The organism is Citrobacter sp. LST-B2, assembly GCF_057983045.1.
The window spans coordinates 1,499,460-1,960,832 of the sequence record NZ_CP192598.1 but is presented as its reverse complement, the minus strand read 5'-3'; the positions used below and the strand labels follow the sequence as shown (position 1 = coordinate 1,960,832).

Sequence of the window (461,373 nt, the reverse complement as noted above, 5' to 3'; positions counted from 1 at the left end):
TTTGAAGGCCAGACACCGGGTAAGGCAGCAATTTCACAATTCATTAAACACTGGCTGGAGAATCCTAGTAAGCGTGAAGAAATGCTGCCGGAAAATACCGCATTGGATAATGATGGTGTCAACAATGGCAGTAACAAAGTAGCACCACAGTGCGGATATAAGCATTCTTATGCCACACTGGATCAGGAAATTGCCCTCGCCCTTCTCCCGATCAATTTCACAGAAACAGTATCAGTTCGCGCGCTACGTGCTGCTGAACACATCATTGAAGAAGACCGCGAAGATTTCAAACGCTGGTCAGCGGCACTACGTTCAACAGTGCAGATCCTAAACTATGACCGCCCTAGTGTTTTTGGCGTTATTCAGGATGCACCTGCTAAAGATACATACCATTTCCCTGAGTCACTGCGGCGCCATATTGATTCCTGGCTGGCTGAAAATGGTCAGTTCGAGTGTGCTGATACTGATGCGGATAGAACCGGCAAACTGCTTGCGGCAGAGCGCGGCGAGTACGTAGAAGGTATCAGCGACCCTAACGATCCGAAATGGGTTAAAACCGATACCCAACCGCAGGTATCAAACCTCGGAAATGGAATGTTCTCTGTTGATAATCTGCTACCTGAAACCGCCTCAAATGAAGGTGAAAAACAGGAAGTGACCGAACAAGGAACTGTTACAGAAGACCAGGCAACACAGGCCCGTGAAACGTTGAATAGTATGGGTTACGGCGTTTATGCAACGAACCATGACGAAACTGACCAGCAAGAAGAAAAGCTGAGCGATAAAGTAAAAATTATCGTTCAGGATGCGGATCAACTTGTCGAGCGCGTTAAACGTGAAGAGCAGCTCCCGCAGGCATCTGAACTGGTTCAGAGCATCAACGAAATGCAGTCTACTGAACGCGATAACCTGGAATTGTGGAAAGAGGTGTTCAAAACAGATGAACGTTTTACTACTGCGTTCTCTGTGAATGGAGGCGGAACCTCGATCAATGGCACCTACATGACCATGATTGCTACCCGCGAATTTGGTCCGAAAGGTATCGGCTGGGGTGTCGATATTCTGGAAGAACGCTTTGACGATGGCGCGCCAATTACTCGCACAGTCAAAGGCACTGACGGTAATAACACGTGGGAACTTATACCCGACGGTGTCGGCGGCATCCTGACAGAGAAACATCACGTTATCAAAATCAGACTTTGGTACACCCGCAATGGTGTACGCGGAGAGGAAATTTCTTTCGGGTGTACCCCATATATTTACGGCAGCAAATACGGCCCTATTTGCGATGGTGAAGCGACAAAAAAATCACTGACTGACGCAACCAAAAAAGCGCTGTCTGCACTTGGTTTCTGCGCTGATATTTTCATGGGCCTGTACGATAACCCGGAATATCGCCAGAAAAATAAAGAAGAATTCGCGCTCAAAAATGCCAGCGAAAACGCCGAGGATGCCGCCCGTGTACGTCGGGAACTGGACGACAAACTGACCCGAGTCGCTAACACCATTGCATCTGCTGTATCAGAGCACGAGATCAACAAGGTCTATTCTTCGATTGCTCGCGAAGCGGAGGTGCATCGCAAGGATGCAGAGGCGAAAGGTGACACACAGCATGCCCGTTACTTAGGTGGGCGTCTGCGTCGCCTGACAACTATCAAAGATGGACGTATCGCCGAACTGAAAAAAGTACAGGAGAAAGCATAATGACTACTGCAATCGCGTTAGCTGCCGACTATACCAACCTGCTGCAATTGCTGGAAAGCTCTGATGAACTGACTCCGGAAATGATCGCCGATACTCTGGAAGGCATTGAAGGAGAACTGGCGGATAAGCTGGATGCCATCATGGTAATAGCCCGCAATAATCTCGGACATGCCAAAACCTGTGATGAGGAAATGAAGCGCCTGGCGGAGCGCAAAAAGTCTTTCGAAAATAAAGATAAAACTCTGCGGGAATATATTCTGTCGTGCCTTATGGCCGCGAATCTGGATAAGCTCAAGACACCTAAAAACACTTTTACTGCCCGTAAAGGTAGCATCAGCGTTGTGATCGATAACGAAAAGCTACTGCCTGATGATCTGGTAAATGTTCAGACGATTATCGCCCCGGACAAAAAAGCCATCAAAGAGGCAATAGAGGCTGCAGAAGCTGCCGCAGCGCAAATCACCGCTGATGGTGGCGAAGTTCCTGCCGAACTGTTAACGCCCGTACCGGGCGCTCATCTTGAGATCGGCGAACGTTCATTGCAGGTGCGCTAACTATGCTGAAACTATCCCTCAAACGTGGCGATGCAGTACATGTCGTTTTCCCTGACGGTAGTAACGGCATTATTGAAGCCCGCAGCCGTTGTGAACTGGGTATGCATCTGCCGAAAAACGTGAAGGTTACGCGTGAGAAAGGCGCATTCCTCCCTGCAAACCTGATTAAGCGTAATCAGAAATAAAACCCCGCTACCGCTAGCATTGCGGCCTCACTATTCACAGGAGGTCGCAATGCTGCGATGGCAACCCGGAGCTACTCTGCTCACAGATTTCGATATAAAGATTGGCCGGTTATCGGCAAGCGTACGAAAGAAGACACTGACCCAGTCCGACATCGAACGCGCCTGCAGTGATGCTGACGACGCTGTGTACCGGATGATGAGGAAAGACCAACATGACCAGAGAAAACGATCTGCTAACAGACGCTGAACTGATTGAGTTTACCGGCTATCAGAAACCATCCAAACAACGGGAAATACTGGACCGAGGCGGCGTTTCGTACATTCCCGACCGGGAAGGGCGCCCGATGGTTACCTGGACACATATCAACGCTGTACTGAACGGACAGATCGCCGTGCAGACCAGTACAGAAGAGAAACCCGATTTTGGAGCTATTTAAATGGGGCGCAGAAGAAAGGATCCGGGTGATAACAGGCTACCCCCGCGCGTATCAAAAACCAGAACGCGTTACTACTACAAACCCACCTCGCGGGAAACCGTGACGCTTGGACCAATCACCCTCACCATGTCAGCGTTATGGAAACGGTACGAGGAAGAACGACGCAATTATTCAGATGTGATGACGTTCGAAAAGCTCTGGAAGATGTTTCTAAAAAGCGCCTACTACACCGAGCTTGCAATACGAACCCAGCGGGATTACCTGCAACATCAGAAAAAACTACTTGCCGTATTCGGTAAAGTTAAAGCTGACTTAATCAAACCGGAAGACGTTCGTCAGTTTATGGATCGTCGTGGCCTGCAAAGTAAAAATCAGGCTAACCAGGAAATGAGCAGTATGTCGCGTGTTTACCGATGGGGATATGAGCGCGGTTACGTTAAGGGAAATCCGTGCGCCGGCGTCAGTAAATTCTCTCTCAAGGCTCGCGAGCAATACATCACTGACGAAGACTATCTGGCGATTTATAAACATGCAGATCACGTCGTCAGGGCAGCAATGGAAATATCGTACCTGTGCGCAGCCCGGCAAGCTGATGTACTCGCTCTGCGCTGGATGCAGATATCTGACAAGGGGATTTTTATCCAGCAGGGTAAGACAGGGAAAAAGCAAATTAAGGTGTGGACGCCCCGCCTTCGGCAGGCGCTGGAAACGGCACAGACAGAATGCCCGAGGCTCTCACCTGACGCACTGGTTATCTATAACAATGATCGTGGTCAGTTCATCCGCAAGACATTCAATAACCGCTGGCTAAAGGCCGTACGTGCCGCACAAAGCGAACTGGGCCGACAACTGGATTACACGTTTCACGATATCAAGGCAAAAGCCATTTCTGATTTTGAGGGGAGTAGCAGGGATAAGCAGATTTTTAGCGGTCACAAAACTGAAAGTCAGGTGCTTATCTATGACAGAAAGGTGCAAATCAGCCCGACGCTGGATCGTCCGGTTATTGGGGAAAAGTGAATTTTTATGCTTATGGAGGGATGGGATATTCTCCGAGAATATTCTTTTTTTATTCTTCGCCTCAAAAACAAAGGGGCTAGCTTATTGCTAACCCCTTGTTTAATCTGGCGGAAGCGCAGAGATTCGAACTCTGGAACCCTTTCGGGTCGCCGGTTTTCAAGACCGGTGCCTTCAACCGCTCGGCCACACTTCCGGAATGAGGCGCACTATAAACATCCCGATGCGCTGTGTAAAGCCCGAATGTGTTCGTTTGCCTGAAAAACAGTCAAAATGTTGTTAATAGCCTGAAATAACAACAGATTGTCCATTTATTCAGCACAATACTCATGCTTTATCAGCTATTCACTGTCATCCACGATGAAACCTGATTTAGATCAAATGAGTAAAGATGGGTAAAAGCGCTGTGTCGTCGTCTGTGTTTTCATTATCCTCCATCATTAATTACATCTGTCATAAGAGAGTGACTCATGGATCGTATTGTTAGTTCATCACATGACCGTACATCGCTACTTAGCACGCACAAAGTACTGCGTAATACCTATTTTCTGCTGAGCCTGACGCTGGCATTTTCGGCGATCACCGCCACCGCCAGCACCGTGCTGATGCTGCCTTCTCCGGGTCTGATTCTGACGCTGGTGGGGATGTACGGGCTGATGTTCCTGACCTATAAAACGGCGAACAAGCCAAGCGGTATTATTTCCGCGTTTGCCTTCACTGGTTTCCTCGGTTACATCCTTGGGCCGATTCTGAACGCTTACCTGTCCGCTGGAATGGGCGACGTGATCGGGATGGCGCTGGGCGGCACCGCGCTGGTGTTTTTCTGCTGCTCCGCCTATGTGCTGACCACCCGCAAAGACATGTCCTTCCTCGGCGGCATGCTGATGGCCGGTATTGTGGTGGTACTGATTGGTATGGTTGCTAACATCTTCCTGCAACTGCCAGCGCTGCACCTGGCGATCAGCGCGGTGTTTATCCTGATTTCTTCAGGCGCAATCCTGTTTGAAACCAGCAACATCATCCGTGGCGGTGAAACCAACTATATCCGCGCAACGGTTAGCCTCTACGTTTCGCTGTACAACATCTTTGTCAGCCTGCTCAGCATTTTGGGCTTCGCCAGCCGCGATTAACGGCAATCCGGCATGACACCCGGCCCCGCTTATGCGGGGCTTTGTTTTTTGGTAAACTGCCGCCAGGTTGTCTAACGCAGTGAAGAATTATGTTGATCTTTGAAGGTAAAGAAATCGCTACCGACGCCGACGGCTATCTGAAAGATAGCGCGCAGTGGAGCGAGCCGATGGCGGTGGTCATTGCTGAAAACGAGGGAATTATCCTCTCCCCGGAACACTGGGAAGTGGTGCGTTTTGTGCGCGACTTTTATCTGGAGTTTAATACCTCGCCTGCGATTCGTATGTTAGTCAAAGCGATGGCGAATAAGTTTGGCGAGGAGAAAGGCAACAGCCGTTATCTGTATCGTCTGTTTCCAAAAGGCCCGGCAAAACAGGCCACTAAAATTGCTGGCCTGCCAAAACCGGTGAAGTGTATTTAATAACGAATACTAAAACCGGTAAACGCCTCTCGAGGACGGTGCGGCTCACTCAGGACTCTGTCTACCCGGGCAGAACGCGGGCCGCCGTCCTTGAGCCATTTCAGTAATTTGTCGACCTGCTCCGCTTCGCCGCTGGCAACCACCTCCACGCTGCCATCATCCCTGTTCCTGGCGTAACCGGTTAAGCTCAGACGCCGTGCCTCCTGCTGCGTGGTATAGCGAAATCCCACGCCCTGAACCCGGCCATAAACCCACGCGATAATGCAGACTCTCGACATTGTTATTCTCCTTCACATCCTCGGGCGCGTTGCAAATCCGGGTAAAACTCAGGACAATGGCGCCCATTTCTTTGATTCGACAGAACCGTTAATTATGAGTGTACGTTTAGTGTTAGCCAAAGGGCGCGAAAAATCATTACTTCGCCGCCATCCGTGGGTCTTTTCTGGTGCCGTTGCCCGTATGGAAGGTAAAGCCAACCTCGGTGAAACCATCGACATTGTTGACCATCAGGGTAAATGGTTAGCCCGTGGCGCCTTTTCCCCGGCGTCGCAAATCCGCGCACGCGTCTGGACCTTCGACAAGAACGAGTCTGTCGATATCGCCTTCTTCACCCGCCGTCTGCAACAGGCGCAGCAATGGCGCGACTGGCTGGCGAAAAAAGATGGTCTGGACAGCTATCGTTTGATCGCCGGAGAATCCGACGGCTTGCCGGGCATAACCATCGACCGCTTCGGTCATTTCCTGGTGCTGCAACTGCTCAGCGCTGGCGCGGAATATCAGCGTGCCGCATTGATTAGCGCGCTGCAAGCGCTCTACCCGGAATGTGCGATTTATGACCGTAGCGATGTCGCGGTACGTAAAAAAGAGGGGATGGAGCTGACGCAAGGCCCGGTCACCGGTGAGATCCCCCCTGCACTGCTGCCAATTGAAGAGCACGGTATGAAGCTGCTGGTGGATATCCAGGGCGGTCACAAAACCGGTTATTACCTCGATCAACGTGACAGCCGTCTGGCGACGCGCCGTTATGTCGAAAACCAGCGGGTGCTCAATTGTTTCTCCTACACCGGAGGTTTTGCTGTTTCTGCACTGATGGGCGGTTGTCGTCAGGTGACCAGCGTCGATACCTCCCAGGAAGCGCTGGATATTGCGAAACAGAACGTTGAACTCAACAAACTCGATCTCAGCAAGGCAGAATTTGTCCGTGACGATGTCTTTAAACTGTTACGAACCTATCGCGATCGTGGCGAAAAGTTTGATGTCATCGTGATGGATCCGCCGAAGTTTGTCGAAAACAAAAGCCAGTTGATGGGGGCATGTCGGGGTTACAAGGATATCAACATGCTGGCGATCCAGTTGCTGAATCCGGGCGGCGTGCTGTTGACGTTCTCCTGTTCCGGCCTGATGACAACAGATTTATTTCAGAAAATCATCGCCGATGCCGCAATTGATGCAGGGCGTGATGTACAATTTATAGAGCAGTTCCGTCAGGCCGCCGATCATCCCGTGATCGCTACCTACCCGGAAGGGCTGTATCTGAAAGGGTTTGCCTGTCGCGTCATGTAACTTGAAAAGTGGAATTTTACCCTCATATCGAGAGTAATGATTTCCCGGGAGGTGACTATGATTGCCAGCAAATTCGGTATCGGCCAGCAGGTCCGCCATTCCCTGTTAGGATATCTCGGAGTGGTCGTGGATATCGACCCGGTCTATTCGCTTGCAGAGCCGTCACCTGATGAGTTGGCGGTCAACGACGAGCTTCGCGCCGCTCCGTGGTATCACGTGGTGATGGAAGATGATGACGGTCGTCCAGTGCATACCTATCTTGCCGAAGCGCAGCTAAGCAGCGAAACGCAGGACGAGCATCCTGAACAGCCTTCGATGGATGAGCTTGCTCAGACCATTCGTAAACAGTTGCAGGCCCCTCGCCTGCGTAACTGATCCTTACCAGGGCCCGATGGCGCATTGCTTCTCGGGCCTGTCTTCTTTCGGCCGCCAGACTCGTCGACTTACTTCGTTAACCCCAGTCGTGGGATCTCAATCGCCGGGCAGCGATCCATCACCACCATCAATCCCGCTTCGCGCGCCAGCACCGCAGCCTGCTCATTAATCACGCCCAATTGCATCCACAGCGTTTTCGCGCCAATCGCAATCGCTTCCTGAGCGACGCCCCATGCCGCTTCTGAATTACGGAACACATCCACCATATCCACTTTTTCCGGCACGTCCGCCAGCGTCGCGTAGCCCTTCTGCCCTAACAAGGTTTTACCGGCAACCTTCGGGGAAACCGGAATCACGTGATAGCCCTGATCGAGTAAATACTTCATCACGCGGTAGCTTGGACGGTCAGGCTTATCGCTTGCGCCAACCAATGCAATGGTTCGGGTCGAGGTTAAAATGCCAGCAATATCGGTCTCTTTCATCATCATTCTCCAGGCTGTTTTGCAAAGTGTACGACAATCCTGACAACCCAACCATGCGTCCCACCCGTAAGTATGAGAGCAAAACGCCAAAATATGTCTATATGTTAGTAAACATGATTATCGAAAAATTTTGATACATTCTTACCCGGCGGTCCTTGGACAGGAGAACCCTATGAAAACCGGCACTGTGACCCTGATGATAGCCCTCTGCTTGCCGGTCACGGTTTTCGCTACCACTCTTCGTCTTTCAACCGACATTGACCTGCTGGTACTGGACGGCAAAAAGGTCTCCAGTTCACTCCTGCGCGGCGCGGACAGCATTGAGCTCGATAATGGGCCCCATCAACTTGTTTTTCGGGTTGAGAAGACAATCCGCCTCCCCAGCCATGCAGAACAGCTCTACATTTCCCCGCCGCTGGTGATCAGTTTTGACACTCAGCGCGTGGAGCAGGTTAATTTTCACCTTCCGCGCCTGGAAAGCGACCGCGACGCCAGCCATTTTGACGTGGCGCCACGGCTGGAATTACTGGATGGCAATGCGATGCCGATCCCGGTACAACTGGATATCCTCGCCATTACCTCAAAAACTAAAGCCATTGATTTTGAGGCAGAAACGGAGCGCTACAATAAATCGGCAAAACGTGCTTCCTTACCCCAGTTCGCGACGATGATGGCCGACGACAGCACTCTGCTTTCGGGGGTCTCAGAACTGGATACCATCCCGCCGCAATCTCAGACGCTCACAGAACAGCGTCTGAAATACTGGTTTCGCCAGGCGGACCCGCAAACGCGTAATAGCTTTCTGCAATGGGCGGAGAAACAGCCCTCGTCCTGATGTTTTGTTCCGTCCGGCTTTTTTTTCGTCTTTCTCTTGCAGCATCAGGCACATTAAGTACTCTGTAGCAAAACCCACAATGGAACTGAATGATGGAACTGACGACTCGCACTTTGCCGGCGCGTAAGCACATTGCGCTGGTTGCACACGATCACTGCAAAAAGATGTTGATGAGCTGGGTAGAACGCCACCAGCCGTTGCTGGAAAAACATGTGCTCTACGCCACCGGGACGACCGGAAATCTTATTCAACGCGCGACGGGTATGGACGTTAACGCCATGCTGAGCGGTCCGATGGGTGGCGATCAGCAGGTTGGCGCGTTGATTTCTGAAGGGAAAATTGATGTGCTGATTTTCTTTTGGGATCCGCTTAACGCGGTTCCGCACGATCCGGATGTGAAAGCGTTGCTGCGCCTGGCGACCGTCTGGAATATCCCTGTCGCCACCAACGTCGCCACGGCGGATTTCATTATCCAGTCGCCACACTTCAATGATGCCGTTGACGTGCTCATTCCGGACTATCCGCGTTATCTGGCTGAACGCCTCAAGTAATCCCGCGCAGGCGACGGGCGTCGCCTGTTGCTTACGGTTTTCTTACCACCGGCACGTCCAGGTCTTTGAGATCCTCCACGAAGCGTGAGGGGGTCGCTTTGTTGTACAGCAGCCAGACCCGATGGCGGGCGCGGGTCAGGGCAACGTAAAGCAACCGCCGCTCTTCCGCATCCGGAAAATCTTCCACGACCGGCAGCAACGCCTCTTCCATGATGGATTCACGCGCCGGTGCCGGGAAACCATCGCTCCCTTCCTGTAGCCCGACAATGATAACGTAATCCGCCTGTTGCCCCTTGCTGGCGTGGATGGTCATGAAATCAAGTTGCAGCTTAGGCCAACGGGTTGCCGCCTTTTCGAGACTGGCCGGTTTCAGATGGTGATAACGCGCCAGCACCAGAATCCGCTCGTCGGCTTTCGCATAACCGGAGATCTTATCCAACAACGCATCAAGCTGCGTGTCATCCAGCAACGTAACGGCTTTCTTATCTCCCGTCGTCAGACTATTAAGCGGTTTCTTGAGTTGATGTGGGTTCTGCTGAATAAAGCGGTTAGCGATTTCGCCAATGCGATTGTTGAAACGGTAAGTGGTGTCGAGATCGCAACGGTCACCGTCGCCGAAGGTCTGATGAAACGCAGTCGTTAAGGAAAGCTGCGCGCCGCTAAAACGGTAAATAGCCTGCCAGTCATCCCCGACGGCGAACAACGTGGTATGGCTATTTTGCTTACGCAATGCAGCCAGCAGCGCGGCACGCTGCGGGGAGATATCCTGAAATTCATCCACCAGAATATGCTTCCACGGACTGACAAAACGCCCTTTTTCCAGAATCACAATGGCCTGATGAATCAGACCTGAAAAATCGACGGCGTTTTCCGCTTTCAGCGCACTTTTCCAGGCTTTCAGCAATGGCGCCATCAGCTTCACACGCTTTCCAAACAGATCCCGAATCTCCTCCGGTGCGCTGGCAATCATCTCCGCCTGGGCTCCGCCATGCATGCGCATCAGGCTCACCCAGCGATCCAGACGCGAGGCAATACGCCGTTGTAGTTTTTCATCGTCCCAGAAATTGCCTTCCGGCACCGTCCACGCCATTTCCTCTTCCAGCCACTGTCGCCAGCCCTTCGCCTGCGCTTTTTTCTCGCTGCATTGTTGACGCCAGGTGCTGATGAATAGTTTATTTCGCGCGGCGGTGTCATTTTCAAGCTTACTGATGGTCGGTACTTTTTTGCTGCCCTGTTGAATGATGTGCAGCGCCAGGGCATGGAACGTCCGCGCCGTTATCTCCTCGGTATGCAGCCGCTCACGAATACGCTCATCCATCTCCTGCGCCGCTTTGCGACCAAAAGCCAGTAGCAGGATCTGTTCTGCGGCCGCTTCGCCCCGCGCCAGCAGCCAGCCCGCCCGCGCCACCAGCACGGATGTTTTACCGCTACCGGCCCCAGCCAGCACCAGCAAAGAATGTTCGCCATTGACGACCGCTCTGGCCTGAGCCGGATTGAGCGGTGACGATTCCACCTTCTGGAAAAAATCGGCGTATTCCGTCAACATCGTTTCGGTATACGCCTGGTTATGCTGCAGGCGACATGCCTCGATATCTTTCAGCCACGCCTGGCACTGTCGCAGCGCATCGCGACAGTTCTCAAACTCTTCCAGCCGGTTAACCGGTAACGGCAGCGCGGCAAACGCCCGCAGGATCTGTTGCTGTAATCCCGTCGTTTGCTCGCGCGTCAGCCAGGCATTTTGCCCGGTTCGGGCCGCAATCAAATCCAGTTGCTCCTGCAGTACGCCAGCCGCAACTTCACTCATTTCCTGGCTCCACTGCTGCCAGCGGCTATTCAGATGGTGATGGAAGCGCTGAGTTTCTGCCCACTCTGTGCCATGCAGTCGCACCACTTTTTCGTCCGGCAGCACAAATTCCAGCTCACCCCACACCAGCCCGCGCTTACAATGAATCGCCAGTAACTGATTGAAGGGAATGAGATATTCATGGCGATCGCCCGATACCTTAATGCCCGCATTAAGGATCACCGCCCGATCGTACGGGTGTTGCGCCAGACGTTTACCAATAGACGTTGCTTTCAGTTCCATGACTCAGCCGATCCAGACAAAGCGTATTTCTTCTCAGTGTAACCGCCAGAGAATACGTGCTCCAGCCCAAAAAAACGTTACAATTGCCGGAAATCACAGAAAACCAGAATCAATCGAGGGTTTATGCGTACCGTTCTGAATATTTTGAATTTTGTGTTGGGGGGTTTTGCCACCACGCTGTCCTGGTTCCTGGCAACGCTGGTCAGTATAGTGCTGATCTTCACCCTGCCGCTCACCCGCTCATGCTGGGAAATCACCAGGTTGTCGCTGCTGCCTTACGGAAACGAAGCGGTTCATGTTGATGAACTGGATCCGGCGGGTAAAAGTGTGCTGATGAATACGGGCGGGACGCTGCTGAATATTTTCTGGCTGATCTTCTTCGGCTGGTGGCTGTGTCTGATGCACATCGCCGCAGGTATCACCCAGTGCATCACGATCATTGGTATTCCGGTTGGCATTGCGAACTTTAAGATTGCCGCGATTGCACTCTGGCCAGTGGGACGTCGCGTTGTCTCCGTAGAAGTTGCACGTGCAGCACGCGAAGCGAACGCCCGTCGCCGTTTTGAGTCATCAGGACGCTAAGTCAGTATGTTAAGTCCCCTGCTTCGCCGCTATACCTGGAACAGCACCTGGCTGTATTACGTGCGTATTTTTATCGCCCTCTGCGGAACAACAGCGCTGCCCTGGTGGTTGGGTGATGTCAAACTGACCATCCCCCTGACGCTGGGGATGGTGGCAGCAGCGCTGACCGATCTGGACGATCGTCTCGCGGGTCGTCTGCGCAACCTGATCATTACGCTAATCTGCTTTTTTATCGCCTCTGCGTCAGTCGAGCTACTGTTTCCTTACCCATGGCTGTTCGCCATCGGACTGACGCTCTCTACCAGCGGTTTTATCCTGCTCGGCGGTTTAGGGCAGCGTTATGCGACGATTGCCTTTGGCGCATTGCTGATCGCCATTTACACCATGCTTGGGGCGTCGTTGTACGCCCAATGGTATCAGCAACCGCTTCTGCTGCTGGCGGGCGCTATCTGGTACAACGGGCTGACGCTTATCGGTCATTTGCTGTTCCCAATTCGTCCCTTGCAGGACAATCTGGCACGCAGCTATGAGCAACTGGCGCACTATCTGGAGCTGAAGTCACGGCTTTTTGACCCGGATATTGAAAATGAAAGCCAGGCACCGCTTTATGACTTAGCGCTGGCCAACGGCCAACTGATGGCGACACTGAATCAGACGAAAGTGTCCCTGTTGACTCGCCTGCGCGGCGACCGGGGGCAGCGCGGCACACGGCGAACTCTGCATTACTACTTTGTGGCGCAGGATATTCATGAGCGCGCCAGCTCCTCGCATATTCAATACCAGACGCTACGTGACCATTTCCGTCACAGCGACGTGATGTTTCGCTTTCAACGCCTGATGTCGATGCAGGGCCAGGCCTGTCTGCAACTGTCGCGCTGTATTTTGTTGCGCGTCCCCTATCAGCACGATCCGCATTTTGAACGCGCCTTCACGCATCTCGACGCCGCGCTTGAGCGAATGCGGGCAAACGGCGCCTCCGCCGATCTGCTGAAAACGCTGGGATTTTTACTGGCTAATTTGCGCGCCATCGATGCACAACTGGCAACAATTGAATCAGAACAGGCGCTGGCTATGCCGCGTAACGAATCGGAGAGCCAGCTCGCCGATGACAGTCCGCACGGGTTCAGCGATATCTGGCTGCGTCTGAGTCGTAACTTTACTCCCGAATCGGCGCTGTTTCGCCATGCGGTCAGGATGTCTCTGGTTCTGTGCGTCGGCTACGCGATCATTCAGATAACCGGTATGCATCACGGTTACTGGATCCTGCTGACCAGCCTGTTTGTTTGTCAGCCAAACTACAACGCCACGCGGCACCGCCTGGCGCTGAGGATTATCGGTACCCTGGTCGGGGTGGCGATTGGTATCCCGATTTTATGGTTTGTTCCGTCGCTGGAAGGTCAGCTTATTTTACTGGTGATCACCGGCGTTCTGTTCTTTGCCTTTCGCAACGTCCAGTATGCCCACGCCACTATGTTTATCACGCTGCTGGTTCTGCTGTGCTTCAACTTGCTCGGCGAAGGGTTTGAAGTCGCCCTCCCCAGGGTGATTGATACGCTCATCGGCTGCGCCATCGCCTGGGCGGCAGTGAGCTTTATCTGGCCGGACTGGCGTTTCCGAAACCTCCCGCGAGTGATGGAAAGAGCGACCGATGCAAACTGTCGCTATCTTGACGCCATCCTGGAGCAGTACCATCAGGGACGCGATAATCGACTGGCATATCGGATTGCCCGTCGCGATGCCCATAACCGCGATGCTGAGCTGGCCTCCGTGGTGTCGAATATGTCCAGCGAGCCCGACGTGACGGCACAAACACGTGAGGCCGCGTTCCGTTTGCTCTGCCTCAATCATACATTCACCAGTTATATTTCTGCTTTAGGTGCGCATCGTGAGCAACTCACCAACCCCGACGTGCTGGCTTTGCTGGACGATGCGGTCTGTTATGTCGATGATGCGCTGCATCATCTCCCGGCCGACGAAGCGCGCGTGCAGCAAGCTCTCGCCGAACTGAAACAGCGCATTCAGCAGCTTGAGCCACGTCCGGACAGCAAAGAACCACTGGTGATTCAGCAGGTCGGTTTACTGGTGGCCCTGCTGCCGGAAATGGGGCGGCTACAGCGGCAAATCACTCACTCTTCTCCACCGACATCGGCACCGGTGAAAGCGACTTAACCCACAGAGCAAGCTCCTGGCGGCGTATCGCCGGGAGCGCCGCTTCATGGATACCATAAATAGCCCCTTCAAGATTAAACAGCACCTTGTCAGTGATGGATTTGTTCATTTGTCGCAGTCGCAACCAGCACATTTTAGCGCCCAGCATTCGCAGGGTAGCGACGTCGTAGATCCCCGCTTCATTCAGCAAACTCTCCAGATGAAAGGTCATATTGGGGAGATCCTTAAGCCGCTGCTGAGAACTGCGGGACAACTTCTCCTGCAACGCGGCATCCAGCGAAAACTTCGACAACTGGATCAACTGTTGCTGGTCGCGCCAAAGAGTGTCATCAACCTGATAATAATTAAGCATGACCGGACGCCCGCGTTTAAGAAACGTCAGCCAGACCGGGGAATGTTGCACGCAATACTGTACGCTTTGCTCACAGGCACGCAGATAGAGCTCCCCATTGGCAACCATCGCAAAGACGGTATTCCTGATTGTCAGACTGTAACTGCCAAACAGTGAGCGGAAGTGGATCGTCCCCAGAGAAGATAAATATTCCTGTGATTTATAGATCCTGTCATAGGAGTGAATTTTCATAAAATTCCCTTTTAAATCATAAACTAAAAGAATGATTTGCCGTCACGAATCCGTTAATGACGAAAATAGGCAACTTATTCTCAAGGGGCAAGCTGAATTTCGTTTTTACCGCTACCATGAATAAAAATTGCGAGTCTCTTTCCGAAAATAAAGTTGATCTTTCACGACATCAGGGTTACTGTACATCCATACAGTAACTCACAGGGCTGGATTGATTATGTACACTTCAGGCTACGCAAATCGTTCTCCGTCATTCTCTTCCACATCGAACACGATGGCGCGCGTCTCTTCCGAGAAAGTGTCCACCGGGCTTATCAGCGAAGTGGTCTACCGCGAAGACCAGCCCATGATGACGCAGTTACTGCTGTTACCGCTTCTTCAGCAGCTAGGACAGCAATCGCGCTGGCAGCTCTGGCTGACGCCACAGCAGAAGCTGAGCCGTGAATGGGTTCAGTCTGCTGGGCTTCCGCTGACTAAAGTGATGCAAATTAACCAACTGTCCCCCTGCCATACGCTGGAATCAATGGTTCGTGCATTGCGCACGGGCAACTACAGCGTGGTAATTGGCTGGCTAACAGAAGAATTAACAGAAGAAGAACATGCTGAATTGGTTAAGGCGGCAGATGAAGGAAATGCGATGGGATTTATCATGCGTCCCGTGAATGCACACACCCATGCCACGAGACAGCAAACCGGGCTAAAAATTCACTCAAATTTGTATCATTGAGTAAATTTAGGATTTATCCTGGAATTTTTTTTCCTCCTCGACCTTCACATTGAGGACTAACGTTTTTTTTCTGTGAACGCTTGGCGCACGCGGTTCCCGCGAAATCTGGCGATAAATTCTGATGCGCCAAATGTTAAATATTATGTATACAAGTTTTTTTTTTTCATATGCCTGACAGAGTTCACACTTGTAAGTTTTCAACTACGTTGTAGACTTTACATCGCCAGGGGTGCTCGGCGTAAGCCGCAGATATCGGTAGAGTAACTATTGAACTACTCCCCCGGTGAAGGATTTAACCGTGTTATCTCGTTGGAGATATTCATGGCGTATTTTGGATGATAACGAGGCGCAAAAAATGAAAAAGACAGCTATCGCGATTGCAGTGGCACTGGCTGGTTTCGCTACCGTAGCGCAGGCCGCTCCGAAAGATAACACCTGGTACACTGGTGCTAAACTGGGCTGGTCCCAGTACCATGACACTGGTTTCATCAACAACAACGGTCCGACCCACGAAAACCAACTGGGTGCCGGTGCGTTCGGTGGTTACCAGGTTAACCCGTATGTTGGCTTTGAAATGGGTTACGACTGGTTAGGTCGTATGCCGTACAAAGGCGACAACATCAACGGCGCTTACAAAGCTCAGGGCGTTCAGCTGACCGCTAAACTGGGTTACCCAATCACTGACGATCTGGACATCTACACTCGTCTGGGTGGTATGGTATGGCGTGCAGACACCAAGGCTAACGAACCTGGTGGCGCTTCCTTTAAAGACCACGACACTGGCGTATCCCCAGTATTCGCAGGTGGTGTTGAGTACGCAATTACTCCTGAAATCGCTACCCGTCTGGAATACCAGTGGACCAACAACATCGGTGACGCTAACACCATCGGTACTCGTCCAGACAACGGTCTGCTGAGCGTAGGTGTTTCTTACCGTTTCGGTCAGCAGGAACAAGCTGCTCCGATCGTAGCGCCGGCTCCGGCTCCAGCTCCTGAAGTACAGACCAAACACTTCACTCTGAAGTCTGACGTTCTGTTCAACTTCAACAAAGCGACTCTGAAACCAGAAGGCCAGCAGGCTCTGGATCAGATGTACAGCCAGCTGAGCAACCTGGATCCGAAAGACGGTTCCGTAGTGGTTCTGGGCTTCACGGACCGCATCGGTTCTGACGCTTACAACCAGGGTCTGTCTGAGAAACGTGCTCAGTCTGTTGTTGATTACCTGATCTCTAAAGGTATCCCGGCTGACAAGATCTCCGCACGTGGTATGGGCGAATCCAACCCGGTTACTGGCAACACCTGTGACAACGTGAAAGCTCGCGCTGCACTGATCGACTGCCTGGCCCCGGATCGTCGCGTTGAGATCGAAGTTAAAGGCATCAAAGACGTTGTAACTCAGCCGCAGGCTTAAGTTTCCGTCTTATGAAAAAACCCCGCGTTGCGGGGTTTTTTTTGGCCGTCAGCAAAACAGCTTTGATGAAAACCTGTCACTCTTTGCCTAACAGCGCCTGCAGATCCTGCTTTAGCGAAGACATCTTGTTAGCGTACTTCTCTTTATTCTCTGCATCTTCAATCAGCTGCACTACGGTCTCTGATAGCGTTTTGCCTCGCCGCTGTGCCAGCCCTGCCAGTCTCTGCCAGACAATAAATTCCAGATCGATAGATTTCTTTCGCGTGTGCTGATGCTCGGCATTGAAATGACGTTTACGCCGTGCGCGTATCGTCTGTTTCATGCGGTTTTGCAGCGCGGGACTCATATGTTCGTCAATCCAGAGATTGACCCGCACCGGTTCATTTTCCAGCGTAAGCAACAAATCCACGGCCTCCTGGGCTGCACTGGCCTCCACATAACGGGTTATTAATTCCCCTTCGCGATGCTTCTTCACCAGGTACTTCCACTTCCAACCGCTTTCAAGATTCTCAAGTTGTTGATATTTCATGGCGATCTCAATGTTACCGTGTCACTCCTATCAGAATATCAGCTTTTTTAGCATCTGAAGAAAAGAATCTTCAGGCTGTGAGCCACTCTGCAGCCTCCTGTGCGTTTGCCATCGCATTCCACGTGTGAAGCGCGGACGGTTACGCTATAATCGCGTCTTTTACAACAGACTAAAAAACATCAACTTTGACCATTACGAAACTTGCATGGCGTGATCTTGTCCCTGATACCGAAAGCTATCAGGAGATTTTTGCACAGCCACATGTCACTGAAGAAAACGACACATTACTGAGTGATACTCAACCACGTTTGCAATTTGCCCTGGAGCAATTGTTACAGCCCAGAGCCTCATCCCCTTTCATGCTGGCCAAAGCCCCCGAAGAGCTTGAGTATCTTAATCTTCTTGCCGATGCCGCACGTGCCTTGCAGCACAATGCCGGTCACCTGACGGGAGGTCATTACGAGATCTCTGGTCACACGATTCGCTATCGTGACGCTGAGCGGGAAGAGGATAATTTTTCTACCTTATCTCAGGTGGTGATTGCCGACTGGGTTGAGGCAGAGCAACTGTTTGGCTGCCTGCGTCAATTCAACGGCGACATCACGTTACAACCGGGACTGGTTCACCAGGCCAATGGCGGCGTGCTGGTTATCTCGCTGCGCACTCTGCTTGCACAACCGCTACTGTGGATGCGCCTGAAAGCGATTGTCAGCCGCGAACGCTTTGACTGGGTAGCCTTTGATGAATCACGTCCGCTACCAGTCTCTGTGCCGTCTATGCCGCTTAAACTGAAGGTGCTGTTAGTCGGTGAGCGCGAATCGCTGGCGGACTTCCAGGAGATGGAGCCCGAACTGGCCGAGCAGGCGATTTATAGCGAATTCGAAGATAACCTGCAGATTGTGGATGCAGAATCCATGACGCAGTGGTGCCAGTGGGTAACGTGGACCGCGAGACATAATCAGTTGCCTTACCCGGCACCCGACGCCTGGGAAGTGCTGGTTCGCGAAGCGGTGCGCTATACCGGCGAACAGGATACGTTACCGCTCAATCCGCTGTGGATCATCAGGCAGTTCACGGAAGTCGCGCCGCTGTGCGAAAGCGAAACCTGCAGCGGTGAACAACTTAGCCTGATGCTTGCTCAGAGAGCGTGGCGTGAAGGGTTCCTGGCTGAACGCATGCAGGATGAGATCCTCCAGGAACAGATTCTGATCGAAACCGAGGGTGAGCGCGTGGGTCAGATCAACGCCCTGTCGGTGATTGAGTTTCCGGGTCACCCTCGCGCCTTCGGTGAACCTTCTCGCATTAGTTGCGTCGTGCACATCGGCGATGGCGAGTTCACGGACATTGAGCGGAAAGCAGAACTTGGCGGTAATATTCATGCTAAGGGGATGATGATCATGCAGGCGTTCCTGATGTCGGAACTCCAGCTCGAACAACAGCTCCCCTTCTCGGCTTCACTCACGTTTGAACAGTCCTACAGTGAAGTCGATGGCGACAGCGCGTCCATGGCGGAACTGTGTGCACTCATCAGCGCCCTGTCAGATGTGCCGGTAAATCAGAACATCGCTGTTACCGGGTCGGTCGATCAGTTCGGTCGAGCCCAGCCGGTTGGTGGTTTAAATGAAAAAATTGAAGGCTTCTTCGCGATTTGCCAACAGCGTGAACTGACGGGTAAGCAAGGGGTGATTATCCCTTCTTCTAACGTCAGACACCTGAGCCTGCAACCCGCACTGTTACAGGCCGTTGAAGAAGAGAAGTTCACTATCTGGGCGGTAGATGACGTGACCGACGCATTACCGCTGCTGTTAAATCTGGTGTGGGATGGCGAAGGCCAGATGACGCTGATGCAGACTATCCAGGAGCGTATCGCCCAGGCGACGCAACAGGAAGGACGTCACCGTTTTCCATGGCCGCTGCGTTGGCTGAACGGTTTTTTTCCTAACTGATCGGACTTGTTCAGCGTACACGTGTTAGCTATCCTGCGTGCTTCAATAAAATAAGGCTTACAGAGAACATGGTAGATAAACGCGAATCCTATACAAAAGAAGACCTTCTTGCCTCTGGTCGCGGTGAGCTGTTTGGTGCGAAAGGCCCGCAGTTGCCTGCTCCTAACATGCTGATGATGGACCGTGTCGTCAAAATGACCGAAACGGGCGGCAACTTCGACAAAGGTTATGTTGAGGCAGAGCTGGATATTAATCCGGATCTTTGGTTCTTCGGATGCCACTTCATCGGTGATCCGGTCATGCCGGGTTGCCTGGGACTGGACGCCATGTGGCAGTTGGTTGGATTCTACCTCGGCTGGCTCGGCGGTGAAGGCAAAGGCCGCGCGCTGGGCGTAGGCGAAGTGAAGTTCACCGGTCAGGTGTTGCCTTCTGCGAAGAAAGTGACCTACCGTATCCACTTCAAGCGCATCGTAAATCGCCGCCTGATCATGGGTCTGGCAGATGGTGAAGTGCTGGTGGATGGTCGTCTGATTTATACCGCAAACGATCTGAAAGTCGGGCTGTTCCAGGACACCTCTGCGTTCTGATGCCAACCGGGTGAATGACCAGATAGCGTCATTTATCACAGGTCATAAAAGGCGAAACCTCCGCACTGCGGAGGTTTCTTTTTAAAGAGACAGAATCAGGCCATTACCACCCTGTCAGCCATGGCTTCTCGCCAGCCTCCTAGCCAGTACGACCTCTGATTCAGCGTCTGATAGGGACACATTTCTTTTGAGCGTCCGGCAATACCGGCCTGATAACCACGTTGATGTGCCCGTTCCAGGCGATCTCGTTTTTGTCTCTTCATGCCTCGTTTCCCTCATACTTAATATCTGGTGGAAAAGATAACAGTGATTACGAAGTGTGCAATCACACTAAACGAATACCGCGAATCCCCGGTTCCGTCAATGCGCAAAATTCACACAGGTGTCATATTTGTGAGCTAGTGAAAAACTCGGTTGTACAAAAAATGTGAACCGGAACAAGTTCCTGGCCCCTCTTTATGGCCAAAAAAAAACCGCCTCAAACGCACGGTCTGAGACGGTTTTATTTACAAAATTTTAAACTATGGGATGCGCTTCAGCTCCTGAGCGATCGCCGCCGCTTCCTGACTCCAGACGTTCGCCAGCACTTTCACCATTTCATCGTAACCGTCCTGTGTCTGTATGGCTTCAATGTGGAACGGGCGCTTAATGAGACGTCCCTGATGGTTTAGCAGCCACTCACCGCTGACCACCACTTTGCCATCATAACGACCGTGGAAGCCGGTGACCGTCACGTTGAGCGTGTCCTGCACGCTGCCTAACGGTTGAGACGCCACCACCCAACCCGGCAATTGTGTACTCAGATTGGCAACCAGCGTATTGCGCAACTGTTGATCCAGCGGGCTGGCCCACAGATTATTATTGGCGATCACGTACTGTACATCGCTGGTCTGATAGACCACGCCATTGCCGGCCAGATAATCCGGCACTGCAACTTGCTCGACCCACAGCAGACGGTTCCCCTGGCTTGCGGTACTCTGCACGCCACCTTGCGCAACAGGAAGCTGGTAATAGCTTTTGTTATCTCCACTGGTACTGCATGATGTCAGCCAGAACGCCATCGCCACCACTAGCCACTTTTTCATTGTTTCGCCCTCTTCGGCTCTGGATCTTTCTTGTCCTTCGCTTCAAACACCAGCGCGTTACTCTTGTCATTCAGCGTTTTCAGCACCGGCTGTAGCTCGCGGAGCACCTGATCAAGACGTTGCATATCGGCCACCATCTTGTTGTAGGCTGCCGAACCCGGCTGGAAGCCCTGCATGCTGCGATTCAGTTCACGCAGAGTATTCTGCATATCTGCCGGCAGTTGTTGCATAGACTGACTGGACGTAATCTTGTTCATGTTATCCAGTGTCGTTTGCAGATGTTTCATCGTGCGCTGGCTTTCACTCAACGTATTGGTGGCCTGCTCAATCATCGGGTTCAGCGGCAGATTGTTGATCTTATCCAGCGCTTCCATCAGCCGCTGCTGAATTTGTGCCAGACCGCCGCTCACCGTCGGGATGATCTGATAACCGTTAAACTCGCGAATGCCAGTAATCGGCGGCTCTTTCGGATAGAAGTCCAGATCGACATACAACGCCCCGGTCACCAGGTTCCCGGTTTTCAGCGAGCCGCGTAAGCCCCGCTTCAGCAGGTCGGCCAGATGAGCGCCCACGTCGGTATCTTCACCCAACTGCGCTTTCAGACGCTCGGGTTCAATGCGCACCAGCACAGGAATACGGTAATCGTTGTTAAACACCTGACGCATATTTGGCGCAAAGAACGGCACTTTACTCACCGTCCCCAGACGAATACCGCGGAACTCCAGCGGCGCTCCCGGTTGCAGACCGCGGATCGAATCTTTGAAGAACATCAGGTAATCGATGTGCTCGGTGAACAGCGAATCCTGGATGCTTTTCTGATCGTCATACAGGCTAAAGGCGGCCTTCTCGGCAACCGGCTGACCCTGCTCAAGCCCTTCAGGTACGTCAAAACTAACACCTCCGCCAAATAACGTCGTCAGCGAGCCCATTTCTACCCGCATGCCTGCGGACGTCAGATCCACGGCAATCCCGCTGTCTTTCCAGAAACGGACGTTGCTGGTGACCAGGCGATCGTTAGGTGCATTAATAAACAGCTGATAGCTGATGCTGCGTTTTTGTGGATCAAAAGTACTGGTTTCCACCGATCCGACGCGATAGCCACGGAACAGAACCGGATCGCCGGGACTAAGCTGACCGGCTTTTTTACTGTCGAGCACCACGCGGATCCCCTTGGCATCAGGCGGCGCCAGCGGCGGCGAATCCAGCAGATCATACTTTTCCAGTTTGTTACCTTTATTACCCGGCTGCAGTTCGATATAAGCGCCAGAAAGCAGCGTCCCTAAGCCGCTGATCCCTTCACGTCCAACCTGTGGCTTCACCACCCAAAACACGGAGTCTTTGTGCAGCAGTTTTTCCATACCGGCGTTCAGGCGCGCTTTGATTTCAACATGCGTCAGATCGTCGGTCAGCGTGGCGCTTTCGACGACACCCACGTCAACGCTGCGGCTTTTGATAGTGGTTTTTCCGCCCTCGATGCCCTCAGCATTGGTGGTAATCAGGGTCACAACCGGTCCCTGATGGCTGTAGTGATAGAACAGAACCCATGCCCCAATCAGCGCAGTGACGATGGGAAAAATCCACACGGGAGACCAGTTTTTTACTTTCTGGATTTTGGCTTCCCCACTTTTAGATTCCATGTTATCAGGACTCCTCATGGCCTGGTTCTGGTTCACGATCCCACGACAGACGCGGATCAAATGTCATCGCAGAAAACATTGTCATAATGACGACTAAAGCAAACATTAATGCACCCATTGCTGGATAAATATTCATCAAACCTCCCATGCGCACCAGCGCAGAGAGCACGGCGATAACAAACACATCAATCATTGACCAGCGACCTACAAACTCCACCACTTCATAAATCAGGTGCATGCGTTCACTGTCACGCTTGCCATGCCCTTTGGCGTCCCAGCACAGCCAGGCAATGGCGATCATTTTTAGCGTCGGCACCATAATACTGGCGATAAAGATCACCGCCGCGACCGGATAAGAGCCTTCACTCCAGATTAAAACCACCCCTTCAAGAATGGTGGAAGGCAGTTTCGACCCCAGTAAATCGGTGATCATGATCGGCAAAATATTCGCTGGAAGATATAGCATGATCGACGTGAACAGTAATGCCAGCGTCCATTGCAGGCTGTTTCTGCGGCGCACATACCCTTTCGTTTCGCAGCGCGGGCAAAGATGCTCATCCGCCGGAAGGATCGCCGTACAGCAGGAACAAGAGCGTAATCCCTGACGAATGCCGGGAACGCCAGGCGTTAACGTCTGTTTAATCACGGGCATAGGGGCGATGTCGTCCCACAGCCAGCGACGGTCAACACACTGAAACGCGCGGAGTTGCAGAATGCAGAAGAAGCACCAGGGGATAAAGCTGCTGCCGACGCCGATATCGCCGTATGCCATCAGTTTGACGAAACTTACCAGCACGCCCGCGAGAAAAATTTCCGCCATTCCCCAGCTCTTTAGCTGAAACAGAATGCGAGCCAGTTGGGCTTTGAGCCTTGCGGGCATTTGTACCCGATTCACCAACAACAGAATGGTTAACAGGCAAAATGCGGGTACCAGTTGAACGAAGAGTAAAAAGAACGTACCGAGACTGGCGTAATTTTCCGAAAACAGGACACCAGGGATTTGCATCAGGGTCACTTCACTGCTCACCCCAGCGACATTCATATTCACAAAAGGGAACAGATTCGATAAAAGCAACATAAACAACGCGACTAACGCATAGGCAGTGGGACGCTGTCTCGGCGCGTCCCACATCACCGTCAATGTTGTGCCACATCTCGGGCATGCCGCTTTCTGCCCATGCTCAAGGTGGGGCAATGCCACCAGCATGTCACACTGCGAGCACAAAATGTGCTTTGCGGCATGATGATGTTCGCACATGGTGTGCTCCTTAATTATGCACCATTCTTTAACGCTTCAAGATACTCCCAGCGCTCAAAGGCCTGCTCAAGTTCTTGCTCTGCATTTGCCAGATCGGCCAAAACCTGTTGTGTCTGCTCATGAGGCTGGCTGAAAAACGCGGCGTCGGCAACCTGTGCCTGCAGGGCTTCCAGCTTCGCTTCCAGTTCTTCCAGCCGTTGCGGTAACTGTTCCAGTTCGCGCTGCAGTTTATAGCTTAGTTTGCTACTGGCGCGTTTTACAATTTCTGCTTTCGGGGCAACCACTTCCTCAGTTTTTTTCGCCGCTGGCTGTTTAAACGCCAGATGCTGTTCCTGTTGACTGCGTGCATCATGATAGCCGCCGACATAACGGCCGATTTTCCCGTTGCCTTCGAAAATCCAGCACTCGGTCACCGTATTGTCGACAAACTGACGATCGTGGCTCACCAGTAACACGGTGCCCTGATAACCATCAATCAGCTCTTCCAGCAACTCCAGCGTTTCGACGTCGAGATCGTTCGTTGGTTCATCGAGAATCAACAGATTGCTGGGTTTCAGAAAAAGACGCGCCAACAGCAGACGATTTCGCTCACCGCCAGACAGTGCGCGTACCGGGGTCATCGCCCGTTTCGGATGGAACAAGAAGTCCTGCAAATAGCCGAGCACATGGCGCGGTTTGCCGTTAACCATCACTTCCTGCTTACCTTCGGCGAGGTTGTCCATCACCGTCTTGTCTGGATCCAGTTCGGCGCGGTGCTGGTCGAAATAAGCGATTTCCAGTTTCGTACCGACGTGAATACGACCGCTGTCCGGCGGCAACTGGCCTAACATCAGCTTCAGCAGCGTGGTCTTACCGCAGCCGTTAGGACCGATCAGGGCAATTTTATCGCTGCGCTGTACCTGAGCTGAAAAGTCTTTCACCAGCTGTTTGCCGTCGACCTGGTAATCCACGTTCTCCATTTCGAAAACGATCTTACCGGAGCGGGTCGCCTCTTCGACCTGCATCTTCGCGGTGCCCATCACTTCGCGGCGTTCGCTGCGTTCGCGGCGCATCGCTTTCAGCGCCCTCACGCGGCCTTCATTACGGGTACGACGGGCTTTAATGCCCTGGCGGATCCACACCTCTTCCTGCGCCAGCTTGCGATCGAACTCGGCGTTCTGGAGTTCTTCGACGCGCAGCGCCTCTTCTTTCTCCACCAGGTATTGATCGTAATTCCCCGGGTAGGTCACCAGCTTGCCACGATCGAGATCGACAATGCGGGTCGCCATATTGCGAATAAAAGAACGGTCGTGGGAGATAAAAATAATCGTCCCATTGAACGACTTCAGGAACCCTTCCAGCCAGTCAATGGTTTCAATATCGAGGTGGTTGGTCGGTTCATCCAGCAGCAGAACGCGCGGATTACTGACCAGCGCACGACCCAGCGCGGCTTTACGCAGCCAACCACCGGACAGCGACGACAACGCGGCATTAGGATCCAGTCCTAACTGCACCAGCACCTCATTGATGCGGTTTTCCAGTTGCCACAGATTGTGGTGATCGAGCTGCTCCTGCACTTTTGCCAGCTCATTTAAGTTTCTGTCGCTCGGATCGGTCATCACCAGACGCGAAATTTCGTGATATCGCTTAAGGTAGACCGCCTGTTCTTCGATGCCTTCCGCGACAAAATCGTAAACGGTGCCTTCAATATTGCGCGGAGGATCCTGTTGCAAACGGGCAACGATCAGATCCTGCTCATAAATAATGCGCCCATCGTCCAGACCCTGCTCACGATTGAGGATCTTCATTAACGTTGATTTGCCGGCGCCGTTACGGCCCACCAGACAGACGCGTTCGTTATCTTCGATATGCAGTTCTGCATTATCAAGAAGCGGCGCGTCGCTGAACGACAGCCATGCGCCATGCATACTGATTAATGACATTTACTTATCCTTTCAGGCCGCGGTAATCAACCAGCAGTTGTGGATTTGACGGTTACGGGCAAAGTCCTGGGAAAGCGTTTTTTGGGTGATTTCTTGTGCTTTCAGCCCCAGCGCCGCCAGTCCGTCAAGATCCATACGGAATCCGCGTTTATTGTTGGAGAACATGATCGTGCCGCCTTTACGCAGCAGACGTTTCAGATCTTTCATCAGCGCCAGGTGATCGCGCTGAACGTCAAAGGCATCCTCCATCCGTTTCGAGTTGGAGAACGTCGGGGGATCGATAAAAATCAGATCAAACTGTTCATTAGCTTCACGCAGCCAGGCCAGACAGTCGGCCTGGATCAGGCGATGCGCGCGTCCGCTCAAGCCATTCAGACGCAGGTTGCGCTCTGCCCACTCAAGATAGGTACGCGACATATCGACCGTCGTGGTGCTGCGCGCGCCACCTAAACCTGCGTGTACACTGGCGCTGCCGGTGTAGGAAAACAGGTTAAGGAAGTCTTTGCCGTTGCTCATCTGCCCCAGCATCCGTCGCGCAATACGGTGATCGAGGAACAGTCCGGTATCCAGGTAATCGGTCAGGTTCACCCACAGGCGAGCGTTGTATTCGCTTACCTCGATGAATTCCCCCTTCTCGTTCATCTTCTGATACTGGTTTTTCCCTTTCTGCCGTTCACGGGTTTTCAGCACCAGCTTGTTCGGCGCAATCTCCAGCACCGACAAGGTGGCGGCGATGATGTCGAACAGTCGCTGACGCGCTTTCTGCGCATCGACAGTTTTAGGCGGAGCGTACTCCTGAATCACGACCCAGTCGGCGTAGCGATCGACCGCTACGTTGTATTCAGGCAGATCGGCATCGTACAGGCGGTAGCATTCAATCCCTTCCTGACGCGCCCATTTTTCCAGTTTCTTGATGTTTTTACGCAGACGGTTGGCATAGTCTTCCGCCACCGTTGCCGGTTTGCTGTCCGGCGTGCTTTCCGCTACATGGTAGTTTTTCTGCACACAGTCCAGCGGGCCGTTTTTCGCTTTGAATTGTTTGTCCGCGCGCAGTTGCAGGCTGCTTAGCAAATCCGGTGAGGCGCTGAACAAAGAGAGATTCCAGCCGCCGAACTGGTTCTTCATGGTGCGTCCCAGCAGGCTGTGCAGCGCAATCAGCGCCGGCTCGCTGTCCAGACGTTCGCCGTAAGGCGGGTTGCTGATCACCGTCCCGTAAGGACCTTTCGGCAGCGGATTGCTCAGCTTCGCCACGTCTTTGACTTCGAAGGTGATCAGTTCGCCAATCCCTGCGCGACGGGCGTTGCTGCGCGCGCGTTCGATCACTCGGGCATCACTGTCAGAGCCGTAAAAACGCGAGGTATATTCAGCCAGACCTTTGCGGGCGCGGGTTTGCGCTTCCGCCTTCACGTCCTGCCAGATAGCGTCATCATGCTGCGCCCAGCCGCTAAAGCCCCAACGCCCACGGTGTAAGCCCGGTGCGCGATCGGTTGCCCACATCGCCGCCTCAATCAATAGCGTGCCCGAACCGCACATCGGGTCGAGCAATGGAGTTCCCGGCTGCCAGCCAGAGCGCATCACAATCGCCGCCGCCAGCGTCTCTTTGATCGGTGCCAGACCGGTGCGATCGCGATAGCCGCGCAGATGCAGACCGTCACCGCTTAAATCCAGCGCAATGCTGGCCGTGTCTTTATTCAGCCAGACGTTTACGCGGATGTCTGGCGATTCGCGATCGACATTCGGACGCGGCAGATTTTTACGCGTGAAGGCGTCAACAATCGCATCCTTGACTTTCATCGCGCCGTACTGGCTATTGCGAATGGTGTCGTTCAGCCCGCTGAAGTGGACAGCAAAGGTCGCACCCGGATTAAACATTGCCGTCCAGTCGATGGCCTGCACACCAAGGTAAAGGTCTAAGTCACTGTAAACTTTGCACTCACCCAACGGTAAAATAATGCGCGAGGCCAGGCGACTCCACATCAGGCTCTGGTAAACAAGCCGGGTGTCGCCCTGGAAATGGACCCCACCCTGAACCACCTGACACTCCACGGCGCCGAGGCTTTCCAGTTCAGTTTTTAACAGCTCTTCCAGCCCACGGGCCGTACTGGCAAACAAAGAATTCATAGCGTCACTTATACTCGAAGAAAATTGCTGCGCATTATAGCTAATATGGGCGCTATGTCATAAAGTTGAAGGCTTATTTCTTTCGAGGGACTGTACCGTGTTGACGTTATCCAGACTTTTCATCCACCCCGTCAAATCAATGCGTGGCATTGGGCTGACCCACGCTCTGGCAGACGTCAGCGGTCTGGCTTTTGATCGTATTTTTATGGTTACCGAAGCCGATGGCACCTTCATCACAGCGCGTCAGTTTCCACAAATGGTGCGCTTTACCCCCTCGCCCCTGCACGATGGCCTGCATTTGACCGCGCCTGACGGCAGCAGCGCGCTGGTGCGGTTTGCTGATTTTGCCGCCCAGGATGCGCCGACGGAAGTCTGGGGCAACCATTTTACCGCGCGAGTCGCCCCCGATGCGATTAATCAGTGGCTTAGCGGCTTCTTCTCCCGCAGCGTGCAACTGCGTTGGGTGGGACCACAGTTGACCCGGCGGGTTAAACGCCACGCGGGCGTGCCGCTCTCTTTTGCCGATGGTTTCCCGTATCTGCTGGTGAATGACGCTTCGTTGCGCGATCTGCAGCAGCGCTGCCCGGCGGGGGTGCAGGTTGAACAGTTCCGCCCCAATATCATGGTCTCTGGTGCTACGGCATGGGAAGAAGACAACTGGAAAGTGATCCGCATTGGCGAGGTTATCTTTGATGTGGCGAAACCGTGCAGCCGCTGTATTTTTACCACGGTCAGTCCGGAAAAAGGGCAAAAACATCCCTCCGGTGAGCCGCTGGCAACGCTGCAAACCTTCCGTACCGCGCCGGACAATGGCGATGTCGATTTTGGGCTGAACCTGATCGCCCGTAATAGCGGCGTGATTCGCGTGGGCGATGAAGTGGAGGTTTTATCGACCGGTCCGGCTCGCGTTTATGGCGCCGCCGACACCGGGGAGACGGTTGAAGTCGCGCAGCAACCGAATGCGACGGTCACCATCGACTGGCAGGGACAGGCGTTTCAGGGGAACAATCAACAGGTATTGCTTGAGCAACTGGAAAACCAGGGGATCCGGGTACCCTATTCGTGTCGGGCGGGAATTTGCGGCTGCTGTCGTATCAAACTGCTGGAAGGCGAAGTGAACCCGCTGAAGAGATCGGCACTTGGCGATGATGGCACCATCCTCAGCTGTAGCTGCGTGCCAAAAACCGCGCTGAAGCTGGCGCGTTAAACCGCCTGTTCCAGGCTGAAGCTGTGCGGACGAAACGACGGCTTCAGTCGGTCATTCATTATTTTAATCGCATCACCAAGCTGCATCGTCCGCCCGGCCACAACCACCCCGGGTTGCGCCAGCAGGCACAGCGCCGCATTTTCGCCAGGCTCTACCACTAACAGATTGATTTGTTCCTGGGTATCGCTCAGCCAGACACAAGCCGCATCGCCAGTGCCGGGTACCCAGTTTTCGCCGTGCGCCACAAAGTGCCAGCTTTTCGGCATTTGGGGTTTCAGATAGCGAATGGCCACCAGCGCATTGAGCACCAGCTCAGCTTTCTGGTCTTTAGAGAGCTCAAGGTCGCGGCACTTTTCTTCAAAGGAAAAGTACAGCGCGGCATCGTCAACGCAAAAACCGGACGGTGAGAATGCATCCGGGGTGAGCATTTTGCGGGCAAAACGCGAGCGAAATAACATGCCATTGGCTAAATCGAGCATCATTCGGTCATGCTCTTCGTCATAATACCAGCGCCAGTTATCGTCAGGTTTAATTCGCATTTTTTTGTCTCCCCTCTCCATCGCCCCGTTGCAAAATTGTCCTTTTTCGCCGCTTCGTTTATTACCTTAATAAGCAAAGCTTAAAATGTTTAAATAAGCAACAGTGAAAGAATATAAAACAACCAGGGGAGGAAATAAACCCCTGGTTGTCTGATATTCTGATAAAGAGAGAGAAAAAATCAAATATGGGTAACGATTTCTTTAATCAGTGGCGGACCTTTAAAAATAAAACCAGAATAAATCTGAACCAGCGACGCCCCGGCAGCCATCTTCTCGCGCGCGGCAATCACTGAGTCGATACCGCCAACGCCAATAACAGGCAACTGACCTTTTAATTCCTGAGACAGACGGCGGATAATTTCTGTACTTTTTAATTGCAGCGGACGACCACTTAAGCCACCCATTTGATCGCAATTTTTCATTCCCTGAACCAAAGAACGATCGAGTGTTGTATTGGTGGCAATAACACCATCAATATTATGGCGTACTAAACTATCGGCAACCTGGATCAGTTCTTCCTCAGAAAGATCCGGCGCGATCTTTACAGCGATCGGAACATATTTCTGGTGGATCTTTTGCAGATCGTTTTGTTTATTTTTAATCGCCGTAAGCAAATCATCCAGCGCGTCGCCATATTGTAATGAACGTAATCCCGGCGTATTTGGCGAGGAGATATTAATGGCAATATAACCGGCATAGGCATAGATTTTTTCCATACAAATCAGATAGTCATCTTTACCCTGCTCAACCGGCGTATCTTTATTTTTGCCGATATTAATTCCGAGCACCCCGTCATAATGGGCCTTTTTAACGTTCTCGACCAGGTTATCAACGCCGTGGTTATTAAAGCCCATACGGTTGATCAAACCTTCGGCATCGACCAGGCGGAACAGTCTTGGCTTATCGTTGCCGGGCTGTGGACGCGGGGTCACGGTGCCGATCTCGATCGAGCCAAATCCCATCGCGCCCAGGGCATCAATACACTCCCCGTCCTTGTCCAGACCAGCAGCCAGACCAAGCGGATTTTTAAAGGTTAATCCCATACAGGTGACCGGTTTCGCCGGGACCTTCTGGCGGATCAACGCTTCTAGCGGCGTTCCCGTCACACGACGTAATTGCTGAAAAGTTAATTCATGAGCGCGCTCTGGATCGAGCTGGAAAAGGGCTTTACGAACGAAGGGGTAGTACATGAACTCTCCTAGATTCCCGGTGTGCAAACCGGGGGCGTATTATGGGTGATATCGAACAAAAAGGGAATTGACCTGCGGCAATAAAAAGCAAACGTTTTCCCTGTCAGCTTCTTTTTATGCAATTTTCAGCTTTTCAATTCCGCATAAATCATTTCGATTCCCGATTCCCCTCTGTCAGACTGCAAAAATTGTTATCAATGTTAAATAAAAGCGAACAATTGGTTATAAGGGGAGAATGCAATTATGCGCGTCATCACTTTGGCGGGAAGCCCACGCTTTCCCTCTCGATCCAGTGCTTTACTGGAATATGCCCGGGAAAAATTGAACGGTCAGGACGTTGAGGTGTACCACTGGAATCTGCACAACTTCGAGCCTGAAGATCTGCTGTATGCCCGTTTCGACAGCCCGGCATTGAAAACACTGGTCGCACAACTGAAAGAGGCGGACGGCCTGATCGTTGCCACGCCGGTTTATAAAGCCGCCTATTCCGGGGCGCTAAAAACGCTGCTCGATCTGCTCCCCGAACGGGCGCTGGAAGGTAAAGTCGTCCTGCCTCTGGCGACAGGCGGCACCGTTGCACATCTGCTTGCCGTCGATTACGCGCTGAAACCGGTGCTCAGCGCCCTGAAGGCGCAGGAGATTTTACACGGCGTCTTTGCCGATGACTCCCAGGTGATCGACTATCAGCATAAGCCGCATTTCACGCCCAATTTACAGCTGCGTCTTGATAAAGCGCTGGAAACGTTCTGGCGCGCCCTGCACCGCCGCGACGTTAAGGTTCCTGCTTTTGATACTGTGCGAGGTGCGGCCCATGCGTAATCTTCTCAAAGCTCGTACGGCATGGCTGGCATTCGCCGGACTGCTGGCCTTTTGCGGACTGACACAGGCGGCGGAGCCCTCACCTGATGCCCTGCGTATAGGCTATCAGAAAGGCAGCATCAGTATGGTCCTGGCGAAAAGCCACCAGCTGCTGGAAACGCGTTATCCCGGAACCAAAATATCCTGGATTGAATTTCCCGCCGGACCGCAAATGCTGGAAGCCCTGAACGTCGGCAGTATTGATCTGGGCAGCACCGGCGATATTCCGCCCATTTTCGCCCAGGCCGCTGGCGCAGATTTAGTGTACGTCGGCGTAGAACCGGCGAAACCGAAAGCCGAAGTGATTCTGGTGCCGGAAAACAGCCCCATCAAAACGGTGGCGGAACTGAAAGGCCATAAAGTGGCGTTCCAGAAAGGATCCAGCTCGCACAACCTGCTGCTGCGCGCCCTGCAACAGGCCGGGCTGAAATTTACCGATATCCAGCCGACGTATCTTACCCCTGCCGATGCCCGTGCAGCGTTCCAGCAGGGTAACGTTGATGCATGGGCCATCTGGGATCCTTACTATTCCGCTGCATTATTGCAGGGCGGTGTGCGCGTACTGAAAGACGGCAGCGATCTGAAACAAACGGGATCGTTCTATCTCGCCGCGCGACCGTACGCTGAGAAGAACGGCGCGTTCATTCAGGGCGTGCTGGATACCTTCAGTCAGGCAGATGCGTTAACCCTCAGCCAGCGGCAGGAAAGCATTGCCCTGCTGGCGAAAACAATGGGACTGCCAGAGCCCGTGATTGCGTCATATCTCGATCATCGCCCGCCGACCCGCATTTCACCGGTCAGTGACGCTGTAGCCGCGTTGCAACAACAAACCGCAGATCTGTTTTACGACAACCGCCTGGTACCGAAAAAAATCGATATCCGCCAGCGCATCTGGCACCCCACTCAACAGGAAGGAAAATCATTATGAGTCTGAATATGTTCTGGTTTTTACCGACGCACGGTGACGGTCACTATCTGGGGACGGAGGAAGGCTCGCGTCCGGTGGATCACGGCTATTTACAGCAGATTGCGCAGGCGGCGGATCGTCTGGGATTCACCGGTGTGTTGATCCCCACCGGGCGATCCTGTGAAGACGCGTGGCTGGTCGCGGCATCAATGATCCCGGTAACTCAGCGACTCAAATTCCTGGTCGCATTGCGCCCGAGCGTCACTTCACCGACAGTCGCCGCACGGCAGGCCGCTACGCTTGACCGCCTCTCCAACGGTCGCGCGCTGTTTAACCTGGTCACCGGCAGCGATCCACAGGAACTGGCGGGCGACGGTGTGTTTCTCGATCACAGTGAACGTTACGAGGCCTCTTCGGAGTTCACCCAGGTCTGGCGTCGTTTATTGCAGGGTGAAACCGTCGACTTCAACGGTAAGCACATTCACGTTCGCGGAGCGAAACTGTTCTTCCCGCCCATCCAGCAACCCTATCCCCCACTTTACTTCGGCGGCTCTTCAGATGTCGCCCAGGATCTGGCCGCTGAACAGGTCGATCTTTACCTCACCTGGGGCGAACCGCCTGAGCTGGTGAAAGAGAAGATAGCCCAGGTACGAGCCAAAGCGGCGGCGCGTGGGCGTAACATTCGTTTTGGCATTCGCCTGCACGTCATTGTCCGTGAAACCAACGAAGAAGCATGGCGAGCCGCGGACCGGCTGATCGCTCACCTTGATGACGACACGATCGCGAAGGCGCAAGCGGCGTTTGCCCGGACGGATTCTGTCGGTCAGCACCGAATGGCGGCGCTGCATAACGGCAAGCGCGACCAACTGGAGATCAGCCCGAATTTGTGGGCCGGTGTGGGTCTGGTGCGCGGTGGCGCCGGGACCGCGCTGGTCGGCGACGGACCGACGGTGGCGGCGCGCATCAACGAGTATGCCGCGCTGGGCATCGACAGCTTTGTCCTTTCCGGCTACCCACATCTGGAAGAGGCGTACCGGGTCGGCGAACTGTTGTTCCCGCATCTGGACGTCGCGATCCCGGAAGTCCCACAACCGCAACGCCAGCATCAGCAGGGTGAAGCGGTGGCGAATGAATTTATCCCGCGCAAGGTTGCGCAAAGCTGAGGAGAACCGTGATGGTAACGCCAACGAAAAAGTGGTTGTTACGCGTTGCCCCCTGGTTTTTACCGGTGGGCATCGTCGCCGTCTGGCAACTGACCTCCTCCATGGGCTGGCTCTCCGGGCGTATTTTACCCTCACCGGAAGGGGTGATCATCGCCTTCTGGACGCTCTCCGCCAGCGGCGAACTCTGGCAGCATCTGGCCATCAGCTCATGGCGTGCGCTGATCGGCTTTTCGATCGGCGGTTCGATTGGCCTGACGCTGGGGCTGATTAGCGGCTTATCGCGCTGGGGGGAACGCCTTCTGGACACCTCCATTCAGATGCTGCGCAACGTTCCACATCTGGCACTCATCCCGTTAGTGATTTTGTGGTTTGGCATTGATGAAACCGCGAAGATTTTTCTGGTCGCGCTGGGGACGCTCTTTCCAATCTACATCAATACCTGGCACGGGATCCGCAACATCGATCGCGGCCTGGTGGAGATGGCGCGTAGCTACGGATTATCCGGCTTTTCGCTGTTTATCCATGTGATCCTGCCCGGCGCCCTGCCCTCGATCATGGTCGGCGTCCGCTTTGCGCTGGGGCTGATGTGGCTGACCCTGATCGTCGCGGAGACCATTTCAGCCAATTCAGGAATCGGTTATCTGGCGATGAACGCTCGCGAATTCCTGCAAACGGATATCGTGGTTGTCGCCATTATTCTCTACGCCCTGCTCGGTAAACTGGCCGACGTCAGCGCTCAACTGCTGGAACGCGTCTGGTTGCGCTGGAACCCGGCTTATCATGTGAAGGAGGCCACCGTATGAATACCGCCCGTCTGAACCAGGGTACACCGCTCCTGCTGAATGCGGTAACGAAAAAGTACGCGGGTAACATCGTACTGAATCAGCTTGATCTCCATATCCCGGCAGGCCAGTTTGTCGCCATCGTCGGGCGCAGCGGTGGGGGAAAAAGCACCCTGCTACGCCTGCTGGCGGGGCTGGAATCGCCAAACGCCGGTGAACTGCTGGCGGGAACCACGCCGCTTCGCGATAGTCAGGACGACACCCGCATGATGTTTCAGGATGCCCGACTTTTGCCGTGGAAATCGGTGATCGACAACGTGGGACTGGGTCTGAAGGGCCACTGGCGGGACGCTGCGCGTCAGGCGCTGGCGGCGGTTGGGCTGGAAGAGCGGGCGAGCGAATGGCCAGCAGCGCTTTCCGGCGGACAAAAACAGCGTGTTGCCCTTGCGCGGGCGCTAATCCACCGGCCGGGCCTGCTGTTGCTTGACGAACCGCTTGGCGCGCTGGATGCGTTAACACGTCTGGAGATGCAAGATCTCATTGTTTCGCTGTGGCAGGAGCATGGTTTTACCGTGCTGCTGGTGACACATGACGTCAGCGAAGCCGTGGCGATGGCCGATCGGGTGTTGCTGATTGAGGATGGCAAGATTGGACTGGATTTGACGGTCGACATTGCACGCCCCCGCCGCCTGGGATCGGTGCGTTTAGCGGAGCTGGAGGCCAACGTATTGAGTCGGGTGATGCAGCGTGGGGTAACGGAACAGCCGATCCGTCGGCATGGATAAGTATTCAGGACGTTGTAGGCCCGGTAAGCATGAGCTCCACCGGGCATTTTGCCGGATAGCGGCGTTACCGCCTTATCCGGCCTACAAAAACGACAGGTCAACGTCTCAGGCTAACGCTTTGGTTACCTTCTCGTACAGATCGCCGGAAAGATTCTCCAGCCCTTTCAATTGTTCCAGCGCGGCACGCATTTTTTGCTGACGCTTCGCATCGTAACGTTTCAGACGGATCAAGGGTTCGATCAGACGTGACGCTACCTGCGGGTTACGGCTGTTAAGCTCGGTCAACATCTCAACCAGGAACTGATATCCGCTGCCATCTTCCGCATGGAACGCCGCCGGGTTACTGCCGGCAAACGCACCAATCAGCGAACGAATACGGTTCGGGTTGCTCAGGCTGAACGAACGATGTTTCAACAGACCGCGTACCGTATCCAGCACGTTATCCGCCGGGCTGGTGGCCTGCAGGATAAACCATTTGTCCATCACCAGACCGTCCTGATGCCAATTGTCGTCATACTCCTGCATCAGCGCATCACGGCACGGCAGTTGCGCCGCTACGGCCGCAGACAGCGCCGCCAGCGCATCGGTCATGTTGTTAGCTTCACGATACTGCTTACTTACCAGCGTGTCCGCCAGCGTCGTTTCACCAAAGGCCAGGAAGCGCAGGCAGGCGTTACGCAGCGTACGTTTACCGATGTCCGCATGCTCAACACGATACTCCTCCAGCCGGTTGGCGTTGTAGATCGCCAGGAACTCATCCGCCAGTTCGGTCGCCAGCGTACGCGTTAACGCTTCGCGAACTTCAGCGATCGCCAGCGGATCGATGATATCAAACAGCTCAGCAATTTCGTTTGCCGAAGGTAACGTCAGGATCTCCGCCGCCAGCGCCGGATCGATCTTCTCATCCAGCAGCACCGCGCGGAACGCGTCAGCCACATGGACAGGCAGCGACAGCGGCTGGCCCTGCTGATGGCGGTTTACGTTGAGCTTGATGTAGGTCGCCAGTAGGCTTTGCGCCGCATCCCAGCGGGAGAAGTCATTGCGCGCATGACGCATCAGGAACGTCAGTTGCTGATCGCTCCACTTATACTCCAGTTTCACCGGGGCTGAAAACTCGCACAACAGCGCCGGTACCGGCTGGAAGTAAACGTTATCAAAGACAAACGTCTGCTCCGCCTGGGTGAAATTCAGTACCGAATTCACCGGGTGACCGCCTTTCTGCAGCGGGATCACTTTACCTTCGTTGTCATACAGTTCGATGGCAAACGGAATATGCAGCGGCAGTTTTTCCGCCTGATCCGGTGTTGGCGGCGTGCGCTGGCTGAGAGTCAGCGTGTATTGTTCGGTTTCCGGGTTGTAGTCATCTTTAACGGTGACAATTGGCGTGCCGGACTGGCTGTACCAGCGGCGGAAGTGGGAAAGATCAACGTTGGACGCATCTTCCATGGCCTGAACGAAGTCATCGCAGGTCGCCGCGCTGCCGTCGTGACGTTCAAAGTACAGTTGCATCCCTTTCTGGAAATTTGCCTCACCCAGCAGGGTGTGGATCATGCGAATCACTTCTGCGCCCTTTTCATACACGGTCAGGGTGTAGAAGTTGTTCATTTCAATGACCATGTCCGGGCGGATCGGATGCGCCATCGGACTGGCATCTTCAGCAAACTGCAGGCCGCGCATGGTGCGCACGTTGCTAATCCGGTTAACGGCACGGGAACCGAGATCCGAACTGAACTCCTGATCGCGGAAAACGGTCAAGCCCTCTTTCAGGCTCAACTGGAACCAGTCGCGGCAGGTAACGCGGTTACCGGTCCAGTTGTGGAAATATTCATGGCCGATCACGCGCTCAATATCGAGATAGTCTTTGTCGGTGGCGGTATCGGTACGCGCTAGCACATATTTGGAGTTAAAGATATTAAGCCCTTTATTCTCCATCGCGCCCATATTAAAGAAGTCGACAGCGACGATCATATAGATGTCGAGATCGTACTCCAGGCCGAAGCGCTCTTCGTCCCACTTCATTGAGTTCTGTAACGAGGTCATCGCCCACGGCGCACGGTCGAGATTGCCGCGATCCACGTACAGCTCCAGCGCGACTTCGCGCCCGGAACGGGTCGTAAAGGTGTCGCGCAGCACGTCGAAATCACCGGCAACCAGCGCAAACAGATAGCACGGCTTCGGGAACGGATCCTGCCACTGAACCCAGTGACGACCGTTTTCCAGTTCCCCCTCGCCGGTGCGGTTACCGTTGGAGAGCAGGAACGGATATTGACTCTTATCGGCAATAATTTTGGTGGTAAAACGCGCCAGCACGTCAGGGCGGTCGAGATACCATGTAATATGGCGGAAGCCTTCCGCTTCGCACTGAGTGCAGAGTGCATCGCCCGATTGATACAGGCCTTCCAGCGCGGTATTCCGGGCCGGGCTGATTTCATTCACAATACGCAGCGTAAAACGCTCGGGCAGATTGCTGATCACCAGCGCACCCGCTTCTTCTTTATAAGCGGTCCACGGTTCATCGTTGACGTGGAGAGAGACCAGCGTCAGATCTTCTCCATCCAGTTTCAGCGGGGCATCCGATGCGCCATGACGAACAGCCTGGCTCACTGCCGTGACCACGGTTTTTTCAGCATCCAGGTCAAAGGTCAAGTCAATATCAGTAATCTGGTAATCCGGCGCACGGTAGTCGTGGCGGTATTTGGCTTGTGGCTGTTGTGTCATAAAAAAACCTTTAGCATCTTTTGAAGAGTCTCGACTCCAGTCTATTCCTGTTGCGGAAATCGCGCTACGCAGAATGTTTATCTTTTCAGGCACAAACACTCTTTTCGCTACATTTTTATAACACGAGGCACGAAATGCACTCGACCCTAACGTCAGCTTATGGTGTGATCAGGGTTCAATAAATCGCTAAACAAGGTATACTCCAGCGGTTTTCTTAGTTGTTTATTGTACTAAACGCTCCCGTGAGAGGATGCTACTGCGCACCTATGACACAATTCGCTTCTCCTGTTCTGCACTCGTTGCTGGATACAGATGCTTATAAGTTGCATATGCAGCAAGCCGTATTTCACCACTACTATGATGTGCAAGTAGCGGCTGAATTTCGTTGCCGAGGCGACGACCTGCTGGGTATTTATGCCGACACCATTCGCGAGCAGGTTAATGCTATGCAGCATCTGCGCCTGCAGGATGAAGAGTACCAGTGGCTCTCCGGCCTGCCCTTCTTCAAAGCGGATTACCTCAACTGGCTGCGCGATTTTCGCTATAACCCGCAACAGGTATCCATCAGCAACGACAACGGGAAGCTGAATATCCGCTTAACTGGCCCATGGCGTGAAGTCATCATGTGGGAAGTCCCACTGCTGGCGGTGATCAGTGAGCTGGTCCATCGGTATCGCTCACCAGAAGTGGGTGTCGCGCAGGCCCTCGATACGCTGGAGACGAAACTAGTCGATTTCTCTGCTTTAACGTCAAGTCTCGATATGTCCCGCTTCCACCTGATGGATTTCGGCACTCGTCGCCGTTTTTCCCGTGAAGTGCAACAGGCTATCGTTAAGCGTTTACAGCAGGAGTCGTGGTTTGTTGGCACCAGTAACTACGATCTGGCGCGTCGTTTGTCGCTAACCCCGATGGGCACACAGGCGCACGAGTGGTTCCAGGCGCATCAACAGATAAGCCCTGAACTGGCAACCAGTCAACGCGCCGCTCTCGCCGCATGGCTGAATGAATATCCGGATCAGCTAGGTATTGCGCTGACTGACTGCATCACAATGGATGCGTTCTTACGCGATTTTGGCAGCGAATTTGCCACCCGTTACCAGGGACTGCGCCATGACTCTGGCGATCCGGTTGAATGGGGTGAAAAAGCTATCGCTCACTATGAAAAGTTAGGTATCGACCCGCACAGCAAAACGCTGGTCTTTTCCGACAATCTGGATCTGAATAAAGGCGTCGATCTTTACCGGCATTTCTCATCCCGCGTGAAGTTGAGTTTTGGTATTGGCACGCGTCTGACGTGCGATATTCCGCAAGTTAAGCCGCTTAACATCGTGATCAAACTGGTGGAGTGCAACGGTAAACCGGTTGCCAAACTGTCTGATAGTCCGGGCAAAACCATTTGCCACGACAAAGCTTTTGTTCGCGCATTGCGCAAAGCGTTTGATTTACCGCATATCAAAAAAGCCAGTTAATCCTGCCAGGGAGCCGCTTCGGCTCCCTTTTAGCATTTATTTCTGAATTCTTTTCTTTTCCTGTTAATTCTACTTGTCTGATTGCAGATGCCAGGTAACATAGGAAATCCCCATTCCGGGGAACATGTGTTTATATATCGGACTATTAACAGAGAGAATATTATGAGCGTTGTGCCTGTAGCCGACGTACTCCAGGGCCGCGTAGCCGTTGACAGCGAAGTCACCGTGCGCGGATGGGTACGTACCCGCCGAGATTCAAAAGCTGGCATCTCCTTCCTCGCCGTTTATGACGGTTCCTGCTTTGATCCTGTACAGGCCGTCATTAATAATTCTCTGCCCAATTACAATGAGGAAGTGCTGCGTCTGACCACCGGCTGCTCCGTTATCGTCACCGGCAAGGTTGTGGCCTCTCCGGGACAAGGACAGAGTTTTGAGATCCAGGCCTCTGAGGTTGAAGTTAGCGGTTGGGTTGAAGATCCAGACACCTACCCGATGGCGGCGAAACGTCACAGCATCGAGTACCTGCGTGAAGTTGCGCACCTGCGTCCGCGTACCAACATGATTGGTGCCGTTGCACGTGTTCGCCACACACTGGCCCAGGCGCTGCACCGTTTCTTTGATGAGCAGGGCTTCTTCTGGGTTTCCACTCCGCTGATCACCGCATCCGATACCGAAGGTGCTGGTGAGATGTTCCGCGTGTCGACGCTGGATCTGGAAAACCTGCCGCGTGACGATCAGGGCAAAGTGGATTTCGACAAAGACTTCTTTGGTAAAGAGTCCTTCCTGACCGTATCCGGCCAGTTGAACGGTGAAACTTACGCCTGTGCGCTGTCGAAAATCTATACCTTCGGCCCGACTTTCCGTGCGGAAAATTCCAACACCAGCCGTCACCTGGCGGAGTTCTGGATGCTGGAACCGGAAGTGGCGTTTGCCAACCTGAGCGATATCGCCGGCCTGGCGGAAGGCATGCTGAAATATGCCTTCAAAGCCGTACTGACCGAGCGTGCTGACGACATGAAGTTCTTTGCCGAGCGCGTAGATAAAGAGGCGATTAGCCGTCTGGAACGTTTCATTGAAGCGGATTTCGCCCAGGTAGATTACACCGATGCAATCGTTATTCTGGAAGAGTGCATTAAGAAAGGCAGAAAGTTTGAGAACCCGGTTTACTGGGGTGTCGATCTCTCCTCCGAGCACGAACGTTATCTGGCAGAAGAACACTTTAAGGCACCAGTGGTAGTGAAAAACTATCCGAAAGATATTAAAGCGTTCTATATGCGCCTGAACGAAGATGGAAAAACCGTTGCCGCGATGGACGTTCTGGCACCGGGTATCGGTGAAATCATCGGTGGTTCTCAGCGTGAAGAGCGTCTGGATGTGCTGGATGCGCGCATGCTGGAAATGGGTCTCAATAAAGAAGATTACTGGTGGTATCGCGATCTGCGCCGCTACGGTACCGTGCCGCACTCCGGCTTCGGTCTCGGCTTTGAGCGCCTGATCGCCTACGTCACCGGCGTACAGAACGTTCGTGACGTGATTGCCTTCCCGCGTACACCGCGTAATGCGACGTTCTAAGATCGTTCACAAAAAGGCCAGCGTTGCTGGCCTTTTTTATTGCCTGAAATGTCAGTTTTTGTGAGTAATAAGTAAGCAATTCTAAGATCAACCCCGAAATCCCCCACTCCTGTTACTGGGTATTACGTTGTAATATTTCTGCACAAAAAATAAACCGTATTTTTCTTGCGGATTAGTATTTACTCACCCATTAGCACATTTTTTAAACAATCCAACAGCATTCCAGACGTCCAGATAATGCCATAAGCAAAACTGGAAATGTCTATTTTCTGTCCGTTGTTTTTCTTTTATTCAAATTAAAGATAAGAAAATCATATAAATAGATATAAGTGGTGTGTTCTGGCGCTGAAATCGTTTCGAAATTTGATATCGTTCACAAAGTTCCAAAAATGAAATAATTAGTTACACATTTTTTCTTTCTGAAACTAATTCTTTATCTTTGTAGCACTTTCACGGTAGCGAAACGTTAGTTTGAATGGAAAGATGCCTGTCAGACACATAAAGACACCAAACTCTCATCAATAGTTCCGTAAATTTTTATTGACGTAATTTATTGACGGCAGTGGCAGGTGTCATAAAAAAACCATGAGGGTAATAAATAATGATGAAGCGCAATATTCTGGCAGTGGTTATCCCTGCCCTGCTGGTAGCCGGTGCAGCTAACGCTGCAGAAATCTACAACAAAGACGGCAACAAACTGGACCTGTACGGTAAAGCGGTAGGTCTGCACTATTTTTCTGATAACAAAGGCAACGACGGCGACCAGACTTATGCTCGTCTTGGTTTCAAAGGGGAAACTCAGATCAATGACCAACTGACCGGTTACGGCCAGTGGGAATATAACTTCGCCGGTAACAACTCTGAAGGCGGTTCTGACGCACAGAACAACAACAAAACCCGTCTGGCGTTCGCCGGTCTGAAATTCGGTGACGCGGGCTCCTTCGACTATGGTCGTAACTACGGTATCGTTTACGATGCACTGGGTTACACCGATATGCTGCCAGAATTCGGCGGTGATACTGCATACAGCGATAACTTCTTCGTTGGCCGTGTTGGTGGCGTAGCAACTTACCGTAACGCTAACTTCTTCGGTCTGGTTGATGGCCTGAACTTCGGTGTTCAGTACCTGGGCAAAAACGAGCGCGCAAGCAGCTACGAAGTTGACGCTACCGATCCGACCAGCACCAACTTCAGCGATGTTCGTCGTTCTAATGGTGACGGCGTTGGCGGCTCCATCAGCTATGAGTTCGAAGGCTTCGCTGTTGTAGGTGCTTACGGTGCAGCTGACCGTACTAATGCACAGCAAGATCCGGCACTGCGTGGCAGTGGCGAAAAAGCTGAGCAGTGGGCGACCGGTCTGAAATATGACGCGAACAACATCTACCTGGCGACCAACTACGGTGAAACCCGTAACGCTACTCCGATCAGCGGTGGTTTCGCCAACAAAACTCAGGACTTCTTCGTGGTCGCTCAGTACCAGTTCGATTTCGGCCTGCGTCCGTCCATCTCCTACAACAAATCTAAAGCGAAAGACGTAGAAGGTGTCGGTAGCGAAGATCTGGTGAACTACATTGAAGTGGGTGCCACCTACTACTTCAACAAAAACATGTCCACCTATGTTGACTACCAGATCAACCAGATTGATTCTGACAACAAACTGGGCGTGAACTCTGACGACACCGTTGCTCTGGGTATCGTATACCAGTTCTAATAGCAGACCCCTTTGCTAAATGCCTAAAAAACAGGACTTCGGTCCTGTTTTTTTATGCCTGTCAGCAAAATCTTGCGACTTCAAAAAACCTTCAGGCTTTTCATCACTAACGGTTGGCATTTTGTAAATCTACCGTTAACCTGATAACGGATTTCCCTTCTGTAACCACAATGGAACCTCGTCATGTTTGAGAACATTACTGCCGCCCCTGCCGACCCCATTCTGGGTCTGGCCGATCTGTTTCGTGCTGATGACCGTCCTTCGAAAATTAACCTTGGGATCGGTGTCTATAAAGATGAAACTGGCAAAACGCCAGTGCTGACCAGCGTTAAAAAAGCCGAGCAATACTTACTCGAAAATGAAACAACAAAAAACTACCTCGGCATTGACGGTATTCCGGAATTTGGCCGTTGCACGCAGGAGCTGCTGTTCGGCAAAGGTAGTCATCTTATCAATGACAAACGCGCACGCACGGCGCAAACGCCGGGCGGCACCGGCGCGCTACGCGTTGCTGCCGACTTCCTGGCAAAAAATACGGCAGTAAAACGCGTCTGGGTGAGCAACCCAAGCTGGCCGAACCATAAGAGCGTGTTTAACTCCGCCGGGCTGGAAGTACGCGAGTACGCTTATTACGACGCAGAAAACCATTCACTCGACTTCGATGCGCTGCGAAACAGCCTGAGCGAAGCACAGGCGGGCGATGTGGTGCTATTCCACGGTTGCTGCCATAACCCAACCGGTATCGATCCTACGCTTGAGCAGTGGCAAACCCTGGCACAGCTTTCCGTCGAGAAAGGCTGGTTGCCGCTGTTTGACTTCGCGTATCAGGGCTTCGCCCGTGGTCTGGAAGAAGATGCGGAAGGACTGCGCGCGTTCGCCGCGCTGCACAAAGAGCTGATTGTCGCGAGCTCCTACTCCAAGAACTTTGGCCTGTACAACGAACGTGTGGGTGCCTGTACGTTGGTTGCGGCAGATGCGGAAACCGTTGACCGCGCCTTCAGCCAGATGAAATCCGCCATTCGTGCGAACTACTCTAACCCGCCAGCCCACGGCGCATCAGTGGTTGCCACAATTCTCAGCAACGATGCGCTGCGCGCAATCTGGGAACAGGAACTGACCGACATGCGTCAGCGCATTCAGCGTATGCGTCTGCTGTTTGTGAACACCCTGCAAGAGAAAGGGGCTGAACGCGATTTCAGCTTCATCATCAAACAAAACGGCATGTTCTCATTCAGCGGCCTGACCAAAGAGCAGGTTCTGCGTCTGCGTGAAGAGTTTGGCGTTTATGCGGTGGATTCTGGTCGCGTCAACGTTGCCGGAATGACGCCGGATAACATGGCGCCGCTGTGCGAAGCCATTGTTGCCGTGCTGTAAGACGTGCGATAAAAGCAAAGCCCGCGATAAGCGGGCTTTTTAATGGGGATTACCAGACAGGCATTTCATCCTGCAGGAACGGATTGTGCAACCGTTCATAGCCCAGCGTCGACAGCGGGCCATGACCCGGAATAAACGTCACGTCATCGCCTAACGGCAACAGCTTACGTTTGATCGAGTCAATCAACTGGCTGTGATCGCCGCGCGGGAAATCACTGCGCCCGACTCCACCTTTAAAAATCACGTCGCCTGAGATAAGAAGTTGCGACTGCTCATCAAAGAAAACAAGGTGTCCAGGCGTATGGCCCGGGCAATGCAACACCTGTAAAGTCACATTCCCTACGCTGACACGATCTCCTTCGTTAAGCCAACGGTCGGGCGTCAGTGGCTGACATTCGCCGAGGCCAAACATGCGACTCTGTGCAGGCAAACCCTGCAGCCAGAACTCATCTTCTTTTTCCGGACCGATAACCGGTACTCCGTAGTGTTGCGCCAGTTCCGCCGCGGCACCCACATGATCGAGGTGTCCGTGAGTGAGCAGGATCTGCGTCAACGTGATGCCGCTGGCATCCACTTCCTGTTTGATTTTTTCAGCATCGCCGCCGGGATCGACAAGCGCTGCCAGACGCGTTTGCTCACACCAGATCAAAGAACAGTTCTGGGAGAACGCGGTGACCGGAATAATACGATAGTTCATACTGCTCCTGTTTCGTTAATCACCAGTGCCGCGCCGGCCCGGTGTCAATATGCACAAAGTTACTGCGTGGGTAGTATCCTACACCACCTGCGCGCATAGATAACGCGGCTTTGCGAATATTACTTAACGAAATGCCTTCAATATGAAAATCCATGGCCTGGCCTTTGGTGTGATAGCTTTGTTTCGCTACCCCACGGCTGTGCGCACGCAATTCATTGTTGGTATCCAGTGAACGATAACCGGAAATCAGTTGAACGGGCTTACGTGTTCCCAACAGCCCTTGCAGGCGGAAAAGCTGATCGAAGAGTCTGGGATCGATGGACTTCACCTTATTCGCGCGATAGTCACGGAAAAAATGGTTAAGTTTGGCTAATTCATCCTGAATATAAGCTCTGCCATCAAAAAATTCCGCTTTAATTGACTCTCCGGTGTTGAGGTTGCTCAGAGTCAAAATACGCGGACGCGGGGTAGAGAGTGTGGCAAACGCAGGCACAGGCAAGATGGCAGCTCCGAGGGCAGCGCCACCTAACGCCAGCAGTTTGCGGCGATTAGCGTCAAATTTGTCCATGGTTTAAGGTCTACAGGTCAATGTTATCGTCTATATGCTTTAGCGCACGATAGGCACCTTAACTGGCATCAAAGCCGCCGTCAAGTTGGCCCAACCCCAGCAATGACGGGGCTTCTGGGCCGATGCCCCTGTCACTGCCAATTATTACGACAACAGATTAACCAGAACTTCTTCATTTACCTGATTAATTGTTCTGCTTTTGCCACAATTTGTGCGCTGGATCGCGCTGTCAGATCATAATTGTAAATATCTGTACGATACTGGGTACGCCCGTCCGCGCCAACAAACGCCGTCAGGTAATACAGATTGACCGGGATAGTCTGACGAATATTGACGTAGCGCGTGTCGCCCTGCTTCAGCACATCGGAAATTCGCGTATCGTTCCAGCCCGCATCCTGTAACAGCATGTTTGCCAGTTCAGAAGCCTTGTTCACACGCACGCAACCGGAACTAAGCGCCCGGGAATCCTTCTGGAACAAATTATGGTTAGGCGTGTCGTGCAGATAAATTGCATCGGAACTTGGCATATTGAACTTGTAGCGGCCCAACGAGTTACGCGCTCCCGGCGCCTGCTGGAAACGGAACGGTAAATTTGACGGCGTGATGGTTGACCAGTCAACCTGCCACGGATCAATCGCTTCTCTGCTGTTCCAGCCCCGCATCACGGTATAGCCGTGACGTTCAAGGTAGCCAGGATCGTTCCACAGCTTGGGCAGAATATCCTTACGCGCCAGCGTCGGCGGGACGTTCCATGGCGGATTGACCACCACGTTATTCAGCGCGCTGCTCATCATCGGCGTTTTACGATCGGGACGACCGACAATCACCCTGGACGCCAGCACCTGATTACCATTCTGATAATAAACCAGCGAATACGCCGGAATATTCACCATAATACCCGTCGACAGTTCAGATGGAAGCAAACGCAGACGCTGGATATTGAGCGCCAGTACCCCTGCACGCTGCGCGGGGGTCACGTTCAGCCAGTCGCGGGTAGCCGGGCCAATAGCGCCATCTGCGCCCAACCCTTGCCACGTCTGGAAGCGTTTTACCGCTTCAACCAGCTCTTTATCATACGCAGCACGGACAGCCGGTGCTGGCTTACTGCGCGGCGCAGTCTGTTTTGCCGTGTCAGCGCTCGGGGTTTCAACGGCAACGGCTGACGGGCTGACCACCGCTTCTGACGGGGTCTCATCTCCCGGCAGCGCAATTTTCGGTCCGCCTTCCAGCATCCCGGTACGTTGCAGTATTTCCCGCAGCGCAGGCACGTCGTTGCTCCACTGACCCGGTCGTAGCGTTGCTTTGCCGGTCAGTTGCGGCCATGGGCGTGAATCGCCCACCAGCGCTAATAACGACGCGTGCATTGACGCATATTGCGGGTGCTGAGGTGCCAGCCCGGCAATAAACGTCGGAAGTTGTCCATTATCCAGCGCAACCTGCCACTGATTGATGACCGACAGCGGTGGCGTCGCCAGTGCATACGGTTTACTGCTGTACAGCCAGCGGTTGCCTTTGACCGGAATATTGGCGATCAGATGGAGATACCCCATCATCGCATCAGACAACACCAGATCGCGCGCGATGCCGTTAACGGCAGGATCGGTCAGTAACGCCACCCAGGTGGTGAACTGAGGCTGGAAGCCCGCAATAGCGACCTCTGCCAGCTGTTGCTGGAACGCTTTGACGGCTTCGCGATTTTCCCACATGGGTTTCATATCGCGCGCCGCATAAAGCAGTTCAAGCTGATTCATATAGACAGGCGTATAGCCTGAAGGAAGTTGCGACTGAAGCTCAGCTCGCGCCTTTTCCGCCGCCCCCTCAGGGAGTGGCTGCAGACCCGCCATCACCGCCGTTGCGCCAGATTGCGCCTGCGGCTGAGCGAGACTCTGTTCACTGACAACGACAGGGCTGTCGCCAGGTATCACTTCAGGCTCATCAGCCTGAACACTGGACAGTGGAGCGAATACTACGGCCAGGCATAAACTTATTGCCGAGAACCGACGACCACCAATTTTATTAAGCAACATCCCTTGCCCTCTGGTTACATTACGACATGCTCACATCTACCGGAGCTTTCCTTCATTATAGAAAGGCTGATATGCGATTGCCTAACCTAATGTAAAGAAGTTTAAAGAAAATGCACCTGAAATCCATAGTTTAAGAAATGAAAAAGACGGCTTTTCAGCCGTCTTTAAGGTTTTAGCTGGCCTCTGACGGGGCATCAGCCTCGCCGGGGAGAGGATCCGGTAACTGCGGCGCAAACCCGCGCAGACCAACCACATGAACGTGTTCCGTATTCTGGAAGACTTTACGCACCAGCTTATAGGTGGTGCCCTTCTCCGGACTGATGTTTTCCGGCGCCGCGATGATGAGCTGCATCTGCAGACGCTCACACAGTTCGAACAGCGTCGCGATAGAACGCGCATCCAGACGGGCGGCTTCATCGAGGAACAGCAGACGGCACGGGGAGATATCTTTCCCGCGCAGACGGCGCGCTTCATCTTCCCAGCTTTGAACCACCATCACCAGGATCGACATCCCGGTCCCGATCGCTTCACCGGTCGATAGCGCACCGGACTCTGCACGCAGCCAGCCGTCAGAACCACGGTTAACTTCCACTTCCATTTCGAGATAGTTACGGTAATCCAGTAACTCCTCGCCAATGGTTTGCGGCGTACGCTGTCCCATGTCGATTTGCGGGTTCAGGCGTTGATAAAGCTTCGCCAGCGCTTCTGAGAAGGTCAGGCGGTTGCTGTTGAACAGATCCTGATGCTGCTCATGCTGTTCAGACAGCACTTCCAGCAGCGTGGCATGGGTTTCACGCACATTCACGTTCAGACGCACGCTGTGAACCTGACCGAACGACACGCTCTGCAACCCCTGGTTGAGCTGACGAATACGGTTCTGCTCGCGCTGGATGGTCTTGCGAATAATGTTCGCCACGCTACGTGAGCTGATCGCCAGTTTCTGTTCACGGGAGGTCAGTTCTTCGGTCAGGCGGCCCAGCTCGATTTCCATCTGTTCGATGGCTTCCACTGGATCGTCGGTACGAATGATATCCTGACGGATACGCTCGCGCAGATGCTGATACACTGCGACAAAGAACTGGATCTTACGTTCCGGACGTTTCGGATCTTCCGACAGACGCAGGACATCACGCAGATGTTCGTTATCAGCGACCGCCAGACGCAGCGCACCCAGCGCCTTATCCGACATGGAGCGCAGATCATCACCGGAAAGATAGGCCAGCTCGCGACGATGCAAACGACGCTCGACGCCGCTGTCTTTCACCAGTCGCATCACGGCGCACCAGCCTGCTTTCGCGGTTACCACCTGCTCACGCATTTCGTGGTAATCGCGTTCCAGTTTGCGCAGTTTGCGGGTCAGGTTATCCATCTCCGCTTCACAGAAGGTAAGCGCTTTTTCGAGCTGGTTACGCCGCGCACGGTTGTTGCTGAGCTGCGAATGCAGTTCATCGCGACGAATGCGCGCACGCTCTTCCGCTCCGCTGTCGGCACGCACGCCAATATCCTGCAATTCACGCTGCAAATCGTTAAGCAGCTCTTTCTTGGTATCGTAAGAGCTTTTCAGCGAAGCCAGAACCTGATTGTACTGACTCAGTTGCGCCGCATGACCACGCAGGGCTTCACGGGCACGGGTACGTTCAGCTTCCGCATGTTCCAGGCGCTCACGCAATTTTTCGTTCAGATCGCTGTTGCCGCTGAGCATTTCCGCTGAGTCGGAATAGCCGAAGTGCGCACGACGCTGGACCACTTCGGTCAGCGCAAACGCCTGCTGACGCGCATCGCGCTGCGTCTGCTGGGAGTACGCGTAATCTTCTTTCAGTTGTTCAAACTGTTCCGGGTCGCTCTGCAACACCGACACCATCGGTTCCAGTTTCGCCAGTTGGTTGCCGTGCTGCTGTACAAAGCGCGCGGCTTCTTGCGCTTCATCCAGACGCTCGCGGATCTCTTCGACGCGATCCGCCAGACTGTCGTCAGCCAGCAAATTCAGACGCGGCAGCAGGCGGTTAAGCGCGGTAACGCCCTCTTTCGCCTGTTCGTACTGCAGACGCTGCTGCTGGTTGTCGTTTTCGTGGGCGGTCAACGCACGTTCCAGCTCAACGCGACGGCTGTTGAGCTGGCGAATTTCGGCTTCCGGATCGGATTCAAAAGCCACCGAAAGATGGCTGCCAATGAAGCGGCTGAACGCCTGATGCAGACGCTGCGTTTTCTGAACGTCAAAAGAGAGCGTGGCAAAACGCTCGGATAATCCTTCACGCTCGGCATGCAGCGTTTCGATACGGTTTTCTCGCGCCGCACGGCCAAACAGCGGTACGGACGGGAAGCGCGAGTAGCGCCACTGGCGATCGGCAATCTTCACCACCACCGCTTTTTCCAGTTCGTCGACGCTGAAGACGCTGTCATCAAATGACTGCGGATCCCCTTCGATCAGATACAAATCTTCCGGGCAATCCGTCAACCCTTCCAGTTGTTCAGCGATCAGCGACAGATCCGGCACCACGATGGCGTGACGCGACGGACCATACAACGCGGAGAAGTACGGCGCATCTTCAAGACTGACGTCGTCATAGATTTCTGACAGCAGCACGCCGCCAAAGCGTTCCGCCAGCGCGTTCAGACGCTGATCTTCCGAGCCACCAGGCTGGCTTAAGCGTTCGATCTCTTCATCGACGGCATTCTTGCGCGCGCCGACTTCGTCGCGTTCCACAATCGCTTCACGCTCTCGTTCGAGCAATTGCTGCAGATATTCGGTCACTTCCTGGCTGGACGTAAACTCTTCACCGCACTGTTCACTCAACTGACTCAGGCTGTTTTGCGCCGCCAGCCAGACGGGGGCACGGTGCATGAGATGCTGAATGCGCGACTGTAGCTGTTCCTGCTCTTGACGCAGCGCCATACGCTGTTCATGCGCGCTGGAAACGTTGTCAGACAGCGAGGCGATACGCGCTTCCAGCTCCTGATGCAGGGCTTCCAGTTCGTCAATGTCGAAATTTTTCCCCTGACGTTTGCAGAATTCCGCCAACAGACGTTCGGCTTCCTGCTGCTCGCGCAGACGCTGTTCCAGTTCGCTCAGTCGCATACGCAGCGACTGCGCCTGTTCCGCCAGGTGACGCTGGTCAACGCCTTCGCGCAGCAGTTCGCGCGCCACGTCCCAGGCTTCATTACGCGCCAGCGGGCCATTGATCGCCACCACCAGCTGATACGCCTGCTCGAACTGACTGTGCGCGGTTTGCGCCACGCTCATTTTCTGCTCCAGCGAGAGCATTTTTTCGGTGGCTTCCTGCTCTTTCGCCTGGAAGGTTTCCAGCCACTCGGCGGCGCTATCGGCCGTCAGATCCGGCAGATGGCACACCGCTCTGGCGCGTTCCAGCGCCGAGATCGCCTGGTTGTACTGGATGGCGCGGGTCTGTTGAACGTCCAGCGCCTGCTGGTAGTCCGCCAGTTGGCTTTTCAGCTCATCCACTTCCAGCTCGGCAGCTTCGGCGCGCGCTTCGTTCTCTTCCTGACGATCGGCGGCTTCTGCGACCACTTCATTTTGTTCTTCGAGACGGATCTGCAACTCGTCGAGATCCGCTTCATAACGTTCAATTTTTTCCTGCTGGCGTAGCGCGGTTTGCACCAGGTTCAGGTGATCGCTTGCCGCCTGATAATCGGCTTCGAGATCGCCTTCCGCACCGTTGTGCTCGCCCAACTCACGCGCCATGTCGACGTGTTTATACTGCTCGGCCGCCAGTTGTTTGCGCGACGTGTACAATTCGCGACGGAATTCCAGCGCTTTATCGAGGTGGATCCGGCGCTCATTGGCGTGACGCATATAGTCCGCCGCCACATAGTTGGTGGCTTCGCTAATCAGGTGTTTAAACAGATCGCGATCGGACTGGGTAACGCGAATGGCTTCCAGCGTCAGGCGGTTTTCCCGCAGCGCAGCTTCCATATCCTGGAACGCCTTACGCACCCCGCTGTTTTCCGGCAACAGGTAGTCGCGCAGAGACCGGGTGATCGCGCTGGAAATCCCACCGTACAGCGAGGCTTCAATCAGGCGATAGAATTTACTACGGTCAGACGCAGAGCGCAGACGACGGGCGATGAGGCCCAGATCAAACATCAGCGAATGGTAATCGGTGATCGAGTTGAACTGCTTAAACTGCACGCCTTCCATCGCGTCGAGCTTTTCTTTCAGCTCCGTTAACGGCAGGACGCGCGCCTGACGTTCGTTCAGCGTCTCCGTCACCAGTTGCGTAGGCTGCACAGACATCGGCAGTCCCTGAATGGCAAACGGTTTGATATCGACTTTACGGTCGCGTCCGGCAACCTGCTGCAAGCGCACACCCACCACCACGCGCTGATGGCGCGAGTTGATCGTATCGAGCATCGAATAACAGACACCCGCTTTCAGCTTACCGTGCAGACCTTTGTCGCGTGAGCCGCTGGTCGCGCCTGCTTCCGTGGTGTTACGGAAGTGCAACAGGGTTAAATCCGGGATTAGCGCCGTGACGAACGCCGCCATGGTAGTGGATTTCCCCGCGCCGTTCCCCCCGGAAAGCGTGGTAACCAGTTCATCCAGGTCAAAGGTACGGGCAAAGAAACCGTTCCAGTTAATCAGCGTTAGTGAGCGAAATTTACCGCGTTCAATCATTATTCTTCTTCTCCACTGTCCGGCTGATTCTCTTCGGTCTCATCATTGAGCTGCAGGTGGTTTTCGACCGGCATCGCTTCGCCATCGCGGATCAGGCGACGCTGCGCTTCGCGCGGGTCGTCACCCGTTCGTACATCCGCGCCAAAGCGGAACACCGATTCCGTAATGCGGAATTTGCTGCTGTCGTGCCCCATAAACCACACCATGCCTAAACGGCGAAGACGGTTTAAAGACGAGCGCATTTTTTCCTGTAACTTCTGGCGGTCGACGTCGGAGCCGGTTGAGCGGTTATTCACCAGCTTCAACAGTTTGGCTTCGTCAGCCAGCGTCAGCAGCTCGTCGTACAACTCCTGCTGAGTGAAAATCCCCTCGTTCGCCAGCCGCTCCGGACTGAGATAGAGGTAGCAGAGAATTTTACCGACCATCATGTCCAGTTCAGACAACACGGAACGCGGGATAATGGTCGTTGAACGCGGACGCAGGTAGAAGAAACCTTCCGGCGCGCGGATCAGCTCCACGTTATAGCGGCTGTAAAACTCTTCCAGATAATCCTGGAAGTCCATCAAAAAAGCATGATTATCCAGTTCATCCAGACCAATGTGGCGGCCTGAACGTAACGCGCTATCCAGCGCCGGAAATAACGGATTCGCCAGCGCCTGCGCCAGCTTAACCGGCATCACTTGTTCAATATTTGTCAATGACATGCGCCTGTACCTTGGCTCCGTAATCATTAATCGGCTGCCATTTGGCTGGCAGTCCGGTGAAGTCTGCTTGCGCTACGCCAAGACGTACCGCCTGATCGATAACAATGCGCGCGACGTCAAAGTGACGCGCACGCGGGTATTGCGCAAGATACTCGCGCACTACCAGACCGAGATCTAACGGCGTCTCTTTCGATTTATAGATAGCCAGTTGGCCTTCGATAATCGCCGCAAGCTGTTCGCGGATCTCGTTAAACTCTTCGTACTCTAAATCCGGCGGAAGTTCCCCGGTGACCTCTTCATCACGCAGCGCCATCTCTTCGTCACGCATATCCAGCAGACGATCGGCGTTGGCATAGGTCAGCGCCCACGGCTCGTCAAAATAGGTCTGTACCGACTGACGTAAGCGCTGGGCAAAGACGCGGTTTTTATCCATATCGATGGCGGTACGGATAAATTTGTGAACGTGGCGGTCATAGCCAATCCACAGATCGATCGACTGCTGACCCCAGCTGATAATACGATCGAGCTTGCTTTGCAGGTCAAACACCAGGCGATCAACAAAATGCAGATCGTCATGAGCCAGCGTCGCATCCTGGATACGCAGCAAATTGGCCTGCAATTTATCGCCTGCCGCTTCCAGCGTATCCTGCAACTCGCGCAGAGTGCCGGAGGTTTCTGACAGTAGCAGTTCACAGCTCGAAATCGCCGCGCGCCAGTCTTTATTCAGCAGTTGCGCGATATCATCTTTCACCTGCTGCTGCTGTTCATCCATGATGCGCTGAGTCAGATCGATACTGTCGAAAATCTCAGCGACCGAATACTTGAGTGGCGCATAGACGTTGCGATGCCAGTGGAACTCATCGCCGCCCTCATCGGCGGCATCCGCCGCGCGCTTGAGCTCACCCGCCACGATCGACAACTGCATTGACAGACGCAGCGTGGAAAATTCACGTTGACGAATATAGTAATCGGTAATGCCAATGCCGAGCGGCGTCAAACGATAAATCGCGTTCCCTTCTGCCTGCTCACTGGTAAAGCGGTTCAGCAGACGTTGACGCACCATATCGTTGATCGCATTGTTCGCGCGCACGCCAATGGTTTCGCTGGTTTGCTCAAACGCATCACTTACATGGCGGAACGCATCCACCAGTTCGCCTTCACTCATCTCACCGTCCAGGCGCTCGCCATTCAGCGTGGCCACCGCCAGCAGAAACGAGAGTCGGTCTACCGGCAGCGAGATAGAGAAGTCATTTTTTCTGGCCCAGGCAACCAGTTCGGGGACTGTCTGGGAAAATTCACTCATAGGTTATCCTTGCATCTGCGGTTTACGCGCGGTGACGTGAATGTAACGACCCAGGCTGACATACGGCTCCAGGCGACAGTAACGCGTTTCTAATTCAAGCAATATCTCATAACAGTCACGCTGCTGATGTTTCTCACGCAGATAATCATGAAACACGCGCACCCCGGTTTTCCCGGTGATCTGCCAGCCCATCTGTTCCAGCCACTGGTAAACCTCTCCTGGCTCACGCGGATAGTCTGGTGAAAGGGTACGCTTCTTACGTTTGGGCATCCCTATCTGCACGTAGTCAAAGTTCCCCGCCACCATGTTATGCATCAACAGGCCGTTGGCATTGTAGAACATTAATGACAGTACGCCACCGGGACGCAATACCGACCAAAGGGTCTCTAACACGCTGACCGGCTCGGCGACCCACTCCAGCACAGCGTGAAACAATATCAGATCAACGGAGCTTTCCAAATGCGAAGCGACGTCCTGAGCAGCGCATTGTATAAAATGCATGTTGTGGCTCACACCTTTGGCTTCTGCCGCCCGTTGCGCACGGGCGATCATCTCACCGGAGACGTCACACAACGTCACGTGATGACCACGTTCTGCCATTTTAATGGCCGTTTGTCCTTCACCGCCGCCAGCGTCCAGCACACGAAGTGGTTGCGCGCCGAAGTCTGTCAGAATAAGGTCGAGATCCTGCCACAGGATCGCCTGCCTTAGCTGCCCTTTTGTGGTGCCGTAAATATTACGGGAAAACTTCTCAGCAATGTCATCAAAATTGCGATCCCGCATCGGGCTCTCCACAGGCTGGCTTAGCTGTTCTCTGATAAAACCGCTATTTTGTCACACCCGCGCGGAGAATGAACCTCTCTGGTGTAATATCACGATTATTCTTCTGCTGTATGGTCAAAAAAGGAACCAAAAAGGATGCTTTTTACGCTGAAGAAAGTGATTGGCGGCATGCTGTTGCCTCTCCCTTTTCTGCTCTTGATGATGGGTATCGGTCTGGCACTGCTGTGGTTTAGCCGTTTTCAGAAAACCGGCAAGGTATTTATCAGCCTCAGTTGGCTGGCGCTGTTCCTGCTCAGTCTGCAACCCGTTGCAGACCATCTGCTGCGCCCGATAGAAAATAGCTACCCCACCTGGCAGGATACGCAGAAAGTTGAATACATCGTCGTGTTAGGCGGCGGCTATACCTGGAACCCGCAGTGGGCGCCCAGTTCTAACCTGATCAACAACAGTTTGCCGCGTCTAAATGAGGGAATACGTCTGTGGCGGGCTAACCCGGGTTCGAAATTGATTTTTACCGGCGCGAATGCCAAAACCAATCCGGTGAGTACGGCAGAAGTTGGCGCACGGGTGGCGCAATCGTTGGGGGTGCCGGAAGAGGATATCATCACGCTCGACAAGCCTAAGGATACGGAGGAAGAAGCCGCTGCCGTGAAGCAGGCTATCGGCGACGCGCCATTCCTGCTGGTCACTTCAGCCTCTCATCTGCCGCGAGCAATGATTTTCTTTCAGCAGGCCGGGTTAAATCCGCTGCCGGCTCCGGCGAATCAACTGGCTATCGATTCCCCGTTGAATCCGTGGGAGCGGGCAATCCCCTCTCCCGTCTGGTTGATGCATAGCGATCGCGCAAGCTACGAGACGCTGGGGAGAGTCTGGCAGCGGTTGAAAGGCTCGTCAGGCGAGCCAGGGCAGGAGTGATTTCGCAGCGAGATCAAAATGAGATCGGTTAAAGCGCCCGGTATTGACCAGTTGCGCCACTTCATCCCATAACACGTATAACCAACGCCGCCAGATGAACGATTCCGCCACTGGCGCGCGTTGCAGGTAGTGCCAGAGTAGTCCTTCCGCCAGCGTGTTATCTACCAGCCGGAACAGTTCGTACTCCCGTGGTGCCCAGAGCATAATACCAGGCCCCACCATCGCCAGAAGCTGGTCGCTCCGGGCGTCTTTTAACATGCTGCGCAGACTGAAATTGCCATGCACCAGCACACAGTTGTCGTTAAAGCCGTCAAACAGCGCGGGCAGACATTCGCGGGTGCGAAACAGAATGCGCTTATCCTGCATGGTTAGCCCGGTGTTGTTGAACTGATTGAGCGTACTCCAGAGCACCTCAACCCGCTGACGATACCAGGAAGGCCAGATATTCTCCTGCGTATTGTCCACCGCACCGACACACCCCCGGCTATCCTGGCGGTGCCAGGCCAGTAACCCTTCGACAATCTGATCTTTGAGCTGCTCCCAACGCTCCGGCGTCCGGGCCGGCGCTTCAACGGGGACGCCACGCAGACGTTCCAGCAGTAAGACATCCGGACCGGGATGTTCATCGTGAGTCATCACCCCATAAATGACCGGCATTCGCACGGTGCCGCTACGCGCTAACATGGTGGTTTTCCAGGCCAGTTGTTGCGCGACCCCCGGCGTGGTGAAACTTTGGGCCATCAGCGGCATTGGGTTGCCCTGGCTGTCATAGAGCGACCACAGTGCTGTGTCGACTTTTTCATTCACGCATTCAATGCGGCTCAGTTTTTCGCCCAGTAAATGACTTAATTCGGCGCGCAGCTGTTCCATTCAGATTGCCCTCATAAAAGCTACTGCTTTTATAATGAGCGCCACACCGACGGATGTCACCCGGATGAGATCAATTGTTGAAAAGAAAAAGCGTGGAAAATCGTAACGGTACGACACTCCTCTCACTAAAGAGCGGAGTGTCGTAAAGAAAATTAACGCATTTCAGCGCGAACGCGCTCGAGGTCTTCTGCGGTATCAACACCGGTACCAGGCACCTCTTTTGCCACAGCCACGTGGATTTTTTCGCCGTACCACAGCACGCGGAGTTGCTCCAGCATCTCGATGTTTTCCAGCGGGCTGGGCTCCCAGCTCACATAGCGACGGATAAATCCGGCGCGATAGCCGTAAATGCCGAGGTGGCGCAGGAAATTATCGCCGACGGTCTCGCGACTTTTCGCAAAACGATCGCGATCCCAGGGGATCGTTGCACGCGAGAAATACAGCGCATAGCCTTCGGCATCCAGTACCACCTTCACTGCATTCGGATTGAACGCCTCTTCCGCGCTATGAATCGGTGCCGCGAGCGTGGCCATTCCAACCTGACGCTGCGCCAGGTTTTCTGCCACCTGGCGAATAATGATGGCCGGGATCATCGGCTCATCACCCTGCACATTGACAATCACGGTGTCATCACTGAAACCACACTTCTCAACCACTTCAGCCAGACGTTCTGTCCCGGACTGGTGATCGACGCGGGTCATGCACACTTCTCCACCCGCCACTTCAACGGCGCGTGCGACCTCTTCATGATCGGTCGCGACAATAATACGCTCAGCGCCGGATTCACGGGCGCGTTCCAGCACATGCACAATCATCGGTTTACCGTTGATGTCCTGCAACGGTTTACCCGGCAGACGCGTGGAGGCGTAGCGGGCAGGAATAATGACGACAAAACTCATGATTTACGCTCATCAGCCGCTAATACACGGGCCTCGGTTTCCAGCAAAACGGGAATGCCATCACGCAGTGGAAAAGCGAGGTTATCCAGTTTGCAGATCAGTTCTTGTTTTTCCTGGTTGTACCAGAGTTTGCCGTTACAGACCGGGCAGGCAACGATTTCAAGCAGTCGATGATCCATAGTTCCTCCAGATGGACCGGGTAATGAATGCAGAGATCTTATCATACTCGCTCATGCGACTGCGTCTATTTCCCACCCCTGTCGACATTGCGTAAATATCCCTGCCGGACAGCGGCCGAGCGTCACGCGAACGGCATTCTGCCAGCGGGCAAAATCGGTTATCGCCTGCTGTAGCCCATTTTGCAGCGTCACTCCTGGCTTTACGCCTTCTTGCAGATAGAGAGAAATCACTTCCAGTACGCCCGTCTTACGGTGCATTTTGGCGTCCATCCGCCCCACCAACTGACCCCGGTGCAGTAAAGGCAGGACAAAATAACCATACTGGCGCTTTGGGGCTGGCGTGTAGCACTCCAGCCGATAGCTGAAATCGAACAGTTGCTCCGCACGTTTGCGATCCCAAACCACCGGATCAAACGGCGACAGTACCGCGCTATGCGTCGCTGTCAGCTTGCCTGCCTGTGCCTGTTCAAGTTGCGGCAGCAAATCCGCATGCAACCACAGCCGACCAAGTTTTTCGACCTCTACCGGAATGATGTACTGCTGTTCAGCCCGCACGTCGCGCCAGTTTTGTAACTCAGGACGTTTCAGGCGGTAGTAATCTGCCAGCCACTGCTCACGAAAAATACCCAGGCTGCGCGCACTGTTGTCCAGCATGACAGATTCTGCTTGCGCCCGGGGTAGCAAATCGCGTTCATCATCCCAGTGTGGCATCACGCGATGAGTGAGATCGTACACGCGCTGGAAATTGCGACGCTCAATCACCATCACTTTTCCTGCCGTAAACAACCCTTCCAGATGCAGCTTGTGCGGCTTCCAGTCCCACCAGCCGCTGTTGCCTTTACGCGGATGCTCAAAGTCAGCCGAGCGTACCGGTCCATTTTGATGAATATGCTGCAACAGTTGCTCAATTTCGCCGGCATGCTCTTCCATCCACGCCGCCTGGTACTTCCAGCCCATTTTTTCAGGTGCCAGCATCCGGTGGCGTATCAGCGTAAAATCACTACGCGGCAGGAAACAGGCCTCATGGGCCCAGTACTCCATCAGTTCACCCTGCGCCAACGCATCATCCAGCCACTGTGGGGTGTAATTGCCCAGTCGACTGAACAACACAAGGTAGGGACTGCGGGCGACAATATTGATGGTATCGATTTGTAGTAGCGACATACGGGTAATCGTCGGCAGGATATCGCTTGCCAACGCGCGACGACGTGGTTTTTTTAGCAATCCCTGGGCGGCGAGATGAAGGTTACGGGCATCCGTAAGTGAGAGGTACGGCAACGACATTCATGATTCCCTCATTTGTACGCTGCCGTCATGGTGGTGCGCTAACGTGTCAGCGAGATCAATTTTTCGAGTAATGTCTCAGGTTCAGTCCCCGACAAATGTGCATCGACAGGAAGATACCACCAGTTGTCTTCGGCAAAGGCACGGCACTTCACGGCGTCCTTCTCCGTCATGACCAGCGTTTGCGACCCGTTTAGTAGGCCGTTGACATCATGCGAAGTCAATGCCTGATGATCCGCCAGAGGAACACATTTTTGCGGCTGTACGCCACAGGATTCTAACGTGGCAAAAAAGCGTGGCGGATGACCAATACCGGCCATTGCCACGACATTTTTCAATTGCGCGACATCACGACGTTCACCGGTACGCAGGTTCACAGCCTGTCCTGGCGCCAGATGCATCGGGATCTCGCCCGCCTGCGGAATACCGCCATTGACAATAACCGCATCCACCGTTTTCAGGCGACCTGCTCGCTCCCGCATCGGACCTGCCGGTAGCCACCAGCCGTTGCCGAAGCGACGAACGCCATCAACCACCACAATCTCGACATCGCGCGCCAGACGGTAGTGCTGAAGACCATCATCAGTAACGATAATCTGCACATCGTGATGCGCCAGAATCGCTTTTACCGCGTCAGCCCGGTTGGGCGATACGGCAACTGGCGCGCCGGTGCGCTGATAAATCAGCACCGGCTCATCACCCGCTTCCGCCGTGGTGGTTTCGGCATTCAGCAGCAAGGGATAGGACGCGGCTTTGCCGCCATATCCACGAGAAACTACCCCAACGCGAAGACCGCGCTGCTGAAGTTGTTCCACCAACCAGATCACTACCGGCGTTTTGCCATTGCCACCTGCCGTCAAATTACCGACCACCACCACCGGCACCGGTGCACGCCAGGCGCGTTTGATCCCGAGCGTGTAGCACAGACGGATCGCCCCGCTCACCAGGCCGTATAGCCAGGAAAGTGGGAGTAACAGTCGCCACAAGGGCGACTCACCGGACCAGATGCGTGCGATCATTGACCAAATTGCATTTTGTGCAGTTGCGCGTAGACGCCGCGGTGTTCCAGCAGCTCGTTGTGCGTACCGCGCTCCACAATCAGCCCATCTTCCACGACCACAATTTCATCGGCCTGTTCGATAGTTGATAGGCGGTGCGCAATCACCAGCGAGGTGCGGTTTTTCTGCAGTTCGTCCAGCGCCGCCTGAATGGCGCGTTCAGATTCGGTATCCAGCGCTGACGTGGCTTCATCAAGGATCAGAATCGGGCTGTCACGCAGTAAGGCACGCGCGATGGCGATACGTTGACGTTGACCACCGGAAAGCAGCACGCCGTTTTCACCGATCACCGTATCAAGGCCGTTATCCATCTTATTGATAAAGTCCATGGCATAAGCCATACGAGCCGCTTCTTCGATCTCCTCACGGCTATACTGCTCAGTTCGCGCGTAGGCGATGTTATTCGCCACCGTGTCGTTGAACAGATGTACGTTCTGCGACACCAGCGCGACCTGATTACGTAACGAGGCCAGGGTGTATTCCCGCAGATCGTGACCATCCATCAGGATTTCACCTTCATTGATGTCATAGAAACGCGTGATCAGACTGGCAATGGTTGATTTGCCGGAACCTGAACGCCCCACCAGCGCAACGGTTTTGCCCGCCGGAATTTTCAGGTTGATGTTACGCAGCGCCGGTACTTCGCGCCCCGGATAGGTAAAGGTGACATTGCGGAATTCCAGATCGCCGGTCGCACGCTCAATCACACGTTTACCTTCGTCTTTTTCCTGCTCGCTATCCAGGATGGCAAATAAAGTCTGGCATGCGGCCATCCCACGCTGGAACTGGGCGTTAACGTTAGTCAACGACTTCAACGGACGCATCAGGGCGATCATTGAGGAGAAGACCACGGTGATCGTCCCTGCCGTCAGGCTGTCCATCACGCTTGGGAAGCTAGCCGCGTACAGCACAAACGCCAGCGCCAGTGAAGCGATCAACTGGATGACAGGATCGGAAATGGAAGAGGCAGAAACCATCTTCATCCCCTGCAAACGCATCTTGTTACTGACTTTGTCGAAGCGCTTCGTTTCCACTCCCTGACCACCGAAGATCAGTACCTCTTTGTGGCCTTTCAGCATCTGCTCCGCGCTGGTTGTCACCTGCCCCATCGTATTCTGCATATTCTTACTGATAGCACGAAAACGTTTGGAGACTACGCGAATCGCGATCGACACAATAGGTGCCAGCACAACCAGGATTATCGACAACTGCCAGCTGTAATAGAACATCATGATGAACAGGCCGATAATCGATGCACCTTCACGCACAACGGTAATCAGCGCACCGGAAGACGAAGAGGCTACCTGTTCAGAATCATAAGTAATACGAGACAGCAGCGTCCCGGTAGACTGTTTGTCAAAGAAGGAAACCGGCATTCCCATCATATGACCGAACAGGCGACGACGCATGGTCATCACCACTTTGCCGGATACCCAGGAAATACAGTAGCTGGAGATATAGCTGGTGATACCACGTAAAATCATCAGCCCAATAACCACCAGCGGCATCCAAAGCAACACTGAGCGATCTGTTTTACCAAAACCATCGTCCAGTAATGGTTTGAGGAGCGATAACATGAAGGTATCGCTGGCCGCGTTGAGGATTAACGCAACACCCGCCACGATCAGACCCGATTTGAAAGGCGCAATGGTTGGCCACAGTCGGCGAAACGTCTGCCACGTAGAGAGATCTTTATCGTTATGCATTCAAGAAACCAGCATCTGTTGAAATAGCCGCATATTCTACCCGTTATCGTCTGACACGCCAAACCACTGATGATACCAACGAGGTAAAATTTGCTCCCGCAGGCTGATGGCCTGCCAGCCCTGTGTTGAAAAATCCAGCGAAATTTGCCCCTGATGCGGGGTATCACACCACCGGTAACCCTGTTGCAGATAGCGTTGCTTCACCTTCCATGACGGCAATCGCCAGGCGTTATAGCGTGAGGCGGAGACCAGCGCCACGTTGCCACTAACGCGCTGAAGTAGCGCCAGTGAAGAAGAGGTACTGCTGCCATGGTGTGGTACCTGGATTGCCGTCGCCGAAAGATGCTGCCAGTAATGACTGAGCATTTTCAGTTCCGCGGGGGACTCTATATCGCCCGTCAGCAGAATACTGTGCGTACCATCATCAATCTTTACGACGCAAGAGTGATTATTCCCCTGCGTCGGGTCTCCTTTCAACGGCCAGTGCACGCTAAAACGCAGTCCCTGCCATTGCCACGTCTCACCGCGGTAACACGGCAGATGCCCCTGCCAGCCTAACGGACTGCGCACCCAAAGCGCTGGCCAGGTTGTCTGCAAAGAGTGTAGTCCACCGCGATGGTCGAGATGCTCATGGCTGAGAATAATCCCCTCTGGCTGCAAGTGGTGCCAGCGCAGCCACGGAATGATTATCTGCTGGGCGCTGTCACCTCCCGGCCAGGCCAGCCCGGTATCGTAGAGTAACGCTTTACCATTACGGGCGATAACTATCGCTAACCCCTGCCCGACATCCAGCATGTGCACCTGCCAGGCGTCAGTGCGCACCGGACTCCAGAACGGCCAGCTCAGCAACGCCAGCGTCGCCAGACACAGGCCGGGGAAAACGCGCCAGGCGATAAATCGCCAACCGGGTAGCATCAACCAGGGGACAAAGACCAGCCACTGCCAACGGGCATCAATGTTGATCCACCCCGCAGGCAAGTGATTGAGCGCCCAGAATAGTGCAGCCAGTGAGCGATCGGCCAGATACCAGAGTCCGCCCTCAAGAAGCAGCGGACCAGTGAGATGGACCACCATTCCGGCGAGGATCAGCGGGACGCTGACAAACGTAACCAGCGGGACAGCAAACAGATTCGCAGCAAACGACGTCAGGCTGATACCGTGGAACAGTGCGATTTGTAGCGGCATTAGCAGCAAGGTAATCCCCAGTTGCAGGTGTGCCAGTTCAACCAGCAAGCGCCCGGCACGTGATGTGGGCCAGGCGGGGCAAGGAAACCATTGGTACCAGAATAACAGCGCCGCAACGGCAAAGGCCGAAAGCCACAAGCTTTGCGAGATCACGGCGACGGGATCAACAACCAGAATAGCCGCCAGACAGCAGCACCAGACTGACCATCCGCTCCATTGCCGCCCGCATAATTTCAGTGCCCCCCACACCAGCAGCGCCACCACCGTACGTAGCGCCGGAGGCTGTAACCCGGTCAGCCAGGCGTAAAACGCAGCGCAAATAAGCCCACCAATCACAGGATGTTGCCAGCGAATTGCACCGATCGGCAGCAGAAACTGCACGCCGCGAATCAGAGCTGCTGCCAGTAAAGCCGCAAAAGCGATATGCAGGCCGGAAATTGCCATCAGATGCGCCGTGCCGGTATCGCGCATGATCGCTTTGACTTCCTGTGGCACCAGCAGGCGCTCCCCCATCCCCAGACCTAGTATTACCTGCTGCCAGGGATAGTTTTCCAGAGAATCCGTTAACGAGGCGAGATAGCGCGCTCGCCAGCTGCATTTGCTATCGACAATCTTTGCCTGTAAAAATCGGCCAGTGAGCGGCTGATGCTGTGCCAGGGCATAACGCTGACTATCAAATCCGCCGTCATTCAACTCGCCGTGCATGGCACGGACCTTCAGCGTCATCGCCCAACGTTGTCCCGCGCACGGCGCGATTGGCAAATATTGGTTATAAAGCACAATACCGACGGCAGGGAAAAGCCGATGCCCATTAAGATGCGTGATCAGCCCGGCATGTGTCGTCATGCTATCCGTGGCCGTCAGCTCAACGATGGTCTCCTGCGTGGCGGCGGGCAACGTATTTCCCGCCCACAGAGACTGTTTCGCCGCCATGACGCCCCAGAGAAAAAACAGCAGGAGAAGCCCAGCGTACTGTGCCACTTTCCAGCGGAGCAGACCGAGCAGACAGGCCAGCACAAACAGGATGCTAACAAGCCATCCCCCCGGCAGCGCAGGTAGCAAAAATAAAGGGAAAATTCCCCCTAATGCACACAGACTGACCGTCGTTAATTTCATACACACCCCCGTGTTGGCGGCAGTGTGCAGGTCTGAGCCGGGATTGTCAGGAGGAGAATGAAGGATTTACGGCCATGATTCCGCGATTTTCATCGCCGCCCGGCAATGTGCAACATGAAATGCGAGCGGCATTCCAGGGTTGAAAAGCAGGCAAGAAAAAAGCACCGTAAAGGTGCTTTTCTGAGGTTACGTTGTGCGAAAAACTTAACCGTAAATATTGGCGCGATCGCGCAGTTCTTTACCCGGCTTAAAGTGCGGAACGTATTTCCCTTCCAGATCCACTTTGTCGCCAGTCTTCGGGTTACGCCCGGTACGTGGTGCACGGTAGTGCAAAGAAAAGCTGCCGAAACCGCGGATTTCAATACGCTCGCCCTGTGCAAGAGTCGAGGCCATATGCTCCAGCATCTCTTTGACCGCATCTTCAACCGCTTTCGCGGGAATATGAGATTGCTGAGTGGCAAGTCTTTCAATCAATTCTGACTTGGTCATGATTCCTCCGGTTCCAATAAGCTGCTGCTGTTGCATTGATTAAGGGCGGCCGTAGCCGCCCTTTGTCATTGATTACAGAACGAATTCTATAATCTGTCAAGTATTCTCATCTGACTTCGGGACGAAACCTCCCAAAGTATCAAAGAATTACTCGCCTTTAGCTGCTTTGAAAGCTTCAGCCATTGCGTTGTTGGAGAAGTTTGCATCTTCCTGTTTGTTAACAGTTGCGATGGCATCTTTCTCATCAGCTTCGTCTTTAGCACGAACAGACAGGCTGATTGCACGGTTCTTACGGTCAACGCCGGTGAATTTAGCTTCAACGTCGTCACCCACGCTCAGAACCAGGGTAGCGTCTTCAACGCGGTCACGGGATGCTTCAGAAGCGCGCAGGTAACCTTCAACGCCGTCAGCCAGTTCTACGGTTGCGCCTTTCGCGTCAACTGCAGTCACTTTACCGTTTACGATTGCGCCTTTCTTGTTCAGTGCAACCCAGTTGTTGAACGGATCTTCTGCCAGCTGTTTAACGCCCAGAGAGATACGCTCACGCTCTGCGTCAACCTGCAGAACAACTGCTGCGATTTCGTCGCCTTTTTTGTATTCACGAACTGCTTCTTCGCCTGCAACGTTCCAGGAGATGTCAGACAGGTGAACCAGGCCGTCGATGCCGCCGTCCAGGCCGATGAAGATACCGAAGTCAGTGATAGACTTGATTTTACCTTCAACGCGGTCGCCCTTGTTGTGGGTTTCCGCGAACTGCTGCCATGGGTTAGATTTGCACTGCTTCAGGCCCAGGGAGATACGACGACGTTCTTCGTCGATATCCAGAACCATAACTTCCACTACGTCGCCAACGTTAACAACTTTGGACGGATGGATGTTTTTGTTGGTCCAGTCCATTTCGGAAACGTGAACCAGCCCTTCAACGCCTTCTTCGATTTCAACGAAGCAGCCGTAGTCGGTCAGGTTGGTTACGCGACCGGTCAGTTTAGTACCTTCCGGATAACGCTTAGCGATAGCTACCCACGGATCTTCGCCCAGCTGTTTCAGGCCCAGAGATACACGGGTACGTTCGCGGTCGAACTTCAGCACTTTAACAGTGATTTCGTCGCCAACGTTTACGATTTCGCTCGGATGCTTAACGCGTTTCCATGCCATATCGGTGATGTGCAGCAGGCCGTCAACGCCACCCAGATCAACGAATGCACCGTAGTCAGTGAGGTTCTTAACGATACCTTTAACTTCCATGCCTTCCTGCAGGTTTTCCAGCAGCTGATCGCGCTCTGCGCTGTTTTCGGATTCGATCACGGCACGACGAGAAACAACAACGTTGTTGCGTTTCTGATCCAGCTTGATGACTTTGAATTCAAGCTCTTTGCCTTCCAGGTGCAGCGTATCGCGCACCGGACGAACGTCTACCAGTGAACCTGGCAGGAACGCACGAATACCGTTCAGCTCAACAGTGAAGCCGCCCTTAACTTTGCCGTTGATAACACCGGTAACAGTTTCAGCATCTTCGTAAGCTTTTTCCAGCGTGATCCATGCTTCGTGACGTTTCGCTTTTTCACGAGACAGCAGTGTTTCACCGAAGCCGTCTTCTACTGCATCCAGAGCAACATCAACTTCGTCGCCCACCTGGATTTCCAGTTCGCCAGCCGCGTTTTTGAACTGTTCTGCAGGAATTGCAGATTCAGATTTCAGGCCTGCATCAACCAGAACAACGTCTTTGTCGATAGCAACAACAACACCGCGAACGATGGAACCCGGACGGGTTTCGATTTCTTTTAAGGATTCTTCAAACAGTTGAGCAAAAGATTCAGTCATGTTTAATCTTCAGGTTTCATATTTAACGTCCACCTGGCTCCGTGCCGGATGGGGTTGTTTAACATACCCGCTGTCATTCCATTGCAACGGGGGTACTGCAAATTCGGTCGCTCTTAAGCGAGTGCCAGTTTTTGGCGCGCGTATTGTAGCGCTTTTTCAATCACTTGCTCAATGCTTAATCGTGTGGAATCTAAAACTAAAGCATCAGCAGCGGGAACCAACGGCGCTACAGCACGGTTTCGGTCGCGATCGTCACGTTCTTTGATCTCGGCCAAAAGGCGTTCAAAGTTAACACTAAAGCCCTTCTCCTGCAACTGTAGCATACGGCGATGTGCACGTTCTTCTGAGGAGGCGTCAAGGAAAATTTTGACCGGCGCATCCGGGAAAACCACCGTCCCCATATCACGTCCATCAGCGATCAGTCCGGGTGCTTCACGGAAAGCGCGTTGACGACGCAGCAGTGCCTCACGTACGCGAGGGAATGCGGCGACCTGAGAGGCGGCATTGGCGACTTCCTGCGTACGGATTTCACCGCTGACGTCTTCCCCTTCAAGGATCACTTCCAGATTTCCGTCGGTTGAAACAAAGCGGACATCGAGATGGGTTGCCAGCGGAACCAGCGCGTCTTCCGATGCAACATCAACATGATGATGTAATGCCGCCAGCGCCAGCACGCGATAGATTGCGCCAGAGTCCAACAGATGCCATTGCAATGCTTCCGCCATCGCTTTGCACAAGGTGCCTTTTCCTGCACCGCTTGGGCCATCAATGGTAATTACCGGGGCAATTGCCGTCATCTTTATCTCCTTAAACAGGCGTTCTGTTAACGTAAACGCCGCGCATTATACGCGCCAACGCCCACAATCGTTAACGTTGTGTGCAAAAACCGATTTAGTCTGTCACCAGGTGAAGAATAATTGCGCAATTATAGCGGGCCGGGGAGAAACCAGCCCGAAAGATGACAATGTTTTACTTTTTATCTTCAGCGATACGGTCACGCATATGCTGAGCACGGTCGGCTGACGCCGGGTGGGAATCCATCAGGGATTTAGCGTGGCCGGCATCCATTGTGGCTAACTTATCGAATGCGCTCACTAACCCCTGCGTATTGATGCCACGTTTTTTCATCAGGTCATAGGAGAAGTCATCAGCCTCAGATTCCTGACTGCGGGAGAACGCCGAGTTGATCACCCCTTCAGCCAAATCGCCTAACTGCGACTGAGAGAGTTGTGAAGCCACGCCGCTGGTGGCAGAAATCGCATCACGCGCGGCCAGGGTAGCATAAGCCGTCTGCATTGCTTTGCGGGAATGCCCTAAAGAGACGTGACCTAACTCGTGACCTAATACCCCTTCGATTTCATTATCGGTCATCAGATCCATCAAACCGGAATAGACGCGAACACAACCGTTCGCCATTGCCCACGCATTGACGTCAGAAGTGATGTAGACCTTATAATCGACCGGAGTACCATCAATATTATTTCCCAGAGCTTTGGCAATCTTACCCAGACGCCTGGTGTATTTACTGCTTTTTCCCGCAAGTTGATTCTGGCTATCCATCTGTTTGCAGGCGTTGCTGGACAACGTTTTGACATCGGTATCAGAAAGCGTGGCTGCTTTATAGGCCGACATGCCCGAACTGGCGAGCATGTCACCATTAACGCCATTTTTACATCCCGCCAGCAGCGCTGCGGATACTGCAATCGTAATCAGGAGTGATTTATTTTTCATGCTAATCTTCCGTTGATATTTATAATAAAACGCATATAAATCAAAATATTAAATCATCAACACGTTAGCATTAGCAGTAACAGGAAAAAAGTACAGATACAGACGATATCGCGCCAGCCAGTTGACCGGCGCGAAGAGAGAAATCAGGCAGGGGTACTGATACGCGCCAACTGTTCGAAATAGTCAGGGAAGGTTTTGGCGGTACATTTCGGGTCAAGGATCGTAACCGGCGTATCAGATAACGCCACCAGCGAGAAACACATCGCCATACGGTGATCGTTATAGGTGCTAATGTCGGCAAACTTCAGGTGTGCCGGCGGCGTGATGCGAATAAAATCATGCCCCTCTTCCACTTCCGCGCCGACTTTGCGCAGTTCGGTCGCCATCGCAAACAGACGGTCAGTTTCTTTCACCCGCCAGTTATAAATGTTGCGAAGCGTTGTCGTACCTTTGGCAAACAACGCGGCTGTCGCGATAGTCATGGCGGCATCCGGAATATGGTTCATGTCCATATCGATGGCATTCAGTTCGCCACGGGTACAGGCGATAAAGTCGTCACCCCAGGTGACGGTCGCGCCCATTTTCTCCAACACATCGGCAAAACGGATATCGCCCTGCATGCTGTTGCGGCCAATCCCGGTCACTTTCACCGTTCCACCTTTAATGGCGCCTGCCGCGAGGAAATAGGAGGCCGATGAAGCATCTCCTTCAACCAGATAATGACCTGGAGAGTGGTACTGCTGACCGCCTTTGACCACAAAGCGCTGATAGCTCTGGTTCTCTATCTCAACGCCAAAGGTTTTCATCAGGTTCAGCGTGATATCAATATACGGTTTCGACACCAGATCGCCTTTGATACTTATCACCGTATCCTGGGGTGCCAGAGGCGCGGTCATCAGCAGCGCAGTGAGAAACTGGCTGGAGACGCTGCCGTCAACCTCAACCTGTCCGCCGGTAAATCCGCCACGCAGTCGAAGCGGCGGATAGTTTTCCTGCTCCAGATACTCAATGTTCGCCCCGCCCTGACGCAGCGCATCCACCAGATGACCAATCGGGCGCTCTTTCATACGCGGTTCACCGGTCAGCACAATATCGTTTGCGCCAAGGCACAGTGCGGCGGCCAGCGGTCGCATTGCCGTTCCGGCATTGCCCAGAAACAGCTCTAATGCGCCTTCGGCGTGCAGCGGGCCTGCGTTACCCGTGATTTCACAGCGGGTGCGATCCGCAGAAAGAGTGTAATCAATCCCCAACGCACTCAGGGCATTGAGCATATGGCGAACGTCATCGCTGTCTAACAGGTTGGTCAGCTCTGTGGTGCCATGAGCTAACGCCGCCAGTAACAGCGCGCGGTTTGATACGCTCTTCGAGCCTGGCAGATTAATCGTGCCATCGACCCGTGCGATGGGTTGTAACGTCAGGGATTCCATGAAACTCAACTCTCAAAAGACAGAAATAAAAACCCCACAGACAAGGCTGTGGGGATGAAAAGAGACAGCTGATTAGCCGCGACGGCGCTCGAAATCAGTCATGAAATCGGCAAGCGCTTTTACCCCTTCCAGCGGCATCGCGTTATAAATGGAGGCACGCATTCCGCCGACAACGCGGTGGCCTTTCAGCGCGTGCAGGCCCGCAGCAAAAGACTCTTCCAGGAAGAGCTTATCCAGCGCGCTGTCAGCTAACTGGAACGGCACGTTCATACGTGAACGGTTCGCTTTCGCGACATCGTTACGATAGAAGTCACTGTTATCAATCACACCGTACAGCAGTTCTGCTTTTTGCTGATTGATTTTATCCATCGCCGCCACGCCGCCATTGGCTTTCAGCCATTTGAACACCAGGCCGGAAAGATACCAGGCGAAGGTCGGCGGCGTATTGAACATCGAGTCATTGTCGTTCAGAACGGAATAATCGAGGATCGACGGACACGCCACATTCGCTTTACCCAGTAAATCTTCGCGTACGATGACGATAGTCAAACCCGCCGGGCCAATGTTCTTCTGTGCGCCCGCATAAATGATGCCATAGCGTGAAACATCCAGCGGTCCGGAGAGAATGGTTGAGGAGAAATCAGCGGTCACCACCACATCGGAACCAAAATTGGGCGTTTCGTTAATTGCGATGCCATCGATGGTTTCGTTCGGGCAGTAATGCAGATACGCTGCATCAGCAGAAGGCTGCCACTCACTCATCGGCTTCACGCCGCGCAGGCCATCGACCGAAACTTTGGCGTCAATCACATTCGGCGTGCAGTATTTTTTCGCTTCTTTGACGGCGCTGGCTGCCCAGTAGCCTGCATCAACGTAGTCTGCCGTGGTTTTGTCGCCCAGAATGTTCAGCGGAATGGCAGAAAACTGGCCACGACCACCGCCGTGACAAAACAGCACTTTGTAGTTGGAGGGGATATTCAACAGATCGCGAAAATCCTGCTCCGCTTCTTGCGCGACCTGGATGAATTCTTTGCCGCGGTGGCTCACTTCCATGACGGACGTACCAAGACCGTTCCAGTCACAAAGATCCTTTTGAGCCAGTTTAAGCACGTCTGCCGGTAACATTGCCGGACCTGAACTAAAATTGAAGACCTGAGCCATTTCCCCTCACCACGTTGCGTTGTTATTAACCCAATCTCTTTTCGTACATGAACAGAGATTGGGTATAAGTTATTCCTGTGGATATCGGTTTTATCATTCAGTGACACGCGCCGCAATGGCTAAAACAAACTCGAGTAAAAATGAGTGTTCGCTCACACAACAGAATCTTCGGGATTGACGATAAAAGACCGATATTTTTGCTGTCAGACGACCCGTTTTGCCCGACTGGCCTTCGACCATTCTGGATTTTTACACCGCGGGCACGCCTGACGATCGCCGACTTTCATTGTGATCACTTCACTGCATCGCACACAGGAATACTCTCCCGCTTCAGGAACGACTTTATAACGTTGCGTACAATACTTCGGCAAAATGCTTAAGCCAGGCTTTACCTCACTGTCTTCAAAGAAATAAACGCTGATCTGACCATTCGTTTCAAGGATCGCCAGGCGCACCTGTCCCAGTTGCTCAACGCCATTCAGTCGCAGCTCCATGAAAAACTCGAACTCGGTCATATTTGACTGGTTCAGTTTTTCCCACGCCAGCTCGCCATCTTCAATAATCACGACGGGCTTACCTTCCAGTAAATCTTCCAGTTTTTCACTGCGCGCCATCAGCCACATCACCAGACGGTACAGCAGCGCGAGGGTAATGAAGACCACCAGTACTGGCAACATCGGGACATCATCATAAAAGGCCACGTCACCCGCCGCCGACCCCAGCGTTAAAATAATCAGCACTTCGAAGAGCGACATCTGTCGCACGCCGCGTCGTCCTGTGAGTTTGAGAAACAGATAGACCAGTACGAAGGTATACAGACTGCGTAAAGCCACTTCACCGAGGAATTCCATCGGCACTTTATCGAGTGCCATCCGTTGTAAATCAAACGCTTTCATTTTTATGCTCTTATGGTGGATCACTGCCTACAAGCATAGCCAAAACTTTTATTTGCGCCGCGTCAGTGGCGGCGATAGCGTCAGTCACGTAAAACCCGTATCATTGCGCGCTTTCCGTACGACAAAAGTGATTTTCATGACGCAAACATTTATTCCCGGCAAAGACGCCGCACTGGAAGACTCCATCGCTCGCTTCCAGCAAAAACTACTCGACCTCGGTTTCCATATTGAAGAGGCCTCGTTGCTGAATCCAGTGCCGAACGTCTGGTCCGTACACATTCGCGATAAAGAATGTGCGCTGTGCTTTACCAACGGCAAAGGGGCGACGAAAAAGGCCGCGCTGGCCTCGGCGTTGGGCGAATATTTTGAGCGTCTGTCAACCAACTATTTCTTTGCCGATTTCTGGCTGGGTGAAACCATCGCCAATGGCCCGTTCGTGCATTATCCGAACGAGAAATGGTTCCCGCTGACCGAAAATGATGACGTACCGGACGGTCTGCTGGATGCCCGCCTGCGTGCCTTTTACGATCCCGAGAACGAACTGACCGGCAGCATGCTGATCGACCTGCAGTCTGGCAACGAAGAGCGTGGTATCTGCGGCCTGCCGTTTACCCGCCAGTCGGATAACCAGACCGTCTATATTCCAATGAACATTATCGGCAACCTGTACGTCTCAAACGGGATGTCCGCCGGTAACACCCGTAACGAAGCGCGCGTGCAAGGGTTATCTGAAGTCTTTGAGCGTTATGTGAAGAATCGCATTATTGCCGAAAGCATCAGCCTGCCGGAAATTCCGGCCGACGTGCTGGCACGCTACCCGGCGGTAGTGGAATCTATTGCAACGCTGGAAGCGGAAGGTTTCCCCATCTTTGCTTACGACGGTTCTCTGGGCGGTCAGTATCCGGTGATCTGCGTTGTGCTGTTCAATCCGGCTAACGGCACCTGCTTCGCCTCTTTCGGCGCACATCCTGATTTTGGCGTCGCACTGGAACGTACCGTGACGGAACTGCTGCAGGGCCGTGGTCTGAAAGATCTCGACGTCTTCACGCCGCCGACCTTCGACGATGAAGAAGTGGCTGAGCATACCAACCTGGAAACACACTTCATTGACTCCAGCGGTCTGATCTCCTGGGATCTGTTCAAGCAGGATGCCGACTACCCGTTCGTTGACTGGAGTTTCTCCGGTACCACAGAAGAAGAGTTTGCCACCCTGATGGCGATCTTCAACGCGGAAGATAAAGAGGTGTACATCGCCGATTACGAACATCTCGGTGTCTACGCCTGTCGGATCATCGTTCCGGGGATGTCTGATATTTATCCTGCTGAAGATCTGTGGTTAGCCAATAACGCCATGGGCGTCCATCTGCGCGAGACCCTGCTCTCACTGCCGAATAGTCGCTGGGATAAAGAAGACTATCTCAACCTGATTGAGCAACTCGATGAAGAAGGGTTTGATGATTTCACCCGCGTTCGTGAACTGTTAGGCCTGGCTACCGGTTCAGATAACGGCTGGTACACCCTGCGTATTGGGGAACTGAAAGCGATGCTGGCGCTGGCAGGTGGTGATCTGGAACAGGCACTGATCTGGACCGAATGGACGATGGAATTTAATACGTCGATCTTTAGCGCCGAGCGGGCGAATTATTACCGTTGCCTGCAAACGCTGTTACTGCTGTCGCAGGAAGAAGAACGTGAACCGCTGCAATATCTGAACGCGTTTGTCCGTATGTATGGCGCAAATGCAGTCGAAGCCGCCAGTGCAGCATTGAGCGGTGAAGCCGCCTTTTATGGTCTGCAGCCGGTTGACAGCGATCTGCACGCATTCGCATCACACCAGTCGCTGTTGAAGGCCTATGAGAAGTTGCAGCGTGCAAAATCTTCATTTTGGTCAAAATAAAGCCAATCAACCTACGCTGAGTAGGTTTAAATAATCGTCTGGGCTATATTACGGGGCGCGCTAAGCGCCCCTTTTTATTTATTTTTGAATATCCCAAAATAAATGTAATAACAAGGTTAAATGTTGGTAGTTGATATTACATAATTTAATGGATAGTTGTTACTTTATCTGCCAATTACTCCATATTAATTAACTGGCTAACAGACGTAGGAAGGAAAATTTTCAACTCATTTGCTAAAATTTAAAATTTATTTTTATCATAAAAATCAATTAATTACTCCGTAATTGCATAAAAACCATGCGTATTACGGGCCTATAAGCCAGGCGGGATATGATCTACATCAATTTCTCATCTATAATGCTTTGTTAGTATCTCGTCGCCGACTTAATAAAGAGAGAGTTAGTGTGAAAGCTGACAACCCTTTTGATCTTTTACTCCCTGCAGCAATGGCCAAAGTGGCCGAAGAGGCAGGTGTCTATAAAGCAACGAAACATCCGCTTAAGACTTTCTTCCTGGCAATTACTGCCGGTGTGTTCATTTCCATCGCCTTTGTTTTCTATATCACTGCAACGACCGGTACAGGTACGATGCCCTTTGGTATGGCGAAACTGATTGGCGGTATCTGCTTCTCTCTGGGGTTGATTCTTTGCGTCATCTGCGGTGCAGACCTCTTTACGTCAACCGTGTTGATTGTCGTTGCCAAAGCCAGTGGCCGAATCACCTGGGGTCAGTTGGCAAAAAACTGGCTCAACGTCTATTTTGGTAACCTGATTGGTTGCTTGCTCTTTGTGCTACTGATGTGGCTTTCCGGCGAATATATGGTCGCCAACGGCCAGTGGGGACTGAACGTCCTGCAAACCGCCGACCACAAAATGCACCATACTTTTGTTGAAGCCGTCAGCCTCGGTATCCTCGCAAACCTGATGGTATGCCTGGCTGTATGGATGAGCTACTCAGGCCGCAGCCTGATGGATAAAGCGTTTATCATGGTATTACCGGTTGCGATGTTTGTTGCCAGCGGTTTTGAGCACAGTATCGCAAACATGTTTATGATTCCGATGGGTATTGTAATCCGTGATCTCGCAACACCGGAGTTCTGGAGCGCAGTTGGCTCGACGCCGGAAAGTTTTTCTCACCTGACCGCGATGAACTTCATCACTGATAACCTGATTCCGGTTACGATCGGTAACATTATCGGCGGGGGTTTGTTGGTTGGGTTGACATACTGGGTCATTTATCTGCGTGACAACGATCATCATTAATTGATGTCGCGATACACGCAGTAAATAAAAAATCCACTTAAGAAGGTAGGTGTTACATGTCCGAGCTTAATGAAAAGTTAGCCACAGCCTGGGAAGGTTTTACCAAAGGTGACTGGCAGAATGAAGTAAACGTCCGTGACTTCATTCAGAAAAACTACACTCCGTACGAGGGTGACGAGTCCTTCCTGGCTGGCGCGACTGATGCGACCACTGCACTGTGGGACAGCGTAATGGAAGGCGTTAAACAGGAAAACCGCACTCACGCGCCTGTTGACTTTGACACCTCTGTTGCTTCCACCATCACTTCTCACGACGCTGGCTACATCAATAAAGCGCTCGAGAAAATTGTTGGTCTGCAAACTGAAGCTCCGCTGAAACGTGCGATCATCCCGTTCGGTGGTATCAAAATGGTTGAAGGTTCCTGCAAAGCGTACAACCGCGAACTGGACCCGATGCTGAAAAAAATCTTCACTGAATATCGTAAAACCCACAACCAGGGCGTTTTCGATGTTTACACCAAAGACATTCTGAACTGCCGTAAATCCGGTGTTCTGACTGGTCTGCCGGATGCCTATGGCCGTGGCCGTATCATCGGTGACTACCGTCGCGTTGCGCTGTACGGTATCGACTTCCTGATGAAAGACAAATACGCTCAGTTCGTTTCCCTGCAGTCTGACCTGGAAAACGGCGTAAACCTGGAAGCGACTATCCGTCTGCGTGAAGAAATTGCTGAACAGCACCGTGCGCTGGGTCAGATCAAAGAGATGGCTGCGAAATATGGCTGCGATATCTCTGGTCCGGCAACCAACGCTCAGGAAGCGATTCAGTGGACTTACTTCGGCTACCTGGCTGCGGTTAAATCTCAGAACGGCGCGGCAATGTCCTTCGGTCGTGTCTCCACCTTCCTGGATGCATACATCGAACGTGACCTGAAAGCAGGCAAAATCACTGAACAAGACGCTCAGGAAATGATTGACCACCTGGTCATGAAACTGCGTATGGTTCGTTTCCTGCGTACGCCTGAATATGATGAACTGTTCTCCGGCGACCCGATTTGGGCAACGGAATCCATCGGTGGTATGGGCGTTGATGGCCGTACTCTGGTTACCAAAAACAGCTTCCGCTTCCTGAACACCCTGTACACCATGGGTCCGTCTCCGGAGCCGAACATCACCGTTCTGTGGTCTGAAAAACTGCCTCTGAACTTCAAGAAATTCGCCGCTAAAGTGTCCATCGACACCTCTTCTCTGCAGTATGAGAACGATGACCTGATGCGTCCGGACTTCAACAACGACGATTACGCTATCGCTTGCTGCGTAAGCCCAATGGTTGTTGGTAAACAAATGCAGTTCTTCGGTGCGCGTGCAAACCTGGCGAAAACCATGCTGTACGCAATCAACGGCGGCGTTGATGAAAAACTGAAAATGCAGGTTGGCCCGAAATCTGAGCCAATCAAAGGCGACGTGCTGAACTATGACGAAGTCATGGAGCGCATGGATCACTTCATGGACTGGCTGGCTAAGCAGTATGTCACCGCGCTGAACGTTATCCACTACATGCACGACAAGTACAGCTACGAAGCCTCTCTGATGGCGCTGCACGATCGTGATGTTATTCGCACCATGGCATGTGGTATCGCAGGTCTGTCCGTTGCGGCTGACTCCCTGTCTGCTATCAAATATGCGAAAGTTAAACCGATTCGTGATGAAGACGGTCTGGCTATCGACTTCGAAATCGAAGGCGAATACCCGCAGTTTGGTAACAACGACGCGCGCGTTGATGACATGGCGGTTGACCTGGTTGAACGTTTCATGAAGAAAATTCAGAAACTGAAAACCTACCGTGATGCTATCCCGACGCAGTCTGTTCTGACCATCACCTCTAACGTTGTGTATGGTAAGAAAACCGGTAACACCCCAGATGGTCGTCGTGCTGGCGCGCCGTTCGGACCAGGTGCTAACCCGATGCACGGTCGTGACCAGAAAGGTGCTGTTGCCTCTCTGACTTCTGTTGCTAAACTGCCGTTTGCTTACGCGAAAGATGGTATCTCTTATACCTTCTCTATTGTTCCGAACGCACTGGGTAAAGACGACGAAGTTCGTAAGACTAACCTGGCCGGTCTGATGGATGGTTACTTCCACCATGAAGCGTCCATCGAAGGTGGTCAGCACCTGAACGTGAACGTGATGAACCGTGAAATGCTGCTGGACGCGATGGAACATCCGGAAAAATATCCGCAGCTGACCATCCGTGTATCTGGTTATGCAGTGCGTTTTAACTCCCTGACGAAAGAACAGCAGCAGGACGTTATTACCCGTACCTTCACTCAAACCATGTAATGTGTTTTGACTGAAATCACGCGGTAAAAGGCGTACAATAAAGGCTCCACGTAAGTGGGGCCTTTTTAACAGGTCGTTTCCCGACTGCAGCCTGTTTTGTCAGCTATCTATACTCAATGGATAACCGCCAAAACAGACTCGACACAGCCAATGAGCTGTGCACCAACACGGCCCCGGATGGGCCACATCTGGAGAAACACCGCAATGTCAGTTATTGGTCGCATTCACTCCTTTGAATCCTGTGGTACCGTTGACGGCCCAGGCATCCGCTTTATTACTTTCTTCCAGGGCTGCCTGATGCGCTGTCTGTATTGCCACAACCGCGATACGTGGGACACGCATGGCGGTAAAGAAGTCACCGTTGAAGAACTGATGAAAGAGGTCGTGACCTATCGCCACTTTATGAACGCATCCGGCGGCGGCGTAACGGCGTCAGGCGGTGAAGCCATCCTGCAAGCGGAATTTGTCCGTGACTGGTTTCGTGCCTGTAAGCAAGAAGGTATCCATACCTGTCTGGATACCAATGGTTTTGTTCGCCGCTACGACCCGGTGATTGATGAACTGCTGGAAGTCACCGACCTGGTGATGCTCGACCTCAAGCAGATGAATGATGAGATCCACCAGAACCTGGTCGGCGTTTCCAACCACCGTACGCTGGAGTTCGCCCGCTATCTGGCAAACAAAAATATCAACGTGTGGATCCGTTACGTCGTGGTACCTGGCTGGTCCGACGATGACGACTCAGCGCACCGACTCGGTGAATTTACCCGCGATATGGGCAACGTTGAAAAAATTGAGCTCCTGCCCTATCACGAACTGGGTAAACATAAATGGGTGGCGATGGGCGAAGAGTACAAACTCGATGGTGTACATCCACCGAAGAAAGAAACGATGGAACGCGTTAAAGGCATTCTTGAGCAGTACGGGCATAAAGTGATGTATTGATTGCGTCTTTTAAAAAGGCTATCCGACGGGTAGCCTTTTTGCTTTCTGTCGGGGAATACAGAAAATTAACCAAAACAGGATGCAATAACACACATTGCTTCCTGTTGACGCTGAATTAAACGTGAGCAACCGGGTTCGGAGTATGTCCGGCATTGCGCAGCAGCATCAGCAAATAAATAAACGACACGCTGGCAATCATAATAAACAGAAGATTATCGGAATAATTCTGCATCAACATGGCGGTGAAGGAAGGCCCTAACAGGCTGCCAACGGTGTAGCTTAGCAGCAGCGCCTGGTTCATCGCCACCAGTTGATGATGTTCCACTTTTTCACAGGCCCAGGCCATCGCCACCGGATAGAGCGTAAAACCGGCCGCCCCCAGGATAAAGAGCGCAGGTGCCATCGCTGCCTGGCTTAACATCGCGATGCTTCCGAGGATGACCACAAACACCTGCACGCGCAGTACCAGCAGTCGACCAAACTTATCCGCCAGTCTCCCGATTGGCCACTGCCCGAGGATCCCCGCGCTAACCAGCACCGCCATCCAGAAACCGATACTGGCATTACTCATGCCCTGATGATTGAGATAGAGCGGCATCAGGCCGTACAGCGAACCCAGGACAATCCCGGAAATGATGCAGCCGTTAACGCCCAGCCGCGCCTGACGCAGTTTCAGCATTGCGGTAATTGGCGTGTCGTTGTGTTCATCAGACTGTTGATTCAGGATGCGGGTAAAGAGCAGCGGTAAAATCCCTGCCAGAATCAGTCCCGTCGCCCACGGCAGCACGTTCATCAGTTCCGTCGAGACTTTGCTGACCAGCAGTTGTCCGAGGAAGGTCCCCACATAATAGACCATCATGTAGGCCGCCAGCAGGCGACCGCGGTTACGTGATGTCCCGCTGCACATCAGCGCACTCTCCACAACCACCCAGATCATCGCGCAGCCAATGCCCGCGACAAAGCGCCATGCCAGCCAGCTCCAGAAGCCGACCATCACCCCGAGGCCCACACAACCGGCCGCAAAAATCAGCGAGGCAAGATAGTAACTACGGTTAAACCCGAAGCGTTTGATTAAAACCCCTGTCAACAGCGTCCCGACCAGGTTACCGGTGAAATAGGACGAACTGATCATACCCACCTGCCACGTCGGCAGGTTTTCCTGGGCGAGCCAAAGCGGGACGAGCGTGTTCAGCACCGCAATCGCCAGGGTCAGCAGAAGTAGACCAGCCAGCAAAAGCAAGACAGGTCGGGTATAGGTGGACATGAGTATAAACCGTGAGGAAGTTCAAATTTCACGCGCATCATGCCACTAACAAAAACATTGTCAATCGGCGGAAACCGTGGTGTGGCGGCCCTTTTCCGTCTTCGATTGAATTTATTGATTAAGATTATGTATTACTGATAACCAATCAACTACAGGTGACTGTTTTTATTGATTTAACGCAAAGGTATTCCGTTTCGATCAGTTGAAAAATCTCATAGTCCCGGCAGGTTTTTTTTTCCGTTCTATGCTTTGAATGAACCATACGCACCTGAATGAATTCGGGCGCAGAGTTGACTCAAGCAAGGAGAAGAGAATGACCAGGCCTTATGTTCGTCTCGATAAAAATGACGCAGCGGTTCTTCTGGTGGATCACCAGGCCGGATTGCTGTCACTGGTCAGGGATATTGACCCTGATAAATTCAAAAACAACGTGCTCGCACTGGGTGATTTAGCCAAATACTTCAAGCTGCCTACCATCCTCACCACCAGTTTCGAAACCGGACCAAACGGCCCGTTGGTCCCCGAATTAAAAGCCCAGTTTCCTGATGCCCCGTACATTGCGAGGCCAGGGAATATCAACGCCTGGGATAATGAAGACTTCGTGAAGGCCGTCAAAGCCACGGGGAAAAAGCAGTTGATCATTGCGGGTGTAGTGACCGAAGTTTGTGTGGCATTTCCGGCGCTGTCAGCCATTGAAGAAGGTTTTGATGTCTTCGTCGTCACCGACGCGTCGGGTACGTTTAATGAAATTACCCGTCATTCGGCGTGGGATAGAATGTCTCAGGCCGGTGCTCAGCTCATGACATGGTTTGGTGTGGCCTGTGAACTACACCGTGACTGGCGTAATGATATTGAGGGGTTGGCGACGCTGTTCTCCAACCACATTCCGGATTATCGCAACCTGATGACCAGCTACGATACGTTGACTAAACAGAAATAGTAAAACCGGGGCGAAAGCCCCGGTTATTCACTTAGCTGGCAACCGCCATACCGACGGTCATATGCAGACCGTAGAATACGCCGCGACCAATCAGTTCTCCCACCAGCAGCAGAATAAAGGCCACTGACAGCAGCGGAACCGCAGGCTGATACCCTTTCAACTGCGGAACAATCCAGCAGCACAAGGCCAGCGCCAGCACCCCAATCCGCCAGGCCATCAACGCCCCGTAGTCAGGTACCAACGCAGAAGCCTGCTGAATAGAGCTGTGAATGGTCGCCAGTTCTGCGCCCTGCATCACCGACATGATGGCACTGACCACCAGCGCCAGCAGTGAAACCGCGGGCAACAGACGCATCGCCCAGCCATCGACTCCCGCCACGCGCAGCAGCAGATAGCCCAGCAGTGGCCCCCCCATCAGCAGAGTCAGGAAGAAGCCCAGCGGCGTCCAGACGCTGTACCAGGTCGGTACGGTATCAATGCTGTTATAGACGCGCACCATCATCCAGACGAACAGTACACCCAGCACCATCGTCAGCAGCAACCACAGGTTACGCAGAGCCGGAGAGAGCTTTTTCAACACCGCCAGCAGCCAGCCGATCCCGCCAACCGCAAAGAAAATCGAACCGCTGGCAATTTCATTACTCAGCGCCGATGAACCGACACGGTTAAGCGAGTTAAACGCCCGCATTGGCGAGCCAAGGTGCAGCATAGATGCGATAAAGCCAATCCCCATCAGCACCCACAGCGCAAACATGCAGGTAATCACGCGCAGTTGCGTTTCGGCCCGCAGGTCGCCTTTCATTAGCGCCAGCGCCAGGACAATGAAGCCACCGACCACACATTGTCCGAAGACCGTGAAGATCATCAGCGGCCATTCATGCCATCCACTTCCCATCTTACACCTCCTTCGGATTCGCCAGATAACCGGTGGTATCCCCGGTCGGGCGGCTGTTGGCATTCGGTTTGATCACAATACTCGGCTTCGTAAAGTGTGCGCCAGGCAGCGGAGCAACCGCCGCCAGATCGCCGTGTTTCTGACGCAGTTCGTCGACAGGACCGAAATCCAGCGCACGCAGCGGACAAGACTCGACACAGATCGGTTTCTTGCCTTCCGCCACCCGGTCATGACAGCCGTCGCATTTGGTCATGTGGCCTTTGGCGGCGTTGTACTGCGGCGCACCGTACGGACAGGCCATATGGCAATAACGACAGCCGATGCAGACATCTTCATCCACCACCACAAAGCCGTCTTCCCGTTTGTGCATCGCCCCGCTCGGACAGACCTTGGTACAGGCCGGATCTTCACAGTGGTTACAGGCAATAGAGAGATAATAGGCAAACACGTTCTGGTGCCAGACGCCGTTGTCTTCCTGCCAGTCTCCGCCCGCATATTCATAAATGCGGCGGAAGCTGACATCCGGGGTTAAGTCTTTGTAATCTTTACAGGCCAGTTCGCAGGTTTTACAACCGGTGCAACGGCTGGAATCAATAAAAAATCCATACTGGGTTGTCATCGGTTACTCCTTACACCTTCTCAACCTGAACAAGGTTCGTATGTGACGGGTTCCCCTTCGCCAGAGGAGACGGGCGCTGAGTGGTCAATACGTTGATACAGCCCCCCTGGTCAATACGTTTGGCATCCGGGTTATACCAGGCCCCTTCCCCTAGCGCAACCACACCCGGCATCATCCGCGGCGTCACTTTCGCCTCAATATGTAGCTCTCCGCGACCATTGAAGATGCGCACCTTGTCGCCATTACGGATACCGCGTTTTTGCGCGTCCAGCGGGTTGATCCACATCTCCTGGCGGCACGACGCCTTCAGGACATCCACGTTGCCATAGGTGGAGTGAACGCGAGATTTATAGTGGAAGCCCGTGAGCTGCAATGGATAATCTTTGGTCAACGGATCGTTGTAGTTCTCAAAACCTGGCGTGTAGATCGGCAATGGATCGATGACATCGCCTTCCGGTAGTTCCCAGGTGGCGGCAATCTTAGCCAGTTCCTGCGAGTAGATCTCGATTTTACCTGACGGCGTGGTCAACGGATTGGCCTGCGGATCGTCACGGAACGCCTTATAGGCCACGTGATGTCCATCCGGATCGCGCTGCTTGAACAGACCCTGCTTACGGAATTCCTCAAAGGTCGGCAGCGCCGGAATAGCTTTACGCGACTGTTCGTACAGATGACGCATCCATTCTTCCTGAGTGCGTCCTTCGGTAAACTGCTGCTCGACACCCAGACGCTTCGCCAGCTCGCTGGTCATTTCATAGATGGTTTTGCATTCAAAACGCGGCTTAATGGCCTGATCGGCGAAAATCACATAAGACATATTCCCGCAGGAAGCATCCAGCGCGAAGTCCATCTGTTCAGAAGCCGTGCAGTCCGGCAGCAGGATATCGGCATACTTCGCTGACGACGTCATGTGGCAGTCGATGACGACAATCATTTCGCACTTCTTGTCATCCTGCAGGATGTCGTGCGTGCGGTTGATCTCTGAGTGCTGGTTGATAAGACAGTTACCGGCGTAGTTCCAGATCATCTTAATCGGCACGTCGAGTTTATCTTTGCCGCGCACGCCATCACGCAGCGCAGTCATTTCCGGACCACGTTCAATCGCGTCGGTCCACATAAACATCGAGATACTGGTTTCTACCGGGTTTTCCAGCGTTGGCATCCGAACAAACGGCAGACCGTAAGAGCCTTCACGTGCACCGCTGTTGCCGCCGTTGATCCCGACGTTACCGGTTAAAATAGCCAGCATTGAAATGGCACGGGTGGCGATTTCACCGTTCGCATGGCGCTGCGGTCCCCATCCCTGGCTGATATAGGCTGGTTTTGCGCTGCCGATTTCTCGCGCCAGTTTGATAATACGGTCTGCCGGAATGCCGGTAATTTGCGCTGCCCACTCAGGCGTTTTTGGCGTACCGTCAGTCCCCTGCCCGAGAATATAGGCCTTATAGTGGCCATTCTTCGGCGCGCTGGCTGGCAACGTTTTCTCGTCGTAGCCCACACAGTACTTATCGAGGAACGGCTGATCGACCATATTCTCAGTAATCAGCACATAAGCCAGCGCATTCACCAGCGCCGCATCGGTACCCGGACGAATCGGGATCCATTCATCTTCACGACCTGCCCCGGTATCGGTATAGCGCGGATCGATAATAATCATCCGGGCATTCGATTTCTGTCGCGCCTGTTCCAGATAGTAGGTCACCCCACCGCCGCTCATACGGGTTTCGCCAGGGTTGTTACCGAACAGCACTACCAGCTTACTGTTTTCGATGTCCGATGGGCTGTTACCATCCGCCCAACCGCCATAGGTGTAGTTCAGACCCGCCGCGATTTGTGCGGAAGAGTAGTCGCCGTAGTGGTTCAAATAACCGCCGCAGCAGTTCATCAGACGCGCCACCAGGGTATTTCCCGGCGGCCAGGAACGGGTCATCGTACCGCCCAGCGTACCGGTGCCGTAGTTCAGATAGATAGACTCGTTACCGTAGTCTTTAATCAGACGCTGCATGTTGCTGGCGATGATGTCGTAAGCCTCATCCCAGGTGATGCGCTCGAATTTGCCTTCTCCGCGTTTACCGACGCGTTTCATCGGGTATTTCAGACGATCCGGGTTATAGACGCGACGACGCATGGAACGTCCACGCAGACAGGCACGCACCTGATGCAAACCGTCGTAGTTGTCATCACCGGTGTTGTCGGTTTCAACGTATTTGATTTCGCCATCCACAACATGCATGCGCAACGGGCAACGACTCCCGCAGTTTACGGTACAGGCGCTCCAGACGACTTTTTCGCTGGCTTGTGCCGGACTCAGGGCTTCGGCAGCATTAGCGATACGGGTAAATGGCAGGGTAAACGCGCTGCTGGCCATCGCCAGTCCGCCAATCGCCGTCGTTTTGACCAAACCGCGACGACTCACCTCCGCTGCCATCACGGCATCAGGGATCTTCGTTTTCATAAAGGCTCACTCTGCTTGCTTACAGTAAAAAAACAGAAATTGATATTATTATTTGAGTAGTTAAGCAACGTTATATAGTTCTACATACAACGTATTTACAGGATAACAGTGCAAAATGCTGAATTTCATTCGAAAGTAATATTACCCCTAAGGGGGTAATGATTATTGTCCGGCGTCAAACAGGCATAAAAAAAGCGCCCAAAGGCGCTTTTTAGAAAGAGTGAAGCGAGGATTAACCGATATATTCCAGTCCGTTCATGTACGGACGCAACACTTCCGGCACTTCGATACGGCCATCAGCCTGCTGGTAGTTTTCCATCACCGCCACCAGCGTACGACCAACCGCCAGGCCAGAACCGTTCAGAGTATGCACCAGACGGGTCTTTTTGTCGGACTTGCTGCGACAGCGAGCCTGCATACGGCGCGCCTGGAAATCCCAGACGTTAGAGCAGGATGAAATCTCGCGGTAGGTATTCTGCGCCGGTACCCACACTTCCAGATCGTAGGTTTTGCATGCGCCAAAGCCCATGTCGCCGGTGCAAAGAATGATTTTGCGATAGGGCAGACCCAGCAGTTGCAGCACTTTCTCCGCATGACCGGTCATCTCTTCCAGCGCTGCCATTGAATCTTCCGGGCGAACGATCTGTACCATTTCAACTTTGTCGAACTGGTGCATACGGATCAGGCCACGGGTATCACGACCGTAGGAACCCGCTTCAGAGCGGAAGCACGGTGTGTGCGCCGTCATTTTGATCGGCAGTTGGTCTTCGTCGATGATCTCATCACGCACCAGGTTGGTCAGCGGCACTTCTGCCGTCGGAATCAACGCGTAGTTGCTGCTGTCAGCCTCTTCTTCCAGCGGACGCGTGTGGAACAGATCGCCGGCAAATTTCGGCAACTGCCCCGTGCCGTACAGGGTGTCATGGTTGACCAGATACGGCACATAGTTTTCGCTGTAGCCATGCTGTTCGGTATGCAGATCGAGCATAAATTGCGAGAGCGCACGGTGCATACGGGCAATCTGCCCTTTCATCACCACGAAGCGGGAACCCGTCAGCTTAACGGCAGCAGCAAAATCCAGACCGGAATGCATTTCGCCCAGCGTGACGTGATCGCGAACCTCAAAGTCGAACTCGCGCGGGGTACCCCAGCGGCTGACTTCAACGTTATCGTTTTCGTCTTTACCGACCGGCACTTCGTCTGCAGGCAGGTTAGGAATGGCCAGCGCGATATCACGAATCTCAGCCTGTAAAACATCCAGCTCCGCTTTTGCGGCATCCAGCTCTTCGCCCAGTTTGTTCACTTCCAGACGTAAAGGCTCGATATCTTCCCCGCGCGCTTTCGCCTGGCCGATGGATTTCGATCGAGAGTTACGCTCTGCCTGCAGGTTTTCAGTATTGACCTGCAAAACTTTACGACGCTCTTCAAGAGCGCGCAGCTTATCTACATCCAGCTTAAAGCCCCGGCGTGCCAGTTTTTCAGCGACTGCGTCTGGCTCATTACGCAGCAGATTGGGATCGAGCATGCTTATCCTGTGCTTATCGAATTGAAATGGGAAAATGCGACCACAGCCTGCGGTCACAGGGATACAGTGCCAACATTACCGCAACGCCTGCGCTAACGGTAGCGTTTTATAGGGCTATTTTGATCCTGTCCGGCGAGCCAGGCGAGCTTTTCGCCAATCTTGCCCTCAAGACCTCTGTTTGTGGGGTGATAATAGCGTGTTTGTGCCATCTCCGGCGGGAAATATTCCTCGCCCGCGGCATAAGCATTCGGTTCGTCATGTGCATAACGATATTCCTGGCCGTAACCCATCTCTTTCATCAACTTCGTCGGCGCATTGCGCAGATGAACAGGTACGTCATAGTCAGGACGTTCACGGGCATCGGAGAGCGCCGCTTTAAAGGCGGTATACACCGCATTGCTTTTCGGTGCACAGGCCAGATAAACAATCGCCTGGGCGATGGCGCGCTCGCCTTCAGCAGGCCCCACACGCGTGAAGCAGTCCCAGGCGGAAATCGCCACCTGCATCGCACGCGGATCGGCATTGCCCACATCTTCGGAAGCAATCGCCAGGCAACGGCGCGCGACATACAGCGGATCCCCCCCTGCCGTAATGATTCGCGCATACCAGTAAAGTGCCGCATCCGGCGCGCTGCCGCGAACTGATTTATGCAATGCGGAAATAAGATCGTAGAAGCGGTCGCCTTTGTTATCAAAACGCGCGCTGCGCTCACCGGCGATTTCGGTCAACAATGCGGGAAGCAGTACTCGCTTGCCGCTATCATCCACTTCGGCCATATCAGCCATCATTTCCAGGGTGTTCAATGCGCGGCGCGCATCACCATTGACCAGTTCCGCGATGGCTTTGCGGGTATCATCCGGCAGAACGATATCCTGGCCACCATAGCCCCGCGCCTTGTCTTCCATCGCCTGACGGAGAACCTGTTCGATATCTTCCGTGGTCAGCGATTTGAGCAAATAGACGCGCGCCCGCGACAACAGCGCGGAATTCAGTTCAAACGACGGGTTTTCGGTGGTTGCCCCGATAAAGGTGATCGTGCCGTCTTCAATATGCGGTAAGAACGCATCCTGTTGGCTTTTATTAAAGCGATGAACTTCGTCAACAAACAGAATAGTGCGACGCCCGGCATGACGATTCTGACGTGCGCGTTCGATGGCTTCGCGGATCTCTTTCACGCCGGAGGTGACCGCCGATATCCGCTCAACGTCGGCATCGGCGTAGCGGGCAATCACTTCAGCGAGTGTCGTTTTCCCGGTTCCCGGCGGTCCCCACAAGATCATGGAGTGCAGATGTCCGGCTTCAATCGCACGCGGCAACGGTTTACCCGCAGCCAGCAGGTGCTGCTGACCAATATACTGCGCTAAATTTTCTGGCCGCATCCGCGCTGCCAGTGGCTGAAAGGTATTATCAGAAAAATCGAGCGACAGGTTGCTCACGCAGGCCTCTACTTACGTTGGTCGTCTACCGTTACACCTTGCGGTGGAGTAAAGGTGAACTTCGATGCGTCAACGGCGCCATTCTGCTGTGATTTCAGCTGATAGCTGCTGCGCTGGTCATCCTGCTCCACGGCGCTGAACTGATGAATAGTCCCGTCACGGCCCACATTGATGGTGAACTGTTTCAGGTTACCGTTGCTGGTTTTCGGCGTCAGGACGAAGTCGTCACCGTTCTGCTTGATATTGTACTGTTGCCAGTCGCTGGACTGGTTGCGGGCAATCAGCATAAACGGCGTGTTGCCGGTGGCGTCTTTCAGCCAGGTCGCGGTGGCCTGCTCAACAAACGGGTTGAAGAACCACAGCGTTTTCCCATCAGAAACCAGAATGCTTTCATCAGGCTGCGTCATGTGCCAGTTAAACAGGTTCGGACGCTTCACCCACAAATCACCCTGACCTTCCTGAACAGCAGCACCGCTGCCATCAGTCACTTTCTGTGTGAAGCTGGCGTGGAAGCTGCTTACTTTATCCAGACGACTTTTCAGATCGCTGGCGGCATCCGCCCAAACGCTGCTTACCACGAATCCTGAGAGTAATGCACAGGTGATTGCGATTTTTTTCATTGTTATTCCTCAAAATACGTCACTCCCGACCGGGAGATCCCTCTGCTATCCATTCCAGGCCAAAAATCAGCGTGAGGAAAGAAGACAATACTGAATTACGTAACTTTGCACTTAGTCAAACGGTGGTGGCGCCAGCACTTCACGATTGCCGTTATGGCCTTGTTCGCTGACGATTCCCTGCGCTTCCATTTGTTCGATAATGCGCGCCGCACGGTTGTAGCCAATACGGAACTGGCGCTGTACGCCGGAGATGGACGCTTTACGTTTCTCTGTCACAAAGTTGACAGCCTGATCGAATAACGGATCCAGCTCTTCTCCACCGTCAAAGCCACCGCCGCCGCCTTCGCTTTCGCTGTCGGAGGTGATGCCATCCACATACTGCGGACGCCCACGCGCCTTCCAGTCCTGCACCACCGCATGCACTTCCTGGTCACGGACAAATGCGCCGTGAACACGCACCGGCATGGTGGAGTTTGGCCCGGAGTAAAGCATATCCCCCATCCCCAGCAGCGATTCTGCACCGCCCTGATCGAGGATAGTACGCGAGTCAATCTTACTGGACACGGTGAAGGCAATACGTGTCGGTATGTTGGCTTTAATAAGACCGGTAATGACGTCAACCGATGGACGCTGTGTCGCCAGCACCAGGTGGATCCCGGCCGCACGGGCTTTTTGCGCCAGTCGGGCAATCAGCTCTTCAACTTTCTTACCGACGGTCATCATCAGGTCGGCAAATTCGTCAACCAGCACAACGATATACGGCAGTTTTTCCAGTACCGGATGCTGCGCATCCATACTGTCGCCCGGTTTCCAGTACGGGTCCGGAATTGGACGTCCCATCCGCGCGGCTTCGGCTATCTTCTCGTTGTAACCCGCAAGATTACGCACGCCCAGCGCAGACATCAGCTTGTAACGGCGTTCCATCTCGTTAACGCTCCAGCGCAGGGCGTTGGCGGCGTCTTTCATATCCGTGACGACTTCCGTCAGCAGATGCGGAATGCCTTCGTAAACCGACAGCTCCAGCATTTTCGGGTCGATCATGATGAAACGAACGTCTTCCGGCTGCGCCTTGTAAAGCATGCTGAGGATCATGGCGTTCACCCCAACCGATTTACCCGAACCGGTTGTTCCCGCCACCAGCAGGTGCGGCATTTTCGCCAGATCGGCTACCACCGGATCGCCGGCAATATCTTTACCCAACACGACGGTCAGCGGCGACGGGTTTTCACGGAACTTCGCGTTATCCAGCACTTCACGCAGGTAAACGGTCTGCCGTTTTTTGTTCGGCAATTCCAGGCCTACGTATGGTTTACCCGGAATCACTTCCACCACGCGCACCGCGACAGTCGACAACGAACGCGCCAGGTCACGAGAAAGGTTGGAAATACGCGCCGCTTTCACACCCGGCGCCAGATTCAGTTCAAAACGGGTGATCACCGGACCTGGCGAGTAATTCACCACATCGGCCTTGATGCGGAAATCAGCCAGGCGAGCTTCAACCAGGCGCGCCATTTGTTCCAGCGCGAAGGTATCAACCGGCTCCACTTCACTCGGTGGCTGCGTCAGCAGATCCAGTGAAGGCAGTGGCGTCGTCGGTTTCTGCAGCGGACGGCTGTCACCATTGCGCATCAGCAGCGGGTGAATCAGGCTTTCCTGCGGCTGAGGTGCAGCAGGTTGCTGCGTCACTATCGGCTGATGCGGTTGCTGATACTGTGGCTGCGGCGCTACCGGCTGTTGTGGTTGTTGATACTGCGGCTGCGGCGCTACCGGCTGTTGCGGCTGCTGATACTGCGGCTGTGGCGCTACCGGCTGTTGCGGCTGCTGATACTGCGGCTGCGGCGCTACCGGCTGTTGCGGCTGCTGATACTGCGGCGTTGTGGGTGGCTGAACAGGCGCAGACTCCGGCATTACGCCCGGTGTAAACAGCGGCTCATGCGGGCCGTTATCGACCAGCGTTTTCATGGGTGAAAACTCAAAATCATCCAGCGAGAATGGATTCGCTCCGGCAGGTTGCTCACCGGCGTAGCGCTGTTGCTGTGAAGAGGCAAACTGGCGCGCCAGTTCAGCTTCCGCAGCGGCATCTTCATCGTCGGCCTGCGTCGCCTCATGCTGATACACGTCGCCATAACGACTTTGCTGTGACTGAGCAAACTGACGAGCCAGTTCGTCCTGTTGCATGGCGTCGATTTCATCATCGCTATACTGCGGATCGTGTTGACCGGCTTCACGCGCTCTCTCCTCAGCCATACGCTGAGAAGGCAATTTAATACCATACGATGCCAGCTCACGGCGTGTCGGTACACGTACGCGATTGGGACGAGGCAGTTGCGGGCCAATCCCTTCTTTCACCTGCGGACGCGGCGCTCCGCCATTCGCGAGGCTGAAGACTGGCGCTGCAGCTGCCGCAGTCGCACCGGCTGATAAGGTCGCATCCTTCACGCTTGCAGCGATCGGCGCAATGGTCGCAGCGGTGTCAACAGGCGGTATAGAAGGCGCAGTTGACGGTGCAGGAACCACCGGTTCCGGCGTGTTAACAGGTTCAGGAATCGGCTGATACCACGCGGCCAGTTGCTCACGTTCACGCGCACGCTTCTCTTCCACTTCTTCAAAGTAGTACAGCGGCGGGCGCGCAGGTTTTGTCTCTTCGACTACCGGCTCAGGCTCAGTAATCGGAGCTTGCGGAACCACAGGTTCCTGTGGCGATAAAGGCTCCGGCTGATACGCTGGCTGATGATAAACCGGCTGCTGGACAGGCTCGGGTTGATAAACCGGCTCGGGCTGCCAGGGTTGCTCTACCGTAGCTTGCGGTTGCTGCCACGGTTGTTGCGGTACGCCTGGCTGCGGATAACCAGCTTCAGGGGCCACAGGCGCAGCGTATTGCGGTTCAGTCGGAACAGGCTGTTGCCATGTCTCATACTGCGCCTGTTGCGGCTGCGCGTACGGGTTGTGCGGCGGATAGCCTTCCGGCGCAGGAGCAATCACCGGCTCGCCGGTTTGCGGGCCTGGTACGGGTTGCCATGCAACCGCAGGTTGTATAGGAACGGTTTCTGCGCCTGGTACGGGCGGCGTTTGCATAATCGGATCGACCGGCGCAGCCCAGGCCTGAGTCGCAGCCGTAGCAGCCGCCGCAGCGGCGACGGGTTCGGTCACCGAATGACCGTTTAACAGCGGATCGTATTCATCATATTCCGGCTGTGTCGCACGATGCCCGGAGAACAGCACATCGCCAGGATCGGCCGCGACGCCGCGCGCGCTGTAGGCTATCTCATCGTCATCATCCATGCGTCTGCCGGAGAAGAGCGCCGCATCCGTCTGACGGCCATGCGGATTGATAAATTTTTCAGCCAGACGTTTACGGCGCGCCAGCGCACCGCGAAGAATACGCGCCCGACGGGATTCACGTTTCCCGCCCTCGACTTCATCTTCATACTCTTCATCGTCTTCGTATTCGTCGTCTTCTACCCAGGTATCATCACGACGGGTACGGTTGCTGGCAAAGGTCAGAATATTGAGCAGCCAGCCGCCAAGTTTTTCGGCGATGCTAACCCAGGACCAGCCGGTAAAGAGCGTCAGCCCTGCCGCCCACACGCACAGAAGCGTAATGGTGCCACCACTGCTGTGCAGCAGCGGTTGTAGCGTGGTACTCAACAGACTGCCAATCACCCCGCCGGAGGCGAAGTACCAGATGTCATCGGCATTAATAGCGGCCAGACCACAGGAGGTAAGGATAAGCGCCAGCACGCCAATGATGCGCAGCGAGACGGCAAAATAGTCGATATAGTCATCGGTCACCTGGTGACGCCAGGCAAACCAGCAGCCGCCCACAATGATGACAGGAATGGTGTACGCCATTATCCCAAAGATAAAGAACAGGGTATCCGCCAGCCATGCCCCCGGCGCCCCGCCCAAATTATGGATAGGCTCATGCCAGGCCGTTTGCGACCAACTGGGATCAGAAGGATTAAAGCTCAGTAAGGCTGCCATCAGCCAGACGGCAAAAAGGGCAATAAGAATCAGCAACGCCTCCAGAAGTCGGCGCCCGCTGCTTAACTTTGTCAATGTGACTTCTTTGTCTTCAGTGTATTCCTGGCTCAAAAAAGGCTCTCCAGGTTTCGGGCTTTTCCTGCCCGATGCTAAAACGGACAACAGCACCGGGTTACCCCGGCACTGTTGCTGTATGGATTAACAGGAGTGTAATCAAAATACGCCGATTTTGCACCTGTTCCGTATTAGCGCGTCTTAATAACCAGACGATTACTCTGTTTGACTTCTTCCATTACCACGTAAGTACGGGTGTCATTGACGCCAGGCAGACGCAGCAGGGTTTCCCCCAGCAGCTTACGGTAGGCTGACATGTCCGGCACACGTGTTTTCAACAGGTAGTCGAAATCGCCAGACACCAAATGACACTCTTGAATTTCTTCAAGTTTTTGTACTGCGGCGTTGAATTGTTCAAACACATCCGGAGCGCCACGATTCAGAGTAATCTCAACAAATACCAGAAGTGATGCATCCAGATAATGCGGGTTTAACAGCGCTGTATAGCCCTGAATGAAACCCTGTCTTTCCAGACGACGCACACGCTCAAGGCAGGGCGTCGGGGAAAGTCCCACTCGTTTAGAAAGCTCGACGTTAGAAATACGCCCATCCTTTTGCAGCTCATTAAGAATGTTACGATCAATACGGTCGAGATCTTTGCCAGGGCGCTTCTTGCTATCTACCATTATTATTGTCTCTCTGTATTCCTTCCCTACTCCTGCCTGACTCATCAAACATCATTGTCGAGAGTCGATGCCCATCACAATAGACCGAACCCAAGAGGATTAGCGGCGCGCAATGCCTGGGTCTATAGTGAGAAGACCGTTGCCTGACGGCAGCTATCGACATCACGAATGGCGTCTGTCCACACCATGCGTAGATTTCGCTAGCCCGGTAAACATGGTATTTATATGCATGATTATGCGGCACACACACAACACTGTTTTTTTCTTCCTCGAATGTTTTCGCAAAACAGCAGGTGATTGTCAAAGCAAAACATCGATTTTTAGTACAACATGCCAGTTATTCATTAGGCGTTAAGATGATTCATCATTTTATCACCTTATAACTGAGGGATTTTAAGTAGAATTCATTATGGCGTGACGGCAGATTTGTTCACTCATTGGCCTCGTCTATTCCACAAATTGTTAACAAAATCGCTATACCCTTTTTTTACGCCGTCAAATTCCCTACAATCCAGCCCATTGCCTGCCAACAACAATGAGGATCTCATGGGCACGACCAAACACAGTAAACTGCTTATCCTGGGTTCCGGCCCGGCGGGATATACCGCAGCGGTCTATGCTGCGCGCGCAAACCTGCAGCCGGTACTGATTACCGGTATGGAAAAAGGCGGTCAACTGACCACCACCACAGAAGTGGAAAACTGGCCGGGCGATCCGAATGATCTGACCGGACCACTGCTGATGGAACGTATGCACGAGCATGCGACTAAGTTTGAAACCGAGATCATCTTCGATCACATCAATAAAGTGGACCTGCAAAACCGTCCGTTCCGTCTGATCGGTGACAGTGCAGAGTACACCTGTGATGCGCTAATCATCGCTACCGGTGCGTCCGCTCGTTATCTCGGTCTGCCGTCAGAAGAGGCATTCAAAGGCCGTGGCGTTTCTGCCTGCGCTACCTGCGACGGTTTTTTCTATCGTAACCAGAAAGTCGCGGTTATCGGTGGCGGTAACACAGCCGTCGAAGAAGCGCTGTATCTGGCAAACATCGCCTCTGAAGTTCACCTGATTCACCGTCGTGACGGCTTCCGCGCGGAAAAAATTCTGATTAAGCGTCTGATGGACAAAGTGGAGAACGGCAACATCGTGTTGCACACCCACCGCACGCTGGAAGAAGTGACTGGCGATCAGATGGGCGTCACGGGTCTGCGCCTGCGTGATACGCAGAATGCGGACAACATTGAGTCGCTGGATGTCGCAGGGCTGTTTGTTGCCATCGGCCACAGCCCGAACACGGCGATTTTCGAAGGACAGCTTGAGCTGGAAAACGGCTACATTAAAGTGCAGTCCGGGAGTCACGGTAACGCGACCCAGACCAGCATCCCGGGCGTCTTTGCTGCGGGCGACGTGATGGACCACATTTACCGTCAGGCTATCACCTCCGCAGGCACCGGTTGTATGGCTGCGCTGGATGCTGAACGCTACCTCGACGGTTTAGCCGACGCGTGCAAATAGTTTTTACAAATCAGCAACAAAAGTAAATAAGGCGACTATATGTCGCCTTTATTTTTGCCCCGTTGTAACATTGCCCTGGCAAAAAATTCTGATAACTCACCTGCAAAGCGCGCAATGAATAAAACTCGTCAACAAGAGCTAACCCGCTGGTTAAAACAGCAAAGTGTCATTTCCCAACGCTGGCTTATGATTTCCCGTCTGCTGGGGTTTGTGAGTGGAGTACTGATTGTCGCTCAGGCCTGGATCATGGCTCGCATTCTGCAACATATGATCATGGAGAATATCCCGCGCGAGGCGTTGCTGTTGCCATTTGTCGTGCTGGTGCTGATCTTTATCCTCCGTGCCTGGGTCGTCTGGTTACGCGAACGCGTCGGATTCCATGCGGGCCAACACATCCGGTTTGAGATCCGCCGCCAGGTGCTCGACCGCCTGCAACAGGCCGGTCCGGCGTGGATCCAGGGAAAACCCGCAGGAAGCTGGGCCACGCTGGTGCTGGAACAGATTGACGATATGCACGACTACTACGCTCGTTATCTGCCGCAGATGGCGCTGGCGGTGTGTGTGCCCATCCTGATTGTCGCGGCTATTTTTCCGTCAAACTGGGCCGCCGCGTTGATCCTTCTCGGCACCGCGCCGCTGATCCCTCTGTTCATGGCGATGGTCGGTATGGGCGCTGCTGATGCTAACCGGCGTAATTTCCTCGCCCTGGCGCGTCTGAGCGGACATTTCCTCGATCGCTTACGCGGAATGGAGACCCTGCGCATTTTTGGCCGTGGTGAAGCTGAAACCGAAAGCATTCGCGTCGCCTCGCAAGATTTCCGCCAGCGTACGATGGAAGTCTTGCGCCTTGCCTTTTTATCCTCGGGCGTACTGGAGTTTTTTACCTCGCTTTCCATTGCGCTGGTCGCGGTTTACTTTGGTTTTTCCTACCTCGGCGAACTTAATTTCGGCCACTACGGCACGGGCGTCACGCTGGCAGCAGGCTTCCTCGCCCTTATTCTGGCCCCTGAGTTTTTCCAGCCGCTGCGCGATTTGGGGACGTTTTATCACGCTAAAGCACAGGCGGTTGGCGCGGCAGACAGCCTGAAGACTTTTATGGAAACGCCGCTCGCCCATCCTGAACAAGGTGATGTGGAACTATCCACGCAAGAACCTGTTTCCATTGACGCTGTCGATCTCATCATTACATCGCCAGAAGGTAAGACCCTGGCGGGACCACTGAACTTCTCCCTCGCTGCCGGGCAGCGTGTCGTGCTGGTCGGTCGCAGCGGTTCGGGTAAGAGTTCTCTGCTGAATGCGCTTTCCGGCTTCCTCTCTTATCAGGGATCGCTGCGCATTAACGGGGTTGAACTTCGCGATTTGTCGCCAGAGTCCTGGCGTAAGCATCTCTCCTGGGTGGGGCAAAACCCGCAGTTGCCCGCGGCGACGATACGGGAAAACGTTCTTCTGGCTCGCCCGAATGCCAGTGAGCAAGAGTTGCGTGCCGCGCTCGACAGCGCCTGGGTCAGTGAATTCCTGCCGCTGTTACCACAGGGCGTGGATACGCCCGTTGGCGATCAGGCCGGACGTCTGTCCGTTGGTCAGGCGCAACGCGTGGCAGTAGCCCGTGCGCTCCTTAATCCCTGCAAGTTGCTGCTGCTGGATGAGCCGGCTGCCAGCCTGGATGCCCATAGCGAACAGCGGGTCATGCAGGCGCTGAAAGCGGCCTCAAAACGCCAGACCACCCTGATGGTCACGCACCAGCTTGAAGATCTGGCTGACTGGGACACGATTTGGGTGATGCAGGACGGACAGATTATCGAACAGGGCTCCTGGGCCGAACTGAGTACCGCCAATGGCGCATTTGCGACGCTGTTGGCCCATCGTCAGGAGGAAATCTAATGCGCGCGCTACTGCCTTATCTGACGCTCTATAAACGTCACAAATGGATGTTAACGCTGGGCATCGTGCTGGCGATCATCACCCTGCTCGCCAGCATTGGCCTGCTGACGCTGTCCGGCTGGTTCCTCTCTGCGTCAGCCGTCGCGGGCTTTGCCGGTATCTACAGTTTTAACTATATGCTGCCTGCCGCAGGCGTGCGCGGTGCGGCTATTACCCGGACTGCCGGACGCTATTTTGAGCGGCTGGTCAGCCATGATGCCACCTTCCGCGTGCTGCAACATTTACGTATTCACACCTTCAGCAAGCTGCTGCCGCTCTCCCCTGCCGGGCTGGCTCGTTATCGTCAGGGTGAACTGTTGAACCGCATTGTGGCGGATGTGGATACGCTGGATCACCTCTACCTGCGCGTCATCTCCCCCCTGGTGGGAGCCTTCGTGGTGATTATGGTTGTGACGATCGGTCTGAGCGTGCTGGATGTCACCCTCGCCTGCACCCTCGGCGGCGTGATGCTGCTGACGCTGTTTATTATGCCGCCGGTGTTTTATCGCGCCGGGAAAACCACCGGACAAAACCTGACGCACCTGCGCGGACAGTATCGCCAGCAGTTGACCTCATGGTTACAGGGTCAGGCTGAACTGACCATTTTCGGCGCCAGCGACCGCTACCGCGCACAGATGGAGGCCACCGAGTTACAGTGGCACGAAGCGCAGCGCCGCCAGTCTGAACTGACGGCACTGTCACAGGCGCTGATGTTGCTCATCGGTGCCATTGCCATTTTGCTGATGTTGTGGATGTCGGCAGGCGGCGTAGGGGATAACGCTCAGCCTGGCGCGCTGATTGCCCTGTTTGTCTTTTGCGCGCTGGCAGCATTTGAAGCGCTGGCTCCGGTTACCGGCGCATTCCAGCATCTGGGACAGGTCATCGCCTCCGCCATGCGGATCACCGAACTGACCGAACAGAAGCCGGAAGTCACTTTCCCGACTGACGTATCCGACGTCCCGGCTCAGGTCACTCTGACGCTGCGTGACGTTTCATTCAGCTACCCTGAACAGGCGCAAAAGGCGCTGGATTCGCTCTCCCTGCAGGTGAATCCAGGCGAGCATATCGCCATTCTTGGGCGCACCGGGTGCGGTAAATCGACATTACTCCAACTGCTCACGCGCGCGTGGGATCCGCAGCAGGGCGAGATCCTGCTCAACGGTTGTTCGATTGCAACCCTGAATGAAGCGACGCTGCGCAAGACCATCAGCGTTGTGCCGCAACGCGTGCACTTATTCAGCGCCACCCTGCGCGACAACCTGCTGCTTGCGGCGCCTGACGCCAGTGACGACCAGCTGACAGACACGCTGCGCCGCGTCGGGCTGGAGAAACTCCTGGACGATGCTGGCCTCAACAGTTGGCTGGGCGAAGGCGGTCGTCAGCTATCCGGTGGCGAACTGCGTCGTCTGGCGATCGCCCGTGCGCTTTTGCACGATGCGCCGCTGATGCTGCTTGATGAACCGACGGAAGGCCTGGATGCGACGACCGAAAGCCAAATGCTTGAATTGCTGGCAGAGGTGATGCGCGATAAAACGTTACTGATGGTGACGCATCGCCTGCGCGGGCTCGCGCGTTTTGATCAAATAATAGTGATGGACAACGGCCAAATTATTGAGCAAGGTAATCACGCAGATCTGTTAGCGCAGCAGGGTCGTTATTACCAGTTTAAGCAAGGTCTGTAAGCTATTATTGAACGATCCGACTCGCGTACTGGAGTTCTGCTGTCATGCGCCTGGTTCAGCTTTCCCGACACTCTATCGCCTTCCCTTCGCCGGAGGGCGCTTTACGCGAGCCAAACGGCCTGCTGGCGCTTGGAGGCGATCTCAGCCCTGCGCGCCTGCTGATGGCCTATCAACGCGGTATTTTTCCGTGGTTTTCGCCTGGCGACCCTATTCTTTGGTGGTCACCGGATCCCCGCGCCATTCTGTGGCCTGACGCGTTTCATGTCAGCCGCAGCATGAAGCGCTTTCATAAGCGTTCTCCGTATTGCGTCACACTGAATTATGCGTTTGGCCAGGTCATCGAAGGGTGCGCCAACGATCGCGATGAAGGGACATGGATCACCCAGGGCGTGGTGGAGGCCTATCATCGACTGCACGAACTGGGACATGCGCATTCCATTGAGGTCTGGCGTGAAAATACGCTGGTTGGCGGGATGTATGGCGTTTCCCAGGGGGCGCTGTTTTGCGGCGAATCGATGTTCAGCCGACAAGAGAATGCGTCAAAAACCGCACTGCTGGTTTTTTGCGCAGAATTTGTTCGGCAAGGCGGTAAATTAATGGATTGTCAGGTGCTCAATAGTCATACCGAATCGTTAGGCGCGGTCGAAATTCCGCGTCGGGTGTATCTGGAACACCTCGATGCATTACGCCAGCAACGTTTACCTCGCGATTTTTGGGTCCCTCGCACGTTATTTTTGCCCCAGGGGTGAATGTTTTCGGCACATTTTTTATCAGGGTGTTATAATTGCGGTCGCAGAGTTGGTTTAGCCCATTACCCCGCTGCCGTTAAGGATCCGTTCGCGTCAGGTAACGCCATCGTTTATCTCATCGCTCCCTTATACGTTGCGCTTCACGTGCGGCTTTGTCGTGTGTTTTTGAAGCGAATCGGAGTAATGCGCCAAATTTTGTTTGCTGCGTTTTAAACGTGCAAATCTTTACTTATTAAAAGAACTTCGGCATTATCTTGCCGGTTCAAATTACGGTAGTGATACCCCAGAGGATTAGATGGCCAAAGAAGACAATATTGAAATGCAGGGTACCGTTCTCGAAACGTTACCTAATACCATGTTCCGCGTAGAGTTAGAAAACGGTCACGTGGTTACTGCACACATCTCCGGTAAAATGCGTAAAAACTACATCCGCATCCTGACGGGCGACAAAGTGACTGTTGAGCTGACCCCGTACGACCTGAGCAAAGGCCGCATTGTCTTCCGTAGTCGCTGATTGTTTTCACGCCCGAATGGCGTTCAGATGATAAAAGGTCGGTTAAGCCGGCCTTTTTTGTTGCATGAAAATCCCCTACTCCTCCGCCATTCGCGCATACTCATCCGTCAGAAAATCCACCAGCGCTCTGACCGATGGCAGTAATCCCCTGCGTGAAGGGAAAACCGCGTGAATGACCTCTCTTCGTGGTTCCCAACCTTCCAGTAACGCAACCAGTTCCCCCGCCGCAAGCTGTTCTTTCGCCATTAAGATGGGAAGTTGCACGGCACCGACGCCGGCGATGGCCGCCTCGCGCAATGCCAGCATGTCGGTCGTGATAAATCGCGGGGTAAAGTGCACTTCCGCTCTGGCCCCTTGTGGACCATACAGTTCCCAGCGATGAATATGTTTGCCTGCCGAGAGACTCAGTCCGGGCCAACAGCTTAATTCCGACGGCGCCGTAGGGGTACCCATGCGTGCGATCAGCGCCGGGCTGGCAAACAACCGATGGGCACGGTCGGCAAGCACCCGCATCACCAGATCGCTGTCCTCAATCGGGCGCGGACGCACTCTGATCGCAATATCAACGCCTTCCCCTACTACATCAACGCGACGGTTCGTGGCTTCGAGTTGCAACGTTACGTCGGGGTAACGCGCCATAAATTTCGCCAGCATTGGCCCCACGTGGACATGAAGCAGCGTCACCGGACACGTTAGCTTCACCACGCCCCGAGGCTCAACCTGCAATGCGGCAATCGCATCCTGCGCCGCCTGTGCTTCTACCAGCATGGCTTTACAGTGTTCATAGAACGTTTGTCCCACTTCCGTGACGTTAAACTGCCGTGTCGTCCGCTGGATGAGTCGCACCCCCAGTTGGTCTTCCAGTTGTGCAATGCGCCGGCTGAGCTTTGATTTCGGTTCATCGAGTGCACGACCTGCAGCAGCAAACCCGCCCTGCTCCACGACATGAACAAACCACGCAAAATCATTGAGATCTGGCTTTACCATTTATTGTTCCATTTTCAGAACGATGAGGCCAATTTTAGCCACTACTCACCTCGCTGTCATGAATATAAGCTTATTCATAACGAAACAAGCCATTGAGGAGAGAATGATGAAACAAGTTACAGGCGTCTATAGCGCACCTCGTCCGCACTGGGTTGGCGATGGATTTCCGGTTCGCTCACTGTTTTCGTACCAGTCCCATGCAGAACAGTTGAGCCCATTTTTGCTGCTTGACTATGCCGGTCCCCATACCTTCGCGCCGGGAACGGAAAAGCGCGGCGTGGGTGAACATCCCCACCGTGGTTTTGAAACGGTGACAATTGTGTACCGCGGTGAGGTTGAGCATCGCGACTCAACCGGTCGAGGCGGCATTATCGGCCCCGGCGACGTGCAATGGATGACCGCGGGTGCGGGCATTCTGCATGAAGAATTTCACTCTGAAGCCTTCACCCACAAAGGAGGAGAACTGGAGATGGTGCAACTGTGGGTGAACCTGCCAGCAAAAAACAAAATGACGGCTCCGGGTTATCAGAGCATCACCCAGGATTTCATCCCGACCGTTGAGCTGCCGGACGATGCCGGGACAGCGCGAATTATTGCCGGTCAGTATCAGCAGACGACCGGTCCGGCACACACGTTCTCGCCGCTGAACGTCTGGGATATGCGGTTACAACAGGCGCGCCCGGTGACGCTTTCGCAGCCTGAAGGGTGGAGTACCGCGCTGGTCGTCCTGAAAGGCTCAATCACGGTAAATGGATCGACAACAGCAAGCGAGGCGCAACTGGTGGTATTAAGCCAGCAAGGGGACGCACTGCATCTGGAAGCCACCCACGATGCCAGCGTGTTGTTACTGTCGGGAGAGCCGCTGAATGAACCGATCGTCGGCTACGGTCCGTTTGTCATGAATACCAGACATGAAATCGCAGAAGCCGTTCGCGATTTTAACGCGGGCCGCTTTGGTCAACTCTGAGCGTGAGAAGGTCGTGAAGAGCCGCGAAAAGTGGATTCACAACGCTAAATCGCTTCCCCGACGGCTTACGTTGGGGAAGATGTACAATGCGTAACCAAACGAGAAGTAAAGCGTAAATACTGCTTGACCGTTTTAGTGCAACTCCCTATAGTAGCGCCCCGTTGCCCCCCAAGTGGTCAGGCAGCAATACAATATGGTGAGGTGTCCGAGTGGCTGAAGGAGCACGCCTGGAAAGTGTGTATACGGCAACGTATCGGGGGTTCGAATCCCCCCCTCACCGCCATCTTTCAGAAAAGAGCCGGTACTTATGTATCGGCTCTTTTCTTTTATGTTCCCCAATAGGGGGGATGAGAATCCCCGACCGGGGTTCGACAACGGGCACAGCCCGTTGGACGGAATGGCCGCAGGCCATGACGCCCGCAGGGCGAGCGAAGCGAGTCAATCCCCCCCTCACCGCCATCTTTCAGAAAAGAGCCGGTACTTATGTATCGGCTCTTTTCTTTTATGTTCCCCAATAGGGGGGATGAGAATCCCCGACCGGGGTTCGACAACGGGCACAGCCCGTTGGACGGAATGGCCGCAGGCCATGACGCCCGCAGGGCGAGCGAAGCGAGTCAATCCCCCCCTCACCGCCATATTCGAGAATGAGCGCGTACGCAAGTACGCGCTTTTTTTTGCATAAAAAAAACCGGGCACACGGCCCGGTTTATCAACCAGTTATAGAGAGGTGGATTAATGCGCGGCTTCCGGTTTGTGCTTCTGGGCACTCTGGAAACCATAGGTCAGCTCATTTTTCTCTTTATCCAGTGCCACGGTCACCTGCCCGCCATCCACCAGAGAACCAAACAGCAGCTCGTTCGCCAATGGTTTTTTCAGGTTATCCTGAATCACGCGCGCCATTGGACGTGCGCCCATTGCCCGATCGTAGCCTTTCTCAGCCAGCCAGTTACGCGCTTCCTGGCTGACTTCCAGGGAGACACCTTTCTGATCCAGTTGAACCTGCAGCTCGACGATGAACTTATCGACAACCTGGTGGATCACCTCAGTAGACAGGTGCTCGAACCAGATAATATTGTCGAGACGGTTACGGAACTCCGGCGTGAACACTTTCTTGATTTCGCTCATCGCGTCAGTGCTGTTGTCCTGATGAATCAGGCCAATCGATTTACGCTCCGTTTCACGGACACCGGCGTTAGTCGTCATCACCAGCACCACGTTGCGGAAATCGGCTTTACGCCCGTTGTTATCCGTCAGCGTGCCGTTGTCCATCACCTGCAGCAGCAGGTTAAAGACATCCGGGTGCGCTTTTTCAATTTCATCGAGCAGCAGTACCGCATGGGGATGCTTGATGACCGCATCCGTCAGCAAACCGCCCTGATCGAAACCAACGTATCCCGGAGGCGCGCCAATCAGGCGGCTGACCGTATGACGTTCCATATACTCGGACATGTCAAAACGCAGCAATTCAATTCCCAGCGCTTTGGAAAGCTGCACTGTTACCTCGGTTTTCCCGACCCCGGTCGGACCGGCAAACAGGAAGGAACCGACAGGCTTATGCTCGTGTCCCAGGCCCGCACGGCTCATCTTGATGGCTTCGGTCAGCGCCTCAATGGCTTTATCCTGCCCAAAGACCAGCATTTTCAGACGGTCGCCAAGGTTTTTCAGCGTATCACGATCGCTTTGCGACACGCTCTTCTCCGGGATACGCGCAATACGCGCCACAACGGACTCGATATCCGCCACGTTGACGGTTTTCTTACGCTTGCTGACCGGCATCAGGCGCGCACGCGCACCCGCTTCATCAATGACGTCAATCGCTTTATCCGGCAGATGACGGTCGTTGATGTATTTCACCGCCAGTTCAACCGCCGCACGTACCGCTTTCGCGGTGTAACGGACATCATGGTGCGCTTCATACTTCGGTTTCAGGCCATTGATGATCTGTACGGTCTCTTCTACCGACGGTTCAGTAATATCAATTTTCTGGAAGCGACGGGCTAACGCACGGTCTTTCTCGAAAATATTGCTGAACTCCTGATAGGTTGTGGAGCCGATCACGCGGATCTTACCGCCGGAAAGCAGCGGTTTAATCAGGTTTGCCGCATCCACCTGACCACCCGACGCCGCACCGGCCCCGATGATAGTGTGGATCTCGTCGATAAACAGAATGCTGTTGCTATCCTGCTCCAGCTGTTTCAGCAGCGCTTTAAAGCGTTTTTCAAAGTCACCGCGGTATTTGGTGCCCGCCAGCAGCGAACCGATATCCAGCGAGTAGATGGTGCAATCGGCCATCACTTCCGGCACGTCGCCCTGCACGATACGCCAGGCCAGGCCTTCGGCTATCGCCGTCTTCCCGACGCCAGATTCCCCCACCAGCAGCGGGTTATTTTTACGCCGACGGCACAGTACCTGAATGGCGCGCTCCAGTTCTTTGTCACGGCCGATCAGCGGGTCAATACCGCCAACCCGGGCAAGCTGGTTAAGGTTAGTCGTGAAGTTCTCCATACGTTCCTCCCCGCCAGCTTGCTCGTCGGTATTGGGCTGACTGCCAGGATCAGACGACTGACTCGGCTCATCTTTGCGCGTACCGTGAGAAATAAAGTTGACCACATCAAGACGGCTGACCTCATGTTTACGCAGCAGGTAAGCAGCCTGAGATTCCTGTTCGCTAAAGATGGCGACCAGCACGTTCGCGCCAGTCACTTCACTGCGCCCGGAGGACTGAACGTGGAAGACCGCACGTTGCAGTACGCGCTGAAAGCTCAGCGTCGGCTGCGTGTCGCGTTCTTCTTCGCTGGCAGGCAATACGGGTGTGGTTTGTTCAATGAAGGCTTCGAGTTCCTGACGGAGCGCCACGAGGTCCACGGAACACGCTTCCAGCGCTTCGCGGGCCGATGGGTTACTGAGCAGCGCCAGTAACAAGTGCTCGACGGTCATAAACTCATGACGGTGCTCGCGCGCTCTGGCGAAAGCCATATTTAAACTGAGTTCCAGTTCTTGATTGAGCATAGGCACCTCCCCCCAATTTTTATGCCTGCATTCAGGCTTTTTCCAGCGTACACAGCAACGGGTGCTCGTTCTCCCTCGCATACGTGTTCACCATCGCCACTTTGGTCTCCGCGACCTCTGCGGTGAAAACGCCGCAGATGGCTTTACCGTGATAGTGAACCGCAAGCATCAGTTGCGTTGCACGTTCTACATCATAAGAAAAGAATTTTTGTAACACGTCAATAACAAACTCCATCGGAGTGTAATCATCATTGACTAATATCACTTTATACATAGATGGCGGTTTTAGCGCGTCACGCACTTTATCAGCCGCCAGCTGGTCGAAATCCAGCCAGTCGTTCGTCTTACCCATTGTCAGTCGTCATCTTCAGTTACGGTTACCGGCAGAACAGTCTGCCGCTGACAAGAGCGGATGTGCACAATCAATCTACCTCAATTAATAGATAACTATCATCTATCACTGGCATCCGCGACATCTGTCACATTCCCGCCAATAGCGTTAACTGCTTCAAATTTTTGATTCATTTTTACCCACCGACCCCCGTCAGACGCTTGACGCCCCGCCTGATTTCTCTAAATTGTAATTTCGAGAGTTGGCGAGGTTTTGAACAACCCCCACTCCACCACCGGTTCATTCCATCTTACTTATATAAGATTTACGAAGGATGTCGAAGCATGGAAACGGGTACTGTTAAGTGGTTCAACAATGCCAAAGGGTTTGGGTTCATCTGCCCTGAAGGCGGCGGCGAAGATATTTTCGCTCACTATTCCACCATTCAGATGGATGGTTACAGAACGCTAAAAGCCGGACAGTCTGTCCAGTTTGATGTTCACCAGGGGCCAAAAGGCAATCACGCCAGTGTCATCGTGCCTATCGAAGCAGAAGCTGTTGCATAGCTCTTCTGTCTCATTGTGTACATCCCGCAGGTAAAATGCCAGCCCGATCGGCTGGCATTTTTATTTCCCGGGACGTTACTCTCGCGCTAACGCATCGACCGGATCCAGTCGCGCCGCGTTGCGCGCCGGTAACCAGCCAAACAGGACGCCAGTAAAGGTAGAGCACAAAAATGCCGTCAGCAGCGCGACCGGCGAGAAACCAATCTCCCAACCGGGCAGAAACAGTTGCAGCGTGAAGGCAATCAGCATCGACAGGCTGATACCCAGCGCGCCACCCACCAGACAAACCAGCACCGCTTCAATCAGAAACTGCTGCAGCACATCACTGGCGCGCGCGCCAACCGCCATCCGGATGCCGATCTCCCGCGTACGCTCTGTGACCGACACCAGCATAATGTTCATCACGCCGATCCCGCCAACTACCAGCGAAATCACCGCCACCAGCGTCAGGAATAACTGAAGAGTACGTGTGGTCTTTTCGGCGGTTTTCAAGACACCGTCCATATTCCAGGTGAAGAAATCCTTTTTGCCATGACGTAGCGTCAGCAGTCGGGTGAGTTGCTGTTCGGCCTGTGCGCTGTCGAAGCCTTCCTTCACTCGTACGGTGATCGAGTTCAGCCACGACTGCCCCATAACGCGCCCGGACATCGTGCTGTATGGCAACCAGACGCGCAGGATTTTGCTGCTGCCAAACATCGACTGCTTCTCTTCCGCCACGCCAATGACCGTCGCAGGCATGTTGCCCACGAGGATCACCTCGCCCACCACGTTCGCCTTATGCGGGAACAACTGACGTCGGGTGTTGCTGTCGAGCACCACCACCTGCGCACGGCCGTTAAGCTGTTCGCGGTTGAACGTTGTCCCTTCGCTGAACGTCATGCCATAAACGTTAAAATAGTCGCCGCTGACCCCGTTCGCGCTGGCGGCGACGTCGATATTGCCATAGCGTAAGCGCAGGTTCTGCGACACGGCGGGCGTCGCAGAAGTCACCCAGGGTTGTTTTTGGATCGCCGCAAGATCGTCGTATTTCAGCGCCTGCTGATACTGTGGATCGTCGTCGCCAAAATCTTTGCCGGGGTAGATATCAATGGTGTTGGTCCCGATGGCGCGGATGTCCGCCAGCACCAGCTGTTTCGCTGCGTCGCCAACCACCACAATCGACACCACCGACGCGATACCGATGATGATCCCGAGCATCGTCAGCAGCGTGCGCATTTTGTTGGCCGCCATCGCCAGCCACGCCATTGTCAGCGCCTCGCGAAACCCGCTGACAAACTGGCTCCAGCCGGACGCCGTTTTCACCGTCGGTTCCTGAATGCCCTGCCCCTGCGCGGCGTGCTTTGTGGGCGGATTGCGCACAATTTCGCCGTCATGGATCTCAATCACCCGCTCTGCCTGGGCGGCAACCTGGGGATCGTGGGTGACGATAATGACCGTATGCCCGCGATCGCGCAGCTGGTGCAGAATTGCCATCACCTCTTCACCGGAACGGCTGTCGAGCGCACCGGTGGGTTCATCGGCGAGGATCACCTGTCCGCCGTTCATCAGCGCGCGGGCAATACTCACGCGCTGTTGCTGACCGCCGGAAAGCTGCGAGGGTTGATAATCAACGCGATCGCCCAGACCAAGCCGCTGGAGCAGCTCCTGCGCGCGCGCCAGACGCTGTTTCCTTTCCGTACCGGCGTAAACGGCAGGGACTTCGACGTTTTGTGCTGCCGTCAGATGTGACAGCAAATGGTAGCGCTGGAAAATAAAACCGAAATGCTCCCGACGCAGTTGCGCCAGCGCATCGCGGTCCAGCGTTGAGACATCACGTTCCGCGACCCGGTAGGTGCCGCTGGTGGGTTTATCGAGACATCCCAGAATGTTCATCAGCGTGGATTTGCCGGAGCCAGACGCCCCGACGATCGCGACCATCTCCCCGGCATTGATCTGTAGCGTGATGCCTTTCAGCACCTCCACCTGCTCTTCTCCCGAGGGATAACTGCGGCGAATATTGCTCAGTTCAAGCAATGCCGTCATTGCGCGACTCCTGGTTTGCCCTCGCCCGTCACCACTTCATCACCGGCTTCCAGCCCTTTTACAATCTCTACGTCGGTGTCATTGCGCGCGCCAATTGACACTTCGCGTTCACGAGTTTCACCGTTACGCAGTAAGGTCACCTTGTAGCGATTGTCCCCGACCGGATCGCCCAGCGCGGAAAGCGGGATCGTCAGAACGTTTTTCACATCCGTTAGCTGAATATGGACCTGTGCGGTCATCTCCAGGCGCAGAATACCTTTGGGGTTGGGCACTTCAAATCGGGCGTAATAGAAAATGGCATCATTCACTTTTTCCGGCGTCGGCAGCACATCTTTCAGTGTCCCTTCGTAGCGGGTCTGCGGATCGCCCAGCACGGTGAACCAGGCTTTCTGCCCCGGTTTAAGGTGAATCACATCAGCTTCAGAAACCTGTGCTTTCACCAACATCGTACTCATGTCCGCCAGTGTCAGAATGTTCGGCGCCTGCTGCGCGGCAATCACCGTCTGCCCCTGTAGGGTGGTGATCTGCGTGACTTCACCAGCCATCGGCGCAACGATGCGGGTGTAGTCGAGGTTGGTCTTCGCGGTATCCAGAGATGCCTGATTGCGTTTGATCTGCGCATCAATGGTGCCGATTTGTGCCTGTTTCACCGCCATCTCTGTCGCGGCGGTGTCCAGATCCTGTTGCGACACAGCCTGAGTTTTTGCCAGCTGTTGCTGGCGGGCGAGCGTCACCCGCGCCAGCTTCCACTCGGCTTCAGCCTGCTGGCGTTGAGCGCGAAGCTCCATCAGCGTCGCTTCCACCTCTTTGATCTGGTTTTCCGCCTGTTCGGGGTCGATAACGCCCAGCAACTGGTCTTTCTTCACTTTATCGCCAATTGCTACCGACAGCGTTTTGAGCTGACCACTCACCTGCGCGCCCACGTCAACTTTACGTAAGGCGTCGAGTTTGCCGGTTGCCAGTACGCTCTGCTGCAAATCTCCCGGCCGCACAATCAGCGTCTGATAATTTGGCACCGGCGCATTAAGCGTCCGCCAAAGGGCAAATGCCCCCAGGATGAGAATGAAAATAAGCAACAGATAGCGCTTTTTAATTTTATTTCCCTTAATACCCATAGCGATCCTGATGGTAAGTTTTCAGCTGAAATTCAACAGTATCTAAACAAACCGCAAGCGAAAAGGATAGCGCTCGAGGCATTGATGATTGGTTAAGATTCAGCGTGTTTCAATTTCCACAATCATCGCATTGCGGATTATGATCATGTCACAGATTACTGATAATACCTTTTACACTTCAGACGTTGCGTCTCCTTTACAATTATTTATGCGCCTGACAAGGGGTCAATTACTGCCGGGTAAATTCTGGCGGAAGGCCAGCTTTCGCCGTAAGTTTTTAATTCGCTCGTTACTGATGCCAAGGGCTACCCGTCAGTTGCTGGAAAACCTGACCCAATGGCCTGAGCTGAATACGCTGCTGGCCCGACAACCCCGGTTGCCAATTCGTCTGCATCGCCCGTATATGGCGGTGAATATTAAGCGCGAAACCGCGCTGACCGCGCTCTGTAGTCATTATGACCTGCTGCGTCAGTTATTCAGCCGCGAACAACTGGCCCGTTATTTAAGCCAGAACGGTCTCAATCTGGCAAAATTTGAGGCCAAAGACGGTGCGTCATTCCAGCTTGATTTAGTCAGCCTGGTCTCACTGGATAAAGAAGGTGAAAGTACCGTCGTGATCCGCGACGAGCAGATGCGTATTCTGGCAGAAATTACCTTCACATTCTGCACGCTAAACGGAAAACGTACCCTGTTTATTGGCGGCTTGCAGGGCGCGGCAAATGATGTTCCACATGAGGTCATTCAGCAGGCCACGAAAGCCTGTTACGGCCTGTTCCCCAAAAGAGTGGTAATGGAAGCGCTGTGTCAGTTCGCGCACATCGCCAGGGCGGAGCAGATTCTGGCGGTCAGCAACGAGGTGCATGTTTATCGCAGTTGGCGCTATATGGACAAAAAAACGCAAATGCATGCCGACTACGACGCCTTCTGGGCGTCCCTGGGCGGTGAAAAAACGCAAGGAGATTACTTCTCGCTGCCGCTGACCATTGCGCGAAAAAGCGAGGCGGATATCGCCAGCAAAAAACGGGCTGAATACCGCCGCCGCTATGCGCTGCTCGACAGCGTCGTCTCGCAGGTTCCGCAGTGCTTACAGGGTTAGTCCGCTCTGCCGCGCGCCAGCCACAGCACGCGGGAGAACATTTTTCTCAGCAGCGTCGGCACCGCATCCACACCTCGCCGCCCGGCTTCCATCGCCACTTCGATGGCTAAGTCGGGCTTCGATGAGCGATGGATCGCCTTCGAAATGATTTTGCGCATATTCATTGGCACATTTTCCGGGATTTGCGCCACCCGGTGAAAAACATCGGCAAACCCCTGCCGGTACATAAAGTGTTCCATATCCAGCGCTGGCAGCGTCGTCAGGTGTTCGCGCTCCTCTTCCCGGTCGTTATTCAGCAGGCTGCGCACCGTGGCGGCATATTTTTTCCCGGCTTCATCACCATCCACCAGCACGTGCCACTCAATGCCCATCCGCCGGGCGAATTTCACCAGCGGTTTAAGACCGGACTGCGCGAATTCGATCACCTTAATCCCTTCGGCATCAAAGTGATGACCGCACTGACGGGCCAGTTCGTTAATCACCCAGGTTTCTGTTTCCCCTTCCACCAGCAGCCAGCAGCGGGCAAACAGCGAGGAAGCACGGTTAAAGCGAATGTGGAACGCAATGCGTCGACCATCCTCTGCGCTCAGCCCCCCCGGTCCCAGACGCCAGGCCGCCACGCGCGAGGATTCACGCACCAGACGGCAGACATGTTCCACCGGGGTCAGCGAGAGCAACTCGCCCGAGTTGGTGGTGGTGATACGCTGAAGCGGTAGCAAATTCAGCAACTGCCACGCCACTGACAACATGATGGGATGCAGACGCGTTTCCGGATCTTCTACCAACAGCAGTGGTCTGGCGTCTTTATGCAGCCTGACCGTGCCCTTCGCCTGCAACAGCGTGGAGAACAGCCCCAACAGAATCACCCGGTGAGTACGTCCTCCCGGTTTGTCGATCATCCGGTTGATAATATCGAGATAGCGCCAGCTTCGCTGTTCGTTGGTGGAGCGTCGGCGCATTAAGCGGTGGCGGGACTGCGAAGTGCCCTGCTCGGTAAAATAGTGCTCAAGCAGTTGCACCATCGCCGAGAGTCCCTGCCGAATCTGTCCGTCGGTGAGATTCTGCGGACGCATCGCCAGTTCGCGGGCGAGAAAATCCAGTTGGCGGGCGGTGACTTCGACATCAGCAACCTCCGGCACCGTGCCGTTACGAATACGGCGCATAAACCGCGCATCGCGTAAACGCAGCACCGGCATCAGGCGCACCAGATGCCGCGCCTGTTCGTTGATATCGTCTACCGCCAGCGGATGCCCGTCACCGTCGAGAAAACTGCGCAGCGTCATCACGCTGCCATCCTCGCCACATTCGCCTTCAAGTCGATAAAAGATGCGTTGAAAACCATCGTGACACGGTGCCCAGCACGCCTCGAGCGGCCGATAGCGGCGAACCCGGTAGCGCCCAGGCTGAGATTCACGAAACGTCAGTACGATATGCAGATGATGTTCGCGGCCTTTCATATCACCAGGAGGAAACCAGAAATCATCGCGGTCAAAATGATACAACTCAGATTCGGGTGACAGCAGGAGTGTTAACGCATCCAGTAAACTTGATTTACCCCAGGCGTTCTCACCGATCAGGACGTTATTCTGCTCGAGCATCAACGACAGTCGATTGATACCGCGAAATCCCACTATCTCAACGCGTTCGAGAATCATGTATCCTCCAGAAAATCTTCACTTTCCCTTTACTCTCCTCGCAGTATAACCGCAAAACCCGGCGCGGGACGTGACAGGCATATTATTACGCAGGCTAACTGTCTGAAGGATGAACGATTTATTCTTTACTCTTTCATTCGTAATACAGAAACGCACGTTTTGCAGGATGCAAAAAATAAATCCGTTTTTGACAATCCATTTTCACAGGACTTTGCACTACACTTCCCTTAAGAGAAATCTATGGAAGGAATGACGCCGCATTGCCCTAAATCAAACTAACGGGTTTTATTTGACTAGAGAACGGATGACGATCGTTTTTAAAATAGCGAGCTATTTATTTGTCGTCATTCAGGCAGACAATAAATATTGATTGCCACTATTTTTTTGTGGTTATTTTTTACATTGAGGTGGATATGTTGAGAAAATTAGCAGCCGAATGTTTTGGTACATTTTGGCTTGTTTTTGGTGGCTGCGGCAGCGCCGTTCTGGCAGCAGCGTTTCCGGAATTAGGTATTGGTTTTGCGGGTGTTGCCCTGGCCTTCGGCCTGACCGTATTAACCATGGCCTTTGCTGTTGGCCATATTTCCGGCGGGCATTTTAATCCGGCGGTGACATTAGGTTTATGGGCTGGCGGCCGTTTCCCGGCAAAAGAGGTTATTGGCTACGTTATTGCCCAGGTAGTCGGCGGTATTATTGCAGCGGCAGTCCTGTATTTAATTGCCAGCGGTAAAGCCGGTTTTGATGCAACCGCCAGCGGTTTCGCCTCCAACGGTTATGGCGAGCACTCTCCGGGTGGCTACTCCATGCTGTCCGCGATTATTATCGAAATCGTGCTGACTGCCGGCTTCTTGCTGGTGATTCACGGCGCAACGGACAAACACGCACCAGCAGGTTTTGCGCCGATCGCTATCGGTCTGGCATTAACCCTTATCCACTTGATCAGCATTCCGGTGACCAATACGTCTGTGAACCCGGCGCGGAGTACCGCGGTCGCTATCTTCCAGGGCGGTTGGGCGTTAGAACAACTGTGGTTATTCTGGGTGATGCCAATTATTGGCGGGATTCTCGGCGGTCTTATTTACCGTACGCTGCTCGAAAAACGCGATTAATGTCAGAACACCCGACGGCGCATACCCGTCGGGTCAAACGCGCTTCAGCCGGACCTTGTCCGGCTTTTATTTTGCATCTTTACTGAACCCGCGTAATTGGGTAGTGTCATGGCGCTGTCTCGCTAATTCAAAGGACCCGGCTGTTCATGTTTTCAGGACTTCTCATCATTCTGCTTCCGCTGATAGCAGGTTATCTCATTCCGCTTCGGCACACCGCGGCATTAAAACTGATCAATCGACTATTGAGCTGGATGGTTTATCTGATTCTCTTTTTTATGGGGATCAGCCTGGCCTTTCTGGATAATCTGGCGAGCAATCTGCTGGCGATATTTCACTATTCCGCCGTTAGCATTACCGTTATTTTGCTGTGTAATATTGCCGCATTACTGTGGCTGGAACGCGCATTACCCTGGCGACATCATCATCAACAAGAGAAACTGCCCTCCCGTATCGCGATGGCGCTTGAGTCACTGAAACTGTGCGGCGTGGTGGTGGTTGGCTTTTTGCTGGGGTTGAGCGCGCTGCCCATTTTGCAACATGCCACAGAAGCAAGCGAATATACGCTGATCCTGCTGCTGTTGTTGGTTGGCATCCAGTTACGCAATAGCGGGATGACGTTAAGGCAGATTGTCCTGAACCGGCGAGGCATGATTGTGGCGGTCGTGGTCGTCGCCAGTTCCATGATTGGCGGCCTGATTAACGCGTTGATTCTCGGTCTGCCAGTGAAAACCGCGCTGGCGATGGCGTCGGGTTTTGGCTGGTACTCCCTTTCTGGTATTTTGCTGACCGAATCCTACGGTCCGGTGATCGGCAGCGCCGCGTTCTTTAACGATCTGGCGCGCGAACTGCTCGCGATTATGCTGATCCCGGGTCTGGTACGCCGCAGTCGTTCTACTGCACTGGGACTGTGTGGTGCCACATCAATGGACTTTACCCTGCCGGTGTTACAGCGTACCGGTGGGCTGGAGATGGTTCCAGCGGCGATTGTTCACGGCTTTGTCCTCAGTTTGCTGGTGCCCATTTTGATGGCTTTTTTCTCCGCTTAACGCCCTCTTTGGCGGTAGGCCACTGCCGCCAAAATTGCGCTAAATCAATCTCCCTGTAAGTTGTATCAGAAATCCCTTTTATCCCTCTGCGCACAGGCATAATCTTAAACATGTATATCAAATATAACTTTTAAGGTGTGACCATGTTTTGTGTGCAATGTGAACAAACCATCCGTACTCCGGCAGGAAACGGCTGCACTTACGCGCAGGGTATGTGCGGTAAAACGGCTGAAACCTCTGATCTGCAGGATCTGCTGATCGCCTCCCTACAAGGTCTGTCTGCATGGGCGGCTAAAGCTCGTGAATATGACATCATTAATCATGACGTTGATAACTTTGCCCCGCGTGCTTTCTTCTCCACGCTGACCAACGTTAACTTCGATTCTCCACGTATCGTCGGCTATGCACGCGACGCTATCGCGATGCGTGAAGCGCTAAAAGCCCAATGCCTGAGCGTTGACGCCAATGCGCACTGCGACAACCCAATGGCTGACCTGCAACTGGTTAGTGACGATCTGGGCGACCTGCAGCGTCAGGCCGCCGAATTTACCCCGAACAAAGACAAAGCCGCGATTGGCGAGAACATTCTCGGCCTGCGTCTGTTGTGCCTGTACGGCCTGAAAGGGGCGGCGGCCTATATGGAGCACGCGCACGTTCTCGGGAAGTACGACAACGATATCTACGCGCAGTACCATAAAATCATGGCGTGGCTGGGTACCTGGCCTTCCGATATGAACGCTCTGCTGGAGTGCTCAATGGAAATCGGCCAGATGAACTTCAAAGTGATGAGCATTCTGGATGCCGGTGAAACCACTAAATACGGCCACCCGACGCCGACCCAGGTTAACGTGAAAGCGACCGAAGGGAAGTGCATCCTGATCTCAGGTCATGACCTGAAAGATCTGTATAACCTGCTGGAACAAACCGAAGGTACTGGCGTTAACGTCTACACCCACGGTGAAATGCTGCCCGCGCACGGTTATCCGGAACTGCGTAAATTCAAACATCTGATTGGTAACTACGGTAGCGGCTGGCAGAACCAGCAGGTCGAATTCGCCCGCTTCCCTGGCCCTATCGTGATGACCTCTAACTGCATCATCGACCCGACCGTTGGCAGTTACGACGATCGTATCTGGACTCGCAGCATCGTCGGTTGGCCGGGTGTGAGCCACCTGGAAGGCGATGACTTCGGTCCGGTTATCGCGCAGGCCCAGCAAATGGCAGGCTTCCCGTACAGCGAAATTCCACACCTGATCACCGTCGGTTTCGGTCGTCAGACCCTGCTGGGCGCGGCGGACACCCTGATCGATCTGGTGAGCCGTGAAAAACTGCGTCACATCTTCCTGGTTGGCGGCTGTGACGGCGCACGCGGCGAACGTAACTACTTCACCGATTTCGCCACCAGCGTACCGGATGATTGCCTGATCCTGACCCTGGCCTGCGGTAAATATCGCTTCAACAAGCTGGAGTTCGGCGATATCGAAGGCCTGCCGCGTCTGGTTGATGCCGGTCAGTGTAACGATGCGTACTCCGCTATCATTCTGGCAGTGACGCTGGCAGAGAAACTGGGCTGTGGCGTAAACGACCTGCCGCTGTCGCTGGTACTCTCCTGGTTTGAACAGAAAGCGATTGTCATTCTGCTGACCCTGCTGTCTCTCGGTGTGAAAAACATCGTTACTGGCCCGACGGCGCCTGGTTTCTTCACGCCGGATCTGCTGGCGGTACTCAACGAGAAATTTGGTCTACGTTCCGTGACCACCGTTGAAGAAGACATGAAGCAGTTGCTGAGCGCGTAAGGAGTAAAAAATGACAATGCCAACTCATCAGTGCCCATGGCGGATGCAGGTTCATCACATCCATCAGGAAACGCCGGATGTATGGACAATTTCGTTGCTGTGCCACGACTATTATCCGTATCGCGCCGGGCAGTATGCACTGATCAGCGTGCGTAATTCTGCGGAAACGCTGCGCGCTTACACGCTCTCTTCAACGCCGGGCGTCAGCGAGTACATTACGCTGACCGTTCGCCGGATTGACGACGGTGCGGGCTCACAGTGGTTAACCCGCGACGTGAAGCGCGGCGACTACCTCTGGCTGTCCGATGCAATGGGCGATTTCATCTGCGAAGACAAAGCCGATGATAAGTTCCTGATGCTGGCAGCCGGTTGTGGCGTCACGCCGATCATGTCGATGCGCCGCTGGTTGGCGAAGTACCGTCCGCATGCTGACGTACAGGTGATCTTCAACGTGCGCTCGCCGCAGGATGTCATTTTTGCCGAAGAATGGCGTCAGTATCCGGTCACGCTGGTGGCGGAAAACAACGCCACGGCCGGTTTTGTCGCCGGTCGCCTGACCACTGCGCTGTTGCAACAGGTACCGGATCTGGCCTCCCGCACGGTGATGACCTGTGGCCCGGCGCCGTATATGGATCTGGTCGAGCGGGAAGTGAAAGCGCTGGGCGTCACGCGCTTCTTTAAAGAACAGTTCTTCACCCCGGTAGCGGAAGCGGTAACCAGCGGTCTGAAATTCACTAAGCTGCAGCCAGCGAAAGAATTTTACGCGCCGGTCGGTACGACGCTGCTGGATGCGCTGGAAAGCAACAAGGTGCCCGTCACCGTTGCCTGCCGCGCGGGCGTCTGCGGTTGCTGTAAAACCAAAGTGGTTTCCGGCGACTATACGGTCAGCAGCACCATGACGCTAACCGATGCTGAAATCGCCGAAGGCTACGTACTGGCCTGCTCCTGTCACCCGCAGGGCGACTTAGTGCTCGCCTGAGTCAACAAAGCCCGGTTCGTCCGGGCTTTTTTTTACCGCCAGGCTGAATTACCCGCAACCGAAAACCGTCCCGCACCGAGAAACGCCACCGCCAGTGCGCCGATAAAGAAATAGACCAGACTTTCAATTGCCCATGCGCCAGTTTTATCCAGCGCCCAGGTTTCATTCATCCCGACCATCAGCCACGCCACAATCATGGTGAATGCCAGCACCAGCGCCGCCGGACGCGTCAGGATCCCGAGAATAATCAGACAAGGCGCAATCACTTCCCCCACCAGTACGCCGTACGCAATAAAGCCCGGTAATCCTTTAGCAATCAGCATTCCGCTAATGCCATCAATCCCGGCAAACAGCTTATGCAGCCCGTGAAACAGCATCAATCCCCCAACCGCCAGGCGTAATAAAAACTTGCCAAAATCCTCGTGCGTCAGCATCCGATTCACTGCATTTAACAATGTGGTAAGCATCTGAATTTACCCCTGGTTCACTCTGATTTTTTCACGCTACGCGTTATCCCCCCTGAAAGGAAGCCGCTGAAAATAAGGGGGTGCCACGCAGCGTAATCACTATCTTCATCTAAACTTGTAACCGGTATCACAATTAAGGAGATGGAAAACCATGAAACAAACGGTTGCCGCTTTTATTGCTAAAACACTGGAACAGGCAGGTGTGAAACGTATCTGGGGCGTGACGGGCGATTCGCTGAACGGCCTGAGCGACAGCCTCAATCGCATGGGAACGATTGAGTGGATGTCGACCCGTCATGAAGAAGTTGCCGCGTTTGCGGCGGGTGCGGAGGCGCAACTGACCGGTGAACTGGCGGTTTGCGCAGGGTCTTGTGGACCCGGTAACCTGCATCTGATCAACGGTCTGTTTGATTGTCATCGTAACCACGTCCCGGTGCTGGCCATCGCCGCCCACATTCCGTCCAGCGAAATTGGCAGCGGCTATTTCCAGGAGACGCACCCACAGGAACTGTTCCGCGAATGTAGCCACTATTGCGAGCTTGTTTCCAGCCCGGAACAGATCCCCCAGGTCCTGGCGATTGCCATGCGCAAAGCGGTGCTCAATCGCGGCGTCTCGGTGGTGGTATTACCAGGCGATGTGGCATTAAAACCGGCGCCAGAAAGCGCCAGCAGCCACTGGTATCACGCGCCCTTACCGATCGTCACGCCCGCAGAAGAAGAGTTAAGAAAGCTGGCCCAACTGTTACGCTACTCCAGCAACATCGCCCTGATGTGCGGCAGCGGCTGCGCGGGTGCGCATAAAGAACTGGTCGAGTTTGCCGCCAAAATTAAGGCCCCTATCGTTCACTCCCTGCGCGGTAAAGAACATGTCGAATACGACAACCCATATGATGTGGGGATGACCGGATTGATCGGCTTCTCATCCGGCTTCCATACCATGATGAATGCCGATACGCTGGTGCTACTCGGTACGCAGTTCCCTTACCGCGCGTTCTACCCAACCGACGCCAAAATTATTCAGATTGATATCAACCCCGCCAGTATCGGCGCGCACAGTAAGGTCGATATGGCGCTGGTAGGCGATATCAAAGCCACGCTGACGGCACTGCTGCCGCTGGTGGAAGAGAAAACCGAACGTAAATTCCTCGATAAGGCATTGAGCGATTATCGCGATGCGCGTAAGGGCCTCGACGATCTTGCCAAACCCAGCGAAAAGGCGATCCACCCGCAGTACCTGGCGCAACAAATCAGCCATTTTGCCGCCGATGACGCCATCTTTACCTGCGACGTCGGTACGCCGACGGTATGGGCCGCCCGCTACCTGAAAATGAACGGCAAGCGCCGTCTGTTGGGCTCGTTTAACCACGGTTCGATGGCTAACGCCATGCCGCAGGCGCTGGGCGCACAGGCCACCGCACCGGGACGTCAGGTCATTGCCATGTGCGGCGACGGCGGATTCAGTATGCTGATGGGGGATTTCCTGTCGGTGGTCCAGATGAAGCTCCCGGTCAAAATCGTGGTCTTTAACAACAGCGTGCTGGGCTTTGTGGCGATGGAGATGAAGGCCGGTGGTTATCTCACTGACGGTACGGAGTTGCACGACACTAATTTTGCGCGCATTGCCGAAGCGTGCGGCATCACCGGTATTCGGGTGGAAAAAGCCGCAGACGTTGATGAAGCACTACAGCGCGCCCTGTCAATCGACGGCCCGGTGCTGGTGGATGTAGTTGTTGCAAAAGAAGAACTGGCCATTCCGCCGCAGATCAAACTGGAGCAGGCCAAAGGCTTCAGCCTGTATATGCTGCGCGCCATCATCAGCGGTCGCGGCGATGAGGTGATCGAACTGGCAAAAACCAACTGGCTCAGGTAAAACAATGCACATCGCCTTTCAAACAATAGGGATGTGCAATGATTGATCTACGCAGTGATACCGTCACCCGTCCGAGTCGCGCCATGCTTGAAGAAATGATGGCCGCCCCGGTGGGGGACGACGTGTACGGGGATGACCCTACCGTTAACGCTCTCCAGCACTACGCCGCTGACCTTTCAGGTAAAGAAGCGGCGTTATTTTTACCCACCGGCACCCAGGCCAACCTCGTGGCGCTACTGAGCCACTGCGAGCGTGGCGAAGAGTATATCGCCGGTCAGGGGGCACATAACTATCTGTATGAAGCCGGCGGCGCGGCGGTGCTCGGCAGCATTCAGCCGCAGCCGATTGACGCTGCGCCAGACGGAACGTTACCGCTGGATAAAGTCGCCGCCAAAATAAAGGCAGATGACATCCACTTTGCCCGTACCCGCCTGCTAAGCCTCGAAAATACCCACAACGGCAAAGTCCTGTCACGAGAGTATCTGAAAGAGGCATGGGAATTTACCCGTGAGCGCGGTCTGGCGCTGCATGTCGATGGCGCACGTATTTTTAACGCTGTCGTGGCGTACGACTGTGAACTCAAAGAGGTCGTGCAGTATTGCGACTCCTTTACCATCTGCCTGTCCAAAGGGCTGGGGACGCCGGTCGGATCGCTACTGGTCGGCAGCCGCGATTACATCAAGCGCGCCATCCGCTGGCGCAAAATGACCGGCGGCGGCATGCGTCAGGCCGGTATCCTGGCGGCAGCTGGACTGTATGCCCTGAAAAATAACGTTGCGCGCCTGCAGGACGATCACGACAACGCGGCCTGGCTTGCAGAGCAGCTACGGGAAGCCGGGGCGGACGTGATGCGTCACGACACCAATATGCTGTTTGTCCGCGTCGGTGAGGCCAACGCCGTAGCGCTGGGTGAATACATGAAGGCACAGGGCGTGCTGATCAACGCGTCGCCGATTGTCCGTCTGGTGACCCATCTGGATGTTTCACGGGAACAGCTTGCTGATGTCGTCGCCCACTGGCGCGCGTTCCTGACTCGTTAAGGAGAGAGATGTGCCGCAACGCATAGTGGTTCTTGGCGCCAGTGGTTACATTGGTCAACATCTGGTGCAGGCGCTCAGCCAGCAAGGACATCAGGTACTGGCGGTGGCACGTCGCATTGAACGGCTGGACAAACAGCAGTTGCCCAACGTCAGCTGTCATAAGGTCGATCTGAACTGGCCGACGCAGCTTGCGTCTCTGTTGACGAATGTTGATACCGTCTACTATCTGGTACACGGTATGGGAGAAGGCGGCGATTTCATTGCCCATGAGCGTCAGGTCGCGCTTAACGTGCGTGATGCTCTGCGTGAAACGCCGGTCGGGCAACTGATTTTTCTCAGCTCCTTGCAGGCGCCGGAACACGAGCAGTCTGACCACCTGCGGGCGCGGCAGATCACCGCCGATACCCTGCGCGAGTCTGGCGTACCGGTAACGGAACTGCGCGCCGGGATCATCGTCGGAGCCGGTTCCGCCGCTTTTGAAGTGATGCGCGACATGGTCTACAACCTGCCGGTGCTGACCCCGCCGCGCTGGGTGCGCTCACGTACCACGCCCATCGCGCTGGAAAACCTGCTGCATTATCTGGTGGCCTTGCTGGATCACCCGTCCCGTGAGCATCGGATCTTTGAAGCCGCCGGGCCACAGGTGCTTAGCTATCAGCAGCAGTTCGAACATTTCATGACGGTGAGCGGCAAGCATCGCTGGCTTATCCCCATCCCCTTTCCCACCCGTTGGATTTCCGTCTGGTTCCTGAATGTCATCACCTCGGTGCCGCCTACCACCGCGAAAGCGTTGATACAGGGCCTCAGACACGATCTGCTGGCCGATGACAGCGAACTACGGGCGTTGATACCCCAAAAGCTTATCGCCTTTGACGATGCTGTACGCAGCACGCTGAAGGAAGAGGAGAAACTGGTGAACTCCAGCGACTGGGGTTACGACGCGCAGGCGTTTGCCCGCTGGCGACCGGAATACGGTTTTTTCGCCAAACAGGCCGGGTTTACCGTAAAGACATCCGCCAGATTGCCGGCGTTGTGGCGGGTAGTGAACCGTCTTGGCGGCAAAGAGGGCTATTTCTTTGGCAATGGATTGTGGAAGATCCGGGCCGCGCTGGATCTGCTAGTCGGGCATCGGCTGGCAAAAGGTCGCCCTGAACACGAACTGCTTCAACCGGGCGATACTGTAGACAGTTGGAAAGTGATTATCGTCGAGCCAGAAAAACAGCTCGCGCTGCTGTTTGGCATGAAAGCGCCAGGCCTGGGACGGCTGAGCTTTACCCTTGACGATAAGGGCGATCATCGCGAAATTGACGTGCGTGCCTGGTGGCATCCGCACGGTATGCCAGGGCTTTTCTACTGGCTGCTGATGATCCCGGCGCACCTGTTTATTTTCCGGGGGATGGCAAAGAAAATTGCCAGACTTGCAGAACAAATCACAGATAAATCGTAAAAACTTACTGTATTGTTTCATGTTTCCCATTGCATACCGACGTAATTCACGGAAGAATGCGCACGACGTTTTATTAAACACAGTGGACTGATATGAAGGTACTGGTTACCGGCGCAACCAGCGGCTTAGGACGAAACGCGGTTGAGTTTTTGCGCAACAAAGGCATCAGCGTCAGAGCGACCGGTCGCAACGAAGCGATGGGTAAACTGCTCGAAAAAATGGGCGCGGAGTTTGTGCATGCGGATCTGACCGAGCTGGTCTCTTCGCAGGCGAAGGTTATGCTTGCGGGCATCGATACGCTGTGGCACTGCTCAAGTTTCACCTCACCCTGGGGAACTCAGGAAGCCTTTGATCTGGCAAACGTACGTGCGACCCGCCGTCTTGGCGAATGGGCCGTCGCATGGGGCGTGCGTAACTTTGTTCATATTTCCTCTCCATCGCTTTATTTCGATTATCACCATCATCGCGATATCAAAGAAGATTTTCGCCCGCACCGCTTTGCCAACGAATTTGCCCGCAGCAAAGCCGCTGGCGAAGAGGTCATCAGCCTGCTGGCCCAGGCCAACCCGCAGACCCGGTTTACGGTGTTGCGCCCACAGAGCCTGTTTGGCCCACACGACAAAGTGTTTATTCCCCGTCTGGCGCACATGATGCACCACTACGGCAGCGTGCTGTTGCCGCACGGCGGCAGCGCGATGGTCGATATGACCTACTATGAGAACGCAATCCACGCGATGTGGCTGGCGAGTCAGGAACTGTGCGACAGCCTGCCGTCCGGTCGGGTGTACAACATCACCAACGGCGAACCCAGAACCCTGCGCAGTATCGTGCAAAAGCTGATTGATGAACTGAATATTCACTGCCGGATCCGTTCCGTGCCCTATCCGATGCTGGATATGATTGCCCGCAGCCTGGAGCACTTTGGCAATAAGTCTGCCAAAGAGCCGGCGTTAACCCACTACGGGGTGTCGAAGCTGAATTTCGATTTTACGCTGGATATCAGCCGTGCCGAAACGGAACTGGGGTATAAGCCGGTGGTGACGCTGGATGAAGGCATTGTGAAAACGGCCGCGTGGTTGCGCGACCACGGAAAACTGCATCGCTAACCTTGCCCATACTTTTCCAGTAACGCCTCAGCAATCGCCTGCGTTTCGGCATCGGCAACGCCGTTCCACAACGTCGGGCGGAAGTGCATCTGAAACGCCATCACAACGCGCTGCTGTTCACGCGCGGTCATTTCAGGCTTCACCTCATACCCATAACGCGACAACAGATCCAGCAGTGAGGCCATCTCAACGGGCGTATGCGGCGCCCGCCCAGCGAGGTAGAAATTTACCCGCTGCGCATCGGGCCAGGCGCCAATGCCTTGTGCTGCCAGCGCTCGCCAGGGAAACAGCGGACCGGGATCGTCTTTTCGCTGTGGGGCAATATCCGCATGCGCGACCACGTTCTGTGGCTTGATGTCGTAACGGGCGATAATGTCTTTTGCCAGCGGGATCAGCGCCTGAATCTGCGCAGGCTCAAACGGGGCAAAATATTTATCACCCGCCGATTTTTGCCAGCCGCGATTTTCCAGCTCAATGCCAATCGAGGTGTCGTTGATGCGCGTCGCGCCGCGCCAGAAACTGATACCGGCATGCCACGCCAGATCCTGTTCCGACACCAGTTGCCAGATACGCGGTTTACCGCGATGCAACGGCGGCACGGACGGGATCAGATAATGCGAACTGACGTTTTTATCCGTCAGCGTCGCCAGCGAGCTATCGAAGTCATCCGCGGTATAGTGGATCACCAACACTTTGATGCGCGGATATGCCGCCTGCGCCTGATGACGGGTATCAAGCTGATAACCGTCTTTATCAACGATCCCTTTTTCGCCCGCGCATCCCGTCAGCAGTAACGCAAAGGCCGCCAGCCATAACCCCTTTCTCATCGACGCGTTTTCACCGCCGTCCCGCTGACGCTGACCATCAGCATGCTGCTGTCTTTGCCGACCGTTTCATAATCGATATCAATGCCCACGACGGCGTCAGCGCCCAGCGCTTTCGCCTGCTCGCCCAGCTCTGCGAAAGCAATTTCACGCGCTTTGCGTAACTCTTTTTCGTAAGCGCCTGAACGACCGCCGACGATATCGCGGATACCGGCAAAAAAGTCCCGGAAAATATTCGCGCCCAGAATGGCTTCGCCTGTGACCACACCGCAGTATTCCACGATGCTTTGTCCTTCGAGCGTGGGGGTTGTCGAAAATTGCATGATGTCTCTCCTGGTTACATTCAGCACATTATCAGCGCCATACACTATCATTGAAAGGATATAATTGATTATCGTAGATGACTGTTATCTTAGAAGACTCATGGCAGAACGCTTATAAGGAAATCACTATGCGCTATTCGAAACTCTCCCTGCTCATCCCTTGCGCGCTGCTGCTCAGCGCCTGCACTACCGTCACGCCAGCCTATAAAGACAACGGGCCGCGTGCGGGGGCCTGTGTGGATGGCGGCCCGGACAGTGTGGCTCAACAATTCTATGACTATCGTATCCAGCACCGCAGTAATGATCTCACCGCCCTGCGCCCTTATCTGAGCGACAGCCTGGCGAAACTGCTGTCGGATGCCAGTCGTGACAGTGCGCATCGTCAATTGATGAGCAGCGATCCGTTCTCCAGCCGCGCCACGCCGCCGGACAGCGCCAGTGTTGCCAGCGCCTCGACCATTCCGAATAGTGATGCACGAAACATCCCGCTACGCGTTGCGCTGAAACAGGGCGATCAGAACTGGCAGGATGAAGTGCTGATGATCCGTGAAGGCCAGTGCTGGGTCATTGATGATGTTCGCTATCTCGGCGGCAGCGTGCATGCCCCGGCCGGTACGCTTCGTCAGTCGGTTGAAAACCGTTAATCTCTCCGCTTAAACGCGCTAAAAATTGTCCCCCCGTAAATTGTCCGGCATTCTGCATGGAATGCCGACAATTGTTCTTACCGACCTTCCCCCTCGCTATTTTGTGCTATGTTTAATGAGAAATGCGCGTTATATTTAACTTTTAAAGCATAAATATTGCATAACTATTCTGTCAAAGGTACTATCTGCGGCTTCAATAGCTATCAGACGGCCAGTATACGAGCATCAATGAGTATTCAATTAAACGGCATTAACTGCTTCTACGGCGCGCATCAGGCGCTGTTCGATATCACGCTGGATTGCCCGCAGGGTGAAACACTGGTGTTACTGGGCCCAAGCGGGGCCGGTAAAAGCTCACTGCTGCGGGTACTCAATCTGCTTGAGATGCCGCGTTCCGGTACGCTTAACATTGCGGGAAATCACTTCGATTTCCGCAAGACGCCGTCAGATAAAGCAATTCGCGAGCTGCGTCAGAACGTCGGAATGGTCTTTCAGCAATACAATCTTTGGCCGCACCTCACCGTGCAACAGAATCTGATTGAGGCACCCTGCCGCGTGCTGGGTCTGTCGAAAGATCAGGCACTGGCGCGCGCCGAAAAGCTGCTTGAACGCCTGCGCCTGAAACCTTACAGCGATCGTTATCCGCTGCATCTCTCTGGCGGACAACAGCAGCGTGTGGCCATTGCCCGCGCGTTGATGATGGAGCCGCAGGTGTTGCTGTTTGATGAACCCACCGCCGCGCTGGACCCGGAAATTACCGCGCAGATCGTCAGCATCATTCGTGAACTGGCGGAAACTAAAATTACACAAGTGATCGTGACGCACGAAGTGGAAGTGGCGCGTAAAACCGCCAGCCGCGTCGTGTATATGGAAAACGGTCATATCGTCGAGCAGGGTAATGCGAGTTGCTTTGCCGACCCGCAGACCGAAGCATTTAAAAACTATCTCTCTCACTAAGATTCGGGACAACACAATGAAAAAAGTTCTGATTGCCGCGCTTATCGCAGGCTTTAGCCTTTCCGCTACAGCAGCCCAGACCATTCGTTTTGCGACCGAAGCGTCCTATCCTCCGTTTGAATCCATGGACGCTAATAACAAGATTGTCGGCTTTGATGTCGATCTGGCCAATGCGCTGTGTAAAGAGATCGACGCGACCTGTACCTTTACCAACCAGGCATTTGACAGCCTGATCCCAAGCCTGAAATTCCGCCGTTTCGACGCGGTGATGGCCGGGATGGATATCACGCCCGAGCGTGAAAAACAGGTACTATTCACGACCCCTTACTATGACAACTCCGCGCTGTTCATTGGTCAGCAGGGTAAATTCACTGGCGTTGATCAGCTGAAAGGCAAGAAAGTGGGCGTGCAGAATGGCACCACTCACCAGAAATTCATCATGGATAAGCACCCGGAAATCACTACCGTTCCGTATGACAGCTACCAGAATGCGAAACTGGATCTGCAAAACGGCCGTATTGACAGTGTGTTCGGTGATACCGCGGTGGTCACAGAGTGGCTGAATGACAATCCGAAGCTGGCGCCGGTTGGCGATAAAGTGACGGATAAAGATTACTTCGGCACCGGCCTCGGCATCGCCGTACGCCAGGGCAATGAGGAACTGCAGCAGAAATTCAACACTGCGCTGGAAAAAGTGAAGAAAGATGGGACTTACGAGACCATCTATAACAAATGGTTCCAGAAGTAAGCCTTGATGAACGAATTTTTCCCACTTGCAAGCGCCGCCGGGATGACCGTCGGCCTTGCCGTTTGTGCACTGATCCTCGGCCTGGCGCTGGCAATGCTTTTCGCCGTCTGGGAGTCAGTGAAATGGCGTCCTGTCGCGTGGACGGGTTCCGCGCTGGTCACCATTTTACGCGGCCTGCCGGAAATTCTGGTGGTGCTGTTTATCTATTTCGGCTCCTCTCAACTGCTGCTGATGCTCTCTGATGGCTTTACGATCAATCTGGGCGTCGTGCAGATTCCGGTACGAATGGAGATCGAAAACTTCGACGTCAGCCCCTTCCTGTGTGGGGTGATTGCCCTCTCTCTGCTCTACGCAGCCTATGCGTCTCAAACGTTGCGCGGCGCGCTAAAAGCGGTACCGCTGGGGCAGTGGGAATCCGGCCAGGCGTTGGGACTGTCGAAGACCGCCATTTTCTTCCGGCTGGTGATGCCGCAAATGTGGCGTCATGCGCTGCCGGGGCTGGGCAACCAGTGGCTGGTATTGCTGAAAGATACCGCGCTGGTGAGCCTCATCAGCGTCAACGACCTGATGCTGCAAACCAAGAGTATCGCCACGCGAACCCAGGAACCGTTTAACTGGTACATTATCGCTGCGGCGATCTACCTGGTGATTACGCTGGTGAGCCAGTACATTCTCAAACGCATTGACCTGCGCGCGACACGTTTTGAGCGGAGACCAGGCTGATGTTTGAGTATTTACCTGAACTGCTGAAAGGACTGCATACCAGCCTGACCCTGACGGTGGCATCCATTGTCGTTGCCCTGATTCTGGCGTTGATTTTCACGATTGTTCTGACGTTGAAAACGCCGGTGGTAGTCTGGCTGGTGCGTGGCTATATCACGCTGTTTACCGGTACGCCGCTGCTGGTTCAGATCTTCTTGATCTACTACGGACCGGGTCAGTTTCCGTCTCTGCAGGAGTATCCGGTTCTGTGGCATCTGCTGTCAGAGCCGTGGTTGTGCGCCTTGATTGCACTGTCGCTGAACAGCGCAGCTTATACCACTCAACTGTTCTACGGGGCGATTCGCGCGATTCCGGAAGGCCAGTGGCAGTCCTGCGGCGCGCTGGGGATGAGCAAGAAAGACACGCTGGCAATCCTGTTGCCGTATGCCTTTAAACGCGCCCTCTCCTCGTATTCCAACGAAGTGGTGCTGGTGTTCAAAAGTACCTCTCTGGCATATACCATCACGCTGATGGAAGTGATGGGTTATGGTCAGCTGCTGTACGGTCGCACCTATGATGTGATGGTGTTCGGCGCAGCGGGAGTTATCTATCTGATCGTCAACGGCCTGTTGACGTTAATGATGCGTCTGATCGAGCGCAAAGCGCTGGTATTCGAACGTCGAAACTAAGCACTTTATTGCATAAATCACAAGCAACAAGACGGACAAGTTTCTAACCTGTCCGTCTTTTTTTATTTATCACAAAATAGTTAATCGTTTTTATTGCATACAAATTCATTTACTGGCATTGTAAATACATGCCGCAGAAACGGCGCCTCATCATAACGGGAGTCCAACCATGAAAAAGTTAGTTCTGGCCACATTACTTGCCTCTTTCACCTTCGGTGCCTCTGCCGCTGAAAAAATCAGTTTTGGCGTCTCTGCGACCTATCCACCGTTCGAATCTATGGATGCCAATAACCAAATCGTCGGCTTCGACCTCGATCTGGCAAAAGCCTTATGCAAACAGATGCAGGCAGAATGTACTTTCACCAACCATGCATTTGACAGCCTTATCCCGGCGCTCAAGTTCAAAAAATATGACGCTGTGATTTCCGGTATGGATATCACTCCAGAGCGGAGCAAACAGGTGGCGTTTACGACCCCCTACTATGCCAACTCGGCGCTGGTGATTTCGAAGAAAGATACCTATAAAACCTTTGCCGACCTGAAAGGTAAACGTATCGGGATGGAAAACGGCACCACTCACCAGAAATACTTGCAGGACAAGCACCCGGAAGTGAAAACCGTGGCCTATGACAGCTATCAGAATGCGTTTATCGACCTGAAAAATGGCCGTATTGATGGTGTATTCGGTGATACCGCCGTGGTGAACGAGTGGCTGAAAACTAACCCGCAGTTGGGTGTGGCAACCGAGAAAGTCACCGATCCACAGTACTTCGGTACCGGCCTCGGCATCGCGGTTCGCCCGGATAATAAAGTGCTGCTGGATAAACTGAACGCTGCGCTGGCGGCGATCAAGGCCGATGGTACGTACCAAAAAATCAACGACCAGTGGTTCCCGCAGTAAGACCGAGAATTGGCTGTAGAGTGCCTGATGACGCTACGCTTATCAGGCCTACAAAATACACTTCACTCGCAAGCCGGATAAGGCGCCTCCGCCGCTATCCGGCAAACCGTGACTCGTCCTTCAGCAACAATGTCAGCACTTCATAATGCGCGGTATGTGGGAACATATCGAAAAGCTGTACCCGTTCAATGCGATAGCCTGGCAATGCGGCAATGTCTTTCGCCATCGTCTGCGCATTACAGCTGGAATAGATGATAAATTGCGGTGCCATTCGGCTGAGGTAATCACACAAGGATTTACCAATTCCGCGGCGCGGCGGGTTCACCAGCACCAGATCCGGCACAGCCCCCTGCCCGGTGGCAAACTGCGTCGAATCCAGCGCCTGAAAATGAAGATTGGTTAAGCCCAGTTCCGCCGCTGACTGCTTCGCACAGGCAATGGCTTCCGGCGCAATTTCAATTCCCGTCAACTGCATCTGCGGCGTCGCGCAGTGCAGACCAAACCCACCGACACCACAGAACAGATCCCACATGTGGTTCACCGGCAACTGCCGCACCCAGTCACGCGCTGTGGCATATAATTGGCTTGCCACCGCCGGGTTGGTCTGGAAGAAACTGTGCGGGCGGATCCACAGCGGCACGTCGTTAAACCGCTCCGCCAGCGCCTGCTGTTCAGTCAGGAAGATTTCTGTCTCCCCTTCCATAATCGCCATATGTACCGGCTGAAGATTGACGCTGATGACCTTCAGTTGCGGCAGTTGCGCCTGCAACCACGGCAGCGCAGCACGCAACTGCGCCAGTTTACTGTCGGAACGCAGAACAAAGCGCAGCATCATACCGCCATCAAACTGACTTTCCGTCAGCAAAAGGTACTTAAGCTCTCCACGTTTGCGCGCCACGTTGTAGGGAGTTAGTCCGGCCCGCGCAATAAACGGTTTCAGCACAGCAAACACCGGCGCAAACGAGGCCGGATAGAGCGGGCAATCGCACAGATCTTCTGGCGTACCATCGCGATGCAACATGCCCAGCAACGGTTTTTCCACGCTGCCGCTGACCACCATCTTCGCCTTATTGCGAAACGCCTGCTCCGGGCCGCTGACCGGCACGCACCATTCTCCGACGGGAAAACCGGTAAGCAAATTTCGCAGATCGGCGGTTTTGGCGGTGAGTTGCTCGCCCACGGGCTGCGTGATCCACTGACAGGAACGACAACGATCGGCGTCATAGAGTGCGCACTGCATACGGAAACCTTTATCTAAACAGGGGCGAGGATTATACACATTATTGTAAGCGGAAGAAGCGACGACTGGCCGCGGGCACAAACAGTAATAACAGCACCAGCATATCGGGCAGTTTTTGCATTACCAGCGTACGCAGAATCTCCCGCTTTGACTCACCCGCAATGCTGAACAGCTCTGGATAGCCGTAGCCCAGCGAGGCCGCCCACAAATAGCTGGCGGCAATCACCTGCGTGAGGAGATAGATCCAGCGCGCCCAGTTATGCCCTTTCACCAGTGAAAACGCACACCAGATTTCAATAAATACCAGCAACAGGCTGCCGAGAAAAACCAGCGTTAAATTCCATGTCTGCACGCTGCGATGAATAAACTCGCCCAGTCCGCGAATGCCAAGGGTGTTGAAAATCATCAGCAGGTCGAGCCCACGGATCATAATAATGGCGAGCGCCGCCACCTGCACCAGCGTGGGCACATTCAGGCGGGCATGTGATGAGGATGTTTTATTAAAAAATCCCAACGAATCGTCTTCCATGAAAACAATGCCGCGACGAGCGCGGCATTATGTAGCCAGGTTGGCAGATTTTAGTGTCTTCAGTCACGTCTTGCACGTTGGATATCGCGGATCCGCTGTTTTTCCGTGCGAGCCATCAAATACCAGGCGATAAAACCAACAATTCCCACCACCCCGAGTATCAGCGTCGCCAGGGCGTTAATTTCCGGGTTAACGCCCATCCGCACGCTGGAGAAGACCAGCATCGGTAACGTGGTCGCGCCCGGTCCGGAGACAAAACTGGCAATGACCAGATCGTCCAGCGACAGGGTAAACGCCAGCAGCCAGCCGGAGACCACCGCTGGCATAATCATCGGCAGCGTAATCACAAAGAACACCTTCAGCGGCGTCGCCCCCAGATCCATCGCCGCTTCCTCAATGGAGCGATCCAGTTCACGCAGGCGCGAGGAGATCACCACCGCCACATACGCCGTACAGAACGTGACGTGTGCCAGCCAGATAGTCAGCATGCCACGATCTGACGGCCAGCCAATAGCGTGCCCCAGTGCGACAAACAGCAGCAACAAAGAGAGCCCGGTGATCACATCCGGCATCACCAGCGGCGCGGTGATCATAAAGGCAAAGCCGTTCGACCCGCGAAAGCGACCAAAACGCACCATCACCACCGCAGCAATTGTGCCGAGTATCGCCGCCATGGTCGCCGCGCAGGCGGCGATGGTCAGACTCAACCCCACTGCGCTCATCATTGCGCTATCGCGGAACAGTTCGCCGTACCAGCGCGTTGACCATCCCGCCCACACCGTGACCAGTTTGGAACTGTTAAACGAGTAGATGACCAGCATCAGCATCGGCGCATACAGGAAAGTAAACCCGAGCACCAGAATCACAATCCGCCAGGGCGAACGAATTACCGGTAAGTTGTTCATCCGTGGGCCCCTCCGCTTTTTTGCTGATGTTTGTGAAACCACATAATCGGGACGATCAGCAGCAGCAACATGACAATCGCGACCGCAGACGCCACCGGCCAGTCGCGGTTGTTAAAGAATTCCTGCCACAGCACGCGACCAATCATGATGCTGTCTGGCCCGCCGAGCAGTTCCGGGATCACAAACTCGCCCACCGCCGGAATGAACACCAGCATAGAACCGGCAATAATGCCACCTTTGGTCAGCGGGACGATCACACTAAAGAACGTTTTCAACGGACGCGCCCCCAGATCCAGCGACGCTTCCACCAGCGAGTAATCAATCCGCGTCAGTGCGGTATAAATCGGCAGCACCATGAACGGCAAATAGGCGTACACAATACCGATATACACCGCCAGATTGGTGTGCAGAATGGTCAGCGGCTGGTCAATTACGCCCAGCCACAGCAGAAAGTTATTCAACACGCCATTATTTTTCAGTATCCCCATCCAGGCATATACGCGGATCAAAAACGAGGTCCACGACGGCAGGATCACCAACAGCAGCAGAATATTACGCGTTGACGGCTTGCTATGCGCCACCGCCCACGCCAATGGATACCCCAGCAGCAGACAGCAGAGCGTCGAGATCCCCGCCACCTGTAGTGACTGCAGATAAGCATCAAAGTAGAGCGGATCGTCCGTCAACTGCAGGAAGTTACCGAGATTAAGGGTGATCGACAGTTGCCCGTCGGCCCACTCCATCAGCTCCGTATACGGCGGGATCGCTCGCGCCATCTCCGCCAGACTGATTTTAAAGACGATCAGAAAAGGCAGCAGAAACAGCAGGATCAGCCAGACGTAAGGCAACGCTATCACCAGTTTGCGCCCGTGTTTCATCTGCACGCGCGCCAGCCAGAACGTAAAGCCGCCTGGTTTTTCTACGCGTGCCGGAGGTTCAAGTGTACTCATCTTCGCTCCTTAAACCGTCAACACCACACAACTGTCCGCATCCCAGCACAGACGCACCTCATCGCCCCAGGTCGGCAGACCTTTGCGATAACGGTGAGCGTTTTGCAACTGGGCGCTGATCATCTGTCCGCTTTTCAGGCGAACGTGATAGATGGAGAGATCGCCAAGATAGGCAATGTGCACCACTTCACCGACGGCGAAGTTAAAACCGTCGGCAGGCGGCTCTTCGCAGAGCATGATTTTTTCCGGACGCAGCGCCACGTGCACCGGCACGTTATCCACCACCGACGCATCCGGATCGACCTTCAACGGATGCACCAGCCCAGGAGAATAGAGCACCAGACCGTCTTCCTGGCGCTCTTTAATTACGCCCTCAAAGACATTGACCGAGCCGATAAACTCTGCGCTGTAGCGCGTGGTCGGGTGCTCGTAAATTTCTTCCGGCTCACCGATTTGCACAAACTTGCCACGGTTCATAATGGCGATACGCCCGGCCATGGTCATCGCCTCTTCCTGATCGTGCGTCACCATCACGCAGGTTACGCCGACGCGCTCAAGGATATCGACCACTTCGAGCTGCATACGGTCACGCAGCTTTTTATCCAGTGCGCCCATCGGTTCGTCGAGCAGCAGAAGTTTAGGCCGTTTTGCCAGGCTTCTCGCCAGCGCCACACGCTGACGCTGACCGCCGGAAAGCTGATGCGGTTTGCGTTTAGCGAACTCCTGCATATGCACCAGACCTAACATCTCGTCGACCCGGCTGGCAATTTCTGCTTTCGGCAGTTTGTCCTGCTTCAGGCCAAAGGCGATATTCTGTTCCACCGTCATATGGGGAAACAGCGCATAGGACTGAAACATCATATTGATGGGCCGTAAATACGGCGGCACCTGGGACAGGTCGACGCCATCCAGCATGATTTGTCCGGTAGTAGGTTGTTCAAACCCCGCCAGCATGCGCAACAGCGTGGATTTTCCACAGCCTGATGCGCCCAGCAGGGCAAAGATTTCGCCTTTATAAATGGTCAGACTTACGTCATCGACAGCGTGCTGACCATCGAAGGATTTGGTCAGGTTGCGGATTTCGAGGAGCGGCGTCAGCGCTTTACGGGTTTTCGCCTGCGGGCGTGGGGTGGCATCATTCACGGGGTGCTCTCCGGCAGAAACAATCATGGTGCAGGCGCACCAGAACGGTGCGCCAGTTGCCGGGAGCGCTTCGCTTGCCCGGCCTACGGTAAAAGGTTATTTACCGCTTTTCACCTTGGTCCAGGCACGCGTACGGACGCGGTCAATCTTCGGATCCTGAACTTTCAGGGTGAACATCTTCGCGCGCACGTCTGCTGGCGGATAAATACCTGGATTATCACGCACTTCTGCACTCACCAACGCCGTCGCCTCTTTGTTGGCATTCGCGTAGAACACGTGGTCAGAGATATGCGCAATCACATCCGGGCGCAACAGGTAGTTGAGGAACTGATAGGCCTCGTCTTTATTTTTGGCATCTGCTGGCATCGCGAAGACATCAAAGAAGGCCATTGCCCCTTCCTTCGGAATCGAGAAGGAGATATTGACGCCATTCTTCGCCTCTTTCGCCCGGTTGGCGGCCTGCCAGACATCTCCTGCCCAGCCAATCGCCACACAGGTATCGCCGTTAGCCAGGTCGTTGATGTACTGCGAAGAGTGGAAGTAACGGATATTCGGCCGCAGCTTGAGCAGCAGATCGGTAGCCGGTCCGGTATAGTCGTCTGCTTTGGTGCTGTTCGGATCTTTACCCAGATAGTTCAGCACGGTGGCAAACACCTCTTCCGGCGCATCGAGGAAAGAGACGCCACAGCTCTTGAGTTTTTCAAGATTTTCCGGCTTCAGCACCAGATCCCAGCTATTAAGCGGGGCATCAGCGCCGAGCACCGCTTTCACTTTATCGACGTTGTAGCCAATACCGGTGGTCGCCCACATATACGGCATCGCGAATTTATTGTCCGGGTCGTGTTTGGCGACCAGTTTCAGCAATTCCGGATCGAGGTTTTTCCAGCCCGGCAGTTTGCTCTTATCCAGCGGCTGGAAAACGCCTGCCGTCAACTGACGTTCAAGAAAGCTCGCGGAAGGCACTACCAGATCAAAACCGGTGCTACCTGCCATCAGTTTGCCTTCCAGCACTTCGTTGGAGTCAAAAACGTCATAGACCACTTTGATGCCGGTCTCTTTTTCAAAATTAGCGACCGTATCTGGCGCAATATAATCAGACCAGTTATAGATATGGAGTGTTTTTTGTTCTGCAGCGAGCGTGCCGGCAGAGACGGCCATCAGAGCACCCGCAACCAGACCCGATAGCCATTTTTTATTTAAGGCGGTCATAATCTCTTTCCTTATCAAAGTTCGTTAACAAACGAACCAAAAAAGTTGCACTCAATGCTATGCAAGAAACGTGCATAGTTTGTCACTCGGCAAAAACCAGGAAGAGTGGACGCTCCCCCGACCGTTATTGCTCGCTGTAATTAAGCTTCGCAAGAATAACTTTAGCCAGGGTTTCAGGCTATAGCCCAGATTAAAAAACGCCTTTTATCAATTTTTTATGCAATTTATGTCTATGTGATAAAGCGAAATAGCGGGAAAGGAGGTGAATAATTCTTTAAAGAAAGGTTAAATGCAGAATAAAAGAACGTAAACCGCAGCCGCTCTGGCAGCGACTGCGCTATACGCGCCATACTTCACGTTAAAATCAGTGAAGAAAATGGTTCTCAACGCTGCTTTTTTGCGCGTCTTCTTCGGCGGTAAACAGCATCTGGTGCGCGCCCGCTTCAAGAATGACCATGGATATCTGCTCTTCGCTCTGGCGCACGAACCACTCGAACTGCGCGTAAGTTACCCCTTGCATAACGGATAAAGACTGGCAAACCACCAGCTTTGGCAGATTATCATCCTGCATATCCAGAAACGCCTTCACGGTGAGGGAACTGGCATTGATGGCAGACAGATCCGCGGCCAGCGGCAGTAACGCAGAAGGCCTCACTTCAGCCATCGCGGAAAACAGCAGCGTATTATCGACGAGATCTAATTTCGCATCGTAGATGCCGTCAAAATTTTGCATGTGTGGTAAATGCAGTGCCTGACAGGTATCACATTCAAAAAAACTCATGCCCAGGTCGTCGAGCCATTGCCGCAACGTATCCAGAGTGGGAACGACCAATTCTGTCATAATAATGTGCTACCTCTTACGATAAAAAAATACCGGCACAGCTTACGCAAAAAGTGTTCGTCATGCCACGATCATCGGCGATATTAAAGACTAGCCACCCGTTTTGAGACAAAATTCAGCCGTCGCGTGGCGTTCGATCCACTGAATCATCCGCCCGGCGATATCGATACCGGTGGTTTTTTCGATCCCTTCCAGACCCGGAGAAGCATTCACTTCCATCACCAGCGGGCCGCGCTCGGCGCGTAAAATATCAACACCAGCGACATCAAGCCCCATCGTCTGCGCGGCTTTTATCGCAATTTTGCGCTCACGGGGAGTAATGTTGGCAATGCAGGCGACGCCGCCGCGATGGAGATTAGAACGAAAATCGCCGTCCTTCGCCCGTCGTTCGATGGCAGCAACCACCTCATCCCCCACCACCAGACAGCGAATATCGCGGCCTTTGGCCTCTTTAATATATTCCTGAACCAGAATGTGGGCGTTAAGCCCCCGGAACGCATCCACGACGCTCTCGGCAGCCTGACGGGTTTCTGCCAGTACCACGCCAATTCCTTGCGTTCCCTCCACCAGTTTCACCACCAACGGCGCGCCACCAACCATATCGATCAGATCGCTGGTGTCATCCGGCGAGTGCGCAATGCCGGTAATCGGGAGATCGATACCCTGACGCGCCAGCAACTGCAACGAACGCAGCTTATCGCGGGCGCGGGTAATCGCTACAGATTCATTCAACGGATAGCTGCCCAGCATCTCAAACTGGCGTAGCACCGCCGTACCATAAAAGGTAATCGCCGAACCAATACGCGGAATGACGGCATCAAAATGAGGCAACTTGCGTCCTTTATAATGAATTGAGGACGCCGCCGGATTGATGTTCATATAGCAGGAAAGCGGGTCGAGTATTTCAACCAGATGACCACGCGTCATCGCCGCTTCACGCAGGCGCTTACACGAGTAGAGCGTTCCATCCCGGGACAATATGGCAATTTTCACCCTGCACCTCTCTGCATCACTCGATCTCTATCCCGCGTATCATACACAGCGGCAGAATTTTTAGCGCGTGGCCCAACCCTGTTTATGCAAATATTCCAGGATAAAGGGACGATTTTCCTTAATCAGCGTGCGGCGAATATGATCGCTCCAGGTGTCACGGCGGGTATTGCTGCCACGGCTGAGATAATACTGCGCGAGCTGTTCGTCATAATCAGCCAGCACGTCCTTGTCGAGCGGCTGATAACGATTTTCGTGCATCACTATCGCTGCGGGCAGGCGCGGCTTCAGCTCCGGGTTATCAGCAGGCCAGCCCAGGCACAGCCCAAACAGCGGCAGTACGTGTTTTGGCAGCGCCAGCAACTCGGTGACAGATTCGATATTATTGCGCAATCCGCCGATATAGACACCACCCAGACCCAGCGATTCCGCCGCCGTCAGCGCGTTTTGCGCCATCATCGCCGTATCAACGACGCCCAGCAACAACTGCTCTGCAAGGCCTAATTGCGCTTCAGGGCAAATCTGCAAATGACGGTTGAAGTCGGCGCAGAAGACCCAAAACTCAGCGGCCTGCGCAACGTGCTGTTGACCGCCGGTTAAGGGTACCAGTGCGTCACGTAGCACCGGATCCGTAATACGAATAATGGACGTACACTGCAAAAAGCTGGAGCTGGAAGTCGCCTGAGCGGCGGCCAGAATCGCCTCTCGCTGTTCAGGCGTAATCGGTTGATCGGTATAATGGCGAATCGAGCGGTGATGACGCAGAAGGTTAATGGTTGGAGTCATTCTCTTTTTCTCTGTCAGAACGGGATGAATCGGATGAGGGCTTCATCAGTTGGGGCGCCAGCCGCTGCGCGACTTGCCAGACGAATGCCAGTGCGGCGGGGATCATCAACAGCACGCCCAAAAAAAGCATGATAATGACCGCTAACGAGCTGTTAAACGGGGCGGGAAGCGTCAGGTAGTGGTTCAGCAACAGCAAAGCCAGCGCCAGGAGCACCATACCCACCATTTCCAGAATCAATACACTTTTTGGTAACGCGCCGGTCATACGCACAGGAAGCCCCCTTTTGTGAGACATAGTGTAAGGCGTTCAGCGTGAATGTGTTTAACAGATATAGACTAAATGTATCGAAGTAAAAGGTGCAACCTACTGTTCAAGACTGACGATTAGCGTCATCATAGCAGCCATTCGCCGTCAGGCTTTGAGTTCGAGGAGAGAGACTACAATGTTTACTGTTATTTTTGGTCGCCCGGGTTGCCCTTACTGTGTACGCGCAAAAGAACTGGCAGATAAACTGAGCAACGAGCGCGATGATTTCAACTATCGCTACATCGACATCCACGCGGAAGGCATCACCAAAGCGGACCTGGAAAAAACCGTCGGCAAACCGGTTGAAACCGTGCCGCAGATTTTTGTTGATCAGAAACACATCGGCGGTTGCACCGATTTTGAAGCCTGGGCGAAAGAGAATTTGAACCTGTTCGCCTGAGTACTGTGAGTGATGTCATAACGCCCTCTTCGGAGGGCGTTATTGGTTTTTACGCTGTCGCGGTCTGAACAAACTGCTAATGAACAGGAAGCATAAGGCTCCCAAAGCGCACCAGAATACGGCGCTGAATAACCACGCCATCTCCTGCCACAGCGAGCGAGTGGGCGTAAAGAAAAGACGCGTGAGCAGCAAACAACAAGGTGCCGCAAGCATCGCGCCAAGGAGCGGTTTGATCACCTCCCGGCGATGAGAGCAAAAACTGGCGACCGCGCCTGGCAGCGTAAAAAACAGTAGCCCAATTTCAGGATGCCCGGCCGCCCGAAATGCCCCTTTCATGTTCATCGTCAGAAAAAGACAGACAACCATAAAGAGCACAAAGCAGCAGACCGCTCCTACCCAACCATGCTTATATTTCAATCTTTTCTCCTGACACTGTCTCTATCGAACACACTTTTCGCCAAAGGCGTCCAGTCAGATAAAGCCGTTCAGCATTCCGTGCCAAAATACGCCAACACGATTCTTATAGCCGTTGATACGTAATGAGATTAAACTAGCCAGATTATATTGTTGTGCCGCTTATATTCGGGCTGTGAATATGTCACAATCGCCCTTATTTGATGGCAAAACAGTAGCCTAAATTACCATTTCTTTCAACAGCTTACTCGTAAACAAGAAGTTAGTCTCCGTGAATATAAACGTCGCCGATTTGTTAAATGGGAATTACATCCTGTTATTATTCGTTGTACTGGCTCTCGGCCTGTGTCTCGGTAAATTGCGTCTGGGTTCCATCCAACTGGGTAATTCCATTGGCGTTTTAGTCGTCTCTCTCTTATTAGGGCAACAGCATTTCAGTATTAACACTGACGCACTGAATCTGGGCTTTATGCTGTTTATTTTTTGTGTCGGCGTTGAAGCGGGTCCTAACTTTTTTTCCATTTTTTTTCGGGACGGGAAGAATTACCTGATGCTGGCTCTGGTGATGGTCGGCAGCGCGCTGCTGATCGCCCTGGGGCTGGGTAAGCTATTTGGCTGGGACATCGGCCTGACGGCCGGTATGCTGGCTGGTTCAATGACGTCTACCCCGGTTCTGGTCGGTGCTGGCGATACGCTGCGCCATTTTGGAATGGAGAGCGCACAGCTTTCCCGGGCGCTGGATAACCTGAGCCTGGGCTACGCACTGACCTACCTGATCGGTCTGGTCAGCCTGATCGTCGGCGCACGCTATCTGCCAAAATTACAGCATCAGGATCTGCAAACCAGCGCCCAGCAAATCGCCCGTGAACGCGGTCTGGACACCGACACGAACCGGAAGGTGTACCTGCCGGTCATTCGTGCTTATCGCGTCGGCCCGGAACTGGTCGCCTGGACGGACGGAAAGAACCTGCGGGAGCTCGGCATTTACCGCGCAACTGGCTGCTACATTGAACGCATCCGTCGTAACGGTATTCTGGCAAACCCGGACGGTGACGCCGTGCTGCAGATGGGTGATGAAATCGCGCTGGTCGGCTATCCGGATGCTCATGCCCGCCTCGACCCCAGCTTTCGTAACGGCAAAGAGGTGTTTGACCGCGACCTGCTCGACATGCGGATCGTCACGGAAGAGATCGTGGTGAAAAACCACAATGCCGTGGGACGCCGTCTTGCGCAACTGAAGCTCACCGATCACGGCTGCTTCCTGAACCGCGTGATTCGTTCGCAGATTGAAATGCCAATTGATGACAACGTGGTGCTCAACAAAGGCGACGTATTGCAGGTCAGCGGCGACGCGCGCCGGGTGAAAACAATCGCGGATCGTATTGGCTTTATCTCGATTCACAGCCAGGTCACCGATCTGCTGGCCTTCTGTGCGTTCTTCATTATTGGTCTGATGATCGGCATGATCACCTTCCAGTTCAGCAACTTCAGTTTCGGCATCGGTAACGCCGCTGGATTGCTGTTCGCCGGGATCATGCTGGGCTTCCTGCGTGCTAACCATCCCACATTTGGCTACATCCCGCAGGGAGCGCTGAATATGGTGAAAGAGTTCGGCCTGATGGTCTTTATGGCGGGCGTTGGCTTAAGCGCAGGCAGTGGCATCGGTCAGGGGTTAGGGGCAATTGGCGGTCAAATGCTGATTGCTGGTCTGATCGTCAGCCTGGTGCCGGTGATCATTTGCTTCCTGTTCGGCGCCTATGTCTTGCGCATGAACCGGGCGCTTCTTTTTGGCGCCATGATGGGGGCGCGTACCTGCGCACCGGCGATGGAAATTATCAGCGATACCGCGCGTAGCAATATCCCGGCACTCGGTTACGCAGGCACCTACGCGATAGCCAACGTGCTACTGACACTGGCGGGGACACTCATCATCATCATCTGGCCAGGCTTAGGATAAAACTGAAGTTGTCCCTTAAGTGAAAATTTTTTGCAGATATGTAGAACTTTTCCTCAAGGTGTCAGTCATAACTAGTGCCACTGCTTTTCTTTGATGTCCCCAATTTGTGGAGCCCATCAACCCCGCCGTTTTGGTTCAAGGTTGATGGGTTTTTTGTTGCCTGAATTTCGGGGCCTTTCTAATCAGTAAGTTACAAACCACCTTTGAGCCTGATGGCGACAAAATGGCGGCAGCGCTTTTACCGAGCGGGCATAAGTCTTTGCTTTATGCCGTTTCAATCGCGTACAACAACTCAACCAAAGCAACCGCGCCGACATCGTCCCAGCACAAATAACTCGACAAAGAACTTGTTCCTGAATCCTTCCCTAAAATTTTCTGACAGATAGCCTGATGATCACTTGATGCAGTAACCCATACAGTCCCACCCTTGTGGCAAAAGTAAGTCGAACCTTTCAACCCATCCCGTTGAATGCGTTTCTTCCAGGTATCCACCTTCTGTGTCGTGACTCTCAAACTCATCATTCCCCCTAAGTAAATCAAGCATTCCCAGTTGATGATCCCATAAAATATCAGGATGAATCAGCGCGGAGAATATGAGTGTTTAATTTTTATCCTGACAAAACATTCAGCAGAACAGATGTCATGAGTCGCCCCACACCTGTTCCTGCTGTGAATGGGATTTATTTCTGGTGGTTCAAAGAGATCCCCTCTGGCGTGCCAACTGAGGGTTGCATAAGTCAGAATGGATACACACTGCTCTATGTCGGTATTTCACCTGATAAAAAAGGCAAACCGAATAGCCGTGCCAATCTTCGACAGCGCATCAAAACCCACTATAGCGGAAACGCCGAAGGCTCAACACTCAGGCGCACGCTCGGGGTTTTACTGGCGACGGAAAGCAATTTCCCGCTCCGTCGGGTTGGCTCGGGAAAGAGAACGACATTTACCCACCCTGGCGAGCAATGGCTGGACCAGTGGATGGAAAAGAATGCCAGGGTGTATTGGGTAGCAGATGAAGAACCCTGGGTGCTGGAAGAAACGTTAATTTCCAGCATTTCGCTGCCCTTAAACCTTCAGGGAAACAACCACGCCTTTAAACCTATCCTTTCAGCAATGCGCAGCAAAGCCATGGCAGAAGCCAAATTAATGGAAATTGCAGATGAAACAGGATTTAGCAGGAGTGTAGTTGCAGAAATGGTGAAGCAAGCTGTCCCGGCGGAATAAGCCACATATGAAATCCGCCGCTACGTAATCCAGTTCAGTACTGAGAACCCTATTACGCCAGCGGCGGGGCAATATCAGTAAGCTAATTGTTCCTGCATCCCTTTCGGATGAGGTGGTGCAGCGCTGATTTTTTGTGGACGGCACACTGAACGGACAAACGTTTCATGCGTTACGAAGGTATGCCCACATTCTATGTTAGTGCACTGGTTGTATCGCTCTTTGGTTTCACTGGAAACCTGAAAGCTACTACGTGTATGCGCGGCCTGCCCGCACATAGGACAATTCATCATAATAATCAGCCCTCATTATTAACCAGTTCGCAATAATGATACATCATTGTTCTCAATTTGGAACTAATCATTCAATTTCGAACTCATTTATTTTCACCTCAAGCTCCAGACTGGTCGTAAACCCACTATCCGGGCTGACGTTATGCGTCAGTGTGGTGATGGTCCACTCAGCCTCATCAATCGGCTGCTTAAACCCCGTCACCTTCACCGGCATTTCTGTATAGAGATCGGCCCGCCCCTCAGCGAGCTGCAGAGAAAATGACGCAACACCACGCTGCAGGCGTTCCCATTGCATTTTTGCCGCACGCTCAGCATTGCTCCGGTTGGCGTAGGTACGATTAAGAACCAGCACGTTTTCATCCGTTCCCACCAGATAATCACCCTGTTTTGCTTCCGGCTCTTTGGGTGTGGTGGTTTTCTTGCGACGTCGCTTTACCTGCGTTGTTTCTTTCTTCTTTGGTTCACGGGTATGCAGCCAACTGGCAATAACGCCCGTATACGCGCCACGATCGGCCAGGGTAAAACGATGACCGTCACCGGCCTTACGCTCAATGGTGATTACCGGCAGCGGCTTACCGCTCGCCGTCCTTCCCTGCCCCTGCCGGATAAACAACAGATTTCCATCCTTCACGGAAGCAATCGCCCCATACTGGCGTGCCAGCCTCATCAGGAAACTGGCATCGCTTTCATTGGTCTGGTCCAGATGCTCCAGCGTCTTATCCGTCAGGTCTTTACCCAGCGCCATTTTGAGGTTATGCCGGGCGGCGATTTCTTTTATCACCTCCCCCACCGTTGTCTGATGCCATGATTTTTCGCGCCGTGTATTGAGGGTTTCACGGAAATCTGCGCTACGCGCCCGGATGGTCAGCCGGTCAGGTGCACCGCTGTGTTCAATTTCATCTACGGTAAAAGCCCCTTTAGGGAAAAGCGGCTGGCCCTTCCATCCCAGCGCCAGCTGAATAACGGCACCACGTCGCGGCAGAACGATCTGCCCGTCGGCGTCGTCCAGCTCCAGATCAAGCTGGTCCGCTTCAAAACCCCGGTTATCGGTCAGCGTCAGACTCATCAGGCGCGCATCCAGCGCGGTTGTCACGTCCTTACCTTCAATGGTAATACTGAAAGCCGGGCTTTTGCTGTTAAGGTTCAGGAGTTCAGAATTAAAGTTCACTGCAGCAACCCTCCAACTGTGTTTTTGATTCCCCCAATTGCAGAGGCTGCAGAATCCTGCAGGTTGCTGAGCTGGTCACTCAGGCTCCCGAACAAGTCAGACAGCGACTCATCAACCCGTTTGAGGGTAATCGTAAACTCAATGCGTCTGGGCATGCCGCTTGCAAAAAACTCCGTTTTGGTCTGGCTCAGACTTTCAATCACAAACATACCGTAAATGGTTCCACTTCCTTCAATCAGAGGCCAGGCTTTGCCCTGCTCCGCCATCAACTCCAGCGCCAGCAATGACAGCCTGCCGCCGGTGACTTCCGGCAGCAGTACGCCAGATAGCGTGAGCGAGTCATTATCCGGCCCAAGGAACTGCGTTGACGGACGACGGTTCACCCGATTGTTCGCAGCGTGTCGCCAGCTGCGCTGATACTGCAGCTCCTGATACGGCACGGTGCGCAACATAAATACATACAGCCCCAGCACCATCATCATGAATCATATCCCCCTTGATCGCTGAAATTACTGCGCGCTTTTGCTCTGGCCTTGCGTTCACGCTCGTCGAGCTGCCGCGCCACTTCGCGGGCAATATCCTGTGCACTCTGTCCCGGCTGGGCAACGATATGAATGGGTGCGTTGATTTCATAACGGATAACAGATGGCTGGCTGTCGGTCTTAACAGACTGCGTCTGATATGCACGGGCTGGAAGGCTGAACGGATGAAGCGGTGCCGCTTCTGCAGGTACTGCCGCCACACCCATAACTCCGGCAACCATGGACGCCAGTGCAGCAGTGCGCCGCCGGCTGGTTATATTTGCCGGGCCGTTTACAATTTCCGGCCCATTCTCCCCAACGATGCCAAACTGACCGCGCGGGATGGTGCCGCCACTGTCATACATCCCCGAAAAAGGAACTGACGCAGCGCCACCCACTACCTGCACCTGCGTTTTACCCGACGCATTATTTCCGGTCATCCAGTCTGGCAGGTATTCAGTGACAGATGACAGTTTGCTTTTAAGCGCCTCCCATCTGGCATTAATCCCGTTCAGAATACCGTCAATGATAGCGCTGCCCATGTCCTGAAATTTTGCCGGGAGCGCGGCAACGTCTGCCAGAATGGCAGCCCATTTATCACTGATGGCCTGTCTGATACTGGCCCATGCTTCAGACACTCCGGCCCTGATGGCGTCCCAGTTTTTGGCAATCAACCCTGGCAGGGTGTAGTTGAAGAACAGAAATTTAATACCTTCCCAGGCATTGCTGACAGCCTGTTTAATCCATTCCCACGCAGCAGTTGTGGCAGCGCAAACTGCATCCCACATAGCTTTGAACTTCGGTCCCAGCGCGTCCCAGTTCTGCCAGATATAAACTGCCCCCATCGCAATCAGGCCAATCACAGCCAGTATGGGGTTTGCAAACATCAGGCGGCCCAGCCACATAATCCCCTTACCGACACTGCCGATGGCCTTGCTGATCAGACCAAAGGCGCTTCCTCCTTTGATACCCAGGACAGAGAACTGCAGGCGCATCAATGCAAGAGGGCCAAGCACCGCCGACACTGCCAGCATCATTGTCCCCAGCACCGCTGCAACAGAGGCAATGCCCGCAACAACTTTCAGCAAGCCACCTGCCAGCTTCGGGTTTTCCTCAACCCAGCGGCGTAATATTCCCGTGACCTGCTTTACCGTTCCCATGATCGCCATCAGAGGCTCACGCAGCGTTTCGCCCAGACTACTGAAAGCGTTTTGCGCGCCCGTCTTAACCAGCAACCACTGAGCTGACAATGAATCTTTGTTGATGTCCGATTCTTTCTGCATGGAGCCGTTTGCGTTACTGCCGGATGTGAGTTTCAGCTGGCGCTGCAGCTCCGGCAGGTTGTTAGCCAGTTTTGCTGCATCATCGCCAAACTCTTTGCCAAAAATCATCGTCATCGCTGACAGGCGTTTATCCTGCGGCAGATTGTTGACCTTCTCCAGAACGCGCTGAATAGTGCCCATGGCATCGGTGGTCATCTGCTTTTCAATCTCTGCCGGGTTAAGTTTCAGCAGATCCATGCCCTCAAAGAAGCGCTTACTCTGCATGGTCGCAATGGACAGTTCACGCACCATAGCATTAGAGGCACTGGCAGCTATTTCCGGTGCGGCACCAAGTGAAAGGAATGTGGAACCAAGCGCTGCCGCTTTGCGATAGTCCAGGCGATCAGCCACGCCGCCCATACGCTGCAGCACGTCGATAATATCTCCGCCCTTTGACATGGCGTTATCGTCCAGGTAGTTCAGTGCATCACCCAGTTGTTCAATATTGCGGGTTGGCACCTTATACAGCTGCGCGATTTTCCCCAGCCCTTCCGCCAGTTCATCGGCGGGCAGCTCAAATGCCGTTGCGGCTTTTGCCGCTGTGGATGCAAAGGCCAGCAGGTCACGTTTCTGGTCCTCGTAAGGATCGTCCTGGTTGGTCACGCCCATGCGTGCGCCGCCCTCAACCAGCGCGGCATAATCAATGGCACCGTTTTCCATCGGCAAATCTTCGCTGGCAGCCTTAATGGCATCCTGCATGTCATAATAATGTCTGGTACGGTTGCCGTTATCATCACGCAGGCCATTCATCTGCTTTGCCACACCTTTCATGGCATCTTCAATGCTTGAATAGCTCTTAACAGCAGCCACCACAGGCGCACCCATTGCCACCCCGACGGCGGTAGTGCTCGCTCCTGCCCCGGCAATGCGATCCCGAACTTCCAGACTTCTGGAATAGTGATCACGGGCAGCATTCATTCTGGCCTGCTGTTCACCCAGATGTTTCAGGGATTTCTGCTGACGGTCCAGCGCCTGTCTTGTTTCATCGGCATTCTGTCGCAGTTCCCGCTGCGCACTGCTGAGTTTCTTTGTATCCAGCCCGGCTTCATTCAGCGCCAGACGCTGACGCTGTACTGACTGGCGAAGCCCGTTATATTTACTCTGCAGCTCAGTGACACGGCTTTTTGCCTGCTCAAGCAGTCTGGCCTGTGCCGCCGTCGGGCGGTTAGTGGCGGAAAACTGCGTGGCGAGTTTTGCCGCTTCTTCACGTGCGGCTTTCAGGCTGTTGCCCGTGACAGCCAGTTGCGTACTGGCTTTGCGGAAACCGTCAATCTTACCCGCCTGCGTATCTAATTCTTTCAGTCGGGTACGGCTTTGCTGGATAGCGGCAGCCAGCTCTTTTGAGCTGGTCTGCGCGGCCCGGAATGGACGGGTGATTTTATCAACCGCATTCAGAATCACCTGCAGACGCAGGTTATTGTCACTCATCGCTGGCCCCGCTTCTCTGAATTGCTTTGTGCCGCCACTCCAGCACATCAGTCAGCGGCATAACGTCAGTGATGGACGGCGACCAGTGAAAGATGGTGGCAATGTCTGCCACCAGATCATCAACCGTCAGGCTGTCGGTAAACCGGCAAGCACCGACTTCTTCAACAAAAAAGTCACCACCTCTACCGACAACGCGGTGAGATCGGCGGGGTCCAGTTCTGCCATTTCCTGCGCGGTCAGTGTCGGGGTGGAAATACGCGGGATGACGGTCATCATCGCGCCCACATCCATATCCATGATTGCCTGCAGGCGTGTCCCGCGCAGTGCGCCGGACTGCGGTTTGCGCAGCACAATTTCGGTGATTTCAGTTTTACCGCGCTTGATCGGGGTATCCAGTTGCACGGTCCTTTCAGTCAGCTTGTCGCTCATGTTCGTTTCCTGTTAATGAAATACTGGCGCGGCTGCCCGCGCCGTTAAGGTTAATCAGAGGCCGAGGGCGTTGCGGTGTGCTTCCATCAGGTCCACGCCGTCAACGATTTCAACCATGTTGACCAGATCGACCTCATAGAGCACCTCACCGTTAATGGTCAGCTTCGCGTAGCTGTTGGTGCTGCTGACTTTGGTGGAGCTGCTCTCGCCGGTTTTCCACTCGCCGGAATCCACTTCTTTATGACGCCCGCGCACAACCAGCTCAACAGCCTGCACTTCGCCGGTATCGTCACGCTGAATGGAGCCGGTGAAACGCAACTGGATACCGTCCACCGTGGCAGTGCCCATCTGCTTGAATAACAGCAGCTCAGTGCCGCCGATTGAAAATTCCGTGTCCAGTGCGCCGTCATCCAGCCCCATGTCCACATCCACCGCGCCCGGCATGCCACCACCGCGATACTTCTCAAACTTGCGGGTGAATTTCGGCAGGGTCAGAGACTCAACAATCCCCTGCCAGTTGTTCCCGTCGTTGAACAGGTTCAGGTGTTTTAACTTACGTGGTAAAGCCATGATTTCCCCTTATGCAGCAACGCGGCTGGCGAAATCCACCAGATAGCGATCGGTGATGCGCTGGCGCAGCATCAGGTTTTCAAGCGGTGGCACCGGCGTGTAGTCGTAGTCGATGGTGAGTTTTCCAGCTTTCAGGGAGTCTTTATCGTTCACGGACTCATCCAGCCAGCAGTCAGCCCCGATGAGATACCCCTGATTCACCAGGCTGCGCAGTTTGGCGCGGATACCTTCGATGATGTCGCGAGCCAGTGACGGGTTAAGTGGTTTATCCACTGCCCACATGTGCCCCTCTGCGATGGTGTCAGCCAGCACCTGCGCTGTGCGGGTGTAGTTTTCAAAAGCAAACAGCGGATCGTCACTGAGGCAACGGGAACCCCAGAAACGAAAGCCGTCTTTGCGGATAAGCGTGGTGACGTCATTCTGGTTCAGCAGTCCTGCATCGGTTGCAGGGTCCTGCAGATCCCAGAACACATCTGCGGAAATGCCGGTGACGCCGTTCACGCCCACGTTGGACAGGGTTTTGTGCCAGCCGGTCTGTTCGTCAATTTTTGCGCGCAGTCCAAGCGCGCGGGCGGAGGCGTAAGCCGTCGCATCTGCATTCAGCACAGTGTCAAAATTGATGAAGTCAGGCCAGATCAGCATCCCCTCGCGCTGGCTGAAATTGTCACGATAGACAATGGCTTCTTCCACCGTTTTGCATCCGTAGGCGGACAGATATGCAAACCCACGCAGACTCTGTGCCACACTCAGCAGTTCTGTAGCAACAGCCTGCGTGTCATGTCCCGGCACACCGAGAATGCGCGGCTTGACCTCGAGCTGCGCCTGCGCCGAAAGCAGCGCTTTCATACCTGTTTTTTTACCGTCAGCGCTCACGCCTCCAATAATATTGGAGGTGGTTTCCGCTTCGGTTTCGCCCTGCGCCACACGCACGACAACGGTTACGGGTTTAGCCTGGTCTGCAATCGCATCCAGTGAACGAGCCAGCGTACCGGACTCGCCCGCTTTACCACTGGCCGTCAGTACATCGGTCAGCAGGACTGGCTTATTAAGTGGAAAAGTCACGGGATCGGCATCGTCGCCGGTACAAACAAGACCGACAACTGCCGTGCTTACTGTTCTGATAGGGCGGGTGCCGTCGTTAACCTCAACGACGCGCACGCCGTGGTGGTAGTCCTGAGCCATAAGGCAGTCTCTCCGGTTTACAGGGTGTCTGCCTATGTTCTGGGTGATATGCCTTCCATGCACGCAGTCGGCAATGTGTCAGTGCTGGCACAATGAAACCATTGTTAAACTTACCGACTGGCAGGGAATTTTTTGTACAAGGTGGATAAACCCACATCGAAGATCAACAACCGACGCAGAAAAATCATTGCAGCTGGCACGGAAAAAATATCGGGTCTTACTGATACGTGTTGATACAGCAAACCCCGTATGACCTACACCACCGGGGGAACAGGCCAGTTAATATCTGGAGCACGGGAGGTTTCAACGGCTTCCAGCGCATCGAGATAATCCAGCCACAAAAAATACTGCTCCTTCTCTGTATCGCAGAGCCGTCCCATGACTGCTCTGCCGGGCCACTGCTTACGGTTTATATAGTCGTTGGCCTGCGTTATGAGATACTGCTTTTGCGCGTCAGCATCAGATACCAGTGCAGTATGTTCGGCCTCTGCATTTTTAACCCACTTCTTACCGTCCCACTTATCGAACATCGACGACGGCTCAGTAGCAACAAATCCCTCTTTGATCGGCCCGATGTAGTCCACTACTGACGGGGCTTTATTTTCCATCCAATAAACGGTTACGCCACGATAATCTTCCTCAGGTTGCCAGCCAGAACCATTGAACAGATACACCCTTTCTGTAATGTCTTCACCTGGTTCTATATCGGTAGAATTTCCAGGCATGCTCACACCGACATGAATATATTCATCCGACCAACCGGTATATTCTCCCGTCACCGCATCAAAATAAAAACAGCGAACATCTCCAGGCGTGGTAGCCAGCCTATTTTCATCAAATACAGGTTTCATTATTTGGCCCTTACAAGAAAGTTTAAAGCAATGTTGCGTGAACGGTTTTCACCAGCAGTTGGAACAACGGTTGACGCATCAAATATGGCATCGTATCGGTATCCAGCACTGGTTACTGCAACTGCATTAGGTCTAATGATCCCCTTGAATGCACCAGTAACGAACGTATCAACAATGTCCTGAGTTGTTGCGTTTGTCATAACCCCATTTACAGTGCCGGTTATATTTCTGATAGCATCACCCTGAGCTGACAGTAATGCACGTCCACCATCAACACCGCGCCCATCGTCCCAGATTCGCGGGAAATCGCCACGCATATCCGGGATAACCAAACCAGTCCAGATTCGAGCCAGTTTGGGATATTCCGTAGCGGAGAACGATGCGCCATTGGGTTTCAGAAACACCATGTTTGACCATTCCGGCATCACTGTATTTGGCATGGCAGCAGAGGGCCAGAAGAACGGAATACCTATCGGCGGAGCGCCTGCTCCCAAACCAAGGTTTTTGAGAAACTCTGAAACATCAGCAATGTCTTTTCCATTGGCAGCCTTGTCCATCTTTCCGGCAAGCGCATTTGTCATGGTGGTGGCAAAATTAGGATCGTTTCCCAACGCCTCCGCCAGTTCGTTAAGGGTATCGAGTGCAGCTGGAGAAGATGTCACCAGTGCAGCAATTGCCGCCTGCACAAAAGCCGTGTTAGCAAGTTGCGTGGAATTATTACCTGCCGCTGCCGTCGGCGCTTTTGGCGTACCAGTGAATGTCGGACTGGCTTTTGGCGCATACTGCGCATGGGGATCGTTAGCGGCGATATGCTTTGCCATCAGGTCATCCACATACACTTTTAGCTCCAGCACCCTGTCATCCACATACTTGCGGGTTGCCAGCACCACTGCCGGGTCAATTTTCAGAGTGATGTTATCGGTACTGCTGGTAATCAGTACCATGCGCACGGTCTGCGTGCGCCCGCTCCCCTCCGCGAGCTGCGGCTTGTAGCTCTCCGGGCAGTTTCCCACGGCAATCAGAGCGCCAGTCTCATCAAACAGACCCACCTCACGAATCCACCAACCGCCTTCCGTTTCGGGGATCACCTGCTCAGCAATAATCTGGCTACTGTTTTGCGGATCGATATACAGCAAATTCAGCGCTGCGCGGCGTTTTTCAGCAACTAACGCGGTCTGCTGCGCGCTTGGCGTGGGTAATACGCCACCACCGTCGCCAACTGCCATCTGGGTAATTTTCAATGGAACACCGAGCGCGGCGGCGCTTGCCAGTTTCGCCGCCCCGATATCCGTCAGCAGGGTGTAAAATTTTGCGCTCATGGATTTACTCTCATTGTGTCAATAAAATGGACCGCCCCGCCCTCATAAGCGGTGCCACCGGAAATAATGGTGTCGTTGATGTACGGGTAGATCGTGATTTCCTCGCCAGTGTAAGTGGCGGCCCCCATAAAATACGGCCCACTGGTCTGCAGGTTGATGGACATGCCGATCAGGTGACGGCTGCACGGTTTGGCATCACCGATCAGCCGCTCAAGTTCCAGATAGGTTTCTTCCGTGATGCCCTGGTCCTGTACGCCAATGTCCATGCGGAATGTCCCCGGCGTCTCGCCGGTCTGCCACCACTCAATGATGCGGATCAGGAAGCCGAACGGCTCCACCACGCGCCGCACTGCGCTGGTTGTCCCCTTATGCTGATGGATATAGAAAGCATCCTGCACCACACGGCGCTTGACGCTCTCCGTCCAGCTTTCGTCCCAGCGGTCAACGGAAAACGCCCACGCCAGATAAGGCAGGAACCTGACCGGACACGTTGCCGGATTCCACAGGTCGCGCAGCGGCACCATAAGTCCGGAAATTCCGCTGCAGGTCTGCGCCAGTCGGCGCTCAAGCGGCGATGAACCTGGCGGCAGCAGGCTATTCATCCGTGCCTCCGTTGGTGATGCTCCATTCCGTACAGGACGCCGCCTGCGTCTTATCCAGCACAACATCTGCCAGCGGTGACGCCAGCTCCACACGCTGGACGCCCTCGACATGCAACGCGGCATAAATCGCGCTGCGACGGATATCACGGCCCAGCCGCGTCTGACTGGCGATATACTTCTGCAGGCTGGCTTTTGCTTCTGCCATCACCGGCTCAGCTTCTGGCCCCGGATAAAGATAGATCGTCGCATCCACGCTGTAAGGGATAATTTCGGCGCTGCGCACCGTCAGGCGGTCTGCTACCGGACGCACGTTCTCGCTGTTAAGCGCCTGCTCAACTACCGCCAGCAGGTCAGCCCCTGCTGTACCATCACCCTCACGACTCAGTACGGTAAGCACCACCTCCGCCGGTGCCGGGCTGGTTGCGCTGGCGTCAGCCACACGCCCGTCCGCGCTTCTGGCGTGAAACTCATAGGCCGCCGTCGGCCCCGCAACGGACAATCCCTCAAACGCAGCCGGAACACGCAGACGCAGCGCCTCATCGCTTTCCATCACTGCCGTGACCGGCGGCACCGCGTCGCTGTCAGCAGGCGTTACCGTCAGGCGTTTCACGTTGTAGTTGGCTGCCAGCTGATCGAGATCGCCGCCGATGGCATACGCCACCATGACCGCCTGCGCGGCCTCATTGATACGCTGGCGCAGCAGGATTTCGCGGTAGGTGCTTTCCTGCAGTAGTTTGGTGACGGGTTCAGATTCCAGCGCCAGCGTGCGCCGTACCGCGTCCTGCTCATCCGCCGGATAAAGAGCCACAAAAGCGGCTTTGCGCTCAGCCAGCAACGTCTCAAAATCCGGCACGTCCACTATCTGCGGCGCGGGCAGTTGGGAAAGGTCAATGACTGCCATTGTCTGCTCCTGTCGATACGGAAAGGGAAACCGGCGCACCGTTATTGCGCTGCCCGGTAAGCTCAACCACCATGGAGCCGTCAAAATTGCTGCTGATGGTGATGGAATCCAGCGTAAGCCGTGGCTCCCAGCGACTCAGGGCCATATAGACCGCAGACATAACCTGCAGGCGCAGTGCCGGGTTCTGCGGCTGGTCAATCAGGGCGGACAGCAGGGAACCATATTCCCTGCGGGCAATCCGGCTGCCCTGCGGTGTCAGCAGAATATCCCGCACTGACTGGCGCAGATGGTCAGTGTCTGTAATGCTATGTCCATCTTTCTGGTTCATGCCTATGTACAGCGTCATACCGGACCTCCGGTATTTGCACCTCCCTTCGCAACACCAGTATGCTCATGGACATCCACCACGATCCCGTTGGAACTCATCGCACCACCGCCCTGTGTAACGCCACCATTGATCACCACCTCGCTGTTAATGCGCGTGGTGTCGGCCTCCACCACAAACTCACCGGTTTTGAGGGTGATATTGTCCACCGCCTCGATCACCATGGATTTGATACCCCTGACATACCACCGCCCGGTGGCGGGTTCATACTCAAACCATCCCCCGTCCGGGTACTCCGTCACGCAGCCGTCCACGGAATCCGACGGCGGCGCAAACTGACTGGAATAGATGGCGGGCAGTACAAAGGCGGTTTCAAGATTGCCGCCCATGCTCAGGACCACCACCTGCTCATCCGGCGACGGGCACCACCATGTACGGGCACCACCTGCGCGCAGCGTCAGCCAATTAATCCAGTTGGTTTCAAGGTCGCCCGTTTTCACCCGGCACAGCCAGTTGTCCCGGTCCACTTCGGTCACGGTGCCGGTGCGGATCAGGTTGGTGATAAGGCGCATGATTTCTGTGAGTTGTGCGTTCATGTTGTCAGATTGCATGTGATGTCATTTTTTAAAAACAATGCTTCATTGTCTGGTCTTTGATACAAATACTCACGGACAGTTAACTGTGAGGGAACTCGGGATGGAGTTTGATAAAATAAATGCATTCTTAGCCACAGCTATAGGTGGATTAATATTTAAATGGCTTGCGGGTGGAGTATCCTCTTTTTGGGCATGGCTAAATAAATCCCATCCAGAAGAAGAATTTTTGGTGTCCAAAATCGGCATCACGAAACCAGTTATCAGGCTGAGTTTTTGCAAGTACAAACTAAACACCAAACCGCATACTAAGAATAATAAAATTTTTCTCACCATATTTGGCTCTATAGTTATAGCTCTATCCGCTGTTGGTTTTTATCAATTCACGAATATTGTTATTCAAGGACCAATACAGTGGATCGATTTCAAATATAAAGAAACAGGTGATTCATTTTGGATTAGACAGGATGAAGCGAGAAACAAGCCAAACAGTCCAAAATGGAATATATCTCCTGACACCTGCCTTAACAAAAAGGCATTAGATACAATCACATCAATAAAACCAAAAACCATTGAATTCATTTGCGGTTACATGCTAGATCCAAAAGGGCGAGATGAATTAGGAAAAGCAGCCAATAAAAACTCACTCGGTATAATGGTCGTGATTCCTATAGCTTATTTATCTCTTCTATTTTTCTTCATGCTTGGCACAGCCATCTTTATTGATTTATATATAAACGCAAAAATCACATTATTCAATAAATCAGAAGCAGAGAAAAGTTATCAATACCTAACATGAACTAAAGCCTAACCAGCCAGCGCAGCAAGGTGTCACGGGTGATGGTTTCCACTTCATCATTTACGCCCAGCAGGCGGCGCTCTGCGTAGCGGACCTCCGGACCTTTTCGGCTGACGCGATCACGGAGACCATAATGGTGAACACGGGCAATGCGCTGCACCTTGTCCTCAAACTGCACGCTGGCAGAGTCGGCACTGGCTGCAGTTTTCAGATATTTTGTTGTGCGCAGCTTCGCAAACATCTGGCGTTTAATGCGCCCCTTTTTAGTCCGGGCAGAAACTTTTCGCGGCTCGTATCCGCTGCCGTCAGGATTGCGCTGCAGCCGGATAGTGTTTTGCTGGCTCCGGCGTAATGCCTGCGCCAGTTCGCGCATCATACGCTGGCGTGCGGCAGGCTCCAGATTCGCCAGCAGCGCTGCCAGCCACTCATCCACTTTATGCAGATTATCCACGTCTCACCGTCCACATTTCTTCTGGCTCGTCAGGTTCCGGCTCTGCCTCAACCGTTGAAATACCGCCATCGGAGCTGACCAGCACGCGCTCCGTCAGTTGCAGGTTCAGGCTGATATCACAGACATCGTTGCGCAGAATATCCACTTCAAAGGTGAACAGTTTTTCGCGCAACTCCGGGTTGTTGATGGCGTCCGGCTGGTTTTCTCTGAGCCATAGCAACACGGGAGCCATCAGCAGATTCTGGTCACTACTGAAATCCTCGATCACCACGTTCAGGGTGTAGCGGTATTCCCATGACATAGAGCTGACACCGGTTGCCACCAGTGAGCCGTTATCAACGAAAAAGTGCAGCTTGTCCGGGTTATCGCGGACATAGGCAACCGCTTTATTCAGGGCGCGGCGTAAGGATTGCGGTTTGTTCACTGTCTCGCTCCTGACACGCAATAATCGTGTCCACTTTGTCAGCACAGATCGCCCAGGCGGCCTCGGTTTCATCCAGCACCGCATTCAGATCGCCGTTACTGCGCGGCGCTGACCTTTCCAGGCGGCACTGCGTCACTCTTGGACAGCCACTCACGGTAAGCTGCACCTCCTGTGAGGGCCGGACGCTCCCGCAGCCGGATAATGTCAGCAGGCAAAAGAGTGTCAGCCCAGCGGCGTAAATCCTCGTTTTCACGTTTCAGTTCCTCGATCCGGCGCTGGCGGCTGCGCAGCAGTGCGGTGGTCTGTTCCGCTGCCGCATAAAGCCGCGTCTGCGCCCGGCTGTTTGTTTCGGTCAGTATGGACAGACCGATCAACTGACTGTTTTTCTTCGTCAGTTCCTGCGTTTTGCTTTTCAGCGCCGCGCCTTGCGTCTCTATGGTGTGAGTGGCATTGTTAAGTCGCCACGACTGCCAGGCCAGCGCCGCGAGCGTCAGAGCCAGCACTACCGCCAGCGCACGCTTCATACGCCTGCCCCTTTAATGCACCAGGCCTGTTCACGCGCACGGCGGTTCTCCAGACCTTTATTTTTCACACCGTTAACGTAAATCCAGCGCGGTAACTGGTTGCAGGCCTGCCACCATTGCTGACGATTGATATAGGACACCATGGTTGACCTGCAGATCGCACCGGTCCCCACATTGAAACCAATACTCACCAGCGCATCGTAAACATGTTGCGGTGGCTTTACTGTCAGGCAGGCATCCAGCCTTTTTTCAGTCAGCAACACATTGTTAATTAACCCCTGCGCCGCCTGCCGTTCCGTGATGGTTTTTCCCGGCACCACACCGGACGTGTTGCCTATCCCGTCAGTCCACACGCCCGCGCTGCACTGATAAGGCTGCAGGCGGCACCCCTCGTAATCGGCAATCAGTTTCAGCCCCTCAACGGAGGTATGAAGCGACTGGAAACCGGGCAGCGTGGCGGCGATAGCCAGCACCGCCCCGACAAGGCAGCGCTTAACGATTGAAGGATTCATATTCCCCCCGCGAAATTTTGCCGCCACGTAACAATTTGAAAGACTGGTGTTTGTAGTACCAGTTGATCGCCAGCATCAGCACACCAATCAGTACGCCGCCAACCGTTGACGCATCCTTGAGCGACAGATCGCCCAGCCATGCCAGCAGCACGGCGATGCAGTAAGTGATAAAGGCGCTGATTCGTTCAAGCGTCATAATTCAGTCCCATAGCTGGACGGTCTGCGCCGTGGTTGACGCCGTAATGTCCGGCAGCTCCACCTGCAGCCCGTGCGGTAAAAATGGGCCGTACTCAGCCAGCCCCGGATTTGCCTGCAGAACCTGCTCAGTGACACCCTGCGTGCGCCCGTAATGACGCCAGCAAAGCGCGTCCACCGTGTCATACTGATGCGCACGCACTTTCATCAGATAAGCTCCACCGTACAGTGCGGTGCATCCTGCACCCGGCTGATAGCCCAGCGGGCATCACGCCACAGATCACCGCTGGCCTCCGACAGCTCCTCCCCTCGCTTCACGCCTGACGCCGTGGCGTCATAGTCCTGATAACGCTCATTGAGCACAGCGCGCGCCCAGCAAAAAACGGCGTTGTGGTAGTGCTGGATACGTTCGCTTTTGCCGTCCAGCATTTCTGCTGGAACGTCTGCAAGTGTCTGCCAGCCCAGCATCTGCTGACGGTTGCGGAAGTCGTACAGCTCAGCGTTAACCTCAGAGATCGCCGTCAGCACGACCTGCTTTAAACGCGGCTGCGTCACCGTGCCATCAGTGCGCATCACACTGCGAAACTCCGACAGGTCCACATCAGGCCAGAACGGCGTGTTTTTGATGACCTCCGCCTGTTCCGGTGCCTGTTCGGGCGCAACAAACTTCATGCGGCTTTCTCCTGAATAAGTGGGCGGTGGACGGGGTTTTGATGTGGCAGAGCCTTTCGCCACCCCGTGCCGCCCGTGCGCGGGGCACGTTCTTTAGCGGCTGTCATTGCGCAGTCTGCGTTCCAGCTGCTGCTTTTCTTTCTTCACTCCACAGCGTGGATCGAGCTGCAGCGCATGGGTAAGATGATTCAGGGCAGATGCCGGGTTGCTTTCGCTCAGTACAGCACCGATGGCTTTATGCAGGCGCGCCCGCGACTGGTCCGGCATATCCAGATCCGTTGTCAGGTCCAGCGTCTGTAAAAGCAGATCGGCATCAAAACCGGCAGCGGCTAGCAGAGCGCCTTGCGCCGCGTCTGCCATTTCTTCTGCCAGCACGGTCTGCACGTTACGGTTGCCCAGCGGCATCACCCAGCCATGGCGCAGCGCATGACGCCCGATTTCCAGCGCACCGGCATAATCACCGGCGTCGATACGCCACAGCATCACGAACATCAGCACGTCATCCTGCTGCGTACCTCCGGCAGCCAGCACGCCCTCCGCCCAGGCGGAATATTTCGGCAGCAGTTCCACCTTGATTTCCGCCTTTTTCACCGTGGACTGGACGCCCTTGAGGCGCCGGCGGTCTTCTGCCAGCTGCAGCAGCATCAGGTCATAGCCCGACGCATGGCGAACACTGCCGCCCTCACGGGCGGCCTGTTCGGCCTGAATGCGCAGGCGGTGCTGCCGTGCGGGACTCAGGCTCATGCATTACTCTCCGGCTTCTGTTTCTGTGGCTGCAGCAGGTGCTACAGGTGGGGTGAAATCACCGATTTCGATGTTTTCCACCAGTGCCGCGCAGCGGTAATCCTCGACCACATACGCCTCGTTAACGGATTCAAAGTTTTCGATGCGGTCACGTTTCGGGTTGTCGATAACAGAACGGCGGCGGGTGTCTTCCTGCCAGTAGATGGACAGGTTATCCAGACGGGTGATCAGCAGGGCATTTGCCGGGAAGAAAGGCGCACGTACGGCCTGCAGGCCGCCCATGCGTTTCTGACTGATGATCAGATCGGCGGCTATTTTCTCGCTGTTGTCCTGCTCTTTGTTAACCAGCGGGAAATATTTGTCGGACAGCAGTTCACGACCACAGACAACCACCAGATCGTCATCATCCTGGTAAACCACGTCGATCAGTTCGTTGACGGCATCCATCACCAGTGCGTCCAGGTTGGCGTAGTCGCCCTCCTTGCCCACTTTCACTGCATCTTGGGTGGTTACGCCGTCTTTCGTCGTGCTGCCCATGACATGATCCGGCGCATCTTCGCGGATTTTCTGCAGCCAGCCTTTATTGACGTCCTGCAGCAGCGGGTTTTCACCACGGTTAGAGGTTTTGGCGCGCTTCTCGCCATTAAAGCCAATCATGATGCGGTCCAGTGCCTGACGCTTGACGATGGCGTTGCGGATACGCACCTGGAAGTCCTGGAACTTCGCCCACAGGTCCAGCTTTGCGTAGGTCAGCACCGTATCAAAGTTGGTCTGTTCGCATTTATATTCCGCGTCCTCCATCAGCATCGGATCGGTAGGTTCGCGCTCTTTGGTGGTGGTGTCTGTGGTTCCGGCAATGGTGCTGCCAACGCCCAGCCCCAGCAACTGACCGGACTGCTCAGTGACCGGCGTGATGTTAATCAGCGTAAGGAAAGCGGCAGACTGCTGGATCTGGTCTTCCAGCGTCTGCTGTACGGTCGGCTCCACGGTGAATTTGCTGGAAAGTTCTTCGACCTCCACACCGTTCAGGCGCGCTAGTTGCTGCAGGTAGGCGTTAAAGGCAAAGCGGGTTTTCTTTTTCATCGGATTTTATGCTCCATCAGCAATTGGTCAGGGTGCCTGCCGGTGCGTCGCCGCCCGGCGCGCGCTGGCGGTAATCCTGGCGACTGTCTTCACGGCTCAGCTTCTGCTCAAGCTCGGCAAAGGAGGCCTGCTGTTCCTGCAGGGAGGACTCCAGCGCGGAAAGGCGTTCACCGTTTTCAGCCAGGGATTTGTCAGTGCGTTCGCTCAGGTTCTGTTGCTCAGTGGCGACCAGCTCCACGGCTTTATGCACGTCGGAGAAACGCGCCTCGTCGGTCTGCTCTTTTTTGGTGAACAGCGCGGTGACGCGGGCAAACAGGGACGGCTTATCGTCCTGGGCTTCTTCCAGTTCGATCGCCGTTTCTTCGGCGGCGGTAAACAGGTTTTCAGGGTTCTGCTTGCGGTTCGCCAGCGGGTTGTGCGTGGCACTGGCGCTGAAGGTCAGCATTTCAGTGCCGAGACTCGCCGGATCGTCAGTCGCCGCCAGCCCCACAAGATAGGCTTTACCGGTGTCGGCAAACTTCGGGCTGACCTCCATGGAGGTAAACAGCTTCTGGCCTTTTTTCACCAGTGCCACCAGGGAGTCCGTCGGCTCCACGTCGGCATAAAGCGCCATCTTGCCCGCCAGTGGGCCGTCCTGGATTTCTTCTGCAACCAGCGCCGTCACTTTGCCGTAACGGTTGAAGGCACTGTCCGGGGAGTAAGACTTGATGTGCTCCAGATTAATCAGCGCGGTGTAGACCGTCGGGTTGTAGCTGGCAGCCATCTGAACCAGCCATTCACGCTGGATTTCGCGCCCGTCGGTGGTGGCACCTTCCACCCCGATGCGGAAACGCTTTGCTTTCACTGTCATGAGCCGTGCTCCGTTAAAAAAACTTACTGGAGCCTTATGGTTGCGGTGATGGGGGTAGTGAAACAACGCGCGGCGCTTGTAGGGTCAGTCACACAATCCGCCGCCGGGGAAAGCCGCCAGTCAAGACCGTAGGCTTGTGTCATGGATATGACACTGACCCCCGCAGACCTCGATCCCCGTCGGCAGGCCATGCTGCTGTACTTTCAGGGATACCGTGTAGCCCGCATTGCTGAAATGCTGGGCGAGAAAGTTGCAACCGTTCACAGCTGGAAAAAGCGCGACGAGTGGGGCAAGTATGGTCCTCTGGATCAGATGCAGCTCACCACCGCCGCGCGTTACTGCCAGCTCATCATGAAGGAGCAGAAGGAAGGGAAAGACTTCAAAGAGATTGACCTGCTGGCGCGCCAGTCCGAGCGCCACGCCCGGATCGGCAAATTCAACGATGGCGGCAACGAGGCTGACCTCAATCCCAATGTGGCCAACCGCAACAAAGGCCCGCGCAAACAGCCGGAAAAAAACCTGTTTACCGACGAACAGATCGAGAAACTGCAGGAAGTTTTTCACAATTCAATGTTTGCCTACCAGCGCCACTGGTGGGAAGCAGGCAACCGTCATCGCATCCGCAACCTGCTCAAGTCACGCCAGATTGGCGCGACCTTCTTCTTTGCCCGTGAGGCGCTGATTGACGCCATCACCACCGGGCGCAACCAGATTTTCCTCTCCGCCAGTAAGGCCCAGGCGCACGTCTTTAAGCAGTACATCATCGACTTTGCCAAAGAGGTGGATGTGGAGCTGAAAGGCGACCCGATGACGCTCAGCAACGGGGCGTGTCTGTACTTTCTCGGCACCAACGCCCGCACGGCGCAGAGCTACCACGGCAATTTGTACCTGGATGAATATTTCTGGATACCGAAATTCCAGGAGCTGCGCAAGGTCGCCTCCGGGATGGCCATTCACAAGAAATGGCGCCAGACCTACTTTTCCACGCCGTCCAGTCTGACCCACAGCGCCTACCCGTTCTGGTCCGGCGCACTGTTCAACCGGGGCCGTGCCAAAGCGGACAAGGTGGATATTGACCTGACCCACGCCAGTCTGGCTCCCGGCCTGCTTTGTCCGGATGGACAGTACCGGCAGATAGTCACCGTGGAAGACGCGGTGCGCGGCGGCTGTAACCTCTTCGATATCGACCAGTTGCGCATGGAGTACAGCCCGGACGAGTACCAGAACCTGCTGATGTGCGAGTTTATCGACGATCTGGCGTCTGTGTTTCCGCTCAGCGAGCTGCAGGCGTGCATGGTGGACAGCTGGGAAGTCTGGTCAGATTTTCACGCGCTGGCGCTGCGCCCGTTTGGCTGGCGAGAAGTCTGGATCGGATACGACCCGGCGAAAGGTACGCAGAACAGTGACAGCGCAGGCTGCGTGGTTATGGCCCCGCCCACTGTACCTGGCGGGAAGTTCCGCATTCTGGAGCGCCATCAGTGGCGCGGGATGGACTTCCGCGCCCAGGCGGACGCCATCAAAAAACTGACGCAGCAGTACAACGTGACCTATATCGGCATCGACTCGACCGGCGTCGGTCACGGTGTTTATGAGAACGTAAAAGCGTTCTTTCCTGCCGTGCGGGAGTTTGTCTACAACCCCAACGTCAAAAATGCCCTGGTGCTCAAGGCGTACGACATTATCAGCCACCGCCGTCTGGAGTTTGACGCCGGGCACACCGACATTGCTCAGTCCTTTATGGCAATTCGCCGTGCCACCACTGCCAGCGGCAACCGCCCAACCTACGAAGCCAGCCGCAGCGAAGAAGCCAGCCACGCAGATTTGGCATGGGCAACGATGCACGCACTGTTTAACGAACCGCTGCAGGGCGAATCCGCCAATACCAGCAACATTGTGGAGATTTTTTGATGAGTGAACTCGACGCCCTGACCAGCACCGCGCCAGTGCAGGAGGCCGAACAGCAGAAGAATACAACTCACGCCGAAGCGTTCAGCTTTGGCGATCCGATCCCGGTCCTGGACCGCCGCGAACTGCTGGACTATGTGGAATGCGTGCAGATGGACAAATGGTATGAGCCGCCCGTGAGCTTTGACGGCCTGGCTCGCACCTACCGTGCCGCCGTACATCACAGCTCGTCAATTGCCGTGAAGCGCAACATTCTGACCAGCACGTTTATCCCGCATCCTTTGCTGAGCCAGCAAGCATTCAGTCGCTTCGTACAGGATTATCTGGTGTTTGGTAACGCCTACCTGGAGAAACGGACGAATCGGCTGGGCGGCATTCTGTCGCTGGAGCCATCGCTGGCGAAATACACCCGCCGCGGGATCGATCTCGACACCTACTGGTTTGTGCAGTACGGCATGACCACGCAACCGTATGAGTTCACCAAAGGCAGCATCTTTCACCTGATGGAACCGGATTTGAACCAGGAGATATACGGCCTGCCGGAATATCTGTCCGCCATCCCTTCGGCCCTGCTGAACGAGTCCGCCACGCTGTTCCGCCGGAAGTATTACATCAACGGTAGCCACGCGGGTTTTATCATGTACATGACCGACGCTGCACAGAACCAGGAGGATGTGAACAACATCCGCCAGGCGATGAAGAGCGCCAAAGGGCCGGGCAACTTCCGCAACCTATTTATGTACTCACCCAACGGCAAAAAGGACGGCATTCAAATCATCCCTCTGTCAGAGGTAGCCGCGAAGGATGAGTTTTTGAACATCAAGAACGTGAGCCGCGATGACATGATGGCAGCGCACCGCGTGCCTCCGCAGATGATGGGGATTATGCCGAGTAATATTGGGGGGTTTGGGGATGTGGAGAAGGCCAGCCTTGTTTTTGTAAGAAACGAATTATTACCATTACAAAAACGGATCGAAGAATTGAATGATTGGATAGGAGACCAGATCATATCCTTTGGAGTATATGAACTAAACTAAATGAGCGAGGGCATTGCCCTCATTCATTTAATCTATCAATATAATCGCTATAGTTTATATGTCCTTTGATTTTATCTAGATCCTCTAAAACTACTTTCCCTGTGTTCAGTAGATGCTTGTATGCTCTGATTTTGTTACGATAACCTTTTGTCAATCTCGGTTTAATTTCATGCACTAAAAAGCCATGAACCTTTAACCTATTGGGTGCTTTTGCTATTTTAAGTTTTTCATCAGCAACAATCCAATTATCGGAAACCAATATTTGCACAATACGCTCTTTGAGCGAATTAATATCAAAACTCTCATCTTCGCTAGAGAAAGTCAAATCATCTGCATATCTAGTATATTTAACATTAAGGTCAGCAATCAATTCATTTATTTTAAAGTCAGTTTTGCTAAATACTAAATTTGAAATAACCGGACTGCTTGGCGCACCTTGGGGAAGTCGCTGATTCAAAGTAAGCAAATCACTCAACTTAGACGCTTGGTCTTCTCTATATCCTATCTCAGTTAATGCTAAAACCACTGCTTCCGATGTGATCGTATGGAAAAAATCCCTAAGATCAATAGACATGATCCATTTCGCACCACAATGCACACTTGCGGCCTCATATATTCCATTTTTACCAGGAATGAACGCGAATGCACTTTTACTAAGTGTAATATTGCCATTGAGACTAATATGATATGCAAACCATGACTGAATAATTTTTAAGCTAACTTTTGGCGCTTCAATAATGCGTTTCTTTTTACCTTTTCCTTTAGATATTGGAAAAACACGATAGTATTTTGATTTATTCTTTAATATCGATGTAATGAATTGCGGGCTAACACCGATAGCAACAGACAAAATACTCCATGATACTAATGGTGGAAGTCCCAGTTGTTGTAATCGCAACAGCTCAGCTGAATATCTGTCTCTCAGGGGTTTGCTCAATGCCTTAAGCAATTGCTCAGCGTCAGCAAACGTAAAGAATAGGGGTAGTGGCGTTTTCATTAGGTCAATCCTTAAGCAAAGCTGATGAAAACTTTCGTTGATGACGCCTGCGAATCAGCAGACGTTTCGAAGGAACGACTGCTGATTTGCAGGCGCCCATTCTGTCCGCGACCTTCACAAATGAGCATGATACATGCTCTCGTGAACGCCACTACCAACATGAACATATCACTATAGATGTTTGCGCGCAAGATAAAGGACCCTCTCAATATCAGAGCTTTGACTAGATTTAGATACAGGAACTATTTCTAACCCTGCCAAAGTCATTCTATAAGTACCGTCGTGACTCCTTAATAAAAAACCTTTTTTACGCAAATTGTCCAGTTTTCCATTGAGCCAGTCTAGTGATTCAATATGATAATCACCATTATCAAGCTCATTAAACAACCCTTGCAGATCAAACGGCTGACATTTTTTCGCTGCTCTCAAAAGCATCATCATCGTAGGTTCAGGATTATTTTTAACTTCATATAAAAAAGAAGTTATTTTGATATTAAAATTTTTCAACATCCCTGAAACCAATGATTCCCATTTATCTCTTTCAGATGAGGTGAGGTTTTTGCAAAAAGTATAAAGCAAAGCATGTTGTGAATCAGAGAAGGATAAGTTCAATGCAGATACCTTCCCTTTTTTAAAATTACTCCTTGCTAAAGCTTCCAAAGCCACTTCAATATTTTCTTTATCTGAAAAGGGAGAGTAACTAACTAGAACCTTAGCATTTAACTGTTCTTCTATTTTTTTAACCAATAATGATATCTGACGTTTTGTTATGTATTCTGAAGCAGCCAGAGGTACAATTTTGTTCATCGGGATAATCAACAAAATTGTATCCATAAAATCCGTTACATCTTTAACTCTTATGAATGGGAACTTCAACAGTAGTTCGGATAACAATTTCTGGTTAGACAAAGCCAACCTCCTTCATGATTTTGGTAACTTTTGCTCTTTCAACATTAATAGTTTGCAACCAACCTTTAGCAGAGGCAACTGATGTTGCGTTAATAGAAAAACAACCATCGCCAAAAATCATTTCAATTTCAGGTTCATAATCCACAACCCCTCTAATTGTATATGCCAAGGACATTGTAGATGCCATATTATCCAAAGATGTAAGTAGCATGCTTTTTTTTGACTGATACTCACCTTGGGTTAAATCACCAATCCTTTCGGACTTCTTGAGTTCAATATCTATTTTTTTATTTACACTCACCCGTAATAATGTTGGCACTTCAGCGTGTTTAACCTTACCCCAGTTCGAGTCAATAGTTGATACAAACTCACGCACGTTGAGAAAACAGGCATAATAGTATCGATTGAAAGCAGAGCGGCCATATGCATCCGCTAATACTGTATGTCCCTCGCCTTTCCTGCGAGTTGCATTAGCCTGCTTAGCAAGATGATCTGCTACAAGGTGTAAAACAGTCATGATGTGCCCACCCCCTTTCTATTCCTCCTATATATAACAAATTACGGTTAATTTCTATATCTGCGCGCGCTCGTATCCCCGCCACGCCTGCCCGCTTTGTGTAGCGGTTTTCATGCACCTGCATGACATAAGCAAAAGCCCGCCAGTTCTGGCGGGCCTCAGCAAAAACGATCCTCAAACGATCATGCGGATTCATGCGGCATAGACATGCACTCTTTAAAATTTCGCGTTTACATCGTAGTTTGTGCACATCAATAAGATTAGAATCAAATCCGCATACGGTTACAGGGACATGCTGATAACAAATCACACAGCCCTATGATGTGTTGTTTATGGACTACAGATGAGGTCATATATGGGTTCTTTCGCTAGCATCACGCTAAATGGCTTAACCATCCAAGAATGGAAAAACTCCTGGCATCGTTGGTATTTTAGAGAGAGTGAGCGTGTACGTAACGTCGACGACAACACCGGAGAATTTATCTTTCTAGGGTATAGGTCCACCGCTGGTACAATTCGCAAACGGCTAGAATTAGATGGATTTTCATATAAACAGCTTGAAAATGAATTCAGTGAGATGCGCTCAAAGTGGATTGACATGCTGGAAGGTTATTATGATGAAAGCCTCCACCAAACTGAATTAAAGATTTTAAGAGAGTATCCCAAGATGCAGTCATGGGTAGATCTTCTTTTAACTGCTCAAGAAAATGAATTTTCGCAAAACAAAAACCTTGAGAATGATTTGTTAGAATTCATGCTGTCTGAAGATTTCGAAGAGTATCCATTCTATTCCGCAGCAAATTTCCACTTCCCGTGTAAAACAATTGAAAGCTGGGCAATAGCAATATTAAGCATTTCGCCTGATGATGCAATTATTGAGTTAGACATAACAGAATTAGCCAATGCTGGGTGGACTGATGATTTTCATGACCTAGCAGAAATTCAAGCAGAAAAAACATACTTCCTCAATAATTTCACACAATTCATTGATGAACTAATAACCCTCCCAATAAACTTACCAGAATTTCATTTAATGAACCGCCTCGCATTTTCCGGAGTGATTTCAGCATTCGAGGCATACCTTTCTGACACAATGAAAAAGCAGGTGATGACACGCCCAGCTGTAAAGCGTCGATTTGTTGAGTCTCACGATAAATTCTCAGCAAAAAAACTCACGCTCAATGACATTTTCACAAAATTAGATGAGCTAGATAAATTAATAGTTGAAGAATTGGATTTCATATCTTTCCATAACATGGACACAATTCCTAAATTATTCAACAAAGTGCTTTTCGTTGAGTTTCCTAAAAATAGAATTGCTAAATTATGCGAGGCAGTAAAAAAACGTCATGACATAGTTCATAGAAACGGTAGAGATACTGCAGGAAAATTAACCAATATTTCAAAAGATGATGTAATTGGCCTCATTGAATTAACTAAAGAGGTTGTATTTAATATCGACCGCCAGATTCTGGATCTCCAAAGACATGTTGATGACTAACATAATTTTTATTATAACCTAACGCCTCGCCCTGCTCGTTGTTCAACCTTGCTGACGTCAGTATCAAGTCCTGACGCCAGCAACGTTCCTTAATGCAGCCAGCTGTCGTCTTCCCAAACCTGCTGCATAATTTCCATCACTCGCTTTTTGTCTTCATCAAGCTTTAACCCACTCAACTCAACGCCATTTGCCGAGCCTTTGCGAATGCGGATTGCTGTCTTTGGATAGATAGGTTGCAGATTTCGGTAAAGCTCGGATTCAAGGGCTTCCAGTGTGGCCTGGCTAATCTTCTGCTCTTTATCGATCATTATTTCAATGCGCATACAGATTCCCTTTAACTGGTAACGTCCATTGATCGGCTGTATTCATGGCTGCGAATTTTCGCCATCAACTCGTCTGTCAGTTCGGACACCCACTGGATAGCCAGCCGCTTTTCTTCGTCGCTGCATTCACTAGCCGCTACAAGCTTGATAAAAAAATCAATACGCTGGAGCTTTAATGACTCCAAAAGATAGTCCTGCATCTTCCCTCCTATCATTACACGGATACACAACAACTGTATATATACCCACTGTTTGCATGTACAGTAAATAAGGGATTTAAAAATGTAAAACTCTTTTTTGTCAGTTAATTGGATAAACTGACGCCAGTCAATAAAGCACGAATTGTTAAAGCTGCAGCATCAGTACCATTGACGCCATTTGTCATCTTCCTGCAGCCTCTGGTTACGGTAAAAAATACGTAAACCGGCACCGGATGGAATGCTGCCGCCACGCAGAAGCAAATCAATCTCAGATGCACTACCTTCAAACCCTCTGGCAGTCAGTTCTGCCTCAAGCTGCAGGCGCTGCTGCTCCGAAATACTCTGTATGTATGCATTTTTCCGCTTCGGTTTTACCAGTCTCAACCTGGCTGTCAGCTCCCGCCGTTCCTTCTGGCCCATGTTGTGGAGATATTCCTGCAGTTCCTTCTCATCCATGATTTTAATATCGGGTAAATCCCCTCCTGATTTGTTCAGATTTTCAACAGGGGGACAGTTATTGCCACGAGTCCAAGGGGCGCAAGCGCCCTGGTCGGCTACCGCCTCCTGAACGTCAACGGCCTTACGAACCTTTTTCCACTTCATCGCGTGCGTGCAAATCTTGCCCTCTACAATCGGGGACCAGATGCCATAGATACGGATACCGTGATCGCCGTAGGCGCTCGGTTCGTCGTTAAGCTCATAAGCCGTGCGGACAAGGTGATATTTGCGGGGAACCAGTACACCGCCCTGCTTCATGATGTAGGTGGCAAAGCAACCCGCATCTGCAGCTGCCAGTACCGCATCCAGACGCGGATTATCCAGTACCGGCGCACCCGCTTTGCGTTCGCCCTGCACTCTCGCCGCCTGACCTGCCAGCAAGCGCAGCTCGCGGTATGCCTGACGACCCGGAATACCAAAGAAACGAAATTGCTGAACACGGTGCAGCGACGCCCAGGCGCTGACATGCTCGGCGCTGTCACGCAGTGATCTGCCGGTTTCTTTGCTGATTTCTTTAGCCAGCCCGCGCCCGTCGATGTTCTTACTGATGTATTTGGCGATGTAGCTTGTCGGCGTGCCCTTGCGCGGGTTGATTGGCTCGGACTTGAAGCGCGGCCCGGTATTGGTGCCCAGCTCCTCGCGGTCTTCACGGATGGCAAACTTACGCAGCAGCGCGGTGATGGAACGACGGTCTTTTTTGCGCATAAAGCACAGAAGATGCCAGTGCACGGTGCCGTCATGGTGCGGCTCTGCAACGCGAACGCCGTACCAGCGCAACCCGGCCTTGTGCATGGCCTTGCGGAAAGCGGCGAACGTATCAACCAGGTAGTCACTGCTCTGCCGGACAGTGGCACTGGTCCACTTCGGATTAGGTCTGCCGTTGTTGAGGGTTGCGTGGAAGCGTGACGGGCAGGTGATGGTATAAAACACCGAGCAGTCTCCGCGCATTTCCGCGATCAGCTCCAGTCCCTTAACACAGGCCATCATTTCATTACGGCGGTGTGCCGGGTTGCTGTTGCTGGCGTTCACCACGTCTTCCATGTCCAGCGTGTCGCCGTCTTCGTTGACCAGCTCATGCGAGCGGAAGAACTCCAGAGATTTGCGGCGCTGCTCGCGTTTATGGATCACCGCTTCATAGCTGACATACGGGGACGCTTTCTTGTTGACCAGGCAGACGGCACGCAGCTGCTCCTCCCGCCACTCGCAGCGCATCTGCCACAATTTGCGATACCACCAGTCCGCACACAGCATGCGCGCCAGCGACGGTGGGATCAGTTCATAAGGCACCGGCTTGCGGCGATGCTTTTTGCGGCGCAACTGCTCAAAGGCAGGCGGGATGACCTCAAGGCGCATGGCTTCTGCAGCAACCCTTTCCCATGCCTGGCGGATTTCTTCTGGTTTAACATCGTCACTAACAAACAGATCACCGCAGATCGCATCAAGACACATGCTCATATGTGCCGCAACCAGCGTGGAAAGGCGCTTGACCTGCTCCTGATTCATTTCAGGCAGTACCAGCAGCCCGTCCAGCCCGTCCTGGCTCGCCATGAACCGGAAAGACGCAGACACCTGGCTGTCACGTACACGCTCCAGCCGCTCAAGACAAGGCCTGATTGTTTCGCGCAGATAGCGGGAATAAGCTTTAGCCCTGCCCAGACTATGGAAGTATTTAATCCGCGCCAGCAGAGGCTTGCTGATATGGGCAGGCATGGCGCTTACATCGGCAATAATCACCAAATCTGGATTAACGCGCTGCTGTTCGCGGGCCATTTTGGCATGGCTAATCAGCCGATCCTGCTCAATTTCACGCTGGACAGGATCACGGGATTCATTAAAGAAATAGCGTTCCCAAACCTTATCACTCAGCGCTTCACGGCGCAGATGCTCCTGCTCGTTATCCACAGCGTAAAGAGCGATCAGGTTTGAAAGCGCAGACTCCGGCGCAACTTCCGCCGGGTCCAGATAGGGGTTAACCGCTTTTTTTGGGGTATTCCATGGAAAGGCTGCGGCGGCCTCATTCGAGCCGCCGGTGGTTTGGGCATGATGTAATGTGAATTTACTCACTGCCACGCCCGCACCTCAGCTTCCACCGAGATATCAGGACCAGACGCCAAATCAACACCAAACCAGCATGCTGATTTTGTGGCGATGATTTCTACTGCAGTTTTACTATCACCGGCAGCCACGCCCATGCTGCGCTTAGCGGTTATACGATGGTGAGTAAAATCACGATAAAGCGAACGTGTCAGAGACGTATCGCTGTTGGACACGATAACCGGATGACCTTCTGATGACCGGCGTTCAAGAATAGACGCCAGATGGTACTGATCATCCTCTGTAAAACCAGCTGTGTGATATCCGTTAAACGTGCCGTCATATGGTGGATCGCAATAGACAACATCACCCGTTTGCAGCAGTGCCAGTGTCTCGTCATAGCTGGCGCAGATAAACGTTGCGCGTTTTGCTTTTTCTGCAAATGCGCGTATTTCGTTTTCAGGGAAGTACGGCTTTTTATAATTACCGTAAGGAACATTAAAATAACCGTTCAAATTATAGCGACACAGTCCGCGATAACCATGGCGATTTAAATATAAGAAATACAATGCGCGTTCAATTGCGCCACCATGGCGCAAGTTAAACTCCTGTCTCGTCTTATAATATGCCTCTGAATCATTACGGGCTTCAAAAAGATATCGGCCCTCTTTGATGAAGTATTCGACATCATTCTTAATCACCTGATAGAGATTAATCAGGTCTGGATTAATATCCGCGACAAGATAATGAGGATAGTCTGTCTCCATCATCACAGCGCACGACCCCGCGAAAGGCTCAACCAGTCGCGGGCCTGCTGGAAGGTGTTTTTTCAGTTCTGCCATGATGGCGGTTTTATTACCCGCCCATTTCAGGATAGTGCTCATACAGCACCTCCTACGTAATGTTTGCCTTTCAGCTCTGCGATTTCCTGACAGGTGACGCAACACTGCACGCCCGGAATAGCGCAGCGGCGAGCTGGCGGGATCGGTGCATCGCAATCAATGCAGAGAACACGAGAAACGCCCGGCGTTCTGTTGCGGGCGGTGTGGATGTGGCGCTGGCGCTCTTCTTCAACGCGTTGCTGTACAAGGTCCATTGAATCAGCCATCAGTGGATCTCCTGCGCTTCGTTCTGAATGTTTTCAGCCGCAATACGCAGCAGTTCCGCCGCTTCAACGTGGTTAAGCTGACGTGACGTGATATGGCAAGCCAGGCTATCAAGACGGGCTGCCATTGCCGCGGCACGTGCCCGGCGTTCTTCCATGCGTGCATTAGTCAGCATCTGGTTAAGGCCGGCATCATCTGGTCCTGTTTTGGTGATACGGGTTTCAATATTTCGCATTGTTGTTTCTCCTGAATTTGGGCAATAAGAAGCCCGGCGGGTTTACGCCTTTAATTTCGGTTGTTGGTTAATTCGGCATGGCTAGCCGATTTGGAAATAAACTCACCACTGTACGGAAATGGTTCATTGCTTTAATCAGCTCCCGCTTTTCGTCAGTCGTCAGCTCACTAACATTGACGCTATGACGTTCCGCCGGAATCTTTGCCATAAAGAATATTGCGGCTAGTGCGCGTTTATTCTGCTCATGGTTAATATCCCGTTGGTCACGCATATCGCTAATAAAGCGCTCCAGTTCTGAATCAATATTTAAGCCAAACACTTTCGCCCTTAATTCCGCGATATGATTTAACCCATTAAGGCGGAGGCCAGCGCTTAGCGGAACAGTCGCAGCATCGCCTTCAATAGCCATGGTTTCCCCTGCTTTTTAGTGGACAGCTCAGCCAGCAACGCATCCTGAGCGGGGCACGGATGCCAGCGCTTGCCATCCTTCCCCATAATCCAGCCATGACCGCACTGCATTGCAGGACTTTGCTTAACGAGCAGTGATGCAAAAGATGGTTGTTTAGTCAGCATAGCCACCTCAGATCAGACCGAACGAAGCGCCGAGGCCCGTCACGGTATCTACTGCGCTTGCCATCGCCGGATTCGCCTGTAAACGCGCATGTAATGAAACTGCGGTGAGTGCCATCAGGCGCGTGACAGAGTTGATGCTGTTGATAACATCGCGGCGGCCCGCACTGGTTTTTACATCACCGGATACTGCGCCTGCAGCTACACGCCCAATCTCCGCAGTTGCACTCATGACGTAATGCGGCAGGTTCTCTTTTGCCACTTCATTCAATGGCACGCACGGCAGGCAATGGATTTGAGCCAGAAAACCGTCAACCAGCGTTGAGTCTTCTGTGATATCAGTCAGCAGCCAAATCTCCGGCGGCGTAAGTTGATGCGGTTGCTCCGGGTTCAGCTTATTGCGCAGCGTCTGGACATTCATTCCTGCGCGTTCTGCCAGCTTCGCCATGTTATGACGCAGCGCGAAAGACCGGCAGGCTTCGTCAAAGTGTGGATGTTTGGAAATGCGATAGTCAAACATAGTCAAATGCTCCGCTATATCTCAGAATGGAACTAATTAATGGTTACATTGCAATCTGAGAGCGCATCTACAGTCAGCGCAACAATGTTAATCATCACCTTCTCGCGCTTCTTATCTTTACGCAGACGATGACGAGGCAAACGCCCATCGGCAAGCATGTCGTTGATGGTGTCTACAGGTAGCCCGGTCAGCTCGCTATAACGTTCGATTGTGACGTGCGGCGTATTCAGAGTGATTGAAATGTTAGGGGTCATGGTGCAACATCTCCTATTGGCTTGTGGTGAGCCGGTAGTAATCGTGACAAGTCCCCAAATGGGAACGAAATTGATACTAGGATCGCATAAGAGATATGTCAACATCAAAGTACCCAAATGAGATCAAAATAAATCCCAATAAGGGTGGCAAGGCTGCGATTGAGCGATTGGTCGAGGCATATGGTTTCACAACACGGCAAGCCCTTGCTGACCACTTAGAAGTGTCAAAAAGTACATTGGCTAACAGATACATGCGAGATACCTTCCCCGCAGACTGGATAATTCAATGTGCTCTGGAAACCGGAATTTCGCTCAATTGGTTAACTACTGGCCAGGGAACAAAAGAAAAAGCTCACAGAAATAATATTTGTGAACTCGAAAAACACAATCTTTCTAATGGAAGGCTGGAGTCCTGTGGGTATTATTTTTTTGATGAGAAATTTCTACCTAATAACCTAAAGAATCCGATTGTAGTAATTGATGGAAAGTCTGAGTTTATTTGTGACAGGGAATTTGATGATGTTCGTGATGGGAAATGGGTACTGAGTATCGATGACGAAATATTGATTAGAAGTGTGACACGCCTACCAAGTAGTCGTATACATATAGACGGTGGCAATCACTCATTTGAGTGCGCGATATCTGATATAAAGATCATCGCAAAAATACTCATTTCCTGTTCCAGATAAGGATATCTTATGGTTCAATATTTAACTATTGGTAATATAGCGACGATACTATTTTTTTTAGGAATCACTATGTTGATCTATGCTATTAATAGCAATTCGACAAGTGTTTACTATAAATTTACAGATGAAAGCTTGTCTAAACAGCGCCTATTTAAGTTTTCTATTACGATACCTTTATTTGTAGCATTGCTATTCTCTCTACCTATATGCTTTCAAAATGAGTTAAACTTCGATTTCACTCCCGAAGGATACGATAGATTTTTGCGCACATTCAAATTGCCCATCGGCATTTGGTCTTTATCCATACCATTAGTTGCGATAGTAGCACACATTCACAGGACAACACAGACTTCGTCACAACTTGAAGTGACCAAAAAGAAGAATATTGGTGACAGCTTTTTCGCACACCACAAATATATTACAGAGGCTTTATCAAAATTTCCAACACACGTAATCAAAGCTAAAGGCGGAGATTTTGAAAAAAAAGTCACAGAGCCATACAAACTTTATAATAACCTTTTTAAGAATTCATCATACGAATCAGGTGTATCTCTTAGCGACATAGAAACAAAAGCAGTTGAGGTTCAAATGTTGCTAAACGAAATTTCATCACATATCAGAAAGTCGAGCATCCGTAGTGATAACATCCGAGGAAAAGCTGATGATCTTAATAAAGCAATAGAATGTACAAAACAGCTAAACACTTTATTAACAATTAGCATGATGAAATCAGATAAAAATTATCTTTATATGTTAAGAAATGACGTTGGGACTATGAAATTAATTATCCCATATTATCTTGAAGATGAGTTCAAAGAAGACTTAAAATTCACAATTGAGCTTGTAAAATCCATCTTCGGATTAATTAATAAGCCGATAGAAATTAAAGACACCCTGCACTATTATATATACCTATCCAATATAAGGCATTACCACTACAACGCAATTTTCAACAATTTGATCGAAACAGATGAGCAAGAAACTTATGGGTTTGCGTTGACAAAATCTAGCAGTTTTGATGAAGATTATTCTAATTATGAAGAAAGCCTAAAAATGAGAATGTATGTTGATGAAGTAATGAAACATTGACCACTGTTCAAACATACAGTTAAATTTAGCCCTCAGACATGAGGGCTTTTTTATGGCAGTACGAAAACTCGACACAGGAAAATGGATTTGTGAATGTTACCCCGCCGGGCGAAGTGGGCGGCGCGTGCGTAAGCAGTTCGCCACTAAAGGCGAAGCACTGGCTTTTGAACGCCACACTATGGAAGAAACGGAGGCTAAGCCCTGGCTGGGTGAATCAGTAGACCGTCGAACTCTGAAAGACGTCGTTGAACTCTGGTTCAAACTGCACGGCAAATCCCTGACCGCTGGCGAGCATGTTTACGACAAATTGGTCCTAATGGTCGATGCACTCGGAAACCCTCTCGCAACCGATCTCAGTTCCAAATTGTTCGCGCACTACCGCGATAAACGCCTTACAGGGGAAATCTACTTTAGCGACAAGTGGAAGAAAGGTGCCAGCCCGGTAACTATCAACCTTGAGCAAAGCTATCTGAGTGGAGTCTTTAGCGAATTGATCCGACTCGGTGAATGGACAGCACCAAACCCACTAGAGAACATGCGTAAATTCACTATTGCCGAAAAAGAAATGGCCTGGCTGACACATGAACAAATCACTGAGCTTTTGTACGATTGCAACCGCCAAAGCCCCCTGCTCGCTCTGGTTGTCAAAATCTGTCTGAGTACCGGGGCACGCTGGCGCGAAGCTGTAAACCTCACGCGATCACAAGTCACAAAGTACCGAATCACGTTTGTCAGGACTAAAGGCAAAAAGAACCGCAGCATTCCAATCAGCAAAGAACTCTATGAGGAAATAATAGCCCTGGACGGTTTCAAGTTCTTTACCGACTGCTACTTCCAGTTTTTATCTGTGATGGAGAAAACCTCTATAGTGCTTCCACGCGGGCAGCTTACACACGTTTTGCGCCACACGTTTGCGGCACACTTCATGATGTCTGGCGGGAACATTCTTGCTCTGCAAAAAATACTTGGACACCACGACATAAAAATGACAATGCGTTATGCTCACCTAGCCCCGGATCATCTTGAAACCGCCCTGCGCTTTAATCCGTTGGCTACATTGTCGAATCAATAACTGAGCGCTTATTTATCATGACATCAAAATGCTCACATGTATAATTCAGCTTATTCCCCTCTTTAGGCAAGTATGCAAATGTCTCAGATCGTACTTTTTCTCATTGCTATTGTGTTACTTATCGTTATATGGCGTCTCATCGGGCAACATAAGAAAACTGTTTTACGCACTGCTTTAATTTTACTATCCGTAGTTGTGCTGCTTATAGGTTCTGTCGCGGGCTGGCTTCAATACAGCTCATGGCAGGATAAACAACAATATCAGAAAGATGTCATGAGTTATTTTACTTCCTATGATGAATGGGCGGAAAAATCCAGAAAGGAAAATAACGGTAGCTACTACTCAATGGATGTAATGGAAAGATATGCACAAGATCTTGCCAGTGCTCGTGGCCACTCATATTGGTATTCAGAAAGACCGCTAACTTCAGGTGATGATGGTTTTCCAATCTTTAATGATTCTCTGACAATGATCCTCGCTGAACCTTTAGATGGAGTAACTGAAATCACAGTTAGTTACAACCGTGGTTATAGTGCGAATGTAGTCAAAGACGCAATTAAAGAAGGTTACCGCGGGGGGACTCTGGTCACAATCCTTACTTTGGATATGACAAAGCGTTGGAGTCCTTATAAAAATGCTTGGGTATCAACTAAAGGCTGAGAAACAATTCACAATAGGTTCCGAGCAAGGAGTGGCGACAAAGTGGCGGCAGCGGATGGCATTACCCGGTAATCGCCACCTCTCCCCACCAAACTAACTTATTGATTATCATACAACTCATTGTTTTTACTAACCCATTTACATAAATGGGTTTTTTGTTGCCTGCATTTCTCCTCTCCCGTCTTTACCCCCTTCCTCAACCATACTGACTGATGATCGGCATGAAGAGCAGGATCGTGTGGCGCAGGACATTTGTGTCGCCGGGGAGACAACCACTATCGCCCTCAACGATGCTCACCCGGCGATGCGTTTAACCATCTGCAGGATCTCTTCGCGCGTCATCGGCGTCCGGTCAGTCACAAAATGCAACGTCATTCCTTCAATAAAAGCGTCTAGCGCCCGGGCGGTAATAGGATCAAACCACTGCTCAAGCGTTCTCTGACTGGTTTGCATCCAGTCCTGCATCACACTTCTTAGCGTCGGCTTACGATTCATCATCGCGTACAGCTGATACATCAGCTCCATATTATGCGGCGTCGTCACTTCTGAACTGTAAATGAGGGTGGTGATCGATTCGCAGGCCATTTCCGGGCCGGTCACCCCGGCAAAAAAATCACGATATTGCTGCGCCATATCGCACGTAAAACGCGTGAACGCTTCTTCAATCAACGAGTCCATACCCTCGAAGTAATATGTCATGGATCCCAGTGGAACCCCTGCACAGCTGGCGATTTTACGATGCGTTACAGCACTGATCCCATGCTCAGCAATTGTCTCCAGAGTTGCCTGAAGTATCCTTTCCCGACGCTGCGGATCGTTTGGTCGTCTGCTCATAAATTCCCCTTCTGATTTATGTACAAATGTACACAAACTTGCTAGTGTTGTCGCTATTGTTGTACTTTTGGTGCTTCCCTGATGACATTGACTTCCTCCCGTAAAGCCATGCAACGCCGTACCTGGGCGCTTTTTATGTTCTTCTTTTTGCCCGGCTTGCTGATGGCCTCCTGGGCCACACGCACGCCCGCCATTCGTGACACGCTTTCGGTCTCGACGGCGGAAATGGGGGCCGTACTGTTTGGTCTCTCGATTGGTTCGATGAGCGGCATCCTTTGTTCGGCCTGGCTGGTGAAACGATTTGGCACTCGAAAGGTGATTCGCACCACCATGTCCTGCGCAATTGTAGGGATGCTGGTGCTAAGCCTGGCGCTTTGGCTCACCTCCCCGGTGTTGTTCGCGCTGGGTTTAGGTGTATTCGGCGCCAGTTTTGGTTCCGCAGAAGTGGCGATCAATATTGAAGGGGCGGCCGTCGAACGTGAGATGAACAAAACCGTTTTGCCGATGATGCACGGTTTTTACAGTTTCAGCACGCTGGCGGGCGCGGGTATCGGGATGGCACTGACAGCCTTCGGCGTCGCGGCAACCACGCATATTGTACTGGCTTCGCTGGTAGCGATTGCGCCGATTTTTATTGCCATCCAGGCCATTCCTGACGGGACGGGCAAAAACGCCAACGACGGTTCTCATCACCAGGAAAAAGGCGTCCCCTTCTGGCGCGATATTCAGTTGCTGCTGATTGGCGTTGTGGTGCTGGCGATGGCCTTTGCTGAAGGGTCCGCCAACGACTGGCTACCGCTGCTGATGGTCGACGGTCACGGGTTTAGCCCGACATCCGGCTCGCTGATTTACGCAGGGTTCACGCTCGGGATGACCGTCGGGCGCTTTACCGGTGGCTGGTTTATTGACCGTTACAGTCGTGTGGCGGTGGTTCGCGCCAGCGCCCTGATGGGCGCGCTCGGTATTGGTCTGATTATTTTCGTCGACAGCGCCTGGGTGGCCGGCGTCTCTGTGATACTGTGGGGCCTGGGCGCATCGCTCGGTTTCCCGTTAACCATTTCTGCGGCCAGCGACACGGGGCCGGATGCACCGACACGCGTTAGCGTCGTGGCAACCACCGGCTATCTCGCCTTTCTCGTTGGCCCTCCGCTGCTCGGCTACCTCGGCGAACACTACGGTTTACGTAGCGCCATGCTGGTGGTGCTGGCGCTGGTACTGCTGGCCGCCGTTGTCGCCAGAGCCGTCGCCAAACCAAATTCAACTACGCAAACTGCGATGGAGAAGGGATAAATGGGTATTAAGTTAATTGCAGTCGATATGGATGGCACTTTTCTGAGCGATCAAAAGACCTATAATCGCGAACGTTTTCTTGCACAGTATCAGCAGATGAAAACGCAGGGTATTCGTTTTGCGGTCGCCAGTGGCAATCAGTACTACCAGCTCATCTCTTTCTTTCCTGAGATTGCCCATGAGATCTCCTTTGTCGCCGAAAACGGCGGTTGGGTGGTAAGCGAAGGCCAGGATATCTTTAACGGCGATCTGGCGAAATCCGATTTTACCGCCATCGTTGATCACCTGTTAACCCGCGCCGATGTCGAAATCATCGCCTGCGGTAAGAACAGTGCGTATACCCTGAAAGCGTACAACGACGAGATGAAAGCCACCGCCGGCATGTACTATCACCGCCTCGAATTCGTGGATGATTTCAACAATATCAATGACGTGTTTTTCAAATTTGGCCTGAACATCTCAGACGATCGGATCCCGGAAGTTCAGCAAGCCCTGCACGACGCCATTGGCGATATCATGGTGCCTGTTCACACCGGCTATGGCAGCATCGATCTCATTATCCCCGGCGTACACAAAGCGAACGGACTGCGCCTGCTCCAGCAGCGTTGGGGAATTGACGATAGTGAAGTCGTGGTGTTTGGGGATGGCGGAAATGATGTTGAAATGCTGCGCCAGGCGGGCTTTAGTTTTGCAATGGAAAATGCGGCAGATACGATTGCGAAGGCCGCGAAATATCGAGCTGGCTCAAACAACAAAGAAGGCGTCCTCGACATCATTGATTGTGTCCTGAAGAACGAAGCGCCATTTAATTAACAACGACTTGCGTTATTCACCAGGCTAAGGTGTTTACACCGCCATCCGATTTTATTGCCTGATGGCGGTGCGCTTAGCGGGCCAACAATGTCGCCATTACCCTTCCCGGGTATTCCCGGCCTGTTTATCTTTCAGGAAGATAAACATCAGCAACAGCCACAACATGCCGCTCGCCAGATTAAACAGGCTGAACAGCCCATTCCCGCCGAGCAGATAAGCGTGCTTACTCAGTTCAATCCCGACGGTAAAGATCAGCATTTGCAGCATTCCCATCGCCGCAGAGACCGTGCCTTTACTCATGTCGCTGGCGAACAGGGTGAGGCGCACCAGTCCGGCGTTGGCCACACCGATGCCAAAAGCGTAAACGCTCAGACCGGCCGTCATCCACAAATACGCATGGGACGAGACGACGGTGGCCGCCGCGGCGATGAGCAGTCCCAGCACAATCGGCCAGCCGCCCATGATGATGAGCGAACGCACCGTACGCCGAGCGGTCAGGCGCGCCAGCATCAGGTTCCCGGCGATCAGCGCGCCAAAAATCGGCACCTGTAGCAGGCCATACTCGTAGCTACTAAGCTGTTCGCCGCTGATGATAATAATCGGTGACTGGGCGATCCAGGCCAGCAACGGCAGGCTGACGAACCCCAGCGCCAGCGCGCCGGCGACAAAGCGCCCATTTTTCAGCACCAGTCTGTAATCATTACCCAGCGCCTTTAGCGATAGCGGCTCGCCGATCCGCGTGGCGGTCTCCGGCATCGCCCGCTGCAGACCAAAGAACGCGATCGCCGCCAGTGCGGCGAACAGCACAAACATGCCTTCCCACGGCAGGACATGCACCCATGCCGCTCCCACCAGCGGTCCAAGCAGTGGCGCTATCAGCGCGACGTTCGCCATCAGGGCGGTGATTTTAATACACACGGCCTCTTCAAAGGACTCCTGGATCGCCGCGTAGCCCACCGCGCCAATAAAGCACAGACTGATGCCCTGCAAAAAACGCAGCAGGGTAAATTGTTCGATGCTTTGCGCCAGCAGCGTTGCCAGGCAGGTGACAATAAACCACACCACGCCCGCTAACATCACCGGACGACGGCCAATGCGATCCGACAGCGGCCCTAACAGCCATTGCAAAAACATACCGCCGGCCAGATAGGCGGTCATGGAGGTGGGTACCCAGTCGATCCCCGCCTGATATTGTTCCACCACCGCCAGCATGCCGGGTTGGATCATATCGTTGCCAATGTAGGTGGAGAATTCGTAGAGCACCAGACAGAGAGGGAAAAGCAGCGCCTGACGTCCAAGACGGGCACCTTGTTGTAAACGGTTTTGCATGCAATCTCTTCGACAATAAAAAATCGCGCAAAGTGTAATGAAAGAGCCTCACCTGAGATAGTGAATTATGCGTGGTAAAAGCAAAATGCGCACATTTTTACCCGCTCATGAAAATCCTTCCCCGGGTTTAAGGTTAGTCTACGTTGACGCGGTTATGCTGAGTGAAAATCACGAGCGATGTCTGAAACACCTTCTTTTACAGGTAAATAAGACAATCCCTCTTTACCCTGCGGACGGACACTTTTATTCTCGGCCTGCCTGGATTTTCATTAAACGAACTGAGTCTGACTGCTATGCTGGAAAATATTAACTATTCGCTGTTCTACTTTATCAATGCCACGCCGGACTCGGCATCGTGGATGATTTCCCTCGCCATTTTTATCGCCAAAGATCTGATCAACATCGTCCCGCTGTTAGCCGTTGTTCTCTGGCTGTGGGGACCGCGTGAACAGGTTTGCGCGCAGCGGCAGTTGATCGTCAAAATGGCGATGGCGCTGGTCGTTAGCCTGCTGGTGTCATGGGTAATGGGACACCTGTTCCCACACGATCGTCCGTTTGCCGATCGCATTGGCTACAATTATCTCCAGCATGCGGCAGATGACTCGTTCCCCAGCGATCACGGCACGGTGATATTTACCTTCGCGCTGGCGTTTTTGTTCTGGCATCGTCTCTGGTCCGGCGTTCTGTTGATGGTGTTGGCCGTCACCATCGCCTGGTCCCGCGTCTATCTTGGCGTGCACTGGCCGCTCGACATGCTCGGCGGACTGCTGGCTGGGATGATCGGCTGCCTGAGCGCGCAGATGATCTGGCAAAAATTCGGTCCGGCCCTCTATCGTGGCCTGCAACACGGTTACCGCATCTGCTTCGCCCTGCCGATTCGTAAAGGCTGGGTACGTGACTAGACGAAGGAAAAAAGAGTAATATTAAGCGCACTGAAAGAGACAGAGCGCTTAATTATTCATCCAGGGGAATTATGGAAACACGTCGCGAAGAGCGTATTGGTCAATTGCTGCAGGCACTGAAACGCAGCGATAAACTCCATCTTAAGGAAGCCGCGACCCTGCTGGGCGTCTCTGAAATGACCATTCGCCGCGACCTGAATAACAACAGTGCGCCGGTAGTGCTGCTCGGTGGCTATATTGTGCTGGAACCCCGCAGCGCCAGCCACTATCTGCTCAGCGATCAAAAATCCCGCTTAGTGGAAGAAAAACGTCGTGCGGCGCAGCTGGCGGCAAGTCTGGTGCAGCCGCATCAGACGCTGTTTTTTGACTGCGGTACGACGACGCCGTGGATCATCGAAGCGATCGATAATGACATCCCGTTTACCGCCGTCTGCTATTCCCTGAATACGTTTCTGGCATTGCAGGAAAAACCGCTGTGCCGGGCGATCCTCTCCGGCGGCGAATTTCACGCCAGCAATGCGATTTTCAAACCGCTTGATGCTCAGGAAACCCTGAACAATATCTGTCCGGATATCGCCTTTTATTCCGCTGCCGGCGTTCATATCAGCAAAGGGGCGACCTGTTTTAATCTGGAAGAATTGCCGGTGAAACACTGGGCAATGTCGATGGCGCAACACCACGTACTGGTGGCCGATCACAGCAAATTTGGCAAGGTCCGTCCGGCGCGGATGGGAGATTTAAAACACTTTGACATCGTGGTAAGCGACTGCTGCCCTGACGATGAATTTGTCAGCTTCGCCAAAGCGCAGCGAATTAAGCTTATGTACTAATTGCCGTTTGCCGGACAGGCGTCAGCGCTATCCGGCAATCATCAGGACTTAAGAGAACCAGCTACCGAACCACTGATGAAATTTCATCAGTACGAAATCCCACATCCGACCAAAGAAGCCGCCCTCTTCTACCGCCTCCATCACGATCAACGGACGCTGTTCAATCGATTTGCCGTTCAACTGGAAGTCAATCGTCCCGACCACCTGGCCCTTTTTCAGCGGCGCGGTGAGCTGCGGTTCCGTCAGCGTAAAGCTGGCTTTCAGGTTTTTCAGTTGACCGCGCGGAATCGTCACAGAACCGGCTTCGCCAGCCCCCAGATTCACCTCACTCTTGTCACCAAACCAGACGCGCTGGGTCACAAAGGTGGCATCCGGTTTGATAGGCGTTACGGTCTCAAAGAAGCGGAACCCCCAGGTCAACAGTTTTTCTGATTCATTAAAGCGGATACGGTCAGTTTTGGTGCCTAATACCACCGAAATCAGACGCATGTCGCCCTGAGTGGCCGACGCGACCAGATTGTATCCGGCTCCCGCCGTGGTGCCTGTTTTCATGCCGTCAACGTTCAGGCTGGAGCTCCAGAGCAGACGGTTTCGGTTGGGCTGGCGAATCTTGTTAAAAGTGAACTCTTTTTCTTTATGGATCGCATACTCTTCCGGCACATCGTGGATCAGTGCTTTACCCAGCAGCGCCATATCACGCGCGGTGCTGAACTGGCCCGGCGCATCCAGACCGTGTACCGTCTGGAAGGTGGTGTTCGTCAACCCAAGCTTTTTCGCATAACCATTCATCAGACCGATAAACGACTCCTGGCTCCCTGCGACATAGTCTGCCAGTGCGATACAGGCGTCGTTGCCGGACTGAATAATCACCCCTTTATTGAGATCGGAAACCGCCACCTGATCGCCGGGCTTCAGGAACATGACCGAGGAGCCGCGCAGCGCCGGGTTACCGGTCGCCCACGCGTCTTTGCCTATCGTCACCATGTCGGTCAGTTTAATTTTGCCCGCTTTGAGTGCCTGCCCCACCACATAGCTGGTCATGATTTTCGTCAGACTGGCCGGATCCAGTTTCTCATCGGCATTGCCTTCTGCCAGCACCTTACCGCTGGCGTAATCCATTAAAATCCACGCGCGCGCATCAACGCTCGGCGGTTCAATGGTCTGTTCCGCCGCCATCACCGTCGGCGCAAAGAGAAAGAGAAGGGCTGAACCCGCTGCGAAATTACGAAGGGAAGAAACGTATTGCGTCATAAATGCCACCCGAGTATCCATTCAAAAAATATACGTCATACCACCGTATAATAAGTGCGGTGAGTAATAACGCACTAAGAAGCGTAAGTGAACCGTAAGTTGGTAAAGTTTTTAAAGTTTATGCAATAACCCCCCGCTATGCCGCAACGGAGAGGAGTTTTTTGTTGGCTGTTGCGTAAATGTTAGCTTTATCTCACCATGTGGAGTGAACGCAGCCCTGAGGCTGTCCATTTTTTGAGGGGTAATTATGATTACGCTGTGGGGCCGGAATAACTCAACCAACGTCAAAAAAGTATTGTGGACGCTCGAAGAACTGGAATTACCGTTTAATCATATCCTGGCGGGAGGACAGTTTGGCCTGAACCATGATGCCGATTATCTGGCGATGAACCCGAACGGTCTGGTGCCTTTGCTACGTGATGATGAAAACGACCTGCTGCTGTGGGAGTCCAACGCCATCGTGCGTTACCTGGCTGCCCAGTATGGACAAAAACGCCTGTGGGTCGAGTCACCGGCACGTCGGGCTGAAGGCGAAAAATGGATGGACTGGGCGAATCAAACCCTCAGTCCAGCACACCGTGTGGTGCTTTTTGGTTTAGTGAGAACACCGCCGGAACAGCGCGATCACGCCGCTATCGATGCCGGGGCGAAACGCTGCGACGAGCTGTTCGCGATCCTCGACGCGGCGCTGGCCGACCAGCCCTGGTTCTCGGGAAAAGCGTTTGGCACCGGTGACATCGCCATCGCGCCGTTTGTCTACAACCTGTTCAACGTGGGACTGACATGGACACCGCGTCCGCATCTTGAGCGCTGGTACCAGCAGCTCAGCGAGCGCCCGGCGTTTCGTAAAACGGTCATGATCCCGGTCAGCTAAGCCGTTCAGGTACGCGGGCTGACTTTAAGCAACTCGCCATCGGACTCGTCGGTTAAGACATACAGATAACCGTCGGGCCCGACGCGTACGTCGCGGATCCGCTGTTTTCGCTCACCCAGAATGCGCCCCTCTTCAGCGACCGTATTGCCATTCACCCTCATCACAATCACATTCTGGTCCTTCAGTGCGCCAATGAACAGTTTCTGCCGCCACTGAGGGAAAGTATCGTGGTCATAAAAGGCCATCCCGCTAACGGCAGGTGATTTCTGCCAGTAGAAAATGGGCTGTTCGGTACCTGCCACCTTTTCGCCCTGCGCTTCCGGGATTTTCAGCCCGCTATAGTTAATGCCCCATGTCGCCAGCGGCCAGCCGTAGTTTTTGCCTTTTTCGGGGATATTGATCTCATCTCCGCCGCGCGGCCCGTGCTCATTGAGCCACAGCGTATCGCTCCACGGATTCATCGCCATCCCCTGCGGATTACGGATCCCATAAGACCAGATTTCCGGGCGCGCGCCAGGCTGATTAACAAACGGATTGTCCGCCGGGATTTTCCCCTGATCGGTCAGACGCACCACTTTCCCCTGCAGTTTGTCGAGGTCCTGTGCCGTCGGCCGCTGGTTGTTTTCCCCCAGCCCGATGAACAGATGCCCCTTACCGTCAAACACCAGTCGTCCACCGAAATGATTGCCGGTAGAGAGTTTTGGCATCTGCCGGAAGACCGTCTGGAAGTTTTCCAGCCGCGAAAGGTCGTCGCTGAGTCGACCATAGCCCACCGCAGTTCCTGCTTTTCCCTCTGCATCAGCCTGGGAAAAACTGAGCCAGACGCGCCGGGACTGGCTAAAGTCCGGTGCCAGCGCCACGTCCAGCAGACCGCCCTGCCCGTTTGCCCACACCTTTGGCACCCCAGGCAGCGGGTCAGAAAGCCCTTTTCCTGCCTGCCAGTGGCGCAACTGCCCACCCTTCAGAGTGATCAGCATGCCGTCGTCGCCCGGCAGAAAGGCCAGCGCCCACGGGTGGTCAAGTTTGGTTTGCAGCACCTCAACATTGACCGCAGGCGTTTTCGCCTGAGCAAACCAGGGGAAAATTAGCAATGTCATTACTGGGATAAGCGAACGACGCATAACGCCTCCTTGTTGACTCTGGTTAAAGCGTAGTCAGCGAAGAACGTCAGGAAGGCATTTTTACAAAAACTTAACGATGAAAGGGGGAGTCGCCTCCCCCTGGAATCAGGCATCTTCAAGCGTGGAATGAGCCTGCAAACTCTGAATGCTCAGCGTTAAGGTTGTCAGGCAGGTATTGAGTTTTTCTGCATTGACGGCAATAAAATTCGGACAGTCGTGGTGTCCGCTCATCAGGCACACCGCCGCAGCGGCGAGTGCGCCTTCGGCATGGTGCAAAGCATCCCACTCTTCCTGATCGAGATGCAGATTCAAGCGCAACGATTTATCGTGCAGCTCTCGGTTCAGTTCGAAAAAGTTCTCACGTAGATGATCATTCTCGCTGACTGACATGTATCCTTTCGCCATCCTTAGCTGCAGATACGCAGCGAGGTCGATCCTGGCGTTGATAAGCTTATTCAGCAGATCGGTTCTCAGTCTGTCAACGAACATACTTCGTTCCTCCTCTTCCAGCCATGGTGCAACATAATAGTATGGCTATTTTTTGTACAATGTGATGCCTGAGATCAATAATTCACCCGCCATTAACATAATTTACAAAGTCGCTATAAGCCAATACCGACTTTCCCGCCCTTATCGGGTGAGATAGCAATACAATTTTTGTGCGGAACTCTGTAGAATCCCTGCCCTGAACATTCCAATAACTGAACAATTTTTAAGCTATGAGCAAAGTAACCCACCAGCCGAAAATCGGCTTCGTTTCCCTCGGCTGTCCAAAAAACCTCGTCGATTCGGAACGTATCCTGACTGAACTGCGTACCGAAGGCTACGATGTCGTCCCGAGTTACGACGACGCCGATATGGTGATCGTCAATACCTGCGGTTTTATCGACAGCGCAGTGCAGGAATCACTGGAAGCCATTGGCGAAGCGCTGAACGAAAACGGCAAAGTGATCGTCACCGGCTGTCTGGGCGCGAAAGAAGATCAGATCCGTGAAGTCCATCCGAAAGTGCTGGAAATCACCGGGCCGCATAGCTATGAGCAGGTTCTGGAACATGTTCACCACTACGTGCCGAAACCGAAGCACAATCCGTTCCTGAGCCTGGTGCCGGAACAAGGCGTGAAGCTGACCCCACGTCATTACGCCTACCTGAAAATTTCTGAAGGCTGCAATCATCGCTGCACCTTCTGCATCATTCCGTCCATGCGCGGCGATCTGGTTAGCCGTCCAATTGGTGATGTGCTGAGCGAAGCAAAGCGTCTGGTCGATGCCGGTGTGAAAGAGATCCTCGTGATTTCTCAGGACACCTCCGCCTATGGCGTGGATGTGAAGCATCGTACCGGGTTCTATAACGGTGAACCGGTGAAAACCAGCATGGTCAGCCTGTGTGAACAGCTGTCTAAACTGGGTATCTGGACGCGTCTGCACTATGTCTACCCGTATCCTCACGTTGATGACGTGATCCCGCTGATGGCGGAAGGTAAGATCCTGCCATATCTGGATATCCCGCTTCAGCACGCCAGCCCACGTATTCTCAAGTTGATGAAGCGCCCCGGCTCGGTTGACCGCCAGCTGGCGCGCATCAAGCAATGGCGTGAAATCTGTCCGGAGCTGACCCTGCGCTCAACGTTTATTGTTGGCTTCCCGGGTGAAACGGAAGACGATTTCCAGATGCTGCTCGACTTCCTGAAAGAAGCGCGTCTCGACCGCGTAGGCTGCTTCAAATACAGCCCGGTAGAAGGCGCTGGCGCCAATGCGCTGCCGGATCAGGTACCGGAAGAGGTGAAGGAAGAGCGCTGGAACCGCTTTATGCAACTGCAACAGCAGATCTCTGCGGAACGTTTGCAGGAAAAAGTTGGTCGCGAAATTCTGGTGATCGTCGATGAAGTCGACGAAGAAGGCGCGATTGGTCGCAGCATGGCCGACGCCCCGGAAATCGACGGCGCAGTCTATCTGAACGGTGAAACCAACGTGAAGCCGGGCGACGTAATCCGCGTGAAAGTGGAAAACGCCGACGAGTACGACCTGTGGGGCACCCGCGCTTAACTCTTACTGACCCAGCCGGATAAGGCATTTATGCCCCATCCGGCAATGCCTGATAACGACGCCAACGCGTCTTATCAGGCCTGTGGCTCACCCTTTTATCTTCGGGTCCAGCGCGTCGCGCAGGCCATCGCCTAACAGATTAAACGCCAGTACCGTCAGGAAAATCGCCACCGCCGGGAACAGCGCCACATGCGGCGCAATCACCATATCCGCCCGCGCTTCATTCAGCATCGCGCCCCACTCCGGCGTCGGCGGCTGTGCGCCCAGTCCCAGAAACGACAGACTTGCCGCAGAGATGATCGACGTACCAATACGCATGGTAAAAAAGACCACAATCGACGAGACGGTTCCTGGCAGGATATGACTGAAAATAATGGTCGCATCGCTGGCACCAATACTGCGCGCCGATTCGATAAACGTCTGGCGTTTCAGCACCAGCGTGTTGCCGCGCACCAGACGCGCAAATGCCGGGATTGAGAAGATCGCCACCGCGATAATCACGTTGGCAATGCCGCTACCTAATACCGCGACCACAGCAATCGCCAGCAGGATACCCGGAAACGCAAACAGCACGTCGCAGATGCGCATGATGACCCGGTCCCACCAGCCTTCATAGTAACCCGCGAGCAGCCCCAGTACGGTGCCAATAACCGCGCCAATCAATACTGCAAATACCCCTGCCGCCAGTGAAATTTGCGCGCCAACCAGCACGCGGCTGAAGATATCTCTGCCCAGCGAATCCACGCCGAACCAGTGCATCATCGACGGTCCGTCATTCAGCCTGTCGTAATCGAAATAGTTTTCCGCATCGAACGGCGTCAGCCAGCGGGCGAAGATTGCCACCAGGATCAGCAGCAGCACAAACAGGCCTGCTATCAACGCCACATGCTGACGGCGAAAACGTCGCCAGAATTCGTGCCACGGCGTGCGTACCCGCTCGGGTTTCACCATTGGCATGGCATCTAAAATCGCCTGACGGCGCCAGTTAAGTAAACGCATCCTTACTTGTACCTGATAGCCGGGTTAATGGCGGCATACAGCACATCCACCACTAAGTTGATAAGTATAAATTCCAGTGAGAACAACAGGACTTCCGCCTGAATCACCGGATAATCGCGCATCTCTACGGAGTCCACCAGCAAACGTCCGAGACCGGGCCAGTTGAAGACCTTTTCGACCACGATAGACCCGCCGAGCAAAAAGCCGAACTGTAACCCCATCATGGTGACCACCGGGATCATCGCATTGCGCAGCCCATGCTTGAGCACCACCCAGGTTTCGCTGATCCCTTTCGCCCGGGCGGTACGCATATAGTCTTCACTGAGCACATCGACAAATGAGGCGCGGGTAAAGCGTGCCATCACTGAGGCCACCGCCGCGCCAAGGGTGACAGACGGCAGAATATAGTGCTGCCAGCTATCGGCCCCGACGGTCGGCAACCAGCCTAACTCCACGGAGAACACCTGCATTAACAACATCCCCAGCGCGATCGCCGGAAAGGAGATCCCGGTAACGGCCAGCGTCATGCTGAGGCGATCCGGCCAGCGATTACGCCATACCGCCGCGACAATTCCCGCCGCCATACCGAACAGAACGGCCCAGATCATACTGGTCAACGTCAGCCACAGCGTCGGCATAAACCGGCTGGCGATCTCCTCCGAGACCGGCCGACGGGAAACCATCGAGAGGCCAAAATCGCCCTGCAACACGTTAGTCATGTAATGCCAGAACTGGACATGCAGCGGCCTGTCGAGACCGAGTTGCTGACGAACCAGCTCAATCACCTGCGAGTCGGCTTCCGGCCCGGCAATCAGCCGCGCCGGGTCACCGGGCAACAGGTGAACAAATAAAAACACCAGCACCGCAACAATGAACAGGGTCGGAATCAACCCCAGCAGGCGTTTAAGGATATAGTTAAGCATCCGATTTCCGCTGTGGCTTATTTCAAATCTGCATCATCAAAGCTGAACCCGGTATCTGGCATGATCCAGAAACCGGTCAGTTTGTTACTGTGCGCCGAGACCAGTTTTTCCACCACCAGCGGGATCCACGGCGACTCTTTCCAGACGATATCCTGCGCCGCTTTGTACAGCCGCGCTTTCTCTTGCGGATCGGTCGTTTTCAGCGCGTCGGCGAGGTCAGTGTCAACCTGCGGATTGCTGTAGAACGCGGTGTTAAACAGCGTTGGCGGCCAGTTTTGTGAGGCAAACAGCGGCGACAATGCCCAGTCGGCTTCACCGGTCGACGCCGACCAGCCAGTGTAGAACATTCTCACGCCGCTCTCTTTCTGCCCTTTGCCCTCAACTTCCGACGCGCGCTGACCGGCATCCATCGCCGTCACCTGCACTTTAACCCCCACCTGCGCCAGTTGCTGTTGGGTAAACTGCAACACTTTCTGGGCGGTACTGTGATTGTGCGATGACCATAGCGTGGTGCTAAAACCGTTTGGATAACCCGCTTCTTTCAGCAGTTCACGCGCTTTTGCCGGATCGTAAGGCCAGGGCGTGTAGCTTTGCGCATAAGCAATCGACGGCGGCACCACGCCGGTAGCCGGGGTCGCATAGCCAGCAAACGCCACTTTCACCAGCGCCTGACGGTTGATGGCGTAGTTTAACGCCTCGCGGACTTTCGGGTTGTCGAACGGTTTTTGCGTCACGTTCATGCTGATGTAACGCTGCATGATCGACGGACTGGCGACCAGCTGCAGATTTTTGTTTTTCTCTAACAGCGCCGCCTGCTCGTAGGGGATCGGGAAGGCAAACTGTGCTTCCCCGGTTTGCAGCATCGCCGCACGGGTATTGTTATCGGTGACCGGACGCCAGGTGATGCTATCCAGCTTCGGTAATCCCGGCTGCCAGTAATCGGCAAATTTCTTCACCTTCACAAAATCGGTTTGATTCCAGGTGTCCAGCACATACGGACCAGTGCCGACCGGATGAAAGCCAATCTCTTTGCCGTATTTCGCCAGCGCGGCTGGTGAGATCATCGCCGTTGCCGGGTGCGCCAGAATATTAATAAACGCGGAGAACGGCTGCTTCAGAGTGATTTTTACCGTCGCGGGATCGACAGCCTCTGTTTTGGCGATGTTTTTATACAGGTTATAACGCTTAAGGCTATTGGCGGGATCGCTGGCGCGATCGAGGTTTATTTTCACCGCCTCGGCGTTAAAGTCGGTCCCGTCCTGGAATTTCACCCCCTGACGCAGTTTAAGGGTATACACCAGGCCGTCGTCAGAGACGGTGTAACTTTCTGCCAGCACGTTCTTCAGCTTCATCTCTTTATCAAGGCCAAACAGCCCCTGATAAAACGATTTTGCCACCTGCTGCGATAAGGTGTCATTCGCATCATATGGATCGAGCGTGGTGAAGTTGGACCCCACCGCGACCACTACATCTTTCGCGGCAAACGCCGGGGACGCCGCCAGCGCGGTCGTCGCGCCTAATGCCAGCAGCCAATGTCGGGCGAGTAATTTTGTCATCTTTTTTCTCCTGAACCCTGCCTGATTGTTATAAACGCAATAGCGCATTTTCTTGTTGTGGACGCGCGACATAATGTCCGGGCCCGACTAACTGCAATGAAACCGGTGCAGGCGCTTCGCCGCGCCGGTAAATGTTGCTGGGCAGATCGTTCGACAGCAGCACCCGCTGCGGGCGGTGATGTCCGGGGTCGGCAACCGGAACCGCCGCCATGAGCTTGCGGGTATACGGATGCTGAGGATCTTCAAACAGCGCAGCGCGTGGGCCGATCTCAACAATCTGCCCCATATGCATCACCGCCACGCGGTGGCTGATCCGTTCAACGACGGCCATATCATGCGAGATGAACAGCCAGGCGATCCCCAGCTCTCGCTGCAAGTCGAGCAGCAGGTTGATAATTTGCCCGCGAATCGACACATCCAGCGCGGAGACCGACTCATCGGCAATAATCACTTTTGGATTGAGCGCCAGCGCGCGGGCAATACAGATCCGCTGGCGCTGTCCGCCGGAAAACTCATGCGGGTAACGCCACGCATGTTCAGGTTTCAACCCGACACGCTCCAGCAGCCACGCCACCCGATCGGCCGCCGCCTTCCCCTGCAACAACCCGTGGACGCGCAGTGGCTCCATGATCGAATAACCCACGGTTTGTCGCGGGTCGAGTGAGGCGTACGGATCCTGAAAAATAAACTGAATATCGCGACGCAATGGCTGCAATTGACTGTCGGACAACGTATCGATTCGCTGACCGTTGAAAATAATCTCGCCGGACTGCGACTCCACCAGGCGCAGTAGCGCACGTCCGGTGGTGGATTTGCCACAGCCTGACTCACCGACCAGCGACAGCGTCTCGCCAGGCCAGAGATCAAAGCTGACATTTTCCACCGCATGCACTTCGCGGGTCACCCGATTAAGGATACCGCTACGTAACGGGAAACGAGTCACCAGATTGCGTACCTGCAAAATGGGCTCTCCCTCGACCACCGTATTTTGATCGACGGGCCGCTCACGCTTTTCCGGCTCGCTCAAAGAGATCAACGGGAAGCGGCGCGGATAAGGGAGACCTTTCATCGCGCCAAGTTGCGGTACCGCCGCTAATAATGACTGCGTGTAAGGATGCTGTGGCGCGCGGAAGATCTGTTCCACAGTGCCGGTCTCCACCCCTTCGCCCTGATACATCACCAGTACACGATCGGCGACATCCGCGACCACGCCCATATCGTGAGTGATGAAAATCACTCCCATCGACATCTCTCGTTGCAGGACTTTGATCAGTTGCAGGATTTGCGCCTGAATCGTGACGTCCAGCGCGGTTGTCGGTTCATCGGCAATCAGCACCGCCGGGCGACACGAGAGCGCCATCGCAATCATTACCCGCTGGCGCATGCCGCCGGATAGCTGATGGGGATAGCGTGAAAGGATCGCTTTCGCCTCCGGAATGCGAACCTGATCGAGCATCCTCTTCGCCTCCGCCATCGCCTCTTCCCGTCCCGCCCCCTGATGCAGGCGAATGGACTCGGCTATCTGCTCACCCACGGTAAACACCGGATTGAGCGATGTCATCGGCTCCTGAAAGATCATGGCGATATCGGCGCCACGGACCCGCTGAAGCTGCGACGTACTCTGTTCGCCCAGCTCAATCACCTCGCGGTTCCGACGACGCAGCAGCATCTGCTCGCACTGCACCTCACCACCAGACTGTTCAATCAGTCGCATCAGCGACAGCGCGGTGACCGATTTTCCTGAACCGGATTCACCGACAATCGCCAGCGTCTCGCCGCGCCTGAGACGAAACGACAGGTTCCGCACCGCCTCAGTACGCTGCTGGTCCTGTTGAAAGGCTATATTCAGATTGCTGACGGCCAGCACGTCGCTGGCATCAAGCGCATCACTGTGTGGCAACGGTGTCCCCTTTTTCCCGGTAAATCCCGGTCGTTGGTGTATCCCCGGCATAACCCCAGGCGCGATACATGCCTTCGCAATTAAACGGCAAGGCCACATTCCCCTCATGATCGATGGCGATCAGCCCGCCGCTCCCGCCGAGTGCCGGTAACTTCTCCATCACTACCCGCTCGCAGGCCTCCGATAAGCTCAGCCCGCCGTAATCCATCAACGCCGCAATATCGTAAGCCGCCAGCGCGCGGATAAACACTTCGCCGGTACCGGTGCAGGAGACCGCCACACTGGCATTATTGGCATAACAGCCCGCCCCAACAAGCGGACTGTCGCCGACGCGGCCCGGTAATTTGTTGGTCATGCCTCCGGTCGAGGTCGCTGCCGCCAGATTGCCATGCACATCCAGCGCTACCGCGCCCACGGTGCCCATTTTTTTGCCTTCGTCCAGCGGCGCGCCGCTGTGATCCAGCACGGTTTCGCCGCTTGAGCGCGCGACCTGCAGTTGTTGATAACGTTCAGGCGTCGAAAAGAGATCCGCAGACACCAGCGCCATCCCTTCTCCGGTCGCGAATTTTTCAGCGCCTGCGCCAATCATCATGACATGCGGGCTACGCTCCATCACCAGTCTGGCAGCAAGGATCGGGTTACGCAGATGGCTGACGCCCGCCACCGCGCCGGCTTTCAGGGTATTGCCATCCATGATGCAGGCATCCAGTTCATGGGTCTCATCACGGGTATACACCGCGCCGATCCCGGCATTAAACAGCGGACACTCTTCAAGCAGTCGCACGGCTTCAGTGACCACATCCAGCGCGCTTTCTCCCGCTTCCAGCATCTTTTGCCCGACGTCGACAATGTCGGAAAGCGCCTGGATATAGCGTAATTCCTGCTCCTGGCTCATCTGCGCGCGGGTAATCGCCCCTGCACCGCCGTGAATTGCAATGACTGCTTTGCCCATATTTGCCGTCCGTCTTCTACAAATATCAGAATTCTGTAGAGTTATTGATTCGATTTTTGACTATAGAAAGATGCGATTAGCATGTAAAGCATTCACACCCTTCCTAAGTCCGAGGTGGCATACAGTCCCCTCGCATTTTCTGACATAATAGACGGATTCGATTTTGCCCCGCAGGAGTGTTTTCATGGAATTTACCGCCGGACTGATGCCGCTGGAAACGGCGCTTACCGAAATGTTGTCGCGTGTTACCCCGCTCACCGCCGTCGAGACGTTACCGCTGGTGCAGTGCTTTGGCAGAATTCTGGCGACTGACGTGGTTTCGCCGTTGGACGTCCCGGGCTTCGATAATTCGGCGATGGACGGTTACGCGGTACGTCTGGCCGATCTCGCCAACGGACATCCGCTGCCGGTCGCTGGCAAAGCGTTCGCCGGTCAGCCGTTCCAGGGAGAATGGCCTGCGGGCAGCTGTATTCGCATTATGACCGGTGCGCCAGTACCGCCGGGATGTGACGCGGTAGTGATGCAAGAGCAGACTGAACAGACAGACAACGGCGTGCGTTTTACCGCCGACGTTCGCGCCGGGCAAAATATCCGCCGTCGTGGCGAAGACATCGGGCAAAACGCAGTGGTTTTCCCTGCCGGTACACGTCTTACCACAGGCGAACTGCCGGTACTGGCCTCGCTCGGCATTGCCGACATCCAGGTGGTGCGTAAAGTGCGCGTTGCGCTGTTCTCGACGGGAGATGAACTGCAACTGCCCGGTCAACCACTCGGCGAAGGTCAGATTTATGATACTAACCGCCTGACGGTGCACCTGATGCTGCAACAGTTGGGTTGCGACGTAATCAATTTAGGCATCATCCGCGATGATCCGCACGCCCTGCGCACGGCGTTTATCGAAGCCGACAGTCAGGCGGATGTGGTGATTAGCTCCGGCGGCGTATCGGTCGGTGAAGCGGATTACACAAAAACCATTCTTGAAGAGCTGGGCGAAATCGCTTTCTGGAAACTGGCAATCAAGCCGGGCAAACCGTTCGCCTTTGGCAAACTGCGCAACAGCTGGTTCTGCGGTCTGCCGGGCAACCCGGTCTCAGCGGCGCTGACTTTCTACCAGTTGGTTCAGCCGCTGCTGGCGAAACTGAGCGGCAATACGGCCAGCGGATTACCCGCGCGCCAGCGCGTCCGTACCGCTTCGCGACTGAAGAAAACGCCGGGACGTCTCGATTTCCAGCGAGGTATGCTGCAGCGCACCGCTAACGGTGAACTGGAAGTAAGTACCACAGGCCATCAGGGTTCACATATTTTTAGTTCCTTCAGTCAGGGCAACTGCTTCATTGTGCTGGAGCGCGATCGTGGTAACGTCGAAGTGGGTGAATGGGTGGAAGTCGAACCCTTCAACGCGCTGTTCGGAGGCCTGTGATGGCAGAACTCAGCGATCAGGAGATGCTGCGCTACAACCGGCAGATCATTCTGCGCGGCTTTGACTTTGACGGACAGGAAGCGCTGAAGGAAGCCAGAGTACTGGTGGTGGGCCTCGGTGGGCTGGGCTGTGCGTCCTCGCAGTATCTGGCGAGCGCTGGCGTCGGCCACCTGACGCTGCTCGATTTCGACACCGTGTCGCTGTCAAATCTGCAGCGCCAGACGCTGCACAGCGATGCGACCCTCAACCAGCCGAAAGTGGAGTCGGCGCATGCCGCGCTAAGACGAATTAATCCGCACGTCGCGATTACCCCGATTAATGCGCTGCTGGATGAGACCGCCCTTCGGGCACTCATCGCCGAACACGATCTGGTGCTGGACTGCACCGATAACGTCGCGATTCGTAACCAGCTCAATGCGGGTTGTTATGCGGCAAAAGTCCCGCTGATTTCTGGCGCGGCGATCCGCATGGAAGGACAGATCACTGTCTTTACCTACAAAGAAGGTGAGCCCTGCTATCGCTGTCTGAGCCGTCTGTTTGGTGAAAATGCATTGACCTGCGTGGAAGCCGGAGTGATGGCGCCGCTGATTGGGGTGATAGGGTCGTTACAGGCAATGGAGGCGATAAAGCTGCTGGCGCAGTATGGTCAGCCCGCGTCAGGGAAAATCGTCATGTACGATGCCATGACCTGCCAGTTCCGCGAAATGAAGCTGATGCGTAATCCGGGCTGCGAGGTGTGTGGGGAAGCATCATCCTGAGTAGATTCCGGCCTGATAAGGCGTAGCGCCATCAGGCAATGATGGCGCGAATTGCCGGATGACGACGTTGCCTTATCCGACCTACAATTTACAGCGACGTGCGCCCAAAGGCACTCTGCCAGTCGTGTTCAAACTTCGCCACCGCCGCATCAACAGCCGGAGAGCTAATCAGCTGCTGGGCAACGTCCAGCGGTAAGGTGATGGATTCACAACCCGCCAGCAGACAATCCAGCGCCTGACGCGGTGTTTTGAAACTGGCGGCCAGCACTTTGGCATGCGGCGCATGCATCGTCAGTAAATTCTGCAAATCGTTGACGGTCTGAATGCCATCGCCGCCCTGCGCATCGACACGATTCACGTAAGGCGCAACATACTCCGCCCCCGCCAGCGCCGACAGCAGCCCCTGCGCCGCCCCGTACACCGCCGTTCCCAGCGTCGGAATGCCTTCCTCTTTCAGCAGTTTGATCGCCGCCAGACCTTCCGCCGTGACCGGCACTTTCACCACGATATCAGCAATGATCCCACGCAGTTTGCGCGCATCGCTCACCATCCCTTGTGCCGTTGTCGCCATCACCTGAGCGAACAGACGCCCCTGTCCTCCCATCGCTTCATGCAATTGTGGCAATAAGACATCCAGCGGTTTTTTCCCCGCCGCCACAATACTGGGGTTGGTGGTCACGCCCGCCAGCGGGAAAACTCGCGCCAGCGCTTTCACCGCGTCAACATCGGACGTATCCAGATAAAGTTCCATAATCATTCCTCAACGACTCGTTAGCATAAATGAAAGATACCACGGCAAAACCTTTCTGTTAGTTGACGCACGTCAACATAACTTTCATTCGAAAGTTATTTAATCTTTATACGAAACAAATGAGGCCGTTTATGATTTTCAATATTCAGCGCTATTCTACACACGATGGCCCCGGTATCCGCACCGTGGTGTTCCTTAAAGGATGCTCTCTGGGCTGTCGCTGGTGTCAGAATCCGGAAAGCCGGGCGCGCACGCAGGATCTGCTGTTTGATGCACGTTTGTGCCTCGAAGGCTGCGAGCTTTGCGTAAAGGCGGCGCCGGGCGTCATCGAACGCGCGCTGAATGGCCTCCTTATCCATCGCGAAAAACTCACTGACGCGCATCTTACCCGCCTGACCGATTGTTGCCCCACTCAGGCATTGACCGTCTGCGGCGAGGTGAAAAGCGTGGATGAAATAATGACCACCGTTCTGCGCGATAAACCTTTTTATGACCGCAGCGGCGGCGGTATTACGCTTTCGGGCGGCGAACCGTTTATGCAGCCAGAGCTGGCCGCGTCGCTGTTTAAAGCCAGTCACGAAGCGGGCATTCATACCGCAGTTGAAACCTGTCTGCATGTGCCGTGGAAATACATTGAACCTTCATTGCCCTGGATCGATCTGTTCCTTGCAGATTTGAAACACGTTGCCGACGCGCCGTTTAAGCAATGGACGGATGGCAGCGCATCACGCGTGCTGGAAAACCTGAAAAAGCTCGCCGCTGCCGGGAAAAAAATCATCATCCGCGTTCCGCTGGTTCAGGGGTTTAACGCGGATGAAGAGGCCATTAAAGCGATTACCGATTTTGCCGCCGACGAACTGCACGTCAGCGAGATCCACTTTTTGCCCTACCACACGCTGGGCATCAATAAATACCACTTGCTCAACCAACCCTACCACGCGCCGGATAAGCCGCTGGATGCACCCGATCTGCTCGCCTTTGCGCAGCAGTACGCCTGCACGAAAGGTTTGACCGCGACTTTACGAGGATAAACCCATGACCCAACTGAAACTGGATACGCTCAGCGACCGTATCAAAGCGCACAAAACCGCGCTGGTGCATATCGTCAAACCACCGGTCTGTACCGAACGCGCGCAGCATTACACTGAAATGTACCAGCAGCATCTGGACAAGCCGATTCCGGTACGCCGCGCGCTGGCGCTGGCACATCATCTGGCACAACGAACCATCTGGATCAAACACGACGAGCTGATCATCGGTAACCAGGCAAGCGAAGTCCGCGCCGCGCCGATCTTCCCGGAATACACCGTGTCATGGATTGAAAAAGAAATCGACGACCTGGCGGACAGACCAGGGGCTGGTTTTGCGGTCAGTGAAGAGAACAAGCGCGTACTGCATGCCGTGTGCCCGTGGTGGCGCGGTCAGACCGTTCAGGACCGCTGCTACGGCATGTTTACTGATGAGCAAAAAGGGTTGCTGGAAACCGGTATTATCAAAGCTGAAGGCAACATGACCTCCGGTGACGCACACCTGGCGGTGAACTTCCCGCTTCTGCTGGAAAAAGGCATTGACGGCCTGCGGGAAAAAGTCGCAGAGCGCCGTTCTCGTATTAACCTGACTGTTCTCGAGGATCTGCATGGCGAGCAGTTTCTGAAAGCCATTGATATTGTGCTGGTTGCCGTCAGTGACCACATCGCCCGCTTCGCCGAACTGGCACGTAAAATGGCGAGTGAAGAGACGCGTATCAGCCGTCGTAACGAACTCCTGGCGATAGCAGAAAACTGCGATCTGATCGCCCACCAGCCGCCGCAAACTTTCTGGCAGGCGCTGCAACTGTGCTACTTCATCCAGTTGATTCTGCAAATTGAGTCCAATGGTCATTCGGTGTCGTTCGGGCGTATGGACCAGTATCTTTATCCGTACTACCGCCGTGACGTGGAGCTGAACCAGTCGCTGGACCGCGAACACGCCATTGAATTGCTGCACAGCTGCTGGCTTAAGCTGCTGGAAGTGAACAAAATCCGTTCCGGATCGCACTCTAAAGCCTCTGCAGGCAGCCCCCTCTATCAGAACGTCACCATTGGCGGACAAAGCCTGGTTAACGGTCAATCGATGGATGCGGTCAATCCGCTCTCTTACGCGATCCTTGAATCGTGCGGTCGTCTGCGCTCCACTCAGCCTAACCTCAGCGTGCGTTATCACGCCGGGATGAGCAATGACTTCCTCGACGCCTGCGTGCAGGTGATCCGCTGTGGCTTTGGGATGCCAGCATTTAACAACGATGAAATTGTCATCCCGGAATTTATCAAACTCGGAATTGAGCCGCAGGACGCCTACGATTACGCAGCGATCGGCTGTATCGAAACCGCGGTCGGCGGCAAGTGGGGCTACCGCTGCACCGGCATGAGCTTTATCAACTTTGCCCGCGTGATGCTCGCTGCGCTGGAAGGCGGTCGTGACGCCACCAGCGGGAAAGTCTTCCTGCCGCAGGAAAAAGCGCTTTCCGCCGGTAACTTCAACAATTTCGATGAGGTGATGGCCGCATGGGATGCGCAAATCCGCTACTACACGCGTAAATCGATTGAGATTGAGTATGTGGTCGACACCATGCTTGAAGAGAACGTGCACGATATTCTCTGCTCGGCACTGGTGGATGACTGCATCGAACGGGCGAAGAGCATTAAACAAGGTGGGGCGAAGTATGACTGGGTATCCGGCTTGCAGGTGGGTATCGCCAACCTCGGCAACAGCCTGGCCGCGGTGAAAAAACTGGTCTTTGAACAGGGGGCCATCGGTCAGCAACAGCTTGCGGCCGCGCTGGCGGATGATTTTGACGGCCTGACTCATGAGCAGTTGCGTCAGCGTTTAATCAACGGCGCGCCGAAGTATGGCAACGATGATGACACGGTCGACACCCTGCTGGCTCGCGCTTACCAGACCTATATTGATGAACTGAAGCAGTACCATAACCCACGCTACGGACGTGGTCCGGTCGGCGGCAATTATTACGCGGGCACCTCGTCTATCTCGGCAAACGTGCCGTTCGGCGCAGCGACTATGGCCACACCAGATGGGCGTAAAGCCCATACTCCGCTGGCCGAAGGGGCAAGCCCGGCGTCCGGTACTGACCATCTGGGTCCAACGGCGGTGATTGGCTCGGTCGGTAAACTGCCTACCGGTTCGATTCTGGGCGGTGTACTGTTAAACCAGAAGCTGAACCCGGCAACGCTGGAAAATGAATCCGACAAGCAGAAACTGATGATCCTGCTGCGCACCTTCTTTGAAGAGCACAAAGGCTGGCACATTCAGTACAACATCGTGTCGCGCGAAACCTTGCTGGAGGCGAAAAAACATCCTGATCAGTACCGTGATCTGGTGGTCCGTGTAGCCGGTTATTCCGCCTTCTTCACTGCACTTTCACCGGACGCGCAGGACGATATCATCGCCCGTACCGAACATATGCTGTAATTCTCCCCGTAGGCCGGATGGCGACACAAAGCGTCTTATCCGGCCTACTCGTCCCTCTTCACCGCTTTCATTCGAAATAAATTTGTGCTTTAGGTCACATTGTTATTAAAATGTTTCTGGTCGCAGTTTTGAGCCAGGAGCTTTATATGACCGTTAAAGTTATCGTCACCGATATGGACGGTACTTTTCTCAATGACGCCAAAAAGTACGATCACGCACGATTTATGGCGCAGTACCATGAGCTAAAAAAACGCAACATTGAATTCGTCGTCGCCAGCGGCAATCAGTATTACCAGCTCATCTCTTTCTTCCCCGAACTCAAAGACGAGATCTCTTTCGTTGCCGAAAACGGCGCGCTGGTGTTTGAGCATGGCAAACAGCTTTTTCACGGCGAACTCACGCGTCACGAATCTCAGGTTGTGATGGGCGAATTGCTGAAAGATAAACAGCTCAACTTTGTGGCCTGCGGTCTGCAAAGCGCGTACGTCAGTGAAAACGCGCCGGAACCCTTTGTCGCACTGATGTCGAAGCACTACCACCGCCTGAAGCCGGTGAAGGACTACCATGACATCGACGACGTGCTGTTTAAGTTCTCGCTGAATCTGCCAGACCAGCAGATCCCGTTGGTTATCGACCACCTGCACACGGCGCTGGACGGCATTATGAAACCCGTGACCAGCGGTTTCGGCTTTATCGATCTGATCATTCCGGGGCTGCACAAAGCGAATGGTATCAGCCGATTGCTGAAACGGTGGAACCTTTCACCAAAAGAAGTCGTGGCGATTGGCGACAGCGGCAATGATGCAGAAATGCTGAAAATGGCGCACTACGCTTTCGCTATGGCGAATGCCACCGACAGTATCAAAGCAATCGCCCGCTTTCAGACGGATGACAATAACCATGACGGCGCGCTGAACGTGATTCAGGCCTTGCTGGATAACACCGCCCCTTTCAACGTGTGACGGCAATAACCGGAACACCCTGTTCCGGTTTTATTTTCTTCCCCCCTGTTTGCCACCTCAACATTTTAAACTTGCATTAACTTTTTTATAACCTATATTATCACCCGTAAGATAAATCAGTTTCGAATGAAAGTTATGCGAGGTGGTTATGGCTTTTTCCTTCACAAGCGACACATTACCGGTCGACCATAAAGCGGCGATCCGTCAGATGAAGCAGGAACTGCGGGCGCAGCTCGGCGACGTCCAACAGATCTTCAGCCAGATTAGCGATACCATTGCCACCCGCGTGGCGGAAATCAACGCACTTAACACGCAGGGCGCCCCGGTGTGGCCTGAGCTATCGTATGCCGATATCAACGCTGGCACCGTCACGGCGCAGCAGCGCGAACAGATCAAACGTCGCGGCTGTGCGGTCATCAAAGGTCACTTCCCACGTGAGCAGGCGCTGGCCTGGGATCAGTCGATGCTGGACTATCTGGACAGAAACCATTTTGACGAGGTGTACAAAGGCCCCGGCGATAACTTCTTTGGCACCCTCACCGCTTCGCGTCCGGAGATTTATCCGATCTACTGGTCGCAGGCGCAAATGCAGGCCAGACAGAGTGAAGAGATGGCTAACGTGCAGTCGTTCCTCAACCGTCTGTGGACCTTTGAAAACGAGGGCAAGCAGTGGTTTAACCCGGATGTCAGCGTGATCTACCCAGACAGGATCCGTCGCCGTCCACCGGGAACCACGTCAAAAGGGCTGGGCGCGCACACCGATTCCGGCGCGCTGGAACGCTGGCTGCTGCCGGCCTATCAGCGCGTCTTCGCGAATGTGTTTAACGGCAAGCTGGCGGAATACGATCCGTGGCAGGCCGCCCATCGTACGGAAGTGGAAGAGTATACGGTGGACAACACCACCAAATGTTCAGTATTTCGCACCTTCCAGGGCTGGACCGCACTGTCGGATATGTTGCCCGGTCAGGGTTTACTGCATGTCGTCCCCATTCCGGAAGCCATGGCCTATGTGCTTTTACGTCCTTTGCTCGATGATGTTCCGGAAGATGAACTGTGTGGCGTGGCGCCAGGGCGGGTACTGCCGATATCCGAACAATGGCATCCTTTGTTGATTGAGGCGCTTACCAGTATTCCGCCACTGGAAGCAGGCGATTCCGTCTGGTGGCATTGCGATGTGATTCACTCCGTGGCGCCGGTCGACAATCAGCAGGGCTGGGGCAATGTGATGTATATTCCCGCCGCCCCGCTGTGCGAGAAAAATCTGGCCTATGCGCACAGCGTGAAGGCCGCGCTGGAGAAAGGCGCGTCACCGGGCGATTTCCCGCGAGAGGATTACGAAACAGACTGGGAAGGCCGCTTCACGCTGGCGGATTTGAATATCCACGGCAAGCGCGCGCTGGGGATGAGTTAACGGTCATACAGACCTTCCTGTTCAACGGCGGTGCGTCGTTTCCCCTGACGTATCCGCCGGACCGACTCCCGTACCGCAAGCGTACCATTGAGTAACAACGAACTGACTGGCGCCTCCGGGCGCACCAGACGTTGCTGGAGCATATACACCGCCTCTGTCCCCAACTCATCCCGAGGAACATGAACTGCTGTTAAGGGGACATCCTGAATCGACGCCAGATTAAAACCATCGATACTCATCACTGAGATATCCTGAGGGACACGTAATCCCCGTTTTTGCAGCGCGCTGATGACCCCTGCCGCCATAAAATCTCCCCCGACTAAAAAGGCGGTGGGTAAATCTTGCCCTTTTCTCTCGCTGATCCATTCACTGACCAGTTGTTCTGTCTCTCTGGCGCTAAAATTTGTGGCGACCAGCAGATCGCGGTCGTCAGTGAACTTCATGTTATGTGACCGCCACGCATCGCGGATCCCTGCTAAGCGCAGCTCCATTGTGTATCGGCGCAGGCAGAGAACGTTCATCACCTCACGATGCCCCATTTCAAACAGATAGCCCGCCGCTCGTTCACCAATCGCCCGATGATCGGGTGCCACCACGGGAAGACGCATGAGCCGATCGCGACAGTTAATCAACAGGCACGGTTTTCCGACATCAACGGCTAAATCATGAATATGCGGATCGTCGATCCCCAGCAAAATAGCGGCATGCGTATCCGGTTCGTTCATTCGCGCCAGAAACAATTGCGCATCACTGTCATGTTCCTCAAGAGCGCAGTAGCGCAACCGGACTTCGTGCGAAGCCAGTCCTTTATTCACACTCTGGATCACACGGTAATAAAAGATGTCGGACCGCTCATCAAATGCCCGCTGTGGCGCAAAGATCATCAGGCTATTGAGTAGCAGACGTCCTGCCGCCATCCCCTCCATCACACCCAGTTCACGTGCGCATTCCAGCACGAGACGCCGGGCGTTGTCGCTGGTGTTGGACTTACCCGCCAGCACACGCGAAACGGTGCTGATCGAGAGCTGCGTTCGGGCGGCAATTTCCCTGATTTTTAACCTTTTATCCATTTTGTGATCTTGCTCCACTTGCCTCATGAAAAAATTTTCACGACCTGAAATTGAAGCTCTGACTGGCTTCAAATGAATATTGACAGATGACTGCGTGCATTGATGAGAAAGCTTGCACAAATTCTGCTATTGGTCGCCCATTTTCTCCCTTAAGGTGAATTTGTCATACAGCTTCCATACTAGTTGTATAGCAACTTCATCGCTTAACGCAATAAAAACTAAAGCGATAACCGTATGACATTTTAAACATTCATCCCCCTACCGTCCGTCTTGTGGAGACAGAAAATGAGTCAGGACATCAACAATACGGTTGCGACAAGCAAGCCCCGTCGCGTCATAAAAAATCTGCGCTGGTATGTGCTGGTACTTTTTTTACTCGGCGTCACCGTTAACTACATCACCCGAAATTCATTAGGCATTCTGGCACCGGAACTGAAAGAGAACCTGGGCATCACAACCGAGCAATATTCGTGGATTGTCGGCGCATTTCAGATTGCCTACACCATTTTCCAGCCGTTATGCGGATGGCTGATCGACGTGATTGGTTTGAAAATTGGCTTCATGGTTTGCGCTGGCATCTGGGCGCTCATGTGTATTTTTCATGCCGGTGCAGGAAGTTGGTTGTACCTTGCGATTCTGCGCTTTTTTATGGGGGCTTCAGAAGCGGCCGCCACCCCGGCCAACGCGAAAACAATCGGCGAATGGTTTCCGAAATCAGAGCGTCCCGTCGCTGCCGGCTGGGCTGGCGTGGGTTTCTCGATTGGCGCGATGCTCGCGCCGCCTATCATCTACTTCGCGCACGCCTCGTTTGGCTGGCAGGGTGCGTTTATGTTTACCGGTGTGCTGGCGCTAGTGTGGGTCGTCCTGTGGTGGGCGTTCTATCACAACCCGGAACAGCATCCGAATCTGAGTAAAGATGAACTGGACTTTATTAAGCAGGATAACGAACCACCAGCCGTCAAGCTGCCTTTCCTGACAGCGTTAAAAACCGTCTCAAAAAACAAACGATTCTATGGTATCGCCATCCCGGCTTTTATGGCGGAGCCGGCCTGGGCCGTACTGAGCTTCTGGGTGCCGCTGTATCTCGCCAAAGAACACGGTATGGATCTGAAGCAGATCGCGATGTTTGCCTGGCTACCGTTCCTGGCCGCCGATCTCGGCAGCGTGGCGAGTGGCTACCTGACGCGTCTGTATACCCGCTGGTTCGGCTGCTCCCGCGTTAACTCGGTCGTCGCCAGCTCCGTGACGGGCGCGTTCCTGATGATCTCTCTGGCCATTGTGGCCATTACCCGCGACCCGTATATCACCATTGTCCTGATCTCTATTGGCGGCTTCGGACATCAGATCATCTCCTGCATGCTGAGTGCGCTCGTTGTCGAGTCGTTTGATAAAGGTCAGATGGCCACCGTTAACGGTATGCGCGGTTCGGCGGCGTGGATCGCCAGCTTCCTGTTCTCTCTTTTGATTGGTGTTACGGCTGACAAAATCGGCTTTAACCCCCTCTTCATTGCCATGGGTTTCTTTGACCTGATTGGCGCTGTTTTCCTGGTGGCATTTATTGCTGAACGTCGCGCCAAGCGCGCCTGATCGTGGATGTATTGCATATGAAAACCCTGAAAAACTGGACCCTTGATAAACAATCGGCCACTCACCTTGAACTGGTGGTGGATAAACAGCACCGTCTGTGTCTTTACGTACTGGAAGAAAATCTCTTCCGTGTGCTGATCAAACGCAAAGGTGAACTGGCGCTGGACCGAACCTGGAGCATCGCGCCTGAAAAAGACGTACCGTGGGAAGGTCGGCACCGCGACGACATCAGCGGTTTCAGTTGCCCGGACTGGACGCTTTCACAGCAGGACGATAGCGTGACGGTGTCGACCCACCAACTGCGCGTCACCGTCCATCAACCACTGTGGCTGGAGTGGGAATATCGTAACGATGCCGGCGCCTGGCAGTCGCTGGTCAACGATCGCGCCACCAGCGCCTATCTGATCAACGCCCACGGCGATGGTGTCGCACATTACCTGAGCCGCCGTAAAGACGAACGTTTCTACGGCCTGGGTGAAAAAGCCGGCGATCTACAGCGTAACGGTAAGCGCTATGAAATGCGTAATCTGGATGCGATGGGTTACAACGCCGTGAGCACCGACCCGCTGTACAAACACATCCCGTTCACACTCACCCGCCGCGACGACGTGAGCTACGGCCTGTTTTACGACAACCTGAGCAGTTGCTGGCTGGATTTGGGGAACGAGATCGATAATTATCACACCGCTTATCGCCGCTGGCAGGCGGAAGCAGGCGATATTGATTACTACCTGTTTACCGGCAAACGGGTCCTGGACGTCACTAAAGCTTTTGTGCGCCTGACCGGGAAAACGCTGTTTGGGCCGAAGTGGAGTCTGGGCTACAGCGGTTCCACGATGCACTATACCGACGCGCCGGACGCGCAAAACCAGCTCATGAACTTTATCCGACTGTGTGAAGAACACGCGATTCCGTGCGACTCGTTCCAGCTCTCGTCGGGATATACCTCAATTAACGGTAAGCGCTATGTCTTTAACTGGAACTACGACAAAGTGCCGCAACCTAAAGTGATGAGTCAGGCATTCCACGATGCCGGGCTGAAGCTTGCTGCCAACATCAAGCCCTGTCTGTTGCAGGATCATCCTCGCTATAACGACGTCGCGGAAAGCGGCCTGTTTATTCGTGATTCAGAAACCGATTCACCGGAACGTTCCAGCTTCTGGGATGACGAAGGATCGCACCTCGACTTTACCAACCCGCAGACCATTCAGTGGTGGCAGAACGGTGTGACGACGCAACTGCTGGAGATGGGCATCGACTCCACCTGGAACGATAACAACGAGTTCGAAGTGTGGGACGGCGAAGCGCGCTGTTACGGCTTTGGCAAGGAAATTGCCATCAAACACATTCGCCCGGTGATGCCGTTACTGATGATGCGCGCCTCGCTGGAAGCGCAACAACGTTTTGCCCCGGATAAGCGACCGTATCTGATTTCCCGCTCGGGTTGCGCCGGGATGCAACGTTACGTTCAGACCTGGAGCGGCGATAACCGCACCAGTTGGGATACTCTGCGTTATAACACCCGCATGGGGCTGGGAATGAGTCTTTCCGGGCTGTTCAACGTCGGTCACGATGTCGGCGGATTCTCTGGCGATAAACCCGACGCCGAACTGTTCGTAAGATGGGTACAGAATGGGGTGATGCATCCACGCTTTACCATTCACTCGTGGAATGACGATCATACGGTGAACGAGCCATGGATGTATCCGGGCGTGACGCCAGCCATTCGCAGCGCGATAGCGCTGCGTTATCGGCTGCTGCCCTATCTCTACACCCTGCTCTGGCAGGCGCATGCCGATGACGAACCGATGCTACGTCCGACGTTCCTCGACCATGAGCATGACGCGCAGACCTTTGAAGAATGCGATGACTTCCTGCTAGGCCGCGACCTGCTGGTGGCAAGCGTGGTAGAAGCGGGTCAGCGCGAGCGCCGCGTCTGGCTGCCGGATAACGAAACCGGCTGGTACGATTTTTACACTCACGAGTGGTTCTCTGGCGGTCAGTGGATCACCCGTGATGCGCCGCTGGAAAAACTGCCGCTGCTGGTACGCGCCGGGGCGGGTCTGCCGTTAAGCGAGCGCATTACCCATGTCAGTGCCGAAAAAGACGATACCCGGGAACTGATGCTATACCCGGTCAACGGTGTCGGAACGACCTCTGGTCTGCTGTTTGAAGATGACGGCGAGTCATGGGGATATCAGCACGGCAATGCGCTGTGGGTAGAGTGGGAAATGCAATGCGACGGCGCAACCATTAACCTGAAGGTGAACGCCCGCGGGGATTATCGTCCGGCGTGGAAAGCCCTGAAGGTGTCGTTACCGGCAGGCGAAAGACGCACGCTGTTGGTGAATGGCGTTGAAGAGAGTGAATGGGTGGTGTAGTACTGACTGATACCCTAGCCCTCTCCTACAGGGGAGAGGGAACAGGAGCACGCCTCCTTTCCCTAAGTATTTCGCGCTGCAGGAAGGCGGCAAACCTGTGAATCCCCGGGAGCTTACATAAGTAAGTGACCGGGGTGAACAGGTGAAGCCAACGCATCTGCAGCGTGAAAGACGACGGGAAATTAGTTGTCGATCCCTTTACTGCGCAGGTAGTCTTCGTAGTTGCCGCTGAAGTCCACCACGCGCTCTGGGGTGATTTCCAGCACGCGGGTCGCCAGCGAGCTCACAAATTCACGGTCGTGAGAAACGAAGATCAGGGTACCCTGATACATCTCCAGCGCCATGTTCAGCGATTCGATGGATTCCATATCGAGGTGGTTAGTCGGTTCATCCATGACCAGAATGTTTGGTTTCTGCATCATCAATTTACCGAACAGCATGCGACCCTTTTCACCACCCGACAGCACCTTAGCTGGCTTTTTGATGTCGTCCTGGCTGAACAGCAGACGACCAAGGATGCTGCGCACCGCCTGTTCGTCATCGCCTTCCTGCTTCCACTGACTCATCCAGTCGAAGACCGTCAGATCGTTTTCGAATTCATATTCGTGATCCTGCGCGTAATAACCAATGCGCGCGTTCTCCGACCATTTCACGGTACCGCTGTCGGCGTCCAGATCGCCCACCAGCGTTTTCAGCAGCGTCGATTTACCCACGCCGTTGGTCCCCAGTACCGCCAGTTTCTCACCGACTTCCAGCAGCAGGTTCACGCCTTTAAACAGCGGACCGTTATCAAAACCTTTGCTGATCGCTTCCACTTCCAGCGCGTTACGGAACAGTTTCTTGTCCTGCTCGAAGCGGATAAACGGGTTCTGACGGCTGGATGCCTTCACTTCATCGAGTTTTATTTTATCAATCTGACGGGCACGAGACGTCGCCTGACGAGATTTAGAGGCGTTGGCGCTAAAACGGCTGACGAAGGATTGCAGGTCGGCAATCTGCGCTTTTTTCTTGGCGTTATCCGCCAGCAGACGTTCGCGCGCCTGCGTCGCGGCGGTCATATATTCGTCGTAGTTCCCCGGATAAATTCGCAGTTCGCCGTAATCGAGATCCGCCATGTGCGTGCACACCATGTTCAGGAAGTGACGGTCGTGCGAAATGATGATCATGGTGCTGTCACGTTCGTTCAGCACCTGCTCCAGCCAGCGAATGGTATCGATGTCCAGGTTGTTGGTCGGTTCGTCGAGCAGCAGAATATCCGGATTGGAAAACAGCGCCTGGGCCAGCAGTACACGCAGCTTCCAGCCAGGAGCGACTTCGCTCATCGGACCGTAGTGCTGCTCTACCGGAATACCAACGCCAAGCAGCAGTTCACCGGCGCGCGCTTCAGCCGAGTAACCGTCCATTTCGCCGTATTTCACTTCCAGATCGGCCACCTTGTAGCCATCCTCTTCGCTCATCTCCGGCAAGGCGTAGATACGATCGCGCTCCTGCTTCACTTCCCACAGTTCACCGTGGCCCATGATCACCGTATCGAGCACCGTGAACTCTTCAAAAGCAAACTGATCCTGGCGCAGCTTACCGATACGCTCGTTGGGATCGAGAGAAACGTTACCCAGCGTCGGCTCAAGGTCGCCGCCGAGAATTTTCATAAAGGTGGATTTACCGCTACCGTTGGCGCCAATCAGGCCGTAACGGTTGCCGCCGCCAAATTTGACGGAAATGTTTTCGAACAGCGGCTTACTGCCGAACTGCATGGTGACGTTGCTGGAAACTAACACGGACGTATCCTAAAGAATATGTGACAAACCGCGTATTATGCCACAAGTCTGAAATAAGATCGCGCCTCGTCGCAAACGACTACACTGGGGTAACAGGAAAAAAATGTGATTTCGTACACATCTGAATTCCCTGTTAACAGGAATGCACATATAATGCGCTCCCAACACTACAGAATTCTCAACCCAACAGCCTGCCAGGCAATGAATCTCGCATAACATGAATATGAAATTAACAACGTTTTTCGCGGCAGCACTCGCGGTCGTCGGCTTTTGCAATACCGCATCCGCTGTCACTTATCCCCTGCCAACGGATGGTAGTCGCGTCATTGGTCAGAATCAGGTTATCACCATCCCGGAAGGTAACACGCAGCCGCTGGAATATTTTGCTGCGGAATACCAGATGGGACTTTCCAACATGCTGGAAGCCAACCCGGGCGTGGATACCTTCCTGCCAAAAGGCGGCACCGTGTTGAATATTCCGCAGCAGTTGATTCTGCCGGACACCGTGCACGAAGGTATCGTGATTAACAGCGCGGAAATGCGTCTGTACTACTACCCGAAAGGCACCAATACGGTGATCGTCCTGCCTATCGGTATTGGTCAGTTAGGTAAAGACACGCCTATCAACTGGACCACCAAAGTAGAACGTAAGAAAGCCGGTCCGACCTGGACGCCAACCGCGAAAATGCACGCTGAATATCGTGCCGCAGGTGAACCGCTGCCTGCCGTTGTTCCGGCAGGTCCGGATAACCCGATGGGTCTGTACGCGCTATACATTGGGCGTCTGTACGCCATTCACGGCACCAACGCCAACTTCGGTATCGGCCTGCGCGTGAGCCACGGTTGCGTGCGTCTGCGTAACGAAGACATCAAATTCCTGTTCCAGAATGTGCCTGTTGGCACGCGCGTACAGTTTATCGATGAGCCGGTAAAAGCAACCACTGAGCCTGATGGCAGCCGTTACATCGAAGTTCACAACCCACTGTCGACGACTGAAGCGCAGTTTGAAGGCGGCGAAATCGTACCGATTACCCTGTCGAAGAGCATTCAGAACATCACCAATCAGGCCGATGTTGACCAGAACGTGGTAGAGCAAGCGATTCAGAACCGTTCAGGGATGCCTGTTCGTCTGAATTGATACGAATCTGGACAATATAAAGGGCGGATAATTTTTCCGCCCTTTTTTGTTGATTTTATTTGGGATTATCTCAGCAGTAACAGCCCATACCCCACCAACGCCGCCCACACCAGCATCGGCAGTGAATAGAGATGAAAGCGCCACCAGATGCGTCGGTCGTTTGCCATCCGTAGCGCAATCAAATTCGCCAGCGATCCCGGCAACAAACCAAATCCACCGACGTTGACCGCCCATGCCAGCAGCACGGTCGGAGGCACGTAATTCAGCAGTAAGATGGTGCCGGGAACATTGCTGATAAACTGCGACAGACCAATTGCCGTCAGCCACAGGCCGGGTTCAGACAGCGAGCCGACGTGACTTAACGTTCCCTGCAATGCCGGCAGTTGCGTCAGTAGATGAACATCAATAAACATCGCCATAAACACCAGCAACAGCGTCCAGTCAACGCTCAACACCACACGCCGCGCCAGTAACAGAAACCCCAGCGCGACAATCACCAGCCCTACCAGCTCTTGTTTGAACTCCAGCGCCGTCAGAAAAACGAGGTACAGCCCCAGACACCCCCATACCAGTCGCGGCTGCCATTGCGGCGCATGCGTGCCGGTGTGGTACGACAGCGGCTTATTAGGGAAGCAGAACCAGCACACGACCAGCAGCGTCACCATCATCGCAACGGCAAGCGGCGCCATCTGGCTGATAAAGGCAAAAAATGAGAGACCAGAACGCCCCCACAGCAAAATGTTTTGTGGGTTGCCGATGGGCGTTAACAGCGAGCCAGCATTCACGGCCAGCGCTTCAAAAATAATCAGCCGGTTGACCGGTATCGCACACAGCTTCTTCAGCGTAATGGTCAGCGGCACAACGATAAAAAGCGCGACGTCGTTGGTCAGAAAAGTGGAAAGCAGCGCCGCTGCCAGCACCATGAACATCGCCAGACGGCGCTCAGTCGCAAAGCGGCGGGTCATTTTACGTCCCAGCACATCGAAATAGCCGCTAAGCTCCACGCCTTTAGTCAGCAACATCAGGCCGCTCAGGATGATAATGGTGTGCCAGTCAATAGCGCCAGGCCACGTCCGTGGCGTGAACGGCACCCACAGACTCAACGCCACGCCAACGACAATCAATAGCTGAAAAAAACGGTCGCGTTTCAACGCCCGCAATAAAGGCAGGTTCATTCAACGGAAGTTCCGTGTTGTTCGGTAAACAGCCGGAATGCGTCCAGCGTCTCCTGACTGACATGATGCTCCATCCCCTCAGCATCGCGACGGGCTATCTCAGCGCTCACCCCCAGCACCAGCAGGAAGTTCTCCACGATCTGATGGCGCTCACGGCTTTCCTGCGCCAGCTTCTCCCCTTCCGGGGTTAAGAAAACGCCGCGCCAGGGGATCATTTCGATCAATCCCACCGAGGCCAGGCGTTTGAGCATCTTCGCCACCGTGGGTTGGGACACCCCGAGCCGGGCCGCCATATCCACCTGACGCGCTTCACCGACTTCGATAATCAGATCAGAAATCAACTCAACATAGTCGTCAATCAGCTCACGCCGATGTGCCTCTCTCACCTGACGAAACCCTTCGACGTGTTCTTCAACGTTCACTAACTGCGTCACTTTTTTTGTTGTTGGCATACCTGCGCGACGACTCATTCTGCTTCCTCATTCCTGTGACGCGTTAACAGCATCTAATTGGAGAGCGTCCATTGTAAACCAGAGTTGCCCAGGCACAAAAAATTAACGTTTTAGCAATAGCTATATAATATAACTAGTTTAATATATTTTTTATACAATAAAATCAATACAATACAACAAAACAAAATCATTAAATGTCGCACAAGTGTCGCACTAAAACTAATGCTTCTACAATGTGCTTGTTTTTTTAAAGTCGCAGATTTAATCTATTGCGGCCCAAAAGTTAACTTTAATAAATTTCTAAGTTCCAACACTGAAATTTGATAGGTATTTTGCTCTTTAAAAAGGAAGTAAACTAAAATCGATTTTGATTAATTTACATACCACTCATTAACCCTGCTATATTTTTGTAGGAAAAGTTAAATCTCAGGAGAGGGAATATTTATATGAGCTCAAGTAGAGAAATAGCAATACATGCTTTAAAAAGATATCTTACCAAAAACTATTCATCGCATATTGATATGAGCAATGTTGGTAGTAAAGCGACCGACAGAGAATATAATCTTATGTCAAGATGCATTGCTGCGTTATCTATAAAATATCATAATACAGAATTAGATAATGAGATGTGCGCTGATAGCGTTTGTGACGGAAGTGATGACCATGGTGTTGATGCAATCTATGTTAATCATGATAAGAGAACTGTCACAGTTGTTCAATCAAAGTTTGACTCAAGTGGAAATGGATCAATTGGGCGAAGCGACATAAATGATTTTCTAAATTCCTGTAAAGAAATCCTTTTAGAAAAATATGATTTATTTAATGCCAGATTCCGCCGTTCAGAAAGTGACTTAGATAATGCCTATGATGCTTCATATAAATATATTTTTACATTTTCTTATAGTGGAGGAAATCAATTAAGCCATGATGTTCAAACTATTATTGAACAAAACAGAAAAGAGCTTAATTATGATATTGGTCCAGATGCAACCACCATATCGATTCTAAATTTGGATGATCTTAGAGACTTCATCAGCAATCCAAATTCAATCAAAATAGATATGGATGATGTTGAGGTTTTACAATATGGGCTAAGCGACCATCCTTTACCTGCAGTTCATGGTATTGTCACTGGTGACATAGTTGCACACTGGTGGGAAAATTATGGTGATAGACTATTTGAGAAAAATATCAGGGGTGGGCTTGGAGATGTTTCGGAAGTAAACCAGGCAATAAGAGATACATTAATAAACCGTCCAGAGCTTTTCTATTATTTTAACAATGGCATTACCATTCTTGTTGATTCTTATGCGCCAAGAAGACGTAATAATATAAACAGAAGAGAATCAGGCGGATTCGATTTTAAAAACATGAGTGTAATTAACGGCGCTCAAACTATAAGCACTATTGGCAAGGCTTATCAGTCTGGTGATGCAACAGATGATATTCTGAGCAAGGTAAAAATATCATGCCGATTTATAAAGTCTTTAATTAATAATAGTGATGATGCTACAGATGATGATGTAGATGATATTTCATTAGACATTACCATAGCGAATAACAATCAGAATAAAGTTACATCCAGGGATTTTGCATCCAAAGACCCAATACAACTTGAACTAAGAAAATCAATTTCCTTTGAACATCCATATCAGTATGAGATAAAAAGAAGCGACACTCCCCAAGCGAATCCATCACCATATATTATTGACATGGATGATGCACTTAATGCTTTAGTTTGCTGTAACTTCTCATTAAGAAACATTGCAAACTTGAAGTCCAACAGAGGCCGTTTTTTCGAAAGTCTAACAGGCCCATTATATAAAAGCGTGTTTAATCCGAGCATCACAAGCGTCAAAGTTATAAATGCAGTAAATGTTTACAGAGAATGCTTAAATCATTTGTTGCATTTAGAAAAAACATGCACTGTTAAAAGAGAACAAAAGATTGTAATACATGGCCGCTATGTTTTAATTTCCATTGCAATGAATAAACACCCTAATATTTTAAATTCATCCTCAGTTATAGCTTTGACTTCCCTACCTAATTTCATTCCGACACTGGATGATGCTTTTGATACTATTACTACCCATATTGACAAGCATTACTCTTCAAGTCATATGCCTCGCTTCTTTGAAAACCAGCAGAAACTAAAAGAGATTTACGCTCTTTTTAGCATGTAAGCATGGAATAAATTATAAGCACCCTCTATATAAGGGGGTGCACAATTTAACAAAAAGCTTAATGTGAATAATTTTCAGTTTTTGAATCTCCAAAAATCTCTCGCAACCCTTATATGCACTGGGGACATGTTCGTTAACGTGCTGATCATAGCAATCAATTAAGATCCAAAATTTCAAACAAAAATAAATAATAAGCTTATTTATCAATATGATACTAAAAACATCCATTCTAAAATGATCTAATAAACTGAAAAATGCTGAAATCTTTTTCAATCTTTTCAGTTTCGGTTTTCCGCAAATCCGCCAGCGGTGGCGCGGTCTGGCGCTCTGGTTTGTAGAAAAATAAAACTGAAAAATTTTTATGATCCAAAAACCGCAGGCGGGTGCGGTGTAGCGCCGTTTTTGTCTGCGATAGATTTATTTTGTCGGTGCATAGCTGTGCCAGCGCAGCGCTACGCGCACGATCTTTTATGTGTGTTGCGTTGGGTTATTTTGATGCCGGAAGTGCTTAGAGCGCGTTCTGCTGCGTCTGAGGAAGGGTATAAAAAAGCCCGCATTATGCGGGCGTGCTGTCATAGTCAGGCAATTATATCCTGGTACTTGCTCCGGGTCTGCCCGGCTTTCGTCGCCGTCTGTGTGAACGCGGCGGCATTGGTTGGAGTCCCAACGGTGGGGTGCGAATGGTTCGCGCATTGCTGCGCCAGCTCTGCCAGTAAATCAATGGTATCCAGCATCATGGTCAGGGCGTTGATATTCTCACTGCCAATATGGACAGTTGCCCCCATGACCTGCTGACCGCCAGCGGCCACTGATTTACGCAGTGCGGCAATCTTCTCTGTCAGGCTTTCGCCAACCTCCACGGCTACAGCACCGCCCACTTTAGTGGACTGCTGTCCTGCTATGTCCGTTTCTTCGTTTCCTTCAATACTGGCCAGCCTGTTACCTTTCACCGCCTGGCTATAATCACCGGCGCTTACTTGCTGGATGGCTCCGGCCAGCAATGCAGCGGTTCCCAGTACCGTAGTTTTATCCGCGGCTTTCACCGTGGTTTCACGGCTGACCAGTTCGCGCTGTTCTGTATCGGCTTTTACAGTTCGCACCATTGATGTTTCGCTGATGATCTGATCGGTCTGCCTTACCCAGTCCCCCGCCTGAGTCACTCTCTGGGATACTTCTTCCCGCTGCTGCTGTAATTGCTCACCGGGTTTAACGTCCGGCAGACTGGTGCCATCCGGTAGCGTCTGCCTGATAAAGGGTTTATCCGGTCTGCCTCCTGTGAATGCGACCTCAACCAGCGTCCCTTCTGGCGGGAACTGAAACATACCTGAATCATTCCCGGCCATTGGTACCGGCAGCGGCACCGCTGAATAAACAGGCGTCTGATTGTCCGGGTTTCCGTCTGCGTCAAGCAGCTGCACGTCCACGGCGTAACGTGGCCGGAAGGGATCGGCAAAGTTACCGCTTTTTACTGGCTCTGAATGCGCCACGACTCTGGCCATCTTTGGCAAATGAAGCCCGGATGCCAGTTCCGGGTAATGGCTTTCAATCTGCCGTTGCGCTGGTGTTTTCTGCAAAGTTTTACCCGTTGCGCGGTTTCTCGGCGTCCATGTGATCGCCATCGTGTCATTAGTCAGGTGAACTTTAGTCACGCGTTCACCGTTCATCTCCACCCCTGGCCGCATAGTCTGGATCACTGGTAATGTCACAGAGTTACCGCCAGCAGCCCCCTGGCTGAACTCTGACGGGATTTCTACGGGACGACCGGCAAACAATGACTTTTCTGCGCCGCCGACGTAAAGCGAACCATCAGGTAACTGGTACCAGATGTAATCCTGGATACTGAACGCCCTGCCCAGATTGTTCAGCAACTGATAACCAGTACCGTTATGGGTAAAATGTGGGATGGGGGTATCGCTGTACTGTGCATCAGGCACACTGACCGTGATCCCGCTGTTTTCTTCCAGCCAGCCCGCAATTTCACGCAAAGTCGGGTGTTGAAACGAACATGGCCACATCCTTTCAAACACACCTACCAGCTCACGAATGAACAGACGCTGAAAACCGTTTTCCGCGGGCTGCGATCGCTCCACATAGCCGGTAAACCAACGCAATAGCAGATCGGTATACCCCACATCCAGACGCACCAGTTTTCCGGTGTAATCCGTTGTTGTCTCGGCGGTGATGAATCCCCGGCCACAGCTGTTCAGCTCCAGCACCAGACTGGCATCCACCAGGTGAACTTCATCCGTTGAAAGGTAAAGACGTTTTACTGGTTTCATCATTAACCCAAAGCATCATTGACTGGCTTCAGCACTTTGCGTTCAAACCACGTCAGTTTTTCTTCATCCTCTCCGGCAGTCTGACCACCGGCCTGTCCCGTACTGCTGGCCGTCTGTTTTTTCGCAGTTGTTTTATCGGTTGCCCTGGCCTCTCGTTTTTCCTGTACGCTGATGTGTTCTGTCAGGGTGAATGTGACAAGCCAGGCCATTTTCCCGTCCTGTTGCGGCGCATCCAGCGTTCCGCTGAATGTCGCCTCACGAAAATTAACAGCCCTGGCAACTTCATGCGCAACGCGGTATTTCTGGCGCTTACCGCTGGCATCGGTAGCGCTGGCCAGCTCAAAAATGCGCTTCAGTACTTCAGGCTGTTTAAAAGGGATTTCGCCGCTGATCCGCAGCTCCTTCCCTTTTGCCCCCTGCTCGGCTTTTGTTGTGGCGCTGGTCTGGCCGGACTGGTCTTTATCCTGAAACTGCTGTGAAACAGTCACCCGCATGTTTTTCAGCTGGATGGCCTCGCCATTAAGCGCCAGCGTCGGGATCGACGTCATGAATCATCCCCCTTATCCCGTCAAGATTTTCGCCGACCATCATCATGGCCGCAGTGTAAACAGCAGACGGCTGCGGAATGTTCTTCACCAGCTCCAGCAACGTGGCGCCGGTGTCACCGCTGGCAGTAAATACCCACGCTCTGGCGCTTTTACCCTGCAAATCATTCAGTCCGCTGGTCACATCGCTGATAAGCTGGTCACGCAGCTGCGTGAACTCACCCAGTTGTTTTTTTAGCCCTGTAATATCAAACCCGGCCCCCGCCGCCTTTTGTGCCTGGCTGATTGCCGCAGCAGATAAAGCAGCTCTGCTGGTTGGTACAGACAGCGGAATGGGCGCCGGTAACGCAGCGGCGGTTTTCGCAGGGATCTGCATCTTTTCAATAGCCAACGCTGCGGCGGATTGCGCCAGCCGTTTGACCTGCGTGAATGCCGGGGCGGGGAAAATCCCGACCAGGTTATTCAGGCTGGCCATAAAGTTTTCCTGTGTCTGTCCGGTGACCATCATAATCACCACGTCCACATTCCCCCCTGTTCCGGCCAGGCGTTCAGCAAGATAGCGAACAGCATTAACCGGACTGAGATATGCCCCGTTTGCTGTCTGCTGTCCCAGCCCATAAATCCACGGATGCGCAGGGACGATCGAACAGTTCAGCGCAGCAACAGAATCCGTGAAGGCCAGACGTGCTTCACGCCACATTGCCTGGAACCTCTGGCCAACTAATTTCGGCTGCAACACTGGTGTCAATTCGATTAAGTAAAACGCGGTATTTTTTCCACTCAGTTAAAAGCGCTTCTTCGTCACTGGTCGCGATTCCAAAATCAACTGCATCCTGCAACGGTGCAATGGCATTATTAGCAATTGCCATTAAACGCGCCTTTTCATTTTCAGCCTGAGAAATTAATTCATCTTCAGACGGTACACGTGGAGCAATATTCTTTCCATCAAATATCCAGCCCCCCAGTACATTAAGACCTTCTGGCAGTGAATCAACATCAACAACACTCAAACCAACCGGATAAAAGCGTGATGGATCATCACCGTAAAACCGGATAATCCCCTTACTGTCAAAGGCGACAGCATATTTTTTCTTAAACTCAGGTAATGATTTAAACCAGTCCTTTCCATTTTCATCGATGAAGTACTGGATGCCGTCGCCATTAAATAGCTCGTCAGGAATATACCGCTTAAGATTATTCAGCCTCATAATTACCCCGAAATAGTCGCCCAACCATTGCCACGCCAGATTTGTAACGGCCTGTACAACGCCACCCCAACCTGGTTTCCTTCGTTACCATTCCCCCCGGAAAGAAAGCATCCTTCCGGCGCTTCGACCAATGCACCGTCCATTGTCATACTACCCTGTGATCCGCGCATAACGTTTTGTACAAAATTCTGTACTACCCAATCGCCAGTAGCCATAGTATTGATTCTATTGTCACGGCTGGCAAAAGCTTCACTTAGCCATTGACTTAACCATTTATTACCCCATACCGAACCATAGGAATCGCCACTGGTAGTAAAAATTGCATCCCCTACCAACATCCGTCCCGGAATTCGTAAATCTCCAGTTATAACGTCAAAAATCCACAATCTGTCATAACTCGCAGTGTCTGTCTTAGCCTGAATCACTATTTGCGGAAATGTTGTTTGTCCCGTTGTGAGTAACCCCATCGAAAACGTCACAGGATACCCAACATCAAGAACGATTTTTTGTTTAATTAGAGGAAAATAATTATTATCATTTTGCGGCCGTTGAATCGGTGTAGCATAAAACGGAGCCTCCGTATCAGCTTGAAACGCAAATCCCCCGGCACCGGCTGACCAGTTATTATTCACAATAGCTTTGAAAATTTGAGTCAGTATCTTATCTTTATGCTGTAATTCATGCTCATTAAAGTATCCAGCCTGAACTGAATTTGCCATTAGCGACAGCTTGCCGTCGCTTATTAGCTTAAACCCTGTATCATTGTCGCCAATGGCAATGGAATTTCCCCCCATCACATTATCTGTATTCACGCCAAATGAGGATGTTTGCGGTAATGTCAGTTTACCTGTCATTGTGTCGCCAGATTTACTTACACGTCCGTTGGCGTTTTCATTGACCGCTTTTACCGCTTTTGATGTTGCCGCCCGCTTTTCAGAATCACTGTCAGTTGCACTGCTTAACTGAACGAACCCTTTTTCACTGGTCGTGGCATCTGGATGATTGCGTGATAGCTCATGTTTTCTCAGGGCATCATTAGCCTGCTGTTCATTCAGCGCACCTTTTGGTCGCAAATCCGTGATATTTTCGTTTTCGTCAATACTGGCCAGCGCGAACACATAATGCTGAATACCTGCACTCACGTAATCTGATAAATCCGCGGCAACGGTAATTTTGCTTTCAACAGACCAGACACTTGTCAGCGTCCCCGTCCAGCACACATCCAGCCAGACTTTGACCGGCTTCGTTGTGATCGTGATATTTTTGTTAGCGTTTAGCTGCGCTCTCAGACCTGCGACATAACCTGCACCGCGGGTTACATAAAACTGATTACCCGTTTTGGCGACCAGATAACCATCACCAAAAAATGCCGCCGCACCGTAAATATCCATATTTTCCAGCCGCTGGCGCTCATCCATCCCGGCCATACGCGCGGTGAAATCAATCTGCCAGGTTTCTGCCGGGGTATTAATCCCAGTTTCCGTCTGCGCGCCGTTATACTCCATCAAAAACGAGCGTGTCAGAACGTTACCCTGCTGCCCTTCCTTATTTTTCAGTTTCTGCTGAAGTGGGGCATGTACAATCATCGCCAGCGTACCGCTGGCTTTGTTAATCAGGCCAATCCAGTTAAACGAAAAATCGCCAACATCTGCCCCCAGCACAACGGAATGCACCACGGCGTTTTCGTTCACTACCCCCTTCCGGCTCACTGCCCCACGATAAACAATCTGGTCTGCCGGTGGCATCGCCTCGTCACGTGGGATCGGTGCATCGGTATCAAGCCCCGGTACATTTGCAAATACAAACTCATCCAGCAGGACAGGTTCACCCGTCGCACCCTGCTGTGCCTTCCAGTTTTCAAACTCCAGTGTGATGGCTGTCTGTGACATAAAAATCTCCTTAAAGCCCTGCGCTGAACGTCGCGCTGCTGTTTACCGCCTCGCCTAACGCTGCCGGATAAACAACATATTCCCCCTGATCCCACCCCGCCCGGATTAACAGCGCTTCGGATGTGATCACTTCGAACTGATACCGCCGACAAGTGCGCCCGTACTGCCTGATTATCTGAAGCAGCAGCTGCGCGTTCTCTGCAATCTGGTTATCAGTGACGCGAACCAGAATTACGTCCCAGTCAATACCGGGCTGACGCTCCTGTAACTCAACATAACCAATACCCAGCCGTTCAAAGATATTGATAAACCCCTCAACCGAACCGGCATCCCGCGCATTCACAAAGGCAAAAGCCACGCGTTTGCGGAACAGCGCCAACGGTTCACCATCAAAACGGGTGATATCCCGGTCATAAGCCAACAGGTTCAGTAATGCCGGTGTACACGTCAGCGGATCAAACTGATTCATTGGCCAGGTAACCCAGCCGTAAACCTCAGCCCAGAACCGCCGTGCCGTTTTCAGCAATTTCCCCGGCTCGCCTTTATTCATCCAGGACGGCAACACCATCCCGGTAAGCTTTTTCATAAATTCATTCATTTTCGATATTCACTGTCAGTGATTTCAGGCGCGGCACACTCAGGTCACTGGTAATGTCTCCCAGCGAAAACGTCAGCGATTCCGTCTGTGTAAAGGTTTTATGAATTTCCCGCCCCAGTTGCGAAAAGGAAAACCGTGAATATGGCCATGTCTTTCTGACGTCAAAATCAGCATTTTCACGAAAGGCGCAGCGGATGATATTTTCAACACCATCCTTCAGGCTTTTCCTTTCCTCATCGCTGAAATTATTCAGATTCTGGACATAAACCGTGACGGCCAGATCGTGAAGCGTTTCCGGCATGGGATAACACTGCATATCATCACCATGCCCGTGATGCCCCTGCGTGTTGATATAATCATTTACCGCATCAACAAACGGCGCAGACGCCACGCCAGTGTCAAGGAGTAAATACGCATTAGCTGTACCAGGCCCCCTCGGTGCATCATGTTCAAAAAAAATCCGATCGATGCTCAACCCGGCAACACCGGCAATCATTGACCGGTAAACAGCATCGGTATGGTAATTCCCCACCAGATTGAACTGATTGCGGCAACGCTCGCGCAGTTCATCATCGCTTTCCTCGTCAGCCCCCGGCACGGTCAGCCAGTTTTCTTCGCTGGCCACATGGCTGATCCCGCTGACCGCCACCGGCAGAATGCGGTAATATCCTGGCGCAAGGTTATAGGCTCCCCCGGTGCCGGTGGCCTTTACCGGCAGTAATGCGCTGGCCGAACCGGAAGCGATCACCACATCTTCAGTGGTGGCCAACTCATACACTCGCCCGTTAATGCGTTCTGTCTGGATAACTGTCCCGGCTTTGACTGTCACAACGGCCTTTGCATCTTCTTTAAAAAACCGAATTACCCCCTGTGCAGCGCTCGCCGGTTTTGCCGTGACGTTCACCGCCCAGGCCAGCAAACGCAACATGCTCCCGCTGGCTGTGGCCACAAACATATTGGCCAGCACGGTTAACACCAGAACGTCTTTAAGCCACATCACCGGGGCGGTCACAATGGCGGTGATTAATCGCCAGAACGGTGACATTCGGGATGTATTGGTGATAATTCCCTCATCTGCTGCAATCGCATTGAAGCGTTCCCGCACTTCGGCTTCCGTTACCGGCATACCGCTGTCTTTCACCACTTCTTCAAAATCAACCTGCGGTTTTTCCGTCATAAATCCACCTGCGCAGAGATCCCGCCAAAATCGTATGTACTCGCGGTTACCCACAGCCGCTTCTGACTTTCTTCACTGATTTCCACCGTACCCGGCACAATGCGTTCATCATCTTCAATCAGTAATTCCATGCGGGTAAAAATATCCGCTCTCATTGTCGGGCTACGTTCGGCAATTAATTCCGTTGCTAACCCACTTTCAATAATGGAATGAATAATGTCCTGCCCGATACTTTTTCTGTTATTACATAATTCAGGTTCATTACCGGTATTCAGAACAAAGTCACCGCCCTGAATCAGCAAATCGATATAAAGAACATCACTCATGCGCCAAGCTCCTGCCATTCCATAAGCTGGGATGGAGAAAGTGCTTCTTTGGTATGGAAATGCACTTCACCAATTTTCCGGCTGTTATCGGTTACGGATTTACTGTTGCTGCTGATTGTTTTGCTGATACCACCTTTATCCACACCTTTTAAATCACCACCCGTTGACAGTGTATTTCCGGTAAATGGCTGCGTGGTTTCGCTGGCCAGTGAAATATCCACGCCGGGAATTTTATTCAGTTTCTGTACCATCCAGTTCCACGACTTAAGAAATCCCCCTTTGATTGACTTCCAGATATTATCAAACAGCGACATAATGCCGGTGGCCATTCCCTTTAATGCTTCAGTCGGTGAAAATCCTGTCAGCAAAGAAATAAAGCTGTTCCATCCTTCACTGATATATTGCCAGGCTGAAGCAAAGATCCCCGCCAGCCACTTCACCACGGCGGCACATGTCTGGAAGGCTTCGGTATTCATCACCGCTGCTTTTATCGTGTCCCAGTGCTTAACCAGCAGATAACAACCGGCAACCAGCAGCGCAATGGCACCAATCACAAGCAGGATCGGCCAGCTCATCAGGTTGATACCAATTCCGGCCATTATTGCGGCCATGCGTACCGCCAGTAACGCACCACGCAGAAATTTCAGCGTGGCATTCCAGGCGATTACTGCCTTTTGCGCCAGCCAGACAGTGGCTGTATAGATTTTTGTCACAGCCGTTAACGCCACCCAGATCCCGCGCAATCCCATCATGATGAATCTGGACACACCCATTACGATATTGGCCATCGCACCCACGGCGGCAAAACTCAGTAATGCCATCGACACATAACCAATCACACGGGCAATGTTAGGAAATAACTGCATCCAGCGGGCAAATGTCTGCCCCATATCAGCCAGGCGATTAAGAAGCGGATACAACACCGGGATCAGCGTTAAGCCGATCACGGTCTGAATGGCCTTCAGGATTTGCACAAAGCGATCCCACGGCTTAACCATTTTTTGCGCCATTTCCTGGGTGCGCTTCAGACCGTCCGCGCCACCCAGTTCGGTGATGTTGCGCTGAAGCAGTGCGACATTGCCGTAAAGCTGTTTAACCACTGCCGAACTGTCACCAAAGGCTGCATCCAGCTCCGCCTGGGCTTTCAGGTTCCCTTCAAGGCTTTTGCCATATTTGCCCTGCAATTTGATCAGCATTTCAGGCATGGACAGCATTTTGCCGGTGGAGTCAGTAAAGGACAGCCCCAGCTTTTTAGCGCCATCAATCGCACCGGTCATAAACCCTTCATAGGCGCTGCTGGCTTCCGTTCCCAGTGTCCGCTGAAGTTGCCCCAGCACGGCCAGCTGTTCATCCAGCCCTACGCCGTAGTTTGTCCCGACGCCGCGCGCACCTTCCATCAAATCCTTGATAGTGGCCATTTCTGTGCCAAAGGTTTTGCGCATATAAACCATCTTGCCCGCCAGCTGCTCGGCAAATTCAACCTTTCCCAGTCTGGCGGCATCGGCGGAAAAGTTACCGAACATCTGCCCCATAAATTCCGCCGTATCCGCCGCTGTGGACTTGAGCGCAAACGCCAGGGTATTAGCGACTTTCGTCACCTTCGGCAGTTCATTGCCCGTCAGTCCGGCAATGGAAGCGTTAATATTTTCCGTGGATTTAACGAACTCCACCGCGCTGGCGCCATAGGTTGTACTGAAGCGCAGGGCATCACGCTGAACTGTCTTAAGCGCGGAATCATCAATCCCTTTTGCGGCGGCATCATTCAGCGCGTCATACATTTCAATTGCCGGTGATAACGCGCCCTTGCTCGCCATTCCGACACCGGCCAGCGCCACCGCGCCGCCGCCAATCTGCATAAAGGCCGCTTTTGATTTTTCCGCAAAGCCGGTGACGTTACCCTGCACCTGTTTTAACGGGCGGGATAATTTATCAATCAGGCTTAATGTAAAATCTAATTGTTTCATTCAGTGCCTTTAAATGCTTTTGCCACACCATTGGCCACGGCTATCCCGGTATATTCCCAGTGACGATTGTCCAGCCAGATAGCAGCGGCGATATCATCAACGGAATCCTGACCATGCGGTAAATAATGACGGCGGAGAATTAAATATTGTTCGAGTCCATTCCTTTCAATTTCATGGACTCGCTTTGTCAGTTTTTTACTTCAATTTCCAGTTCAGGCGCATAAATATCATTTACTTTGCCAACCAGTTGAAGTGCTGCACCCGGACGTTTTAATACTTCTGCCAGTGCTTCTTTACTTTCCGTTGCCACAATTCGCGTCAGATAGTTATGTGCCGGGGCAACTTTATTATCCATTGCCATTTCATTAATAAATTTGTTGTAGGCGGTCTGATTTGGCTCAAAAATAATGTCCACACCACAAACACACAGTTTAATTTGTTCCATCACTCATACTCTCTCTTAAATTAATTTCGTCTACTAACTGATTATGACGCGCAGCACACTGGCCATAAATTTCAGGATAAATTGTCAGTAATTCCGCTGCGTCTTTTCCTGTCGTACCGTTCAGGCGCGGCAGCTGCGTGGTGCATTTAGTTTTCAGGTTTTCCTGATAACGCACGTTCGGTACCGGCTGCGGCGCTGTTGTACATGCTGACAAACTCATCAGACAGACAACGATTGGTAAAAACGGGCTTAAGTATTTCCGTGCGTATCTCTCGCGGTGCCACATTTTTTAACGCCTCCAGTTTATCTTCCAGCGCTCTGGCCGAATCACTGGCAATACCCTGCATTGCTTTTCGCGATTCATTACCGGCCACCTGCGCCGCTGTATTGATTGCCAGCTCTAAGCTGTCACGCCGCCAGTCAGCGGTCAGCCAGCCCCAGACAAACGCCAGCGCCACCACAACCAGCCACTGCCCGCTGCTCATCAGCGCACCCCGTTATGTTCCAGACTGAAATGATTTCCATCCGGTCTGGATTTGAAGCGTCCGCCCCAGGCACCACCCAGTGATTCCCAGTATTCCCCCAGTGGCAGATAATCTTCTGTGCGGGTTTTGTACTGACCGTTCACGAACAGATTGAAATCCACCGCCAGCCGCTGGGTGTGCAGACTGTTAGAAATGCCGCTGCCTTTCTTCGCATTCAGCGCGGCCTGTTCTGGTGTACGGTAAGCCTCACCGAACGTCAGTCTGTAGCCATGTTCTTCTGCCCAGTGGATCAGACTTGCCACCATGACTGTGAATAATTGCTGTTTTTCACTCAGGGTCATTTCCCCGCTCCTTTATCAAAAATTCCCGCAATGCCCCGCTTACGCAACCAGGCTTCCACAGCGTTCTGTCCAAGAATACCCAGCGCAGAACCAAAACCAGCCAGCGCTAAGGGATGAATATCCGGGACAAAGTACAACGCCACTCCCGCAATCAGCGACAGCCCACTGCCCACAATGACACGCCCAACTGCCAGGCGAAGGGTGATCTGCTCGTCACTGTTTAGCAGCTTCCCCAGCGCAATTAGTGCCCCCATAACTGCCAATGCAATGAACCCTTTTTCGTATTCCTGCATCCCAGCCCCTTATCCGATCAGGTTTTCTGTGGCTTCCGCTTCCAGATACGGCACACCGTTGATGTTGACGAATTTCGGACTGGTCACGAAATATTTGATTTTGTGCGTGGTCACACCGCCACCTTTCGGATCAATATCCAGCAGGTTGCTGACCTGCAATTTATTGCCGAACGTCTCCACCTTCATTTCTTCGCTACTGGCTTTGGCATAGAAAAGAAAATCAAGTGGGGGAAGCCCACGCCATGAACCCGCGGCACGGGCTTTGGCTGTCAGCACCTGAAGTGTTTTTGAACTGACTTCAATTTCCCCCTCGGCGGCAACATCGCCATCCACATACCCGTCAGGGACGCCACGCGTCTGGGCGGCAGCGCTGTTATCCGTAATATCGAGCGTGATTTTCTCGATATGGATCAGATCTCCGTCCATATAGGTGTCAAACGACATACCCGAAATACGTTTGGTCATGCTGTTGCCTCCAGACTGGCATCCAGTAACAGACTAATGGTGATTTGCAGCGGCACTTCCCAGGTGCGCACCACAATGTAAATATCCACCGCCTTTTTGTTCTTCCAGACAATGGTCACATCACCATCCTGCGGCGGCTTCACCTCACCCGGAAATGACACACCGTTAATGCTGGCCGCTGTGGACATTTCACGGAGTGGACGAGCAAACAGCGTCTGATGCGCGGCAATGCTTCCCGGCGTGCTGTTCAGCGAGCGATCCGCGATTTTGCTGATAGCCAGCAGACGAACACGGCGGGCAGCTTTATCCGCAACGCGCAGCGTTTCAATCGACTGGTAATCGCCACCTTCAACATCAAGCGTGCGGCCATCTGACCAGTAAAACCCGTCATAATCCGGGTACCACATCGGCACACTGAAACGCTGCGCTTCCAGCGCCTGAAGCGTGGCCAGTTCCAGCACTTTTCCGGTACCATCAACCGGCATTTCATCACTGCCCAGATTCAGCAGCGCGCCGGTTTTAACCCGCGCCGGACTGTCCGCAATGGTCACGGCACGGTTACACAGGCGACCAGCCAACACACCCGGTTCATTTCCCCATAGTCGGGGAATAAGCTGCACCGCCTTTTCTGCAATGCCATCCTGAAGGGTGGCCATGCGTACCAGATAATCCGCCTGGGCTTCTTCTTCCTGCATTCCCTGCGCGGCCAGGATGAACCACACCCAGCGGCCATACCCTGAAATCAGGTTGGATCGTAAAGTCACAGCCTGATTTACCTGCGCTTTGGATGTCACATCGTCAGACAACACCACGCCTTCCACAGAGCACACCACCTGCGCGGCCAGAACCGCTTTCACCCAGGCATCTGCCTCCGCGTCAGCTGGCAGGACGTGAATGAACCCCCACCAGTTCTGGCCAGCGTTCGCCAGCGCAGCCAGAACATCATTTTTCAGCGGGCTGGCTTCCTCGCCCAGCAGTGAATCAAAATCACTCTGGGCATTCACCGCCAGCGTTTTCCCCACATTTTTGGTACCCGTACCGATAAACAGCAGTGTGCGTTCCACCTCATTGGTTTCACCCAACAGCTGATTTACCTGGTTTACGGTCACAATTGGCCAGGTCATGCTTTCCCCTTAATATCCTGCGCTTTAACGTCCCAGCCAAAGCCGATGGCCTGAAGCTGACGCGCCAGCGCCTTGTCAAATTCATCATCATTCATGCCCAGAAACACACGGGCAGGAAGATCCACTGTCCAGCTGGTTTTCACGGCTTTACCGCTGAGTTTTCGAATCATCAGCCCCGCCTGGCTGTATGGCATCGTTTTGGTGATTTCGCCCAGTGTGGGCTTTTTCCATCTCTTACCGGTTTTCACCCGGTATCCCAGCGCCCGTAATTTTTTGGCCTGGGCAGGCGTCGCCATTTTCCCGGCCTCTGCCTTCCGTGGCTGATTACTGCGGCTGACCTTTACGCGCATTCCGTTTTGTTGCGCGTAACCCACCGTTCCGGCTGGTACCGGCGTTTCCCCGTTCCGGTATCCACCGCCCTGCAAATAGATCCGCACAGCCTGAATTTCTGGCATTTCACGGATATGCAGCAGTTTTGGCAGGTTGCGCAGCATCTTCCCTTTGCGTTTCGTCTTACGCCCTGGCCACTTCTGGCCATCCGGGGATTCCTGATTGCGCACATGCCGTTTTGCCGCAGCGATCACGCCATATTTGGCCAGACGCCAGATCAGACGCTGCCGTTTCCTCGGCGGCAGCTCCATGCTGGCCAGCGCTTTTCGCAGTTCGGCCAGCTGTTTTTTATTCAGCTCGCCACCGGCAATCATTCGCTATCACCCACCGGCGCCCCGGCCTCATCCACGCTGTAAATACTGGCGGTCAGTGCCGTCCAGATTTCAGGCTCAACCAGTGACCAGCGCTCACCCCGCCACGGAATAGCACCGTTTTCGTCCTGCCTGATCACCAGTTCCTCCACCATCGGAACAGTCAGCACCACAGTGGCCACTTCCTCATCCTCCACCGAAACATCCCAGTCCGGCTCGGCTTCACTCAGCCCCACTTCATCCAGTAGTTCCCTGTCAGCATCATCCAGCCACGCCGCCAGTAAGGACATAAGCAACTGCGGCGGACACAGGCGGTACGGGAAACGCTCCCAGCTCAGAACCGCGTCATAACGGATCACCGCCTGGCGATATTGTCCCAGCCCGTAATCTTTCGCCGCGGGGATGAACTTCATTTCATCCAGCACACTGTCAAATGACTTCATCGCGCGGGGCGGGACGTTCTCTTTAAAAAATGCGGTCAGGCTCTGGATCTGCGTCTGGCTCATACTTTTTTCACCGTTGCCCGCTTCAGCCCTTTCATACGGCGGATAACCACCGACGCCTCAGCCAGTAACCCGGCGCGGGTTTCCATGCTTTCCTGTCCCGGATGGGTATCCCGCCGCCCGATTGTGGCGAACTCTCCCAGCAGATCCGCTTTCGCCCTGGCAAAAACGGCCTTCATATACTGGGCGCACAAGCTGTTCAGTCCGCCCATTGTTACGCCCGCAACTTCTGCCGCCAGCGTGTAGCCCTTCGCTTTCCAGCTGGCCTCCACGTTTTCCAGTTCCGCATTGACCTCCGCCACTGCCGCCAGCAGCGCCTGACTGATGGTGTCCGCGTCAATATCTGGCGGTAGTGACCGCTGCGCCTGAAAATCCTTCAGATTCAAATCTGGCCAAAACCCGTTATTGGTCAGCGGTTCATTCTGATAATCCAGCGGCTTTCCGCTAAACATAAATCCCCCGAAAAAGGCGGACTGACCGGTTTCCACGGCGCAGTTACACACAAGGTGTTCTGCCCTCCACCGCGTCCGCCTGGCTGTCGGTAGTCATTACCCCTGCGTCAGTTTTCGGATACGGGCGGCAATCGTCTGCCGCGCCGTTCTGACGCCAATTTTTGAGTAGTGTTTTTCTGCGATGGCCAGCAGTTGATCGGCGCTTTCCAGCGTTTCAATGTCATCCACGCCCGCCGCCGTTTTCTGTCCATCGTCACTGCGCAGCAGTTCCAGTCCGGCAAACTTGAACCATTTAGCCGTCACCTGCTCATGCAGTCGCCAGGTGTTTGCCACCCGCTCAAACGTGCGGGAAAAATACGGTTCAATACTTTCCCCGCGCCCTGCGGTTTCCTGCGCCCATGCCAGCATCGTATCCGCCACGAACGTGGGGAAATTGCTGCGTAACCGATCCGGCGTCGCCTGCTGCTGGCTGATTGCAATGTCAGCCCAGTCCAGCGCCGTATCCAGATCGCCCACGTCAAACAGCCAGATAACGCACCAGGCAAAAACAGGATTTGCATACACCTGACCGCTTGCCAGATAGGCTTCCACAGTAGGAACCCAGCGCGGTAACAGCACATCGCGTTTATACTCGACGCGATCTGCGATGGTTTGCAGACTTCGAACATGTTCCACATCCGTTTCCAGCGCCCTGATCAGCAGGTGCAGACTTTCCGTGGTGTCCAGTGCCTGGCTGCGTTTCAGCTTTTGTTCCATCGCAATGCGCTGGCTGTGACGCTGCGCGGGGGAAAGTGCCATATCAGCCCTCCACCGGCTCGGAGACTTTGCCGATCGTCACTGCGGATTCATCAATGGCCGCATACAGCTCCGGCACTTCCACCGCGTAACCTTCATTGCGCAGGTATTTGTTTTCGAACTGCTTACGATCTTCAACAAACTCCGCCTTACGCATACGGGTATTGCGCTGGGTGTAGATGTGCAGGTTAGAAAGCGGAGTAACCACCATGCGTTTACCCGGCATAAACGGCGGGATAATGGCCTGACGGCCAGCAATGGTGCTTCCCAGCATCTGCGCCGCGATTTTTTCAGTCGGACGATCAGCAGCCTGATACAGTCGGTACTGTTCAGCAGCAACCAGATCGGCGCCGACCAGGACAACCAGACGCGGGTCATTGCGGAACTGCGCCGGGATTTTGGCATTAATCAGATCGGACGCCATTGCATCCAGCGATTTGTAATCCCCGGCCTCATCGAGTACCACGGCATCCGTCATAATCTGATTACCACCCAGCAGCGTTTTCATGCGCTCATGCCAGCCGACGTTCACGTCCTCGCCGTTCGGATTTGCTACCGGATCGGTGGTTTTCGCACGGCTCTTACCGTTGAAACCAATGCGCAACATGTCCAGCGCAAACGCCTGCGTGGTGAATGCCTGCACCAGGTTGTAAAACTCGTTTTCGTCCTTACCGGCGTTTGCCCAGACAGAAAGCAGATCCCAGCGCAACGCAGCACAGCTGTCTGTTTCGACCAGTGAGTAATCATTACCGTCTACGCCGACCTGGCGAATAAAACGGCCATTTTCGCTGCGGCCGGTATGCAGCACGGACGAACCGACAGAGATCACCTGGCCACTCAGCTGGTCAACATCCAGACAAGTGATCATGTTCAGGAACTCGACGGACTCCAGCAGCGCGAGACGCAGCGCATTTTCTTGCGGGTCATTCAAGGAAAAATAACGACTGGTGTCACGCGCGCCAAACTGCTGCGCCATCCCCGCCGAATATTTATCCAGTAAATCCCGCGCACGGTTATTTAGGTGCATAAAACTCCCTCGCGATTAAGCGATATAAAAATTGTTCTGAACTAATCAGCGATAAAGCGGATTACAGGAAATTAAATTTCCCGGCTTTTTCTGAAATCTTGCGCCCCGGTGTACGGCTATTTTTATTACCCAGATCGTTAAAGCGGGTGACGATTTCTTTTGCATTATCGCGAATTGTCGCAAATTCCTGCGTGTCCACCACTTCGGCAATAGTGTCTACATCACCCTTAACATCATTCAGTTGACTTTCAATTTTCGCCACACGCGCTTCCAGGTCGTTAACCACATTGGCCAACGCCTGTAATTTATCGTCATCCTGAGCAGGATTATCCTGCGTCGTTTCATCTTCAAACTTTGGCTTAATACCAAACAGTTTCTGCCAGTTCTTCATTCTTTCTTCCTGTTTAATTTTTCCATCATGGGAAATTACACAGCTGTAATAACCCTGCTTAGATAATTTTTTGCGCCGACTACTAAAGCGCAGCCGTGTAGTGCCAACACTGGCTGGCGTGTCTGTTACCGCCAGCCCTTTCAGGTAAGTACGCCCGCTACCGCGCCAGTTTTCTTCCGGCTCAATGGAGAAGAACAAAAGCTGATCTTCATGATTTGCGAAAATTAGACGCATATTCGGACACAGGCTGACATATAACCGAGCCAGTCCATCTTCACCATCATTCCAGGTGGCTTCCAGAACTTCGCCAAAATTCCCGCAATCGCCCTCATGCTCTGGCCAGATTAATGCAACGTAATGGTTATAATCATAGGTTTCCCCCATATCTATAATCCACTGCCGTTTAATTACCCGCCCGTCAACGGTATCCCCTTCAGTAGCAACACACAGCCAGTCAGTTTTTAAATGTGACATATCCCCCCGTTCCACTTCCTGACGCTGCAAATCAATTATTGCCAAATAAAACCGCCACTGCATTACGCTTTATTCTGTTCAGTTCGGTTATAACGCTTTACCGAACAGACACGAATTAACACCACCGTTTTTTCATCACAGCCACGGCATAATTATCCGTATGGCTAAATACTCTGAAGAATTAAAAGGCGTTGTCCGCGCACTTTATCTGCGCCGCTATACGCCAAAAGAAATTGCATCCGAATTAAATCTGCCGAACGCGCGGATCGTTTACTACTGGGCGGAAAAATATAGCTGGGCGGATTTGCTCAGTTTCGAAAGCACAGAGGAAGCGATTGAACGCCGTTACCAGCTGCTTGCCAGCCGCGATAACAAGTCCGATCTCGACCTGAAAGAAATGGACATGCTCATTGCTCATGCCACGAAACTGCGTGCGCAAAGCAATAAGCACAAAGAGAAAATGGCCAGTAGTCAGAGTTCCGGGCAAGCAGCTGCGCCGGACAGCAATGACGACGAACCACGCCGCAAGCGGAAGTACAAGAAAAACGATATTTCCTCACTGACACAGGAAGATTTTGACGTATGGGCTGAAGAACACCTTTTTGAATACCAAAAGCACCTGCGTAATAACATTGGCCAGCTGGTCAGGAATATCCTGAAAAGCCGCCAGATCGGCGCGACCTGGTATTTTGCGTTTGAAGCGTTCGAAAACGCAGTGATGACCGGCGATCCGCAAATTTTTCTTTCGGCGTCGAAAGCCCAGGCTGAAGTATTCCGGTCTTACATCGTGAATATCGCGGAGCAGTATTTCGGCATCACTCTGACCGGCAATCCGATCCGCCTGAGCAACGGCGCAGAACTGCGGTTTCTGTCCACAAACAAAAACACCGCGCAGTCCTACAGTGGCCACCTGTACTGTGACGAATATTTCTGGGTGCCGAACTTCGCGAAACTTAACGAAGTGGCCAGCGCAATGGCCACACACGACAAGTGGCGCACCACCTATTTTTCAACGCCATCGGCAAAAACGCACCAGGCGTACCCGTTCTGGACGGGCGATGAGTGGAAACAGGGCAGTAAAAAACGTGCGGCCATTAAGTTTCCGTCCTTTAACGAAATGCGTGACGGCGGGCAACTCTGCCCGGATGGGCAATGGCGCTACGTCATTACGATGGAAGATGCCATTGCGGGCGGTTTCAACCTGGCGAACATCGAGAAACTTCGCAACCGCTACAACGACGCCACTTTTAACATGCTCTATATGTGCGTGTTCGTTGACAGCAAAGATTCCGTTTTCAGCTTTTCCGACCTGGAAGCCTGCGGCATTGAAATCGACACCTGGCAGGATCATAACCCCGACGCCGCTCGGCCATTCGGAGACAGGCCTGTATGGGGCGGATTTGACCCGGCCCGCAGCGGGGATTTGTCCTGTTTCGTGATTGTGGCGCCGCCGATGTTTGCCGTGGAGAAGTTCCGCGTTCTGAAGGTGATTTACTGGAAAGGAATGAATTTCCGGTACCAGGCAAAACAGATCGAGCAGTTATTCAAAAAATACAACTTCACTTATCTGGGTGTGGACGTGACCGGTATTGGCCAGGGTGTTTTTGACAATATTCAGCATTTTGCCCTGCGAGTGGCCGTCCCTATCCGTTACGACCTGAACACAAAAAATCAGCTGGTACTGAAAGCGGTGGACGTGGTGGAAAGCCAGCGTATCGAATGGGATAAAAACCTGAAAGAGATCCCGGCCAGCTTTATGTCGGTGCGCCGCACGACGACGCAGAGCGGCAACGCCATGACGTTTGTCGCAGACCGCAGCCAGGATACCGGCCATGCGGAGGCGTTCTGGGCTATCACCCACGCCCTGCACAATGAACCCCTTAACTATGAAAACAAACCAAAATCCCGCTGGGGTGTAAGGAAAGAGGCAGCATGAGTAAAAAGAAACGCTTTGCCAAGCGCGACCAGCGCGGCGACAAGTCTAAAAAAATGAGCATTATCACGTTCGGCAAGCCTGAACCGGTGCTAACCACCGGCACAGATTACCGCGACATCTGGTATGACAATGCCGCCGACCACTTCACCCAGCCGATTGACCGGCTGGCACTTGCGCAGCTGATTAACCTGAATGGTCAGCACGGTGGCATTATCCACGCCCGTAAAAACATGATTGTTTCTGACTATCTGGGTGGCGGGCTTATCCATGACCAGCTGGAAGCAGCAGCGTTTGACTATCTGACCTTTGGGGATATTGCGATCGCCAAAATCCGTAACGGCTGGGGCGACGTGATCGCACTTGAACCCTTACCCGGCCTTTATATCCGCCGCCGCAAGGTCAGAGACAACGGGCAGAATCAGCCAGGTGACTACGTGGTGTTACAGGATGGGGAACCGCAGGTATGGCCTGAAGAAGACATAATTTTCATCAAAATGTATGACCCGCAGCAGCATATCTATGGACTGCCGGACTACATCGGCGGGGTGCATTCTGCGTTACTCAACAGCGAAGCGGTTATTTTCCGACGCCGCTATTACCACAACGGTGCGCACACTGGCGGTATTCTGTATACCCGCGATCCCAGCATGACGGATGAAATGGAGGAAGAAATTGAACAGCAGCTGCGTGACAGCAAAGGGATCGGTAACTTCTCCACCATCCTTGTAAACATTCCTGGTGGAGACGGCGATGCCATCAAATTCATTGAAATGGGGGATATTTCCGCAAAGGACGAATTTGCCAACATCAAGAACATCAGCGCCCAGGACATTCTGAACGCGCATCGTTTTCCCGCTGGCCTCGCGGGTATTGTCCCGCAGAATACTGCCGGACTGGGGGATGTTGAAAAGGCCGAACGCATTTACAAGAAAAGCGAAATTGCCCCTATCCAGCGCCGTTTTATGCTGGCAGTTAACAACGATCCCGAAATCCCGGAAAGGCTGCACCTTAACTTTGATTTAAGTTACACAGAATCAACGGATAAGGGTGCGGCATGAGGCGAAACAGGCTAAAATCCAGGCATCATTTAACAGCTGGAGCATGGAATATGCGAGTTCTGAAAATCGAATGCCCGGAATGCGGCTCAAAGGCTGTTATTCGTAAAACGAACAGGAAGCACCGGCAGATTGCGGATATTTACTGCGCCTGTTCAGATGTTGAGTGTGGCCACACGTTTGTTATGAATCTGACGTTCTCCCACACTCTCAGCCCCAGCGCTAAAACGGGTGATGCGATGGTGCAAAAAATACTGAATGCACTTTCACCCGATCAGCGCCAGATGGCATTAGACCTACTGAAAGCGACTCCCGCCGCCTGAAATGCCCCCATTCCGGGGGCGTTGCCCTTCCTTTTTAACCATTTCGCGAACCTCTCCCGCAAGCTCTCCAATCCAGGCCAAAGCGATTGTTTTTTCTCTCTGGTTACTTTCGTAAACATGGGCAATTTTGGCCAATAACTCAATGCGTTCCAGCTGTGCCGACGCCTCCAAAAGATCCATTTAGCCCCCACAAGCAATAAATAACTGGATATACATACAGTACACCTTAAAGCACGAATTGTGAAATTTAATTTCCTGCCATCTACTGACAAATGAATGTGTTACACACACATGCACGCCTATAACCACCCCGGCCAAAGCTCCTGCAATGGTTCGTTTCGTGTTTCCTTTAACCGCCCATTGCGGTAAATCAGTGCCCCCTGACCAAATATCAAACCACTACCCCGCAGGAGAATGGCTATTTCTTCATCGGAACCCTCAAAACCCCGACTGCGTAATTCCAGTTTTAACCGTCTGCGGGTTCCCCCCTCCGTACAGTTATTGACAGAACTCCAAGAGGCGGCGTTGCCGCCAGAAAAACCCGCCTCCGCTGGCGCTTCGGCCAACTTCGCAACCTTTTGCCACTTAACCAGACGGGTGCAAACTTCTGAATCTGGAACCAAAGGAGAATAAACCCCCTGTATGCGCTGTACGTCCTCTGCGTACTCGTTGCCCTGTTCCGTAATTTCATAGGCCAGACGAACAACCAGATCACGGCGGGCAACCAGTGCACCGCCCTGCGCCTGGGTGTATGCAGCCCAATCGCCAACATCAGCAGCAGCCAGAACCGCATCCATTCTGCGATCGGTCAGCACCTGATTCCGCAACCGACGCAGCTCGCGCCAGACGGTAACCGGCGCACCACCAATCTGCTGAAACTGACGAATGCGCCAGCGGGAAGCCCACGCGGAAACGGATTTAGCCATATCACGCAGGTTTTCGCCGGTTTCTTCGTCCTGCTCACCATCCAGCGCAAAACCATCAATATTTTTTGAAATGTATTTCGCGATGTAGCCCGTGGCCGAACCTATGGCGGGATCGATAGCTTCAACATGAAAACGCGCCTTCAGCGCCTTTTCAGATTGCAGTTCTTCAGAATCAGTAATTCTGGCGTGATAGCAAAGAATATCGCGTACCGTGTCCACGTCCTGCGGACGCATAAAAAGCAACATATGCCAGTGCGGCGTCCCGTCATGGTGAGGCTCAACAACCCGAAACCCAAATACATGAATACCCGCACGCGAGATCGCTGCGCGTGCTTTTGCCCATACGCCACATAAATAGCGCTGGGTATCCTGCGGTGTACATCCATCCCATTGCGAGACAAAGCCCCCTTTGCTGTGTACCGCATGGAAACGTGATGGCGCGGTGATAGTGTAAAACTCACCGGCCAGCCCTTCTTCATTAGCCATATCTTCAAACCCTCGCATTCTCACCATAAGTTCGCAGCGACGGATCGCCGGATTTGCAACGCTGCGGTGTACCATGCTGTCCAGTGCAATGCGCAGCCCCTCATCATTCAGCAGATCAAACTTTTTAAAGAACTCCAGATTCCGCTTTTTCTGGTCTATCCATTCGCCCAGTGTTTTGCGGGATACATAAGCGCTGGCCGCTTTTTGCACCTGCCCCACCGCGATGGCCATATGTTCACGCTGCATATCACGCGCACGTTTAAGACGCAGGTACCACCATTCCGGCGCTATCATGCGCAGTATCCCAGATTCCGCCTTACGCATTTCCAGTTGACCTTCATTGGCCTCATGTTCAGCCCAGTACGGCGGCTGGTTATTCAGCATCAGGCAACATGCACAAAGATGACGGTATGATTCCAGGGTGCGGCGATGCAGCTCTCTGGCGTCGTCAGTGCCGGAGTCAAACTGTTCGGTGAAGTCATAAAGTGACTGGGAAATCCAGCCAGATACCTGGCCAGCCAGTTTTTTAAGATCTGGACGGTCTAGTGACGGCAAGCGCTCCAGCGACTTACCGAAAGGAAGATCAGCAGCATCAGCGGCCAGCGAGTAACGCGCAGCCACTTTGCGCAGACGTGGCAATACACTCTCGCCGATAGTCTGACGCAGGAATGTATTGGCACGGCGACGCCCGTCACGACCAGCAAAAAGCTTTTCATAGCGACGACCAAAATACCCGGCTAACCAGTCGGGTATCTCATGCAGGTACCGGGATCGCCATTCATAATCCTGCGGGTTTACAGCCCACAGGCGGCGTTCTGTGATAGTCGCGTCTGCCGGTGTGCCTGGTGCGAAAGTTTCCCGCCTCCAGGCATCAACGGCATAGCATTGTTCGTTTATTGCCAGCGTCATGCGCTGGCCTCATGAGTCGCCGGTAAAGGCCATTTAAGAATCAGCTCCGCCGCCATTTTCGGGCTTGCAGCTGCCGCACCAACACTACGCGGCGCATTTACCTTTACGGCTTCAAATCCGGCGTACAGGTAATGAACCATTTCCAGATCGCTGTTTGACGCGACAACCGGAATCCCACGTTCAGCCAGACGGCGCAGCTTACGCGCCAGCCGCCCCTGATCCATGTGCGAAAAGCCACGTTCATGGTAAGCGGTGAAATTGGCGGTATCAGTCAGATAAGGCGGATCACAGTAAACAACGTCATTCCCGTCCCGAACCAAATCGAGTGTTTCTGAATAGTGGGCAGTAATGAACGTTGCGCGTTTCGCTTTTTCAGCAAAGACGCGGATTTCATCAGCAGGGAAATAAGGCTTTTTGTACTTACCGAACGGGACGTTGAACTGGCCTCGGCGGTTATACCGGCACAGGCCATTAAAGCAGTGGCGATTCAGATACAGGAAACGCGCAGCATTTTCAACCGATTCAGAACCGACCTTACTACCAGAAAGATTGAAAGCATCACGAACTGCGTAATAGAAAACGGCGCGGCTTTCTTCATCACTTAACGAACCAGCAGTAAACAGGATCTCCAGCTCATTCAGCAGCGCATCAGTGTGATACGCCATCGCCTTGTAAAGATTAACCAGATCAGGATTCACGTCCGCGATCAGATACTCGTCATAATCCGTATTCATCATGACAGCGCAGGAACCTGCGAACGGTTCAACCAGGCGTTTACCTTCTGGAAGGTGCGGACGCAGCTTAGGCATGAGGCGGGCTTTGCTGCCCACCCATTTAAGCGGAGTTTTAACGGCCATATTGACCTCCGCCAACTAACGACTCTGTTACACCGTTTGAAATGATGTATTCCAGCACTTCAAGCGGTGACAGCGAACGGATAGATAAAACCACCCAATTTTCGGTATCAGCGATAATTTCATTCACCGGCAAAACATGGGTGATAACTGCCGCCCACTCTCGCCCGGTGTATTTCCCGTGCTTCCACTCGCACAATGAAAGAACATCACCGGTTTTATACCCGCGATCGTTTTTTCGCAGCTCGGCCTTTTTCTGACCAGCCACTACTGCATCAAGATATTTTGGCGCAATTTTTACCGCATGAATTTTTACTGCCATGCCGCACCGCCTTTGCTGCAAATCGCTGCGGCTTCTTCGCGGATTAACTCAACGATTTCCGTTGCGCTTAAACCTTCATTGGCCGCATGAGTGGCCAGCTTATCCAGACGGGTGGAACACAGATCAGCAGCTGCGGCTTTACCTTCCTGCGTGGCTTTGGTGAGCATGGCCAGCAGGTCGGTGCCTGATTTTGTTGCGGGTAAATCCTGACGTGTCATGTGCATTTTGGTTTCCTTAAGGCAAAAGAATCCCCGGCCACTTGAACCGTGGCCAAAAAATTCAGGCTGTTAATTAGTGAAAAGTGGGTTGTACTGTAGCGGCTGAGTAGTTCGGAGCCGGAATCAGGTGCAGCTCATAGGTTGTCCGCCACCACTCCTGGATCAGCGCTTTTATCTCGCCAACTCCCAGCGCCCCGGCTGTATAGAAAATCGCACGAATCCCCGCCAGCGCTTCTATCTGGGCTTCTTTGCTTTCCGCTTCGCGATATACGCAACACCAGAAAGCAGCATTGATCGCCAGCCAGTGACGCGGATTTGTCATGTGTTCAGTGTCGTTGAAGAAGAACGGATGCAAAGCGATACGCCCATTTTTACTGGTACTTTTCTCTGCAAACGCTAAAGCGTAGTTATGCGGGACACCCCACACAGCCAGCTCCGCCCCCAACGATTTGCCCTCAACGGAAATAATGGTCATTAGTGATTCCCCTGTTGCTGGAACTTATGGACGATATGAGGCGCGATCACCATCTGCACCCCACTACTGCTATAAATTGGATGTGCCTTTTTGATCGGGCGGTTCGCGGTGCGCTTTGAAAAATCGCTGTCACGTAAACTGCCGAAACCTTCAAACGTTAACCGTGCCCGTGAAATGCCCTGGCGCAGTTGAATCATGTCCCGATAGCCCAGACGCTCATAAAGCTCACGCCAGCAGCACTTGCTTAAATGGGCTTTAAATGCCCCGGTACCAGATGTAACCGCAGCAGCATGAAGCACTACGCCGCGCCACTCTGGTGTTAAGTTGTCCCACCATTCAGCGGCCTCGCTACTTTCGCTGAAGTATTTGCGGCGGATCTGTTTTAAATGCTCCAGCCCACGCTTTTGCTGTTCCTGGCTAATCGCCATAGCGCCCCCTATAACCCCATCAGACGGAGCCACCACGGGTGGCGCGGCTGCTGGCCATTGAATTTGTACATGTGGCCAGGGTTCCAGCGTTGACCGTTCGGCAGTTCTATCCATCCTGTTGAACCGCTTGGTCGTTGCATAGCCGGTGATTCATTTTTCAGATAAGAGACAAACGCTTTCATTGTTTCCCCCTCAACGTAACAGTATGATTGCCGGGATATTTAGCCATGCCCGGCGCATGGGCATGCGATCGATTACCGGAGGATCTGGCAAGACAACCCGGTTCAATATTCAACCGCACATAGGAGCTACAAAAATGGCAGACGATGACGACAACAAATTTCATCGACTTCACAAACCCGCACCTGCGCCAATGAAAGATCAAGGCGATAAAGGTGAGAAAAAACAGGAATAAACGACTATGAGTGACCAGCCAGCCTCTGACCTGATATTTCAGGCCACCTACTGCTATTACATTGAAGTGATGACCGAAACATTCAACCGGCGCACAGATAACCTCATGAATTTTCTGCTCATCCTCACGGGAGGGCTTACTAGTGTCGGCGTTCAGTTCGGCTGGCTGTGCGGCATTCTTGCTGTCGTTTTTTCTGCCTACCGGGTTGCCTATAAACCCGCAGATAAAGCAGCCAGCGCTGAAGCACAAAAGAAGCGCTACTCTCGATTGCTGAGTGATATCGATGCCGCAAGTGATGATGAAATTGCCAGACGTCTGGGTGAACTCGAAGAATTCGACAGTAACGCCCCGACCTCTCTCTACAATCCCGCAAGAAACAGAGCATCTATCGAGCTTCGCCGCGACATTGAACCGCTGACGAAGTTTGAGAAACTGATGGCTTTGCTGGCTGGCGGTATTCCTAAGTAATTGCATAACATAGCGCCTTGTTCACATCAAACCGGTGGCATTAGCCGTCACAAGATCCACCGCAGCGGCCAGAACGGGCGCAGAATGAATACGGCTTTCAACGGTATAAGCCAGCACGGATAAGCTACGGATTGCATCGCGGGCGCGATCCAGAATTTGAGTACGGCGGGCGGCGGTCATATGGCCAGTTGATACGGCTTCCCCAGCAATCGCGCCCACACACGCAGTGGCGCTAAGCGCACACAGTTGCATGTTGGCTTCAGTGGCATTGTTTACCGGCACGGATGGAAGGCAGTTAATCTGACCTAACATCCCATCAAGTAAACGCGCATCTTCTGTGTAATCCGTGATAGCCAAAAGCTCATCACAGGTCAGGCGGTGCGGTTGCGCTGGGTTCAGTTTGTTGCGCAGGATCTGCGGCCTCATACCAACGGCAGCGGCCACATCTTCCAGATTGTGCTCAATTGCAAATGCTCGGCAAGCCGCATCAAAGTGCGCATGTTTAGAGGTCTGGTAATCAAACATTGTTTGCCTCTCCCTAATCCGTAGGATGGATTACGCGTTAAGCGAAATGTCACATTCGCTTAAAGCCTGAATGGTGAGCGCGGCCATGTTGACTTCTACCAGGCCTTTCTTCTGCTTACCCTTCGGCTTAATTGGTAATTTTCCGTATTCGATCAGGTTCCTAGCAGTTTCTTTGTTGGTACCAGTACGACGGCAATACTCGTCTAAAGGCAGGTATGGCTCAGGGATGATGATTGTAATGTTCGGACGCATGAGGCAAACTCCATAAGTTAACCTGTACGGCAATACAGGGCTGTAACTGTCAATATTCACTTAAACCTACAAAGCGGAGTTTAAACTCACTTCGCGCAAGATTTCAAGGTAAAACTTTCGTGAACCTACAAATTGAGTTTTCCCAGGGCGGATCTGAGGTACTAGATAGAGTTATCCAAGCGTATGGATTCAACACAAAACTAGCCCTAGCTGAGCATCTTGATATAGCAAGCAGCAGTCTGGCTAACCGGTATAAGAGGGATTTTTTTCCAGCTGATATCGTTGTTAGATGTATGGCTGAAACAGGAGCTACTCTGGAATGGCTTGCGACTGGACAAGGTAGAAAGTTTAACGATGACGAATTAGACATCATGAAACTGCCACGCAAGAAGATTGTGGACGGAAAACTTTATGAGTCTGGTTTCCTAATGCTTGATAAGGTTACTTTTTTACCTGGCAAACCTTTACCGCAGAATCCTATCTGTGTGATTGATAACACAATGCAATACATTGTTGATCAACACTTTACTGAAGTTTATGACGATGTTTGGCTTGTCGAAGTTGAAGGTAAAACCAGCGTTAGAACACTAACACGCATCCCTGTGGGAAAGGTTAGAGTAAGCGGCGTAGGTATGGCTTTTGACTGCGGTATTGACGATATAAAAATCATCGGCCGCATTGTTCTGACGATTGAATGAAATGAGTGTTCGTAAACTTCCGACAGGCGAATGGATCGCCGACTTCTACACCGTCAACCGTAGTAATGGTAAGAACGGGAAGCGCATACGTAAAAAATTTGCCACAAAGGGGGAAGCCCTAGCATTTGAAAACCATACGCTTCAGAAAGTAGACAGTGCGCCCTGGCTGGGTGAAGGGAAGGACAAACGGACTTTAATAGACCTGATCACAATGTGGTATAAACGCCACGGCGTAGCTTTGCGCAATGGTCAAAAGCGTAAAGACGCTATGACCTGGGCGGCAGAATGCATGGGATTCCCGCTAGCTACAGAGTTTAATGCCCAGCTGTTCACGGCCTACCGCGCAAAACGGCTTGATGGGCATTATGCCCGCACTAACAGAGTATCCAAGGTTTCCCCGAAAACAATGAACCTTGAACATGCTTACTTTCTGGCTATGTTCAACGAACTGAAACGAATCGGTGAATGGTCAGCCCCCAACCCACTGGAAAACGTCAGGCAGTATCGTACTGATGAAACCGAAATGGCTTTCCTCACTGCTGAAGAAATTGAGCGGCTTTTGCTGGAATGCAAACGAAGCAAAGTAAAATACTTAGAGCTAGTCGTAAAAATCTGTCTTGCGACCGGCGCAAGATGGAATGAAGCGGCAACGCTGAAAAGCTCTCAGATCGCGGGCGGTAAAGTCACGTTCGTCAAAACCAAAGGGAAGCGCAACAGAACAATCCCCCTTGATGATGAACTTTTATCCGAATTGCCTGAAACGAAAGGCGCTCTGTTCCCCAAACCCTGCTATAACGCTTTCCGCTCTGCTCTGGAACGCGCAGGCATTGAACTCCCCTCAGGCCAGCTTACCCATGTACTGCGCCATACATTTGCCAGCCACTTTATGATGAACGGCGGAAACATTCTGGTTCTGCAAAAAATTCTCGGCCACGCTGACATCACTATGACAATGCGTTATGCCCATTTCGCCCCAAGCCACCTTGAAGATGCCGTGCGACTTAACCCCTTAAAATGTCGCAAAAATGTCGCGACAGCTTAGAAATACTGCCGAATACTCACAGATATTAACTAACGTAACTTATTGATAACACTGTAAGTTATTGTTTTTCGTAGATAGTTGATGCTTTATAATATAGCCTGTGCTATATCTGTATGTAATGCAGTCATCTCTCACGGATCGAGGGACCAGAACGTCAGGAGGTCAATATGAACGAGTTTAAGAGGTGTATGCGCGTGTTTAGCCACTCTCCCTTTAAAGTCCGGTTAATGCTGCTCTCAATGCTGTGCGATATGATCAACAGCAAACCTGAGCAGGATAAGCCCTCGGATAAATAACGCGGCGTCGCGGTACGCCGCGTCATCTGGCTGTCATCTACGGCCGTTACACTTCTGCTTATGTCAAAATAGCCCTTCTTTTTGTCGGATTTGCTAACCCCTTCGCAAAACAATTTCTGTCTGCCCGTTGACCTTCACATTCACACGCTCTATCTTCTTGCAGCCCTGCCTAACTTGCGGCTCGCAGATGCGGACCTCTTTCCCTCTTCACGCACTCTCAGCAGGTAATGACCCTTGGCGCCAGGGTAAGCACATGGCGTTTTTACGATAGTGGCATATGAATTTAACCGTCAAAGACTCACTTCTTGCTCGCAGCCGGGCCCTTAGCCCGTGGACTGGCTTTTATGTTTTGCAGTCGCTGCTGATCAACCTGGCGCTGGGCTATCCGTTTAGTCTGCTGTATACCCTTGCCTTCACCTGCATATTGCAGTTGCTCTGGCGGAGCGCGCCGAAAGCGCAGAAGGTGCTGATCGGCGTGTGTTCGCTGGTCGCCGCCTGTTACTTTCCTTTCGGCCAGGCCTACGGATCGCCAAATTTTAATACGCTGCTGGCTCTGCACTCGACCAATATGGAAGAGTCCACGGAAATCCTGACGATTTTCCCCTGGTATAATTACCTGATGGGGGTGTTTATCTTTGCTCTTGGCGTGATCGCCGTGCGTCGCAAACCTGACGAAGAGAAGAAACGCTGGAATAAATATGACAGCCTGTGCCTGCTGTTCAGCGTCGTGGCTTTTTTTGTCACCCCCGTACAGAACCTGGCCTGGGGCGGCGTGTTTAAATTAAAGGATACCGGCTATCCGGTGTTCCGTTTCGCCAAAGACGTCATCGTCAATAACAATGAAGTCATTGACGAGCAGGAGCGCATGGCGAAGTTAGCCAGCATGAAAGACACCTGGACTGTCACCGCCGTGAAGCCGAAATATCACACCTATGTGGTGGTGATCGGTGAAAGCGCTCGTCGTGATGCGCTGGGGGCGTTTGGCGGTCACTGGGATAACACTCCGTTTGCGAGCAGCGTTAATGGCTACCTGTTTGCCGATTACATCGCGGCCAGCGGGTCAACGCAAAAATCGCTCGGGCTGACCCTCAACCGGGTCGTTGATGATAAGCCGCAGTATCAGGACAACTTTGTCACGCTGGCAAACCGCGCCGGTTTCCAGACGTGGTGGTTCTCGAATCAGGGACAAATCGGCGAATACGATACCGCTATCGCCAGTATCGCAAAGCGGGCTGATGAAGTGCATTTTCTTAAAAACGGTGACTTCGAGGCGGACAAAAACACCCAGGACGAGGCGCTGTTAAAAATGACCGCACAGGTGCTGGAAACGGAACGCACCCAGCCGCAGCTGATTGTCCTGCATCTGATGGGGTCTCATCCACAGGCCTGCGATCGGACAAAAGGCAAGTACGACACGTTCGTCCAGTCGAAAGAAACCTCCTGCTATCTCTATACCATGACTCAGACCGACGACCTGCTGCGAAAACTGTACGATCAGCTCCGCAACAGCGGCGACAGTTTCTCGCTGGCGTATTTCTCCGATCACGGTCTCGCCTTTAAAGAGCGTGGGAAGGAAGTGCAGTATCTGGCGCATGACGACCAGTTCCAGCAAAACTTTCAGGTCCCGTTTATGGTGCTCTCCAGCGATGACAAAGCGCATAAAGTCATCAAAGCGCGGCGCTCCGCCAACGACTTCCTTGGCTTTTTCTCACAGTGGACAGGAATCAGCGCAAAAGAGATTAAGATGAAGTACCGGTTTATCTCTGAACAGAAAGCCGGGCCGGTGTATATCACCAATTTCAAATTGCAGAAGGTGGATTATAACCACCTGGGAACCGATATCTTTAGCACCAAATCGCGATAACCTATTGAAATACACCCAAAAAAAATCCGCCCCTTGAGGCGGATTTTTTATATCACTGACGTGATTAGAAGCGGTAACCGACGCCTGCGATCCAGGTGCCAACGTCAACGCTACGAATACGGCTCTGCTCGTAAGAGAAGTCCAGAGCAACGTTTTCGATCGGGTTGAACTGCACACCTGCGCCATAAGAGAAACCATAATCGCTGGTGTCATCTTTATGCGTCGGATAGTTGGTGTCCTGGAATTTACCGTAGCCCACACCCACAACACCGTAGATGCTTGCCCAGTCGTTCAGACGGTAAGCCGGACCAGCAGTGATACCGTAGTACTGAGTTTTGTTGTAATCGCCTGCACCGTTAGTACGATCTTTTTCGGTGTAAGTGAAGGAACCGATTACGCCCAGCGGGTTGTTGTCCTGCTCATAGCGATACTTCAGGTTGAAACCGTTCATTTTGTTCGCCGCGCCCTGAGCATCGCTCTGAGCATAACCACCGGTAACGGTAGACGTTGCAGCGACAGCGGAACCTGCGGAGATAGCCAGAACAGCGGCCAGTGCTGAAAGACATGCAATTTTTTTCATAACCACCTCAAATGTGCTTCAAATAAATCCTAAGTGTTAAATATATCAAAAATTGATGAGAAACTCTTTGCGATTAGTGATGTCTAACGGGCAATTTCATGTAACAGAACGTTTCCATCAACCGCTATCTCTTTCAATTAACATCACTTTTCCAGATATTTGCCCCATTATTACGCGCATAATAAAGGACATTCATCCAGATTATTCCTAATCTGCCAGCGCATTAATCCATCAATTTGCCGCCATTTTACGGCTTTCCAGAAATTTTTTTTCAACGAAGACTCAACCGTAGATGGTTATTTCCATTACACTGCCTCTTTTACTTTTCTATACACAAATCAGGCAAGTTGCTGGATGGCGTGTATCTACAGTTATGTCGGGAGAACGGATGCCAGGGTCGTCACGTAAAACGCCAGTTTGGCTGCCTGTTTTAGTACTGCTTATTGCCATGGCCTCAATCCAGAGCGGCGCATCGCTGGCAAAATCATTGTTTCCGCTGGTTGGCGCGCCCGGTGTCACCGCTCTCCGTCTGGCGTTAGGCACGCTGATTCTTATTGTCTTCTTCAAGCCATGGCGTCTGCGGTTTGCCAAAGAGCAGCGTCTGCCGCTGCTTTTTTACGGCCTGTCGCTGGGGGGAATGAACTACCTCTTCTATCTGTCGATTCAGACGGTCCCGCTGGGGATCGCTGTCGCGCTGGAGTTTACCGGGCCGCTGGCGGTCGCCCTGTTCTCTTCGCGACGCCCCGTTGATTTTATCTGGGTGGTACTCGCGGTTCTCGGACTCTGGTTCCTGCTGCCGCTGGGTCAGGACGTTTCGCATGTCGACCTGTTCGGCGCCACCATGGCACTGGGCGCAGGCGCCTGCTGGGCTATCTATATTCTCAGCGGACAACGCGCCGGCGCTGAGCACGGCCCGGCCACTGTCGCGATAGGTTCGCTGATTGCGGCTCTGGTTTTCGTCCCACTTGGGGCTGTGCAGGCCGGGGAAGCGCTCTGGCACTGGTCTGTCATTCCGCTGGGTCTGGCGGTTGCGGTACTGTCGACGGCGCTCCCCTACTCGCTGGAGATGATTGCCTTAACCCGTCTGCCTACGCGCACCTTTGGCACGCTGATGAGTATGGAACCCGCACTGGCCGCACTGGCAGGTATCCTGTTTCTGGGCGAAACGCTCACGTTTGTCCAGTTGCTGGCGCTTGGCGCGATCATTGCCGCCTCGATGGGCTCGACGTTGACCATTCGACGAGAAAGCAAAATAAAAGAGGTTGATGTAAATTAATTTTACATTTCTGCATGGTTGCATAACCATGCAGAATATCTTCCCGCTGTTTTCCCTGTATTTTCCTGATATTTCCCCACCGTCTATCTGCCCCGTACCGACTATTTATCCGCCTTCTCATGTCGGCATCAGAATATTGTTACCGCTGGTCTAACTCTTGCGCAACTACATGAATAGTAATGCAATTAAATACCGATGGTGTTAAATACTATTAAAGCGATAGGCAGAGCCAGAAAAGCAGGAATCATAACCGGTGCTATACTGAATCTCGTAAATTACTGGGACATAACATCAAGAGGATATGAAATTATGAGTACCGCTAAATTGGTAAAAACAAAAGCGTCCAATCTGCTTTATACCCGCAACGATGTCTCTGACAGCGATAAGAAAGCAACGGTTGAGTTGCTGAATCGTCAGGTGATCCAGTTTATCGACCTGTCACTGATCACCAAGCAGGCCCACTGGAATATGCGTGGCGCTAATTTTATTGCCGTCCATGAGATGCTGGATGGCTTCCGTACGGCATTGACCGACCATCTCGATACCATGGCAGAGCGTGCCGTACAGCTGGGCGGTGTGGCGTTGGGGACTACGCAGGTTATTAATAGCAAAACGCCGTTGAAAAGCTATCCGCTGGACATCCATACCGTTCAGGATCATCTGAAAGAACTGGCAGACCGTTATGCTGTCGTCGCTAACGATGTGCGTAAAGCCATCAGCGAAGCGAAAGACGAAGATACCGCCGATATCTTTACCGCCGCATCCCGCGATCTCGACAAATTCCTGTGGTTCATCGAATCCAACATCGAATAATCGCCTCATAAGTATTCCCTCTACAACCCTCGCCACGGCGGGGGTTTTGCACTTTTATGGTGCACCACATCGTCACCACTCCGTCGTAAAGTAAAATATTTGTAATAATCACCTCACACAATCGTTAACGAAAGATTGTTTTATCAACGATCTTTGCGCTAAATAGGCAGACCGTTCACGCCCCCTCCAGGCTGCACTAAATCAGTGCCCCAGAATGGTGCAAAAAGCGAGTTTTGCTCCGAGACCTGTGCACAAGCGTGCAGTCCCCTCTTGTTAAAACAAGGGGTTGCAAAACTGGCACGATTTTTTCATTACATTTATCGTTCTCGCAGGGGATCGCCCCGTGGATAAAAAAGGAAATGCTATGAAGTCTGTATTAAAAGTTTCACTGGCAGCACTTGCTCTGGCTTTTGCGATGTCCTCTCATGCCGCGGATAAGAAACTGGTTGTCGCAACTGACACCGCGTTCGTGCCGTTTGAATTCAAACAGGGTGACAAATACGTTGGCTTTGATGTGGACCTGTGGGCCGCCGTAGCAAAAGAACTGAAGCTGGATTATGAACTGAAACCGATGGATTTCAGTGGCATTATCCCGGCGCTGCAAACCAAAAACGTTGACCTGGCGCTGGCGGGCATCACCATTACTGACGAGCGCAAAAAAGCGATCGATTTCTCTGACGGTTACTACAAAAGCGGTCTGTTAGTGATGGTGAAAACCAACAATAACGACGTAAAAAGCGTAAAAGATCTGGACGGTAAAGTGGTCGCGGTGAAGAGCGGTACTGGATCCGTTGATTACGCCAAAGCCAACATCAAAACGAAAGATCTGCGGCAGTTCCCGAACATCGATAACGCCTACATGGAACTGGGTACCAACCGCGCAGACGCGGTTCTGCACGATACGCCGAACATCCTGTATTTCATCAAAACCGCAGGTAACGGCCAGTTCAAAGCGGTGGGTGAATCACTGGAAGCGCAGCAGTACGGTATCGCATTCCCGAAAGGCAGCGACGAACTGCGCGAGAAAGTGAATGGCGCGCTGAAAACGCTGCGTGACAACGGTACTTATAACGAAATCTACAAAAAATGGTTCGGTACTGAACCTAAATAATAATGGCTTTGCCTTCAGATGTTGCCCGGAGGCGCTAAGCGTGCCGGGCATTTGATTTTTTTTCACCACGGTAACAGGAACAACATATGCAGTTTGACTGGAGCGCCATCTGGCCCGCCATTCCGATCCTGCTTCAGGGCGCCAAAATGACCCTGTGGATCTCCATCCTCGGTCTGGCTGGCGGGATCATCATCGGCTTGCTGGCGGGTTTAGCCCGAACTTATGGCGGCTGGATCGCCAATCACGTCTCTCTCGTCTTCATTGAAGTCATCCGCGGCACGCCGATCGTCGTCCAGGTGATGTACATCTATTTCGCCCTGCCGATGGCTTTCCCGGACTTGCGCATCGACACCTTCAGCGCCGCCGTTATCACGATCATGATTAACTCCGGAGCCTATATCGCGGAAATCACCCGTGGTTCGGTCCTGTCGATCCATAAAGGATTTAGCGAAGCGGGTCTGGCGCTGGGTCTTTCCCGTCGGGAAACCATCCGTCATGTGATCATGCCACTTGCGCTGCGTCGTATGCTGCCTTCGCTCGGTAACCAGCTCATCATCAGTATCAAAGATACATCGCTGTTTATCGTCATCGGCGCGGCGGAACTGACCCGCAGCGGTCAGGAAATTATTGCCGGCAATTTCCGTGCCCTGGAAATCTGGACCGCGGTGGGTGTTATTTACCTCATCATCACGCAAGTCCTGAACATCGTGCTTCGTAGTCTGGAAAGAAGGATGAAAATCCTGTGATTGAATTTAAAAACGTCTCAAAGCATTTTGGCCCTACCCAGGTGCTGCATAACATTGATCTGAGCATTAAGCAGGGCGAAGTGGTGGTGATTATCGGGCCATCGGGTTCCGGTAAATCCACGTTGTTGCGCTGCATAAATAAACTCGAAGAGATTACCTCCGGCGATCTGATCGTTGATGGGCTAAAGGTCAACGACCCGAAGGTCGACGAGCGTCTGATCCGTCAGGAAGCCGGGATGGTGTTCCAGCAGTTCTATCTTTTCCCTCATCTGACCGCGCTGGAAAACGTCATGTTTGGCCCGTTGCGCGTTCGTGGGACGAAGAAAGACGCTGCCGAGAAGCAGGCAAAAGAGCTGTTGGCGAAAGTGGGTCTGGCCGAGCGCGCTCACCACTATCCGTCTGAGCTTTCCGGCGGTCAGCAGCAGCGTGTGGCGATTGCCCGCGCCCTGGCGGTGAAGCCGAAGATGATGCTGTTTGATGAACCGACCTCTGCGCTCGATCCGGAACTGCGCCACGAAGTACTGAAAGTGATGCAGGATCTGGCGGAAGAAGGGATGACGATGGTCATCGTTACGCACGAAATCGGCTTTGCCGAAAAAGTCGCCTCACGCCTGATCTTCATCGATAAGGGCCGTATTGCCGAGGACGGTAATCCGCAAACCCTGATTGAAAACCCGCCAAGCCAGCGTTTGCAGGAGTTCTTGCAGCACGTTTCCTGACGGCCTGCCTCCCTTCCATCTGGAAGGGAGGTTTCTCTACGACTCTTCCCATTTCGAATCGCCGCGCCTCCAGCCACTATACTTATCTCTTTGTTCTGTTTTCTCACTGGAGGAGTCATGCGGTGGATCCTGTTCATCCTCTTTTGCCTGCTGGGCGCACCAGCCCAGGCGGTAACCATTCCCGGTGTCACAACCGGCGCTGATGCTGACGCGCAAACAACACCTGCGCCCGAACCTGATGTCGAGCAAAAGAAAGCGGCCTACGGAGCGCTGGCCGACGTACTGGAAAATGAGACATCGCGCAAAGAATTGATTGACCAGTTGCGTACCGTTGCCGCCACGCCACCGCCGGAACCGGTGCCTAAAATCACCCCGCCGGTGGTTGTGGAGGAAAAAACGGTACTGGAGAACGTTACCGATCTCAGCCGCCATTACGGCGAAGCCCTGTCTGGCCGCTTTGCCCAGCTCTATCGCAACATCACCGATGCGCCACACAAGCCCTTTAACAGCCAGACCTTCAGTAATGCCCTCAGTCACTTTCTGATGTTGGCCGCTGCGGTGTTCGGCTTCTACTGGTTGATTCGTCTGTGTATGTTGCCGTTGTACCGTAAAATGGGAAACTGGGCGCGGAAGAAGAACCGCGAGCGCAGCAACTGGCTCCAGCTACCGGCAATGATCGTTGGCGCCTTTATTATTGATCTGCTTCTGCTGGCGCTTACCCTGTTTGTCGGTCAGTTGTTGAGCGACAGACTGAACGCGGGCAGTCGCACCATCGCGTTTCAACAAGGACTGTTTCTGAACGCCTTTGCCCTGATCGAATTTTTCAAAGCCATTCTGCGACTGATCTTCTGTCCGAACGTGGCGGAACTGCGGCCTTTTACCATTCAGGATGCCAGCGCCCGCTACTGGAACCGGCGACTGAGTTCGCTGAGCAGTCTGATTGGCTATGGCCTGATCGTCGCTGTTCCAATTATTTCCAATCAGGTGAACGTACAGGTCGGTGCGATGGCCAACGTGGTCATCATGCTGTGTATTACGCTGTGGGCGCTGTACCTGATTTTTCGTAACAAGAAAGAGATTACCCAGCACCTGCTGAATCTTGCGGAACGATCGCTGGCCTTTTTCAGTCTGTTTATTCGCGCCTTTGCTCTGGTCTGGCACTGGCTGGCAAGCGCCTATTTCATCGTCCTGTTTTTCTTCTCCCTGTTCGACCCCGGCAACAGCCTGAAGTTTATGATGGGGGCGACAGTGCGCAGTCTGGTGATCATCGGCATTGCGGCCTTCGTTTCCGGAATGTTTACCCGCTGGATCGCCAAAACCATTACCCTCTCCCCGCATACGCAGCGCAATTATCCCGAACTGCAAAAGCGGCTCAACGGCTGGCTTTCTACCGCATTGAACGTGGCGCGGATCCTGACGGTGTGTGTCGCCATCATGCTGCTGCTGAACGCCTGGGGACTGTTTGATTTCTGGAACTGGCTGCACAGCGGCGCCGGTGAGAAGACGGTTGATATTCTGATCCGCATCGTGCTGATTCTGTTTTTCTCCGCAGTAGGCTGGACACTGCTTGCCAGCCTGATCGAAAACCGGCTGGCTTCCGATATTCATGGCCGTCCTCTCCCCAGCGCGCGTACCCGCACGCTGTTAACGCTGTTTCGTAACGCACTGGCGGTGATCATCAGCACAATCACCATCATGATCGTACTTTCGGAAATCGGCGTTAACATCGCCCCACTGCTGGCCGGGGCCGGGGCGCTGGGGCTGGCAATTTCCTTTGGTGCGCAGACGCTGGTGAAAGATATTATTACCGGGGTCTTTATTCAGTTTGAAAATGGCATGAATACGGGCGATCTGGTGACCATCGGGCCGTTAACCGGTACGGTAGAACGCATGTCGATTCGATCCGTTGGCGTACGCCAGGACACCGGGGCGTACCATATTATTCCGTGGTCATCGATCACCACCTTTGCCAACTTTGTCCGCGGCATTGGCTCGGTGGTCGCCAATTACGATGTGGATCGTCATGAAGATGCTGATAAGGCCAATCAGGCGCTGAAAGAGGCGGTCGCTGCGGTAATGGAAACCGAGGACGTTCGTGGGCTGATTATTGGTGAGCCGTCGTTTGCCGGGATTGTCGGATTAACCAACACGGCATTTACGCTGCGGGTATCGTTTACCACGCTGCCGCTGAAGCAGTGGACGGTTCGCTTCGCGCTGGACAGCCAGGTGAAAAAACATTTCGACCTGGCGGGCGTTCGTCCACCGGTGCAGACCTGGCAGTTTCTGCCCGCCGCGCCAGCGGCAGCCACAACACCGGCCACACCCCCGTCGCGGCCACCCGGCGAGCCGACGCTCTAGCGCTTACGCGCGCTAAAACGACGGCGCTGGTCGTCGTCCATAAAGGTCCAGGCAATAAAGCGGCTCTGCTTTTGCCCCTGGGCCATCTCTTTTTTCACCACCTTGACCGCTCCCACGTCAGTCAGCGCACGATAGAGCGGCGGCAGGTTTTCGCCGCGTGACACCAGCGTGGTAAACCACATGACCTGACGGCCAAAAGCCTGGCTTTCGGAAATCATCGTTTTGATGAACGCGACTTCCCCCCCTTCGCACCACAACTCCTGCTGCTGACCGCCGAAGTTCAGCGCATCATCTTTGCTCTGTCCGAGGTTGCGACGTTTGCGCTCGCTTCCTGCACGAGCAGAGGCGGCGGAATCATGGAACGGCGGGTTGCACAGCGTCGCATCATATTGCTCATTTTTATGAATAATGCCGTTAAAAATAGCCGCTGGGGTTTTCTGACGACGCAGGCGAATGGCGCGCGTCAGCCCTGGATTGGCGCTGATAATGGCCTGCGCGCTGGCTAACGCCTGCTCATGCGTCTCACTGCCCGTAAAACGCCAGCCATACTCATGCACGCCGATCAGCGGATAAATACAGTTCGCGCCCACGCCAACATCCAGGATTGTGGCCTGAGTTGGCACACTTCCCGTTGTCTCGGCAAGCAGATCGGCCAGATGGTGGAGGTAATCGGCACGCCCAGGAACAGGCGGACACAGAAACCCTTCAGGAATATCCCAATTTGCCACCCCATAGAAATGCGCCAGCAGCGCCTTATTCAAGGCCTTTACCGCCAGCGGATTGGCAAAATCAACGCTTTGTTCGCCTGCGGGGGTCAGGACGAGATACTGCGCCAGCTCAGGCGTGCCTTTGCAGAGCGTGGCAAGATCGTAGCGACTGTGGTGACGGTTGCGCGGGTGTAAGCCCGGTTTCTGGGGGGACATAGCATTCTCCTTTTAACAGCGGCGTAAGATACCCGCATAACGCAACGCGGTAAACCGGGCTGATAACAAACGGGCGCTTCTCTGCAGCGCATCTGCGCGCGAAATGGGGTGAAGTGGCGCAAATCGCCCAAATATCAATGATATGTATGTCATTGATTTGTCAATATACGTCAATATTTTTCGTTCGAATTTTAAGCAGATCATCATCAATTTTTTACGCCATTTCTGCCGCACTGACGACCTAAACTTATCTGGCACTACACGTTGTTTCACTGAGGAGAGCATCATGAAAAAATGCCTCGTATTACTCGTCGCCACCACGCTTGCAGACGTGGCATTCGCGGCGTCTGCAGCACAACCTTTGAGCAGTCCCGATACCGGTCAGCTACGTGCGTCAGGTACCGTCTCTGCCACTGGCGCAACCAACCTGAGTGATCTGGAGGATAAGCTGGCGGAAAAAGCGCAAGAACAAGGCGCGAAAGGCTTTATGGTTAATTCCGCAGGCGGTAAGAACCAGATGTATGGTACAGCCACCATTTACAAGTAACCTTCCCCACCACCTGCCCGATAGCGACGCCGCTTATCGGGCAATGTTCCCTTGACTGAGCAATTTTTGACCCCATCTTGACTATAATAACCTCGGTAAAAAGCGTGAGGAGAATAGTGCTATGGCTTCTGGTTGGGCAAATGATGACGCTGTGAACGAACAAATCAACAGTACAATTGAAGATGCTGTTGCACGTGCAAGAGGCGAAATTCCGCGCGGTGATAGCCTGTATGAATGTGAAGAATGTGGCGATCCGATCCCTGAAGCCCGCCGACAGGCAGTGCCAGGTGTAAGACTGTGCCTTAACTGCCAGCAGGAGAAAGATTCACAGAACTCATCCTATACAGGATATAATCGCAGAGGATCAAAAGACAGCCAGCTACGTTGACCTAAGCTTACATAGATATCAAGAACATGCCGTTTCGCTTACGCTCACGTTAAATTGCTCTTTGCGTAGCAAAATGTGCCGTTCATACCTCAACTGTAAAGTGAACTGCGTAGAACCGTAAATTCATCTCGTGAATTAATTAATAATCAATAAGTTATTTGTCATTCAATTTTTTTGATTAATGCTGTCAATTCTCTTCGATTTTATCTCTCGAAAAAAAGCGTGATACTCATCACATCGACGGAACATCGTCTTCCTTAATAAATAACCTGCGAGAGATTAACAATGAAAACTATCAAATATGCTGTTGCCGCTGTTGCCCTGTCTACTCTGTCTTTTGGCGTTTTCGCTGCCGAACCTGTTACGGCTGCTCAGGCGCAAAGCATGAATAAAATCGGTGTGGTTTCTGCAGAAGGCGCAACCACGCTGGACGGCCTGGAAGCAAAACTGGCTGAGAAAGCCGCTGCTGCCGGCGCAAGCGGTTACAGCATCACATCCGCCAACAACAACAACAAAATGAGCGGTACTGCTGTTATCTACAAATAAGTTTTACCCCGTCTGCTGCCAACAGACACCCTGCTCCAACCCTCATTGAACCTGAATTACCCTTGTTTGCCCGTCCGCCACTGGACGGGCTTTTTTTTATCTGTCGCGCTAAAAACTGTCGTTGACTCGCGCCAGTCCTTGCTCGAGTGTTGCCACCTCACCCGTTGCCACCAGGCAACAGGCCATCTGGATTTTCAACGATGCGGGTACCGGCTCACTTCCCGCCAGGCAGCGTTCAATCCAGCGCGCGGTCGTCTCAGGATCCTTTGCCGCGGGCAGCGGTACAGGTTCGTCTGGCATTTCACTTTGTCGGCTCTGTAACACCCGGGTGCCAGTGCTATCAATCAGGCTAATCTGCGGGCAGCGTTGCGGATTGGCGTAAACCTCACCTTCGGTTCCGTGCATCAACAACCCACGCCCACCAATATCATTAAAGAATTTCGCGACGCGCGGCACATATTCCGGATGCGACACGCTGGCAAGACGCAGCGCGGCGTCTTCGGCAAACGGTGTCGCTAACTTCGCCAGCGTATGTGCGCTGTTGCGCACACCCAGTCGCCAGCGCATTGCCAGCTGTTTTTCCAGCGGCTGGCAGAGCGTACTCACCGGAATAAAGACTGGCTGATGTCCATCCAGTTTCGCCTGTGCCTGTCCGGCATGACGCGTCGGCGCAATCCCCATCAGTTCGAAAATGGTCTCTGTCAGCACGCGGGTCGGATCTTCGCTCACCCCATGCACGACGACCGGAAAACCCAGCTTGTGCAATAAAATCGCCAGCAGCGGCGTCAGGTTCGCCTGTTTACGCGCGCCGTTATAGCTGGGGATAACGATCGGCATCGGCTTCGCAACCGGCGGGGTAAGCTTAATGGAATGGTTTTGCATCGCCTCATAAAAGCCCAGCATTTCGGCTTCCCCTTCCCCTTTGATACGCAATGCAATCAGCACGCCGCCCATTTCCAGTTCCGGCACGTCGCCGTTGAGCATGTGGGTATAAAGCCCTCGCGCGGTATCCTGATCCAGATCGCGGGCGTGGTTTTTCCCCCGGCCGATCTCTTTAATTATTTTGCGGTAATCCATCGAAAACTCCTTGCCTCACACTCACGTTATTTACGCCGACGGCGCGTGGGTTTCGCTTTTTCTTTTGCCTTAACGATAACGTCTGGCACTGCGGGTCGTTCTATGGGAAAAACAGGTAATGCATCCAGTAAACGCTTGCCATAATTTTTGGTCAACAGACGCTTATCATAAATTACCACTTCTCCCCAACACCCGTGGCTACGGATCAAGCGTCCCACCTGCTGGATTAGATTAAACGAGGCGGCGGGCAAACTCTGCACTTCGAACGGATAGCGATTGAGACTTTTAAGCCACTCGCCTTCGGTGATCACCACCGGGCTGTCGATGGGGGGAAAAGCAATTTTATGGATATGCACCTGACTGAGTAAATCGCCTTTCAGGTCCAGTCCTTCGGCGAAGGATTGCAGCCCCACCAGCACGCTACGCTCGCCGTTTTCCACCCGCTTACGGTGCAGTTCCACCAGCCGGTAGCGCGGCTGGTCACCCTGGACCAACAACAACAAGCGCAGATCGCTGACGTATTCCAGAAAGCGCTGCATCGCTCGCCCACTGGCAAACAGCACCAGCATGCCGGAATGTTTTTTACTTTCCAGCTGTTCGCGGAAATAAGCCGCCATCTCCGCAATATGCTGTTCTTCGTTGTCGATCAACGGTTCATAGCGCATCTGCGGAATAATAATTTTACCCTGTTCGACATGGTTAAACGGCGAATCGAGCGCGACGAAGCGGTCTCCGGCTTTTTCCTTCAGGCCGCTCATCTCCTGCAGACGCGAAAAACTATTAAGCGAACGCAGCGTGGCGGAGGTGACGATGATATGCGGCACACTGCGCCAGAGTAATCGCTCGAGTTGATCGCTCACGCGGATCCCCACGCAGTGAAACCAGACGTGGGGTTGCCCGTCGCGCACCTCGCGCGTCGTCCATTTCGACACTGGTGCGCCGGATGACTGGGCCAGCGAGGCCAGTCGCCACAGTTTGCTTTGCGCTTCAAACATCCCCAGCGCCCGGTTCATCTGCAAAATAGCCCGATGCAAACGCACAACGTCATGGCTGCCGGTTTTCTCGCTGAGATCGTTCAAAAACAGCTCCGCCAGACCGCGCAGCGTTTCGGTGAGCTTCGCCAGACGCTGGCAAATCTCCATCACTTCATCCGGCAGTTCCCCCATCGCAAAGCGATGTTCCGCTTCCTGCCCGGCAGGCATGTACAGACTGAGAATGTGATTAAGTGACGCGATAAGTTCATACAGCTCTTCGCAATGGGCGTTCAGACGCTCCGGATTCGCCAGCGGCGGCGTGGTCTTGGGGCGAAACTGCTCCATGCAAGTCGCCACCAGTTTGCTGAACAGATCCAGTTGCAGGCGATACCAGGAGGCGGTAATTTCCGCGCTCATTTCCAGCGCATCGCGGGCGACATCCGGCAGGTGATGGCCTTCATCCAGAACCAGCAGCAGGTTTTTCGGGTCCGGTAACACCGCTTCGCTTTCCATCGCCGCCATCACCAGCGCATGGTTTGCCACCACCACTTCCGCTTCCTGAATCTCGCGACGGGCGACAAAAAACGGGCACTCGCGGTAGTAGTGGCAGTTGCGGTTCAGGCAACTGGCTTTATCGGTACTCAGTCGTCGCCAGAGGTCGTCGTCAATGGCGATATCCGTATGATCGCGCAGGCCGTCCCACTTGTAGCTGTCGAGGTCGCCTTTTAACTTTGCGCAGCGCTTCTGTTCTTCCTGGTTGTTCGGCGTGAGTTCATCGTCAAGAAAGGCGAGCAGATCCTGTTGCGTGGGTTCAGTACTGGCCAGCGCCGTCAGATTTCGCGGACACACATAGCGCCCGCGACCAAATGCGGCGGTAAAGCGAAGATCGGGAATAATTTTGCGCAGTAAGGGCAGATCTTTACTGTAGATCTGATCCTGCAACGCCACGTTGGCGGTACTGACCACCAGCGTTTTTTGCTCTTCCCGTGCAATGGCAATGCCGGGAATGAGATAGGACAGGGTTTTCCCCACTCCGGTAGGCGCCTCTATCGCCAGATGACGCCCTTCTTCTCCGGTCAGCGTTTTCGCGACATCGGCAATCATCTGCCGCTGCGGCGCACGGGGGATAAAGTCGGGGATCTGTTCCTGAAGCGCCTTATACCAGACGGCGATTTGCGCTTTAAGCGCAGCGGTTAATGCCATGAGAAAACCTGAAACACTGTATAAACAGCCACTATTGTGGCACATTTCAGACCTGGAACGTATCTTTTTTGCCGCTTCTGGAAGGTGCTTCGCAATGCCGTTAGATCAATATGATGAATAAGCCTGGTACTCAAGGGGCGTTGTATCAGGCCACGCTGGATTGTTCTCTGATACAAGCGATATGGCGGTGCTGATGCAGGTTATGCCTAACGGCGGCGGCTATGGCAACGTTAAGCTGTTCGATAAGGCAACCGTCAGGAAGTTTACTCGCAGTTCGTCAGAAGACGTTGCGTCTGGACTGGGGTGGCGTGCGAATGGTAACGCATCGATGACGCCAACGTTTGATGTGTTAGCCAGCTCTGAAACGTATGGTCATACAGGCTGGACCGGAACGATGACCTCTATCGACCCGATTAATCATATGGCTATTGTGATTTTAAGTAACAGGCCAAACTCGCCAGTTGCAGACCCTAAAATAAACCCAAATGTTTTTGTGAGTGGATTATTACCTGCGGCTACATATGGCTGGATTGTTGATCAGATATGTGGGGCATTGAAATAACAAAAATATAGCCCACGCTAAGTGGGCTTTTTTCAGTAAAATAAAACATTCAACAATATAAAGCAAACAAGTACAATGGACTCGATAATCCATAATATAGCTTCAACTTTGAAACCTGTAGTCAATTCTGAGGGTAGGGTCCGAATAAAAGAATACTCTTCAAAACTCATATCACGATTAAACACCCTATTATAGGGAAGTATCAGACTAGACATAATGAAATCTACTTTTGCCAGGTAAATTCCTGGAGAACCAATTAAACTTGCACCTCTTGCCATTCTTGCCGTCTGAGGAAGATTTCCAAACCTCTCTTCATATAGATGAGTTATTTTATTGTAGTTCTCTTTATTAATTATTGATGATATGAAAATCAATATAATCGTCATAATAACGAGAGTTATGAAAAGACTCATACCAATTGCTTCAAAATTAATGATTAAATAATTTTTCATATAAAAGCGCTCCGGCTTCTTCATTAAAAGAGTCTGGATCACGTATTATAGGTTCTGAACGATCTATTTTATCATTCATAGTAGTTCCAATTTTCTTCCCATATATCTCCCCCCATTTTTCGGCAATTTTTCCTCCTGCAATACTAGAACCAATACCAGTTACCAAACATAAACCTGCGCCAATACCTCCACTTTCTGATGTAATCAACCCCAAAACCCACGTACACGCTGCCCTCCCCATAATGCCTCCGACAGCACCGCCAGCAACACTTGCTGTTTGTTTTCCTCCGAATTTACTATACTCCGTTATCGCTGCTTTTCTACATTCGCTTTCTCGCCCCTTCGCGCAAGCGTCATACACAGTTGTTGTATAGCTGGCAAAGTCAAGGCCAATACCAATAAAGCCTGTTGTTCTCATTATTTTCATCAGCTTGGCAGATTTTTCTATATAGCTTGCATAACCTTCAATATCTTTCACCCCTGTTTGATCCCACTTATGCATAATGGATTTTGTGGATAAACCCAATGCTTGTTTTATTTGTTCGTATTGTTTTAAATTCAATTGTTCTTTTGAAAATTTATTCAAAATACCATCTAACTTTTTAAATAGCCTTTCTCGCTGACCAAAAAATTCCTCTCCAGAAATCCGGCCAGAATTTTGGCTATATGTTTTTTTATAAAGTTCCTGAATTTCGTTTAGTATTTTATTTATTTCTTCATAATACTCCCCACCAGCATCCTTTATGTAACCTAAGATATCTCCGCTTTGCCCTAAAGCATCGCTATATAAATTAGATGAGAATATATCTATTGAGGTTCTGTTTTCATAGAGTAATTTAGCTTCCTCATTAGTCAGCGGTTCAAGTGCTTTATCAATTTTATCCCTTGCTGTTTGTACTTGCGCAATTTTTTCAGGTGACCTGGATAGTGGGTCAGCAACAACTAAGATTGAACCGGGCTTTTTCTTTTTTTCTGGATTCAACTGATGATATAACTCTTTTACTCCAGATGGTGGATTAACCATTAACTCATATTCATATGATTTGGGTGTCGTCAATTCTGGTACTACACAAAAGCCCGGTTCAACTGATTGTCTCGACTCTGAAATTTTTCTTGTTGCGGGAGCCAGAGGCGTGGAATTTTGAGACCTGTTTGCTGATTCATAACTTGCTAAAATATAATTATCATATCTGTATGTAATATTTAAATGGGGTATAAATCGACAATGGCAAGGACATGTACCTCTGCTATGCGCTGAACCAGCTAGTAAACATATAATTTCTGTCTCGTATTGAGACATATCATGCCCCATTGTTAAGTAATGATTATATAATTCATGACTTATTCTGGTTCGGAATGGGAAACCAGATGTTCGATGTGAAAAACCATCTTCTTTTTCATCATTAACAATTATTTTTTTCTTAAGGTTTATCGTTCCCCCCGCTCTTCCGAGAAATCTGTTATGTTCAAAGCCAAATCCGTTTTCAAAATTCCGAAGAGAATCGGGGTTTCTCCGGTACAAAAATTTTTCCTCATTGAGCCGCTTTATCGATACTGATGGAGGTTCTACTTTTCGCCCTTCCGAATCTATACTACTATCCCAGGAACTTGCGTTAGTCCGACGAAATAAATTTTCCCCTCTTTCAATCCATGAGCCTTTAGGTACACCACCTTTAATCTCATATTTTTGGCCATTCATCCCGCATATATATTCATCCATTTCATATACTATTTCCATGCCATCAAGCATATTGTATTCTTTACTCTTTAATATATAACCACCACAACTCGTTCGATCTCCTGGTGCTAATAAAAACCCTTCAGAGCGCTTATTAAAGGCTCTCATAATTAAGTTCCTTGCATTAAATGGCAAAGTTTAATATCAGACTATTTTTATTGCTTTTATTGTGATGTCACTTGCAAATTCCAACAAAATCCTGAATCCTCACACTGAAGATTCAGGATGTGAATGTGAAGAGAATAATTTATTTATTCAGTGAGTCAATGCTCTTGTTCCTTTAAATTATCGACCTAATCTCAGTTACACTGTCATTTGTTTGCAAAATTTGTATTGTTTTCTCCCATTTTTATGTTACCTCACGCGTTTCAATGATATAATCGTATCTATCATAATGTTTTTTGCCTATGCTTTTATTTGCATGCTGATTAATAATGTCTTTCTTATTTTCAGTAAAAAGTCTTTAAAAGCCCCTCTTATATCATGCTTTGAAAATATGCTCACAGGCCTAATAAGCGCAGCGCCATCAGGCAACTGCGCTGTGACTTAATAGTAACCCAGCAGCTTCCACCACAGCATGCCAACCGCGAAAATGATAATGACGTTGAAGGTCACCACACACAGGTTGATTCGGTAAAACCGTGGTCGCTCGAAATAACCTTGCGCAAAGTAGATAGGGCCGGGTCCTCCGCCGTACTCGGTGTTCCCCCACATCAGGTTACTGAAGATACCGAAGCAGATAGCCACCATCATCGGCGGTGCGCCGGCGGCAATCGCCGTGGCGGCAAATGGTGCGTACAACGCGGCAACGTGCCCCGTGGCAGTGGCAAACAGATAGTGGACGTAGATGTACAAGACACCGAGCACGATAAAGGCTTCCATCGCACCGAATCCCTGAATCCCGCTACCCAACTTCACCGTCATCCATTTGATGAATCCCAGATCCGCCAGACCCGTCGCCAGGCTGATGATCACGCTGAACCAGATCACCGTGTCCCACGCCGCATGGTCATTGAGGAGACTTTTCCAACTGACGGCCCCGGTCGCAAACAAATAAGCGGCTAGCCCCAGCCCGACCGATGTCGCCGAGATCCCGGTAATCAGACTGGTTCCCCAGCCGACAAGCGCCAGCACAAACCCTACGGCTACTTTTTTCTCATTACTGCTCATGACACCCAGTTCGCCCAGCGACTGTTTACCCATCGCTTTGGCTTCCGGTGTATGCTTCAGTTCCGGATCCAGCAGCTTATAGACCAGCAGCGGCATCAGGCAAAAACAGACCATCGCTGGAACGACGGCAGAAATAAACCAGCCGCCCCAGGTGATCTCCAGACCCAGCGTGGATTTTGCCAGGCTTGCCACCAGCGGGTTCGCCGCCATACCGGTTAAAAATATCGCCCCGGTGATCGGCGTAAACTGAAAGCAAACCATCGTCAAGAAATCGCCAATCCGCTTGCCAGTCGCGCCAGGAGCCGAACCGAGTACGTCGTTGATTGAGCGAGCGATCGGGAAAATAATCCCGCCAGACCGCGCCGTCACCGACGGCATCGCCGGGGCCATAATCAGGTCAGAAACACCGAGCGAATAGGCAATTCCCAGACTGCTTCCGCCAAACAGCGACAGCATTTTATAGGCAATACGTTTTCCCAGTCCGGAGGTCACAAACCCCAGCGAGAGCACGTAGGCGCAGAAAATCAACCATACCGTGCCAGAGGCAAAGCCTGACAGTGCCTTCGCCTCAGTCAACGTTTTGCTGAAGATCACCACGCAAAGCGCAATCAGCATAACCGCCCCCGAAGGGAGCGGCTGGGTCAGGATTGCCGCAATGGTGGCGGCAAAAATCGCAAACATATGCCAGGCCGCCGGGGTTAACCCTTCAGGAACGGGAATAAACCAAATGACGGCACCGATTACCAGCGGGATCAGAAATGAGAGAAGTTTCTTGCCCATGACAAAATTCGTAGACATAGCGCTATCCTTATTGCGTTAGCACAATCATGTTCATTTCCGTGACTGATATTTGGCCAGCACCTGATCGACCATTTCCGGCGCCATTCCCAGATAATTTGCCGGATCGGTCAGTTGGTTAATCAGTTGCGGATCCAGTCGTTGTGCCACTGTCGGCATAGCGTTCAGTACGTCGGCCAAGTGACCGCCCTTCTCGTTGACGATACGACAGGCGTCATAGACGACATCATGGGCATCCTGGCGGCCGATGTACGGAGCCAGCCCCATCATCACCGCTTCTGCCACAATCAGGCCGTTGGTCATCCCAAGATTGCGCAACATTGCCGCTTCATCGACCTCCAGTCCTGCCAGCATAAAGTTGGCCTGATGCAGCGCCCCTGCGCTCAGGACGAAACTTTCCGGGATCGCAATCCACTCCGCGTGCCACGGTCCGGTGGCGCGTTCCAGATCCTGAACCATCGCATCCAACATCAGCCCGGCCTGTTGACGAACGCCTTTTGCACAGGCCAGCATGAGTTCGCTGGAGATAGGATTGCGTTTTTGCGGCATAGTGCTGCTGGCACCACGGCCTTTAACGAACGGTTCATACAGTTCGCCAAACTCGTTCGATGCCATCAGCATCACGTCATAAGCAATCTTCCCTAGCGAACCGGTGATGACCGCCAGCAGGTTCACCGCCTCTGCGAAGCCGTCGCGCGCTACGTGCCAGGTGGAGGTCGGGACGTTAAGACCTAACTCTTCCATCAGCGCTTTTTGTACCGGCAATCCTTTGTCGCCCAGCGATGCCAGCGTTCCGGCGGCCCCGGCAAATTCACCGACCAGCACGCGCGGACGCGCCTGTTGCAAACGTTCGGCGTGGCGTTCAAACATGTCCAGCCAGATGGCAGCTTTATAACCAAACGTCACCGGTAGCGCCTGCTGTAAATGGGTGCGACCGGCCATCGGCGTATCCCGATAGCGCAGCGCCAGGTCAGCCAGCGTTGCACGTAACCGGTTCATGTCCGCCTCGATCAGTTCAAAGGCATCACGGATTTGCAGTACCACCGCCGTGTCCATAATATCCTGCGTCGTCGCCCCCCAGTGCACATAGCCGCCAGACTCTCCGGCTTGCTTTGAAATCTGGTGCACAAGCGGCAGGATCGGATAACCGACGATTTCCGTCTCATGACGTAACAAATCGAAATCCAGCGTATCGGCATTGCACTTCTCTGCGATCTCTTTGGCTGCCGCTTCCGGGATCACTCCGCAACGCGCCTGCGCTTTGGCGAGCGCCACCTCCACTTCGACATACTTGCGAATAAGTTCGTAGTCATCAAACACGGCGCGCATTGCTGGTGTACCAAAAGAATCTCTAAATAAAACAGAATCCATTACATTCGAAGCCATAAATCCCCCGGTTCAATCTGATAATGATAAGATGAGCGTCTGACCCGGTTTACGACGCAATCGGGCCAACAAAAATGTCCGAACATACATAAATGTCCGTACATTTATAATGTACGGACATTTATAATAATCATGACGAATGTATGGAATAGCCCGTACCCATTTTTGTGACTGTGATCATTAATTATTTGACGAAACTGCGATGAAAGAATCTCTGTACAAACGGATAGCCCGTGAACTGGCTCATCAAATCTCGACGGGAACTTACCCACCCGGTTCACTGTTTCCGACAGAAATGGAACTGTGCGAAACCTGGCAAGTGAGTCGTCACACCATGCGCGAAGCGCTGAGGGAATTAACGGAACAGGGGTTGATTTCGCGACGTAAAGGCGCTGGCACGCGCGTATGCGAACCGCAGGCGAGCGGGGTTAACCATCCGTTGTCACATCTGGAAGATCTGCTGCTGTTGGCGAAAAACAACCTGCGGGTGATTAAGAAGATCGATGAGATTGTAGCGGATATTGAGCTTTCCCAACTGATAGATTGCCCGCCCGGTTCACGCTGGCTACATATCGCCAGTATTCGTGAGGATGCGCAAAACCCGGATGCGCCTATTTGCTGGACGGACAGTTACGCCAGCACCGATTATTCCAGGCTACGCGCGTTCATCCGCGACGATCCGCACTCGCTGATTAGCGATCTGATCGAAACGCACTACGGAATTAAGAGTCACGAAGTGCATCAGACGATCACCGCCGTTGGCGTACCGAAGAAAATCGCCAAGATACTGAATGTCGAGCCCGACTCTCCGGGGATGCGCATCGTACGGCGCTATCGGGATCGTGACGGGAAAGTGTTCGAGACCACGATTTCAATTCACCCGGCGGGACGGTATACCTGTTCTATTGTGTTGAAATCGCAGAATGCGGGGGAGTGAGGGGGCGTATACGCTTTGAGAAGCATATGCCCCTGTGGGACGAGTACCGTTCACCTCATGTTCGCAGCCAATCTGGTACACCAGTACCTGTGAACGGGTTAAGGAGGCTCGTCGCCGCCTCCTTAACAATCCTGGCTCCCGGCTGGAAAATTGTCGCTTCGCGATACCCTCCGCTTATTCCTTCAGGCTACCGGGCCGGGCACGACTCAGCATCCCTGGTTCGCGCGCCCTGAACCCGCATCCCTGCGGGTTCTCCCGGCCTTACGGAAACGCGTCGGCAATTTTCAGCCGGACCTATCCATACCTGACCATCTCCACGGTTTGCTTTTTTTTACAGCGAAGTGAATTTAGCTGAAAGGCAGAGAATTGAAGCGATGGCATTGGTCCGGCGTGAAAATCGATGAGGCGTTGGCTGCTGACCGGGGCCGCCCGCAGGGAAGCGGGCGGAGGGGACGGCCTGCATGGATGCAGGCTCGACCCCGACCCGACAGGCAGACGGCATAAGACGAATGAACCACGAAGTGGCGATTTTCCTTGCCGGGAGCCAGGGTTGCAAGGGAGGCGGCGGTGAGCCTCCCTTGCACGTTCACGTGTACTGCGGTTTCAGAGAATCACTGAATACAAAGTGAACGTAACATTTCTCAGAGTATCAGGCCTTCCTGACCCCCTTACTGCACGGGTGTAATTCTGCGCGCACGGCGCGGCGGACGCGGCTTTTCGCCAGCCGGTTTGCCTTCTGCGCTACGGGGTTTGCCCTTCGACGCGCCACCGTCCTGACGACGCGGCTGCTGAGCACGACCTGCGCCCTGCCCTTGTCCCTGACCACGGCCCCGGCCGCCGCCACTTCGCTGCTGACGACCATTCTGGATCGGCTCAGCTTTGATCGAGGGATCTGGCTCATAGCCCGGCGTGGTAATACGCGGGATCTCTTTTTTCAGCAGTTTTTCAATGTCACGCAGCAGTTTGTGTTCATCAACACAAACCAGCGACAGCGCTTCCCCCGTCGCCGCAGCACGACCGGTACGACCGATACGGTGCACATAATCTTCCGGAACGTTCGGCAGCTCGTAGTTCACCACGTGCGGCAGTTCTTCGATGTCCAGACCACGCGCCGCAATGTCAGTCGCCACCAGCACGCGGATATCGCCTGATTTGAAATCCGCCAACGCACGGGTACGCGCCCCCTGGCTCTTGTTACCGTGGATCGCTGCGCTGCGGATACCATCTTTGTTGAGCTGTTCCGCCAGGTGATTGGCGCCGTGTTTGGTGCGGGTAAAGACCAGTACCTGCTGCCAGTTGCCCTGACCGATCATCTGCGACAACAGTTCGCGCTTGCGTTTCTTATCGACAAAATGGACGTGCTGCGTCACCTGCTCAGACGCCGTGTTGCGACGCGCCACTTCAATTTCCAGCGGGTTATGCAAAAGCTTTTCGGCCAGCGCTTTGATCTCATCAGAGAACGTCGCGGAAAACAGCAGGTTCTGACGCTTCGCCGGCAGTTTCGCTAACACGCGGCGAATATCGTGAATAAAGCCCATATCCAGCATACGGTCCGCTTCATCCAGCACCAGAATCTCAATCTGGTCCAGCTTCACCGCGTTCTGGTGTTCCAGGTCCAGCAAGCGGCCCGGCGTTGCCACCAACACATCGACGCCACCGCGCAGTTTCATCATCTGCGGGTTAATACTCACGCCGCCAAAAACCACCAGCGAGCGAATGTTCAGATACTTGCTGTAATCACGGACGTTTTCACCAATCTGCGCCGCCAGCTCACGCGTCGGCGTCAGGATCAGCGCACGCACCGGACGACGCCCTTTGCCATGCGGCTGTTTGGTAATAAGGTGCTGTAACAGCGGCAGCGTAAAGCCCGCCGTTTTACCGGTACCGGTCTGCGCACTCGCCATCAGGTCGCGACCTTCCAGCACGGCAGGGATCGCCTGTTGCTGAATAGGGGTAGGTTCACGGTAACCCTGCTCGGCAATGGCGCGCAGAATATCAGGATTTAAACCCAGGGAATCAAAAGACATAACTACTCCGAACCGCCCCGACCGTTCCCGGTGTCGTTTTCAGGGAGATGCATACAATTTGGGAATGACAAAAACCACAATGTCATGAAGGGGCGGAGTGTAGCAGTTTTTGTGACACACCGCATAAATTATCCCGGTCACTGGAAAAGACAAAATAAACGACCAGACTGGACAAGGAGAATATTCAGTCATAATCTTAATCAATCGATTGATTAAGAATTGGGTCGCGTGATGAATACCCCCACCATGACCACGAAAGGTGAACAGGCCAAAAGCCAGCTAATTGCCGCCGCACTGGCACAGTTTGGCGAGTATGGCCTGCATGCCACCACCCGCGACATTGCCGCGCAGGCCGGACAAAATATTGCTGCCATTACCTACTATTTTGGCTCAAAAGAGGATTTATACCTCGCCTGCGCCCAGTGGATTGCCGATTTTATTGGCGCGCAGTTTCGGCCACACGCGGAAGAAGCTGAACGCTTATTCGCCGAGCCCCATCCCGACCGTGCGGCCATGCGCGAGCTGATTCTGCGTGCCTGCAAAAACATGATCATGTTGTTAACCCAGGAGGACACCGTCAATCTGAGCAAATTTATCTCGCGCGAACAGCTCTCCCCTACCGCGGCTTATCAACGGGTGCACGAGCAGGTTATTGAGCCGCTGCACAGTCATCTCACTCGTCTTATCGCCGCGTATACCGGCTGCGACGCCAGCGATACGCGCATGATTCTGCATACCCACGCGCTGCTCGGCGAAGTGCTGGCATTCCGTCTTGGTAAAGAAACCATTTTGTTACGTACCGGCTGGTCGCAGTTTGATGAAGAAAAAACTGCACTGATTACGCAGACCGTGACCTGCCATATCGATCTTATTCTGCAAGGGTTATCGCAAAGGAGTCTGGAGTGATGAAAAAACCTGTCGTTATCGGGCTGGTGATTGCGGCACTGCTCGCCGTGATTGCGGGTGGCACATGGTGGTATCAAAGCCGGCAGGATAACGGACTGACGCTCTACGGCAACGTGGACATCCGTACCGTTAACCTCAGCTTTCGCGTCGGAGGCCGACTCGCGTCGCTGGCGGTGGATGAAGGGGATACCATTAAAACGGGACAGGTGCTGGGTGAACTGGATCATGCTCCCTATGAGAACGCCCTGATGCAGGCAAAAGCAGGCGTTTCCGTCGCCCAGGCCCAGTACGATTTGATGCTGGCGGGCTATCGTCAGGAAGAGATTGCGCAGGCGGCGGCAGCGGTGAAACAGGCCCAGGCTGCCTATGATTACGCACAGAATTTCTACAACCGACAGCAGGGATTGTGGAAAAGCCGCACTATTTCCGCTAACGATCTGGAAAACGCCCGTTCTTCCCGCGACCAGGCGCTGGCCACGTTGAAATCCGCGCAGGACAAACTGAGTCAGTACCGTTCCGGTAATCGCGAACAGGATATCGCCCAGGCGAAAGCCAGCCTTGAACAGGCACAGGCGCAGTTGGCACAGGCGGAACTCGACCTCCATGACACCAAGCTTGTCGCCCCCTCGAACGGCACGCTGCTAACTCGTGCGGTCGAACCTGGCAGCATGCTCAACGCAGGAGGCACCGTGCTGACGCTCTCTCTCACCCGACCAGTCTGGGTGCGCGCCTACGTCGACGAACGTCATCTTTCTCAGGCACAGCCGGGACGCGAAATCCTGCTGTATACCGATGGACGTCCCGACAAGCCTTATCACGGTAAAATCGGCTTTGTCTCTCCGACGGCAGAATTCACGCCGAAAACGGTAGAGACACCGGACCTGCGTACCGATCTGGTTTACCGTCTGCGCATTGTGGTCACCGATGCCGACGACGCGCTGCGCCAGGGCATGCCGGTGACGGTGAAGTTCGGCAACGAGGCTGGACATGAATGACGCCGTCATCACGCTGAGCGGGGTGACTAAGCGTTTTTCCGGACTGGAAAAGCCGGCGGTCGCCCCACTCGATTGTACGATTCACGCCGGGTATGTAACCGGTCTGGTGGGGCCGGATGGCGCCGGGAAAACCACGCTGATGCGAATGCTGGCGGGCTTGCTGAAGCCGGATGGCGGTAGCGCAACGGTGATTGGCTTTGATCCAATCAAAAACGACAGCGCGCTGCATGCTGTGCTCGGTTACATGCCGCAGAAATTCGGTCTGTATGAGGATCTCACTGTAATGGAGAACCTCAATCTTTACGCGGATTTACGCAGCGTGACGGGCGAGGTGCGGGAAAAAACCTTTGCCCGTCTGCTGGAATTTACCTCGCTCGGCCCGTTTACCGGACGTCTGGCGGGAAAACTGTCCGGCGGGATGAAACAAAAGCTGGGGCTGGCCTGTACGTTGGTCGGCGAACCCAAAGTGCTGCTGCTGGATGAACCTGGCGTCGGTGTTGACCCAATCTCACGTCGCGAACTGTGGCAGATGGTGCACGAACTGGCGGGAGACGGGATGCTGATCCTGTGGAGCACCTCCTATCTGGATGAAGCCGAACAGTGTCGGGACGTGCTGCTGATGAACGAAGGCGAACTGCTGTATCAGGGGGAGCCGACCCAACTGACACAAACCATGGCGGGACGCAGTTTTTTGATGCACAGCCCGCAGGAAAACAACCGGAAACTGCTCCAGCGGGCGTTAAAACTGCCGCAGGTTAGCGACGGCATGATTCAGGGGAAATCGGTGCGTCTGATCCTGAAAAAAGAGGCCACAGCGGACGACATTCGCCATGGCAACGGCATGCCGGAACTCGACATCAGCGAGACTGCGCCACGCTTCGAAGATGCGTTTATCGATCTGCTGGGCGGTGCCGCGACCTCTGAATCGCCGCTGGGCGCCATTTTGCATACCGTAGAGGGAACGCCAGGCGAAACGGTGATTGAAGCGAAAGCGCTGACCAAGAAATTCGGCGATTTTGCCGCCACTGACCACGTTGATTTTGCCGTCCAGCGCGGAGAAATTTTTGGCCTGCTGGGCCCCAACGGCGCGGGAAAATCGACAACCTTTAAAATGATGTGCGGCCTGCTGGTGCCCACGTCCGGGAAAGCGTTGGTGTTGGACATGGATCTGAAGGTCAGCTCCGGCAAAGCTCGCCAGCATCTTGGCTATATGGCGCAAAAGTTCTCGCTCTACGGCAACCTGACGGTGGAGCAAAACCTGCGCTTTTTCTCCGGCGTTTATGGTCTGCGGGGACGCGCGCAGAACGAAAAAATTGCCCGCATGAGCGAGGCGTTTGGCCTGAAAAGCATCGCTTCGCATGCCACCGACGAACTGCCGCTGGGCTTTAAGCAACGTCTGGCGCTGGCCTGTTCGCTGATGCATGAACCGGACATTCTGTTTCTTGACGAGCCCACTTCTGGTGTCGATCCCCTCACCCGCCGAGAGTTCTGGCTGCATATCAACAGCATGGTGGAAAAAGGCGTGACGGTGATGGTGACGACCCACTTTATGGACGAAGCGGAATACTGCGACCGCATCGGACTGGTCTATCGCGGGAAACTGATTGCCAGCGGTACGCCGGACGATCTGAAAGCGCAGGCCGCCGATGACGACACGCCGGACCCGACCATGGAGCAGGCTTTTATCCGGTTAATTAACGACTGGGATAAGGAGCATGCCAATGCGTAACCGCCTTCTCTCCTGGCGTCGCGTACGGGCGCTGTGCGTCAAAGAGACGCGGCAGATTGTCCGCGATCCCAGTAGCTGGCTGATCGCCGTGGTGATCCCACTGCTGCTGCTGTTTATTTTTGGCTACGGCATTAACCTTGACTCCAGCAAGTTGCGGGTGGGGATCCTGCTTGAGCAGCAAAGCGAAGAGGCGCTGGACTTTACCCATGCGATGACCGGCTCACCGTACATCGACGCCACCATCAGCGATAACCGCCAGGCGCTGATTGAAAAGATGCAGGCCGGACGTATTCGCGGTCTGGTGGTCATTCCGGTCGATTTCGCCCAGCAGATGGCGCGCGCCAACGACACCGCACCCATTCAGGTAATCACCGACGGCAGTGAACCCAATACCGCCAACTTCGTGCAGGGCTATGTGGAAGGGATCTGGCAAATCTGGCAGATGCAGCGAGCGGAAGATCGCGGAGAAACGTTTGAACCACTGATTGAGGTGCAAACCCGCTACTGGTTTAACCCGGCGGCAATCAGCCAGCATTTTATCATCCCGGGCGCAGTGACCATCATCATGACGGTGATCGGCGCGATCCTCACCTCGCTGGTGGTGGCGCGCGAATGGGAACGCGGGACCATGGAAGCGTTGCTCTCCACGGAAGTGACGCGCGCCGAACTGCTGCTGTGCAAGCTCATCCCCTACTACTTCCTCGGCATGCTGGCGATGCTGCTGTGTATGCTGGTGTCGGTGTTTATTCTCGGCGTCCCGTATCGCGGATCGCTTCTGCTGCTGTTTTTCATCACCAGCCTGTTTTTGCTCAGCACGCTGGGGATGGGACTTCTGATCTCCACCATCACCCGCAACCAGTTTAATGCCGCCCAGGTGGCGCTTAACGCCGCCTTTTTGCCATCGATTATGCTGTCTGGCTTTATCTTCCAGATAGACAGTATGCCTGCGGTGATCCGCGCGGTAACCTATATTATTCCGGCGCGCTACTTCGTCAGCACCCTGCAAAGCCTGTTTCTCGCCGGTAATATCCCGGTGGTGCTGGTGGTCAACGTGCTGTTTTTGATCGCCTCAGCGGTGATGTTTATTGGCCTGACGTGGCTGAAAACCAAACGTCGGCTGGATTAGGGAGACGCGCATGTTTCATCGTTTATGGACGTTAATCCGCAAAGAATTGCAGTCGCTGCTACGCGAGCCGCAGACCCGCGCGATTTTAATTTTGCCGGTACTGATTCAGGTGCTTTTGTTTCCCTTTGCCGCAACGCTGGAAGTGACTAACGCCACCATCGCCATCTATAACGAAGACAACGGCAAGCATTCGGTGGAGCTGACCCAGCGCTTTGCCCGTGCTAAAGCCTTTACCCACATCCTGCTACTGAAAAGCCCGCAGGAAATTCAGCCCACAATCGATACGCAAAAAGCGCTGCTGCTGGTGCGCTTTCCGGCGGATTTCTCGCGCAATCTGGATACCTTTCAGTCTGCGCCCATGCAGTTAATACTTGATGGTCGTAACTCGAACAGCGCGCAGATCGCCGCCAACTATCTCCAGCAAATCGTGAAGAACTATCAGCAGGAGTTGATGGAGGGCAAGCCGAAGCCGAACAACAGCGAGCTGGTGGTGCGCAACTGGTACAACCCTAACCTCGACTACAAATGGTTTGTGGTGCCGTCACTGATCGCGATGATCACCACCATTGGCGTGATGATCGTCACCTCGCTGTCCGTCGCGCGCGAGCGCGAACAGGGCACGCTGGATCAGCTGTTGGTCTCCCCGCTCACCACCTGGCAAATATTTATCGGTAAAGCGGTTCCTGCACTGATTGTCGCCACCGGCCAGGCCTCTATCGTGCTGGCAATCGGTATCTGGGCGTATCAGATCCCGTTTGCCGGGTCGCTGGCGCTGTTTTACTTCACGATGGTGATTTACGGGCTGTCGCTGGTGGGATTTGGCCTGTTGATCTCCTCACTCTGCTCCACGCAGCAGCAGGCGTTTATCGGCGTATTCGTCTTTATGATGCCGGCAATTTTACTGTCGGGCTACGTCTCTCCGGTCGAGAACATGCCGGTCTGGTTACAGAATCTGACATGGATAAACCCGATCCGTCATTTCACGGATATCACCAAGCAGATCTATTTGAAAGATGCGAGTTTGCAGATTGTCTGGGGAAGCTTGTGGCCGCTACTGGTGATAGCGGCCACAACGGGATCAGCGGCGTATGCGATGTTTAGACGCAAAATCATGTAACTTTTTGTCTTTCGCCAGCAGCGAAACCACAGCGGGTCCGGCCAGGATTGCCAGTCCCGCTAACGCCAACAAGACGTTGTTTTGTAAAACCCGGGACAGCAGCCACAACGCAATCAGCGACGCGCCGAAATACCAGGTGGTGGTGAGTTCTTCCAGCACGTCGGCGACTTCGCGCCAGCGCTGCTCGTGATGACGCTGTAACGCCAGCATCAGTAATACGGTCACGCCATACACTACGCATAATCCCAGGCCAACGTGCACCAGCGTGCCACTCTTCCAGCCTACGACCAACAACGCCACGACCAGTAAATGCAACATAATCTGCCAGCAACTTAACCCCGTTGCGACACGAACTCGTTGTTGCCACCTCATGGCTTTTCTCCTGAAGGATTTTTCTCTAATGACTCAGAGTACCGCACTTTACGGAAAATTCCGTAACACCGCACCTTTTTGTGACGACGACTACACTATTTCAATCAGAAGAGTGACGCCAACAGGAGAAAAATGACTCAATCGACACGAAATTTTTCATTCACCGTGCTCACCATCAATACGCATAAAGGCTTTACCGCCTTTAACAAGCGCTTCATTTTACCGGAACTGCGTGATGCCGTTCGTACGGTTGGCGCCGACATTGTCTGCCTGCAGGAGGTGATGGGCGCGCACGAAGTGCATCCGCTGCACGTCGAAAACTGGCCGGATACCACGCACTACGAATTTCTCGCCGACACGATGTGGAGTGACTACGCTTACGGGCGTAACGCCGTCTACCCGCAAGGGCATCATGGCAACGCGGTGCTGTCACGCTATCCTATTGAACATTATGAAAATCGTGATGTTTCGGTCGGCAGCAGTGAAAAGCGCGGCGTGCTCTATTGCCGTATTGTTCCGCCGCAACTCGGGAAACCGATTCATGTGATGAGTGTTCACCTCGGCCTGCGTGAAGCTCACCGGCAGGCGCAACTCACCCTGCTGACAGACTGGGTCAACGCCCTGCCCGACGATGAACCGGTGGTGGTGGCCGGTGATTTCAACGACTGGCGGCAAAAGGCAAACCATTCCTTAAAAGCCGCGGGCCTGGAGGAAATTTTCACCCGCGCCCGCGGCCGCCCGGCACGGACCTTTCCTGTCAGCCTGCCGCTGCTGCGCCTTGATCGTATTTACGTGAAAAATGCCAATGCCAGTTCGCCGACAGCGCTACCGCTGCGCAACTGGCGGCATCTCTCTGACCATGCCCCCCTTAGCGCGGAGATCCATCTATGAAATGTGGCTGGCGTGAAGGTAATCAGATCCAGTTACTGGAAAACGGCGACCAGTATTATCCCGCTGTGTTTGCGGCAATAGCCGATGCGCAGCAAAGAATTATTCTCGAAACTTTCATCTGGTTTGAAGATGAGGTAGGAAAACAGCTTCATGCGGCTCTGCTGGCCGCAGCAAAACGCGGCGTGAAGGCGGAAGTACTGCTGGACGGCTACGGCTCACCGGACCTGAGCGATGCATTCGTTGGCGAACTGACCTCGGCAGGCGTGGTGTTTCGTTATTACGATCCGCGTCCCCGGATCTTTGGTATGCGCACCAACGTCTTTCGCCGTATGCATCGCAAGATTGTGGTGATAGACGACCGGGTGGCGTTTATCGGCGGGATCAACTATTCCGATGAACATATGTCCGACTATGGCCCGGAAGCCAAGCAGGACTACGCGGTACGCGTGGAAGGACCTGTCGTCGCCGATATACTGCAGTTTGAAGTGGAAAACCTTCCCGGGCAGAGTGCAGTACGCCGCTGGTGGCGCCGTCATCACCGTGCTGAAGAGAACCGCCAGCCCGGCGAGGCGCAGGCGCTGTTCGTCTGGCGCGACAACGACGAGCACCGCGACGATATCGAACGTCACTACCTTAAAATGCTCACCCAGGCACGGCGGGAAGTGATTATCGCCAACGCCTACTTCTTTCCCGGTTACCGGTTACTGCACGCCATGCGCAAAGCCGCCCGCCGCGGCGTGCGCGTCAAACTGATCGTGCAGGGGGAGCCGGATATGCCAATTGTGAAGGTCGGAGCCCGTCTGCTGTACAACTATCTGGTGAAAGGCGATGTCCAGGTTTACGAATATCGCCGCAAGCCACTGCATGGCAAAGTGGCGCTGATGGATGACCACTGGGCGACGGTCGGCTCCAGCAATCTCGACCCGCTCAGCCTGTCGCTTAATCTGGAAGCCAACCTGATCGTGCACGATCGCCAGTTCAACCAGACGCTGCGCGACAACCTTAACGCGATCATTGCCGAAGACTGTAAGCTGGTCGATGAGTCGATGCTGCCGAGACGCACCTGGTGGAACCTGACCAAAAGCGTGCTGGCGTTCCACTTCTTACGTCACTTCCCGGCGCTGGTCGGCTGGCTTCCGGCGCATACTCCCCATCTCGCGCAGGTTGATCCGCCAGCCCAGCCCGAGATGGAAACGCAGGATCGGGTAGAAGTACAGAACACAGGAGCCAAACCCTGATGGCAAAATCACATCCGCGCTGGCGGCTGGCAAAAAAGATCCTCACCTGGCTGTTTTTTATCGCCGTGATTGTGCTGCTGGTGGTCTACGCCAAAAAGGTGAACTGGGAAGACGTCTGGACGGTGATCCGTGACTACAACCGGGTTGCGTTGCTGAGCGCCGTCGGGCTGGTGATCCTCAGCTATCTGCTCTATGGCTGCTATGACCTGTTGGGCCGCGCCTATTGCGGTCACAAGCTGGCAAAGCGGCAAGTGATGCTGGTGTCGTTTATTTGCTATGCATTTAACCTGACGCTCAGTACCTGGGTCGGCGGCATCGGTATGCGCTACCGGCTCTATTCCCGCCTCGGCCTGCCGGGTGGCACCATCACCCGTATCTTCTCTCTTAGCATCACCACCAACTGGCTGGGCTATATTTTGCTTGGCGGGATCATCTTCACCTTTGGCGTGGTGCAACTGCCTGCCCACTGGTATATCGACGAGGGCACGCTGCGTATTCTCGGCGTGGTGCTGCTGTTAATCATCGCTATTTATCTGTGGTTCTGCGCTTTCGCAAAACACCGTCATATGACGATCAAAGGGCAGAAACTGGTGCTACCGTCGTGGAAATTTGCGCTGGCCCAGATGGCCATCTCCAGCGCCAACTGGATGGTGATGGGGGCGATTATCTGGTTGCTACTGGGCCAGGAGGTGAATTATTTCTTCGTGCTGGGCGTGCTGCTGGTCAGCAGTATCGCGGGAGTGATTGTCCACATTCCGGCGGGAATTGGCGTTCTGGAAGCGGTGTTTATCGCGCTGCTGGCGGGGGAAGACACGTCGCAAGGCGCGATTATTGCCGCCCTGCTCGCCTACCGCGTGCTGTATTACTTTATTCCCTTATTGCTGGCGCTGATCTGCTATCTGGTGCTGGAGAGTCGGGCGAAGAAGCTGCGGGCGAAGAACGAGAAGGCGATGGCGAAGTAATACCTCGTCACCGCCCTCGGCATCATTTCGTAGGCCGGATAAGGCGTAGCCGCCATCCGGCACAACGAACTCAACGGCGATTGCCTAAAATACGCAGCAGCATCAGGAACAGGTTGATAAAGTCCAGATACAGCGTCAGCGCACCGAGAATCGAATATTTACGCAGGTTAGAACTGTCGCGCACATCGATTTGCTCGCCAATGTTCTTCAGCTTCTGGGTGTCATAGGCGGTCAGCCCAACAAACACCACCACGCCAATATAGGTCACCGCCCACATCAGCGCCTCGCTTTTCAGCCAGAAGTTCACCAGTGAGGCCAGGATGATGCCAATCAGCGCCATAAACAGCATGTTGCCCCAGCCGCTCAGATCGCGCTTCGTGGTGTATCCCCACAGGCTCATCACTCCAAACATCCCGCCGGTCACCACGAAGGTGCTGGCGATGGAGGAGTAGGTGTAGACGATAAAAATACTGGAAAGTGTGAGCCCGGTTAGCGCCGAATAGAGCATAAACAGCGTCGTCGCCATACCTGCACTGAGTTTATGCACCAACCCAGACAGCACAAAGACCAGCGCCAGTTGGGCGATGATTAAACCGAAGAACGTAATTTTGCTGGAAAAAACGAACATCATGACGGCTGGCGTATTCGCCGCATACCACGCAATAAACGCGGTAAGCAGCAACCCGACCGTCATCCAGCCGTATACCTGCGCCATATAGGTTTGCAGGCCGGAACGTGCCTGCACGATTGATTCGGATCGTGGAAATCGGTCCATGATAATCTCCTGATTGAAAGTGACCACTCTGGATAAGCGTATCACAATTTCTTGCTACCAGCGTTTAGCCGCCTGCCGATCGCTGTCACGGGCTTCCACCCAGCGCTCGCCTTCCGGCGTGGCTTCACGCTTCCAGAACGGCGCACGCGTCTTTAGATAGTCCATGATGAACTGACCGGCCTCAAACGCACTGCTACGGTGCGAACTGGTGACGCCAACAAAGACGATTTCATCGCCCGGCCACAGTTCGCCAATCCGGTGAATCACCGTGATGCGTCCCAGCGGCCAGCGCACCCGCGCCTCATCGACAATCTCCGCCAGCGCTTTTTCCGTCATCCCCGGATAGTGCTCCAGCGTAAGCGCCTTCACGCTGTCGCCGAGATTATGGTTGCGCACTTTACCAGTAAAGGTCACCACCGCACCGTCTTCGTCGCGTGCCGCCAGCCAGGGATACTCGTCCCCCACGCTGAACGGCGCAGGCCCGACCACAATTTTCGTTTCAGCCATCTCAGCCTCCCGTCACCGGGGGAAAGAAAGCCACTTCATCACCCGCCGTCAGCGGATGATCAAAGCTCACCAGCGTCTGGTTTACCGCCGCCAGCAGCTTGCCGTCTTCCAGCGCCAGCGCCCAACGGTTGCTGTTAGTCGCCAGATGCTGACGCAGCGCTTCCACTGTCGGGAAATCTGCCGCGACGTCCAGCGTATCCGTACCAACCAGTTCGCGAACCTGAGCAAAGAACAAAACCTTAATCATTCGAATCCGCCTTAAAATCGCCAGACTTGCCGCCGCTTTTCGCCAGCAGGCGCACCGGGCCAATCACCATGTCTTTTTGCACCGCTTTGCACATGTCGTAAATGGTCAACGCGGCGACGGACGCCGCCGTCAGCGCTTCCATTTCCACCCCGGTTTTGCCGGTAAGACGACACAACGATTCAACACGGACACGGTTGTGTTCCGGCTGTGCATGGAGCTGGACTTCCACTTTGCTCAACAGCAACGGATGGCACAGCGGGATGAGCTCCCAGGTGCGCTTTGCTGCCTGAATCCCGGCGATACGCGCGGTGGCGAACACATCGCCCTTATGGTGGCTGCCGTCGATAATCATGGCCAGTGTTTCGCTGCGCATGGTGACAAAGGCTTCGGCGCGCGCTTCGCGTACGGTCTCCGCTTTTGTGGAGACATCCACCATGTGCGCTTCACCGGCGGCGTTTATGTGAGTCAGTTGCGACATACTTATTATTTCTTCAAATGTGGGTGAAAATTACAAGGACGCGTACGGGCATCAAGTTGCGGCGCGATGATATTGTCCCACGCCGTGCGGCAGGCTTTGGTGGAACCCGGCATCGCAAAAATTAGCGTTTTGTTGGCCACGCCCGCCACTGCGCGCGACTGCAGCGTGGCCGTGCCGATCTCTTCAAATGACAGCATACGAAACACTTCACCAAAGCCTTCCACTTCGCGATCAAACAGCGGCAGCAGCGCTTCCGGTGCCTGGTCGCCTTCAGTCAGGCCCGTGCCGCCGGTGATCAACACCACCTGCACCTCATCACTGGCAATCCATGCTGACACCTGCGCGCGAATGGCGTAACGGTTCTCTTTGACAATTGCTTTATCGATAACCTGATGTCCCGCTTCCTGCGCGGAATCCCGCAGAAAATGACCAGAGGTATCGTCCTCTTCGCCACGGCGATTCGATACTGTCAGAATAGCAATGCGGGTCGGGATAAATTCAGCGCTTACCTGACTCATGGAATACTCCTTGTTCAAGCGGCGTTAACCGCCGATGTATGAGAGGTTCTGGGTAATACCGGTGTTGTTCTGGTGCAGGAAATGGGTCTGCTTTTTCTCACGCAACGCAAGCGAGATACGCGCTTCGAGCGCGTCTTGTTGCCCATCGTCTTCCAGCAAATCACGCAGGCTGACGCCACCCTCGCCGAACAGGCAGAGATGAAGTTTACCCACGGAGGAGACGCGCAGACGGTTGCAGGTGGCGCAGAAATCTTTTTCGTACGGCATGATGAGGCCGATTTCACCCTCATAATCGGGGTGACAGAACACCTGCGCCGGGCCGTCACTGCGCTGGCGTAGCTGGTGGATCCAGCCGCGACGCAACAGTTCGTCACGCAACACCTGACCGGAGATGTGGTGTTTACGGAACAGTTCGCTGCCCTCACCCGTCTCCATCAGTTCGATGAAACGCAGTTGAATGGGACGCGTCTGGATCCAGCCAAGAAAAGTATCGAGCTGATGATGATTCACATCGCGCATTAGCACGGTGTTGACTTTAACTTTTGCAAAACCGGCATCAAACGCGGCGTCGATGCCCGCCATCACCTGCTGGAATTTATCCTGCCCGGTAATCGCGTGGAACTGACGCGCATCAAGGCTATCAACGCTGACGTTAATGCCGGTCAAACCCGCATCGCGCCAGTGGGCGGCATCACGCGCCAGACGGTAGCCGTTGGTGGTCACCGCCAGTTGACGAATCGCCTCGTTTTCACGCACGGCGGCAATGATGTCGGTAAAATCACGACGCAGAGAAGGTTCGCCACCGGTCAGGCGCACTTTTTCGGTGCCCAGGTTAGCAAAGGCGCGAGTCACCCGACGAATTTCATCGACGGAGAGAAAACCTTTATTGGTGACGCCGCCGGGCTTGTAGCCATCCGGCAGACAGTATGTGCAACGAAAGTTACACACATCGGTAATCGACAGACGCAAATAGTAAAACTTGCGCGCGAAAGCATCGGTCAGTTGTGTGGCCATGTACACCTTTCCAAATACGGGAGGCGAAGTCATTTCTTCCTGCGCCCTGGTGGCAATGCGTTTGCGTTGTCACGGCCAAAGCACCGTATCATTTGACCCAGGTGCAGAGGCTAGAGTGTTAACTGTGGTTATGGCGATACTAGCGTGTAAACGAACATAATGCTATTTACACTTAACGATGTATAATCATATATATAGCGCCATGATCGTGCCATTTCGTTACAGAATAAGCAAAAATAGCACTTTTGCATTGATGTACATCATTTCGCTGTCAGGCATTCGCCCCCCTAAAGGAGTAGTGCGGCAGAATTTATTTTCTCAACTTGCCGTTAGCGAATTGCTGAAAAGCCCCTGTTTGCGCTACTGTAGCGCGGTAAATCTGACTTCAGGAACTTTTATGCGCAATCGTACGCTGGCTGACCTGGATCGTGTCGTGGCTCTCGGCGGAGGGCATGGATTAGGACGCGTTCTCTCTTCCCTCTCCTCCCTGGGTTCACGCCTCACCGGTATCGTGACCACCACCGATAACGGCGGTTCGACGGGGCGTATTCGCCGCTCGGAAGGGGGAATCGCCTGGGGCGATATGCGCAACTGTCTCAATCAGTTGATTACCGAACCGAGCGTCGCTTCCGCGATGTTTGAATACCGTTTTGGCGGTAATGGTGAACTTTCAGGCCATAACCTCGGAAATCTGATGTTAAAGGCGCTCGACCACCTGAGCGTGCGGCCTCTGGAAGCCATCAACTTAATTCGTAATCTGCTGAAAGTGGACGCACATTTAATCCCCATGTCAGAGCTGCCAGTTGACCTGATGGCGATCGACGATCAGGGGCATGAAGTGTACGGCGAAGTGAATATTGATCAGCTCACCTCGCCCTTGCAGGAACTGATGCTGTCACCGAAGGTCCCCACCACCCGGGAAGCGGTGCAGGCGATTAACGATGCCGACCTGATTATTATCGGTCCGGGCAGTTTTTACACCAGCCTGATGCCAATCCTGCTGCTGGAGGATCTCGCACAGGCGCTGCGCCGTACGCAGGCGCCGATGGTCTACATCGGCAATCTGGGCCGGGAATTGAGCATCCCCGCCGCAAGCCTGACGCTTATCGATAAGCTCACCATTATGGAGCAGTATGTCGGCAAAAGAGTCGTTGATGCGGTTATCGTGGGGCCGAAGGTAGATGTCTCTGCGGTCAGCGACCGGGTGGTGATTCAGGAAGTGCTGGAGGCCAGCGATATTCCCTATCGCCATGACCGCCAGTTATTGCACAGCGCGCTGGAGAAAGCCGTACAGGCGCTGCGGTAAAGGGTTTATTGCCTGATGGCGCTACGTTCACCAGGCCTGCTTATCTACTCTGCAAACTACCAGTGAACAGGCCGGATAAGGTGGTTACACCGCCATCCGGCAATCTCTCACGACGCAGCAATAAACAGTTCACGCAGCTGATGCAGTTGATCGCGGATCTGCGCGGCCTCTTCGAATTCCAGGTTCTGCGCATGCTGCATCATCTGCCCTTCGAGCTCGTGAATCTTCTGTTGCAACGCTTTTGGCGTCATGTCCAGTTCCACCACATCCGATTGCGCTGCGGAACGCGATTTGCCTCGGCCCTTCGCTTTGGTTTTCGCAATGTTCTGCCCCAGCGCCAGAATATCGACCACTTTTTTATTCAGGCCCTGCGGAGTAATGCCGTGTTCTTCATTGTACTGCTGCTGTTTCTCGCGACGACGCTCGGTTTCGCCAATCGCCTTCGCCATTGAGGCCGTAATTTTGTCACCGTAAAGAATCGCCTTCCCGTTGATGTTACGCGCCGCACGACCGATGGTCTGTATCAGCGAACGTTCGGAACGCAGGAACCCTTCCTTGTCGGCGTCGAGAATCGCCACCAGCGACACCTCAGGCATATCGAGACCTTCGCGCAACAGGTTGATCCCCACCAGCACATCAAACTCGCCCAGACGCAGATCACGAATGATCTCCATACGCTCAACGGTATCGATGTCCGAGTGCAGGTAACGCACCCGCTCACCGTGTTCTTCCAGATACTCGGTGAGATCTTCCGCCATACGCTTGGTGAGCGTGGTAACCAGCACGCGCTCGTTGATCTCTGCGCGCTTGCGGATTTCAGAGAGCAGATCGTCCACCTGCGTTGCCACCGGTCGCACTTCAATGACCGGATCCAGCAACCCTGTCGGACGCACCACTTGATCAACCACTTCTCCGCCCGATTTCTCCAGCTCGTAATTGCCCGGCGTCGCAGACACATATATGGTCTGCGGAGCCAGCGCTTCAAACTCTTCGAACTTTAACGGACGGTTATCCAGCGCCGATGGCAAACGGAAACCGTACTCCACCAGCGTCTCTTTACGCGCCCGATCGCCACGATACATCCCGCCAATCTGCGGGATGGTGACGTGGGATTCATCCACCACCAGCAAACCGTCAGCGGGCAGATAGTCAAACAGGGTCGGCGGCGGCTCACCCGGCCCGCGTCCTGACAGAAAGCGCGAGTAGTTTTCGATCCCCGAGCAGTAACCCAGCTCGTTCATCATTTCCAGATCAAACTGGGTACGCTGACTCAGGCGTTGCTCTTCCAGCAGTTTGTCGTTGGCGAGCAGGATTTTGCGACGTTCAGCCAGTTCGACTTTGATCTCTTCCATCGCCTGCACAATGCGCTCACGGGGGGTCACGTAGTGCGTTTTGGGGTAGATGGTGTAGCGCGAAATAGTGGATTCCACCTGCCCGGTCAGCGGGTCAAACAGCGACAGACGCTCCACCTCTTCATCAAACAGCTCCACACGCAGCGCGATGTCGTCAGACTCCGCCGGGAAGATGTCAATCACCTCACCGCGCACGCGGAAAGTCCCGCGCTGGAACGCCTGATCGTTACGGGTATATTGCAGTTCAGCCAGTCGCCGCAGAATGGCGCGCTGATCGATAATCATGCCCACCGTCAGGTGCAGCATCATCTTCAGATATAAATCGGGATCGCCCAGACCATAGATGGCAGAAACGGAGGCCACGACGATCACGTCACGACGCTCCAGCAACGCTTTGGTGGCCGACAGACGCATCTGCTCGATGTGTTCATTCACCGAGGCATCTTTTTCGATGAAGGTGTCTGAGCTGGGAACATACGCTTCCGGCTGATAGTAGTCGTAGTAGGAGACGAAATACTCGACGGCGTTATCCGGGAAAAACTCTTTCATTTCACCATACAGCTGCGCCGCCAGCGTTTTGTTGGGTGCCAGCACCATCGTCGGTCGCTGCAAATCCGCGATCACATTCGCAATGGTGAACGTTTTCCCCGACCCCGTTACGCCAAGTAGCGTCTGATGCGCCAGGCCGTCCTCCAGTCCCTCTTCCAGACGGCGTATCGCCTCAGGCTGATCGCCGGAAGGTTTAAATGCGGAATTCAGTTTGAACGGTTTACTCATGAGCAGCTACCTGAAGGAATGAGCGGGCAGGTGTGTAATTTTACTCGCAGAAGATAATATTGCCAGTAAAATATACTGGATGAAAAAACAGTAACGCCTCATAAAATTTGTGTTACGCATGATAAAAGCGGATCGGAGATGGCTATAATTTCACCGCTGGCAAGATATTACACTATGAAGCGGGTTTATCCCCAGACCATTGACTTCGTTAACATTGTCAAGATACGTGATGAAAGTTTTATTGCATTCAATGACCACAATATGACAGCCATTGATTTTATCTAACGCGCTGTAAATTAAAGGATATTTTATAAAGACGCCTTTCGCACCAATTCGGCTGGAAGCCGCGTAATCTCTCGCTTGCCTTGTGTTTTCTAACTCTAATACACAAGGTTATCCACAGGAATGGTGGATAACTGCCTGCAGGCCATATGGTCTGCCGCCTGGCAAATTCCCGGTCCAACCCACCAGGCAGCACATAAAAAAAAATTATCGCTAAATTTTGATTTTTATCAGCTAAAGAAGTGTCCCTGGCAGGCGAGATCTTGCTCGCAATTTCGCCTTTTACTCACCCGCGAGTAAAGCGAGATCCAGATATTGTCCTGTGGCCGCATTTTCGGCTCCCGCCGCCAGCCACGGGATTTCGCCTAACAATGGCGCAGGGATGACCCGCTTAAGCGTCGCCAGATACTCATGATGGCGTTTTCCCGGCGGCGTGACGTCATTCGCCACCCACCCGACAAGCGGAAGTCCTGCCTGCTGTACCGCCTGCGCGGTCAGCATCGCATGGTTTATACACCCCAGCTTCACGCCGACGACCAGGACCACCGGCAGGCGCTCGATCTGCACCCAATCAGCGAAGGTAAAATCCTCCGCAAGCGGGGTAAACCAGCCGCCAGCACCTTCCACCAGCAGCCACTCCGCCTGCGCGTCCAGCGCGCGCAGGCCGTCTGACATCACATCAGCACGAATTGGCCTTCCCTCATCAGCGCTGATGATATGCGGCGAGGTGGGTTCCGCGAAGGTGTAAGGATTCACCGCCGCGTAGTCCAGCGCCAGACTGCTGTTGCGCTGAAGCGCCAGGGCGTCGCTGTTGCGCAGTCCCTCTGGCGTCATGTCACTACCTGATGCGACAGGTTTATACCCGGCCGTCCGATAACCCAGACTGCGCGCCGCCTGGAGCAGCGCACAGCTGGCGACGGTTTTACCGACTTCCGTATCGGTACCGGTGACAAAATAACGTTTAGTCACGTGCAATCACTCCTGCAAAAAGATGGTAGGTCAGCAGATATTTCCCCTGCCGCTGCGGCCAGGCCAGTTGAAGCTGCTGCAACTGCGAGCGGGTTAAGACGCGCGGCTCTCGCCCCTCGTGCAAATGGGTCGCGCCGATGCCTTTCAGTGAGCGCATAGCGCTCAGGGCGTCATCAAACTCCAGCGTCAGGGAGATTGATTGATGATGCCCTTGCCAGCCGTGCATCGCTTCACACAGCGCCTCGCGGGATAAAAACCGGTTGCCGTGCGCCCGCTCATCCACCGCGCGCCAGGCCTGATGAAGCTCCGGTAGCGAATCCTGGGCCAGCGTGGTGAAAGCCACGCAGCCACCGGGGCGCACGACCCGATACAGTTCGCTCAGCGCCTGATGCAGACTGTTACACCATTGCACGGCCAGATTGCTCCAGGCCAGGTCAAACGTTGCGCTGGCTAACGGCAGTGACTCAATGTCGCCGGTGAGATAGTGATGCGCCACGTCCTGGCGACGCGCCTCGTCCAGCATGCGGGCAGAGAGATCCAGCGCGGTAACCTGACTCCCCAGCTCGCGCCAGTAGCGACTCAAACGCCCCGGCCCGCAGCCGGCATCCAGTACCTGTAAAAATGGGCGTTCCGGCAGTTGTGCCAGCAACGCGTCGGCGCTCAGGCGCTGCAATGTGGCATGCTGCTCATAGTGCGCTGCCGCACGACCAAACGCCGCCGCGATTGCCTGTTTATTCACCTGCCCCATGCAGCACCTCCAGCAATCGGTCGATATCCTCAGGCTCATGCGCCTGAGTTAAGGTCAGTCGCAGACGGGCTGTCCCGGCGGGCACGGTCGGCGGACGGATCGCCGTGACCCAACATCCCTGACGGCGCAAGGTGTCCGCCAGCTGCAATGCGCGCGCATTTTCGCCGACAATCAGCGGCTGGATGGCGCTGTGCGACTGCGCCAGCATGAAATCGGGATGGTTGATAGCCGAGCGGAAGCGCTGGATCAGCGCAGTCAGTTTCTCCCTGCGTGCGTCACCTTCCTGACTGCGAATCACCGAAAGCGACGCCTGTAACGCCATCGCCTGCGCGGGCGGCATGCTGGTGCTGTAAATCAGATGACGGGCGAACTGCAGCAAATAATCGGCAACGTTTTCAGAGCACAGAATCGCCGCACCGCTGACGCCAAAGCCTTTGCCGAATGTTACGACCAATAACTCCGGTTTTACCCGCTGCTGCCAGCAGCTCCCGCGACCCGCTTCTCCACTGACGCCAATGCCGTGGGCATCATCCACCAGTAACCAGGCATTACGCGCCTGTGCGGCCTGCTGAATGTCCACAAGCGGCGCATTGTCGCCATCCATGCTGAACACGCCTTCGGTCACCACCAGTTGACGCCCGGAACAGGGGGCGTCAAGCAGGCGCGTGAGATGCGAGGCGTCGTTATGGGTAAAACGGCGAAGCTGCGCCGGGCAAAGACTGGCCGCTTCCAGCAGCGAAGCGTGGCTGAGACGATCAGCGACAATCCGGTCATCCTTTTCCATCAGCGCGGTAATCACCGCCTGGTTTGCGGCGAAACCGGAAATAAACAGTAACGCGCGCGGATAGCCCAGCCAGTCGGCCAGTTCCTCTTCCAGTTGCTGATGGGCAATGGAATAACCGCTGACGTGGCCCGAGCCGCCGCTGCCGACGCCAAACCGCTCCGCCCCCTGCTGCCAGGCGCGAAGGATATGCGGATGATGACTCAACCCCAGATAATCATTGCTGGAAAAATTGAGATAGCGCCGGTCATTCGTCTCCAGCCAGCGACCGGCTCCCTGTGCTACCACATAACGTCGGCGCAACGTATCCGCCGAACGACGCGCCGCCAGCGCATCGTCGATTTTGTGTTGCCAGGTCATACGGCAGCCGCGTTGTAGTAATCGTCAGTATCCGGTGTCAGCAACGCCTGCTCCAGACGCGCACGCTGCTCGTTATCCCCGGCGAGCACCGCCGTTTGCTGCGGATTCAGCCCCAGCTTATGGAAAAGCTGAAGATCTTTGTCCTCTGCCGGGTTTGGCGTGGTGAGCAGTTTGCAGCCGTAGAAAATAGAGTTGGCGCCAGCCATAAAGCACATGGCCTGCGTTTGTTCATTCATCTGCTCGCGACCGGCAGACAGGCGCACATACGAGGTCGGCATCATGATGCGCGCCACGGCAATGGTGCGAATAAAATCAAATGCGTCGACGTCATCGTTATCTGCCAGCGGCGTACCTTTCACCTTCACCAGCATGTTGATCGGCACACTTTCCGGCGGGGTCGGCAGGTTTGCCAGTTGCAGGAGCAGCCCGGCGCGATCGGTCACCGTTTCGCCCAGGCCGACGATGCCGCCGGAACAGACCTTGATCCCGGCCTCGCGTACTTTGTCCAGCGTGTCGAGTCGCTCCTGGTAGGAACGGGTGGTGATGATGTTGCCGTAAAATTCCGGCGAGGTATCGAGGTTGTGGTTGTAATAGTCCAGCCCCGCCTCCGCCAGCCGTTGCGCCTGTGATTCATCAAGTGTGCCAAGCGTCATGCAGGCTTCCAGTCCCAGCGCTTTCACCCCCTGAACCATCTGCTGCAAATATGGCATGTCGCGCTCGTGCGGGTTCTTCCACGCCGCACCCATGCAGAAACGAGTGGAACCGGCGTTCTTCGCCTGGCGCGCCGACTCCAGCACCTGCTCAACTTCCATTAGCCGCTCAGCTTCAAGGCCGGTTTTATAGCGCGAACTTTGCGGACAATATTTGCAATCTTCCGGGCAGGCGCCGGTTTTGATCGACAACAGTGTGCTGACCTGCACCTGACGAGGATCGAAATGCTGACGGTGGATTTGCTGCGCCTCGAACAGCAGATCCAGCAGCGGTTTTTCAAATAATTCGGTGACTTGCGACAGCGTCCAGCGAGAATGAGTGGTCATAATTTTATACGTTTTGTGGTGATAAGGGTGTAGACTTGTAAACCTAAATCTTTTTAATTTGGTTTACAAGTCGATTATGACAACGGACGATCTCACGTTTGATCAGCGCCACATCTGGCACCCCTACACCTCTATGACCTCCCCGCTACCGGTCTATCCTGTTGAACGGGCCAAGGGCTGCGAACTGATTTTATCCAGCGGTGAACGCCTGATTGATGGCATGTCGTCGTGGTGGGCCGCGATTCACGGATACAACCATCCGCAGCTCAATGCGGCGATGAAAACGCAGATAGACGCCATGTCGCATGTGATGTTTGGCGGGATCACGCATGCCCCCGCCGTCAACCTGTGCCGTAAACTGGTCGCCATGACGCCCGCGTCGCTGGAATGCGTGTTCCTCGCCGATTCCGGTTCCGTCGCGGTGGAAGTGGCGATGAAAATGGCGCTGCAATACTGGCAGGCCAAAGGGGAATCCCGTCAGCGCTTCCTGACGTTCCGTAACGGCTATCACGGCGATACCTTCGGCGCGATGTCGGTCTGCGATCCAGATAACTCCATGCACAGCCTGTGGAAGGGCTATCTGCCGGAAAACCTGTTTGCCCCTGCGCCGCAAAGTCGAATGGATGGCGAGTGGGATGAGCGCGATATGGTGGCCTTCGCGCGCCTGATGGCCGCACATCGTCATGACATTGCGGCAGTGATTCTCGAGCCGATTGTTCAGGGCGCGGGCGGAATGCGGATGTACCATCCGGAGTGGCTGCGCCGTATCCGCAAAATGTGCGACCGTGAAGGCATTCTGCTGATTGCGGATGAAATCGCCACCGGATTTGGCCGCACGGGCAAACTGTTTGCCTGCGAACACGCCGGGATCGCGCCCGACATTCTGTGTCTGGGAAAAGCGCTGACCGGCGGAACGATGACCCTTTCAGCCACCCTGACCACCCGCCAGGTGGCGGAAACCATCAGCAACGGCGAGGCGGGCTGTTTTATGCATGGTCCGACGTTTATGGGCAATCCGCTGGCTTGCGCGGTGGCGACCGCCAGCCTGTCACTACTCGAATCCGGCGACTGGCAGGCGCAGGTCTCGTCCATTGAAACCCAGCTATGCCAGGAACTCGCCCCGGCGCAGACATCGCCATGGGTGGCTGATGTCCGCGTGCTGGGAGCGATTGGCGTGGTGGAGACAACGCATCAGGTTAATATGGCGGCCCTGCAGAAATTCTTTGTGCAACAGGGTGTGTGGATCCGCCCGTTTGGCAAACTCATCTACCTGATGCCGCCGTATCCCATCCAGCCAGAGCAACTGCGCCGCCTGACGCAGGCCGTGAACGACGCTGTGCGCGACGAAACATTTTTTAACGGGTAACTGGCGGTAAGCTGTGCGATTTCTGGCTACACTTTTTGGCGAGAATTAAGGAGAGTGCATGAAAGTAATCAGCAACGATTTTCGCGACGGGGAAAAACTCCCCCTGCGCCATGTCTTCAACGGTATGGGTTATGAAGGGGATAATATTTCCCCGCATCTGGCCTGGGATGAAGTGCCTGCCGGAACGAAGAGTTTCGTGGTGACCTGTTTCGACCCCGATGCACCAACCGGCTCTGGCTGGTGGCATTGGGTGGTGGCTAATTTACCGGCCGATACCCGTGTTCTGACCCAGGGCTATGGCTCCGGGCTGGTCGCTGTGCCAGACGGCGTTATCCAGACACGAACCGATTTCGGTAAAGCGGGCTATGGCGGCGCGGCGCCGCCAAAAGGCGAAACCCACCGCTATATCTTTACCGTTCACGCGCTGGATGTGGACAGGATTGACGTCGATGAAGGTGCCAGCGGGGCGATGGTCGGATTTAACGTCCATTTCCACTCGCTTGCCAGCGCCTCAATTACCGCGATGTTCAGTTGATCGGTGCTGTGCCGGATGACGACGCTCACGCGTCTTATCCGCCTGCGGGAGGGATTCACAGGCCGGATAAGCGTTAGCGCCATCCGGCGCGGTTTAAAGAAATTCCGGCACGAGCTGCAGCAACGCCCCCTGTGCAAGCAATTCTGTCGCACGCTTAATATCCGGGGCGAAGAAGCGGTCCTGGGTGTAATGCGCAACCTGCTCACGTAATACCGTTCGCGCCTGCTCCAGCAGCGGGCTTGACGTTAATCCTTCGCGCAAATCGATCCCCTGACACGCGGCCAGCCATTCGACGGCCAGCACGCCGCGAGTATTCGCCGCCATTTCCCATAACCTGCGCCCTGCCGCCGGTGCCATCGAGACATGATCTTCCTGATTCGCCGACGTTGGCAGGCTGTCCACGCTGTGCGGATGCGCCAGCGCTTTGTTCTCGCTGGCAAGCGCCGCCGCCGTCACCTGGGCAATCATAAAGCCGGAGTTCACGCCCCCGTTTTTAACCAGGAAAGGCGGCAACTGCGACATATGCTTATCCATCATCAGCGCAATACGGCGTTCGGACAACGCGCCAATTTCAGCAATCGCCAGCGCCAGATTATCTGCCGCCATCGCCACCGGTTCAGCATGGAAATTACCGCCTGAGATAACGTCTCCCTGCTCAGCAAAAACCAGCGGATTATCGGAGACCGCATTGGCTTCCGCCAGCAGTACGTCCATCACCTGACGCATCTGTGTCAGACATGCGCCCATCACCTGCGGCTGACAGCGCAGAGAATACGGGTCCTGCACCTTTTCGCAATTGTGGTGCGACTGAGACAGCGCGCTGGTCTCTGTCAATACATGGCGATACAGCGCCGCCGCGTCGATCTGTCCACGCTGCCCCCGCGCGGCGTGAATACGCGCATCAAACGGACGGCGAGACCCTAACACCGCTTCGGTGGTTAACGATCCGCACATGACAGCCGACGCGAACAGCTCTTGTGCTTCAAACAGTCCGCGTAACGCAAACGCCGTCGATGCCTGTGTGCCGTTAAGTAACGCCAGCCCTTCTTTCGCCGCCAGCGTAATCGGCTCCAGGCCGGCTTTTTTTAACGCTTCCGTCGCCGGTAACCATTCCCCCTGCCAATGCGCCTTTCCTTCCCCCAGCAGCGTGAGCGACATATGGGCCAGCGGCGCTAGATCACCGGAGGCGCCTACCGATCCTTTCGCCGGGATGTGCGGCCAGACTTCGGCGTTCACCAGCGCAATCAGCGCCTCTATCACGCTAAGACGAATACCAGAAAAGCCGCGCGCAAGGCTGTTTATCTTCAGCACCATGATCAGGCGCACCAGTGCGTCATCTAAGGCATCACCCACGCCTGCCGCATGCGACAGCACCAGCGAACGTTGCAGGTTTTGCAGATCCTCATTGGCGATGCGCGTCTGCGCCAGCAGACCAAAGCCGGTGTTAATGCCGTAGGCCGTGCGGCCCTCAGCGACAATGGTGTTGACACAGGCCACGCTGGCGTTAATGCCGTCAATAGCGCTGGCGTCGAGGCGCAGTTTAACCGGCTGCTGCCAGACTTCGCGTAGTTGTGAAAAACTCAGATGGCCCGGCGTTAAGGTCATGGTATTCATATCAGCGTTTCCCCTGCGTTGCCGCAACCATCGGCAGATTCAGCCCTTGTTCAACAGCGCACGCCACGGCAATATCGTAGCCCGCATCCGCATGACGCATTACGCCGGTCGCCGGATCGTTATGCAAAACCCGGGCAATGCGCTCGGCGGCTTCATCGCTACCGTCACAGACAATGACCATCCCGGCATGCTGTGAGAAGCCCATTCCCACACCGCCGCCGTGATGCAGCGATACCCAGGTCGCCCCGCTGGCCGTGTTGAGCAGCGCATTGAGCAGCGGCCAGTCGGAGACGGCGTCAGAACCGTCGCGCATCGCTTCGGTTTCGCGGTTGGGGCTGGCGACAGAGCCGGAATCCAGGTGGTCGCGACCGATCACAATTGGCGCAGACACTTCCCCCCTGCGCACCATTTCGTTGAATGCCAGACCCAGTTTTTGCCGCCATTCGAGCCCCACCCAGCAGATACGCGCTGGCAGCCCCTGAAAATTAATGCGCTCCCGCGCCATGTCCAGCCAGCGGTGGAGATGTTCGTCATCCGCCACGATCGCTTTCACTTTGGCGTCGGTTTTATAAATATCCTGAGGATCGCCGGAAAGCGCCACCCAGCGAAACGGCCCAATGCCGCGGCAGAACAGCGGGCGAATATAGGCCGGTACGAAGCCAGGAAAGGCAAAGGCGTTTTCCACGCCCATCTCTTTAGCCATCTGACGAATGTTGTTGCCGTAATCGAACGTCGGTACGCCCATGTCGTTGAACGCCAGCATCGCCTCCACGTGTTTTGCCATCGAGCGCTTCGCTGCCTCTACCGTACCCTGTGGATCGGCGAGCGCTTTTTGCTGATAGGTTTCCCAGTCCCAGCCGGAAGGCAGATAACCGTGCAGCGGGTCATGAGCGCTGGTCTGGTCGGTAACCATGTCCGGACGCACACCGCGCTTCACCAGTTCGGGCACCACATCCGCCGCATTGGCGCACAGGGCAATCGATACGGCTTGACCTTCGCGGGTGTATTTTTCGATACGCGCCAGCGCATCATCAAGAGATGTCGCCTGTTCATCGACATAACGAGTGCGCAGACGAAAATCGATACGACTCTGCTGACATTCAATGTTCAGGGAACAGGCACCTGCCAGCGTCGCCGCCAGTGGCTGCGCGCCGCCCATGCCGCCGAGCCCGGCGGTTAACACCCAACGCCCGCGCAGGTCGCCGTCGTAGTGCTGCCGTCCCGCTTCAACAAACGTTTCATAAGTGCCCTGCACAATTCCCTGACTGCCGATATAGATCCAGCTTCCGGCCGTCATCTGTCCGTACATCGCCAACCCTTTCGCATCCAGTTCATTGAAATGCTCCCAGGTCGCCCAGTGAGGCACGAGGTTGGAGTTGGCAATCAGCACGCGCGGAGCGTTCTGGTGAGTTCTGAACACACCAACCGGTTTACCAGACTGGACCAGCAGCGTTTCGTCCTCTTCCAGTTGGGTCAGGGCGTTGACAATCGCGTCATAGCATTCCCAGTTACGGGCCGCGCGGCCTATACCGCCGTACACCACCAGCTCATGTGGGGTCTCGGCGACGTCGGGGTCCAGGTTGTTCATTAACATGCGCAATGGCGCTTCGGTCAGCCAGGATTTGGCCGTCAGCGTTGTCCCTCGCGGGGCGCGGATATCTTGCTGACGAAACTTGCTATGAGACATAACAACGACTCCTCACGGACATGCCGGAAAAGGTTTATCCGGCAAAGGGAATGATCGGGTGTGAGGTAAACATATACTTGTCTATACAAGACATAACAAGATGCAATTTAACAAATAAGATACATTTTTGTTATATTGCGTCAGCAATCACGCTTTCTGTCCGCGTGCGTCAGGAGGAGAAGTGGCCCTGCAAGCGGTAACGAGAGCCCGGAAAGAGTAACCGCGCGTGAGAAACGATCTGCGAGGCGGACCAGGTGGTACGACGAATGAGCAGGCAAGGATCGGTCTCGCCGATGTCGAGTAACGCGCACTCTTGCGTCGTGGCGCGCACCGCTTCAACAATGTGTTCCCCTTCCGTCAGCGGGGCAATCAGCGACAAATATGCATGCGGCGTGGTCTGGTTGTAATCCTGCGCCAGATATTCCGGCACAATGTCGGCATTCACACAGCGATCTTCAATCTGTACCGGCTGGTCGTTTTCAAAATGTACCATCACAGAATGAAAAATCGCCGTACCTTCCGTCACCTTCAGCGCCGCTGCCTGCCGCGCATTGGCCGGTTTCTTTTCCAGAATCAGCACCTCGCAGTGATGCCGATGCGCCCGTGCGGCAATTTCGTCGGCAATACTGCGAATTTCAAACAGCGCGGACTGGCCTTTCGGCTCCGCGACAAAGGTTCCCACCCCCTGCAGGCGCACCAGCATCCCTTCGTCAGTCAGTTCACGCAGCGCCCGGTTGATGGTCATCCGGCTGAAGCCGTACTGCGCCACCAGCTCCGCTTCCGACGGAATACGATCGTGCGGCTGCCAGACGCCGCTGGCGATCTTTTCGCTAATCTCGCGTTTAACCGTCTCATAAAACGGTGCGGGAGCAGAACGAGGCCGAGAAAGTGTCATGGGAATGTTTACCTTATCAATCGATTACTTCCACCAGTGTGCGATTTGCCAGCCAAGCCGCGCCGCCACGCGTGCCGACCTGCCATCATTATCAAAGCGCGGATTAAATTCAACCACATCCACCGCCTGGAGCTTACCGCTGCGGCAAACAGGTTCAATCAATTTCAGCAGGGTCGTCAATGGCACGCCCAGCGCCGCAGGCGCCGATACGGCTGGCATCTCTCCTACGGGCAGGACGTCGAGATCGACAGTCAGATAGAGTTTATCCACCTCGCTGATAAACGCCGCCAGCTGAGCGTGGGCGTCATTACACTGCAAATCTTCCACCACCAGCACGTTGCGCTTGTGCGCCTCATCCCACAGCGCCTGGGTGTTTGCCGCCCGGCTAACGCCGATGCACGCATAGCGGAACTCACGCTGCTGCTGGTCGCAAAGCTGCGCCAGTTGACGAAACGGCGTGCCTGAGGTTGCCCGCCCGGCGTTACGCAGATCCAGATGCGCGTCGAGATTAATGATCCCTACCCGCTCGCCAGGGAATGCATCGAAAACGCCCGCCCCATGACCGAATGCCGTTTCGTGCCCGCCGCCAAGAACGAAGGTGCGCATCCCCGCCTGCTGACATTGACAGACCGCATCACGTAGTGCTTGCTGCGCCCCTTCCAGATCCGCTGTCGGGGCCAGCAGATTCCCCATATCCACCAGTCGCTCGTGTCCCGCGTGACTCGCCAGGTTAGCCAGCGCTGAACGCAGCGCGTCCGGCGCACCGGCGGCACCAGGACGCCCATGATTACGCTTGACCCCCTCATCGCAGGCAAAGCCGAGCAGCGCGATCTTGTCGCGGTATCGCTCTGGCGAAAACGTCAGGCTGCGATCGATCGTCTGAAACAGGCGCAGCGCGTTCGCGGCTTCGCCGCTGTCATCTCGCCCCCGCCACAGGTCAGGGGCAGCCGCTTCCCATTGTGTCATGTGATTTGTCCTCGAAATATGCGTAGATACAGCGGGTTGTGCCCAGGCTCATAGAGGATCTCCACCGGGTTTTGCGCATCCCAGACGTTAAAATCGGCAACGTAACCCGCCTTTAGCTGTCCGTGCGTCGCCTGGCGGCCCAGCGCCTGAGCGGCATGACGGGTGACGCCCGCCCATGCCTCTTCCGGCGTCAGTCCGAACTGAACGCAGGCCATGTTCATTGCCAGATGCAAGCTGATAAAGGGACTGGTGCCGGGGTTGAAATCGGTCGCCACCGCCATCGGTACCTGGTAACGGCGCAGTAACTCAACGGGCGGATGCTGCGTCTCTTTAAGGAAATAGAACGCCCCCGGCAGCAGTACGCCAACGGTGCCGCTGTGACGCATCGCGGCCACGCCCGCTTCATCAAGATATTCAATGTGATCCGCAGAAAGCCCATGATAGCGACTGACCAGTTGCGCTCCACCCAGCAGAGACAACTGCTCGACATGCCCTTTGACCGGAATGCCCGCCGCCTGCGCCGCGCGCAATACCCGCTCGCTTTGCGCCAGGGTAAAGCCCACGCTCTCACAGAACAGATCGACCGCTTCAAACAGCCCCTTTTCCCATAGCTGCGGCAGTATCGTTTCGCAGACGTGGGTGATATAGCCGTCAGGATTGTCCCGATACTCAACCGGCACGGCATGGGCCGCCAGCAGCGTGGGGCTGATTTCGATAAGGTTCTCTTCGGCCAGGCGGGCCGCGACGCGCAGCATCTTTTCTTCGGCTGTCGCATTCAGACCATAGCCGGATTTCACTTCCAGCAGCGTCACGCCCTCGCGCATCAGACGCGCGATCCGCGCCTGAGCAGAGGCTAAAAGCGCCTCCTCCGTCGCGGCACGCGTCGCCGTCACGGTGGCGTTAATCCCGCCGCCCTGCGCACTAATCTGCTGATAAGAAACGCCGTTCAACCGTTGCTCCCACTCGCTGGCGCGATTGCCGCCAAACACCAGATGAGTGTGACAATCAATCAACCCAGGCGTCACCAGACGTCCTTGCAGGTCATGCGTATTGGCATGCGCAGTCGGGAGTGAAGCCTCTGGCACAATCGCCAGCACCCTTCCCTTACGGATAATCAGCGCATGATGGTCCAGCATGCCATACGGTGCCGTCTGCGCCGGATCGAGCGTCGCCAGGCGCAGGTTTCGCCAGAGCGTATCATCAGGTAACAGGGGTTCCATGCTTTCTCCAGCTTGTCTTAGGTTGTATAGACATTTATTTGAGATCGCACGCGGGAAGTCAATCATCCCAGGCAAATATGTTATTTAATTGTGACTTTGACGGTACCCGAATCCGCGAGGAGGGGTTTAAAAACAACTTTTTAGCTTTTCACCTTTCTGTTTTGCTCAACTTAGTATAAAAAAGCAGGCTTCAATGGATACTTTTATAGCCCGGAGCAACTCGTGAACACATCATCAGTTTCCCGTCTGGCGCTGGCACTGGCTTTTGGCGTGACGCTGACCGCCTGTAGCTCTACCCCGCCGGATCAAATTCCTTCCGATCAAACCGCGCCAGGAACCTCCTCGCGCCCGATTTTATCGGCGAATGAAGCGCAGAATTTTGTCGCTAAAAACTATTTTTCTTCTCTGACGCCGAACACCGCGCCGTGGACGCCATCTTCAATTTCTCTGCCTGCGCAGCCTGACTTTGTGGTCGGCCCGGCCGGTACGCAAGGCGTTACCCACACCACCATTCAGGCGGCGGTGGATGCGGCGATCACTACGCGCACCAACAAACGTCAGTACATTGCGATTATGCCAGGTGAGTATCAGGGGACTGTTTATATCCCTGCGGCGCCAGGCAGCCTGACGCTGTACGGAACGGGTGAGAAACCGCTGGACGTGAAGATTGGCGCAGCAATTGACGGTGAAATGAGCACCGCTGACTGGCGTCATACGGTGAATCCGGGCGGGAAATATATGCCTGGTAAACCGGCCTGGTACATGTTTGACAACTGCCAGAGCAAACGCGGCGCGACTATCGGCGTGATGTGTTCAGCGGTATTGTGGTCACAGAATAATGGCCTGCAGTTACAGAATCTGACCGTTGAAAACAATCTTGGCGATAGCGTGGATGCGGGTAACCACCCGGCCGTTGCGCTGCGCACCGACGGTGACAAAGTTCAAATCAATAATGTGAACATTCTGGGCCGCCAGAACACCTTCTTTGTGACCAACAGCGGCGTGCAGAACCGTCTGGAAAATAATCGCCAACCGCGTACCCTGGTGACCAACAGCTATATCGAAGGTGATGTGGATATCGTTTCCGGTCGCGGCGCGGTGGTGTTCGATAACACCGACTTCCGCGTAGTGAACTCGCGTACTCAACAGGAAGCGTACGTCTTCGCGCCTGCAACGCTTGCGAACATTTATTACGGTTTCCTCGCCACCAACAGCCGCTTTACCGCCGCCGGTGACGGCGTGGCGCAGTTGGGTCGCGCACTGGATGTCGACGGCAACACCAACGGTCAGGTCGTGATCCGTGATAGCGTGATTAACGAGGGCTTTAACATGGCACAGCCGTGGGCTGACGCCGTGATCTCTAAACGTCCATTCGCGGGCAATACCGGGGCGAAGGATGATAAAGGCGAAACCCAGCGTAACCTGAACGACACCAACTTTAACCGCATGTGGGAATACAATAACCGCGGTGTGGGCAGCAAAGTCGTGGCTGCGCCGAAGCAGTAAGCATAAAAAAACCGGCATCACAGGATGCCGGTTTTTATTTATCGGTTGGCTAATAAGCGCCCCTATTAATACGCGTTAACCACCACCCACATCGGGCCCTGGCCTACCGCATAACGTCCCTTCTCCGTTAACAGCCCCTGCTCACCGGCAATCTCGTACACCGCGATATGGTGTGACTTCTGTCCGGCAGCAATCAGGTATTTCCCGCTATGGTCAACGTTGAAACCACGCGGCTGCGTTTCGGTTGGCTGGAAGCCTTCTTTGGTTAACACGCTGCCATCTTCTGAAACGCTGAACACGGTAATCAGGCTGGCGGTACGGTCACAGGCATACAGATGACGACCATCCGGCGTAATGTGAATGTCCGCCGCCCAGCGGGTGTCGGAGAAATCAGCTGGCATCATGTCCAGCGTTTGCACGCATTCGATATCACCGTGCGGATCTTTCAGTTCCCAGACGTCCACAGAGCTGTTGAGCTCGTTGACGCAGTAGGCATATTGCTGATTCGGGTGGAACGCCATATGGCGCGGACCGGCCCCTTCAACGGTGGTCACTTCCGCAGGCTCTTGTGCCACCAGCTTACCGTCATCGCTGAGGGTAAACAGGCAGATACGATCCTGCTTCAGCGCAGGCACCCACAGGGTGCGGTTGTCCGGGGAGATATTGGCGGAGTGACAGCCATCCATTCCCTCCACCACATCCACCACCCCAACCGGCAGGCCGTCTTCCATACGGGTGACGCTGACGTTACCCGCGTTATAGGAGCCAACAAAAACAAAACGGCCATGATGATCGGTTGAAATGTGTGTCGGGCTACCCGGCAGCGCGGATTCTGCGGCAAACGTCAGCGCACCATCATCCGGCGCAATCCGGTAAGCCAGTACGCGGAATTCAGGACGCACGCCCACGTAGAGATAACGTTTATCCGGGCTGACCACCATCGGCTGAACCTGCCCGGGCACATCAACCACCTGTACCAGCTTCAATGCGCCATCATGATTCAGGCTCCAGACATGGATCTGTTGGCTTTCAGGGCTGGCGGTATAAACGGTTTGCTTCATGAATGCTCCTCTGCTTTAGGCAACTGGCTGCAAAAATGGAATACAGCTTAACGTAGTCGCTTTTAACGGTGAATGCTGAATATACGCACAAAATTTTGCCTGCTCCCCGTCCCGGTGTACCATTCAGGCAGACAAAACTTCAATGTTAATCGGGATGACGATATGACCGCTCGCGTGATTGCCCTTGATTTAGATGGAACCTTGCTAACCCCGCAAAAAACCCTGCTCCCCTCGTCTGTCGAAGCACTGTCGCGCGCCAGGGAGGCAGGCTACCAACTTATCATCGTCACCGGGCGTCATCACGTCGCAATTCATCCTTTTTATCAGGCACTGGCACTGGATACACCTGCAATTTGCTGTAATGGCACCTATTTGTATGATTATCACGCAAAAAATGTTCTCGCAGCCGATCCCTTGCCGGTTAACCAGGCGCTACAGCTTATTACGCTGCTGGAAGCGCATCAGATTCACGGCCTGATGTATGTCGATGACGCCATGCTGTATGAGCACCCGACCGGCCATGTCATTCGCACCTCAAACTGGGCGCAGACGTTGCCGCCGGAACAGCGCCCGATCTTCACCCAGGTGCCTTCACTGGCGCAGGCGGCGCACGATGTCAACGCGGTGTGGAAGTTCGCTCTGACAGACGACGATATTCCTAAGCTGCAGCAATTTGGCAAGCATGTCGAAGAGCTGTTGGGCCTTGAGTGCGAATGGTCCTGGCACGATCAGGTCGATATCGCTCGTCAGGGTAACAGCAAAGGCAAACGCCTGACCCAGTGGGTTGAATCTCAGGGTGGGTCGATGGAAAACGTAATTGCCTTCGGGGATAACTACAACGACATCAGTATGCTGGAAGCGGCTGGTACCGGCGTGGCGATGGGCAATGCTGACGACGCAATCAAAGCACGCGCCAACGTCGTCATCGGCGATAACACCACCGACAGCATCGCGAAGTTCATCTATAGCCAGCTGCTGTAATCAGGCGGTTATCGATACACTCTTAATCTGCGCATACAGCCAGAGGCCAGCTTTGATCCCCAGTTCATCCCTGGCCCATGGGCTAATGCGCGCCCACAACGTTTTACCTCCCACCTCAAGCTGTACTTCCACTTGCCCGTTATCGTCGTAGCAGTGGATCACCTTCGCGCGCAGGATATTACGAATGCTGGTCTGCTGCGGCGGCTGTAGCACCAGCGAGACATCCGACGCCTGAATGCGAATGCGCAGCGAGGCCTGCAGCGGCTCATTGAGCTTATTGACCCATAGATGCTGATCACCCAGCGCCAGCGCCGTCATCGCGTAATGCGGATGATGCTCCAGTACGCTCACTTTCAGGATGCTGCTCTGCTGTTCTTTCGGCAGCCATGGATGCATCACGCTGCTCCCCCAGACCTCTTCCAGCGCGCCAAACGCCTTCACCTGACCGTCTTCCAGCACCATTACGTTATCGGCCAGATGGAGAATTTCATCGAGCGAGTGACTGACATAGAGCATGGGAATATTGATCTCCCGCGCCAGCCGTTGCAGATAGGGCAACAGTTCACGCTTACGCGGAATATCCAGCGAGGCGAGCGGTTCATCCAGGAGTAGCAGTTCCGGCGCGGTCAACAGCGCCCGGCCAATCGCCACACGTTGTTTTTCACCGCCGGAGAGGCCGCCCGGCAGTCTGTCGAGCAGAGGCTCAATACCCAATAGCGCCACCAGCTTATCGAACTGGCCGGCCATACTTTTCGCCATGCCGTAACGCAGGTTGCCGCGCACTTTATAATGGGGAAACAGGCGCGCATCCTGAAAAACGTAGCCTATCCGGCGTTTTTCCGGGGTCAGACAGATGTGGTTTTCCGTGTCATTCAGCACCCGTCCGTTGAGTACAATGCGCCCTTTCTGCGGTCGCGTCAGGCCACTGATGGCATTGATCAGCGAGGTTTTTCCAGAACCAGAGACGCCAAATATCGCGGTGATACCGCTGGCGGGCAGCGTTTCGTTGAGCGAGACGCAGTGGGTCCCCAGCGTCTGAGAGAAATTGAGTTCCAGCATAATTATCGCCCCGTCCGCTCACGGCTGAGTCGCGCCAGCCATTCAGAAATTAACAGCGAAATCAGCGCCAGTACGATGGAAATAAGACACAGCCTTGCCGCAGCGCTTTCACCGCCCGGCGTCTGAATCAGGGTATACATCGCCGAAGGAATGGTGCGGGTTTCGCCGGGAATATTGGAAACGAAGGTAATCGTCGCGCCAAACTCGCCGAGCGAACGGGCAAATGCCAGTACCGTCCCGACGATAATGCCAGGCAGCGTCAGCGGAAGGGTAATGGTGAAGAAGACGCGCCAGCGTCCCGCCCCTAGCGTCCGGGCGGCCTGCTCAAGCTTAAGATCCACCCCTTCCAGCGCAAGTCGGATAGCCCGCACCATCAGCGGAAAAGACATCACTGCCGCCGCCAGTACCGCGCCGCGCCAGCTGAAGGCAAAGGTTATGCCGAACCAGTCGTATAGCCACTGGCCGATAAATCCGCGCCGTCCCATCGAAATCAGCAGCAAATAACCGACCACCACCGGCGGTAATACCAGCGGCAGATGCAGTACGCTGTCCAGCAGGGCTTTGCCTGGGAAAGTGCAGCGCACCAGCAGCCAGGCAAAGAAGATCCCAAACGGCAAACTAAACAACACGGCCAGGGAAGACACTTTCAGGCTCAGAAGCACGGCCTGCCATTCAGGATCGGTCAATATCATTACTTGGTCGTAAATCCGTAACGTTTAAAGATTTCAGCAGCCTGCGGTCCTTTCAGGTAATCATAGAACGCGCTGACCGTGGCGTTTTTATGTCCATCAACAATCGCGATGGGGTACTCCACTTTTTTGTGCGAATCTTCCGGGAAGGTGGCCACGACGTTAACGCCTTTACTGGCAACCGCATCAGAGCCGTAAACAATGCCCAACGGCGCTTCGTTACGCTCGACCAGCGCCAGCGCGCCGCGCACATCTTCCGCCGGAGCCAGTTTCGGTGACAGCGTCTCCCAGGCCCCCAGTTTCTGCAGTGCTTCTTTCGCGTAGATCCCCGCCGGAACGTGTTCCGGGTCGCCTACCGCCAGACGTCCACCGTTCAGCAGCGTCGTCCAGCGGGTATTATTGTCAATCGTAAACGCTTTCTGCTCACTGGCTTTTGGCGCCACCACCACAAGGCTGTTGCCCAGCAGCGTCTGACGCGTTGCGGTATCAATCGCTTTCTTATCTACCGCGTAATCCATCCATTTCTGATCGGCAGAAATGAACAGATCTGCTGGCGCACCGGCTTCTATCTGGCGAGCCAGCGTGGAAGACGACGCAAAAGAGGAGACCACGTCGACATTCTTCTCTTTTTTATACTCTGCCGCGATATCCTGCATCGCATTAGTCAATGACGCTGCGGCAAACACGGTGATTTTCCCTTCATCCGCCAGCGTTTGTCCAGCAACCGACAATGATAAGGTTGCCCCAGCAAACAGGCGTAACCAGGTACGAGCCATTTGTAACTCCTTTGCATATCGTTATGTATTTATGAATATAACGATAAAGCAACGATTTTCCCAGAAGTTATTGATACCACTAAGAGGTTACGCAAAGAAAATATCGGCAGGAATAAGGAGAACTTGAGAAACAATCCCAATGGGGTGCGCACTGCATTGAGGCGCGACCAACAAAGATACGGTTTGAAAGATGAGAAAACAAAAACGCCCGACTGAGCGGGCGTTTGGGAAATCAATGATTCTGTCTGGACTGGTTTTTCTGACCGATACCGGAGAAAATGTTGAACACTTCACCGAGACCGTAAATCAGACCCAGGATGATGGCCATCACCACAGGTACCATGATTACGGCGAATACCAGACTTTTCAATAACTCTAACATGGTCAACTCCTGATATAGTCCTTGTAGTATTCTAACCGCATCACTGAGAAAAGCACTCCCCTTTTGTGCGGTCGGCTTTGCGTCTCTGCAGTTTTCCGTCACAATACCCTTTTTGCCAGGATCTTGTTATGCAAGCCGAAATCCTTCTTACCCTGAAACTTCAGCAAAAACTGTTCGCCGATCCCCGACGCATCTCTTTGCTCAAGCACATTGCGCTTTCCGGTTCCATTAGTCAGGGCGCGAAAGACGCAGGCGTCAGCTATAAGAGCGCCTGGGACGCCATTAATGAAATGAATCTTCTCAGCGAGCAAACGCTGGTCGAGCGTGCGACAGGCGGTAAAGGCGGCGGCGGTGCGGTGTTAACCCGCTACGGTCAGCGTCTGATCCAGCTCTACGATCTGCTGGCACAGATTCAGCAAAAAGCCTTCGATGTTTTAAGCGACGATGACGCGCTGCCGCTCAACAGCCTGCTGGCGGCCATCTCGCGTTTTTCTCTGCAGACCAGTGCGCGCAACCAGTGGTTTGGCACCATTACCGCCCGCGATCGCAATCAGGTGCAGCAGCATGTCGACGTGCTGTTAGCCGATGGCGAAACGCGACTGAAAGTGGCCATTACCGCCCAGAGCGGCGAGCGTTTAGGGCTTGATGAAGGCAAAGAGGTTCTCGTGCTGCTGAAAGCGCCGTGGGTGGGGATTACCCAGGACGACGCCATCGCCCAGGCGGCGGATAACCAGCTCCAGGGCATTATCAATCATATTGAACGCGGCACAGAGCAGTGTGAAGTACTGATGGCGCTACCGGACGGTCAGACGTTGTGCGCCACCGTGCCGCTAGACGCCGCCGCCACGCTGACGGAAGGCACGAACGTGACGGCGTATTTCAATGCCGACAGGGTAATTATCGCAACATTGTGCTAAGTATCGCCACCACGGTGATTACGGCGGGATGTTACCCGCCGTAAATTTTTCTTTGAAATTCATTACAGGATGAATAATTCCACCCGGCAAAAAACGACGTATCGTTGGCTATTTTTTGCTGGCGACAGAGGACAGTAAAAAGCTCATCGTACTCGCAATCCCCTCTTTTTATTGCGGAATACGGAGCAAAATATGTCAGACTTATCAGAGTGGCAGACACTCGCCAACAAGGAGCTCAGCCGGCGGAATAAAACCGTCGAGTCGCTGGTCACACAGACAGCGGAAGGCATTGCCATCAAGCCGCTGTACACCGAAGCCGACCTCGATAAACTGGAGGTTACCGGCACCCTTCCCGGCCTGCCGCCTTACGTTCGCGGCCCACGCGCTACCATGTATACCGCGCAACCGTGGACCATTCGTCAGTACGCTGGCTTCTCTACCGCCAAAGAATCTAACGCCTTCTATCGTCGCAACCTTGCCGCCGGGCAAAAAGGCCTTTCTGTCGCCTTCGATCTCGCCACCCACCGCGGCTATGATTCCGATAATCCACGCGTCGCAGGCGATGTCGGGAAGGCCGGTGTGGCTATCGATACCGTTGAAGACATGAAGATACTGTTCGACCAGATCCCGCTGGATAAGATGTCGGTATCAATGACCATGAACGGCGCGGTGCTGCCAGTAATGGCTTTTTATATCGTGGCCGCAGAAGAGCAAGGCGTTTCGCCGGAACAGCTTACCGGCACCATTCAGAACGATATTCTGAAAGAGTACCTGTGCCGTAACACTTACATTTACCCGCCGAAACCCTCCATGCGCATTATCGCCGACATCATCGCCTGGTGTTCGGGCAACATGCCACGCTTTAATACCATCAGCATCAGCGGCTACCATATGGGCGAAGCAGGCGCCAACTGCGTGCAACAGGTCGCTTTTACCCTGGCGGATGGTATTGAATACATCAAAGCCGCCCTTTCAGCCGGGCTGAACATTGATGACTTTGCGCCCCGCCTTTCGTTCTTCTTTGGCATCGGCATGGATCTGTTCATGAACGTCGCCATGCTGCGCGCGGCGCGTTATCTGTGGAGCGAAGCGGTGAGCGGCTTCGGCGCAGCAGACCCGAAATCGTTAGCCCTTCGTACCCACTGCCAGACTTCCGGCTGGAGCCTGACCGAACAGGATCCCTATAACAACGTGATCCGTACCACTATCGAAGCGCTCGGCGCCACGCTTGGCGGCACCCAGTCACTCCATACCAACGCCTTTGACGAAGCACTCGGTCTGCCCACCGACTTTTCTGCCCGCATCGCGCGTAACACGCAAATCATCCTGCAAGAGGAATCAGAAATCTGCCGCACCGTGGATCCGCTGGCTGGCTCTTACTATGTGGAGTCGTTGACCGATCACATTGTTAAACAGGCGCGGGCCATCATCCAGCAGATCGACGACGCGGGCGGGATGGCAAAGGCTATCGAAGCCGGGTTACCGAAACGGATGATTGAAGAAGCGTCTGCCCGCGAGCAATCACTGATCGACCAGGGCAAACGCGTCATTGTCGGCGTCAACAAATACAAGCTGGAAAAAGAGGACGACACGACCGTCCTGGAGATCGACAACGTCAAGGTGCGCAACGAGCAGATCGCCTCTCTGACGCGGATCCGCGCGACCCGCGATGATGCCGCCGTTCACGCGGCGCTGGCGTCGTTGACTCACGCCGCATTGCATCATGAAAACCTGTTGGCCGCCGCCGTGAACGCCGCACGCGTCCGCGCCACGCTGGGTGAGATCTCCGACGCGCTGGAGTCGGCGTTTGACCGTTATCTGGTGCCTAGCCAGTGCGTCACTGGGGTGATTGCGCAGAGCTACCATCAGTCCAACCAATCGGCCTGCGAGTTTGACGCCATTGTTGCGCAAACAGAGCAGTTCCTGGCAGACCGCGGTCGTCGTCCGCGCATTTTGATCGCCAAAATGGGTCAGGATGGTCACGATCGCGGCGCAAAAGTGATCGCCAGCGCCTATTCCGATCTCGGCTTCGATGTCGATCTCAGCCCGATGTTCTCCACTCCGGAAGAGATCGCCCGCCTGGCGGTAGAAAACGATGTACACGTCGTCGGCGCCTCATCGCTCGCGGCCGGTCATAAAACGCTCATCCCGGAACTGGTCGACGCGTTGAAAAAATGGGGACGCGACGATATCTGCGTGGTCGCTGGCGGCGTGATCCCTCCCCAGGATTACGCCTTCCTGGAGGAGCGCGGCGTGGCGGCCATTTATGGACCCGGCACTCCAATGCTGGAAAGCGTACGCGACGTACTGAAACGGATAAGTCAGCATCATGATTAGTGAATCCACGCTGGCTGACACCGTGCGGCGATTACGCCAGGCCGAGCGGGCGACGCTCGCCCAGGCCATGACGCTGATTGAAAGTCAGCACCCTCGTCACCAGGCGCTGAGCGCACAACTGCTGGATGCCATAATGCCTTTCACCGGCAACGCGCTGCGTCTGGGGATCACGGGTACGCCGGGGGCCGGGAAAAGCACCTTTCTGGAGGCTTTCGGTACGCGACTGATCCGCGACGGACTGCGCGTGGCGGTGATTGCCGTCGACCCCAGCAGTCCGATCAGCGGTGGCAGCATCCTTGGCGACAAAACGCGGATGACCGAACTGGCGCGATCGGATGCCGCCTTCATCCGTCCGGCCCCCTCCCGCGGGCATCTGGGTGGAGCCTGTCTGCATGCACGAGAGCTGGGGCTGTTGTGCGAAGCGGCGGGCTTCGACGTTGTGATTATCGAAACCGTCGGCGTTGGACAATCGGAAACAGAAATTGCCCAGATCGTGGACTGCTTTGTGTCGTTACAGATAGCCGGCGGCGGCGACGACCTGCAGGGCATCAAAAAAGGGATCATGGAAATGGCGGACGTGATTGTCATCAACAAGGATGACGGGGAAAACCATAACCGTGTCGCCATCGCCCGCCATATGTACGAAAGCGCACTGCATATTGTGCGGCATAAATATGCCGAGTGGCAGCCGCAGGTATTGACCTGTAGCGCGCTGGAAAAACGCGGGATTGACGAGGTCTGGCAGACCATCTGCGATTTCAGAACACAGATGACCTCCAGCGGACGGCTGCAACAGGTGCGCCAGTTGCAGGAAATTGCCTGGTTGAAAAAGCAGACGGAAGCCGAGGCGTTGCGATTGCTGTTCTCCCGTGACGACTTCGACCGCTACTACCACCTGACGCAGCAGGCCGTCAAAAACAACCGTCTCTCGCCGCGCGCTGGCCTTCAGCGAATCAGCGAATACCTTCAGAATCATTACTTTGCATAAAGAGAAAAATATGTCTTATCAATACGTTAATGTTGTTATCATCCGTAAAGTGGCGGTCATTGAGTTCAACTATGCCCGCAAACTGAACGCCCTGAGCAAAGTCTTTATTGACGATCTCATGCTGGCGCTCAGCGATCTCAATCGCCCGGATATTCGCTGTATTATCCTGCGTGCGCCCAGCGGCGCGAAGGTCTTCTCCGCCGGTCATGACATTCATGAACTTCCCTCCGGACGTCGCGATCCGCTCTCTTATGACGATCCGCTGCGCCAGATCACCCGCATGATTCAGAAGTACCCCAAACCGGTGATCTCCATGGTCGAAGGCAGCGTCTGGGGAGGGGCGTTTGAGATGATCATGAGCTCCGATCTGATCATCGCTGCCAGTACCTCCACGTTCTCCATGACCCCGGTCAACCTTGGCGTTCCATACAATCTGGTCGGGATCCACAACCTGACCCGCGATGCGGGTTTCCATATCGTCAAAGAGCTGATCTTCACCGCGTCCCCTATCACCGCACAGCGCGCGATGGCGGTCGGCATTCTCAACCATGTCGTCGCCGCCGAAGAGCTGGAGGATTTCACGTTGCAGATGGCGCACCATATCTCGGAAAAAGCGCCGCTGGCCATTGCCGTGATCAAGGAAGAGCTACGCGTGCTTGGCGAAGCGCACACCATGAATTCCGATGAGTTCGAACGTATTCAGGGGATGCGCCGCGCCGTTTACGACAGCGAAGATTATCAGGAAGGGATGAACGCGTTTATGAATAAACGTAAACCCAATTTTGTGGGCCATTGATACCAGGAAGGGACAAGATATGAAAGACCCCTGGACACGGATGAGCGCCGACGACGCCGCGCAGGTCATTGAGCACAATGCGATGGTTGCTTTCAGCGGCTTTACCCCCGCCGGTTCGCCCAAAGCACTCCCTGCGGCTATCGCCCGCCGCGCCAGCGAACTGCATCAGGCGCAACAACCGTTTCAGATTCGGTTATTGACGGGAGCGTCTATTGGCGCTGCCGCCGATGATGCGCTGTCTGAGGCTGACGCCATTTCATGGCGTGCGCCCTATCAGACGTCAGGCAGCCTTCGGCAAAAAATCAATCAGGGTCAGGTTCGATTTGTAGACCTGCATCTGAGTGAAGTGGCGCAGATGGTAAACTATGGTTTCTTTGGTGAGATTGACGTCGCGGTGATTGAAGCCTCGGCGATCGCGCCTGACGGACGAGTCTGGCTCACCAGCGGGATCGGCAATGCGCCCACCTGGCTACTGCGGGCGAAGAAAGTCATCATTGAGCTGAATCACTACCATAACCCACGCGTCGCTGAACTGGCTGATATCGTCATTCCCGGCGCACCGCCGCGTCGCAACAGCGTCCCCATTTTTCATGCGATGGATCGCGTGGGCGCCCGGTATGTGCAGATTGATCCCATCAAGATTATTGCGGTGGTCGATACAGAACTCCCCGACGGCGGAAACGTGCTGGATAACGCCAATCCTGTCTGCCAGCAAATCGCCGATAACGTCGTAACGTTTCTTCTGGAAGAAATGGCGCATGGGCGGATCCCCGCGGAGTTTCTGCCGCTGCAAAGCGGGGTGGGTAATATCAATAATGCCGTGATGGCGCGACTGGGTGAAAATCCGGATATTCCGTCTTTTATGATGTATTCGGAGGTGTTACAGGAGTCTGTCGTTCATCTACTGGAAACGGGAAAAATCACCGGAGCCAGCGCCTCCAGTCTGACGGTATCCGCCGATTCCTTGCGAAAGATTTATGACAATATGGACTTCTTCGCCAGCCGTATTGTGCTTCGCCCACAGGAGATCTCGAATAATCCGGAAATTATTCGCCGTCTTGGCGTAATAGCCCTTAATGTCGGGCTGGAGTTTGATATCTACGGCCATGCCAACTCAACGCACGTGGCTGGCGTGAATCTAATGAACGGCATTGGCGGCAGCGGTGATTTTGAGCGCAACGCCTACCTGTCTATCTTTATGGCACCATCCATCGCCAAAGGCGGCAAGATTTCCACTATCGTCCCCATGTGCAGTCACGTTGATCACAGCGAGCACAGCGTGAAGGTGATCATCACAGAACAGGGGATCGCCGATCTGCGGGGACTCTCACCGCTACAACGGGCGCACACGATCATCGACAACTGTGCGCATCCTCTCTATCAGGACTATCTACATCGCTATCTCGCCAGTGCGCCTGGCGGGCACATTCATCACGATCTCAACCACGTGTTCGATCTGCACCGTAATCTGATTGAACGCGGTTCGATGCTCGGCTAAGCCATCTCTGCGCCACGATCTTCCGCAATATGCTGAAGCATCGTGGCGGTATAGCGGTGGTTTTTCAGGGAGTAAAGGTACTCCTGCATATACATCGTACCGCCGGGCGCATCGAAATACTTCAACGTTGCCGGATTCACCAGACGCCAGGCAAACCAGGGGATCACGGTCAGAAACTGCCCGCGCTCTACCGCGCTTATCTTCGCCATAAAGCTGTAGGGACGATAGATGATCGTTGGGTTAATACCGCATGGCCGCATATGCGCTTCCAGTATCGCTTCAAAATTGGCCCGATTCTGAAAGCGCATTTGCAACCAGGGCAGTTCACGCAAAAGCGTCTGCGGCTGTTTATCCTCGTAGCGACGGGAAACAAGAAACCCCAGACGCAAAGGCTTCAACTCACTGATGGTCAGATTATCCAGCTCCTGCACGCGAGCCGAAACATACTGTGGCGAAATGATAAAATCGAGCTGGCGGCTAAACAAGTCATCAATGACTTCATTCTCGCTGAACTCAACGGACTTTACGGTCACGCCGTCATACTTATCGCCCAGGCTAATCAACTGGTCGAAAATAATCGTTGGGTAGGTGTTGTCGACGCCAATGACTATGTTGCGCGAACCACGTGCAGCGTGATGAATTTCATTATCGATTGCCGACAAGGACTGATAAATCGGAAAAAGTTTCTGGTACAACTCCTGCCCGGCCTTGTTCAGGCTTATGCTGTTGTCTTTACGGGTAAACAGCGTATAGCCAATTTGATCTTCCAGCGCAGAAATGCTTTTACCAAATGGCGATGCCGTCATGTGTATTTTCTCAGCCGCTCTGGCGATATTATTGGTTTGCGCCAACAGGATGAAATTACGCATTTTTTTCGAGATAAAAACATCCATAAAACACTCCATTATTCATCGCCATGACATCTCAACTGGCTGCGAAAAAATACTGGATAACGCGTCACCCTTTTTTGCAGTTGTTCACAAAACAGCGATAGTTCTGTTGCCGCAACCGCCGCACGGCACAGATATCGACATCGATATTTAAGCGCTGTTTTTTATCCGCAGTCGTGCTAATCACATTGACATTCCTCCGCAGAACACGTATCCCTGTCATTCATTGCTGCATAAAATGGGATACAAAATGTCATCGTTGCAAATTTCGCAAGGCACGTTTCGTCTTAGCGACACAAAAACGCTTCACCTGGATTCCGTGACGTTAAACGCGGGTGAGAGTTGGGCGTTTGTCGGTTCGAACGGAAGCGGGAAATCAGCACTGGCACGCGCGCTGGCCGGCGAATTGTCGCTGCTCAAAGGTGAACGCCAGTGCGCATTCTCGCGGATAACACGCCTCTCCTTCGAGCAACTGCAGAAACTGGTCAGCGATGAATGGCAGCGTAATAACACCGATATGCTCAGTCCTGGCGAAGAGGATACCGGACGCACCACGGCGGAAATCATTCAGGACGAAGTGAACAACCCGGCCCGCTGCGCGACGCTGGCGCAGCAGTTTGGTATCACTCACCTGCTCGATCGTCGCTTTAAATATCTCTCTACCGGCGAAACGCGTAAGACGTTGCTCTGCCAGGCGCTGATGGCTGAGCCGGACCTGTTGATTCTCGACGAGCCGTTTGACGGTCTCGACGTCGCCTCCCGCCAGCAACTGGCAGGACTGCTTGAAACGCTCCATCAGTCAGGTATCACGCTGGTGCTGGTGTTGAACCGCTTTGATGAAATCCCGGCATTTATTCAGTATGCCGGTGTGCTGGTCGACTGCACCTTAACGGAAACCGGCGCGAAAGCCGATTTACTCCAGCAGGCGCTGATCGCTCAACTTGCGCATAGCGAGCGACTGGAAGGGGTGGCATTACCTGAAGCCGACGAACCCGCCGCCCAGCCTGCTCTGGCCACCGATGCGCCGCGGATCATCCTCCGGGATGGCGTCGTGTCGTATAACGATCGCCCTATTCTCGATCGTCTGAGCTGGCAGGTCGATCCCGGCGAACACTGGCAGATTGTCGGCCCCAACGGGGCAGGAAAATCGACGCTGCTCAGCCTGATCACCGGCGACCATCCGCAGGGTTACAGCAACGATCTGACGCTGTTTGGTCGTCGTCGCGGCAGTGGGGAAACTATCTGGGATATCAAAAAGCACATTGGCTACGTCAGTAGCAGTCTGCATCTCGACTACCGGGTGAGCACCACGGTGCGCAATGTGATTCTGTCGGGCTATTTCGATTCCATCGGGATTTATCAGGCCGTGTCGGATCGTCAACAAAAACTCGCACAGCAGTGGCTGGACATTCTGGGACTCGACAAACGTACCGCTGACGCGCCGTTTCACAGTCTTTCCTGGGGACAACAGCGACTGGCGCTGATCGCCCGTGCGCTGGTTAAGCATCCGACCCTGCTGATCCTCGACGAACCCTTACAGGGGCTGGATCCGCTGAACCGCCTGCTTATCCGTCGCTTTGTCGATGTGTTGATTAGCGAGGGCGACACGCAACTGCTGTTTGTCTCCCATCACGCTGAAGATGCGCCTGCCTGCATTACCCATCGTCTGGAATTTGTGCCAGACGGCGAGACCTATACCTATCAGCAAACGCGGCTGCGTTAGTTTTCATCCGTGGGCGCGAAAGCGCCCTTTTTTTTCGGATAAAAGGCGCAATCATTCTTAAAGTTAATGATTTATAATCGATTAATTGATGACTCAACGTGAGAAATTGTGAGTGTAAACGATTCCACTATTTTATTCCATGTCACACTTTTCGCATCTTTGTTATGCTATGGTAATTCCATACCATAAGCTTAACGGAGCGAATTATGAGAGTTCTGGTCACCGGTGGTAGCGGTTACATAGGAAGTCATACTTGTGTACAATTGCTGAAAAACGGTCATGACGTCATCATCCTTGATAACCTCTGCAACAGTAAGCGTAGCGTACTGCCTGTTATTGAACGTCTGAGCGGCAAACATCCAACGTTTGTTGAAGGCGATATCCGTAACGAAGCGCTGATGACGGAGATCCTGCACGATCACGCCATTGACACCGTCATCCATTTTGCCGGACTGAAGGCCGTCGGCGAATCCGTTGCAAAGCCGCTGGAATACTATGACAACAATGTCAACGGAACGCTGCGACTGATTAGTGCCATGCGCGCCGCCGGCGTCAAAAACTTCATTTTCAGCTCATCCGCCACCGTCTACGGCGACCAGCCGAAAATCCCTTACGTTGAAAGCTTCCCGACCGGCACGCCGCAAAGCCCTTATGGCAAAAGTAAGCTGATGGTTGAGCAAATCCTCACCGATCTGCAAAAAGCCCAGCCGGAATGGAGCATCGCGCTGCTGCGCTATTTCAACCCGGTCGGCGCGCATCCATCAGGGGACATGGGCGAAGACCCGCAGGGCATCCCGAATAACCTGATGCCTTACATCGCCCAGGTTGCAGTGGGCCGTCGCGACTCCCTCGCCATTTTTGGCAACGATTATCCGACCGAAGACGGTACCGGTGTCCGCGATTACATCCACGTGATGGATCTGGCTGATGGTCACGTTGCCGCGATGGAAAAACTGGCGGGCAAACAGGGCGTCCATATTTACAACCTCGGCGCAGGCGTCGGCAGCAGCGTGCTGGACGTGGTCAATGCCTTCAGCAAAGCCTGCGGAAAACCGGTGAATTATCATTTTGCTCCGCGTCGCGATGGTGACCTGCCAGCCTACTGGGCAGATGCCAGCAAAGCCGACCACGAACTGGACTGGCGTGTCACGCGCACGCTTGATGAGATGGCGCAGGACACCTGGCACTGGCAGTCGCGTCATCCGCAGGGATACGAGGATTAAGAAATATCATGAGTCAATTCAACCCCGTCGATCATCCGCATCGTCGTTTTAATCCGCTCACCGGACAGTGGATTCTGGTGTCGCCGCATCGTGCTAAGCGCCCCTGGCAAGGGGCGCAAGAAACGCCCTCTAATGACGTACTGCCAGCACACGATCCGGACTGTTTCCTGTGCGCGGGCAATACCCGCGTCACCGGTGATAAAAATCCGGATTACAGTGGGACGTTTGTGTTCACTAACGACTTTGCCGCGCTGATGACGGATACGCCTGACGCGCCGGACAGTCACGACCCGCTGATACGCTGCCAGAGCGCACGCGGCACCAGTCGCGTTATTTGTTTTTCACCGGATCACAGTAAAACCCTGCCGGAGCTTAGCATTCCTGCCCTGACCGAAATAGTGAAAACCTGGCAAGAGCAAACCGCTGATCTTGGGAAACGTTATCCCTGGGTACAGGTCTTTGAAAACAAAGGCACGGCGATGGGCTGCTCGAATCCCCACCCCCACGGCCAGATTTGGGCCAACAGTTTCCTGCCAAACGAAGCTGAACGCGAAGATCGTCTGCAAAGAACTTATTTTGCTGAGCAGGAGTCGCCGATGCTGGTTGACTATGTGCAGCGTGAACTGGCTGACGGCAGCCGTACGGTAGTAGAAACCGATCACTGGCTGGCTGTCGTCCCTTACTGGGCGGCCTGGCCGTTCGAAACGCTATTACTGCCGAAAGCGCACGTGCTGCGCATTACTGATTTGACCGACGAACAGCGCGCAGATCTTGCGCTGGCGTTGAAAAAACTGACCAGTCGTTACGACAACCTGTTCCAGTGCTCTTTCCCCTATTCAATGGGCTGGCATGGCGCGCCGTTTAACGGCGCAGAGAACGAACACTGGCAGCTACACGCACACTTTTATCCGCCGCTGCTACGCTCCGCGACCGTCCGCAAATTTATGGTCGGTTACGAAATGCTGGCCGAAACCCAGCGCGATCTCACAGCGGAACAAGCGGCAGAGCGTCTGCGCGCGGTCAGCGACATCCATTTTCGCGAATCCGGAGTATAAAAATGAGTCTGAAAGAGAAAACACAATCTCTGTTTGCTGAAAAATTCGGCTACCCTGCAACCCACACTATTCAGGCGCCAGGCCGCGTCAATCTCATCGGCGAACACACCGATTATAACGACGGTTTTGTGTTGCCCTGCGCCATTGATTATCAAACCGTGATCAGTTGCGCTGCCCGCAACGACCGCCAGATCCGTGTCATTGCGGCCGATTACGATAATCAGACTGACGAGTTTTCTCTTGATGCTCCTATCGTCACCCATGACAGCCAGCAGTGGGCAAACTACGTACGCGGCGTGGTGAAGCACCTGCTCAAGCGCGACAGCAGCTTTGGTGGCGTAGACCTGGTGATCAGCGGTAATGTCCCACAGGGCGCGGGGCTGAGCTCTTCCGCTTCGCTGGAAGTGGCCGTCGGTACCGTGTTCCAGCAGCTTTACCATCTGCCACTGGACGGCGCGCAGATTGCGCTCAACGGTCAGGAAGCGGAAAACCAGTTTGTCGGCTGTAACTGTGGGATTATGGATCAGCTCATCTCCGCGCTGGGCAAGAAAGATCATGCCCTGCTGATCGACTGCCGCACGCTGGGCACCAAAGCGGTCTCAATGCCAGAAGGCGTAGCGATCGTCATCATCAACAGCAATTTTAAGCGCACGCTGGTCGGTAGCGAGTACAACACTCGCCGTCAGCAGTGCGAAACAGGCGCGCGTTTCTTCCAGCAACCGGCATTGCGTGATGTCAGTCTCGATACCTTTAACGCCGTGGCGAATGAACTGGACCCACTGGTTGCCAAACGCGTCCGTCACGTGTTAACTGAGAATGCACGTACTGTTGAAGCCGCCAGCGCGCTGGAAAAAGGCGATCTGCAACGCATGGGGCAACTGATGGCGGAATCGCACGCCTCGATGCGTGATGATTTTGAAATCACCGTGCCGCAGATTGATACGCTGGTTGACATTGTCAAAGCCACAATCGGGGAGAAAGGCGGTGTACGCATGACCGGCGGTGGATTTGGCGGTTGTGTTGTGGCGCTGATCCCGGAAGCGCTGGTCCCTGCCGTCCAGCAAGCCGTGGCTGCACAGTACGAAGCTAAAACCGGTATCAAAGAAACATTCTATGTGTGCAAACCATCACAAGGAGCAGGACAGTGCTGAATGAAACACCCGCACTGGCACCCGATGGTCAGCCGTACCGCCTGTTAACCCTGCGCAATGACGCAGGGATGGTGGTTACGCTGATGGACTGGGGTGCTACGTTACTCTCGGCCCGTATTCCCCTTTCCGACGGCAGCGTGCGTGAAGCGTTACTGGGCTGCGCCAGTCCGGAGCATTATCAGGATCAGTCGGCGTTTCTGGGTGCCTCGATTGGCCGTTACGCCAACCGGATTGCCGACAGCCGTTACACGTTTAGCGGTGAGACGGTCAGTCTGCTGCCAAGCCAGGGCGTCAATCAGCTACATGGCGGGCCAAACGGATTTGATAAACGCCGCTGGCAGATAGTCAATCAGAACGAACGTCAGGTACTGTTCGCCCTCACCTCCGACGATGGCGATCAGGGTTTTCCGGGCAATTTGTGCGCCACGGCGCAATATCGTCTGACCGATGACAACCGCATCTCGATTACCTATCGCGCGACGGTGGATAAGCCGTGTCCGGTCAATCTGACTAACCACGTTTACTTCAACCTCGATGGCGATCAAACCGACGTGCGCAACCATAAGCTGCAACTTCTGGCGGATGAATATCTGCCGGTGGATGAAGGCGGGATCCCGCGGGACGGCCTGAAGCCGGTCGCCGGAACCTCATTTGATTTCCGCATCGCGAAGGTGATCGCCAGCGAATTTCTTGCCGATGACGACCAGCGCAAAGTGAAAGGCTACGATCACGCCTTCCTGTTGCAGGCAAAAGGCGACAGTAAAAAACCGGTTGCCCTGCTCACTTCGCAAGACGGGAAGTTACAGATGGAGGTCTACACCTCGGCCCCGGCGCTACAGTTTTACTCCGGTAATTTTCTCGGTGGCACCTCTTCACGCGGACCGAACGCCTACGATGATTATCAGGGCCTGGCGCTGGAGAGCGAATTCCTGCCAGACAGCCCGAACCATCCGGAATGGCCGCAGCCAGACTGCGTTCTGCGCCCCGGAGAGGAGTACGCCAGCCTGACGGAATATCGTTTTATTCCTTCCTGATGGTGCGGCACAGCCAGTGTAAAATGCCCGATAGCGCCTGCGTATCGGGCTTAAGATATCGCATCTTGCTCAAATCCCCATCACTCAAAGACAAAATCGCAACTTAGAGTTCACAAGAACCTTACACTGCTGCACTATTTTCGCTATGGTTATGCGTAAGCATTGCCGCTGCCCCGTCACGGCAATATAATGAGAATTATTATCATTCGATAAAGCTTGAGGAGTGAGAGTATGGCTGTAACTAAGCTGGTTCTGGTACGCCACGGCGAAAGCCAGTGGAACAATGAAAACCGCTTCACCGGTTGGTATGACGTTGACCTGTCCGAGAAAGGCGTGGGTGAAGCGAAAGCAGCAGGCAAACTGCTGAAGGCTGAAGGCTATAGCTTCGATTTTGCTTATACCTCTGTGCTGAAACGTGCCATCCATACGCTGTGGAACGTCCTGGATGAACTGGATCAGGCCTGGCTGCCGGTTGAGAAATCCTGGAAACTGAACGAACGTCACTACGGTGCGTTGCAAGGTCTGAACAAAGCAGAAACCGCTGAGAAATACGGTGACGAACAGGTTAAACAGTGGCGTCGTGGCTTCGCGGTGACCCCGCCGGAGCTGACCAAAGATGACGAGCGCTATCCGGGCCACGATCCGCGCTATGCCAAACTGACGGAAAAAGAATTGCCGCTGACCGAGAGCCTGGCGCTGACCATCGATCGCGTGATCCCTTACTGGAATGAAACCATTCTGCCGCGCATGAAGAGCGGCGAGCGCGTGATCATCGCTGCGCACGGCAACTCTCTGCGCGCGCTGGTGAAATACCTCGACAACCTGAGCGAAGACGAAATCCTCGAACTGAACATCCCGACCGGCGTGCCGCTGGTGTATGAGTTCGACGAAAACTACCAGCCAATCAAACGTTACTATCTGGGTAATGCCGACGAGATCGCGGCGAAAGCGGCTGCCGTCGCCAACCAGGGTAAAGCGAAGTAATTTACCTTACGACGTAAAAAAGCCGACTCAATGAGTCGGCTTTCTATTCGCAAGACTTAACCGCGACGCGCTTTTACCGCATCCGCAAGTTGGCGCAGGATGGTGTCGGTATCTTCCCAGTTAATGCAGGCATCAGTAATGCTTTTGCCGTACACCAGCGGCTCACCGCTGTCCGGGTTCTGATTGCCTTCTACCAGATGACTTTCAATCATCACGCCCATAATCGCAGTCTCACCGTTAGCAATCTGCTGGCAGACATCAGCCCCAACTTCCATCTGCTTTTTAAACTGCTTACAGGAGTTGGCATGGCTGAAATCAATCATGATTTGCGCAGGCAGACCCGCTTTCGCCAGACCCTCTTTCACCGCCGCGACATGTGCAGCGCTGTAGTTCGGCTCTTTGCCGCCGCGCAGAATGATATGGCAATCGCCGTTACCGCTGGTATTCACAATGGCAGAATGACCCCATTTGGTGACAGACAGGAAGCAGTGCGGTGCACCAGCGGCGTTGATGGCGTCAATCGCCACTTTAATGGTGCCATCAGTACCGTTCTTGAAGCCGACCGGACAAGAAAGACCCGACGCCAGCTCACGGTGAACCTGAGATTCGGTAGTACGCGCGCCAATCGCGCCCCAGCTCATCATGTCCGCCAGGTATTGCGGGGTGATCATATCGAGGAATTCACCTGCCGTCGGCAGGCCGCTGTCGTTAATATCCAGCAGCAGCTTACGCGCAATGCGCAAACCGTCATTGATCTGGAAGCTGTTATCCATGTGCGGATCGTTAATCAGCCCTTTCCAGCCAACGGTCGTACGCGGTTTTTCAAAGTAGACACGCATGACGATTTCCAGCTCGCCTTTCAGCGCTTCGCGCAGCGCCAGCAGACGACCTGCGTACTCTTTCGCCGCCACAGGATCATGAATAGAGCACGGCCCAATCACCACCAGCAGGCGATCGTCATTCCCCTTCAAAATTTTGTGAATGGCTTTACGCGCATGGGCAACCGTGTTGGCGGCATTTTCTGTAGCGGGGAATTTTTCCAGCAGTGCGACAGGGGGTAATAACTCGTTGATCTCTTTAATACGTAAATCGTCGTTCTGATAATTCATGATTATTCCAGCGTTGCCATACTTATCTAAATGAATGCAATCCCTCCAATCTATATCCTCAGCCAAAAAGTGTAAACGGGCTTTTACACTTCGGACGGAATAATCCTGGAATTCAGCTAAAAAACGCCACAAAGTAGCGAAAAACGAGATCTAACCTACAATTTTTAACTGTAACCACTCTGTTTATGAATCTTTTCAAGATTCTCTGCTGAGCCTTTGCGCTCGTTTGAGATCGTTAACCATTGCCTGACCCTTGACTGGCATATGCACTGTTGGAAGACGTTATCCGACATCTCAACCATAACAGGAGCATCTGATGAAAATGACAAAATTAGCTTCACTTTTCCTGACCGCTACGCTCAGCCTTGCCAGCGGCGCAGCGCTGGCAGCCGAAACCAGCGCCCAGACCAATAATGGCCAGGCGAACGCCGCCGCCGACGCAGGCCAGGTCGCTCCGGATGCAAAAGAAAACGTGGCGCCAAATAATGTCGATAACGACAACATCAACTCAGGTGGCACAATGCTGCATCCGAATGGTTCATCGATGAACCATGAGGGGATGACCAAAGATGAGGTGCACAAAAACACCATGTGTAAGGACGGGCGCTGCCCGGATGTGAATAAAAAAGTGGAAACCGGAAATGGCATTAACAACGACGTTGATACTAAAACCGATGGCACCACTCAGTAACACTGATCAGTAACACTGAAATGGCTAATAACGGGAGAGCTCAGGCTCTCCTTTTTTAATTTATTAATCCAGAAACGGTATGATGTCATACAGTTAAGAAAAGAATACCCAAGGGATGACATTATGGCGCACTCACACTCACATTCGGCCCCTCATCTGCCCGAGGATGGCAACGCCCGCCGTCTGATGCTCGCGTTTTGCATCACGGCAGGCTTTATGTTGCTGGAGGTAGTGGGCGGGATTTTATCCGGTTCACTGGCGTTGCTCGCCGACGCAGGGCATATGCTGACCGATGCCGCCGCACTGTTGTTTGCGCTATTGGCCGTTCAGTTCGCCCGCCGACCGCCGACTATCCGCCACACCTTTGGCTGGCTGAGACTGACGACGCTGGCCGCTTTCGTCAATGCGATTGCGTTAGTCGTGATTACGATTTTAATCGTCTGGGAGGCGATTGAGCGCTTCTACACGCCGCGTCCGGTGGCGGGCGGCATGATGATGGTCATCGCCATCGCCGGATTGCTGGCAAACATCCTTGCCTTCTGGATCCTCCACCGCGGCAGCGAAGAGAAAAACCTGAACGTACGCGCCGCGGCGTTGCATGTGATGGGGGATTTATTGGGTTCTGTGGGGGCCATCATCGCGGCGGTGATTATTATCTGGACCGGCTGGACGCCTGCCGACCCTATTCTGTCAATACTGGTTTCACTGCTGGTCCTGCGCAGTGCGTGGCGCTTATTGAAAGATAGCGTGAATGAGTTGCTGGAAGGTGCCCCGGTTTCGCTGGATATCGCTGCGCTGCAGCGCCACCTCAGCAGGGAGCTTCCTGAAGTGCGAAACGTCCATCACGTACACGTGTGGATGGTGGGGGAAAAACCGGTCATGACCCTGCATGTACAGGTGATCCCACCGCACGATCATGACGGGCTGCTGGCGCGCATCCAGCATTTTCTGATTCATCATTACCAGATTGCACACGCCACCATTCAGATGGAATATCAGCCCTGTCACGGGCCGGACTGCGATCTCAATCAGAAAGTGTCCGGCCATTCACATCATCACCACTAATGGGACAGCGCGTGTGAGCCTCGTTCGCGCGCGCTGTTAATCCACATCCGGCTACCGTTAAGCGCAATGAAGGTCAGGATCAGGTACTCCAGCGACATCGCATAGACCCCCTGCAGGGCAAAGATCACCACGCTAATCACATTGATCACCACCCAGAGCAGCCAGTTCTCAACGTATTTGCGGGTCATCAGGATCATCGCCACGATCGACAAAACCATCATGCAGGAATCCCAGAACGGGAAGGCATCTGGCTGTAAATCCGGTACGGCAACCTGCAGGCCAAGTATCTGCATGATCGATACCGCAATACGGGTCAGAAAAGCAAAGACTGGGTCGATATAGACTGTCATCAAACCGATCGCCACCACACAAACCGCCAGCCAGCCCAGCGCCTTCGGCAGAGGCAGCCAGCGAATCTTGAGCTCCGCCTCATTCTGCGTGGTCTGCCGCGACCACGCATACCAGCCGTAAATGTTGGCGGCGAAAAAGAAAAGCTGCAACAGCAGGCTGGCGTAGAGCTGGATCTGGAAAAAGATGATCGCAAACAGCGTGACGTTAATCAGGCCAAAAACGTAGTTGCTGATCTTCTCCATACTGGCGAGACCAATACACAACAACCCCGCGATAGTGCCTATCGCTTCGATCCACGACAGATCGTACCCCCCAGCACCAATGGGTATATGTACCAGAATGTTCTGCGTGCTAAAAAAGTCCATCTTTTCCCCCGGAGCGTGTGATTATCTACGCACGTAGTGTAGCCGCAAATTCCAGCATACGGTTTAACGGCACTAATGCGCCTTCTCGCAGCGCTTCGTCAACCTGAATCTCATGGGACTGCCCACCCTGCTCCAGCCCCTCAGCGATGGCTTTAAGGCCGTTCATCGCCATCCATGGACAGTGCGCGCAGCTGCGGCAGGTGGCGCCTTCTCCGGCTGTGGGCGCTTCCAGCAACTCTTTGTCCGGTACCGCCTGCTGCATTTTGTAGAAAATACCCCGATCGGTAGCAACAATAAGTTGCTGATGTGGCAGCGTTTTAGCTGCATTAATGAGCTGGCTGGTGGAACCGACAGCATCAGCCATATCCACTATCGCCTGCGGTGATTCCGGGTGAACCAGGATCGCGGCGTCCGGGTATAAACCTTTCATGCGACTCAGCGCCTGCGTTTTGAACTCGTCATGGACAATGCACGCCCCTTGCCAGCAAAGGACATCCGCCCCTGTCTTCTTTTGAACATATTTTCCGAGATGGCGATCCGGTGCCCAGATGATTTTTTCACCCAAACTATCCAGATGCTCAATCAGTTCAACCGCGATACTGGACGTCACCACCCAGTCGGCGCGAGCCTTAACCGCCGCGGAGGTATTGGCATAAACCACGACGGTGCGATCCGGATGGGCATCGCAGAACGCGCTGAATGCGTCGATCGGACAGCCAAGATCCAGCGAGCATTCCGCCTCGAGGGTCGGCATTAAAATTGTTTTTTCCGGGCTGAGAATTTTAGCCGTCTCCCCCATAAAGCGAACGCCTGCAACGAGCAGCGTCGAGGCGGGATGATTGGCGCCAAAGCGGGCCATCTCCAGTGAGTCAGAAATACAGCCGCCGGTCTCTTCGGCCAGTTGCTGGATTTCGGGGTCGGTGTAATAGTGCGCAACCATCACCGCATCACGCTCTTTCAGCAGACGCTTGATTTTTTCGCGGTAGAACGCTTTTTCATCGGCACTCAGCGGTACCGGCTTCGGGGGAAACGGATAGATTGCGGTTTCAGGATCAAACATCACGCTCATCATGCTTTCTCGTTTTGCTAGCTTAACGAATTAACCGACTTAAGGCGTGATGCATGCCATGATCGGTCATATTTGTTTTATATGCTAAACAAGATAGCGGATTGAGCGGCAAAAGTCACAACAATTGCGCTTGATAACGCCGGATGGCGACTGACGTCTTATCCGGACAGGAAGGGCGTAGCCATTGACCCGATCAATCATTGTCGGCCTGGTAAACGAAGCGTCATCAGGCGCTACACAGGTTCGAATCGTTACATTCTGCGCATAGCAAAAAGGCGCCTTTAGGGCGCCTTTTTACACTGGTGGGTCGTGCAGGATGACTCGGCTTCGCCTCGCCCTTCGGGCCGTTGCTAAAGCAACGTTATCCTTCACGTTTAACATCTGATGTTGATGTTAAATTGGTGGGTCGTGCAGGATTCGAACCTGCGACCAATTGATTAAAAGTCAACTGCTCTACCAACTGAGCTAACGACCCCTTACGGGACTTTCTTAATTAATCATTCAGGATGGTGGGTCGTGCAGGATGACTCGGCTTCGCCTCGCCCTTCGGGCCGTTGCTAAAGCAACGTTATCCTTCACGTTCTCTACCAGTAACCACCTTAATATTGGTGGGTCGTGCAGGATTCGAACCTGCGACCAATTGATTAAAAGTCAACTGCTCTACCAACTGAGCTAACGACCCATTCGGGTGTTACCTGAAAGATTTTTTACTCGTCACCAATTTAATATTCAATGTTAAATTGGTGGGTCGTGCAGGATGACTCGGCTTCGCCTCGCCCTTCGGGCCGTTGCTGAAGCAACGTTATCCTTCACGTTTAACATCTGAGTTTGATGTTAAATTGGTGGGTCGTGCAGGATTCGAACCTGCGACCAATTGATTAAAAGTCAACTGCTCTACCAACTGAGCTAACGACCCGAGTGGTGGGTGATGACGGGATCGAACCGCCGACCCCCTCCTTGTAAGGGAGGTGCTCTCCCAGCTGAGCTAATCACCCGATACTACGCTGGATATTACTGACTACCTTTGTTCGTGGCGGGTCGTGCAGGATGACTCGGCTTCGCCTCGTCCTATGGGCCGTTGCTTTCGCAACGTTATCCTTCACGTTCTACTATCGCGTCCACCAGAACGATTGGTGGGTCGTGCAGGATTCGAACCTGCGACCAATTGATTAAAAGTCAACTGCTCTACCAACTGAGCTAACGACCCACTTTTGCGCTGCTTTTGGTTTGTTTGATATCCCTTGGCAACGGCGGCATATATTACTGATTTAAGATTTGAGCGCAACAAAAATTTCGATGTAGATCACTCAACTGCTTAGGAATCGCACGACACGACCAGAAATAATTCGATTTCTGGTCGCATGCTGTGCATTACATCGCGCCAAGACGTTTCTGCGCTTGTTTTGCGCCTTCGGTGCCTGGGTATTTGCTGATAACCTGTTGATAAACCGCTTTTGCTTTCGCAGTGTCACCTTTGTCCTGCATGATCACACCGACTTTATACATCGCGTCAGCAGCCTTTGGTGACTTCGGGTAGTTTTTCACCACCGAAGCAAAATAAAACGCGGCATCATCTTTTTTACCCTTGTTGTAATTCAACTGACCGAGCCAGTAGTTGGCGTTCGGCTGATAAGTCGAATCAGGGTACTTTTTGATGAAGTTCTGGAATGCCACAATTGCATCATCCTGGCGGGATTTATCCTGCACCAGGGCAATTGCCGCATTGTAATCGGTATTCGCATCACCGCTTTGTACTGGCGCACCCGACGTCGCAGCACCTGCGTCAGGCGCAGACGTCGCTGCCCCCGCAGTTGATCCGCTCTGATCGCCGCTTGTCGACTGCGCGGAAGCGCCACCGCTGCTCAGACTGTCCATCTGTAACAGGATCTGCTTCTGACGCTCAACTACCTGATTCAGTTGATACTGACTTTCCTGAATTTGACCACGCAGGGAGTCTATATCGGCCTGATTATCAGAGAGTTGCTGCTGGAGTTGGGTTAAAAGCTGGCTGTGAGCGTTAGAAATACGCTCGAGTTGAGTGACACGGTCTTCGACCGAGCCTGAGCCGACACTACTGATTGGCGCCTGAGCAAAAGCGGCCCAGGGGGCCGCTATGCCAACCAGTAACGACAGACTCAACAGATGATGTCTGAAGTTACTGCTCATGCAATTCTCTTAGTAAACCAGTACGGCACGACGGTTTTTGGAGTAAGCCGCTTCGTCGTGACCCAGTACTGCAGGTTTTTCTTTACCGTAAGAAACGATGGAGATCTGGTCAGCAGAAACGCCTTTACCCTGCAGGTACATCTTAACAGCGTTCGCACGACGTTCACCCAGGGAGATGTTGTACTCAGGAGTACCACGTTCGTCCGCGTGGCCTTCTACGGTGACTTTGTAAGACGGGTTGCTACGCAGGAAGTTAGCGTGCGCATCCAGCATTGCAGCGAAGTCAGAACGGATATCGTACTTGTCCAGATCGAAGTAAACGATGTTGTTCTGCTGCAGCTGTTGCATCTGCAGACGAGCCTGCTCTTCAGAGGACATGTTGCCGCTGCCGTTTGCATCCATACCAGTGCCGGCACCCAGCATGCCTTCGCTGCCGTCATTGCTGGCGTTCTTGTTAGAAGAACATGCCGCAATAGCCATAACAGGCAGAGCGATCATCAGCCCTTTCAGCACTTTGTTCAGTTGCATTTCAATGATTCCTTTATTAATCAATTATTTATTATCACAGATACGGCGACCAGGCAGGGAATTTAACCTGTCCATCAGTTGCCGGAAGACGCGCTTTGAAACGCCCATCTGTAGAAACCAAATTCAGCACGGATCCCATCCCCTGAGAAGAGCTGTAGATTACCATAGTGCCGTTAGGTGCCAGACTTGGCGTTTCGTCCAGGAACGTTGACGACAGAACTTGTACGCCACCCGCTACCAGATCTTGTTTGGCAATGTGCTGCTGACCATTGGCCGAGCTTACCATTACCATAAATTTGCCGTCGCTGCTGACATCAGCATCCTGGTTTTGTGAACCTTCCCAGGTAATACGCTGCGGAGCACCGCCGTTAACGTTAACTTTATACACTTGCGGACGACCCGCCTGATCCGATGTAAAGGCCAGGTTCTGGCTGTCCGGGAACCAGGTCGGCTCCGTATTGTTGCTGCGGCCATCGGTCACCTGACGGATCTGGCCAGAACCAATATCCATCACATACAGGTTCAGGCTCCCGGTTTTTGACAGGGCAAACGCCAGTTTGCTGCCATCCGGAGAGAACGCAGGCGCACCGTTGTGACGCGGGAATGACGCAACCTGACGGACCGCGCCGTTAGACAACGTCTGAATAACCAGCGCAGAACGACCGCTTTCGAAGGTGACATACGCCAGTTTAGAACCGTCCGGAGACCAGGCCGGAGACATCAACGGCTGCGGTGAACGATGAACCACAAACTGGTTGTAGCCATCGTAGTCAGACACGCGCAGTTCATACGGGAACTGACCGCCGTTAGTCTGAACAACATACGCGATACGGGTACGGAATGCGCCTTTAATACCGGTCAGTTTCTCAAACACTTCGTCACTGGCAGTATGGCCGGCATAACGCAGCCACTGCTTGTTCACTTTGTAAGAGTTCTGAGCCAGTACAGTACCCGGCGCACCGCCGGTGTCAACCAGCTGGTAAGCAACATTGTAGGAACCGTCCGGATTCGGAGTCACCTGACCGACCACGACCGCGTCAATCCCCAGCGCAGACCATGCAGCAGGTTGAACGTCCTGCGCAGTCCCCGGCTGTTGTGGCAAACGAGACCGATCTAACGGATTAAATTTACCGCTGTTGCGCAGGTCAGCGCCAACAATGCCACCGATATCTTCAGGTGCAGCACCCGGCCCAGCCCACTGGAATGGCACAACCCCAATCGGGCGCGCCGAGTCCACCCCCTGGGTTATCTCAATACGTACTTCTGCGTGCAGCACCGCTGCCCACAGCATCAGAAAACCAAATGCTACTCGTAATGCCTGCTTCATCATATCTCCCTTATCCAGGCGATCAGCCCACGATAATTTAGCAGAATGTTAACAAACTCAAATACACAAAACTACCAGAACCCAGCGACTACCGCAGATTGTTTTCCCCGTCATAACGGGGAAAGTTTAGCTTACGGTTTAAAGTCCAGAGGTGCGTTTTTAAACACTTCATATACCGCCTGGCTCGGTGGTTTTGGAATCTTCGCTTGTCGGGCTGCAGCAAGCGCTGCCTGACAAAGCGCGGGATCGCCACCTTCAGACTGAATGTCGAGCAGCATACCGTCAGAAGCCAGTTTTATCCGAAGCGTACAGGTTTTACCTGCATAAGACGATGCGTCGTAGAACTTGCTTTCAATGGCAGATTTAATCTGCCCGGCATAGTTGCTGATATCCGCGCCTGATGCGCCATTATTTTTAGTATTACCACTCCCCGCAGGAGAAGCGTTGTTCCCTTTTGCCCCACCGCCGGTTTTCGGCGCATTCTTACCGGAGCTAAGATCGCCAAGCAGATCGTCAACGCCAGATGCTGCAGCCGCTTTTTCAGCAGCGGCCTTTTTGGCCGCAGCGGCTTTCTCGGCTGCTGCTTTCTTATCGGCAGCGGCTTTCTCAGCTGCAGCTTTTTTATCAGCGGCGGCCTTTTCTGCGGCGGCTTTTTTCTCAGCAGCGGCTTTCTCGGCGGCGGCGGCGGCTTTGGCTGCAGCCGCTTTTTCCGCGGCGGCTTGCTTAGCGGCTTCGGCCTCGGCTTTCTTCTTCGCATCGGCAGCCGCTTTAGCCGCTTCTGCTTCTGCTTTCTTCTTCGCGTCAGCAGCGGCTTTTGCCGCCTCTGCTTCGGCTTTCTTCTGTGCATCCGCCGCGGCTTTTTTCGCGGCTTCTGCGGCTTCTTTCACCTGCGCATCAGCTTTCGCTTTGGCATCCGCCGCGGCTTTCTTCGCCGCTTCTTCAGCCTGTTTCTGCTGTTCCTGCGCTTTCTTCGCGTCGGCTTCAGCCTGCTTCTGCTGTTCCTGAGCCGCTAAACGTTCTTTCTCGATCTGCTTAAGCCGTTCCTGTTCGGCAGCCTGCTTCTCACGAAGCTCTTCCGCCTGCTGCTGCTCCAGTTTTTCACGTTGCTCTTTGGCACGCTGCGCACTTGACTGTTGCTGCTGCTGACGTTCGTACTGCTGAACCACGGCGCCAGGATCAACCATCACGGCATCGATGGAAGAACCACCGCCGCCGCCGGCTGAAGCCTCAATATGCTCATCGAACGAACTCCAGATCAGGACTGCAAATAGGATGACATGCAGCACCGCTGAAATAATTATCGCCCGTTTGAGCTTGTCGTTTTGTTCGGTTGCCTTTGACACTCTCGGTTCCCAAAAACTGTTAGCCTGTTACACGTTCTCTTTAAAACCAGAGACGCAAATGATCAGATAGGCTGCGTCATTAAGCCAACCGACTTCACACCTGCACTGTGCAACAAGTTCAGCGCTTTAATTATTTCATCGTAAGGCACATCTTTCGCGCCCCCGATCAAGAAGACCGTTTTCGGATTGGACTCCAGGCGACTTTTCGCCTCGGCGATCACCTGTTCCGGCGGCAGTTGATCCATACGATCTTTCTCAACCACCACGCTGTACTGCCCTACTCCGGAAACCTCAATAATGACCGGCGGATTATCGTTACTGCTAACGGCCTGCGACTCGGTCGCATCCGGCAGATCGACTTCCACGCTCTGCGTAATGATCGGCGCTGTCGCCATAAAGATCAGCAGCAGCACCAACAGCACGTCGAGCAACGGTACGATGTTGATTTCGGACTTCAGGTCGCGACGACCTCGTCCACGCGATCTGGCCATGGCTTACCCCTTGTTGCTTTCGCTAACGGTAAACGCCTGACGGTGCAGAATCGCGGTGAACTCTTCCATAAAGTTGTCGTAATTCAGTTCCAGCTTGTTAACACGCTGATTCAGACGGTTGTAGGCCATGACCGCCGGGATTGCCGCAAACAGACCAATTGCCGTAGCAATCAATGCTTCCGCGATACCCGGAGCAACCATCTGCAACGTCGCCTGTTTTACCGCCCCGAGCGCAATAAACGCATGCATGATCCCCCACACGGTACCGAACAGACCGATATACGGGCTGATGGAACCCACGGTGCCGAGGAACGGAATATGCGTTTCCAGCGTTTCAAGTTCACGGTTCATCGAGATCCGCATCGCACGAGATGCCCCTTCCACCACTGCTTCCGGCGCATGGCTGTTTGCCCGATGCAATCGTGCAAACTCTTTGAACCCGCTATAAAAGATTTGTTCCGAACCCGCCAGATTATCACGGCGTCCCTGACTCTCCTGATACAGGCGAGACAGTTCAATTCCGGACCAGAATTTGTCTTCGAACGCTTCGGCTTCACGCGCGGCGGCGTTAAGAATACGGGTCCGCTGGATAATGATGGCCCAGGATGCGATTGAAAAACCAATCAAAATCAACATGATAAGTTTAACCAGAAGGCTTGCCTTCAGGAACAAATCAAGGATATTCATGTCAGTCACTGCTTAAACTCCGCGACAATAGACTTGGGAAGCGCACGAGGCTTCATTTTGAGTGGATCAACGCAAACAATCAGAACCTCAGCCTCATTGAGCACGGTGTTCTCTGCGTTGACAATGCGTTGCGTGAAAACCAAAGAGGTGCCACGCATTGACGTAATTTCTGTTTGGATTTCGAGCATATCGTCGAGTCGCGCAGGCGCGTAGTATTCCAGCGTCATTTTACGCACCACGAAGGCAACTCGCTCAGCCAACAGCACCTGCTGACTGAAGTGATGATGGCGCAGCATCTCTGTGCGTGCTCGTTCATAAAAAGCGACGTAACTGGCGTGATAAACCACACCACCGGCGTCGGTGTCTTCATAGTAAACACGTACCGGCCATCGAAATATATACTTATTCATTCCTGCTGCCTTTTTGTTGGCTTCGTCCACTCACACCGTCACTTACGCCTGTAAGCTCCTGGTGATTCGCGTACTTACCGCCGCGATGCTTCAAGAATGCTGTTGTATATAGCGTTGTATTCACTTTACATCCCGGTAATGCAATTAGGTTGTTGACTGCCATTGTTTACGGATGGCAGGACACAGCCTCACGTTAGTGCTTTTAAACGTTGCTACTATACGCGCGCGATTGAGGCTTGGGAATGGGGGGAAGTTAAGGGAGAGTAAAAATATATGGGCTTATGCAAGCCCATAGATCATTCAGGATGTTTCTTATTCAAAAGAAGAAGAATATCAGACCGACAATAAGCACGATATCGGCGAGTAGCGGAGAGAAAATCCCCTGCCAGTGCACGGCGCGAGGACGAAAGCCCACGCCATGAATGATGCCCGCACAGACCGCCCACATCAGCAGCAGACCGTGCCAGATTTCCAGCCCGCTGGTTTTAGCCGCGAAGCGGGAGGGATCCCAAAACATACATCCTGCTAACACTAGCGCCATCACCAAAGAAAGCGCCCGTAACGGGCGCTTGTCCATCGCGTTATATTGCATCGCGATCAGGGTGGTCATCAGTGTTCTTCTTGACCGTCTTTGCTTGCCTCGACGTGCTCAAGGGCCAGCGCAGTGATGATCCCAAATGCACAGGCAAGAAGCGTTCCCAGAATCCAGGCGAAATACCACATAGTTTGCTCCTTACTTAGTACAGAGAGTGGGTATTGTTTTCAATATGCTCTTTGGTGATGCGACCGAACATTTTCCAGTAACACCAGCTGGTGTAGATGAGAATGATCGGAACAAACACCACAGCAACCCAGGTCATCAGATTCAGCGTCAACTGACTGGACGTCGCATCCCACATGGTCAGGCTCGCGTTCATCATGGTGCTTGAAGGCATCACGAACGGGAACATGGCGATACCGGCAGTCAGGATGATGCAGGCCAGCGTCAGAGAAGAGAACAGGAATGCCCATGCCCCTTTCTCCATGCGGGACGTCAGAATCGTCAGCAACGGCAGCGCCACACCCAGTGCCGGAACCAGCCACAGGATCGGTGCATTGTTGAAGTTGACCATCCAGGCCCCCGCTTCACGCGCCACTTCTTTGGTCAGCGGGTTAGACGCTGCATGATGATCAATCGCAGAGGTCACCACGTAGCCATCAATACCGTACATCACCCAGACACCCGCCAGTGCGAAGCAGACCAGAGTGACCAGCGCCGCAATCTGCGATGTCGCACGTGCACGCAGGTGCAGTTCACCCACGGTACGCATTTGCAGATAGGTTGCGCCCTGAGTAATGATCATCCCTACGCTCACCACGCCCGCCAGCAGACCAAACGGATTCAGCAACTGGAAGAAATTACCGGTGTAGAACAGACGCAGATACTCATCGATATGGAACGGTACGCCCTGCAACAGGTTGCCGAATGCCACGCCGATCACCAGCGGCGGCACGAAGCTCCCCACGAAGATGCCCCAGTCCCACATGTTGCGCCAGCGGGTGTCTTCAATCTTAGAGCGGTAATCAAAACCGACCGGACGGAAGAACAAGGATGCCAGCACGAGGATCATCGCCACATAGAAACCGGAAAACGCCGCGGCGTAGACCATCGGCCAGGCAGCAAACAACGCGCCGCCCGCGGTGATCAGCCACACCTGGTTACCGTCCCAGTGCGGGGCGATGGAGTTAATCATAATTCGACGCTCGGTGTCGTTACGACCGAGGAAACGGGTGAGCATGCCCACCCCCATGTCGAAGCCATCGGTGACCGCAAAACCAATCAGCAGAATGCCAACCAGCAGCCACCAGATAAAACGTAGTACTTCATAATCGATCATTTGACGACTCCTGTCTTAGCGTGCCGGCTGAGAAGCCACGGTGGACTGCTCATAGTGGTAGCGACCCGTTTTCAGGCTGCTTGGGCCAAGGCGTGCGAACTTGAACATCAGGAACAGTTCAGCCACCAGGAACAGGGTATACAGGCCACAAATCAGGATCATGGAGAACAGCAGGTCACCGACGGTCAGCGACGAGTTCGCCACTGCGGTTGGCAACACCTCACCGATCGCCCACGGCTGACGGCCATATTCGGCAACAAACCAGCCGGCTTCTACTGCAATCCACGGCAGTGGAATACCGTACAGCGCGGCGCGCAGCAGCCATTTCTTCTCACCGATGCGGTTACGAATCACGCTCCAGAAGGAGAGCGCAATGATCGCCAGCAGCAGGAAGCCACAGGCCACCATGATACGGAAGGCAAAATACAGCGGCGCAACGCGAGGAATAGAATCTTTCGTCGCCTGCTGAATCTGCGCTTCAGTCGCATCAGAGACGTTCGGGGTATAGCGTTTCAGCAGCAGGCCGTAACCCAGGTCTTTTTTCATCACGTTGAACTGATCGCGAACCGCCTGGTCGGTCGAACCGGCACGCAGTTGCTCCAGCAGTTCATACGCTTTCATCCCGTTACGGATACGCTCTTCATGCTGCACCATCAGGTCTTTCAGACCGATAACTGGCGTGTCGACAGAACGTGTCGCAATGATGCCCAGCGCATACGGGATCTGAATCGCCAGTTTGTTTTCCTGCGAATCCTGATCCGGAATACCAAACAGGGTAAAGGCAGCTGGAGCGGGCTGAGTCTCCCACTCTGCTTCAATGGCCGCGAGTTTGGTTTTCTGCACGTCACCCATTTCGTAACCGGATTCATCACCCAGAACGATAACAGACAACACAGCAGCCATACCGAAACTGGCAGCGATAGCAAAAGAGCGTTTTGCGAAAGCAATGTCGCGACCTTTCAGCAGGTAATAAGCACTGATACCGAGGATGAACATCGCACCGGTCACGTAGCCAGACGCCACGGTGTGCACAAATTTCACCTGGGCTACCGGGTTAAGGACCAGTTCAGAGAAGCTCACCATCTCCATACGCATGGTTTCGAAGTTGAAATCCGATGCGATAGGGTTCTGCATCCAGCCGTTTGCAACCAGGATCCACAGAGCGGACAGGTTAGAACCTAATGCGACCAGCCAGGTTACCGCCATGTGCTGAACTTTACCCAGACGATCCCAGCCGAAGAAGAACAGACCTACAAAGGTGGATTCGAGGAAGAAGGCCATCAGACCTTCGATCGCCAGCGGCGCACCGAAGATATCCCCAACGTAGTGGGAATAGTAAGACCAGTTTGTCCCGAACTGGAACTCCATAGTCAGCCCGGTTGCGACACCCAGGGCGAAGTTGATACCAAACAACTTGCCCCAGAACTTAGTCATATCTTTATAAATCTGTTTGCCGGAAAGGACGTAAACCGTTTCCATAATGGCCAGCAGGAACGCCATACCGAGCGTCAGTGGCACAAAGAGGAAGTGGTACATCGCGGTCAAGGCAAACTGTAAGCGCGACAGTTCGACTATATCTAACATCATGACTCCTTGCTCATCGCATGAAGACTCCGAGAGTGAACCCCGTTAGAAAGGGTCACACGCATGCCCCAATACAAATTTATTTGTGCACTCTCGCCGTTGCCGTTTTCCTGGAGAAGGAAACAGAAAGGGCGAGAGGTTACAAACATGTTAATAAAAAACTCAAATTGATCCCGCAATTATATTACGCCGCAAAATCCTTACAATAAACAGGTTTTTATTGAGGAATATTTGCATTTTTCGACAGTGATCAATTTATAGCGAATTCATCACTTTTCCACCAATTTGATCGGCGACAATTTAACTCGTTTCACGTCAGTTTTCCAATGTTTAAACCTTGATTTAAATCAAAAACAAGACTTTTTGTTAACTATGTTTAAATGGAGTAATTATGGTGAAAAACATGTTGCAAACATGTGCATCTACGGGAGGGATGGTTACTAAGTGAAAATGTATATATAAAAAAACAGTGTTTTAATTAACGCCAACACAGGAATTTATCTTCCCTTTCCCGATGAGTTCAGCGTAGACAATTTATTGTTATTTGCCAGGATATAAATTTCACGCGTCAACATTCACAATTATTTCACTTTTATAGCGGTATAAATTAACACCGCACAGTTATTATTCTGTTAAGAAAAAAGCCACGCGATGCGTGGCTTGTGTCTGTTTGCTGGCTATTCACACAATTTTGTAGCTGAACGTTCGTGTTTGTCCCGGCAAAACCGGGCCGAAGTCGCTACGCTTTTCATCAACGCTCTTAAGCGGCTGCTCATCCAGGCGCGTTTCTGTACACGATTGAACCGCGCTGCCGAAGGCAACCGTTGCGTCGCATGGCTCCGAATCGGAGGGATTAAACAGGCGCAGGATCAGTTCATCCCCCCCTTCAGCTTTCTTCAGGGTGCTCAACTGACACCCAACCGGTGGCATAGTGAACAAACTGTAGCGGTCAGGCGTCATGAAACCGGCCATGTTCAGTTTCATCGCATCCCACGGAATCTTGTTATAACACTGTACGGGTGTGAGCCAGGCCCTGGCCTGCTGAGCAATACCGGCGTTCACAGGCGTACCGGTATAACTGAAAAGGCTCAACCGACAGTGCAACCGTCCGCGCAGTTGTGCATCCGGTACCGCCATTTTAATGCCTGAAGGACGACCTGGACGCAAAAGCAGATCCTCTTTCCCCAGTAGTCCTACACCGCGTAGTAGCGTGATGGCGAAAGTTTTTTCCCGGTCACCCAGCACTTCAAATTCCCGCAATCCTTCAGTGAAAACTGCCAGACCATTTTTGCCCTCCTGAAGCGTCGCATAGTTAAGCATATTCCAGACGGGAATCGGTGCCTCTTTCCAGCCCTCTTCCCGCCAGTTTGCCAGTGCGGGATCCCGCACGGGGCGACTCACCGTACCAAACTGCGTATCTGCCAGCACAGTGTCGGTCACAAACGGAGTGGGGATAAGTACCCGCAGACGATGATCGTCTGCCTGATTGTCCAGAAGGACTTCAATATCAATTCGCCTGCTGTTGTGACTCAGGATGACCGTTATTTCAACCCAAACCCTACCGCTACGCTGGCGAGCGCGACGTTCCGTAAGATTGAGCGGCACGTCCATTTGATAACGAATCCGCGCCCGGCTCTGCCAGGCTTCATGGGTCATAACACACTCTGCTTTTACCGATGCGGAAGTCAACCGCCACTCTTCTCTGGCGGGCGAGTAGTCATACTCATCCCCATCATCAGATCCCTCTTCCAGCACCAGAACGCGGTCATAGCAGATATCGCTTTCTTTGTCATACAGACGCAGCGTTCCGTCGTCGTTAACGGCTATCTGCCAGAACGCATTTTCCAGCACTTCTGCTCCAGGTGTTTCTGGCGCAACGTGATTTCCCGCCTCCCCTTGCGTTACGTACAGTGTGCGATAACCCATCGACGGTACTATCTGCTGGATCTGGATATCAAACTCCATAAACGGTTCGTAGTTACCGTAATGCACGATCTGCCTGTCTATCAGACCAGGATCGATTTCGCGAACCCCGCGAACAAAAAAGGGAACGGGATTTCCCCGATCGTCACGCAGGCAAAACTGATGACCTCTCAGGCGGATCGTTGTGTTAATCACCTCTTCACGCGGCCACGGCATCAGGTTAAACAGCACCAGTTTATCGCTGTCGCTGAGCGGCATGTTGTCCGTGATTTTGCGCAGATAAAAGCGGATCAGGTTATCCGCCATATCCTCCGCCAGTTCGAAGCGCGCGATGATTTCCCGGTGAACCTTATCGCTGCAGCAACATCCAATGCTGTCGTGAGCATGATTTTTTAAAATCTCTTTCCACATTTTTTCCAGCAAACCGTGGTGATACTCAAAGCCAAGCGTCCAGGCCAGCGTCGCCAGAGGTTCAAGGATATTGACTACCTTATTTTCAATACGCGCATGAAGGAGTTTGATGTCCATCCGCGTCGAGCCAATCGTGCGGTGTACCCGCATATACTTACCGTCAATAAATTCGCCTTTCAGCGTGGCCAGTTGTTCACGTCGATTCTCGATATGTTCAAACACCGCTTCAAAACGGCTCATCACAAACTTTCGCTGCGGGTAGATCTCGCGCAGTTTGTCCATCACCGCAAAAATGTTCTGTTGCAGCGGCATCTGATCGTGACCATTCGGCAGCAATATCTCTTTTGTCACAGACGCTTTTTCCAGTACCTCAAAATAGCTGTCAAGCCGTTTGCGCAGCCCGCTCTCATCCTCGGGTAAGTACTTACCAATCGCGTAACCCAGTGGCAATACCTGCGCGACGACTTCACTGCCATCGCTGCTTTGCCATAAAAACTCGGTCTTATCGGTACCGTGTCGCTCTGAACAACCGCGCCAGAACATCGTGCGGGTGATGCCAAATCCGTTGTAGATATGCGGAAGCTGTCCCGACATGCCAAAGGAATCGGGAAGATAGCCAATTTTCATCGGCTCGCCAAAAGTCAGGCAATCACGCATGCCATACAGCAGGTTACGCACAATAGACTCACCGGAGACAATGGTGGTATCCGTCTGGGTGTACCATGGGCCGATAATTAACTTTCCGGTTTGCACCAGACGTTGTACCCGATGGGTATTTTCCGGCTTTATCGCAAAGTAATCCTCCAGCACTGCCGTCTGTCCATCAAGAACGTAATATTTATAGTCGGTATCCTGTTCCAGTCGGGTGAGGATCTCTTCCATATTGTTGACCAGCAAAATGCGTGACGCTTCGGTGGTAAAATACCACTCCCGATCCCAGTGCATATGCGGGGTAATGTGAACGCGAGATACAGCTTTCATCTTCGTTTCCTGTTCAGAATTAAGACATTACGCCATCAGTCGTATATTTACCCTGCTTCACCGCATAGCGTCGCCAGAGCAGCAAAACCAGCGTTGAGATAACGGTTCCCACCAGCGCCGCACCGAACCAGCCTGCCGCCGCCAGTACGCCGCCGTACCCGGCATCGTGCAGCAAAAAGAGTGAAAAAATACCCGCGCCAGGCGTTGAGAGACCAATATTCATCGCCCCAACCATTGCCCCTGTCGCCATTGACCCGAGGACAAAGGAGCCAATCACCCGCACAGGATCTTCAATCGCCATCGGGATTGCCCCTTCTGTAATACCCGCCAGCCCTAGCAGCCATGTGGATTTCCCGGTTTCAATTTCAAACTCTTTAAACAGACGGGGAGAAATTAACGTTGACGCGGTCACCGTAAATGCGGAGACCATTTTGACCGAGGCAAAGATGGCATAAGGACCGTAGACGCCGTTCGCCATCGCCCCCAGACAAAAGGCATAGGCGGCCTTATTGACCGGGCCCCCCAAATCAAATGAACACATAAAGCCGAGAATCGCGCCAAGCAGCAGCGCATTCGCCCCAGATAAACCGTTAAGCCAGGCGGTCAGGCTGTTGTTAATCCATGCCACCGGTTCGCCGACAACAAACAACATCAGGCTGCCTGCCCCCAGCGTACCAACCACCGGATAGAGGTAAAACGACAAAAAACCGTTGAATTTACTGCTCAATCGCAGGTGTTTTTTCACCCAGCGCATCAGGTATCCAGCAATTAATCCCCCTGCGATTGCGCCAAGAAAACCGGAACCAATCATGTTCGCGGCAAGCCCGGCAGCAAAACCGGGTGCCAGTGCGGGTTTATCCGCCAGAGAATACGCGGTGTAAGCCGCCAGTACAGGCACCATCAACACACCGAGCATTCCACCGCCAAGTTTGCGATACATCCACAGCCAGGAGTTCTCCTGTTCGAACAGCGGTTGCAGACCGAATATCTGCGCCAGTAATACCGCGACAGCAAGTACCGTCCCACCCGCAACAATCAGCGGCACGGCAAAGGAGATCCCACTCAGTAAGGCCTGTTTTAACTCCGTCTTAAGCCCTTTAGGCTGATGCCTCTCTTCCTGCCGCACGCGCTTTACATTTTGTGGTTCAAGCGCCAACGCTTGCCGGATCAGTTGCTCAGCATGGCGAATCGGTTCGGCGACGGGTACCGTCAGCACCGGGATCCCCGCAAACCGTTCGCTCTCTTTGATTGCCACCTCAGCGGCCAAAATACAGGCACTGGCCGAATTCAGTTGATCTGCCGTTAAGCGCCCTTCAATACCGTTAGCGCCCTGCTTTTCAACAAACACATTGACGCCCAGCTTCCGTCCGGCTTTCTCCAGATATTCCGCCGCCATATAGGTATGCGCGATCCCCGCCGGACAGGCGGTCACACACACAATTGTGGGGGCGTTGAATGGCGTTGCGACCATTGGTCCATGCCCGTTGTCATCCAGCGCCGCCAACAGCTCGTCAGCACGCGTTGCCGCCATAACACGGGCTCGCGTTTCTTCATCAGTCAGCCTCGTGGTGAGCGCGGTCAACAATTGCATATGGGTACTGCCCGCCTCTTCCTGTGGGATGGCGAGCAGGAAAATCAGGTCAACAGCTTCCGGACCGTCGACCCCTTCCCAGCTCAGGGGCTTGCTGAGCGTCGCCACCGCAAAAGCGGCTTCTTTCACAGCCGACGTTTTCCCGTGTGGTACCGCCAGCCCTTCTCCTAACGCAGTCGGCCCGAGGGTTTCACGTGCAAACACGGCTTCCAGAAAGGTATCAGAATCAGCAATTTTGCCCAACGCCGTCAGCCGCTGCGCTAACGTACGAATCGCCTCTTCACGGCTGGTAAACCGGGCGTTCAGGCACAGCGCGTCCCGCTGGGTTAACGTCGTCAGGTTCATCATGATCCTCACAAAATGGTTGTTTTATGTGCGAAGGAGTGTGTCAGACAAAACAATACATTTATGTGATCATTTTCACTTAAAGACGATAATTTGTATTTAATTTGTATTGTTTACACATTCAATTCATTAGGCATAATGTGAAAAGTCGTCTTAACAACCTGACAGAAAAAACCATGAGCCGAAAACCACTTTATCGACAGATAGCCGACGGGATCCGTGAACAAATCCAGCGAGGTGAGTTGAAGCCCGGTGATGCTCTGCCGACAGAATCCGCGCTACAGGCGGCATTTGGGGTCAGTCGGGTCACCGTGCGTCAGGCGCTAAGGCAGTTAACCGAGCAGCAGATCATCGAAAGCATTCAGGGCAGCGGCACATACGTTAAAGAGGAGCGGGTTAATTACGACATCTATCAATTAACCAGTTTTGATGAAAAGCTGACCGACCGTAGCAGCGATACGCACAGCGACGTGCTGGTTTTCGAAGTGATTCAGGCCGATGATTTTTTGAAAAATCAATTACAACTGGCTGATGACAAACGGGTCTGGCACGTCAAGCGGGTGCGTTACATCAAGCAAAAACCAGTCGCGCTGGAGGAGACGTGGATGCCGTTGGCATTATTCCCTGATTTAACCTGGCAGGTGATGGAAAACTCAAAGTACCACTTCATTGAAGAGGTGAAGAAACAGGTCATTGAACGCAGTGAGCAGGAGTTGATTCCACTGATGCCCACCGAAGAGATGAGCCGCCTGCTTGCTATCCCGCTCACAAAGCCAATCCTGGAAAAAGTGTCGCGTGGCTTTTTAAAGGGAGGAGAGGTATTCGAATACAGTCGCAATGCGTTTAATACTGACGATTATAAATTTACGTTGATCGCCCACAGGAAACAGCGTTAATTGGAGTGCGCTTTAAAACTATTTCGACGAAGTGTTAACTGCTTCACAAATATAAACGCAATGTAATATGCTGAATTTTTCATGTCCCAACGCGGGAATTGCAAACAACTCACCATCATATTTATCATTTTATTAACAATAATAAAATGGCGTATAGAAACATTATGCTTTATTCCGTTACGCGCCTCACACTTCTTCTTCTAAAATTATTTAAACACCTATTCCGCACAAAGATAAACAAATAGGATTTAGATCACAAACATAGAAAGCCGTTTAATAGGAATCTATTTATTAAAATATACACCATCCAGAATAAAGCATATAACTAATTGATAATAAACAATTTTTAAATTTTCATTCATAGAACAGTCGTTTTTCGAAAGATATTTTGAAAATAGATCAATTGCATCCATCGCGCCTGCCCACGACACTCCGTCCCTATTAAAACATTGCAAAACTTTTTATTTCTTACCCTGAGTCCTGGAGAGGATTACCCATGAAAAAATCAACACTCGTTATTGGCGTCATTGGTGCTGACTGCCATGCCGTAGGCAATAAAGTTCTGGACCGCGTTTTTACTGCCCATGATTTTCGCGTAATCAATCTGGGCGTAATGGTAAGCCAGGATGAATATATCGATGCCGCGATCGAAACCGGCGCCGATGCGATTGTCGTCTCTTCCATTTATGGCCACGGCGACATCGACTGCCTGGGTCTGCGCGAGCGCTGCATCGAACGCGGTATCGGCGACATCCTGCTTTATGTCGGCGGCAACCTGGTGGTCGGGAAGCATGATTTCGCAGACGTCGAAGCCAAATTCAAAGAGATGGGCTTCCAGCGCGTCTTTGCCCCAAGCCACGATCTCGAAGATGTGTGTCAGCTGATGGCAGCGGATATCAACAAGCGCCACGGCATTGAAAAGCGTTGTCTGGAAGAGGCCATCTGATGCAAACCGTCTCTGTCGATATCGGCTCGACGTGGACCAAAGCTGCCCTCTTCGCAAAGGAGGGGGATGCGTTAACACTGGTTAACCACGTTCTGACTCCGACGACGACCCATCATCTGGCGGAAGGTTTTTTCGCCAGCCTGAACCAGGTGCTGAACGTTGCCGATGCGCGCCCACTGCTCAACCGGGGTGAAGTGACCCTGAAATACTCCTCGTCGGCGAAAGGCGGTCTTGCCGTCGCCGCAATGGGACTGGTGCCGTCGATCACTCTGGAATCGGCTAAAGTCACGGCGCATTCCGCCGGGGCAAAAATCGCCCAGTACTATTCGTACAAACTGAATCGCCATGATATTCAGGCGCTGGAAGCTTCACCACCGGACATTCTGCTGTTTACCGGCGGCACCGACGGTGGCGAAGAGAGCTACGGCCTGGCCAATGCGCGCGCCCTGGCAGAGTCCAGCCTCGACTGCGCCATTATCTACGCCGGAAACCGCGACATTCAGGATGATGTCCAGGCGATTCTGGGACACAAAGATCTGACCACGGTAGACAACATTCTGCCCGATCTCGATCACCCGAATCCCTTCGCCGCCCGCAAGGCGATTTGTGATGTCTTCCTGTCCCGCATTGTGAAAGGCAAAGGCCTGGATGTGATTGTTGGTGAAACCGGCGAAGAGCCCATGCCAACACCCTGGACGGTGTACGAACTGGTCAAAGCCATCAGCGAAGTCGATAGCGCGTGGAGAGAATTCATGCTCATCGACATGGGCGGCGCGACCACCGACGTCTATTCCGCCAGTGCCAACACCCTCTCGCCCGATACCGTGCTGCACGGTGTCCCGGAGCCCTTTGTTAAGCGCACCGTGGAAGGCGATCTCGGCATGCGCGTCTCCGCCGTGGTGGTAGGCGAAAGCACCCAGGAACTGGTGAAGGTGGTATTCGCTCAGCAACCGGCACGCCAGGAGGCCTTCTATGGCTACCTGCGTCATCTGGTGGCGCATCCCGATTATCTGCCGCAGAGCGAGGAAGAGAAATACTTTGATTCTCTGTTAGCCGGACTGTGCGTCGGCTATGCCGCCGAGCGTCACGCTGGCACCAAAAAGCAGGTCTGTACCTGCGTTGGCAATGTCGATTTACAGATGGGGCGCGACCTGACCACCGTGCGCAAAGTGGTTGGCTCGGGCGGCTGGCTCTCCCGCGCCAGTCAGTTTGATATCCATCACTGGCTCAAATATCGCGAACTGGACGACGACGGTAGACGCATTCTTTTACCCACTCAGTTTGAGTACTACCGCGACGCAAAAGGTCTGCTCCCCCTGCTGGCAAACGTTGCCAGACTGGATCCCCAGGCCGCTGCGCGCACCAGCATTCACTGTTTAACCCTATAAAACCTAAGGCAGCGACGAATGGAACTTCGAAATAAAAAATTAACCCATGACGAATTTATGACCGAACGGCATCAGGTGTTGCAGACGTGGCATACCGGCAAAGACGTCGAACATTTTGAAGATGGCGTGAAGTATCAGCAGACCATTCCTGAGAAAAAACGTTTCTCTCATGCCTTGCTGAAGGCGGATCAGGAAGGGAAAACCCTGAGCCAACCGCGTGCCGGTGTGGCGTTGATGGATGAGCATATCGAACTGCTGAAAACCCTGCAGGTTGAGTGTGACCTGCTGCCGAGCACCATCGATGCCTACACCCGTCTGAATCGTTATGAAGAAGCCGCCATTGGGATCCAGAAATCTATCGAAGCCGGGACCTCAAAACTCAACGGACTGCCGGTGGTTAACCACGGTGTGGCGGCCTGTCGTCGGATGACCGAAGCGCTGGAGAAACCGATTCAGGTCCGTCACGGTACGCCAGATGCGCGTCTGTTGGCGGAGATCGCCATGGCCAGCGGCTTCACCAGCTATGAAGGCGGCGGGATCTCCTACAACATTCCTTACGCCAAGCGCGTGACGCTGGAAAAATCGATTCGCGACTGGCAGTACTGCGACCGTCTGATGGGGCTGTATGAAGAACATGGCATTCGCATTAACCGCGAACCATTCGGCCCGTTGACCGGCACGCTGATCCCGCCGTTCATGTCTCACGCAGTGGCGATTATCGAAGGTCTGCTGGCGCTGGAACAGGGCGTGAAGTCGATTACCGTCGGCTACGGCCAGGTCGGTAGCCTCACGCAGGATATCGCGGCGATTCAGTCCCTGCGTGAACTGTCTCATGAATATTTCCAGAACTACGGTTTTGATGATTACGAGCTGAGCACCGTCTTCCACCAGTGGATGGGCGGTTTCCCGGAAGACGAATCCAAAGCATTCGCCATTATCTCCTGGGGCGCAGCGGTCGCCGGTATGTCCGGCGCGACCAAAGTGATCACCAAGAGCCCGCATGAGGCCTTCGGTATTCCGACAGCGGCGGCAAACGCCCAGGGGCTGCGTGCGTCACGTCAGATGCTCAACATGGTCAGTGACCAGAAATTCCCGCCGTGTGCCGCCGTCGAGCAGGAAGTGGAACTGATTAAGAGCGAAGTTCGTGCGGTTCTGAAGAAAGTGTTTGAGCTGGGCAACGGCGATGTTGCGCGCGGCACCGTGCTGGCCTTCGAAGCAGGCGTGCTGGACGTACCTTTCGCTCCTGCCTCCTGTAACGCCGGTAAAATCCTGCCAGTTCGCGATAACGCCGGGGCGATCCGTATTCTGGAAGCCGGCTCCGTTCCGCTGCCGCAGGACATTCTCGCTCTACACCACGATTACGTCGCCGAACGTGCCCATTTCGAAGGACGTAAACCCTCATTCCAGATGGTTGTTGATGACATCAACGCTGTATCCCACAGTCAATTAATAGGAAGACCATAATGAAAATTAAACAGGCGCTTTTCACCGCTGGCTACTCCTCATTCTATTTTGATGACCAGCAGGCGATCAAAAATGGCGCAGGTCATGACGGGTTCATTTATACCGGTGCGCCGGTTACCCCGGGCTTTACCTCTGTCCGCCAGGCTGGCGAGTGCGTTTCCGTACAACTGATTCTGGAAAACGGCGCCGTCGCGGTGGGTGATTGCGCCGCAGTGCAGTACTCCGGTGCCGGCGGCCGCGATCCGCTGTTCCTGGCTGAACATTTTATTCCGTTCCTCAACGATCATATTAAGCCGCTGCTGGAAGGCCGCGATGTGGATGCGTTCCTGCCGAACGCCCGTTTCTTCGACAAACTGCGCATCGACGGTAATTTGCTGCATACCGCCGTTCGTTACGGTCTGTCGCAGGCGCTGCTTGACGCCACCGCGCTGGCCTCAGGTCGTCTGAAAACCGAAGTGGTGTGTGACGAATGGCAACTGCCGTGCGTACCAGAAGCCATTCCTTTATTTGGTCAGAGCGGCGACGACCGCTACATCGCCGTCGACAAGATGATCCTCAAAGGCGTTGACGTCCTGCCGCACGCGCTGATCAACAACGTTGAAGAGAAGCTCGGTTTTAAAGGCGAAAAACTGCGTGAGTACGTGCGCTGGTTGTCCGACCGTATTCTCAGCCTGCGCACCAGCCCACGCTATCACCCGACGCTGCATATCGACGTGTATGGCACCATCGGTCTGATCTTCGACATGGACCCGGTGCGCTGCGCCGAGTATATCGCCAGCCTCGAAAAAGAAGCGCAGGGTCTGCCGCTGTACATTGAAGGCCCGGTCGATGCAGGCAACAAACCGGATCAGATCCGCATGCTGACCGCGATCACCAAAGAGCTGACCCGTCTGGGTTCCGGCGTGAAAATTGTCGCCGACGAATGGTGCAACACCTATCAGGACATCGTGGACTTCACCGATGCCGGTAGTTGCCACATGGTGCAGATCAAAACCCCGGATCTCGGCGGCATTCACAACATCGTTGACGCGGTGCTGTACTGCAACAAGCACGGGATGGAAGCCTACCAGGGCGGCACCTGCAACGAAACCGAAATCAGCGCCCGCACCTGCGTCCACGTGGCTCTTGCCGCCCGTCCAATGCGTATGCTGATCAAGCCGGGTATGGGCTTCGATGAAGGTCTCAATATCGTATTTAACGAAATGAACCGCACCATCGCGCTGTTGCAGACTAAGGATTAAGAGATGGCACGCACATTTAAGATCTTATCGCCGACGGCTATCCTGGGCTATGGCTTCCCGGAAGAGAGCTTTCGTAAAGCCATGGAAGAGTCACCGGATCTGATCGCGGTTGACGCAGGCTCCTCCGATCCCGGCCCCCACTACCTGGGGGCGGGTAAACCGTTTACCGATCGGGCCGGAGTGAAACGCGATCTGCGCTATATGATCACGGCGGGCGTTAAGAACAACATTCCGGTGGTGATCGGCACCGCCGGGGGATCCGGTGCTGCACCGCACCTTGAGTGGTGTCGGCAGATTATCCTGGAGATCGCACAGGAAGAAAAACTGTCCTTCTCCATGGCGCTGATCCCATCGGATGTCAATAAAGAGGTGGTTCACCAGGCGCTGGATAACGGCAAAATCACCGCGCTGGACTTTGTTCCGGCACTGACCCACGAGGCGATCGAAGAGAGCACCTACATCGTGGCGCAGATGGGGATCGAACCGTTCCAGCGGGCGCTGGAAGCCGGTGCGCAGGTGGTATTGGGCGGACGGGCTTATGATCCGGCCTGCTTCGCGGCGCTGCCGATTATGCAGGGCTTTGATGAAGGTCTGGCGCTGCACTGTGGCAAGATCCTGGAATGTGCGGCCATTGCCGCCACCCCAGGTTCCGGTTCTGACTGCGCAATGGGGATTATCGACGACAACGGCTTTACGCTGAAGACGTTCAACCCGAAACGCAAGTTCACCGAAACGTCGGCGGCGGCACATACCCTGTATGAGAAATCCGATCCGTACTTCCTGCCAGGCCCGGGCGGCGTGCTGAACCTGAAAGGGTGCAGTTTCAAAGCGGTAAACGATGGCGAAGTGTACGTCAGCGGTTCACGTCATGAAGCAACGCCGTATGCGCTGAAACTGGAAGGCGCGCGTCAGGTGGGCTTCCGTTGCCTGACCATCGCCGGTACCCGCGATCCGATCATGATTGCCAGCATCGACACCATTCTCGAAGAAGTTCAGGCCAGCGTCGCCCGCAACCTCTCGCTGAATGATGACAGCATCCGCATGACGTTCCACCTGTACGGCAAGAACGGCGTGATGGGTAACCATGAACCGGTGCAAACCGCCGGGCATGAGCTGGGCATTTTGCTGGACGTGGTCGCGCCGACGCAGGATATCGCCAACAGCGTCTGTTCGCTGGTGCGCTCTACCCTGTTGCACTACGGCTACGAAAACCGGATCGCCACGGCAGGCAACCTCGCCTTCCCGTTCTCGCCATCCGACATTCAAAGCGGGCCGGTGTATGAGTTCTCAATCTATCACCTGATCGAAGCCAGCGACGCCCTGCGTTTTGACTTCCATATCGAACAGGTGACGCCAGAAGGAGTTCAGGCATGAAACACGCTATTTGCACCCTGGCGCAGGTGATTCGTTCTAAAAACGCCGGACCGTATGAACTGGTGTTAGATATTTTATTTAAAACGCGCGAAGACTATCAGCGGGTAAAACGTTCTGAGCAATTAACCCCGCAGTTAATTGCCCGCTTATATAACGTTGAACCTGATTTTATTCATCGCATCGTCTGGTTTGACCCGGCGAATGCCGTAAAAATCGTGATGCCTCGCGATATTATTTCCGGCAACGTTGGTGACAATGATGTTTATGGCGCGCAGCAGCATGCGCCGTTATTAAGTATTGAGTTCGATCTGTAACCAATAAAATACAACAACGTCCATTGGCGTACAGGATTTCGCTGTATCACTGTATTCCAGATAATTCATGCGGTTGGTCATAACCTGCGTGCGCCTGAGCTGCTGTCCTGGCTCTGGCGCACGCGACCCTACAACACTTCACAGACCAGCCTAGATCCGATGGAGTAAACATGAAGAAAATAAGTCTAACAAAAATGATCATATTAGGCCTGATACTCGGCATGATTGCCGGGGTGGCTATTAATAATATGGCATCGGCTGATACAGCAAAATCGTATGCGCAGGATATCTCTATTTTCACCACCATATTCTTACGTATGGTGAAAATGATTATCGCGCCGTTGGTTATTTCAACCCTGGTTGTCGGCATCGCGAAAATGGGCGATGCGAAAACGCTGGGGCGTATATTTTCGAAAACTTTTTTCCTGTTTATTTGCGCCTCACTGCTGTCGATTGCGCTGGGTCTGGTGATCGTCAACCTGTTCCAGCCAGGCGCGGGCATTAACTTTGTTGCCCATGACGCCGGGGCCGTGGCGGCCGTTCAGTCTGAACCGTTCACGCTGAAAGTGTTTATTTCTCACGCCGTACCGACCAGTATCGTTGACGCCATGGCGCGTAACGAAATCCTGCAAATCGTTGTGTTCTCGATCTTTCTCGGCTGTAGCCTGGCGGCGATTGGTGAGAAAGCCGAACCGATCGTGAAGGTGCTCGACTCTCTGGTTCACGTCATGCTGAAACTGACGGGTTACGTCATGCTGTTCGCCCCGTTAACGGTATTCGCCGCTATCTCCGGGCTTATCGCTGAACGCGGGCTGGGCGTGATGGTGAGCGCCGGGATCTTCATGGGTGAGTTCTACCTGACGCTGGGTATGCTGTGGGCGATCCTCATCGGCCTGTCAACGATGATTGTCGGTCCGTGCATCGGTCGCCTGACGAAAGCGATCCTCGAACCGGCACTGCTGGCATTTACCACGTCCAGCTCGGAAGCCGCGTTCCCGGGTACTCTGGATAAGCTGGAGAAATTCGGCGTCTCGTCCAAGATTGCCAGTTTCGTACTGCCTATCGGTTACTCCTTCAACCTCGTGGGTTCAATGGCCTACTGCTCGTTTGCCACCGTCTTTATCGCGCAGGCGTGCAACATTGAGCTGAGCATGGGCGAGCAAATCACCATGCTGCTGATCCTGATGTTGACTTCTAAAGGTATGGCAGGCGTACCGCGTGCCTCGATGGTGGTCATTGCCGCTACCCTCAACCAGTTCAACATTCCGGAAGCCGGTCTGATCCTGCTGATGGGCGTCGATCCGTTCCTCGACATGGGCCGTTCTGCAACCAACGTGATGAGTAACGCCATGGGCGCCGCGATTGTCAGTCGCTGGGAAGGCGAACATTTCGGTTCCGGCTGCCGGGGCACTGCGCCGGTCAAAACGCCAGAACAGGAGCGTCCTGCCACTGAGCCGTCAGAAGTGGTGATGTCCTGATGATATCAGGTTGCCGGATAAGCACTCGCCCCTTCCGGCAACATGCCAATCACACCAACAAGGTTGCACCATGAACGTAAAATTCTTCGGCGCGAGCATGTTAACCGCCAGCCTGTTTTTTAGCGCCGCCGCGCTGGCGCAAACGGCGCCGGACTACGCCGCATTGATCGAACAGGCACACCAGAAATACAAAAGTAACAACGACGGCAAAGTCGCCGACTACATCCCTGCCCTTGCCACTTACAGCCCCAACAACTTCGCCATTACCCTCGCTACCGTTGACGGCAAAATTTACCAGGCAGGAGACATCAACAAAGCATTCCCGATGGAATCGCTGAGCAAAGTCTTCACCCTCGCGCTGGCGATGGAACAGCACGGGCCGCAGGAGGTACTGGATAAACTCGGCGCTAATGCCACCGGCCTGCCCTTTAATTCCGGCCTCGCGGTCGAACTCACGAAGGGCGCACCGGAGAATCCGCTGGTCAATGCAGGTGCCATGAGTACCGTCAGCCTGATTGACGCCAAAGACAAAACCGACCGCTGGAACAAAATCCTCACCAACCTGAACGCCTGGGCCGACGCCACGCTCACGGTCAATGAACCGGTATTCAGATCGGAAATGGAGACCAACCAACACAATCAGGCGCTGGCGCAACTGATGGCATCGTACAACAGCTTCTACGGCGATACGCAGGAGGCCGTAGAGATTTACACCCGCCAGTGTTCAGTAGACGTCACCGTTGAGCAGCTTGCCAAAATGGGTGCCGTGCTGGCCAACAAGGGTAAATCGCCGTTCAACGGCAAACAGTTGCTCAATGAGCGTTATGTACCGCAGGTGCTGGCTGAAATGGCCATCGCCGGTCTCTATGACGGCAGCGGAAAATGGCTGTACACCGTCGGTATTCCGGCGAAAAGCGGCGTCGGCGGGGGCATGGTCGCGGTGGTACCGGGACAGTACGCCATTGCCGTTTACTCACCGCCGCTGGACAGCGCCGGGAACAGCGTGCGCGCCCAGCAGACTATTGAATATGTTGCCCATGCAACACAGGCCAATCTCTTTATGGCGCATTAAGTGGATGCCGGATGGCGCTCATGCGCATCCGGCCTACGAATCAGGCATTTTTGTAGGTCGGATACGGCGCGACGCCGCCCTCCGGCGATATCAACCTTAACGTGAGAAGTAACATGTCTAAACCCTTTGTCTGGCAAGAACTCTTTGTACAAAGCAAAGAGAGTACGGAATACGAATTACTGAGCAATCAGCATGTTACGGTGACAGAGTTAGATGGCGAAGAGGTCATCAAAGTGGCGCCGGAAGCATTAACGCTGCTGGCGCAACAGGCATTCTATGAAGCATCGTTCTTCCTGCGCTCCGGACATTTAAAGCAGATCGCCAGCATCCTGCACGATCCGCAGGCCAGCAGTAACGACAAATATGTCGCCCTGCAGCTGTTACGTAATGCGGAAGTGTCGGCGAAAGGCGTGCTGCCGAACTGCCAGGATACAGGTACGGCGACAGTGGTCGCCAGCAAAGGCCAACAGATATGGACCGGCGGCGATGACGCCGAAGCGCTCAGCAAAGGGATTTACACCACCTTTAAAGAAAATAACCTGCGCTATTCGCAAAACGCCCCACTGGATATGTATACCGAGGTGAATACCGGCACCAACCTGCCGGCGCAGATCGATATCAGCGCCACACCGGGTAACGAATACCGCTTCTTGTTTGTCAATAAGGGCGGCGGCTCAGCCAACAAGGCGGCACTGTTCCAGGAGACCAAATCGATCCTGCAACCGGAAAAGCTCACCGCATTCCTGATCGAGAAGATGAAATCACTGGGCACCGCAGCCTGCCCGCCGTATCACATCGCTTTTGTCGTCGGCGGTCTCTCCGCAGATCAGGCGCTCAAGGTCGCCAAACTGGCCTCAACCAAGTATTACGACAACCTGCCCACCAGCGGTAATGAGCTGGGTCAGGCGTTTCGTGACACGGCGCTGGAATCCGCGCTGCTCAATGCCAGCCGTGAATTTGGCATTGGCGCGCAGTTTGGCGGTAAATATTTCGCCCATGATATTCGCGTAATTCGTCTGCCGCGCCACGGCGGCTCCTGCCCGATCGCGATGGCGCTCTCCTGCTCCGCCGATCGCAATATCAAAGCGAAGATCAACAAACACGGGATCTGGCTGGAAAAACTCGAGCATAACCCAGGTAAATTTATCCCTGAATCCAGCCGCATCGAGAACAGCGCACAGAGCGTAAACCTGGATCTGAACCGTCCGCTGCGCGAGATCCTGCATGATTTATCCGCCCTGCCAGTCGGTACGCGGCTTTCGCTAAACGGCCCGATCGTCGTCGCCCGCGACATCGTGCACGCCAAACTCAAAGAGCGCCTGGACAACGGCGAAGCGATGCCAGCGTACATGAAAGATCACATTGTCTACTATGCCGGCCCGGCTAAAACGCCGGATCAGATGGCCTGTGGTTCGCTCGGGCCAACCACCGGCGGGCGCATGGACGGCTATGTCGACGCTTTCCAGGCCGCTGGCGGTAGCCTGATCATGCTGTCCAAAGGCAACCGCAGTGCGCAAGTCACCGAGGCTTGCCATAAACACGGCGGATTCAACCTCGGCAGCATCGGTGGCGCCGCCGCCTTGCTGGCGCAGCAATACGTGAAAAGCCTGCGCTGCCTCGAATATCCCGAACTGGGAATGGAAGCGGTCTGGATGATGGAAGTTGAAAACCTACCTGCCTTCGTGCTGGTAGACGACAAGGGAAATAACTTCTTCAGCCAGTTTGAACAACAGCATCGTTGTGCATCCTGCCCGGCAGGACATTAAGGAGCGTTTATGCAAGCGCGAGCCAATGGCGACCGTCATCGCCAGCGTCAGCAAAAGCTGAAAGAACAGGTGGAAATCCGTGTGGCCGCCGCCACGGAACAAAAAGGGATTTTGATCGTATTTACCGGAAATGGAAAAGGGAAATCCACGGCCGCCTTTGGCACTGCCACCCGTGCGGTGGGTCACGGTAAAACCGTTGGCGTCGCGCAGTTTATCAAAGGCCAGTGGGATAATGGCGAATACAACACCCTGCATCCGCTGGGGGTTGAGTTTCACATTATGGGTACCGGGTTTACCTGGGAAACGCAAAACCGCGAGGCGGATATCGCGGCGGCGCAGGCTGTCTGGACAGAGAGCAAGCGCATGCTGGCCGATGCGCATTACGATCTGGTGGTCCTGGATGAACTTACATACATGCTGGCGTATCACTACCTGGATACTGACGAGGTGATTGCCGCCATTCGGGAGCGTCCGGCGCAGCAGAGTGTGATTGTGACCGGGCGAGGGTGTCACGCGCAGTTACTGGAGCTTGCCGATACGGTGAGCGAACTGCGCCCGGTCAAGCATGCGTTTGACAGCGGTATTCAGGCTCAGGCAGGAATTGACTGGTAGTTACGTCGTTGCCGGATGGCGCATGCGCTTATCCGGCTTCCCGTTTACCCGTCATCCGCCGTCAGCGTTCCAGGTGAGATACCACCGATTTTTGTAACAGCCAGTCGCGGAAAACCTGTAAATGACGGGATTCCGCTTTTTCTTCCCGCCAGGTCATGATGAAACGATTACCCGTGCGCATGGGCACATCGCAAGGGATCACCATGTCACCGTTGTCCAGATCGTGCTGGATCGCAAAACGTGGGAGCAGCGCAACCCCCAAATTCGATCGCACCGCGGCGATCAGCATCGACAGCAGATCAAAACGCGGGCCTTTGTTGACCAGTGGGCTACTGACATCCGACAGGGCGAACCACTCCTGCCAGCCGTTAATTCGCGTACTTTGATGCAACAAGGGAAACTCATTGAGCAACTCTTCAACCGCCAGTTTCTGGTTGGGCTGCGACAGCAAACTGCCGCTACAAACCGGGAGGATTTCCTCTTCGAACAGATACTCCACTTCTGACCACGGCGAACAGAAGTCTTCACGCATAATGGCCGCATCATATTCACGGTTGAGGAAATCGCCCATGTTCGCCAGCGAGTGAATATTAACGATAATATCGGGGTTAAGTTTGTTGAATTCACGCAGATTGGGGATCAGCCAGTGGGTGCTGAAGGTCGGGTTGACCGCCAGTTCAATGACTTCGACCGTGGGCTGCCAGGTCATAATGGTATTCGTATCACGCTCAAGTTTATTTAGCGTTTCTTTAACAATGCTCAAATAATGCTTCCCGGCCTCGTTTAAAAAAATCCGCTTTTTGGCATGATTAAATAATGCAGTATGCAGAAAATCCTCAAGTGCATTCACCTGGCGAAATACAGCACTTTGCGTTAATGCTAACTCCTCCGCCGCACGCGTATAACTTTCATGACGTGCCACCACTTCAAACGTCACCAGTAATTCAGTCTTTGGTATCTTTCCTCTCATAACGTCTTCCATATGCCGCGTACAAAAATAGTTTAATTTATAAAAAATAAATGCAACCGACTCCCGATTGGCCTGAGAGTTATATTTTATTTCCTACCTGGATGTCATTGATCCACTCCATGGTTTATTCACACAGGGGGCGAACAAATAATAACCAATAATACGCAAGACTGGCCATAAACACAATTTAATTAAGGTTATTTTGCGACAAATAGCGCCAATAAGTTCTTAATAATTTTTCAAGATAACTTGTTTATCGGAGAAAAAACTTTGCGGGTTTAATCAATATTATTTACTTATTATTTCAGGAGAATTCAGTTCACTCAACGATAAGCAAACGATGACGTTTTTTTATCTGCTTTTACTATTTTTACCGTTTTTCCCGACAATAATTAAGGACGACATATGAAAAATTCCGGAAAAGTCTGGCTGGTTGGTGCAGGTCCTGGTGATATCAGCTTACTGACCCTTAAAGCCCTGCAGTGTATTCAACAGGCTGATGTCATCATTTACGATCGGCTGGTCAATCCTAAAATGCTTGAGTGGTGCTCAGCGAGCTGTACCTGCATCAACGTTGGCAAAAGTCCGGGCTATCATAGTGTTCCTCAGGAGGAGATCAATGCCCTGCTTATCCAGCATGCGCGAACACAGCGGAACGTTGTGCGCCTGAAAGGCGGCGATCCTTACGTGTTTGGCCGCGGTGCCGAAGAGGTGGAATGTCTGGTCGAAGAAGGCATTGCTTTCGAAGTGGTGCCGGGGATCAGTTCCGCCATTGGCGGGCTGGCCTGCGCCGGGATCCCGGTGACCCACCGCGACCTGGCATCCGGTTTTCATGTCGTGACAGGACATACCCGCGAAGGTAATCAGCAGCAGGACTGGCGGCAGTTGGCGAAGCTCAACGGCACACTGGTGATTGTTATGGGGATCGCTAACCTGCCGTTTATTTGTGAAGAACTGCTGATGGGAGGCAAATCACCGGCCACACCCGCGGCGATTGTGATGTCGGCTACCCGGGACAATCAGCGGCGCTTAACTTGTACGCTCGGTACATTACTCACGAAAGCACAGGAAGCGAATATTGTGCCACCGGCACTGATTGTGGTTGGCGATGTTGTCCGTTTGAGCGACCGACTCTCTTTTATTCCAGAGGTGATGGATCGCGCCTACAGCGAGAGGTGTTCATGACGGAATGACTGCGGAGACGTCTGGTGAGCCGCCCGGAACACCCGACAAAAATAGCTGGTCTGCGCATACTGAAGTTTCCGGGCGATGCTGTCGATAGAGTTCTTCGGATCGCGCAGCAACTCACTCGCCCGCTGCATTTTTTTCTGGCTCACCCAGGTTTTAAAATTCACTCCCTGCCGTTTCTTAAAGAAACGGCTAAAGTAGTTGGCGCTTAAACAGACATGCGCGGCCACCGACTCCAGCGTCAGTTCCTCGTATAAGTGTTCATCAATATAGCGCAGTGCGGCGACCAGTTTCTTTTCGTGGCGAGAAAGTTCCATTGCCGACAGACGCAGGTCGCTCAACTGCACATCAGCGGTGTCCACCGTTTTACGCTGAACCGGGCTGAGATTGTTAATAATAAAGCTGAGCAGGTTTGCCGCTGCCACCAGATGATTATTTTCAACAATCGCGACCTGATTCCAGGCTGATTTAATTTTAGGATCGAAAGCCCACTGCCGATCGTCATCAATGACAATAGTTTTATATTCCGGATACTTTGCGCGCACCTGACCGCAAATAATAAATCCCAGCAGATGCCCCTGACGAATTAACGGCATAGAGAAAAAACTCAACCCCGCATGACAGCAGAGTATTCTGATTTTTTCTTCTTTTAACCCTTCAAAAGCGCAATATTTATCACATTTCTGACACGTTTTTTGGTATTGCGGATTGGCGCGCAGTAATGAACAGAACGAATTAAAATTATGACAGGCAGAGATTTCCCGACCATTAATGTCTACCACCACGGCGGCGAGCCCGGTCGCCTTAGAAAATACCTCTGCCAGTGAGTAAAAAGTGTGTAAGACATCGTCCTGAATATGCTGAGGCACGTTACGCTCCGTCAGTGGTCTGGATAACGTCGCTACTATGCTTAATTTGTCCAGGTGAAAAAATGACCCTGACCGCAAAAAATAATCTCATTTAATCAGGTGATTATGATCAAATTGCAAGAGTGCCCCCCGCGCTCCTCAACACCAGTCCACCGACTGCTGTGACAACTTTTCCCAAAGATTAACGAATCTTCACATCTTCCTGTGAGCTTCATTTCAACATCACTCACCATTTTATTTATGATTTTCAATTAGTTATATAAATAACATACAATTTTATGATGTGCTTATTTGTGAGAATCATCATGTGAATGTGAAACGCCCTCCTGAATAATAGGCTCAATGACAAGATAATCTGAACGGAGTGGATGTATGCCCGTCACGACAGGTGTTATCGCCGACGACTTTACTGGCGCAACGGATATCGCAAGTTTTATGGCTGAGCAAGGCTGGAGGGTCGCGCTGCTGCCCGGGATGCCAGACGCCGCGCAGCCGTGGAATGAAGAGGTCGACGCGATTGTCATCTCGTTGAAAAGCCGTTCTCTACCGGCTGACCAGGCCATCGATCAATCATTACGCTGCTGGCAATGGCTGCACCACACGGCAGGTGCACGGCAAATTTACTTTAAATATTGCTCCACCTTTGATTCCACCCCCGCCGGGAATATCGGTCCGGTCAGCGATGCGCTGATGGAAGCGATGCACGCGCCGTACATCGTTCACTGCCCAGCCCTGCCACAAAACGGACGGACGGTGATTCACGGTCATTTGTTTGTGAATGGCGTATTACTGAATGAATCCGGCATGGAGAAACATCCGCTCAACCCGATGACCGATGCGAACCTGATTCGCCTGCTCACGGCGCAAACTGCCAGCGCTGTCGGGCGCATTGACCTCAGCACAATTCAGAAAGGTGTGGAAGCGGTCACTCACGCGCTGGAACGCTGCCAGTCTCAAGGTGTACGTCACGTGATCGTGGATACCTTCAGCGAAGCCGATCTGCAGACCCTCGCTCAGGCCTTACGTCATACACCGTTGCTGGCGGGCGGTTCCGGCCTGGGTGGTGCACTGGCCGCTTGCGCCGCACCACAGCGTAGGCGGGAAGCGGTACATCCCTTCCCGCAGCCGGCAAAAACGGTGGTGTTTTCCGGAAGTTGTTCCGCCATGAGTAACCGCCAGGTGAATCGCTATAAAGCACAGGCCGCTTCCCTTCTACTCGACGTGGCGCGCTGCCTGACAGACGCAGAGCGTTACAGCGACGAGCTGTCGCGGTGGACAATGACTCATGTCGATGACGCGCTCGCTCCATTGATTTACGCCACCCAGCCGCCGGAAGCGCTGAAACGCATTCAACAGGAGTACGGCGAGCAGCGCGCCAGCCGGGCGATTGAGCATACCTTTGCCAGACTGACGGCCAAATTGCAGGCCGCAGGCGTAAACAGTTTTATCGTCGCCGGTGGCGAAACGTCCGGCACCGTAGTGGAGGCGTTACAGGTGACGCGACTGACGGTCGGCAAAGCCATCGCGCCCGGCGTGCCGTGGGTGTTCTCCGCCGAGCCGCCGCTCGCGCTGGCGCTGAAGTCAGGCAACTTCGGTGACGAAGACTTCTTTTTCACCGCGCAGGAGTCTGCATGATGAGTCAGCTTAACGAACAACAACTCCGCGAACAGCTGGTGCACTACGGTCGTTCTCTGTTTATGCGCGGCTTCAGCAGCGGTGGTTCGGGCAACCTGAGCGTAAAACTGCCGGACGGCGGCTATCTGGTCACGCCGACCAACTCCTGTCTGGGCGAGCTGGACGCCGCAACGCTCAGTAAACTGGATGCCAGCGGGGTTCACCTCAGTGGCGATAAACCGTCGAAAGAAGTGCCCATGCACCTGGCCTGGTATCGTCATCGTCCGGCCTGCGGCGCGGTGGTTCATCTGCATTCGCCATGGCTGACCGCCCTTTCCTGTCTGCCATGCAGCACACCGGAAAACTGTCTGCCGCCGTTAACGCCGTACTACGTAATGCGCGTCGGGCAGTTGCCTCTGTTGCCCTATTTCAAACCCGGTCATGAGGGGATTGCCAGCGCACTCAGCGAGATTGCGGCGGACCATACTGCCGCGCTCCTGGCAAATCACGGCCCGGTAGTCAGTGGTCGCTCACTTCGTGAGGCGGTGTTTAATGCCGAAGAGCTGGAAGACAGCGCCCGCATCTGGCTGACCTTAAAACCACTCGGCTACGTGCCGCTAACGGCGGAAGCAGTAGCTGAACTCGAACAATCCCGGCGAGCATGAGGTGAGAGGATGATCCCCGAACAACGACGTGATTTTATCTACCGCTACGTGCATGAAAAAAACGTCGCCTCGTTTAATGAGCTGGCGGATCTGATGAGCGTGTCGCACATGACCGTGCGCCGCGATATTCAGTTGCTGGAAGAAGAAGGCAAAGTCATCTCGATCAATGGCGGGGTGAAACTCAACAATCTGCTGAAATCGGAGCTGCCGTGGCGGGAAAAGGCCGAGCTGCATCATGACGTGAAGCGACGGATGGGGCAACTAGCCGCGATGTTGATAGAACCAGGGCAAACGCTGTATCTCGATGCGGGAACGTCGTTGTTTGAAGTGGCGAAAGCCGTCGCCGCCAGCCACTGCTTCAACCTGACGGTGGTGACGAACGATTTTTCCATCAGCCACTACCTGATGGATATGCCGCACATCACGCTGTATCACACCGGCGGACTGGTGGATCAGCGCAACCGCTCATGCCTTGGGAAAAGCGCCGCCAGTTTTCTGCGCACGATCAATATAGACGTGGCGTTTCTCAGTTCGTCCTCGTGGGATACCGAACGTGGAATGTCGACCCCCAGCGAAGGCAAAGCCTCGGTGAAAGAGGCCGTGCTCACCGTCTCCCGCCGTCGGGTGCTGGTCTGCGACAGCAGTAAATTTGGCAAATACGGGATGTTCCACATCTGCTCGCTGGATCAACTGACCGACATTATTTCGGATAACCGGTTACCCGACGTAGCGCAGGACACCATTGCCAGCCAGGGCGTGAAACTGCACCTGGTGGATTGCCGGGAGGGAACGCATCATGCTGAAGTTAGCGGCTAACCTTGACTGGCTGTTTTGCGAACGTCCCATTGCGGAGCGCTTTCAGGCCGCAAAGGCGGCGGGTTTTCACGGCGTTGAAGGGCTGTTTCTCTGGCAGCATCCGCTGGATGTGCTGCTGGCGGCGCAACGGGAAACCGGTCTGCCGGTGGCGCTGATGAATGCGCCAGCGGGTCACTGGCAGGCCGGTGAACGCGGACTGGCCTCCCTGCCAGGCTGTGACGAGGAGTATCATCGCAGTCTGCTGATTGCCCGCGATTACGCCACGGCACTGGGCTGTCGCAAGGTGCACGTCATGGCCGGATTGCGCGTGGCCGGACTTTCCGCTAACGCCCAGTATGAGCAATTAACCGACCGACTGCGTATCGCCTGTGACGTCATGGTTGGGGCCGATATCGACGTGTTGATTGAACCGTTAAACCCGGACGATATGCCTGGTTATTTTGTTGATAGCTTTCCACTGGCTGAACGTCTTATTCGCGAAGTGAACAGAAAAAATATCGGCTTACAGTTTGATATTTACCACTGCCAAAAAATACACGGTAATGTTACACATCTTATTGAACATTATTTACCGATCATTAAACACTTTCAGATTGCTTCTGTACCCGGCCGCCATGAACCGGGAACGGGAGAATTAAATGAAACATGGCTTTTTGAATTTATTAAGCAGACAGGTTATCAGGGCTGGATAGGTTGTGAATATAAACCGTCAACACCAGGGCCCGAATCGTTACGCTGGATGACACCGTACTTATAATTTTAATATCTCTGTACCGGAAAACCGGAGGAACACATGTCGGATACTGTTATTATTTCGCTGGCACCCGTTGCCGCGGATTGCCCCAGAGTTATACCTGAAGAACTGGCGCAGGAAATACTGGCCAGCGTCGAACAGGGTGCAGCCATCGTGCATTTACACGTTCGCGATAAACAAGGTCGTCTGACGTCGGACACCACCGATTTTCAGGCGACAATTGACCACGTCATGCGCCATTCCGACCTGATTATTCAGGCCTCAACCGGTGGCGTCTCCACCATGTCGATTGCCGAGCGCTGCGCGCCTCTGGACTGTCCCGGCGTCGAAATGGCGTCGCTGAACGTCGGCTCTGTTAACCTCGGCGATGCCGTGTACGTTAATCCCGGACCGGACGTTGAATATTGTTCGCAACAAATAACCCAACGTTCCATTATTCCTGAATTTGAAGTTTTCGAAATTGGCATGATTAATAACATTCTGGCGCTGGAAGAAAAAATATCGTTCAAGAAACCGATGTTATTCAATATTGTCCTCGGACACCGTGGAAGTTCACCCGCGACGGTTGATGCGTTAATTGCCTTGCGCAGTATGATCCCTCGCGACGCCTTATGGGGAATTACCCATTTTGGCCGCAAGAATTTCGATATTATTGCGGCTGCGGTCGGCATGGGTGCCAGTGAAGTGAGAATTGGTTTTGAAGATAGCTATTATTTAAGCGCCAAAGAGAAAGCTCAGCATAATTATCAGCAGGTTGCCAAACTCGCCACGCTTATTCGCAGTATGGATAAAAAGGTCGCCACGCCGGATATTGCGCGGCAAATGTTAGCTATTCCACCACGGCAGTAATAGCGAGAGAAAGGACATTTCACCATGACTATCACAACCGTTATTCACAAAACCGGACTGGGCGTCTGCATCGCCGGTGGCGCCCTGGCGGCAATTGGCGCGCTGATGCAGTCTCCCGCCCTCTGGCAGCCGGGGCTGGTGATGCTGACGACAGGCTTCGCGGCAGGTGCGGGCTACTGGACAAATCTTCGCAGCTACCAGTTTACCCTGTGGATCATTGCCGGCTTTGTCGCGGCGATGACCTGGTCAACCGATCTAATCGTCTGGGGCGGATTCAACATCACCCATAAATGGATCGTCTTTTTAGTGATCCAGGCGACCATGTTCAGTATGGGCACCAAACTCACGATTCAGGACTTTATCGACGTCGCTAAAATGCCCTGGGCGGTGTTTATCGGCACCTTCTGTCATTTCGTCATCATGCCTCTGCTCGGCCTGAGCATCACGCTGATCTTTGACTTTCCGCCGGAAGTGGCGGTAGGCATTCTGCTGATTGGTTCCTGTCCCAGTGGGCTCTCCTCCACCGTCATGGTGTATATCGCCAACGCCAACCTGGCGCTGGCGGTCTCGATCGCCGCCGTCTCGACGCTGGCGGCGACGGTCATGACCCCGCTGTGGGTGAATCTGCTGGCGGGTTCAATGATCGACATCCAGCTCACGGCGATGGTGATGGACGTCGTGAAAATCGTGTTGATCCCGATTGGCGCGGCGATTTTACATGACTACCTGAAAACCTATGCCGGCGTGCAGGGGCGTCGTACCGTGCAAACGCTGGCCGGGATCAGCGCCATCTGGCTGCTGTATATGCTTACCGGCGGCTGGGACACGCTGTTTGGTAGCGCCAGCGCCGACGCGCAAATGTATGCGGTGGTGCTGAACTTTGTGGCTGGCGGGATCATCTGGGCGTTGTTCTATAACTGGCTGTATGGACGCGTGGCCGGCGTTAAGAAGATCATGCCGACCATTTCGATGATGGGCATCATTTTCTTCACCACTACGGCAGCGGCAGCCGGGCGCGACAACCTGGTTCAGGTCGGCTTCCTGCTCTGCTTCGCCATGCTGATGCACAACCTCGGCGGCTTCCTGATTGGCTATCTGATGAGCCGCTGGATCTTCCGCATGGATGTTCAGTCCGCCCGGACGGTAGCCTTCGAAGTCGGACTGCAAAACGGCGGGATGGCATCAGGTCTTGCCGCCGCGATGGGAAAACTGGCCACCGTTGGTCTCGCCTCTGCGGTCATGACGCCGCTTGGCAACGTCAGCGGCTCGCTGCTGGCTAACTACTGGCGCAAAAAGGATGCCCGACAGGCGCAGGCCCAGAGCGAGAGTTCGCCTGCTCAGCCGGTATCAGAACCTCTGTCAAAAGGATAACTCACCATGATGACTTTAACCCTGCAACAGGCACGACGCGCGGTAGACTGCGCGCTCGATCTCGCCGACACCCGTTATGCGCAACGTCCGCTCAGCGTGGCGGTGTGCGACGCTCACGGCGAGTTACTGAGCTTTGCCCGTATGGATAACGCCAAACTGTTGACCATTGAGCTGACGCAGCGCAAAGCACGCACCAGCAGCCGTTTAGGTTGCACCACTCAGGCGTTTTTGCAACGTCTGCAAAATGAGTCACTGGATATCAGCTACTTTGCTGACCCACGTTTTACCGCGCTGCCCGGTGGCGTGCCGATTCTACACAACGGTAAATGCCTGGGGGCCGTTGCGGTTGGTGGACTGTCCGCCCAGGAAGATCACGATGCGGCTATGGCCGTTGCCGAATGTTTGCTCAAGGAGTTCGCAGAATGAAAAAGATCGCTATGCTTCACACCAGTTCCGCCACGCTCGCCATGATGCAGCAACTGATCGGCGACATCATGCCAGAAGCGGACGTGATGCACCTGGTCGAAGAGTCGATGATTAAGCAGGTGATGAAGGCCGGAGGCGTGACGCCGAACATTGCGGCACGCATTGCCGACTACGTCCACATAGCCGAAAAAGCGGATTGCGAGATTTTCATCACCGCCTGTTCGTCCATTGGCACGGCGGTTGAACAGTGTCAGTTTATGACACCGCTGCAGCTTGCCCGTATCGACTGCGCGATGGTGGAACAAGCCATTAGCCTGGGTGAGAACATTGCCGTGCTGGCCACCGTCGCCACCACGATGAAACCGACGCTGGAGTATGTGCAACGCAAAGTACAGGCCAGTGGTAAGCAATGCACCGTGACGCCGATATTGATGGAAGAGGCCTTCCATGCTCTGCTGGCGGGCGATATGGAAACCCACGATCGCATCGTCAGCGAAGGATTGCACAGCGCGTATAAACAGGCTGATGTGGTTATGCTGGCGCAAGCGTCGATGGCGCGCGTTCTGCAGCAGCTTCCGTCGCCGCCCGTCCCGGTGATGACCTCTCCGGAAAGCGGCATCCGCTGGCTGAAAACGCTGGCGGAAAGCGCATAACCTGGCAAGTCAACACTCCCCCCTAGGCCGGATAAGCGCCAGCGCCATCCGGCAAACAGACAGGCAAAAAAAAAGGCCATCATCAGATGGCCAACCATGTCGAAAATGGACCAGCCCTTTCCCCTGCATCACGGGTAAATGCAGGGGTTGGGCTGTTTTATTGCTTTTACTTAATGACGGCTTTCAGCGCTTCGCCGATATCGGCCAGGCTGCGAACAGTTTTCACACCAGCGGCTTCCAGCGCTGCGAATTTCTCATCCGCAGTCCCTTTACCACCGGCGATAATGGCGCCCGCGTGACCCATACGTTTGCCTTTCGGCGCGGTCACACCGGCAATGTAGCCAACAACCGGTTTGGTCACGTGATCTTTGATGTAGGCCGCCGCTTCTTCTTCCGCGCTACCGCCGATCTCACCGATCATCACGATCGCTTCGGTCTGCGGATCTTCCTGGAACAGTTTCAGGATGTCGATGAAGTTAGAGCCCGGGATCGGGTCGCCGCCGATGCCCACACAGCTGGACTGGCCGAAACCGTAGTCGGTGGTCTGCTTAACCGCTTCATAGGTCAGCGTACCGGAACGCGAGACGATACCCACTTTACCCGGCTTATGAATGTGACCGGGCATGATGCCGATTTTGCATTCGCCCGGGGTGATAACACCCGGACAGTTCGGGCCGATCATGCGTACACCGGCTTCATCCAGTTTCACCTTCACGGTCAGCATATCCAGCGTCGGGATGCCTTCGGTGATAGTGATGATGAGCTTAATGCCTGCGTCGATGGCTTCCAGAATGGAGTCTTTGCAGAACGGTGCCGGCACGTAGATAACGGACGCGGTGGCGCCCGTCGCTTCTACGGCTTCACGCACGGTGTTAAACACCGGCAGGCCCAGGTGCGTGGTGCCGCCTTTGCCTGGCGTTACGCCGCCAACCATCTGCGTACCGTAGGCAATTGCCTGTTCGGAGTGGAATGTCCCCTGGCTACCGGTGAAGCCCTGGCAGATAACCTTGGTATCTTTATTAATTAAAACTGACATTATTTCCCCTCCACTGCGGCAACAACCTGCTGAGCTGCATCCGTCAGACTTTTCGCTGCAATAATATTCAGGCCGCTGTCAGCCAGTTTCTTCGCGCCGAGTTCGGCGTTGTTACCTTCCAGACGAACCACCACCGGAACGTTAACGCCCACTTCCGCTACCGCGCCGATAATGCCGTCAGCAATCAGATCGCAACGCACGATACCGCCGAAGATGTTAACCAGAACCGCTTTAACGTTGTCGTCAGAGAGGATAATTTTGAACGCTTCGGTGACGCGCTCTTTGGTGGCGCCGCCGCCCACGTCAAGGAAGTTAGCCGGTTCGCCGCCGTGCAGTTTCACGATGTCCATGGTGCCCATCGCCAGACCTGCGCCGTTAACCATGCAGCCGATGTTGCCATCCAGCGCGACGTAGTTCAGTTCCCACTGTGCTGCCTGCGCTTCACGCGGGTCTTCCTGAGACTGATCGCGCATTTCGCGCAGATCCGGCTGGCGGAACAGCGCGTTGCCGTCAGCGCCCAGTTTGCCGTCGAGGCAGATCAGGTCACCCTGTTTGGTGATAACCAGCGGGTTGATTTCGATCAGCGCCAGGTCGCGCTCAAGGAAAATGGTCGCCAGGCCCATGAAGATCTTAGTAAACTGCTGAACCAGTTTGCCTTCCAGACCCAGTTTGAACGCCAGCTCGCGTCCCTGATACGGCATTGGGCCGGTCAGCGGATCAAGCGCCACTTTGTGGATCAGGTGCGGGGTTTCTTCCGCCACTTTTTCAATTTCAACGCCGCCTTCGGTGGAGGCCATGAAGACCACACGACGGGAGCTACGGTCAACGACCGCACCCAGATACAGCTCTTTATCAATATCGGTCGCCGCTTCAACCAGAATCTGGTTGACCGGTTGACCGTTGGCGTCTGTTTGATAGGTCACCAGACGTTTGCCCAGCCAGTGCTCAGCAAACGCGCGAATCTCTTCTTTGCTTTTTACAACTTTCACACCGCCCGCTTTACCGCGGCCACCTGCGTGAACCTGACATTTTACTACCCACGGACCCGCACCGATTTTCGATGCCGCTTCTTCAGCTTCACGCGGAGTAGTACAGGCATAACCCACCGGCGCCGGTAAGCCATAGCGGGCAAAAAGTTGTTTTGCCTGATATTCATGTAAGTTCATGTGTTCTGTCCATCCTTCAGGTAATCGTTATCTTTAAACCCGTAGACCGGCGTGGTGCTTGTGCCGGATGGCGCTACGCTCATCCGGCCTACGAGGCAGGTGATACTCTTGTTTACTACACGTCCAGCAGCAGACGAGTCGGATCTTCCAGCAGTTCTTTGATCGCCACCAGGAAGCCCACGGATTCGCGACCATCGATCAGACGGTGATCGTAGGACAGCGCCAGGTACATCATCGGCAGGATTTCGACCTTGCCATCTACCGCCATCGGACGATCTTTAATCGCGTGCATGCCGAGGATCGCACTCTGCGGCGGGTTGATGATCGGCGTGGACATCAGCGAACCGAACACACCACCGTTGGTGATGGTGAAGTTACCGCCCGTCAGATCTTCCACCGTCAGCTTGCCGTCACGACCTTTGATAGCCAGCGTCTTGATGTTTTTCTCGATGTCAGCCATACCCAGCGTATCGACGTCGCGCAGGACCGGGGTCACCAGACCGCGCGGCGTGGATACCGCCATGCTCACGTCGAAGTAGTTGTGATACACCACGTCGTCGCCATCGATAGAGGCGTTCACTTCCGGATAGCGTTTCAGCGCTTCTACTACCGCCTTCACGTAGAAGGACATGAAGCCCAGACGGATACCGTGACGTTTTTCAAACGCTTCACCGTACTGCTTACGCAGATCCATGATGGGCTTCATGTTCACTTCGTTGAAGGTCGTCAGCATGGCAGTGGAGTTTTTCGCTTCCAGCAGACGCTCGGCCACGCGTTTGCGCAGACGGGTCATCGGTACGCGTTTTTCGCTACGTGCCCCCAGCGCTGGCTGTGCAGCAGGGGCTTCTGCCGGTGCTTTGGCCTCGGCTTTCGCAGGGGCTTTCGCCAGATGCTTATCCACATCTTCACGAGTGATACGTCCGCCCACACCGGTGCCTTTGATCGCACTGGCGTCGAGGTTGTGCTCAGCCAACAGGCGACGGATCGCCGGGCTCAGCGCATCGTTATTTTGCTCTTCCAGAGAAGCCTGTTGACGCTGCGCCGGGGTAGACGCTTTTTCTTCAGACTTCGCGCTGGTTTCTTTACCCGCGCTATTGCCTTCACGCAGGCGACCGAGGATCTGGCGGGAGGTCACGGTGGTGCCTTCGTCTTCCAGAACCGCATCCAGAATGCCGTCCGCTGATGCCGGTACTTCCAGTACCACTTTGTCAGTTTCGATTTCTACCAGCACTTCGTCACGAACCACCGCATCACCCGGTTTTTTGTGCCAGGTGGCAACAGTCGCGTCCGCTACGGACTCAGGCAGGTCGGGAACAAGAATATCTACGCTACTCATTTTGTATCCTTTAATTAATCGACGTTCAGCGCGTCATTGACCAGATCTTGTTGCTGTTTCTGGTGAACGGACATATACCCTACCGCCGGAGAGGCGGAGGCCGGGCGACCTGCATAACGCAGAGCGGCCCCAAATGGAATCACTTCACGGAAATGATGCTGGCTGCAGTACCATGCGCCCTGGTTGAGCGGCTCTTCCTGGCACCAGACAAAATCATGTACGTGAGCGTACTGTTTCAATACGTCCTGCATCGCCTGATGCGGGAACGGATAAAGCTGTTCGATACGCACAATGGCGACATCTTGCTGATTGTTCTTGCGACGCTGTTCCAGCAGGTCGTAATAAACCTTACCAGAACACATCACCACACGCTTCACGCCTTTCGGATCGAGGTCATCGACTTCACCGATGGCAGGCAGGAAGGTGCCGTTCGCCAGCTCATCCAGGCTGGAGACCGCCAGCGGATGGCGCAGCAGCGATTTCGGCGACATGACCACCAGCGGACGACGCATCCCGCGCAGCGCCTGACGACGCAGCATGTGATACACCTGAGCCGGAGTAGACGGTACGCACACCTGCATGTTCTGCTCAGCGCAAAGTTGCAGATAACGCTCCAGACGCGCGGAGGAGTGCTCCGGACCCTGCCCTTCATAACCGTGCGGCAGCAGCATCACCAGGCCACACATCCGGCCCCATTTCTGTTCGCCAGAGGAGATGAACTGGTCGATAACCACCTGCGCGCCGTTGGCGAAGTCACCGAACTGCGCTTCCCAGATGGTCAGGGTGCGCGGTTCCGCTGTGGCATAGCCATATTCGAAGGCCAGTACCGCTTCTTCAGACAACACGGAGTCCCAGACGCGGAAGCTGCCCTGCCCGTTGTGGACATGCTGCAGAGGAGTCCAGGTCGACCCGTTGGTCTGGTTGTGGATCACCGCGTGGCGATGGAAGAAGGTGCCGCGACCGGAGTCTTCACCGGACAGGCGAATCGGGATCCCTTCGTCAACCAGCGTAGCGTAAGCCAGCGTTTCTGCGCCGCCCCAGTCGAACGGTTTTTCCCCGTTCGCCATCAGCTGGCGGTCGCCGTAGATTTTGGCCACACGAGACTGCATCTCAACGGTTTCAGGCACCGTACTGATGCGTTTCGCCAGTTCCTGAAGGCGCTTCATTTCAACCTTGTTCGGGTACGCTTCATCCCACTCGTGGTTGAGGTACGGCGACCAGGTAAAGGAGTGCATATTCATCGGACGCCACTCTTTCACCACGCATTCGCCCGCGTCCAGCGCGTCGCGATACAGGTTGACCATTTCGGTGGCATCTTCCAGCGTCGCGACGTTATCCGCTTCCAGCTTATCCGCATAGATTTTGCGCGGGGTCGGATGCTTTTTGATTTTCTGATACATCAGAGGCTGGGTTGCGCTCGGCTCGTCGGCTTCGTTGTGGCCGTGACGGCGGTAGCACACCAGGTCGATGAAGACATCGCGTTTGAAGGTGTTGCGGAAATCCAGCGCCAGACGAGTGACGAAAGCCACCGCTTCCGGATCGTCCGCATTCACGTGGAAAATCGGTGCCTGTACCATTTTACCGATATCGGTGCAGTACGGGGTGGAACGTGCATCCAGCGGGTTAGAAGTGGTGAAGCCCACCTGGTTGTTGATCACGATGCGAACGGTACCGCCCACTTCGTAACCCCGCGCTTTCGACATGTTCAGGGTTTCCTGAACCACGCCCTGCCCGGTTACCGCAGCGTCGCCGTGGATGGTGATCGGCAGCACTTTGTTGCTGCTTGGTTCATCCAGACGATCCAGACGAGCGCGAACGGAACCGATCACCACCGGGCTGACGATTTCCAGGTGCGACGGGTTAAACGCCAGCGCGAGGTGAACCAGGCCACCTTCGGTTTCGATATCCGATGAGAAGCCCATGTGGTACTTCACGTCACCGGTGCCGAGATGTTCTTTATGTTTACCCGCAAATTCGTCGAACAGATCCTGCGGTTTCTTACCCAGTACGTTGACCAGGACGTTCAGACGACCACGGTGCGCCATACCCAGCACCACTTCACGGGTACCGCTGTTACCGGCATGGCGGATCATCTCTTTGAGCATCGGGATTAACGCATCACCGCCTTCCAGCGAGAAGCGTTTCGCGCCAGGGAATTTGGCGCCCAGATAACGTTCCAGACCTTCGGCTGCGGTGAGTTCACTCAGGAAGCGTTTTTTCTCTTCGCTGCTGAATGCCGCGCGACCGGATTCGATGCGCTGTTGCAGCCAGCGTTTCTCTTCGGTGCTGGTGATGTGCATGTACTCAGCACCAATCGGGCCGCAGTACGTTTGTTTGAGCGCGGAAAGCAGCTCACCCAGCTTCATCGTCTCTTTGCCGCCGGCAAAAGAACCTACGTTAAAGCTTTCCTGGAAGTCGGCCTCTGTCAGATCGTGGAAGGACGGATCCAGATCGGCAACAGTGTCTTGCTGCCACAGTCCCAGCGGATCGAGATTCGCATGCTGGTGACCACGGAAGCGATAAGCGTTGATGAGCTGCAGGACTTTAACCTGCTTCACATTGGTGTCAGGGTCGGAAATCGAAGAAGAGTAACGTGAGGCATCCTTCGCCAGACGACGGAAATAATCACGCGTTTTTGAATGGAATTGATCCGGTTTGACTCCGGTGCCAGGTAACTGCTGGAACGTCGAACGCCAGTTAGCGTCTACCGAGTCAGGATCGGTTAAGAAGTCTTCATAGAGCTGTTCTATCCAGCTCTGGTTTGCGCCAGAGAGGTAAGAAGAGTCCAACCAGGCTTTCAAAGCGCTGTTCTGCATCGTGATCCCTTAAGCATTTGTATGCTTACTTCGCCGTGGATACTACCACGCATACGTCGTATGCGTGCCGGGGTTCACTTGTTACGGACTGTCGTGTGATCTGCGTCCGCTAAGGAACCTTTAAAAACTGTCTAATAATCGTCGTTGTTCAGGCTGCGACTGCGTTGCAACCGTTCCTCACCCGGTCACATAGTGAACTATGCTCCCGGCGATTCGTTCCGTTCGCGCCTTGTCTCGCGCTGAACATCTCGATTATTGCTATCAATGTGGCAGTTTTTAGAGGTTTCCTGCACTAATTTGCCTGATGGCGACCCCGTAGGCCTGATAAGCGAAGCGCCATCAGGCAACATGTGCCGGATGGCGACGTAAACGTCTTATCCGGCCTACAGGATTGCCACCGCAGGCAATGTCTACTTACGCACTGCGTTGCAACAGCATCGACTTAATATGGCCGATGGCGCGCGTCGGGTTCAGCCCCTTAGGACATACACTGACGCAGTTCATGATGCTGTGACAGCGGAATACGCTGAATGCATCGCTTATCCCTTCCAGGCGGCTGTCCGTCTCGGTATCACGGCTGTCGATCAGGAAGCGATAGGCCGCTAACAGACCCGCCGGACCGATAAACTTATCCGGATTCCACCAGAAGGATGGGCAAGACGTTGAGCAGCAGGCGCACAGAATGCATTCATACAGCCCATCGAGTTTTTCCCGCTGCTCTGGCATCTGTAAATGCTCACGAGCCGGAGGATTTTGCCCATTATTCAATAAGTAAGGCTTAATCTTCTCATATTGTGCATAGAATTGCCCCATGTCTACTACCAAATCGCGGATCACCGGCAAACCAGGCAGCGGACGGATAACAATTTTCTTACCGGGCTGAACCAGCGCTGATACCGGCGTGATGCAGGCCAGACCGTTCTTCCCGTTCATGTTCAGACCATCTGAACCACACACGCCTTCACGGCAGGAGCGGCGGAAAGAGAGACTGGGGTCTTTCTCTTTGAGCTGCATCAACGCATCCAGCAGCATCATGTCACGCCCTTCTTCGCCTTCCAGGGTGTAATCCTGCATGCGCGGAGCGTCATCAACATCCGGGTTATAGCGATAAATTGAAAACTCGAGTTTCATTGTCCTGTCTCCGCATTAGTATGTACGAATCTTCGGCGGGAATGCCGGGCGCAGTTTCGGTTCCATGTTGACTTCACGTCGGGTCATGGATTCCGTCTCTGGCAGATACAGGGAATGGCACAGCCAGTTTTCATCATCACGCTCCGGGAAGTCGAAGCGGCTATGCGCGCCACGGCTCTCGGTACGGAAGTTGGCGGATACTGCGGTGGCATAGGCAGTTTCCATCAGGTTATCCAGCTCCAGACACTCTACGCGCTGGGTGTTGAATTCGCTGGAGGTGTCGTCCAGACGGGCATTTTTCAACCGCTCGCGGATGGCTTTCAGCTCTTCAAGCCCTTTCGCCATCGCATCGCCTTCCCGGAAGACCGAGAAGTTATGCTGCATACATTCCTGCAGCGCTTTGCGAATCACCACCGGATCTTCACCATCACGGTTATTGTTCCAGCGGTTCAGACGCGCCAGGGACGCGTCGATTTCGTCTTCTGTGGCATCGCGCAGTTCACCCTGCTCAGCGATAGATTCCTGCAGATGCAGACCGGCCGCACGACCGAATACCACCAGATCCAGCAGCGAGTTACCGCCCAGACGGTTAGCGCCGTGTACCGATACGCAGGCGATTTCACCCACCGCAAACAGCCCCGGAACCACCACGTCTTCACCCTGCTCGTTCACCGTCAATGCCTGACCGGTCACTTTGGTCGGAATACCGCCCATCATGTAGTGACAGGTTGGGATAACCGGAATCGGCTCTTTCACCGGGTCAACGTGTGCAAACGTACGGGACAATTCCAGAATGCCCGGCAGACGGGATTCGAGGACGTCTTTACCCAGATGGTCAAGTTTCAGTTTAGCGTGCGGACCCCAAGGACCATCGCAGCCGCGACCTTCACGGATTTCAATCATGATGGAACGCGCCACCACGTCACGGCCCGCCAGGTCTTTCGCATTCGGCGCATAACGCTCCATAAAGCGCTCACCGTGTTTATTCAGCAGGTAACCGCCCTCACCGCGGCAGCCTTCTGTTACCAGCACGCCCGCACCGGCAATCCCGGTTGGGTGGAACTGCCACATTTCCATATCCTGAACCGGAACACCGGCACGGATTGCCATCCCCACGCCGTCGCCGGTGTTGATGTGCGCGTTAGTGGTGGACTGATAAATGCGGCCTGCGCCGCCGGTGGCCAGCACGGTTGCACGGGCTTTGAAGTAAACCACTTCACCGGTTTCGATGCACAGTGCGGTACAACCGACCACTGCGCCATCGGCGTTTTTGACCAGATCCAGCGCATACCACTCGGAGAAAATGGTGGTGTGGTTTTTCAGGTTCTGTTGATACAGCGTATGCAGCAGTGCGTGACCGGTACGGTCAGCTGCCGCTGCGGTGCGTGCCGCCTGCTCACCGCCGAAGTTTTTCGACTGGCCGCCAAACGGACGCTGATAGATACGACCGTCGTCGAGACGGGAGAACGGCAGCCCCATATGTTCCAGTTCCAGAATCGCTTCCGGACCGGTTTTACACATATATTCGATAGCGTCCTGGTCACCGATATAGTCCGACCCTTTCACGGTGTCGTACATGTGCCATTCCCAGTTATCTTCATGGGTATTACCGAGCGCGACGGTGATGCCACCCTGCGCGGAAACGGTATGGGAACGGGTTGGGAACACTTTGGACAGCAGCGCACAGGTCTGGCCGCTTTGGGAAATTTGCAGCGCCGCACGCATACCTGCGCCGCCTGCGCCAATAACTACAGCATCAAATTCTCTGACTGGCAGTTTCATTACACACCCCACACCACAACAAATCCATAAATCACGTAAACCACCAGTGCAACGACGATAGCCAGTTGCAGCGACAACCGAATTGCCAGCGGTTTAACGTAGTCGGTCAACACCTGCCACATGCCGATCCAGGCATGAATCAAGATGGAGAAGAGTGCCAGCAGGGTGAAGACTTTGGTGAAAGCCGATGAGAAGAAACCGGTCCAGACTTCCCAGGTCAGTTCGCCGCTTGTGGCGAAGAAACCCACCATATAGATGATGTATAACGTCAGAACGATAGCGGTAGCACGGACCAGGATGAAGTCATGTACGCCATTACGTCCTAGTGCGGAGGCGTTGCTTACCATACGAGGACTCCTGCGAGAAGTGAAAGCACGACAGTGATAACAAAAGAGATTTTGGCTGAGCGTTTACCCGCTTCGAATGTTTCTTCCAGATAGCCAAAATCCATCATCATGTGACGAACACCGACCACGACGTGATACGCCAGCGCGGTAAGGATGCCCCACATAATAAATTTAACAAAAAAGCTACCCATGATGGCGGATGCCTGCTGGAATCCTTCAGGGGAAGAGAGGCTGGTGCCCAGTAACCACAACAGGATCCCGACCGCCACAAAGGTGATCACTCCGGAAACGCGATGGAGAATGGACGCTATCGCCGTGATTGGGAACCGGATCGTTTGCAGATCCAGATTGACAGGTCTTTGTTTTTTCACATTTCTTATCATGAATAACGCCCACATGCTGTTCTTATTATTCCCTTTGGACTTCGGGTACAGAGAGTGAATCACCTGTAGCCTGAAAGACGACGGGATTTCCTTCCTCCGGTCTGCGTGCGGGTCAGACAGCGTCCTTTCTATAACTGCGCGTCATGTAAAACACTGCTTCCAGTTGCTAAAACGACACGTTACAACGCTGGGTGGCTCGGGATTGCAGGGGTTTCCGGAGACCTGGCGGCAGTATAGGACGTTCACAAAATCATTACAATTAACCTACATATAGTTTGTCGGGTTTTATCCCGAACAGTGACACAGGTCACGATAACAACATTTATTTAATTTTTAATCATCTGATTTGACAATCATTAAACAAAGTTGTTACAAACAACACCAGAAAAGGCATATAATGCGTAAAAGTTATGGGGTCACTCTTTAACCTGCAAATAAGTTATGTAACAGTAGGAAGATATTGACCGATCCCTTCAGTACAGTTAATAGTGATAGACAGGTTGAATAATTCGGATTGCTAAGTTGTTGATTTGTTGCTAATTCACCATGAGTTAACTGATTTACCTGCAAGCGCCCATTGCTCTGTACCCTGGTTTCTCCTCTATCCAGAGCGGCGAGCCGAATAACAAACTGGTAACGGTTGATTGATGTATCGATGGCAAATCTCACCTGAGTAGTCTTAAGCAATAAGGCGCTAAGGAGACCGTAAATGGCTGACACAAAAGCAAAAATCACCCTAAATGGTGATACGGCTATTGAACTGGATGTGCTGAAGGGCACGCTAGGTCAAGATGTTATTGATATTCGTAGCCTGGGTTCGAAGGGGATGTTTACTTTTGACCCTGGTTTCACCTCTACTGCATCCTGCGAATCCAAAATTACGTTCATCGACGGCGATGAAGGCATTTTGTTGCATCGCGGCTTCCCGATCGATCAGTTAGCCACCGAGTCTAACTATCTGGAAGTGTGTTACATCCTGCTGAACGGCGAAAAACCGACGCAGGCAGAGTACGACGCATTCAGAACCACCGTGACTCGCCATACCATGATCCATGAGCAAATCACCCGTCTGTTCCACGCTTTCCGTCGCGATTCACATCCGATGGCGGTCATGTGCGGGATCACCGGTGCGCTCGCCGCGTTCTATCACGACTCTCTGGATGTTAACAATCCGCGCCACCGCGAAATCGCCGCATTCCGCCTGCTGTCCAAAATGCCGACGATGGCGGCGATGTGTTACAAATATTCTATCGGCCAGCCGTTTGTTTATCCGCGTAACGACCTCTCCTACGCCGGTAACTTCCTGAACATGATGTTCTCCACGCCGTGTGAAACCTATGAAGTGAACCCGGTACTGGAACGCGCAATGGACCGTATCCTGATCCTGCATGCCGACCATGAACAGAACGCCTCCACCTCAACGGTACGTACTGCTGGCTCGTCTGGCGCGAACCCGTTTGCCTGTATTGCTGCGGGTATTGCATCCCTGTGGGGACCGGCACACGGCGGCGCGAACGAAGCGGCGCTGAAGATGCTGGAAGAAATCAGCTCGGTTAAACACATTCCGGAATTCGTTCGTCGTGCGAAAGACAAGAATGACTCTTTCCGCCTGATGGGCTTCGGTCACCGTGTTTACAAAAACTACGATCCGCGTGCCACCGTGATGCGTGAGACCTGCCACGAAGTGCTGAAAGAGCTGGGTACCAAAGATGACCTGCTGGAAGTGGCGATGGAGCTGGAACACATCGCGCTGAACGACCCGTATTTCATTGAGAAGAAACTTTACCCGAACGTCGACTTCTACTCCGGTATCATCCTGAAAGCGATGGGTATCCCGTCTTCCATGTTCACCGTGATCTTCGCCATGGCGCGTACCGTCGGCTGGATTGCGCACTGGAGCGAAATGCATACCGATGGCATGAAAATCGCGCGTCCACGTCAGCTATACACCGGCTACGAAAAACGCGATTTTAAATCTGACCTTAAGCATTAATCGTCAGACTGCCGGATGGTGACGCGACTGCGTCTTATCCGGCCTACGGTTGTCAATTCGTAGGCCGGATAAGTAGTAGCGCCATCCGGCAACTTCCCTACCTTTTCTTGACCCTCGCTATATTAATCTTCTCCGCCCTTCTCTATGATTTACGGATAGTTTGTTCATTTCTTCCGGGAGCACAGGATGCCAGTTCTGCAGTGGGGCTTGTTGTTTTTGCTGTCACTCCTTCTGTCCCTGCTCTTTCTCAGCATTCATCTTCCGGCGGCGTTACTGCTCGGCCCGATGATCACCGGTATTCTGTTTAGTCTTCGCGGTATCTCACTAAAGCTTCCTCGCTGTACGTTCCTCGGCGCGCAAGCCATTCTTGGCTGTATGATCGCGCAGAATTTGTCAGGCTCATTATTAACGACGCTGGCGGCAAACTGGGTAGTGGTGCTGGCGGTTCTGCTGGTGACGCTGCTCTCCAGTACGGTCGTTGGCTGGTTACTGGTTCGCTACAGTTCACTCCCTGGCAATACCGGCGCGTGGGGCTCATCTCCCGGCGGTGCGGCGGCAATGGTCGCGATGGCGCAAGACTACGGCGCCGATATCCGCCTGGTCGCCTTTATGCAATATCTGCGGGTACTGTTTGTCGCTGGCGCAGCAGTGCTGGTGACGCGGTTTATCATGGGCGAAAGCGCAGAAGCCGTCAGCCAGCAGATTGAGTGGTTCCCGCCGCTGAGCGGCAATCTGTTCACGACGCTGCTATTAGCGGTGGTTGCCAGCGTTGTCGGTCGGGTGCTGCGCATTCCCTCCGGTACCATGCTGGTGCCGATGCTGGTAGGCGCCCTGCTGCACGCAAGCGGCGTGATGGTGATTGAACTGCCGGAATGGCTGCTGGCGATAGCGTATATGCTTATTGGCTGGCAGATTGGTCTCGGATTCGACAAGCAGGTCTTCTTTATGGCGCTGCGACCGTTGCCGCAAATCCTGCTCTCTATCTTCGCCCTGCTTGCCATTTGCGCAGCAATGGCCTGGGGAATGACCCACTATATGCAGATTGATTTTTTAACCGCCTATCTCGCCACCAGCCCCGGCGGGCTTGATACGGTTGCAGTCATTGCCGCCGGCAGTCACGCCGACATGTCGCTGATCATGGCGATGCAAACCCTGCGGCTGTTCAGTATTCTTCTCACTGGCCCTGCCATCGCCCGTTTTATTTCAGCCAAAGCGCCGCGACAAGCGCATTAATGCTGGCAATGTGGACACCAGTAGAATGGCCGTGAGGAGAGCGTGGTTTTCTCGATGATCCCGCCACAACGTTCGCAAGGTTCACCGTCGCGGTGAAACACCTTAAAGCGAAACAGCGCGCCATGATGCTTATTTTCATCGACCTGCCCACGCGTGGTGTAGGACAAGCGCGGAATATCCAGTAGCGCATACGCTAACGCCGTCAACTGCGTCTCGCTGAGATCGCGCGCTTTGTGATAACCGGTTATCCCCACCTGCCAGAGGATCTCCACCCGCAGATAGTTTCCCAGCCCAGCGAGAAAAGCCTGATCCAGCAACAGCCCGGAAAACTGGCGGTTGCGAAAACGCGGCGAGAGTAACCGGGCTTTCACCGCATCAGGGGTCAGACGCGGGTCCAGCACGTCCGGCCCAACCCGTTGCAGGAAGGGATGGGTAGTGAGCTGTTCCGGCGTCAACATCTCAATGTCAGACGCGCTATAAAGCAGAATGGTTTTATCCGCAGTTTGCAGTTTAACGCGCAGAATACGGGTGGTGTGCGGCATGTCGCCACTGTCCACCACGTGCCAGACGCCATACAGCTGATTATGGCTGTAGAGCGTCAGACCCGCGGAAAAATGGGTCAGCAACGCTTTGCCGCGCGTCTCCATCGCCGTGACGGTCTGCCCCACCAGTGTGGATTGATACGGTTTTAACTGCGCAAAGGCAAACCAGACATCCGTCAGGGGTTTGCCTTTGATCGCCGCCTCCAGGTTATCCGCCGCGCGGCGGATCTCCGGGCCTTCAGGCATGGTTCTGTCCTTATCTGAGAAGATTAGTGCGTGGCGCCACCTGTCACGGCGATGTCATCGTCAACCTGCAATGCGGTAGCGATCGCCACCTCCAGCGCCAGACGCACCGTTTCCGCCGCCATACTGGGCGCCCCCGGATGCGCCGCCGCCTGCTGCGGCAGATAAGGGATATGGATGAATCCCCCCTTCACCTCCGCGATGCCGCTCAGTTTGTGGAGCAATCCGTACATCACATGGTTGCAAACAAATGTCCCCGCCGTCTGTGAGACCGACGCTGGCACACCGGCTTCACGCATCGCCGCCACCATGGCTTTGACTGGCAGCGTGCTAAACCAGGCCGCTGGTCCACCAGCAACAATCGGCTCATCCACCGGCTGTTGGCCTTTATTATCCGGAATACGGGCGTCGTCGACGTTGATCGCCACGCGCTCAACGGTAATATCGGTCCGTCCGCCCGCCTGTCCGATGGCCAGCACCAGCGATGGAGAGAGCGTATCAATGGCGGAATTCAGCACACTGAGCGACTCGCCAAACACACACGGCAACTGACGCGCCACCACGCGGCACCCGGCGATGATAGCATTGTCGAGCTGCGAGACCACTTCCCAGGAAGGGTTAATCTGCTCGCCGCCGAAGGGCTCAAATCCGGTGATTAATACCGTTTTCATCCGTCCTCCTTACAGGAACATCAGGAAATACATCAGGAACACGTTGACTAGCAGCAGCAGTATGCCGGTTGGCACCTGCGCTTTAATGACCGCGTTTTTATCTGGCAGTTCCAGCAGCGCGGCGGGCACGATGTTGAAGTTTGCCGCCATCGGCGTCATCAGCGTACCGCAATAGCCGGAGAACATCCCGATAGCCGCCATCACCGCCGGGTTACCACCGTGCTGAAGCACCAGAATCGGAATGCCAATTCCCGCCGTGACAATCGGGAAGGCGGCAAACGCATTGCCCATCACCATCGTCAACAGCGCCATCCCAATGGTATACACCGCCACCGCGATAAAGCGGCTGTCGACGGCCAGATACTCTTGAGTAAGATACGAAATGCCACTGCCAACGCCTGCCGCCGTAAACAGCAGTCCTAACGTTGCGAGGATCTGCGGTAAAATAAATGCCCATCCGATGGAATCCAGCAGGCGGCGCGCCTCCTGAATCGGCTGATGCACCTTCTCATGGGTCATTTTGATAGCCATACCGAGACCAATCAGTGAGCCTGCGGTCATCGAGAACAGCGTCACCAGCGTTGCATGATTACCCGGTCCAAACAGAGCGTCCTGCAACCCCGGAATGTGATTGAACATCAGTACGCCAATCACGGTGACGACCGGAATGGCCAGCGCCGGGTAAAACAGGCGGTTACCCAGACGCGTCGCGCTCTCTTCCCGCTGCTCGCGGGTGCGCTGATGATAACTGCCCAGCTTGACGCCGCCAAAACCGGCGATCAACGCCATGATCACCACCGCGACGCCGACGGCAATGTTGACTATACGTTTGTCGCCCACCAGTTGATACGTCCAGTCGCCCAGCAGGAACAACAGCCCATAGACGCCCCAGAATAACCCGGTCGTTAACCGACGCGGATTAGCTTTATCCTGCCAGGACATAATGGCGACAATCAGCAGCACGATCCCCGCCAGCCAGTAGAGGTAGCTTTGTTGAAAATTCATTGCGCCTCTCCTTTGCGGGTGTCAACAGAACCGGCTTTCGCCATTTCGCGTTGCAGATAGTTATCCAGCCGCCACAGGCGCGTACCGTGGATCACGAAGGCGCACAGGGCCGTTGGGATCCCCCATAAGGCAATGTGCAGCGGTTCGGTCTGAATACCGCCGGACTCCAGCATAAAGTTGTGCATGAAGATAATCGCGCCGAACGCGACGAAGATATCCTCACCAAAAAAAAGTCCCACGTTATCCGTCGCCGCCGACATCGCTCGCAACCGGTAGCGCACCGCGCCGGGCAATGCCCCGTACGTTTTCTCCGCCGCCCCTTCCGCCATAGGCGCTAACAACGGACGCACCATTTGCGGGTGACCGCCCAGGCTGGTCAGCCCTAGCGCAGCGGTGGCTTCACGAATAAACAGATAGACGATCAGCAAGCGACCTGACGTAGCGCTTTTAATCCTGGCAATCCACGCCTGGGCGCGCTCTTTCAGCCCGTGACGCTCGAGCAGGCCAATAACCGCCAGCGGGATCAGCAGGATAAACGGCAGGTTGCGGGTGTTGAGAAAACCTTCACCCAGCTTTTCGAGGATCGTGGCGATCGGCATTTGTGCCGCCAGTCCAGTGACGATCCCGGCGACAATAACCACCAGCACCGGGTTAAAACGTAAAAGAAATCCAACCACAATGACGGCGATGCCCATCAGTGGCCAGAGCGTTATTGCATCTCCCATAATCCATTCCTGTATGTTGTGTTTTGTTGTGGTGTTTTTATATGCGCAACCCCTCTATGGAGGCTGCGTCAGTGTGCTCAGGCAACAATGGTGATTCTGCGGGCTTCAAACGCCGAGCGTAAACGTCGGGCGAAGGCCAGCGCGTGTTCGCCATCGCCATGAATACAAACCGTTTGCGCCACCACGCTTGTCCATTCACCGGTAATGCTTTTCACGCGTCCGGTTTCCACCATTCCCAGCGTTTGCGCCAGCGACTGGTCCTCGTCTTCAATCAGCGCGCCCGGCTGCGTGCGTGGCACCAGACTGCCGTCCGCCTGATAACCGCGATCGGCGAACACCTCCTGGCGCGTGACGAGACCGTAACGCTCACCCGCACGGACAAGCTCACTTCCCGCCAGGCCGACCAGAATCAGTGCCGGATCGCAGGCGTACACCGCTTTGGCAATGGCATCTGCCAGTTGCGGATCTTTCGCCGCCTGGTTGTAGAGCATGCCATGCGGTTTCACGTGCCGCATGACGCCCCCCTCCGCCCGGGCCATGGCCGCCAGCGCGCCGATTTGATACAGCGTTTGCGCATAGACCGTTTCCACAGGCAGCGTCATCGCCGTGCGGCCAAAGTTTTCCCGATCCGGAAAACTCGGGTGTGCCCCAATGGCTACGCCATTTTTCAGCGCCTCGCGCACGCTGGTCAGCATGGTTTGTGCATCGCCGGCATGAAAGCCGCAGGCAATGTTGGCCGATGAGACCAGCGTCAACAGTTCTCCATCGCTGGCGCAGCCTTCGCCGAGATCCGCATTTAAATCAATGTTCATCATTGAGTCGCCATGTGAGTTGTTCCAGATAGCGCTGTTGGTCCAGCCGCGCTTTCAGCGCCTCCTCCAGCGAACACTGAACAAAGTGAATGGGTTGGCCGAGCGGGATCTGCGCCAGATGGTACATGTCTGCCTCGATTATGCAGGCAATGCGCGGATAGCCGCCGGTCGTCTGGGCATCGTTCATCAATACAATCGGCTGACCGTTGTGCGGAACCTGAATCACGCCAGGCAGCAGACCGTGCGACACCAGTTCCCGATCCGTCATTCGCATCAGCGGTTGTCCCTGCAGGCGGTAGCCCATCCGGTTACTCTGCGGACTGAGATGCCACGGCGATCGCCAGAACGACTCCTGCGAAACGGCGTCAAATTCGTGGTATTCCGGCCCCGGCAGCGCCCGAATGCGATTCCCCCATAGCAGCTGTTTTACCCCTCGCGCTTCCAGGAACGTCCGTCGGGGTTTGCCGGTTGCCAGCCGGTCGCCGTCTTTCAGCAGGCGTCCTTCCAACCCGCCGATGCCCACTTTGAGATCGGTACTGCATGACCCCATCACTTCCGGCACGTCGATACCGCCCGCGACGGCAAGATAGCTGCGCATACCGTGCTGCGGACGTTTTAGCACCAGACGCTGGCCCGCTTTCACCGGCAGACGCCAGCCCGTCCAGACGGGGTGATTATCCAGCCGCGCTTCGCATCCCGCACCGGTCAGGGCAAACCAGCTGTCGGTTTCAAATTCCACAACCAGTTGTCCGAGGGTAATTTCCAACACCGGAGCACTGGCCTCATTACCCACTAACAGGTTAGCGATTTGCATCGCCGGTTTATCCAGCGCACCACAATGGCTAACGCCTGACTGACGAAAACCGTGACGACCGCCATCCTGAACGGAGGTGTACAATCCCGCGCGAATAACATTCAGCATACCCCCTCCTTCTGCGGGATAAAGCGCACGCTATCGCCAGGGCGCAGGAGAACCGGTTCCTCTTTTTTCGGGTCGAACAAGGCCTGCGAGGTATGACCAATCAACTGCCAGCCACCAGGCGTTGGCAGTGGATAAATACCGGTTTGCGGTCCGCCGATACCCACCGATCCAGCCGGAACGATCAGCCGCGGCTCAGCGCGCCTGGGCGTGTGCAGTTGTTCCGGTAAGCTACCGAGATACGGGAATCCCGGCTGAAAACCTAAAAACCAGACCACATACTCGACCGACGCGTGCAGCTCCACTACCTGCTTTTCGCTCAGGCCGCTGTGGCGGGCAACGTCCGCCAGATCGGGACCTCCTGCGCCGCCGTAGGTTACCGGAATTTCGATATAGCGTGAGTCAGGCTCCAGCGCCTCACTCTCCTCCCACCAGCGTTGCAGGCGTTCGATCGCATCCAGCGCCAGCGTTTGCGGGTCACGCAGGATCACGGTGATATTGTTCATTCCCGGAATCGCCTCGACCACGTTTGGCGTCTCAACCAAACGCTGCGCCAGCCGCCAGATACGTTTCTGGCTCGCCAGCGTCACCGGCGGCTCAAGCTCCAGCACTACCGCCGTTTCACCTAACAGATAACAACGCGCTCGTTGCACTTGCGTTCCTCTTGTTTTTATTTATGCCGGGTTTGGAATATCAATAAACGTCACATCCAAATCGGTGTTCTCCGTCAACCATTCGCTGAGCGCACGGATCCCGCCGCGTTCGGTGGCGTGATGCCCGGCGGCGTAAAAATGCAGTCCCTGTTCACGGGCTGAGTGGATGGTTTGTTCGGAAACTTCACCGGTGATAAAGGCGTCAACGCCAGCCTGCGCGGCGCTGTCGATGAAGCTTTGCCCGCCGCCAGTGCACCAGGCGACACGTTTGATAGTATCCGGCCCGGTATCACCGCACCATAACGGCCTGCGTCCAAGACGTGCTTCAATCCACGACGCCAGTTCCAGCCCAGGGACCGGCATCGTCAGTTCGCCCCAGGGAACCAGCGGCTCGATTTCACCCATCACGGTGATCCCCAACAGGGCCGCCAACTGTGCGTTGTTGCCCAGTTCGGGATGTGCATCCAGAGGGAGATGCCAGCCGTAGAGGTTAATGTCATTCGCCAGCAGCGTTTTCAGGCGATTGCGCTTCATCCCGCGAATCACCGGAGATTCGCCTTTCCAGAAATAGCCATGATGAACGATGACCGCATCAGCCTGCAGACGCACCGCTTCATCCAGTAACGCCTGACTGGCGGTCACACCGGTGACGATTTTTTGCACCGTTTCTTTGCCTTCAACCTGCAAACCGTTTGGCGCGTAGTCGCTGATGGCGGCGCTGTTCAGTTTCTCGTTGATCAGTTGTTCCAGTTCGGTGTTTTTCATCATCGATCCCTTGTTTATTTATGCACTCCGTTAACATAGCGTCCCTGTGGCGGTTCGTCGATAGACAATTATTAGCCATATTAAGAAACCATCACCCCGTTCTTAGCCATAAAAAAAGGGGCGTATTAACGCACCTCATTATGAATAGTTATGGCGTCAGGCCGCATAGCCACCGTTAGTTCTTTCGCGCGGCCTCATACGCGGCAAGCGTCTGCTGGCGCGCCAGTTTGTGATCGACAATCGGCTGCGGGTAGTCGAGCGTGATGCTTTCTTTCATCGCCCATTTCCACGGCTCGTGAATCGCCTTGCCCGGTACATGGCTAAGTTCCGGGATCCACCGGCGGATAAACTCCCCCTCTCTGTCGAACTTTTCGCCCTGCGTCGTGGGGTTAAAAATGCGGAAATACGGCGCGGCGTCGGTTCCGGTAGAGGCCGCCCACTGCCAGCCGCCGTTATTCGCAGCGAGATCGCCATCAATCAGTTGCGACATGAAATAGCGTTCACCTTTACGCCAGTCAATCAGCAGATCTTTGACCAGGAAGCTGGCCGCAATCATCCGCAGACGGTTGTGCATCCAGCCGGTGGCGTTCAGTTGCCGCATCGCCGCATCAACAATCGGATAACCCGTTCTCCCCTCCTGCCAGGCCTGTAAATCTTCCGCACGATCCCGCCAGCGCACGCGATCGGTCCAGAGAATAAAGGGGCGGTGTTTGCACAGATTGGGATGGTACGTCATCAGATGGCGATAAAACTCACGCCAGATAAGTTCGTTCAGCCAGACACTGCCCGCGCCGCCGTCCAGCGCCTGCGGCTGTTCCGCCAGCAGGCGATGCAGACACTGGCGCGGCGATAAGCCACCGGTAGCAAGACTGGCGGATAAACGACTGGTGCCCTCAATGGCCGGGAAGTCGCGACATTCGTCGTACTCTCCTGCCCCCTGCTGGCAAAACTGGCGTAACCGGGCAATTGCGGCTTTTTCTTCGGCGGGAAAAAGGGCGGGGTCGAATTCCTGTTGCGGATAGTGAAGGTTAATTGGCACCAGCGCGGAAGAAACACTACCGTTCTCCCGGCGGGCCGGTGCGGATACGCACTCCGGCATCCCCTCCTTCAGCCGTTTTAACCAGGCGTTTTTAAACGGCGTGAAGACTTTATACATCTCATGATTTCCCGTCGTCACCGCACCTGGCGGCAGGATCACGCTGTCATCAAACCCTTCGCAAACCACATGCGGCAGCGCCTTTTCTACCGCCGCATCGCGTTCACGCTCGTTCACTTCATACTGATAGTTATAAAACAGGTGGCTGACGTCATGCTGTTCGCACACCGCTTTCACCGTTTCAATACTGCCCGCGAAGTCATCGACTTCCTCAAACAGCAGCGGAATGCCTTTTTCCGCCAGCGCCTGTTGTAAAGCGTTTAGCTGAGCCTGGATAAAGGCGGCCTGACGCGGTGACATGACGTGATTCTTCCACTGCTCAGGCGTGGAGATAAATAACGCCACAACGCGCGCGGCGCGGTGGCGGCAGGCGGCGGCGAGGGCAAGATTGTCATGCAGACGGAGATCGCGACGAAACCAGACCAGATGGGTGGACATAACACTCCCGAATGAAAAAAATCAACTCCCGTAGCGCAGCCGCAGGGCTTCCGGCCAGGGATCAAAATAGCGTTGCCCGGAGAGATACGCATCCGGATATTCTGCCATATAGTGTTTGAGCAGCGTCACAGGCGCAAGCAGTGGCTGCGTAGCGCGTCGGTAACCGTCAATAAGGGAAGCCAACTCCTGCCGCTGACGGGCATTGAGCTGTTTGCGAAAATAGCCCTGAACGTGCATCAGGACATTGGTATGGTTACGCCGGGTGGCAGGATGGGACATCAGTTTCATCAGGCGCAGACGATATTCAATGAAAAAGTCATCAAGGCTTTCCCACTCGTAAAGCGCAGCGACAAAGCGCCCCAGCTCGCGGTATTCCGGCTGTGAATGGGCCAGCAGCAACAGTTTATAGCGGCTGTGATAGTCAATCAGCGCGCCACGCGTGAGTCCTTGTTGCCGCAATCCATGCAATTCATGCAGGGCATAAATCCGCGCGACAAAATTTTCCCGTAATTGTGGATCGTGCAATCGCCCGTCCTCTTCAACAGGGAGCCACGGATAAGACGCCATCAGGATTGAGGTAAAGATACCGCGACCGGCTTTGCGATTGTTTTTCCCATCGGCGTCATAAACACGAACGCGTTCCATGCCGCAACTTGGGGATTTCGCACAGACAATATAACCACAAAGGTGTTCGAAACGACTGACACGTTCTTCACTGAACGCGGTCATCGCCTGGGTTAAATCGCCCTCGCGCCGGTCACTGAAACGCAGTGCAATTGCCTCTTCCATTTTGACTAAGCGCAATGCAGGACGCGGCACCGGCAGGCCGATCGCCATTTCCGGACAGACGGGTTCAAAGTGCACCCACGGTGAAAGTTCTTCGACTGCAAAGGGCAGGCGTTTGTGTCCACCATCAAAGCGAACCGCCTCCCCTAACAAACAAGCGCTAATGCCAACAGGGATTTTCTCGCTCATGATGTCTCCTTTTCCATTTCTGAAATAAGTGTAGACACAGAGACATAAAAAAACCGCCACATTGCTGTTGGCGGTTTTTCTGAACGCGATGCGCTTAATAGAAATCGCAGGTGGCTTTTTCAGCCTGATCCATCCACACCGGTTTATCGCTGGTTTTTGACCACACGCGGTGTAAATAGCTATAAAAACGGGCGCGGTCTTTCCAGAACAGCATGACCGGTAGTGCCAGCACCCCAGCCACGACGGCGAAAGTACGGCGTAACAATACAACATGTGCTGGATATTCTTTGTACAACTCCATGATTCTCTCCCCTTTATCTGGCCGGTAATCATCACCGGTAAAGTCAAAATTGGTTATCTGCTGAAAATAGTACCGCTTTGCGTGTAATTTTACTACTCATCCGACCACTTATTTTTAGCTATTTACGCTTTATTTATCTTTATCGCGTAATTAAGTTACAAAAAAGTTAAATTAATACTAATCATTAGTTAAATAATGGTCTTTGCCATTTTTATACTTTTTTTACACCCCCGACGTCGATTTTTGCGAAATCTTTGCAGGCAGATATTTACGCTTTGTTTATCACATTTATGCCACGGGAGGTGCACTGTGAGTGCAGGCGTGATAATCGGCATCGTGCTGATTTTCTTATTATTAGGTTACCTGGTATATGCATTGATCAATGCGGAGGCGTTCTGATGGCTGCGCAAGGATTTTTACTCATCGCCAGTTTTCTGCTGATTCTGTTCGTGCTCGCCAGGCCGTTAGGCGCGGGCCTGGCACGGCTGATCGGCAACCATTCGCTGCCTGGTACCGCGAGGGTTGAACGCCTGATCTGGCGCGGTCTGGGCATTTCGACAGACGAGATGAACTGGAAGCAGTACCTGCTGGCGATCCTCGCGTTGAATGTGCTGGGGTTGACGCTCCTGTTCCTGCTGTTGTTGTGGCAACACCTTCTGCCGCTGAATCCACAGCAGTTGCCCGGTCTGCCCTGGCATCTGGCGCTTAATACGGCGGTGAGTTTTGTTACCAATACCAACTGGCAGGCTTACAGCGGGGAAACCACCTTAAGCTATTTCAGCCAGATGGCCGGGCTGACGGTACAAAACTTCCTGTCCGCCGCGACCGGCATTGCGGTGGTGTTCGCGCTGATCCGCGCCTTTACCCGCCAGAGCATGAATACGCTGGGCAATGCGTGGGTCGACCTGGTGCGTATTACCTTGTGGATTTTATGCCCCATCGCGCTGGTGATTGCGCTGTTCTTTATTCAGCAAGGCAGCCTGCAAAATCTGCTGCCCTATCAGACTTTCACTACTCTGGAAGGTGTGCAGCAACTGCTGCCGATGGGGCCGGTGGCCTCGCAGGAAGCCATCAAGATGCTGGGGACCAACGGCGGCGGCTTCTTTAACGCCAACTCGGCACACCCGTTCGAAAACCCCACCGCGCTGACCAACATGGTGCAAATGCTGGCCATCTTTTTAATTCCAGCCGCGCTCTGTTTCGCGTTTGGCGACGCGGCAGGCGATCGCCGTCAGGGGCGGATGTTGCTGTGGGCCATGTCGCTCATCTTCACCGTCTGCGTCGCCGTGGTGATGTGGGCGGAGGTCCAGGGCAACCCCCATCTGCTGCAATTTGGCGCGGATTCCACTCTTAATATGGAAGGCAAAGAGAGCCGCTTTGGCGTGCTGGTGAGCAGTCTGTTTGCGGTGGTGACGACGGCAGCCTCATGCGGCGCGGTGATCGCCATGCACGACTCGTTTACCGCGCTGGGCGGCATGGTGCCAATGTGGCTGATGCAGATTGGCGAAGTGGTGTTCGGCGGCGTTGGTTCGGGCCTTTACGGCATGCTGTTGTTCGTGCTGCTGGCAGTGTTTATCGCCGGACTGATGATTGGCCGCACGCCAGAATACCTGGGCAAAAAGATCGACGTTCGCGAGATGAAAATGACCGCACTGGCGATTCTGGTCACCCCTGCGCTGGTTTTACTCGGCACCGCGCTTGCCATGATGACCGATGCGGGACGCAGCGCCATGCTCAACCCTGGCCCACACGGCTTTAGCGAAGTCCTGTACGCCGTCTCTTCCGCCGCCAACAACAACGGCAGCGCCTTTGCTGGTCTGAGCGCAAACACCCCGTTCTGGAACTGCCTGCTGGCGTTTTGCATGTTCGTCGGTCGCTTCGGGGTCATCATCCCGGTGATGGCGATTGCCGGATCGCTGGTGGCGAAAAAGAGCCAACCGGCCAGTCCCGGCACCCTGGCGACCCACGGCGCGCTGTTTGTCGGTTTACTGATCGGCACAGTGCTGTTAGTCGGCGCCCTGACCTTTATTCCTGCACTGGCGCTTGGCCCAGTCGCTGAACACCTTTCCTTACGCTAAGCGATGCGGAGCAAATGTTATGAGTCGCAAACAACTGGCGCTGTTCGAACCGTCTCTGGTCGCTCAGGCGCTGATGGACGCAGTGAAAAAATTAAGCCCACATACCCAGTGGCGCAACCCGGTGATGTTCATTGTCTGGATGGGTAGCCTGCTGACCACCGTGATTACCGTTGCGATGGCGACAGGACAGATGGCCGGCAGCGCGCTGTTTACCGGGGCGATCAGTCTGTGGCTGTGGGTCACTGTACTGTTTGCCAACTTTGCGGAAGCGCTCGCCGAAGGGCGCAGTAAAGCACAGGCCAACAGCCTCAAAGGAGTGAAAAAGACGGCCTTTGCCCGCAAACTGCGCGAGCCGAAGTACGGCGCGAAAATGGATCACGTTCCGGCCGATGAGCTACGCAAAGGCGACATCGTGCTGGTGGAAGCAGGTGATATCATTCCCTGTGACGGCGAAGTCATTGAAGGCGGCGCCTCCGTGGATGAAAGTGCGATTACCGGAGAGTCTGCGCCGGTCATCCGCGAATCCGGCGGCGATTTCGCCTCGGTGACTGGCGGGACGCGCATTCTCTCCGACTGGCTGGTGATCGAGTGTAGCGTGAACCCTGGCGAAACTTTCCTTGACCGGATGATCGCCATGGTCGAAGGCGCCCAGCGCCGTAAAACGCCCAACGAGATCGCCCTGACCATTCTGCTGGTAGCCCTGACGATTGTCTTTTTGCTGGCAACCGCCACGCTGTGGCCATTTTCTGCCTGGGGCGGTCACGCGGTCAGCGTCACGGTGCTGGTCGCCCTGTTGGTTTGTCTGATCCCAACGACAATCGGCGGGTTACTCTCCGCGATTGGCGTCGCCGGGATGAGCCGTATGCTCGGTGCGAACGTCATCGCCACCAGTGGCCGCGCGGTGGAAGCCGCAGGCGACGTGGACGTACTGCTGCTGGACAAAACCGGCACCATTACTCTCGGTAACCGTCAGGCCTCGGACTTCCTGCCTGCGCAGGGTGTCGACGAAAAAACGCTGGCCGACGCCGCACAGCTTTCGTCGTTAGCCGATGAGACGCCGGAAGGTCGCAGCATTGTGATCCTCGCCAAGCAGCGCTTTAATCTGCGCGAACGTGACGTGCAGTCGCTGCATGCCACCTTCGTCCCCTTTACCGCCCAGAGTCGTATGAGCGGTATTAACATCGACAACCGGATGATTCGTAAAGGTTCCGTCGACGCCATCCGTCGCCACATTGAGGCCAGCGGCGGCCAGTTCCCGGCGGATGTCGAGCAGAAAGTGGACAGCGTCGCCCGTCTGGGCGCCACGCCGCTCGTGGTGGTGGAAGGTTCCCGGGTGCTAGGCGTGATCGCGCTGAAAGATATCGTCAAAGGCGGGATAAAAGAGCGTTTTGCCCAGTTGCGTAAAATGGGCATTAAAACGGTGATGATCACTGGCGATAATCGCCTGACCGCCGCCGCCATCGCCGCCGAGGCGGGTGTGGATGACTTTCTTGCCGAAGCGACACCGGAAGCCAAGCTGGCGCTCATCCGCCAGTATCAGGCGGAAGGCCGCTTAGTGGCGATGACCGGTGATGGTACCAACGACGCCCCGGCGCTGGCCCAGGCCGATGTCGCGGTAGCAATGAACTCCGGTACGCAGGCGGCAAAAGAAGCGGGCAACATGGTCGATCTCGACTCTAACCCCACCAAGCTTATCGAAGTGGTGCACATCGGCAAACAGATGCTGATGACGCGTGGTTCACTGACCACGTTCAGTATCGCCAACGACGTGGCGAAGTATTTTGCGATCATTCCGGCCGCGTTCGCCGCGACCTATCCGCAACTGAATGCGCTGAACATCATGCGTCTGCATTCGCCGGACTCGGCCATTCTGAGTGCGGTGATCTTTAACGCCTTGATTATTGTCTTTCTGATCCCGCTGGCGCTGAAAGGCGTGAGCTACAAACCGCTTTCCGCCTCCGCCATGCTGCGCCGTAACCTGTGGATTTACGGTCTGGGGGGGCTGGTGGTGCCGTTTATTGGCATCAAAGTAATTGATTTGCTGCTGACCCTGCTGGGTCTGGTGTGAGGTGTCTGATGAGTGCTTTACGTCCGTTGTTTTCAACACTGATTTTCCTGCTGCTGCTGACGGGCGGTGCGTATCCGCTGCTGACCACCGCGCTGGGGCAATGGTGGTTCCCGTATCAGGCCAACGGTTCACTGATTCGGGATGAGCATGGGGTGCGGGGTTCTGCGCTGATCGGGCAGAACTTTACCTCTGAAGGCTATTTCCAGGGACGGCCTTCGGCCACCGCTGAAATGCCCTATAATCCCATGGCATCCGGCGGCAGTAACCTCGCCGCCAGTAACCCGGAACTGGATAAACAACTGCAAAACCGGGTCACCACCCTGCGCGCCGCCAACCCGCAGGCCAGTCGTAACGTACCGGTGGAACTGGTTACTGCCTCCGCGAGCGGTCTGGACAACAACCTGACACCCGCTGCGGTGGCATGGCAAATCCCCCGCGTGGCGCAGGCTCGTCATCTGACCATTGAACAGGTGACGCAACGGGTTGCAGAATACACGCAGAAACCACTGGTGAGCTTTATCGGTCAACCGGTCGTAAATATTGTCGAACTCAATTTAGCGCTGGACAGCATGAATGGCGAATAGTGAACCAGTACGCCCCGATCCCGATCGCCTGCTTGAGCAGGCGGTCGCCCCCCATCGGGGAAAACTAAAAATCTTCTTCGGCGCCTGTGCGGGCGTCGGGAAAACCTGGTCGATGCTGGCTGAAGCCCAGCGCCTGCGCGCACAGGGACTCGACATCCTGATTGGCGTGGTGGAGACCCATGGACGCAAAGAGACCGCCGCTCTGCTGGAGGGTCTCAGCATTCTGCCGTTGAAACGCCAGGCGCGCCACGGACGTCATATCAGTGAATTCGATCTCGATGCCGCGCTCGCACGCCGTCCGGCGCTGATCTTAATGGATGAACTGGCGCACAGTAATGCGCCGGGTTCACGCCATCCCAAGCGCTGGCAGGACATTGAAGAACTGCTCGACGCCGGTATTGATGTCTTTACCACCGTCAACGTGCAGCATCTCGAAAGCCTGAACGATGTGGTCAGCGGCGTGACGGGGATTCAGGTGCGCGAAACCGTGCCGGATCCGTTTTTTGACGCTGCCGACGAGGTGGTGTTGGTCGATTTACCACCTGACGATCTGCGCCAGCGCCTGAAAGAGGGCAAAGTCTATATTGCGGGACAGGCCGAGCGTGCTATTGAACACTTTTTCCGTAAGGGTAATTTAATCGCGCTACGCGAACTGGCGCTGCGCCGCACCGCCGATCGGGTGGACGATCAGATGCGCGCCTGGCGCGGTCGTCCGGGTGAAGAGAAGGTCTGGCATACCCGCGACGCCATACTGCTCTGCATTGGTCACAACACCGGCAGTGAAAAACTGGTGCGTACTGCCGCACGACTGGCGTCGCGACTGGGCAGCATCTGGCACGCCGTCTACGTCGAAACCCCCGCGCTGCATCGCTTGCCGGAAAAGCAGCGGCGCAATATTCTGCACGCCCTGCGACTGGCGCAAGAGCTGGGCGCGGAGACCGCCACGCTATCCGATCCCAGCGAGGATAAAGCGGTGGTCCGCTACGCTCGCGAGCATAATCTGGGAAAAATAGTGCTGGGGCGGACGTCAACGCGACGCTGGTGGCACCGGGAGTCGTTTGCCGATCGGCTGGCGAAACGCGCCCCTGAGCTGGATTTGATGGTGGTCGCCCTCGATGAGCCACCGGTGCGGACGCTGTCGTCCCTGCCCGATACCCGCGCCTTTAAAGACAAGTGGCGGGTGCAAATTCAGGGCTGTCTGGTTGCCGTTGCACTCTGCGCTCTGACAACGTTTATCGCCAGCCAGTGGCTGGCCGCCTTTGATGCCGCAAACCTGGTGATGCTCTATCTGCTCGGTGTGGTGGTCATCGCTCTCTTCTATGGTCGCTGGCCATCGGCGTTTTCCACCTTTATTGGCGTGGTCAGCTTTGATCTGTTCTTCATTGCGCCGCGCGGCACGCTCGCCGTCTCGGACGTGCAGTATCTCCTCACCTTCGGCGTCATGCTGACGGTTGGACTGGTCGTGGGTAACCTGACGGCGGGCGTGCGCTATCAGGCTCGCGTTGCGCGCTACCGGGAACAGCGAACTCGTCATCTTTATGAGATGTCGAAAGCGTTGGCGATGGGGCGCAGTGCGCAAGACATCGCCAGTACCAGCGAACAATTTATTGCCTCCACCTTTCATGCCCGCAGCCAGATTTTATTGCCGAATGAAGAGGGCAAACTGGCCGCCCTCACCCACCAGCAGGGAATGACCCCCTGGGATGATGCTATTGCCCGCTGGAGCTTTGATAAAGGGTTACCGGCAGGCGCTGGCACCGATACCCTGCCAGGCGTGCCGTACCAGATCCTGCCGTTACGCAGCGCCGACAAAACCCACGGCCTGGTGGTTGTCGAACCCGGCAATCTGCGTCAGTTAATGATCCCCGAGCAGCAGCGACTGTTGGAAACCTTCACTTTGCTGGTGGCGAATGCGCTGGAACGTCTGACCTTAACGGCCAGCGAAGAGCAGGCGCGGCTGGCCAGCGAACGGGAAAGCCTGCGCAACGCTCTGCTCGCGGCACTTTCTCACGACCTGCGCACCCCGCTGACCGTGCTGTTTGGTCAGGCGGAAATCCTCACGCTCGACCTCGCCAGCGAAGGCTCGCCTCATGCCAGACAGGCCAGCGAAATTCGCCAGCATGTACTGAATACCACCCGTCTGGTGAATAACCTGTTGGATATGGCGCGGATTCAGTCTGGTGGTTTCAACCTCAAAAAAGAGTGGCTGACGCTGGAAGAAGTAGTGGGCAGCGCGCTGAAAATGCTGGAGCCAGGCCTGGTTCATCCGGTAAACCTTTCCCTGCCCGCGCCGCTGACCCTCATTCACGTCGATGGCCCCCTGTTCGAACGGGTACTGATTAATCTGCTGGAGAATGCCATTAAATATGCCGGACCGCAGGCGGAGATCGGCATCGACGCGCACGTTGAAGACGAACATCTGCAACTCGACGTCTGGGATAATGGGCCAGGCATTCCACAAGGACAGGAGCAGCGCGTGTTCGATAAATTCTCACGGGGGAACAAAGAGTCGGCGGTGCCGGGCGTCGGGCTGGGGCTGGCCATTTGTCGGGCGATAGTGGAAGTGCATGGCGGGTCAATTGCCGTCTATAATCGCCCTCAGGGCGGTGCCTGTTTCCGTGTTACACTGAGGCAAGACGCTCCACCAGAACTTGAAGATTTTCATGAGGATATGTGACAAACGTTCTGATTGTTGAAGATGAGCAGGCCATTCGCCGCTTTCTGCGTACCGCGCTGGAAGCCGATGGGTTGCGCGTGTACGACGCCGAGACGCTTCAGCGTGGTTTGCTGGAAGCGGCAACGCGCAAGCCCGATCTCATTATTCTCGATCTCGGCCTGCCGGATGGTGACGGCATCGATTTCATTCGCGACCTGCGACAGTGGAGCGCCGTCCCGGTGATCGTGCTCTCTGCACGTAGCGAAGAGAGCGATAAAATTGCCGCGCTCGACGCCGGTGCCGACGACTACCTGAGCAAACCGTTTGGCATTGGCGAGTTACAGGCACGTCTGCGCGTCGCCCTGCGCCGTCATTCTGCAACGCCCTCTCCTGAGCCGGTGGTACGCTTTTCCGATGTGGTCGTCGATCTCGCTGCGCATCTGATTCATCGCGGAGAAACAGAAATCCATTTAACACCGATTGAGTTTCGCCTGCTGGCCGTGTTGCTCAACAACGCCGGGAAAGTGCTGACCCAGCGCCAGTTGTTGAACCAGGTCTGGGGACCGAACGCCGTCGAGCACAGCCATTATTTGCGTATTTATATGGGTCACTTGCGACAGAAACTGGAGCGTGATCCCGCGCGCCCCCGCCACTTTATTACCGAAACCGGTATTGGCTATCGTTTTATGCCATGAATGGTTATTCATTATTTTTAAATAAATCTTAAAATTAATTTTTATTATTCTTACTTAGCCGAAATTATATTATTTCGGGTATTTAAGATTTTCCACAAAATTAAAAAATACAGAATTATAACAAATAATAAACAAAACGATATCTTATCGCCAGCCATGCATAAAAAACGACTAAATATTTTGCGAATGATCGTTTTTTATTGATCTCCTTCACGGATCAGGCCGTTTTCCTGGATAAAATACCTTCACCTTCTACTGATAAAGAAAAGGTAATCAAAATGGAAAACAATAGCCGTACTATGCCACATATCAGGCGGACAACACATATTATGATGTTTGCCCACCGTAATAGTTTTGACTTTCATTTCTTTAATGCCCGTTAGTCTTTCGACTATGGGCACTCCAGCATACAGGTCTTCCTGACTCGCTGTATCGCAGGCTCACGCCTGTATTCCTCAGTGCTCACTCTGCTTAAGCCTTGATTTGCCTGTGACCGGACAGGTAAGGTTTTTTGCATCCTGAAAAAAAGCAATTTACTGATTTATTTATCAGGGGACACACTTTGCTTTTATTCCGGCGTTATCAGTTTCTCATTCGGGAAATTGAGGACCTGCTATTATCTGAAAATAAAGAGATGAAAATGTCTGAATTAAAAATTGCCGTGAGTCGTTCTTGCCCTGACTGTTTTTCTACACAACGCACGATTGTGAATGTTGATGAAAGTAATTTTATTGATGTCGCTGCCGTCGTGTTGTCTGTCAATGATATTGAACGTGGGAAGCTCGATGAAATTGACGCGACCGGATACGGTATTCCGGTATTTATCGCAACCGAAGAGGAAGAGCGCGTTCCGGCAGAACATCTGCCGCGCATTTCGGGCGTATTCGAATGCAATGAAGCCCGTACCGCTTTCTACGGTCGTCAGTTAGAAACGGCAGCCAGTCATTACGAAACACAATTACGACCACCGTTCTTCCGCGCGCTGGTTGATTATGTAAACCAGGGAAACAGCGCCTTCGACTGCCCAGGACATCAGGGCGGCGAGTTTTTCCGCCGTCACCCGGCAGGTAACCAGTTCGTGGAATATTTCGGCGAAACGCTTTTCCGCTCCGACCTGTGCAATGCTGACGTAGCAATGGGCGATTTGCTGATCCATGAAGGCGCACCGTGCATCGCCCAGCAACATGCCGCGAAGGTTTTTAATGCCGATAAAACCTACTTTGTGTTAAACGGAACCTCTTCGTCTAACAAAGTGGTGCTGAACGCACTGCTGACTCCGGGCGATCTGGTGCTCTTCGACCGTAACAACCACAAGTCAAACCACCACGGCGCGTTATTGCAGGCGGGCGCAACGCCGGTCTATCTGGAAACCGCACGTAACCCGTACGGCTTTATCGGCGGGATCGATGCCCACTGCTTTGAAGAAAGCTACCTGCGCGAACTGGTCAGCGAAGTGGCGCCGCAACGGGCTCGTGACGCACGTCCATTCCGTCTTGCCGTTATCCAGTTGGGCACCTACGACGGCACGATTTATAACGCCCGTCAGGTGGTGGATAAAATTGGTCACCTTTGCGATTACATTCTGTTCGATTCTGCCTGGGTGGGCTATGAGCAGTTTATCCCGATGATGGCGGATTGTTCTCCGCTGCTACTGGAACTGAACGAAAACGATCCGGGCATTCTGGTAACGCAGTCCGTTCACAAACAGCAAGCGGGCTTCTCCCAGACCTCGCAAATTCACAAAAAAGACAGCCATATCAAAGGTCAGCCGCGCTATGTGCCGCATAAACGCATGAATAACGCGTTCATGATGCACGCCTCCACCAGCCCGTTCTATCCGCTGTTTGCCGCACTGGATATTAACGCCAAAATGCACGAAGGCGTCAGTGGCCGCAACATGTGGATGGACTGTGTCGCCAACGGTATCGACGCCCGTAAGCTGATCCTTGATAACTGCCATCATATCCGTCCCTTTGTTCCGGAACTGGTTGATGGCAAACCGTGGCAGTCTTATCCGACTGCGGAAATCGCCAACGATCTGCGCTTTTTCCACTTCGTCCCTGGCGAACACTGGCATGCGTTTGAAGGTTACGCCGAGCATCAATACTTTGTTGACCCTTGCAAACTGTTGTTGACCACCCCGGGTATCAACGCACGCAATGGCGAGTACGACACCTTCGGCGTCCCGGCGACTATTCTTGCCAACTTCCTGCGTGAAAACGGCGTGGTCCCGGAAAAATGCGACCTCAACTCGATCCTGTTCCTGCTGACCCCGGCGGAAGACATGGCGAAACTGCAACAACTCGTCGCCCTGCTGGTGCGCTTCGAGCGCCTGCTGGAATCTGACGCACCGCTGGCGGACGTTCTGCCGTCTATCTACAAACAGCACGAAGCGCGTTATGCCGGTTACACCCTGCGCCAGTTGTGTCAGGAGATGCACGACCTGTATGCGCGTCACAACGTGAAACAACTGCAAAAAGAGATGTTCCGCAAGTCCCATTTCCCGCGCGTCAGCATGAACCCACAAGATGCCAACTACGCCTATCTGCGTGGTGAGGTGGATCTGGTGCCGCTGCCTGAGGCCGAAGGCCGTATTGCCGCTGAAGGCGCGCTCCCTTACCCGCCGGGTGTGCTGTGTGTGGTTCCTGGGGAAGTCTGGGGCGGTGCGGTACTGCGTTACTTCAGCGCACTGGAAGAAGGGATCAACCTGCTGCCCGGTTTCGCGCCGGAACTTCAGGGTGTGTACATCAACGAGTGCGATGGTCGCAAACAGGTGTGGTGCTACGTGATTAAACCGCGTGAAGCACAAAGCGACCTGTTGAAAGGAGAAGCATTATGAGTAAAGCCAAATCCAATAAAATGGGCGTGATGCAGCTCACCATCCTGACCATGGTCAATATGATGGGCTCCGGGATCATCATGCTGCCGACCAAACTGGCTGAAGTCGGCACCATTTCGATTATCTCCTGGCTGGTGACAGCCGTCGGGTCCATGGCGCTGGCCTGGGCGTTCGCCAAGTGCGGAATGTTCAGCCGTAAAGCCGGCGGGATGGGGGGCTACGCAGAATATGCGTTTGGTAAATCCGGTAACTTTATGGCGAACTACACCTATGGGGTATCGCTGTTGATTGCCAACGTCGCCATTGCCATCTCCGCCGTGGGTTACGGTACCGAACTTTTCGGCGCCACCCTCTCCCCGGTGCAAATCGGTCTCGCCACCATCGGCGTACTGTGGATCTGTACGGTCGCGAACTTTGGCGGTGCGCGCATTACCGGACAGATCAGTAGCATTACCGTCTGGGGGGTGATCATTCCGGTGGTCGGTCTGTGCATTATCGGCTGGTTCTGGTTTAGCCCGACGCTGTATGCCAACTCGTGGAACCCGCATCATGTACCGTTCTTTACCGCCGTCGGTTCCTCTATCGCCATGACGCTGTGGGCGTTCCTTGGTCTGGAATCCGCCTGTGCGAACGCGGAAGTGGTGGAAAACCCGGAGAAGAACGTACCGATTGCCGTACTGGGCGGGACGCTGGGCGCGGCGGTGATCTACATCGTCTCTACCAACGTGATTGCCGGGATTGTGCCTAACATGGATCTGGCTAACTCCACCGCACCGTTTGGTCTGGCGTTCGCGCAGATGTTCACACCGGAAGTGGGTAAAGTGATCATGGCGCTGATGATCATGTCCTGCTGTGGTTCATTGCTGGGCTGGCAATTCACCATTGCGCAGGTCTTTAAATCCTCTGCCGATGAAGGCTATTTCCCGAAAATCTTTTCTCGCGTGACCAAAGTCGATGCGCCGGTTCAGGGGATGCTGACGATTGTTATCATCCAGAGTGGCTTATCGCTGATGACCATCAGCCCGTCGCTGAACAGCCAGTTTAACGTGCTGGTCAACCTGGCCGTGGTGACGAATATCATTCCGTATATTCTGTCGATGGCCGCACTGGTGATCATCCAGAGAGTGGCGAACGTTCCGCCGTCAAAGGCGAAGATGGCAAACTTTGTCGCCTTCATCGGTGCGATGTACAGCTTCTATGCGCTCTACTCGTCAGGTGAAGAAGCGATGTTGTATGGTTCCATCGTGACCTTCCTCGGCTGGACGCTGTACGGCCTGGTATCACCACGCTTTGAACTGAAGAATAAGCACGGTTAAGGCTAGCCAAACAAAAAAGGAGCCTTTCGGCTCCTTTTTTAATTCAGTGGTACAACTCAGGCGTTTTTCAGCACTTCGCTGACGATTTCGACCGCTTCTTTCTCGATCTGCTTGCGATGTTCTTCGCCAAGGAAGCTCTCGCAATAGATCTTGTACGCATCTTCCGTACCCGACGGGCGTGCCGCGAACCAACCATTGTCAGTCATGACTTTCAGACCGCCAATCGACGCACCGTTACCGGGTGCCGCCGTCAGACGTGCTGTGATCGGGTCTCCAGCCAGCGTACTGGCGCTGACCATCTCCGGAGACAGTTTCGACAGCGCCGCTTTCTGTGCCGATGTTGCGCCAGCTTGCAGACGGTTGTAGCTCGGCGCACCAAAACGGGCGGCAAGCTCGTTGTAGTGCTCCTGCGGGTTCTTCCCGGTGACGGCAGTAATTTCTGCTGCCAGCAGACACATGATGATCCCGTCTTTATCAGTAGACCACGGCGTACCGTCAAAACGCAGGAAGGATGCCCCCGCGCTCTCTTCGCCGCCAAAGCCGAAGCTGCCGTCAAACAGACCATCAACAAACCATTTAAAGCCAACCGGAACTTCAACCAGTTTACGCCCCAGATCGTTAACCACGCGGTCAATCATTGCCGACGACACCAGCGTCTTACCGACAGCCACGTCTTTGCCCCACTGCGGACGATGCTGGAACAGGTAGTTGATAGCCACCGCCAGGTAGTGGTTTGGATTCATCAACCCCGCCGGAGTGACAATACCGTGACGGTCATAATCCGGATCGTTGGCGAACGCCAGGTCAAACTTATCACGCAGCGCCAGCAAACCGGCCATGGCACATTCAGACGAGCAGTCCATACGGATTGCGCCATCTTTATCGAGATGCATAAAGCGGAAAGTCTGATCAACCTGATCGTTTACGATGGTCAGATTCAGTTTGTAATGCTCTGCGATACGCTTCCAGTATTCAATACCGGAGCCGCCCAGCGGATCCACACCCAGCGTCAGACCGGCTTTCTGAATCGCCGCCATATCGACGATATCTGCCAGCCCCTCAACGAACGGCTGTACCAGGTCCTGCTCTTTGACATGACCGGATGCCAGCGCTGCATCCAGAGAAATGCGCTTCACGCCTTTCAGATCGTCAGCCAGCAGCGCATTCGCCCGATCTTCCACCACTTTCGTGACGTTGGTATCTGCCGGGCCACCATTAGGCGGGTTGTATTTAATGCCACCATCTTCTGGCGGGTTGTGGGACGGGGTAATCACAATACCGTCAGCCAGCGGACCGCCTTTTTTGTTGTGAACCAGAATGGCATTTGACACAGCGGGTGTTGGGGTAAAACCGTTGTTCTCCTGAACAATCACATCAACACCGTTCGCGGCAAGCACTTCCAGAACGGAGATAAACGCCGGTTCAGACAGTGCATGGGTATCTTTCCCCACGTAGCATGGACCCGTAATACCATTTTTTGCACGTTCTTCCGCGATAGCCTGCGCAATCGCCAGAATGTGGGGTTCGTTGAAGCTATGACGGCCTGCACTGCCACGGTGTCCGGAGGTGCCGAACTTCACCGCGTGTTCCGCATTTCCTTTTGCGGGCTTCAGTACATAGTATTGTGACGTCAGTTGCGCGACGTTAATCAAATCACTCTGTTGCGCAGGTTTACCTGCACGGTCGTGGATTGCCATTGCCTGGTCCTTTTCTGCATGGATTAAATTGTTCCGCAAACCTTTTCAATCAATTCCGCCGGGAATTGCATTGACTGCATGATGTGCTCAATCATGCTGCATTTACGGCCGGTGTTGGTGTTGGTGATCACCCAATACGGCGTGCCGGGCACGTGTTTTGGTTTGGTTTGGTTACCGTTTTTCAGTAGCGTCTGTTCATCAGCCGCGAAGTAGACACGCGTACGGCCATGCAACGATTCGGTTGCCTCAGCAAACGCGTGCTGATCCAGTGTATAGAGTGTAGTCAGCACCAGCATAAAGCGGTTAACGGCCTTCTTCTGTTCCGCATATTCATCGGACAGAAGCAGTTCACGCATAGCGCGCACTTTATCTTTGACAAGATTGACGGGTTTCGCCTCAGCAACAACCGGTTGCGCAGCGCGAACCTCTTTTGTCACTGGCGTGACGGGCTGTGATGCGGCGGAAAACTTCAACATACGCCGTAAAATCTCGGATGCGCTCTCGCCGATATGCTTCGTGTGGCTGGCAATATAGCTGTAGAGTTCATCATCAACTTCAATCGTTTTCATCTTAATCCAGTGCGGTGTCTTATCTGATCTGAAATACAAATCGTTGGGAGTATAGGAGCAAATCCCAACAGCGAATAGCGTCAAACCCGGCTGAACAAAAAACTCGGAGAAAACCGAAGTGGTTGCAGCCCAGTGGCAGAATGGTCAACATAATACCCTAACCCGACAGAGCGAAAAAAAGAACTTTGCCATGAAATTGAATATCCGAGCGCAATCCGCACAAAACCTGCACAATAATTCTCCCATCGTACTGGTTCACGGTTTATTTGGCAGTCTGGACAATCTGGGCGTGCTTGCTCGTGATCTGGTGAACGACCATGACATCATCCAGGTCGATATGCGTAACCACGGTCTCTCTCCTCGCGACCCAGTGATGAACTACCCGGCGATGGCGCAGGATCTGCTGGATACGCTGGATGCGCAACACCTCGAAAAAGCCACCTTCATTGGCCACTCGATGGGGGGTAAAGCGGTGATGGCGCTCAGTGCGCTGGCTCCGGAACGCATCGATCGCTTAGTGGCTATCGATATCGCCCCGGTGGACTATCATGTCCGCCGCCACGACGAAATTTTCGCGGCTATCAACGCGGTGACGGCATCAGCGGCAAAAACTCGCCAGCAGGCGGCAGCGGTCATGCGCGAACATCTTAATGAAGAAGGCGTGATTCAATTTTTGCTGAAATCGTATGTTGACGGCGAGTGGCGCTTCAACGTGCCGGTACTGTGGGAACAATATCCGCATATCGTCGGCTGGGAGACAATTCCCGCCTGGAATCATCCGGCGCTGTTTATCCCCGGCGGCAACTCCCCATACGTCACCGAGGCGTATCGCGACGATTTACTGGCACAGTTTCCGCAAGCACGTGCGCATGTGATTGCCGGGGCCGGTCACTGGGTGCATGCCGAAAAACCGGAGGCGGTGTTGCGCGCCATCCGTCGTTATCTTAATGAAACAGCTAACTGATTAAAAACTCAGCGTCCGTGCGCGATTACGCGTGTGAACGTTGGCGCGCCTCATTCGCTGATGTATGATGGCGCGCTATCCATCCGGGCAGAGGCCTGGCTGATTGTTTCCCCGAAGTCACCAATATCATGGCCAAAGAACAAACGGACCGTACGACACTAGATCTGTTCGCGCACGAGCGTCGCCCGGGACGACCGAAAACCAATCCGCTTTCACGCGATGAACAGCTGCGCATTAATAAGCGTAATCAACTCAAACGCGACAAAGTTCGCGGTCTTAAGCGTGTCGAACTCAAACTCAACGCAGAAGCTGTTGACGCGTTGAATGAGCTGGCGGAATCCCGAGAGATGAGCCGCAGTGAACTGATCGAAGAGATATTGATGGCCCAACTGGCAACGCTACGCGGCCAGGATCTCGCCTGAAATTATCCTCTCTCCCACTTTCGTGTAGCATGGAGTGCACTCGTATGCGTTTGCTATTTCCGCATACCTGACTGTTCTGCTATGATTGCCCTTATCTGTGGGCAATTCGCCACCACCATTTCAATAAGTTTCAAGAGGTTACTTTACTCATGGCAATCACTGGCATCTTTTTCGGCAGCGACACCGGGAATACCGAAAATATCGCAAAAATGATTCAAAAACAGCTTGGTAAAGACGTTGCCGATGTGCATGACATTGCAAAAAGCAGCAAGGAAGATCTCGAAAGTTATGACATTCTGCTGCTTGGCATCCCAACCTGGTACTACGGTGAAGCGCAGTGCGACTGGGACGACTTCTTCCCTACCCTCGAAGACATCGATTTTAACGGCAAACTGGTCGCACTGTTCGGCTGTGGCGATCAGGAAGATTATGCAGAATACTTCTGCGACGCGTTAGGCACAATCCGCGATATCATTGAGCCGCGCGGTGCAACCATCGTGGGTCACTGGCCGACCGCTGGCTATCATTTTGAAGCCTCCAAAGGTCTGGCGGATGATAACCATTTTGTCGGTCTGGCGATTGACGAAGACCGTCAGCCGGAACTGACCGCCGAGCGCGTGGAAAAATGGGTGAAGCAGATCTCTGAAGAATTGCACCTTGATGAGATCATCAACGCCTGATGTACGGCGGCGCAGACAAGGTTTGCGCCGCATCAATAGACAGAACCAATCAAAATAATTGCTACAAATTTGTAACTTTCTTGCCCATCCCTGTACAATGTGCGGGAGTTTTTAGGTGGCGCTCTCATTTCCAGGCAATACCGACTATTTATTAACATTTGCCAGAGGCTTGCAGTTTTCATTTAGACACGGCAGTCCTATAATGAAACGCATTATCCCGAGTGCAATTTCTGTCACTTCTTGTATGAAGTGAATCGTTTAGCAACAGGACAGATTCCGCATGACTGACAACAATACCGCATTAAAGAAGGCTGGCCTGAAAGTAACGCTTCCACGTTTAAAGATTCTGGAAGTTCTTCAGGGACCGGATAACCATCACGTCAGTGCGGAAGATTTATACAAACGGCTGATCGACATGGGTGAAGAAATTGGTCTGGCGACCGTGTATCGCGTGCTGAACCAGTTTGATGACGCCGGTATCGTAACCCGCCACAATTTTGAAGGCGGCAAATCCGTTTTCGAGCTGACCCAGCAGCATCATCACGATCACCTGATTTGCCTTGATTGCGGCAAAGTGATCGAATTTAGCGATGAGTCTATTGAAGCGCGCCAGCGTGAGATCGCGTCGAAGCATGGCATTCGTCTGACGAACCATAGCCTCTACCTCTATGGCCACTGCGCTGAAGGCGATTGCCGCGAAAACGAACACGCGCATGACGCGAAATAATCTGCATTATTCTGAAAAGCCAACCTGCCGGTTGGCTTTTTTTATGCCTGCCATTCCCTACTCAGCGCTTTCTTCTGCCTGCATGTTGCTTTAATGTAAAATATCTTACCCTGCTTCGTCCGGAGAATCGAAATGGAACTTCGCCAGCTACGTTACTTTGTCCGTATTGTAGAAACCGGCAGTATGGGCAGCGCGGCGCTCGATCTCGACATCGGCGTGTCCGCCCTGAGCCAGCAGATGACGCGGCTGGAAAACGAACTCGCGATCCGCCTGTTGCAGCGAACCACGCGCGGCGTCACGCCCACTAACGCTGGTCTGGCCTTTTACTCGCAGGCACAACTGGCGCTACGCCACGCCGATGATGCGATCCTGGCCGCTCGCGAGGCGCGTCTTTCGGGACACGTCAGCGTCGGCATGGCCCCCAGCACCGCCTCCATCCTGGGAATACCGTTTATTCATGCCATGCGGGAACATTACGCCGACGTTCGCCTGCACGTGGTGGAAAGCCTGTCGGGTAATCTGGAACGGATGATCAACACGCGCCAGATTGATCTGGCGGTCGTGTTTCAAAAAGAGAAGATCCTGCGCTGGAGCGCCAGACCGGTTCTTGAGGAGCGCCTGTTTCTGATTGGCACACACGAGCTGCTGGTGGATATTCCGGATGACACCATAACGCCTGCTCAACTGGCGAATATTCCCCTGATCATGCCAAGCCAGGGACACGGCCTGCGTGGCAGACTGGAAGCCATCTGTCAGGAACACGGACTGAAGGTCGATATTGCCACGGAAATTGACGGCCTGACGTTACTGATGCGCGCCGTTGGCAGCGGACTCGGCGCCACGCTGCAACCCGGTGCAGCCATTTCGCATCTTGAGAGGGAAGCGCTAAGAGTGATCGGCGTCCATAATCCTGTCCTCAGCCGCCCCAATTTTCTGGTCAGTCTGTCGGACGATGAACTCACCCCTGCCGGTCTTGCAGCCCGCGTAATACTCACAAAAGTCATGCGTGAACTCGTTGAAACCGGTCATTGGCCGGGCGCAACCCTTTACGCTCCCTAAACCCCTCTTTAGCTATTCGTCATAGCGCCCATACAATCAGCACGTATACATTTCAATTACAAATTTAACAAATAGTTAAATGGTAATGGAGTAGACGATGGTTGATGTACTGGTGATTGGCGGTGGTAATGCCGCGTTATGTGCCGCCTTAACCGCCCGTGAGGCAGGAGCTTCCGTGCTGCTGTTAGAGGCTGCGCCCCGGGAATGGCGCGGCGGGAATTCCCAACACACGCGCAATTTACGCTGTATGCACGATGCGCCACAGGATGTGCTGGTCGAGAGTTATCCCGAAGAGGAGTTCTGGCAGGATCTCTGGCGTGTCACCGAAGGCAATACCAATGAAGCGTTGGCGCGACTGGTGATCCGGACCTCTTCCCAGTGTCGCGACTGGATGCGTCAGCACGGCGTTAATTTTCAGCCTCCGCTCTCTGGCGCGCTGCACGTGGCGCGTACCAATGCCTTCTTCATGGGCGGCGGTAAAGCCCTCGTGAACGCCTATTACCGCAGCGCAGAAAAGCTGGGGGTACAGATTCGCTACAACACGCCGGTACAGGCACTTGAATTGCGCAACGGCGAATTCATCGCAGCCCTGGCAGGTCACGAGCGCATTGAGGCGAAAGCCTGCGTACTCGCCGCCGGTGGATTTGAATCCAACCGCGAATGGCTGCGCGACGCCTGGGGAGAGAACGCTCGTGGCGAATGGCCAGCCGATAACTTCCTCATTCGCGGCACCCGCTTTAATCAGGGCGTCTTGCTCAAGTTTATGATCGATGCCGGTGCTGACATTATCGGCGATCCGTCTCAGTCCCACTGTGTAGCGATTGATGCCCGGGCCCCGTTGTACGACGGCGGCATTTGTACCCGCGTGGATTGCGTCTCACTGGGTGTGGTAGTCAACCGGGACGCGGAGCGCTTTTACGATGAAGGCGAAGATTTCTGGCCGAAACGCTATGCCATCTGGGGGCGTCTGGTTGCCCACCAACCGGGGCAGATTGGCTACTCCATTATCGACAGCAAAGCGATCGGTCACTTTATGCCGCCGGTTTTCCCCGGCGCACAGGCCAATACGCTGAGTGAACTGGCCCGCCAGTTGGGGCTGGATCCCGAACGCTTTACCCATACCGTGGAGCACTACAATCAGGCCTGTCAGCCGGGTCAGTTTGATCACACGAAGCTGGACAACTGCGCGACGCAGGGCCTGACGCCACCGAAAACGCACTGGGCGCGGCCTATTGATACGCCCCCCTACTACGGTTATGCCCTGCGACCGGGGATCACCTTTACCTACCTGGGACTGAAAGTGAATGAACACGCTGCGGTTCACTTCGCAGGCACCCCCAGCCGTAACCTGTTCGTTGCCGGTGAGATGATGGCTGGCAACGTACTGGGCAAGGGCTATACCGCCGGTGTCGGCATGTCCATCGGCACCACGTTTGGTCGCATCGCAGGTAAAGAAGCCGCGCAGGCAGCACGTAAGGAGGCGCATCATGAAGCAGCTTGAAAAACTGATCATCGAGGCCAAAATTCTCACCGAGCCAGAAGCTGAAGTCGAGCGGGTGATGCAGGTGTGTAATGCCTGTCGCTATTGCGAAGGGTTTTGCGCCGTGTTCCCGGCGATGACGCAACGGCTGGAATTTGGCAAAGCGGACATTAACTATCTGGCAAACCTGTGCCATAACTGCGGCGCCTGTCTGCACGCCTGCCAGTATGCGCCGCCCCATGAGTTTGCGATCAACGTGCCGAAAGCAATGGCGGAAGTGCGTCTGGAAACGTATCAACACTACGCACAACCGGCGGCCTTCGGAGCGCTGTATCGCCAGGCTGGCGTTACCGTGACGCTGGCACTGGTCTTTAGTCTGATCCTCTTTTTACTCCTCGCGATGGGGCTGAAGGGATCGCTACTCCATCCGCCGCTGGCCGGTGATTTCTACCAAATCTTCCCGCACAACCTGCTGGCATGGATGTTTGGATCGGTTTTCATGCTGGCGATCGGTTTACTAATGGCAGGGGTGATCCGCTTCTGGCGCGAGATCTCTCCCGTCGGGCCGCGTCCGGCGGAAATTGCCGAAGCGTCGCACAACGCGCTGACGCTGAAATACCTCGATGGCGGACATGGCAAAGGCTGCAACGAGGCGGACGATGCTTTCACATTGATGCGTCGTCGTTTCCACCATTTCACCTTCTACGGCTTTATGCTCTGTTTCGCCGCGACCGTGGTGGCGACGGGTTACCACTACTTCGCCGGTTGGGAAGCCCCCTACCCGTTCTTCAGCGTGCCGGTCATGCTTGGCACGCTCGGAGGAATCGGTTTAATTGTCGGCCCGGCAGGCCTGCTGTGGTTAAACCTTAAGCGCTCGCCACTGCATGGCGACGCGCGACAGAAACCGATGGATCGCGGTTTTATTTTACTGCTGCTCCTGACCAGCCTGACCGGTTTAGGTTTGCTGGCGGGAAGAGACACCTCATGGATGGGGATCCTGCTTGCCATCCATCTTGGCGTGGTCATGGCGCTTTTTTTGACCATTCCATACGGAAAATTTGCCCACGGATTTTACCGCTGCGCGTCTTTACTCAAATGGGCGATTGAGAAGCGACGTGGAAAACAGGCGGGGGTCGCAGGCGACTAACCCGCAAACTCTTACCTCTATACATAATTATGATAAGACAGTGGAGCAACTTCAATGACTCAACAACCATCGCGCGCTGGCACGTTCGGCGCAATACTGCGTGTGACCAGCGGTAATTTTCTCGAACAGTTCGATTTTTTCCTGTTTGGTTTTTACGCCACTTATATCGCAAAGACGTTTTTTCCTGCCGAAAGTGAGTTTGCCGCATTAATGCTTACTTTTGCCGTTTTTGGCTCCGGATTTTTAATGCGCCCTATCGGGGCCGTGGTGTTGGGCGCATATATCGACAGGATCGGCCGACGGAAAGGGCTGATGGTCACCCTGGCGATTATGGGCTGCGGCACGCTGCTCATCGCCCTCGTGCCGGGTTATCAGACTATCGGCCTGCTGGCTCCCGTGCTGGTCCTGGTGGGGCGTCTGCTACAGGGATTTTCTGCTGGCGTCGAACTGGGCGGTGTCTCTGTTTATCTTTCTGAGATCGCCACGCCAGGCAATAAAGGCTTTTACACCAGTTGGCAATCGGCCAGCCAGCAGGTGGCGATTGTCGTCGCCGCGCTGATCGGCTACGGTCTGAATGTCACGCTGGGACACGATGAAATCTCCGAATGGGGTTGGCGAATCCCGTTCTTCATTGGCTGCATGATTATTCCGCTGATTTTTGTTCTTCGACGTTCGCTACAGGAAACTGAAGCCTTTTTACAACGTAAACACCGTCCGGACACCCGGGAAATTTTTACCACCATTGCTAAAAACTGGCGCATCATCACCGCGGGTACCCTGCTGGTGGCGATGACGACCACGACCTTTTATTTTATTACTGTCTATACCCCCACTTACGGGAGAACGGTGTTGAACCTGAGCGCACGTGACAGCCTGGTAGTCACCATGCTGGTAGGGATTTCTAACTTCATCTGGCTGCCGATTGGCGGTGCCATCTCTGATCGGATCGGGCGACGCCCGGTGCTGATGGGCATCACCTTGCTCGCCCTCGTCACCACCTGGCCGGTGATGAACTGGCTTACCGCTGCCCCTGACTTCACCCGCATGACGCTGGTGCTGCTCTGGTTCTCGTTCTTTTTTGGCATGTATAACGGCGCGATGGTGGCGGCCCTGACCGAAGTGATGCCGGTTTATGTCCGAACCGTGGGTTTTTCGCTGGCCTTTAGTCTTGCGACAGCGATTTTCGGCGGCCTGACGCCTGCTATCTCCACCGCATTGGTCCAGTTGACCGGCGATAAGAGTTCTCCGGGGTGGTGGCTCATGTGCGCGGCGCTGTGCGGACTCGCCGCAACGGCAATGCTGTTTGTTCGTCTCAGCCGTGGCTATCAGACAGCAGAGAATAAGCTCTGAAACGCAAGCGGGCGGAGAGATATCTCCGCCCGCTTTATGTTGTCTCTGACGTTTACTTCGCCGTATTGTTACTGCGAATTTCCTGCCAGATCTTATCGCAATCGGCTTTGACAGCCTGATCGTTACCGGTACGTGTCGCCTGAATACACTGCTGGTAATCCAGCACACGAACACTTTCCTGATTTGCAAACTGTTGATGTTGTTTTTCTTTTTTCAGCACATCCAGCACGCTCTGGCAGGCTTCGATTTTCTCGGGCGATCCCTGTGCCGTGTTGATACAGGCGCTATACGCCTCTTTCAACCGACTATCTTCTTTCGGCGCCGTTGACGGTGCGCAGGCCACCAGTCCCGAGGCCATTACGGCGATGAGTATCAGTTTTTTCATAGCATGGTCCTCAACGAGGCGGCAGGCCCAAGGCCTGCCGCTGTTGGCATTAGAAGATGGTGAACGGTGCAATCACAATGAACTTCACGTCGCGCTCATCCTGGAAGATGTTGCCGTAACCGCCGCCCCAGCTCGGGATGTTGGAGTGGTTGTCATATTCGGTGAAGTGCAGTTTAAACATGGTGCCTTTCGCACGACCGTCCTGCAGGGTGTAGACCGCATCCAGGCTGTATGACGATTCTTCAATGGTACGGTTTTTGTCGTAGTACGCATCCGGGTTGCTCTGCCAGGTAGACGGTTTCGCGTCCCAGGCATACACATAAGAAGCCCCGACGGCCCAGCCTGGCAGGTTCCAGTTCTTCAGGTCATACATCGCGCCAAAGAAGACCGCTTTTTCGCCGTTGGCGTTGAAGTCTGAACGGTTATCCCACCAGATATCCAGACGACCGTTGGATGACGCATAGGTCGGCGTCATACGTTGCAGGAAGAACCCTTGCTGCCCTTCGGCCTTAACCCAGGTCCCTTCCAGACGCAGGTCAACCACTTCCGCCACTTTATAGCCGAAGGTCAACGCCTGCAGCCAGGCGGTTCCGTCATAGATATCGCTGGCGCTGCGGTCATCAACTTTGTCACGCGCACCGTAGAACTGGTAGCTGGTGGAGAACGGATTGCCACCTAAATCAAACTTGTAGCTGGCTTTGGCGAAGTACTGATCGACATAGCCTTCGGACTGACCAAAGGCGGCTTCCAGCACCAGGTCATTTTTGAAATCATACTTTGCGCCGACAGAATGGAGATAATCGACTTTGGTCTTTTTATCGCCCTGGTAAAATTTATCAACCTCAGTGTGCCATGGCGCTTTATATTCGTTGGCCCACATGTAGGAGAAACTCAGTGCGCCTGCATCGCCGTAGTCAAAGTTTGCGCCCGCTTCAGCACCCTGATAGGTACCTGGCATAAAGCTCCAGTGCGGTGCTAACAGCGTCTGACCAGTAGGCTGAATATAACCGGCACGCGCCCAGGCTGGGCCGTATTTGAATTTCGCGGCGGCCTTGTACAGACTGATTCCGCTCTTATCACCGGAGTAGTCTTCATCGTAGCCTTTGTTCTTTTTCGAGAACGCGATTTCGTTTGGATGGCCGCTGTCGCCGTTTTCTGCCATTTCAATTGCCGTAAACGCCGCCACATCGAGACCGAACATATCTGCTGCATAGCCGGACTGGAAATCCAGGTTGGCGTTCCAGGTCGCGTGAGAAAGGTTGGTTTTGTACTTATCTCCGTCGGTGACATCTTTACGGTCGCGTTCACGCTGCCAGTAATAAATGCCACCCGTCAGGGTTGAATCATCGATAAAGCCTTCGGCCTGTGCCTGCGGAACAACGACCAGACCTGACAGTGCTGTGATACCGGCGATAGCCAACGCCAGCGCACTACGTTTGCCACTAAACGTACGCATATGTTAATCCTCTTTGACGTATAAATTGCTGTTGCCAAAGGCAAAACAGCGAAAAAATAAAAAAGTAAAAGTAGCACTGAAAAAAAACCTCACTGACTACAGTGATAGACTATTTTTCGCGACGCGAATTATCAATATCTTTCTGTAACGAGAATGTAAGAGTATGAGCAACCGCACATAATTCATTGCTTCCTGTTACATTTTATTCATCCATCAAAAAATACCGTAAAAGCTGAAAATTCTCTTTGTTTTCCAGAAAGATGAACGCGATTTCATGACACTATCTGTTTTTTTGCGGGTGTTATCGATAACAGACGGTTGTTAATGGCATTATTTTGTGAATGGGAATTAATTCGCTTCGCAAAGCGAGATTTTTCGTTGAACAGAAGATAAAAAAACGCCGCAGAATGCGGCGCTTGAAGGTAGCATTGCGGCAGTTTATTCGCCGACTTTCGCCCAGGTGTCACGCAGGCCAACGGTGCGGTTAAACACCAGCTTCTCTGCGCTGGCGTAACGGCTGTCCAGGCAGAAGTAACCTTCGCGCTCAAACTGGAACGCTTTCCCTGCTACTGCGGCTTTCAGCGACGGTTCAGCAAACCCCTGTTTGATCACCAGCGATTCCGGGTTCATCACGGAGAGGAAATCTTCCGCCGCGCCTGGGTTTGGTACGCTGAACAGACGATCGTAGAGACGAATTTCGACTGGCAGCGCGTGTGCGGCGCTAACCCAGTGGATCACACCTTTCACTTTACGGCCATCTGCCGGATCTTTGCTCAGGGTATCTGCATCATAGGTACAGAAGATGGTGGTAATAGTGCCTTCCGCATCTTTTTCCACGCGTTCTGCTTTCACCACGTAGGCGTTGCGCAGACGCACTTCTTTACCCATCACCAGACGCTTGTACTGCTTGTTGGCTTCTTCGCGGAAATCAGCGCGATCGATCCAGATTTCACCGCTGAAAGGAACTTCACGCGTGCCCATTTCCGGTTTGTTCGGATGGTTAGGCATGGTGACCATTTCGCTTTCACCCTGCGGGTAGTTCTCGATAACCAGTTTCACCGGATCAATAACCGCCATCGCACGCGGGGCGTTTTCGTTCAGGTCTTCGCGGATACAAGATTCCAGCGACGCCATTTCGATCGTATTGTCCTGCTTGGTCACGCCAATGCGTTTGCAGAATTCACGGATCGCCGCTGCGGTATAGCCACGACGACGCAGACCAGAGATCGTCGGCATACGCGGATCGTCCCAGCCTTCAACGTGCTTGTCAGCCACTAGCAGGTTCAGCTTACGCTTGGACATCACCGTGTATTCCAGATTCAGGCGCGAGAATTCATACTGGCGCGGATGAACCGGAATCGTGATGTTATCGAGCACCCAGTCGTACAGACGACGGTTGTCCTGGAATTCCAGGGTACACAGAGAGTGGGTAATACCTTCCAGCGCATCGCTGATGCAGTGGGTGAAGTCGTACATCGGGTAGATGCACCACTTGTTGCCGGTCTGATGGTGCTCGGCAAATTTAATGCGGTACAGAACCGGATCGCGCATCACGATAAACGGCGACGCCATGTCGATCTTCGCACGCAGGCAGGCTTTACCTTCTTCAAAACCGCCGGTACGCATTTTTTCAAACAGCGCGAGGTTCTCTTCGATGCTGCGATCGCGGAACGGACTGTTTTTGCCAGGCTGAGTCAGCGTGCCACGGTATTCGCGGATCTGCTCCGGCGTCAGCTCATCGACATACGCCAGACCTTTGTTGATCAGTTCAACCGCATAAGCGTGCAGTTGATCAAAGTAATCTGAGGAGTAGCGAACGTTGCCAGCCCAGTGAAAACCTAACCACTCAACGTCGTTTTTGATCGAATCAACGTACTCGATATCTTCTTTTACCGGGTTGGTGTCATCGAAACGCAGGTTGCACTGGCCCTGGTAGTCTTGCGCGATACCAAAGTTCAGGCAGATGGATTTCGCGTGGCCAATGTGCAGATAGCCATTTGGCTCCGGCGGAAAACGGGTATGGACTGTGGTGTGCTTACCACTGGCCAGATCTTCATCGATGATCTGACGAATAAAGTTACTCGGGCGGGCTTCAGCCTCACTCATCGTGGATTCCTCAAAGCGTAAACAACGTATAACGGCATATGATCTTATAAGCCGGACTGACTGACAACCTTTAGTTACTGAAAAAGTGGCGTTGAAGAAAAATAGGAGGGAATTTGCTGCAAAAAAAAGCGGCGGAGGTTTCCCCCGCCGCTTCATGTTGCCGGATGGCGTCTTATACCTTATCCGACCTACCCTTTGATCTCATACAGTGGCGTTTGACCGGCAACCACGTGACCGTCGGCTTTAATCACCAGGCCGCTGAAATCGTCGATGTTGCTGCACACCACCGGACTAATCATAGAGCGCGCGTTTGCGTTCAGGTAATCCAGATCCATTTCCAGAATCGGCTGACCCGCGGTCACTTCCGCGCCCTCTTCTACCAGACGCGTGAAGCCCTGGCCGTTCAGCGCGACAGTATCGATCCCCATGTGGACAACGATTTCCGCGCCTTTCTCAGTTTCCAGACAGAACGCATGATTGGTATTGAAGATTTTCACAATCGTGCCCGCAGCCGGAGAAACTACGGTTTTATCCGTTGGTTTTACCGCAACACCGTCACCCACCGCTTTGCTGGCGAACGCTTCGTCAGGCACCTGCTCCAGCGCAACCACATCACCGGTTACCGGAGAAACCAGTTCGGCAATGGTCACCGCATTTGGAACCGCCTGCGGTTTAGCTGCTGCCTGGGCAACAGGCGCAGCAGAGGCTTCAGCCGCCGCAACCGGACCGGTGGTTTTCATCGCGTTAGCGATTTTCTCAGCCACGAAGCCGACGATAATCTGCACGCTGGTTTTGTTCAGACGAATCACACCAGAAGCACCCAGGCGTTTCGCCAGACCTTCATTCACCAGCGACGAGTCTTTTACGCTCAGACGCAGACGGGTGATGCAGGCGTCAATACCGGTGAGGTTATCAGAACCACCGATGGCGGCGATGTACTGACGCGCCAGGGCAGAAACGTCCTGCTCTTTATCGCTGCTCACATTGAGGTCCTGACCGTCCGCTTCGCTGCCAGCCACAGCCAGTTCGCGACCCGGCGTCATCAGGTTGAATTTGGTAATAACGAAACGGAACACCACGTAGTAGATGGCAAAGAACACCAGACCCTGCGGGATCAGCATCCACCACTGGGTCGCCAGCGGGTTACGGGAAGAAAGCACCATATCCACCAGACCCGCGCTGAAGCCGAAGCCAGCAATCCAATGCATGCTCGCTGCGATGAATACAGAGATCCCGGTCAGGACGGCGTGAATCACATACAGAACCGGCGCAACGAACATGAAGGAGAATTCCAACGGTTCAGTGATACCGGTAAAGAATGCCGCAAACGCACCGGCCATCATAATACCCAGCACTTTCGCCTTGTTCTCAGGACGCGCGCAGTGGTAGATAGCCAGCGCCGCACCCGGCAGACCAAACATCATGATTGGGAAGAAGCCCGCCTGATAACGGCCGGTAATCCCGACAACTGCTTTACCCGATTCAATAGACTGGGCACCGCCGAGGAAGTTAGGAATGTCGTTAATCCCCGCAACGTCGAACCAGAATACGGAGTTCAGGGCGTGATGCAGACCCACCGGAATCAACAGACGGTTAAAGAAGGCGTAGATACCCGCACCGGTTGAGCCCAGTTTTTGAATGTGTTCACCGAAGTTAACCAGACCGTCGAAAATTACCGGCCAGATGTACATCATGATGAACGCCACAACGATCATCACAAAAGAGGTGAGGATCGGTACCAGACGGCGCCCGCTGAAGAAGGAGAGCGCTTTCGGCAGCTCAACGCTACTAAAGCGGTTGTACAGTTCAGCAGAGATAATACCCACAAGGATACCCACGAACTGGTTGCTGATCTTTCCGAAAGCAGCAGGCACCTGGTCTGCAGGGATCTTCTGAATCATGGAAACCGCCGCCGGAGAACAGAGCGTGGTCAGCACCAGGAAGCCCACAAAACCGGTCAGCGCCGCAGCACCGTCTTTATCTTTAGACATACCGTAAGCCACACCGATAGCAAACAGTACGGACATGTTATCGATAATGGCGGAACCGGACTTAATGAAGAACGCCGCAAGGGCGTTATCTCCACCCCAACCTACCGGGTCGATCCAATAGCCGACCCCCATCAATATTGCCGCCGCAGGCAGCGTGGCGACCGGCACCATTAGCGCACGGCCTACCTTTTGCAGATAACCTAGAATACTCACTTTCTTCCCCCTTTGAGACCCCGTTAAGGCTCGCTTTAAGCTGTGTTTTTATTTTGTCACTAACTTATTGAAATTCAGTTGTTGCTTTACTGGCATTGTGAGTGTGTAAAAATTTAATTCGTACCGCAAATTAAAAGCGTGTTTTTTGTGAGTTTAGTCACCAAATATCGTTATATTCACTCCCTTTTACTGGCTATGTGGGAAAACTTATTTTATCATTCAAAAAATCAAGACAGATTGACCCAACTGATGCATGCCAGGTTACGCTTTGCCATGCACCTGCACAATCCGTCAACGGCTTACATTTACTTTCTGAGGTGAAGAATGAGACTGATTCCCCTGACTTCCGCTGAACAGGTCGGCAAATGGGCGGCACGCCATATCGTTAATCGCATCAACGCGTTCAAACCGACAGCCGATCGTCCGTTTGTTCTGGGTCTGCCGACAGGCGGCACGCCGTTGACAGCGTATAAAGCCTTAGTCGAAATGCACAAAGCGGGCCAGGTTAGCTTCAAACACGTCGTGACGTTCAATATGGACGAATATGTCGGCTTGCCAAAAGAGCATCCGGAAAGCTACTACAGCTTCATGCATCGCAATTTCTTTGACCATGTTGATATTCCAGCAGAAAATATCAACCTGCTCAACGGCAACGCGCCGGACATCGACGCCGAATGCCGTCAGTATGAAGAAAAGATCCGTTCCTACGGTAAAATCCACCTGTTCATGGGGGGTGTCGGCAATGATGGTCATATCGCCTTTAACGAACCGGCTTCGTCGCTGGCTTCTCGTACCCGTATCAAAACCCTGACGCATGACACCCGTGTGGCAAACTCCCGTTTCTTTGACGGCGACGTGGATCAGGTACCGAAGTACGCGCTGACCGTTGGCGTGGGTACCCTGCTGGACGCTGAAGAAGTGATGATTCTGGTGCTGGGTTCACAGAAAGCGCAGGCACTGCAGGCTGCGGTGGAAGGCAATGTGAACCACATGTGGACCATCAGCTGTCTGCAACTGCATCCGAAAGCGGTTGTGGTGTGCGATGAGCCGTCCACAATGGAACTGAAAGTTAAGACACTGAAATATTTCAACGAGTTAGAAGCCGAAAATATCAAAGGTCTGTAATGTAGTCTCCGCCCTGTTTTATGTTCAGGGCGGCATTTTTTTTGAAATCGGGGGTCGGAATGTATGCTTTAACCCAGGGCCGGATCTTCACCGGTCACGAAATTCTTGATGACCATGCGATTGTTGTCGCCAATGGCCTGATTGACCGCGTTTGTCCTGTGGCAGAACTGCCGCCAGAGATCGAACAACGTTCAGTGAACGGGGCCATTCTTTCCCCCGGCTTTATCGATGTCCAGCTCAACGGCTGCGGCGGCGTGCAGTTTAACGACACGGCAGAAGCCGTCACCGTTGAAACGCTGGAGATCATGCAGAAGGCCAACGAGAAATCGGGCTGCACCAACTACCTGCCTACGCTGATTACCACCAGCGATGATCTCATGAAGCAAGGCATTCGCGTGATGCGTGAATACCTGGCCAAACATCCGAATCAGGCGCTGGGTCTGCACCTGGAAGGCCCGTGGCTGAACCTGGTGAAAAAAGGGACGCACAATCCGAGCTTTGTCCGTCAGCCTGACGCTGCGCTGGTCGATTTCCTGTGCGATAATGCCGACGTAATCACCAAAGTGACGCTGGCGCCGGAAATGGTTCCTGCGGAAGTGATCAGCAAGTTGGCGAATGCCGGGATTGTAGTCTCCGCCGGGCACTCCAACGCCACGCTGAAAGAAGCGAAAGCCGGGTTCCGTGCAGGTATCACCTTTGCTACACATCTGTTCAATGCGATGCCTTATATCACCGGACGCGAACCGGGCCTGGCAGGTGCGATTCTGGATGAAGCTGATATCTATTGCGGCGTGATTGCCGACGGTCTGCACGTTGACTATGCCAATATCCGCAACGCCAAACGGCTGAAAGGCGACAAACTGTGCCTGGTGACGGATGCGACTGCGCCGGCAGGGGCAAATATTGAACAGTTCATTTTTGCTGGTAAAACAATATACTACCGCAATGGACTCTGTGTAGATGAGAACGGGACGCTGAGCGGTTCATCACTAACCATGATTGAAGGCGTGCGTAATCTGGTTGAACATTGCGGTATCGCACTCGACGAAGTGCTGCGCATGGCGACCCTCTACCCTGCGCGTGCCATCGGTGTTGAGAAACACCTCGGCAGTATCGCGGCGGGTAAAGTGGCGAACCTGACCGCTTTCACACACGACTTTAAAATCATCAAGACCATCGTTAATGGTAACGAGGTCGTTACTGAGTAAGAGAAAGTATGACACCAGGCGGACAAGCTCAAATAGGTAATGTTGATCTCGTAAAACAGCTTAACAGCGCGGCCGTTTACCGCCTGATTGACCAGCATGGGCCAATCTCGCGGATCCAGATTGCCGAACAAAGCCAGCTTGCCCCCGCCAGCGTAACCAAAATTACGCGTCAACTGATTGAACGCGGACTGATCAAAGAAGTCGATCAACAGGCCTCCACCGGAGGCCGCCGCGCCATCTCTATCATCACCGAAACCCGCAGTTTTCACGCCATTGGCGTGCGTCTTGGCCGCCACGACGCGACCATCACCCTGTTCGACCTGAGCAGCAAAGTGCTGGCGGAAGAGCACTATCCTCTGCCCGAACGGACGCAGGAAACGCTGGAACACGCGTTGCTCAACGCCATTACCGCTTTTATTGACAGCAATCAGCGCAAAATCCGCGAGCTCATCGCCATTTCCGTGATTCTGCCGGGGCTTGTCGATCCGGAAAGCGGCAAGATCCACTATATGCCGCATATTCAGGTGGAGAACTGGGGACTGGTTGAGGCACTGGAAAAACGGTTCCTCGTCACCTGTTTTGTCGGTCACGATATCCGCAGTCTGGCGCTGGCAGAGCACTACTTTGGTGCAAGTCAGGATTGCGAAGACTCCATTCTGGTGCGCGTCCACCGCGGAACAGGCGCCGGAATCATCTCTAACGGGCGAATTTTTATTGGTCGTAACGGCAACGTTGGCGAGATTGGTCACATCCAGGTTGAACCATTGGGCGAGCGCTGCCACTGCGGCAACTTCGGTTGTCTGGAAACCATTGCTGCAAACGCGGCGATTGAACATCGCGTTCTTAATCTGCTCAAGCAAGGTTACCAGAGCCGTGTTCCGCTGGAAGACTGCACGATCAAAACCATCTGCAAGGCGGCAAATAAGGGCGACAGCCTGGCTTCTGAGGTGATCGAGCACGTCGGGCGTCATCTGGGCAAAACCATTGCGATCGCCATCAACTTGTTTAATCCACAAAAAGTCGTGATTGCCGGTGAGATCACCGAAGCCGATAAAGTGCTGTTACCCGCCATTGAAAGCTGCATTAATACGCAGGCGCTGAAGGCGTTTCGCACGAATTTGCCCGTGGTGCGTTCTACGTTGGATCACCGCTCAGCCATCGGTGCGTTTGCGCTGGTAAAACGCGCTATGCTCAACGGTATTTTGCTCCAGCATTTGCTGGAAAACTGATGCGCTCTTATAGTATCGGATTAATAACACATCTCCTGGGTAGTTCATGACCATTAAGAATGTCATTTGTGATATCGACGGCGTGCTAATGCACGACAACGTCGCCGTACCGGGTGCGGCGGAATTTTTGACTGGCGTAATGGAAAAAGGCCTGCCGCTGGTGCTGTTGACCAATTACCCGTCGCAGACCGGCCAGGATCTGGCGAACCGTTTCGCGACGGCTGGCGTCAATGTGCCGGACAGCGTGTTTTATACCTCGGCAATGGCGACCGCCGATTTCCTGCGTCGTCAGGAAGGGAAAAAGGCATATGTGGTCGGCGAAGGCGCACTGATCCACGAATTGTATAAAGCCGGTTTCACCATTACCGATGTAAACCCGGATTTCGTTATCGTTGGCGAGACCCGTTCCTACAACTGGGACATGATGCACAAAGCAGCTTACTTTGTGGCAAACGGCGCACGCTTTATCGCCACCAACCCGGACACTCACGGTCGCGGGTTTTATCCGGCCTGTGGCGCGCTCTGTGCAGGTATCGAAAAAATCTCTGGTCGTAAACCGTTCTACGTTGGTAAACCCAGTCCGTGGATCATTCGCGCGGCGTTAAATAAAATGCAGGCGCACTCGGAAGAGACGGTCATTGTCGGCGATAACCTGCGCACCGATATTCTCGCGGGCTTCCAGGCGGGACTCGAAACCATTCTGGTGCTCTCCGGCGTTTCCACGCTGGATGACATCGACAGCATGCCGTTCCGCCCGAGCTGGATTTATCCCTCCGTCGCCGAAATCGACGTTATTTAACCCAGACCACGTCCCAGGACGTGGTTTTTCATTTTCGTCTTCTGAAAAAATCACACCATTCAACAAAAACGGCAAAAAACTGATAATTCATCAATGAATATGCTCAATACGTAATCTTTTTTCACCATTCAGCAATAGCCATTGCGTTTTTTCTTTTTCAGACCGCAAACCCCTTGCGCCTCTTGTTTCTTTGCGGCATTTTCTTTAGCAAGCAAACACAAAAAGCATTACGCAACAGGTTAACGGAGAAGGTTATGTGTTCAATTTTCGGCGTATTCGATATTAAGTCAGATGCAGGTGAACTGCGTAAAAAAGCGCTTGAGCTGTCACGCCTGATGCGCCATCGCGGCCCGGACTGGTCCGGTATTTATGCCTGTGATAAGGCCATTCTGGCCCATGAACGTCTGTCGATTGTCGACGTCAACGCCGGTGCGCAGCCGCTGTATAACGAAAAGAAAACCCACGTGCTGGCCGTCAACGGTGAAATCTATAACCACCAGGTGCTGCGTGCAGAATATGGCGATCGCTACGCGTTCCAGACCGGCTCTGACTGCGAAGTGATCCTCGCGCTGTATCAGGAAAAAGGCGTAGAGTTTCTTGACGACCTGCAAGGGATGTTTGCCTTCGCGCTGTATGACAGCGAGCAGGATGCATATTTGATTGGTCGCGACCATATCGGCATTATCCCGCTGTATATGGGCTACGACGAATTCGGCAACCTGTATGTGGCGTCAGAAATGAAAGCGCTGGTGCCGGTGTGCCGCACCATTAAAGAGTTCCCGGCGGGGAGCTATCTGTGGAGCAAAGACGGTGAAATCCGTCAGTACTATCAGCGTGACTGGTTCGATTTTGACGCGGTAAAAGATAACGTTACCGACAAAAACGAACTGCGTCAGGCGCTGGAAGATTCCGTCAAAAGCCACCTGATGTCAGACGTGCCTTACGGCGTGCTGCTCTCTGGCGGCCTGGACTCTTCCGTTATCTCAGCGATCACCAAAAAATTCGCCGCCCGTCGTGTCGAAGATGACGAACGTTCTGAAGCCTGGTGGCCGCAACTCCACTCCTTCGCCGTCGGTCTGGAAGGCTCTCCGGATCTGAAAGCCGCGCAGGAAGTGGCGAACCATCTGGGGACCGTACACCATGAGATTCACTTTACGGTACAGGAAGGGCTGGACGCGATCCGCGACGTGATTTATCACATCGAAACCTACGATGTCACCACCATTCGCGCCTCCACGCCGATGTACTTAATGTCGCGTAAGATCAAGGCGATGGGCATCAAAATGGTGCTGTCTGGCGAAGGGTCGGATGAAGTGTTCGGCGGCTATCTCTATTTCCATAAGGCGCCAGACGCCAAAGAACTGCACGAAGAGACCGTACGCAAACTCCAGGCGCTGCACATGTTCGACTGCGCCCGCGCCAACAAGGCGATGTCGGCCTGGGGGGTGGAAGCACGCGTCCCGTTCCTGGATAAAAAATTCCTCGACGTGGCGATGCGCATCAACCCGGAAGATAAAATGTGCGGCAACGGCAAGATGGAAAAACATATCCTTCGCGAATGTTTTGAATCCTATCTGCCGGCAAGCGTCGCATGGCGTCAGAAAGAGCAGTTCTCCGACGGTGTGGGTTACAGTTGGATCGACACCCTGAAAGAGGTGGCCGCTAAGCAAGTTTCCGATCAGCAACTGGAAACCGCCCGCTTCCGCTTCCCGTACAACACACCGTCCTCAAAAGAAGCGTATCTGTACCGCGAGATCTTCGAAGAGTTGTTCCCGGTACCAAGCGCCGCAGAATGTGTACCGGGTGGCCCTTCCGTCGCCTGCTCTTCTGCTAAGGCGATCGAATGGGACGAAGCGTTCAAAACCATGAACGATCCATCCGGTCGCGCAGTGGGTGTTCACCAGTCCGCTTATCAATAAGCCACGCTGATGAAAAAGGGCCTTTCGGGGCCCTTTTTTGATCCTGAAAAACGGTTCAGAAAGCGATTAATAACCAATAATTGCCGAATATTGCGCCACGCTGTTCGCAACCTAACCAAACAGTCACATTCCGGGCGTTTTCGATGAAAAAGGGGTTGACGCTTCAAGGCTCAATACGCATAATGCGCCCCGCAACGCCGATAAGGTAAGCGCGAAAAAAGAGGGCTACGTAGCTCAGTTGGTTAGAGCACATCACTCATAATGATGGGGTCACAGGTTCGAATCCCGTCGTAGCCACCATCTTTTTTGCGGGAGTGGCGAAATTGGTAGACGCACCAGATTTAGGTTCTGGCGCCGCAAGGTGTGCGAGTTCAAGTCTCGCCTCCCGCACCATTCCCATAAAAGCGTTGCACGGATGGGGTATCGCCAAGCGGTAAGGCACCGGTTTTTGATACCGGCATTCCCTGGTTCGAATCCAGGTACCCCAGCCATTTTTCTTCGAGTTTGCGGATTACCGCGACGGTCATTGGGGTATCGCCAAGCGGTAAGGCACCGGTTTTTGATACCGGCATTCCCTGGTTCGAATCCAGGTACCCCAGCCATCGAAGAAACACCCTGGCTACGTAGCTCAGTTGGTTAGAGCACATCACTCATAATGATGGGGTCACAGGTTCGAATCCCGTCGTAGCCACCATATTCAGAACACGTTAGTTTCTTTAAACGGGTTCAAAAACAATTTGTTGGGGTATCGCCAAGCGGTAAGGCACCGGATTCTGATTCCGGCATTCCGAGGTTCGAATCCTCGTACCCCAGCCAAATTTCAAGATGTACTGCACTATTGGATATCTCCAGGCTGTAAAGCACCGGGCTGAGTCCGGCGCGAGATAACCGACATACGATTGGGGTATCGCCAAGCGGTAAGGCACCGGATTCTGATTCCGGCATTCCGAGGTTCGAATCCTCGTACCCCAGCCACATCAGAAAAGCTCGCTTCGGCGAGCTTTTTGCTTTTCTGCTAGTGACCAACGAACAGGCCTGATAAGCGTACCGCCATCAGGCCTTTATCAACGCTACAGCCCTAATGCGTATTTCAGCGCCTGACGTTTTAACACGCCAGCGCGTTCAGCCGCCATTAGTCCAAGGTTACGAATAATTCGCAGCGGCTGCAGATCATTACTGAATCCGGCGTAGAACAGATCCATCCCGCTTTGCATGATGAAGTTATCCGCCATGCGCCGGGTCTGGTAACGTTTCAGAACCTGCTGACTCGCCCAGGCCTCGCCATAACTGCGGGCATTCACCAGCACATCAATCAGCGCATCCACGTCGCGATAGCCCAGGTTTACCCCCTGCCCGGCCAGCGGATGAATGGTGTGCGCCGCATCACCAACCAGCGCCAGCCCCGGCTGCACATATTGTAGGGCATGACGGCGCGTCAGCGGAAACGCACCTGCCGCGACGGGCATCACTTGTCCCAGACGCGCCGGGAAATGCTTCGCGATCTCCGTCTGAAGCTGCGACATACTTAGCCCCTGCAACTGACGGATCCGCGCCGGTGAGTCATACCACACCAGCGATGCCCAGTTATCGAACAGCGGCAGAAACGCGCGCGGCCCCTCCGGCGTAAACTGCTGCCAGGTGCTGTCACCAGGGTCATTCTCGCACTGAACGGTAATCAGCATACAGGATTGCGCATACTGCCAGGCGTGAATGCCAATGCCGGCCATCTGCCGCACCTGCGAATTTGCGCCATCCGCGCCAATCACCAGTTTTGCGGTGATTCGCTCGCCACCGGCCAGTTCCAGCTCATGACGTTCGTTATGGCGATGCAGCGCAATCAGCGAAGCCGGAACCCGCAGCGTCACTTTCGGATGCGCTTCCAGCGCCTGCCAGAGCGCCTGTTGCAGAACGTTGTTTTCAACCATATACCCAAGTAGCGGCAGCTTCAGTTCGCTGGCGTCAAACACCACATGTGCGTTTTCCCACTCCCAGGTTTCCAGTCGACGATAGGGATGACTGCGCATCCCCTGCACGGCATCCCAGACGCCGAGTCCCTTCAGCAGTGAAACCGAGGCGGCGCTGATCGCCGAAATACGCACGTCCGGCTGGCTGTGTGCAACAAACGGCGCAGGCGCGGCGTGTTCAATCACCGTTACTGTGAAGCCGTGTTGTGCCAGTCCCAGCGCCAGTGCGCCACCGACCATTCCCCCGCCGACAATGGCAATTTCCGTTGGTTGATTTGTCATGGTCAATCATCCTGTTGCATGAATAAGACAAGTTTACAGGATTTTTTACCCCTTGAGGCTGATAACGGTCATACTGGTCACCAGGGCAGCAAAGCATTACACTATGCGCCCTGCAATTCAGCCACTATTTCGCAAGAGCAAGTCGATGACCAAAAAACTCCATATTAAAACCTGGGGCTGTCAGATGAACGAATACGATTCATCGAAGATGGCCGATCTGCTGGATGCCACTCACGGGTATCAACTGACCGATGTGGCGGAAGAAGCGGATGTGCTGCTGCTGAATACCTGCTCAATCCGCGAGAAGGCTCAGGAAAAAGTCTTCCATCAGTTGGGCCGCTGGAAGCTCTTGAAAGAGAAAAATCCCGATCTGATCATCGGCGTCGGCGGGTGTGTGGCGTCTCAGGAAGGCGATCATATCCGCCAACGCGCGCACTATGTCGACATTATCTTCGGGCCGCAAACGCTGCATCGCCTGCCGGAAATGATTAACTCCGTTCGCGGCAACCGTAGTCCGGTTGTTGATATTAGCTTCCCGGAGATCGAGAAGTTTGACCGCCTGCCAGAACCGCGTGCGGAAGGTCCGACCGCGTTTGTCTCTATTATGGAAGGCTGCAACAAATATTGTACTTACTGCGTGGTGCCTTACACCCGCGGTGAGGAAGTCAGCCGTCCGTCTGATGACATTCTGTTTGAAATCGCCCAGCTTGCGGCTCAGGGCGTCCGTGAAGTCAATCTGCTTGGCCAGAACGTCAACGCCTGGCGCGGACAAAACTACGACGGTACCACCGGTTCGTTCGCCGACCTGCTGCGTCTGGTTGCCGCCATTGACGGTATCGATCGCATCCGCTTCACCACCAGCCATCCGATCGAGTTCACCGACGACATTATCGACGTCTATCGCGACACGCCGGAACTGGTGAGCTTCCTGCACCTGCCGGTACAGAGCGGTTCGGATCGCGTACTGAATCTGATGGGACGTACCCACACGGCGCTGGAATATAAAGCGATCATTCGCAAGTTGCGTGCGGCACGTCCGGACATTCAGATAAGCTCCGACTTCATCGTCGGCTTCCCGGGTGAAACCACCCAGGACTTCGAGCAGACCATGAAGCTGATTGCTGACGTTAATTTCGACATGAGCTACAGCTTCATCTTCTCTGCACGTCCGGGAACGCCAGCCGCCGATATGGTCGATGATGTGCCGGAAGAAGAGAAGAAACAGCGTCTGTATATTCTTCAGGATCGCATTAACCAGCAGGCGATGGCCTGGAGCCGTCGTATGCTCGGCACCGTTCAGCGTATTCTGGTAGAAGGAACGTCGCGTAAGAGCATCATGGAATTGTCTGGTCGTACCGAAAATAACCGCGTGGTGAACTTCGAAGGCACGCCGGAGATGATTGGTAAATTTGTCGATGTGGAAATTACCGATGTCTGGACCAACTCACTGCGCGGGAAAGTGGTGCGTACCGAAGACGAAATGGGTCTGCGCATTGCAGAAACCCCGGAATCGGTGATTGCGCGAACCCGTAAAGAGAACGAGATTGGCGTCGGGTTCTGGCAGCCTTAATTCTGCTGAAAACGTCAAAATGCCCGATAACGCTGCGCTTATCGGGCCTATAAAATAAGGCTCTTGTATTTCCTCTCTGCGCCCCCATCTTTATTCCAGTGCTTGCGCCTTTCACCCGTGGCGTGAATAATTTCCTGACAGGCCGGTGAATGTTCGCCTTCCGGCTCCCTATGCATAAGAGGAACAGTTTGAACACAGACACTCGCGAAATTACCCTTGAGCCCGCAGACAACGCCCGCCTGCTGAGCCTTTGCGGCCCGTTTGACGACAACATCAAACAGCTGGAACGCCGTCTCGGCATCGAGATTAACCGCCGTGACAACCATTTTAAACTGACCGGTCGCCCGATTTGCGTCACCGCTGCGGCAGATATCCTGCGCAGCCTGTATGTCGATACTGCGCCGATGCGCGGCCAGACGCAGGATATCGAACCGGAACAAATCCACCTTGCGATTAAAGAAGCGCGTGTGCTTGAGCAGAGCGCTGAGAGCGTTCCCGAGTACGGCAAAGCGGTCAATATCAAAACCAAGCGTGGTGTGATTAAACCGCGTACACCTAACCAGGCGCAGTACATCGCCAACATTCTCGACCATGACATCACCTTCGGCGTCGGTCCTGCCGGTACAGGGAAAACCTACCTCGCCGTTGCCGCTGCCGTGGATGCCCTTGAGCGCCAGGAGATCCGCCGTATTCTACTGACCCGTCCGGCGGTTGAAGCCGGGGAAAAACTGGGCTTCCTGCCAGGCGATTTGAGCCAGAAGGTCGACCCGTATCTGCGCCCGCTGTATGACGCCCTGTTCGAAATGCTCGGCTTCGAGAAAGTTGAAAAGCTGATTGAGCGCAACGTGATTGAAGTGGCTCCGCTGGCCTATATGCGCGGACGTACACTGAACGATGCTTTTATCATTCTTGATGAAAGTCAGAACACCACTATCGAACAGATGAAGATGTTCCTGACCCGTATCGGCTTTAACTCGAAGGCGGTGATTACCGGCGACGTCACGCAGATTGACCTGCCGCGCAACATCAAATCGGGTCTGCGCCATGCCGTTGAGGTGCTGGCAGAGGTCGACGAGATCAGCTTTAACTTCTTCCACAGCGAAGACGTCGTGCGCCACCCGGTGGTAGCCCGTATCGTTAACGCCTATGAAGCCTGGGAAGAAGCCGAACAAAAACGTAAAGCCGAGCTGGCTGCCGAGCGCAAGCGTGAAGCTCAGGAACAACAGGAACAGAAATGAGTCAGGTGATCCTTGATTTGCAACTGGCGTGTGAGAACAACAGCGGTTTGCCGGAAGAGAGCCAGTTTCAGGCCTGGTTGAATGCGGTTATCCCGCAATTTCAGGAAGAATCAGAAGTGACGATTCGCCTGGTGGACGAGGCCGAAAGCCACGACCTCAATCTGACCTATCGTGGGAAAGATAAGCCGACCAACGTGCTCTCTTTTCCGTTTGAAGCGCCGCCAGGGATTGAAATGCCGCTGCTCGGTGATTTGATCATCTGCCGTCAGGTAGTTGAACAGGAAGCCCAGGATCAAGGTAAGCCGCTGGATGCCCACTGGGCGCACATGGTCGTCCACGGCAGCCTGCATTTGCTGGGTTACGATCATATCGAAGACGACGAGGCAGAAGAGATGGAATCCCTCGAGACAGAGATTATGCTTGCTCTGGGCTATGAGGATCCGTACATTGCCGAGAAGGAATAAGCGACCGGGCGAATGCCCGGTGGTTTCTGGTGATGCCATGCGCTGAGTTTGCGCGCATTGAGCAAGAGATTAACTAACAAGAGAACCCATACGACGCCATGAGCGACGACAATTCACACAGTAGTGACACGTTAAACAGCAAGAAGGGATTTTTCTCCCTGTTACTGAGCCAACTTTTCCACGGTGAACCGAAAAACCGTGATGAATTGCTGGCGCTGATCCGTGATTCCGGGCAGAACGACCTTATCGATGAAGATACGCGCGATATGCTCGAAGGGGTGATGGACATTGCGGACCAGCGCGTTCGCGACATCATGATTCCCCGCTCCCAGATGATTACCCTGAAACGCAACCAGACGCTGGACGAATGCCTCGATGTCATCATCGAGTCCGCCCACTCGCGTTTTCCGGTGATCAGCGAAGACAAAGATCACATTGAAGGGATTCTGATGGCCAAGGACTTGCTGCCGTTTATGCGCAGCGATGCCGAAGCCTTCAGCATGGAGAAAGTGTTACGCCAGGCCGTTGTCGTCCCGGAGAGCAAACGCGTTGACCGTATGCTCAAAGAGTTTCGCTCTCAGCGTTACCATATGGCTATCGTCATCGACGAATTCGGCGGTGTCTCTGGTCTGGTCACCATTGAAGATATCCTCGAACTGATCGTCGGTGAAATCGAAGATGAATACGACGAAGAAGATGATATCGACTTCCGTCAGCTCAGTCGCCATACCTGGACCATTCGCGCGCTCGCGCCGATCGAAGACTTCAATGATGCCTTCGGCACCAGCTTTAGCGACGAAGAAGTCGATACCATTGGGGGTCTGGTGATGCAGGCGTTTGGTCACCTGCCCGCACGGGGTGAAACCATTGATATCGATGGTTACCAGTTCAAAGTGGCTATGGCCGACAGCCGTCGTATTATTCAGGTTCACGTCAGAATTCCGGATGACTCCCCCCAGCCAAAACTGGACGAATAACACCGAACGGGAAGAAGAACTCAATGGCTTTTGCCTCATTACTTGAACGCCAGCGCATTCGCCTGCTGCTGGCGTTATTATTCGGTGCCTGCGGTACGCTGGCTTTTTCTCCTTATGACATCTGGCCCGCTGCGATTGTGTCGCTGATGGGCTTGCAGGCACTCACCCTGAATCGTCGCCCGCGTCAGTCAGCTGCTATCGGCTATTTCTGGGGACTGGGACTCTTCGGTACAGGTATCAACTGGGTTTACGTCAGCATCGCGCAGTTTGGCGGGATGCCAGGCCCGGTGAACGTCTTCCTTGTGGTGCTGCTCGCGGCATACCTTTCACTATATACCGGACTGTTTGCTGGCGTACTTGCGCGTCTGTGGCCAAAAACCAGCTGGCTGCGGGTTGCCATTGCCGCACCGGTGGTCTGGCAGCTAACGGAATTTCTGCGTGGCTGGGTGCTGACCGGATTTCCATGGCTGCAGTTCGGCTACAGTCAGATCGACGGCCCGCTGAAAGGGCTGGCACCGGTAATGGGTGTCGAAGCCATAAACTTCCTGTTGATGATGGTCAGCGGATTGCTGGTTCTCTCGCTGGTCAGCCGTAACTGGCGTCCGCTGGTGGTCGCCATCGTTCTTTTCGCGCTCCCTTTCCCACTGCGCTATATCCAGTGGTTCACCCTGGAGCCGGAAAGAACAACCCGCGTGTCGCTGGTTCAGGGCAATATCCCGCAGTCGTTGAAATGGGACGAAGGCCAGTTGATGAATACGCTCAAGATCTATCTGGATGCGACGCAGCCCGAAATGGGGAAATCGCAGCTGATCATCTGGCCGGAATCCGCCATTCCGGATCTGGAAATCAACCAGCAGCGCTTTCTGGGCATGCTGGATGACCTGTTGCGTTCGAAGAACAGCTCGCTGATTACCGGTATTGTCGATGCGCGACTGAACAAGCAGAACCGTTACGACACCTACAACACCATCATCACGTTGGGGAAAGACAATCCTTACCGTTATGACTCCACCAACCGCTACAACAAAAACCATCTGGTGCCGTTTGGTGAGTTTGTGCCGCTGGAATCCATTCTTCGCCCCTTAGCGCCGTTCTTTGACCTGCCGATGTCCTCGTTCAGCCGTGGCCCGTACATTCAGCCGCAGCTGCATGCGCACGGTTTAGCACTGACTGCCGCGATTTGCTACGAGATCATTCTGGGTGAACAGGTACGCGATAACTTCCGCCCGGACACGGACTTTCTGCTAACCATCTCCAACGATGCGTGGTTTGGTAAGTCGATTGGTCCTTGGCAGCATTTCCAGATGGCGCGGATGCGCTCGCTGGAGCTGGCACGCCCCCTGCTGCGCAGTACTAACAACGGTATTACAGCGGTGATTGGTCCGCAGGGCGAGATTCAGGCGATGATCCCGCAATTTACGCGCCAGGTGTTAACCGCCGATGTAACGCCAACAACAGGCTTAACGCCATATGCTCGCACTGGCAACTGGCCGCTGTGGTTCCTGACCGCGCTGTTCGGTTTTGCCGCCGTGTTAATGAGTTTGCGTCAACGTCGTAAATAATCGATTTCTCCCTGCATCAGGCCGGATAACCGCGCTTACGCGTCTTATCCGGCCTACCATTCTCCATCCTCTTCTTCCATTCTGGCACGCCTATTGCTTTGTTAACAAAGGCAAACCTGTTTTTGGCGTTCAGCGCAACGTCGTCGCACTAAAGCAGTTCACCGGTAGCACCGAAACGGTGCAACGAGGGATTTTTGCCTCTAAACGGTGCGGCGCACTTCGCAAAAATAAACAATAACGCAGCAATATCTTTACATTAAGCCAGACTAAATGTTAACAAACAGGTAAAACACTGCACGCTTAAGTTGCAGGTGATAACAACACAGACACTCACAATAGGTATCACTGCGTCGACGGCGCAGACGATAAGGAGTTGGATATGCAATTACGTAAGCTAGCCGCAGCAATGCTGGTAATGGGAATGTCAGCCGGTCTGGTACATGCGGAAGATGCGGCCCCTGCCGCAGGCAGCACGCTGGACAAGATCGCCAAAAACGGCGTTATCGTCGTCGGTCACCGTGAATCCTCCGTGCCGTTCTCTTATTACGACAATCAGCAGAAAGTGGTGGGTTATTCTCAGGATTACTCCAACGCCATCGTTGAAGCCGTGAAGAAGAAGCTGAACAAGCCCGATCTGCAGGTGAAGCTGATCCCGATTACGTCGCAGAACCGTATTCCGCTGCTGCAAAACGGCACTTTCGACTTTGAGTGCGGGTCCACCACCAACAACCTTGAGCGCCAGAAACAGGCCGCTTTCTCTGACACCATCTTTGTCGTCGGCACCCGTCTGCTGGCGAAAAAAGGCGGCGACATTAAAGACTTCCCGGACCTGAAAGGCAAAGCGGTTGTTGTCACCTCAGGTACCACCTCTGAAATTCTGCTGCACAAGCTGAACGACGAGCAAAAAATGGATATGCGTATCATCAGCGCTAAAGACCACGGTGACTCTTTCCGTACCCTGGAAAGCGGTCGCGCCGTTGCCTTTATGATGGATGATGCCCTGCTGGCCGGTGAACGCGCGAAGGCGAAGAAACCGGACAACTGGGAAATCGTCGGCAAACCACAGTCTCAGGAAGCTTACGGCTGCATGCTGCGTAAGAACGATCCTGAGTTCAAAAAGCTGATGGATGACACCATCGCCCAGGCGCAGACTTCAGGCGAAGCCGCGAAATGGTTTGATAAGTGGTTCAAAAATCCGATCCCACCGAAAAACCTGAACATGAACTTCGAACTGTCGGACGAAATGCAAGCGCTGTTCAAAGAACCGAATGATAAAGCACTTAACTAACTAGAACGAAATGGGGCGGGAACTCCTTGCCCTCTCGATTGCTATGCAGCACGGACAGACTATATGCCTGATGGTCGTTCCCCATCAGGCCTGAAAACCGAAGTACGCTGGATAACAATCTTCGAGGGTAGCGCTGCTACCCTTATTTTTTCGGAGTAGATGTATGTCAATAGACTGGAACTGGGGCATTTTTTTACAACAGGCCCCATTCGGCAACACCACCTATCTCGGCTGGCTCTGGAGCGGTTTCCAGGTTACCGTCGCACTTTCCATCACCGCCTGGATCATTGCCTTCCTGGTCGGTTCTTTATTTGGCATTTTACGCACCGTCCCGAATCGCTTCTTTTCCGGGATCGGCACCCTGTATGTAGAACTGTTCCGTAACGTACCGCTGATCGTCCAGTTCTTCACCTGGTATCTGGTGGTGCCTGAACTGCTGCCAGAAGATCTTGGTATGTGGTTTAAGGCAGAACTGGATCCCAATATTCAGTTCTTCGTATCGTCCATGCTCTGTCTGGGGCTGTTTACCGCCGCGCGCGTTTGCGAACAGGTTCGTGCCGCCATTCAGTCACTGCCACGCGGTCAAAAAAACGCAGCGCTGGCGATGGGACTGACCCTGCCGCAGGCCTACCGCTACGTGTTGTTGCCTAACGCCTATCGGGTGATCGTCCCGCCGATGACCTCTGAGATGATGAACCTGGTGAAAAACTCCGCCATCGCCTCGACCATCGGTCTGGTCGATATGGCCGCGCAGGCCGGGAAGCTGCTCGATTACTCGGCGCATGCCTGGGAGTCATTTACCGCCATTACCCTGGCGTATGTGTTGATTAATGCCTTCATCATGCTGGTGATGAGTCTGGTGGAACGTAAAATCCGCCTGCCTGGCAATCTGGGAGGCAAATAATGTACGAATTCGACTGGAGTTCAATTGTCCCTTCCCTGCCCTATCTGCTGGATGGGCTGCTCATTACGCTGAAAATTACCGTCACCGCGGTGATTATCGGTATTGTCTGGGGCACTATTCTCGCCGTTATGCGCCTTTCCAGTTTTGCGCCTGTCGCCTGGTTTGCTAAAGCGTACGTTAACGTCTTCCGCTCCATCCCGCTGGTGATGGTACTGTTGTGGTTCTATCTGATTGTGCCGGGGCTATTACAGGACGTACTGGGGCTGTCGCCGAAAACCGATATTCGCCTGATTTCAGCAATGGTCGCATTTTCGATGTTTGAAGCCGCCTATTACTCCGAAATTATCCGTGCGGGCATCCAGAGTATTTCCCGCGGACAGTCAAGTGCGGCGCTGGCGTTGGGGATGACCCACTGGCAGTCAATGAAGCTCATCATTTTGCCGCAGGCGTTTCGCGCGATGGTACCGCTGCTGCTGACGCAGGGCATCGTCCTGTTCCAGGATACGTCTCTGGTGTACGTCTTAAGTCTCGCGGATTTCTTCCGCACTGCGTCTACGATTGGCGAGCGTGATGGTACACAGGTCGAAATGATCCTGTTTGCCGGTGCCGTTTACTTTGTTATCAGCCTGAGCGCGTCGTTGTTGGTCAGCTATTTGAAGAAAAGGACAGTTTAATGATTACCCTGAAAAATGTTTCTAAATGGTATGGTCACTTTCAGGTGCTGACCGACTGCTCCACGGAAGTGAAAAAAGGCGAAGTGGTGGTCGTCTGCGGCCCGTCAGGTTCCGGAAAGTCGACGCTGATCAAAACCGTTAACGGCCTGGAGCCGGTGCAAAAAGGTGAAATCACCGTGAACGGTATTATGGTCAACGACAAAAAAACCGATCTGGCGAAGTTACGCTCACGCGTCGGGATGGTGTTCCAGCACTTTGAGCTGTTCCCGCATCTGTCGATTATTGAAAACCTGACCCTGGCGCAGGTAAAAGTGCTTAAGCGTGATAAAGCCCCGGCGCGTGAAAAAGCGCAGAAGTTGCTGGAACGCGTGGGCCTTGCCGCGCATGCCAATAAATATCCAGCGCAGCTTTCCGGCGGCCAGCAGCAGCGTGTGGCGATTGCTCGCGCGCTGTGTATGGATCCTATCGCCATGCTGTTCGATGAACCCACTTCGGCGCTTGATCCAGAGATGATCAACGAAGTACTGGACGTTATGGTTGAACTGGCCAACGAAGGGATGACCATGATGGTGGTGACCCATGAAATGGGCTTTGCCCGCAAAGTGGCGAATCGGGTGATCTTTATGGACGAAGGGAAAATCGTTGAGGACTCACCGAAAGAAGAGTTCTTCGCTAACCCGAAATCCGAACGCGCAAAAGACTTCCTCGCCAAAATCCTGCATTAATCTTTTCGGCGCGCATGTCAGAGTGCGCGCCATCTCACGCTTTCTTGCCTCGCTCCTCGAATCATTTTCACCCCAGCGTTACCCTTGCCACAATGTAGCATTCATAAGGAGCAACAATGGCACTGCCAATAATCATAGATTGCGACCCGGGTCATGATGACGCGATCGCACTGGTTCTCGCCCTCGCCTCACCGGAACTTGACGTTAAAGCCATCACCTCATCCGCAGGAAACCAGACACCCGATAAAACGCTACGCAACGTATTGCGAATGTTAACGCTGCTGAACCGCACGGACATTCCAGTGGCGGGCGGCGCGCCCAAGCCCCTGATGCGTGAACTGATCATTGCCGATAACGTCCACGGCGAAAGCGGACTGGATGGCCCGGCGCTACCGGAACCCGCCTTTGCGCCGCAGCCATGCACCGCCGTTGAGCTGATGGCAAAGACGTTGCGCGAGAGCACACAACCGGTCACCCTTGTCTCAACCGGGCCGCAAACCAACGTCGCACTGTTGCTGAACAGCCATCCTGAACTGCGTGACAAAATCGCCCGTATCGTGATCATGGGCGGCGCGATGGGGTTGGGCAACTGGACGCCTGCCGCCGAATTCAATATCTATGTCGACCCTGAAGCCGCAGAAATCGTCTTCCAGTCGGGGATTCCGGTGGTGATGGCCGGTCTGGACGTCACGCATAAAGCACAAATTCATGTCGCAGATACCGAACGCTTCCGCGCCATTGGTAACCCGGTTTCCACGATCGTTGCTGAACTACTCGACTTCTTCCTCGAGTATCATAAAGACGAGAAATGGGGATTTACCGGCGCACCGCTGCACGACCCGTGCACCATCGCCTGGCTGTTGAAACCCGAACTGTTTACCACCGTTGAACGCTGGGTTGGGGTGGAAACTCAGGAGAAATACACTCAGGGGATGACCGTGGTGGACTATTACTTCCTGACGGGCAATAAACCGAATGCCACCGTGATGGTGGATGTCGATCGTCAGGGATTTGTAGACCTGCTGGCAGAACGGCTACAGTTTTACGCATGACCAATGCCGGACGGTGCTGACGCTTATTCGGCCTACGTAATGAGTCACCGTAGGCCTGATAAGATGCGTCAACCTCGGCATCAGACTAGATTACGGTTCAAACGGACGACGCTGGAACTGGTCGTGTCCACATTTTGGGCACAATGGCAACACGTCCGGCGTATACACCGCCAAGTGAAAATGACACTTCTCACAGACCAGATTGCCCAGGCCCACCACTTCGCCGCTGTGATATACCCCGTGATGACTTAGATCCTGAAACACTTCACGCCATTCGAGCTGCGTTTTGTCGGTGATATCCGCCAGTTCCTGCCACAGGCTCTCTTTGATTACCCGCATAAAGACGCTGTCGGACTCCTCTTCCAGACTCTCTTCGTAGCTGATGGCAAACTCTTCCAGGTCACGTCTGACAGCGCGCGTCAGTTCGTCCACTTCGGTTCGCGTTAACTCCCCGGCCTGCAAAACCTGCTGCCGCGCCTGTTCCACCAGCGCATCGATATCACGCTCGCCATTGCGCAGACGTTCACTTAATGACGCCACCAGTTCACGGTAGTATTGAGCAACCTTGTTCATCGTTTCGCCTCCTGGGTCGTTAACTGTCTATAATAATAGACGTTATTTGGGTTACGCTTTGCAAGACTGTCCACAGAGTGTGTAAATTCGTGCAAGGATTATCGTGGCGTGAATTCGAACCTGAATGCGCGAAAGGCTGTTTTGACGCGGGCGTTTGGGCTATGCTATGCGGATCTGAAACACCACATCGAAGCTACGTTTGTAGCTGTATTGAAAACAGGACCACTGGCTGCCATGCAAGAGCAATACCGCCCGGAAGAGATAGAATCCAAAGTACAGCTTCACTGGGATGAGAAGCGCACATTTGAAGTTACCGAAGACGAGAGCAAAGAGAAGTATTACTGCCTGTCTATGCTTCCCTATCCTTCTGGTCGACTACACATGGGCCACGTACGTAACTACACCATCGGTGACGTGATCGCCCGTTATCAGCGCATGCTGGGCAAAAACGTGCTGCAGCCTATCGGCTGGGACGCATTCGGTCTGCCTGCAGAAGGCGCGGCGGTAAAAAACAACACCGCGCCGGCACCGTGGACCTACGATAATATCGCCTACATGAAGAACCAGCTCAAAATGCTGGGCTTTGGCTATGACTGGAGCCGCGAGCTGGCGACCTGTACCCCGGAATACTATCGCTGGGAGCAGAAATTCTTCACCGAACTGTACAAAAAAGGTCTGGTCTACAAAAAGACCTCTGCGGTCAACTGGTGCCCGAACGATCAGACCGTACTGGCGAACGAACAGGTTATCGACGGCTGCTGCTGGCGCTGCGACACCAAAGTTGAGCGTAAAGAGATCCCACAGTGGTTTATTAAAATCACCGCCTATGCCGATGAACTGCTCAACGATCTGGATAAACTGGATCACTGGCCTGACACCGTGAAAACGATGCAGCGCAACTGGATTGGTCGTTCTGAAGGCGTGGAAATCACCTTCAACGTGAACGATTATGACAACACGCTGACCGTTTACACGACCCGCCCGGACACATTTATGGGTGCCACCTACCTGGCGGTTGCCGCTGGTCACCCGCTGGCGCAGAAAGCGGCAGAGAACAACCCTGAACTGGCAGCCTTTATCGACGAATGCCGTAACACCAAAGTGGCCGAAGCTGACATGGCGACCATGGAGAAAAAAGGCGTCGATACCGGCTTTAAGGCGGTTCACCCGCTGACTGGCGAAGCAATCCCGGTCTGGGCGGCTAACTTTGTGCTGATGGAATACGGCACTGGCGCGGTCATGGCCGTACCGGGTCACGATCAGCGCGACTACGAATTTGCCACCAAATACGGCTTAACCATTAAACCGGTTATCCTGGCAGCCGATGGTTCTGAGCCGGATCTTTCCGAACAGGCGATGACCGATAAGGGCGTTCTGTTTAACTCTGGCGAATTTGACGGTCTGGCCTTCGACGCGGCCTTCAACGCCATTGCCGATAAGCTGGCCGCCAAAGGCGTGGGCGAGCGTAAGATCAACTACCGTCTGCGCGACTGGGGCGTTTCCCGTCAGCGTTACTGGGGTGCGCCGATCCCGATGGTCACGCTGGAAGACGGCACCGTGCTGCCAACGCCGGAAGATCAATTGCCGGTGATCCTGCCGGAAGATGTCGTGATGGACGGCATCACCAGCCCGATCAAAGCCGATCCTGAATGGGCAAAAACCACCGTTAATGGCCAGCCTGCACTGCGCGAAACTGACACTTTCGACACCTTTATGGAGTCATCCTGGTACTATGCGCGCTACACCTGTCCGCAGTATCAGGAAGGGATGCTGGATTCCAAAGCGGCAAACTACTGGCTGCCGGTAGATATTTACATTGGCGGTATCGAACATGCCATCATGCACCTGCTCTACTTCCGCTTCTTCCACAAACTGATGCGCGATGCCGGCATGGTGAACTCTGACGAACCGGCGAAACAGTTGCTGTGTCAGGGGATGGTACTGGCGGATGCGTTCTACTATGTGGGCGAAAACGGCGAGCGTAACTGGGTTTCTCCGGTGGATGCGATCGTTGAACGCGACGAGAAAGGCCGTATCGTGAAGGCGAAAGACGCGGCGGGCCATGAGCTGGTGTATACCGGCATGAGCAAAATGTCCAAGTCGAAAAACAACGGTATCGACCCGCAGGTAATGGTTGAGCGTTACGGCGCGGATACCGTGCGTCTCTTTATGATGTTCGCCTCTCCGGCTGATATGACGCTGGAATGGCAGGAGTCCGGCGTGGAAGGCGCTAACCGCTTCCTGAAACGTGTCTGGAAACTGGTGTATGAACACACTTCCTGTGGCGATGTTGCGTCGCTGAACGTTGACGTGCTGACAGAAGATCAGAAAGCGCTGCGTCGCGATGTACACAAAACGATCGCTAAAGTGACCGATGATATCGGCCGCCGTCAGACCTTCAACACCGCGATTGCCGCCGTGATGGAGCTGATGAACAAGCTGGCGAAAGCCCCGCAGGATGACGAGCAGGATCGCGCGCTGATGCAGGAAGCGCTGCTGGCGGTAGTCCGGATGCTTAACCCGTTCACCCCACACGTCTGCTTTACGCTGTGGCAGGCGCTGAAAGGCGAAGGCGACATCGACAACGCGCCGTGGCCAGTTGCGGACAATGCTGCAATGGTCGAAGACTCCACGCTGGTCGTGGTTCAGGTTAACGGCAAGGTGCGCGGTAAAATCACCGTTCCGGTGAATGCGACAGAAGAGCAGGTTCGTGAACGTGCTGGCCAGGAACATCTGGTCGCTAAATATCTTGATGGCGTTACCGTGCGTAAAGTGATTTACGTACCGGGTAAACTCCTCAATCTGGTCGTTGGCTAAGCGCGGGAGGAAGCGTGCGATATCTGGCAACATTGTTGTTATCTCTGGCGGTGTTAACCACCGCCGGATGTGGCTGGCACCTGCGCAATACCACGCAGGTTCCGGACACCATGAAAACCATGATTCTGGACACGGGGGATCCGAACGGTCCGCTAAGCCGTGCGGTGCGTAACCAACTGCGTCTGAACGACGTTGAGCTGCTGGATAAGAGTACGCTGCGTAAAGACGTACCGTCTCTGCGTCTGGGTCGGGTCAGCATTTCGAAAGATACCGCATCTGTCTTCCAGAATGGGCAGACAGCGGAATATCAGATGATTATGACGGTTAATGCGTCAGTATTGATTCCTGGTCACGATATTTATCCTATCAGCGTCCGGGTATTCCGTTCGTTCTTCGACAACCCACAGATGGCGCTGGCGAAGGATAACGAGCAGGATATGATCATCAAAGAAATGTACGACAGAGCGGCGGAGCAATTAATTCGTAAGCTGCCAAGCGTACATGCTGCGGATCGTCTATCATCGCAAGAAGAGGTTGCCGTTGATGATAAAGAAGCGGCACCCGCTTCCTCTTCAACGCGTGTCTCCAGCACGCTGGGTAACTGATGATTCGGTTGTACCCTGAACAACTCCGCGCGCAACTCTCTGAAGGGTTGCGCGCGGCGTATCTGCTCCTTGGAAACGACCCATTGTTGTTGCAGGAAGGCCAGGATGCCATCCGTCAGGTTGCGGCAACGCAGGGGTTCGACGAACACCACACGTTTACTCTCGACAACAATACCGATTGGAACGCATTATTCTCGCAATGCCAGGCGATGAGTCTGTTCGCCAGCCGTCAGACGCTGTTGTTGCTACTGCCCGAAAACGGTCCGAATGCCGCGATTAATGAACAACTGGCAACGTTGGTTCAGTTGCTGCATGACGATCTGCTGCTGATCGTACGCGGTAACAAGCTCAGCAAAGCCCAGGAAAATGCCGCATGGTTTAAAGCGCTGACCGATCGAAGCGTACAGATCAGTTGTCAGACGCCGGAGCAGGCGCAACTTCCCCGCTGGGTGGCGGCGCGCGCAAAACAAAATAATCTGCAGCTGGACGACGCAGCAAATCAACTGTTGTGCTATTGCTATGAAGGTAACCTGCTGGCGCTGGCGCAGGCACTGGAGCGTTTATCGTTACTGTGGCCCGACGGAAAGCTCACCCTGCCTCGCGTCGAGCAGGCCGTTAATGATGCCGCCCACTTCACCCCATTCCATTGGGTGGATGCGCTGATCATGGGCAAAAGTAAGCGCGCACTGCACATTCTTCAGCAGTTACGTCTGGAAGGCAGCGAACCGGTTATTTTGCTGCGAACCCTGCAACGTGAACTGTTGCTGCTGGTTACGCTGAAACGCCAGTCGGCCCATACCCCGCTGCGCACGCTTTTTGATAAGCATCGCGTCTGGCAAAACCGTCGGGGCATGATTGGCGACGCGCTGAACCGACTGAGTCCGGCGCAGTTACGTCAGGCGGTCCAGTTACTGACACGTACGGAAATCACGCTGAAGCAGGACTATGGCCAGTCGGTCTGGGCGGAGCTTGAAGGGCTCTCACTGCTGATTTGCCACAAAGCGCTGGCTGAAGTTTTTATTGATGGCTGATATGAAATCGTTACAGGCACTCTTTGGCGGCACCTTTGATCCGGTGCACTATGGTCATCTCAAACCCGTGGAAACGCTGGCCAATCTGATTGGTTTATCACGGGTCATCGTGATGCCTAATAATGTTCCTCCTCATCGCCCGCAGCCAGAGGCGACGAGTGAACAGCGCAAAACTATGCTTGAACTGGCAATTGCCGACAAGCCGTTGTTTATCCTTGATGAGCGCGAACTAAAGCACGACACCCCTTCCTATACGGCGCAAACGCTAAAGGCCTGGCGTGAAGAGCAAGGTCCAGATGCCCCACTGGCGTTTATCATCGGCCAGGACTCGTTGCTGACCTTCCCGACCTGGCACGACTACGAAACCATTCTCGACAATACCCATCTGATTGTCTGCCGCCGTCCGGGCTATCCGCTTGAAATGGCGCAGGAACAGCATCAGCATTGGCTGGATCAACATCTGACGAATACGCCGGACGATCTGCACCAGCTACCGGCAGGGAAAATTTATCTCGCCGAGACGCCGTGGTTCAATATTTCCGCCACGATCATCCGCGAGCGGCTGGAAAACGGCGAACCGTGTGATGATCTGATGCCGCACGCGGTGCTGGACTATATCAATGAGCATGGACTGTATCGCTAAGTACTTCGGTTAACGCCGCCAGCAGGCGGTTGTTCTCTTCCTGACTGCGTATTGCCACGCGGAAATAGCGTCCATCAAGACCTGGGTAATTGGCGCAACTGCGGATCAGAATATGTCGCGTCAGCAAAGCGCGCTGGAGATCGGTTTCGCAACGCAGCAGAAGATAATTCGCCTGACCGGGATAGACCGTCAGTCCCGACAGCGCACACAGCTGCTGATAAAAACGTCCGCCCTCTTCCCGCAACCACTGCCATGTCGCCTGTTGATACGCGGTATCCTCCAGCACCTGTTCCCCTGCCAGTGCAGCAAAAGCGTTGATCGACCACGGCATCTGGCGCGTCCTCATCGCCGCGACCGCCTGCACATCGCTGTTAAGGAGATATCCCAGCCGCAGTCCCGGGATGGCATAGAATTTTGTCAGTGAACGCAGAACCCAGATATGCGGGTTATCCTTTAACAGCGGAATAAATCCCGCTTCGTCTGCGATAAAATCGATAAATGCTTCATCAAGAATCAGCGCAATATTTAGCGCCTGACAGCGCCCGGCAATCGCCTCGAGTAACGCCCGCTCCGGCAGTAATCCGGTGGGATTGTTAGGCGTGCACAAAAACAGACAGTCCAGTTCTGCCGTTAACGCATCAAGAATCGCCCCGGTCAGTTGCCAGCCATCCTCTTCACGCAGCATGAACGTATCAATCGCGCATTCGCTCCACTGCAACGCGCGGCGGTATTCGGCAAATCCCGGCGCGACGATCATCGCTCGCCGCGGTTTCAAACCGTTCACCAGAGTAAAGATCGACTCCGTCTCACCGTTTCCGGCGAGGATCCATTCGACGGGAACCTGATGATGTCGGGCCAGTGCCTGATGCAGGTGGCGGTAATCGACGTCAGGATAGCGCTCGGCTAGGTGTAAATTGTCGACAATGGCGCGTTTTACCGTTTCAGGCATACCCAGTGGATTAATATTCGCGCTAAAATCCAGCAACTTCTCGGGCGAGATCCCGAGGAACTCAGCCGCCTCACGGATATTACCGCCGTGGGCGCTTTGGAATAGAGACATCGTGCCGCTCCTGGCAAAAGAGGCTATTTTAGAGAAATTAGCGCGCGCATTCAGGGCGAATATCATGTTTTGCGCGAATACGTATCACGAGGGATAAATGCGACTCTGGTTAGTTCGTCATGGTGAAACCGAGGCTAATGTGGCGGGATTGTACAGCGGTCATGCCCCCACACCGTTGACCGGGCGCGGCGTGGCGCAAGCGCAAACGCTGAATACACTGCTTCGCCAGGTTCCCTTTAAGCAGGTGCTGTGTAGCGAACTGGAGCGCGCGCAGCACACGGCGCGCTTAGTGCTTCAGGGACGTGAACTGCCGCTACAGGTGAAGCCTGAGCTCAATGAGATGTTTTTTGGTGACTGGGAGATGCGTCATCACCAGGATCTGGCCCGCGAAGATGCCGAAAACTACGCGGCCTGGTGCAACGACTGGCAAAATGCCGTTCCCACCAATGGGGAAGGATTTCAGGCTTTCGCCCAGCGCGTTGAGCAGGCAATTTCGATCCTCGCTGACTATCAGCACCATGATCATGTGCTGATAGTCAGCCATCAGGGTGTTCTCAGCCTGTTAATCGCCCGGTTGCTTGCCATGCCCGCCGCGGCGATGTGGCATTTTCGCGTTGAGCAAGGCTGCTGGAGTGCCATTGATTTTACTGGCGATTTTGCCACGCTTCGGGTTCTCAACAGCAGAGCAATATGGACGCCCGGCGAGTAAAATATCTGTTTTTTACTGCCAGCAACGCTCCGCCCATTGACACCCCCGGACAGGCTGCTATTCTCCGCTGCCAGACTTTTCCCACCCTTCAGCGTTTTGCAGAAATTGTTTTACAAAAATGGCGATGCATTCTGTTGCATGGGGTGGGATGATAGCCCACTTTCCAAAGTCGCCCGGTGACATTTGTCCCGAAAAGCCGGTGGGTTCAGGTATACTGACAGGCTTATTAATACTCATTCATGCACCCAGGGGGAAAACTTGCAGGGTAAAGCACTCCAGGATTTTGTTATCGACAAAATTGATGACCTTAAAGGTCAGGACATCATCGCCTTAGACGTTCAGGGCAAATCCAGTATCACCGACTGCATGATCATCTGTACCGGTACTTCCAGCCGTCACGTTATGTCTATTGCTGACCACGTCGTGCAGGAATCTCGCGCTGCGGGAATGCTGCCGCTGGGCGTGGAAGGTGAGAGCGTCGCCGACTGGATCGTCGTTGACCTGGGTGAAGTGATTGTCCACGTTATGCAGGAAGAGAGCCGTCGCCTGTATGAGCTGGAAAAACTCTGGAGTTAATGCGTGAAGCTTCAACTTGTCGCGGTAGGCACGAAAATGCCCGACTGGGTACAAACCGGTTTTACCGAGTACCTGCGGCGTTTTCCCAAAGACATGCCTTTTGAGCTGATCGAAATTCCGGCCGGCAAACGCGGCAAGAACGCGGATATCAAGCGTATTCTCGACAAAGAGGGTGAGCAGATGCTGGCTGCCGCTGGCAAAAATCGCATCGTCACCCTGGATATACCCGGTAAGCCCTGGGACACGCCGCAACTGGCGACCGAACTGGAACGCTGGAATCTGGACGGTCGTGATGTCAGCCTGTTAATTGGCGGGCCGGAGGGATTATCCCCTGCCTGCAAAGCCGCGGCAGAACAAAGTTGGTCGCTCTCTGCACTCACGCTTCCCCATCCGCTTGTCCGGGTGCTGGTGGCAGAGAGCCTGTATCGGGCGTGGAGCATTACCACTAATCACCCTTATCACCGTGAGTGATCATTGAGCTTGAGTAGACTAAGCAGCGGATGAAATTACAGAATTCTTTTCGCGACTATACGGCTGAGTCCGCGCTATTTGTGCGCCGGGCGCTGGTCGCTTTTTTGGGTATCTTACTGCTCACCGGCGTGCTTATCGCCAATCTGTATAACTTGCAGATCGTCCGTTTTACCGATTACCAGACTCGCTCGAATGAGAACCGGATTAAGCTGGTGCCTATCGCCCCCAGCCGCGGCATTATTTATGACCGTAATGGCATTCCTCTCGCCCTGAACCGCACCATTTATCAGGTCGAAATGATGCCCGAGAAGGTTGATAACGTGCAGCAAACGCTGGATGCCCTGCGCAGCGTTGTCGACCTGACCGATGACGATATTGCCGCCTTCAAGAAAGAGCGCGCACGTTCCCACCGCTTTACCTCTATTCCCGTCAAAACCAACCTCACCGAAGTACAGGTTGCGCGTTTTGCCGTGAACCAGTACCGCTTCCCGGGTGTGGAAGTGAAAGGGTATAAGCGCCGGTTCTACCCATACGGTTCCGCACTTACCCACGTCATTGGTTACGTGTCGAAGATTAACGATAAAGACGTTGAGCGACTGGATAAAGACGGCAAACTGGCCAACTATGCCGCGACGCATGACATCGGGAAACTGGGGATTGAGCGCTACTACGAAGATGTGCTGCACGGTCAAACCGGCTACGAGGAAGTCGAGGTCAACAACCGTGGTCGCGTCATCCGTCAGCTCAAAGAAGTCCCCCCACAGGCCGGACACGACATCTACCTGACGCTGGATCTCAAACTTCAGCAGTATATCGAGACGCTGCTTGCCGGTAGCCGCGCGGCCGTGGTGGTCACCGACCCGCGCACCGGCGGCGTACTGGCCCTGGTTTCAATGCCCAGTTACGACCCGAACCTGTTCGTCGACGGTATCTCCAGTAAAGACTATTCCGGTTTGCTTAACGATCCGAACACGCCGCTGGTCAACCGCGCAACGCAGGGGGTTTATCCACCTGCGTCGACGGTGAAACCGTATGTCGCTGTGTCTGCATTAAGCGCTGGCGTTATCACCCGTAATACCAGCCTGTTTGACCCTGGCTGGTGGCAGTTGCCCGGCTCGGAAAAACGCTACCGTGACTGGAAGAAATGGGGTCACGGACACCTGAACATTACTAAATCACTGGAAGAATCGGCGGATACCTTCTTCTATCAGGTCGCCTATGACATGGGGATCGATCGCCTCTCCGAGTGGATGGGCAAATTCGGTTACGGTCACTATACCGGTATCGACCTGGCGGAAGAGCGTTCCGGCAACATGCCTACCCGCGAATGGAAGCTCAAACGCTTTAAAAAACCCTGGTATCAGGGCGATACCATTCCGGTCGGCATCGGTCAGGGCTACTGGACGGCAACGCCTATTCAGATGAGTAAGGCGCTGATGATCCTGATTAATGACGGCGTCGTGAAGGTGCCTCATCTGCTGATGAGTACCGCAGAAAACGGCAAGAAGGTTCCCTGGGTACAACCGCAGGAGCCACCGGTCGGCGATATTCATTCTGGTTATTGGGAACTGGCGAAAGACGGCATGTATGGCGTCGCCAACCGTGGCAACGGGACCGCGCATAAATATTTTGCCAGCGCGCCATATAAAATTGCCGCTAAATCCGGTACCGCACAGGTCTTTGGCCTGAAAGCCAATGAAACCTATAACGCGCATAAAATTGCCGAGCGTCTGCGTGACCATAAACTGATGACCGCATTTGCACCGTATAACAACCCGCAGGTGGCCGTCGCCATCATCCTGGAAAACGGGGGGGCGGGTCCGGCGGTGGGGACCATTATGCGTCAGATTCTTGACCACATCATGTTGGGCGATAACAACACCGATCTGCCAGCGGAAAACCCGGCGGTTGCAGCGGCGGAGGATCAATAACCATGACGGATAATCCGAACAAAAAAACATTCTGGGATAAAATCCATATTGATCCCACCATGTTACTGATTTTGCTGGCACTGTTGGTTTACAGCTCACTGGTTATCTGGAGCGCCAGCGGCCAGGACATTGGCATGATGGAGCGTAAAGTCGGTCAGATTACGATGGGGCTGGTGATCATGGTGGTCATGGCCCAGATCCCGCCGCGCGTCTATGAAGGTTGGGCGCCGTATCTCTATATTTTCTGTATTATTCTGCTGGTGGCGGTCGATGCATTCGGGGCAATATCCAAAGGCGCGCAGCGTTGGCTGGATCTCGGCATTGTACGTTTTCAGCCTTCTGAAATCGCCAAAATCGCGGTTCCTCTGATGGTCGCACGCTTTATCAACCGCGACGTCTGTCCGCCGTCCCTGAAGAACACGGCCATCGCGCTGGTGCTGATTTTTATGCCGACGCTGTTGGTGGCGGCACAGCCTGACCTCGGGACCTCGATTCTGGTCGCGCTTTCCGGCCTGTTCGTGCTGTTCCTCTCGGGTCTGAGCTGGCGTTTAATTGGCGTCGCTGTGCTGCTGCTCGCGGCGTTCATTCCGATCCTGTGGTTCTTCCTGATGCACGATTATCAGCGTCAGCGTGTAATGATGTTACTCGACCCGGAAACCGACCCGTTGGGTGCCGGTTACCACATCATTCAGTCTAAAATTGCGATTGGTTCCGGCGGTCTGAGCGGTAAGGGATGGTTACACGGTACCCAGTCGCAACTGGAATTTTTACCCGAACGCCACACCGACTTTATCTTCGCTGTCCTGGCGGAAGAGCTGGGTCTGATTGGGATACTGATCCTGCTGGCGCTGTATATACTGCTGATTATGCGTGGCCTGTGGATCGCCGCCCACGCACAAACCACCTTTGGTCGCGTGATGGCCGGTGGCTTAATGTTGATTTTATTCGTTTATGTCTTCGTTAATATTGGTATGGTGAGTGGGATTCTGCCTGTTGTAGGCGTTCCGCTTCCGTTGGTCAGTTACGGAGGCTCAGCACTGATCGTGTTGATGGCCGGGTTCGGGATTGTCATGTCGATCCACACCCACAGAAAAATGTTATCGAAAAGCGTGTAAGGGGTGCGCAATGCGTAAGCAGTTGCCTGGAGTCTGCGTCGTAGCAGGAATTATGCTGCTCGCGGCATGTACGAGTGATGATGGTCAGCAACAGAACACCGTCGCGCCGCAGCCGGCGGTATGTAATGGGCCCGTCGTTGAAATCAGCGGAGCCGATCCGCGTTTTGAACCTCTCAACCCGAGCGCTAATCAGGATTATCAGCGAGACGGGAAGAGCTACAAGATAGTGCAGGATGTCTCGCGCTTTAGTCAGGCAGGGTTCGCGGCGATCTACGATGCCGAGCCCGGTAGCAATCTGACCGCCTCAGGCGAAGCGTTCGATCCTATGCAGCTCACCGCTGCGCATCCGACGTTACCGATCCCGAGCTATGCGCGGATCACTAACCTCGCCAATGGACGGATGATCGTGGTGCGCATTAACGATCGAGGTCCCTATGGCAACGATCGCGTGATTTCGCTGTCGCGTGCCGCTGCCGACCGTCTGAACACCTCCAATAACACCAAAGTGCGTATCGACCCAATTATTGTCGCGCAGGATGGTTCATTGTCTGGTCCGGGTATGGCCTGTACCACCGTGGCCAAACAGACTTATGCCCTGCCCTCACGTCCGGATCTGAGCGGCGGCATGGGCAGCGCCTCCTCCGCACCGGAAGCGATGCAGCCTCAGGGTGACGTTCGCGCCATCAGCAATTCCACCTTGCAAAGTGAAGATAATGCCGGCGCACCGGTTCAGAGTAGTGGATTCCTGGGTGCCCCGACGACTCTGGCAGCAGGTGTACTGGAAGGCAGTGAACCGACGCCAGCGCCACAGCCCGCGGCTGCAGCTCCCGTTAGCGCACCAGTCAGTGCACCGGCAGCAACACCCGCTGCGACGGCTGCGCCTGCCGCCGCTTCCGCCAGCGGCAGTTACGTAGTCCAGGTCGGCGCGGTGAGCGATCAGGGGCGTGCCCAACAATATCAACAGCGCTTAGGCCAGCAGTTTGGCGTACCTGGACGCGTCACGCAGAACGGCGCCGTGTGGCGTATTCAGCTCGGGCCGTTCGCCAGTAAAGCACAAGCCAGTGCGCTGCAGCAGCGCTTACAATCTGAAGCCCAATTACAGTCCTTCATTACCAGCGCACAGTAACGTAACAAGGGCATCTGAAGTGTCAGTTTCTGTAAATGACGTTAACTACGTTAACAAAGTCATGCGGAAAGTCAGATGCCTACCGGTATTGCATTTGCTATAGTAGGGCACTTTTTTTAATTCCATCACGGACGTCGTAGTTCAGACCATGAAGACCACTTTTTCCGCTCGTTTCCTGCAGCGCATGGCGCTCACCACGGCTCTTTGTACAGCCGCTATTTCAGGCGCGCATGCCGATGACCTGAATATCAAAACCATGATCCCGGGTGTTCCGCAGATCGACGCGGAGTCTTACATCCTCATTGACTATAACTCCGGTAAAGTGCTGGCGGAACAAAACGCCGATACGCGTCGCGACCCGGCCAGTCTGACCAAAATGATGACCAGTTACGTTATCGGTCAGGCAATGAAAGCGGGCAAATTTAAAGAAACGGATCTGGTCACTATCGGTAATGATGCCTGGGCCACGGGTAATCCGGTCTTTAAAGGCTCATCGCTGATGTTCCTGAAGCCAGGCATGCAGGTTCCGGTATCGCAACTGATTCGCGGGATTAACCTGCAGTCTGGTAACGACGCCTGCGTCGCGATGGCTGACTTTGCGGCGGGCAGTCAGGATGCGTTTGTCGGTCTGATGAACAGCTATGTGAATGCGCTGGGTCTGAAAAATACCCATTTCCAGACGGTTCACGGTCTGGATGCCGACGGTCAGTACAGTTCCGCTCGTGATATGGCGCTGATTGGACAAGCACTAATCCGCGACGTTCCTAACGAATATTCCGTCTATAAAGAGAAAGAGTTCACCTTTAATGGCATCCGTCAGTTGAACCGTAACGGTTTGCTGTGGGACAACAGCCTGAAAGTAGATGGCATCAAGACTGGTCATACCGATAAAGCAGGCTACAACCTGGTGGCCTCGGCGACCGAAGGTCAGATGCGTTTGATCTCCGCGGTCATGGGCGGGCGTACCTATAAAGGACGTGAAACGGAAAGCAAAAAACTGCTGACCTGGGGTTTCCGTTTCTTCGAAACGGTTAACCCGCTGAAAGCAGGCAAAGAATTCGCCTCTGAACCGTCCTGGTTTGGTGATACCGATCGCGCCTCCTTAGGGGTTGATAAAGATGTGTATCTGACCATTCCGCGTGGCCGTATGAAAGACCTGAAAGCCAGCTATGTACTGAACAGCACGGAGCTGCATGCGCCACTGCAGAAAAATCAGGTGGTCGGTACCATCAACTTCCAGCTTGACGGTAAAACCATTGAGCAGCGCCCTCTGGTCGTGCTGCAGGAAATCCCGGAAGGTAACTTCTTCAGCAAAATCATTGATTACATTAAGTTAATGTTCCATCACTGGTTTGGTTAAAAATTGAACACTTGAAAGTGTGATTTCCATCCCCATATACTAAGCATCAGTAAAACTCCCGCCCTCTGACGGGAGTTGTTATTTATTTACGTTACGCCGGAGCTGACATGAAAACCAAACTTAACGAACTGCTTGAATTCCCTACTCCTTTTACTTACAAAGTTATGGGGCAGGCGTTACCTGAGCTGGTTGAACAGGTGGTTGAAGTGGTACAGCGCCATGCGCCAGGTGATTACTCTCCGACGGTAAAACCCAGCAGCAAAGGCAATTACCACTCGGTCTCGATTACCATCAACGCGACCCATATTGAGCAGGTTGAAACGCTGTACGAAGAACTCGGTAACATCGAAATCGTCCGTATGGTTCTGTAATACAGGTTCGGGCCCCGACCATGTTCGGGCGCCCACCTCGCCTCCTCTTCACTGTGATATACTTCCCTCCCCCATTGATTACTTCTCTACGGAGATGCTGTTTTGTCTCAGGATAAAATACTGGTCCGCCAGCTCGGTCTTCAACCCTACGAACCCGTCTCCCAGGCCATGCACGACTTTACCAACACCCGCGATGAACAGACTCCCGATGAAATCTGGCTGGTTGAGCACTATCCGGTTTTCACCCAGGGTCAGGCAGGGAAAGCGGAACATGTTTTAATGCCCGGCGATATTCCGGTCATTCAAAGCGATCGCGGTGGGCAGGTCACTTACCATGGACCAGGTCAACAGGTTATGTACGTTTTGTTGAACCTGAAGCGACGTAAACTGGGCGTGCGGGAATTGGTCACGTTGCTGGAACAGACTGTCGTGAATACTCTGGCTGAACTGGATATTGACGCTCACCCGCGTGCAGATGCCCCTGGTGTTTATGTCGGTGAAAAGAAAATATGTTCCCTCGGTTTGCGTATTCGTCGCGGTTGCTCATTCCATGGACTGGCATTAAACGTTAATATGGATCTCTCGCCTTTCTTACGAATTAATCCCTGCGGTTATGCCGGCATGGAAATGGCAAAAATATCTCAATGGGATAGCCAGGTCACGACAGATAATATCCAACCACGATTATTAGCCAATATTTTAGCACTGCTAAATAATCCCCCTTACGAATATATTTCCGCTTAACTTATTGAATGCAATGGCCCAAAAAATCGGGGGCCATTGTCACCCTTCCGGCTCAAATGCTTTACAATGCCTCCTGGTTTCTATATTTTCTGTTTGTCTTAGTTTGAATTTTTAACGATTTTTCTCCGTCATAAAAGCGACGTAGGATTTTTCTTTATACGAACGTTAAACCTTCAATCCATTGCTATAAAAATGGTTATCGATACCGCGAGATGAACAATAGTGGTGCAAAACACATGCTTACAACAAATACAAGCATCACTATTATTTATAAAGTGAATTAAATTGGAGTTAGAACGTGAGTGAAAATAGTAAGCCGAAAGGACATTTCTACGAACACCGACCCGAAGATAAGCCGCAAATTTTCAGAACGCTGAGAAATATAGACCTGAACCTGCTGACTATTTTTGAAGCCGTTTATGTTCATAAAGGAATCGTCAACGCCGCGAAAGTTCTCAATCTGACTCCTTCAGCGATCAGCCAGTCCATTCAGAAACTGCGCACAATATTTCCCGATCCCCTGTTTATTCGAAAAGGCCAGGGCGTGACGCCCACGACTTATGCCACCCATCTGCATGAGTATATCAGCCAGGGGCTGGAATCCATTCTCGGCGCGCTGGATCTCACCGGCAGCTACGATAAACAACGGACGATAACTATCGGGACTACTCCGTCTATCGGAGCGCTGGTCATGCCGACAATTTATCACGCCATCAAAACGAGCCATCCACAACTGCATCTGCGTAACATTCCCGTCCATGATGCCGAAACGCAACTCAGTCAGTTTCAGAGTGATTTGATTATTGATAACCACATCTACAGCAACCGCGCAGTAGAGAACCATGTTCTGTTTTCTGACAAAATCGAACTGGTCTGCCGCCAGAATCACCCTTCCCTGACGCGTACCCTGACCCCTGAAGCCCTCGATGACGCTGAACATAGTCTGCTGATGATCGAAGGACAAAGCTTCACGCTCCTGCGCCAACGTATCCAGGAATTGTTCCCCGATCGGCAAATCAGCTTTAGCAGCTACAATATTTTCACGCTGGCATCACTCATTGCTCACAGCGATCTGGTGGGTATTATGCCCGCGCGCTTCTTCACGCTGTTCAGCCACTGCTGGCCGCTTCAGCGGATCCCCCATCCATCCCTGAACCATGAGAAAATCGACTTCTCACTGCACTACAACAAGCTGAGCTTACGCGATCCGGTACTGGAGAACGTCATCGCAGTGATCCGCGACGCCTTCTGAAAAAGAAATGTTGCGACCCGGTCAAAACTGATGCCAGGCAAATGGCACAAAACAACAACTATTTTACATTTTGCCGGTCACTCAGGCTGCTTTCAGGCCCGTTTAAATGATATACTGCGTGTAGTGAATTCAAAAATAGTTGATAAATACAACATTCCCTTGAATCAAAACGCTTTCCCTCGTTATTCGCAACTGGAACACGCACGCTATGAGTAAACCCATTGTGATGGAACGCGGTGTTAAATACCGCGATGCCGATAAGATGGCCCTTATCCCGGTCAAAAATGTGGCAACAGAGCGCGAAGCCCTGCTGCGCAAGCCGGAATGGATGAAAATTAAGCTTCCAGCGGACTCCACTCGTATCCAGGGCATCAAAGCAGCAATGCGTAAGAATGGCCTGCATTCTGTTTGTGAAGAAGCCTCTTGCCCAAACCTGGCGGAGTGTTTCAACCACGGTACCGCCACGTTTATGATCCTCGGCGCTATTTGTACCCGTCGCTGCCCGTTCTGTGATGTGGCCCACGGCCGCCCTGTGGCGCCGGACGCCAACGAACCGGTTAAGCTGGCACAAACGATTGCCGACATGGCCCTGCGCTATGTCGTTATCACCTCAGTTGACCGTGATGACCTGCGTGACGGTGGCGCTCAGCACTTTGCCGATTGCATTACCGCTATTCGTGAGAAAAGTCCTACGATTAAGATTGAAACGCTGGTCCCCGACTTCCGCGGTCGTATGGATCGTGCCCTGGAGATTCTGACCACCACTCCGCCGGACGTTTTCAACCATAACCTTGAGAACGTGCCGCGCATTTATCGTCAGGTTCGCCCGGGCGCTGACTACAACTGGTCGCTCAAATTACTGGAACGCTTTAAAGAAGCGCATCCGGAGATCCCGACCAAATCCGGTCTGATGGTGGGTCTCGGTGAGACGAATGCGGAAATCATTGAAGTGATGCGCGATCTGCGTCGTCACGGCGTGACTATGCTGACGCTGGGACAGTATTTGCAGCCGAGCCGTCACCACCTGCCCGTTCAGCGCTATGTCAGCCCGGACGAATTTGAAGAGATGAAAGCAGAAGCCATGGCGATGGGCTTTACCCATGCGGCCTGCGGACCGTTCGTCCGTTCGTCTTACCATGCTGACCTGCAGGCGAAAGGGATGGAAGTGAAGTAATTTCGAAATAAATACTTACATTTCGCCTATAAAAAACCCGCTTAATCGCGGGTTTTTTCTCATCAGGGTAAAACGGACAGGCGTTTAGCTCCGGGTATTACTCTTTATGAGAGAGTTTCTCAGCCTGAATGCTGCCGTCTGCGTCTTTTTTCGCGCCCGCATCTTCATCATTCATTGCTTTCTTGAAACCCTTAATCGCCGTGCCCAGGTCTCCACCCAGTGTACGTAACTTCTTGGTACCAAACAGCAGAACGACCAGTGCGGCCACCACCAGCAATTTGGTAATACTAATCTCACCCATAGATACCTTCTTAACTTAAAACAGGCAGCGTAGCGCGCCCTTAGTAACCTGAGAATATTAACGGTCATTTGACGCGCGCACACAATAGCAATCTGTAACAAGGTGAATCAAGCAGTGTTTAAAAAAACGTCATAATAATTGCGGTGGCACAAATCTGCGGTTGCGTAATACCGGTAATTGCGCCCGCACCTGGCGAATTCGCTCAACGGTGATCTCCGCCATGATAAGCGTCGGGACGTCTGCCGCAGCCGAAATCGTCACCCCAAGGGGATCGATAATACGACTCTGCCCGATATTTTTGTTACCACACTCCCCTGCGGCAATCATATAGCAGGTGGTATCGAGCGCGCGGGCAGCCAGTAGTGTCGACCAGTGATGTTCCTTCAGCGCCCCTCTGACCCATGCCGCCGGTAGCACCAGCACTTCAGCGCCCTGCAACGCAAGCGCCATCGACAGTTCAGGAAAACGCAGATCGTAGCAGGTCATCAGCCCCACTCTGAGTCCATCCACGTCAAGCAGCGGTGCGATTACGTTACCCGCATCAACATTGCGGGACTCCTGAATGGAGAAAGCATCATAGAGGTGTAGCTTGGCGTAGCTTGCCACAATTTTCCCCCCACGCAGCGCCACCAGCGTGTTTACCGCACGACCGGGACGCGAAGGAACGTGAACAGTGAGAATAGTGGTCATCGTATTCGACGCTCTTTCCCGCAACAGTTGTTGCAGGAAATTCCCCTCGAGAGACTGGGCGGATTTCACCGACAGGTCGGGATCCGTATCGTCTCGCGCCAGTAATGCCTCAGGCAGAACCAGCAATGACGCGCCGTTTCCCGCCGCCTGCGACATGAGCATGACGCAGGTTTCTGCGTTTTTTTCCCACACAGGACTGACGGCAAATTGCCCTGCAGCAACTAGCATAATTCCTCCGGTCAGGTTTATCAGGCTCGCCAACGATGATTATTCAGCGTTACACTTATCTTATATACCAACCAAAAGCAGGATTATGCAGTGTTACAACTTCTTTTAGCGGTTTTTATTGGCGGTGGCACAGGAAGTGTAGCGAGATGGATGCTCAGTATGCGGTTTAACCCCATGCATCAGGCGATTCCGATAGGAACCCTGACCGCAAATTTACTGGGTGCATTCATTATTGGTGTGGGACTGGCATGGTTTAGTCGAATGACTAATATCGATCCAGTATGGAAAGTCTTGATCACAACCGGCTTTTGTGGCGGCCTGACAACCTTCTCTACCTTTTCGGCGGAAGTAGTCTTTTTGCTGCAGGAAGGTCGGGTGGGCTGGGCAATGCTGAATGTGTTAGTCAACCTGTTGGGATCATTTGCGATGACGGCGTTAGCATTCTGGCTATTTTCCGCCTCCAACGCGCACTAAAGACCAAAAAAAACCCGCTAATAAGCGGGTTTTGAAATCTTGCTGACGTAAGCTTACAGAGCAGTTACGTTTGCAGCAGAAGGGCCTTTGGCACCGTTAGTGATTTCGAACTCTACACGCTGACCTTCAGCCAGAGTTTTAAAACCATTGGTCTGGATTGCAGAGAAGTGTACGAACACGTCTTTGCTGCCATCTTCCGGAGTAATGAAACCGAATCCTTTGGACTCATTAAACCACTTAACGTTACCTTTAATCTTAGACATCAAAATTACCTTTACATGAAAAATAGACACAAATGCTGTGTCGGGTACCAGTACACCAATTGTGGTTCACTTTGTCCAGTCGAACTTTGGCAAAAAGTGATAAATGTCGCGTTATTTTTTGATATAAGCTTATATCACTTTGTTTTATATGAATTTTATTGCCGTTAAACAGTTCAAAACTGAAAACGCATCCACGCAAAGTATACGTTACCGTTGTTATAAGTACCGGGGATATAGGTCATCTGAAACGTTGCCGGACCGTAACCGATGGAAGCCAGCGGCAGCAGGACAGGAAGAGGAATGTAGTTCCAGTTATCACGCGCCGTCACACCGGCGGTAAAACCTAACCCCAGGTGGAAATTGTCATCCGGCAGAGGTCGCCAGGTGCTCTCCCAGCCATAACCACCGATCGGCTCCCATTTATTCCATGAATCTTTGAAAGCCATGATATAAAGGCCGTGCCAGTTTCCCTTTTCATCCCAGCGCGACTGGCCAAAACCACCGCCCCACGGACGCTCGTTATAACGATCGGTTTTTTCTTTGTCATAGGCAAAACGCGCATGCCAGGTTATCGCGGGAATATATAAATCATAGTGCTCAGGTTGCTGCCAGGTTTCGGCAACATTGTCTGTAAAGGTATTAAACCACCCTTTTTCTTCTGCCACTGCACGCGGCAGCATCGCTAACTGAATAAAAAGAAATGAAAAAAGGAGAAAATATTTTTTAGCTGTACTCACAACGTTTATTACCATTCTTAAGTTCAGTCTTGATTATACCAAAAATAACTTGAATGAAACCTTAACAGCGGCAATGCAGACCTGAATCAGATTGTTCTAAGATTTTGAATGCCGTAATTAAACCCTATCTTTTGCAGTATTATTTATCGCTGGATTATCAGTCAGATATTGTATGCTTTTCACTCTGTCACGTTGAAAGCACTCTTTCGCCGCCATTCATTAACAATGATGCCGCATAAACAAAACAAAAATGAAACAACAGGGAATTTTCCTGGAGACTGGAAAATAAAATATTTCACCTTCATCACGGCAACGAAAAAAATAGCCGCCGACCGACGGTTAATCGTTCTGTTTATTGATTTTAATCAGCAAGTAGCAAACACTTATTCGGCACATTTTTACACCAACTTATTGGTATTATCTTAATTTCACTTCTGGGTGTCTACGCGACAGGGGAAACAATGTTGACATTTATCGAACTCCTTATTGGAGTTGTGGTTATTGTGGGTGTAGCGCGCTACATCATTAAAGGGTATTCGGCAACCGGCGTGCTCTTTGTTGGCGGTCTGGTGCTGCTGATTATCAGCGCCCTGATGGGCCATAAAGTGCTGCCTTCCAGCGAGACCACGACGGGTTATTCCGCGACGGATATCGTTGAATACATCAAGATCCTGCTGATGAGCCGTGGTGGCGACCTTGGCATGATGATCATGATGCTCTGCGGATTTGCCGCTTATATGACCCACATCGGCGCGAACGATATGGTCGTGAAACTGGCGTCGAAGCCTTTGCAGTACATCAATTCACCTTATTTGTTGATGATTGCCGCCTATTTTGTTGCCTGTCTGATGTCCCTGGCAGTGTCATCCGCTACCGGACTCGGCGTATTGTTGATGGCGACGCTTTTCCCGATCATGGTCAACGTAGGAATCAGCCGCGGTGCCGCGGCGGCCATTTGCGCCTCGCCTGCCGCAATTATCCTTTCCCCTACCTCCGGTGACGTCGTGCTGGCTGCCAAAGCAGCCGAAATGCCACTGATCGATTTTGCCTTTAAAACCACACTGCCGATCTCCATTGCGGCAATCATCGGAATGGCGATAGCCCACTATTTCTGGCAACGTTATCTGGATAAAAAAGAGAACGCGGCCCACGAAATGCTGGACGTAAATGAAATCACCACTACGGCGCCGGCGTTCTATGCCATTCTGCCATTTACGCCGATTATCGGAGTGCTGATTTTTGATGGTAAGTGGGGACCGCAATTGCACATCATTACGATTCTGGTGCTCTGTATGCTTATTGCGGCAGTGCTGGAGTTCGTCCGGGGTTTCAACACCCAGAAAGTGTATTCAGGTCTGGAAGTGGCGTATCGCGGTATGGCCGATGCGTTTGCGAACGTGGTGATGCTGTTAGTTGCGGCGGGTGTTTTCGCACAGGGTCTGAGCACGATTGGCTTCATCCAGAGCCTGATCTCCATCGCCACTTCGTTTGGCTCAGCGAGCATCATTTTGATGCTGGTACTGGTGATTCTGACCATGCTGGCAGCGATGACCACCGGTTCCGGTAACGCGCCGTTCTACGCTTTCGTGGAAATGATTCCTAAGCTGGCACAATCATCGGGTATCAACCCGGCGTATCTGTCGATTCCGATGCTACAGGCATCCAACCTGGGCCGTACGATCTCCCCGGTCTCCGGCGTGGTCGTGGCGGTAGCCGGGATGGCAAAAATCTCGCCTTTTGAAGTGGTAAAACGCACCTCCGTACCGGTCATGGTCGGGCTGTTGATCGTTATCATTGCGACCGAAGTGATGGTGCCGGGTACCTCTTCCGCAGTAACGGGAGGCTGATTCAGAACCCTTGCCGGATGAGGGCACGCTATGTCTCATCCGGCCATACGCCGCCATTAACCGTGGTAAATTCGCTGCGGTCTCCCCACCTTGCCGTGCACAATTTCCGCAATAACTAAATGCCGACTGGCACAATATTCGAGGTACCGTCTGGCGGTCGTACGGCTGATGGTCAGCGCCTGCGCGACGGTTTCGGCGGTGTGCTGTACCTGAGGATCAGCAAACAGCTTTTTAACCGCATTCAACGTTAACGCATCAATCCCGGTGGGCAGCTCATCTTTCGGCTCGCCTCGCGCATAGGCATTAAACATCTCATCAATTTGTCGCTGACTGGCGCTGTCGTTTTCTGCCAGCATCCGTCTGCGCTGTTGGTAACGGGTGAGCGTCTGCCCCAGACGCTCATAGGCGATAGGTTTGATCAAATAATCAAACGCCCCGCTGCGTACCGCGTCGGCCACCGTTTCCATATCGCTGGCCGCCGTGGTAAAAACCACCCCGCCGGGATAATGCGACGCCGTCAGCTCATGCAGCAGCGTGATCCCCTTCCCGTCCGGAAGGTAGTTATCCAGTAAAATGAGGCCCGGTTTAAACCGTTCAATCATCATTCTCGCCTGCGCCAGATTACCGGCTAACCAGATCTGATTAAAACCGGGAATATGGCGGATGTACTCTGCATGCATCTCGGCAAGCAGCATTTCATCTTCAACGATTAATAGGGTTAATGGTTCCGTCATTGTTCTTTTTCACTTTCGGAATAAAAAGAGAGAATAAGGTGCCGCAGGGATCGTTATCTTCCAGAGTAATCGTTCCGCCACAGCGCCCCACATAACTTGCAATCAGGTACAGTCCGATGCCGTGCTCACCCGGCTCATCGGAACGGGTGCTTACACCCTGTTCGAATATTTTTTCACGCAGTGCCTCAGGGACGCCGCATCCCTGGTCGGCCACTTCTATCACCACATCATCGCCTTCATCGCTCAGATACAGTTCCACGACCTTATTCCCCTGCTCGGTACGCAAACTGGCGTCAAACGCGTTGTCGAGAAGATTTCCGACAATCGCCGAAAATTCGGTACTGTCCAGCCCTTCCGGCAACTGCTGAAGCTGACTGCCAGGAACGATCGTCATTTTGAGCCCCAGTTCGCGCGCGCGCTGAACCTTACCAAACAGCAGGCCCGCCACCTGGCGATCGGCAAACGCCTCGCGCAGGCTGTCAATCAACTGTTGCTGCGCCTGCGATTCCCCCTGCACCATCTCCCTGACCCGATCGTACTCTTTCATTTGCAGCAGGCCATTGAGCGTTGACATCCAGTTTAGATGCTCATGGCGCAACGTTCGCAGACTCTCCACATATTGCTTAATCTGTGTCAGTTGCGCGTTCAGGGTGGCGATCTCATCTTTGCTGCGAAAGCTGATAATCGCGCCCAGCAACTCATCCCCTGAACGGATCGCCTCACGGTTGGCAATAACGCTCAGACCATTGAAGTTGACCATCGCGTCCACACGCCTTTCGGCAATCTGTTCGGTAAAGAAATCGGATGGGTTAACCACCTCATGAATCGGTTTGCCCAACCATTGTCGACCTGGCGAACGCAGGCCGAGCATCTTTCTCGCACTACGGTTAATGGCCGTAATATAGCCGTCGGGATCCACGGCAATCAGCCCTTCATAAACAGAACTGAACAGCGCTTCCTGCTGACGAACTACCCGGGCAATTTGCTTCGGTTCCATCCCCATCATCTGACGGCGAATATGAGCGGCAAAAAACCAGGAAAGCAACATCAGTACCACCAGCAGCAAAACAAACACGCCGGCCATCGGTAGAATGAAGTCCAGCCGCCAGCTGTCAATTTTGCTGACCAGATAACCGATGGAGACCACGCCAATAACGTTGCCGTCATCATCAAAGATTGGCGTTTTCGCCCGCATTGCCAGGCCGATGGAGCCCGTCCCGGTAATGAAATAGCTTTCTCCCCTCTCCAGCGCGCCAGGCTTGGTAAACTGCATCGGGTAGCCAATTTTCTCCGGGTTAGGATGATAAAGCCGGATAGAGTGACTATCGCCGATCACCACATAGTCAAAATCAGTATCGCTCTGCAGTTTTCCGGCAATGGTTGCCAGCCGTTTGTAATCGCGATCCTTCACCGCCGCAATGATGCTGTCGTTGGCGGCAATAATCTTCGCCTGGTTCATCGCCATATCGCGAACGTGCGTACTCAAGTAATCTTCAAAGCTCGCGGAAAAATACTGTGCCAGCGCGGCAATAATGAACACCGAAAAAACGAGAATAAGCAGAAAAATGCGCAACGGAAATGCCAGTCGGCGAAAAAAAGAAAACGGCTTTTTATTTTTTTGAACCAACATGACGGTTCCTTAATGGGCATAATTCGGTAAAAGCCGCCAGCATATGTAATGAAATTGTTTTATACAGACAGGCAGCAAATAAAGACAATCGTTACAGATTCACCACATTAAATCAATTAAGTCATTTAACACCACGTCACAATCTGTAATAAGAATAATTAAAAAACTTAAAACCATTAAACTCATAAAAACCATCTAAGTGTTTGTGAAATAAATCAAAATTTACCTCAAAAATACTCCTTACGATGTATGCATTCCGGAAAAAAAGAAATAGGCCGTTGCAAAATCGTCTTTTCCCCGGAATGAAAACAAAACGTTATAAAATCGTATTTCCGTACAACATACATACAAAACCGGCAACAACAATATATCTTCAGGACTTATCCACTATGTTTGGTAATAATGTGTTCACGCGCGTCAAACGCTCAGAAAATATAAAGATGGCGGCGATCACGCAATTCCTGAAAGAAAATGATCTGAGCGTCGATACCACCGTTGAAGTTTTTATTACCGTGACTCGTGATGAAAAAATCATCGCCTGCGGCGGTATCGCCGGAAATATCATCAAGTGTGTGGCCATTAGTGAATCGGTACGCGGCGAGGGGTTAGCGCTCACGCTGGCGACAGAACTTATCAATCTCGCCTACGAAAGGCACTGCACGCATCTCTTCATTTATACCAAAACTGAGTATGAATCGTTGTTCCGCCAGTGCGGATTTTCAACGCTGACCCGCGTTCCCGGCATCATGGTGCTAATGGAAAACAGCACCACACGTCTGAAACGCTATGCAGAGTCATTAAGCAAACTGCGTCATGACGGCAAGAAAATCGGCTGCATCGTGATGAATGCCAATCCGTTCACCAATGGACACCGCTATTTAATCCAACAGGCGGCAGCGCAGTGCGACTGGCTTCATCTGTTCCTGGTGAAAGAAGATACCTCCCGTTTCCCGTATGAGGACCGACTCGACCTGGTGCTCAAAGGCACCGCAGACATACCGCACCTCACCGTTCATCGCGGGTCGGAATACATCATTTCGCGCGCCACGTTCCCGTGTTACTTCATTAAAGAACAAAGCGTCATCAACCATTGCTACACCGAAATCGATTTAAAAATTTTTCGTCAGTATCTGGCACCTGCGCTGGGGATCACCCATCGCTTTGTCGGTACGGAACCGTTTTGCAGCGTAACCGCCCAGTATAACCACGACATGCGTTTCTGGCTGGAAACGCCGACTCTTCCCGCCCCGCCCATTGAACTGGTGGAAATCGAGCGACTGTGTTTCCAGGGGACGCCGATCTCTGCGTCTCTGGTGCGCAAACTGCTCGTGAAAAAAGATCTCACGGCTATCGCGTCGCTGGTGCCTTCAGCCACTTTGCACTACCTGCAAAGCATGCCTGAGCGCACACCCGCTCACGCGACAGTCCGCCAAAAGACCCCCGCATTAGTAACAGGTGAAAAATGAAAATAAACCAGGCTGCCGTCGCAGGCACACTTGAGTCCGGTGATGTGATGATACGCATCGCCCCTCTCGATACGCAGGAGATTGACCTGCAGATCAACAGCAGCGTTGAGAAACAGTTTGGCGAGGCCATTCGCGCCACCATTCTGGATGTTCTGACGCAGTATGACGTGCGCGGCGTGCAATTGAATGTCGATGATAAAGGCGCACTGGACTGCATTTTACGTGCACGACTGGAAGCATTACTGGCGCGCGCCAGCGGTATCCCGGCCCTGCCCTGGGAGGATCGCCAATGATTTCCGCTTCTCTGCAACAGCGCAAAACGCGTACTCGCCGCAGCATGCTGTTTGTTCCCGGCGCCAATGCCGCGATGGTCAGCAACTCGTTTATCTATCCGGCAGATGCCCTGATGTTTGACCTGGAAGACTCCGTCGCGCTGCGTGAAAAAGACACCGCTCGTCGTCTGGTCTACCACGCACTGCAGCATCCGCTGTATCGCGACGTCGAAACCATCGTGCGCGTTAACGCACTGGATTCTGAATGGGGGATCAACGATCTGGAAGCCGTCGTTCGCGGCGGCGCTGACGTAGTTCGTCTGCCGAAAACCGATTCCGCTCAGGATGTTATCGATATCGAAAGCGAAATTCTGCGCATTGAAAAAGCCTGCGGTCGCGAGCCGGGCAGCACGGGTCTGCTGGCCGCCATCGAGTCACCGTTAGGCATCACTCGCGCCGTGGAAATCGCCCACGCCTCTGAACGTCTGATCGGGATCGCGCTGGGCGCGGAAGACTATGTACGCAACCTGCGCACGGAACGTTCGCCGGAGGGGACTGAATTACTGTTTGCCCGTTGTTCTATTTTGCAGGCCGCGCGCGCTGCCGGGATTCAGGCCTTCGATACCGTCTATTCCGATGCCAACAACGAAGCGGGCTTCCTGCACGAAGCCGCCCACATCAAACAGCTGGGTTTTGACGGCAAATCGCTGATCAACCCACGCCAGATTGATCTGCTGCACAACCTGTATGCCCCGACGCAAAAAGAAGTGACGCACGCGCGTCTGGTCGTGGAAGCCGCAGAAGCCGCCGCCCGTGATGGCCTCGGGGTGGTCTCCCTGAACGGCAAGATGGTCGACAGCCCGGTGATCGAGCGCGCACGTCTGGTGCTCTCCCGTGCAGAACTTTCCGGCATCCGCGAAGAATAAGGCAAAAACAATGACCCAGAAAAACGAACAGTCTCAACGACAGGAACGGGTAGCAGCCTGGAGCCGCCAGGCTGAAAGCGACCTTTCCACCTATACCAGCGCCGCAAAGCAGGCCCTGCAGGAACAGAAACCGCGCGACCAGAAACTGTGCGCCAGCCTGGAAGAGGCAATCCGCCGTTCCGGTTTGCAGGATGGCATGACTATCTCCTTCCACCATGCGTTTCGCGGCGGCGACCTGACCATTAACCTGGTGATGGCAACCCTCGCCAGCATGGGATTTAAAAACCTGACGCTGGCTTCCAGCTCCCTGAGCGATTGCCACGCGCCGCTGGTCGACCATATCCGTAACGGCGTCGTTAACCGTATTTACACTTCCGGTCTCCGCGGACCGCTGGCAGAAGAGATCTCTCGCGGCCTGCTCGCCGAACCCGTTCAGGTTCACTCCCACGGCGGCCGCGTGCATCTGGTTCAGAGCGGCGAACTTAACATTGATGTGGCCTTCCTCGGCGTCCCGTCCTGCGATCCGTTCGGTAACGCTAACGGCTACACCGGTAAAGCCTGCTGCGGTTCACTCGGCTATGCCCGCGTTGACGCTGAAAGCGCTAAACAGGTGGTGCTACTGACGGAACAACTGCTGCCTTATCCGTACAACCCGGCCAGCATTACCCAGGATCAGGTTGATCTGATCGTCCAGATAGACCAGGTCGGCGATGCCGATAAAATCGGAGCTGACGCCACCCGAATGACCACCAACCCGCGCGAACTGCTGATTGCCCGCAGCGCGGCAGAGGTCATCGCCCACTCCGGCTATTTCAAAGAAGGCTTTTCACTGCAAACCGGTACTGGCGGCGCCTCACTGGCGGTCACACGCTTTTTGGAAGACAAAATGCGTCGCCGCGATATCCGCGCAGACTTCGCGCTGGGCGGTATCACGGCCACCATCGTCGATCTGCATGAAAAAGGGTTGATTCGCAAACTGCTGGACGTACAGAGCTTCGACCGCAATGCCGCAGAGTCGCTGGCGCGCAACCCGAATCACATTGAAATCAGCGCAAACCAGTATGCCAACTGGGGTTCAAAAGGCGCCTCCGTAGACCGTCTGGACGTGGTTGTGCTGAGTGCGCTGGAAGTCGACACCCAGTTTAACGTCAACGTGCTGACCGGTTCTGACGGCGTCATTCGCGGCGCGTCCGGCGGACACTGCGATACCGCCGTCGCCGCTGCGTTGTCAATCATCGTCGCACCGCTGGTGCGGGGTCGCATTCCGACGCTGGTGGATAACGTGTTGACCTGCGTCACGCCGGGTTCCAGCGTCGATATTCTGGTTACCGATCATGGTATTGCGGTTAACCCGGCACGTCCGGAACTGGCGGAACGCCTGAAAGAAGCCGGCATGAAGGTGGTATCTATCGAGTGGCTGCGTGAACGTGCGCAACAGCTCACTGGTGAACCCCGTCCCATCGAATTCACCGACCGTGTGATTGCCGTGGTGCGCTATCGCGACGGTTCAGTGATCGATGTTGTTCATCAGGTGAAGGAATAAGCCATGCACCTGCTCCCTGAACAGGCCACCCGCCACGCCGTTTCAATTCCCGAGCTGCTCGTCAGCCGGGATGCGCGACAAGCACGGCAACACGTCTGGCTAGCGCGCCATCCCATTCCACTGGTCTCCTTTACCGTGGTAGCGCCTGGCCCGATTAAAGACAGCGAGCTCACCCGTCGCCTCTATAATCATGGCGTGACTACGCTGCGTACGCTGGCGGCACAGGCGGACTGGCATATCAGGGAGCAGGCTGCACTGGCCTCAGCCAGCGGGCCGGAAGGCATGCTCTCGATTGAGGCACCGGCCCGTGACATCAAGCTCGCGACCATTGAGCTCGAACATACCCATCCTCTGGGACGTTTGTGGGACATCGATGTGCTCACACCCGGAGGCGACATTCTCTCCCGCCGTCATTTCGCCCTTCCCGCCCGCCGCTGCCTGCTGTGCGAGCAGAGCGCTGCCGAATGCGCGCGTGGGAAAACTCACACGCTCTCCGATCTGATCGCCCACATGGAGGCGCTGCTGCATGCTGCCGATTCCCAATATGCCCGTTGAAACGACCGCTCTTCCTCGTACGCTGTTTGACGCATACGGCCATCTGGCGTGGCGTGCAATGCTGACGGAAGTCAATCTGTCGCCAAAACCCGGGCTGGTCGATCGTCTGAACTGCGGCGCGCATAAAGACATGTCGCTGACGGATTTTCATCGCAGCGCGCTGGCGATTCAGGCCTGGCTTCCGCGTTTTATTGAATACGGTGCATGCAGTGCGAAGATGCCGGCCGATGCCGTATTAACCGGCTTACGCCCGTTAGGTATGGCCTGTGAAGCGGACATGTTTCGCGCCACCGCGGGTGTGAACACCCATAAAGGCAGCATTTTTTCTCTCGGTCTGCTGTGTGCCGCCATTGGTCGACTACATCAACAGCAGCAGCCCATCACCCCGGAAACGATCTGTACCACCGCCGCCCACTTTTGCCGCGGCCTGACCGAGCGCGAACTACGCAACAACAACCAACAACTCACGGCAGGCCAGCGACTTTATCAGCAACTTGGGTTAACCGGCGCACGTGGCGAAGCCGAAGCGGGATATCCGTTAGTCATCCGCCATGCGCTTCCGCACTATCGCGACCTGTTAGCCGAGGGACGCGATCCCGAGCTGGCGCTGCTGGACACCTTACTCCTGCTGATTGCGCGCAACGGCGATACCAACGTGGCCTCGCGCGGCGGTGCGGCAGGACTGCGCTGGATACAGCAGCAGGCAAACGCATTGTTACAACAAGGGGGCATCCGAACCCCCGCCGATCTCGATCATCTGCATCAGTTCGACAGCCACTGCATTGAACGCAATCTCAGCCCTGGCGGCAGTGCCGACCTGCTGATCGTCACGTGGTTTTTAGCCCAGATTTCTCAAGTTAAACATTTACACAATTATTGAAAAGATCCTTTCCGGAGAATCACTTATGTCTTTATCGAAAGATAGTATATGGAAGTTGTTGGCTCCCCTGGTCGTCATGGGCGTCATGTTTCTTATCCCTGTCCCGGACGGCATGCCCCCGCAGGCATGGCATTACTTCGCCGTTTTCGTGGCGATGATCGTCGGTATGATCCTGGAGCCGATTCCGGCTACCGCGATCAGCTTTATCGCCGTGACCATCTGCGTCATTGGTAGCAACTACCTGCTCTTTGATGCCAAAGAGCTGGCGGACCCGGCATTCGATGCCGGTAAACAGGCGCTGAAATGGGGTCTGGCGGGGTTCTCCAGTACCACCGTCTGGCTGGTGTTCGGTGCGTTTATCTTCGCGTTGGGCTACGAAGTTACGGGGCTTGGCCGTCGTATCGCGCTGTTCCTGGTGAAATTCATGGGCAAACGCACCCTGACGCTGGGCTATGCGATTGTCATCATCGATATTCTGCTGGCGCCGTTTACGCCATCTAACACCGCCCGTACCGGGGGCACCGTATTCCCGGTAATCAAAAACCTGCCGCCGCTGTTTAAATCGTTCCCGAACGATCCGTCCGCACGTCGTATCGGCGGTTACCTGATGTGGATGATGGTCATCAGTACCAGTCTGAGTTCTTCGATGTTCGTTACGGGTGCTGCGCCAAACGTGCTGGGTCTGGAATTTGTCAGCAAAATCGCCGGTGTGCAGATTAGCTGGCTGCAGTGGTTCCTGGGCTTCCTGCCGGTCGGTATCATTTTGCTGATCGTTGCGCCGTGGCTCTCTTATGTTCTCTACAAGCCTGAAATCACACACAGTGCGGAAGTCGCAGCGTGGGCGGGTGACGAACTCAAAACTATGGGTACCTTGACGCGTAAAGAGTGGACGCTGATCGGTCTGGTTCTGTTGAGCTTAGGGTTATGGGTCTTTGGCGGTGAAATGATCGACGCCACCGCCGTCGGTTTGTTAGCCGTTTCACTGATGCTGGCGCTGCATGTGGTGCCGTGGAAAGACATTACCAAATACAACAGCGCCTGGAACACGCTGGTGAACCTTGCCACCCTCGTGGTCATGGCAAACGGTTTAACCCGCTCCGGTTTTATTGACTGGTTCGCCAGTACTATGAGCACCCATCTGGAAGGGTTCTCGCCTAACGCGACGGTAATTGTGCTGGTGCTGGTGTTCTACTTTGCCCACTACCTGTTTGCCAGCCTGTCGGCGCACACGGCTACCATGCTGCCGGTGATTCTGGCGGTCGGTAAAGGAATCCCAGGCGTGCCGATGGAACATCTGTGTATCCTGCTGGTGCTGTCCATCGGGATCATGGGTTGTCTGACGCCGTACGCAACAGGCCCAGGGGTCATTATCTACGGCTGCGGCTATGTTAAATCCAAAGACTACTGGCGTCTTGGCGCCATCTTCGGGGTGATTTACATTGCGATGCTGTTGCTGGTTGGCTGGCCGATTCTGGCGATGTGGAACTAGTTCTGACGTAAAACACTGAATGGATCAAGGCCCGCAGGGTAAAGACACCTCGCGGGCTTTTTTTATGGTTAAATAGATACTATTCAGATTTTATATAAGTTCAGAATCATCATGAAACCGACCTGGCAAAAATGGGTGTGGCTCGCCGCCCCACTCCTCCCCCTTTCTACCGCAACCGCCAACGAATTACAGGCAACACAGTACGGCGACTTTGACCGTTATGTGCTGGCCCTCTCCTGGCAGACAGGCTTCTGTCAGAGCCAGCACGATCGGGACCACCGTGAGCCTGACGAGTGTCGCCTGCAAAAAGAGACCGCCAACAAAGTCGATTTTCTGACCGTTCACGGATTGTGGCCAGGGTTACCGAAATCGGTCGCTTCACGCGGAGTCGATGAACGCCGCTGGATGCGCTTTGGCTGCGCCACGCGTCCGATCCCTAATCAGCCGGAAGCTCGCGCCAGTCGCAAATGTTCTGCGCCTGAAACAGGACTTTCGCTGGAAACCGCCGCGAAACTCAGTGACGTTATGCCAGGAGCAGGCGGACGTTCTTGCCTCGAACGCTATGAATACGCGAAACACGGCGCCTGTTTTGGCTTCGACCCGGATGCGTACTTCGGCACCATGGTGCGGTTGAACAAAGAGATCAAGGCCAGCGAATTAGGGGCATTTCTGGGCGAGAATTACGGTAAGAGCGTCAGTCGCCGCGCCTTCGATGCAGCGGTGGCCCAACGCTGGGGAAAAGAGGCCGTCAAAGCAGTAAAACTGAGTTGTCACGGCAATCCGGCTTATCTGACGGAGATCCAGTTCTCGCTGAAGGCCAGTGCCATTAACGCGCCGCTCTCCGCCGACTCGTTTGCCCCGCAACCCCATCCGGGAAACTGTGGTAAGCAGTTTGTCATCGACAAAGTAGGTTACTGATCTTTTGACCCGACGTGAAATCCGCGCCGGGTCAAAAATCAACGTTTCGCACGCGCATCCGGGCGCACCAGATCAAAACGGTGCGACTCGCTGATCGCATAGTAGGCCGTAGGGCCGCCAGCACGCAGCACGGGCTGTGCTTTTGCGGTCTGGTAAATCCCCTCTTCCAGCAGCGTTTCGGCAATATGAATCCCGACAACTTCACCGAGGATCAGCCAGGTTTCGATGGCTTCACCTTGCGCGGTCGTCAGTTGAATACTCTGCGACAGGCGACATTCAAAATTCACCGGGCTTTGCGCAACGCGTGGCACTTTTACCAGCCGACTTTCCGCCTTCGTCAGCCCGGCAGCGAAAAATTCATCTTCGCCATGCGGTAGGCTGGCAGAGGTTTCATTCATCGCGCTGGCTAATTCTCGGGTGGTCAGGTTCCAGACAAACTCTCCGGTTTCCATGATGTTACGCACGCTGTCTTTCCAGCCAGTGCTGGCAAAACCGATAATGGGCGGATGATAATTGAAACAGTTAAAGAAGCTATAAGGCGCCAGATTATCCCGGCCAGCGGTGTCCT

At 53.7% G+C, this 461,373-nt stretch carries 442 protein-coding genes, 14 tRNA genes, 2 other RNA genes, 1 pseudogene and 1 riboswitch (2 of these 460 running past the window's edge); of the genes and pseudogenes, 216 read left to right on the top strand and 243 right to left on the bottom strand.

Translation table 11 applies throughout. The features are described 5' to 3' along the window. From ACQ0PY_RS09275 to ACQ0PY_RS09255, 5 genes are all read left to right on the top strand, one after another. Positions 1–1,704: the 3' portion of an exonuclease family protein gene (locus ACQ0PY_RS09275; RefSeq protein WP_150547076.1), read on the top strand. The gene continues 567 nt to the left of window position 1, outside the view; only the last 1,704 of its 2,271 coding nucleotides appear in the window; its start codon lies off the left edge, out of view; it ends in the stop codon at positions 1,702–1,704. Then, positions 1,704–2,258, top strand: coding sequence for a siphovirus Gp157 family protein (locus ACQ0PY_RS09270; RefSeq protein WP_150547075.1), 555 nt, complete (start codon positions 1,704–1,706; stop codon positions 2,256–2,258). The genes ACQ0PY_RS09275 and ACQ0PY_RS09270 overlap by 1 nt, the downstream gene beginning before the upstream one ends. A gap of 2 nt (positions 2,259–2,260) precedes the next feature. After that, positions 2,261–2,443, top strand: a complete 183-nt coding sequence (locus ACQ0PY_RS09265; protein WP_044265724.1) for a hypothetical protein — start codon at positions 2,261–2,263, stop codon at positions 2,441–2,443. A gap of 212 nt (positions 2,444–2,655) precedes the next feature. Next, complete coding sequence (locus ACQ0PY_RS09260; protein WP_166444209.1) at positions 2,656–2,880, top strand: DUF4224 domain-containing protein; 225 nt, start codon at positions 2,656–2,658, stop codon at positions 2,878–2,880. Then, positions 2,881–3,900: a tyrosine-type recombinase/integrase gene (locus ACQ0PY_RS09255; RefSeq protein ID WP_150547168.1), complete on the top strand. Its 1,020-nt coding sequence runs from the start codon at positions 2,881–2,883 to the stop codon at positions 3,898–3,900. It begins immediately after the preceding gene. A gap of 105 nt (positions 3,901–4,005) precedes the next feature. On the opposite strand, the gene ACQ0PY_RS09250 is transcribed toward ACQ0PY_RS09255, so the two are convergent. Next, positions 4,006–4,093 (bottom strand) — tRNA-Ser (locus ACQ0PY_RS09250). A gap of 274 nt (positions 4,094–4,367) precedes the next feature. Between ACQ0PY_RS09250 and yccA the strand changes: the two genes are divergently transcribed. Both yccA and tusE read left to right on the top strand, forming a co-directional pair. Then, positions 4,368–5,027: an FtsH protease modulator YccA gene (gene yccA, locus ACQ0PY_RS09245; protein WP_012905355.1), complete on the top strand. Its 660-nt coding sequence runs from the start codon at positions 4,368–4,370 to the stop codon at positions 5,025–5,027. Positions 5,028–5,116: 89 nt separating this feature from the next. Then, positions 5,117–5,446 (top strand): sulfurtransferase TusE, encoded by a 330-nt coding sequence (gene tusE, locus ACQ0PY_RS09240; RefSeq protein ID WP_043001148.1) that lies wholly within the window; start codon positions 5,117–5,119, stop codon positions 5,444–5,446. Here tusE and yccX read toward each other — a convergent pair. Beyond that, entirely contained in the window at positions 5,443–5,724 is a 282-nt protein-coding gene (gene yccX, locus ACQ0PY_RS09235; protein ID WP_043001149.1) for an acylphosphatase, read from the bottom strand. The two genes, tusE and yccX, sit on opposite strands and share 4 nt — an antisense overlap. A 94-nt stretch (positions 5,725–5,818) precedes the next feature. Here yccX and rlmI point away from each other — a divergent pair, with 94 nt between their 5' ends. Together rlmI and hspQ are read left to right on the top strand one after the other, a co-directional pair. Next, positions 5,819–7,009, top strand: a complete 1,191-nt coding sequence (gene rlmI, locus ACQ0PY_RS09230) for a 23S rRNA (cytosine(1962)-C(5))-methyltransferase RlmI (protein ID WP_109740141.1) — start codon at positions 5,819–5,821, stop codon at positions 7,007–7,009. A 57-nt stretch (positions 7,010–7,066) separates the two neighbouring features. Further along, positions 7,067–7,384 (top strand): heat shock protein HspQ, encoded by a 318-nt coding sequence (hspQ, locus tag ACQ0PY_RS09225; RefSeq protein WP_042319966.1) that lies wholly within the window; start codon positions 7,067–7,069, stop codon positions 7,382–7,384. Between the two features lie 68 nt (positions 7,385–7,452). Here hspQ and ACQ0PY_RS09220 read toward each other — a convergent pair whose 3' ends face one another. Beyond that, positions 7,453–7,866 carry a CoA-binding protein gene (locus ACQ0PY_RS09220; protein ID WP_044256299.1) on the bottom strand — a complete coding sequence of 138 codons (414 nt, stop codon included), beginning with the start codon at positions 7,864–7,866 and terminating at the stop codon, positions 7,453–7,455. 172 nt (positions 7,867–8,038) lie between these two features. Between ACQ0PY_RS09220 and ACQ0PY_RS09215 the strand changes: the two genes are divergently transcribed. Both ACQ0PY_RS09215 and mgsA read left to right on the top strand, forming a co-directional pair. Next, positions 8,039–8,701: a DUF2057 family protein gene (locus ACQ0PY_RS09215; RefSeq protein WP_043001152.1), complete on the top strand. Its 663-nt coding sequence runs from the start codon at positions 8,039–8,041 to the stop codon at positions 8,699–8,701. A 92-nt stretch (positions 8,702–8,793) separates the two neighbouring features. After that, positions 8,794–9,252, top strand: a complete 459-nt coding sequence (gene mgsA, locus ACQ0PY_RS09210; RefSeq protein ID WP_044256300.1) for a methylglyoxal synthase — start codon at positions 8,794–8,796, stop codon at positions 9,250–9,252. A gap of 31 nt (positions 9,253–9,283) precedes the next feature. Here mgsA and helD read toward each other — a convergent pair whose 3' ends face one another. Next, the gene (helD, locus tag ACQ0PY_RS09205; protein ID WP_109740140.1) at positions 9,284–11,338 is read right to left on the bottom strand and encodes a DNA helicase IV; all 2,055 of its coding nucleotides are present in this window, start codon (positions 11,336–11,338) and stop codon (positions 9,284–9,286) included. 123 nt (positions 11,339–11,461) lie between these two features. On the opposite strand from helD, the gene ACQ0PY_RS09200 reads away from it, so the two are divergent. Together ACQ0PY_RS09200 and yccS are read left to right on the top strand one after the other, a co-directional pair. Then, entirely contained in the window at positions 11,462–11,920 is a 459-nt protein-coding gene (locus tag ACQ0PY_RS09200; protein ID WP_043001155.1) for a YccF domain-containing protein, read from the top strand. A gap of 6 nt (positions 11,921–11,926) precedes the next feature. Next, a complete protein-coding gene (yccS, locus tag ACQ0PY_RS09195) occupies positions 11,927–14,089 on the top strand; it encodes a YccS family putative transporter (RefSeq protein WP_109740139.1) in 2,163 nt (720 codons plus the stop codon). Here the strand turns inward: yccS and ACQ0PY_RS09190 are convergent. Beyond that, complete coding sequence (locus tag ACQ0PY_RS09190) at positions 14,043–14,672, bottom strand: TfoX/Sxy family DNA transformation protein (protein ID WP_043001157.1); 630 nt, start codon at positions 14,670–14,672, stop codon at positions 14,043–14,045. The two genes, yccS and ACQ0PY_RS09190, sit on opposite strands and share 47 nt — an antisense overlap. 217 nt (positions 14,673–14,889) lie before the next feature. Between ACQ0PY_RS09190 and sulA the strand changes: the two genes are divergently transcribed. Both sulA and ompA read left to right on the top strand, forming a co-directional pair. After that, positions 14,890–15,399: an SOS-induced cell division inhibitor SulA gene (gene sulA, locus ACQ0PY_RS09185; protein ID WP_043001158.1), complete on the top strand. Its 510-nt coding sequence runs from the start codon at positions 14,890–14,892 to the stop codon at positions 15,397–15,399. Between the two features lie 355 nt (positions 15,400–15,754). Further along, positions 15,755–16,810, top strand: a complete 1,056-nt coding sequence (gene ompA, locus ACQ0PY_RS09180; RefSeq protein ID WP_043001975.1) for a porin OmpA — start codon at positions 15,755–15,757, stop codon at positions 16,808–16,810. A gap of 76 nt (positions 16,811–16,886) precedes the next feature. Here ompA and matP read toward each other — a convergent pair whose 3' ends face one another. Then, positions 16,887–17,339, bottom strand: a complete 453-nt coding sequence (matP, locus tag ACQ0PY_RS09175; protein WP_043001159.1) for a macrodomain Ter protein MatP — start codon at positions 17,337–17,339, stop codon at positions 16,887–16,889. 185 nt (positions 17,340–17,524) lie between these two features. Between matP and ACQ0PY_RS09170 the strand changes: the two genes are divergently transcribed. Beyond that, the gene (locus tag ACQ0PY_RS09170) at positions 17,525–19,285 is read left to right on the top strand and encodes an AAA family ATPase (RefSeq protein WP_043001160.1); all 1,761 of its coding nucleotides are present in this window, start codon (positions 17,525–17,527) and stop codon (positions 19,283–19,285) included. 68 nt (positions 19,286–19,353) lie between these two features. Further along, complete coding sequence (fabA, locus tag ACQ0PY_RS09165) at positions 19,354–19,872, top strand: bifunctional 3-hydroxydecanoyl-ACP dehydratase/trans-2-decenoyl-ACP isomerase (protein ID WP_013097260.1); 519 nt, start codon at positions 19,354–19,356, stop codon at positions 19,870–19,872. Positions 19,873–19,967: 95 nt separating this feature from the next. Here fabA and rmf read toward each other — a convergent pair whose 3' ends face one another. The 6 genes from rmf to rlmKL all read right to left on the bottom strand — a co-directional run bounded on the left by rmf (position 19,968) and on the right by rlmKL (position 27,895). Continuing rightward, positions 19,968–20,135, bottom strand: coding sequence for a ribosome modulation factor (gene rmf / locus ACQ0PY_RS09160; RefSeq protein WP_042320000.1), 168 nt, complete (start codon positions 20,133–20,135; stop codon positions 19,968–19,970). Positions 20,136–20,393: 258 nt separating this feature from the next. Further along, positions 20,394–20,957: a membrane integrity-associated transporter subunit PqiC gene (gene pqiC / locus ACQ0PY_RS09155; protein ID WP_044256303.1), complete on the bottom strand. Its 564-nt coding sequence runs from the start codon at positions 20,955–20,957 to the stop codon at positions 20,394–20,396. Next, positions 20,954–22,594, bottom strand: coding sequence for an intermembrane transport protein PqiB (pqiB, locus tag ACQ0PY_RS09150; protein ID WP_044256306.1), 1,641 nt, complete (start codon positions 22,592–22,594; stop codon positions 20,954–20,956). The genes pqiC and pqiB overlap by 4 nt, the downstream gene beginning before the upstream one ends. A gap of 4 nt (positions 22,595–22,598) precedes the next feature. Further along, entirely contained in the window at positions 22,599–23,852 is a 1,254-nt protein-coding gene (pqiA, locus tag ACQ0PY_RS09145; RefSeq protein WP_043001163.1) for a membrane integrity-associated transporter subunit PqiA, read from the bottom strand. Positions 23,853–23,866: 14 nt separating this feature from the next. Continuing rightward, positions 23,867–25,774 carry an ABC transporter ATP-binding protein gene (locus ACQ0PY_RS09140; protein WP_109740138.1) on the bottom strand — a complete coding sequence of 636 codons (1,908 nt, stop codon included), beginning with the start codon at positions 25,772–25,774 and terminating at the stop codon, positions 23,867–23,869. Positions 25,775–25,786: 12 nt separating this feature from the next. Beyond that, positions 25,787–27,895: a bifunctional 23S rRNA (guanine(2069)-N(7))-methyltransferase RlmK/23S rRNA (guanine(2445)-N(2))-methyltransferase RlmL gene (rlmKL, locus tag ACQ0PY_RS09135; RefSeq protein ID WP_043001165.1), complete on the bottom strand. Its 2,109-nt coding sequence runs from the start codon at positions 27,893–27,895 to the stop codon at positions 25,787–25,789. A 97-nt stretch (positions 27,896–27,992) separates the two neighbouring features. On the opposite strand from rlmKL, the gene ACQ0PY_RS09130 reads away from it, so the two are divergent. Next, complete coding sequence (locus ACQ0PY_RS09130; RefSeq protein ID WP_044265737.1) at positions 27,993–29,102, top strand: YcbX family protein; 1,110 nt, start codon at positions 27,993–27,995, stop codon at positions 29,100–29,102. Here ACQ0PY_RS09130 and zapC read toward each other — a convergent pair. Further along, the gene (zapC, locus tag ACQ0PY_RS09125) at positions 29,099–29,641 is read right to left on the bottom strand and encodes a cell division protein ZapC (protein WP_043001167.1); all 543 of its coding nucleotides are present in this window, start codon (positions 29,639–29,641) and stop codon (positions 29,099–29,101) included. The genes ACQ0PY_RS09130 and zapC overlap by 4 nt on opposite strands. A gap of 179 nt (positions 29,642–29,820) precedes the next feature. Then, positions 29,821–30,831: a quinone-dependent dihydroorotate dehydrogenase gene (pyrD, locus tag ACQ0PY_RS09120; protein WP_043001168.1), complete on the bottom strand. Its 1,011-nt coding sequence runs from the start codon at positions 30,829–30,831 to the stop codon at positions 29,821–29,823. A gap of 243 nt (positions 30,832–31,074) precedes the next feature. On the opposite strand from pyrD, the gene ssuE reads away from it, so the two are divergent. The 5 genes from ssuE to ssuB are packed head-to-tail and all read left to right on the top strand — an operon-like array spanning position 31,075 to position 35,326. Beyond that, positions 31,075–31,650: an NADPH-dependent FMN reductase gene (gene ssuE / locus ACQ0PY_RS09115; RefSeq protein WP_044265740.1), complete on the top strand. Its 576-nt coding sequence runs from the start codon at positions 31,075–31,077 to the stop codon at positions 31,648–31,650. Continuing rightward, positions 31,643–32,617: a sulfonate ABC transporter substrate-binding protein gene (locus ACQ0PY_RS09110; RefSeq protein ID WP_043001170.1), complete on the top strand. Its 975-nt coding sequence runs from the start codon at positions 31,643–31,645 to the stop codon at positions 32,615–32,617. Before ssuE ends, ACQ0PY_RS09110 begins: the two co-directional genes overlap by 8 nt. Continuing rightward, positions 32,614–33,759: an FMNH2-dependent alkanesulfonate monooxygenase gene (gene ssuD, locus ACQ0PY_RS09105; RefSeq protein WP_043001171.1), complete on the top strand. Its 1,146-nt coding sequence runs from the start codon at positions 32,614–32,616 to the stop codon at positions 33,757–33,759. Before ACQ0PY_RS09110 ends, ssuD begins: the two co-directional genes overlap by 4 nt. Positions 33,760–33,770: 11 nt before the next feature. Further along, positions 33,771–34,562: an aliphatic sulfonate ABC transporter permease SsuC gene (ssuC, locus tag ACQ0PY_RS09100; RefSeq protein ID WP_044265743.1), complete on the top strand. Its 792-nt coding sequence runs from the start codon at positions 33,771–33,773 to the stop codon at positions 34,560–34,562. After that, positions 34,559–35,326 (top strand): aliphatic sulfonates ABC transporter ATP-binding protein, encoded by a 768-nt coding sequence (gene ssuB / locus ACQ0PY_RS09095; protein ID WP_043001173.1) that lies wholly within the window; start codon positions 34,559–34,561, stop codon positions 35,324–35,326. Before ssuC ends, ssuB begins: the two co-directional genes overlap by 4 nt. A 105-nt stretch (positions 35,327–35,431) precedes the next feature. On the opposite strand, the gene pepN is transcribed toward ssuB, so the two are convergent. Continuing rightward, on the bottom strand, positions 35,432–38,044 hold the full coding sequence (gene pepN, locus ACQ0PY_RS09090) for an aminopeptidase N (protein ID WP_044256317.1): 2,613 nt from the start codon (positions 38,042–38,044) through the stop codon (positions 35,432–35,434). A 266-nt stretch (positions 38,045–38,310) separates the two neighbouring features. Here pepN and pncB point away from each other — a divergent pair, with 266 nt between their 5' ends. From pncB to aspC, 4 genes are all read left to right on the top strand, one after another. Continuing rightward, positions 38,311–39,513, top strand: coding sequence for a nicotinate phosphoribosyltransferase (pncB, locus tag ACQ0PY_RS09085; protein ID WP_044265746.1), 1,203 nt, complete (start codon positions 38,311–38,313; stop codon positions 39,511–39,513). 162 nt (positions 39,514–39,675) lie between these two features. Beyond that, positions 39,676–41,085: an asparagine--tRNA ligase gene (asnS, locus tag ACQ0PY_RS09080; protein ID WP_044256319.1), complete on the top strand. Its 1,410-nt coding sequence runs from the start codon at positions 39,676–39,678 to the stop codon at positions 41,083–41,085. Between the two features lie 601 nt (positions 41,086–41,686). Continuing rightward, positions 41,687–42,796 carry a porin OmpF gene (gene ompF, locus ACQ0PY_RS09075; RefSeq protein WP_044256321.1) on the top strand — a complete coding sequence of 370 codons (1,110 nt, stop codon included), beginning with the start codon at positions 41,687–41,689 and terminating at the stop codon, positions 42,794–42,796. A gap of 183 nt (positions 42,797–42,979) precedes the next feature. Further along, on the top strand, positions 42,980–44,170 hold the full coding sequence (aspC, locus tag ACQ0PY_RS09070) for an aspartate transaminase (protein ID WP_044265749.1): 1,191 nt from the start codon (positions 42,980–42,982) through the stop codon (positions 44,168–44,170). Between the two features lie 49 nt (positions 44,171–44,219). On the opposite strand, the gene ACQ0PY_RS09065 is transcribed toward aspC, so the two are convergent. From ACQ0PY_RS09065 to cmoM, 7 genes are all read right to left on the bottom strand, one after another. Further along, complete coding sequence (locus ACQ0PY_RS09065; RefSeq protein ID WP_044265752.1) at positions 44,220–44,867, bottom strand: MBL fold metallo-hydrolase; 648 nt, start codon at positions 44,865–44,867, stop codon at positions 44,220–44,222. 19 nt (positions 44,868–44,886) lie between these two features. After that, complete coding sequence (gene mepK, locus ACQ0PY_RS09060) at positions 44,887–45,435, bottom strand: peptidoglycan L,D-endopeptidase MepK (protein ID WP_043001180.1); 549 nt, start codon at positions 45,433–45,435, stop codon at positions 44,887–44,889. A gap of 176 nt (positions 45,436–45,611) precedes the next feature. Next, positions 45,612–47,462 carry a L,D-transpeptidase gene (gene ldtD / locus ACQ0PY_RS09055; RefSeq protein ID WP_044265754.1) on the bottom strand — a complete coding sequence of 617 codons (1,851 nt, stop codon included), beginning with the start codon at positions 47,460–47,462 and terminating at the stop codon, positions 45,612–45,614. Between the two features lie 172 nt (positions 47,463–47,634). Next, the gene (gene mukB, locus ACQ0PY_RS09050) at positions 47,635–52,095 is read right to left on the bottom strand and encodes a chromosome partition protein MukB (RefSeq protein WP_109740102.1); all 4,461 of its coding nucleotides are present in this window, start codon (positions 52,093–52,095) and stop codon (positions 47,635–47,637) included. Then, entirely contained in the window at positions 52,095–52,799 is a 705-nt protein-coding gene (gene mukE / locus ACQ0PY_RS09045; RefSeq protein WP_043001183.1) for a chromosome partition protein MukE, read from the bottom strand. Before mukE ends, mukB begins: the two co-directional genes overlap by 1 nt. Next, positions 52,780–54,102 carry a chromosome partition protein MukF gene (gene mukF, locus ACQ0PY_RS09040; protein ID WP_042320184.1) on the bottom strand — a complete coding sequence of 441 codons (1,323 nt, stop codon included), beginning with the start codon at positions 54,100–54,102 and terminating at the stop codon, positions 52,780–52,782. Before mukF ends, mukE begins: the two co-directional genes overlap by 20 nt. Before the next feature lie 3 nt (positions 54,103–54,105). Continuing rightward, positions 54,106–54,885 (bottom strand): tRNA uridine 5-oxyacetic acid(34) methyltransferase CmoM, encoded by a 780-nt coding sequence (gene cmoM, locus ACQ0PY_RS09035; protein ID WP_109740101.1) that lies wholly within the window; start codon positions 54,883–54,885, stop codon positions 54,106–54,108. Positions 54,886–55,020: 135 nt separating this feature from the next. Here cmoM and elyC point away from each other — a divergent pair, with 135 nt between their 5' ends. Beyond that, on the top strand, positions 55,021–55,800 hold the full coding sequence (elyC, locus tag ACQ0PY_RS09030; protein WP_044327932.1) for an envelope biogenesis factor ElyC: 780 nt from the start codon (positions 55,021–55,023) through the stop codon (positions 55,798–55,800). On the opposite strand, the gene ACQ0PY_RS09025 is transcribed toward elyC, so the two are convergent. The 14 genes from ACQ0PY_RS09025 to ACQ0PY_RS08960 form a co-directional block, all read right to left on the bottom strand. Continuing rightward, complete coding sequence (locus ACQ0PY_RS09025; protein WP_043001187.1) at positions 55,777–56,670, bottom strand: YcbJ family phosphotransferase; 894 nt, start codon at positions 56,668–56,670, stop codon at positions 55,777–55,779. The genes elyC and ACQ0PY_RS09025 overlap by 24 nt on opposite strands. Before the next feature lie 152 nt (positions 56,671–56,822). Next, the gene (gene kdsB / locus ACQ0PY_RS09020) at positions 56,823–57,569 is read right to left on the bottom strand and encodes a 3-deoxy-manno-octulosonate cytidylyltransferase (RefSeq protein ID WP_043001188.1); all 747 of its coding nucleotides are present in this window, start codon (positions 57,567–57,569) and stop codon (positions 56,823–56,825) included. After that, positions 57,566–57,748 carry a protein YcaR gene (gene ycaR, locus ACQ0PY_RS09015; protein WP_042320194.1) on the bottom strand — a complete coding sequence of 61 codons (183 nt, stop codon included), beginning with the start codon at positions 57,746–57,748 and terminating at the stop codon, positions 57,566–57,568. The genes kdsB and ycaR overlap by 4 nt, the downstream gene beginning before the upstream one ends. Before the next feature lie 51 nt (positions 57,749–57,799). After that, positions 57,800–59,032 carry a winged helix-turn-helix domain-containing protein gene (locus ACQ0PY_RS09010; protein ID WP_109740100.1) on the bottom strand — a complete coding sequence of 411 codons (1,233 nt, stop codon included), beginning with the start codon at positions 59,030–59,032 and terminating at the stop codon, positions 57,800–57,802. A 41-nt stretch (positions 59,033–59,073) separates the two neighbouring features. Further along, positions 59,074–60,051: a tetraacyldisaccharide 4'-kinase gene (gene lpxK / locus ACQ0PY_RS09005; protein WP_109740099.1), complete on the bottom strand. Its 978-nt coding sequence runs from the start codon at positions 60,049–60,051 to the stop codon at positions 59,074–59,076. Then, complete coding sequence (msbA, locus tag ACQ0PY_RS09000) at positions 60,048–61,796, bottom strand: lipid A ABC transporter ATP-binding protein/permease MsbA (protein WP_043001191.1); 1,749 nt, start codon at positions 61,794–61,796, stop codon at positions 60,048–60,050. The genes lpxK and msbA overlap by 4 nt, the downstream gene beginning before the upstream one ends. Before the next feature lie 36 nt (positions 61,797–61,832). After that, positions 61,833–64,097 (bottom strand): ComEC family protein, encoded by a 2,265-nt coding sequence (locus tag ACQ0PY_RS08995; RefSeq protein ID WP_109740098.1) that lies wholly within the window; start codon positions 64,095–64,097, stop codon positions 61,833–61,835. 204 nt (positions 64,098–64,301) lie between these two features. Continuing rightward, on the bottom strand, positions 64,302–64,586 hold the full coding sequence (gene ihfB, locus ACQ0PY_RS08990) for an integration host factor subunit beta (protein WP_002463068.1): 285 nt from the start codon (positions 64,584–64,586) through the stop codon (positions 64,302–64,304). A gap of 147 nt (positions 64,587–64,733) precedes the next feature. Beyond that, a complete protein-coding gene (gene rpsA / locus ACQ0PY_RS08985) occupies positions 64,734–66,407 on the bottom strand; it encodes a 30S ribosomal protein S1 (RefSeq protein WP_042320207.1) in 1,674 nt (557 codons plus the stop codon). Positions 66,408–66,520: 113 nt separating this feature from the next. After that, complete coding sequence (gene cmk, locus ACQ0PY_RS08980) at positions 66,521–67,204, bottom strand: (d)CMP kinase (protein ID WP_042320210.1); 684 nt, start codon at positions 67,202–67,204, stop codon at positions 66,521–66,523. 172 nt (positions 67,205–67,376) lie between these two features. After that, complete coding sequence (gene loiP, locus ACQ0PY_RS08975) at positions 67,377–68,138, bottom strand: metalloprotease LoiP (RefSeq protein WP_043001193.1); 762 nt, start codon at positions 68,136–68,138, stop codon at positions 67,377–67,379. Positions 68,139–68,281: 143 nt separating this feature from the next. Next, on the bottom strand, positions 68,282–69,565 hold the full coding sequence (aroA, locus tag ACQ0PY_RS08970; protein ID WP_044256343.1) for a 3-phosphoshikimate 1-carboxyvinyltransferase: 1,284 nt from the start codon (positions 69,563–69,565) through the stop codon (positions 68,282–68,284). A gap of 72 nt (positions 69,566–69,637) precedes the next feature. After that, entirely contained in the window at positions 69,638–70,726 is a 1,089-nt protein-coding gene (gene serC, locus ACQ0PY_RS08965) for a 3-phosphoserine/phosphohydroxythreonine transaminase (protein ID WP_043001195.1), read from the bottom strand. A gap of 203 nt (positions 70,727–70,929) precedes the next feature. Then, a complete protein-coding gene (locus tag ACQ0PY_RS08960) occupies positions 70,930–71,622 on the bottom strand; it encodes a DUF421 domain-containing protein (RefSeq protein WP_109740096.1) in 693 nt (230 codons plus the stop codon). A gap of 136 nt (positions 71,623–71,758) precedes the next feature. On the opposite strand from ACQ0PY_RS08960, the gene ycaO reads away from it, so the two are divergent. The 4 genes from ycaO (at position 71,759) to pflA (ending at position 78,066) form a co-directional block, all read left to right on the top strand. Further along, the gene (gene ycaO, locus ACQ0PY_RS08955) at positions 71,759–73,519 is read left to right on the top strand and encodes a 30S ribosomal protein S12 methylthiotransferase accessory factor YcaO (protein ID WP_109740622.1); all 1,761 of its coding nucleotides are present in this window, start codon (positions 71,759–71,761) and stop codon (positions 73,517–73,519) included. Positions 73,520–73,924: 405 nt separating this feature from the next. Further along, positions 73,925–74,782 carry a formate transporter FocA gene (gene focA / locus ACQ0PY_RS08950; protein ID WP_043001197.1) on the top strand — a complete coding sequence of 286 codons (858 nt, stop codon included), beginning with the start codon at positions 73,925–73,927 and terminating at the stop codon, positions 74,780–74,782. A 56-nt stretch (positions 74,783–74,838) separates the two neighbouring features. Then, positions 74,839–77,121, top strand: a complete 2,283-nt coding sequence (gene pflB / locus ACQ0PY_RS08945; RefSeq protein WP_043001198.1) for a formate C-acetyltransferase — start codon at positions 74,839–74,841, stop codon at positions 77,119–77,121. Between the two features lie 204 nt (positions 77,122–77,325). Then, the gene (gene pflA / locus ACQ0PY_RS08940) at positions 77,326–78,066 is read left to right on the top strand and encodes a pyruvate formate lyase 1-activating protein (RefSeq protein WP_043001199.1); all 741 of its coding nucleotides are present in this window, start codon (positions 77,326–77,328) and stop codon (positions 78,064–78,066) included. Between the two features lie 115 nt (positions 78,067–78,181). On the opposite strand, the gene ACQ0PY_RS08935 is transcribed toward pflA, so the two are convergent. Further along, complete coding sequence (locus ACQ0PY_RS08935) at positions 78,182–79,330, bottom strand: MFS transporter (RefSeq protein ID WP_044265771.1); 1,149 nt, start codon at positions 79,328–79,330, stop codon at positions 78,182–78,184. A gap of 313 nt (positions 79,331–79,643) precedes the next feature. On the opposite strand from ACQ0PY_RS08935, the gene ycaC reads away from it, so the two are divergent. After that, a complete protein-coding gene (gene ycaC / locus ACQ0PY_RS08930) occupies positions 79,644–80,270 on the top strand; it encodes an isochorismate family cysteine hydrolase YcaC (protein WP_043001201.1) in 627 nt (208 codons plus the stop codon). Positions 80,271–80,301: 31 nt separating this feature from the next. Here ycaC and ACQ0PY_RS08925 read toward each other — a convergent pair whose 3' ends face one another. The 8 genes from ACQ0PY_RS08925 to lrp all read right to left on the bottom strand — a co-directional run bounded on the left by ACQ0PY_RS08925 (position 80,302) and on the right by lrp (position 92,544). Continuing rightward, positions 80,302–81,165, bottom strand: a complete 864-nt coding sequence (locus ACQ0PY_RS08925; protein WP_044265774.1) for a dimethyl sulfoxide reductase anchor subunit family protein — start codon at positions 81,163–81,165, stop codon at positions 80,302–80,304. Between the two features lies 1 nt (position 81,166). Next, on the bottom strand, positions 81,167–81,784 hold the full coding sequence (gene dmsB / locus ACQ0PY_RS08920) for a dimethylsulfoxide reductase iron-sulfur subunit DmsB (RefSeq protein WP_043000749.1): 618 nt from the start codon (positions 81,782–81,784) through the stop codon (positions 81,167–81,169). A gap of 10 nt (positions 81,785–81,794) precedes the next feature. Beyond that, the gene (dmsA, locus tag ACQ0PY_RS08915; RefSeq protein WP_109740095.1) at positions 81,795–84,239 is read right to left on the bottom strand and encodes a dimethylsulfoxide reductase subunit A; all 2,445 of its coding nucleotides are present in this window, start codon (positions 84,237–84,239) and stop codon (positions 81,795–81,797) included. Between the two features lie 232 nt (positions 84,240–84,471). Continuing rightward, entirely contained in the window at positions 84,472–85,764 is a 1,293-nt protein-coding gene (gene serS, locus ACQ0PY_RS08910; RefSeq protein ID WP_043001203.1) for a serine--tRNA ligase, read from the bottom strand. Between the two features lie 92 nt (positions 85,765–85,856). After that, entirely contained in the window at positions 85,857–87,200 is a 1,344-nt protein-coding gene (rarA, locus tag ACQ0PY_RS08905) for a replication-associated recombination protein RarA (protein ID WP_043001204.1), read from the bottom strand. A gap of 8 nt (positions 87,201–87,208) precedes the next feature. Next, positions 87,209–87,820 (bottom strand): outer membrane lipoprotein periplasmic chaperone LolA, encoded by a 612-nt coding sequence (gene lolA / locus ACQ0PY_RS08900; RefSeq protein ID WP_044256345.1) that lies wholly within the window; start codon positions 87,818–87,820, stop codon positions 87,209–87,211. Positions 87,821–87,931: 111 nt separating this feature from the next. After that, a complete protein-coding gene (gene ftsK, locus ACQ0PY_RS08895) occupies positions 87,932–91,915 on the bottom strand; it encodes a DNA translocase FtsK (protein ID WP_109740094.1) in 3,984 nt (1,327 codons plus the stop codon). 134 nt (positions 91,916–92,049) lie between these two features. Then, entirely contained in the window at positions 92,050–92,544 is a 495-nt protein-coding gene (gene lrp / locus ACQ0PY_RS08890) for a leucine-responsive transcriptional regulator Lrp (RefSeq protein ID WP_000228469.1), read from the bottom strand. Positions 92,545–93,090: 546 nt separating this feature from the next. Between lrp and trxB the strand changes: the two genes are divergently transcribed. The 5 genes from trxB to infA all read left to right on the top strand — a co-directional run bounded on the left by trxB (position 93,091) and on the right by infA (position 98,924). After that, on the top strand, positions 93,091–94,059 hold the full coding sequence (trxB, locus tag ACQ0PY_RS08885) for a thioredoxin-disulfide reductase (protein ID WP_043001206.1): 969 nt from the start codon (positions 93,091–93,093) through the stop codon (positions 94,057–94,059). 114 nt (positions 94,060–94,173) lie between these two features. Continuing rightward, positions 94,174–95,940: a heme ABC transporter permease/ATP-binding protein CydD gene (gene cydD, locus ACQ0PY_RS08880; RefSeq protein ID WP_090050621.1), complete on the top strand. Its 1,767-nt coding sequence runs from the start codon at positions 94,174–94,176 to the stop codon at positions 95,938–95,940. After that, on the top strand, positions 95,940–97,661 hold the full coding sequence (gene cydC, locus ACQ0PY_RS08875) for a heme ABC transporter ATP-binding protein/permease CydC (protein WP_109740093.1): 1,722 nt from the start codon (positions 95,940–95,942) through the stop codon (positions 97,659–97,661). The genes cydD and cydC overlap by 1 nt, the downstream gene beginning before the upstream one ends. Positions 97,662–97,705: 44 nt before the next feature. Then, entirely contained in the window at positions 97,706–98,410 is a 705-nt protein-coding gene (gene aat, locus ACQ0PY_RS08870; protein WP_109740092.1) for a leucyl/phenylalanyl-tRNA--protein transferase, read from the top strand. A gap of 295 nt (positions 98,411–98,705) precedes the next feature. Further along, complete coding sequence (infA, locus tag ACQ0PY_RS08865; protein WP_001040187.1) at positions 98,706–98,924, top strand: translation initiation factor IF-1; 219 nt, start codon at positions 98,706–98,708, stop codon at positions 98,922–98,924. Positions 98,925–98,999: 75 nt separating this feature from the next. Here the strand turns inward: infA and ACQ0PY_RS08860 are convergent, their stop codons facing one another. Further along, positions 99,000–99,911: a LysR family transcriptional regulator gene (locus ACQ0PY_RS08860; RefSeq protein WP_058587856.1), complete on the bottom strand. Its 912-nt coding sequence runs from the start codon at positions 99,909–99,911 to the stop codon at positions 99,000–99,002. Between the two features lie 106 nt (positions 99,912–100,017). Here ACQ0PY_RS08860 and ACQ0PY_RS08855 point away from each other — a divergent pair, with 106 nt between their 5' ends. From ACQ0PY_RS08855 to ACQ0PY_RS08840, 4 genes are all read left to right on the top strand, one after another. Continuing rightward, positions 100,018–100,878 carry a pirin family protein gene (locus ACQ0PY_RS08855; protein ID WP_109740091.1) on the top strand — a complete coding sequence of 287 codons (861 nt, stop codon included), beginning with the start codon at positions 100,018–100,020 and terminating at the stop codon, positions 100,876–100,878. 195 nt (positions 100,879–101,073) lie between these two features. Further along, positions 101,074–101,161 (top strand) — tRNA-Ser (locus ACQ0PY_RS08850). Between the two features lie 44 nt (positions 101,162–101,205). Then, positions 101,206–101,337, top strand: a non-coding RNA gene (locus ACQ0PY_RS08845) — RtT sRNA. Positions 101,338–101,381: 44 nt separating this feature from the next. Continuing rightward, positions 101,382–101,513: non-coding RNA, RtT sRNA (locus ACQ0PY_RS08840), on the top strand. A 97-nt stretch (positions 101,514–101,610) separates the two neighbouring features. On the opposite strand, the gene clpA is transcribed toward ACQ0PY_RS08840, so the two are convergent. The 3 genes from clpA to ACQ0PY_RS08825 form a co-directional block, all read right to left on the bottom strand. Further along, the gene (clpA, locus tag ACQ0PY_RS08835) at positions 101,611–103,887 is read right to left on the bottom strand and encodes an ATP-dependent Clp protease ATP-binding subunit ClpA (RefSeq protein ID WP_043001212.1); all 2,277 of its coding nucleotides are present in this window, start codon (positions 103,885–103,887) and stop codon (positions 101,611–101,613) included. A 31-nt stretch (positions 103,888–103,918) separates the two neighbouring features. After that, a complete protein-coding gene (gene clpS / locus ACQ0PY_RS08830; protein WP_042320277.1) occupies positions 103,919–104,239 on the bottom strand; it encodes an ATP-dependent Clp protease adapter ClpS in 321 nt (106 codons plus the stop codon). 98 nt (positions 104,240–104,337) lie between these two features. Further along, positions 104,338–104,412, bottom strand: a complete 75-nt coding sequence (locus ACQ0PY_RS08825; protein WP_212807582.1) for a hypothetical protein — start codon at positions 104,410–104,412, stop codon at positions 104,338–104,340. Positions 104,413–104,562: 150 nt separating this feature from the next. Between ACQ0PY_RS08825 and cspD the strand changes: the two genes are divergently transcribed. Further along, on the top strand, positions 104,563–104,784 hold the full coding sequence (gene cspD / locus ACQ0PY_RS08820; protein WP_042284847.1) for a cold shock-like protein CspD: 222 nt from the start codon (positions 104,563–104,565) through the stop codon (positions 104,782–104,784). A 75-nt stretch (positions 104,785–104,859) separates the two neighbouring features. Here the strand turns inward: cspD and macB are convergent, their stop codons facing one another. Further along, positions 104,860–106,806: a macrolide ABC transporter ATP-binding protein/permease MacB gene (gene macB, locus ACQ0PY_RS08815; RefSeq protein WP_109740090.1), complete on the bottom strand. Its 1,947-nt coding sequence runs from the start codon at positions 106,804–106,806 to the stop codon at positions 104,860–104,862. Next, the gene (macA, locus tag ACQ0PY_RS08810) at positions 106,803–107,921 is read right to left on the bottom strand and encodes a macrolide transporter subunit MacA (protein WP_043001214.1); all 1,119 of its coding nucleotides are present in this window, start codon (positions 107,919–107,921) and stop codon (positions 106,803–106,805) included. The genes macB and macA overlap by 4 nt, the downstream gene beginning before the upstream one ends. A 145-nt stretch (positions 107,922–108,066) precedes the next feature. On the opposite strand from macA, the gene ACQ0PY_RS08805 reads away from it, so the two are divergent. Beyond that, positions 108,067–109,017 carry a VirK/YbjX family protein gene (locus tag ACQ0PY_RS08805; protein WP_109740089.1) on the top strand — a complete coding sequence of 317 codons (951 nt, stop codon included), beginning with the start codon at positions 108,067–108,069 and terminating at the stop codon, positions 109,015–109,017. Here ACQ0PY_RS08805 and ACQ0PY_RS08800 read toward each other — a convergent pair. After that, complete coding sequence (locus tag ACQ0PY_RS08800; protein ID WP_043001216.1) at positions 109,014–110,672, bottom strand: ATP-dependent endonuclease; 1,659 nt, start codon at positions 110,670–110,672, stop codon at positions 109,014–109,016. The two genes, ACQ0PY_RS08805 and ACQ0PY_RS08800, sit on opposite strands and share 4 nt — an antisense overlap. A gap of 413 nt (positions 110,673–111,085) precedes the next feature. Here ACQ0PY_RS08800 and aqpZ point away from each other — a divergent pair, with 413 nt between their 5' ends. The 4 genes from aqpZ to hcr all read left to right on the top strand — a co-directional run bounded on the left by aqpZ (position 111,086) and on the right by hcr (position 115,602). After that, complete coding sequence (aqpZ, locus tag ACQ0PY_RS08795) at positions 111,086–111,781, top strand: aquaporin Z (RefSeq protein ID WP_044264251.1); 696 nt, start codon at positions 111,086–111,088, stop codon at positions 111,779–111,781. 146 nt (positions 111,782–111,927) lie between these two features. Then, on the top strand, positions 111,928–112,827 hold the full coding sequence (locus ACQ0PY_RS08790; protein WP_090050837.1) for a LysO family transporter: 900 nt from the start codon (positions 111,928–111,930) through the stop codon (positions 112,825–112,827). Between the two features lie 143 nt (positions 112,828–112,970). Beyond that, positions 112,971–114,623, top strand: coding sequence for a hydroxylamine reductase (hcp, locus tag ACQ0PY_RS08785; protein WP_109740088.1), 1,653 nt, complete (start codon positions 112,971–112,973; stop codon positions 114,621–114,623). Between the two features lie 10 nt (positions 114,624–114,633). Continuing rightward, complete coding sequence (gene hcr, locus ACQ0PY_RS08780) at positions 114,634–115,602, top strand: NADH oxidoreductase (RefSeq protein ID WP_044264207.1); 969 nt, start codon at positions 114,634–114,636, stop codon at positions 115,600–115,602. A 32-nt stretch (positions 115,603–115,634) separates the two neighbouring features. Here the strand turns inward: hcr and ACQ0PY_RS08775 are convergent, their stop codons facing one another. Continuing rightward, positions 115,635–116,069 (bottom strand): DoxX family protein, encoded by a 435-nt coding sequence (locus ACQ0PY_RS08775; protein WP_044327093.1) that lies wholly within the window; start codon positions 116,067–116,069, stop codon positions 115,635–115,637. Between the two features lie 151 nt (positions 116,070–116,220). Between ACQ0PY_RS08775 and poxB the strand changes: the two genes are divergently transcribed. The 4 genes from poxB (at position 116,221) to ACQ0PY_RS08755 (ending at position 121,532) form a co-directional block, all read left to right on the top strand. Further along, a complete protein-coding gene (gene poxB, locus ACQ0PY_RS08770; protein ID WP_109740087.1) occupies positions 116,221–117,939 on the top strand; it encodes a ubiquinone-dependent pyruvate dehydrogenase in 1,719 nt (572 codons plus the stop codon). Between the two features lie 38 nt (positions 117,940–117,977). Continuing rightward, a complete protein-coding gene (gene ltaE, locus ACQ0PY_RS08765; RefSeq protein WP_109740086.1) occupies positions 117,978–118,979 on the top strand; it encodes a low-specificity L-threonine aldolase in 1,002 nt (333 codons plus the stop codon). 10 nt (positions 118,980–118,989) lie between these two features. After that, a complete protein-coding gene (locus tag ACQ0PY_RS08760; protein WP_109740085.1) occupies positions 118,990–120,426 on the top strand; it encodes an SDR family oxidoreductase in 1,437 nt (478 codons plus the stop codon). 92 nt (positions 120,427–120,518) lie between these two features. Beyond that, complete coding sequence (locus tag ACQ0PY_RS08755) at positions 120,519–121,532, top strand: NAD-dependent epimerase/dehydratase family protein (RefSeq protein ID WP_043001223.1); 1,014 nt, start codon at positions 120,519–120,521, stop codon at positions 121,530–121,532. On the opposite strand, the gene ACQ0PY_RS08750 is transcribed toward ACQ0PY_RS08755, so the two are convergent. Together ACQ0PY_RS08750 and ACQ0PY_RS08745 are read right to left on the bottom strand one after the other, a co-directional pair. Continuing rightward, a complete protein-coding gene (locus tag ACQ0PY_RS08750) occupies positions 121,529–122,359 on the bottom strand; it encodes an N-acetylmuramoyl-L-alanine amidase (RefSeq protein WP_109740084.1) in 831 nt (276 codons plus the stop codon). The genes ACQ0PY_RS08755 and ACQ0PY_RS08750 overlap by 4 nt on opposite strands. Further along, entirely contained in the window at positions 122,356–122,679 is a 324-nt protein-coding gene (locus ACQ0PY_RS08745; RefSeq protein ID WP_042320310.1) for a heavy metal-binding domain-containing protein, read from the bottom strand. The genes ACQ0PY_RS08750 and ACQ0PY_RS08745 overlap by 4 nt, the downstream gene beginning before the upstream one ends. A gap of 128 nt (positions 122,680–122,807) precedes the next feature. On the opposite strand from ACQ0PY_RS08745, the gene ACQ0PY_RS08740 reads away from it, so the two are divergent. From ACQ0PY_RS08740 to artJ, 6 genes are all read left to right on the top strand, one after another. Then, positions 122,808–123,323: a lipoprotein gene (locus ACQ0PY_RS08740; RefSeq protein WP_043001225.1), complete on the top strand. Its 516-nt coding sequence runs from the start codon at positions 122,808–122,810 to the stop codon at positions 123,321–123,323. A gap of 228 nt (positions 123,324–123,551) precedes the next feature. After that, positions 123,552–124,280 (top strand): arginine ABC transporter ATP-binding protein ArtP, encoded by a 729-nt coding sequence (gene artP / locus ACQ0PY_RS08735; protein WP_043001226.1) that lies wholly within the window; start codon positions 123,552–123,554, stop codon positions 124,278–124,280. Between the two features lie 16 nt (positions 124,281–124,296). After that, positions 124,297–125,028 (top strand): arginine ABC transporter substrate-binding protein ArtI, encoded by a 732-nt coding sequence (gene artI, locus ACQ0PY_RS08730; protein WP_109740083.1) that lies wholly within the window; start codon positions 124,297–124,299, stop codon positions 125,026–125,028. A gap of 6 nt (positions 125,029–125,034) precedes the next feature. Then, positions 125,035–125,751, top strand: a complete 717-nt coding sequence (gene artQ, locus ACQ0PY_RS08725) for an arginine ABC transporter permease ArtQ (RefSeq protein WP_043001228.1) — start codon at positions 125,035–125,037, stop codon at positions 125,749–125,751. Then, a complete protein-coding gene (artM, locus tag ACQ0PY_RS08720) occupies positions 125,751–126,419 on the top strand; it encodes an arginine ABC transporter permease ArtM (RefSeq protein WP_109740082.1) in 669 nt (222 codons plus the stop codon). The genes artQ and artM overlap by 1 nt, the downstream gene beginning before the upstream one ends. A 169-nt stretch (positions 126,420–126,588) precedes the next feature. Continuing rightward, positions 126,589–127,320, top strand: a complete 732-nt coding sequence (artJ, locus tag ACQ0PY_RS08715) for an arginine ABC transporter substrate-binding protein ArtJ (protein ID WP_043001230.1) — start codon at positions 126,589–126,591, stop codon at positions 127,318–127,320. A 94-nt stretch (positions 127,321–127,414) separates the two neighbouring features. Here artJ and rlmC read toward each other — a convergent pair whose 3' ends face one another. The 10 genes from rlmC to ACQ0PY_RS08665 form a co-directional block, all read right to left on the bottom strand. Beyond that, complete coding sequence (rlmC, locus tag ACQ0PY_RS08710; protein ID WP_044256376.1) at positions 127,415–128,560, bottom strand: 23S rRNA (uracil(747)-C(5))-methyltransferase RlmC; 1,146 nt, start codon at positions 128,558–128,560, stop codon at positions 127,415–127,417. A gap of 40 nt (positions 128,561–128,600) precedes the next feature. Next, the gene (locus ACQ0PY_RS08705) at positions 128,601–129,089 is read right to left on the bottom strand and encodes a YbjO family protein (RefSeq protein WP_109740081.1); all 489 of its coding nucleotides are present in this window, start codon (positions 129,087–129,089) and stop codon (positions 128,601–128,603) included. 59 nt (positions 129,090–129,148) lie between these two features. Then, positions 129,149–129,994: a putrescine ABC transporter permease PotI gene (gene potI / locus ACQ0PY_RS08700; RefSeq protein WP_042320333.1), complete on the bottom strand. Its 846-nt coding sequence runs from the start codon at positions 129,992–129,994 to the stop codon at positions 129,149–129,151. Then, entirely contained in the window at positions 129,991–130,944 is a 954-nt protein-coding gene (gene potH, locus ACQ0PY_RS08695; protein ID WP_043001233.1) for a putrescine ABC transporter permease PotH, read from the bottom strand. Before potH ends, potI begins: the two co-directional genes overlap by 4 nt. Before the next feature lie 9 nt (positions 130,945–130,953). Next, positions 130,954–132,087, bottom strand: coding sequence for a putrescine ABC transporter ATP-binding subunit PotG (gene potG / locus ACQ0PY_RS08690; protein WP_044264253.1), 1,134 nt, complete (start codon positions 132,085–132,087; stop codon positions 130,954–130,956). Between the two features lie 96 nt (positions 132,088–132,183). Next, complete coding sequence (gene potF / locus ACQ0PY_RS08685; protein ID WP_043001234.1) at positions 132,184–133,296, bottom strand: spermidine/putrescine ABC transporter substrate-binding protein PotF; 1,113 nt, start codon at positions 133,294–133,296, stop codon at positions 132,184–132,186. Between the two features lie 364 nt (positions 133,297–133,660). Continuing rightward, entirely contained in the window at positions 133,661–134,137 is a 477-nt protein-coding gene (locus tag ACQ0PY_RS08680; protein ID WP_043001235.1) for a type III secretion system chaperone family protein, read from the bottom strand. Positions 134,138–134,227: 90 nt separating this feature from the next. After that, positions 134,228–135,130, bottom strand: coding sequence for a 30S ribosomal protein S6--L-glutamate ligase (gene rimK, locus ACQ0PY_RS08675; protein WP_044256380.1), 903 nt, complete (start codon positions 135,128–135,130; stop codon positions 134,228–134,230). 60 nt (positions 135,131–135,190) lie between these two features. After that, entirely contained in the window at positions 135,191–135,913 is a 723-nt protein-coding gene (gene nfsA, locus ACQ0PY_RS08670; protein WP_104446264.1) for an oxygen-insensitive NADPH nitroreductase, read from the bottom strand. Further along, positions 135,897–136,184, bottom strand: a complete 288-nt coding sequence (locus ACQ0PY_RS08665; protein WP_043001238.1) for a DUF1418 family protein — start codon at positions 136,182–136,184, stop codon at positions 135,897–135,899. The genes nfsA and ACQ0PY_RS08665 overlap by 17 nt, the downstream gene beginning before the upstream one ends. Before the next feature lie 172 nt (positions 136,185–136,356). On the opposite strand from ACQ0PY_RS08665, the gene ACQ0PY_RS08660 reads away from it, so the two are divergent. Next, positions 136,357–136,620 carry a GrxA family glutaredoxin gene (locus tag ACQ0PY_RS08660; RefSeq protein WP_109740080.1) on the top strand — a complete coding sequence of 88 codons (264 nt, stop codon included), beginning with the start codon at positions 136,357–136,359 and terminating at the stop codon, positions 136,618–136,620. Positions 136,621–136,659: 39 nt separating this feature from the next. Here the strand turns inward: ACQ0PY_RS08660 and ACQ0PY_RS08655 are convergent, their stop codons facing one another. Then, the gene (locus tag ACQ0PY_RS08655) at positions 136,660–137,037 is read right to left on the bottom strand and encodes an inner membrane protein YbjM (protein ID WP_099433408.1); all 378 of its coding nucleotides are present in this window, start codon (positions 137,035–137,037) and stop codon (positions 136,660–136,662) included. A 268-nt stretch (positions 137,038–137,305) separates the two neighbouring features. Between ACQ0PY_RS08655 and ACQ0PY_RS08650 the strand changes: the two genes are divergently transcribed. Together ACQ0PY_RS08650 and ACQ0PY_RS08645 are read left to right on the top strand one after the other, a co-directional pair. Further along, complete coding sequence (locus tag ACQ0PY_RS08650; protein WP_043001240.1) at positions 137,306–138,991, top strand: aspartate:alanine antiporter; 1,686 nt, start codon at positions 137,306–137,308, stop codon at positions 138,989–138,991. A gap of 597 nt (positions 138,992–139,588) precedes the next feature. Beyond that, positions 139,589–140,215: a GIY-YIG nuclease family protein gene (locus tag ACQ0PY_RS08645; RefSeq protein WP_224788328.1), complete on the top strand. Its 627-nt coding sequence runs from the start codon at positions 139,589–139,591 to the stop codon at positions 140,213–140,215. Positions 140,216–140,289: 74 nt separating this feature from the next. Here ACQ0PY_RS08645 and ACQ0PY_RS08640 read toward each other — a convergent pair whose 3' ends face one another. From ACQ0PY_RS08640 to ACQ0PY_RS08575, 14 genes are all read right to left on the bottom strand, one after another. Then, entirely contained in the window at positions 140,290–140,505 is a 216-nt protein-coding gene (locus tag ACQ0PY_RS08640) for an ogr/Delta-like zinc finger family protein (protein WP_012016760.1), read from the bottom strand. 67 nt (positions 140,506–140,572) lie between these two features. After that, on the bottom strand, positions 140,573–141,673 hold the full coding sequence (locus tag ACQ0PY_RS08635; protein WP_109740079.1) for a phage late control D family protein: 1,101 nt from the start codon (positions 141,671–141,673) through the stop codon (positions 140,573–140,575). Continuing rightward, positions 141,670–142,155: a phage tail protein gene (locus ACQ0PY_RS08630; RefSeq protein ID WP_063886510.1), complete on the bottom strand. Its 486-nt coding sequence runs from the start codon at positions 142,153–142,155 to the stop codon at positions 141,670–141,672. The genes ACQ0PY_RS08635 and ACQ0PY_RS08630 overlap by 4 nt, the downstream gene beginning before the upstream one ends. Then, complete coding sequence (locus tag ACQ0PY_RS08625; protein WP_109740078.1) at positions 142,152–144,944, bottom strand: phage tail tape measure protein; 2,793 nt, start codon at positions 144,942–144,944, stop codon at positions 142,152–142,154. Before ACQ0PY_RS08625 ends, ACQ0PY_RS08630 begins: the two co-directional genes overlap by 4 nt. Then, the gene (locus ACQ0PY_RS08620) at positions 144,937–145,056 is read right to left on the bottom strand and encodes a GpE family phage tail protein (protein ID WP_000763315.1); all 120 of its coding nucleotides are present in this window, start codon (positions 145,054–145,056) and stop codon (positions 144,937–144,939) included. Before ACQ0PY_RS08620 ends, ACQ0PY_RS08625 begins: the two co-directional genes overlap by 8 nt. Positions 145,057–145,070: 14 nt before the next feature. Continuing rightward, positions 145,071–145,373: a phage tail assembly protein gene (locus tag ACQ0PY_RS08615; protein ID WP_060773291.1), complete on the bottom strand. Its 303-nt coding sequence runs from the start codon at positions 145,371–145,373 to the stop codon at positions 145,071–145,073. Between the two features lie 54 nt (positions 145,374–145,427). Next, positions 145,428–145,943, bottom strand: coding sequence for a phage major tail tube protein (locus ACQ0PY_RS08610; RefSeq protein WP_094464801.1), 516 nt, complete (start codon positions 145,941–145,943; stop codon positions 145,428–145,430). A 9-nt stretch (positions 145,944–145,952) separates the two neighbouring features. Next, a complete protein-coding gene (locus ACQ0PY_RS08605) occupies positions 145,953–147,125 on the bottom strand; it encodes a phage tail sheath protein (protein ID WP_109740077.1) in 1,173 nt (390 codons plus the stop codon). A gap of 254 nt (positions 147,126–147,379) precedes the next feature. Further along, complete coding sequence (locus tag ACQ0PY_RS08600) at positions 147,380–147,976, bottom strand: tail fiber assembly protein (protein ID WP_109740075.1); 597 nt, start codon at positions 147,974–147,976, stop codon at positions 147,380–147,382. Continuing rightward, positions 147,976–149,295 carry a phage tail protein gene (locus ACQ0PY_RS08595; protein ID WP_109740074.1) on the bottom strand — a complete coding sequence of 440 codons (1,320 nt, stop codon included), beginning with the start codon at positions 149,293–149,295 and terminating at the stop codon, positions 147,976–147,978. Before ACQ0PY_RS08595 ends, ACQ0PY_RS08600 begins: the two co-directional genes overlap by 1 nt. Continuing rightward, entirely contained in the window at positions 149,292–149,897 is a 606-nt protein-coding gene (locus ACQ0PY_RS08590; protein WP_069907130.1) for a phage tail protein I, read from the bottom strand. Before ACQ0PY_RS08590 ends, ACQ0PY_RS08595 begins: the two co-directional genes overlap by 4 nt. Continuing rightward, a complete protein-coding gene (locus tag ACQ0PY_RS08585) occupies positions 149,890–150,798 on the bottom strand; it encodes a baseplate assembly protein (protein WP_069907131.1) in 909 nt (302 codons plus the stop codon). Before ACQ0PY_RS08585 ends, ACQ0PY_RS08590 begins: the two co-directional genes overlap by 8 nt. After that, on the bottom strand, positions 150,785–151,144 hold the full coding sequence (locus ACQ0PY_RS08580) for a GPW/gp25 family protein (protein WP_069907132.1): 360 nt from the start codon (positions 151,142–151,144) through the stop codon (positions 150,785–150,787). The genes ACQ0PY_RS08585 and ACQ0PY_RS08580 overlap by 14 nt, the downstream gene beginning before the upstream one ends. Next, positions 151,141–151,719 (bottom strand): phage baseplate assembly protein V, encoded by a 579-nt coding sequence (locus ACQ0PY_RS08575; RefSeq protein WP_109740620.1) that lies wholly within the window; start codon positions 151,717–151,719, stop codon positions 151,141–151,143. Before ACQ0PY_RS08575 ends, ACQ0PY_RS08580 begins: the two co-directional genes overlap by 4 nt. 100 nt (positions 151,720–151,819) lie before the next feature. Here ACQ0PY_RS08575 and ACQ0PY_RS08570 point away from each other — a divergent pair, with 100 nt between their 5' ends. Further along, positions 151,820–152,515 carry a DUF6216 family protein gene (locus ACQ0PY_RS08570; RefSeq protein WP_094464785.1) on the top strand — a complete coding sequence of 232 codons (696 nt, stop codon included), beginning with the start codon at positions 151,820–151,822 and terminating at the stop codon, positions 152,513–152,515. Between the two features lies 1 nt (position 152,516). Here ACQ0PY_RS08570 and ACQ0PY_RS08565 read toward each other — a convergent pair whose 3' ends face one another. The 11 genes from ACQ0PY_RS08565 to ACQ0PY_RS08515 form a co-directional block, all read right to left on the bottom strand. After that, a complete protein-coding gene (locus ACQ0PY_RS08565) occupies positions 152,517–152,966 on the bottom strand; it encodes a phage virion morphogenesis protein (protein ID WP_109740073.1) in 450 nt (149 codons plus the stop codon). Continuing rightward, a complete protein-coding gene (locus ACQ0PY_RS08560) occupies positions 152,959–153,390 on the bottom strand; it encodes a phage tail protein (protein WP_109740072.1) in 432 nt (143 codons plus the stop codon). The genes ACQ0PY_RS08565 and ACQ0PY_RS08560 overlap by 8 nt, the downstream gene beginning before the upstream one ends. Further along, positions 153,353–153,601 (bottom strand): Rz1-like lysis system protein LysC, encoded by a 249-nt coding sequence (gene lysC, locus ACQ0PY_RS08555; protein WP_224788329.1) that lies wholly within the window; start codon positions 153,599–153,601, stop codon positions 153,353–153,355. The genes ACQ0PY_RS08560 and lysC overlap by 38 nt, the downstream gene beginning before the upstream one ends. Next, positions 153,486–153,914 (bottom strand): Rz-like lysis system protein LysB, encoded by a 429-nt coding sequence (gene lysB / locus ACQ0PY_RS08550; RefSeq protein ID WP_109740070.1) that lies wholly within the window; start codon positions 153,912–153,914, stop codon positions 153,486–153,488. The genes lysC and lysB overlap by 116 nt, the downstream gene beginning before the upstream one ends. Next, the gene (locus tag ACQ0PY_RS08545) at positions 153,911–154,426 is read right to left on the bottom strand and encodes a lysozyme (RefSeq protein ID WP_109740069.1); all 516 of its coding nucleotides are present in this window, start codon (positions 154,424–154,426) and stop codon (positions 153,911–153,913) included. Before ACQ0PY_RS08545 ends, lysB begins: the two co-directional genes overlap by 4 nt. Beyond that, positions 154,407–154,622: an HP1 family phage holin gene (locus tag ACQ0PY_RS08540; RefSeq protein ID WP_000171565.1), complete on the bottom strand. Its 216-nt coding sequence runs from the start codon at positions 154,620–154,622 to the stop codon at positions 154,407–154,409. Before ACQ0PY_RS08540 ends, ACQ0PY_RS08545 begins: the two co-directional genes overlap by 20 nt. A 3-nt stretch (positions 154,623–154,625) precedes the next feature. Beyond that, positions 154,626–154,829 (bottom strand): tail protein X, encoded by a 204-nt coding sequence (locus ACQ0PY_RS08535; protein ID WP_000868184.1) that lies wholly within the window; start codon positions 154,827–154,829, stop codon positions 154,626–154,628. Beyond that, entirely contained in the window at positions 154,829–155,293 is a 465-nt protein-coding gene (locus tag ACQ0PY_RS08530) for a head completion/stabilization protein (protein ID WP_109740068.1), read from the bottom strand. Before ACQ0PY_RS08530 ends, ACQ0PY_RS08535 begins: the two co-directional genes overlap by 1 nt. Before the next feature lie 93 nt (positions 155,294–155,386). Next, complete coding sequence (gpM, locus tag ACQ0PY_RS08525; RefSeq protein ID WP_109740067.1) at positions 155,387–156,037, bottom strand: phage terminase small subunit; 651 nt, start codon at positions 156,035–156,037, stop codon at positions 155,387–155,389. 3 nt (positions 156,038–156,040) lie between these two features. Next, positions 156,041–157,120 (bottom strand): phage major capsid protein, P2 family, encoded by a 1,080-nt coding sequence (locus tag ACQ0PY_RS08520; protein ID WP_109740066.1) that lies wholly within the window; start codon positions 157,118–157,120, stop codon positions 156,041–156,043. A 16-nt stretch (positions 157,121–157,136) separates the two neighbouring features. Next, positions 157,137–157,970 (bottom strand): GPO family capsid scaffolding protein, encoded by an 834-nt coding sequence (locus ACQ0PY_RS08515; RefSeq protein ID WP_109740065.1) that lies wholly within the window; start codon positions 157,968–157,970, stop codon positions 157,137–157,139. Between the two features lie 141 nt (positions 157,971–158,111). Between ACQ0PY_RS08515 and ACQ0PY_RS08510 the strand changes: the two genes are divergently transcribed. Both ACQ0PY_RS08510 and ACQ0PY_RS08505 read left to right on the top strand, forming a co-directional pair. Beyond that, entirely contained in the window at positions 158,112–159,878 is a 1,767-nt protein-coding gene (locus ACQ0PY_RS08510) for a terminase ATPase subunit family protein (protein ID WP_150547001.1), read from the top strand. Further along, on the top strand, positions 159,878–160,912 hold the full coding sequence (locus ACQ0PY_RS08505; protein WP_109740063.1) for a phage portal protein: 1,035 nt from the start codon (positions 159,878–159,880) through the stop codon (positions 160,910–160,912). Before ACQ0PY_RS08510 ends, ACQ0PY_RS08505 begins: the two co-directional genes overlap by 1 nt. A 19-nt stretch (positions 160,913–160,931) precedes the next feature. Here the strand turns inward: ACQ0PY_RS08505 and ACQ0PY_RS08500 are convergent, their stop codons facing one another. The 3 genes from ACQ0PY_RS08500 to ACQ0PY_RS08490 form a co-directional block, all read right to left on the bottom strand. After that, positions 160,932–161,909, bottom strand: coding sequence for a reverse transcriptase family protein (locus ACQ0PY_RS08500; RefSeq protein ID WP_109740062.1), 978 nt, complete (start codon positions 161,907–161,909; stop codon positions 160,932–160,934). A 171-nt stretch (positions 161,910–162,080) separates the two neighbouring features. Next, positions 162,081–162,818, bottom strand: a complete 738-nt coding sequence (locus ACQ0PY_RS08495; RefSeq protein WP_109740061.1) for a hypothetical protein — start codon at positions 162,816–162,818, stop codon at positions 162,081–162,083. Then, the gene (locus ACQ0PY_RS08490; RefSeq protein WP_109740060.1) at positions 162,811–163,335 is read right to left on the bottom strand and encodes a hypothetical protein; all 525 of its coding nucleotides are present in this window, start codon (positions 163,333–163,335) and stop codon (positions 162,811–162,813) included. Before ACQ0PY_RS08490 ends, ACQ0PY_RS08495 begins: the two co-directional genes overlap by 8 nt. 355 nt (positions 163,336–163,690) lie before the next feature. Between ACQ0PY_RS08490 and ACQ0PY_RS08485 the strand changes: the two genes are divergently transcribed. Then, positions 163,691–164,836 carry a HEPN/Toprim-associated domain-containing protein gene (locus ACQ0PY_RS08485; protein WP_150547003.1) on the top strand — a complete coding sequence of 382 codons (1,146 nt, stop codon included), beginning with the start codon at positions 163,691–163,693 and terminating at the stop codon, positions 164,834–164,836. Between the two features lie 89 nt (positions 164,837–164,925). Here ACQ0PY_RS08485 and ACQ0PY_RS08480 read toward each other — a convergent pair whose 3' ends face one another. The 10 genes from ACQ0PY_RS08480 to ACQ0PY_RS08435 all read right to left on the bottom strand — a co-directional run bounded on the left by ACQ0PY_RS08480 (position 164,926) and on the right by ACQ0PY_RS08435 (position 170,576). Further along, the gene (locus ACQ0PY_RS08480; protein ID WP_109740057.1) at positions 164,926–165,159 is read right to left on the bottom strand and encodes a DinI family protein; all 234 of its coding nucleotides are present in this window, start codon (positions 165,157–165,159) and stop codon (positions 164,926–164,928) included. Positions 165,160–165,170: 11 nt separating this feature from the next. Further along, positions 165,171–165,359, bottom strand: a complete 189-nt coding sequence (locus ACQ0PY_RS08475) for a hypothetical protein (RefSeq protein ID WP_001154444.1) — start codon at positions 165,357–165,359, stop codon at positions 165,171–165,173. A 159-nt stretch (positions 165,360–165,518) separates the two neighbouring features. Further along, positions 165,519–167,927 carry a replication endonuclease gene (locus ACQ0PY_RS08470; protein ID WP_109740056.1) on the bottom strand — a complete coding sequence of 803 codons (2,409 nt, stop codon included), beginning with the start codon at positions 167,925–167,927 and terminating at the stop codon, positions 165,519–165,521. Further along, entirely contained in the window at positions 167,918–168,775 is an 858-nt protein-coding gene (locus ACQ0PY_RS08465; RefSeq protein ID WP_109740055.1) for a DNA adenine methylase, read from the bottom strand. The genes ACQ0PY_RS08470 and ACQ0PY_RS08465 overlap by 10 nt, the downstream gene beginning before the upstream one ends. After that, positions 168,772–168,999 carry a TraR/DksA family transcriptional regulator gene (locus ACQ0PY_RS08460; RefSeq protein WP_109740054.1) on the bottom strand — a complete coding sequence of 76 codons (228 nt, stop codon included), beginning with the start codon at positions 168,997–168,999 and terminating at the stop codon, positions 168,772–168,774. The genes ACQ0PY_RS08465 and ACQ0PY_RS08460 overlap by 4 nt, the downstream gene beginning before the upstream one ends. Beyond that, positions 168,999–169,232: a DUF2732 family protein gene (locus ACQ0PY_RS08455; RefSeq protein ID WP_001244241.1), complete on the bottom strand. Its 234-nt coding sequence runs from the start codon at positions 169,230–169,232 to the stop codon at positions 168,999–169,001. Before ACQ0PY_RS08455 ends, ACQ0PY_RS08460 begins: the two co-directional genes overlap by 1 nt. 67 nt (positions 169,233–169,299) lie before the next feature. Continuing rightward, positions 169,300–169,641 (bottom strand): DUF5347 family protein, encoded by a 342-nt coding sequence (locus ACQ0PY_RS08450; protein WP_000963480.1) that lies wholly within the window; start codon positions 169,639–169,641, stop codon positions 169,300–169,302. After that, positions 169,605–169,805: a phage filamentation protein Fil family protein gene (locus tag ACQ0PY_RS08445; RefSeq protein WP_109740619.1), complete on the bottom strand. Its 201-nt coding sequence runs from the start codon at positions 169,803–169,805 to the stop codon at positions 169,605–169,607. Before ACQ0PY_RS08445 ends, ACQ0PY_RS08450 begins: the two co-directional genes overlap by 37 nt. Before the next feature lie 7 nt (positions 169,806–169,812). Then, positions 169,813–170,322, bottom strand: coding sequence for a phage regulatory CII family protein (locus ACQ0PY_RS08440; protein ID WP_109740053.1), 510 nt, complete (start codon positions 170,320–170,322; stop codon positions 169,813–169,815). A 32-nt stretch (positions 170,323–170,354) separates the two neighbouring features. After that, positions 170,355–170,576 carry a MerR family transcriptional regulator gene (locus ACQ0PY_RS08435; RefSeq protein ID WP_012016743.1) on the bottom strand — a complete coding sequence of 74 codons (222 nt, stop codon included), beginning with the start codon at positions 170,574–170,576 and terminating at the stop codon, positions 170,355–170,357. A gap of 95 nt (positions 170,577–170,671) precedes the next feature. Between ACQ0PY_RS08435 and ACQ0PY_RS08430 the strand changes: the two genes are divergently transcribed. From ACQ0PY_RS08430 to ACQ0PY_RS08415, 4 genes are all read left to right on the top strand, one after another. After that, entirely contained in the window at positions 170,672–171,265 is a 594-nt protein-coding gene (locus ACQ0PY_RS08430) for a phage repressor protein CI (protein WP_164566081.1), read from the top strand. A 9-nt stretch (positions 171,266–171,274) separates the two neighbouring features. Then, positions 171,275–172,354: a hypothetical protein gene (locus tag ACQ0PY_RS08425; RefSeq protein ID WP_109740052.1), complete on the top strand. Its 1,080-nt coding sequence runs from the start codon at positions 171,275–171,277 to the stop codon at positions 172,352–172,354. A 52-nt stretch (positions 172,355–172,406) separates the two neighbouring features. Then, positions 172,407–173,426, top strand: a complete 1,020-nt coding sequence (locus ACQ0PY_RS08420; protein WP_109740051.1) for a phage integrase — start codon at positions 172,407–172,409, stop codon at positions 173,424–173,426. Between the two features lie 78 nt (positions 173,427–173,504). After that, the gene (locus tag ACQ0PY_RS08415) at positions 173,505–174,086 is read left to right on the top strand and encodes a hypothetical protein (RefSeq protein ID WP_109740050.1); all 582 of its coding nucleotides are present in this window, start codon (positions 173,505–173,507) and stop codon (positions 174,084–174,086) included. 294 nt (positions 174,087–174,380) lie between these two features. On the opposite strand, the gene ACQ0PY_RS08410 is transcribed toward ACQ0PY_RS08415, so the two are convergent. Next, entirely contained in the window at positions 174,381–174,920 is a 540-nt protein-coding gene (locus ACQ0PY_RS08410; protein WP_044256387.1) for a TetR/AcrR family transcriptional regulator, read from the bottom strand. Positions 174,921–175,001: 81 nt separating this feature from the next. On the opposite strand from ACQ0PY_RS08410, the gene ACQ0PY_RS08405 reads away from it, so the two are divergent. Both ACQ0PY_RS08405 and ACQ0PY_RS08400 read left to right on the top strand, forming a co-directional pair. Next, positions 175,002–176,210, top strand: a complete 1,209-nt coding sequence (locus ACQ0PY_RS08405) for an MFS transporter (protein ID WP_150547004.1) — start codon at positions 175,002–175,004, stop codon at positions 176,208–176,210. Then, entirely contained in the window at positions 176,211–177,023 is an 813-nt protein-coding gene (locus ACQ0PY_RS08400) for a Cof-type HAD-IIB family hydrolase (RefSeq protein ID WP_043001243.1), read from the top strand. A 96-nt stretch (positions 177,024–177,119) separates the two neighbouring features. Here ACQ0PY_RS08400 and ACQ0PY_RS08395 read toward each other — a convergent pair whose 3' ends face one another. Continuing rightward, a complete protein-coding gene (locus ACQ0PY_RS08395; RefSeq protein WP_043001244.1) occupies positions 177,120–178,352 on the bottom strand; it encodes an MFS transporter in 1,233 nt (410 codons plus the stop codon). Positions 178,353–178,645: 293 nt separating this feature from the next. On the opposite strand from ACQ0PY_RS08395, the gene ybjG reads away from it, so the two are divergent. Then, positions 178,646–179,254, top strand: coding sequence for an undecaprenyl-diphosphate phosphatase (gene ybjG, locus ACQ0PY_RS08390; RefSeq protein ID WP_044264225.1), 609 nt, complete (start codon positions 178,646–178,648; stop codon positions 179,252–179,254). 71 nt (positions 179,255–179,325) lie between these two features. Continuing rightward, the gene (deoR, locus tag ACQ0PY_RS08385) at positions 179,326–180,084 is read left to right on the top strand and encodes a DNA-binding transcriptional repressor DeoR (RefSeq protein ID WP_043001246.1); all 759 of its coding nucleotides are present in this window, start codon (positions 179,326–179,328) and stop codon (positions 180,082–180,084) included. Positions 180,085–180,132: 48 nt separating this feature from the next. Here deoR and dacC read toward each other — a convergent pair whose 3' ends face one another. Then, positions 180,133–181,335, bottom strand: coding sequence for a serine-type D-Ala-D-Ala carboxypeptidase (dacC, locus tag ACQ0PY_RS08380; RefSeq protein WP_044256495.1), 1,203 nt, complete (start codon positions 181,333–181,335; stop codon positions 180,133–180,135). 247 nt (positions 181,336–181,582) lie between these two features. On the opposite strand from dacC, the gene ACQ0PY_RS08375 reads away from it, so the two are divergent. Further along, on the top strand, positions 181,583–182,209 hold the full coding sequence (locus ACQ0PY_RS08375) for a glutathione S-transferase family protein (RefSeq protein WP_061070336.1): 627 nt from the start codon (positions 181,583–181,585) through the stop codon (positions 182,207–182,209). A gap of 5 nt (positions 182,210–182,214) precedes the next feature. Here the strand turns inward: ACQ0PY_RS08375 and ACQ0PY_RS08370 are convergent, their stop codons facing one another. Next, positions 182,215–183,330, bottom strand: a complete 1,116-nt coding sequence (locus tag ACQ0PY_RS08370; RefSeq protein ID WP_044264228.1) for a PQQ-dependent sugar dehydrogenase — start codon at positions 183,328–183,330, stop codon at positions 182,215–182,217. Positions 183,331–183,435: 105 nt separating this feature from the next. Further along, positions 183,436–183,819, bottom strand: coding sequence for a biofilm formation regulator BssR (bssR, locus tag ACQ0PY_RS08365; RefSeq protein WP_043001249.1), 384 nt, complete (start codon positions 183,817–183,819; stop codon positions 183,436–183,438). Between the two features lie 230 nt (positions 183,820–184,049). On the opposite strand from bssR, the gene rimO reads away from it, so the two are divergent. Then, positions 184,050–185,375 carry a 30S ribosomal protein S12 methylthiotransferase RimO gene (gene rimO / locus ACQ0PY_RS08360; protein ID WP_043001250.1) on the top strand — a complete coding sequence of 442 codons (1,326 nt, stop codon included), beginning with the start codon at positions 184,050–184,052 and terminating at the stop codon, positions 185,373–185,375. Between the two features lie 87 nt (positions 185,376–185,462). On the opposite strand, the gene gsiD is transcribed toward rimO, so the two are convergent. The 5 genes from gsiD to iaaA are packed head-to-tail and all read right to left on the bottom strand — an operon-like array spanning position 185,463 to position 191,705. Continuing rightward, the gene (gene gsiD, locus ACQ0PY_RS08355; RefSeq protein ID WP_044256394.1) at positions 185,463–186,374 is read right to left on the bottom strand and encodes a glutathione ABC transporter permease GsiD; all 912 of its coding nucleotides are present in this window, start codon (positions 186,372–186,374) and stop codon (positions 185,463–185,465) included. 2 nt (positions 186,375–186,376) lie between these two features. After that, entirely contained in the window at positions 186,377–187,297 is a 921-nt protein-coding gene (gsiC, locus tag ACQ0PY_RS08350; RefSeq protein ID WP_109740048.1) for a glutathione ABC transporter permease GsiC, read from the bottom strand. 17 nt (positions 187,298–187,314) lie between these two features. Then, a complete protein-coding gene (gene gsiB / locus ACQ0PY_RS08345; protein WP_044256396.1) occupies positions 187,315–188,853 on the bottom strand; it encodes a glutathione ABC transporter substrate-binding protein GsiB in 1,539 nt (512 codons plus the stop codon). 28 nt (positions 188,854–188,881) lie between these two features. Then, on the bottom strand, positions 188,882–190,753 hold the full coding sequence (gene gsiA / locus ACQ0PY_RS08340; protein ID WP_109740047.1) for a glutathione ABC transporter ATP-binding protein GsiA: 1,872 nt from the start codon (positions 190,751–190,753) through the stop codon (positions 188,882–188,884). Then, a complete protein-coding gene (gene iaaA, locus ACQ0PY_RS08335; RefSeq protein WP_150547005.1) occupies positions 190,740–191,705 on the bottom strand; it encodes a beta-aspartyl-peptidase in 966 nt (321 codons plus the stop codon). Before iaaA ends, gsiA begins: the two co-directional genes overlap by 14 nt. A gap of 184 nt (positions 191,706–191,889) precedes the next feature. Between iaaA and moeA the strand changes: the two genes are divergently transcribed. Further along, entirely contained in the window at positions 191,890–193,125 is a 1,236-nt protein-coding gene (gene moeA, locus ACQ0PY_RS08330) for a molybdopterin molybdotransferase MoeA (protein ID WP_109740788.1), read from the top strand. Beyond that, positions 193,125–193,883, top strand: a complete 759-nt coding sequence (moeB, locus tag ACQ0PY_RS08325) for a molybdopterin-synthase adenylyltransferase MoeB (RefSeq protein ID WP_054177088.1) — start codon at positions 193,125–193,127, stop codon at positions 193,881–193,883. Before moeA ends, moeB begins: the two co-directional genes overlap by 1 nt. A gap of 88 nt (positions 193,884–193,971) precedes the next feature. Here moeB and fsa read toward each other — a convergent pair whose 3' ends face one another. Further along, positions 193,972–194,634 (bottom strand): fructose-6-phosphate aldolase, encoded by a 663-nt coding sequence (fsa, locus tag ACQ0PY_RS08320; RefSeq protein ID WP_043001258.1) that lies wholly within the window; start codon positions 194,632–194,634, stop codon positions 193,972–193,974. A 131-nt stretch (positions 194,635–194,765) separates the two neighbouring features. Between fsa and ACQ0PY_RS08315 the strand changes: the two genes are divergently transcribed. The 4 genes from ACQ0PY_RS08315 to ACQ0PY_RS08300 all read left to right on the top strand — a co-directional run bounded on the left by ACQ0PY_RS08315 (position 194,766) and on the right by ACQ0PY_RS08300 (position 200,475). Continuing rightward, a complete protein-coding gene (locus ACQ0PY_RS08315) occupies positions 194,766–195,665 on the top strand; it encodes a glycyl-radical enzyme activating protein (RefSeq protein ID WP_044264234.1) in 900 nt (299 codons plus the stop codon). Between the two features lie 4 nt (positions 195,666–195,669). Then, positions 195,670–198,102, top strand: a complete 2,433-nt coding sequence (locus ACQ0PY_RS08310; protein ID WP_109740044.1) for a glycyl radical protein — start codon at positions 195,670–195,672, stop codon at positions 198,100–198,102. A gap of 146 nt (positions 198,103–198,248) precedes the next feature. After that, positions 198,249–199,064: a Cof-type HAD-IIB family hydrolase gene (locus tag ACQ0PY_RS08305; protein WP_109740043.1), complete on the top strand. Its 816-nt coding sequence runs from the start codon at positions 198,249–198,251 to the stop codon at positions 199,062–199,064. A 148-nt stretch (positions 199,065–199,212) separates the two neighbouring features. After that, positions 199,213–200,475, top strand: coding sequence for a DUF1479 domain-containing protein (locus ACQ0PY_RS08300; protein WP_109740042.1), 1,263 nt, complete (start codon positions 199,213–199,215; stop codon positions 200,473–200,475). Here ACQ0PY_RS08300 and ACQ0PY_RS08295 read toward each other — a convergent pair. Beyond that, positions 200,472–201,545, bottom strand: a complete 1,074-nt coding sequence (locus ACQ0PY_RS08295) for a LacI family DNA-binding transcriptional regulator (RefSeq protein ID WP_043001263.1) — start codon at positions 201,543–201,545, stop codon at positions 200,472–200,474. The genes ACQ0PY_RS08300 and ACQ0PY_RS08295 overlap by 4 nt on opposite strands. 285 nt (positions 201,546–201,830) lie before the next feature. Here ACQ0PY_RS08295 and ACQ0PY_RS08290 point away from each other — a divergent pair, with 285 nt between their 5' ends. Further along, positions 201,831–203,132 carry an MFS transporter gene (locus ACQ0PY_RS08290; RefSeq protein ID WP_109740041.1) on the top strand — a complete coding sequence of 434 codons (1,302 nt, stop codon included), beginning with the start codon at positions 201,831–201,833 and terminating at the stop codon, positions 203,130–203,132. A gap of 17 nt (positions 203,133–203,149) precedes the next feature. Continuing rightward, positions 203,150–205,513, top strand: coding sequence for a glycoside hydrolase family 31 protein (locus ACQ0PY_RS08285; protein ID WP_150547006.1), 2,364 nt, complete (start codon positions 203,150–203,152; stop codon positions 205,511–205,513). Between the two features lie 182 nt (positions 205,514–205,695). Here the strand turns inward: ACQ0PY_RS08285 and ACQ0PY_RS08280 are convergent, their stop codons facing one another. Continuing rightward, the gene (locus tag ACQ0PY_RS08280; RefSeq protein ID WP_044256415.1) at positions 205,696–207,291 is read right to left on the bottom strand and encodes an ABC-F family ATPase; all 1,596 of its coding nucleotides are present in this window, start codon (positions 207,289–207,291) and stop codon (positions 205,696–205,698) included. Between the two features lie 217 nt (positions 207,292–207,508). Between ACQ0PY_RS08280 and ldtB the strand changes: the two genes are divergently transcribed. Beyond that, the gene (ldtB, locus tag ACQ0PY_RS08275; RefSeq protein ID WP_061070346.1) at positions 207,509–208,429 is read left to right on the top strand and encodes a L,D-transpeptidase; all 921 of its coding nucleotides are present in this window, start codon (positions 207,509–207,511) and stop codon (positions 208,427–208,429) included. A 65-nt stretch (positions 208,430–208,494) separates the two neighbouring features. On the opposite strand, the gene ACQ0PY_RS08270 is transcribed toward ldtB, so the two are convergent. Next, entirely contained in the window at positions 208,495–209,604 is a 1,110-nt protein-coding gene (locus ACQ0PY_RS08270; protein ID WP_099433402.1) for an anion transporter, read from the bottom strand. Next, the gene (gene mntR / locus ACQ0PY_RS08265; protein ID WP_043001268.1) at positions 209,601–210,074 is read right to left on the bottom strand and encodes a manganese-binding transcriptional regulator MntR; all 474 of its coding nucleotides are present in this window, start codon (positions 210,072–210,074) and stop codon (positions 209,601–209,603) included. Before mntR ends, ACQ0PY_RS08270 begins: the two co-directional genes overlap by 4 nt. A 428-nt stretch (positions 210,075–210,502) precedes the next feature. Between mntR and ACQ0PY_RS08260 the strand changes: the two genes are divergently transcribed. Then, the gene (locus ACQ0PY_RS08260) at positions 210,503–212,239 is read left to right on the top strand and encodes an AIPR family protein (RefSeq protein WP_195619836.1); all 1,737 of its coding nucleotides are present in this window, start codon (positions 210,503–210,505) and stop codon (positions 212,237–212,239) included. 578 nt (positions 212,240–212,817) lie between these two features. On the opposite strand, the gene ACQ0PY_RS08255 is transcribed toward ACQ0PY_RS08260, so the two are convergent. The 23 genes from ACQ0PY_RS08255 to ACQ0PY_RS08145 form a co-directional block, all read right to left on the bottom strand. Next, positions 212,818–214,521 carry a hypothetical protein gene (locus ACQ0PY_RS08255; protein ID WP_446894201.1) on the bottom strand — a complete coding sequence of 568 codons (1,704 nt, stop codon included), beginning with the start codon at positions 214,519–214,521 and terminating at the stop codon, positions 212,818–212,820. Continuing rightward, a complete protein-coding gene (locus tag ACQ0PY_RS08250) occupies positions 214,521–215,066 on the bottom strand; it encodes a baseplate complex protein (RefSeq protein WP_446894200.1) in 546 nt (181 codons plus the stop codon). Before ACQ0PY_RS08250 ends, ACQ0PY_RS08255 begins: the two co-directional genes overlap by 1 nt. Beyond that, positions 215,038–215,763: a hypothetical protein gene (locus ACQ0PY_RS08245; RefSeq protein ID WP_446894199.1), complete on the bottom strand. Its 726-nt coding sequence runs from the start codon at positions 215,761–215,763 to the stop codon at positions 215,038–215,040. The genes ACQ0PY_RS08250 and ACQ0PY_RS08245 overlap by 29 nt, the downstream gene beginning before the upstream one ends. After that, positions 215,753–216,271: a tail fiber assembly protein gene (locus ACQ0PY_RS08240; RefSeq protein WP_446894198.1), complete on the bottom strand. Its 519-nt coding sequence runs from the start codon at positions 216,269–216,271 to the stop codon at positions 215,753–215,755. The genes ACQ0PY_RS08245 and ACQ0PY_RS08240 overlap by 11 nt, the downstream gene beginning before the upstream one ends. A gap of 2 nt (positions 216,272–216,273) precedes the next feature. Continuing rightward, the gene (locus ACQ0PY_RS08235; protein WP_446894197.1) at positions 216,274–218,160 is read right to left on the bottom strand and encodes a phage tail-collar fiber domain-containing protein; all 1,887 of its coding nucleotides are present in this window, start codon (positions 218,158–218,160) and stop codon (positions 216,274–216,276) included. A 10-nt stretch (positions 218,161–218,170) separates the two neighbouring features. Then, positions 218,171–218,758, bottom strand: coding sequence for a phage tail protein (locus tag ACQ0PY_RS08230; protein WP_446894196.1), 588 nt, complete (start codon positions 218,756–218,758; stop codon positions 218,171–218,173). Continuing rightward, on the bottom strand, positions 218,751–219,935 hold the full coding sequence (locus ACQ0PY_RS08225) for a baseplate J/gp47 family protein (RefSeq protein WP_446894195.1): 1,185 nt from the start codon (positions 219,933–219,935) through the stop codon (positions 218,751–218,753). Before ACQ0PY_RS08225 ends, ACQ0PY_RS08230 begins: the two co-directional genes overlap by 8 nt. Further along, complete coding sequence (locus ACQ0PY_RS08220; RefSeq protein ID WP_001286237.1) at positions 219,932–220,261, bottom strand: DUF2590 family protein; 330 nt, start codon at positions 220,259–220,261, stop codon at positions 219,932–219,934. The genes ACQ0PY_RS08225 and ACQ0PY_RS08220 overlap by 4 nt, the downstream gene beginning before the upstream one ends. After that, the gene (locus tag ACQ0PY_RS08215) at positions 220,258–222,225 is read right to left on the bottom strand and encodes a phage tail tape measure protein (RefSeq protein ID WP_446894194.1); all 1,968 of its coding nucleotides are present in this window, start codon (positions 222,223–222,225) and stop codon (positions 220,258–220,260) included. Before ACQ0PY_RS08215 ends, ACQ0PY_RS08220 begins: the two co-directional genes overlap by 4 nt. Continuing rightward, a complete protein-coding gene (locus tag ACQ0PY_RS08210) occupies positions 222,222–222,305 on the bottom strand; it encodes a DUF6890 family protein (protein WP_371357790.1) in 84 nt (27 codons plus the stop codon). Before ACQ0PY_RS08210 ends, ACQ0PY_RS08215 begins: the two co-directional genes overlap by 4 nt. Positions 222,306–222,412: 107 nt before the next feature. Next, positions 222,413–222,670 carry a putative phage tail assembly chaperone gene (locus ACQ0PY_RS08205; RefSeq protein ID WP_061103629.1) on the bottom strand — a complete coding sequence of 86 codons (258 nt, stop codon included), beginning with the start codon at positions 222,668–222,670 and terminating at the stop codon, positions 222,413–222,415. Further along, positions 222,657–222,845, bottom strand: a complete 189-nt coding sequence (locus ACQ0PY_RS08200; RefSeq protein WP_001270302.1) for a hypothetical protein — start codon at positions 222,843–222,845, stop codon at positions 222,657–222,659. Before ACQ0PY_RS08200 ends, ACQ0PY_RS08205 begins: the two co-directional genes overlap by 14 nt. After that, positions 222,817–223,155, bottom strand: coding sequence for a hypothetical protein (locus ACQ0PY_RS08195; RefSeq protein WP_000094478.1), 339 nt, complete (start codon positions 223,153–223,155; stop codon positions 222,817–222,819). Before ACQ0PY_RS08195 ends, ACQ0PY_RS08200 begins: the two co-directional genes overlap by 29 nt. Next, positions 223,155–223,496 (bottom strand): M15 family metallopeptidase, encoded by a 342-nt coding sequence (locus ACQ0PY_RS08190; RefSeq protein ID WP_000175563.1) that lies wholly within the window; start codon positions 223,494–223,496, stop codon positions 223,155–223,157. The genes ACQ0PY_RS08195 and ACQ0PY_RS08190 overlap by 1 nt, the downstream gene beginning before the upstream one ends. Next, the gene (locus ACQ0PY_RS08185; RefSeq protein WP_199998154.1) at positions 223,493–223,789 is read right to left on the bottom strand and encodes a phage holin family protein; all 297 of its coding nucleotides are present in this window, start codon (positions 223,787–223,789) and stop codon (positions 223,493–223,495) included. The genes ACQ0PY_RS08190 and ACQ0PY_RS08185 overlap by 4 nt, the downstream gene beginning before the upstream one ends. Before the next feature lie 9 nt (positions 223,790–223,798). Next, entirely contained in the window at positions 223,799–224,254 is a 456-nt protein-coding gene (locus ACQ0PY_RS08180) for a phage protein (RefSeq protein ID WP_000166744.1), read from the bottom strand. Beyond that, complete coding sequence (locus ACQ0PY_RS08175; protein ID WP_446894193.1) at positions 224,251–225,378, bottom strand: DUF2586 domain-containing protein; 1,128 nt, start codon at positions 225,376–225,378, stop codon at positions 224,251–224,253. The genes ACQ0PY_RS08180 and ACQ0PY_RS08175 overlap by 4 nt, the downstream gene beginning before the upstream one ends. After that, a complete protein-coding gene (locus ACQ0PY_RS08170) occupies positions 225,375–226,082 on the bottom strand; it encodes a hypothetical protein (RefSeq protein ID WP_446894192.1) in 708 nt (235 codons plus the stop codon). The genes ACQ0PY_RS08175 and ACQ0PY_RS08170 overlap by 4 nt, the downstream gene beginning before the upstream one ends. Continuing rightward, on the bottom strand, positions 226,079–226,585 hold the full coding sequence (locus tag ACQ0PY_RS08165; RefSeq protein WP_047657760.1) for a phage tail protein: 507 nt from the start codon (positions 226,583–226,585) through the stop codon (positions 226,079–226,081). Before ACQ0PY_RS08165 ends, ACQ0PY_RS08170 begins: the two co-directional genes overlap by 4 nt. Further along, positions 226,582–227,034: a head completion/stabilization protein gene (locus ACQ0PY_RS08160; RefSeq protein ID WP_104446897.1), complete on the bottom strand. Its 453-nt coding sequence runs from the start codon at positions 227,032–227,034 to the stop codon at positions 226,582–226,584. The genes ACQ0PY_RS08165 and ACQ0PY_RS08160 overlap by 4 nt, the downstream gene beginning before the upstream one ends. A gap of 96 nt (positions 227,035–227,130) precedes the next feature. Then, a complete protein-coding gene (gene gpM, locus ACQ0PY_RS08155; protein WP_446894191.1) occupies positions 227,131–227,832 on the bottom strand; it encodes a phage terminase small subunit in 702 nt (233 codons plus the stop codon). A 1-nt stretch (position 227,833) separates the two neighbouring features. After that, positions 227,834–228,856 (bottom strand): phage major capsid protein, P2 family, encoded by a 1,023-nt coding sequence (locus tag ACQ0PY_RS08150; protein WP_446894190.1) that lies wholly within the window; start codon positions 228,854–228,856, stop codon positions 227,834–227,836. Positions 228,857–228,917: 61 nt separating this feature from the next. Next, positions 228,918–229,721 (bottom strand): GPO family capsid scaffolding protein, encoded by an 804-nt coding sequence (locus ACQ0PY_RS08145; protein ID WP_104446193.1) that lies wholly within the window; start codon positions 229,719–229,721, stop codon positions 228,918–228,920. 160 nt (positions 229,722–229,881) lie between these two features. Between ACQ0PY_RS08145 and ACQ0PY_RS08140 the strand changes: the two genes are divergently transcribed. The 3 genes from ACQ0PY_RS08140 to ACQ0PY_RS08130 are packed head-to-tail and all read left to right on the top strand — an operon-like array spanning position 229,882 to position 233,035. Continuing rightward, positions 229,882–231,657, top strand: a complete 1,776-nt coding sequence (locus ACQ0PY_RS08140; protein ID WP_446894189.1) for a terminase large subunit domain-containing protein — start codon at positions 229,882–229,884, stop codon at positions 231,655–231,657. Further along, positions 231,654–232,715, top strand: a complete 1,062-nt coding sequence (locus ACQ0PY_RS08135; RefSeq protein ID WP_446894188.1) for a phage portal protein — start codon at positions 231,654–231,656, stop codon at positions 232,713–232,715. The genes ACQ0PY_RS08140 and ACQ0PY_RS08135 overlap by 4 nt, the downstream gene beginning before the upstream one ends. Next, complete coding sequence (locus tag ACQ0PY_RS08130; RefSeq protein WP_032084290.1) at positions 232,712–233,035, top strand: Ogr/Delta-like zinc finger protein; 324 nt, start codon at positions 232,712–232,714, stop codon at positions 233,033–233,035. The genes ACQ0PY_RS08135 and ACQ0PY_RS08130 overlap by 4 nt, the downstream gene beginning before the upstream one ends. A gap of 299 nt (positions 233,036–233,334) precedes the next feature. On the opposite strand, the gene ACQ0PY_RS08125 is transcribed toward ACQ0PY_RS08130, so the two are convergent. The 7 genes from ACQ0PY_RS08125 to ACQ0PY_RS08095 form a co-directional block, all read right to left on the bottom strand. Continuing rightward, positions 233,335–235,356, bottom strand: a complete 2,022-nt coding sequence (locus tag ACQ0PY_RS08125; protein ID WP_446894187.1) for a replication endonuclease — start codon at positions 235,354–235,356, stop codon at positions 233,335–233,337. Next, on the bottom strand, positions 235,353–236,213 hold the full coding sequence (locus tag ACQ0PY_RS08120; RefSeq protein WP_446894186.1) for a DNA adenine methylase: 861 nt from the start codon (positions 236,211–236,213) through the stop codon (positions 235,353–235,355). The genes ACQ0PY_RS08125 and ACQ0PY_RS08120 overlap by 4 nt, the downstream gene beginning before the upstream one ends. Next, positions 236,203–236,532, bottom strand: coding sequence for a DUF3850 domain-containing protein (locus tag ACQ0PY_RS08115; RefSeq protein ID WP_000268747.1), 330 nt, complete (start codon positions 236,530–236,532; stop codon positions 236,203–236,205). The genes ACQ0PY_RS08120 and ACQ0PY_RS08115 overlap by 11 nt, the downstream gene beginning before the upstream one ends. Continuing rightward, positions 236,523–236,756, bottom strand: coding sequence for a DUF2732 family protein (locus tag ACQ0PY_RS08110; RefSeq protein ID WP_032950234.1), 234 nt, complete (start codon positions 236,754–236,756; stop codon positions 236,523–236,525). Before ACQ0PY_RS08110 ends, ACQ0PY_RS08115 begins: the two co-directional genes overlap by 10 nt. A 67-nt stretch (positions 236,757–236,823) precedes the next feature. Then, positions 236,824–237,225: a hypothetical protein gene (locus ACQ0PY_RS08105; protein ID WP_000152652.1), complete on the bottom strand. Its 402-nt coding sequence runs from the start codon at positions 237,223–237,225 to the stop codon at positions 236,824–236,826. Continuing rightward, complete coding sequence (locus ACQ0PY_RS08100; RefSeq protein ID WP_044328541.1) at positions 237,225–237,653, bottom strand: hypothetical protein; 429 nt, start codon at positions 237,651–237,653, stop codon at positions 237,225–237,227. Before ACQ0PY_RS08100 ends, ACQ0PY_RS08105 begins: the two co-directional genes overlap by 1 nt. An 8-nt stretch (positions 237,654–237,661) precedes the next feature. Next, positions 237,662–237,835, bottom strand: a complete 174-nt coding sequence (locus tag ACQ0PY_RS08095) for a phage filamentation protein Fil family protein (protein ID WP_446894185.1) — start codon at positions 237,833–237,835, stop codon at positions 237,662–237,664. A 239-nt stretch (positions 237,836–238,074) separates the two neighbouring features. Here ACQ0PY_RS08095 and ACQ0PY_RS08090 point away from each other — a divergent pair, with 239 nt between their 5' ends. Next, positions 238,075–238,536 (top strand): hypothetical protein, encoded by a 462-nt coding sequence (locus ACQ0PY_RS08090; RefSeq protein WP_195619858.1) that lies wholly within the window; start codon positions 238,075–238,077, stop codon positions 238,534–238,536. 21 nt (positions 238,537–238,557) lie between these two features. Here the strand turns inward: ACQ0PY_RS08090 and ACQ0PY_RS08085 are convergent, their stop codons facing one another. Continuing rightward, positions 238,558–239,061, bottom strand: a complete 504-nt coding sequence (locus ACQ0PY_RS08085) for a phage regulatory CII family protein (RefSeq protein WP_446894184.1) — start codon at positions 239,059–239,061, stop codon at positions 238,558–238,560. A 30-nt stretch (positions 239,062–239,091) separates the two neighbouring features. After that, positions 239,092–239,313, bottom strand: coding sequence for a hypothetical protein (locus ACQ0PY_RS08080; RefSeq protein WP_001247709.1), 222 nt, complete (start codon positions 239,311–239,313; stop codon positions 239,092–239,094). Positions 239,314–239,432: 119 nt separating this feature from the next. Here ACQ0PY_RS08080 and ACQ0PY_RS08075 point away from each other — a divergent pair, with 119 nt between their 5' ends. The 4 genes from ACQ0PY_RS08075 (at position 239,433) to ACQ0PY_RS08060 (ending at position 243,213) form a co-directional block, all read left to right on the top strand. Then, positions 239,433–240,011, top strand: coding sequence for a phage repressor protein CI (locus tag ACQ0PY_RS08075; protein ID WP_052912745.1), 579 nt, complete (start codon positions 239,433–239,435; stop codon positions 240,009–240,011). 1 nt (position 240,012) lies between these two features. Next, positions 240,013–241,053 (top strand): phage integrase, encoded by a 1,041-nt coding sequence (locus tag ACQ0PY_RS08070; protein ID WP_446894183.1) that lies wholly within the window; start codon positions 240,013–240,015, stop codon positions 241,051–241,053. Between the two features lie 167 nt (positions 241,054–241,220). Continuing rightward, positions 241,221–241,349: a manganase accumulation protein MntS gene (gene mntS, locus ACQ0PY_RS08065; protein WP_043001269.1), complete on the top strand. Its 129-nt coding sequence runs from the start codon at positions 241,221–241,223 to the stop codon at positions 241,347–241,349. A gap of 277 nt (positions 241,350–241,626) precedes the next feature. Further along, complete coding sequence (locus ACQ0PY_RS08060) at positions 241,627–243,213, top strand: phosphoethanolamine transferase (protein WP_099433401.1); 1,587 nt, start codon at positions 241,627–241,629, stop codon at positions 243,211–243,213. 64 nt (positions 243,214–243,277) lie between these two features. On the opposite strand, the gene ompX is transcribed toward ACQ0PY_RS08060, so the two are convergent. Beyond that, complete coding sequence (gene ompX, locus ACQ0PY_RS08055; RefSeq protein ID WP_043001271.1) at positions 243,278–243,793, bottom strand: outer membrane protein OmpX; 516 nt, start codon at positions 243,791–243,793, stop codon at positions 243,278–243,280. 73 nt (positions 243,794–243,866) lie between these two features. Continuing rightward, the gene (locus tag ACQ0PY_RS08050; RefSeq protein WP_125340082.1) at positions 243,867–243,911 is read right to left on the bottom strand and encodes a hypothetical protein; all 45 of its coding nucleotides are present in this window, start codon (positions 243,909–243,911) and stop codon (positions 243,867–243,869) included. A 270-nt stretch (positions 243,912–244,181) separates the two neighbouring features. Between ACQ0PY_RS08050 and rhtA the strand changes: the two genes are divergently transcribed. The 6 genes from rhtA (at position 244,182) to ybiO (ending at position 250,816) form a co-directional block, all read left to right on the top strand. Further along, complete coding sequence (gene rhtA, locus ACQ0PY_RS08045; RefSeq protein ID WP_043001272.1) at positions 244,182–245,069, top strand: threonine/homoserine exporter RhtA; 888 nt, start codon at positions 244,182–244,184, stop codon at positions 245,067–245,069. Positions 245,070–245,378: 309 nt separating this feature from the next. Then, entirely contained in the window at positions 245,379–245,882 is a 504-nt protein-coding gene (gene dps / locus ACQ0PY_RS08040) for a DNA starvation/stationary phase protection protein Dps (protein ID WP_042320427.1), read from the top strand. Positions 245,883–246,246: 364 nt separating this feature from the next. Next, positions 246,247–246,993 (top strand): glutamine ABC transporter substrate-binding protein GlnH, encoded by a 747-nt coding sequence (glnH, locus tag ACQ0PY_RS08035; RefSeq protein ID WP_150547008.1) that lies wholly within the window; start codon positions 246,247–246,249, stop codon positions 246,991–246,993. Between the two features lie 86 nt (positions 246,994–247,079). Then, positions 247,080–247,739, top strand: coding sequence for a glutamine ABC transporter permease GlnP (gene glnP, locus ACQ0PY_RS08030; protein ID WP_043001274.1), 660 nt, complete (start codon positions 247,080–247,082; stop codon positions 247,737–247,739). Continuing rightward, positions 247,736–248,458: a glutamine ABC transporter ATP-binding protein GlnQ gene (gene glnQ, locus ACQ0PY_RS08025; RefSeq protein ID WP_043001275.1), complete on the top strand. Its 723-nt coding sequence runs from the start codon at positions 247,736–247,738 to the stop codon at positions 248,456–248,458. The genes glnP and glnQ overlap by 4 nt, the downstream gene beginning before the upstream one ends. Positions 248,459–248,575: 117 nt before the next feature. After that, complete coding sequence (gene ybiO, locus ACQ0PY_RS08020) at positions 248,576–250,816, top strand: mechanosensitive channel protein (RefSeq protein ID WP_150547009.1); 2,241 nt, start codon at positions 248,576–248,578, stop codon at positions 250,814–250,816. Here the strand turns inward: ybiO and rlmF are convergent. Next, entirely contained in the window at positions 250,813–251,739 is a 927-nt protein-coding gene (gene rlmF, locus ACQ0PY_RS08015; protein WP_043001277.1) for a 23S rRNA (adenine(1618)-N(6))-methyltransferase RlmF, read from the bottom strand. The genes ybiO and rlmF overlap by 4 nt on opposite strands. 286 nt (positions 251,740–252,025) lie before the next feature. Here rlmF and mcbA point away from each other — a divergent pair, with 286 nt between their 5' ends. From mcbA to ybiJ, 3 genes are all read left to right on the top strand, one after another. Further along, positions 252,026–252,286 carry a DUF1471 family periplasmic protein McbA gene (gene mcbA, locus ACQ0PY_RS08010; RefSeq protein ID WP_109740039.1) on the top strand — a complete coding sequence of 87 codons (261 nt, stop codon included), beginning with the start codon at positions 252,026–252,028 and terminating at the stop codon, positions 252,284–252,286. 121 nt (positions 252,287–252,407) lie between these two features. Continuing rightward, entirely contained in the window at positions 252,408–252,674 is a 267-nt protein-coding gene (locus ACQ0PY_RS08005) for a DksA/TraR family C4-type zinc finger protein (protein WP_043001279.1), read from the top strand. A gap of 285 nt (positions 252,675–252,959) precedes the next feature. Further along, entirely contained in the window at positions 252,960–253,220 is a 261-nt protein-coding gene (ybiJ, locus tag ACQ0PY_RS08000; RefSeq protein ID WP_043001280.1) for a DUF1471 family protein YbiJ, read from the top strand. 108 nt (positions 253,221–253,328) lie between these two features. On the opposite strand, the gene ybiB is transcribed toward ybiJ, so the two are convergent. Together ybiB and dinG are read right to left on the bottom strand one after the other, a co-directional pair. Then, a complete protein-coding gene (ybiB, locus tag ACQ0PY_RS07995; protein ID WP_109740038.1) occupies positions 253,329–254,297 on the bottom strand; it encodes a DNA-binding protein YbiB in 969 nt (322 codons plus the stop codon). 26 nt (positions 254,298–254,323) lie between these two features. Beyond that, positions 254,324–256,474, bottom strand: coding sequence for an ATP-dependent DNA helicase DinG (gene dinG, locus ACQ0PY_RS07990; protein ID WP_044256421.1), 2,151 nt, complete (start codon positions 256,472–256,474; stop codon positions 254,324–254,326). A 121-nt stretch (positions 256,475–256,595) separates the two neighbouring features. On the opposite strand from dinG, the pseudogene ACQ0PY_RS07985 reads away from it, so the two are divergent. Beyond that, positions 256,596–257,036: pseudogene (locus ACQ0PY_RS07985) on the top strand (serine hydrolase); the annotation flags it as partial. Between the two features lie 32 nt (positions 257,037–257,068). Here the strand turns inward: ACQ0PY_RS07985 and ACQ0PY_RS07980 are convergent. From ACQ0PY_RS07980 to pcaB, 4 genes are all read right to left on the bottom strand, one after another. Continuing rightward, positions 257,069–257,488 (bottom strand): hypothetical protein, encoded by a 420-nt coding sequence (locus ACQ0PY_RS07980; RefSeq protein WP_109740037.1) that lies wholly within the window; start codon positions 257,486–257,488, stop codon positions 257,069–257,071. After that, positions 257,466–259,334, bottom strand: a complete 1,869-nt coding sequence (locus ACQ0PY_RS07975) for a hypothetical protein (RefSeq protein WP_109740036.1) — start codon at positions 259,332–259,334, stop codon at positions 257,466–257,468. Before ACQ0PY_RS07975 ends, ACQ0PY_RS07980 begins: the two co-directional genes overlap by 23 nt. Before the next feature lie 438 nt (positions 259,335–259,772). Beyond that, complete coding sequence (locus ACQ0PY_RS07970) at positions 259,773–261,194, bottom strand: DASS family sodium-coupled anion symporter (RefSeq protein WP_044256423.1); 1,422 nt, start codon at positions 261,192–261,194, stop codon at positions 259,773–259,775. A gap of 33 nt (positions 261,195–261,227) precedes the next feature. Beyond that, the gene (gene pcaB / locus ACQ0PY_RS07965; RefSeq protein ID WP_044256425.1) at positions 261,228–262,580 is read right to left on the bottom strand and encodes a 3-carboxy-cis,cis-muconate cycloisomerase; all 1,353 of its coding nucleotides are present in this window, start codon (positions 262,578–262,580) and stop codon (positions 261,228–261,230) included. Between the two features lie 202 nt (positions 262,581–262,782). On the opposite strand from pcaB, the gene ACQ0PY_RS07960 reads away from it, so the two are divergent. Beyond that, positions 262,783–263,517 (top strand): GntR family transcriptional regulator, encoded by a 735-nt coding sequence (locus tag ACQ0PY_RS07960; RefSeq protein ID WP_044256426.1) that lies wholly within the window; start codon positions 262,783–262,785, stop codon positions 263,515–263,517. 668 nt (positions 263,518–264,185) lie between these two features. Here ACQ0PY_RS07960 and rhlE read toward each other — a convergent pair. Then, positions 264,186–265,544: an ATP-dependent RNA helicase RhlE gene (gene rhlE / locus ACQ0PY_RS07955; RefSeq protein ID WP_109740034.1), complete on the bottom strand. Its 1,359-nt coding sequence runs from the start codon at positions 265,542–265,544 to the stop codon at positions 264,186–264,188. Between the two features lie 231 nt (positions 265,545–265,775). Between rhlE and cecR the strand changes: the two genes are divergently transcribed. The 5 genes from cecR to ACQ0PY_RS07930 are packed head-to-tail and all read left to right on the top strand — an operon-like array spanning position 265,776 to position 271,417. Then, a complete protein-coding gene (gene cecR, locus ACQ0PY_RS07950; RefSeq protein ID WP_044327530.1) occupies positions 265,776–266,450 on the top strand; it encodes a transcriptional regulator CecR in 675 nt (224 codons plus the stop codon). Further along, positions 266,450–267,445 (top strand): secretion protein HlyD, encoded by a 996-nt coding sequence (hlyD, locus tag ACQ0PY_RS07945; protein ID WP_109740032.1) that lies wholly within the window; start codon positions 266,450–266,452, stop codon positions 267,443–267,445. Before cecR ends, hlyD begins: the two co-directional genes overlap by 1 nt. After that, the gene (locus ACQ0PY_RS07940; RefSeq protein WP_044267990.1) at positions 267,438–269,174 is read left to right on the top strand and encodes an ATP-binding cassette domain-containing protein; all 1,737 of its coding nucleotides are present in this window, start codon (positions 267,438–267,440) and stop codon (positions 269,172–269,174) included. The genes hlyD and ACQ0PY_RS07940 overlap by 8 nt, the downstream gene beginning before the upstream one ends. Next, positions 269,167–270,300: an ABC transporter permease gene (locus ACQ0PY_RS07935; RefSeq protein ID WP_043001291.1), complete on the top strand. Its 1,134-nt coding sequence runs from the start codon at positions 269,167–269,169 to the stop codon at positions 270,298–270,300. Before ACQ0PY_RS07940 ends, ACQ0PY_RS07935 begins: the two co-directional genes overlap by 8 nt. A gap of 10 nt (positions 270,301–270,310) precedes the next feature. Further along, a complete protein-coding gene (locus tag ACQ0PY_RS07930; RefSeq protein ID WP_043001292.1) occupies positions 270,311–271,417 on the top strand; it encodes an ABC transporter permease in 1,107 nt (368 codons plus the stop codon). Here ACQ0PY_RS07930 and ACQ0PY_RS07925 read toward each other — a convergent pair. Beyond that, positions 271,379–271,789 carry a YbhQ family protein gene (locus ACQ0PY_RS07925; protein ID WP_044267995.1) on the bottom strand — a complete coding sequence of 137 codons (411 nt, stop codon included), beginning with the start codon at positions 271,787–271,789 and terminating at the stop codon, positions 271,379–271,381. The two genes, ACQ0PY_RS07930 and ACQ0PY_RS07925, sit on opposite strands and share 39 nt — an antisense overlap. A 132-nt stretch (positions 271,790–271,921) precedes the next feature. On the opposite strand from ACQ0PY_RS07925, the gene ACQ0PY_RS07920 reads away from it, so the two are divergent. From ACQ0PY_RS07920 to ACQ0PY_RS07910, 3 genes are read left to right on the top strand one after another with little or no spacing between them, the layout of a single operon-like run. Further along, positions 271,922–272,680: an endonuclease/exonuclease/phosphatase family protein gene (locus tag ACQ0PY_RS07920; protein ID WP_109740031.1), complete on the top strand. Its 759-nt coding sequence runs from the start codon at positions 271,922–271,924 to the stop codon at positions 272,678–272,680. After that, positions 272,677–273,918: a cardiolipin synthase ClsB gene (gene clsB, locus ACQ0PY_RS07915; RefSeq protein ID WP_109740030.1), complete on the top strand. Its 1,242-nt coding sequence runs from the start codon at positions 272,677–272,679 to the stop codon at positions 273,916–273,918. Before ACQ0PY_RS07920 ends, clsB begins: the two co-directional genes overlap by 4 nt. Further along, positions 273,918–274,880 carry a lysylphosphatidylglycerol synthase domain-containing protein gene (locus ACQ0PY_RS07910; protein ID WP_043001296.1) on the top strand — a complete coding sequence of 321 codons (963 nt, stop codon included), beginning with the start codon at positions 273,918–273,920 and terminating at the stop codon, positions 274,878–274,880. The genes clsB and ACQ0PY_RS07910 overlap by 1 nt, the downstream gene beginning before the upstream one ends. Positions 274,881–274,950: 70 nt before the next feature. Here ACQ0PY_RS07910 and ACQ0PY_RS07905 read toward each other — a convergent pair whose 3' ends face one another. From ACQ0PY_RS07905 to moaA, 6 genes are all read right to left on the bottom strand, one after another. Beyond that, on the bottom strand, positions 274,951–275,655 hold the full coding sequence (locus tag ACQ0PY_RS07905) for a Bax inhibitor-1/YccA family protein (RefSeq protein ID WP_043001297.1): 705 nt from the start codon (positions 275,653–275,655) through the stop codon (positions 274,951–274,953). Between the two features lie 54 nt (positions 275,656–275,709). Further along, a complete protein-coding gene (moaE, locus tag ACQ0PY_RS07900) occupies positions 275,710–276,162 on the bottom strand; it encodes a molybdopterin synthase catalytic subunit MoaE (RefSeq protein ID WP_044256447.1) in 453 nt (150 codons plus the stop codon). 1 nt (position 276,163) lies between these two features. Next, the gene (gene moaD / locus ACQ0PY_RS07895; protein WP_043001299.1) at positions 276,164–276,409 is read right to left on the bottom strand and encodes a molybdopterin synthase sulfur carrier subunit; all 246 of its coding nucleotides are present in this window, start codon (positions 276,407–276,409) and stop codon (positions 276,164–276,166) included. Then, the gene (gene moaC, locus ACQ0PY_RS07890) at positions 276,402–276,887 is read right to left on the bottom strand and encodes a cyclic pyranopterin monophosphate synthase MoaC (RefSeq protein ID WP_061070351.1); all 486 of its coding nucleotides are present in this window, start codon (positions 276,885–276,887) and stop codon (positions 276,402–276,404) included. Before moaC ends, moaD begins: the two co-directional genes overlap by 8 nt. A gap of 5 nt (positions 276,888–276,892) precedes the next feature. Next, on the bottom strand, positions 276,893–277,405 hold the full coding sequence (gene moaB, locus ACQ0PY_RS07885) for a molybdenum cofactor biosynthesis protein B (RefSeq protein ID WP_043001301.1): 513 nt from the start codon (positions 277,403–277,405) through the stop codon (positions 276,893–276,895). A gap of 24 nt (positions 277,406–277,429) precedes the next feature. After that, entirely contained in the window at positions 277,430–278,419 is a 990-nt protein-coding gene (gene moaA, locus ACQ0PY_RS07880) for a GTP 3',8-cyclase MoaA (RefSeq protein ID WP_043001302.1), read from the bottom strand. Beyond that, a riboswitch (molybdenum cofactor riboswitch) is annotated at positions 278,407–278,549 on the bottom strand. It overlaps the preceding gene by 13 nt. 267 nt (positions 278,550–278,816) lie before the next feature. Here moaA and yvcK point away from each other — a divergent pair. Continuing rightward, positions 278,817–279,725, top strand: coding sequence for a uridine diphosphate-N-acetylglucosamine-binding protein YvcK (gene yvcK / locus ACQ0PY_RS07875; RefSeq protein ID WP_043001303.1), 909 nt, complete (start codon positions 278,817–278,819; stop codon positions 279,723–279,725). A 107-nt stretch (positions 279,726–279,832) separates the two neighbouring features. Here the strand turns inward: yvcK and uvrB are convergent, their stop codons facing one another. The 5 genes from uvrB to bioB form a co-directional block, all read right to left on the bottom strand. Continuing rightward, a complete protein-coding gene (gene uvrB / locus ACQ0PY_RS07870) occupies positions 279,833–281,854 on the bottom strand; it encodes an excinuclease ABC subunit UvrB (protein ID WP_044268002.1) in 2,022 nt (673 codons plus the stop codon). 564 nt (positions 281,855–282,418) lie between these two features. Further along, the gene (gene bioD, locus ACQ0PY_RS07865) at positions 282,419–283,105 is read right to left on the bottom strand and encodes a dethiobiotin synthase (protein WP_046401466.1); all 687 of its coding nucleotides are present in this window, start codon (positions 283,103–283,105) and stop codon (positions 282,419–282,421) included. Continuing rightward, positions 283,098–283,853 carry a malonyl-ACP O-methyltransferase BioC gene (bioC, locus tag ACQ0PY_RS07860; protein ID WP_043001307.1) on the bottom strand — a complete coding sequence of 252 codons (756 nt, stop codon included), beginning with the start codon at positions 283,851–283,853 and terminating at the stop codon, positions 283,098–283,100. Before bioC ends, bioD begins: the two co-directional genes overlap by 8 nt. After that, a complete protein-coding gene (bioF, locus tag ACQ0PY_RS07855; protein ID WP_109740029.1) occupies positions 283,837–284,994 on the bottom strand; it encodes an 8-amino-7-oxononanoate synthase in 1,158 nt (385 codons plus the stop codon). Before bioF ends, bioC begins: the two co-directional genes overlap by 17 nt. Further along, on the bottom strand, positions 284,991–286,031 hold the full coding sequence (gene bioB / locus ACQ0PY_RS07850) for a biotin synthase BioB (protein WP_043001309.1): 1,041 nt from the start codon (positions 286,029–286,031) through the stop codon (positions 284,991–284,993). Before bioB ends, bioF begins: the two co-directional genes overlap by 4 nt. Positions 286,032–286,107: 76 nt before the next feature. Between bioB and bioA the strand changes: the two genes are divergently transcribed. Beyond that, positions 286,108–287,397: an adenosylmethionine--8-amino-7-oxononanoate transaminase gene (gene bioA / locus ACQ0PY_RS07845; protein ID WP_109740617.1), complete on the top strand. Its 1,290-nt coding sequence runs from the start codon at positions 286,108–286,110 to the stop codon at positions 287,395–287,397. 58 nt (positions 287,398–287,455) lie between these two features. Further along, positions 287,456–287,932: a kinase inhibitor gene (locus ACQ0PY_RS07840; RefSeq protein WP_043001310.1), complete on the top strand. Its 477-nt coding sequence runs from the start codon at positions 287,456–287,458 to the stop codon at positions 287,930–287,932. 93 nt (positions 287,933–288,025) lie between these two features. Here the strand turns inward: ACQ0PY_RS07840 and hutH are convergent, their stop codons facing one another. The 5 genes from hutH to hutI all read right to left on the bottom strand — a co-directional run bounded on the left by hutH (position 288,026) and on the right by hutI (position 294,314). Beyond that, on the bottom strand, positions 288,026–289,546 hold the full coding sequence (hutH, locus tag ACQ0PY_RS07835; RefSeq protein WP_044268016.1) for a histidine ammonia-lyase: 1,521 nt from the start codon (positions 289,544–289,546) through the stop codon (positions 288,026–288,028). Position 289,547: 1 nt separating this feature from the next. Continuing rightward, positions 289,548–291,233: a urocanate hydratase gene (gene hutU / locus ACQ0PY_RS07830; RefSeq protein WP_109740028.1), complete on the bottom strand. Its 1,686-nt coding sequence runs from the start codon at positions 291,231–291,233 to the stop codon at positions 289,548–289,550. A gap of 169 nt (positions 291,234–291,402) precedes the next feature. Beyond that, the gene (locus tag ACQ0PY_RS07825) at positions 291,403–292,128 is read right to left on the bottom strand and encodes a histidine utilization repressor (protein WP_109740027.1); all 726 of its coding nucleotides are present in this window, start codon (positions 292,126–292,128) and stop codon (positions 291,403–291,405) included. A 24-nt stretch (positions 292,129–292,152) separates the two neighbouring features. Next, on the bottom strand, positions 292,153–293,094 hold the full coding sequence (gene hutG / locus ACQ0PY_RS07820) for a formimidoylglutamase (protein WP_109740026.1): 942 nt from the start codon (positions 293,092–293,094) through the stop codon (positions 292,153–292,155). Beyond that, positions 293,091–294,314: an imidazolonepropionase gene (hutI, locus tag ACQ0PY_RS07815; protein WP_109740025.1), complete on the bottom strand. Its 1,224-nt coding sequence runs from the start codon at positions 294,312–294,314 to the stop codon at positions 293,091–293,093. Before hutI ends, hutG begins: the two co-directional genes overlap by 4 nt. Before the next feature lie 222 nt (positions 294,315–294,536). On the opposite strand from hutI, the gene ACQ0PY_RS07810 reads away from it, so the two are divergent. Beyond that, positions 294,537–295,820 (top strand): putative acyl-CoA thioester hydrolase, encoded by a 1,284-nt coding sequence (locus ACQ0PY_RS07810; protein ID WP_043001316.1) that lies wholly within the window; start codon positions 294,537–294,539, stop codon positions 295,818–295,820. A 65-nt stretch (positions 295,821–295,885) separates the two neighbouring features. On the opposite strand, the gene pgl is transcribed toward ACQ0PY_RS07810, so the two are convergent. Continuing rightward, on the bottom strand, positions 295,886–296,881 hold the full coding sequence (gene pgl, locus ACQ0PY_RS07805; protein WP_104446163.1) for a 6-phosphogluconolactonase: 996 nt from the start codon (positions 296,879–296,881) through the stop codon (positions 295,886–295,888). A gap of 162 nt (positions 296,882–297,043) precedes the next feature. Between pgl and ACQ0PY_RS07800 the strand changes: the two genes are divergently transcribed. Continuing rightward, entirely contained in the window at positions 297,044–297,862 is an 819-nt protein-coding gene (locus ACQ0PY_RS07800; RefSeq protein WP_043001318.1) for a pyridoxal phosphatase, read from the top strand. On the opposite strand, the gene modC is transcribed toward ACQ0PY_RS07800, so the two are convergent. From modC to ACQ0PY_RS07780, 4 genes are all read right to left on the bottom strand, one after another. Continuing rightward, complete coding sequence (modC, locus tag ACQ0PY_RS07795; protein ID WP_043001319.1) at positions 297,863–298,921, bottom strand: molybdenum ABC transporter ATP-binding protein ModC; 1,059 nt, start codon at positions 298,919–298,921, stop codon at positions 297,863–297,865. It lies immediately after the preceding gene. A gap of 2 nt (positions 298,922–298,923) precedes the next feature. Beyond that, positions 298,924–299,613 carry a molybdate ABC transporter permease subunit gene (gene modB, locus ACQ0PY_RS07790; RefSeq protein ID WP_044328845.1) on the bottom strand — a complete coding sequence of 230 codons (690 nt, stop codon included), beginning with the start codon at positions 299,611–299,613 and terminating at the stop codon, positions 298,924–298,926. Next, entirely contained in the window at positions 299,613–300,386 is a 774-nt protein-coding gene (gene modA / locus ACQ0PY_RS07785; protein ID WP_043001321.1) for a molybdate ABC transporter substrate-binding protein, read from the bottom strand. Before modA ends, modB begins: the two co-directional genes overlap by 1 nt. A 232-nt stretch (positions 300,387–300,618) precedes the next feature. Next, on the bottom strand, positions 300,619–300,768 hold the full coding sequence (locus tag ACQ0PY_RS07780; RefSeq protein WP_043001322.1) for an AcrZ family multidrug efflux pump-associated protein: 150 nt from the start codon (positions 300,766–300,768) through the stop codon (positions 300,619–300,621). Between the two features lie 128 nt (positions 300,769–300,896). On the opposite strand from ACQ0PY_RS07780, the gene modE reads away from it, so the two are divergent. The 5 genes from modE (at position 300,897) to scpC (ending at position 307,304) form a co-directional block, all read left to right on the top strand. Then, positions 300,897–301,685 carry a molybdenum-dependent transcriptional regulator gene (gene modE, locus ACQ0PY_RS07775; RefSeq protein ID WP_109740024.1) on the top strand — a complete coding sequence of 263 codons (789 nt, stop codon included), beginning with the start codon at positions 300,897–300,899 and terminating at the stop codon, positions 301,683–301,685. A 192-nt stretch (positions 301,686–301,877) separates the two neighbouring features. After that, positions 301,878–304,022: a methylmalonyl-CoA mutase gene (gene scpA, locus ACQ0PY_RS07770; protein ID WP_044256503.1), complete on the top strand. Its 2,145-nt coding sequence runs from the start codon at positions 301,878–301,880 to the stop codon at positions 304,020–304,022. Continuing rightward, positions 304,015–305,010: a methylmalonyl Co-A mutase-associated GTPase MeaB gene (gene meaB / locus ACQ0PY_RS07765; RefSeq protein WP_044256505.1), complete on the top strand. Its 996-nt coding sequence runs from the start codon at positions 304,015–304,017 to the stop codon at positions 305,008–305,010. The genes scpA and meaB overlap by 8 nt, the downstream gene beginning before the upstream one ends. Positions 305,011–305,020: 10 nt before the next feature. Beyond that, entirely contained in the window at positions 305,021–305,806 is a 786-nt protein-coding gene (gene scpB, locus ACQ0PY_RS07760; protein ID WP_044256718.1) for a methylmalonyl-CoA decarboxylase, read from the top strand. Between the two features lie 19 nt (positions 305,807–305,825). Beyond that, a complete protein-coding gene (gene scpC, locus ACQ0PY_RS07755; RefSeq protein ID WP_044268028.1) occupies positions 305,826–307,304 on the top strand; it encodes a succinyl-CoA:acetate CoA-transferase ScpC in 1,479 nt (492 codons plus the stop codon). On the opposite strand, the gene srsR is transcribed toward scpC, so the two are convergent. Then, positions 307,301–308,197 (bottom strand): LysR family transcriptional regulator SrsR, encoded by an 897-nt coding sequence (gene srsR, locus ACQ0PY_RS07750; RefSeq protein ID WP_044256509.1) that lies wholly within the window; start codon positions 308,195–308,197, stop codon positions 307,301–307,303. The genes scpC and srsR overlap by 4 nt on opposite strands. 247 nt (positions 308,198–308,444) lie before the next feature. Here srsR and modF point away from each other — a divergent pair, with 247 nt between their 5' ends. The 6 genes from modF to gpmA all read left to right on the top strand — a co-directional run bounded on the left by modF (position 308,445) and on the right by gpmA (position 315,364). Beyond that, positions 308,445–309,917, top strand: a complete 1,473-nt coding sequence (gene modF / locus ACQ0PY_RS07745; protein ID WP_090048667.1) for a molybdate ABC transporter ATP-binding protein ModF — start codon at positions 308,445–308,447, stop codon at positions 309,915–309,917. A gap of 206 nt (positions 309,918–310,123) precedes the next feature. Beyond that, positions 310,124–311,140 carry a UDP-glucose 4-epimerase GalE gene (gene galE, locus ACQ0PY_RS07740; RefSeq protein ID WP_044256513.1) on the top strand — a complete coding sequence of 339 codons (1,017 nt, stop codon included), beginning with the start codon at positions 310,124–310,126 and terminating at the stop codon, positions 311,138–311,140. Positions 311,141–311,148: 8 nt separating this feature from the next. Next, entirely contained in the window at positions 311,149–312,195 is a 1,047-nt protein-coding gene (gene galT, locus ACQ0PY_RS07735; protein WP_044256515.1) for a galactose-1-phosphate uridylyltransferase, read from the top strand. 2 nt (positions 312,196–312,197) lie between these two features. Further along, the gene (gene galK / locus ACQ0PY_RS07730) at positions 312,198–313,346 is read left to right on the top strand and encodes a galactokinase (RefSeq protein WP_109740023.1); all 1,149 of its coding nucleotides are present in this window, start codon (positions 312,198–312,200) and stop codon (positions 313,344–313,346) included. Further along, positions 313,340–314,380 (top strand): galactose-1-epimerase, encoded by a 1,041-nt coding sequence (gene galM / locus ACQ0PY_RS07725; RefSeq protein ID WP_109740022.1) that lies wholly within the window; start codon positions 313,340–313,342, stop codon positions 314,378–314,380. Before galK ends, galM begins: the two co-directional genes overlap by 7 nt. 231 nt (positions 314,381–314,611) lie before the next feature. Then, positions 314,612–315,364: a 2,3-diphosphoglycerate-dependent phosphoglycerate mutase gene (gpmA, locus tag ACQ0PY_RS07720; protein WP_043001332.1), complete on the top strand. Its 753-nt coding sequence runs from the start codon at positions 314,612–314,614 to the stop codon at positions 315,362–315,364. A gap of 56 nt (positions 315,365–315,420) precedes the next feature. On the opposite strand, the gene aroG is transcribed toward gpmA, so the two are convergent. Beyond that, positions 315,421–316,473: a 3-deoxy-7-phosphoheptulonate synthase AroG gene (gene aroG / locus ACQ0PY_RS07715; RefSeq protein ID WP_043001333.1), complete on the bottom strand. Its 1,053-nt coding sequence runs from the start codon at positions 316,471–316,473 to the stop codon at positions 315,421–315,423. Positions 316,474–316,789: 316 nt separating this feature from the next. On the opposite strand from aroG, the gene ACQ0PY_RS07710 reads away from it, so the two are divergent. Both ACQ0PY_RS07710 and zitB read left to right on the top strand, forming a co-directional pair. After that, complete coding sequence (locus ACQ0PY_RS07710; RefSeq protein ID WP_043001334.1) at positions 316,790–317,164, top strand: YbgS-like family protein; 375 nt, start codon at positions 316,790–316,792, stop codon at positions 317,162–317,164. A 123-nt stretch (positions 317,165–317,287) separates the two neighbouring features. Next, on the top strand, positions 317,288–318,229 hold the full coding sequence (gene zitB / locus ACQ0PY_RS07705) for a CDF family zinc transporter ZitB (RefSeq protein WP_061070364.1): 942 nt from the start codon (positions 317,288–317,290) through the stop codon (positions 318,227–318,229). Here zitB and pnuC read toward each other — a convergent pair. The 20 genes from pnuC to mngA all read right to left on the bottom strand — a co-directional run bounded on the left by pnuC (position 318,226) and on the right by mngA (position 335,678). Next, a complete protein-coding gene (gene pnuC, locus ACQ0PY_RS07700) occupies positions 318,226–318,945 on the bottom strand; it encodes a nicotinamide riboside transporter PnuC (RefSeq protein ID WP_044256522.1) in 720 nt (239 codons plus the stop codon). The two genes, zitB and pnuC, sit on opposite strands and share 4 nt — an antisense overlap. Positions 318,946–318,970: 25 nt before the next feature. Beyond that, positions 318,971–320,014 (bottom strand): quinolinate synthase NadA, encoded by a 1,044-nt coding sequence (nadA, locus tag ACQ0PY_RS07695; RefSeq protein ID WP_043001337.1) that lies wholly within the window; start codon positions 320,012–320,014, stop codon positions 318,971–318,973. 399 nt (positions 320,015–320,413) lie between these two features. Then, positions 320,414–320,489 (bottom strand) — tRNA-Lys (locus tag ACQ0PY_RS07690). Positions 320,490–320,620: 131 nt separating this feature from the next. Further along, positions 320,621–320,696, bottom strand: a tRNA-Lys gene (locus ACQ0PY_RS07685). A gap of 158 nt (positions 320,697–320,854) precedes the next feature. Then, positions 320,855–320,930, bottom strand: a tRNA-Lys gene (locus ACQ0PY_RS07680). A 3-nt stretch (positions 320,931–320,933) separates the two neighbouring features. Next, a tRNA-Val gene (locus ACQ0PY_RS07675) sits at positions 320,934–321,009 on the bottom strand. A gap of 136 nt (positions 321,010–321,145) precedes the next feature. Beyond that, positions 321,146–321,221: transfer RNA gene (locus ACQ0PY_RS07670), tRNA-Lys, on the bottom strand. A gap of 164 nt (positions 321,222–321,385) precedes the next feature. Next, a complete protein-coding gene (cpoB, locus tag ACQ0PY_RS07665; RefSeq protein WP_043001338.1) occupies positions 321,386–322,180 on the bottom strand; it encodes a cell division protein CpoB in 795 nt (264 codons plus the stop codon). A gap of 9 nt (positions 322,181–322,189) precedes the next feature. Next, a complete protein-coding gene (gene pal / locus ACQ0PY_RS07660) occupies positions 322,190–322,708 on the bottom strand; it encodes a peptidoglycan-associated lipoprotein Pal (RefSeq protein ID WP_006685431.1) in 519 nt (172 codons plus the stop codon). Between the two features lie 34 nt (positions 322,709–322,742). Continuing rightward, on the bottom strand, positions 322,743–324,035 hold the full coding sequence (tolB, locus tag ACQ0PY_RS07655; protein ID WP_043001339.1) for a Tol-Pal system beta propeller repeat protein TolB: 1,293 nt from the start codon (positions 324,033–324,035) through the stop codon (positions 322,743–322,745). Positions 324,036–324,166: 131 nt separating this feature from the next. Then, complete coding sequence (gene tolA / locus ACQ0PY_RS07650; protein ID WP_109740021.1) at positions 324,167–325,378, bottom strand: cell envelope integrity protein TolA; 1,212 nt, start codon at positions 325,376–325,378, stop codon at positions 324,167–324,169. 62 nt (positions 325,379–325,440) lie between these two features. Next, positions 325,441–325,869 carry a colicin uptake protein TolR gene (gene tolR, locus ACQ0PY_RS07645; RefSeq protein ID WP_042320591.1) on the bottom strand — a complete coding sequence of 143 codons (429 nt, stop codon included), beginning with the start codon at positions 325,867–325,869 and terminating at the stop codon, positions 325,441–325,443. A gap of 3 nt (positions 325,870–325,872) precedes the next feature. Beyond that, the gene (gene tolQ / locus ACQ0PY_RS07640) at positions 325,873–326,565 is read right to left on the bottom strand and encodes a Tol-Pal system protein TolQ (RefSeq protein ID WP_080343208.1); all 693 of its coding nucleotides are present in this window, start codon (positions 326,563–326,565) and stop codon (positions 325,873–325,875) included. After that, positions 326,562–326,966 carry a tol-pal system-associated acyl-CoA thioesterase gene (gene ybgC, locus ACQ0PY_RS07635; RefSeq protein WP_043001341.1) on the bottom strand — a complete coding sequence of 135 codons (405 nt, stop codon included), beginning with the start codon at positions 326,964–326,966 and terminating at the stop codon, positions 326,562–326,564. The genes tolQ and ybgC overlap by 4 nt, the downstream gene beginning before the upstream one ends. A 316-nt stretch (positions 326,967–327,282) precedes the next feature. Further along, a complete protein-coding gene (ybgE, locus tag ACQ0PY_RS07630; protein ID WP_044266309.1) occupies positions 327,283–327,576 on the bottom strand; it encodes a cyd operon protein YbgE in 294 nt (97 codons plus the stop codon). Further along, entirely contained in the window at positions 327,576–327,689 is a 114-nt protein-coding gene (gene cydX / locus ACQ0PY_RS07625) for a cytochrome bd-I oxidase subunit CydX (RefSeq protein WP_042320599.1), read from the bottom strand. Before cydX ends, ybgE begins: the two co-directional genes overlap by 1 nt. A 14-nt stretch (positions 327,690–327,703) precedes the next feature. Then, positions 327,704–328,843, bottom strand: a complete 1,140-nt coding sequence (gene cydB / locus ACQ0PY_RS07620; RefSeq protein ID WP_043001342.1) for a cytochrome d ubiquinol oxidase subunit II — start codon at positions 328,841–328,843, stop codon at positions 327,704–327,706. Positions 328,844–328,858: 15 nt separating this feature from the next. Then, entirely contained in the window at positions 328,859–330,427 is a 1,569-nt protein-coding gene (gene cydA, locus ACQ0PY_RS07615) for a cytochrome ubiquinol oxidase subunit I (protein WP_043001343.1), read from the bottom strand. A gap of 681 nt (positions 330,428–331,108) precedes the next feature. Then, positions 331,109–333,742 (bottom strand): mannosylglycerate hydrolase, encoded by a 2,634-nt coding sequence (mngB, locus tag ACQ0PY_RS07610; protein WP_109740020.1) that lies wholly within the window; start codon positions 333,740–333,742, stop codon positions 331,109–331,111. A 19-nt stretch (positions 333,743–333,761) separates the two neighbouring features. Then, the gene (gene mngA, locus ACQ0PY_RS07605) at positions 333,762–335,678 is read right to left on the bottom strand and encodes a PTS 2-O-a-mannosyl-D-glycerate transporter subunit IIABC (protein ID WP_109740019.1); all 1,917 of its coding nucleotides are present in this window, start codon (positions 335,676–335,678) and stop codon (positions 333,762–333,764) included. 176 nt (positions 335,679–335,854) lie between these two features. On the opposite strand from mngA, the gene ACQ0PY_RS07600 reads away from it, so the two are divergent. The 11 genes from ACQ0PY_RS07600 to cobO all read left to right on the top strand — a co-directional run bounded on the left by ACQ0PY_RS07600 (position 335,855) and on the right by cobO (position 348,229). Continuing rightward, a complete protein-coding gene (locus tag ACQ0PY_RS07600; RefSeq protein WP_109740018.1) occupies positions 335,855–336,574 on the top strand; it encodes a GntR family transcriptional regulator in 720 nt (239 codons plus the stop codon). A gap of 496 nt (positions 336,575–337,070) precedes the next feature. Next, positions 337,071–337,520, top strand: coding sequence for a methylaspartate mutase subunit S (gene glmS, locus ACQ0PY_RS07595; protein WP_043001347.1), 450 nt, complete (start codon positions 337,071–337,073; stop codon positions 337,518–337,520). Then, positions 337,520–338,908, top strand: coding sequence for a methylaspartate mutase accessory protein GlmL (gene glmL / locus ACQ0PY_RS07590; protein ID WP_043001348.1), 1,389 nt, complete (start codon positions 337,520–337,522; stop codon positions 338,906–338,908). Before glmS ends, glmL begins: the two co-directional genes overlap by 1 nt. 18 nt (positions 338,909–338,926) lie before the next feature. Continuing rightward, positions 338,927–340,372: a methylaspartate mutase subunit E gene (locus tag ACQ0PY_RS07585; RefSeq protein WP_043001349.1), complete on the top strand. Its 1,446-nt coding sequence runs from the start codon at positions 338,927–338,929 to the stop codon at positions 340,370–340,372. After that, positions 340,372–341,613 carry a methylaspartate ammonia-lyase gene (locus ACQ0PY_RS07580; protein WP_043001350.1) on the top strand — a complete coding sequence of 414 codons (1,242 nt, stop codon included), beginning with the start codon at positions 340,372–340,374 and terminating at the stop codon, positions 341,611–341,613. The genes ACQ0PY_RS07585 and ACQ0PY_RS07580 overlap by 1 nt, the downstream gene beginning before the upstream one ends. 3 nt (positions 341,614–341,616) lie before the next feature. Then, positions 341,617–342,987, top strand: coding sequence for an acyclic terpene utilization AtuA family protein (locus ACQ0PY_RS07575; protein WP_044256532.1), 1,371 nt, complete (start codon positions 341,617–341,619; stop codon positions 342,985–342,987). After that, a complete protein-coding gene (locus ACQ0PY_RS07570; protein ID WP_042320615.1) occupies positions 342,984–343,301 on the top strand; it encodes a DUF4387 domain-containing protein in 318 nt (105 codons plus the stop codon). Before ACQ0PY_RS07575 ends, ACQ0PY_RS07570 begins: the two co-directional genes overlap by 4 nt. 170 nt (positions 343,302–343,471) lie before the next feature. Then, entirely contained in the window at positions 343,472–344,779 is a 1,308-nt protein-coding gene (locus ACQ0PY_RS07565) for a dicarboxylate/amino acid:cation symporter (RefSeq protein WP_043001352.1), read from the top strand. Between the two features lie 70 nt (positions 344,780–344,849). Next, a complete protein-coding gene (gene glsA / locus ACQ0PY_RS07560; RefSeq protein ID WP_044256534.1) occupies positions 344,850–345,851 on the top strand; it encodes a glutaminase A in 1,002 nt (333 codons plus the stop codon). 113 nt (positions 345,852–345,964) lie between these two features. Further along, positions 345,965–347,617 carry a class I fumarate hydratase gene (locus ACQ0PY_RS07555; protein ID WP_043001354.1) on the top strand — a complete coding sequence of 551 codons (1,653 nt, stop codon included), beginning with the start codon at positions 345,965–345,967 and terminating at the stop codon, positions 347,615–347,617. A gap of 9 nt (positions 347,618–347,626) precedes the next feature. Further along, on the top strand, positions 347,627–348,229 hold the full coding sequence (gene cobO / locus ACQ0PY_RS07550; RefSeq protein ID WP_043001355.1) for a cob(I)yrinic acid a,c-diamide adenosyltransferase: 603 nt from the start codon (positions 347,627–347,629) through the stop codon (positions 348,227–348,229). 61 nt (positions 348,230–348,290) lie between these two features. Here cobO and ACQ0PY_RS07545 read toward each other — a convergent pair whose 3' ends face one another. After that, positions 348,291–349,199: a LysR family transcriptional regulator gene (locus ACQ0PY_RS07545; protein WP_043001356.1), complete on the bottom strand. Its 909-nt coding sequence runs from the start codon at positions 349,197–349,199 to the stop codon at positions 348,291–348,293. Positions 349,200–349,604: 405 nt separating this feature from the next. Here ACQ0PY_RS07545 and cobA point away from each other — a divergent pair, with 405 nt between their 5' ends. Continuing rightward, positions 349,605–350,384, top strand: coding sequence for a uroporphyrinogen-III C-methyltransferase (gene cobA / locus ACQ0PY_RS07540; protein ID WP_109740017.1), 780 nt, complete (start codon positions 349,605–349,607; stop codon positions 350,382–350,384). Here cobA and ACQ0PY_RS07535 read toward each other — a convergent pair. Continuing rightward, positions 350,363–351,256, bottom strand: coding sequence for a PocR ligand-binding domain-containing protein (locus tag ACQ0PY_RS07535; RefSeq protein WP_044266321.1), 894 nt, complete (start codon positions 351,254–351,256; stop codon positions 350,363–350,365). The two genes, cobA and ACQ0PY_RS07535, sit on opposite strands and share 22 nt — an antisense overlap. A 372-nt stretch (positions 351,257–351,628) precedes the next feature. Between ACQ0PY_RS07535 and otnK the strand changes: the two genes are divergently transcribed. From otnK to ACQ0PY_RS07495, 8 genes are read left to right on the top strand one after another with little or no spacing between them, the layout of a single operon-like run. Further along, on the top strand, positions 351,629–352,891 hold the full coding sequence (gene otnK, locus ACQ0PY_RS07530) for a 3-oxo-tetronate kinase (RefSeq protein ID WP_109740016.1): 1,263 nt from the start codon (positions 351,629–351,631) through the stop codon (positions 352,889–352,891). Next, positions 352,891–353,535, top strand: coding sequence for a 3-oxo-tetronate 4-phosphate decarboxylase (gene otnC / locus ACQ0PY_RS07525; protein ID WP_054176183.1), 645 nt, complete (start codon positions 352,891–352,893; stop codon positions 353,533–353,535). The genes otnK and otnC overlap by 1 nt, the downstream gene beginning before the upstream one ends. Positions 353,536–353,544: 9 nt before the next feature. Further along, on the top strand, positions 353,545–354,351 hold the full coding sequence (locus ACQ0PY_RS07520; RefSeq protein ID WP_042285318.1) for a DeoR/GlpR family DNA-binding transcription regulator: 807 nt from the start codon (positions 353,545–353,547) through the stop codon (positions 354,349–354,351). Next, entirely contained in the window at positions 354,332–355,108 is a 777-nt protein-coding gene (locus ACQ0PY_RS07515; protein ID WP_054176154.1) for a hydroxypyruvate isomerase family protein, read from the top strand. The genes ACQ0PY_RS07520 and ACQ0PY_RS07515 overlap by 20 nt, the downstream gene beginning before the upstream one ends. Before the next feature lie 36 nt (positions 355,109–355,144). Then, positions 355,145–355,954: a beta-keto acid cleavage family enzyme gene (locus ACQ0PY_RS07510; RefSeq protein WP_109740015.1), complete on the top strand. Its 810-nt coding sequence runs from the start codon at positions 355,145–355,147 to the stop codon at positions 355,952–355,954. A gap of 24 nt (positions 355,955–355,978) precedes the next feature. After that, positions 355,979–357,325 (top strand): bile acid:sodium symporter family protein, encoded by a 1,347-nt coding sequence (locus ACQ0PY_RS07505; RefSeq protein ID WP_043001362.1) that lies wholly within the window; start codon positions 355,979–355,981, stop codon positions 357,323–357,325. 6 nt (positions 357,326–357,331) lie between these two features. Beyond that, positions 357,332–357,751, top strand: coding sequence for a GlcG/HbpS family heme-binding protein (locus tag ACQ0PY_RS07500; protein ID WP_109740014.1), 420 nt, complete (start codon positions 357,332–357,334; stop codon positions 357,749–357,751). Next, a complete protein-coding gene (locus ACQ0PY_RS07495; protein ID WP_044266333.1) occupies positions 357,748–358,404 on the top strand; it encodes an aspartate/glutamate racemase family protein in 657 nt (218 codons plus the stop codon). Before ACQ0PY_RS07500 ends, ACQ0PY_RS07495 begins: the two co-directional genes overlap by 4 nt. A 166-nt stretch (positions 358,405–358,570) precedes the next feature. Here the strand turns inward: ACQ0PY_RS07495 and sucD are convergent, their stop codons facing one another. The 8 genes from sucD to sdhC all read right to left on the bottom strand — a co-directional run bounded on the left by sucD (position 358,571) and on the right by sdhC (position 368,416). After that, positions 358,571–359,440, bottom strand: a complete 870-nt coding sequence (gene sucD, locus ACQ0PY_RS07490; protein WP_054176151.1) for a succinate--CoA ligase subunit alpha — start codon at positions 359,438–359,440, stop codon at positions 358,571–358,573. Then, complete coding sequence (gene sucC, locus ACQ0PY_RS07485; RefSeq protein WP_042320639.1) at positions 359,440–360,606, bottom strand: ADP-forming succinate--CoA ligase subunit beta; 1,167 nt, start codon at positions 360,604–360,606, stop codon at positions 359,440–359,442. Before sucC ends, sucD begins: the two co-directional genes overlap by 1 nt. A gap of 115 nt (positions 360,607–360,721) precedes the next feature. After that, entirely contained in the window at positions 360,722–361,942 is a 1,221-nt protein-coding gene (odhB, locus tag ACQ0PY_RS07480) for a 2-oxoglutarate dehydrogenase complex dihydrolipoyllysine-residue succinyltransferase (protein WP_044256556.1), read from the bottom strand. A gap of 14 nt (positions 361,943–361,956) precedes the next feature. Then, entirely contained in the window at positions 361,957–364,758 is a 2,802-nt protein-coding gene (gene sucA / locus ACQ0PY_RS07475) for a 2-oxoglutarate dehydrogenase E1 component (RefSeq protein ID WP_044256558.1), read from the bottom strand. Between the two features lie 414 nt (positions 364,759–365,172). Beyond that, a complete protein-coding gene (gene sdhB, locus ACQ0PY_RS07470; RefSeq protein ID WP_043001368.1) occupies positions 365,173–365,889 on the bottom strand; it encodes a succinate dehydrogenase iron-sulfur subunit SdhB in 717 nt (238 codons plus the stop codon). 15 nt (positions 365,890–365,904) lie between these two features. Further along, the gene (gene sdhA / locus ACQ0PY_RS07465) at positions 365,905–367,671 is read right to left on the bottom strand and encodes a succinate dehydrogenase flavoprotein subunit (RefSeq protein WP_043001369.1); all 1,767 of its coding nucleotides are present in this window, start codon (positions 367,669–367,671) and stop codon (positions 365,905–365,907) included. Further along, positions 367,671–368,018 carry a succinate dehydrogenase membrane anchor subunit gene (gene sdhD, locus ACQ0PY_RS07460; protein WP_043001370.1) on the bottom strand — a complete coding sequence of 116 codons (348 nt, stop codon included), beginning with the start codon at positions 368,016–368,018 and terminating at the stop codon, positions 367,671–367,673. The genes sdhA and sdhD overlap by 1 nt, the downstream gene beginning before the upstream one ends. Continuing rightward, positions 368,012–368,416, bottom strand: a complete 405-nt coding sequence (gene sdhC, locus ACQ0PY_RS07455; protein ID WP_043001371.1) for a succinate dehydrogenase cytochrome b556 subunit — start codon at positions 368,414–368,416, stop codon at positions 368,012–368,014. Before sdhC ends, sdhD begins: the two co-directional genes overlap by 7 nt. Positions 368,417–369,110: 694 nt before the next feature. Between sdhC and ACQ0PY_RS07450 the strand changes: the two genes are divergently transcribed. Then, a complete protein-coding gene (locus tag ACQ0PY_RS07450) occupies positions 369,111–370,394 on the top strand; it encodes a citrate synthase (protein WP_043001372.1) in 1,284 nt (427 codons plus the stop codon). A 186-nt stretch (positions 370,395–370,580) separates the two neighbouring features. Continuing rightward, complete coding sequence (locus ACQ0PY_RS07445; RefSeq protein ID WP_043001373.1) at positions 370,581–371,627, top strand: AbrB family transcriptional regulator; 1,047 nt, start codon at positions 370,581–370,583, stop codon at positions 371,625–371,627. Here ACQ0PY_RS07445 and nei read toward each other — a convergent pair. The 11 genes from nei to ACQ0PY_RS07390 form a co-directional block, all read right to left on the bottom strand. Beyond that, positions 371,624–372,415, bottom strand: coding sequence for an endonuclease VIII (nei, locus tag ACQ0PY_RS07440; RefSeq protein WP_104446150.1), 792 nt, complete (start codon positions 372,413–372,415; stop codon positions 371,624–371,626). The genes ACQ0PY_RS07445 and nei overlap by 4 nt on opposite strands. A gap of 23 nt (positions 372,416–372,438) precedes the next feature. Next, a complete protein-coding gene (gene pcp, locus ACQ0PY_RS07435) occupies positions 372,439–373,083 on the bottom strand; it encodes a pyroglutamyl-peptidase I (RefSeq protein ID WP_043001375.1) in 645 nt (214 codons plus the stop codon). 9 nt (positions 373,084–373,092) lie between these two features. Beyond that, on the bottom strand, positions 373,093–374,088 hold the full coding sequence (locus ACQ0PY_RS07430; protein ID WP_109740013.1) for a DUF979 domain-containing protein: 996 nt from the start codon (positions 374,086–374,088) through the stop codon (positions 373,093–373,095). Continuing rightward, complete coding sequence (locus ACQ0PY_RS07425) at positions 374,085–374,813, bottom strand: DUF969 domain-containing protein (protein ID WP_043001377.1); 729 nt, start codon at positions 374,811–374,813, stop codon at positions 374,085–374,087. Before ACQ0PY_RS07425 ends, ACQ0PY_RS07430 begins: the two co-directional genes overlap by 4 nt. Positions 374,814–374,890: 77 nt before the next feature. Beyond that, positions 374,891–375,625, bottom strand: a complete 735-nt coding sequence (pxpA, locus tag ACQ0PY_RS07420; protein ID WP_044266447.1) for a 5-oxoprolinase subunit PxpA — start codon at positions 375,623–375,625, stop codon at positions 374,891–374,893. Further along, positions 375,615–376,547, bottom strand: coding sequence for a 5-oxoprolinase subunit PxpC (gene pxpC / locus ACQ0PY_RS07415; RefSeq protein WP_090048700.1), 933 nt, complete (start codon positions 376,545–376,547; stop codon positions 375,615–375,617). The genes pxpA and pxpC overlap by 11 nt, the downstream gene beginning before the upstream one ends. Further along, the gene (gene pxpB / locus ACQ0PY_RS07410; RefSeq protein WP_043001379.1) at positions 376,541–377,197 is read right to left on the bottom strand and encodes a 5-oxoprolinase subunit PxpB; all 657 of its coding nucleotides are present in this window, start codon (positions 377,195–377,197) and stop codon (positions 376,541–376,543) included. Before pxpB ends, pxpC begins: the two co-directional genes overlap by 7 nt. 21 nt (positions 377,198–377,218) lie before the next feature. Continuing rightward, a complete protein-coding gene (gene ybgI / locus ACQ0PY_RS07405) occupies positions 377,219–377,962 on the bottom strand; it encodes a radiation resistance protein YbgI (protein WP_043001380.1) in 744 nt (247 codons plus the stop codon). A gap of 175 nt (positions 377,963–378,137) precedes the next feature. Beyond that, positions 378,138–379,556 (bottom strand): deoxyribodipyrimidine photo-lyase, encoded by a 1,419-nt coding sequence (gene phrB, locus ACQ0PY_RS07400; RefSeq protein WP_054176147.1) that lies wholly within the window; start codon positions 379,554–379,556, stop codon positions 378,138–378,140. A 21-nt stretch (positions 379,557–379,577) separates the two neighbouring features. After that, positions 379,578–380,531, bottom strand: coding sequence for a YbgA family protein (locus ACQ0PY_RS07395; RefSeq protein WP_044327594.1), 954 nt, complete (start codon positions 380,529–380,531; stop codon positions 379,578–379,580). Between the two features lie 94 nt (positions 380,532–380,625). Further along, entirely contained in the window at positions 380,626–380,832 is a 207-nt protein-coding gene (locus ACQ0PY_RS07390; RefSeq protein WP_043001383.1) for a YbfA family protein, read from the bottom strand. A gap of 309 nt (positions 380,833–381,141) precedes the next feature. Between ACQ0PY_RS07390 and kdpF the strand changes: the two genes are divergently transcribed. From kdpF to potE, 9 genes are all read left to right on the top strand, one after another. Further along, entirely contained in the window at positions 381,142–381,231 is a 90-nt protein-coding gene (gene kdpF / locus ACQ0PY_RS07385) for a K(+)-transporting ATPase subunit F (RefSeq protein ID WP_042285393.1), read from the top strand. Continuing rightward, on the top strand, positions 381,231–382,910 hold the full coding sequence (kdpA, locus tag ACQ0PY_RS07380) for a potassium-transporting ATPase subunit KdpA (protein WP_044327930.1): 1,680 nt from the start codon (positions 381,231–381,233) through the stop codon (positions 382,908–382,910). The genes kdpF and kdpA overlap by 1 nt, the downstream gene beginning before the upstream one ends. 19 nt (positions 382,911–382,929) lie before the next feature. Continuing rightward, positions 382,930–384,978 carry a potassium-transporting ATPase subunit KdpB gene (gene kdpB, locus ACQ0PY_RS07375; protein ID WP_044327929.1) on the top strand — a complete coding sequence of 683 codons (2,049 nt, stop codon included), beginning with the start codon at positions 382,930–382,932 and terminating at the stop codon, positions 384,976–384,978. 8 nt (positions 384,979–384,986) lie between these two features. Beyond that, positions 384,987–385,562, top strand: a complete 576-nt coding sequence (kdpC, locus tag ACQ0PY_RS07370) for a potassium-transporting ATPase subunit KdpC (RefSeq protein ID WP_109740012.1) — start codon at positions 384,987–384,989, stop codon at positions 385,560–385,562. Then, on the top strand, positions 385,552–388,239 hold the full coding sequence (gene kdpD / locus ACQ0PY_RS07365) for a two-component system sensor histidine kinase KdpD (RefSeq protein WP_104446148.1): 2,688 nt from the start codon (positions 385,552–385,554) through the stop codon (positions 388,237–388,239). The genes kdpC and kdpD overlap by 11 nt, the downstream gene beginning before the upstream one ends. Further along, complete coding sequence (gene kdpE / locus ACQ0PY_RS07360) at positions 388,236–388,913, top strand: two-component system response regulator KdpE (protein WP_043001388.1); 678 nt, start codon at positions 388,236–388,238, stop codon at positions 388,911–388,913. The genes kdpD and kdpE overlap by 4 nt, the downstream gene beginning before the upstream one ends. 278 nt (positions 388,914–389,191) lie before the next feature. Further along, positions 389,192–389,296: a leader peptide SpeFL gene (gene speFL / locus ACQ0PY_RS07355; RefSeq protein WP_114149115.1), complete on the top strand. Its 105-nt coding sequence runs from the start codon at positions 389,192–389,194 to the stop codon at positions 389,294–389,296. 257 nt (positions 389,297–389,553) lie between these two features. Then, positions 389,554–391,752: an ornithine decarboxylase SpeF gene (speF, locus tag ACQ0PY_RS07350; RefSeq protein ID WP_046401512.1), complete on the top strand. Its 2,199-nt coding sequence runs from the start codon at positions 389,554–389,556 to the stop codon at positions 391,750–391,752. Then, on the top strand, positions 391,749–393,068 hold the full coding sequence (gene potE, locus ACQ0PY_RS07345) for a putrescine-ornithine antiporter (protein WP_044256569.1): 1,320 nt from the start codon (positions 391,749–391,751) through the stop codon (positions 393,066–393,068). The genes speF and potE overlap by 4 nt, the downstream gene beginning before the upstream one ends. A 56-nt stretch (positions 393,069–393,124) precedes the next feature. On the opposite strand, the gene pgm is transcribed toward potE, so the two are convergent. Next, positions 393,125–394,765, bottom strand: coding sequence for a phosphoglucomutase (alpha-D-glucose-1,6-bisphosphate-dependent) (pgm, locus tag ACQ0PY_RS07340; protein WP_044266360.1), 1,641 nt, complete (start codon positions 394,763–394,765; stop codon positions 393,125–393,127). Between the two features lie 23 nt (positions 394,766–394,788). Next, positions 394,789–395,334, bottom strand: a complete 546-nt coding sequence (gene seqA / locus ACQ0PY_RS07335) for a replication initiation negative regulator SeqA (RefSeq protein WP_043001391.1) — start codon at positions 395,332–395,334, stop codon at positions 394,789–394,791. Positions 395,335–395,524: 190 nt separating this feature from the next. Between seqA and ybfF the strand changes: the two genes are divergently transcribed. The 8 genes from ybfF (at position 395,525) to tcuC (ending at position 403,163) form a co-directional block, all read left to right on the top strand. Beyond that, positions 395,525–396,298 carry an esterase gene (ybfF, locus tag ACQ0PY_RS07330; RefSeq protein ID WP_061070697.1) on the top strand — a complete coding sequence of 258 codons (774 nt, stop codon included), beginning with the start codon at positions 395,525–395,527 and terminating at the stop codon, positions 396,296–396,298. A 128-nt stretch (positions 396,299–396,426) separates the two neighbouring features. After that, on the top strand, positions 396,427–396,720 hold the full coding sequence (gene ybfE / locus ACQ0PY_RS07325) for a LexA regulated protein (RefSeq protein WP_043001392.1): 294 nt from the start codon (positions 396,427–396,429) through the stop codon (positions 396,718–396,720). Between the two features lie 149 nt (positions 396,721–396,869). Further along, complete coding sequence (gene fldA, locus ACQ0PY_RS07320) at positions 396,870–397,400, top strand: flavodoxin FldA (RefSeq protein WP_044256572.1); 531 nt, start codon at positions 396,870–396,872, stop codon at positions 397,398–397,400. 280 nt (positions 397,401–397,680) lie between these two features. Beyond that, the gene (gene fur, locus ACQ0PY_RS07315) at positions 397,681–398,127 is read left to right on the top strand and encodes a ferric iron uptake transcriptional regulator (protein WP_043001394.1); all 447 of its coding nucleotides are present in this window, start codon (positions 397,681–397,683) and stop codon (positions 398,125–398,127) included. A gap of 132 nt (positions 398,128–398,259) precedes the next feature. After that, on the top strand, positions 398,260–399,186 hold the full coding sequence (tcuR, locus tag ACQ0PY_RS07310; protein ID WP_043001395.1) for a tricarballylate utilization LysR family transcriptional regulator TcuR: 927 nt from the start codon (positions 398,260–398,262) through the stop codon (positions 399,184–399,186). A 97-nt stretch (positions 399,187–399,283) separates the two neighbouring features. Further along, positions 399,284–400,687: an FAD-dependent tricarballylate dehydrogenase TcuA gene (gene tcuA / locus ACQ0PY_RS07305; protein ID WP_043001396.1), complete on the top strand. Its 1,404-nt coding sequence runs from the start codon at positions 399,284–399,286 to the stop codon at positions 400,685–400,687. Continuing rightward, positions 400,674–401,813: a tricarballylate utilization 4Fe-4S protein TcuB gene (tcuB, locus tag ACQ0PY_RS07300; RefSeq protein WP_044326662.1), complete on the top strand. Its 1,140-nt coding sequence runs from the start codon at positions 400,674–400,676 to the stop codon at positions 401,811–401,813. Before tcuA ends, tcuB begins: the two co-directional genes overlap by 14 nt. 54 nt (positions 401,814–401,867) lie before the next feature. Beyond that, positions 401,868–403,163 (top strand): tricarballylate/proton symporter TcuC, encoded by a 1,296-nt coding sequence (gene tcuC / locus ACQ0PY_RS07295; RefSeq protein ID WP_032190702.1) that lies wholly within the window; start codon positions 401,868–401,870, stop codon positions 403,161–403,163. Positions 403,164–403,215: 52 nt separating this feature from the next. On the opposite strand, the gene ACQ0PY_RS07290 is transcribed toward tcuC, so the two are convergent. The 4 genes from ACQ0PY_RS07290 to nagE all read right to left on the bottom strand — a co-directional run bounded on the left by ACQ0PY_RS07290 (position 403,216) and on the right by nagE (position 409,314). Beyond that, positions 403,216–403,548, bottom strand: a complete 333-nt coding sequence (locus ACQ0PY_RS07290) for a ChiQ/YbfN family lipoprotein (RefSeq protein ID WP_044256579.1) — start codon at positions 403,546–403,548, stop codon at positions 403,216–403,218. 49 nt (positions 403,549–403,597) lie between these two features. Beyond that, entirely contained in the window at positions 403,598–405,004 is a 1,407-nt protein-coding gene (gene chiP / locus ACQ0PY_RS07285) for a chitoporin ChiP (protein ID WP_043001399.1), read from the bottom strand. A 438-nt stretch (positions 405,005–405,442) separates the two neighbouring features. Next, positions 405,443–407,110 carry a glutamine--tRNA ligase gene (glnS, locus tag ACQ0PY_RS07280; RefSeq protein WP_043001400.1) on the bottom strand — a complete coding sequence of 556 codons (1,668 nt, stop codon included), beginning with the start codon at positions 407,108–407,110 and terminating at the stop codon, positions 405,443–405,445. Positions 407,111–407,298: 188 nt separating this feature from the next. Beyond that, positions 407,299–409,314, bottom strand: a complete 2,016-nt coding sequence (gene nagE / locus ACQ0PY_RS07275; RefSeq protein WP_043001401.1) for an N-acetylglucosamine-specific PTS transporter subunit IIBC — start codon at positions 409,312–409,314, stop codon at positions 407,299–407,301. Between the two features lie 324 nt (positions 409,315–409,638). Between nagE and nagB the strand changes: the two genes are divergently transcribed. The 12 genes from nagB (at position 409,639) to ACQ0PY_RS07215 (ending at position 416,569) form a co-directional block, all read left to right on the top strand. Beyond that, positions 409,639–410,439 (top strand): glucosamine-6-phosphate deaminase, encoded by an 801-nt coding sequence (gene nagB / locus ACQ0PY_RS07270; RefSeq protein ID WP_043001402.1) that lies wholly within the window; start codon positions 409,639–409,641, stop codon positions 410,437–410,439. A gap of 59 nt (positions 410,440–410,498) precedes the next feature. Next, the gene (gene nagA / locus ACQ0PY_RS07265; protein WP_043001403.1) at positions 410,499–411,647 is read left to right on the top strand and encodes an N-acetylglucosamine-6-phosphate deacetylase; all 1,149 of its coding nucleotides are present in this window, start codon (positions 410,499–410,501) and stop codon (positions 411,645–411,647) included. A gap of 8 nt (positions 411,648–411,655) precedes the next feature. Next, positions 411,656–412,876, top strand: a complete 1,221-nt coding sequence (nagC, locus tag ACQ0PY_RS07260) for a DNA-binding transcriptional regulator NagC (RefSeq protein WP_044266370.1) — start codon at positions 411,656–411,658, stop codon at positions 412,874–412,876. A gap of 46 nt (positions 412,877–412,922) precedes the next feature. After that, positions 412,923–413,675 carry a ribonucleotide monophosphatase NagD gene (nagD, locus tag ACQ0PY_RS07255; RefSeq protein ID WP_042320681.1) on the top strand — a complete coding sequence of 251 codons (753 nt, stop codon included), beginning with the start codon at positions 412,923–412,925 and terminating at the stop codon, positions 413,673–413,675. Positions 413,676–413,929: 254 nt separating this feature from the next. After that, positions 413,930–415,594: an asparagine synthase B gene (gene asnB / locus ACQ0PY_RS07250; protein WP_054176137.1), complete on the top strand. Its 1,665-nt coding sequence runs from the start codon at positions 413,930–413,932 to the stop codon at positions 415,592–415,594. A gap of 223 nt (positions 415,595–415,817) precedes the next feature. After that, positions 415,818–415,894, top strand: a tRNA-Met gene (locus ACQ0PY_RS07245). A gap of 8 nt (positions 415,895–415,902) precedes the next feature. Then, positions 415,903–415,987: transfer RNA gene (locus tag ACQ0PY_RS07240), tRNA-Leu, on the top strand. Between the two features lie 23 nt (positions 415,988–416,010). Continuing rightward, positions 416,011–416,085: transfer RNA gene (locus tag ACQ0PY_RS07235), tRNA-Gln, on the top strand. A gap of 36 nt (positions 416,086–416,121) precedes the next feature. Further along, a tRNA-Gln gene (locus ACQ0PY_RS07230) sits at positions 416,122–416,196 on the top strand. 15 nt (positions 416,197–416,211) lie between these two features. Continuing rightward, positions 416,212–416,288: transfer RNA gene (locus ACQ0PY_RS07225), tRNA-Met, on the top strand. 47 nt (positions 416,289–416,335) lie between these two features. Continuing rightward, a tRNA-Gln gene (locus ACQ0PY_RS07220) sits at positions 416,336–416,410 on the top strand. Positions 416,411–416,494: 84 nt separating this feature from the next. Beyond that, positions 416,495–416,569 (top strand) — tRNA-Gln (locus ACQ0PY_RS07215). A gap of 95 nt (positions 416,570–416,664) precedes the next feature. Here ACQ0PY_RS07215 and ubiF read toward each other — a convergent pair. After that, entirely contained in the window at positions 416,665–417,840 is a 1,176-nt protein-coding gene (ubiF, locus tag ACQ0PY_RS07210; protein WP_109740009.1) for a 3-demethoxyubiquinol 3-hydroxylase, read from the bottom strand. Between the two features lie 145 nt (positions 417,841–417,985). Here ubiF and miaB point away from each other — a divergent pair, with 145 nt between their 5' ends. From miaB to rihA, 10 genes are all read left to right on the top strand, one after another. Next, positions 417,986–419,410: a tRNA (N6-isopentenyl adenosine(37)-C2)-methylthiotransferase MiaB gene (miaB, locus tag ACQ0PY_RS07205; RefSeq protein WP_043001407.1), complete on the top strand. Its 1,425-nt coding sequence runs from the start codon at positions 417,986–417,988 to the stop codon at positions 419,408–419,410. Positions 419,411–419,598: 188 nt separating this feature from the next. Then, entirely contained in the window at positions 419,599–420,648 is a 1,050-nt protein-coding gene (locus ACQ0PY_RS07200) for a PhoH family protein (RefSeq protein ID WP_043001408.1), read from the top strand. After that, positions 420,645–421,112, top strand: a complete 468-nt coding sequence (ybeY, locus tag ACQ0PY_RS07195) for an rRNA maturation RNase YbeY (RefSeq protein ID WP_061070379.1) — start codon at positions 420,645–420,647, stop codon at positions 421,110–421,112. Before ACQ0PY_RS07200 ends, ybeY begins: the two co-directional genes overlap by 4 nt. Before the next feature lie 98 nt (positions 421,113–421,210). Then, complete coding sequence (corC, locus tag ACQ0PY_RS07190; RefSeq protein ID WP_043001410.1) at positions 421,211–422,089, top strand: CNNM family magnesium/cobalt transport protein CorC; 879 nt, start codon at positions 421,211–421,213, stop codon at positions 422,087–422,089. Between the two features lie 23 nt (positions 422,090–422,112). Next, positions 422,113–423,651 (top strand): apolipoprotein N-acyltransferase, encoded by a 1,539-nt coding sequence (lnt, locus tag ACQ0PY_RS07185; RefSeq protein ID WP_044256589.1) that lies wholly within the window; start codon positions 422,113–422,115, stop codon positions 423,649–423,651. Between the two features lie 379 nt (positions 423,652–424,030). Further along, positions 424,031–424,939 (top strand): amino acid ABC transporter substrate-binding protein, encoded by a 909-nt coding sequence (locus ACQ0PY_RS07180; RefSeq protein ID WP_043001412.1) that lies wholly within the window; start codon positions 424,031–424,033, stop codon positions 424,937–424,939. A 163-nt stretch (positions 424,940–425,102) separates the two neighbouring features. After that, complete coding sequence (gene gltJ / locus ACQ0PY_RS07175) at positions 425,103–425,843, top strand: glutamate/aspartate ABC transporter permease GltJ (protein ID WP_044256590.1); 741 nt, start codon at positions 425,103–425,105, stop codon at positions 425,841–425,843. Continuing rightward, positions 425,843–426,517, top strand: coding sequence for a glutamate/aspartate ABC transporter permease GltK (gltK, locus tag ACQ0PY_RS07170; protein ID WP_043001414.1), 675 nt, complete (start codon positions 425,843–425,845; stop codon positions 426,515–426,517). The genes gltJ and gltK overlap by 1 nt, the downstream gene beginning before the upstream one ends. After that, positions 426,517–427,242: a glutamate/aspartate ABC transporter ATP-binding protein GltL gene (gltL, locus tag ACQ0PY_RS07165; protein WP_043001415.1), complete on the top strand. Its 726-nt coding sequence runs from the start codon at positions 426,517–426,519 to the stop codon at positions 427,240–427,242. Before gltK ends, gltL begins: the two co-directional genes overlap by 1 nt. 116 nt (positions 427,243–427,358) lie before the next feature. After that, entirely contained in the window at positions 427,359–428,294 is a 936-nt protein-coding gene (rihA, locus tag ACQ0PY_RS07160) for a pyrimidine-specific ribonucleoside hydrolase RihA (protein ID WP_109740008.1), read from the top strand. Positions 428,295–428,384: 90 nt separating this feature from the next. On the opposite strand, the gene ACQ0PY_RS07155 is transcribed toward rihA, so the two are convergent. Continuing rightward, positions 428,385–428,867 carry a zinc ribbon-containing protein gene (locus ACQ0PY_RS07155; RefSeq protein WP_043001417.1) on the bottom strand — a complete coding sequence of 161 codons (483 nt, stop codon included), beginning with the start codon at positions 428,865–428,867 and terminating at the stop codon, positions 428,385–428,387. A gap of 234 nt (positions 428,868–429,101) precedes the next feature. On the opposite strand from ACQ0PY_RS07155, the gene leuS reads away from it, so the two are divergent. The 4 genes from leuS to nadD are packed head-to-tail and all read left to right on the top strand — an operon-like array spanning position 429,102 to position 433,963. Then, positions 429,102–431,684, top strand: coding sequence for a leucine--tRNA ligase (gene leuS, locus ACQ0PY_RS07150; protein WP_109740616.1), 2,583 nt, complete (start codon positions 429,102–429,104; stop codon positions 431,682–431,684). A gap of 14 nt (positions 431,685–431,698) precedes the next feature. After that, complete coding sequence (lptE, locus tag ACQ0PY_RS07145) at positions 431,699–432,289, top strand: LPS assembly lipoprotein LptE (protein ID WP_043001418.1); 591 nt, start codon at positions 431,699–431,701, stop codon at positions 432,287–432,289. Next, positions 432,289–433,320 carry a DNA polymerase III subunit delta gene (holA, locus tag ACQ0PY_RS07140; RefSeq protein ID WP_044256594.1) on the top strand — a complete coding sequence of 344 codons (1,032 nt, stop codon included), beginning with the start codon at positions 432,289–432,291 and terminating at the stop codon, positions 433,318–433,320. The genes lptE and holA overlap by 1 nt, the downstream gene beginning before the upstream one ends. A 1-nt stretch (position 433,321) precedes the next feature. Next, positions 433,322–433,963 (top strand): nicotinate-nucleotide adenylyltransferase, encoded by a 642-nt coding sequence (nadD, locus tag ACQ0PY_RS07135; RefSeq protein ID WP_080343225.1) that lies wholly within the window; start codon positions 433,322–433,324, stop codon positions 433,961–433,963. On the opposite strand, the gene cobD is transcribed toward nadD, so the two are convergent. Further along, positions 433,938–435,023, bottom strand: coding sequence for a threonine-phosphate decarboxylase CobD (gene cobD, locus ACQ0PY_RS07130; RefSeq protein WP_109740007.1), 1,086 nt, complete (start codon positions 435,021–435,023; stop codon positions 433,938–433,940). The two genes, nadD and cobD, sit on opposite strands and share 26 nt — an antisense overlap. A gap of 97 nt (positions 435,024–435,120) precedes the next feature. On the opposite strand from cobD, the gene ACQ0PY_RS07125 reads away from it, so the two are divergent. Continuing rightward, entirely contained in the window at positions 435,121–435,732 is a 612-nt protein-coding gene (locus tag ACQ0PY_RS07125) for an adenosylcobalamin/alpha-ribazole phosphatase (protein ID WP_044266384.1), read from the top strand. A 57-nt stretch (positions 435,733–435,789) separates the two neighbouring features. Here ACQ0PY_RS07125 and ACQ0PY_RS07120 read toward each other — a convergent pair whose 3' ends face one another. Further along, complete coding sequence (locus ACQ0PY_RS07120; RefSeq protein WP_155273612.1) at positions 435,790–435,969, bottom strand: hypothetical protein; 180 nt, start codon at positions 435,967–435,969, stop codon at positions 435,790–435,792. Between the two features lie 21 nt (positions 435,970–435,990). Here ACQ0PY_RS07120 and rsfS point away from each other — a divergent pair, with 21 nt between their 5' ends. From rsfS to lipA, 10 genes are all read left to right on the top strand, one after another. Next, entirely contained in the window at positions 435,991–436,308 is a 318-nt protein-coding gene (rsfS, locus tag ACQ0PY_RS07115; RefSeq protein WP_012904988.1) for a ribosome silencing factor, read from the top strand. Positions 436,309–436,311: 3 nt separating this feature from the next. Further along, a complete protein-coding gene (gene rlmH / locus ACQ0PY_RS07110; RefSeq protein WP_109740006.1) occupies positions 436,312–436,779 on the top strand; it encodes a 23S rRNA (pseudouridine(1915)-N(3))-methyltransferase RlmH in 468 nt (155 codons plus the stop codon). A 29-nt stretch (positions 436,780–436,808) separates the two neighbouring features. Continuing rightward, a complete protein-coding gene (mrdA, locus tag ACQ0PY_RS07105) occupies positions 436,809–438,710 on the top strand; it encodes a peptidoglycan DD-transpeptidase MrdA (protein ID WP_043001424.1) in 1,902 nt (633 codons plus the stop codon). Positions 438,711–438,712: 2 nt separating this feature from the next. Further along, complete coding sequence (gene mrdB, locus ACQ0PY_RS07100; RefSeq protein ID WP_043001425.1) at positions 438,713–439,825, top strand: peptidoglycan glycosyltransferase MrdB; 1,113 nt, start codon at positions 438,713–438,715, stop codon at positions 439,823–439,825. Between the two features lie 10 nt (positions 439,826–439,835). Next, positions 439,836–440,951, top strand: a complete 1,116-nt coding sequence (rlpA, locus tag ACQ0PY_RS07095) for an endolytic peptidoglycan transglycosylase RlpA (RefSeq protein ID WP_109740005.1) — start codon at positions 439,836–439,838, stop codon at positions 440,949–440,951. A gap of 148 nt (positions 440,952–441,099) precedes the next feature. Next, positions 441,100–442,311 (top strand): D-alanyl-D-alanine carboxypeptidase DacA, encoded by a 1,212-nt coding sequence (gene dacA / locus ACQ0PY_RS07090; RefSeq protein WP_043001427.1) that lies wholly within the window; start codon positions 441,100–441,102, stop codon positions 442,309–442,311. Between the two features lie 107 nt (positions 442,312–442,418). Further along, positions 442,419–442,682: a DUF493 family protein YbeD gene (ybeD, locus tag ACQ0PY_RS07085; protein ID WP_042320704.1), complete on the top strand. Its 264-nt coding sequence runs from the start codon at positions 442,419–442,421 to the stop codon at positions 442,680–442,682. 102 nt (positions 442,683–442,784) lie between these two features. Next, on the top strand, positions 442,785–443,426 hold the full coding sequence (gene lipB, locus ACQ0PY_RS07080) for a lipoyl(octanoyl) transferase LipB (protein WP_090048726.1): 642 nt from the start codon (positions 442,785–442,787) through the stop codon (positions 443,424–443,426). 298 nt (positions 443,427–443,724) lie between these two features. Then, positions 443,725–444,678, top strand: a complete 954-nt coding sequence (locus ACQ0PY_RS07075; protein WP_044256603.1) for a YbeF family transcriptional regulator — start codon at positions 443,725–443,727, stop codon at positions 444,676–444,678. A 208-nt stretch (positions 444,679–444,886) separates the two neighbouring features. Continuing rightward, positions 444,887–445,852, top strand: coding sequence for a lipoyl synthase (lipA, locus tag ACQ0PY_RS07070; protein ID WP_109740004.1), 966 nt, complete (start codon positions 444,887–444,889; stop codon positions 445,850–445,852). Positions 445,853–445,949: 97 nt separating this feature from the next. On the opposite strand, the gene tatE is transcribed toward lipA, so the two are convergent. Next, positions 445,950–446,153: a twin-arginine translocase subunit TatE gene (gene tatE, locus ACQ0PY_RS07065; RefSeq protein WP_043001430.1), complete on the bottom strand. Its 204-nt coding sequence runs from the start codon at positions 446,151–446,153 to the stop codon at positions 445,950–445,952. 129 nt (positions 446,154–446,282) lie between these two features. Next, positions 446,283–447,071 carry a deaminated glutathione amidase gene (locus ACQ0PY_RS07060; protein ID WP_109740003.1) on the bottom strand — a complete coding sequence of 263 codons (789 nt, stop codon included), beginning with the start codon at positions 447,069–447,071 and terminating at the stop codon, positions 446,283–446,285. A 90-nt stretch (positions 447,072–447,161) separates the two neighbouring features. Here ACQ0PY_RS07060 and crcB point away from each other — a divergent pair, with 90 nt between their 5' ends. Then, positions 447,162–447,545, top strand: coding sequence for a fluoride efflux transporter CrcB (gene crcB, locus ACQ0PY_RS07055; RefSeq protein ID WP_109740002.1), 384 nt, complete (start codon positions 447,162–447,164; stop codon positions 447,543–447,545). 53 nt (positions 447,546–447,598) lie between these two features. Here crcB and cspE read toward each other — a convergent pair whose 3' ends face one another. Further along, the gene (gene cspE / locus ACQ0PY_RS07050) at positions 447,599–447,808 is read right to left on the bottom strand and encodes a transcription antiterminator/RNA stability regulator CspE (protein ID WP_000034826.1); all 210 of its coding nucleotides are present in this window, start codon (positions 447,806–447,808) and stop codon (positions 447,599–447,601) included. A 173-nt stretch (positions 447,809–447,981) separates the two neighbouring features. After that, positions 447,982–448,560, bottom strand: a complete 579-nt coding sequence (gene pagP, locus ACQ0PY_RS07045) for a lipid IV(A) palmitoyltransferase PagP (RefSeq protein ID WP_043001433.1) — start codon at positions 448,558–448,560, stop codon at positions 447,982–447,984. Positions 448,561–449,006: 446 nt separating this feature from the next. Between pagP and dcuC the strand changes: the two genes are divergently transcribed. Next, a complete protein-coding gene (gene dcuC / locus ACQ0PY_RS07040; RefSeq protein WP_043001434.1) occupies positions 449,007–450,392 on the top strand; it encodes an anaerobic C4-dicarboxylate transporter DcuC in 1,386 nt (461 codons plus the stop codon). Positions 450,393–450,448: 56 nt separating this feature from the next. On the opposite strand, the gene dpiA is transcribed toward dcuC, so the two are convergent. Together dpiA and dpiB are read right to left on the bottom strand one after the other, a co-directional pair. Beyond that, complete coding sequence (dpiA, locus tag ACQ0PY_RS07035) at positions 450,449–451,126, bottom strand: two-component response regulator DpiA (RefSeq protein ID WP_043001435.1); 678 nt, start codon at positions 451,124–451,126, stop codon at positions 450,449–450,451. Then, on the bottom strand, positions 451,095–452,756 hold the full coding sequence (gene dpiB, locus ACQ0PY_RS07030) for a sensor histidine kinase DpiB (protein ID WP_109740001.1): 1,662 nt from the start codon (positions 452,754–452,756) through the stop codon (positions 451,095–451,097). The genes dpiA and dpiB overlap by 32 nt, the downstream gene beginning before the upstream one ends. A 389-nt stretch (positions 452,757–453,145) precedes the next feature. Between dpiB and citC the strand changes: the two genes are divergently transcribed. The 8 genes from citC (at position 453,146) to rna (ending at position 460,805) form a co-directional block, all read left to right on the top strand. Beyond that, positions 453,146–454,222, top strand: coding sequence for a [citrate (pro-3S)-lyase] ligase (gene citC / locus ACQ0PY_RS07025; protein WP_109740000.1), 1,077 nt, complete (start codon positions 453,146–453,148; stop codon positions 454,220–454,222). Then, positions 454,219–454,515 carry a citrate lyase acyl carrier protein gene (citD, locus tag ACQ0PY_RS07020; RefSeq protein ID WP_043001438.1) on the top strand — a complete coding sequence of 99 codons (297 nt, stop codon included), beginning with the start codon at positions 454,219–454,221 and terminating at the stop codon, positions 454,513–454,515. Before citC ends, citD begins: the two co-directional genes overlap by 4 nt. Further along, positions 454,512–455,420, top strand: coding sequence for a citrate (pro-3S)-lyase subunit beta (gene citE, locus ACQ0PY_RS07015; protein WP_109739999.1), 909 nt, complete (start codon positions 454,512–454,514; stop codon positions 455,418–455,420). Before citD ends, citE begins: the two co-directional genes overlap by 4 nt. A gap of 10 nt (positions 455,421–455,430) precedes the next feature. Next, positions 455,431–456,963 carry a citrate lyase subunit alpha gene (gene citF / locus ACQ0PY_RS07010; protein WP_109739998.1) on the top strand — a complete coding sequence of 511 codons (1,533 nt, stop codon included), beginning with the start codon at positions 455,431–455,433 and terminating at the stop codon, positions 456,961–456,963. 3 nt (positions 456,964–456,966) lie between these two features. Continuing rightward, on the top strand, positions 456,967–457,518 hold the full coding sequence (gene citX, locus ACQ0PY_RS07005; protein ID WP_109739997.1) for a citrate lyase holo-[acyl-carrier protein] synthase: 552 nt from the start codon (positions 456,967–456,969) through the stop codon (positions 457,516–457,518). Then, the gene (citG, locus tag ACQ0PY_RS07000) at positions 457,490–458,398 is read left to right on the top strand and encodes a triphosphoribosyl-dephospho-CoA synthase CitG (RefSeq protein ID WP_109739996.1); all 909 of its coding nucleotides are present in this window, start codon (positions 457,490–457,492) and stop codon (positions 458,396–458,398) included. The genes citX and citG overlap by 29 nt, the downstream gene beginning before the upstream one ends. Positions 458,399–458,423: 25 nt before the next feature. Beyond that, positions 458,424–459,887 carry a citrate/succinate antiporter CitT gene (gene citT, locus ACQ0PY_RS06995; RefSeq protein WP_043001443.1) on the top strand — a complete coding sequence of 488 codons (1,464 nt, stop codon included), beginning with the start codon at positions 458,424–458,426 and terminating at the stop codon, positions 459,885–459,887. Positions 459,888–459,998: 111 nt separating this feature from the next. Then, positions 459,999–460,805: a ribonuclease I gene (gene rna / locus ACQ0PY_RS06990; RefSeq protein WP_109739995.1), complete on the top strand. Its 807-nt coding sequence runs from the start codon at positions 459,999–460,001 to the stop codon at positions 460,803–460,805. A 38-nt stretch (positions 460,806–460,843) separates the two neighbouring features. On the opposite strand, the gene ACQ0PY_RS06985 is transcribed toward rna, so the two are convergent. Further along, on the bottom strand, positions 460,844–461,373 hold the 3' portion of the coding sequence (locus ACQ0PY_RS06985) for a flavin reductase family protein (protein WP_054176122.1). Its footprint extends 94 nt past the window's final position; the window shows 530 of its 624 coding nt (coding positions 95–624); its start codon lies off the right edge, out of view; the stop codon is at positions 460,844–460,846.

Bases quoted from the DNA above. Each gene is read 5' to 3' on its own strand.
- ACQ0PY_RS09270 (WP_150547075.1), top strand. From the start codon at position 1,704: ATGACTACTGCAATCGCGTTAGCTGCCGACTATACCAACCTGCTGCAA.
- ACQ0PY_RS09265 (WP_044265724.1), top strand. From the start codon at position 2,261: ATGCTGAAACTATCCCTCAAACGTGGCGATGCAGTACATGTCGTTTTC.
- ACQ0PY_RS09260 (WP_166444209.1), top strand. From the start codon at position 2,656: ATGACCAGAGAAAACGATCTGCTAACAGACGCTGAACTGATTGAGTTT.
- ACQ0PY_RS09255 (WP_150547168.1), top strand. From the start codon at position 2,881: ATGGGGCGCAGAAGAAAGGATCCGGGTGATAACAGGCTACCCCCGCGC.
- yccA (WP_012905355.1), top strand. From the start codon at position 4,368: ATGGATCGTATTGTTAGTTCATCACATGACCGTACATCGCTACTTAGC.
- tusE (WP_043001148.1), top strand. From the start codon at position 5,117: ATGTTGATCTTTGAAGGTAAAGAAATCGCTACCGACGCCGACGGCTAT.
- yccX (WP_043001149.1), bottom strand. From the start codon at position 5,724: ATGTCGAGAGTCTGCATTATCGCGTGGGTTTATGGCCGGGTTCAGGGC.
- rlmI (WP_109740141.1), top strand. From the start codon at position 5,819: ATGAGTGTACGTTTAGTGTTAGCCAAAGGGCGCGAAAAATCATTACTT.
- hspQ (WP_042319966.1), top strand. From the start codon at position 7,067: ATGATTGCCAGCAAATTCGGTATCGGCCAGCAGGTCCGCCATTCCCTG.
- ACQ0PY_RS09220 (WP_044256299.1), bottom strand. From the start codon at position 7,866: ATGAAAGAGACCGATATTGCTGGCATTTTAACCTCGACCCGAACCATT.
- ACQ0PY_RS09215 (WP_043001152.1), top strand. From the start codon at position 8,039: ATGAAAACCGGCACTGTGACCCTGATGATAGCCCTCTGCTTGCCGGTC.
- mgsA (WP_044256300.1), top strand. From the start codon at position 8,794: ATGGAACTGACGACTCGCACTTTGCCGGCGCGTAAGCACATTGCGCTG.
- helD (WP_109740140.1), bottom strand. From the start codon at position 11,338: ATGGAACTGAAAGCAACGTCTATTGGTAAACGTCTGGCGCAACACCCG.
- ACQ0PY_RS09200 (WP_043001155.1), top strand. From the start codon at position 11,462: ATGCGTACCGTTCTGAATATTTTGAATTTTGTGTTGGGGGGTTTTGCC.
- yccS (WP_109740139.1), top strand. From the start codon at position 11,927: ATGTTAAGTCCCCTGCTTCGCCGCTATACCTGGAACAGCACCTGGCTG.
- ACQ0PY_RS09190 (WP_043001157.1), bottom strand. From the start codon at position 14,672: ATGAAAATTCACTCCTATGACAGGATCTATAAATCACAGGAATATTTA.
- sulA (WP_043001158.1), top strand. From the start codon at position 14,890: ATGTACACTTCAGGCTACGCAAATCGTTCTCCGTCATTCTCTTCCACA.
- ompA (WP_043001975.1), top strand. From the start codon at position 15,755: ATGAAAAAGACAGCTATCGCGATTGCAGTGGCACTGGCTGGTTTCGCT.
- matP (WP_043001159.1), bottom strand. From the start codon at position 17,339: ATGAAATATCAACAACTTGAGAATCTTGAAAGCGGTTGGAAGTGGAAG.
- fabA (WP_013097260.1), top strand. From the start codon at position 19,354: ATGGTAGATAAACGCGAATCCTATACAAAAGAAGACCTTCTTGCCTCT.
- rmf (WP_042320000.1), bottom strand. From the start codon at position 20,135: ATGAAGAGACAAAAACGAGATCGCCTGGAACGGGCACATCAACGTGGT.
- pqiC (WP_044256303.1), bottom strand. From the start codon at position 20,957: ATGAAAAAGTGGCTAGTGGTGGCGATGGCGTTCTGGCTGACATCATGC.
- pqiB (WP_044256306.1), bottom strand. From the start codon at position 22,594: ATGGAATCTAAAAGTGGGGAAGCCAAAATCCAGAAAGTAAAAAACTGG.
- pqiA (WP_043001163.1), bottom strand. From the start codon at position 23,852: ATGTGCGAACATCATCATGCCGCAAAGCACATTTTGTGCTCGCAGTGT.
- ACQ0PY_RS09140 (WP_109740138.1), bottom strand. From the start codon at position 25,774: ATGTCATTAATCAGTATGCATGGCGCATGGCTGTCGTTCAGCGACGCG.
- rlmKL (WP_043001165.1), bottom strand. From the start codon at position 27,895: ATGAATTCTTTGTTTGCCAGTACGGCCCGTGGGCTGGAAGAGCTGTTA.
- zapC (WP_043001167.1), bottom strand. From the start codon at position 29,641: ATGCGAATTAAACCTGACGATAACTGGCGCTGGTATTATGACGAAGAG.
- pyrD (WP_043001168.1), bottom strand. From the start codon at position 30,831: ATGTACTACCCCTTCGTTCGTAAAGCCCTTTTCCAGCTCGATCCAGAG.
- ssuE (WP_044265740.1), top strand. From the start codon at position 31,075: ATGCGCGTCATCACTTTGGCGGGAAGCCCACGCTTTCCCTCTCGATCC.
- ACQ0PY_RS09110 (WP_043001170.1), top strand. From the start codon at position 31,643: ATGCGTAATCTTCTCAAAGCTCGTACGGCATGGCTGGCATTCGCCGGA.
- ssuD (WP_043001171.1), top strand. From the start codon at position 32,614: ATGAGTCTGAATATGTTCTGGTTTTTACCGACGCACGGTGACGGTCAC.
- ssuC (WP_044265743.1), top strand. From the start codon at position 33,771: ATGGTAACGCCAACGAAAAAGTGGTTGTTACGCGTTGCCCCCTGGTTT.
- ssuB (WP_043001173.1), top strand. From the start codon at position 34,559: ATGAATACCGCCCGTCTGAACCAGGGTACACCGCTCCTGCTGAATGCG.
- pepN (WP_044256317.1), bottom strand. From the start codon at position 38,044: ATGACACAACAGCCACAAGCCAAATACCGCCACGACTACCGTGCGCCG.
- pncB (WP_044265746.1), top strand. From the start codon at position 38,311: ATGACACAATTCGCTTCTCCTGTTCTGCACTCGTTGCTGGATACAGAT.
- asnS (WP_044256319.1), top strand. From the start codon at position 39,676: ATGAGCGTTGTGCCTGTAGCCGACGTACTCCAGGGCCGCGTAGCCGTT.
- ompF (WP_044256321.1), top strand. From the start codon at position 41,687: ATGATGAAGCGCAATATTCTGGCAGTGGTTATCCCTGCCCTGCTGGTA.
- aspC (WP_044265749.1), top strand. From the start codon at position 42,980: ATGTTTGAGAACATTACTGCCGCCCCTGCCGACCCCATTCTGGGTCTG.
- ACQ0PY_RS09065 (WP_044265752.1), bottom strand. From the start codon at position 44,867: ATGAACTATCGTATTATTCCGGTCACCGCGTTCTCCCAGAACTGTTCT.
- mepK (WP_043001180.1), bottom strand. From the start codon at position 45,435: ATGGACAAATTTGACGCTAATCGCCGCAAACTGCTGGCGTTAGGTGGC.
- ldtD (WP_044265754.1), bottom strand. From the start codon at position 47,462: ATGTTGCTTAATAAAATTGGTGGTCGTCGGTTCTCGGCAATAAGTTTA.
- mukB (WP_109740102.1), bottom strand. From the start codon at position 52,095: ATGATTGAACGCGGTAAATTTCGCTCACTAACGCTGATTAACTGGAAC.
- mukE (WP_043001183.1), bottom strand. From the start codon at position 52,799: ATGTCATTGACAAATATTGAACAAGTGATGCCGGTTAAGCTGGCGCAG.
- mukF (WP_042320184.1), bottom strand. From the start codon at position 54,102: ATGAGTGAATTTTCCCAGACAGTCCCCGAACTGGTTGCCTGGGCCAGA.
- cmoM (WP_109740101.1), bottom strand. From the start codon at position 54,885: ATGCGGGATCGCAATTTTGATGACATTGCTGAGAAGTTTTCCCGTAAT.
- elyC (WP_044327932.1), top strand. From the start codon at position 55,021: ATGCTTTTTACGCTGAAGAAAGTGATTGGCGGCATGCTGTTGCCTCTC.
- ACQ0PY_RS09025 (WP_043001187.1), bottom strand. From the start codon at position 56,670: ATGGAACAGCTGCGCGCCGAATTAAGTCATTTACTGGGCGAAAAACTG.
- kdsB (WP_043001188.1), bottom strand. From the start codon at position 57,569: ATGAGTTTTGTCGTCATTATTCCTGCCCGCTACGCCTCCACGCGTCTG.
- ycaR (WP_042320194.1), bottom strand. From the start codon at position 57,748: ATGGATCATCGACTGCTTGAAATCGTTGCCTGCCCGGTCTGTAACGGC.
- ACQ0PY_RS09010 (WP_109740100.1), bottom strand. From the start codon at position 59,032: ATGTCGTTGCCGTACCTCTCACTTACGGATGCCCGTAACCTTCATCTC.
- lpxK (WP_109740099.1), bottom strand. From the start codon at position 60,051: ATGATCGCACGCATCTGGTCCGGTGAGTCGCCCTTGTGGCGACTGTTA.
- msbA (WP_043001191.1), bottom strand. From the start codon at position 61,796: ATGCATAACGATAAAGATCTCTCTACGTGGCAGACGTTTCGCCGACTG.
- ACQ0PY_RS08995 (WP_109740098.1), bottom strand. From the start codon at position 64,097: ATGAAATTAACGACGGTCAGTCTGTGTGCATTAGGGGGAATTTTCCCT.
- ihfB (WP_002463068.1), bottom strand. From the start codon at position 64,586: ATGACCAAGTCAGAATTGATTGAAAGACTTGCCACTCAGCAATCTCAT.
- rpsA (WP_042320207.1), bottom strand. From the start codon at position 66,407: ATGACTGAATCTTTTGCTCAACTGTTTGAAGAATCCTTAAAAGAAATC.
- cmk (WP_042320210.1), bottom strand. From the start codon at position 67,204: ATGACGGCAATTGCCCCGGTAATTACCATTGATGGCCCAAGCGGTGCA.
- loiP (WP_043001193.1), bottom strand. From the start codon at position 68,138: ATGAAAAATAAATCACTCCTGATTACGATTGCAGTATCCGCAGCGCTG.
- aroA (WP_044256343.1), bottom strand. From the start codon at position 69,565: ATGGAATCCCTGACGTTACAACCCATCGCACGGGTCGATGGCACGATT.
- serC (WP_043001195.1), bottom strand. From the start codon at position 70,726: ATGGCTCAGGTCTTCAATTTTAGTTCAGGTCCGGCAATGTTACCGGCA.
- ACQ0PY_RS08960 (WP_109740096.1), bottom strand. From the start codon at position 71,622: ATGAAAGCGTTTGATTTACAACGGATGGCACTCGATAAAGTGCCGATG.
- ycaO (WP_109740622.1), top strand. From the start codon at position 71,759: ATGACGCAAACATTTATTCCCGGCAAAGACGCCGCACTGGAAGACTCC.
- pflB (WP_043001198.1), top strand. From the start codon at position 74,839: ATGTCCGAGCTTAATGAAAAGTTAGCCACAGCCTGGGAAGGTTTTACC.
- pflA (WP_043001199.1), top strand. From the start codon at position 77,326: ATGTCAGTTATTGGTCGCATTCACTCCTTTGAATCCTGTGGTACCGTT.
- ACQ0PY_RS08935 (WP_044265771.1), bottom strand. From the start codon at position 79,330: ATGTCCACCTATACCCGACCTGTCTTGCTTTTGCTGGCTGGTCTACTT.
- ycaC (WP_043001201.1), top strand. From the start codon at position 79,644: ATGACCAGGCCTTATGTTCGTCTCGATAAAAATGACGCAGCGGTTCTT.
- ACQ0PY_RS08925 (WP_044265774.1), bottom strand. From the start codon at position 81,165: ATGGGAAGTGGATGGCATGAATGGCCGCTGATGATCTTCACGGTCTTC.
- dmsB (WP_043000749.1), bottom strand. From the start codon at position 81,784: ATGACAACCCAGTATGGATTTTTTATTGATTCCAGCCGTTGCACCGGT.
- dmsA (WP_109740095.1), bottom strand. From the start codon at position 84,239: ATGAAAACGAAGATCCCTGATGCCGTGATGGCAGCGGAGGTGAGTCGT.
- serS (WP_043001203.1), bottom strand. From the start codon at position 85,764: ATGCTCGATCCCAATCTGCTGCGTAATGAGCCAGACGCAGTCGCTGAA.
- lolA (WP_044256345.1), bottom strand. From the start codon at position 87,820: ATGAAAAAAATCGCAATCACCTGTGCATTACTCTCAGGATTCGTGGTA.
- lrp (WP_000228469.1), bottom strand. From the start codon at position 92,544: ATGGTAGATAGCAAGAAGCGCCCTGGCAAAGATCTCGACCGTATTGAT.
- trxB (WP_043001206.1), top strand. From the start codon at position 93,091: ATGGGCACGACCAAACACAGTAAACTGCTTATCCTGGGTTCCGGCCCG.
- cydD (WP_090050621.1), top strand. From the start codon at position 94,174: ATGAATAAAACTCGTCAACAAGAGCTAACCCGCTGGTTAAAACAGCAA.
- cydC (WP_109740093.1), top strand. From the start codon at position 95,940: ATGCGCGCGCTACTGCCTTATCTGACGCTCTATAAACGTCACAAATGG.
- aat (WP_109740092.1), top strand. From the start codon at position 97,706: ATGCGCCTGGTTCAGCTTTCCCGACACTCTATCGCCTTCCCTTCGCCG.
- infA (WP_001040187.1), top strand. From the start codon at position 98,706: ATGGCCAAAGAAGACAATATTGAAATGCAGGGTACCGTTCTCGAAACG.
- ACQ0PY_RS08860 (WP_058587856.1), bottom strand. From the start codon at position 99,911: ATGGTAAAGCCAGATCTCAATGATTTTGCGTGGTTTGTTCATGTCGTG.
- ACQ0PY_RS08855 (WP_109740091.1), top strand. From the start codon at position 100,018: ATGAAACAAGTTACAGGCGTCTATAGCGCACCTCGTCCGCACTGGGTT.
- clpA (WP_043001212.1), bottom strand. From the start codon at position 103,887: ATGCTCAATCAAGAACTGGAACTCAGTTTAAATATGGCTTTCGCCAGA.
- clpS (WP_042320277.1), bottom strand. From the start codon at position 104,239: ATGGGTAAGACGAACGACTGGCTGGATTTCGACCAGCTGGCGGCTGAT.
- cspD (WP_042284847.1), top strand. From the start codon at position 104,563: ATGGAAACGGGTACTGTTAAGTGGTTCAACAATGCCAAAGGGTTTGGG.
- macB (WP_109740090.1), bottom strand. From the start codon at position 106,806: ATGACGGCATTGCTTGAACTGAGCAATATTCGCCGCAGTTATCCCTCG.
- macA (WP_043001214.1), bottom strand. From the start codon at position 107,921: ATGGGTATTAAGGGAAATAAAATTAAAAAGCGCTATCTGTTGCTTATT.
- ACQ0PY_RS08805 (WP_109740089.1), top strand. From the start codon at position 108,067: ATGTCACAGATTACTGATAATACCTTTTACACTTCAGACGTTGCGTCT.
- ACQ0PY_RS08800 (WP_043001216.1), bottom strand. From the start codon at position 110,672: ATGATTCTCGAACGCGTTGAGATAGTGGGATTTCGCGGTATCAATCGA.
- aqpZ (WP_044264251.1), top strand. From the start codon at position 111,086: ATGTTGAGAAAATTAGCAGCCGAATGTTTTGGTACATTTTGGCTTGTT.
- ACQ0PY_RS08790 (WP_090050837.1), top strand. From the start codon at position 111,928: ATGTTTTCAGGACTTCTCATCATTCTGCTTCCGCTGATAGCAGGTTAT.
- hcp (WP_109740088.1), top strand. From the start codon at position 112,971: ATGTTTTGTGTGCAATGTGAACAAACCATCCGTACTCCGGCAGGAAAC.
- hcr (WP_044264207.1), top strand. From the start codon at position 114,634: ATGACAATGCCAACTCATCAGTGCCCATGGCGGATGCAGGTTCATCAC.
- ACQ0PY_RS08775 (WP_044327093.1), bottom strand. From the start codon at position 116,069: ATGCTTACCACATTGTTAAATGCAGTGAATCGGATGCTGACGCACGAG.
- poxB (WP_109740087.1), top strand. From the start codon at position 116,221: ATGAAACAAACGGTTGCCGCTTTTATTGCTAAAACACTGGAACAGGCA.
- ltaE (WP_109740086.1), top strand. From the start codon at position 117,978: ATGATTGATCTACGCAGTGATACCGTCACCCGTCCGAGTCGCGCCATG.
- ACQ0PY_RS08755 (WP_043001223.1), top strand. From the start codon at position 120,519: ATGAAGGTACTGGTTACCGGCGCAACCAGCGGCTTAGGACGAAACGCG.
- ACQ0PY_RS08750 (WP_109740084.1), bottom strand. From the start codon at position 122,359: ATGAGAAAGGGGTTATGGCTGGCGGCCTTTGCGTTACTGCTGACGGGA.
- ACQ0PY_RS08745 (WP_042320310.1), bottom strand. From the start codon at position 122,679: ATGCAATTTTCGACAACCCCCACGCTCGAAGGACAAAGCATCGTGGAA.
- ACQ0PY_RS08740 (WP_043001225.1), top strand. From the start codon at position 122,808: ATGCGCTATTCGAAACTCTCCCTGCTCATCCCTTGCGCGCTGCTGCTC.
- artP (WP_043001226.1), top strand. From the start codon at position 123,552: ATGAGTATTCAATTAAACGGCATTAACTGCTTCTACGGCGCGCATCAG.
- artI (WP_109740083.1), top strand. From the start codon at position 124,297: ATGAAAAAAGTTCTGATTGCCGCGCTTATCGCAGGCTTTAGCCTTTCC.
- artQ (WP_043001228.1), top strand. From the start codon at position 125,035: ATGAACGAATTTTTCCCACTTGCAAGCGCCGCCGGGATGACCGTCGGC.
- artM (WP_109740082.1), top strand. From the start codon at position 125,751: ATGTTTGAGTATTTACCTGAACTGCTGAAAGGACTGCATACCAGCCTG.
- artJ (WP_043001230.1), top strand. From the start codon at position 126,589: ATGAAAAAGTTAGTTCTGGCCACATTACTTGCCTCTTTCACCTTCGGT.
- rlmC (WP_044256376.1), bottom strand. From the start codon at position 128,560: ATGCAGTGCGCACTCTATGACGCCGATCGTTGTCGTTCCTGTCAGTGG.
- ACQ0PY_RS08705 (WP_109740081.1), bottom strand. From the start codon at position 129,089: ATGGAAGACGATTCGTTGGGATTTTTTAATAAAACATCCTCATCACAT.
- potI (WP_042320333.1), bottom strand. From the start codon at position 129,994: ATGAACAACTTACCGGTAATTCGTTCGCCCTGGCGGATTGTGATTCTG.
- potH (WP_043001233.1), bottom strand. From the start codon at position 130,944: ATGAGTACACTTGAACCTCCGGCACGCGTAGAAAAACCAGGCGGCTTT.
- potF (WP_043001234.1), bottom strand. From the start codon at position 133,296: ATGACCGCCTTAAATAAAAAATGGCTATCGGGTCTGGTTGCGGGTGCT.
- ACQ0PY_RS08680 (WP_043001235.1), bottom strand. From the start codon at position 134,137: ATGACAGAATTGGTCGTTCCCACTCTGGATACGTTGCGGCAATGGCTC.
- nfsA (WP_104446264.1), bottom strand. From the start codon at position 135,913: ATGACTCCAACCATTAACCTTCTGCGTCATCACCGCTCGATTCGCCAT.
- ACQ0PY_RS08660 (WP_109740080.1), top strand. From the start codon at position 136,357: ATGTTTACTGTTATTTTTGGTCGCCCGGGTTGCCCTTACTGTGTACGC.
- ACQ0PY_RS08640 (WP_012016760.1), bottom strand. From the start codon at position 140,505: ATGATGAATTGTCCTATGTGCGGGCAGGCCGCGCATACACGTAGTAGC.
- ACQ0PY_RS08630 (WP_063886510.1), bottom strand. From the start codon at position 142,155: ATGATGATGGTGCTGGGGCTGTATGTATTTATGTTGCGCACCGTGCCG.
- ACQ0PY_RS08625 (WP_109740078.1), bottom strand. From the start codon at position 144,944: ATGAGTGACAATAACCTGCGTCTGCAGGTGATTCTGAATGCGGTTGAT.
- ACQ0PY_RS08615 (WP_060773291.1), bottom strand. From the start codon at position 145,373: ATGAGCGACAAGCTGACTGAAAGGACCGTGCAACTGGATACCCCGATC.
- ACQ0PY_RS08610 (WP_094464801.1), bottom strand. From the start codon at position 145,943: ATGGCTTTACCACGTAAGTTAAAACACCTGAACCTGTTCAACGACGGG.
- ACQ0PY_RS08605 (WP_109740077.1), bottom strand. From the start codon at position 147,125: ATGGCTCAGGACTACCACCACGGCGTGCGCGTCGTTGAGGTTAACGAC.
- ACQ0PY_RS08600 (WP_109740075.1), bottom strand. From the start codon at position 147,976: ATGAAACCTGTATTTGATGAAAATAGGCTGGCTACCACGCCTGGAGAT.
- ACQ0PY_RS08595 (WP_109740074.1), bottom strand. From the start codon at position 149,295: ATGAGCGCAAAATTTTACACCCTGCTGACGGATATCGGGGCGGCGAAA.
- ACQ0PY_RS08590 (WP_069907130.1), bottom strand. From the start codon at position 149,897: ATGAATAGCCTGCTGCCGCCAGGTTCATCGCCGCTTGAGCGCCGACTG.
- ACQ0PY_RS08585 (WP_069907131.1), bottom strand. From the start codon at position 150,798: ATGGCAGTCATTGACCTTTCCCAACTGCCCGCGCCGCAGATAGTGGAC.
- ACQ0PY_RS08580 (WP_069907132.1), bottom strand. From the start codon at position 151,144: ATGACGCTGTACATAGGCATGAACCAGAAAGATGGACATAGCATTACA.
- ACQ0PY_RS08575 (WP_109740620.1), bottom strand. From the start codon at position 151,719: ATGAACGCACAACTCACAGAAATCATGCGCCTTATCACCAACCTGATC.
- ACQ0PY_RS08570 (WP_094464785.1), top strand. From the start codon at position 151,820: ATGGAGTTTGATAAAATAAATGCATTCTTAGCCACAGCTATAGGTGGA.
- lysB (WP_109740070.1), bottom strand. From the start codon at position 153,914: ATGAAGCGTGCGCTGGCGGTAGTGCTGGCTCTGACGCTCGCGGCGCTG.
- ACQ0PY_RS08545 (WP_109740069.1), bottom strand. From the start codon at position 154,426: ATGAATCCTTCAATCGTTAAGCGCTGCCTTGTCGGGGCGGTGCTGGCT.
- ACQ0PY_RS08540 (WP_000171565.1), bottom strand. From the start codon at position 154,622: ATGACGCTTGAACGAATCAGCGCCTTTATCACTTACTGCATCGCCGTG.
- ACQ0PY_RS08535 (WP_000868184.1), bottom strand. From the start codon at position 154,829: ATGAAAGTGCGTGCGCATCAGTATGACACGGTGGACGCGCTTTGCTGG.
- ACQ0PY_RS08530 (WP_109740068.1), bottom strand. From the start codon at position 155,293: ATGAAGTTTGTTGCGCCCGAACAGGCACCGGAACAGGCGGAGGTCATC.
- gpM (WP_109740067.1), bottom strand. From the start codon at position 156,037: ATGAGCCTGAGTCCCGCACGGCAGCACCGCCTGCGCATTCAGGCCGAA.
- ACQ0PY_RS08520 (WP_109740066.1), bottom strand. From the start codon at position 157,120: ATGAAAAAGAAAACCCGCTTTGCCTTTAACGCCTACCTGCAGCAACTA.
- ACQ0PY_RS08515 (WP_109740065.1), bottom strand. From the start codon at position 157,970: ATGACAGTGAAAGCAAAGCGTTTCCGCATCGGGGTGGAAGGTGCCACC.
- ACQ0PY_RS08510 (WP_150547001.1), top strand. From the start codon at position 158,112: ATGGATATGACACTGACCCCCGCAGACCTCGATCCCCGTCGGCAGGCC.
- ACQ0PY_RS08505 (WP_109740063.1), top strand. From the start codon at position 159,878: ATGAGTGAACTCGACGCCCTGACCAGCACCGCGCCAGTGCAGGAGGCC.
- ACQ0PY_RS08500 (WP_109740062.1), bottom strand. From the start codon at position 161,909: ATGAAAACGCCACTACCCCTATTCTTTACGTTTGCTGACGCTGAGCAA.
- ACQ0PY_RS08490 (WP_109740060.1), bottom strand. From the start codon at position 163,335: ATGACTGTTTTACACCTTGTAGCAGATCATCTTGCTAAGCAGGCTAAT.
- ACQ0PY_RS08485 (WP_150547003.1), top strand. From the start codon at position 163,691: ATGGGTTCTTTCGCTAGCATCACGCTAAATGGCTTAACCATCCAAGAA.
- ACQ0PY_RS08480 (WP_109740057.1), bottom strand. From the start codon at position 165,159: ATGCGCATTGAAATAATGATCGATAAAGAGCAGAAGATTAGCCAGGCC.
- ACQ0PY_RS08475 (WP_001154444.1), bottom strand. From the start codon at position 165,359: ATGCAGGACTATCTTTTGGAGTCATTAAAGCTCCAGCGTATTGATTTT.
- ACQ0PY_RS08465 (WP_109740055.1), bottom strand. From the start codon at position 168,775: ATGAGCACTATCCTGAAATGGGCGGGTAATAAAACCGCCATCATGGCA.
- ACQ0PY_RS08460 (WP_109740054.1), bottom strand. From the start codon at position 168,999: ATGGCTGATTCAATGGACCTTGTACAGCAACGCGTTGAAGAAGAGCGC.
- ACQ0PY_RS08455 (WP_001244241.1), bottom strand. From the start codon at position 169,232: ATGCGAAATATTGAAACCCGTATCACCAAAACAGGACCAGATGATGCC.
- ACQ0PY_RS08450 (WP_000963480.1), bottom strand. From the start codon at position 169,641: ATGGCTATTGAAGGCGATGCTGCGACTGTTCCGCTAAGCGCTGGCCTC.
- ACQ0PY_RS08445 (WP_109740619.1), bottom strand. From the start codon at position 169,805: ATGCTGACTAAACAACCATCTTTTGCATCACTGCTCGTTAAGCAAAGT.
- ACQ0PY_RS08440 (WP_109740053.1), bottom strand. From the start codon at position 170,322: ATGTTTGACTATCGCATTTCCAAACATCCACACTTTGACGAAGCCTGC.
- ACQ0PY_RS08435 (WP_012016743.1), bottom strand. From the start codon at position 170,576: ATGACCCCTAACATTTCAATCACTCTGAATACGCCGCACGTCACAATC.
- ACQ0PY_RS08430 (WP_164566081.1), top strand. From the start codon at position 170,672: ATGTCAACATCAAAGTACCCAAATGAGATCAAAATAAATCCCAATAAG.
- ACQ0PY_RS08425 (WP_109740052.1), top strand. From the start codon at position 171,275: ATGGTTCAATATTTAACTATTGGTAATATAGCGACGATACTATTTTTT.
- ACQ0PY_RS08420 (WP_109740051.1), top strand. From the start codon at position 172,407: ATGGCAGTACGAAAACTCGACACAGGAAAATGGATTTGTGAATGTTAC.
- ACQ0PY_RS08415 (WP_109740050.1), top strand. From the start codon at position 173,505: ATGTCTCAGATCGTACTTTTTCTCATTGCTATTGTGTTACTTATCGTT.
- ACQ0PY_RS08410 (WP_044256387.1), bottom strand. From the start codon at position 174,920: ATGAGCAGACGACCAAACGATCCGCAGCGTCGGGAAAGGATACTTCAG.
- ACQ0PY_RS08405 (WP_150547004.1), top strand. From the start codon at position 175,002: ATGACATTGACTTCCTCCCGTAAAGCCATGCAACGCCGTACCTGGGCG.
- ACQ0PY_RS08400 (WP_043001243.1), top strand. From the start codon at position 176,211: ATGGGTATTAAGTTAATTGCAGTCGATATGGATGGCACTTTTCTGAGC.
- ACQ0PY_RS08395 (WP_043001244.1), bottom strand. From the start codon at position 178,352: ATGCAAAACCGTTTACAACAAGGTGCCCGTCTTGGACGTCAGGCGCTG.
- ybjG (WP_044264225.1), top strand. From the start codon at position 178,646: ATGCTGGAAAATATTAACTATTCGCTGTTCTACTTTATCAATGCCACG.
- deoR (WP_043001246.1), top strand. From the start codon at position 179,326: ATGGAAACACGTCGCGAAGAGCGTATTGGTCAATTGCTGCAGGCACTG.
- dacC (WP_044256495.1), bottom strand. From the start codon at position 181,335: ATGACGCAATACGTTTCTTCCCTTCGTAATTTCGCAGCGGGTTCAGCC.
- ACQ0PY_RS08375 (WP_061070336.1), top strand. From the start codon at position 181,583: ATGATTACGCTGTGGGGCCGGAATAACTCAACCAACGTCAAAAAAGTA.
- ACQ0PY_RS08370 (WP_044264228.1), bottom strand. From the start codon at position 183,330: ATGCGTCGTTCGCTTATCCCAGTAATGACATTGCTAATTTTCCCCTGG.
- bssR (WP_043001249.1), bottom strand. From the start codon at position 183,819: ATGTTCGTTGACAGACTGAGAACCGATCTGCTGAATAAGCTTATCAAC.
- rimO (WP_043001250.1), top strand. From the start codon at position 184,050: ATGAGCAAAGTAACCCACCAGCCGAAAATCGGCTTCGTTTCCCTCGGC.
- gsiD (WP_044256394.1), bottom strand. From the start codon at position 186,374: ATGCGTTTACTTAACTGGCGCCGTCAGGCGATTTTAGATGCCATGCCA.
- gsiC (WP_109740048.1), bottom strand. From the start codon at position 187,297: ATGCTTAACTATATCCTTAAACGCCTGCTGGGGTTGATTCCGACCCTG.
- gsiB (WP_044256396.1), bottom strand. From the start codon at position 188,853: ATGACAAAATTACTCGCCCGACATTGGCTGCTGGCATTAGGCGCGACG.
- iaaA (WP_150547005.1), bottom strand. From the start codon at position 191,705: ATGGGCAAAGCAGTCATTGCAATTCACGGCGGTGCAGGGGCGATTACC.
- moeA (WP_109740788.1), top strand. From the start codon at position 191,890: ATGGAATTTACCGCCGGACTGATGCCGCTGGAAACGGCGCTTACCGAA.
- moeB (WP_054177088.1), top strand. From the start codon at position 193,125: ATGGCAGAACTCAGCGATCAGGAGATGCTGCGCTACAACCGGCAGATC.
- fsa (WP_043001258.1), bottom strand. From the start codon at position 194,634: ATGGAACTTTATCTGGATACGTCCGATGTTGACGCGGTGAAAGCGCTG.
- ACQ0PY_RS08315 (WP_044264234.1), top strand. From the start codon at position 194,766: ATGATTTTCAATATTCAGCGCTATTCTACACACGATGGCCCCGGTATC.
- ACQ0PY_RS08310 (WP_109740044.1), top strand. From the start codon at position 195,670: ATGACCCAACTGAAACTGGATACGCTCAGCGACCGTATCAAAGCGCAC.
- ACQ0PY_RS08305 (WP_109740043.1), top strand. From the start codon at position 198,249: ATGACCGTTAAAGTTATCGTCACCGATATGGACGGTACTTTTCTCAAT.
- ACQ0PY_RS08300 (WP_109740042.1), top strand. From the start codon at position 199,213: ATGGCTTTTTCCTTCACAAGCGACACATTACCGGTCGACCATAAAGCG.
- ACQ0PY_RS08295 (WP_043001263.1), bottom strand. From the start codon at position 201,545: ATGGATAAAAGGTTAAAAATCAGGGAAATTGCCGCCCGAACGCAGCTC.
- ACQ0PY_RS08290 (WP_109740041.1), top strand. From the start codon at position 201,831: ATGAGTCAGGACATCAACAATACGGTTGCGACAAGCAAGCCCCGTCGC.
- ACQ0PY_RS08285 (WP_150547006.1), top strand. From the start codon at position 203,150: ATGAAAACCCTGAAAAACTGGACCCTTGATAAACAATCGGCCACTCAC.
- ldtB (WP_061070346.1), top strand. From the start codon at position 207,509: ATGAATATGAAATTAACAACGTTTTTCGCGGCAGCACTCGCGGTCGTC.
- ACQ0PY_RS08270 (WP_099433402.1), bottom strand. From the start codon at position 209,604: ATGAACCTGCCTTTATTGCGGGCGTTGAAACGCGACCGTTTTTTTCAG.
- mntR (WP_043001268.1), bottom strand. From the start codon at position 210,074: ATGAGTCGTCGCGCAGGTATGCCAACAACAAAAAAAGTGACGCAGTTA.
- ACQ0PY_RS08260 (WP_195619836.1), top strand. From the start codon at position 210,503: ATGAGCTCAAGTAGAGAAATAGCAATACATGCTTTAAAAAGATATCTT.
- ACQ0PY_RS08255 (WP_446894201.1), bottom strand. From the start codon at position 214,521: ATGATGAAACCAGTAAAACGTCTTTACCTTTCAACGGATGAAGTTCAC.
- ACQ0PY_RS08250 (WP_446894200.1), bottom strand. From the start codon at position 215,066: ATGACGTCGATCCCGACGCTGGCGCTTAATGGCGAGGCCATCCAGCTG.
- ACQ0PY_RS08245 (WP_446894199.1), bottom strand. From the start codon at position 215,763: ATGTGGCGTGAAGCACGTCTGGCCTTCACGGATTCTGTTGCTGCGCTG.
- ACQ0PY_RS08240 (WP_446894198.1), bottom strand. From the start codon at position 216,271: ATGAGGCTGAATAATCTTAAGCGGTATATTCCTGACGAGCTATTTAAT.
- ACQ0PY_RS08235 (WP_446894197.1), bottom strand. From the start codon at position 218,160: ATGTCACAGACAGCCATCACACTGGAGTTTGAAAACTGGAAGGCACAG.
- ACQ0PY_RS08230 (WP_446894196.1), bottom strand. From the start codon at position 218,758: ATGAATGAATTTATGAAAAAGCTTACCGGGATGGTGTTGCCGTCCTGG.
- ACQ0PY_RS08225 (WP_446894195.1), bottom strand. From the start codon at position 219,935: ATGACGGAAAAACCGCAGGTTGATTTTGAAGAAGTGGTGAAAGACAGC.
- ACQ0PY_RS08220 (WP_001286237.1), bottom strand. From the start codon at position 220,261: ATGAGTGATGTTCTTTATATCGATTTGCTGATTCAGGGCGGTGACTTT.
- ACQ0PY_RS08215 (WP_446894194.1), bottom strand. From the start codon at position 222,225: ATGAAACAATTAGATTTTACATTAAGCCTGATTGATAAATTATCCCGC.
- ACQ0PY_RS08205 (WP_061103629.1), bottom strand. From the start codon at position 222,670: ATGGAACAAATTAAACTGTGTGTTTGTGGTGTGGACATTATTTTTGAG.
- ACQ0PY_RS08195 (WP_000094478.1), bottom strand. From the start codon at position 223,155: ATGAGCAGCGGGCAGTGGCTGGTTGTGGTGGCGCTGGCGTTTGTCTGG.
- ACQ0PY_RS08190 (WP_000175563.1), bottom strand. From the start codon at position 223,496: ATGACCCTGAGTGAAAAACAGCAATTATTCACAGTCATGGTGGCAAGT.
- ACQ0PY_RS08185 (WP_199998154.1), bottom strand. From the start codon at position 223,789: ATGCAGGAATACGAAAAAGGGTTCATTGCATTGGCAGTTATGGGGGCA.
- ACQ0PY_RS08180 (WP_000166744.1), bottom strand. From the start codon at position 224,254: ATGACCAAACGTATTTCGGGTATGTCGTTTGACACCTATATGGACGGA.
- ACQ0PY_RS08175 (WP_446894193.1), bottom strand. From the start codon at position 225,378: ATGACCTGGCCAATTGTGACCGTAAACCAGGTAAATCAGCTGTTGGGT.
- ACQ0PY_RS08170 (WP_446894192.1), bottom strand. From the start codon at position 226,082: ATGATTGCCGGTGGCGAGCTGAATAAAAAACAGCTGGCCGAACTGCGA.
- ACQ0PY_RS08165 (WP_047657760.1), bottom strand. From the start codon at position 226,585: ATGAGCCAGACGCAGATCCAGAGCCTGACCGCATTTTTTAAAGAGAAC.
- ACQ0PY_RS08160 (WP_104446897.1), bottom strand. From the start codon at position 227,034: ATGTTTAGCGGAAAGCCGCTGGATTATCAGAATGAACCGCTGACCAAT.
- gpM (WP_446894191.1), bottom strand. From the start codon at position 227,832: ATGGCACTTTCCCCCGCGCAGCGTCACAGCCAGCGCATTGCGATGGAA.
- ACQ0PY_RS08150 (WP_446894190.1), bottom strand. From the start codon at position 228,856: ATGCACCTAAATAACCGTGCGCGGGATTTACTGGATAAATATTCGGCG.
- ACQ0PY_RS08145 (WP_104446193.1), bottom strand. From the start codon at position 229,721: ATGTCACATTTAAAAACTGACTGGCTGTGTGTTGCTACTGAAGGGGAT.
- ACQ0PY_RS08140 (WP_446894189.1), top strand. From the start codon at position 229,882: ATGGCTAAATACTCTGAAGAATTAAAAGGCGTTGTCCGCGCACTTTAT.
- ACQ0PY_RS08135 (WP_446894188.1), top strand. From the start codon at position 231,654: ATGAGTAAAAAGAAACGCTTTGCCAAGCGCGACCAGCGCGGCGACAAG.
- ACQ0PY_RS08130 (WP_032084290.1), top strand. From the start codon at position 232,712: ATGAGGCGAAACAGGCTAAAATCCAGGCATCATTTAACAGCTGGAGCA.
- ACQ0PY_RS08125 (WP_446894187.1), bottom strand. From the start codon at position 235,356: ATGACGCTGGCAATAAACGAACAATGCTATGCCGTTGATGCCTGGAGG.
- ACQ0PY_RS08120 (WP_446894186.1), bottom strand. From the start codon at position 236,213: ATGGCCGTTAAAACTCCGCTTAAATGGGTGGGCAGCAAAGCCCGCCTC.
- ACQ0PY_RS08115 (WP_000268747.1), bottom strand. From the start codon at position 236,532: ATGGCAGTAAAAATTCATGCGGTAAAAATTGCGCCAAAATATCTTGAT.
- ACQ0PY_RS08110 (WP_032950234.1), bottom strand. From the start codon at position 236,756: ATGCACATGACACGTCAGGATTTACCCGCAACAAAATCAGGCACCGAC.
- ACQ0PY_RS08105 (WP_000152652.1), bottom strand. From the start codon at position 237,225: ATGACCATTATTTCCGTTGAGGGCAAATCGTTGGGGGCGGAGCTGGCT.
- ACQ0PY_RS08100 (WP_044328541.1), bottom strand. From the start codon at position 237,653: ATGGCGATTAGCCAGGAACAGCAAAAGCGTGGGCTGGAGCATTTAAAA.
- ACQ0PY_RS08095 (WP_446894185.1), bottom strand. From the start codon at position 237,835: ATGAAAGCGTTTGTCTCTTATCTGAAAAATGAATCACCGGCTATGCAA.
- ACQ0PY_RS08090 (WP_195619858.1), top strand. From the start codon at position 238,075: ATGAGTGACCAGCCAGCCTCTGACCTGATATTTCAGGCCACCTACTGC.
- ACQ0PY_RS08085 (WP_446894184.1), bottom strand. From the start codon at position 239,061: ATGTTTGATTACCAGACCTCTAAACATGCGCACTTTGATGCGGCTTGC.
- ACQ0PY_RS08080 (WP_001247709.1), bottom strand. From the start codon at position 239,313: ATGCGTCCGAACATTACAATCATCATCCCTGAGCCATACCTGCCTTTA.
- ACQ0PY_RS08070 (WP_446894183.1), top strand. From the start codon at position 240,013: ATGAGTGTTCGTAAACTTCCGACAGGCGAATGGATCGCCGACTTCTAC.
- mntS (WP_043001269.1), top strand. From the start codon at position 241,221: ATGAACGAGTTTAAGAGGTGTATGCGCGTGTTTAGCCACTCTCCCTTT.
- ACQ0PY_RS08060 (WP_099433401.1), top strand. From the start codon at position 241,627: ATGAATTTAACCGTCAAAGACTCACTTCTTGCTCGCAGCCGGGCCCTT.
- ompX (WP_043001271.1), bottom strand. From the start codon at position 243,793: ATGAAAAAAATTGCATGTCTTTCAGCACTGGCCGCTGTTCTGGCTATC.
- rhtA (WP_043001272.1), top strand. From the start codon at position 244,182: ATGCCAGGGTCGTCACGTAAAACGCCAGTTTGGCTGCCTGTTTTAGTA.
- dps (WP_042320427.1), top strand. From the start codon at position 245,379: ATGAGTACCGCTAAATTGGTAAAAACAAAAGCGTCCAATCTGCTTTAT.
- glnH (WP_150547008.1), top strand. From the start codon at position 246,247: ATGAAGTCTGTATTAAAAGTTTCACTGGCAGCACTTGCTCTGGCTTTT.
- glnP (WP_043001274.1), top strand. From the start codon at position 247,080: ATGCAGTTTGACTGGAGCGCCATCTGGCCCGCCATTCCGATCCTGCTT.
- ybiO (WP_150547009.1), top strand. From the start codon at position 248,576: ATGCGGTGGATCCTGTTCATCCTCTTTTGCCTGCTGGGCGCACCAGCC.
- rlmF (WP_043001277.1), bottom strand. From the start codon at position 251,739: ATGTCCCCCCAGAAACCGGGCTTACACCCGCGCAACCGTCACCACAGT.
- mcbA (WP_109740039.1), top strand. From the start codon at position 252,026: ATGAAAAAATGCCTCGTATTACTCGTCGCCACCACGCTTGCAGACGTG.
- ACQ0PY_RS08005 (WP_043001279.1), top strand. From the start codon at position 252,408: ATGGCTTCTGGTTGGGCAAATGATGACGCTGTGAACGAACAAATCAAC.
- ybiJ (WP_043001280.1), top strand. From the start codon at position 252,960: ATGAAAACTATCAAATATGCTGTTGCCGCTGTTGCCCTGTCTACTCTG.
- ybiB (WP_109740038.1), bottom strand. From the start codon at position 254,297: ATGGATTACCGCAAAATAATTAAAGAGATCGGCCGGGGGAAAAACCAC.
- dinG (WP_044256421.1), bottom strand. From the start codon at position 256,474: ATGGCATTAACCGCTGCGCTTAAAGCGCAAATCGCCGTCTGGTATAAG.
- ACQ0PY_RS07980 (WP_109740037.1), bottom strand. From the start codon at position 257,488: ATGAAAAATTATTTAATCATTAATTTTGAAGCAATTGGTATGAGTCTT.
- ACQ0PY_RS07975 (WP_109740036.1), bottom strand. From the start codon at position 259,334: ATGAGAGCCTTTAATAAGCGCTCTGAAGGGTTTTTATTAGCACCAGGA.
- ACQ0PY_RS07970 (WP_044256423.1), bottom strand. From the start codon at position 261,194: ATGTCTACGAATTTTGTCATGGGCAAGAAACTTCTCTCATTTCTGATC.
- pcaB (WP_044256425.1), bottom strand. From the start codon at position 262,580: ATGGCTTCGAATGTAATGGATTCTGTTTTATTTAGAGATTCTTTTGGT.
- ACQ0PY_RS07960 (WP_044256426.1), top strand. From the start codon at position 262,783: ATGAAAGAATCTCTGTACAAACGGATAGCCCGTGAACTGGCTCATCAA.
- rhlE (WP_109740034.1), bottom strand. From the start codon at position 265,544: ATGTCTTTTGATTCCCTGGGTTTAAATCCTGATATTCTGCGCGCCATT.
- cecR (WP_044327530.1), top strand. From the start codon at position 265,776: ATGAATACCCCCACCATGACCACGAAAGGTGAACAGGCCAAAAGCCAG.
- hlyD (WP_109740032.1), top strand. From the start codon at position 266,450: ATGAAAAAACCTGTCGTTATCGGGCTGGTGATTGCGGCACTGCTCGCC.
- ACQ0PY_RS07940 (WP_044267990.1), top strand. From the start codon at position 267,438: ATGAATGACGCCGTCATCACGCTGAGCGGGGTGACTAAGCGTTTTTCC.
- ACQ0PY_RS07935 (WP_043001291.1), top strand. From the start codon at position 269,167: ATGCGTAACCGCCTTCTCTCCTGGCGTCGCGTACGGGCGCTGTGCGTC.
- ACQ0PY_RS07930 (WP_043001292.1), top strand. From the start codon at position 270,311: ATGTTTCATCGTTTATGGACGTTAATCCGCAAAGAATTGCAGTCGCTG.
- ACQ0PY_RS07925 (WP_044267995.1), bottom strand. From the start codon at position 271,789: ATGAGGTGGCAACAACGAGTTCGTGTCGCAACGGGGTTAAGTTGCTGG.
- ACQ0PY_RS07920 (WP_109740031.1), top strand. From the start codon at position 271,922: ATGACTCAATCGACACGAAATTTTTCATTCACCGTGCTCACCATCAAT.
- clsB (WP_109740030.1), top strand. From the start codon at position 272,677: ATGAAATGTGGCTGGCGTGAAGGTAATCAGATCCAGTTACTGGAAAAC.
- ACQ0PY_RS07910 (WP_043001296.1), top strand. From the start codon at position 273,918: ATGGCAAAATCACATCCGCGCTGGCGGCTGGCAAAAAAGATCCTCACC.
- ACQ0PY_RS07905 (WP_043001297.1), bottom strand. From the start codon at position 275,655: ATGGACCGATTTCCACGATCCGAATCAATCGTGCAGGCACGTTCCGGC.
- moaE (WP_044256447.1), bottom strand. From the start codon at position 276,162: ATGGCTGAAACGAAAATTGTGGTCGGGCCTGCGCCGTTCAGCGTGGGG.
- moaD (WP_043001299.1), bottom strand. From the start codon at position 276,409: ATGATTAAGGTTTTGTTCTTTGCTCAGGTTCGCGAACTGGTTGGTACG.
- moaC (WP_061070351.1), bottom strand. From the start codon at position 276,887: ATGTCGCAACTGACTCACATAAACGCCGCCGGTGAAGCGCACATGGTG.
- moaB (WP_043001301.1), bottom strand. From the start codon at position 277,405: ATGAGTCAGGTAAGCGCTGAATTTATCCCGACCCGCATTGCTATTCTG.
- moaA (WP_043001302.1), bottom strand. From the start codon at position 278,419: ATGGCCACACAACTGACCGATGCTTTCGCGCGCAAGTTTTACTATTTG.
- yvcK (WP_043001303.1), top strand. From the start codon at position 278,817: ATGCGCAATCGTACGCTGGCTGACCTGGATCGTGTCGTGGCTCTCGGC.
- uvrB (WP_044268002.1), bottom strand. From the start codon at position 281,854: ATGAGTAAACCGTTCAAACTGAATTCCGCATTTAAACCTTCCGGCGAT.
- bioC (WP_043001307.1), bottom strand. From the start codon at position 283,853: ATGGGGCAGGTGAATAAACAGGCAATCGCGGCGGCGTTTGGTCGTGCG.
- bioF (WP_109740029.1), bottom strand. From the start codon at position 284,994: ATGACCTGGCAACACAAAATCGACGATGCGCTGGCGGCGCGTCGTTCG.
- bioB (WP_043001309.1), bottom strand. From the start codon at position 286,031: ATGACCACTCATTCTCGCTGGACGCTGTCGCAAGTCACCGAATTATTT.
- bioA (WP_109740617.1), top strand. From the start codon at position 286,108: ATGACAACGGACGATCTCACGTTTGATCAGCGCCACATCTGGCACCCC.
- ACQ0PY_RS07840 (WP_043001310.1), top strand. From the start codon at position 287,456: ATGAAAGTAATCAGCAACGATTTTCGCGACGGGGAAAAACTCCCCCTG.
- hutH (WP_044268016.1), bottom strand. From the start codon at position 289,546: ATGAATACCATGACCTTAACGCCGGGCCATCTGAGTTTTTCACAACTA.
- hutU (WP_109740028.1), bottom strand. From the start codon at position 291,233: ATGTCTCATAGCAAGTTTCGTCAGCAAGATATCCGCGCCCCGCGAGGG.
- ACQ0PY_RS07825 (WP_109740027.1), bottom strand. From the start codon at position 292,128: ATGACACTTTCTCGGCCTCGTTCTGCTCCCGCACCGTTTTATGAGACG.
- hutG (WP_109740026.1), bottom strand. From the start codon at position 293,094: ATGACACAATGGGAAGCGGCTGCCCCTGACCTGTGGCGGGGGCGAGAT.
- hutI (WP_109740025.1), bottom strand. From the start codon at position 294,314: ATGGAACCCCTGTTACCTGATGATACGCTCTGGCGAAACCTGCGCCTG.
- pgl (WP_104446163.1), bottom strand. From the start codon at position 296,881: ATGAAGCAAACCGTTTATACCGCCAGCCCTGAAAGCCAACAGATCCAT.
- ACQ0PY_RS07800 (WP_043001318.1), top strand. From the start codon at position 297,044: ATGACCGCTCGCGTGATTGCCCTTGATTTAGATGGAACCTTGCTAACC.
- modC (WP_043001319.1), bottom strand. From the start codon at position 298,921: ATGCTGGAACTCAATTTCTCTCAGACGCTGGGGACCCACTGCGTCTCG.
- modB (WP_044328845.1), bottom strand. From the start codon at position 299,613: ATGATATTGACCGATCCTGAATGGCAGGCCGTGCTTCTGAGCCTGAAA.
- modA (WP_043001321.1), bottom strand. From the start codon at position 300,386: ATGGCTCGTACCTGGTTACGCCTGTTTGCTGGGGCAACCTTATCATTG.
- ACQ0PY_RS07780 (WP_043001322.1), bottom strand. From the start codon at position 300,768: ATGTTAGAGTTATTGAAAAGTCTGGTATTCGCCGTAATCATGGTACCT.
- modE (WP_109740024.1), top strand. From the start codon at position 300,897: ATGCAAGCCGAAATCCTTCTTACCCTGAAACTTCAGCAAAAACTGTTC.
- scpA (WP_044256503.1), top strand. From the start codon at position 301,878: ATGTCAGACTTATCAGAGTGGCAGACACTCGCCAACAAGGAGCTCAGC.
- meaB (WP_044256505.1), top strand. From the start codon at position 304,015: ATGATTAGTGAATCCACGCTGGCTGACACCGTGCGGCGATTACGCCAG.
- scpB (WP_044256718.1), top strand. From the start codon at position 305,021: ATGTCTTATCAATACGTTAATGTTGTTATCATCCGTAAAGTGGCGGTC.
- scpC (WP_044268028.1), top strand. From the start codon at position 305,826: ATGAAAGACCCCTGGACACGGATGAGCGCCGACGACGCCGCGCAGGTC.
- srsR (WP_044256509.1), bottom strand. From the start codon at position 308,197: ATGGATGTTTTTATCTCGAAAAAAATGCGTAATTTCATCCTGTTGGCG.
- modF (WP_090048667.1), top strand. From the start codon at position 308,445: ATGTCATCGTTGCAAATTTCGCAAGGCACGTTTCGTCTTAGCGACACA.
- galE (WP_044256513.1), top strand. From the start codon at position 310,124: ATGAGAGTTCTGGTCACCGGTGGTAGCGGTTACATAGGAAGTCATACT.
- galT (WP_044256515.1), top strand. From the start codon at position 311,149: ATGAGTCAATTCAACCCCGTCGATCATCCGCATCGTCGTTTTAATCCG.
- galK (WP_109740023.1), top strand. From the start codon at position 312,198: ATGAGTCTGAAAGAGAAAACACAATCTCTGTTTGCTGAAAAATTCGGC.
- gpmA (WP_043001332.1), top strand. From the start codon at position 314,612: ATGGCTGTAACTAAGCTGGTTCTGGTACGCCACGGCGAAAGCCAGTGG.
- aroG (WP_043001333.1), bottom strand. From the start codon at position 316,473: ATGAATTATCAGAACGACGATTTACGTATTAAAGAGATCAACGAGTTA.
- ACQ0PY_RS07710 (WP_043001334.1), top strand. From the start codon at position 316,790: ATGAAAATGACAAAATTAGCTTCACTTTTCCTGACCGCTACGCTCAGC.
- zitB (WP_061070364.1), top strand. From the start codon at position 317,288: ATGGCGCACTCACACTCACATTCGGCCCCTCATCTGCCCGAGGATGGC.
- pnuC (WP_044256522.1), bottom strand. From the start codon at position 318,945: ATGGACTTTTTTAGCACGCAGAACATTCTGGTACATATACCCATTGGT.
- nadA (WP_043001337.1), bottom strand. From the start codon at position 320,014: ATGAGCGTGATGTTTGATCCTGAAACCGCAATCTATCCGTTTCCCCCG.
- cpoB (WP_043001338.1), bottom strand. From the start codon at position 322,180: ATGAGCAGTAACTTCAGACATCATCTGTTGAGTCTGTCGTTACTGGTT.
- pal (WP_006685431.1), bottom strand. From the start codon at position 322,708: ATGCAACTGAACAAAGTGCTGAAAGGGCTGATGATCGCTCTGCCTGTT.
- tolB (WP_043001339.1), bottom strand. From the start codon at position 324,035: ATGAAGCAGGCATTACGAGTAGCATTTGGTTTTCTGATGCTGTGGGCA.
- tolR (WP_042320591.1), bottom strand. From the start codon at position 325,869: ATGGCCAGATCGCGTGGACGAGGTCGTCGCGACCTGAAGTCCGAAATC.
- ybgC (WP_043001341.1), bottom strand. From the start codon at position 326,966: ATGAATAAGTATATATTTCGATGGCCGGTACGTGTTTACTATGAAGAC.
- ybgE (WP_044266309.1), bottom strand. From the start codon at position 327,576: ATGACCACCCTGATCGCGATGCAATATAACGCGATGGACAAGCGCCCG.
- cydX (WP_042320599.1), bottom strand. From the start codon at position 327,689: ATGTGGTATTTCGCCTGGATTCTGGGAACGCTTCTTGCCTGTGCATTT.
- cydB (WP_043001342.1), bottom strand. From the start codon at position 328,843: ATGATCGATTATGAAGTACTACGTTTTATCTGGTGGCTGCTGGTTGGC.
- cydA (WP_043001343.1), bottom strand. From the start codon at position 330,427: ATGTTAGATATAGTCGAACTGTCGCGCTTACAGTTTGCCTTGACCGCG.
- mngB (WP_109740020.1), bottom strand. From the start codon at position 333,742: ATGAAAGCTGTATCTCGCGTTCACATTACCCCGCATATGCACTGGGAT.
- mngA (WP_109740019.1), bottom strand. From the start codon at position 335,678: ATGAACCTGACGACGTTAACCCAGCGGGACGCGCTGTGCCTGAACGCC.
- ACQ0PY_RS07600 (WP_109740018.1), top strand. From the start codon at position 335,855: ATGAGCCGAAAACCACTTTATCGACAGATAGCCGACGGGATCCGTGAA.
- glmS (WP_043001347.1), top strand. From the start codon at position 337,071: ATGAAAAAATCAACACTCGTTATTGGCGTCATTGGTGCTGACTGCCAT.
- glmL (WP_043001348.1), top strand. From the start codon at position 337,520: ATGCAAACCGTCTCTGTCGATATCGGCTCGACGTGGACCAAAGCTGCC.
- ACQ0PY_RS07585 (WP_043001349.1), top strand. From the start codon at position 338,927: ATGGAACTTCGAAATAAAAAATTAACCCATGACGAATTTATGACCGAA.
- ACQ0PY_RS07580 (WP_043001350.1), top strand. From the start codon at position 340,372: ATGAAAATTAAACAGGCGCTTTTCACCGCTGGCTACTCCTCATTCTAT.
- ACQ0PY_RS07575 (WP_044256532.1), top strand. From the start codon at position 341,617: ATGGCACGCACATTTAAGATCTTATCGCCGACGGCTATCCTGGGCTAT.
- ACQ0PY_RS07570 (WP_042320615.1), top strand. From the start codon at position 342,984: ATGAAACACGCTATTTGCACCCTGGCGCAGGTGATTCGTTCTAAAAAC.
- ACQ0PY_RS07565 (WP_043001352.1), top strand. From the start codon at position 343,472: ATGAAGAAAATAAGTCTAACAAAAATGATCATATTAGGCCTGATACTC.
- glsA (WP_044256534.1), top strand. From the start codon at position 344,850: ATGAACGTAAAATTCTTCGGCGCGAGCATGTTAACCGCCAGCCTGTTT.
- ACQ0PY_RS07555 (WP_043001354.1), top strand. From the start codon at position 345,965: ATGTCTAAACCCTTTGTCTGGCAAGAACTCTTTGTACAAAGCAAAGAG.
- cobO (WP_043001355.1), top strand. From the start codon at position 347,627: ATGCAAGCGCGAGCCAATGGCGACCGTCATCGCCAGCGTCAGCAAAAG.
- ACQ0PY_RS07545 (WP_043001356.1), bottom strand. From the start codon at position 349,199: ATGAGAGGAAAGATACCAAAGACTGAATTACTGGTGACGTTTGAAGTG.
- cobA (WP_109740017.1), top strand. From the start codon at position 349,605: ATGAAAAATTCCGGAAAAGTCTGGCTGGTTGGTGCAGGTCCTGGTGAT.
- otnK (WP_109740016.1), top strand. From the start codon at position 351,629: ATGCCCGTCACGACAGGTGTTATCGCCGACGACTTTACTGGCGCAACG.
- otnC (WP_054176183.1), top strand. From the start codon at position 352,891: ATGAGTCAGCTTAACGAACAACAACTCCGCGAACAGCTGGTGCACTAC.
- ACQ0PY_RS07520 (WP_042285318.1), top strand. From the start codon at position 353,545: ATGATCCCCGAACAACGACGTGATTTTATCTACCGCTACGTGCATGAA.
- ACQ0PY_RS07515 (WP_054176154.1), top strand. From the start codon at position 354,332: ATGCTGAAGTTAGCGGCTAACCTTGACTGGCTGTTTTGCGAACGTCCC.
- ACQ0PY_RS07510 (WP_109740015.1), top strand. From the start codon at position 355,145: ATGTCGGATACTGTTATTATTTCGCTGGCACCCGTTGCCGCGGATTGC.
- ACQ0PY_RS07505 (WP_043001362.1), top strand. From the start codon at position 355,979: ATGACTATCACAACCGTTATTCACAAAACCGGACTGGGCGTCTGCATC.
- ACQ0PY_RS07500 (WP_109740014.1), top strand. From the start codon at position 357,332: ATGATGACTTTAACCCTGCAACAGGCACGACGCGCGGTAGACTGCGCG.
- ACQ0PY_RS07495 (WP_044266333.1), top strand. From the start codon at position 357,748: ATGAAAAAGATCGCTATGCTTCACACCAGTTCCGCCACGCTCGCCATG.
- sucD (WP_054176151.1), bottom strand. From the start codon at position 359,440: ATGTCAGTTTTAATTAATAAAGATACCAAGGTTATCTGCCAGGGCTTC.
- sucC (WP_042320639.1), bottom strand. From the start codon at position 360,606: ATGAACTTACATGAATATCAGGCAAAACAACTTTTTGCCCGCTATGGC.
- odhB (WP_044256556.1), bottom strand. From the start codon at position 361,942: ATGAGTAGCGTAGATATTCTTGTTCCCGACCTGCCTGAGTCCGTAGCG.
- sucA (WP_044256558.1), bottom strand. From the start codon at position 364,758: ATGCAGAACAGCGCTTTGAAAGCCTGGTTGGACTCTTCTTACCTCTCT.
- sdhB (WP_043001368.1), bottom strand. From the start codon at position 365,889: ATGAAACTCGAGTTTTCAATTTATCGCTATAACCCGGATGTTGATGAC.
- sdhA (WP_043001369.1), bottom strand. From the start codon at position 367,671: ATGAAACTGCCAGTCAGAGAATTTGATGCTGTAGTTATTGGCGCAGGC.
- sdhD (WP_043001370.1), bottom strand. From the start codon at position 368,018: ATGGTAAGCAACGCCTCCGCACTAGGACGTAATGGCGTACATGACTTC.
- sdhC (WP_043001371.1), bottom strand. From the start codon at position 368,416: ATGTGGGCGTTATTCATGATAAGAAATGTGAAAAAACAAAGACCTGTC.
- ACQ0PY_RS07450 (WP_043001372.1), top strand. From the start codon at position 369,111: ATGGCTGACACAAAAGCAAAAATCACCCTAAATGGTGATACGGCTATT.
- ACQ0PY_RS07445 (WP_043001373.1), top strand. From the start codon at position 370,581: ATGCCAGTTCTGCAGTGGGGCTTGTTGTTTTTGCTGTCACTCCTTCTG.
- nei (WP_104446150.1), bottom strand. From the start codon at position 372,415: ATGCCTGAAGGCCCGGAGATCCGCCGCGCGGCGGATAACCTGGAGGCG.
- pcp (WP_043001375.1), bottom strand. From the start codon at position 373,083: ATGAAAACGGTATTAATCACCGGATTTGAGCCCTTCGGCGGCGAGCAG.
- ACQ0PY_RS07430 (WP_109740013.1), bottom strand. From the start codon at position 374,088: ATGAATTTTCAACAAAGCTACCTCTACTGGCTGGCGGGGATCGTGCTG.
- ACQ0PY_RS07425 (WP_043001377.1), bottom strand. From the start codon at position 374,813: ATGGGAGATGCAATAACGCTCTGGCCACTGATGGGCATCGCCGTCATT.
- pxpA (WP_044266447.1), bottom strand. From the start codon at position 375,625: ATGAACATTGATTTAAATGCGGATCTCGGCGAAGGCTGCGCCAGCGAT.
- pxpC (WP_090048700.1), bottom strand. From the start codon at position 376,547: ATGCTGAATGTTATTCGCGCGGGATTGTACACCTCCGTTCAGGATGGC.
- ybgI (WP_043001380.1), bottom strand. From the start codon at position 377,962: ATGAAAAACACCGAACTGGAACAACTGATCAACGAGAAACTGAACAGC.
- phrB (WP_054176147.1), bottom strand. From the start codon at position 379,556: ATGTCCACCCATCTGGTCTGGTTTCGTCGCGATCTCCGTCTGCATGAC.
- ACQ0PY_RS07395 (WP_044327594.1), bottom strand. From the start codon at position 380,531: ATGAGCGAGAAAATCCCTGTTGGCATTAGCGCTTGTTTGTTAGGGGAG.
- ACQ0PY_RS07390 (WP_043001383.1), bottom strand. From the start codon at position 380,832: ATGGAGTTGTACAAAGAATATCCAGCACATGTTGTATTGTTACGCCGT.
- kdpA (WP_044327930.1), top strand. From the start codon at position 381,231: ATGGCTGCGCAAGGATTTTTACTCATCGCCAGTTTTCTGCTGATTCTG.
- kdpB (WP_044327929.1), top strand. From the start codon at position 382,930: ATGAGTCGCAAACAACTGGCGCTGTTCGAACCGTCTCTGGTCGCTCAG.
- kdpC (WP_109740012.1), top strand. From the start codon at position 384,987: ATGAGTGCTTTACGTCCGTTGTTTTCAACACTGATTTTCCTGCTGCTG.
- kdpD (WP_104446148.1), top strand. From the start codon at position 385,552: ATGGCGAATAGTGAACCAGTACGCCCCGATCCCGATCGCCTGCTTGAG.
- speFL (WP_114149115.1), top strand. From the start codon at position 389,192: ATGGAAAACAATAGCCGTACTATGCCACATATCAGGCGGACAACACAT.
- speF (WP_046401512.1), top strand. From the start codon at position 389,554: ATGTCTGAATTAAAAATTGCCGTGAGTCGTTCTTGCCCTGACTGTTTT.
- potE (WP_044256569.1), top strand. From the start codon at position 391,749: ATGAGTAAAGCCAAATCCAATAAAATGGGCGTGATGCAGCTCACCATC.
- pgm (WP_044266360.1), bottom strand. From the start codon at position 394,765: ATGGCAATCCACGACCGTGCAGGTAAACCTGCGCAACAGAGTGATTTG.
- seqA (WP_043001391.1), bottom strand. From the start codon at position 395,334: ATGAAAACGATTGAAGTTGATGATGAACTCTACAGCTATATTGCCAGC.
- ybfF (WP_061070697.1), top strand. From the start codon at position 395,525: ATGAAATTGAATATCCGAGCGCAATCCGCACAAAACCTGCACAATAAT.
- ybfE (WP_043001392.1), top strand. From the start codon at position 396,427: ATGGCCAAAGAACAAACGGACCGTACGACACTAGATCTGTTCGCGCAC.
- fldA (WP_044256572.1), top strand. From the start codon at position 396,870: ATGGCAATCACTGGCATCTTTTTCGGCAGCGACACCGGGAATACCGAA.
- fur (WP_043001394.1), top strand. From the start codon at position 397,681: ATGACTGACAACAATACCGCATTAAAGAAGGCTGGCCTGAAAGTAACG.
- tcuR (WP_043001395.1), top strand. From the start codon at position 398,260: ATGGAACTTCGCCAGCTACGTTACTTTGTCCGTATTGTAGAAACCGGC.
- tcuA (WP_043001396.1), top strand. From the start codon at position 399,284: ATGGTTGATGTACTGGTGATTGGCGGTGGTAATGCCGCGTTATGTGCC.
- tcuB (WP_044326662.1), top strand. From the start codon at position 400,674: ATGAAGCAGCTTGAAAAACTGATCATCGAGGCCAAAATTCTCACCGAG.
- tcuC (WP_032190702.1), top strand. From the start codon at position 401,868: ATGACTCAACAACCATCGCGCGCTGGCACGTTCGGCGCAATACTGCGT.
- ACQ0PY_RS07290 (WP_044256579.1), bottom strand. From the start codon at position 403,548: ATGAAAAAACTGATACTCATCGCCGTAATGGCCTCGGGACTGGTGGCC.
- chiP (WP_043001399.1), bottom strand. From the start codon at position 405,004: ATGCGTACGTTTAGTGGCAAACGTAGTGCGCTGGCGTTGGCTATCGCC.
- glnS (WP_043001400.1), bottom strand. From the start codon at position 407,110: ATGAGTGAGGCTGAAGCCCGCCCGAGTAACTTTATTCGTCAGATCATC.
- nagB (WP_043001402.1), top strand. From the start codon at position 409,639: ATGAGACTGATTCCCCTGACTTCCGCTGAACAGGTCGGCAAATGGGCG.
- nagA (WP_043001403.1), top strand. From the start codon at position 410,499: ATGTATGCTTTAACCCAGGGCCGGATCTTCACCGGTCACGAAATTCTT.
- nagC (WP_044266370.1), top strand. From the start codon at position 411,656: ATGACACCAGGCGGACAAGCTCAAATAGGTAATGTTGATCTCGTAAAA.
- nagD (WP_042320681.1), top strand. From the start codon at position 412,923: ATGACCATTAAGAATGTCATTTGTGATATCGACGGCGTGCTAATGCAC.
- asnB (WP_054176137.1), top strand. From the start codon at position 413,930: ATGTGTTCAATTTTCGGCGTATTCGATATTAAGTCAGATGCAGGTGAA.
- ubiF (WP_109740009.1), bottom strand. From the start codon at position 417,840: ATGACAAATCAACCAACGGAAATTGCCATTGTCGGCGGGGGAATGGTC.
- miaB (WP_043001407.1), top strand. From the start codon at position 417,986: ATGACCAAAAAACTCCATATTAAAACCTGGGGCTGTCAGATGAACGAA.
- ybeY (WP_061070379.1), top strand. From the start codon at position 420,645: ATGAGTCAGGTGATCCTTGATTTGCAACTGGCGTGTGAGAACAACAGC.
- corC (WP_043001410.1), top strand. From the start codon at position 421,211: ATGAGCGACGACAATTCACACAGTAGTGACACGTTAAACAGCAAGAAG.
- lnt (WP_044256589.1), top strand. From the start codon at position 422,113: ATGGCTTTTGCCTCATTACTTGAACGCCAGCGCATTCGCCTGCTGCTG.
- ACQ0PY_RS07180 (WP_043001412.1), top strand. From the start codon at position 424,031: ATGCAATTACGTAAGCTAGCCGCAGCAATGCTGGTAATGGGAATGTCA.
- gltJ (WP_044256590.1), top strand. From the start codon at position 425,103: ATGTCAATAGACTGGAACTGGGGCATTTTTTTACAACAGGCCCCATTC.
- gltK (WP_043001414.1), top strand. From the start codon at position 425,843: ATGTACGAATTCGACTGGAGTTCAATTGTCCCTTCCCTGCCCTATCTG.
- gltL (WP_043001415.1), top strand. From the start codon at position 426,517: ATGATTACCCTGAAAAATGTTTCTAAATGGTATGGTCACTTTCAGGTG.
- rihA (WP_109740008.1), top strand. From the start codon at position 427,359: ATGGCACTGCCAATAATCATAGATTGCGACCCGGGTCATGATGACGCG.
- ACQ0PY_RS07155 (WP_043001417.1), bottom strand. From the start codon at position 428,867: ATGAACAAGGTTGCTCAATACTACCGTGAACTGGTGGCGTCATTAAGT.
- leuS (WP_109740616.1), top strand. From the start codon at position 429,102: ATGCAAGAGCAATACCGCCCGGAAGAGATAGAATCCAAAGTACAGCTT.
- holA (WP_044256594.1), top strand. From the start codon at position 432,289: ATGATTCGGTTGTACCCTGAACAACTCCGCGCGCAACTCTCTGAAGGG.
- nadD (WP_080343225.1), top strand. From the start codon at position 433,322: ATGAAATCGTTACAGGCACTCTTTGGCGGCACCTTTGATCCGGTGCAC.
- cobD (WP_109740007.1), bottom strand. From the start codon at position 435,023: ATGTCTCTATTCCAAAGCGCCCACGGCGGTAATATCCGTGAGGCGGCT.
- ACQ0PY_RS07125 (WP_044266384.1), top strand. From the start codon at position 435,121: ATGCGACTCTGGTTAGTTCGTCATGGTGAAACCGAGGCTAATGTGGCG.
- ACQ0PY_RS07120 (WP_155273612.1), bottom strand. From the start codon at position 435,969: ATGAGTATTAATAAGCCTGTCAGTATACCTGAACCCACCGGCTTTTCG.
- mrdA (WP_043001424.1), top strand. From the start codon at position 436,809: ATGAAATTACAGAATTCTTTTCGCGACTATACGGCTGAGTCCGCGCTA.
- mrdB (WP_043001425.1), top strand. From the start codon at position 438,713: ATGACGGATAATCCGAACAAAAAAACATTCTGGGATAAAATCCATATT.
- rlpA (WP_109740005.1), top strand. From the start codon at position 439,836: ATGCGTAAGCAGTTGCCTGGAGTCTGCGTCGTAGCAGGAATTATGCTG.
- dacA (WP_043001427.1), top strand. From the start codon at position 441,100: ATGAAGACCACTTTTTCCGCTCGTTTCCTGCAGCGCATGGCGCTCACC.
- ybeD (WP_042320704.1), top strand. From the start codon at position 442,419: ATGAAAACCAAACTTAACGAACTGCTTGAATTCCCTACTCCTTTTACT.
- lipA (WP_109740004.1), top strand. From the start codon at position 444,887: ATGAGTAAACCCATTGTGATGGAACGCGGTGTTAAATACCGCGATGCC.
- tatE (WP_043001430.1), bottom strand. From the start codon at position 446,153: ATGGGTGAGATTAGTATTACCAAATTGCTGGTGGTGGCCGCACTGGTC.
- ACQ0PY_RS07060 (WP_109740003.1), bottom strand. From the start codon at position 447,071: ATGCTAGTTGCTGCAGGGCAATTTGCCGTCAGTCCTGTGTGGGAAAAA.
- cspE (WP_000034826.1), bottom strand. From the start codon at position 447,808: ATGTCTAAGATTAAAGGTAACGTTAAGTGGTTTAATGAGTCCAAAGGA.
- pagP (WP_043001433.1), bottom strand. From the start codon at position 448,560: ATGGTAATAAACGTTGTGAGTACAGCTAAAAAATATTTTCTCCTTTTT.
- dcuC (WP_043001434.1), top strand. From the start codon at position 449,007: ATGTTGACATTTATCGAACTCCTTATTGGAGTTGTGGTTATTGTGGGT.
- dpiA (WP_043001435.1), bottom strand. From the start codon at position 451,126: ATGACGGAACCATTAACCCTATTAATCGTTGAAGATGAAATGCTGCTT.
- dpiB (WP_109740001.1), bottom strand. From the start codon at position 452,756: ATGTTGGTTCAAAAAAATAAAAAGCCGTTTTCTTTTTTTCGCCGACTG.
- citC (WP_109740000.1), top strand. From the start codon at position 453,146: ATGTTTGGTAATAATGTGTTCACGCGCGTCAAACGCTCAGAAAATATA.
- citD (WP_043001438.1), top strand. From the start codon at position 454,219: ATGAAAATAAACCAGGCTGCCGTCGCAGGCACACTTGAGTCCGGTGAT.
- citE (WP_109739999.1), top strand. From the start codon at position 454,512: ATGATTTCCGCTTCTCTGCAACAGCGCAAAACGCGTACTCGCCGCAGC.
- citF (WP_109739998.1), top strand. From the start codon at position 455,431: ATGACCCAGAAAAACGAACAGTCTCAACGACAGGAACGGGTAGCAGCC.
- citX (WP_109739997.1), top strand. From the start codon at position 456,967: ATGCACCTGCTCCCTGAACAGGCCACCCGCCACGCCGTTTCAATTCCC.
- citG (WP_109739996.1), top strand. From the start codon at position 457,490: ATGCTGCCGATTCCCAATATGCCCGTTGAAACGACCGCTCTTCCTCGT.
- citT (WP_043001443.1), top strand. From the start codon at position 458,424: ATGTCTTTATCGAAAGATAGTATATGGAAGTTGTTGGCTCCCCTGGTC.
- rna (WP_109739995.1), top strand. From the start codon at position 459,999: ATGAAACCGACCTGGCAAAAATGGGTGTGGCTCGCCGCCCCACTCCTC.